The sequence below is a fragment of the Microbacterium sp. CGR2 genome (assembly GCF_003626735.1).
GTDB lineage: Bacteria > Actinomycetota > Actinomycetes > Actinomycetales > Microbacteriaceae > Microbacterium.
Genome location: NZ_RBHX01000001.1, coordinates 2938838 through 3396497 on the forward strand (window position 1 = coordinate 2938838; position 457660 = coordinate 3396497).

Genomic DNA, 457660 nt, shown 5'->3' on the forward strand with positions numbered 1-457660 from the left:
ACGGATCCCCAGCAGGATCTCACCGGTCTGCTTCGCGACGTCGCGCGCGGTCGCGGCGCGCTGGGGCCGTGACGCCCACGGATTCGCGCCGCGGCCGTCGCGCAGCCTCACTTCGATGCCGAGTGCCAGAGGCGTCTTGACCTCTTCGGCGGTTGCACCGAGGAGCGCGCGCCACTGCTCTCCTGGCCCGTGGCCGGAGTCGGGTGATGCGAGCGGAGAGGACATGAGGTCATCTTCTCCGGCGCAGCCGACAGAGCGCTTCTCCGGCTCCGTCAGGCAGCTCGGGACACCCGTGCGAGGACGCCGTGCACGAAGGCGCCGGAATCGTCGGTGGAGAACTCCTTGGCGAGTTCGACCGCTTCGTCGATCGCGACGGCCGTAGGGATCTCGTCGTTGTAGAGGATCTCCCAGACACCGATGCGGAGCAGTGCACGATCCACCGCCGGCATCCGGTCGAGTTTCCAGTCACGGCTGTGCGTGGTGATGTGCTCGTCGATCTCGTCGCGCTGATCGATGATGCCGTCGACGATCTCCCGCGCATACAGCCAGGAGGCCTCCCGCGCGGGCTCGCTCGCGGCGCGCTTGGCTTCTGCGGCGAGGGCGACCGAGACATCGTCACCGCGCACATCGGCGGAGAAGAGGATGTCGAGAGCGCGCTTGCGCGCCTTCGTACGTGCGCTCACGCCTTACTTCTCGCGACCGAGGTAGTCACCGGTGCGGGTGTCGACCTTGATCTTCGTTCCGGTCTCGACGAACAGGGGAACCTGCATCTCATAGCCGGTTTCGACCGTTGCGGGCTTGGTGCCGGCCGACGAGCGATCGCCCTGCAGACCCGGCTCCGTGTAGGTCACCTCGAGAATGACGGATGCCGGAAGATCGATGTACAACGGGTTGCCGTTGTTGAGCGCGATCGTCACCTGCTGGTTCTCCAGCAGGAAGTTCTTCGCATCTCCGACGGTCGCGGCACCGACGGTGATCTGGTCGTAGTCCGACGTGTCCATGAACACGAAGCTGTCGCCGTCGGCGTAGAGGTAGGTGAAATCGCGACGGTCGACGTTCTCGATGTCGATCTTCGCCCCGGCGTTGTAGGTGCGGTCGACGACCTTGCCCGAGACGACGTTCTTCAGCTTGGTCCGCACGAACGCGCCACCCTTGCCGGGCTTCACGTGCTGGAACTCGATGACGTTCCAAAGTTGTCCGTCGATGCTGAGAACGACGCCGTTCTTGATGTCTGCGGTAGATGCCATGCGCTGGGGATTCCGTTCGTGTGTCTGCGGGGGCGGCCTCTCCCCCGCGAACAGGCAGGGCCGACAGTCGATTCTACGGGATGCGCGGCGCGTGTCCGCGTTGGGACGGTTCCGGCGTCCGCCTCTCGCGTTCTTAGAACCCTGCACCGACAACGAGGCGAATCGTCTGGCGTCGCTGCGAGCCGAGCGCATCGTCGCCGCACTCGAGATGGCGCGGCGGCATCCTGAGATCTACACGCACGACGCCGACTCCGACATGGCAGAGCGCTCGGCGATGCTCGATATCGCCCTGCGGCTGCGCATCTCGGAAGATCAGGTGCGCGAGCTGCACGGGACGGCACGCTGGGCGATGCGCCGTCTGCCCATGCTGTGGACACAGGCTCGAGATGGGTTCGCGACGATGACCGCCGTTCGCCAGGTCGTGACGCATCTCCACGCCATCCTGCCTGCGACGGATGCACCACAGGAGTTGCATGATGCCGTTGCCGCCGTCATCGCGAAGATCGACCAGGCCGCGTCCGAGTGGGTCCTGACGTGCGCGACCGAGGCTTTCCGACGCCGAGTCAAGCGGCGGATCGACGCCATCAGCGGCGATCTTGCCGCGCGTCGCCACACCGGGCGATGGCAGACCGCAAGGTGACCTGTGCCCCCGCGGGTGACGGGATGTCGTGGATCAGTGCGCTGGTGCCATCGCACGAGGCGGCCGCCGTGATGGGGCGTCTCACCGCCACAGCGAAGCACCTGCAGAAAGACCGCCGCGAGGGGCGCACACGGAGTCAGATCCGCGCCGACTTGTTCGTCTCCTGGCTGAAGGGGGAGGGCACAGCGACCGCAGTGAAGACGAAGCTCTTCGTGACCGTGCCTGCGCAGCTCCTGGCCGGCCAGCCGGTTCCGGTCGAGCAGGCCACGGTCGTCGGTGGCGACACGATTGACCCGATCACCGCGAAGCAGCTCTTCCTCGATGGCCGGTCGTTCCACCGTGTGATCACCGACCCGGTCAGAGGGGTGGTCGTCGACATGGACCGGCGAACCTATCGACCGACGCGCGCTCAGCGCGACTGGCTGATCGTGCAACACGGCACGTGCTCCCGCGACGGATGCTCGCGGCTGGCGGTCGATGCCGACCTCGACCACGATCGGCCCTGGTCACGGGGAGGTCGCACGAATGTCAGCGACCTTCGCCCTCTGTGTCCGCGTGATCACCGGCACCGGCACCGCACCCGTGCCGTTTATCGCACGCGACGAGATCGAACCGTCGAGGTCACCACACCGACCGGCTTCACGAGCGACGCTCCCCTGCCGTTCTGAACCGCGCCACCGTGTTCGCTTCGCCACCATGTTCGCTTTGCCGCCGCGTTCGCCGCGGGACCATGTTCGCCTCGCCCGCGCGTTCGCCGCGCGACCATGTTCGCCTCGCCACCGCGTCGCCGCGCGACCACGTTCGCTGCGACTCCTCAGAGCTGTGCGATCAGTTCTCGCACCGCGTCCGCGTAGCCCTCGATGCCACGACCGATCACCCGCACCGCCGCAACATCGTGCAGATACGAGTGGTGACGGAACTCCTCACGGGCGTAGACATCGGAGATGTGCACCTCGGCGAACGGAAGCGAAACCCCGGTCAACGCATCCCGGAGCACGACGGACGTGTGTGTCAATCCGCCGGGGTTGATCACGATTCCGGCGCAGTCTTCCCGCGCGGCATGGATCGCATCGATCAACACGCCCTCGTGGTTGCTCTGGATCGCGCGAACCTCGAAGCCCTCAGCGGACGCCGTCTCCGCAGTCAGCCGTTCGACATCGGCGAGCGTGGCAGTGCCGTAGATTCCGGGCTCACGAGTACCCAGAAGGTTCAGGTTGGGACCGTTGACGAGAAGAAGCCGCGAGTACGTCGTCACGAGGAAACACCAGCCGCGTCCACCAGTGACCGCGTCATCTCCGTTTCCGGACCGATCGAGGCCGTGAACCGCGCACCGGTGTCGACGAACCCTGCCCGGCGGTACGCCGCCTGTGCTCGGTCGTTGTCGACGTGCACATCGAGCGCGAGCGCCCCGTCACCGAGGGCGCGTGCCCATTCAGCCGCCGCAGAGAGCAGCGTGTCGATGATGCCCGCAGCGCGATGCTCTGGTCGGACGAAGACACCGACGACATCCCCGCGTGGCGCGGTCACGACGCGACCGTGATGATCGGTGTCACCGGCGTTCCGCCGGATCACGGTGACCGTGCCGACCCAGTCGCCATTCGACTCCGCGACGAACTGCGCGACCGTGTCGCCATCGGCGCTGTTGGCCGCCCGGTCCTGCCAGAACTCGTCCGGTCGCTCCGCCTCGGCCTCGTACGAGGTCAGAAAGGCGATCGAGGCGAGAGGATCACGGACTGCGTCGAGCCGCAGATCCCGCACACGCTGCCACTCGTCCGCGCGGACGCGCCGGACGGACACGCTCACGCGCCGACCTCCTGGTATGCGGCGAAGAGCAGCGACTCATCGGGTGCCTGCAACACGGTGGGCTTGGCGATGTCGTCGAGCAGGATGAACCGGAGCATGCCACCCCGGCTCTTCTTGTCGCGCTGCATCGTGGCGAGCAGCTGCGGCCACGCGCCGGCGCGGTACGACGTCGGCAGCCCCAGGGACTCCAGGATCGTGCGGTGCCTTTCCGCCGCAGCATCCGAAAGCCGTCCGGCGAGCCGAGAGAGCTCTCCGGCGTAGAGCATGCCAACCGAGATCGCCGCTCCGTGGCGCCACCGATAGCGCTCGGCGTGTTCGATCGCGTGGCCGAGGGTGTGACCGTAGTTGAGGATCTCGCGCAGGCCGGCTTCGCGGAAGTCGTCCGACACGACCTGGGCCTTCATATCGATGGCGAGCTCGATGGCACGACGGAACTCGTCGGTGGTCGTGTCGACGGCGCGCACGGGATCCGCCTCGATGATGTGGAGAATCTCCGGTGCCCAGATGAACCCGGCCTTCACGACCTCCGCGAAACCCGCAGTCGCCTCGTTCGGGCTGAGGCTGGCGAGTTCGTCGAGGTCACCGATCACCGCTGTCGGAGCCCAGAACGCCCCGACGAGGTTCTTCCCCTCACCGGTGTTGATGCCCGTCTTACCGCCGACTGCGGCATCGACGAGACCGAGCACAGTCGTCGGCACCTGAACCAGCTGCACGCCGCGCAGCCAGGTCGCCGCCACGAAACCGGCGAGATCCGTCACCGCTCCCCCGCCGTATCCGACCACCGCATCGCTCCGCGTGAAGTCCGCCTGCCCCATCACCTGCCAGCAGAACGCGGCGACCTCGACCCGCTTGCCCTGCTCGGCATCCGGGATCTCGGCCAACAGCACCTCGCGCGGCCCGTCCTGCGCATCCGCCAGCAGGCGTTCCCGCAGCTCCGCCGCGCGCACGGCCAGAGTCGGCGGGTGCACGACCAGAACCTTGCGCACTCCGGGTGCGAGCGCAGCAGACACGCGGTCCAAGACACCGCGTCCGATCGTGATGTCGTAGGCGTCGTTCCCGGTGACGCTGATGGTCGTCGTGCTCATCGCTGTTCTCTCCTCCATGCCACGATCTCGTCGGCAATTCTCTGCATCGGGCGTCGGGACGTGTCGAACGTCACCGAGGCCACCTCGTCGTACAAGTCTCTGCGCTCGTCGAAGATGCGCTTCCACCGCTCCAACGGGTCCTCTCCCGCCAGCAGGGGCCGACTGCCTCCCCGGATGCGATCGGCCACCGATTCTTCGCTCACCGTCAGGAAGACCACCGGATGCCGCTTCAGAAGGTCGCGTGTGCCGGGATCTGTCACCGCACCGCCACCGAGCGAGACCACACCACCCTCCGTCAGCGCGGTCGCCACAGCGGCGCGCTCCAATTCGCGAAAGCGCGCCTCACCCTGCTCGGCGAAGATCTGCGGAATGGGCCCATGCTCGGCAGCGATCCTCTTGTCGGTGTCGACGAAAGCCACACCCAGTCGACGCGCGACCCGTCGCCCGACGCTGGTCTTGCCGGCCGCCATCGGGCCGACCAGCACCAGCGTGAGAGCCTCAGTCTCGCTCGTCATGCGCGATGAGCGCCGCTTCGGACGCAGGGGTCGTGCGCAGTTCGGCGGGGATTCCCGCGAGGTACCCCTCGAGATTGCGTCGTGTCTCACGGATGCTGTCGCCCCCGAACTTCTCGAGCACCGCCCGAGCGAGTTCCACCGCGACCATCGCCTCCGCGACGACGCCGGCGGCCGGCACCGCGCAGACGTCGGAACGCTGGTGATGGGCAGTGGCGTCCTCACCCGTCGCGACGTCGATCGTGCGAAGCGCGTGCGGCACGGTGGCGATGGGCTTCATCCCGGCCCGGACGCGGAGCACGGTGCCCGTGGACATACCGCCCTCGGTGCCTCCGGCGCGGTCCGACCGGCGAGAGATCCCCTCCGCCGTGGCGAAGAGTTCATCGTGGGCGGCAGAGCCACGCCGACGAGTGGTCTCGAAGCCGTCGCCGACCTCGACCCCCTTGATCGCCTGGATGCTCATGAGCGCCTGGGCGAGGCGAGCGTCGAGCCGGCGGTCCCAGTGCACATGCGAGCCGAGTCCCGGCGGGAGTCCGTAGGCGAGCACCTCGACGATGCCGCCGAGGGTGTCGCCGTCCTTCTTGGCGTCGTCGACTTCGGCCACCATCAGCGCGGATGTCGTGGGATCGAAGCAACGCAGCGGATCCGCATCCAGCGCGTCCACGTCATCCGGCGTCGGCAGAGCCGAGCCGGCGGGCACCTGCACAGGACCGATCGAGAGCGTGTGGCTGACGAGGCGGATCCCCAGTTCGCTGAGGAACGAGCGGGCGATCGCCCCGAGTGCGACGCGCGCCGCCGTCTCCCGGGCGCTGGCGCGCTCGAGAATCGGCCGAGCCTCGTCGAAGTCGTACTTCTGCATGCCGACCAGGTCGGCGTGACCCGGTCGTGGACGCGTCAGCGGTGCGCTACGGCCGCGGGACTTGTCGGTGAGTTCCACGGGCTCGGGGTTCATGACCTCGATCCACTTCGGCCACTCCGTGTTGCCGATACGGAGCGCGATGGGGCTGCCCAGCGTCTTGCCGTGGCGCACGCCCCCGGAGAGCGTGAGCTCATCCTGCTCGAACTTCATCCGCGATCCGCGGCCATACCCGAGCTTTCGTCGGGCGAGATCGGCCTGAATGGCCTCGGACGACACCGGAACGCCGGAGGGCAGACCCTCCATGACGGCGATGAGTTCTGGGCCGTGCGATTCGCCGGCCGTGAGCACGCGGAGCATTGCTCCAGTCTCCCATGGGTTGACACAGCCGCTGCGCCGCATGTCGGGAGTGCCAGGTCAAAGTGCTTGCCCAGCGGCGCCGGGGGCGCGTTTGCGACCTTCCACCCAATCGTGGGGCCGCGCTACTGACCCCGCACGGGTCAGCGGGCGAGGAGCGCGTCGCGCATCGCCGCGATGACGGCGGCTTCGGCAGGAAGCTCGAGGGCGGGATCGCCGTGGCGAAAGATGCGGATCTGACGCACAGCCTGGTGCAGCAGCATCCCGAGTCCGGAGACGACCGGTGCACCGCTCCACGCCGCTGCGAGAGCCGACGGCCAGGGCGCATAGGCGGCGTCGAACAGTGCTCCTCCGGATGCCGCCAGCGGAGCGACGATGTCGGCGGGAAGTGCGGTGCCACTGGGCAAGGTCGCGATCGTGAGATCGACCGGGTCGGCAGCAGCATCCAGTGGTCCCCCAGCGACCGCGACCCCGATCCGCTCCCCCAGTTCCCTCAGCCCCACGGCCTGATCCGGTCGACGTGCCCGCACGTCCGCGCGGGTCGCGCCGAGCTCGGAAACCGCCACGAGCGCGGAGGCCGCCGTCGCACCGGCACCGAGGATGCGCACGTCTCGCACCTCGGAGATCCCGGCCTCCGTCAACGCGTCGACGATGCCCCCGACGTCCGTGTTGAAGCCGGCCATCTCGTCTCCCAGTAAGAGAGTGTTGACGGCACCGGTCAGTTCAGCATGACGATCACGGGTCGCGGCAGCCCGATAGGCCTGCTCTTTCAACGGCATCGTCAGGGAGAGGCCGCGCCATGTCTCATCGAGCTCGCCCAACGCCGTGGTGAAAGCATCCGCCGTCACCTGGCGTCGGTCATACTCCCAGTCGAGACCGAGGACGCGGTAGGCCGCGGCATGCAGGTCCGGTGACTTCGAGTGGACGATCGGGTCCCCCCAGACCGCGAAGCGCGATACGGGCACGATCTCAGCAGCCGCCCTCAGGGTTCGCCCGGCACCAGTCACGCCACTTCTCGATTCCTTGCTGGTGCTCTTCGTAGGTCTCGGAGAACTGGGTCTCGCCGGTGTCCAAGTTGATCGTGACGAAGTACAGCCAGGGACCGTCCGCCGGGTTCATGGCCGCGTTGATCGCCGCATCACTCGAGCTCGCGATCGGCGTCACCGGAAGACCGGTGTGCACGTACGTGTTCCAGGGGTTCGGATCTTCGAGCGCCTCGGCCGAACTGGACACGACCCCCTCGTGCAGAGTGCCGTAGCCGTACTGCGCCGTCGAGTCCATCTGCAGCATCATGTCGATCGCGAGACGGTTCTCGATGACGCGCGCGACCTTCGCGAAGTCGTCGGTCCGCCCCTCGCGCTGGATGATCGACGCGATCGTCAGCACGCGCTGCGCGTCGGCGTCAGGCACCCCCGCTGCGGCAAGCGACTCGCGGGTCCGGTCGACCATCGCCTGAACGACCTGCGTGGCGGTGACGTCGGGACCGAACGTGTACACAGCCGGGAACAGCCATCCCTCGAGGCTCTGAGCATCGACCCCATAGGCCGACGGGTCTTTGACGGCCGCTTCGAAGTCGGCGAGCGGGATGCCGAGTGTCTCGGCCATCCCGGGCAGCGAGGACACGATGGTGGCGCCCTCCCCGATGCCCACCGCGTTCTCGAGCTTGTTCGCCTCGTTCTTGAGAGCGTCCAGCGCCGCCTCGGCCGTCATCTTCTCCTGGAGCTTGTAGACGCCGGGATAGAACGTGGGGCTGAGGTTCTCCTCGAGGAGGTAGTCGTAGAAGACGCCCTCCGTCTTGGTCACTCCCGCCTCGAACAGAGCAGCCGACACGGGCTGCCCGGTGTCGCCTTCCTCGATGGTCACCAGCACCTCACCGGTCGCCTGTCCTGGCTCCCAGTCATCGGGCTCGCCCCAGCCCATCGCCTCGCTGATCCGGTCCCCGTACGTGTTCCAGACCCACAGCCCTCCGGCGGCGATGCCACCGAGGATCGCGAGGACGATGACGAGCGCGATCAGGCATCCGCGGCGCCTCTTCTTCGGCTTGCGAGGATCGACGTGATCGTCCTGCGCGGCGAACAGATCGTCGAGGCCACCACCGAGCGGAGGCGCGGGATCGGGAGCGGTGGGTTCGGATGCGGAAGCAGCGAGCTGCTCCGACGGCGCGCCGTCGGAGCGGAACCCGGCATCAGCGCCATCCCCCGTCGCGCCGGTCTGGGCGGTGCTCTTCACTGCGGCGGCGTCGCCGAGGTCGTCTCGTGGGCCTTCCGGAGGCGCGGACCCGTCGGATCCTGCCGGACGCGATGCTGCTGCGCGCGCGGCACGGCGCGAACCCGGGGTGGGGCCGCTGTTGTCCACCGTCGGGATCTGCGTCGTCGGGTCGGGAAGATTCTCGAACAGGTCACCCAGTCGGGTGTCTGGATCGTGCTGAGGGGAAGCACTCTCGCGTTCGGGCATGTCAGACGGGCTCCTCGTCACACGGGATAGCGGCACCGGCCGGGTTTCCGGTGCTCTTCTCCGTATCGATCGCCTGTTGCAACAACACCACTGCGGCGATCTGATCCACAATGCTACGAGACTTCTTCTGTGATCGCCCAGACGAACGCAAAGCGGCGTGCGCCGACACGGTGCTCAGACGCTCGTCCATCAGCCGCACGGCCACCCCGCTGCGGTTCTGCAGAGCGGCGGCGAACTCGCGCGCGTCCGTGGTGGAGAGCGTGTCAGCGCCCTGCATGTTCACCGGCAGACCGACGATGATCTCCAGCGGATCGTACTCCCGCGCGATCTCCACGATGCGGTCGATCGAGGTGTCGCTGCGGGGCACCGTCTCGACCGGAACCGCGAGCATCCCGTCAGGGTCGCATCGCGCGACACCGACACGGGCGCGCCCGACGTCGATGCCGAGACGCACCCCGCGACGGAACCCGCTCACGCGTCGTGCAGCTCCTGAGAGATGGCTTCCAGGGCCGCAGGCAGGGCCGCAGCATCCGCCCCACCGCCCTGTGCGACGTCGTCGCGACCGCCACCGCCGCCACCGAGGACGCCTGCGGCGCGCTTCGCGAGCGCGCCTGCCTTGGCTCCCGCCTTGCGAGCCGCATCGTTCGTGGCGACGACGACGACCGGGCGGCCGTTCACCACCGCACCGAGCGCCACGACCGCAGCAGCCGAACCCAGCCGCTCGCGCACACCGGTGACGATGTCACGGACGTCGTCGGCGGAGGCGACATCGCCGAGCGACTGCGCAGCGACCAGGAACGAACCCACGCGCTGCGCGGCCTCGGCGATCGCCGGCACCTGGCCCGCGCGCTCTTTGGCCTCGAACTGCGCGATGCGCTTCTCTGCGGTCTTCAGGCTCGCCGCGAGGTCGGCGATGCGCTCGGGCAGCTGCTCGCGAGGCGTCTTCAGCGAGGCGGACAGCTGCGAGACGAGGGCACGCTCCGCCGCGAGTTCTCGGAACGCGTCGGCGCCGACGAGTGCCTCGATACGACGGTTGGACGCGCCGACCGACGATTCGGCGACGACGCTGACGAGACCGATCTCGGCGCTGGAGTTGACGTGCGTACCGGCGCACAGCTCGCGAGACCAGGGCCCGCCGATGTCGACCATCCGGACGACGTCTCCGTACTTCTCACCGAAGAGCGCCATCGCGCCGGCCTCCTTCGCCTCGTCCAGCGAGACGATGCGCGTGGTCACCTCGAGTGCATCCTGCACGGCCCGGTTCGTGATCTCCTCGATCTCCGAGCGGGTCTCACCGGAGAGCGCCTTCGACCAGGAGAAGTCGAAGCGCATGTAGCCGGCACGGTTGAGCGAACCGGCTTGCGTCGCGGAAGAGCCGAGAGTGTCGCGCAAGGCGGCATGCACGAGGTGGGTCGCCGAGTGCGCCTGACGTGCGGCGCGGCGGTTCTTCGCGTCGACCACTGTCGTCGCGGCGTCGTCGACGGCCACGCTTCCGCGCGAGACCTCGACGGTGTGGCTGATGAGCCCGGACACGGGGCGCTGAACGTCGAGGACTTCGAGTTCGAACCCGGGGCCGACGATCGTACCCTTGTCGGCGACCTGACCGCCGGACTCCGCATAGAGCGTCGTCTCCGAAAGCACGACCTCGGCAATCTGCCCCTCGGTGGCGCTCCGAACCGGAACGCCGTCGACCAGGATGCCGAGGACACGGGACTCCACCTCGAGGGCTGTGTAGCCGTCGAAGCCCGTCTCCCCCAGTGCGCGGAGGTCGCGGTAGACGGACACATCGGCGAGCTGACGCTTGCGGTTGCGGGCGTCGGCCTTGGCGCGCTGGCGCTGCTCCTGCATCAGGGTGTCGAAGGCGGTGCGGTCGACGCTCAGGCCGGCCTCTTCGGCGACCTCGAGGGTCAGATCGATCGGGAAGCCGTAGGTGTCGTGCAGCAGGAACGCCTCGGAACCGCTGAGCGTCTGCGCGCCGCTCTGCCTGGTCTGGTCGAGAGCCAGGTCGAGGATCGTGGAGCCCTGAGCGAGGGTGCGACGGAACGTCTCCTCCTCGGCGAAAGCAGAGGCGGAGAGCGTCGACCAGTCCGACTCGAGCACCGGGTACGCCGACTTCATCGCATCGCGCGACGCGGCGAAGAGCTCCGGGAACACCGGCTCGTCGACTCCCAACAGGCGCATCGACCGCACCGTGCGGCGCATGAGGCGGCGGAGGATGTAACCGCGGCCCTCGTTGGAGGGGCGCACCCCGTCGGAGAGCAGCATCAGCGACGAGCGGACGTGGTCCGCGACCACACGGAAGCGGACGTCGTCTTCGTGGTCTGCGCCGTAGCCGCGTCCGGTGAGCTCGACGGCTCGATCGAGGACAGGACGAACCTGGTCGGACTCGTACATGTTCTCGACGCCCTGCTTGAGGAACGCCACCCGCTCGAGCCCCATGCCGGTGTCGATGTTCTTCATCGGCAGTTCGCCGACGATGTCGAACTCGGTCTTGCTGCGGATGTTCTCGATGAAGTCCTGCATGAACACGAGGTTCCAGATCTCCAGGAACCGCGAGTCGTCGACGGCAGGGCCACCATCCTTGCCGTAGGAGGGGCCGCGGTCGAAGAAGATCTCGGAGTCCGGCCCGCCGGGACCCGGCTGGCCCGTGTTCCAGTAGTTGTCCGCGCGCCCGAGCCGCTGGATGCGCTCCGGCTTCAATCCGATGATGTCGCGCCAGATGGCCTCAGCCTCGTCATCGGTCTCGTAGACCGTGACCCAGAGGTCCTTCTCGTCGAATCCGAGACCCCCATCGGCCTCGGAGCTGGTGAGCAACTCCCAGGCATAGCGGATCGCACCTTCTTTGAAGTAGTCGCCGAACGACCAGTTGCCCATCATCTGGAAGAACGTGCCGTGACGGGCCGTCTTTCCGACCTCTTCGATGTCGTTGGTGCGGATGCACTTCTGCAGGTCGGCGATGCGCGGATGCGGAGCGGGAACGACGCCGGTGAGGTACGGGATCATCGGCACCATTCCGGCGACCGTGAACAGCAGCGACGGGTCATCGCTGACCAGCGACGCGGACGGAACGATGAGGTGGTCGTTCTTCTCGAAGAAGTCGAGGTAACGCTGCGCGATTTCCGCAGTTTTCATAGAAGTGCCAGGTGTCCTTGCGTGGAGTGCGGCGCCGGGGCGCTGCGATGGATCAGTTGTCGCCCGGCTCAGCGAGCCGTGCCTCCTGCTCGCGGTAGGCGTCGCCGATGATCCCCGTGAACTCGTTGATCCTGGCGTCGACCTCGGCAAGGAGGTCGTGACCGCGCGGGTCCTTGCTCATGAAATGAGCCGCGACGAAGCCGCCGATCAACCCCATCAGGAACCACTGGACTTTCTTCATGTCGTCATCCTTGCCGTTGTCCGCGAAGGCGCGGTATTTCCCATCGTAAGGGGAAACGACAGGAGGCGTCGGGGGTGCCCCGACGCCTCCTGCTGTTGCTCTGAAAGGAGCGGTGACTCAGCGAGCCGCGTAGTACTCGACGACGAGCTGCACTTCACAGGTCACGGGGACCTCGGCGCGCTTCGGGCGACGAATCAGACGAGCCTGGAGCTTGTCGAGCTCGACCTCGAGGTAGCCCGGAACGGGGGGAAGCACCTCGGCGTGACCGCCGGCTGCTGCCACCTGGAAGGGCTCGGTGCCCTCGCTCTTGGCCTTGACGTGGATGAGCTGACCCGGCTTCACGCGGAACGACGGGCGGTCGACGAGCTGGCCGTCGACGAGGATGTGGCGGTGCACGACGAGCTGACGAGCCTGCGCGGTGGTGCGGGCGAAACCCGAACGCACGACGAGGGCGTCGAGACGCATCTCGAGCAGCTCGACCAGGTTCTCACCGGTCAGGCCGTCCTGACGGCGAGCCTCGTTGAACGTGTTGCGCATCTGCTTCTCGCGAATGCCGTACTGCTCGCGGAGACGCTGCTTCTCACGCAGACGGACGGCGTAGTCGCTGTCAGCCTTGCGCTTCGTACGGCCGTGCTCGCCCGGAGCGTAGGGACGCTTCTCGAGGTAGCGCGCGGCCTTCGGGGTGAGCGGGATGCCGAGGGCGCGGCTGAGCCGAACCTTGCGGCGGTCCTGGGACTTCGTGGTCACGAAGTGATCCTTCCGATGACGTGGTCGCGACTTTCGCGACTCACGGACGTATCGTCCGCGTTCTGCCTTGGAGCGCACGCCGGGGCGCCGACAAGGTGGGGTGTGAACGAGGAGATGCCCGAAAACTCGGTTTCGAGCCGGTCAAGTCTAACAGACGGGCTCTGCCGTCACCGATCGCCGAGAATCCGGCGGATCCGCTCGAGGCGCGCCGAGATGTCCCGCTCCGACCCCAGGGCCTTCGGCTCGTAGTAGCGTCGGCCGTCGAGTTCGTCGGGCAGGTACTGCTGCGGCACCACCCCGTACTCGCTGTCGTGCGAATAGACGTAGCCTCTTCCGTGGCCGAGGCGCTTCGCCCCCGGATAGTGCGCGTCACGCAGATGCAGCGGCACCCGGCCGAAGCCGCCCTTTCGGATGTCCGCGATCGCCGCGTCGATCCCGACGTACGCCGCGTTGGACTTCGCCGTGGTGGCGAGATAGACGGTCGCCTCCGCAAGCGGGATCCGCCCTTCCGGCATGCCGATGAAGGCGACGGCGTCGGCGGCGGCGACGGCGATTCCCAGGGCCTGGGGGTCGGCGAGACCGACGTCTTCCGAGGCGGAGATCACCAGACGTCGCGCGATGAAGCGAGGGTCTTCCCCCGCCTCGATCATGCGTGCCAGGTAATGCAGAGCCGCGTCGGGATCGGACCCCCTGATCGACTTGATGAAGGCACTGATGACGTCGTAGTGCTCGTCGCCCTGACGGTCGTAACGCAGTAGAGCTTTGTCCACGGCCTGGGCGACATCGTCGGCGGACACCTCGGGCACACCGTGCGCCGCCGGGGGTTCGGGAACATCAGCGTCGTCCGTTTCCGCAGATTCGCGTTCCGCCGTCGTCGCATGGGATCGAGCGACGGCGGCGCCGGCTTCGAGGCCGGTGAGCGCTCGGCGGGCATCACCGGAGGCGAGCCGGATGAGCGCGGACCGCGCCTCGTCGCTCAACGTCACCGCTCCGTTCAGACCGCGCGCATCGGTGACCGCCCGGTCGACCAGGAGCCCGATGTCGGCATCCGTCAGGGGCTGGAGGGTGAGGAGCAGAGAACGCGACAGCAGCGGGGAGATCACGGAGAACGACGGATTCTCCGTCGTCGCCGCGATCAGGATGACCCACCCGTTCTCGACGCCCGGCAGCAGTGCGTCCTGCTGAGCCTTGGTGAACCGATGGATCTCGTCGAGGAACAGGATGGTCGTCTGCCCGTAGAGGTCGCGCTGGGTGATCGCCTCCTGCATGACCTCGCGCACATCCTTGACGCCGGCGGTGATCGCCGAGAGCTCGACGAAGCGTCGCCCCGACGAGCGCGCGATCGCCTGGGCGAGGGTCGTCTTCCCCGTTCCCGGAGGACCCCAGAGGATGATCGAGACCGCGCCGGGCGAACTCGCATCAGGATCGGCCAACGCCACGATCGGAGACCCGGCACGCAGCAGATGCTTCTGCCCGGCGACCTCATCGAGAGAGATGGGGCGCATGCGCACGGCGAGGGGCGTCTGCCCGGAGAGCAGCGCGGCAGGGGACGTCATCACTCCAGGCTACTGGCGGCCCCTGACAACGGCTGCGCCGACGGAGGCACCCCGGCCACGGCGGTAGGCTCTGAGGCGACGTCGAGTTCAGACGACCGAGGAGATGCAGGGCATGGCCGGACGCGGTTCCAGGAACGCACAGCAAGCACGCACCCAGGCGGAGCGCGCTCGCCTGCACACCGCGCGCACGATCTGGCATCAGGGCCAGATCCGTCGCCGCACGCGGGACAACGTGATCGCCGCCATCGTCGGAGCGCTCATCGTCATCGCCGCGATCGGCAGCCAGGTCGTGCACGCGCAGGTCAACGCGCCCGAGCCGACCCCGTCACCGTCCGTCAGTCCGTCGGTCGCCCCCACACCGGCTTCCGAGACCCCGGTACCGCTCCCCTCCGACACTCCTGCCGAATGACCCCCGCCCTCACAGGCGCACGATCCGCATGTGAGAGCTTCGCACCACGGCTGTAACGCTTCGCACGATCGACCGAAACGCGCGAGGACGATTCTGGGCACAACGAGCTCTACGCTCCCCGTCCCAGTGGAGGCCGCCTGTGTCCTACGTAAAACCCGCCGAACTCGTCACCCGCATGGTCGATGCCGGTGCGTACAAGATCCAGATGTCCACGAGGGACACCCTGATCCGATCATTCATGGGCGCAGCCCTGCTGACGATCGCCGCCGCATTCGCCGTCACCGTGTCGACGAACACCGGCCAACCACTTCTCGGCGCGATCCTGTTCCCGGTGGGCTTCGTCATCCTCTACCTGCTCGGATTCGACCTCCTCACCGGTGTCTTCACGCTTGCGCCCCTCGCCGTCCTCGACCGCCGCCCCGGCGCCACCATCGGCGCGGTGCTGCGGAACTGGGGACTGGTGTTCATCGGGAACTTCGGTGGCGCATTCCTGGTCGCGGTGCTGATGGCGATCTACTTCACGTACGGTTTCACGACGGCGCCGAGCGCGGTCGGCGACGCGATCGGCGAGATCGGTCACGGCCGGACCCTGGGCTACGCGGAGCACGGCGCAGGGGGAATGCTCACGCTGTTCATCCGCGGGGTGCTCTGCAACTGGATGGTGTCCACCGGTGTGGTGCTCGCGATGATCTCGGACAACGTCGTCGGGAAGATCGTCGCCATGTGGTTGCCCATCATGCTGTTCTTCTACATGGGCTTCGAGCACTCCATCGTGAACATGTTCCTCTTCCCCTCGGGCCTCCTCCTCGGCGCCGACTTCACGATCATGGACTATCTCATCTGGAACGAGATCCCGACCGTCCTCGGCAACCTCGTCGGTGGCCTGCTGTTCGTCGCCATCCCGCTCTACATCACGTACGGTCGCACCGCGACCCGCAAGGTGCGCGTTCGGCGCGGCAAGGATGCCCGGTCCACGGAGGGCGTCGCAGTCCTCGTGGCATCGGGCGTCGCGGCTACTTCTGCCCCTCGTGCGGATGCAGAAGCCCACGGTGTCCCCGAAGCCACAGCAGAGCCGGCTGCGGAGCCGGCGAACGTCGGCTGAGCAGCAGACGATGGCCCGGCGAGTTCGCGCTCGCCGGGCCATCGCGGTCCCGACCTCGGCAGTGCCGAGACTCAGATCTCGGTGACCGCGAGACGATAGCCGCGCTTGACCACTGTCTGCACCAGATCGACCCCGGACAGCGCCTCTCGCAGACGGGCGACCGCCACCTCGACGGCGTGTCCGTTGCGGTCGCCGCCCGGCAGCACCCGGCTGATCTCGGCGCGGGACAGCACCCGCCCTCCCGCCACGAAAAGCGCCTCGACGAGGCCCGCAGACGTGCGTGACAGCGGGATGAACCGGCCGTCGAGGAGAACACCGCCGCTGCGCACGGCGAGGCGCCCGGCATCCGTCTGGATCCACGGCGCCCGGCCGCCGCCGAAGTGGGCGATCACGCAGCGCGCGAGCGAGCCGAGCCGGCCGCGGTCCGCGACGATCGTCTCAAGGTCTGCGGCGATGAGCGGCCCCGCGGTGATCGGACCCACGGCCGCCAGCAGCAGGCGCCCCGTGGCCGCACGACGCCGGATGCCGTCGAGTGCGCCGGCTTCCTCGGCGACCGCGAGCCACGACGCCGCACCCGGAGCCGAGGTGAACAGGACGGCATCGGCCTCTCCGGTCCCCGCCTGAAGCGCGGAGCGACGCACGACCTCGGGATCCGGTGGGGGCCCCCACCGATACACCGTGACGCTGACCACGTCGGCACCCGCCCCCGCGAGGAGCTCGTCGAGCCCATCGGACCCCGCGCCGTGGTGCTGCACGACGATTCGCTTCCCGGCGATTCCCGAAGCGAGCAGGTACTCCCCCACTTCCGCGGAGGTCTCCGAATCCGCCACCCAGTCCGCCGTGAACCCGGCCTGCTGGATCGCTCCGTGCGCTTTGGGTCCCCTCGCGACGAAATGCGCACCACGAAGCGCCGCATCGACGCGCTCGTCGAGACCGTGCTCGTGAGCGGCATCCATCCACCCGCGGAAGCCGACGCCCGTGGTCACGACGACGATGTCAGGCGGGTCAGCGATGAGGTGCTCGGTGCGTCGCATCAGCTCGGCATCGTCGGCGTTGGCGACGATGCTCAGGGCCGGCGCCCGGTGCACCTGCGCCCCCCGCCGTTCCAGCGCCGTGGCGAGGTCGACCGAACGACGATCCGCCGCCACGATGATGGTGCAGCCGGCGAGTGCGGAGTCGAGTGTCGACGCCACCGTCACGCGCGAGCCTCGGCGAACTGCGATGTCGACGGCAGGAGCAGTCCTGCCCGAGCGACGTCGCCGATCACCACGACTGCGGGATTGATCACGTGAGCCTCCTCTGCGTCGGCAACGATAGCGCCGAGAGTGCTCCGGATCGTGCGCTGTCGCGCGGTGTGTCCGTTCTCGACGATTGCGACGGGGCGATCGGCGGGAATGCCGTGGTGCAGTGCTGACGAGGCGAGACGCGGCAAGGCGGCGACGCCCATCAGGACGACGGTCGTCACCGACGTGTCGGCGAGAGACGCGAGCGTGCTCTCGGTGAACGGACCCTGACCGTTGACGACGTGAAGGGCGGATGCCACGCCGCGATGCGTCACCGGGATCCCGGCCGACTGGGGCACGGAGATCGCGCTGCTCACACCCGGCGTGACCGTCACCGGGATGCCGGCCGCTTCGCACGCGAGGACCTCTTCGCCTCCGCGCCCGAGCACGAACGGGTCGCCACCCTTCAGCCGCACGACGCGCCTGCCGGCACGGGCGTGCGCGACCAGGAGTTCGTTGATCTGCGCCTGCGGTACCGGGTGGTGCCCCGGACGCTTCCCCACATCGATGACCAAGACCTTCGGTCCGAGCTGGGCACGGATCTCGTCCGCGGGTCCGAGCCGATCGACGACGACGACATCAGCCTCGGCCAGCAGCCGATGCGCGCGCAGGGTCATCAGATCCGCGGGGCCGGGCCCACCGCCCACGAGATCGACCCGCCCCGCTCGCCGGACAGTCGAGGGGCGCGTCGTGAGCGGGCTCGCCCGCCGTAGGAACGGGAGCCTCACGCGTGCACCTCCTGTCCGGTACCGGCTGCTGTTGCTGCGGCGACTGTGGTTTCCGAGAGGTCGAGCAGCACGGACCCGTCGACCACTCGGATCGGCCAGACGCGCAACGTCGCATCCGGCTTCCCCTGCGTCTCGAGGCAGACGCCGGTGCGTAGATCGAACACCTGTTTGTGCAAGGGTGAGGCGACCGTCGGAGCATCCCCTCGACTTCCGACGATCCCGCGCGAGATGACGTTGGCGCCGCTGTAGGGATCGAGATTCGACACGGCGTGCACGGCACCGTCCGCGAGGAGGAAGAGAGCCACCTGCTCACTGCCGAGAAGCGCGGCACGACCGCGTTCGACCTCCAGGTCGGTGAGGGCGCAGACCCGGACCATCGTGTGTTCCGCGGTGCCGATCATCGCCGCACCTCCAGAGCCGTGCCGGCGATGAGCACGGCACCCGACCGTCGCTCCTCCGTCGTGGCGGGTCGGATCTGACCGCGCTCGGCCACGTAGGCCAGCGAGGGATCCGGGGTATCCGCAGCGTTGACGAACGACCGGAACCTCTCGAGCTTCTGCGGGTCGCGCAGCGTCGCCGCCCACTCGTCCTCATAGCGTTCGACGTGGATCGCCATCGCGGCGTCCAGGTCGTCGCAGATTCCGAGGCTGTCATCGAAGATCACCGAGCGGAGGCCGTCGAGCCCGCCCTCGAGGTCCTCGCACCAGGGGGCTGTGCGCTGAAGACGATCAGCTGTCCGGATGTAATACATGAAGAACCGATCGATCGCCCTGATGAGTCCCTCGTCGTCCAGATCGGAGGCGAGAAGCTGCGCGTGCCGCGGTGTGAACCCTCCGTTGCCGCCGACGTACATGTTCCAGCCCGTCTCGGTCGCGATCACGCCGACGTCCTTCGAGCGCGCCTCCGCGCATTCGCGGGCGCACCCGGAGACCCCGAGTTTCAGCTTGTGCGGCGCACGCAGCCCGCGGTACCGCAGCTCCAGCTTCACCGCCATCCCCACGGCATCCAGTACTCCGAATCGACACCAGGTCGAGCCGACACAGGACTTCACGGTGCGCAGCGACTTGCCGTAGGCGTGTCCGGACTCGAACCCTGCGTCGACGAGCCGCTCCCAGATCATCGGGAGCTGTTCGAGACGGGCGCCGAACATGTCGATCCGCTGGCCGCCGGTGATCTTCGTGTACAGGGCGAAGTCCTTGGCGATCTGACCGATCGCCAGCAGGCCGTCCGGAGTGACCTCGCCACCCGGCATCCGCGGCACCACCGAATAGGTGCCGTCCTTCTGCATGTTCGCCATGACGTGATCGTTGGTGTCCTGCAGGGCCGCGTTCTCTCCCTCGAGCACGTGCCCGCCGACGAGGGACGAGAGAATGCTGGCGATCGCCGGCTTGCAGATGTCGCAGCCGCGGCCACGGCCGAACCGCTCGACGATCGAGCTGAACGTCGACAGCTCCGCCACCCGGACGGCGTCGAACAACTGTCGCCGCGACATGTCGAAGTGCTCGCACAGCGCATTCGAGACCGTCTGTCCGAGTTTGGTGAGTTCCTGCCCGACGACCTTCTTGACCATGAGGACGCAGGAACCGCACGTCGCGCCCGCCTTCGTGCAGCCCTTCACTGCGGCGGCATCCCGGCATCCTTCCTCGTGCACGGCCTGGCGGATGCGCCCCGCGGACACGTTCGAGCACGAGCAGACGACAGCCTCATCCGGAAGCTCTCCGCCCGGAGCCTCATTGCCGCCCTCCGGCAGAAGGTAGGCCGACGGGTCTGCGCCGAGCTTCGCCCCGACGAGAGGACGCAGCGCTCCGTATGCCGCGGCGTCGCCGACCAGGATGCCGCCGAGCAGCGTCTGTGCGTCATCCGACAGCACGAGCTTCTTGTACACGCCCGCCACCGGGTCTGCATAGACGACGTCGAGGGCGTCCGGGGTGCGGGCGAGCGCATCGCCGAAACTGGCCACGTCGACGCCGGACAGCTTGAGCTTCGCGGATTCGTCGTAGCCGGGGAAACTCGCGTCGCCTCCGAGCAAGCGGGTGGCCGCCACCTCCGCCATCGCGTAACCGGGCGCGACCAGACCGACGCACCGGTCGTCGAAGTTCGCCACCTCGCCGATCGCGAGGATGTCCGGGTCGGAGGTCGAGCATCTTTCGTCGATCAGCACGCCGCCGCGTGGGTGCACATCCAGTTCTGCGTTCCTGGCCAGCTCGTCGCGAGGTCGCACACCGACGGTGAAGACGACGACATCCGCGCGCTCGAACGACCCGTCCTGGAACTCCAGAGCGGTCACGGCACCGGACTCGTCCGGGTCGAGCCGCGTGGTCCGAGCCTGGGTGCGCACCCGGATCCCCCGGGCCTCGAGGAGCCGCTTCAACATCCCGCCACCGGCCTGGTCGAGCTGCGCGGACATCAGTCGATCCGAGTACTGCACGACGGTGGTGTCCACCTCCAGCCCCTGCAGCGCCCCCGCGGCTTCGAGACCGAGCAGCCCTCCGCCGATGACCGCGCCGCGCAGGGGACGACCGAGCATCTGCGAACGCTTCGCCACGAACTCGCGCAAGGACTGGACATCGTCGAGCGTGCGATACACGAAGCAGCCGGGGAGATCCGCCCCGTCCACGGCTACTCTCGCCGCGAACGAGCCGGTGGCGAGGACGAGCGTGTCGTAGCCGTATGTGCGCCGCGACCGGGTCCGTACCGACCGCGCGCCGCGATCGATGTGCAGCACCCGGTCGTTCGTCACCAGTCGGACGCGCGCATCCTTGAACACCGACCGGTCGAGTTGAAGGTCGTCGGGGGTCGCCCCGGAGAAGAAGCTCGTCAGTCCGACGCGATCGTAGGGCCCCCGCCCTTCGTCGCCGATCACCGTCACTCGCACGTCGGCATCGGCGCGGCTGAGCAGGCTCTCCACGAAGCGATGCGCCACCATCCCGGCGCCGATGACCAGGATGTCTTTCGTCGAGGGTGCGGTGTCGTCCATGGGGCTCCTGTCGACCGGGGGAAGTGTCGTGCTGGCGACGATAGGAGCGGCGTGTTTCCCCCGTGTGCTTCTGCGTGTTTCGCCCGTCGAACGATCTCCTCACAGATCGGTAACGACGGTGTGAGAAGAGCATGACCTCCTCGCCGAGGCGGGCGTACTAGGCTGAGCCTCGTCCTTTCCGCCTCCCGCGGCCCGACCGCGCAAGGAGAATCACGTGTCTGCCACCGAGCCGTCGAAGCCGACTCCCCCCATTCCCGCACCGCCCGCGATGCCGATGCCGCGAAAGGCGCCGACGCCGGCGACCGTCGCGCCGGTCACCACTGCGGCGGTGTCCTCGTCATCCGCCGCCGAATGGGGCAGAGTCGCCGAAGACGGCACCGTCGAGGTCCGCGAGGGGGACACCTGGCGCGTCGTCGGTCAGTACCCTGACGGGACCCCCGACGAGGCCCTCGCCTACTTCGTCCGCAAGTTCGAAGACATCGCTTTCAAGGTGCACGCTCTCGAGCAGCGCCAGCAGGCGGGCGGCGCTTCTGCAAGCGACCTCGCCAAGCAGGCCGGTCACCTCATCGATGAGGCGACGGATGCCGCAGCAGTCGGTGACCTCGCCGGACTCCGTGACCGCCTGAACGCTCTCACCGCCTCGCTGTCCGAGGCGACTGAGCAGGAGCAGCAGCGCGCGAAGGAACTCGTCGACCAAGCGATCGCTGAGCGCACGGCGCTCGTCGAGCGCGCAGAGGCCATCGCCGCGCGCGACCTCAGCAAGGTGCAGTGGAAGCAGGTCACTGCCGAACTGGGAGAGCTGTTCGACGCGTGGCAGGCGCAGCAGCAGAACGGCCCCCGCCTTTCGAAGAGCGTCTCGCAGCAGCTCTGGAAGCGTTTCCGCGACGCGCGTGCGACGGTCGACAAGCACCGTCGGGCGTTCTATGCAGAACTCGATGACACGCACAAGGCTGCCCGCGACGTGAAGTCGCGTCTGGTCGAGCGAGCCGAAGCTCTGGCACCGCGCGGGACTGACGGCATTCCCGCCTATCGCACACTCCTCGACGACTGGAAGGCGGCCGGCCGCGCAGGGCGCAAGGCCGACGACGCCCTCTGGGCCCGCTTCAAGGCAGCCGGAGATGCGCTCTATGCCGCGCGCGCCGAGCAGAGCGCCGCGGAAGAGGCCGAGTCCGCCCCGAAGATCGAAGCTCGCGAGGCTCTCCTCGAAGAGGCCAAGGCCGTCGCCGACGAGTCGAACATCAAGCGCGCACGCGCCCTGCTCACCGGCATCCAACGTCAGTGGGACGAGCTCGGCCGCATCTTCCCCCGGGAGAAGGAACGCGCGCTCGACGACAAGCTGCGCACCATCGAGCAGGCCCTGAAGGCCCGCGAAGAGGTCGACTGGAAGCGGAACAATCCGGAGACCAAGGCTCGCGCGAACGACATGAGCTCGCAGCTGCTCGAGGCCATCGAGAAGCTCGAAGCCGAACTCGCCGCGGCCGAGAAGACCGGCGACAAGAAGGCGGCGAAAGCGGCATCCGACGCGCTCGAGGCGCGTCGCGCGTGGCTGAGCGCTCTCGGCGACTGAGGCGCTTCTCCACAGTTCCGATCATCACCCCCGACGCGGGGTGCGTTGCGCCACACTGGCGTGATGCACCCCGCGTTCTTGTACCTGCCGGGAGCCCGTCTCAGCCAGTCGGAACTCAGCTCCGCACGGATCGACGGGCATGTGGTCGAAGTCGGCGATGCCTACATCCCGGCAGATCTCATCGAAGACGCCGATGTCCGCGCGCAGAGTCTCATCCGACTGGTGCGACCGGGTACGGCGGCTTCCGGACCGACCGCCGCCTGGGTCCACGGGGCCGGTGACGCACCGCCGGTCGTTCACCATGTGAAACGGTCCGTCGAGCGGAGGCTCCGCCCGCACACCAGCGCCCGACTCGTCTTCCACGACAGCCTGCTCGCGGCATCCGACGTCCAGAGGCTCGGCGGCATCGACGTGTCGACTCCAGAGCGCACCATGCTCGATCTCGCGACGACCCTGCATCGCGACCCACGCGTGATGCTCTGGATACAGCGACTCGCGCTGATATTCCCCGAGCTTCCGGCTGCCGCGGGCGATCGTCTGCGCGCGATGCGGCGCGTGCCGGGGAGCCGAGTGGCTCTGAGCGCTCTGGAGCGGCTGGTCGTCAGGACGAGGTGACGCGGTACACGTCGTAGACGGCCTCGATGCGACGCACGGCGTTGAGCACCCGGTCGAGATGCACGGCGTCACCCATCTCGAACACGAACCGGCTCAGCGCCAGGCGCTCGTCGGTCGTCGTCACCGTCGCCGAGAGGATGTTGACGTGATGCTCACTCAACACTCGGGTGACGTCGGAGAGCAGACCGGAGCGATCAAGGGCCTCGACCTGAATCTGTACGCGGAACACACTCTTCGTGGTCGGCGCCCACGACACCTCGACGAAGCGGTCCTGTTCCGAGCTCAGAGCCTTCACGTTGACACAGTCCGCCCGGTGCACGGACACGCCGCTCCCCCGAGTGACGAAGCCGATGATCTCGTCGCCCGGCACCGGCGTGCAGCACTTGGCGACCTTCACCAGGATGTCGGCGGCACCGCGTACCAGAACACCGGAGTCGCCCGAGCGGGGCTCGCGCGTCGGGACACTCCCCGGGAGATCGATGGTGCCCGTGTTCGGTTCGTTCGCCGAGACGAGAGCCGTCACCTTCTCCAGCACGGACTGCGTGGAGACGTGCCCTTCGCCGACCGCGGCGTACAGCGCCGAGACATCTTCATACTTCAGTTGCTGAGCAACTTCGGCGAACGAGTCCTGACTCATCAGCTTCTGCAGCGGCAGGTTCTGGCGGCGCATCGCCCTGGCGATGGCTTCCTTGCCCTGCTCGATGGCCTCTTCACGCCGTTCTTTTGTGAACCAACCGCGGATCTTGTTACGGGCGCGGGTGCTCGCCACGAAGCCGAGCCAGTCCTGGCTGGGACCGGCATCCGGGTTCTTCGAGGTGAACACCTCGACGACATCGCCGCTCTTGAGCTCCGACTCCAGCGGAACCAGACGGCCATTCACCTTGGCGCCCATCGTGCGATGGCCGATCTCGGTGTGCACGGCATAGGCGAAGTCGACCGGAGTGGCACTCGCCGGCAGACCGATCACGCGCCCCTTCGGAGTGAAGACATAGACCTCTTTCGCGCCGATCTCGAAGCGCAGCGAGTCGAGGAACTCTCCCGGGTCGGCCGTCTCCGCCTGCCAGTCGGAGATGTGCGCGAGCCAGGCCATATCCGTGTCGGAGGCCCGTACCTCGGTCTTGCCGCCTCCGTTCATCCGCTCCTTGTACATCCAGTGCGCGGCGACACCGTACTCCGCCTGCTGGTGCATCTCATGGGTGCGGATCTGGATCTCGACCGTACGGCCGGCGGGCCCGATCACGGTGGTGTGCAGCGACTGGTACAGGTTGAACTTGGGCGTCGCGATGTAGTCCTTGAACCGACCGGGCAGCGGCGTCCACCGCGCGTGGATCGCGCCGAGCACCGCATAGCAGTCGCGAACCGACGCGACCAGCACGCGAATGCCGATGAGGTCGTAGATGTCGTCGAACTCGCGCCCTCGCACGACCATCTTCTGGTACACCGAGTAGAGCTGCTTCGGACGACCGAACACCTTGCCGCGGATGCGGAGATCGCGGAGATCTTCATCGATCTCTTCGACGACCTGGCCCAGGTACTTCTCGCGCTGCGGGGTGCGTTGCGCGATCAGGCTGTGGATCTCGTTGTAGATCTTCGGATGCAGCACCGCGAACGACAGATCTTCGAGTTCGGACTTGATGGCCTGGATGCCGAGCCTGTTCGCCAGCGGCGCGTAGATCTCGAGCGTCTCTTTCGCCTTCTTCGCCGCCTTCTCGGGCGGGACGAACCCCCAGGTGCGCGCGTTGTGCAGACGATCCGCGAGCTTGATCAGCAATACACGGATGTCCTTCGACATCGCGACGATCATCTTGCGGACAGTCTCTGCCTGCGCGCTCTCGCCGTACTTGACCTTGTCGAGTTTGGTGACGCCGTCGACGAGCATCGCGACCTCGTCGCCGAACTCTGCGGTCAGGTCAGTGAGGGCGTACCCGGTGTCTTCGACGGTGTCGTGCAGCAACGCGGCAGCGATCGCCCGCGGACCGAGACCGAGTTCGGCGAGGATCTGTGCGACAGCCAGCGGATGCGTGATGTAGGGCTCGCCGCTCTGACGCTTCTGCCCCTCGTGCTTCAACTTGGCGACGGCGTAGGCGCGTTCGATGACGGGGAGATCGCCGCGCGGGTGGTTCGCGCGGACGGTGCGGATCAGGTTGCCGAGGTCATTGACCCGGGGCGCGCGGGAGAAGATCCGGGGGACGAGACGTCGCAGGCTGGAACCCTGCGACGTCGTCTGCGGCTCCGCCATCCGCTCACCTCCCCAATCTGTCTATCTTACGCGCGCAGCGGGAAGCGAGCTTCCCGCTGACAGCGACGCTCAGGCGTTGACCGATGCCTTGCTGCGCGCCTCACGGATGCGAGCATCACGCTCCTTGATCTGCGGCTCGTTCTCTCGGAAGAGCGAGTACAGCGGTGCGGCGACGAACAGAGTCGAGTACGTCGCCACCAGGATGCCGACGAAGATCGACAGCGAGATGTCAGTGAGTGTCTCCGCACCGAGCCAGAACGAGCCGATGAAGAGGATCGCGCCGACCGGCAGTGCGGCGACCACCGAGGTGTTGATCGAGCGCACCAGCGTCTGGTTCACCGCCAGGTTCACCGATTCGCCGAACAAGCGGGCAGACTTCTCCCCGTCTTCCGTCGTGTTCTCTCGAATCTTGTCGAACACCACCGTCGTGTCGTACAACGAGTACGACAGGATCGTCAGGAATCCGATGACCGCAGCCGGCGAGATCTCGAAGCCGGCCAGGGCATAGACGCCGACCGTGATGACGAGGACGTCCAGGAGGCCGATGATCGCCGCGGCCGACATCTTCCACGTGCGGAAGTAGATCGCGAGGATCAGGAATGTCAGTGCCAGGAAGATCGCAAGGCCCCACAGCGACTGCCGTGTGACGCTCTCTCCCCAGGCAGGTCCGATGAAGGAGGAGGTGACCGCGGAGGGCTCGACCTCATAGGCGTCGGCAAGCGCGTTGGCGACCTGCTGAGTCTCCTCAGCACTCATCTGGTCGGTCTGCACACGCACGTCACGGTCACTGACGATCGCGACCTTCGTCACAGCGTCCGGAACGACCGTGCGCACCGCCTCGGTCGCGGTCTCCTGATCGACGCTGTCCGGCGCCTGCACAGCGAACTGCGATCCTCCGGTGAACTCGATCGAGAACTGGATCGGACGGATCAGCGGCACGAGCGCTGAGGCGACGACGAGCGCGATGGCGATGATGAACCACAGCCGACGCTTGCCGACGAACGGAAACGAGGTCTTCCCCGAATAGAGGTTGTTGCCGAACTCATTCATGGAAGGCATCAGGCGTCTCCCTCACTTCCGGCGTTGGTCGGTCTCTCGCCCGCGAGGGCTTCGGCGCGCTTACGTTCCGCGATGGTCTGGCGACGGTCGGCTTCGCCCCGCGAGCGAGCGGTTCGCGCTCCGCGGCCGGCCGTGGTGGCAGACACTTCACGGAATTCCGATCGGTCGCGGTACACGGCTCCGAGAGCGCGCGGGTCGAGGCCCGAGAGCTTGTGACCACCGCCGAAGAACTTGGTGCGTGCGAGGAGCTGCATCACCGGGTGGGTGAAGATCACGAAGATGAACACGTCGATGATGGTCGTCAGACCCAGCGTGAACGCGAAGCCCTTCACCGTCGAGTCGGCGAGGATGTAGAGCACCACGGCCGCGAGGATGTTGATGGATTTGGAGATGTAGATCGTGCGCTTCGCTCGACCCCAGCCGTCTTCCACCGCGGCAGTGACCGACTTGCCGTCGCGGAGTTCGTCTCGGATGCGTTCGAAGTAGACGATGAACGAGTCGGCGGTGAAGCCGATGGAGACGATGAGACCGGCGACGCCTGCGAGCGAGAGGCGGAAGCCCAGACGCCAGGCGAGGATGCAGATGATGACGTACGTGAGGACGGCCATCACCGCGATCGAGGCGATGATCACCGTGCCGAGCGATCGATACACCATGAGCGAGTAGATGGCGACGAGCACGAGTCCGATGAGGCCCGCGATGAGGCCGATCTGGAGTTGCTGCGTGCCGAGGGTGGCGGAGATCGTGTCGGAGCTCAGCACCGTGAAGCTCAGCGGCAGTGCACCGAACTTCAGCTGATCGGCGAGTGCGGTGGCGCTCTCCTGCGTGAAGCTGCCCGAGATGCTCGGACGGCCGTCGAGGATGACGCCGTTCATCCGGGGAGCGCTGAGGACGTTGCCGTCGAGCACGAAGGCGAACTGGTCGCGGGGAGACAGCTGGTCGATCCGGTTCTGGTTGAGGCGCGTGCTCACCTTGCCGAATGCATCGCCTCCTTCGGCGTTCATCGTCAACTGAACGACCCACGCACCACTCGTCTGGTCGCGTCCCGCCGAGGCGTCGGTGATCGCCGTGCCGGTGAGTTCAGCCGGGCCGAGGAGGTACTTGGCCGTGCCGGCCTCATCGCACGCGATCACGGGCTCGTCCTGAGGCTCACGTGACGGGTCGTTGTCCGGGTCCGCGCAGTCGTAAGCCTGGAACTCGGCTGCCAGCTTCTCGGTGACCCACGCCAGATCGCTGCCATCCGTGGGCTCTGCCGTCGGTGTGTCGTTGAGGGAGGGGTCGGGCGTCGGGTACGGAGTGGAGTTTCCGTCATCGCCGACGAACTCGGTGCTGGCCGCCGTGGTCGCCAACACCGGGCGGAACTCGAGCTGAGCGCTCGACTGAATCCGCTCCCGGGTCTGCTCGTCGGCCTCGCCCGGGATCTGGACGACGATGTTCTGTCCGCCCTCGGTCGTGATGTCGGCTTCCGCCACGCCCGACGCGTCGACACGCTGGCGGATGATGGTCGCGGCCTGGTCGAGCTGCTCAGACGACGGGGCAGCACCGTCTTCGGTCTCCGCGCCCAGGACGATCTGCGTCCCGCCCTGGAGATCGAGAGCCAGTTCCGGCGCCCAGGAGCTCTGCTTGAAGACGTATACGCCCATGGCGTTGATGCCGAAGAGGACGCCCGTGACGAGGAGCAGGCCGAGAAGGACCCGCCAGGCATGACGGACCGGAGAGGATGAAGCCACGTGTTTTCAGCTTTCTGAGATGCCGGACTTGCGAGCGACCGCGCGGGCGGCGATGTTACTTGTCGTTCGCCTCGCGCTCGAGGCGCGCGCGGGTCTCCTCGGGAGTCTCGATGGCGGGAGCGTCAGCGACGGGTGTATCGCGCACGACCGGTGTCTCGTCGACGATGGGCGCGTCGGTCGCGACCGGCGCGTCTGTCACGACGGGTGCGCCGTCGAGAGGAGCATCCACGGCGGCGTCCTTCGGCTCGACGATCCGCAGGATCGCCTGGCTGTGAACCTCGATGATGGTGCCGGGAGCGACCTCGACGAGTGCCGGGTTGTCCAGGTCTTCGGGGTCGTACGCGACGATCGTGCCGTAGATGCCGCCCTGCAGGAGCACCTTCACGCCGGGGACGGTCTTGGTCGCCTTCTCCTCCTGCTCGGCCTTCATCTGCTTGGTGCGCTTGCGCGTGTTGAAGATCATGAAGATCAGGAGGACGGCAAGGAGGCCGAAGAGGAGGAATTCCATGGGCATGGGGGAAGCGCCTTTCTCAGGTGAACGCACCAGTCTTGGGGCGCGCGGATGTATCCGGGAAGTCTTCAGCGATTATAGGTCATCCAGTCGAAGCGTCCCGTCCGGGTGCGGAACTCCGAGGTGGGCATACGCCTCCGGCATCGCGATCCTGCCGCGCGGGGTGCGGCCCAGGAAACCGATTCGAACGAGATACGGCTCGACCACGCTCTCGACCGTCTCGCCCTCTTCGCCGACGGCCACCGCGAGTGTGCTGAGGCCGACGGGGCCGCCACGGAATCGCCGCACAAGAGCTTCCAGCACCGCGCGATCGAGTCGGTCCAGGCCGATCGCGTCGACGTCGTACAGTTCCAGCGCTGCGCGCACACCCTCGATGGTCGCTTCGCCGCCGCCTCCGTGCACGAGCGCGTAGTCGCGCACCCGACGCAGCAGCCGGTTCGCGATTCGCGGGGTTCCTCGGGACCGCTTCGCGATCTCCGCGAGCGAGTCATGCGGAAGGTCGACCCCGAGCACGAGCGCCGACCGCGCGATGACCTGCTCGAGTTCGTGCTCCTCGTAGAACTCGAGATGGCCGGTGAAGCCGAACCGGTCTCGCAGCGGATTCGGAAGCAGGCCGGAGCGGGTGGTCGCTCCGACCAGCGTGAACGGCGCCAGTTCCAGCGGGATGCTGGTCGCCCCCGCGCCCTTGCCCACCATGATGTCGATGCGATAGTCCTCCATCGCGAGATACAGCATCTCTTCGGCGGAACGCGCCATGCGGTGGATCTCGTCGATGAACAGGACTTCCCCGGGCACGAGGCTCGACAGCAGCGCAGCGAGATCGCCCGCGTGCTGGATCGCGGGGCCACTGGACAGGCGCAGCGGACGATCGCTCTCGTGCGCGACGATCATCGCGAGTGTCGTCTTCCCGAGCCCCGGAGGACCCGCCAGAAGGATGTGATCGGCGGGGCGACTCTGGATACGTGCCGCATCGAGGAGCAGTTGAAGCTGGCCCCGAACCTTCTGCTGACCGACGAATTCCCGCAGGCTGGCGGGGCGGAGCGCGCCCTCGATCGCCAGTTCGACCTCGTCGTCCGGTTCGGCAGCATCCCTGACGTCAGACACGCGTCTGCCCCTGAGCTGCCTGGGCGGGGCCCAGCATCGCGAGCGTGCGGCGCAGGAGCGACGCAACGGAGCTCCGTTCGGCATCGGTGGCGTCGGAGGCGGTCTGGGTCGCGGCCTCCGCAGCGACCTTCTCAGACCAGCCGAGACCGACGAGCGCCGCCGCGACCTGAGCGACCACATCATCGCCGCCGGATGGTGCGGCCTTCTTCGCGGCAGTGGTGCGATGCACCTTTCCGGCGAGTTGCAGGACGATGAGCTTCGCGGTCTTGGGGCCGATGCCGGACACCCGCCGGAACGGCGCATCGTCTTCGGCGGTCACCGCTTCGGCGATCTGATCCACGGTGAGATGCGAGAGCACGCCGAGGGCCGATTTCGGCCCGACACCCGTGACGCTGATCAGCAGGCCGAACACCTCGAGTTCGTCCCGTTCGGCGAAGCCGAAGAGAGACAGGGCATCCTCGCGGACGATGAGGCTGGTGTGGAGCTTCAGCCGTTCCCCCACGGTCGCCGTGTGCGCGACATCGCTCGGCACGGCGACCGAGAAACCGACCCCACCCACCTCGACGATGACCTGATCGGAGGTCGCATGCAGGACGACGCCATGCAGAGAGGAGATCATCTGACCAGCCTAGGGCGTCCCTCGTAGGTATGTTCGAGCGACACGCTCCGCATCGGCCCAGGCGCGCTGCGCGGGAGTCAGAGCGCTCTTGTCGGCCGCCGCGCCGCCACGCCGCCACGCGTGGCACAGGGCGATCGCGAGCGCGTCCGCCGCATCCGCGGGCTGTGGCGGGGCGTCAAGGCGCAGGATCCGCGCGATCATGGCCTGCACCTGCCGCTTGTCCGCAGCGCCGTAGCCCGTGACCGCAGCCTTCACCTCGCTCGGCGTGTGCGTGGCAGCAGGCAGTCCCGCTTCCGCGGCGACCAGCAGGGCCACGCCACTGGCCTGCGCCGTCCCCATCACCGTGTGCGTGTTGTGCTGCGCGAAGACACGCTCGACGGCGACGGCGTCCGGCCGGAACTCCGCGATCACTTCTCTGATGCCGGCCGCGACGATGGCCAGGCGATCGCCGATCTCCATCCCGTGCGCGGACCGAACCACTCCGACATGGACGAGGGTGCCGCGTCGCGAGCCGTCGACGTCGACGACACCGATGCCGCACCGGGTCAGGCCGGGATCGATGCCGAGCACGCGCAGGGAGGAGCTCACCTGTTCAGGCTATGCGGCCTCGAACACCGCGGGCGTTCGGCGCGCCTAGGCGTCGTCGTTCTCCAGCTCCGCCTGCACCTCGGGGGTGAGATCGAAGTTGGTGAAGACGTTCTGCACGTCTTCGCTGTCTTCGAGCGCATCGATGAGGCGGAACACCTTGCGCGCCGTTTCGGCGTCGATCTCGACCTTGAGGTTCGGCACGAACTCCACATCGGCGGACTCGTAGTCGATCCCCGCATCCTGCAGCGCGCTGCGCACGGCGACGAGATCGGTCGCCTCGGTGATGACCTCGAAGCCCTCCGCATGCGGCTCGATGTTCTCCGCACCGGCCTCGAGAGCCGCCATCATCACGTCGTCCTCGGTCGTCCCTTCCGAGCCGACCACGATGACACCCTTGCGACTGAAGTTGTACGCGACGCTGCCGGGGTCTGCGAGGTTTCCGCCATTGCGACTCAGTGCCGTTCGCACCTCGGCCGCGGCGCGATTCTTGTTGTCGGTCAGACACTCGATCATGAGCGCGACACCGTTGGGTCCATACCCCTCGTACATGATCGAGAGGTACTCGACAGCCTCGCCGCCGATGCCTGCACCGCGCTTCACCGCGCGGTCGATGTTGTCCTTCGGGACCGAGGTCTTCTTGGCCTTCTGGATCGCGTCGAAGAGAGTCGGATTGCCCTGCAGGTCGGGACCGCCGAGCTTGGCGGCGACCTCGATGTTCTTGATGAGCTTGGCCCACGACTTGGCACGCCGAGAGTCGATGATGGCCTTCTTGTGCTTGGTGGTCGCCCACTTGGAGTGCCCGGACATAAGTCTCCGCTCGTCGTATCCGCCCGGAGCTCACGCCCAGGGCGTCGACCAGTCTAACGAACCGGGTCCGCGCCCGGTGGCGCCCCAGCTCGCCACGAGGGAGTCTGGTGCAAGCCGACCGAAGGGTGTAGGCCTGACACATGCGCGACAGCGACGTCGACGACACCACACGCGCTCTGGATGCAGCGCACCGTGCCGCCTTGACCTTCCTCGACTCCGTCGATGAGCGACCCGTCTGGCCGCGCGCGTCGATCGACGACATGCTCACAGTGTTCGGTGGTCCGCTCAGCGATGAAGGCGCCGATCCGGCGGCAGTCATCGGAGAGATCGCCCAGCGCGCCGATCCTGGCCTCGTCGCGATCCCGGGTGGCCGCTTCTTCGGGTTCGTGATCGGCGCCACCCATCCCGCTGCCCTGGCCGCGGACTGGCTCGTCTCAGCGTGGGACCAGAACGCCGGGTCATCCAGCCTCACGCCGGCGACGGTGGCCATGGAGCGCGTCGCGGGCCAGTGGATGCTGGACCTCTGGGGCCTCCCGTCCGGCTGCAGCGTCGGTTTCGTGACCGGCGGGCAGCTCGCCAACTTCACCTGCCTGTCCACGGCTCGCCACGCGACTCTGATGCGCGGCGGATGGGACATCGCGGAGCGCGGCCTCCGGGGCGCTCCCCCACTGCGCTTCGTCGTCGGTGCAGATCGGCACGGCTCGATCGATCGCGCGACCCGGTTCCTCGGGATCGGCCGGACGGAACTGACCGTCGTCGACTCCGACGACCAGGGCAGGATGCGCGTTGACGCGCTGGAGCGGGCGATCGCCGACTCGGACGGCCCCCTGATCGTCTGCCTCCAGGCGGGCGAAGTGCACACGGGCGGGTTCGACGACTTCGCCGAGCTGATCCCTGTCGCGAAGCGGCATGGAGCCTGGGTGCACGTCGACGGCGCGTTCGGGCTCTGGGCGGCGGCATCCCCCTCGCTTCGCCGGTTGACGGCGGGGATCGCTGACGCCGATTCCTGGGCGACGGACGCCCACAAGACGCTCAACGTGCCCTACGACTGCGGAATGGCCATCGTGCGAGAACCCGCAGACTCGATCGCCGCGTTCCGGACCGGTGGCTACTATCTGATCTATTCCGGCCTCGACCCCTGGGACGTCACGCCAGAGCTCTCACGTCGAGCGCGGGGTGTTCCGGCATGGGCCGCGATGCGCAGCCTCGGGCGCTCCGGTATCGCTGCGCTGGTCGAGCGCCTGCACGACAATGCCGTCGCGATGGCGGAAGGTCTCGCGTCCATCGGCGGGATCGAGATCCTCAACGACGTCGACTACACCCAGGTAATGTTCTGCGCCCGCTCGGACGCTGCCACTCGAGCACTCGGCGACGCGATCCTCATCGACGGGACCGCCGCACTCACCGGTGCCCAATGGCGGGGGCGCGCAGCCCTCCGGTGCTCGATGTCATCGTGGGTGACGTCCGATCAGGACATCTCCCGCACCGTCGACGCCGTTCGTCGCCTGGTCGGCGGGTGACGCCGTCGAGCGACCGGGTCCACGGCAGGCAGCACAGACTTCGGTGAGTCAGGCGCGGGCCATGGCCCGCGCGAGGAAGCGTTCGTGCAACCGCGTCTCCCCCGTGATCTCGGGGTGGAAGCTGAGGCCGAGGAGATTGCCCTGCTCGACCGCCACCGCGCGCCCGTCCGGCAACGCGGCGAGGACCTCCGCGGCAGGCCCCACGGACTCCACGACCGGGCCGCGGATGAAAGCCGCGTTGACGGGCGCACCGCCGACAGCCGGCACGTGCAGCTCGGCCTCGAAGGACTCGATCTGGCGGCCGAAGGCGTTGCGACGCACGACCACATCGAGTCCCCCGAACGACTCTTGTCCGTCGATCGCATCCACCACGGTGTCCGCCAACATGATCAGTCCTGCGCAGGTGCCCAGTACCGGCATCCCGTCAGCGATCGCGCTACGGATCGGTCCCTGCATCCCGAAGATCCGCGAAAGCTTGTCGATGACGCTCGACTCGCCGCCGGGGATCACCAGACCGTCGACGGCCGCGAGTTCGGCCGGCCGGCGAACCGGCACCGCGTCGGCACCCAGATCCGCCAGCAGGGCGGCATGCTCGCGCACGTCGCCCTGCAGCGCGAGGATTCCGACCCGAGGGCTACCAGCCACGCTCGGCGAGCCGGTGGGGGGCCGGCAGGTCGGTCACGTTGATGCCGACCATCGCCTCGCCCAGGCCGCGAGACACCTCGGCGATCACCTTCGCGTCGTCGAAGAAGGTCGTCGCCTTCACGATCGCCTTCGCGCGCTCCGCCGGGTTTCCGGACTTGAAGATGCCGGAGCCGACGAAGACGCCGTCGGCACCGAGCTGCATCATCATCGCGGCATCCGCGGGCGTCGCCACCCCGCCGGCGACGAAGAGGACAACGGGGAGGGTGCCTGTCTCGGCGATCTCGGCGACCAGTTCGTAGGGCGCCTGCAGTTCCTTGGCCGCGACGAACAGCTCGTCCTTCGGGAGCGCCGTCAGCGCAGCGATCTCGCCACGGATCTTGCGGATGTGCTTCATCGCCTCGGAGACGTCGCCGGTGCCGGCCTCTCCCTTCGACCGGATCATCGCGGCGCCTTCGTTGATGCGGCGAAGTGCTTCACCGAGGTTGGTGGCGCCGCAGACGAACGGCACGGTGAAGCCGAACTTGTCGATGTGATTCACGTAGTCCGCAGGCGAGAGCACCTCGGACTCATCGATGTAGTCGACACCGAGCTCCTGCAGGACCTGCGCTTCGACGAAGTGTCCGATCCGAGCCTTCGCCATCACCGGGATCGAGACCGCATCGATGATGCTGTCGATCATGTCGGGGTCACTCATCCGCGAGACGCCACCCTGTGCCCGGATGTCAGCGGGGACGCGCTCGAGCGCCATCACCGCGACGGCACCGGCATCCTCGGCGATCTTGGCCTGGTCGGCTGTCACAACGTCCATGATCACGCCGCCCTTGAGCATCTCGGCGAGTCCGCGCTTGACGCGCGAAGATCCGGTGGTGGTGGTGTGCGTCATGCTGTCTCCTCGTATGCGTCAAAGCCGGGTTTGATCTAGGCCAAACATAGCACTGTCGGATACGACCTAGAATCACAGGTGAGGACACATGAGCGACGACATCACAGGGACCACCGCGGCAGACATCGCCGACAGCGTCCGCGCGCTCAGCGACCGGGGAATCCTCCGGCCGGGAAGCCTGCTGCCTCCCGTGCGAGAACTGGCCGCCACCCTCGGCGTCAACCGGAACACGGCCGTCGCCGCCTATCGCCAGCTGGCACAGGCCGGGCTCGTCGTCTCGCGCGGCCGAGCGGGCACCGTGGTCACCGGGCTCGAGACCGTGGCGCAGGAGGGCTACGCCGCCGACACGGTGCTGCGCGACGTCGGAACCGGGAACCCGGACCCTCGCCGTATCCCCGACCCGTCCGCGGCGCTCATGAACATCGCACGCAGACCCGTCCTGTACGGCGAACCGGTGATCGATCGCGGTCTCGACGAGTGGGCGCGGAACTGGATGAGTTCCGACCTCGACGCCGACTTCCGAATCACCGTCACCAGCGGCGCCGTGGATGCCGTCGAGCGTCTGCTCGCACAGGCGCTCATGCGCGACGATGCGGTCGCCTTGGAAGACCCCTGCTTCCTTGCGAGCATCCATACGGTCCGCCTCGGCGGATACCGCGCCGTGGCCGTGCCGGTGGACGAGCACGGCATGACGGTGGACGGCCTCCGCGCGGCACTGGACGCCGGCATCCGCGCCGTCATCTGCACGCCACGAGCTCAGAACCCCACCGGGGCCAGCCTGACCCCGCAGCGAGCCGGAGAACTTCGCGCGGTTCTGACTGACCACCCCTACGTGCTGATCATCGAAGACGACCACTTCTCGATGCTCGCGCAGCGACCGTACGAGACGCTCATCGGTGCCGGTCACCGTCGATTCGCACTCGTCCGGTCGGTGTCGAAGTTCCTCGGACCCGACATGTGCCTGGCTCTGGCGGCCACCGATCCCGAGACGGCCGATCGGCTAGCCATGCGCCTGAGCCCTGGGACGACCTGGGTCAGTCACCTGCTGCAGCGGTTGGCATTGACTCAGTTGACGGACGAGACGGTGACAGCCGACGTCACGGCGGCGGCGGCGCACTACGCCGAGCGCAACGCGGCCTTCACCGCGCTGCTGCGGGCGCGTGGCATCGACGTTCCGGCATCCGAGGGGCTCAGCCTGTGGGTCCGGCTGCCGCAACCCGCGCGAATCGTCGCCGAACGCCTGATGAGGCGAGGGTGGCTCGCTCGCACCGGAGACGAATTCGCTCTCGACGACCGCGCCGAGCCGTCCCACCATCTGCGGCTCACCGTGCACGACCTCTCCGACGAGGATGCGGCGGCCCTCGTCGACGACCTCGTCGCGGCGGTGCGATGAACCTTGGCCGCGGGCAGTCGCCCGCCTTGAATGAAAGGATCGGGGAATGAAGATCCTCTCCGTCCAGTCCGCCGTCGCGTACGGTCACGTCGGCAACTCCGCCGCAGTGTTCCCGCTGCAGCGCATCGGTGTCGAGGTACTGCCCGTGTACACGGTGAACTTCTCCAACCACACCGGATACGGATCGTGGCGCGGTCCCCTGATCGCCCCCGCGGATGTGGCCGAGGTCATCACCGGCATCGAAGAGCGCGGCGTGTTCGGTCAGATCGACGCGGTCCTCAGCGGCTACCAGGGCGGCGAGGGCATCGGCGACGTGATCATCGATGCCGTGGCCAGGGTGAAGGCGGCGAATCCGAATGCCGTGTACGCCTGCGACCCCGTCATGGGCAACGCGAAGTCCGGATGCTTCGTCGCACCGGCGATCCCGATCCTGCTGCGGGAGCGGGTCGTTCCGGCAGCTGACATCATCACCCCCAACCAGTTCGAGCTGGGCTTTCTCACCGAGACCGACCCCGACACGCTCGAATCGACTCTCGCTTCCGTGGATCTTGCGCGGGACATGGGCCCACGGACCGTCCTGGTGACGAGTGTCGAGCGTCCGGATCGCGAGGACGGGACGATCGAGATGCTCGCCGTCGATGACGCCGGGGCGTGGATCGTGCAGACACCGCACCTCCCGATGAAGGCGAACGGCTCCGGCGACGTGACCGCGGCGCTCTTCACCGCCCACTACGTGGAGACGGGCAGCGCACATGTCGCCCTCGAGCGCACCGCATCGAGTGTGTACGACCTGCTGAAGGCGACCCTCGACTCCGGTGAACGAGAACTGCAGCTCATCGAGGCACAGGAGTTCTACGCGAGTCCGCGGATGCAGTTCTCCGCACGCCAGGTGCGCTGAGTCCGCACTGCGGGGCAGACGTCTCGTCTCGTGTTCGCTACGCTGCTCGCTCAGCGACCAGGAACGGGCCATGCGTCGGCGACGGCTTCGCGGACCTCACCGAGCAGCTGGGGCAGCGCCTTCGTCTTCGCGATGATCGGGAAGAAGTTCGCGTCCGACTTCCATCGCGGCACCACATGCTGATGCAGATGCGCGTCGACGCCGGCCCCGGCGACCGCTCCCTGGTTCATCCCGAGGTTGAAGCCGTCGCAGCGCGACACCTCCCGCAGCACCCGCATGGCCGTCTGCGTGAGGTCGCCGATCTCGGCGACCTCCTCCGGCGTCGCCTGATCGTATGTCGCGATGTGGCGATACGGGCAGACGAGCAGGTGCCCGGAGTTGTACGGGAACAGGTTGAGCAGAACGTACGCGGTCTTCCCGCGTGCGACCACGAGCCGCTCGGCATCCGGAAACTTCGGGGCCTCGCAGAACGGGCACTCGTCGCGCAGCACCTCGGGGCCCGCCTGGATGTAGGCCATCCGGTGAGGGGTCCACAATCGCTGGAACTCGTCTGGCACACCGGCCAGAAGCGTACCGTCTTCGGCGTGCTCTGTCGTGGCGTTCTCCGGCTCAGCCACGAGTGGCGCTCCCTCGAACCGATGGGCGCGTCACACCAGGTCTCCGGCGGTCTGGACCAGCGCGTGCGAGTCGATCGCCGCGTGGATGCGAGCGATCGCGTCGGCGATCGGCACGCCGTTCTCCTGCGTGCCATCGCGGTATCGGAACGAGACGGTGCCGGCAGCCCGGTCCTGCTCGCCGGCGATCAGCAGCAGCGGGACCTTCCCGGTGGTGTGCGTGCGGATCTTCTTCTGCATCCGGTCGTCGGAGGAGTCGAGTTCGGCGCGCACACCGGAATCGCGAAGGGAGCGGATCACGTCGCCGAGGTAGTCTGCGAACTCGTCGGCGACCGGGATCCCCACCACCTGCAGCGGGGAGAGCCAAACGGGGAAGTCGCCCGCGTAGTGCTCGAGCAGGATGGCGAAGAACCGTTCGATCGAGCCGAACAGCGCACGATGGATCATGATGGGGCGCTTCTTCTGCCCGTCCTTGTCCATGAATTCCAGCTCGAACCGCTCCGGCAGGTTGGGGTCGACCTGCACGGTCGACAGCTGCCAGGTGCGGCCGATCGCGTCACGCGTCTTCAGGTCGATCTTGGGACCGTAGAAGGCGGCCTCTCCCGGGACCTCGGTGAGCTTGAGGCCGGACGCCACGGCGACGCGGCGCAGCGCATCGGTCGAGCTCTCCCAGAACTCGTCCGATCCGATCCACTTGGACTTCTCGTCATCCTTCATCGAGAGTTCGAGCTCGAAGTCGGTGAGACCGAAGTCGCGGAGCATCGACAGGATGAAGTCGAGGACCTTGGAGACCTCTTCCTCCAGCTGCTCAGGAGTGACGAAGAGGTGCGAGTCGTCCTGGGTGAATCCGCGCACGCGCGTGAGCCCGTGCAGCGCACCGGAGAGCTCGTTGCGATAGACCGTGCCGTTCTCTGCGAAGCGCAGCGGCAGGTCGCGGTAGCTGCGCGCCCGCTCCTTGTAGATGAGGATGTGCATCGGGCAGTTCATGGGCTTCAGGTAGTAGTCCTGGCCCTGCTTGGTGATCTCGCCGTTCTCGTCGCGCTCCTCGTCCATCACGATGGGCGGGAACATGCCCTCCTTGTAGGTGACGAGGTGATTCGAGGTGAGGAAGAGGTCTTCCTTCGAGATGTGCGGGGTATAGACGTAGGTGTAGCCGCCCTCGATGTGACGCTTGCGGGCGTGCTGTTCCATCTCACCACGGATCATGCCGCCGCGCGGGTGCCAGACGCTGAGTCCTGATCCGATCTCCTCCGGAAAAGAGAACAGGTCAAGGTCCTTGCCGAGACGGCGGTGGTCGCGCTTCGCTGCCTCTTCGAGACGGTGCTGGTAGGCGCGGAGTTCATCCTTCGAGGGCCACGCCGTGCCGTAGATGCGCTGCAGCTGTGGGTTCTTCTCGCTGCCACGCCAGTAGGCGGCAGCGATGCGGGTGAGGTCCCAGCCGTTGCCGATCATGCGGGTGTTCGGCAGGTGAGGGCCGCGGCAGAGGTCCTTCCAGACGACCTCGCCGTCGCGAGTGGTGTTGTCGTAGATGGTGAGTTCACCCTCGCCGACTTCGACCGACGCACCTTCCGCGGCTTCCTTGCCTGGCCCCTTGAGGTCGATCAGCTCGAGCTTGAACGGCTCGTTCGCGAGTTCGGCGCGCGCCTCGTCCTCGGTGACGACGCGGCGGACGAACCGCTGCCCCTCCCGGACGATGCGCTGCATCTCTTTGGTGACGGCTTTGATGTCTTCGGGAGTGAACGGGGTGTCCACGCCGAAGTCGTAGTAGAACCCGTCGGTGATGGGCGGACCGATGCCGAGGTTCGCCTGCGGGTTGATACGCTGCACCGCCTGCGCGAGCACGTGCGCGGCGGAGTGACGGAGGATGTTGAGGCCGTCGGCGCTGTCGATCGTGACCGGTTCGACCGTGTCAGTGTCGCTCAGGGGGGTGGCGAGATCCTTGAGGTCGCCGTTGACGCGCATCGCGACGACGTTTCGATCGGTGAACAGGGCGAAGCCGTCATTCGGCCGGGCATTTTCAGGCACAGAAACTCTCCATCTGGTCGGTACCCACGTTACTCGAACCTGCATCGCTCCGACCGCCGCGGAAAGCGCCCCCCCCCCCTGTAGCGTGAGGCCATGAGAGCACTCGCCCGCTGGACCCTCGCGATCGCCCTCGGCGCGATCGGCGTCATGCACTTCACAGCGACGCGGGGGTTCCGGGTCGTCGTCCCCGATTGGGCCGTGCGGGTCAGCAGGCTCGACAAGAACGCGATCGTTCGTGCGTCGGGTGCCGCGGAGGTCACGCTCGCCGCAGGGCTGATCGCTCTCCCTCGCCTGCGACGACAGTTCGGATGGGCGACGGCGGCCTTCTTCGTCGCCGTGCTGCCGGGGAACATCCATCAGTGGCGCACAGGACGATCGACACCGGGCCTGGACACGGATGCTCGACGATTCGGACGGCTCTTCCTGCAGCCACTGCTGGTGATGTGGGCGCTCTGGGCCACCAACGAGCCTCGCCGCCGGCGCTGAAGTACGCGCCGTACCTGCGTCGGCGGGTGAGGAAGAATGGGCCCATGGCCTCCTCACTCGTCTGGTTCCGTGACGATCTGCGGCTCGCGGACAACCCCGCGCTGCACGCCGCCGTCGAGCGAGGCGAACCGGTGATCGCCGTGTTCATCCTCGATGAAGAGTCAACCGGGATCCGGCCTCTCGGCGGTGCATCTCGCTGGTGGCTGCACCACTCGCTCGCGTCGTTGAGTGAGAGGCTGAACGAACGGGGCGTCACACTCGTCCTGCGCCGCGGCGCCGCGGACCGGGTGATACGAGAGCTCGTGGACGACACCGGAGCAGACGCCGTGTTCTGGAATCGGCGATACGGCGGCCCGGAGCGGGACGTCGACGCCGGCATCAAGAGTGCGCTTCGCGACGACGGCGTCACTGTCGCCTCCTTCGCCGCATCGCTGCTGCACGAGCCGTGGACGATCACGACCGGCAGCGGCTCGCACTACTCGGTCTTCACGCCGTTCTGGCGCGCCTGCGTTGCCCTTCCGGCGCCCCGCTCTCCCCTTCCGGAGCCTGCAGAGATGCCGGCGGACGATCGTGCCCCGGCATCCGACGCTCTCGACGAATGGGCGCTGCTTCCCACCGCCCCCGACTGGGCAGGTGGACTGCGCGAGACGTGGGAGCCCGGCGAGCTCGCCGCACGACGCCGTCTGACGGAGTTCCTGGAGAACGACCTCCCCACCTATGACCGGGCACGCGACGAACCGTCAGCCGGCGCCACATCTCGACTCTCTCCGCACCTCCGCTGGGGTGAGGTGAGCCCCTTCACTGTCTGGCACGAGGCCGTCGGCGTAGAGGGCGCTGGAGGGTTCCTGTCCGAACTCGGATGGCGCGAATTCGCCTGGCACACGCTGTACCACTTCCCCGATCTCGCCACCAAGAACCTGCGACCGGAGTTCGACGCCTTCCCCTGGCCGCCGCTGGACCCCCCACAACTCGACGCGTGGGAACACGGCGAGACCGGCGTACCGCTGGTGGATGCCGGAATGCGCGAACTCTGGCACACGGGCTACATGCACAACCGGGTCCGGATGGTGACGGCCTCGTTCCTGGTGAAGAACCTGCTCATCGACTGGCGGCTCGGCGAGGAGTGGTTCTGGGACACTCTCGTCGACGCGGACGGTGCGAGCAATGCCTTCAACTGGCAGTGGGTCGCCGGATCAGGCGCCGATGCAGCGCCATACTTCCGTGTCTTCAACCCGGAGCTGCAGGCCAAGAAGTTCGACCCGCACAGGCTCTACATCTCTCGCTGGGCGTCGGATGCGCCGGCGGAGCCGATCGTCGACCTCGGCGAAACGCGTAAGGCCGCGCTCGCGGCGTATGACGAGGTGAAGCGGGCGCCGCGCCAGCGAGGCTGAGCATCTCTGACGTGGGGCGAGGAGACTCTGAACTCTGCGACCCCGCTGGTCTCAATGGTCGTGAGGCTCCGGGACTAGGAGTTCTCGAGGTAGCGCGCCTTCCATGAGTTGAATGACGTCGGAGTCAGATACGCCGCATTGCCGTGTTGCACGGCAAGAGCGTTGGCGAGATTCTGGTCTTGGGTGTCCAACCATGCGGCACTTCCGGTTCCGTCACCGGCCAGCGCGAAGTGGTGGGTGCCGTTGATCGTGGTGTAGTAAAGCGAGCTCATGCTGTTGTTCCTTTTGTAGATGGCGGAGGACGAGGGGGCTGGGGGTGGAGTTGTGTTCGAGCCGACGTAGTTTTCAAAATCCGCGGTGCTTGTGAAGCCGCGCCGCCATGGCGTGCCGTCGATCCAGAGCGACACGTGCACGTGCGCACCGTAGCCGTACTCCTGGCCGAAGCCTGATGCCCCGGATACGGCGATGAGATCACCGCGATTCACCCGCTGCCCGACCGCCGCAGAGATGCTCTTCAAGTGGAGGTAGCGGATGTAGTTGCCGTCATCGGCCTGCAACGCGAGGAACCGCCCGGTAGCGCCCGATGTTGAGGTCTGGCGAGCGGCGATGACACCGCTCGTTGCTGCGTACACAGCTGTGCCGTATGCGACGCTGTAATCCGTGCCTGGCTCGCCAGAAGCGGGCGTGCGATTCCGGTGACTTTGCCAGGACGAGGAAATCGTGACATTTCCGCACGGGCGCAGATACGTGCCCGCCGCAGTGGCCGACGGGGGTCGTGTGAAGTTCGCAGCAAAAGACGCACCAAGGGCTGCTGCGCCGGTGAGCAGAAACAGATTCCGCCTGGTCAGGTTTGGTTTAGTGATCGCTGCATCGGTAGGCGTCCCTGCATCGAGTCCGCACATTACTGTGTGCCCCCCTCGTTCTTGCCTGCGATCAGATTCTGAATCTGCTCCTCAGGCAGTGGTTCGATCGATGCCGAAGACAGTCCGATGACCGGCGCCGATGGCGACCCGCCGATGGTGCACTGAGCCTCGCCGTCGAAGCCCTCGGCGGCGGCGGGTACAAGCACGAGCCAATCCGGATCAGCCGTTCTCTGCTCGATTCGGGCGCCGTCGACGTCGAAGTCAACCGTCGCGCCGAAGGCGCCGGTCGTCACGTCGATGCACGCCTGTACGAGTTGGGCGTCAGAGAACGTCTCGCTCGACACGGGGCTGGAGGATCGCGTCGGGCTTGACGTCGAGGTCGGGATGGGGCTGACAGCGCCGGGCAAGGTCCCACAGCCGGGGAGCAGCAGGCCAGTTGCCAATAGCGCTGCGGCGACGACCGTCACTCGTGTTTTGTTTGGTGGACTCATGGCAAAACCGTATGAGCCCCAAAGGATTTGAGGAGAAGGCCCTCTAGCGATGGCAACGGGAATGCCAGATCAAACTCCAGTTCGCACCGCAATTTGGTGTATTCTGCCGCGCGCGCTCGCGACCGCGCTACCAGCTGACTCACAGGTTCCCGCCTCCGTCGAGGGCGCGAATGACCGGCCGCTTCAATCACAGGGCAGTGCTCAAGTCTTCGTCTGGACCCGTATTCACGGACGCTGACGTGGCGCACGATTCGGAGGGGTGGCCCCGACAGGTCTGGGGAACCTTCGGGACCACCTGCCGGTGTTGCTGGGGACTTCACCGGCCCGAAGACCGCCACTTGCTGCGATCCAGGCTCAACCTACCCGCGAGAGCGGGCCCTCTGTCAATCCCCTATCCATGTCGGTGCTGGCCGTTATCGTTACGGGTTGCAGCAGCCGGCGGCTTTCTGGGGACTGACGCGGCAACGCTGCATTTCGGCGGCCTGCTGGCGCATGAAGAGGATGCGGCGGCAGGCCGCTCGCGGGGCGCAAGAGCGCGTAGGGCCCAAGGCCGCGCGGCGGTCGCCGGATGAAGCCCGGAGACCGCCATATTCTTGGACCCGGTCTCAATCTAGACGGCCGAGATTTAACGGCGTACTCTGCTGCCGGAGCGGCGGTGCTGCTGACTGGGGACGATCGCACCGTGCTCTGTGCCTTCCACCGAGCCGAGCCTGGGGACTCCTCGGTGGAAGGCACGAACACGCCCGTGCTAGGCGCCGGGAGCGCGCAACACGTTGGTGAATGCGACTGCCTCTTCCACGACCCGGCGACCGAGAAACCGAGAGGTCGAGAACGCGGCCCGTCCACGCCTTCTGTGATGCACGAAGATCGTCGAGTCGTCTACGCTGACGAGCATCTCGTACTGGCTGCGATCGTCAGCCTCTTGCTCGCGTACCTTGTGATCCGGATAGGCGTCTACGCCCCCGGACACGAAAAAACCCCCGGAGAACCGGGGGTTTCAGTGTGCGCGATACTGGGATCGAACCAGTGACCTCTTCCGTGTCAGGGAAGCGCGCTACCGCTGCGCCAATCGCGCCCGTCAGGGCTTTTCAATTTTACAAGCGAGGTGGCGACGGGATTCGAACCCGTGTAAACGGCTTTGCAGGCCGGTGCCTAGCCGCTCGGCCACGCCACCGTGTGGATTGACCCCACGTGCGGTGGATCCTCCGAGGAGAATCCCCTGCACTCGAGCGGATGACGAGACTCGAACTCGCGACCCCAACCTTGGCAAGGTTGTGCGCTACCAACTGCGCTACATCCGCATTTCGTTCCCGGTCGTCCCGGGCACTCATGAAACATTAGCCGATGTTTCGTCGCCGTCCAAACCGGAATCGAATCTCGCGCGTGTCCTCCGGAGTGGTCAACCTGGCGGCCGGGGGTCGGGTAGTATCTGTTGACGTACCCCACGGGTATGGGCGATTGGCGCAGTTGGTAGCGCGCTTCCTTCACACGGAAGAGGTCATCGGTTCGAGTCCGGTATCGCCCACCGACAGAAGCCCCGCAAGACCACGGTCCTGCGGGGCTTTCGCCATCCGACCGACGCTCAGGTCACGCGCCCGTCCCCCGGGCGGGAGACCCGAAGCCACCGGTAGCCGAAGGCGGGGATCTCCATCTCGACTTCCCCGTTCGGCCCGAGGCCCATCCGTGTGGGTTCGAGAAGATCGACGAGCGAGGTTCCCTCTGGTTCACCGTCGAGCAGGAACCGTGTCTCCACCGGCACCTCGGCGAAGTTGTGCAGGGCGATGACTCGTCCCACATCCGCGGTCAGCGAATGCACCAGCAGCGAGGTCGCCGGCTGCTCGATGACTTCGAACGTTCCCCAGCCGAGCTCAGGCGAGATTCGGTAGCGCGAGGCGAGGTCGCGGATGAAATGGAGCATCGAGCTTTGATCCTCGAGCTGCGATGCGACGTTGACGTGCTGCGGCGCGTAGCCGTCGGTGGGCAGGGGCGCCACCAGCTTCGAGGGCGCAGCATCCGAGAAGCCGCCGTTGCGCTCGTCCGACCACTGCATCGGCGTGCGCACGGCCTTGCGACCGGGGATGTCGATGTTCTCCCCCATGCCGATCTCTTCCCCGTAGAACAGCACAGGTGTGCCGGGAAGCGTGAACAGCAGGCTGTACGCCATCCGGATCCTCCGGGGATCTCCTTCGAGCATCGGCGGGAGCCGGCGGACGATCCCCCGTCCGAACACTCGCTGCCGCTCGTCCGGCGCGAACGCCTCGAACACCTCCTGTCGCTCGCTGTCGCTGAGCTTGTCGAGCGTGAGCTCGTCGTGGTTTCGGAGGAAGTTCGCCCATTGCACCTCCGTGCCCAACGACGGTCGCGAGATGAGCGCATCGACCAGCGGCGCCGGATCTCTTCGCACCAGCGAGAGATACATCGCCTGCATCCCCACGAAGTCGAATTGCATCGTGAGTTCGTCACCGCCGTCGCCACCGAAGTAGTCGACCTGCTCGGCGTACGGCAGATTCACCTCACCGAGCAGGATCGCTTCACTCGACCGCCGTTGCAGGAATCGCCGGATGTCGAGCAGCAGGTCATGCGGATCCGGGATCTCTGCCCCGTTCGGCACCTCCAGAAGGAAGGGCACCGCGTCGACCCGGAAGCCGGAGATCCCCATCTGCAACCAGAATCCGATCACCTTCGCGATCTCATCGCGCACATGCGGGTTCGCGATGTTCAGATCGGGCTGGTGCTCGTAGAAGCTGTGCTGATACCACTGCCCCGACTTCTCGTCCTTGGTCCAGATCCCGTTCGCCTGCCCGGGGAACACGGCGTTCTTCTGCCCTTTCGGAGGCGCATCGTCGCGCCAGACGTAGTAGTCCCGGTACGGCGAGTTCACGCTGCGTTTCGCGGCGAGGAACCACGGGTGACGATCGGATGTGTGGTTGATCACGAGATCGACGATGACGCGCATCCCGCGGTCTCGCGCTGTGCGGATTACCTCCACCAGATCGCCGTGTGTTCCGAGGCGCGGGTCCACCCCGTAGAAGTCGGCGACGTCGTAGCCGTCATCGCGGCCCGGTGTCGGATAGAACGGCATCAGCCAGAGGCACGTGACGCCCAGCTGCGACAGGTAGTCGATGCGCTGTGCTAGCCCCTGCAGGTCACCGACGCCATCGCCGTTCGAGTCGCGGAACGTCTCCACATCGAGGCAGTAGACGACCGCCGTCTTCCACCACAGGTCGCTCGTGTCGGTGATCTTCACAGCTTCTCCTTCAATGCGGGAATCAGGTCGGATGCCGCGACATCCAGAAATTCGGACTGCTCGGTGCCGACGTGGTGGAGGTAGACGCGATCGAAGCCGATCTGCACCAGCTCGGCGATGCGTTCCGCCAAGGACGACGCATCGTGATCGATGAGGACCGCGCTTCGAAGTTCGCTCTCGTCTTTGCCCTTCACGGCGTTCTCGAAGTCTTCCGGCTGCTCGAGATCCCAGGTGACCGGCGGGGCGAGAAGCCCGTTGCGCCACTGGTCGCGCGCGATGGCGAATGCTGCGGCATCGGTATCCGCCCAGCTGAGATGCACCTGGAGGATGCACGGGCCATCACCGCCGGCGGACCGGTACGCGTCCACCACGCTCCGCAGGGCTTTCGGCTCCTGCGCCACCGTCGCCAAGCCGTCGGCCCAGGATGCGGCCCATCCCGCGGTCTCTGCACTCACCGCGGTCGCGAACAGCGGCGGGGGCTGAGCGGGCCGGCTCCACACCCGCGCCCTGTGAACCCGCACGAGGCCGTCATGGTCCACCTCTTCACCCGCCATCAGTCGGCGAATGACGTCGACGCTCTCGCGCAGCCGCTCGTTGCGCTGGGCTTTGGGCGGCCAGGGATCCCCCGTGATGTGCTCATTGACCGCTTCCCCGCTTCCCATCGCCGCCCAGAACCGCCCGGGGAACATCTCCTCCAGCGTCGCGAAGGCCTGCGCGATCAGCACCGGGTGATAGCGCTGCCCGGGCGCGTTGACCATCCCGATCGGAAACTCCGTCCGCGCCAACGCGGCCGCGATCCAGCTCAGCGCGAAGCCCGACTCGCCCTGACTCGGGGTCCACGGCGCGAGATGATCGGAACTCATCGCGCCGTCGAACCCGGCTCGTTCCGCTCCGATGACGGCCTTCAGAAGGGCGCTCGGTGGGATCTGTTCGTGAGAAGCGTGGAATCCGATGAATGCCATGGTCCCGAGTCTGCCAACGATGGCGCCGTTACGGCAGTGCTGGACGTGCGAGGGGTCGAACCTCTACCCTTGCCACCCCGAGCCGGCTCGCGCGGTGTCCCCGGCCCGGCGTATCGTCCGACGCGTGAGATCGAAGCTGCTGCCGGGCCCCTGCACCCTGTGCGGGCATCTCTCCGGCACCCGTGTCGGGGAGGCGTGGCTGTGCGATGCCTGCGGGTGGCGCTACGGTGACGTGCCCGACACCGATCTGCCTCTCCCCCAGGTCGAGGTCGTCTACTACCTGCGATTCGACACACGCGTGAAGATCGGCACGAGCAGGCGCCCGCGGCAGCGGATCGCCAGCATCCGGCATCAGGAGCTCCTCGCCTTCGAACGCGGGGGCAGAAGCGTCGAGCAGCAGCGGCACCGAGAGTTCGCCTCGGCGCGCGAGGGCGGCGAGTGGTTCACGCTGAACGACGAAGTTCGGGCGCACGTCGGCCGTGTCCGCGCGGTGGGCGAACCCTGGCAGCTCTATGCACGATGGCTGAGCGAGGCGCTTCGCGGCGCCGCCTCCCCCTGAGCACTGCCGCCCTAGCACCGGCGGTCGGCACACACCAGCCCCTGCCTCACGAGGCGACGACCGAGACACACTCGTACGAAGAAGGATGCCGCGCGGCATTCACGAGAGGAGACGCCATGTCCGGCACCGACGATGAACAGAACCCGAGCGCAGACCCGGCGATCCAGGGCGACGGCAGCGGCGACCCCAACCAAGATCGTGAGTTCCTTCAGGATCTGCCACCGGCGCAGGTGGATGAGGACGCCGTGCACAAGGCTCAAGAAGCTGAGTCAGGCGATACAGCCGACGACTAGACGTCGCATGTGAGAAGAGGCGCGCTCCGTTCCGGAGGGCGCCTCTTCTCGCGTTGCGGGTCAGGCGGTGACTGCACGCCCCCGCGTCGTCGCAGGCTGCGACTGGGAGAACAGCACCACGACGATGACAGCAGCGCCGACCACGACGTGCGGGAGCCAGACGTTCAACGCCTCGTCCGCGAAGCCGAACAACCACGGGGAGAGCGCGAGGAAGAGGCTTGCGACGATGTCGAAGACGAGGTGCACAGGCATCGGGATGAGCCCGAAAGGGCCCCACTCATACTTCGTGAACAGGCTGTAGACGATCAGTCCGACGCCGAGCACGACGGGAATCACGACGGCGGCCCCGCCGACGCCGGCGAATCCGAACAGCCAGGGGGCGACGATGAGCGCGACACCGACGATGTAGTCGAGAATGCCGTGGACCTTGGTGGGAATGAAACGCATGATTCCTCCTTGTGCTTCGCCGCGGTCGCGGCTCATGACTGGTTCGGCACGCCCCGCGATTCGGATTGTCCCGGCTCGCAGCCCAGGCTCAGACCACGCTGCTACTGTGAGGGAAGCTGGCATCTCGCCGGCGTCAGGGAAGTCTTCTCGTCGACCAACGGGCCGTTTCGGCACTTCGTTCTCCGTCGCCTCCTCTGGGTTACTCCGAGGAGCGCCATGTCCATCCCGTCCCTTCCTTCTGATTCGACTCGCCCGTCCACCCGCAATTGGGCGGAGCCGATCTCGCTCCCCGAGGGCGCGACCGCGGTGATCTACTGCGAGGGCCAGTTCGGCGAGCAGGACGGCAAGACCGCCAACGGCCTGATCCGCCATTCGGAGAAGTACGAGATCCTCAGCGTGATCGACAGCACACGGGCAGGTGCCGACGCCGGTGCGCTGCTCGACGGCACTGCCAACGGCATTCCCATCGTCGACGGCCTGACCGCAGCCTTCGTGCACGCCGGCCGTGTTCCGGACTACCTCATCTGCGGGGTCGCCCCCGCGGACGGGCTGCTCTCCCCTGAACAGCGCACGGCGCTGCTCGACGGCATCGCTCGCGGCATGCACATCATCAACGGCCTCCACGAGTTCCTGACGGACGACGCGGAGTTCGTCGCCGCGACGGCACTCGCCGGTGTCACCATCACCGACGTCCGCCGCCCCAAGGACAAGAAGGACCTCCACCTCTTCTCCGGCCGCATCTTCGACGTCACCTGCCCCCGTATCGCGATCCTCGGCACGGACGGCGCCATCGGCAAGCGCACGACAGCGACCCTGCTGGTGCGCGCACTCAATGAGCACGGCATCCGCGCGGTCATGGTCGGCACAGGCCAGACGACCATCATCCAGGGCGGCCGCTACGGCGTCGCACTCGATGCTCTGGTCCCCCAGTTCTGTTCGGGCGAGGTCGAGAATCAGGTCGTCGCCGCATTCGAGGGCGAGGATCCTGACGTCATCATCGTCGAAGGTCAAGGCGCACTCAGTCACCCCGCCTATCTCACCTCGGCGCATATCCTCCGCGGCAGCCGCCCTGCCGGCGTCATCGTCCAGCACGCCCCTGGGCGCAAGACGCTGGGAGATTTCCCGATGGTCGGCATGCCCACGGTCGAAAGCGAAGTGGCACTGATCGAAGCGTTCGCCGACACCCGCGTCATCGGTGTCACCGTGAACCACGAGAATCTCTCGGACCGCGAGCTCAGCGCCGCGATCGACGACATCGAGCTCAGCCTCGCGCTTCCCGCGACCGACCCTCTGACTCGTCCGTTGAAGGATCTCGTCGAGATGGTGCTGCGGGCGTTCCCGTCTCTCAGCCCGCTGGAGACCAGCCGTACCGACGCGTGAGCGCGTTCGCCACCGCGTCGTAGCGCCAGCGGTCGAGAACGGCGGCTTCACGGCGGAGGCCCCTGTCGTGAACGCTGTACAGCTGCTCGATGTCGACCCAGGACTCGCGACCCTGCGAGTCCCAGGATCCTGCACCGATCGAGTGGAAGTCGCGTTCGCCGTCGTGTGGTCTGCTGGTCATCCGCACCGCGTATACCCGGTCTCGTGAAGCGCGACCGATGACGAGCACAGGCCGGTCCTTGCCGCGTCCGTCGTTTTCCTCGTACGGCACCCAGGTCCACACGATCTCACCGGCGTCCGGAGCGCCGTCTCGCTCAGGCGAGTAACCGACTCGAACGTCCTTGACCCGGTCAGGGTCGATGCGAAGCGTCTCCGTCCCGGCAGAATGCCCCGGCTCCGGCCGAAGTTCGGCGGGAGTCGGGGCCTCGGGCGAAGGCCGCAGGTACGCATCCGGGCGTCTCGGACGGATCGGTGTCCGAGACGCCCGGTCTGATCCCAGCGTCTTCTGCAGGAGCTTCGCGAGTGTTGCCAGGATGCCGTCGGTGTTGCTCACACGGTCACCCTAACGGCTGTCACGCGTCGGCGAGTGCGTATCCCTCTTCGCCGTGGACGACCAGGTCGACACCGGCGATCTCGTCCTCGTTCGTGACGCGGAACCCGATCGTCTTCTCGATCGCGAAGCCGATGATGAAGGCGACGACGAACGAGTAGATCAGCACACCCAGGGCGGCGATGACCTGAACGGCCAGCTGGCGGGCGTCGCCGCCGACGAACAGGCCGGTCTCGGTGGCGAAGAACCCGAGGTAGACCGTTCCGAGAAGACCGCCGACGAGGTGGATGCCGACGACATCGAGCGAGTCGTCGAAGCCGAGACGGAACTTCAACTCGACCGCGAGGGCGCAGACGACACCGGCGAGAGCACCGAGCAGGAGCGACCAGCCGGGGGTCAGGTTGGCGCAGGCCGGAGTGATCGCGACCAGACCGGCCACAGCACCCGACGCCGCACCGACGGACGTGGGCTTGCCGTCCTTGATCTTCTCGATGAGGATCCAGCCGAGGATGGCCGCCGCGGTGGCACCGAGCGTGTTCAGACCGATGAGTCCGACACCGCCCATGTCTTCGGCGAGCCACTCCGCGCCGGCGTTGAAGCCGAACCAGCCGAACCACAGCAGCGCGGCGCCGAGCAGCGTCAGCGGCACGTTGTGCGGCTTGAGGATGCCCTTCTGGAAACCGATGCGCTTGCCGAGGACGAGAGCCAGCGCAAGCGCCGCGGCACCGGCGTTGATGTGCACGGCCGTGCCGCCGGCGTAGTCGATGACGCCGATCCCGCTGTCCTCACCGAAGAGAGTGGTGCCGAGGTTCATGATCCAGCCGCCGCCCCAGACCCACGCCGCAACGGGGAAGTACCCCACGGTCGCGAAGATCCCCGCGAAGATCAGCCAGCTGCCGAACTTCGCGCGGTCGGCGATCGCGCCGGAGATCAGCGCGATGGTGATGATCGCGAAGGTGGCTCCGTAGGCGACACCGAGGAGCGCGACGTTCGAGCCCTCGCCCGACGCCAGGCTCGACAGACCGATGTCGGCGAACGGGTTGCCGGCGAACGCGGTCGGACTGTCGACGGCGCTCATCGAGAAGCCGAAGAGAATCCACAGCACGGCGACAAGTCCGATCGAGCCGAAGCTCATCATCATCATGCTGACGACGCTCTTCGCCTTGACGAGACCACCGTAGAAGAACGCGACGCCTGGCGTCATGAGCAGAACCAGCGCAGTGGCCGTGATCGCCCACGAGATGTTGCCGGGAGCATCCATAGGAAAACCTCACATCCGAAGTAATTGAGAGCTTCAGTGTGGCGACACGCCGTTTCGCGCATGCGTGAAGTTTGTTTCCCCGCTGTTACAGCCGGGCGTTCCGTGTGAACATCGCGTTACGCGGCTCTGCGGGCTCACGCAGAATGCGTCAGTGCGTTCAATCGGGAGATGGCGCGAAGGTACTTCTTGCGGTATCCGCCGGCGAGCATCTCGTCCGAGAAGACGGCGTCCAGACCGACGCCGGTCGCGACGACGGGAATCTGGGCGTCGTACACACGATCGACGAATGCCACGAATCGAAGCGCCTCCGACTGGTCCGTGAGTTGGCGGACTCCGCGAAGTCCCACCTGGACCACGCCGTCGATGAGTCGGATGTAGCGCGACGGATGCACCCGTGCCAGATGCCGGATCAGGTCATCGAACTGATCGTCGGATGCCGCGCCCGAGTCGCCTGCTTCGTTGACGGCCGCATCGTAGGCGTCGTCGTCGAGGGTGATCGAGTGGCCGTCGAGCGCGCGCTGGCGGAAGTCGACGCCGTCGATGCGCAGCGTCTGGAAGCTGTCGGACATGGCGTGGATCTCGCGGAGGAAGTCCTGTGCGGCGAAGCGCCCCTCGCCGAGAGCGTTCGGCGGAGTGTTGGAGGTGGCGGCCAGTCGCGTCCCCGTGGGGACGAGCTCGCCCAGCAGACGCGTCATGACCATCGTGTCGCCGGGATCGTCGAGTTCGAACTCGTCGATGCAGAGGAGATCGGCGCCTTTGAGGAGGTCGACGGTGTTCTTGTAGCCGAGCGCGCCGACCAGCGCGGTGTATTCGATGAACGAGCCGAAGTACTTCCGACGGGCGGGCATCGCGTGATAGATCGAGGCCAGCAGGTGCGTCTTGCCCACACCGAAGCCGCCGTCGAGGTACACCCCTGGCTTCACTTCGGGTTCCTTCTTGGCACGGCTGAAGAATCCGCCACGCTTCGCCGGAGCACCGCGACCGGAGAACCGGAGGAGCGTGTCCTTGGCCTCGTCCTGCGACGGGTACGCGGGATCAGCGCGATAGCTGTCGAAGGTCGCGGAGTCGAACTGCGGCGGCGGCACCAGGCTCGCGAGCATCTCCGGCCCGCTGATCGTGGGCTGTCGCTCGGCGAGGTGCACGATACCCGTGCGGCTGGTCGTGTCGGTCATCACGGTCCTGAATCGGGTGCTTGGCTGTGTCGAAGTCTTACGAATCGGGTGCAGGGGGCACCGGGGGCATCTATCGTCGAAGGGACGGCTCCACACTACGCCGTCAGCACCCGCACCTTCGCCCGCTCAATGCTTCGGAGACCCCATGGCCATCGAGTTCGATTCCTCCTCCCCCAAGTTCGCCGAGTACGCCGAGCCAGGACGGCTGGTGACCACCGAATGGCTCGCGTCGCGGCTGGGCGAGCCGGGTCTCGTCGTCGTCGAATCCGATGAGGACGTGCTCCTCTACGAGACGGGCCACATTCCCGGGGCCGTCAAGGTCGACTGGCACACCGAGCTCAACGACCCGGTCGTTCGTGACTATGTCGACGGAGAGGGCTTCGCTGCGCTGCTGAGCCGCAAGGGGATCTCTCGAGACGACACCGTCGTGATCTATGGCGACAAGAACAACTGGTGGGCCGCGTACGCTCTCTGGGTCTTCTCTCTCTTCGGCCACGAAGACGTGCGGCTCCTCGACGGCGGTCGCGACCGCTGGATCTCGGAAGGCCGGGAGCTCACCCGCGAGGCGACCGTGCGCCCCGCGACCGAGTACCCCGTCGTCGAGCGCGACGACTCCGGCATCCGCGCCTACAAGGAGGACGTCCTCGCACACCTCGGAAACCCGCTGATCGACGTCCGCTCACCGGAGGAATACAGCGGCGAGCGGACGACCGCTCCGGCGTATCCGGACGAAGGAGCCCTGCGTGCCGGGCACATTCCCACGGCGCAGAGTGTCCCGTGGGGCAAGGCCGTGGCCGAGGACGGCGGGTTCAAGAGCCGGTCCGAACTCGAGGCGATCTATCGGGACGGCGCCGGCCTCGCCGACGGCGACGACGTCGTCGCGTACTGCCGGATCGGGGAGCGCTCGAGCCACACGTGGTTCGTCCTCAAGCATCTGCTCGGCTTCCAGAACGTGCGCAACTACGACGGGTCATGGACGGAATGGGGCAGCGCGGTCCGCGTGCCGATCGTCACCGGCACCGAGCCCGGCACGCTCTGAACATGTGACAATGGCAGGGATGAGCGCACCTGAAGTCCCTGACATCCTGGCGGAGATCCGCGACGGCTTCCTGGAGACCCCGGAAGCCGACCGTCTGCTGCTCCTGCTGGAGTACTCCGACGAGCTTCCTCCGGTTTCCGGAGAGGTCGCAGAACACCCGGAGATGTGCGAGCGCGTCGCAGAGTGTCAGTCGCCCGTGTACATCTACGTCGAGGTGCGCGACGGCATCGTGACGATGCATGCGACCGCTCCGGAAGAAGCCCCCACGACGCGCGGCTTCGCCAGCATCCTCGTCCAGGGCATCACGGGTCTCACCCCCGACGAGGTCTTGGCGATTCCCGACGACTACCCGCAGTCGATCGGTCTGACCAAGGCAGTTTCGCCCCTCCGCATCGGCGGGATGACGGGCATGCTGATGCGCGCGAAGAAGCAGGTCATGCAGAAGCGCTGAAGCCCTGAGCGCGGAGCCAGTCGGTGATCGCCGAGCTCCACCCGGTCTGGTCGTAGTTCCACAGCTTCGTGTGACGTGCTCCGCTGAACGTCGGCATGGTGACCAGATCGGGGCGAGCCCGCTCGAGCGCGTGCGAGGCATCCGCCGGAACGAAGCCGTCGTCTTCGCTGTGCAGGATGAGGATCGGCGCGGTCAGCTCGTCCGCCCGCGCGACCATGTCGAGTTGGTCGAACGGGATCGCGTCCTCCGCTCCGCTGAGTCGCGCGGTGAGCGGAAGGGAGAGCGCACTCATGGCGAGGTCGGGAAGAGGCGCGTGCATCCCGGCGGCCTTGGCCTGGTACCGCAGCACGGTCCGCCAGTCGACGACGGGCGACTCGAGGATCAGGCCGGCGATGCTGTCGCGGTTGGCCGAGCCCAAGGCGGCCTGGAATGCCACCGCTCCGCCCATCGACCAGCCCATGAGGATCACTCGCTCGGCGCCGTGCCGCAGCGCATAGGAGATGGCCGCGTCGACATCCCGCCACTCCGAGGCACCGAGCGCATAGGCTCCACCGCGGCTGCGCGGGGCTTCGCCGTCGTTGCGGTACGAGACGACGAGGTTCGGCAGTCCCGCCGAGTGCAGCACCGGAACGGCGCGCAGGCACTCGGCCCGCATCGTCCCCCGTCCGTGCACCTGGATCACCCATGTCGACGAGTCACCGGGGAAATACCAGGCTGGGCAGGGACCCGCGGACGACCGGATCAGCACGTTCTCCCAGCGGAGATGCAACTCACCGGGCGCTGCGTAGTACCAGCCACTGAACCCCGCCTCCCGGTCGACGCGTGCACCGGGCTCGATCTGGGTGAGCAGCTTTCGGCGAACGCTCGTCGCGTCGGCGCTCAGGACAGCGCCGAGCTTGACGTAGCCGTAGGTCCCCGTGGTGAACAGCCCGTAGCGCCCGGGGAGCTCCGTGTCGAGCGTGCGCGTCAACTCGATGGTCTGCGCGCCGGTGTCGACGGCCAGGATGGTCGTGTCCGCGGGGCGGCGCGTCGGCGTCACCACACGTCTGGCCACTCCGAACACGATCAACGCCAGCCCCGTCCCGAGAGCGAGCAATGCGGGGACAAGGAGCGCAACGGCGTGCCTGAGACTCTTCATCGCCTCCTGACTCTAGCCTGTTGCCGTGACCGCTCACCCCGACGCCGGGACCCTCTTCGACAGCGCGACGGCAGAACTACGCGAGACCGCGTTCCGCGACGACATCACGGTGCACGAGATCCCCACTCCACAGGGCCTCGCTCCGTTCGCGATCGCCCTCGCCGCCGATGTCCGTCCTGGCAGCGACGGTGAGTCGATCTACGGCACCGGAAGGTTCGTCCTGCTGCACGATCCCGACGAGCCGGGCGCCTGGGGCGGAGCCTGGCGCATCGTCACCTTCGCCCAGGCTCCCCTCGAGAGCGAGATCGGCACGGACCCTCTCCTGGCCGACGTCACCTGGTCGTGGCTTGTCGACGCCCTCGACTCACGCGACGCCGTCTATCACTCGGCCTCGGGCACCTCGACGAAGACGCTGTCCAAGGGATTCGGTGGCCTCGCCGACGAAGGCGACGGCGCACAGATAGAATTGCGGGCGTCCTGGACACCGGATGGCCCCTTCCGACCGCACGTCGAAGCATGGGCCGAGCTGGTCGGAATGCTGGCGGGACTTCCGCCCGGTTCCGAGGGCATCGCCGTGATCGGCGCGCGAAAGGCTGTACGTGACTGAATACTCCGTGATCTCGGATTCTGAGGAGTTCCGCGAAGCCTGCGGCGCACTCGCGGCGGGCACCGGCCCCGTTGCCGTCGATGTGGAACGCGCATCCGGTTTCCGCTACTCGCAGCGCGCCTACCTGGTGCAGGTCTTCCGACGGGAAGCCGGCGTCTTCCTGTTCGACCCGCCGGAGATCGGCGACTTCTCTCCTCTGCAGGAGGCGATCGGCGACAGCGAGTGGGTACTCCACGCCGCCAGCCAAGACCTGCCCTCTCTCCGCGAGCTGCACCTGGAGCCGCCGTCGATCTTCGACACCGAACTGGCTTCGCGCTTGCTCGGGCACGATCGCGTCGGCCTGGGCGCCGTGGTCGAAGACACCCTCGGCATCACGCTCAAGAAGGAGCACTCGGCGTCGGATTGGTCGACGCGGCCGCTTCCCTCGGCGTGGCTCGAGTATGCCGCCCTCGACGTCGTGCACCTGATCGACGTCCGCGACGCCCTGGTGGCGGAACTCGCGGAGCAGGACAAGACCGAGATCGCCGCTGAAGAGTTCGCAGCGACGCTCTCGCGCGCGCCGAAACCCCCGCGCGAAGATCCGTGGAGGCGGCTCAGCGGTCTGCATCAGGTCCGTGGCGCCCGCAACCTCGCCGTCGCCCGCTCGCTGTGGCAGGCGCGCGAGAAGTTCGCGCAGGATCAGGATGTGTCGCCCGGTCGCCTCGTGCCGGACCGGTCGCTGGTCGCCGCCGTGATGGCGAACCCCCAGTCGAAGCAGGCGCTCGCCGGCATCAAGGAGTTCCAGGGCCGCGCGAGCCGCTCGCAGCTGGACCGATGGTGGCAGGCGATCGTCGACGGACGTGCGACCGAGGAGCTGCCCCGCGAGCGGGTGCCGAGCGACGCCCTGCCGCCTCCCCGAGCATGGGCCGACCGCAACCCTGAGGCCGATGCCCGGCTGAAGGCCGCACGCCCTGTGGTCGAGGCCGTCGCCGAAGAACTCGGGATGCCCACCGAGAACCTGCTCACCCCGGAATTCCTGCGCCGCATCGCCTGGGATGTGCCCGGGGAGACGGCCGAGGACATCGGAGGCGCCCTCGACGCGCTCGGTGCCCGACCGTGGCAGATTGCACGGACTGCACAGAAGATCGCGGCTGCCTTTGTAGATGCGGCGCAAGAGCCTGACACCACCCCCGCACCCGCTTCGTAGGTTCGATCCAACCGATTCCTCCCGGTTTCCGCGCGTTCATAGACTGAGGACACGCACAAACTTGGAGGCAGAGTGGCCGAGATCTCGGACGTCTTCTTCGTCGATGGAGTACGCACCCCTTTCGGGCGCGCCGGCGAAAAAGGCATGTACTGGAACACCCGCGCGGATGACCTCGCCGTCAAGGCGACCATCGGCCTGATGGAGCGGAACGCCGCCGTCCCGGCCGACCGCATCGACGACGTCGCGATCGCCGCGACGAGCCAGACAGGCGACCAGGGTCTCACCCTCGGCCGTTCCGTGGCGATCCTCGCGGGACTCCCGCAGACTGTCCCCGGTCTCGCCGTCGAGCGCATGTGCGCCGGCGCGATGACCAGCGTCACCACCATGGGCGCGTCGATCGGGGTGGGCATGTACGACCTCGCCCTCGCCGGCGGCGTCGAGCACATGGGGCACCACCCCATCGGCGGCAACGCCGACCCGAACCCGCGCTTCGTGTCGGAGAAGATGGTCGACCCGGGCGCTCTCAACATGGGAGTCACGGCCGAGCGGATCTTCGACCGGTTCCCGCACCTCACCAAGGAGCGCTCGGACCGCTACGGGATGCTCAGCCAGCACAAGGTGCAGGCAGCGTACGACGCGGGCAAGATCCAGCCCGACCTCGTGCCTGTGGCCATCAAGGGCGCTGACGGTGCGTGGGGCCTCGCCAGCGAAGACGAGGGTCGTCGCCCGCAGACGACGATGGAGGACCTCGCCGCTCTGAAGACGCCGTTCCGTCCGCACGGGCGCGTCACAGCCGGCACCTCCTCGCCGCTCACTGACGGCGCGACCATGTCGCTGCTCGCCGGCGGCGGCGCGGTCAAGGAACTGGGTCTCGCCCCGAAGATGCGGATGGTGTCCTTCGCCTTCGCCGGAGTGCAGCCCGAGATCATGGGCATCGGCCCGATCCCTTCGACCGAGAAGGCGCTTCGCAAAGCGGGCCTGTCGATCGACGACATCGGTCTGTTCGAACTCAACGAGGCCTTCGCCATCCAGGTCATCTCGCTGCTCGATCACTTCGGCGTCGCCGATGACGACCCCCGGGTGAATCAGTGGGGCGGCGCCATCGCGGTCGGGCATCCGCTCGCGGCATCCGGTGTGCGACTCATGATCCAGCTCGCCGCACAGTTCGCCGAGCGTCCCGACGTCCGCTACGGGCTCACCGCCATGTGCGTGGGTCTCGGCCAGGGCGGTTCGGTCATCTGGGAGAACCCGCACTACAACGGCAAGAAGCGGAAGTGAACACGGGAATGACGAACTACGACGACATCGACTTCTCGCCGATCCAGGCGCTCACGGAGGGTGAGGTCGTCACGCACTCCCCCGTGCGCGACATCCGCCTCGCCTCCGGCAAGGTTCTCGCCCTGATCACCCTCGACAACGGCCGCGACCACACGCGTCCGAACACGCTGGGACCCGCCACCCTCACCCTGCTCGGCGAGACTCTCGACGCCCTCGCTGCGAGGGCAGCAGCCGGTGAGATCCAGGCCGTCGGCATCACCGGCAAGCAGTACATCCTCGCCGCCGGCGCCGACCTCTCCGACATCAGCAAGGTGGGTTCGCGCGACAACGCACGACTCATCGCGCAGCTGGGGCACAAGGTGCTCGGCAAGCTGAGCGACCTCGGCGTGCCGTCGTTCGCCTTCGTGAACGGCCTGGCGCTGGGTGGTGGCCTCGAGATCGCCCTGAACTCTTCGTATCGCACGGTCGACGCGTCCGCCGCGGCGGTCGCCCTCCCCGAGGTCTTCCTCGGGATCATCCCGGGCTGGGGTGGCGCGTACCTGCTGCCGAACCTGATCGGGATCGAGAACGCCCTCGAGGTGGTCATCTCGAACCCCCTCAAGCAGAACAGGATGCTGAAGCCGCAGCAGGCCTTCGAGCTGGGCATCTTCGACGCGATCTTCCCGGCGGCGAACTACCTCGAGAACTCGTTGGCCTGGGCCGATGCCGTGCTCGGCGGCAAGAAGGTCGAGCGCAAGAACGAGCCGGGCAAGATCGAGCGGCTGACCAAGTGGCCGATCGCGGTCAAGATGGCCCGCGGCATGCTGGAGTCGAAGATCGGCACCGTGCCGAAGTCGCCGTATGCGGCGCTGGAACTCCTGGACAAGGCCAAGAGCGGCACCAAGGCGGAAGGGTTCGCCCGAGAAGACGAGGCGCTCGCCGATCTCGTCACCGGCGACCAGTTCGCCGCCTCGATGTATGCCTTCGACCTCGTGCAGAAGCGCGCCAAGCGCCCGGTCGGCGCGCCCGACAAGGCTCTCGCGAAGAAGGTGGCGAAGGTCGGCATCATCGGCGCCGGCCTGATGGCGAGCCAGTTCGCCCTCCTCTTCGTGCGCAAGCTTCAGGTTCCGGTGCTGATCACGGACCTCGATCAAGCTCGTGTCGACAAGGGTGTGGCGTACATCCACGAGGAGATCGGCAAGCTCGAGAGCAAGGGCAGGCTGGACTCGGATGCCGCGAACAGACTCCGCGCACTCGTCACCGGCACCACCGACAAGAGCCTGTACGCGGATTGCGACTTCGTGATCGAGGCCGTGTTCGAAGAGGTCGGCGTCAAGCAGCAGGTGTTCGCGGAGATCGAGAAGGTCATCGCCGAAGACGCGATCCTCGCCACCAACACCTCGTCGCTCTCCGTCGAGGAGATCGGCTCGAAGCTCGCTCATCCTGAGCGCCTTGTGGGATTCCACTTCTTCAACCCGGTGGCTGTCATGCCGCTCATCGAGATCGTGAAGACCCCCGCCACGGCCGACGCCGCGCTTTCCACGGCCTTCGTCGTCGCGAAGAATCTCGGCAAGAACGCGGTGCTCACCGCGGACGCACCGGGCTTCGTGGTGAACCGCCTCCTCGCGAAGGTCATGGGCGAGGCCGCACGCGCCGTCTATGAGGGAACCCCGATCGCCGATGTCGAGAAGGCTTTCGCACCGCTGGGGCTCCCGATGGGACCGTTCCAGCTCATCGATCTGGTCGGCTGGAAGGTCGCCGCTCACGTTCAGGACACCATGGTGCAGGCCTTCCCTGACCGGTTCTACGCGAACGACAACTTCCACGCTCTCGCGGAGCTGGATTCCGTCGTGGAGAAGGACAAGGGCGGCCGCGTGACCGGCTGGACGAAGCAGGCTGAGAAGGTGCTGAAGCCGGCGGTGGGTAAGACGCCCGCCCCCGCGGCGACGATTCTGCAGCGGGTGCAGGACGGCCTCGCCACCGAGATCAAGCTGATGCTCGATCAGGGTGTCGTCCCCGAGGTGGAGGACATCGACCTCTGCCTCATCCTGGGCGCGGGATGGCCCTTCATCGACGGTGGGGCCTCGCCCTATCTCGACCGCGAGGGGGCCTCCGAGCGGGCCTTCGGCGGGTCCTTCCACACCCCGCAGATCCGCGGCATCGAGTCCGCGAGCTGAGCGCAAGCGCGCACACAGCGCGCAGGTATCGAGAATGCCCCGTTCGACCACATGTCGAGCGGGGCATTTCCGCGCAGGCGACCGCCAGACGAACCAGCCGCGAAATCCCCGTGAACATCGAGTGAGACCGGGCGGTTATGGGCCGCAACGGTGCGCTGGGGCAGGCAGAGTATGAGCGTGGACGCGATCTTCAGCATGTTCAGCAGCGGTGGAGCCATGGGTGGTCTGGTCAAGACGGGGACGGCGGTGTTCACTGTCCTGCTCGTCGTCCCGGCCCTGCTCAAGCTGTTCATCGTGACCGTCGATGAAGGCTGGGCCGCCATCCGGACCAGGAACGGCAAGCCGATCATCCGCCGAGCTCGTCCCGGCAAGGCCGGAACCGCCGGGGTCGGAGAGGTTGTCTTCCTCTCCCCCGGATCACACGGCGCTTTCCCTCTGTTCTACTGGTACAAGCTCATCGACGTGCGTTGCCGCGCGACGGACCTCCCTGCGCGCCAGTTGACGGCGGCATCCGGGCACCAGCATCTCGTGCACGCCTCATTCGAATGGCGGCCGGTCGTCTCGGGACGTGACCTCCGGGTGTTCGAACTCGATGTCGTCAATGTCACCGAGCGTGCCGCCAACATCATCTCCGCAGCGCTCCGCGACGTCATCCGCACTCTCGAAGGCGCCGAGCTCCCCCACAACGACGTGCTGAGCACTCGCGTACGCGAAGCCTGCACGGAGAGCGTCCTGACCGCATGCGGCGTGGAGGTCGTCAACGTCCTCATCACCGGGGACGCCCTCACCGACGGCTACCTGTTGTCTCAGGCCATCCGTGGCAGCGACAACGCCCCCGATGTGGTCGCCGCGCTGCATGCACTGAACTGACGGCGTTCCTCGTTCAACGCCGTTCGTGCAGCGGCAGGTCGATCGCGCCGGTCTCGCCCGCGTGACGCGCCTTCGGGATACGGGTACCGAGGACCTGGGCGACGACGTCCTGCGCGATCTTGGATGCCGTCAGGCCCGCATCCGCGAGGATCTGGTCCCGCGAGGCGTGATCGATGAACTCGTCGGGAAGGCCGAGCTCGTCGACCGCGGTGTCGATGCCCGCCTCACGCAGAACCTGCCGGACGCGCGTCCCGATTCCGCCGACACGGATGCCGTCTTCGAGCGTGATCACCAGGCGGTGGTGTGCCGCGAGTTCGACAACCGACGGCTGCACGGGGATAGCCCACCGAGGATCGATGACGGTGGCCCCGATTCCCTGCGCGCGGAGGCGGTCGGCGACGTCGATGGCCAGCGCTGCGAAAGGCCCGATGGCTACGATCAGCACGTCTTCCGATTCGCCTCGCGCGAGCACGTCCACGCCGTCGCCGAGTCGTTCGATGGCCGGAAGGTCGGCCGCGACCTCGCCCTTGGGGAACCGGATCACCGTCGGTGCATCTTCGACGGCGACGGCCTCCTCCAGAGCTTCCGTCACGCGTGCTGCGTCACGCGGCGCGGCTATGCGGATGTGCGGAACGATCTGCAGCATGGCAAGGTCCCACATGCCGTGATGACTGGGGCCGTCAGGACCGGTCACCCCGGCGCGATCGAGCACGAACGTGACTCCTGCGCGGTGCAGCGCGACGTCCATCAGCACCTGGTCGAAAGCTCGGTTCATGAACGTCGCGTACAGAGCGACGACCGGATGCAGTCCGCCGAACGCCAGACCGGCCGCCGAGGCCACCGCATGCTGCTCCGCGATGCCGACATCGTAGACACGATCGGGGAATCGTTCAGCGAAAGGAGCGAGCCCGGTCGGCCGCAGCATCGCCGCCGTCATCGCGATGACATCGGTCCGGCGCTCGCCGATCGAGACGAGAGCGTCGGAGAAGACATCCGTCCACCCTCGGCCACCGGAGGAGAGGGTCTCGCCCGTGGTCGGATCGATACGCCCGACCGCATGGAACTGATCCGCCTCATCGTCGCGTGCGGGCTGGTATCCGCGTCCCTTCTCGGTGATCGCGTGCACGATCACCGGCGCACCGTATGACTTCGCGAGCTCCAGCGTCTCGAGCAGCACGGGAAGGTCGTGTCCGTCGATGGGTCCCAGGTACTTGATGTCGAGGTTCGAGTACAACGCCTCGTTGTTCGTGAATCGGGACAGGAATCCGTGCGTCCCGCCGCGAACGCCGCGGAAGACGGCGCGTCCCACCGGCCCGAAAGCCCGGAACAGGCGGTCGGACTTGCGGTGCAGATCCTTGTACGCGGCGGCTGTGCGGACGCGGTTCAGGTAACGCGACATCCCACCGATGGTGGGAGCGTACGAGCGACCGTTGTCGTTCACCACGATGACGAGGTTGCGGTCGTTGTCGTCGGAGATGTTGTTCAACGCCTCCCAGGTCATGCCTCCGGTCAACGCGCCGTCGCCTACGACCGCCACCACATGCCGGTCCGCCCTGCCCGTGGCGGTCATGGCGCGGGAGACGCCGTCCGCCCAGCTGAGCGAGCTCGAGGCGTGCGACGACTCGACGACATCATGAGGGCTCTCGCCGCGCTGGGGGTACCCCGCGAGGCCTCCGCGCAACCGCAGGCCGGAGAAGTCCTGGCGCCCGGTGAGGAGCTTGTGCACGTAGGACTGATGCCCCGTGTCGAAGATGAAGGGATCGTCGGGTGAGGAGAACACGCGGTGCAGGGCGATCGTGAGTTCGACCACGCCGAGGTTCGGGCCGAGGTGACCGCCCGTCTGCGACACGTTCTCCACGAGGAACTCGCGGATCTCCGCGGCCAACTCGATCAGCTGATCGCTGGACAGGGAGTCCAGATCGCGGGGTCCTGAGATGCGGGAAAGAATGGGCATCTGCGCCTCCTCACAGGCTCCGAGTGACGTCAGATTCCGATCGGGCGTCCCCCCGATCGTACCGCTCCAGCCCGAGAAACCTGGGAGAGCGGGCTGACCCCTTGACATGCGGAAGGGGCGCGGATCCGACGATCCGCGCCCCTTCCTCTGGTTCGATCAGACGAGCGAACGAAGCACGTACTGGAGGATTCCACCGTTGCGGTAGTAGTCCGCTTCGCCGGGAGTGTCGATGCGGACGATCGCGTCGAACTCCACCGGCTGCTTGCCCTCGGGAGAGTGCTCGCTCGGGGTGGCCGTCACGCGGACCGTCTCCGGGGTCACGCCGTTGTTGAGTTCCTCGAGACCCGCGATCGAAACGACCTCGGTGCCATCGAGACCCAGCGACTCCCAGCTCTCGCCTGCGGGGAACTGCAGCGGCACGACACCCATGCCGATGAGGTTCGAGCGGTGGATACGCTCGAAGCTCTCGGTGATGACCGCCTTCACACCCAGCAGGCTGGTGCCCTTCGCTGCCCAGTCGCGCGAGGAACCGGAGCCGTACTCCTTGCCGCCGAAGATCACCAGCGGCGTGCCCTGCTCCTGGTAGTTCATGCTCGCGTCGTAGATGAACGACTGCGGGCCGCCCTCCTGGGTGAAGTCGCGGGTGTAGCCACCCTCGACGACCTGACCGTCGTTGACGGCCGACACCATGAGGTTCTTGAGCCGGATGTTGGCGAAGGTACCGCGGATCATCACCTCGTGGTTGCCGCGACGCGATCCGAAGGAGTTGAAGTCCTTGCGGTCGACGCCGTGCTCCATGAGGTACTGCGCGGCGGGGGTGCCGGGCTTGATGTTGCCGGCCGGTGAGATGTGGTCGGTCGTGACCGAGTCGCCGAGCGTCGCCATGACGCGCGCACCGTGGATGTCGCTGACCGGGGTGAGTTCCATGGTCATGCCGTCGAAGTACGGCGCCTTGCGCACATACGTGGAGTTCTCGTCCCACTGGAAGATCGCGTCGTCCGGAGTGGGGAGGCTGCGCCAGCGCTCGTCACCGTCGAACACGGTGGCGTACTGCTTGATGAACTGGTCGCGCGAGATCGACGAGTCGACGATCTCCTGCACCTCGTCCGGGGAAGGCCAGATGTCCTTCAGGAACACATCGTTGCCGTCGGAGTCCTTGCCGAGCGCGTCGGTCTCGAAGTCGAAGTGCATCGACCCGGCGAGAGCGTAGGCGATGACGAGCGGCGGGCTCGCGAGGTAGTTCATCTTCACGTCGGGGCTGATGCGGCCCTCGAAGTTGCGGTTACCGGAGAGGACCGCCGTGACCGCGAGGTCATGGTCGTTGATCGCTTCGGAGACCTCTTCGATCAGCGGGCCGGAGTTTCCGATGCAGATCGTGCATCCGTATCCGACCGTGTAGAAGCCGAGACCCTCGAGGTCTTTGTCGAGGCCGGACTTCTCGTAGTAGTCGGTGACGACCTTGGAACCGGGTCCGAGCGTGGTCTTGACCCAGGGCTTCTGCTTCAGCCCCTTCTCACGAGCCTTCCGCGCCACGAGACCGGCCGCGATCATCACGGACGGGTTCGAGGTGTTGGTGCACGAAGTGATCGCCGCCAGCGTCACCGCTCCGTTGTCGAGGATGTACTTCTCACCGCTCGGCGTGGTGACCGGCACCGGCTTCGACGCGTTCGCGGGTGCACCGCTGTTGATGTGCACCGGTCGAGTGGTCGGCTCCTCTTCACCCGGGACCGAACCCGGGTCGGACGCCGGGAACGAGTGCTTCGACTCGAGGTCGACGATGTCGTCGGAAGTGGATGCCGACATGTAGCCGAGGATGTCCTGCTCGAACTGCGACTTCGCCTCGGAGAGGAGGATGCGGTCCTGCGGTCGCTTCGGGCCGGCGATCGACGGGACGACGGTACCGAGGTCGAGCTCCAGGTACTCGCTGAAGGTCGGCTCGACGGACGCATCGTGCCAGAGCTTCTGCTCTTTGGCGTACGCCTCGACGAGCGCGACAGCCTCGTCGCTGCGACCGGTGAGACGCAGGTAGTCGAGGGTGACGTCATCGATGGGGAAGATCGCGGCCGTCGAACCGAACTCGGGCGACATGTTGCCGATGGTGGCGCGGTTCGCCAGCGGGACCGATGCGACACCCTCGCCGTAGAACTCCACGAACTTCCCGACCACGCCGTGCTTTCGCAGCAGCTCGGTGATCGTCAGGACCACGTCCGTGGCGGTGACCCCGGCCGGGATCTCACCGCTCAGCTTGAATCCGACCACGCGCGGGATGAGCATGGACACTGGCTGGCCGAGCATCGCTGCCTCGGCCTCGATGCCGCCGACACCCCAGCCCAGCACGCCCAGGCCGTTGACCATGGTCGTGTGCGAGTCGGTGCCGACACATGTGTCGGGGTAGGCGCGGAGCACACCGTCGACATCGCGGTCGTAGATGACCTTCGCGAGGTGCTCGATGTTCACCTGGTGGACGATGCCGGTTCCCGGCGGGACGACCTTGAAGTCGCTGAACGCCGTCTGTCCCCAGCGGAGGAACTGGTAGCGCTCGCCGTTGCGCTCGTACTCGATCTCGACGTTGCGCTCGAGAGCGTTCTCCGAACCGAACACGTCGGCGATCACGGAGTGGTCGATGACCATCTCCGCGGGTGAGAGCGGGTTGATCTTGTTGGCATCGCCGCCGAGGGCGGTCACGGCCTCGCGCATGGTGGCGAGGTCGACGATGCAGGGCACACCGGTGAAGTCCTGCATGACCACGCGGGCGGGCGTGAACTGGATCTCGGTGTTGGGCTGGGCCGCAGCATCCCACGCGCCGAGCGCCTCGATCTGCGCCTTCGTCACGTTCGCGCCGTCTTCGGTGCGAAGGAGGTTCTCCAGGAGAACCTTCAGGCTGAACGGGAGCTTCTCGAAACCGGGCACGGTGTCGATGCGGAAGATCTCGTAGTCGGTGCTGCCGACCGTCAGGGTGCTCTTGGCACCGAAGCTGTTCACCGTAGACACGGATCCGTCTCCTTCTATTCGGATGGGAGCGACAGGCGCCTCCATCTTGCTCGCCCACGAGCCCCTGCGGCTAGCAAGGCAGACCTAACCAGTCTGCTGCGTCAGGGGCGCCGGCGAAAGCCTGCAATTTATCTTGATGTCAAGATAAATCTATCACGCGTCCGCCTGATTCGCCTTCTGCGGCGCGCGCGCATACAGCGCCCGGACGACGAGCCAGGTGACGGCGATGAGCGGCGCGAACAGGGGAAGACCCATGACGAGCTTGAGCGTTCCGAGAGCCGTCACGTCCCCGGCGAGGTAGAGCGGCAGCTGCACAGCCAAGCGGGCGAAGAAAAGCGCTGCCCAGGCCATGCCGAGCCAGAAGAAGGCCCGGCGCTTCTTGCGGTCGGCGCGCCACGCCATTCCCTCTCCCATGAGGAACCCGGCGGCGATACCGATGAGCGACCAGCCGATGAGGGCCGAGACCAGAAGTGCGGAGCCGTAGACCGCGTTGGTGATGAGGCCGGGGACGAAATTGTCTTCTCCGCGTCCGGTCCACAAGGCCAGGGCCGCAGCCGCGGCAGCAGCGATCAGTCCGCCCAGAGCCGCGGACGGCGGCGACTTCTGCACGAGGCGCACGAGAGTGAAGACCGCGGCCAGTCCGACGGATACCCCGAGTGCGAGGATCAGCGGTTCCGGCCGAAGGGTGAACAGGATGACGAAGGCAAGGCTGGGCAGGACCGATTCGAGGATGCCACGCCACCCGCCCATCGCCGACCACACGACCTTCTGCGTGCTGGCGTCTTCGGCCGGATCGATCCCCGCCCTGCGTGCAGCACCGCCGAGCGCAGCGCCGAGGACGTCCGATGCGCGCTGCTCCCGCTCGCCGTCGGCACCCGGCGCGGTCACGCCGATCCCGGGGTCGCCGGCATCTTCAGGGGAATGAGATCACGCGGCGGCATGGGAGATCCTCCGCGGACGACCACGATGGAGCGGAACAGGTCCTCGACCTTCGCTCCTGCTTCGGGGTCGGACGCGCCTGCGCCGCCGATGACTCCTCGAAGGAACCAGCGCGGGCCATCGATGCCGATGAACCGTGCCAGCCGCAGCCCGGAGCCCTCGCTGGCAGTGGCCGGGATCTCGGCGAGCAGCTCTTTGCCCAAGGCACCGTCGCGCTCTTCGACCCGGCCTCCCTGCGCCTTCACCTGATCGCGCAGCTGCACCCGGGTCTCATCCCACAGTCCGCCCGAGCGCGGCGCAGCGAACGGCTGCACCTGGAGCGACGAGTCGGCGTAGTCGAGTCCGACGGCGACGATCCGCTTGGACTGCTCCTCGACCTCGAGCCGCAGGTTCAGACCTTCACGCGGGAGGATCTTGATGCCGCCGAGGTCGATGTACGGCCGAACCGGATTCGCTTCGGAGTCGTCGAAGGGTCCCTCGGTCGCGCGGTTCTGGGGTGCGGACTTGGAGGAGATCTCGTTGTTGTCAGTCATCAGCCTGTCCTGCTTCGTTCTTGTGGAGCCCTGCCTGGTATCCGGTGGATCCGAAGCCGCCGTCGCCCCGGACGCTCTCCGGCAGTTCCTCGACCGGGATGAACCTCGCCCGCGTCACCGGCATGACGATCAGCTGTGCGATTCGGTCACCGACGGCCACATCGTACGCGTTGCGGATGTCGGTGTTGATCAGACTCACCTTGATCTCCCCGCGGTACCCGGCGTCGACCGTGCCCGGGGAGTTGACGATCGAGATCCCGTGCTTTGCCGCGAGACCGCTGCGCGGAACCACGAACGCGGCGTAGCCATCCGGAAGGGCGATGCGTACACCCGTGGCCACGAGTGAGCGCTCCCCCGGCTCCAGATGCACAGCCTCCGCTGCGACCAGGTCGGCACCGGCGTCGCCCGGATGCGCGTAACCGGGGACCGCGGCGGCGATAATGGGAACATCAACGGAATCGATCACCCCATGAGGCTAATGCAGAACCCCGTCACCGGCGCACGTCCCCACTACCGTGAACGACTCGCGCCCAGTCTGTGGCTGCTCGTCACGGTCGCGCTCGCAGGACCCATGATGTCGCTGATCTTCGTACCCGTCGGACCCACGATCGCCCTGATCGTCGGTTTGACGGTGTCGGCGCTCATGGTGGCCGCATTCATCCTGGCCACACCGGTCGTCTCCGTCGAGGGCACGACGCTGCGCGCAGGACGTGCACACATCGATACCCGCTTCCTCGGGGAGCCCGTCGCCTTCAGCGGCTCGGAGGCGCGCGATGCCCGCGGCCCGGGGCTGCCCGCCCGCGGCTGGCACCTCATCCGAGGCGGAATCGACGGAGTGATCGTGGTCCCGAACACCGACCCGGCTGATCCTGTCGACACCTGGACCATCTCCTCGCGTACGCCGGACCGCCTCGCCGCCGCGATCCGCGCTGCAGGCTGAGGGCGACGGGTCTCCCAACGACAGCGCGCCCCAGACCATACGGTCGGGGGCGCGTGAGACGTCGCTCAGAGGGCTGCTCAGGCAGCGCACTCCTTGCAGATGGGCCCGGATGCGCCCTCGTGGTCGAGTTGCGACTGGTGCTTCACGAGGAAGCAGCTCATGCACGTGAACTCGTCCTGCTGCGCGGGCAGCACGACGACGTCCAGCTCGAGATCGGAAAGGTCGGCACCCGGCAGGTCGAAGCTCGACGGGTTGTCGGCGTCTTCGTCCCCGGTTGAGCCGGAAAGCTTGTCCGGCACACGCTCCTTGAGGGCTTCGATCGACTCGGAGTCGTCTTCACTCTTTCGGGGAGCGTCATAATCGGTTGCCATGCGGTAAATCTCCACTTTCATGGTGCGAGTGGGTGGTGCGCCGTCGGGTATCGGCGGCCATAGTTTGCACGACCGGGAGGCTTTTAGCAAATGCTCCTGCGTGCGACAGACCAAACTCACGGCACGCCCACGGTATTCCCGCTCCCGGCGTCGCACGCGTGACACCATGAACGCACACCCATCAGAGGGGCATTCGCATGGAAAACGTCACCATAGTCGGCACAGAAGCAGGCGTGCTCGTACTCGCCACCGAGTCGGGTGAGCGGTTCGCCCTGCCCATCGACGACATGCTGCAGCGCGAGATCCGTCGCGCCACCCGTCACGCCGAGCCCGCCGGACAACGCCTGGCAGCCAGTCCTCGCGACATCCAGGCGCAGATCCGTGCGGGACTCACGGCGAAGGAGGTCGCGGAGCTGCTCGGCATCAGCGTCGACGACGTCGCCCGCTTCGAGGGCCCGGTCCTCGCCGAGCGCGAGCACATCATCGACCAGGCACTCGCTGTCCCGGTCCTCATCGGCAGCGAGGTCGAACCCGACGCGCAACCGACCTTCGGCACCGCCGTCCGCACCAAGCTCGCCGAGGTCGCGGCCTCGTCCGAGCGCTGGGCGAGCTGGAAAGAGGAATCCGGCTGGATCATCAAACTCGAATTCACGGCGAACGACGTCGACCACGATGCCCGCTGGAGTTTCGATCCTCGCCGCAGCGCGCTCTCGCCCCTCAATGCGGATGCCACACAACTCTCCCGCCAGGGTTCGCTTCCTGACGGCCTGATACCGCGCCTTCGCGCTGTCGACCCCGAGCGCACAGGGTCTCCGTACAAGGACGAGAGCCGTTTCGACTCGGGCGCCTTCGGCCCCCGCCTGCTTCCCGCTGCGGATTCGGCCGCGGAAGAGGCTCCGGTGGCCGAACGATCAGACGCGGCTGCGCAAGACGCCGCCATCAATCGCGCGCCGGAGTCGCCGACGACCAATCCGGAGACCGCCGACCTCCTCGAAGCCCTCCGCCGCCGACGCGGCCAGCGTGAGACCTCGCCGCTGATCGAAGACGACGTCGATCGGCCGGAGCAGACCCCCATCTCGCTCTTCGACGCCTTCGATCAGCCGGCCGAAGAGCCGGAAGCCCCCGAGCCCGCCCCGCAGGCCTCGACAGAAGCGGGCGACACCGGCGGACGTCGCCGTCGTCGCAACGCGATGCCCTCGTGGGACGAGATCGTCTTCGGCGCCCGCACCGACGAGTGACCGTCAGGCTCAGCGCGAGAAGGCGCCGAGCCTGATGAGCGGGACGCGCTGCTCCTCCGGAGACAGCGCGCCGTGCTGCCCGACCATGCCGCGGCCGCGCTGGTCGGCAGCCGTCCCGTCGTAGATCGCCCAGGCGCCTCGGGCCACGGCCAGGAGATCGCCGATGCGGGACGACGCCGCATCCGTGACCGTGGGCCCGAACATGCCGAGTCGGATCGCCTCGTCGCGAATGAACACATCCGCCGCACCCTCGAGGTCAGCCCGCCATCGAGCGACGACCTCATCGGATGAAGCATCCGGTTCGAGATAGACGTGCAGCATCCGCGGCTCTCCTCCGAGGTGACGGACCCCCCGAAGGTGCTCTTCCTCCAACACGAGCTGACGGTTCACAGGGACATCGATCATGCCGTGATCCGAGGTCACGACCACTCCGACGCCGGGCGGGACCCGTGCCGCGAGGGCCGCATCGATGTCCTCCAGCGCTGAGACCCATGCAGGTGAGTCCACACCGTGCTTGTGGCCGGCCTTGTCGACCTCCGGGAGGTAGCAGTAGACCAGTGAACCCGGATGCCGCAGCGCGAGGTCGTACGCCGTCTCCACGCGAGCAGCAGGCGTGTCGGCAGCGATGAACTCGGCCCCGCGGAGCGTCGCTCGCGTGAAACCGCTGCGAGCATACGCGGCGAGGCCCACGGCGAAACTCTCGTGACCGAGTGCGCTCGCACGCTCGAAGATGGTCGGCAACGGCTGCCACATGAGCGGATCGATGCCCTCGGTCTCCCATCCGCTCAGCTGGTTGACCAGCAGGTCGCGGGCGGGATCGAGCACGCGATACCCGACGAGGCCGTGCTCACCCGGCCAGACTCCGGTGACGATGCTCGTGAGCGCGGCAGCGGTCGTGGTCGGGAAGACGGAATGCGCGACGTCGCGCTTCGTCATCCCGCCGGTCAGTGCTCTGGCATGCCCTGCGTGCGCACGCAGGCTGATCGCTCCGAGACCGTCGACCACGACCAGCACCACCGACCGCGCAGGCGGAAGCGCATCGGACGCGCCGCGGAGAGCTGCGAACAGGTCGCCCGCCACCCCGACGATGCTCCGGGCGCCGGGCGACTCGGACGGTAGCATGAGGGACATCCGAGCCAGTCTGACACAGGCTCCCGTACGCCCTCAGGAAGTCCATGCCGAAAACTCCGCCGCCCGAGCCCGTCGAGGAGCGCATCCAGGACATCGACCTCTCCGTCGAGATGCAGGGCTCGTTCCTCGAGTACGCCTATTCGGTGATCTACTCCCGCGCCCTTCCGGACACACGTGACGGACTGAAGCCCGTCCAGCGCCGCATCCTGTATCAGATGGCGGAGATGGGCCTGCGCCCCGACCGAGGACACGTCAAGAGCGCTCGTGTCGTGGGCGAAGTCATGGGCAAGCTGCACCCGCACGGAGACTCCGCGATCTACGACGCCCTCGTGCGTCTGGCGCAGGACTTCGCTCTCCGCGTGCCGCTGATCGACGGCCACGGGAACTTCGGCTCGCTCGACGACGGACCCGCCGCGGCGCGATACACCGAAGCCCGGCTCGCCGCCGCCGCCCTCGCTCTCACCGAGAATCTCGACGAAGACGTCGTCGACTTCATCCCCAACTACGACGGTCAGTTCCAGCAGCCCGCGGTGCTGCCCGCCGCCTTCCCGAACCTCCTCGTGAACGGCGCCAGCGGCATCGCGGTCGGCATGGCGACCAATATGGCTCCGCACAACCTGATCGAGGTCGTCGCCGCGGCGACGCATCTCCTCGAGAATCCGGACGCGACGACGGAAGAACTGATGGAGTTCGTCCCGGGCCCTGACTTCCCCTCGGGCGGAATCCTGATGGGACTGGACGGTGTCAAGGACGCCTACGCCAACGGTCGCGGCGCTCTCAAAGTGCGTGGCAAGGTCACCGTCGAACCGCTGGGCCCGCGGCGCACGGGCATCATCGTCTCCGAGCTTCCTTACATGGTCGGACCCGAGCGTCTGATCGAGAAGATCCGCGATGCCGTGCAGGCGAAGAAGCTGCAGGGGATCAGCGACGTCACCGACCTCACGGACCGAAACCACGGTCTGCGGGTGGCGATCGGGATCAAGACCGGGTTCGACCCGAACGCCGTGCTCGAGCAGCTGTATCGACTGACCCCGCTGGAAGATTCGTTCAGCATCAACAACGTCGCGCTGGTCGACGGACAACCCCGCACGCTCGGCCTCAAGGAGATGCTGAGCGTCTACGTGGGTCACCGGCTCGAGGTCATCACCCGACGCAGCCGGTACCGCCTCGCGCGCCGAGAAGAGCGCCTGCACCTGGTCGAGGGTCTGCTGATCGCGATCCTCGACATCGACGAGGTCATCCAGGTCATCCGCTCCTCCGACGACTCCGAACAGGCCCGCTCGCGCCTGCGGTCCGTGTTCGATCTGAGCGAGCTTCAGGCCGAGTACATCCTGGAACTGCGCCTGCGTCGCCTCACCAAGTTCTCCCGCATCGAGCTGGAGGCGGAGCGTGACGCGCTGCTCGCGGAGATCGCCTCGCTCCGCGAGCTCCTCGGCAGCCCGGAGCTGCTCCGCGCCACGGTCGCTCGCGAGCTCGACGCTGCCGCCGACGCGTACGGCACACCTCGTCGCACGCTTCTGATGAATGCCGCAGCCCCCAAGCCCCGTGCGGCCAAGGGGGCCGTCGACCTGCAGATCGCGGATGCGCCCACCGTCCTGGTCCTGTCCACGACGGGCCGAGCGGTCCGGGTCGACCTCAGCGAGGGCCAGGAGCTGAACGTCCCGGCTCGCCGAAGCAAGCACGATGCGATCCTCACCACCGTGCAGACAACCGTCCGTGCGGAGCTCGGAGCACTCACCAGCGCCGGGCGCGTGGTGCGCTTCTCCCCCGTCGACCTCCCTTCGGTTCCGTCCTCCTCCGTGCAACTCGCTGCGGGCGCTCCACTGCGCGATTATCTCGGGATGACCACGCGCGGTGAGCGGATCATCGGCTTCGTCCGCTTCGACAGCGAGACGCCGATCGCGCTCGGAACGGCACAGGGAACCGTGAAGCGGGTCGTACCGGCGACGCTGCCGGTACGACCGGAGATCGAGGTGATCGGCATGAAGCCCGGCGACACCGTGGTCGGCGCTGCTGAGGCTCCGGACGACGCCGAGCTCGTGTTCGTGACGACCGATGCCCAACTGCTGCGCTTTTCGGCGTCGGCGGTTCGGCCGCAGGGCGCAGCCGCGGGCGGAATGGCGGGCATGAAGCTCGGAGCCGGAGCCTCGGTGCTGTTCTTCGGGGCGGTCTCTCCCGATGCCGATGCCGTCGTCGCGACGGTTTCCGGCGGCGACAGCATCCTCCCGGGAACCGATCCCGGCCGTGCGAAGGTGACGTCCTTCGGGGAGTATCCGCCGAAGGGGCGCGCCACCGGCGGCGTGCGGGCGCACTCGTTCCTGAAGGGCGAGGATCGCCTCACTGTCGCTTGGGTGGGGCCGAGCCCCGCGCAGGCGGTCGATCCCACCGGTGCCGTTCGAAAGCTGCCGGAGGCAGGCGCGCGCCGCGATGCGTCCGGTCAGCCCATCGACGGCGTCATCGGCAGCATCGGACGCACGATCGTCTGACCCCGGCGTGCCAGACGGACTCGCGAGGCGCCCCGGGGCGGCGTTCAGGCGTCGATGGACTCCCGCGACAGGCGTCCGGAGGAATCGATGATGAATTCACGTCGCGGGGCCACTTCGTTCCCCATGAGGAGTTCAAACATGCGCCCGGCCGCCTCCGCATCCTCCATGCGCACGCGACGCAGGAGCCGCCCGGAGCGATCCATGGTCGTCGTGGCCAGCTGCTCGGCATCCATCTCGCCGAGGCCCTTGTATCGCTGAATCGGCTCGTGCCACCGCTTGCCTGCCTTGCGGAGCTTGGCGAGGAGAGTGTGCATCTCCTGCTCGCTGTACGTGTAGATCGTCTCGTTCGGCTTCGAGCCGGGGTTCATGACGATGACCCGGTGCAGCGGCGGTACGGCGGCGAAGACGCGACCGTCTTCGATCAATGGGCGCATGTAGCGGAAGAAGAGGGTCAGGAGCAGCGTGCGGATGTGCGCGCCGTCGACGTCGGCATCGCTCATCAGGATCACTTTGCCGTAGCGAGCCGCGCCGATGTCGAAGGTGCGGCCGGAGCCGGCCCCGATCACCTGGATGATCGATGCGCACTCCGCGTTGGAGAGCATGTCGCCGACGGAGGCCTTCTGCACGTTGAGGATCTTGCCGCGGATGGGCAGCAGCGCCTGGAACTCGCTGTTCCGCGCGTTCTTCGCCGTCCCCAGCGCCGAGTCACCCTCGACGATGAAGAGTTCGCTGCGATCGACCTCGTTCGTGCGGCAGTCGACGAGCTTCGTCGGCAACGTGGAGGACTCCAGGGCGTTCTTGCGCCGCTGGGTCTCCTTGTGCGCGCGTGCGGACACGCGCGCCTTCATCTCGGAGACGACCTTGTCGAGCAGCTGTGTCGCCTGGCTCTTGTCGTCACGCTTCGGAGAACTGAACCGGTGAGCCAGGTCCTTCCGCAGGACCTGGGCGACCACCTGGCGCACGGCCGGAGTGCCGAGGATCTCCTTCGTCTGCCCCTCGAACTGCGGTTCGGGAACGTTCACCGTGAGCACGGCGGTGAGCCCGGCGAGGACGTCGTCCTTCTCGAGCTTGTCGTTTCCGACCTTCAGCCGGCGAGCGTTCTGCTCGACCTGGGAGCGGAGCACCTTCAGCAGTTCCTGCTCGAATCCCTGCTGGTGGGTACCGCCCTTCGGCGTGGCGATGATGTTGACGAACGAGCGCACCTTGGTGTCGTAACCGGTGCCCCAGCGCAAGGCGATGTCGACCGCGCACACGCGCTCCACCTCGGTGGAGACCATGTGGCCGTTCGCCTGCAGTACCGGCACAGTCTCTTTGAACGTTCCCTCGCCTTGAATTCGCCAGGTGTCCGTGACCGGCGGATCGATCGCGAGGTAGTCGACGAACTCGGCGATGCCGCCTTCGTAGTGGTACGAGGTCTCGACGGCGGCGCCGTCTTCGGACGCCACGGCGCGCTCGTCGCGCACCACGATCTCGAGCCCGGGAACGAGGAAGGCCGTCTGACGGGCGCGGGTCTCGAGGTCAGGAAGCTGGAAGGCGGCATCCTTCGTGAAGATCTGACGGTCGGCCCAGTACCGGATGCGCGTTCCGGTCACCCCGCGTGGGGCTTTGCCGACCACGCGGAGCTCGCTCTTGTCCTCGAAGGGTGTGAAGGGCACGTCGGGACGCTTCTCGCCCGAATCGGCGAAGATGCCCGGCTCGCCGCGATGGAATGACATCGCGTACGTCTTGCCGCCGCGATCGACCTCGACATCGAGCCGCTCCGACAGCGCATTCACCACAGAGGCGCCGACACCGTGCAGACCACCGGATGCCGCGTATGATCCGCCGCCGAACTTCCCGCCGGCGTGCAGTTTCGTGAAGACCACCTCGACGCCCGACAGTCCGGTGCGCGGTTCGACGTCCACGGGGATGCCGCGACCGCGGTCGTGCACCTCCACGCTGCCGTCGGCGTGCAGGATGACGTCGATCTTGTTCCCGTTGCCCGCGACGGTCTCATCGACGGCGTTGTCGATGATCTCCCAGAGGCAGTGCATCAGGCCCGGGGATCCGTTGGAACCGATGTACATACCGGGACGCTTGCGAACAGCCTCGAGCCCTTCGAGCACCTGGAGATGATGGGCGGAATACTCGGCGGTCACAATCTCCGAGTCTATTCGCGTTGCCTCTCCGCAACCGGCAGACACTCCCCGCGGATGAACAGACCGCCACCCTCGCGTACGCGCTGAGCGAAACACGCCGCGATCCGGGCATGCCTACAGGGTGCGCGTGGTTGTATTGAGCACGTCCCACCACAATGCCGATACCCGAGGAGGCACCGAGATGAATGCAACGACCGAACGTGAGGCCTCCGCCGTCGAATTCCGCCTGACCGCGCTGGATCGCTGTGATTCGTGTGGCGCTCAGGCGTACATCGCCGCCGAGGTCAACGGCTCCGAGCTGCTGTTCTGCGCCCACCACGGCCGCAAGTACGAAGAGAAGCTCCGCAGCATCGCGACCAGCTGGCACGACGAGAGCTCTCGCCTCATCGAAGCCGTCTGACCCGCGGCGCCGGTCTCCGGGCGCTCATTCCGTCGATCTGCGATCGGCGAGGCGACTCAGTCGACGATCACCCGGCGAACCCGTGCGGTCAGCCGGGTGAGTATCTCTTCGCCGACGGAGTCGATGCGTTCCGCGAGGCTGGTGGCGCTGATCTCGCCGCGCTCACCTCGCCCGAACACGGACACCTCGTCGCCGATGCTCGCCTGCGGCCATCCTTCGACGACAGACGTCGTCGGACCGATCTCCTTGATCGCCCTCGCGCCTGCCGGTGTTCCGACCGGTGCGCCGGTGAGCGTGGAGGGAAGCCCATCGAAGCTGCCGAGCGCGACGATGGCCTCCCCGTCGAGCACGTCGATGACGAATGCGGTCAGCTCGGCGACCGGGTCGATGCCGTCGAGCATCGGCCCCTCCGCCGAACGGATGCCGTAGCAGAACGCTCCGATACGCGACAGCGATCCCCGCAGTTCGGGTCGCCACCAGGATGCTGCCGACGCGGTCAGGTGCAGCGAGCCGGGAGTCGGTCCGGAGTCCGCCGTCGCTCGGATCGCGTCGAGGAACACCGCCTGGGCGTCGTCGTCTTCGGCATCGCTCGCCTCGGCGATGTGACTCCAGACACCGTCCAACTCCAGAACGCCTTGCGCTTCGGCCGCTCGTGCTTCGGCGACGGCAGCACGCCAGTCTTCGGGGAGGACCCCGTTGCGGTGCAACCCCGTGTCGATCTTCAGGTGCACTCGCGCCCGCTTGCCGAGAGCCGAGGCACGAGCGATGATTCGCCGAAGATACTCCGTCGTCCCGACCCCGAGGTCGATCTCATGGCTGAGTGCCGCGTCGATCTCGGCATCCGTCGACGTCGCCCAGGCGAAGACCCGCACATCGTCGCCTGCGACACCTCGCACCTTCACGCCGCCCGCGATGTCGTAGCTGCCGTACCATTCGACTCCCGCCTGCGCCGCCGTCTCCACCGCCCAGGCCAGTCCGTGACCGTAGGCGTCGTCTTTGAGAACGAGCATCATGTCGGAGGGTGCCAAACGTGTCGCGACTTCGTCGATGTTCTGACGGAAGACGCGGCTGCTGATGCGCAGCTCAGGACGGGTCATGCCTCCCACCCCCGAGCGCCATGCGACCCGGCCACCGTGACGAGCTCGGGGATCGTCATCCCGGTCGCGGCGGCCCACAGTGCGAGCCCCGCCGCAGCGGTGCCTCGGCCGCCGAAGTAGGTGACATCCGCACCCAGTTCCACGTCGTCCCCCTCGAGATCGATCATGCAGACGTCCATGGCGACGCGCCCCACGATGGGAAGGCTCCGCCCGGCGACGTCGACGTGTGCCTGGTTGCCGAGCGCACGCACGATGCCCTGCGCGTATCCCCCGGTCACCAGCGCCACCGTGGTGTCCCGCGCCGCGCGATAGGTGTAGCCGTAGGAGACCGCGTCGCCCGGTCGCAGGGGTTTGGTGGACATCACCGCGCCGGCGAATCGCATGACGGGCCGCGTCGTCAGCGCTCCGGTCTCATCCGGCAAGCCGTACAGGAGCGCCGGATCGATGTCCGGTTCTCCAGAGGTCACGGCGGCGATCCCCTCGGCGCGGAGGACTGCGACCTCCCCGTCGGAGTCGACCAGGACCCGCTCCGCTCCTGCGGCCGACACGGCGGGAGCCACAGCCAGAATGCCGTGCCCCCAGGCGTCGCGTCGCAGGTCGGCGGTCCGGCCGCCGGCCTTCACGGCCGTCTCGGCCGCAGCAGCGAGCGCGGAGCGGGATATCACGGCCCTCGGGAGGGCGCTGGAGGTCGTGTCACACACGTCCTCCAGACTAGCTTCCGCCTCTCCGGGTTCCCCTGTGCGCCCCCGTAGACTGGTGGGGTCCCCTACCCCCGGAGCCTCATGTCCCGTCTTTCCCTCGCGCCCCGCATCCGCTATCTGCTGGGACGCGCCCGTCGTATCGATGTCGGATCGGTGGTGGAACGAGCCAAAGAAGCGTCAGCGCAGCACCACAGGGCCGTGCCGGTGATCGTCGGTGACATGCTGTGGTCCGCTGCACGTCACAACGTGGGCTTCCAGGACTACATCGATTACGACTTCGCCATGCTCACCCGCGCCGAGCGCGAGACATTCATGACGCACCCGGTGTCGAACCAGTTGTCACAGCGCTACGACCACCCGGACTTCCGCTGGATCTTCCAGGACAAGGTCGCCTTCGACCGGCATTTCGCCGCCCACCTGCACCGCGAGTGGCTCGTCGTCGACGAGAACAACGCCGAGGCCGTCCGCGAGCTCACGCAACGACTCGGCACCATCGTGACGAAAGAGCCGGTCGGTCAGGCGGGAACCGGTGTGCACCGCTACCACGCCGCGGAGATCGAGGACTGGGACGCGTTCCACCGCGGTCTCCTCAAAAGAGGCGAGCTCCTCATCGAAGAGGTCATCCGCCAGCACGATGCGCTTGCAGCGGTCTGCCCCGGCACGGTGAACACCACTCGAGTGACCGCGTTTTTCGACGGCGAGAAGGCTCACATCCTCGCGATGGCGCAGAAATTCGGTCGCGGCGCGGTGAGCGATCAGATGACCTTCGGCGGCTTCTACACGATGCTCGACGAGAACGGTCACGCCGTCGGCGCCGGGTACGACTCGCACGGGCATGTGCATGAGACACACCCGGACACCGGTTTCCGCATCGCCGACTTCCAATTGCCCCACATGGAACAGGTGCGCGAGTTCATCGATCAGGTTGCCCGCGTGGTCCCGCAGGTGCAGTACGTCGGCTGGGACATCGTCGTGTCTCCCGACGGCCCGGTCCTCGTCGAAGGCAACTGGGGTGCGGGAGTCTACGAGAACAAGCCGAGTGTCACCGGCATCCGCACGGGACACAAGCCGCGCTACCGCGAAGTCATCGGGTTCTGACACGGCAAGCCCGCACGAGAGAAGGCCCGGATGCTGTGCATCCGGGCCTTCTTCTGTTCAGGTTCGCGAGACGTCAGACCGCCCGGACGATCCCGAGCGGAGTGGACTCCAAGCCCTGTCCGAGCGGATTGTCGCCGAGGATCTTGACGAGGCGGCGCTCTCCGTCTTTGTCGAGCGTCGATCCGAGGATGTTGCCGCCGAGGTCGTTGATGTCGACCACGGCCACCTCCGCGGCGCCGCCCAGCAGCGCCTTCAGGTGCGCGGCAACGCCACGAGGGTCTTTCGGCCCGAGCACGACTGCTTCGTTGTAGGGCGGGATCGTGTGCTTCGTCGGACCGTCGATGGCACGGGCTTTGTCGCCGGCGATCCGGTAGAAGTCCCCTCGGCGTCCGAAGGCCTTCGTCACGGCGGCGACGGCCGACGCGAACAGGATGCGCGGAGTACCGCACTCACGCAACGCCATCTCCATCGTCTCGGGCATGCCGAGTCCGATGCCGTACGGCGTGCGGGTGACGTACTTCGACAGGAACAGCGCGAGCTTTCGCGGCTTGATGTCATCGAGCCGGTACGAGCGTCCCTGGGTGATCGCCACGATCTTCTCGGTGACGAACAGCAGGTCGCCCGGCTGCACGGCCGCCTTCGCGTACTCCGTGATGATCGCGTCGAGATCGTCGTCAGGCATCACCACGCGCGTCCGCAGCGGAATGCGGGCGTAGCTCTTCCCGTCGATGCTGGTCTCGAGCGCCTTGCCCTCGTTCGCCTGCATCATTCGAGGTAGTCCCGCAGCGACTGCGAGCGGCTCGGATGGCGCAGCTTGGCCATCGTCTTCGACTCGATCTGACGGATCCGCTCACGGGTCACACCGAAGGTGTCGCCGATCTGGTCGAGCGTCTTGGGCTGGCCGTCGCCGAGCCCGAAGCGCATCCGGATCACGCCGGCCTCGCGCTCGGAGAGCGAATCGAGCAGCTGCTCGAGCTGACGCTGCAGCATCGTGAAGCCCACGGCGTCGGCGGGGACCACGGCTTCGGTGTCTTCGATGAGGTCACCGAATTCGCTGTCGCCGTCTTCGCCGAGCGGGGTGTGCAGGGAGATCGGCTCGCGACCGTACTTCTGCACCTCGACCACCTTCTCGGGCGTCATGTCGAGTTCGCGGCTGAGCTCTTCCGGGGTGGGCTCGCGACCGAGGTCCTGCAGCATCTGCCGCTGAACACGGGCGAGCTTGTTGATCACCTCGACCATGTGCACCGGGATGCGGATGGTGCGGGCCTGGTCGGCCATCGCGCGGGTGATCGCCTGACGGATCCACCACGTCGCGTAGGTGGAGAACTTGAAGCCCTTGGTGTAGTCGAACTTCTCGACAGCGCGGATCAGGCCGAGGTTGCCTTCCTGGATGAGATCCAGGAACTGCATGCCGCGACCGGTGTAGCGCTTGGCGAGCGAGACGACCAGGCGGAGGTTGGCGCCGAGCAGGTGGCTCTTGGCACGCTGGCCGTCGCGGGCGACCCACTGAAGGTCGAGACCGAGTTGGCCGGCCCTCTCTGCGGCGGACATCGCCGAGAGCTTCTCTTCGGCGAAGAGACCGGCCTCGATCCGCATCGCGAGCTCGACCTCTTCGGCCGCGTTCAGCAGTGCGACCTTTCCGATCTGCTTCAGGTAGTCCTTGACGGGGTCAGCCGTCGCACCCGTGATCTGCGTCGAGTAGACCGGGACGTCTTCGTCGTCGTTGGAGGAGATGACGATCGCACCGGTCGGGAGCGGCTCCGTGAATTTCGGCTTGGAGTCGTCGTCCTCGTCGTCGTCACCGGGCGTCTCCGCAGCGGGGGCCTCGTCTTCTTCGACGACGTCATCGGACTTCTTCTTCTTGACGGGGGCCCGCTTCGCAGCCGCACGCTTGGCCGCGCTCAACGGCGCCGGCTTCTCGGGCGCATCAGCCGTGACCTCGACGTCGACGGGGGTCTCTTCTGCGGCCTTCTTCGTCGTCCGGGTCTTCTTCGTCGTGGCAGGAGTCACGTTTCGCCTTTCACGGGGCAGTTGAATCGCCCCGGAACATTTCGGACACTAGTAAGACCCTTGTCAAGTCCAGTGCAGGAAAGCACTGATTGACAACGGGTCAGAGTCCTAGTATCGCACACGTGTGGCGATGCGGATGCATTCAGGCGATGTTGCCGCGGATTCGCCTCAACCACGACCCGGTTTGTCGTCGTCACCGGACGGACGCGAAGCCAGGTAGCGCTCGAGTTCGGCCGCGAGTTCGTCAGCGCTCGGCAGGTCGCGCTCGCTGAAACCGCCCTCGTCATACGTGTCGTCATCGGGGTTGCGCCCGGCCATGTACGCGTCGTATCGCCGCTCGAGGTTGTGCACCATCTGCTGGAGCTCCTCGTTGCCGGCGACCTGCTCATCGACGCGCGTCAGGTAATCCTCGCGTCGCTCGTGCACCTCGTCCAGCATCAGCACGAGCCCGGTCGCCGCCATGAGCCGCTCGGCGGCGGCGATCACCGCATCCGGGTTCTCGGTCTCGGCGAGGTAATGCGGCACCAGAAGCACGAACCCGACAGCTCGGTCTCCGCGCTCGGCGAAGCGGAACTCGAGCAGGTGACCCGCCGTGGCGGGCACCTGCGTGCGGGGACGCCAGACCGAGTGAGCCACCGTCAGCTCGCGTCGGTTGCCGCTGACGGTGGTGCCGATGGGGCGAGTGTGCGGCACGGGCATCGCGATCGAATGCACCCAGTTGAGTCCGGACACCTCGAACTCGGCCGCGAGCTCTGACACCGTACGCGCGAACGCGTTCCAGGCGAAGTCGGGTTCATAACCGGCAAGGAGCAGGAACGGCTGCCCGAGTGCGTCCACCGCCAGCGAGAGTTCCAGGCGCGCGGGGCGGAACTCGGTCAGGTGGTCCTGGTCGAACGAGATCACCGGTCGTCGCGCCCGGTAGTCGAGCAGCACATCGTTGTCGAACACGACGATCGGCTGCGGCGATGCGGTCTCACGCAGGTGGTCGATCAGACCGGAGACGGCGCTGCCGGCGTCGGTGAACCCGGTGAGGAGGACAACCAGGGGCAGACCGTGCGGCACTGCCGGCGCATTCGCGACGCGTTCGTGGATCTCTCCGGAGAAGGGCATGACTCCATGCTACGAGCAGGTCCGGTTGCCCGGGCTGGGGCGGTCATGCTGAGAGCGAACACGCGCGCCGCCGTGGGGCCGCCCATCTGCGAGGAGGATCCTAGGATGGAAGCATGACGCTTCCCGTGCTGTCGCACACCACCGACTCTTTCCCCGGAAGCGCTGCCGACGCCGCAGTGCTCGTCGTCCCCGATCTTTCCGAGGGGGCATCCGCGCTCGCGGCGCACTCCGGTCTCGCCGAAGCTCTGGAAGGGATCGGATTCACCGGGTCAGGATCGTCGTTCACCCGCGTCTACGCGCCGGACGTGACCTCGCTGCCCTTCGCGGTGGTCGGTGTCGGAGCCCGACCGAGTGACACCGCCGTGCGCACCGCCGTCGCGACCGCGCTGCGTTCGCTCACCGGATTCGATCACGTCGCCGTCGCGCTCGCCGACGGGCTGGAAGCGTTCTCCACGGCCGCCGCCGAAGGCGCCGTGCTCGGCGGCTACCGTTTCGACGGGTACCGCTCGGCGAAGGGCAAGACCCGCGCCGCGGCCGTCACACTGCACGCCGATATCGACGACCAGACGATCGCGCACGCACAGGCGGTCGGCGAGGCCGTCGCCCTCGTCAAAGACCTCGTGAACGTTCCCGCGGAGTGGCAGAGTCCCGCGCAGCTCGCCGAGACCGCCGCAGAGAGCGTCGCCGACCTCGACGTCACCGTGGAGATCCTCGACGAGGTCGCTCTCGCGGAGCAGGGCTTCGGCGGCATCCTGGGCGTCGGGCAGGGCTCCGACCGACCGCCGCGCCTGGTGCGCCTCGAGTACTCCCCCGCGGATGCGTCCCGTCACATCGCCCTGGTCGGGAAGGGCATCACCTTCGATACCGGCGGACTCTCTCTGAAGCCCGCGGCCTCCATGGTCGGGATGAAGTTCGACATGACCGGCGCCGCGACCAGCCTCGCGGCCGTCCGCGCCATCGCGTCGCTGGCGCTGCCGGTGCGCGTGACGGCGTGGCTCTGCATCACCGACAACATGCCTTCGGGCCGCGCGATCCGCCCGGGCGACGTCGTACGCATCCTCGACGGCACCACTGTGGAGGTACTCAACACCGACGCCGAAGGGCGGCTCGTCCTGGCCGACGGACTCGTCGCAGCGAGCCGTGAGCACCCGGACGTCATCATCGACGTGGCGACACTCACCGGGGCGATCGTCGGCGCCCTCGGACATCGGCACACCGGCGTGTTCGGTGATGACGAAACGGTCGCTGAGCTCCTCGCGGCGGCGGAAAGCACCGACGAGCTCGCCTGGCACATGCCGCTCCCTGCCTACATGGAGGAGTCGCTCGAATCGCCGATCGCCGACCTCCAGAACGTGAACATGAGCGACCGTGTCGGTGGCGCGTCTTACGCCGCGCTCTTCCTGCGCCGCTTCGTGGGTCTGACGTCGGACGCCGAGGACGCGCCGCGCATCCCATGGGTGCACCTCGACATCGCCGGTTCGAGCGAACACAGCGGTTCCCCCTACGGCTTCACCGAGAAGGGCCCCACGGGGGCGATGGTCCGATCGATCATCGCCTTCGCCGCAGCATCCCACAAGGAGGCATGATCCATGACCACCCACACCTTCGACATCGTCGTCTTGGGCGGCGGCAGCGGTGGCTATGCCGCAGCGCTGCGCGCCAGTGAGCTCGGCAAGTCCGTCGCTCTCATCGAGAAGGACAAGGTCGGTGGCACCTGTCTGCATCGCGGCTGCATTCCGACCAAGGCGCTGCTGCATGCGGCGGAGGTAGCGGAGAACGTGCGCGACGCGGCGTCCGTGGGAGTCGCGGCCACGCTCGACGGCATCGACCCGGCCGGGGTGCGCGCGTACCGCGAGGGAATCGTCGCGAAGAAGTTCAAAGGCCTCGAAGGACTCGTCAAGGCCCGTGGCATCACGACTGTCGCCGGAACGGGCCGGCTCAACCCGGATCGCAGCGTCCAGGTCGGAGACGACGTCTATGTCGGCGCCGACGTCGTCCTCGCCACCGGGTCGTACAGCAGGTCCCTCCCCGGCCTCGAAATCGGCGGGCGCATCCTGACCAGCGAGCAGGCGCTCGCCCTCGATGTCATCCCCGACCGTGTCCTGATTCTCGGTGGCGGCGTCATCGGCGTCGAGTTCGCGAGCGTCTGGCGCTCGTTCGGCGCCGAGGTCACGATCATCGAGGCGCTGCCGCACCTCGTTCCGAACGAGGACATCGCCCTCAGCAAGGGACTGGAAAGGGCGTTTCGTCGTCGTGGCATCCAGTACTCGCTCGGTGTGCGCTATCAGTCCGCCGCTCAGACGGAGTCCTCGGTCACAGTCACCCTCGAAGACGGTAAGGAGTTCACCGCCGACTACCTTCTCGTGGCCGTCGGACGCGGCCCCGTCACCGCCGACCTCGGTTTCGAAGATGCGGGTGTGCGACTCGACCGCGGATTCGTCACCGTCGACCAGGATCTCCGCACCGACGCTCCCGGCGTGTGGGCCGTGGGCGACATCGTTCCGGGCCTGCAACTCGCACACCGAGGGTTCCAGCAGGGCATCGCGGTCGCCGAGCGGATCGCCGGACTTTCGCCGGCGAACGTGCCGGACGCGCAGATCCCCAAGGTCACCTATTCGAGTCCTGAGGTCGCCTCCGTCGGTGTGACCGAGGCCGCAGCCATCAGTGAGCATGGTGCCGAGGCCGTCGTCGCCTACGAATACAACCTCGCCGGCAACGGCAAGAGCGAGATCATCGGCACCAGCGGCCTCGTCAAAGTCGTTCGGCTCAAGGACGGGCCCGTCATCGGCGTGCACCTGCTGGGCGACCGCGTAGGAGAACTCATCACCGAGGGGCAACTCGCGGTCGCGTGGGAAGCGCACCCGGAGGACATCGCACCGTTGATCCACGCCCACCCCACACAGAGCGAGGCTCTCGGCGAGGCGTTCCTCGCTCTCGCCGGAAAGCCCTTGCACGCCCTCTGAGCACCAACCGGTGCCCGAGTCACTAAGCTAGACACGCGTCAAACAACTTCTTGAAGGAGACTCAGTCATGAGCACATCCGTGGTCCTCCCCGCTCTCGGAGAGAGCGTCACAGAGGGTACGGTCACCCGCTGGCTCAAGCAGGTGGGCGACACCGTGCAGGCGGACGAGGGCCTGCTCGAGATCTCGACCGACAAGGTCGACACCGAGATCCCCTCCCCCGTGTCCGGTGTGATCGAAGAGATCCTCGTGGCTGAGGACGAGACTGTCGAGGTCGGCGCTCTTCTCGCGCGTATCGGCGACGGCTCCGCCTCTGCCCCGGCAGCGGATGCGGCTGCCGCGCCCGAGGCTGAGGCCGCACCGGCGCCCGCAGCCGAAGCGGCTCCCGCCGAGTCTGCGCCCGCGGAGTCTGCGCCCGCCGAGGCTGAGACCGCTGAGAACGAGCCGGAAGCGGCTCCTGCCGCCGAGGCCGCACCGGCGCCCGCAGGCGATGCCACCGACATCGTGCTCCCCGAGCTCGGTGAAAGCGTCACCGAAGGAACGGTCACTCGCTGGCTGAAGCAGGTCGGCGACAGCATCGAGGTCGATGAAGCTCTTCTGGAGATCTCCACCGACAAGGTCGACACCGAGATCCCCTCGCCGGTCGCCGGTGTACTGCAGGAGATCGTCGCCGCTGAAGACGAGACCGTTGCCGTCGGCGCGGTGCTCGCTCGCGTCGGCTCCGGGGCAGCACCTGCAGAAGCTCCGGCCGCAGAGGCTCCGGCAGCGGAAGCACCCGCCGCGCCCGCACCCGCTGCACCGGCACCCGCCGCACCGGCACCCGCCGCACAGCCTGCCGCTCCAGCTCCTGCTGCTCAGCCCGCCGCTCCGGCTCCTGCTGCACCGGCACCTGCCGCACAGCCCGCTGCGCCGGCACCCGCCGCACCGGCACCCGCCGCACAGCCTGCTGCACCGAAGCTCACTCTGCCGACGGAGAACGACAACCTGTACGTCACGCCGCTGGTCCGACGCCTCGCGTCGCAGCAGGGTGTCGATCTGGCATCGGTCACCGGCACTGGCGTGGGCGGCCGTATCCGCAAGGAAGACGTGCTGAAGGCCGCCGAGAAGGCTGCGTCGGGTTCCGCCGCAGCCCCTGCCGCAGCAGCACCGGCGCCGCTCGAGGTGTCTCCGCTGCGCGGCACCACCCAGCCGATGTCGCGACTGCGCAAGGTCCTCGCTGAGCGTGCTGTTGCCTCGATGCAGCAGACCGCACAGTTGACGACGGTGGTCGAGGTCGATGTCACGGAACTCGCCAACTACCGAGACAGCGTGAAGGCGTCGTTCCTGGAGAAGACGGGTGACAAGCTGTCGTTCCTGCCTTTCTTCGCCCTGGCGGCGGCAGAGGCTCTCCAGGCTTTCCCGATTGTGAACTCCACGGTCGACGGCGACAAGATCGTCTACCCGGCCAGCGAGAACCTCTCCATCGCCGTCGACACCGAGCGAGGTCTGCTCACGCCGGTGCTTCGCGACGCCGCGTCGAAGAACATCGCGCAGATCGCGCACGAGATCGCTGATCTCGCCGCACGCACGCGCGACAACAAGCTGAAGCCCGACGAGCTTGCCGGCGGCACCTTCACGCTGACCAACACCGGTTCGCGCGGCGCGCTGTTCGACACGCCTGTGGTCTTCCTGCCGCAGTCCGCGATCCTCGGCACCGGAACCGTGGTCAAGCGCCCGGGTCTGGTCAAGGTCGGCGGCTCGGACGCGATCGCCGTTCGCTCGTACGTCTACCTCGCGCTGTCGTACGATCACCGGATCATCGACGGTGCCGACGCCGCACGCTTCCTCGGGGCTGTGAAGTCCCGGCTCGAGTCGGCGCAGTTCGCCGCTCAGCTCGGCGCCTGACGCGAATCATCCCGGCTGGTCCGCGACGCTGTACGCGTCGCGGACCAGCCATTTTTCGTCTTGACGGACGAGCACCAGCATCTGGTCGGGTGCCGAAGGGTGGGTGTCGCCCTCGTCGACCGGACCGCCTTCCTCTCTCCTCAGCCGGACGACCGCGACGTCGCCGTACTCATCGACGAGCTCGATGATCGGAGCTCCCGTCACCGTCGGGGCAAGAGCGTCCATGACCCCTGCTGAGTCGGGTGCCACCGCCTCGGCACACACCGGGTCTTCTTGCTCGAGGCACTGCGAGACCAGCTTCAGTAGACCGGAGACGGCCCCCTTCGGGTCAGCGCCGACATCCTCTGACGAGGCATCGTCAGAAGAAGCATCCGTTCCCTCAGTCTCGATCGTTCCTGCGTCGCGTTCATCGCCATCGGCTGCCGTCACCTCGGGCTCGGGCGTCGACGCCACATCTTCTGTTCGCAAGGGGGCAGGAGAACGGGTGCTTTCCGTCACTGCCACGCCGTCCGCATCGCCCCCCGGCCACAGCAACCCACCCGCGAGAACGGCTGTCGCGGCCGCCCCGGCAACGATCAGCGTGCGTCGACGCCGTGGCGCGGCGCCTCGGGCGGATGAGTCGCCGTCATCTCTCGGAGGGCTTCGAACCCGAGCGCGCACTGCATCGAGGCCCCGCAGCAGATTCATTTGCGCCGCGGCGGCCGCCTCCCGCATCCGGGCACTCAAGGCCGGGCCACGCTGGAGGATCCCGGGCGCTGCTCCGAGAGCGTCGGAATCGGGTCGGCGCGTCTTCCGAGCGGCGACCGCTCCCCTGTCCGAGTCCCTGAAGGCACCCACGACCTCCCGCGCCGTCTCGGGAGCGGGAACATCCCTCTGAAGCGGACGAGGCGCCGCGATCTGCAGCAATTCGTTCTCCCACTCCGCCAACAGCCGCGCGGGCACCCTGGGCTGTGACAGTGTCTTGCCCAGCCCCTGCCGCACCGTTTCGAGTACGCGTTTCAGCGCCTTATCGCTGCTCCCCTCACCCAGACGCTGAACGACCTTCGCCGCGCTCTCCCGTGCATCAGGGCCCTCCCCGAGGACGAGGGTGGGGCGACCGCTCTCTGTCAGCCACCACACCCCCGTCCGCACCTCGTCGGCTCCCTCTCCGAGCTCGTCGAGCCCCCGCAGCAGGCTCGCGACCAGGGTGCTGCTCTCCCCCGATGACAGGGCGGAACCCGCGGCCGTGCGACGGACGAGATACCCCAGAACCCGGTCCGTGCACCACGGCAGCAGCACATCGTGACCTGTCGAACGTCGGACGACATCGACAGGACCCACGACGTGTTCCGCCCCCGCGAAGCGCCACCCCACCCACCCCGCGAGAGCGTCGGCCTCCACCTGGACGGCGACACCGCCGCCGTCGCGGCGCGTGACGAGCACGCCGGCGAACGGGCCCTCCGCCACATCGAGAGCTCGGACCACCCGGTGCGCACCCGGCAGGAGCGCGGAGCTCCGGTCGTTGTTCTCGACGTCTGTCATGACCTCATCTCAACGCACGCAGCGTGAGGCGAGCGGCGAAATCGATGAATGTGGATGCATCAGCCCACCGCGCGCCGATGTGCAGTGGAACTCCTCGTGATTCGGGCTCCGCTGGGCGCGAACGGGGCATCATACGGGTGGCGGACTCGGTAGGCTTATCGTCATGGCAAAGCGTGCTCCCGAACCCGAAAAGCGTCCTGGGTTCTTCTCCCAGATCAAGTCCCTCTTCAGGTTCACGCGTGAGGCCTACCCGTGGCTTCCGTGGGTTCAGGTCGCCGTCCTCATCGGGGGCGTGCTCCTCGGCCTCGTCGCCGGGTACCTCATCCCGCCGTTCCAGGTCTGGACCCTCGTGCTCTGGGGGATCACCGGTCTGATGCTGGGTGTGCTCGGCGCTCTGTTCCTGATGACGCGTCTGTCGACATCGGCCATGTACATGAAGATCGATGGCATGCCCGGCGCGACCGGCCACGTCCTCAGCACGAGCCTCGGCCGCAAGTGGCAGGCCACTGACACCCCGGTCGGTATCAACCCCAAGACGCAGGAAGCGGTTTACCGCACCATCGGGCGCGGTGGCATCGTCGTCATCGGCGAAGGTGCGCGCGGCCGTCTGACCCGTCTCGTCAACGAGGAGCGCAGCAAGGCGCAGCGCGTCGCACATGGCGTGCCGGTCACCGTGCTGTACGTCGGCCACGGCGACGACGAGGTGCCGATCGCTGAACTCTCCAAGACCATCAAGAAGCTTCCCAAGGTCATCGACAAAACCACGATGGCCGCCGTGATCCGCCGCGTCGAGTCCGTCTCCCAGTCACTGTCGTCACTGCCGATCCCGAAGGGCATCGACCCCACGAAGGTCCGCGCGCAGCGACCGCGCTGAGCAGTCTCACCGCCCGACGAAAAGCGCGGCCGCCCTCCCCTGAGGCGCGGCCGCGCTTTCGTTCACTCCGACAGAGGCTGCTTCGGCAGGCGGCGCACCTTGGCGCGACGCCGACGACGCTCCGGGACCATCGACCGCATCTCATCCAATTTGCCGAAGCAGAAGAGACGGTCATCGGCTTCCAGCACGACATGCTTCCTCGGGTTGGGAATCACACTGACCCCACGGTGGAGGGTGAGCACGGTGATGTCCCGCTCCCACAGCCCTGCCTCACCGATCGTCTTGCCGACAAGATCGACGGCGCCGTGCACCATCAGCTCGGCGACACCGTATCCGGTCGAGACGGTCAAGCGCTGCCGCACGTCGATCTCCGGGAACGCCACCTGCCCGGCGATGTAGTCGATGATCGCGCCGGCGACATCGAGCTTGGTCGCCGTCTCGATGCCCTGAAGCCCGGGAGAGGAGTTGACCTCCATCACCAGCGGTCCGTCCTCGCCCTCGAGCATGTCGACACCGGCGACACGCAAGCCCATGATCTGGGCGGAGCGGACAGCAGCGCGCTCGTACACCGGGTCGAGTTCGATCGCCGCGACAGACCCGCCTCTGTGCACGTTCGAGCGGAACTCATCCCCCGCTGCAGACCGTCGCATCGCTGCGACCACACGGTCGCCCACGACGAGCGCACGGATGTCGCGACCGCGGCTCTCGGAGATGAACTTCTGGATCAGGACGTTCTGGTTCGTCGAGTGCAGCGTTTCGATGATGGCTTCGGCGACCTTCACCTGCGGGGCGAGGATGACGCCGATTCCCTGGGTTCCCTCGAGGAGCTTGATCACCACGGGCGCTCCGCCGACGCGCTCGATGGCGGGCCGCACGTCTGCCCGGTTGCGCACGAACGCTGTGGGCGGCATCGCGATGTTGTGCCGCGAGAGGATCTGATTCGCCCGGAGCTTGTCGCGCGCACTCGAGATTCCGTTGGCGGTGTTGGGCGTGTACACGTCCATCTGCTCGAACTGTCGGACCACGGCGGTGCCGAAATAGGTGATCGAGTTGCCGATGCGCGGAAGGATCGCGTCGTAGTCGCTCAGCTGACGACCCCGGTAGTGCAGGTCGGGCTCGTCCGACGTGAGGTCGATCGCGAACCGCAGGGTGTTCAGTACCTTGACGTTGTGACCGCGCTGCAGGGCCGCCGCGCGCAGTCGTTGAGTGGAGTACGCCTGAGGCGCACGGGACAGCACTGCGATCTTCACGGAAATTTCCTGCCAGGATGTATCAGGTGAGTAGGTCCCCCCATTCAAACACCCTTACGGGGTGGCGCGAGTGGGTGAGCCTCCCCGATCTCGGCGTGGACTGGATCAAGGCGAAGATCGACACCGGCGCGCGCACATCCTCCCTCCACGCCTTCGATATCCACGAGTTCGACCGTGAGGGCGAAGACTGGGTCCGCTTCCGCGTCAAACCCTGGCAGGACAGTCAAGAGGATGCCGTCGTCGTCGAGACGCCCGTCCATGACCGCCGTGCTGTGCGCAGTTCCTCCGGGCACGCCCAGGACAGACTCGTCGTCAAGCTGATGATCCGTCTCGTCGACCGCGAGGTGCTGGCCGAAGTCACTCTGAGCAATCGCGACGAGATGGGCTTCCGGATGCTCATCGGTCGCGAGGCCCTGCGTCACGGCTACACCGTGGATCCTGCTCGATCGTTCCTCGGCGGGCGCGCTCCGCGGGAAGCTCGCCGTCGCAATCGCGGTCGGGACTGACGCGCATTCAGGTGCGGATCAGCACCGTCCCGATCGCCTTGTCGTGAAGGCCGCGCTGGTCAGCATCCCAGATCACTGCGGGAATCACGACCACGAGAAGCAGGGTGCGGACGATCGGGCGCCACAGCCCCACCCAGCCTCCGTCGAGGCGGACGATCCGCATGCCGAGGATGCGGTGCCCGGGGCTTCCGCCCGCAGTCGGGATGAAGAGGATCTGCAGCACCGCGAACACGAGCATCGGCGCGAACTGCGTCAGGCCGGCCTCGGTCGGCAGGGCGAACTGATCGAACCCGAGGAATGCCGTCGCGATGATCGTTGCTGCGGTGTAGTCGATGACGAGGGCGCCGATCCGCCTGCCCGCCCGCGCGATGCTTCCCGACCCCGATTCCGGCAATCCGAGTCGTTCACCGGGGTATCTGTTCACAGCATCCGTCACCGCTCCAGTTTACCGAGCGCTGTAACATCCCTGAAACAAAGCGGACACCCCGGAGAAATCCTCCAGCCGTACTGTGCAGAATGGCCGTAAGCCATCGATCCGCATTACAGGAGTCGTACATGTTCAAAGATTCGTCCGAGGTACTGAGCTACATCCAGGAGAACGACGTCAAATTCCTTGACATCCGTTTCACCGATCTCCCGGGTGTGCAGCAGCACTTCAACATTCCTGCATCCACGGTCGATGAGGCGTTCTTCACCGAGGGTCAGCTGTTCGACGGCTCCTCGATCCGCGGCTTCGCCAGCATCCACGAGTCCGACATGCAGCTGATCCCTGACGTCACGACGGCGTACGTCGATCCTTTCCGCGAGGCGAGCACCCTCGTGATGATCTTCGACATCTACAACCCGCGCACCGGCGAGATCTACTCGAAGGACCCGCGTCAGGTCGCCAAGAAGGCCGAGAAGTACCTCACCTCGACGGGGATCGCCGACACCGCGTTCTTCGCCCCTGAGGCGGAGTTCTACATCTTCGACGACGTCCGCTACTCGGTCACCGCCGGCGAGAGCTTCTACAAGGTCGACTCGGAAGAGGCCGCCTGGAACACCGGCCGCGAGGAAGAAGGCGGAAACCTCGCCAACAAGACCCCGTACAAGGGCGGCTACTTCCCCGTCAGCCCGGTCGACAAGACCGCTGACCTCCGCGACGACATCACCCTCAAGCTGATCGACGCCGGGTTCATTCTCGAGCGCTCGCACCACGAGGTCGGCACCGCCGGTCAGCAGGAGATCAACTACCGCTTCGACACGATGGTGCACGCGGCCGACGACATCCTGAAGTTCAAGTACATCGTCAAGAACACCGCCGACGAGTGGGGCAAGGTCGCGACCTTCATGCCCAAGCCGCTCTACGGCGACAACGGCTCCGGCATGCACACGCATCAGTCGCTCTGGGCAGACGGCAAGCCGCTCTTCTACGATGAGGCCGGCTACGGCCAGCTCAGCGACGTCGCGCGCTGGTACATCGGCGGCATCCTGGCGCACGCGCCGGCCCTGCTCGCCTTCACCAACCCGACGCTGAACAGCTACCACCGTCTGGTCAAGGGCTTCGAGGCTCCGGTCAACCTGGTCTACTCGGCCGGAAACCGCTCCGCCGCGATCCGCATCCCGATCACCGGTTCCAACCCGAAGGCCAAGCGCATCGAGTTCCGCGCGCCCGACGCCTCCGGCAACCCGTACCTCGCCTTCGCCGCACAGCTGATGGCGGGTCTCGACGGCATCAAGAACCGCATCGAGCCGCACGAGCCGGTCGACAAGGACCTCTACGAGCTTCCCCCCGAGGAGGCCAAGGGCATCCCGCAGGTTCCGAACTCCCTGCTGGACTCGCTCGACGCTCTCGCGGCCGACCACCAGTTCCTCCTCGAGGGTGGCGTGTTCACCAAGGAGCTCATCGAGACCTGGATCTCCTACAAGTACGAGAACGAGATCCTGCCGATGGCGCAGCGTCCGCACCCGTTCGAGTACGAGCTCTACTTCGGGGTCTGAATCCACAGCGGCCATTGAACGGCCCGACTCCCTCGATCGAGAGAGTCGGGCCGTTCTTTGTATATGACGGTGCGACTGTCAGGACCGCCGCACCGAGAGCATCTCCCACCCCTCGGGCACTTGCGCCTCCAGGGCGACCATATCCTCCGCCTCGATCTCCTGCGGTTCGTCACGACGACGGAACTTGCCCTCGACGATGCGGATCCCGCCGGGCTTCATCTCGACGTGCGCCGACACCATGTCCCATCCGGGAGGAGTCTCACCTTTGAGTTGCTCCCGGAGTGCGGGCAGCTCGGTTCCTTCGGCGGTGGCGGTCCGTGTTTCCGCGGGGCGAATCAGAGCGAAGAGCATGCGGTCAAGCCTAGGAGTCTTTTCGCGTGTCAGCGGGCTTCCCCGTGCGGATGCGGGATGATCGACTGATGGGTCCGGCTTTCGAGGGTCGGACGTGCAACCAGGGAGAACCATGCGCCGTAGACGAGTGACCGCCAACGTCGAGCTGGCCGCGCCCGCGGAACCGAGAGCGGCTCAGCCTTCGAACGCGGTGGCCGCATACGCTCGGACGAATCCCTTCAAATTCGGTCTGCTCGGAGCTCTCGGCGTGCTGGTGGCGCTGACCCTCGGCGGGATCGTCGAGCAGCTGGGCACCGTTCTCGTGTACGTCGGTGTCGCGCTTTTCCTCTCGCTCGGCCTCGACCCCGTCGTCCGATTCATCGAGAAGAAGCTGCCCCGCGCCGCCGCCGTGGCCATCGTCGTGGCCGTGGTGCTTCTCGCCTTCGCCGGCATCATCTTCGCCATCGTCCCGCTCGTCGTCGAGCAGATCAACAACCTGATCAAAGACGGACCGAAGATGGTCGACGACTTCATGAAGAGCCAGTGGTTCACCGACGTCAGCGGCCAGTTCGGCCCGACGATCGAGGAAGCTGTGCAGGGCGGCCTCAGCTTCGTCCAGAACCCCGACAACTTCGTCGACATCGGCGGTGGCGTCGTCGCTGTCGGTGCCGGAATAGCCGGGGCCATCACGGGCATCACGATCGTGCTGATCCTCACGCTGTTCTTCATGGCATCCCTGCGCAGCATGAAGCGCACGGCGGTCCGCTTCGTCCCGGCATACCAGCGGGACACCTTCAGCGAGCTCCTCGAGGACGTCTCCGGCGCGGTCGGACGGTACGTGATCGGGCAGGCGAGCCTTGCGCTCATCAACGGCGTGCTCAGCCTCATCTTCCTCACCATCATCGGCGCACCGGTGCCGGCTCTGCTCGCCCTCATCGCCTTCATCGGATCGACGATCCCCTTGGTGGGGACACTGACCGCATCGATCATCAACTCGCTGATCTGCCTGTTCGTGTCACCCGTCACGGCCCTGATCGCGATCGGGTACTACCTGGTCTACATGCAGATCGAGGCCTACGTGCTCTCGCCGCGCATCATGAGCAAGGCCGTAGCGGTGCCCGGAGCACTCGTCGTGATCGCCGCTGTGGCCGGTGGCGCACTGGGCGGCGTGCTCGGAGCACTCGTCGCGATCCCCGTCGCCGCGAGCATCATCATCGTCATCCAGAAGGTGACGTTCCCCGCGCAGGACAGGAAAGTCGCCCCGCGCCAAGCAGCGGTCTGATCGACCGAGGCCACCTGCCCGCTGTGTCAGCGGACGAGCAGGGCTCCGGGCTGCACGCGCACGTTGAACGAGGTGACCTCGCCGATCTCCTCGCCGTCGATCTCGAACATGAGCGGCGTCGTGAGCTCGACCGCGATCTTCTCCACGGGCAGGTGCCGCGCGGAATCCGTGCTCACGGCGTCGTCATCGGCCGTGCTGAAGAACCGGCGGATGCCGTTGTCCCAGACGAATGACCGAAGAGTGTCGAGCCATTGCAGCACGCCGTCCGCGCTGATCATGAGCACATCGAGCTTCCCGTCGTCGAGCACGGCATCGGGCAGCAGTCGGATGCCGCCCTGCAGCATCCCGCAGTTGCCGATGAGCATGGTGTGCCCGCGCGCGGCGACGGCCTTCTCATCGTCGATGGCGACCGTGATCTCCGTCATCTCCGTTCCGGCCAGGGCACGACCCATCGCCTCGACGTACGCCAGCCAGCCGGCTTTCGACTTCAGGTCGTCATCCGTCTCGACGAGCATCTGCGCGTCGATCCCGAATCCGACCATCACCGCGAAAGCGTGCTCGGTTCCGTCGTACGAGACCCACCCCAGATCGATACGACGCTCCTCGGCGTCGCGGATCCGCTCGAGAGCCGCAGGCACGTCATTCAACGGCACTTCGAGGTTGCGCGCGAGGAGATTGCCCGTGCCCTGCGGCACGATCCCGAGAGCCGCCTCGGATCCGGCGAGCGACTCGGCCACTGCACGGACCGTGCCGTCCCCACCGACCGCGATGACGACGCTGCGGCCGTCTTCGAGCGCCTCACGGGCCATGCCGCGCCCCGGGTCCTCAGGGGTCGTCTCCCACCATCGGATGTCCTGCTGGTCGCCGAAGACGGCGCTCACAGCAGCCTGAAGGTCGTCCCGCTCCGCCTTGGAGGGGTTCCAGATGATTGCGATCCGTGCCTGCGTCATATCGTCAGCTTGGAACACGACGCGCGATACTGCAAACTCAGCCGACGATTATCCGTAGAACAGGTGCTCGAACGACTTTCGTGCGCGGCGCGTCACGCCGAGGTAGTCCTCTTCGAGGTCGGTCGCTGAGCGATCGGGATAGCCCAGCAGCCGCCCGATCGCGTCGAGCTGCCGCCGATCCGCCGGGAGGACGTCGCTGGTCTGGCCCGTCAGCAGAGTGATCGCCGAGCGCAGCCGGCTCGCCAGACGCCAGGCCTCCCGAAGACGTTCCGCATCGTCCTCCGGCACGAGCCCGGCGTCCACCGCAGCCTCCAGGGCGGACAATGTCGATGTGGTCTGCAGGCGCGGCTCGTGGTGGGCGTGCTGGAGTTGCAGCAGCTGCACCAGCCACTCGACGTCGCTGAGAGTCCCGGGGCCGAGCTTCAGATGCCGCCGCGGGTCGGCGCCCTGCGGCAGCCTCTCCCCCTCGACTCTCGCCTTGATCCGCTTGATCTCGCGGGTGCCCTGGAGGTCGACATCCTCGGGGTAGCGGATCGAGTCCGCGAGCTCGGTGAACCGCGCGATCAGCCTCGCGCTCCCCGCCACACCTCGAGCACGAAGCAGCGCCTGCGCCTCCCACGACAGCGACCACCGCCGGTAGTACGCGGTGTAGGCCTCGATGGACCGCACGACCGGGCCCTGGCGCCCCTCCGGGCGGAGGTCGGCGTCGAGATCGAGCGGGACGCGGTGGTCGGTCAGATGCTCACGGAGCCCTGCGACGATCTGAGTGGCGAGAGTCTGAGCCCGCTGACCGTCGATGCCGTTGGCGTCGTAGACGTAGAGGATGTCGGCGTCGGAGCCGAAGCCCAACTCGGCACCGCCGAACCGTCCCATCGCGATGATCGCGAAGTCCAGCGCGGCGTCTTCCGGCGGTACGACCTCACGCACGACGGCCCTCAGCGCCGCCTGGATCGTCGCCTCGGTGATCTCGGTCAGCGCCGTGGCGACCTCCTCGATCGTGAGGACGTCGAGCACGGCGCCCATCGCGGTGCGCAGCAGCTCGCGGCGGCGGAGCGCACGAACCGCCCGCAAGGCGTCGCCGACCGTCTCATGTCGGGTCTGGATGGCGCGCGCTTCTTCGTCGAGGGCCGCCGCACCGCGAGGACGCAGCCGCTCCCGGTTGTCCAACCAGGCGACCGACTCGGGGATCCACTCCATCAATTCGCCGACATAGCGAGACGAAGACAGCAGACGCGTCAGGCTCTCGGCCGCCCCGGAGGAATCGCGCAGCACGCGGAGGAACCACGGCGTGTCGCCCAGTCGCTCGCTGATCCTGCGAAAGGCGATGAGGCCGTAGTCAGGATCGCTCCCGTCGGCGAACCAGCGCACCATGATCGGCATGAGATGCCGTTGGATCGTCGTCTTGCGGCTGAGGCCGCTCGTGAGGGCGCCGATATGGCGGAGCGCCCCCGCCGGATCACGGAACCCGATGGCCGCGAGGCGGTCGTGCGCCTGCGCGGCGGACAGCGTTCGCTCCTCTTCCGGCAGCCCCGCGACAGCGCTGAGAAGAGGTCGATAGAAGAGACGGGTGTGGATCTCGCGCACCTCCCGACGCACCTTCTCCCAGCGCGCCCACACGCCCTCCCCGGTCTCGGCGAGGCCCGAGCTCCGCGCAAGGACGCGTAGTCCGGCGGGCGTGCGCGGCATCAGGTGCGTGCGGCTCAGCTCTCGAAGCTGGAGCCGGTGTTCCATCAGGCGGAGGACGCGGTAGTCCTCGGCGAACGAGCCGGCATCCGCCCTTCCGATGTATCCCCCCGCGACGAGGGAGTCGAGGCTCTCCAATGTGCCGCGGGTGCGGATCGTCTCGTCGGTGAGACCGTGGACCAACTGCAGCAGTTGTACCGTGAACTCGATGTCGCGCAGGCCTCCGGCGCCGAGCTTCAGCTGGTACGGCGCGTCCTCCGCGTCGATGTGCTCCGTGACCCGCTCTCGCATGCGCTGCACGCTCTCGACGAAGTCGTCCCTGGCAGCACTCGACCAGATCTTCGGCTGCACAGCGGCGATGTAGTCCGCGCCGAGCTGCGGATCGCCGGCAAGCGGACGTGCTTTGAGGAGCGCCTGGAACTCCCAGCTCTTCGCCCATCGTTCGTAGTACGCGAGGTGTGACGGGAGGGAGCGCACCAGCGCGCCCTGTTTCCCCTCCGGCCGCAGGTTGGCATCGACCTCCCACAGCGGCGGTTCCACCTCGATGCCGCTCAACCCGCGCATCGTCTCGCGGGCCAGGCGCGTGGCGATCTCGATGGCACGCGCCTCTCCCACGGCCTCTTCGTCGCTGCTGCCGCCGACGAAGATCACGTCCACGTCGCTGACGTAGTTGAGCTCCCGGGCGCCTGCCTTGCCCATGCCGATGACCGAGAGCCGCGTCGCCGCGATCTCATGTTCGGGTATCGTCTCGCGCAATCGGGTTCTGGCCACGGCGAGAGAGGCTTCGAGCGCCGCCCCCGCGGCATCCGCGAGCGCTGCCGCCACATCGCCGACGACAACCTCCGGAGAGGGATGGGTCAGGTCGTAGGCGGCGATGGCCGCGAGACTCCGCCGATACGCGACACGGATGGCGACGACGGCGTCATCGTCTCCGGCACGGGCGAAGCCGCGCTCCACGCCGACCGCAGCGAGCATCCGCTCTCGGAGCATCTGCTCGGTCGGCAACGAGGAATTCGACTCCCCCAGGACCGACAGCTGCTCCGGATGCCGGAGGAAGAAGTCGGCCAGCCCCTCGGACGCTCCGAAGACTCGCCACACCCGACGACGGGAATCGGCATCGTCGAGGAGCGCCCGGAGCGGAACAGGGTCCCGACGCGCCACACGCACCATGCCCCGCACGGCGGCGTCAGGATCTGCAGCGCTCGCCCCGTCCAGCACGGAAGGACGCGGGCGCTCGACGAGGTTCGCCAGTTCGGCGAGGGATGCCGCCGCCTCACTCAGCTCGGCGAAGCCGAGCCTGGCCAGCGCAGACAGCGAGACGGAGTCGTCCGGACGGGCCATGCGCGCCGCTCAGAGGAGCTCGAGGTTGTTCTTCAGCTCCAGCGGGGTGACCTGCCCGCGGTAGGCCTCCCACTCCTTGCGCTTGTTGAGAAGCACGTAGTTGAAGACCTGTTCTCCGAGCGTCTCGGCGACGAGTTCCGACGCCTCCATGTACTCGAGGGCGTGATCCAGGCTCGCGGGCAGCGCCGCATAGCCCAGGGCACGCCGTTCCGCGTCGCTGAGGGCCCAGACGTTGTCTTCGGCCTCCGGCGGGAGCTCATAGCCCTCTTCGATGCCCTTGAGACCGGCGGCCAGCAGCAGGGCATAGGCGAGATACGGGTTGGCGGCGGAGTCGAGTGCCCGATACTCGACACGCGACGACTGGCCCTTGTTCGGCTTGTACATCGGCACGCGCACGAGTGCGGAGCGGTTGTTGTGACCCCACGTCACGAAGCTCGGAGCCTCGTCGCCGCCCCAGAGTCGCTTGTACGAGTTGACGAACTGGTTCGTGACCGCCGCGATCTCGTTTGCGTGCTTGAGGAGACCGGCGATGAAGTGACGGCCGGTCTTGGAGAGCTGGTACTTCGCGCCCTCCTCGTAGAAGGCGTTCTGATCGCCTTCGAACAGCGACATGTGCGTGTGCATACCGCTGCCGGGCTGACCGCTGAGGGGCTTGGGCATGAACGTCGCGTAGACACCCTGCTCGATCGCCACCTCTTTGATGACCGTGCGGAACGTCATGATGTTGTCGGCCGTCGTCAGTGCGTCCGCGTAGCGGAGGTCGATCTCGTTCTGCCCCGGACCGCCCTCATGGTGGCTGAACTCGACCGAGATGCCGAGATCTTCCAGCATCCGCACGGAACGGCGACGGAAGTCGTGCGCCGTTCCGCCGGGCACGTTGTCGAAATATCCCGCGGAGTCGACGGGCACGGGCCCGTCCGGTCCGTACGACGACGACTTGAGGAGGTAGAACTCGATCTCGGGGTGCGTGTAGAACGTGAAGCCGGCATCGGCGGCCTTCGCCAGGGTGCGCTTGAGCACATGACGCGGGTCGGCGACGGCCGGCTGACCGTCGGGGGTCGTGATGTCGCAGAACATCCGCCCGGTCGGGTCGATCTCACCGCGCCACGGCAGTGTCTGGAAAGTGGTGGGGTCGGGCTGCGCGAGCAGGTCCGACTCGTATGTGCGGGTGAGCCCCTCGATCGCCGAGCCGTCGAACCCGATGCCCTCGGCGAATGCGCCCTCAACCTCGGCCGGCGCGATCGCCACCGATTTGAGCGTGCCGATGACGTCGGTGAACCACAGACGTACGAACTTGACGCCGCGCTCTTCGATGGTCCGGAGGACGAAATCTCGCTGCTTGTCCATGGTCACTCCGCGCCCTGGCCCTTCGCCCCTTGGCCCTTGGCGTCCCAGCCCTGCTCGGCGGCTTCTTCCTCAGCCCAGGCGCGCGAGCGCTCTTTGAGGACCTCGGGTGCGCGAGCGGCTTCAGCCTGCGTGTCGAAGGGCCCGACCCGATCGACGGACGGCGAGATCATGCCGAACTCCACCTGCCCGGTTTCGAGGTTGTACCAGTACTTGTGGTCACCGTCAGACATCGCTGCCCCTCCTTCACGTGATGTCATCGATCCTACTGGCGTGCGCCGTGCTCGCTAAGCTATCGATCATGGCAAAAGCGATCGGCGTCGATATCGGCGGCACGGGAATCAAAGCAGGAATCGTCGACCTCACGCACGGCACAATGGACTCCGATCGCATCAGGGTCCCCACTCCCAAGGGCGCAGCGCCGCAGGACGTGCTCGAGGCGGTAAAGACCGTCTTGAAGTCACTCGACGTGCACGATTCGACACTCCCGCTCGGCGTCGCCTTCCCGGCGATCGTCAAGCGCGGAAAGACTTTGTCTGCGGCGAACGTCTCCAAGGAATGGCTGGACTTCGACGCGGAGCGCTTCTTCCGCGATGGACTCGGGCGCAACATCGTCTTCGTGAACGACGCCGACGCGGCGGGAGTCGCCGAGGCACGCCACGGTGCAGCTCGCGACGTGCGCGGCCTCACCCTGCTGACCACGTTGGGCACCGGCATCGGCTCGGCGTTCCTCTACGACGGCGTGCTGATGCCCAACTCCGAGCTCGGTCACCTGAACTTCGGCGAGTACGAATCCGTCGAGACGTACGCGGCGACCTCTGCGCGGGAGCGCGAGAACCTCAGCTGGCCCGAATGGGCCGAGCGTCTGCAGGCGTTCTACTCCCACATCGAGTTCCTGTTCAGCCCCGACCTGTTCGTGGTCGGCGGCGGCGTGTCCAAGAACGCGGGCGACTTCCTCCCGCTGCTCGAACTCAAGACCCCGATCGTTCCCGCGATCCACCGGAACAACTCCGGCATCATCGGCGCCGCGTCCCTCGCCGGCGACTGAGGCTGGAGTCACCGGAGCGAAGATCCGCCATCCATCAGTAGTTCGGCGCCGATGAAGTAGGCCGCCTCGAGCGATCGGACGGTGCGGATCAACCCCGCCGATTATTTCGATTCTCGCGTGCAGAGTCGTCCGTCATGCCAGCGCCTCGGACTCCGCGGGGCCCGTCCGGTCGGTGGGCGAGGTTCTCTTCGGCACGCCTCACATCCATTCGATACAGCAGAATCGCCATCATGGGGTCGTTGTACATGTCGAGACCGTGCTTTCCGTGTTCCGACGGTGATGCGGATCGATCACTCGCCATACATGGACCACGAATGGTTGCCTGCCGTTTCGACACGTCGATCGCCAGACTCGCCCGACAGGGAGCCAGTGCGACGCAACGTTCGCGTCGTCACCGTCGTCCGTGAAACACGCGGATCTGATCGCGAACATCCTTTTTCTGAGCCAACTGTCGGATCGTGCGAGTCTCGTTCGTAGCATCATCAAAGAGACCGACGTGCGACCGCACGCGACGCAGGATCGAGGGCTGAGCATCCACGCCAGTGACGCGAAACCAACGGAGGCCACCCTGGCCCTCGTGCACGAAGTAGTCGTGCACACTCATCGCCAGGAGTGGGGCCGCATCGTTGCGGGACTCGCGCGACGATGTGGTGATCTCGACCTCGCTGAAGAGATGACAGCGGAGGCGTTCGCTTCCGCGATTGCTCGCTGGCCCGACAGCGGTGTGCCTCCCAACCCTGGAGGGTGGATCACGACCACTGCGTATCGAAAGGCGATTGATCGGCTGCGTCGTGAGGCGCACCGCGATGCGAAGTACCGGGAGGCGCTCATGATCTATGACCCGACTCCCTCCGAGCCCGTGGGGACAGTGGAGGATGACCGCCTGCGGCTGATGTTCGTTTGTTGCCACCCTGCCCTGTCGATGGAGTCGCGCGTCGCTTTGACCTTGCGCATGGTCGGTGGCCTCACCGTTGCCGAGATCGGACGCGCCTTCCTGGTACAGGAGAGCACGATGGGCCAACGGATCACACGAGCCAAAGCAAAGCTCAAGTCCGCCCGAATCCCGTACGAGATGCCTGACCCGGATGACTTGGCGGAAAGGCTCGACGGTGTGCTGGCCGTGCTCTACCTGGTCTTCAACGAGGGTTATTTTGCGTCGGGAGCGGATACCCCACCGCTGCGCCGGGAACTCACCAGCGAAGCGATCCGACTGGCACGCCTTTTGCGGGAGATGCTCCCCGACGACCTGGAGACGGCAGGCCTGCTGGCGCTGATGCTGCTGACTGAGGCCCGTGCGGACGCCCGACTCAGCTCCGACGGGGAAGAGCTGGTGCGGTTGGATGAACAGGATCGTGGGCTGTGGGATCAGGCGTTGATAGCGGAAGGGTTGTCGCTTCTGCCCGCGGAGGACGGTATCGGCAGCGGACGGACTGAGGCCGGACGGTTTGAACTGTTGGCGGGCATAAACGCAGTTCACGTGAGCGCATCCCGGGCTAAAAGCACGCGGTGGGATCAGATCGTGTCGCTCTACGAACAGTTGGAACGCCTCGATCCGAGCCCGTTCGTCACGTTGAACCGCGCCATAGCGATTTCCGAGTACGACTCGCCAATCGTCGCCCTGGCCATCGTGGAGCGCCTGAGAAGTTCGCTAAATGGCTCGCACGCGTTCCACGTCACTCGGGCCGAACTTTTGCGTGCTGCGGGACGATCACGAGAAGCGTACGCCGCCTACAACGATGCGATGGATCTGGCGGGCAACACTGCGGAGAGAGCGCACTTGGTCCGTCGGCAGGATCAGCTCGCGTCGCGCGTACTGGCGGAGATCTTCGACCAACCAAAGAATGGAGAGAAGAATGAGTAGTCAGTATCTGGTGATCCACATGACCGACTCCAAAGGCGCCGCACTGTCACGGACGGACGATCAGCGTTTGCTCGGTGAATGGGCTGAGGAGGGCAAGGTCGACGGACGCCTGCACGACGGTGCGCCCGTCGGGGCCCCGGATGAGGCAAAGTCGGTCGCCGTCCGGAACGGGCAGGTGATCGTCACCGATGGACCGTTCCCAGAATTCAAGGAGTGGTTCGCCGGATACGACATCATCACGGCCGAATCGATCGAAGAAGCAGCGGCATACATGGGCAAGCACCCTACGGCTGTACGCGGGCGGGTGTACGTCCTCCCTGTCGTGAAGCTCCCTTGGGACGAGCAGTGAGTTGCGCATCTGCGAAAGATGGATCATGACCTGGCAGTCGCTGTCCCTCTGGTCTCTATCGGGCCGCGCCAACGGGGCACTTCTCTACGCGGACCAAGGTTGCTGCAGCCTGCCGTAGTGCCCCCAGCGCACCACGGCAGACCGCGAACGTTGCACGGCTGTCGTTACCATCCCCAGGACAACAACGCGCATGCTACAGCGGTCAACCATAGACCTGGCGTCCGGCGATAGATAGGGGGCTATCGCATCATCGAGCCGCGCCGATACGTTGGCTGTGATCGCAAAGCAACACAGCGGTTACGGGCCGGTGAAGTCCCCAGCAACACCGGCTGGTGGCCCCGAGGGCTCCCCAGGCCTGGCGGGGCCACCCCTCGGCATCGCGACTCACGTCGCTCGTCATCCACGCTCGTCCCCGCTTAGCGCACGACGAGCACGACATGGCGAACCGTTACAGCATGGCCGTGTTGCAACGACCACCAGGATTCACCGGGACTCACGCGCTGGCGTGTGGTTTACGCCGGGCCGTAAGATCAGGATCACTTTGTCCGTGAAGGAGCGATCGTGACCGATCCCGAGGGACTCGAAGATGCAAAGAAGATGCGTTTGTCGAGCGAACTCGAGCAGGTGGAGCGTCAGCGAGCCGAAGCCTTGAGAGATGGACTGAGCCTCGGCGGAGGACTAGGCCAGCACGAGCAGATGACAGATCTCGCCGGGCGCGCTGAGGCGATACGTGAGCAGCTCGGCCACCCCGTTTCCGCACCGCTCGAAGGTCGCGGATGGCGAGCATGGATCGGCTGGGCAGTTCTGGTGCTGGCGTGTGTCGGCATCGTCGGTGGCATCTGGGTGATGGGAAGCGGCGGGCAATTTTGATGGGCTTGGACAGCAGTCACCGTATGCATCGGGTCGGACTGGTCGTGGTCCGTGTCGCGTTGCCATGTTGGACTCTGCTGATTGGTGTGCTGCTCGTTTGGTATGGCCTGAGACTTTCGTCTGAGGAGCCAGATCAAGGGTGGCCGATCGTGGCGTTCAGTGGCGCGCTCGTCGTCGTTTCCTTGCTACTTCTTTGGTTGTTGAATTCGAAGCGATCAAGGGAACGATGGGAGTCCTACTCGATGCCGGATAACGAGCATCCATCGCCGCGTTACGGGGAAGACACCGAGTGACTGCCGGCACCCCTCGCTACAGTGGGATCACCTGGGAGAGAGCGACCGCGAATGCCTGAAGAATCACGCGACGAGACACCGACCCGTCGATACAGGTGGCGGTACGGCCCGCTCCGATTGATCGCCCCATGGATCGCAGCCGCCGTGGGCGTATTCCTCCTCGTGAGAGGCATCGTCGACCTGCAGACGCGGGGCGAACCACTGTTCATCTTTGTCGGGGCGGGTCTCACAGCCCTCGCCATCGTCTTCTTCTTCGTCTATAAGTGGATGGCAAAACGAGGGGTCTAGTTGGCCCGCGGCCGATCTCGGTATGGGCTTGCGATGAAGCATTTCGGGGCGTAGCCGCTGCGGCCGATTCCCAGATGTCGCGCGTATCATGCCGCGCATGCTTCGCCACTGCCCCACCTGTGGTCACGACAACAGCGAAGTCGCGCGCGTCGGACACAGTCCACTCAGAGCTGCCCTCGGCATCCCGCAGCGCAAACCCCACTGCCGCGCGGGCGTCGAGCGCGAGGGCATCCTGTCCCTGCCGCGGAAGTGCGGGTGTCGGTCACGGTTCCACGAGCGGCCCGCAGCGGGGCCGCGGGCGACGTAGCCACCCGTAAGGGCCATGCCGACCGGACCCGAGAAGCCGTCGACAGCGTTCTCGGGAATTCTGAGGACTCCCCGCGGACTCTGCACCAGGTGGTCGGGGGAAGCACCCGGTCGGGCTGAAAATGCGAATGGGCCGACCTGTACGCCGGGTTCTGTTCCGGGGTTCTTCGCCCCTTCGACGGCCATCTCTCTCGGCGACACGTTGCCGTGCCGCTCCAGCGGTCTACCCGAGGACTCGGCGGGCCGCGTCAACATCCTCTGTCTGACCTTGCTCCGGGCGAGGTTTACCTGGCGGGCCATGTCACCATGTCCCCCGGTGGTCTCTTACACCACCCTTTCACCCTTACCCCTTGCGGGGCGGTCTACTCTCTGTGGCACTTTCTCGCGGATCACTCCGGGTGGGTGTTACCCACCGCCCTGCCCTGTGGAGCCCGGACGTTCCTCGGTGCGGTCTCCCGCCACGCGACCGTCCAGTCGACCCATTCGCGGGTCCAGTCTACTTCTCGGCGCCGACGCCTATTTCTCCGCCGACGCCGCGACGCGCAGATCGAGGGGCACATCGATGGGGAAGGTGCCGAACAAGCGCGTTGTGGCGACCGCTGCGGCTTCGCGGACCACCTCGGCGGCAGCATCCGCCTGCTCTTCGGGGACGTGCAGGATGACCTCGTCGTGCAGGAAGAACGCCAGATGCGCGACGCGAGCGAACGGTCCGGATGCCGTCGCCGGCACGGCCGCTTCGGGAAGCTGCTGCAGCCGGTGTCGGATCTCGGCGAGCCAGATCAGCGACCACTCCGCCGCTGTCCCCTGCACGATGAAGTTGCGGGTGAAGCGCCCCCAGTCGCGAGCGCGGCGGCGGGCGAGAGCCACCTCGACCGGGTCGGCATCCGCATCCGTCGCTCTGGACTGCAGCGCAGCCCACTCCCTCGACGGCCGTGGCGAAGAGCGCCCGAGCCACGTCGAGACGATCCCGCCGTCTTCGCCGGTGCGAGCGGCCGCGTCGACGAGACCCATGGCACGGGGGTACACCTTGCGCAACCGCGGCACCAATCGGCCGCTGTCGCCCGTGGTCGCGCCGTACATCGCCCCGAGCACGGCGTACTTCGCCTCCTCGCGGGTGCTCACGGCACCGGAGGCCACGACACCGGCATACAGGTCGCTCCCCCGCGCCGCACGCGCCATCTCCTCGTCGGCGGCCATGGCCGCGAGCATCCGCGGCTCGAGCTGTGCGACATCCGCGACGATCAGGGTCCACCCCGGGTCGGCACGGACTGCCGGCCGGAGGCTTCGCGGAAGTTGCAGCGCGCCGCCGCCCGCCGACGCCCACCGTCCGGTGACGACCCCTCCGGGAATGTAGATCGGGCGGAACCGGCGATCGTGCACCCACTCGGCCAACCATGCCCATCCGTTCGCGCTCAGCAGGCGCGAGAGCTTCTTGTACGCGAGGAGCGGCTCGACGACCGGATGATCGTGCTGGGCGAGCTCCCAGCGTCCGGTGGACTCGACGTTCACCCCGACGCGGTGCAGCGCGCGTAGCAGCTTCGGCTGACTGTCGAGATGCAGGGCGGAGTCGCCGAGGATCGTACGCACCCGGTCTCCGAGTTCCACCATCCGGCTCGGCAGCCCTCCGGCGACCGGCCGGGTGCCGAGAGTGTCGGTCAGGATCGCATCGTGGGCCTTCTCATCCCACGGCAGCCCCGCGACACGCATCTCCTCGGCGATGAGCCCGCCGGCGGATTCCGCGGCACACAGCAGCGTCAATCTCCCGTCCAGCGCCGACGAGATCACACGCCGCTGCGACCGATACTGGTCGAGCATCTCGGTCATGGGATCTTCGCCGGGTCCATCCGCGAACCCGTCGAAGAGTGACGGAGCGGCGACCTCGACCTCCCGCCGCAGCCATGCGGTCGATGACGGGAGGGGCACCGGGACCGCCGCGGTGTCGCGCAGGATCGCATGACAGAGCACCAGGTCGTGGCTCCGGCCGATCCGTACCCCGTGTCCGAGCAGTACCGCATAGGTGTCGCTGGCGGATCGGATGATCCAACGGGGTGCAGCGGATGCCTCGACGGACGCGACCCACGCCGCGAGCTTCGATTCCGAAAGCGTCGTCCGCTGCTGCTCCTGATCGGCCTCGTCGAGTTCGACCGCCGTGTACTCACGCGCCCCGCTCGAGGCCAGGGCGATCCGTCGTTCTCCTGACGACGTCGGCGCGGTCATCGACGGCGCGAGCCGACGGGGCTCATGACAGCCCGGACTCCTCGGTGCGCACGAGGATGCAGCCGCACTCCGGGCAGTAGACGACGAGGTCGTCCGGTGCGTTGCGCACGTCGTTGAGGTCGGTGCCGGGGAGCATCATGCGACACCCCTCGCAGGTGCCCCGAGTCAGCAGTGCGGCGCCCGAGCTGTTCACCGCACGGCGGGTGTACTCAGCGAGAAGATCGGCCGGGATCGTGGCGACGACGGCCGCGCGGTCGCGTGCGAGCTGGGTGCCGAGTTCGGTCGCTGCCGCCACGGCGGCCTTGGCCTGCGAGGTGAGAGCCGTACCTTCCGCGGTCGTGGTGTCCAGCAGCGCCTGCTGCGTGTTCACCGCAGCCTCGGCCTCTTCCAGTCGCCCCATGACGTCGAGCTCGGCGTCTTCGAGGTCGCTGTGACGCTTGGCGAGACTTGCCAGTTCGTGCTCCAGCGCCTGCGCCTCCTTGGAGTTGGTGGCGATGGCCAGTCGCTCAGCGTCGCGGTTCCGGCGCTGCTCGACGACGACGACGTCCGACTCCAGGCGCTTGAGCTCGGTGCGCACGTCGTCCCGGGTGCCGGTCAAGGTGGTGAGCTCGCGCAGCTGCTCCTGCCGGATCGCGACGAGCTCGGTGATCCGCGCGGCCTGCGTCGGCTGGGTGCGGGCACGTTCCGCCTGCGCGATGCGCCGGTCGAGGTCGGCGATGTCGAGCAGGGTGCGCTGGTTCTCGGGGCTGGCGTTCACGCTTTCAAATCTAGCCGCTGCCGCGGCATCCGCCCATCACCCCACATCTCCATCGACGTAGTACCAGTTCCGGTCTTCGCGCACGAAGCGGCTGCGCTCGTGAAGCGACCCGCGCTCATCGCCGTGTCTCCAGAACGCTTCGAACTCGACGACCCCCTCGCGGTCGAAGGGACCACCCGCGACGCGATCGACGATCACGAGCCGCCGCCACTGCATCCCGGCTTCGAACTCGATTCCGCTCGGCCGGGTGGACGGATGCCAGGTACGCAGCAGATGCTCGGCCTCTTCTCGCGCGAACGCCGTGTATCGAGACCGCATCAGTCGTTCGGCGGTGGGGGCCGGAGCGCCCGTGAGGAGGGGGCCGCAGCACGCGTCGAAAGCATCTCCGGAAAAGCACGGGCACGGCACCATGTCGGTCACGAGAGCGCGATCACCAGGGTCATGAGAGCCATGATCACGCACACGGGCGTCATCGTCCAACGCTCGGGGCGACTGCGAGAGATCGCGTTGAGCCCGATTCCCACGACGAAGTACGCGAAGAGGATCCACGTGAACACGACGATCAACCCGCTGTCGCTGCCGGGAAGCACGCCGACACGACTGAGGAGCAGCGCTGCAAAACCCACGTACAGCACCACGGAGACGGCGCTGCTGATGCGGAGGCGACGTGGCAGCACCCGCGGGTGGGCACCACCCCAGGCGAACCTGCCCCACGGAGCGCCCGAGGCCAGCGCAATCTGAAACGCGGTGAGAGTCGCGAGCAATGTGAGGACAACGATCAGGGCGAACAAGACCATGGGACAACCTCCGAGATGTGGGTCACGCGTCGTGTTCGAGCTGGTCAAGCCAGGTCAGCGCGAGGGTGTGGGAGCGGATGCCGTAGTCGAGAGTCGCACGACGGTACCGGAACACCTCGGCCGATGCCGCGGGGATCTCCGCGCTGTCGAGTTCCGTGGCCAACGAGGTGAGCGCGTTGCCGTCCTCTGTCAGCCGCGCACGGACCACGGCGATGCACTCACGACGCTCACCCGCGGGCAGGCTGCCGAGGAGATAGATCCGCGCGAGCATGAGGGGCTCTGCGTCCGATCCGCTGAGCGGTGAGAGCATCCATTCGCGCCATGTTTGACGGCCCGTGTCGGTGACCGCGTAGAGCTTCCGCCGACGACGTGTGTCCGCCGCGTCCGCGGGGAGAACCCAACCTTGGGCTTCGAGTTGCCGGAGAGCACGTTGGATGCTGCCGAAGCTGGCGGCGTAGAACAACGAGATTCCGCCGGTGAAGCGCTTGTGCACGTCATAAAGGGCGAGAGGCCCGTCGAGGAGGATGCCGAGGATGAGAAACTGCACGTCTTAGATATACCCCTTAGGTATATTGAGCGCAAGGCTACGCTGAAAGAACCGCAACGAAGGAGAACCGATGCCCACTGTCCCCACCTTCACCGCCCACAACGGATTCGCCCTGCCTGCCATCGGCCTCGGCACGTACGCGCTCAACGGCGACGCGGGAGCCGACGCCGTCACCGGAGCGCTCAGCGCCGGGTACCGGCTGCTCGACTCGGCGTTCAACTACGAGAACGAGGGCTCGGTCGGTCGTGGGGTCGCGGCATCCGACATCGCCCGTGCAGAGATCATCGTCACGACGAAGCTCCCTGGACGTCACCACTCGACGGAGAAGGCCCGCACGAGCATCGAAGAGAGCCGCTCGCGCCTCGGGCTCGACATCACCGACCTGCACCTCATCCACTGGCCCAACCCCAGCCAGGACGAGTACGTGCAGGCGTGGGCGGCCCTCGTCGACGCGCAGGAACGCGGGATCGTCCGCCAGATCGGCGTGTCGAACTTCCTGCCGGAGCACCTCGAGCGCATCGAGCGCGAGACCGGCGTGCGACCGGTCGTCAATCAGATCGAGGTCCACCCGTTCTTCCCTCAGGAGGAACAGCTGGCGTATCACCGTGAACACGGCATCCTGACCGAGGCGTGGAGCCCGCTCGGCCGGGCGAAGGAACTGCTCGACGAAGCCGTCATCACCGAGATCGCCGCCGCACACGGCATCAGCGCCGCTCAGACCGTCCTCGCCTGGCATGTCGCCCGGGAGACGGTCGCGATCCCGAAGGCGTCGTCGCTGGAGCATCAGGAGTCGAATCTGGCCGCGGCCGAGGTCGTGCTCGACGAAGCCGAGGTCGCCGCGATCACAGCCCTCGGGCGCCCGGACGGTCGACTGTTCGGCGCCGACCCGCGCACTCACGAGGAGTCGTAGCGGTCAGACGATCTGGGTTCCGAGCACGCGGACGAGTTCGAGCTTGCTGGCCGACTCACTTCCGGGGGCTGCGGTCAGCACGATCAGGGCTTGAGATTCGTCTTGGGTGAACAGCGCCTGGCAGTCCACTTCGATCTCACCGAGTTCGGGGTGGATGAGAACTTTGTGCTCCTCGAATCGGCGGCGCACCTCCTGTGCTTCCCACAGCTCGACGAATTCCGCACTGCGGGCGGTGAGATCCTTCACGATCTCGCCTGCCCGTGAGCGTGTGCCGAGCATGCCGTGCGCGGCGCGGAGCGCGGCCACCTGCGATCGGCTCTGGCGCGCGCGGTCACGCTCCGGGTAGCGGCTCCGCTCGGTCTCGGGCTGCGCGAACCAGCGGTGGATGCCGCTGCGCTCCAGCCCCTGCAGGGCGCTCGCATCGCCGAGGAGTGCCCGCGCCGCGTCGTTCTGCACGAGAACCTCGTCGAGCGCGGACACGACGAAGGCCGGCGAGTCGTGCAGCCGGTCGAGGATCCGCAGCATCCCCGGCCGCACGTGGTCGGCGAACGCGGCTCGATCCGGCGCACTGTGGCCGCACACCCGGTGGAGATAGTCGCGCTCGTCGGAGGTGAGCCGGAGCGCTCGGGCCAGAGCGGCCACGATCTGGATGCTCGGCTGCGGGCCGCGGCGCTGCTCGAGGCGCGTGTAGTAGTCCGTCGACATCGCCGCGAGCTGGGCGACCTCCTCCCGGCGCAGACCCGGCGTGCGTCTCCGGGCACCCTCGCTCAGGCCGACGTCGGAAGGCTGCAGGGTCTCCCGTCGGCGCAGCAGGAATTCGGCCAGTGCGTCTCGATCCACGTGAGAAGTATCCCGCGTGCGCTCGACCCGATCCAGGGACGGCCGATCCCTGGATGACGGGTCTCTGGTGAGCGCCGCGCTGCGGATCGCAGGCTGGGGACATGAACATCACCGGAAACACCATCTTCATCCCCGGCGCCACCAGCGGCATCGGCCTCGCGCTCGCTCGGGCGCTCCGCGCCAAGGGCAACACGGTCATCGTCGGCGGACGCCGCACCGAACTGCTGCGCGAGATCGCCGCTGCCGACCCCGGCATGCACACCGTGCAGATCGACACGACGGACGCCGACAGCATCCGAACCGCGGCATCCGAAGTGCTGGCCGCGCATCCTGAACTCAACGTGCTCATCGCCATGGCCGGGGTGATGCGGGTCGAGGACTGGACGCAACCTTCCGGGTTCCTCGGAACTGCGGAGGAGACGGTCGTCACCAACGTGCTCGGTCCGATTCGCCTCATCAGCGCGTTCATCGAGCATCTCGGCAGCGTGCCGGACGCGACGGTCATGACCGTCTCCTCCGGACTTGCCTTCACGCCGCTGCGGGCGACCCCGAGCTACAACGCGAGCAAGGCGGCGATCCACATGCTCAGCGAGTCACTGCGACTCCAGTGGGCGGGCACCGGCGTGCAGATCATGGAGCTCGAGCCTCCGGCGGTGCGTACGGGACTGCTGCCCGGGCACGAGGAGAACGAGTCGGCGATGCCCCTCGACGACTTCATCGCCGAGGTGATGGAGCTGATCGAGACGCAGCCCGATACCACCGAGATCCAGGTCGAGAACGTGAAGTTCCTGCGCTACGGCGAGGCGCGCGGTGACTACGCGCAGGTGGTGGCCGCGGTCAACGGCAGCGACCCGCACGGAAAGTGAGAGAGCGCGGCGAGGTCACTGGCGCAACGTCGCGGTGACCTCGTCGAGGGCCTTCGCCGAGTGATGGAGCAGACCGAGTTCTTCGTCGGAGAACGAGGTGTTGCGGATCGGCATCGCGCCCGTCGCACTCACGATCGACGGCACCGAGAGCGCCACGCCGTCGACGCCGTGGAAGTCGTGCAGCACCGTGCTGACCGGCATCACCGCGTGCTCGTCGCGGAGAATCGCCTCGACGATGCGGGCACTCGACAGGCCGATGGCGTAGTTGGTCGCGCCCTTGCCCTGAATGACCTTGTAGGCGGCGTCGCGGACGTCGACGGCGATCGCATCGAGTTCGTCGAGCGTGAATCGAGGGTGTCCCGGGACTTCCCAGTCGAGAATCGGGACCGTGCCGATGGTTGCGCGGGACCACAGCGGGAACTCGGTGTCGCCGTGCTCGCCGACGATGTGGGCGTGCACACTCGCCGTCGAGACCCCCGCGCGTTCGGCGAGCTTCCACCGGAGGCGTGAGGTGTCGAGGACGGTTCCGGAGGCGAAGATCCGCTCGATGGGAAGGCCGGTGGCCTCCTGCGCGATCACGGTGAGAACGTCGCACGGGTTGGTGACGATGACGTAGACCGCGTTCGGGGCGACTTCGAGCAGCTGCGGCATCATGGTGCGGATGATGCCGGCGTTGACCTCGGCGAGCTCGGTGCGGGTCTGTCCGGGGTTCTGTTTCGCGCCGGCGGTGATGACGACGACGTGTGAGCCCGCGGCGACGGAGATGTCGCTGCCGCCGACGATGTCACTCGTGCCGGTGAACTGGGTGCCGTGGGCGAGATCGAGGACCTCGGCCTCCACCTTTTCAGTGGCGATGTCGTAGAGGGCGACGTGGCGGGCAGAGCCGCGGATCAGTGCGGCGTAGGCGACGCTGGATCCGACGCTTCCCGCCCCGACGACGGTGAGCTTCGAGTTCTCGATGATCTCCATGCGCACAGTCTGGCAGTGCCGGTGTCACATCGGGAGGGGCGATGCTCGTGCAGATCAGATCGCTGCGTTCACGGCCTCGTCGACGGTGGAGTGCGTGAACTGGAATCCGGTCTTCTCCAGCACTCCGGGACGCACATCCGCGTCGGTGAGAAGAAGCGAGTCCGCCGCTTCGTTCAGCGCGAGGCGTAGCGCCCACGACGGAGCGGGGAGCCAGAACGGCCGGTGCATGCGCGCGGCGAGGGCCCGGCCGGTCTCGTTGGCCGATGCCGGAGTCGGTCCGGTGAGGTTCACGGGGCCCCCGATCTTCTGATCGAGGACGTGGCGGATCGCGCGCACCTCGTCTTCGAGCGAGATCCAGGGCCAGATCTGCGTTCCAGGCCCGATCGGCCCGGCCACTCGGAAGCGCGTCAGCTGGATGAGGGGCTTCAGCACGCCCTGACGGTGGATGATCGGGGCCGTCCGCAACAGAGCGACGCGGGCGTGGTCGTCGGCGCGGCGCGCTTCAGCTTCCCAGCGCACGCAGAGATCGGCCAGGAACGTCTCGCCTGCAGTGGAGTCTTCGGTGAGCTGCTCCCCCGGTGCCGAGCCGTAGTATCCGACGGCGGATGCAGAGACGAGTGCGGGAGCATCAGAGCGGAGAGCACGCATCGCGGTGGTGATCGTCTTCGTCGTGCGCAGACGCGAGTCGACGAGTTCCGTGCGGTAGCGACGGGTCCACGGCACTCGACCGACGCTGGCTCCGCTCAAGGAGACGATCGCCTCAGCACCGGCGAGCACGTCGGGATCGAGCTCGCGCTCCCCCGGCGCCCACTGCGCTTCGTCATCGCTCCTGGGTGGGCGTCGCACGAGCGTCGTGACCTCGATGCCGTCGCCACGGAGCGAGGACGCGAGCGCCGTTCCGATCAGTCCGGATGCTCCGCTGATGACGATGCGTCGCGCCATTGTCGCTCCTGAGGTTTCTTCGTCGAAAGTCACTGGTCGCTCACGATGTGAGCGAGTGAAGTCCACACTAACGAAAGGGTGCGACGGCGCCGTGGCCACGAAGCGGGCGACGAGGAAATGGAGTGGGCCCTGCCGGGATCGAACCGACGACATCCACGGTGTAAACGTGGCGCTCTACCAGCTGAGCTAAAGGCCCTTCCTGACCATCTTATCCAGGCGCGCGCCGCGCGGGTGTCACCGTCCCAGCGCGACGACCTGGTCAAGCCGGGCGAGCTAGTCCTGATCGGCGGCGACCTTGACTGTCGGGATACGGATGCCGTTGCTGCTCATGCTCATGTCTCCTCCGGTAGCTCTGCGGACGTTCGGACCTCTGTCATGAAGAGACCGGCCGCGCGACGGATGTGACATGCCGCGTCAAGGTCCGCCCGCGGCATCCGACTTCCTGTGATCAGGGATAGGCTGAGGTCGGCGCGCGTTGTGCACAGTCGACAAGGCTGCCCGTGTCGCTTCCCGTTTCCTCGGCGAGACCCGCCAGCTTGACGAAAGGTTCCCCGTGACCGTCCACGATCAGGATCCGTACTCCCAAGGCCCCCTCGACAGCGATCCCGAGGAGACCGGCGAATGGCAGCAGTCTCTCGACGAGCTCGTCGACGCCAAGGGCCACGGCCGAGGCCGCGAGATCATGCTCAGCCTGCTCAAGCGCTCGAAAGAGCTGCACCTGGGCGTGCCGATGGTCCCGACCACGGACTACATCAACACCATCGCTCCGGAGAACGAGCCCGAGTTCCCCGGTGACGAAGAGATCGAGCGCCGCTACCGCGCCTGGATCCGCTGGAACGCGGCCATCACGGTGCACCGCGCGCAGCGCCCCGGCATCGGCGTCGGCGGCCACATCTCCACCTACGCGTCTTCGGCCGCACTGTATGAAGTCGGCTTCAACCACTTCTTCAAGGGTGCCGACCACGAAGGCGGTGCCGACCAGATCTTCATCCAGGGTCACGCCTCCCCCGGAACCTACGCGCGCTCCTACCTCGAAGGGCGCCTGACCGAAGACCAGCTCGACGGATTCCGCCAGGAGAAGTCGCACGGCCCGAACGGCATCCCCTCGTACCCGCACCCGCGTCTGATGCCGGAGTACTGGCAGTTCCCCACCGTGTCGATGGGTCTGGGTCCGATCAACGCGATCTACCAGGCGATGTCCAACAAGTACATCGAGAACCGCGGCATCAAAGACACCTCCGCCTCGCACGTCTGGGCCTTCCTCGGCGACGGCGAGATGGACGAAGTCGAGAGCCGCGGCCAGTTGCAGGTCGCTGCCAACGAGGGCCTGGACAACCTGACCTTCATCGTCAACTGCAACCTCCAGCGCCTCGACGGCCCGGTGCGCGGCAACGGCAAGATCGTCCAGGAGCTGGAGTCGTTCTTCCGCGGCGCCGGCTGGAACGTCATCAAGGTCGTCTGGGGTCGCGAATGGGATGACTTGCTCTCCCGCGACACCGAGGGTGCACTGCTCAACCTCATGAACGTCACTCCCGACGGTGACTTCCAGACGTACAAGGCCGAGTCGGGCGCGTACATCCGCGAGAACTTCTTCGGCCGCGACGAGCGTGCCGCCGCCCTCGTCAAGGACTACTCCGACGACGACATCTGGAACCTCAAGCGCGGTGGCCACGACTACCGCAAGGTCTACGCCGCCTTCAAGGCCGCGACCGAGCACAAGGGCAAGCCCACCGTCATCCTCGCGAAGACCGTCAAGGGCTACGGCCTCGGTCCGCAGTTCGAGGGCCGCAACGCGACCCACCAGATGAAGAAGATGACGCTGGACAACCTCAAGACGTTCCGCGACGCGATGCACATCCCGATCTCGGATGCTCAGCTCGAGGAGAACCCCTACCTGCCCCCGTACTACAACCCGGGACCGCAGGACGAGACGATCCAGTACATGCTCGAGCGCCGCCAGGCTCTCGGCGGCTTCCTGCCGGAGCGTCGCACGACCCACGTCGGCCTCTCCCTCCCCGAGGACTCCGCCTACGCCCTCCCCAAGAAGGGCTCCGGAACGCAGGAGATCGCCACCACCATGGCGTTCGTCCGTCTGCTGAAGGACCTGCTGCGCTCGAAGGACTTCGGTCACCGCATCGTGCCGATCATTCCCGACGAAGCGCGCACGTTCGGTATGGACGCCTACTTCCCGACGGCGAAGATCTACAACCCGAACGGCCAGCACTACACGTCGGTCGACCGCGAACTCCTCCTCGCCTACAAGGAGAGCCCGCAGGGTCAGATCGTGCACGTCGGCATCAACGAAGCGGGTGCCGTCGCGGCATTCACCGCAGCGGGCACGTCATACGCCACGCACGGCGAGCCGCTCATCCCGATCTACATCTTCTACTCGATGTTCGGGTTCCAGCGCACGGGTGACGCTCAGTGGGCGGCCGGTGACCAGATGGCCCGCGGCTTCATCATCGGCGCTACAGCGGGTCGCACGACGCTCACCGGTGAGGGCCTTCAGCACGCCGACGGCCACTCGCACCTGCTCGCGTCGACCAACCCCGCCACGGTCTCGTACGACCCGGCGTACGGCTACGAGATCGCGCACATCATGCGCTCCGGTCTCGAGCGCATGTACGGCGGCAACCACGAAGACCCGAACGTGATGTACTACCTCACGGTCTACAACGAGCCCTACGTGCAGCCGGCCGAGCCGGAGAACGTCGACGTGGACGGCATCGTCCGCGGCATCCACCGCATCTCCGTCGGCGAGGGCAACGGCCCCCGCGCCCAGGTCTTCGCCTCGGGTGTCGGCGTCTCGTGGGCCCTCGAAGCGCAGGAACTCCTGAAGAACGACTGGGGTGTGATCGCCGACGTGTGGTCCGTGACGTCCTGGACGGAGCTGCGCCGCGACGGCCTCGCTGCCGACGAGCACAACTTCCTGCACCCGGAGGAAGAACCTCGCACGGCCTACCTCACCCAGAAGCTGCAGGGTGCCGAAGGCCCGGTCGTCGCTGTCAGCGACGCGATGCACGCAGTGCAGGACCAGATCCGTCCGTGGATTCCGCAGCGCTTCGCCACGCTCGGTGCCGATGGCTTCGGCTTCTCCGACACCCGCGCCGCCGCTCGTCGCTTCTTCAAGATCGATGGCCCGTCGATCGTCGTCCGCACGCTGCAGTCGCTCGCCGAAGAGGGAGCCGTCGACCGCTCCCTCGCCGCGCAGGCGATCCAGAAGTACAGCCTGCACGATGTGAACGCCGGCACCAGCGGCAACGCAGGTGGGGAAAGCTGAGCCCTCGGTGACAGCTTCGTCTTCCAGCGGCATGGACAAGGCCGCGACCCTCACCTGGCTGCGCCGTATCTCCGGTGACATCGCCTCGGTGACCATCAAGCGGCTGGAAGACACGCTCCCCTGGTACGCCGACATGCCACCGGCCCGCCGCTCTGCGGTCGGGCTGGTGGCGCAGGCGGGCATCACCTCCTTCATCCAGTGGTACGAAGACCCCAACTCCACTCCCTGGATCGCGGCGGACATCTTCGCGGCAGCTCCCCGCGAACTGCTGCGCAGCGTCAGCCTGCAGCAGACTCTGCAGCTCATCCGGGTGACGGTCGAGGTCACCGAAGAGCGTGTCGCCGGACGCGGCAACGACCTCCGCGAGGCGATCCTGCTCTATTCGCGCGATGTCGCCTTCGCAGCAGCCGACGTCTACGCGCGTGCTGCAGAAGCGCGCGGGTTGTGGGATGCGCGACTCGAGGCTCTCGTCGTCGACTCGATCCTGACCGGCGAGGCCGACGAAGAACTCCCCAGCCGGATCGCCGCCCTCGGCTGGCACGGTCACGGTGAGGTCGCGGTGCTCGTGGGCACGACTCCCCCGCAGTTCGACGTGGACCTGGTTCGCCGGACCGCGCGGAAGCTGGCAGTCGACGTGCTCATCGGAGTTCAAGGCTCGCGCCTCGTGCTCGTCCTCGGACGCGCACGCATCGCAGGGCAGGAGGGCGAAGAGGAAGAGCTCGGTTTCCAGGAGATCGCCACGCGCCTCGAGCCGTCGTTCGGCACCGGATACGTCGTTCTCGGTCCCGCCGTCGCCGCACTCGTCGACGCCAGTCAGAGCGCGCGCGCGGCACTCGCCGGTTTCGCTGTCGCACGCGCCTGGCGCGGAGCGCCCCGCCCCGTCGAGGCAGACGACCTGCTGCCGGAACGCGCGCTGGCCGGGGACCCGCTCGCGAAGCAGACGCTCATCGAGCGCATCTTCCGCCCGTTGCAGGAGCACTCGACCGATCTCGTCACGACACTCTGGAGCTACCTCGACAACGGGCGCTCGCTGGAAGCCACCGCTCGTGAGCTCTTCGTGCACCCCAACACCGTCCGCTACCGCCTCAAGCGCGTGAGCGAAGTCATCGGCTGGGATGCCACCGGGCCTCGCGAAGCCCTGATCCTGCAGACCGCGCTGATCCTCGGATCGATCGGTGCGGCGGATCTGGTGCGTCGCCGACCCACGCTGCGCCGAACCCCGCGCTGACGCCAACCTGTACGCCACACACAAGGGTTTCTCGCAATCTTGTGATGGATCATCCACCACTCGGCCGCAATCGTTGACAGACTGGGTGATGTGATTGTCGTCGTATGCCCAGGTCAGGGCTCGCAGACCCCCGGATTCCTCGCTCCTTGGCTTGAGCTCGAGGGGGTGGCCGAGCGTCTCGCCGCCTACTCCGAGGCTGCGGAGGTCGATCTCGTCGCACACGGCACCGTGTCCGACGCCGACACCATCCGTGACACCCGCATCGCCCAGCCGCTGATCGTCGCAGCCTCGCTGATCGCCGGTGACGCCTTGACGGCGAAGGCAGGCCGCCGCGCCGACGGGATCGCCGGTCACTCGGTGGGCGAGATCGCGGCGCTTGTCGGCAGCGGTGTGATCGATGCCGAGACCGGCATGCGTCTGGTCAGCATTCGTGGTCGCGCGATGGCGGATGCCGCGGCGCAGACCCCGACGGGCATGAGCGCCGTCCTCGGCGGCGACGAGGAAGCGCTCCTCGAGCGGCTCAAAGACCTCGGGCTCTCACCCGCGAACTTCAACGGCGGCGGGCAGATCGTCGTCGCCGGCGAGCTCCTCGCGCTCGAAGCACTCTCGACACAGGCGGTCAAGGGGACTCGCGTCGTCCCGCTGCAGGTGGCCGGCGCCTTCCACACCGAGTACATGGCGTCCGCCGTCGCCGCTCTGCGCGAAGCGGTCGCCACCGTCACACCTGCGGACCCGGCCATCCCGATGTGGACGAACCGCGACGGCACGGTCGTCGAAAGCGGCGCGCAGGCGCTCTCGTACCTGGTCGACCAGGTTTCGTCGCCGGTTCGGTGGGACCTCTGCATGGCGTCCTTCGCCGAGCGCGGCATCACCGGTCTGATCGAACTCGCCCCCGCCGGCGCACTGGTCGGGCTGGCCAAGCGCGGGCTGCGCGGTGTGCCCACCGTCGCCGTGAAGACTCCCGAAGACCTCGACGCAGCCGTCGCGCTGCTGAACGGAGAAGCCGCCGCATGACCGCCGTACTCGCCCAGCACACGGGCCCCGCGTACACGCGCATCTACTCCTTCGGCGCCGCGCGCGGCGAAAACGCCGTCCCCAACGACGATCTGATCGGTCCGATCGACTCCAGCGACGAGTGGATCCGCCAGCGCACGGGCATCATCACCCGGGTGCGTGCAGACAAGGGCACTGACGCGATCGACCTCGCCACGGCCGCAGCGTCCGAAGCCATCGAGAAGGCCGGAATTCCTGCCGACCAGGTCGACCTCGTGATCGTCGCGACCGTCAGCAACCCCAAGCAGACGCCCTCGGTCTCGGCGATCGTCGCCGACCGGGTGGGCGCCAACCCGGCCGCCGCCTATGACGTCAACGCCGCCTGCGCCGGATACGCCTACGCCATCGCTCAGGCCGACGCGCTGATCAAGGGCGGAGCCGCCCGTTACGCCCTCGTCATCGGCGCTGAGAAGCTCTCCGACATCGTCGACCCGACCGACCGGAGCATCTCGTTCCTGCTCGGTGATGGCGCCGGCGCCGCACTCATCGGTCCCAGCGAGACACCCGGGATCGCCCCGGCTGTCTGGGGATCGGACGGATCGAAGGCGGATGCCGTCGGCATGAACGGCACGCTCACCGAGTTCCGCGACGGCGAGGTGCCGTGGCCCACGCTCCGCCAGGAAGGCCCGACAGTCTTCCGCTGGGCGGTGTGGGAGATGGCGAAGGTCGCCCGCGAAGCACTCGACAAGGCCGGGATCGAGGCATCCGACCTCGCAGCCTTCATCCCCCACCAGGCGAACATGCGCATCATCGACGAGTTCGCCAAGCAGCTGAAGCTTCCCGAGACCACGGTGATCGCGCGCGACATCGAGACGACCGGGAACACGTCTGCGGCATCCATCCCGCTCGCCAGCCACCGTCTGATGGCTGAGCACCCCGAGCTCTCCGGCGGCCTCGCCTTGCAGATCGGCTTCGGCGCGGGGCTCGTCTTCGCCGCACAGGTCGTCGTCCTCCCCTGAGATCGCGCGAGAATCCCTAGACTGTTCCACGGTTCCGAATACAACCCGCAAGAAAGAGGAAGACCACATGGCTTTCACCAACGATGAGGTCCTCGCCGGCCTCGCAGAGCTCATCACCGACGAGACCGGCATCAACGCCTCCGAGGTCGCCCCGGAGAAGTCGTTCACCGACGACCTCGACATCGACTCGATCTCGATGATGACGATCGTCGTCAACGCCGAGGAGAAGTTCGGCGTCACCATTCCCGACGACGAGGTCAAGAACCTCAAGACGGTCGGCGACGCAGTCAACTTCATCGTCGCAGGCCAGGAGTAATCCCGACAGGATGCCACCCCCGCTTCTGCGGGGCGTGGCATCCTGCGCCCTGCCTCCAGCTCGCTCGATCCCCGCCCGACAAGGAACCACACCATGACCAAGCGCATCGTCGTCACCGGCATCGGCGCCACGTCCGCCATCGGCGGGACCGCCCCGGACAACTGGACCAACCTGCTCGCAGGAATGTCCGGGACCCGCACCCTCGAGCACGACTGGGTTCAGGAGTATGAACTCCCCGTCACCTTCGCCGCCGAGGCGATCGTCCGACCCGAAGAGGTCCTGCCCCGCCACGAGGCGAAGCGGCTCGACCCCTCCTCTCAGTTCGCTCTGATCGCCGCACGCGAGGCGTGGGAGGATGCCGGGTCACCCGAGGTCGACCCGGAGCGCCTCGGTGTCGACTTCGCCACCGGTATCGGCGGCCTCTGGACTCTCCTGGACGCCTGGGACACCCTGCGCGAGAAGGGTCCGCGTCGCGTCATGCCGCTGACCGTTCCGATGCTGATGCCGAACGCTGCAGCCGGGAACCTCTCACTCCAGTTCCATGCTCGCGCTTACGCGCAGACCGTCGTGAGCGCATGCGCTTCGAGCACCGAATCCGTCATCCACGCCTTCCATCACCTGCAGGAAGGCCTCGCCGACGTCGTGATCGCGGGTGGCGCCGAATCGGCGATCCACCCGATCACCATGGCCTCGTTCGCGTCCGCTCAGGCGCTGTCCCGGCGCAACGACGACCCGCAGCACGCGTCTCGCCCAGGAGCCATCGACCGCGACGGCTTCGTCATGGGCGAGGGTGCCGCCGTGCTGATCCTCGAGACCGAGGATCACGCGAAGGCCCGTGGTGCCAAGATCTACGGCTACGTGCTCGGTGGCGGTGTGACCGCTGACGCCTACCACATCACCGGGAACGACCCCGAGGGCAAGGGCGCTGCCCGTGCTGTGACCCACGCCCTCGAAGAGGCCGGCGTCACCGCCGATCAGGTCACCCACATCAACGCGCACGCCACCTCGACGCCCGTGGGAGACCCCAACGAGTACGTCGCGCTCAAGCGCGTGTTCGGCGATCGTCTCGATGAGATCCCCGTCTCCGCCACGAAGGCCTCGACCGGCCACCTGCTCGGTGGCACTGGCGCACTCGAGGCGATCTTCGCCCTCCTCGCGCTGCGCGACCGCGTCGCGCCGCCGACGATCAACATGACCGAGCCCGACCCCGCGGTGCCGTTCCGCCTCTCCGGCGAGCCGATGCCGCTCGGTGACGGACCGCAGGTGGCGATCAGCAACTCATTCGGCTTCGGCGGGCACAACGCCGTCGCCGTCTTCGCCAGCGCGGACTGAGGCATTCACAGCGAAGGCCCCGGGACGCGATCCCCGGGGCCTTCTCTGCGTCATTCGTACGAGCGGTCGTCGTCACCGCGACGCGGTAGGAGCGAGCCGGCGGGAGCGCTCTTCCCGGAGCCGCGTGATGCGAGGCAGGAACCAGCCGATGAGCGGCCCGACTCCCAGGGCGAAGAGAACCGTGCCGACTCCGACCGGGCCACCCAGCAGGAAGCCGACGAGCAAGACGCTGCCCTCGATCAGCGTGCGAACGATCCACACTCTCCATCCGGTGACGCGGACCAGTCCGGTCATCAGGCCATCGCGTGGACCCGGTCCGAAACTCGCGGCGATGTACAGGCCGGTGGCGAACGCCAGCAGCACGAGCCCCACCGCGAACATGGGTGCGCCGACCCAGATCGACGGCGGCGCCGGGACCACGGCGAGCGTCAGATCGGCAAAAGGCCCGACCAGCAGCGCGTTGAGGAGGGTGCCGACGCCGGCGCGCTGGCGCAACGGAATCCACAGCAGCAGCACGACCACGGAGACGAGAACCGTGATCGTTCCGTACCCGATCCCGGACTGCCCGGAGACCCCGAGGGCAAGCACATCCCACGGTGCGACACCGATCCCGCCACGCACCATCAGGCCCAGCGCCACGCCGTAGAGGAAGAGCCCGACGAGGAGCTGGACGATGCGCTCGGCGAGGTCCCGGCGACTCGTAGCGGTGACCGGAAGGAAGAGGGAGCGCAGGTGCATGTCTCCATGATGGATGCTGCGGCCAGCTCCGCCGTGGGTCCACTCCTCGAAAAGTGGCCTGCGTATCTGACGCCACTTTGCCGCATACTGGTTCGATGGCATCGCGATTGGTGGAACAGCTCGGCGCACAGAACGCCGCCGGCGCCACGGCCGCCGCGCTCGCAGGGCAGATCCGCGCGTTGATCCTCGACGGCCGACTCACCGTGGGTGAAAGGCTGCCCAGCGAACGCGCTCTCGCCCTGGAACTCCAGCGGTCACGCTCGACCATGACCCGCGTCTACAGTCTGCTCGAACGCGACGGCTACGTCACGCGCCTGCACGGCGGGAGCACGCGGGTCACGCTTCCACACCGAGACGCGCTGACCTACGACACCGAGGTCGACTCCGCCATCGATCTGTCGATCGCGGCCATGGACTCGACTCCCGGGCTGTACGACGCGACGGTGCGATCCCTCCCCCGACTCGCGGCCCTCCGCAACACGAGCGGATACTCGCTCCGCGGACTCCCTGAGCTCCGCGAGGCGGTCGCGCAGCGCTTCATCCAACGCGGAGTTCCGACATCGGCGAACGACATCATCATCACGTCCGGCGCCCTGAACGCCGTCAATCTGGTGCTGGCGACGATCGCCCGACGAGGAGAGCGGGCCCTCGTCGAACAGCCCACCTTCCCGCACGCTCTCGATGCGCTGCGTCGCAACGGCTATCGACTCCTGCCGACCCCCGTCGGCGGTGACGGGTGGGATACCGGCCACCTCACTGACCTGCTGCTGCGCGCGAAGCCCCTGGTCGGCTATCTGATCCCCGATTTCCACAACCCGACCGGGGCGACGATGACGGATGCCGACCGCGAGCGGATCGCCGCAACCGCGCGCGCGTCGGGGACGCGCCTGATCGTCGATGAGACCACCTCCGAACTCGACATCGATCGCGGATGGACGCCGCTCCCCCTCGCCGCCTTCAGTCCCGAGATCGTCACGGTCGGCTCGATGTCGAAGATCGCCTGGGGAGGTCTGCGGCTCGGGTGGATCCGCGCAGAACGATCCCTCATCGACCGCCTGCTTGCCGTTCGCCCCTCATTCGAGCTCGGCACCGCGCTGCTCGATCAGTGCATCGCCGTGGAGCTCCTCGATGAGATGCCGGCCCTCACCGAGCATGTTCGAACGCGGCTGCACGCCGGACGCGCGGCCGTCGCCGCCGGGCTCGCCGATATCGGCGACCTGCAGTTCCCGCGCACACCGGGCGGCCTGTCGTCCTGGATCGATCTCGGCGCACCGATCTCGACGCGCCTCTCGCTTGCCGCACGCGATCGCCGCCTGATCGCTCCTCCCGGCCCGCGCTTCTCCACGGGCGGGGTTCTCGAGCGGTACCTGCGCATTCCCATCACGCATCCGCCGGAGAGGACCACCGAGGCGATGGCGCGGTTGCAGCAGGCGTGGAACGACGTCAGAGAAGGCGCGTCCGCTCGCCCCGCCGAGGCGACGCACGCGCCCGTGATCTGATCTGGTCGTTGCATCGGATCACGGAAGCCCGGCACCCCCTCTTCCGCGACGAGAAACCCCGCCTCCGAACAGAGACGGGGTTCTCGTCAGGTGGAGCGAGGATACGTTTCTCAGCGCCCGGGACGTGTCACCGGTGTCCGATACTCGGCCTCCGCGCTCCAGGTCTCCGGGGCGGTCAGCCGACCTTGTGCAGCCAGACGACGCGTGCGTCGTCGCTGGCGTGGCGGAAGGACTCCAGCTCCTCGTCCCAGGCGGAGCCGAGGGCGATGTCCAGTTCGCGCTGCAACTCGACCGCACTCCCCGCGGCGATCTCCATCGCATAGCGGATGCGATCCTCGCCGATGACGATGTTGCCCGCAGCATCCGTCTGGGCATAGTGGATGCCGAGGTCGGGCGTGTGCAGCCAACGGCCACCGTCGCTCCGGGGCGTCGGGTCTTCCGTGACTTCGAAACGCAGGTGCTCCCACCCGCGGATCGCGGTCGCCAGGGCGGCGCCCGTGCCGACGGGACCGTCCCAATAGAACTCGGCGCGACGAGAACCCTCGAGGACCGGTTGCTCGGTCCAGTCGAAGTTCACCGCTCGCCCGATAGCGCGACCTACCGCCCATTCCAGGTGCGGGCAGAGCGCGCGAGGCGCAGAGTGGATGAACACCACTCCGCGTGCGTAAGCCGTCGCCATGATCTCTCCGTTTCATCAGGTGCGTCTTCCCCAACGACCTGAACCACGAGAGTGGCGTGAATATGCGGTTATGAGCCTATTCTCGCCCAGTTCCCGTGAAACCACAACCATGTAGTTCGCGCGACGAAGGCCCCGGTCTGCGCGACCGGGGCCCTCGGCTCTGCATGATGCTCGGCGACTCGGGAACCGAGTCGGCCGTGAGGGGCTTACGCCTCGCTCATCGCCTGCTTCACCTGCTGGCCCTTCGCGGCGTAGTACGCGGCACGAGCGGCATCCTTGCGAGCCTGCTCGGCGTAGCCGAACTCGAGCGTCTCCTGATCGACCTCGTAGTTGGGCACGTCGTCGGTGCCGTGATACTTCTCGATGTAGGCATCGAGCTCCGGGCCGGAGGTCCACGAGGTGATCAGGCAGTAGCGCGGCTCGTCGCCGTTGTGGGTGGCGGCGTGCCACAGACGCTGAGTGTCCACGATGAGCTGCGCGCCGGCCGGAAGCGCGATGCGGTACTCGATGCTCGGGTCGGTGCGGTTCTCGCGGAGGACGAAGTAGCTGTCCTTGTCGTCGGTGAGGTTGAAGAACCCGCGGACGACCCACCCGGTGCCGTCCGGGTTCAGACGGTTGTTGTCGTCCTGGTGCAGGTTGTACAGGCACTCGCCGTACGGCGTGGGCTGCAGCTCGATGACCCGGCATCGGCCGACGTTGGCACCCGGCTCCTGCGCGCGACGCGTCAGGTTCGGGGCCTTGGCCACCTGCGAGTCGATCCAGACGCCGTCCTTGTCGGTGCGCGGCGGCTTGTGATTCCAGAAGCCGTTGCACTCGATGTCACCGAAGGCACTGGCGAGCGGAGCGAACCGGGTGTCACCGGACGACTTCCAGTCGTTGTACTCGATGTCGAGCCACTCCTTGGGGTCGAGCTCCTGGTTGTAGCTGTCGAGGACGACGAATCCCTTTTCCTCGAGTGCAGCAGATTTGATGTATCCCATGATCTGAGTCAGATCCTTTCATCGGGGGCCAGCACGTTTTAACAGGCCCTGATAAGGCAAGCCTAACAGCGAGCACCGTCTGCCCTTCGGAGGTTGCGCGTGTATAAGCGAATAGACTGAATCGGGCGTCCGGCGGGTCCTCGGCGCCCGGCGCTACGGGAGGACGAGACACCAGCATGAGCACCGCGACCAACGTCGAGGCGACAGCAGTCAACACGATCGAGTGGCTCGCGGGCGGAACCGGCACCATCGTGGTGCCGGTGTACCAGCGCCAGTACCGCTGGGACATCGGCGGGTGTGAGCGGCTGCTGTCCGATGTCCGGGCCGTCGCTGCACACGACGACGCCCACCGACACTTCATCGGATCGATCCTGTCCGCCGAGGACGGCGTCGAATCCGTCGGAGACCTGATCCTCATCGACGGGCAGCAGCGCATCACCACTCTGATGCTGCTCGTCGCGGCTCTCCACCACGCCGTCCGCGATACCGACCCCGCCACGGCAGCAGAACTCGAGCGCGTCCTCGTCCGCTCAGACGGCACGCGCCGCACGACACTGCGCCCCCACGACGCTTGGGCCGAGCTCTACGAGTCCGTGGTGCTGGACCGACGCGACGACACCGACCGCGAGTCCCGGTTCGATGACAACTACGCCTTCTTCCGCAGTCAGATCCACGTCGACGAGGTCCCCACGATCTGGCGCGGGCTGCAGAAGCTCGAACACGTGTCGATCACACTCGGCGCCGAGGCGAACGCGCAGCAGATCTTCGAGAGCCTGAACTCCACCGGCGAACCGCTTCGGGATCACGAGCTCATCCACAACTACATCCTGATGGGGCTCACCCACACGGAGCAGCTCGATGTCGAAGCCCGCTTCTGGGTGCCGATCGAACAGCACACGGGCCAGGCCATCGGCGCGTTCTGGCGGCACTATCTCGTACTCATGACAGGTCGCGAGGTCGCATCGAACGGCGAGCACGGTGTCTACAGCGCGTTCCGGCAGCAGTTCCCCCGCGTGGACGTCGCCCATCTGCAGGCCGACGCGGAGACGTGGCGCCACTACGCCGAGATCTACGGCATCCTGCTCGATCCCGCACGGGAAGCCGACCCCGAGATCTCCCGCCAGCTGCGTTATGTGAACACCTTCGGCAGGTCCTCCTACCCGCTGGTGATGAGCGCGTACAGCGACCACTCGCGCGGGATCATCGACCGGGCGGAACTGATCGAGACGCTGGAATGGCTCCAGGCGCTCTACCTTCGGCGCACCCTGGTCAACCTGCCTCCCGAACGCCTCATCGCCCGGCTGTGCCGTGCGCGCTCCGCCGGACATGACGCCCTGGCGCGCGCGTTCGCGCGGATCACACCGTCCGACGAGCGCGTGAGCGCGGTCCTGAAGTACAGTGAACTCCCCCACGCCGCCTACGTCCTCGGAAGGCTCGAAGGCGTCGATGACACCGATGCCTTCGACGTCGAGCACATCGTGCCGACAGTGCCCGGCGATGCCTGGTCAGGCGACGGCGTGCGCGCGTGGAACGAGTACACGGAAGACGAACAGAACAGTCACCGTGCGCTCGCACCCACGCTCGGCAACCTCACCCTCCTCGAGCAGCCGTTGACGGAGCGCGTCTTCGGAGCTTCCTACCCGGTCAAGCGAGTCGACGCCTATGCGCGCAGCTCCGTGCCCGCCACGCGGGCACTCGCCGAGACCGACAGCTGGGGCACCGCAGCGATCACGCAGCGCACCGTCGCCCTCACCGCCGACCTCGTGCGCATCTGGGCGCGGCCGGCCCTGCCGGAGATCGACGATGACGGGTTGACGCCGATCCTGGACGCCGTGCGCCGTCGAGGGTGGCCGGCCGGCTGGGAGCGGGAGTTCGACTATGTCGAGTACCGCGGGGAGCGTTGGGAGGTCTACGACGTCAAGCACCTCTTCAATCGGGTGTTCCGCCGCGCCTGGACCGACACGAGAGATGCCGCCCTCACATACTGCGCAGAGCACGGAGGGCCGATCTATGACGCCAGGGCGTGGAAGGGGCAGTGGGACGAGCTCGACGAAAGCCACTTCCTCTACATGGGCTGGGACTCGAACTACATGATGTCTGCCGTGCAGGGCGTTCTGGAGGAATCCGGCATCGCGGCGGAGGTCTTCGTGAAGTACTCCTACATAGGAAACGTGATGTGATGGCTCCGACCCGAACCCGCCGACTGCTGGACCTGACCGTCGACGAGCACACGCTCACCGTTCCGCTCGTCTGGGACGACCCGGCCGACCCGCGTACGATCGACATCTTCTCGACGGTCGTCTCCCGCGAAGGCGGAGAGACGCTTCCGTTCCTCGTCTTCCTGCAGGGAGGTCCCGGCCACGAGGCACCGCGACCGTTCCATTCCTCGACGTCGCCGGCGTGGCTCGACGAAGCGCTCGCCCACTACCGCGTGGTGCTGCTCGACCAGCGCGGCACCGGACGATCGACCCCGGTGGGCGACGAGGAGCTCGCCCGTGGCGCCTCCGCGGTCGCAGAACATCTCACGCACCTGCGCGCCGACGCGATCGTCGGAGACTGTGAGGCTCTGCGGGAGCACCTGGGCGCACCGACGTGGAGCGTCTTCGGTCAGTCGTTCGGAGGCTTCACCACTCTCGCGTACCTGTCGACCCACTCCGCCGCGCTGGACGATGTCTTCATCACCGGAGGCCTCAGCGCCGTCGGGCGGCATCCTGACGATGTCTACGCGCTCTGCTACGACAAGATGCGCGCAGCATCCGAACGGTACTACCGACGTTTCCCCGAGCATCGTGACACGATGCGTCGGCTGGTCGACCTCGCTGACGCGGGCGACATCGTGCTTCCCGACGGCGAGATCCTCTCACCGTCGCGCCTGCGCTCGGTAGGCTCTGCCCTCGGCACGAACGACGGATGGCAGACGGTGTGGTCCCTGTTGGAGAAGGACCCCCGCTCGAATGCGTTCCGCTACGACCTCATGCACGCGATGCCCTACAGCGGACGCAATCCCCTGTATTTCGCCTTCCATGAGACGAGCTACGCGGACGGACACGCGACACGGTGGTCGGCTGAGCGCACGGAGCCCTCGGACTTCCGCGACGACCCCACCCTCTTCACGGGCGAGCACATCCGTCGCGAGTGGACGGAGACCGTCCCGGCGTTCCGGCCGTGGCGCGATGTCGTGCTGGAGCTGGCGGACGTCGAGTGGCCGCGCCTCTACGACGCCGACACGATCGCCGCATCCGGAGCATCCGGCGCGGCAGCCGTCTACGTGAACGATGTGTATGTGCCGATGGAGTTCTCCCTCGAGACTGCCCGACTCCTGCCGAACGTGCACCTCTGGGTCACCAGCGAGCACGAGCACAACGGGGTTCGTTCGGGTCCGGTCTTGACGCATCTGATCGACCTCGCTCGCGATCGACGTATCCGCTGAACCGCACCGCGGCATCGGATGCCTGCGGCTTCAGACCTGCCTATCCTGGTGTCATGAACGACGTGCTGGGCTGGACGACTCTCGCCATCGCGCTCGGCATGGGGCCCGTCCTGGTGGTCCTCGGCATGACCCGTACCTTCTCACGGAAGCCGATCGAGGAGAAGTACGAGAAGGTGTCGAACGGCGGGCTGGTCGGAGTCTTCGACAGCGTGTGGTCGCCGACGGCGCACGAGGCGAGTCAGGAACGCGATCGTCAGACCCAGCGGACTGCGCCGGCACCCGCCCCTCGCGACCCGTCCCGCCGGATCGACGGTGGCCGCATCGTCATCGACCTCTGAGCGCCGCCGCGATACGACGAAGGCCCCGTACTCCGAAGAGTACGGGGCCTTCGTGGCGGAAACCTTACTTGGAGCCGCCGAAGCCCTTGAAGCGCTGGTTGAACTTCTCGACGCGGCCGGCCGAGTCCATGATGCGCTGCTTGCCCGTGTAGAACGGGTGCGAAGCCGAGGAGATCTCGACGTCGATGACGGGGTACTCCACGCCATCGAGTTCGATCTTCTTGTCGCTCGACACGGTCGAGCGGGTGAGGAACGTCTCGCCCGAGCCGAGGTCGCGGAACACGACGGCCTGGTAGTCGGGGTGAATGTCAGTCTTCATAGCGGAATCCTTGGCTTGCGGGGGTGCGTACAGAGAAAGAAGTCAGAGGGTGCAGATGCACCAAGGGTCAAGTCTAGCAGTCCTCGGGCGGGCTCAGGAACCTTAAGGCCGGATGCTCCGGCGAACGGCCGCGGGCATCACGTCAGAATGCCGCACGCGCGGCGTATCGACCGTCTTCGTTGCTGAGCGTGATCGGCATGCCGAACGCCTCGCCCAGGGCTTCGGCCGTGATATTCTCGGCGATCGGGCCCGCAGCGACGACCTGGCCGTCGCGAAGCAGCATCACGTGCGTGAAGCCCACCGGGATCTCCTCGACGTGGTGCGTCACCATGAGCATCGCCGGCGTGGTCGGAGACGACGCGTAGCCGCTGAGCAGGGCGAGCAGCTCTTCACGCGAACCGAGGTCGAGTGAAGCGGTCGGCTCGTCGAGCAGAAGCAGCTCGGGGTCCGTCATGACGGCCCGGGCGATCTGCACGCGCTTCTGCTCACCGTCGCTCAGCGTGCCGAACGTGCGTTCTGCGAGGTGGGCGAGACGCCAGTTGTCGAGGACCCGCAGTGCCCGACGCTCGTCGATCTCCTCGTAGCTCTCATTCCAGCGGCCGAGGACGGAGTACGCGGCCGTCAGCACCGTGTTCAGCACCGTCTCGTCGCGAGGCACGCTCTTCGCCATGGCAGACGATGCGAACCCGATGCGGGGCCGCAGTTCGAACACGTCTGTCCGCCCCAGCGTCTCGCCCAGCACGGTCACCGTGCCGGACGTGGGGTGCATCAGTGTGTCCGCCAACTGGAGCAGCGTCGTCTTACCGGCGCCGTTCGGGCCGAGGATCACCCATCGCTGGTCGTCTTCGACCTTCCAACTCACGTGATCGATGATGTTGCGCCCTTCACGGCGCACGACGACGTCAGTGAATTCCAGGGCGCTCGACATGTCTCAAGCCTAACGGCTCAGCGGGCGAGCTCCGCGTAGAGCGCGCGGGTGGTGTCGGCGATCGCGCCCCAGCTGAAGTCGGCCCTGGCGCGCTCGCGCCCAGCCTCGCCGTACTCGCGGGCGCGCTCCGGATCCGTCGCGACCTCGGTGAGCACGGCGGCCAGGTCCGCGACGTACCGTTCGGGGTCCACGGGTGTTCCGGTTCCGTCCTGAAGCTGCTCGATCGGGACGAGACGGCCGGTGACACCGTCGGCCACGACCTCGGGGATGCCGCCGGTCGCGGTGCCGACGACCGCAGCGCCGCAGGCCATCGCCTCGAGGTTGACGATCCCGAGCGGCTCGTACACCGACGGGCATACGAACGTCGTCGCCGCGGTGAGGATCGCGGACAACTCCTCTCGCGGCAGCATCCGCTCGATCCAGATCACTCCCGCACGGCTCTGCTGCAGCTGACGCACGCCTTCCTGGACCTCCGCCATGATCTCCGGGGTGTCCGGGGCGCCGGCGCAGAGGATGAGTTGGACGTCGGCGGGGAGCAGCCGAGCGGCTTGCAGCAGGTACGGCAGTCCCTTCTGCCGGGTGATGCGACCGACGAAGACGACCGAGGGACGCGACGGGTCCATGCCGATCGACTCGAGGAACGCGGCATCCTGCACCGGCCGCCATCGCTCGACATCGATGCCGTTGTGGATCACTCGCACCTTGGCGGGGTCCACCTGGGGGTAGCTGCGCAGGATGTCGGCCCGCATCCCGGCGCTGACCGCGATGACCGCCGCGGCGTTCTCGTAGGCGAGCTTCTCGATGCCGCTCGAGACCGCGTACCCTCCGCCGAGCTGTTCCGCCTTCCACGGACGCAGCGGCTCCAAGCTGTGTGCCGTCAGCACGTGCGGGATGCCGTGCAACTGCGACGCGAGGTGGCCGGCGAAGTTTGTGTACCAGGTGTGAGTATGCACGATATCCGCGTCACCGATAGCCGAGACGATCTCGAGATCGGTGCCGAGAGTCTGCAGCGCGGCGTTGGCCTTCGCAAGCTCCGACGGAGCGCGGTAGGAGAAGGTGCCCTCCTCCTCGCGAGGGGCGCCGAATGCGCGGACACGCACCTCGATGTTCTGCCGGAGTGCGGCGACGAGCTCAGCCACGTGCACGCCCGCTCCGCCATATATCTCGGGCGGATACTCCTTGGTGATCATCTCGACTCGCATTCTTAGACGCTAGTGACTCAGTTGTCCAGACGCTAGTTCCGTGAGGCGGATGGCATCTAGGGTGGAGCCATGTCCGCACCAAAGAAGGTCCTCGGGATCATCCTCGCCGGAGGCGAGGGCAAGCGACTCATGCCCCTCACAGCGGACCGCGCAAAGCCCGCTGTCCCGTTCGGCGGGCAATATCGACTGATCGACTTCGCCATCTCGAACCTGATCAACTCCGGGCTGCGCCAGATCGTCGTCCTGACGCAGTACAAGTCGCACAGCCTCGACCGACACATCTCCCAGACGTGGCGCATGTCGGCGTTGCTGGACTCGTACGTGGCCTCGGTCCCGGCACAGCAGCGGCTGGGTAAGCGCTGGTTCTCCGGCTCGGCCGACGCCATTCTGCAGAGCCTCAATCTGATCAACGACGAGAAGCCGGACATCGTCGTGGTCGTCGGTGCGGACCACGTCTATCGGATGGACTTCCGACAGATGCTCGATGCCCACATCGAGTCGGGCGCGCGGGCCACCGTCGCCGGCATCCGTCAGCCCCTGTCCATGGCCTCGCAGTTCGGCGTGATCGACGCCGACTCCCAGAGCGGTCTCATCAAGCAGTTCCTCGAGAAGCCCACCGACATCGCGGGACTCGACGACTCCCCCCACGAGGTGCTGGCCTCCATGGGCAACTACATCTTCGATGCCGACGCACTGATCGCCGCCGTCGAGGCGGACGGGGAGTCCCCCACGTCCGGGCACGACATGGGTGGCGACATCGTCCCCTACTTCGTCGACCGCGGTGAGGCCGGCTACTACGACATGAAGCAGAACGACGTGCCGGGCTCGTCGCCGCGCGACCGGTCGTACTGGCGTGACGTGGGAACCATCGACTCCTTCTTCGATGCCCACATGGACCTCATCTCGACGCTGCCGATCTTCAACCTCTACAACATGGAGTGGCCGATCCATTCGCAGGCGGTCAACTCGCCGCCCGCGAAGTTCGTCCGCGACTCCGTCGGGCGCATCGGCAATGCCATCGACTCGATCGTCTCCCTCGGATCCGTCCTTTCGGGCGCGCATCTGGAACGCAGCGTGGTCGGACCGTGGACGCTCGCCGGTGGTGGATCGACGATCACCGACTCGGTCGTCTTCGAGAACGTTCGCGCCGGCCAGGGCTCCCGCGTCCACCGGGCGATCCTGGACAAGAACGTCGTCCTCGCCGATGGGGCGACCGTCGGCGTCGACCGGGAACGCGACCTGGCTCGGGGTTTCACGGTGACCGACTCCGGGATCACGGTCGTCGGCAAGGGCGTCTTCATCGATCGCTGACGCACGGTCGGGCAGTTCGCCGACCCTCGCTAGGCTCGATGCGTGACTTCCGCGCGCTTCCTCGTCGTCCTCGATGCCGATTCCACGCTCATCCGCAATGAGGTGATCGAACTGCTCGCCGACGAGGCCGGTCGGCGTGACGAGGTGCAGGCTGCGACGGAGGCCGCGATGCGCGGCGAGATCGACTTCGCCGCGAGCCTGCGTTCACGGGTGGCAGCGCTTCAGGGCGTACCCGTCACAGCGTTCCAGCGCGTCCGTGCCCGCATCGAGCCCACCCCGGGGGTGCAGGAGCTCACTGCGGCGGTGCACAGTCGCGGCGGCGTCGTCGGGGTCGTATCCGGCGGGTTCCACGAGATCCTCGACAGCGTGGCACCGGAACTCGGGGTCGACCGATGGCGGGCGAACCGACTCGAGGTGGCCGATGGAGTGCTCACCGGCCGGGTCGACGGTGAGATCGTGGATGCTGCGGCCAAAGCCGCGTCTCTCCAGGAGTGGGCCCTCGAACTCAGCGTGGCACCGCATGCCACGATTGCGATCGGTGATGGGGCGAACGACCTTCAGATGATGACCGTGGCGGGCCTCGGCCTCGCGTTCAACGCGAAGCCGGCAGTGCGCGACGCCGCGAGCCTGGTCATCGGGCCGCAGAACCTCGCCGAGGTCATCGCGCTGCTGCCCTGAACTCTCCTCCCGAATGTCCGACGTGGGCACTACGTTCGGGTCATGGACATCATCCTCATCCCCGGTCTCTGGCTCGACGCTGCCAGCTGGCGCGACGTGATCCCCGTTCTGGAGCGGGACGGGCATCGTGCGCACCCGCTCACCATGCTCGGGGTGGGCGCCCCGGCGTCCGACTCCGCCGACATCGGGATCGCCGACTGGATCGACGCCGCCGTCGCAGCGGTCGATGCGGTCTCCGACGAGGTCGTGGTGGTCGGACACAGCGGGGGCGGCAATGTGGCATGGGGCGTCGTCGATGCGCGACCGGACCGCGTGCGCCGAGTGATCTTCGTCGACACCGTCCCTCCGCCGACCGGTCACGGGATCAGCGAGTTCGAGGTGGTGGAGGGCGTCGTCCCCTTCCCGGGCTGGGACTTCTTCCCCGAGGAAGACGTGAGCGACCTCGACGAGTCCACCCGAGCGCGGACCGCGCCCCTGACCCAGAGCGTCCCTGCTCGGGTGCCGACCGACTCGATCGTCCTGAACGATGCCGAGCGGTACGCGGTGCCGGCGACGCTCCTGATGGGTGGCCTCGATCAGCCGACGTTCGTGGGCATGATCGACCAGTGGGGGCCCTACGCCGAAGAGTTCCGCTCGATCGCCGACACGGAGGTCGTGAAGATCGGCTCCGGCCATTGGCCGCAGTTCTCGGTGCCCGAGAAGCTCGGTGAACTGATCAACGCGGCGATCGCCCGCTGACCTGCTGCGTTCGGTGGGGCGTGCTCAGTGCCCCATGCCGAGTCCGCCATCGACGGGGATGACCGCGCCGGAGATGTAGCCCGCGTCATCGCCGGCGAGCCAGGTGACGACACCGGCGACCTCATCCGGAGTCGCGAACCGCCCCGCAGGAATGCTCGACCTGTACTGCTTCTGCGTCTCCTCCGGGAGCTCCGCCGTCATGTCGGTCTCGATGAAACCGGGCGCCACGACATTCGCTGTGATCCCGCGGCCGCCGAGCTCGCGCGTGAGTGAACGGGCGAAGCCGACGAGAGCGCTCTTGGACGCCGAGTAGTTGACCTGGCCGGCCGACCCATAGAGCCCGACCACACTGGAGATGAGGATGACGCGGCCGAAGCGGGCACGAAGCATGCCCTTGGACGCACGCTTCACCACGCGGAAGGTGCCGCCGAGGTTCGTCGCGACAACACTGTCGAAGTCGTCCTCGGTCATCCGCAGGAGCAGGGTGTCCTTGGTGATCCCGGCGTTGGCGACGACGATCTCCACCGGCCCCAGCTGCTGCTCCACCTCGGTGAACGCCGCGTCGAGAGCGGCAGCATCCGTCACGTCCGCTCGCACCGTGAGCGTGCCCTCAGGTCCCTCACCGGTGCGCGCGGTGACGGCGACTCGGTAGCCATCGCGGACGAATCGTTCCGCGATCGCACGGCCGATGCCGCGGTTTCCTCCGGTGACGAGGACGACGCGCTGAGAACTCATGGGTATCACTCCTGATCTGGGCCGCTGGTCCGGGCTTCCGGGCCGCCTCGATCCTACCGAGGATGTGTCGCTCACCCCGGGGCGGCGATTGACAGCACCCGCTCGCACTGCGACCCTGAACGAGACGAAAGGCTTCTGCGTGAGCGACCACGACTTCCCCTCTGCGGCGCGACAGCAGCCGCTCACCCCACCGGCTCCTCCGAACTACCCGGGTCAGCAGTACTCCGCTGCCCCTCAGCCGTACATGACACCGGGCTACCCGATGCCCGCGCCTCGCCCGGCCAGCGGTCTCGCGATCACCTCGCTCGTCTGCGGCATAGCCGGTCTGGTGCTGTTCTGGGCACTGATCCCGATGCTGGCGTCGATCGTGGCGGTCGTCACCGGGCACATGGCTCTCGGGCAGACCAAGCGCGATCCCTCGATCGGAGGGCGCGGAATGGCGTTCGCCGGTCTCATCCTCGGCTACGTGGTCGTCGGCATCCTGCTGTTCACGATCGCCACGACGATCATCAGCATCGTTCTTGTGGGCGCCTTCACTCTTCCCTTCGTCTTCGCCGGCTGACCACCGCCTTTCGACGCTCCCGGGGACGCCGGCGACGCCGCACCGGCGTAGGCTGGATGGATCGTGAAGAACGCACGTCGAGTCCCGGCTGTCACCTCGCTGCCGCAGTCCCCGCGGGTCGAGGCGGACCATCGTGTGCGCCGATACGCCCTCACGATGACGATTCGCATCGTGTGCTTCGCACTGATGGTGCTCGTGCAGCCGTATGGCTGGTACACCTGGGTCTTCGGGATCGCGGCGGCGGTCCTTCCGTACATCGCCGTCGTGTTCGCGAACGCGGGCAGCGACAGCACCGAGACGACCGCGGAATCTCCGCTCCAGGAGCTTGAGGCGCCCCTCGCCGCACCGCCCGTCCCCGATGCCACGGAAGAGTCCGACTCTCAGGTGATCATCATCCAGGAAGGCGACCGGGATCAATCGTGAGCGACATCGAATGCTCGCGCGCCGGCTGCCGGAGCGCGGCGACCCGCCACGTGGTGTGGCGCAATCCCCGCATCCACGCGGCTGACCGCGAGAAGATCTGGCTGGCCTGCGAGGAGCACGTCGGCTTCCTGCGGGACTATCTGGCCGCGCGCGACTTCCCTGTCGTCGTGCGCGACGGGATCCCCGCATGAGCCGGCGGATGACGCGGTGGTCCGTCTACATCCTCATCGCCATCGGTTTCGCGGTGGGCTGTGCTTTCCTGTCGCACTGGCAGTTCGAGCGGAACGAGTCGAGGTCCGAGCAGATCGCGCTCGTGGAGCAGAACTACGATGCCGATCCTGTCCCCCTGTCCGAGCTGATCGGCGCCGATGGCGCTCTTGATCCGGACGACCAATGGCACCCGGTCATCCTGAAGGGCGAATACCTGGCCGACCAGCAACTGCTGGCCCGGAACCGTCCGCACGGCGGCACGAGCGCTTTTGAAGTGCTGGTACCGTTCCGCGATGCCGACGGACGCGTCTTCATCGTCGACCGCGGCTGGGTCTACCCGGGCGAAGGCGACGCGCCGGATACCGTGCCGGCACCTCCGGCCGGCGAGGTCGAGGTCACGGTCAGGCTGCGCCCCGGCGAGCCGCTCCCGGCGTCCGGTCGCGGCGCACCCGAAGGTCAGGTCCCGACGATCAACCTGCCCACAATAGACGGGCTCGTCGACGGAGACGTCATCACGAGCGCCTATGGTCAGCTGGTCAGCGAAGAGCCGACGGCTGAGACGGCATTGGGCGGGTTCGGGTCACCCACGGACGACCCAGGGCCCCATCTCTCGTACGCGATTCAATGGATCCTGTTCGCGCTGATGGGCTTCATCTTCATCGGATACATCATCCGCACGGAGATCGTGAAGCATCGCGAAGATCTCGAGGGCGCGCCCGCCGAGCCGAAACGCCTACGTCGACGCGACAAGGATGCCGACGTCGAGGACGAGCTGCTCGACGCAGGCGTCGAGGCGCGCTGAGCCCGCAAGCTCGCTGCTCCGCGGACGACCGATGTCACCAGGGCATCGACCGTTGCGGGTCGCGGGTGCCATCGTTCGGCAGGTGGGGCAACGTCTCGCCGCCGGCGCGGATGCAGAGCCACCGAAGTTCCTCGGAGCCCTCCGGTCGCGCGCGCCACGTGCGCCACACACCCTGACCGACACGCACGACCGTTCCCGGGCCGACATCGACCACGTCGTCGTCCAGGCCCATCTGCCCGTACCCGCCGAGGAACACATAGAGCTCCTCCACGCGGGAGTGCGTGTGCCAGTACCCGGCTTCCTCCCCCGGAACCAAGGCGTTCGCGGTGACACCGATGTACTGCATCGTCAGCTCGTGGTCGACGACTCGTCGGCCGTCACGAGCACGTGCTTCGTCGAATCCGCCGTGGTGCGACCGCCACGCGTCCGGGGCCCCGATCTCGAGGACCTGATAGTCACTCATCCGCGTTCCCTCTCTCCCGGTGTTGCCGACGCTCCGCCGGCGATGGTGCGCTTCCAGCGCCCCCCGTCCGGCTCGTACACGATCCGGGTGTGGCGCCGATCTGATGCCCCCTGCCAGAACTCCACGCGGGAAGGGACGATCCTCCACAACGCCCAATCTCCCGGCGCGACGTCGCTGCGCGCAGCGGCAGACCGGGCGGCGAGGTCTGCGGCGGTCTCGCCAGGCGACGCTTCTCGGACGACCCCGCGGACCCGCACCGCGCGCACGAGAGGCTGCCACCAGAAGTTCAGCGCGGCGGCCGGGCGGTCTGCCAACTGCAGCCCCTTGCGAGAAGACCGCGGGCCGGCGAACGACCAACCGAGATCGTCGACACCTTTGAGGATCAGCGTTCGCGCATCCGGAATGCCATCGACATCGACCGTCGCAAGAGTTGCGGCATGCGGCTCCGGAACGGCGGCGTCTATCGCGACGTCGAGCCAGAAGAGGAAGAGAGTGCCCGGCTCGTCGGGAAGACGTGCGAAGTCGATCTCCGGGGCCGCGCCACTCAGCGCAGGAAGCGTGCGGAGCCGACTCGTGTCGGCATCCTCGGAACCACTGCGACTCGTGTCCACTCCTCCGACTATGCCATGGCGAGGACGCGGATCGACTATGCGAGTTCGATGAGGTCCTGGTAGTCCTGGCTCCAGATGTCCTCGACGCCGTCCGGGAGAATCAGCACGCGCTCCGGGTTGAGCGACTGCACCGCTCCCGGGTCGTGCGAGACGAGCACGACGGCGCCCTCGTAATGCGCGAGAGCTCCGAGGATCTCCTCTCGGGATGCCGGGTCGAGGTTGTTCGTCGGCTCGTCGAGCAGCAGCAGGTTCGCGGAGGAGACGACGAGCGTCGCCAGCGACAGACGCGTCTTCTCACCACCCGAGAGCACTCCGGCAGGCTTGAGCACGTCGTCGCCGGTGAACAGGAACGAACCGAGGACCTTTCGCGCTTCCGTCTCGGTGATGTGCGGCGCTGCGGAGACCATGTTCTGCAGCACCGAACGGTTCACGTCGAGGTTCTCGTGCTCTTGCGCGTAATAGCCGACCTTCAGGCCGTGCCCTGGTTCGAGTTGACCGGTGTCAGGCTTGTCCACGCCCGCGAGCATGCGCAGCAGCGTCGTCTTGCCGGCGCCGTTCAGCCCGAGCACGACGACCTTGGATCCGCGGTCGATCGCGAGATCGACATCGGTGAAGATCTCCAGCGATCCGTAGGACTTCGACAGCCCTGAAGCCATCATCGGAGTCTTGCCGCAGGGAGCGGGCTTGGGGAACCGCAGCTTCGCGACCCGCTCTTCCTGGCGCACATCGTCGAGGCCGGCGAGCATCTTCTCGGCTCGAGCCACCATCTGGTGCGCGGCCGCCGCCTTGGAGGCCTTCGCGCCGAAGCGCGCCGCCTGCAGCTGCAGGGTCGTCGCCTTCTTCTCGACGTTGGCACGCTCTTTCTTGCGTCGTTCCTCGTCAGCCACCCGCTGGCGCAGATAGTTCTTCCAGTTCATGTTGTACGTGTCGATCACCTGACGGTTCGCGTCGAGGTAGAACACGCGGTTCACCGTCTCGCCGACGAGTTCCACGTCGTGACTGATGACGATCAGTCCGCCCTTGTACCCCTTGAGGAATTCGCGTAGCCACACGACGCTGTCGGCGTCGAGGTGGTTTGTCGGCTCGTCGAGGATCATCGTCTGCGCATCGGAGAACAGGATTCGGGCGAGTTCGATACGACGGCGCTGACCGCCCGACAGCGTCGAGAGGGGCTGGTCGAGGATGCGATCGGGCAGAGACAGGTTGTGAGCGATGGACGCGGCCTGCGCTTCGGCGGCGTAACCGCCCTGTGCTTCGAACTGCTCGGTCAGAGCGGCGTAGCGCTTCATCGCCTTCGCCGCGACGTCGGGGTCGTCGGAGCCCATCGCGATGCCCGCCTCGGTCATCCCGAGATTGAGCTGGCCGAGCCCTCGCGCGTCGAGGATGCGCGTCCGGGCCAGGTCTTCCGGGTTGCCGGTGCGGGGGTCCTGCGGCAGGTAGCCGAGCTCCCCCGAGCGCGTCACGTTCCCGTCGGAGGGCAGGAGGTCGCCGGCGAGCACCTTGGTGAGCGTGGTCTTGCCGGCACCATTGCGCCCGACGAGCCCGATCTTGTCTCCGTCGGCGACGCGGAACGAGACGTCCTGCATGAGGATGCGCGCGCCCACGCGGATTTCGAGGTCGTGCACGGCAAGCACAGCGGATTTCCGTTCGTTCAAGGGGAGGGTAGGCCGAGCGGCCAGCCTCCCAGTATAAGCGGCGTCGCCGAGAGCATCGCCCAGCAAGATCAACCCGGAGGGTGAGAGGCGCGATACTCCGGAGGGATGCCGAGCCGTACCCCTGATCCGTAGCGTGCAGGAGTGGACATCCTCAACGAGCTCATCATGCAGGCCATCGCCTCGCCCTGGCTGTACGCGGTGCTGTTCACCGTCACCGTCATCGACGGCTTCTTCCCGCCCATCCCGAGCGAGACTGTGCTCGTCGCCGCCGCGGCCGTGGCCGCCTCCACCGGCGAGGGCAACCTTGTGCTGCTCGCCGCCGTCGCCGCGGTCGGCGCGGTGATCGGAGACAACCTCGCCTTCATGATCGGTCGCCGGTTGGGTACGACGCGGTTCGCCTGGATGCGCCGGCCACGAGTCGCCGCCACCTTCGCCTACGCTCAGCAGGCGCTCGATCAGCGCAGCGCCACCCTCATCCTCGGTGCGCGCTACATCCCGGTCGGACGAGTCGCCGTCAACATGTCGGCCGGCGCCCTGCGCTTCCCCTGGCGACGCTTCCTCCCGCTCAGCATCATCGCCGGTAGCAGCTGGAGCATCTTCAGCCTCGCGGTCGGGCTTCTGGCGGGAGCCTGGATCAAGGACCAACCGTTGCTCAGCGCAGGCCTCGGCATCGCCGTCGCGCTGGTCATCGGAGTCGTGATCGACCGGATCGCGGCCGTGCGTCGTCGACGCACAGCCGTCCCCCAACTGGCAGGATGACAGTCATGGCACGACGCCGAGAGCGCACCGCGCGACGTCCGCGGATCAGCCGTCGCACCTCCGCCCTCACGGCGCTGGTGACGGCGCTGTCCGTGCTGTACGCCATCCTCGTGCCGATCCAGGCGGCGCTGTCCGGCACACACCTCGCGCTGGCTTTCCTCCTCGGGGCCGGTCTGTGCGCCGCGCCGTTCATCGCGATCGCTCGACCGCGCAGAGCGGTGCTGCTCTTCACCGTCTCGGCGCTCCTCCTGCCCCTGACGGTCGTCACCGACCTCGCAACCGAGTCTCCCTGGCCGTGGTCGGTTCCCGCGTTGCTGGTGTTCCTCCTCCTCGTCGGTGTGGTCGCCTTCCTGCACGGCGCCAAGCTCGGTGCTGCGTCCCTCGCGCTCGGCGTCGCCGCGTCGCTCGCCGCACCGCTCATCCGCCCGGACATGGTCGCCAGAGCGGATTCCGCGAGCAGCGCCACCGCGAATCTGATCGTGACCGCCAGCGTCGGCGCAGCGGTGTTCCTGATCGCTCTTCTCCTCGCGGGGAGGATGCGCGTCGCCGAGGAGCTGACCCGCGAGAAAGAACACAGCGCGCTGGAGGAATCACGTCGCGCCCTCGTCGAGGAGCGCACGCGCATCGCCCGTGAACTCCACGACGTCGTCGCCCACACCATGTCGGTGATCCAGGTGCAGTCGTCCACCGCGCGCTACCGTCTTCCGGGCCTGGACACCGCCGTTGCTGCGGAGTTCGACGACATCGCCGCCACCGCCCGGACGTCGCTCGCGGAGATGCGGCGGATGCTGGGCGTTCTCCGCACCGAGGATCAGTCCGCCGAGCTCACCCCCCAGCAAGGCATCGACGACGTCCCGGCCCTCGTCGACAGCATCCGTCGCGCCGGCGTGGATGTGGGACTCTCCGTCGAGGGAGCGGCTGCGGCGACGCACGCGTCGCCCGCCGTGCAGATCGCCAGCTTCCGCATCATTCAGGAGGCGTTGAGCAACGCGGTTCGGCACGCGCCCGGCACGGGGATCACCGTCCGGCTGCAGGCGGATGCCGCGATGATCCGTCTTCGCGTGCACAACGGCTCGCCATCGCAGGTCCCGGAGCCCAGCGGCACGGGCTACGGCCTCCGCGGCATGCGCGAGCGCGCAGAGCTCCTGGGCGGCACCTTCACCGCCGGTCCCGACAGCGATGGCGGGTGGATGGTGACAGCCGCACTTCCGTTCTCCACCGATGACGCGATTCCTCGCGGCACTTCGACCGACAAGGAGACACCGTGACGATCAACGTGCTCATCGCCGACGATCAGGCCATGGTCCGCGCCGGCTTCGCCGCACTGCTCGACGCTCATGACGGCATCCGAGTGGCAGGACAGGCCGCCAACGGCGCCGAGGCGGTCGCACTGGCAGCGCGCCTCGACCCCGACGTGATCCTCATGGACGTGCGGATGCCCGAGCTGGACGGAATCGAGGCGACCCGCCGAATCCTCGGCCCCTCCTATCCGGCCGCTCATGTCCCCCGCATCCTGATGCTCACCACGTTCGACATCGACGACTACGTCTACGATGCGCTCGAGGCGGGCGCCAGCGGATTCCTGCTCAAGGATGCCCTCCCGGAAGAGCTCGTTCATGCGGTTCGCGTGGTCGCAGGCGGTGACGCCCTCCTCGCGCCGAGCGTCACTCGCCGCATGATCGAGCAGTTCGCCGGGCGACGGCCACGAGCGCATCGATCGTCGACCGTCCTCGCCGACCTCACCGAACGCGAGCGCGAAGTGCTCGTCCTCATCGGCGCCGGCCGCTCGAACACGGAGATCGCGGCGCAGCTGTTCATCGCCGAGCAGACGGTGAAGACCCACGTCGGCAAGGTGCTCGCGAAACTCCAACTCCGCGACCGCGTGCACGCCGTGATCCTCGCGTACGACACCGGGCTCGTCGAACCTTCGACCTGACTCACCCTCGGGTAGGGGCCGAGACGACACCGCGGGGTGATGTCTGCTCGAACACCGCGTCCATAGTCTTCGGGAACACCGCTCCCGAGGAGGACTCATGGCCATCGTTCAGGCGCCGCACACGGCGGCTCCCCTGCCCCCGCAGACAGCACGACGCGACACCGGAATCGATTTCCTCCGGGCGCTGTGCGTCCTGGGAGTGGTGCTGCTGCACGCGATCATGGTCGGAGTGACTGTCACCGAGGGGACGCCGGTGTTCGACAACGCCAGCGACGGCAGCTGGTGGATCGTGCCGGTGAGCTGGCTGCTGCAGGTGATGCCGATGTTCTTCGTGATCGGCGGCTTCACCGGCCTGCTCGCCTATCGACGTCGGAAGGTCCGCGGCGGCAGGGCGACGGCGTTCGTCGCGGGACGACTGCACCGCCTCCTTCGCCCGGCGGTCTTCACCGTCGCGGTCATCGGCCTTGCTCTGGCGGTGCTCACGGTTGTCGGAGTCCCGGCCGAACTCATCGCGGTCGCCGGCTTCCGCTACGGGCAGCCGCTCTGGTTCCTCGCGGTCTTCCTTCTCTGCCAGGCGCTGATCCCGGTTCTCGCTGCCCTGCACGAGCGGGCCCCCTACCGCACGATCGGGGCCCTGGTGGCCGCATCGGTCCTCGTCGATGCCGCACGCGCCGTCAGCGGCTTCGACGGCCTCGGATTTCTGAACTTGGCCTTCGTCTGGATGGCGCTGCAGCAACTCGGCTTCTTCGTCGCAGACGGCCGTATCGAAGCCCTCAGCCGCCAGATCCGCATCGCGGCCGGCGTCGGCGCTCTCATCGCGCTCGCCATCACCTTCGCCACGGGAATCTACTCTCCCGATCTCATCGCCAACATCAACCCGCCGACAGCCGCCCTCCTGCTCGTGGGAGTCGTTCACACCAGTGTGCTCTCGCTGTCTCGCGACCGACTGGAGCGCGTGAGTCGTCGCCCGCTCGCGGCAGCGTCCACGCAATTCGTCACCCGACGCGCCATGACCATCTACCTCTGGCATATGCCGGTCCTGCTGGCGATGGCCGGCGCCTCCGCCGTGTTCGCCCTCGCGACGGGCGCGCTCCTCCCGGCACCCGGCAGCGCGGACTGGTGGCTCAGTCGCCCGCTCTGGCTCGTGACGGCGGTGGCACTGTCGGCTCTGGCCGCGATCGCGTTCACTCGGTTCGAGACGCAGCCTGCGCCGGAGGAGACGCGCTCTGCCGGGCGGCTGTTCGTCGCCACGCTGCTGGGCTTGATCGGTCTCGTGCTGCTCCTGGCCGTCGGGACGACCGTCTCGACCGCGGTGATCGCGGTCGCTCTCCTCGCCGGGTCGCTTCGCCTCGCCCGGCGCGGGCCCTCGGCATCCGACCCCGTCCCGTCCCCCGGCACCCGTCAGAGCGCCCGCGTCTCCGCCCCGTGACCGAGCCGGAGGCCGGGCACCACCGCCAGCAGCACCAATCCGACACAGAACGCGAAGACCACCCAGAAGGCGTCTGCACCGCCACCGAGCGTCGCCACGCCGAGGCCTGCGAGGGCGATGGCGACAGCGGACGTCGTCGAATCGGAGATCGACAGCGCGGACGAATTGAACCCCTGGTTGCTCTCATCGGAGTACGCCAGCGTCAGCACCGTGAGGCGCGGGTACAGCAACCCCATGCCTCCTCCGGCGAACGCCCAGCCGAGGATGACCGCACCGGGGGCCACAGCGAAGACGGCAGCGAACAGGACGCACAGAAGAGCCACCAGCAGCAGGCTCACACTGATCAGAGTGATGCGACGGTTACCCAGCAGCTCGCCGTACTTCCCCTGCAGAGCGGATGCTCCCGCCCACGCGAACGCCGCGAGCATCAGCGCGATACCCGCCCAGGTCGCGGTGAACGCGAAACGTTCCATCAGCAGATACGGGATGTACGCTTCCGCCGCGAAGAACGCACTGGCTGCGATGCCACGCATCAGCACGACACTCGGGAGCCCCTCTCCCGCCCGCAGTGTCCCCCGGGGCAGCAGTGGGAGCACAGCGAAGCCGATCAGGGCCACCGCTCCGAGCGCGACGGGCCATCCGGTCGTGGGTGGCATGTCTGCGGAGAACCCGATGACGACAGCGAGGACCGCGACGACCACGGCGAGCAGCAGCCGGGTGATCAAGGCGCGTCCGTCCTGAGGCTCGCCGTGACCGAGGCCGACGCCCCGCAGGCGCACCGCGATCATGAGGAACGCCACGGCCGTCAACACCGCGACCCCGAGGAACGCCCACCGCCAGTCGAGGTACTCTGCGACCGCTCCCGCCAGGAACGGACCGATCATCGACGGAACGACCCAGGCGGCAGCGAACGCGGCGAAGATCCGCCCGTGCAGGTGCGCCGGATAGAGGCGCGCCACCACGACGTACAGAGCGACCGTCTGGCCACCGGCGCCGAGACCTTGGACGAGGCGCCCGATGAGGAACTGCTCCATGGTCGAGGCGAAACCTGAGATGAGCAGGCCGACGATGAACAGCGACACCGCCACGTACAAGGCGCCGCGCGGGCCACGGGCATCGGCCCACGCGCCTGCGGCGACCATGCCGATCACGCTCGTCGCCAGGGTTCCGGCGAAGGCCACCGCGTAGAGCGCCTCGCCGTTCAGCGCTGCGCTGACCAACGGCATGACGGTGGTCACCGCCAGCGCCTCGATCGCCCCGAGGAAGATCAGCGCCACCGCGCCCAGGGTCACCCAGATGCGGTGGCGGTCCCAGATCGACGCGGCGGTATCAGGAAGTGTCATCGGTCGACGAGACGCGCGATGCGATCGATCGCCTCGGTGATGATCTCCGGACTCGTCCCGAAGTTCAGCCGGACGTGCCCCGCACCTTCCGCGCCGAAGGCCGGACCGAAGTGCAGCGCGACCTTCGCCTCCTTCAGGATGCGCTTTGCCGGATTGTCTCCCCAGCCCAACTCGGACAGATCGATCCAGGCGAGATAACCGGCGTCGGGGATGCGGTAGCGCGCGCCGGGAAGGCGTGATTCCAGCAACTCGCCCAAGAGCCGGCGATTCTCATCGAGAGTGTGGAGCAAGCCGTCAAGCCACTCGTCGCTCTCCTCGGCGAACGCGGCCACGGCAGCCAGCAGACCGAACTGACCGGTGCGCCACTCGACCTCGACCGGGAGGCGGCGGACGATCGCGCTCGTCGGCTCGTCGGCGGTGACCATCAGGGCGCACTTGAGGCCGGCGAGGTTGAAGGCCTTGCTTGCGCTGACGACGGCGAATCCCACGCGTCGAGCGGCGTCGCCCGCGGCCAGGAAGGGTGTGAAACCGGTGCCCGGCTGCGCCAGTGGTGCATGGATCTCGTCCGAGACCACCGTGGCTCCGAACTGGTCGGCAAGCTCGGCGAGGTCGGCGAGGGCCTCACGGGTGTGGACGGTGCCCGTCGGGTTGTGTGGGTTGCAGAGCAGGAGCGCCCTCGCGCCGTCTTCGAAGGCAGAGCGGATGCCGTCGAGATCGAGCTCCCATGCCGAGCCGGTGTCCCGGAGCGGAACCCTTTCCACCTCCGCTCCGGCCTCGGCGACGAGCTCGTAGAACGGCGGGTATACGGGCGGCGTCACCACCACCCGATCCCCGGGCTGCGTGACGCGGCGCAGGATCTCCACGATCCCCATGCTCACGTCGGCGGTGCTCCGCATCCGAGCGGGATCGGGGTCCCACCCGAAACGTCGGTGCGCGAATGCGGCGAAGGAATTCGCGAGCGGGGTGCGCGACGCGACGTATCCGGTGTCTCCCGCGTCGACGGCGCGCCGAAGCGTCGCGGTGATCGCCGGCGCCAACGGGAAGTCGGTCTCCGCGACGAACAACGGCAGAACATCCGCGGGATACTCCCGCCACTTCTCACTGCTGCGTCTGCGGAGATCCGCCAAAGGCAGAGCGGTGACCCGCTGCATCCCTAGATCGCGAAACCGAGTGCGCGCATCATGTCGCGACCGTCGTCGGTGATCTTCTCGGGGCCCCACGGCGGCATCCACACCCAGTTGATGCGGAAGCGATCCACGACGTTGTCCAGCGCCTGTGCGGTCTGCTCCTCGAGCACGTCGGTGAGCGGGCAGCCGGCGCTGGTCAGCGTCATGTGGATGACGAGAGCGTCGTTCTCGTCATCCCACGCGAGATCGTAGATGAGCCCGAGGTCGACGACATTGATCCCCAGCTCGGGATCCATGACGTCTTTCAGGGCTTCGGTGACCTCGTCGTATTTCTGGTCTGCGAGCGTCGCGGTCATGCGGCCAGCCTACGCCTCGATGGGGGCAGCGGGGTCGAGGAAACGGTCGTAGCCCTCGTCCTCGAGCCGGTCAGCAAGCTCCGGGCCGCCCTCTTCGACGATCTTTCCCGCGACGACGACGTGAACGAAGTCGGGCCGGATGTAGCGGAGGATGCGCGTGTAGTGAGTGATGAGGAGCACGCCGAGTCCCGTGGACTCCTTCGCTCGGTTGACACCCTCGGAAACGATCTTCAGCGCGTCGACGTCGAGGCCGGAGTCGGTCTCGTCGAGAATGGCGAACTTCGGCTTGAGCACCTCGAGCTGGAGGATCTCGTGGCGCTTCTTCTCGCCACCGGAGAAGCCTTCGTTGACGTTGCGCTGAGCGAACTTCGGGTCCATGCGCAGGTTGGCCATCGACGCCTTGACGTCCTTAGTCCAGCCGCGGATCGCGGGTGCTTCGCCGTCGAGCGCGGTCTTCGCCGTGCGGAGGAAGTTCGTCACCGTCACACCGGGGATCTCCACCGGGTACTGCATGGCGAGGAACAGCCCTGCGCGGGCGCGCTCGTCCACGCTCATCGCCAGGACGTCCTGGCCGTCGAACGTGATCGAACCGGAGGTCACCGTGTACTTCGGGTGCCCGGCGATCGTGTACGCGAGCGTCGACTTGCCCGAGCCGTTGGGGCCCATGATCGCGTGCGTCTCACCGGTGTTCATGGTGAGCGTGATTCCGTTGAGGATCGGGGTGGCCCCCGCCTCGGTCTCGACCGTCACGTACAGGTCGCGGATCTCGAGAACAGACATTCAGACTTCCTTCGTCACGGTCGGGTCGATGAGCACGTCGTCGCCGTCGATCTCGACGACGTAGACCGGGACGGGCTCATAAGCGGGGAGGTTCTGGGGTTTTCCGGTGATCAGGGAGAACGCGGAGCCGTGAGCCCAGCATTCCACCGTGTCGCCTTCGACGAAACCCTCGGAGAGAGAGATGTCGCCATGGGTGCACACGTCGCCGATGGCATGGATCACGCCTTCGCCGTCTTTGATGACGGTGATGGGCACGCCGCCCGGGTCGACCCGGATGGGCATGTCCTGCTCGAGGTCTGCGACACCGCAGACGCGCTCGGCGCTCACGCGCTCACCACCGACAGCTCGGTCTCGATCGCGTCGAGCAGTTCGGCTTCGAGCGCGGGGATGCCGAGGCGCTGAACGATGTCGGTGAGGAATCCGAGCACCACGAGGCGTCGCGCTTCTTCTTCACTGATACCGCGCGCCTGCAGGTAGAACAGCTGCTCGTCGTCGAAGCGACCCGTCGCGCTGGCGTGCCCGGCACCGAGGATGTCGCCGGTCTCGATCTCGAGGTTCGGGATCGAGTCTGCACGAGCGCCCTCGGTGAGTACGAGGTTGCGGTTGGCTTCATAGGAGTCGGTGCCCGTGGCGTTCGCGCCGATGAGCACGTCGCCGATCCAGACGCTGTGCGCATTCTTTCCCTGCAGCGCACCCTTGTAGAGCACGTCGCCCTTGGTGTGCGGGCCCTTGTGGTGCAGGTAGACCTGGCTCTCGAAGTGCTGACCGGCATCCGCGTAAGAGAGCCCGTACATGTACCCCTCGGATCCCGCGCCCGCCAACTCCAGATTGGGGTTCACCCGGACCACGCCGCCACCGAAGGTGACCACGAAGTGCTTCAGTGTGGCGTCTGCACCGACACGCGCCTGGTGCGCCGAGGCATGCAGCGCGTCATCTTCCCACTGCTGCAGGCTGATGACCGTGAGCTTCGCCCCGTCGCGGACGATGATCTCGAGGTTCTGCACGTACTGCGCCGAACCGGTGTGCTGCAGCACGACGGTGGCGGAGCTGTGCTCAAGGGCCTCGATCACGATGTGCGCGTCCGCGCGACGGTCGGCGCCCAGCCCGGCGAGCGACAGCAGCACGGGCTCCGCGACCTCTTCCTCACGGGGAATCCGGATGTGCAGCGCTTCGGGCGAACCCTGCCACGCGACAGCCGACGTGATGTCTTCGGCGAGGAACACCTCACCGCGGGGTGCGTCGCCCACGGCGAGCGGTGCGGAGACGTACTGCTCACCCGCGCCGAACGTGTAGCGGATGCCGTCGTTCGCGGTCGCTGCCGAGAACAACGGCCTCAGCTGAGCCACCGGAGTGTGCTTCCAGTTGACCTCGCGACCGGTGGGTACGCCGAAGTCATTCGGTTCGAACGAGTGCGGGCGCTCGGACCGGGTCTGGATCGGAGTGAAACCGGCCGCCGTCACCCGGGCCGCCGGATCTACGTGCGCGTTCGTATGCTGCGTCTCTTCGGACGCCGTAGCCTGAGCCACCATCTAGCCGACACTGCCTTCCATGCCCATCTCGATGAGCTTGTTCAACTCCATCGCGTACTCCATCGGCAGCTCTCGTGCGATCGGCTCGATGAAGCCGCGCACGATCATCGCCATCGCCTCGTCCTCGGGCATGCCGCGGGACTGCAGGTAGAACAGCTGCTCCTCGCTCACCTTCGACACGGTGGCCTCGTGACCGAGCTGCACGTCGTCGACCCGGATGTCGATCGCCGGATACGTGTCCGAGCGTGACTTGGTGTCGACGAGCAGAGCGTCACAGCGCACGGTGTTGGCCGAGTGGTGCGCATTCGCGTCCACTCGAACCTCGCCGCGGTAGCCGGCGCGGCCGCCACCACGAGCGATCGACTTCGAGACGATCGACGACTGGGTGTACGGCGCCATGTGGATCATCTTGGCGCCGGCGTCCTGATGCTGTCCGGGGCCCGCGAAGGCGACGGAGAGCGTCTCGCCCTTGGCGTGCTCACCCATCAGGTAGATGGACGGGTACTTCATCGTCACCTTGGAGCCGATGTTGCCGTCGACCCACTCCATGGTCGCGCCCTCGTGTGCGACCGCACGCTTGGTGACCAGGTTGTAGACGTTGTTCGACCAGTTCTGGATCGTCGTGTAGCGCACGCGGGCGTTCTTCTTCACGATGATCTCGACCACGGCGGAGTGCAGCGAGTCCGACTTGTAGATCGGGGCCGTGCAGCCCTCGATGTAGTGGATGTAGCTGTCTTCGTCGGCGATGATCAGGGTCCGCTCGAACTGGCCCATGTTCTCGGTGTTGATGCGGAAGTACGCCTGCAGCGGGATCTCGACGTGGACGCCCTTGGGCACGTACACGAAGGAACCGCCCGACCAGACCGCGGTGTTGAGCGCGGCGAACTTGTTGTCCCCGGCGGGGATGACGGTGCCGAAGTACTCTTCGAAGAACTCGGGGTGCTCACGGAGCGCGGTGTCGGTGTCCATGAAGATGACACCCTGCTGCTCCAGATCCTCGCGGATCTGGTGGTAGACGACCTCGGACTCGTACTGCGCGGCGACGCCGGCGACGAGACGCTGGCGCTCGGCCTCGGGGATCCCGAGCCGCTCGTACGTCTCCCGGATCTCCACAGGCAGGTCCTCCCAGGACTGCGCCTGCTTCTCGGTGGAGCGCACGAAGTATTTGATGTTGTCGAAGTCGATCTCGCTGAGGTCTGCACCCCAGGTCGGCATCGGCTTCTTGCCGAAGAGCTGGTATCCCTTGAGACGGGTCTTCAGCATCCATTCCGGCTCTTGCTTGAGAGCCGAAATTCCGCGGACGACGTCTTCGGAGATACCGCGCTTCGCGATCGCGCCAGCGGCATCCTCATCATGCCAGCCGAATTCGTACACCCCCAGCCCTTCGAGCTCCGGGCGGTCGATCAGCACATCCGACATCACACTCTCCTCACAGGTCCCGAAACGGTGTCATCCGCCCCGGCACACGTGATCCCCGTCGAGTCTGCGGGAACGTGTGCCGTTGGTGGGCCCTCATCACCGGCGCAGTCATCGCGCCTAAACTGTTGTCAATGCTTCAGCGCTGTCAGCGCTCATCGCAACAATCCGATTCTACAGGTTCCGCCTGACAGCCGGGCCGTGCCCGCTGACTCATCGCGGTCCGGAGGACCTATGCCCGACACGACGACCCCCGCCCCCACCTCGGCCCCGCACGGGCGTCGACGCGGAGAAACGGTCCACGCCGCGACGACCGGACGCGCCCTTCGTATCCTCGCGTGGTTGTCGTTCATCAGCGAGACGATCATCATCGGTACGGGCGGGGCGGTCCGGCTCACCGGCTCGGGCCTCGGCTGCTCGGAGTGGCCGCTGTGCACGCCGGAGTCGCTCGTCCCCACCCCGGAGCAGGGCATCCACGGCGTCATCGAGTTCGGCAACCGTCTGATGACGGGCGTCGTCGGCATCATCGCGATCGCCGTCGTCCTGCTCGTCCTGCACGCGGTCAACGGCTCGCGGGCCCTTCGCGTCGCGCTGTTGTTCGCCGGCGGCGGCATCCTCGCGGCCGGAGCGGCCTTCGCCATCGCCTCACCGATGAACATCCCCGCGTTCCCCGTCGCCGCCGCCGTGCTGCTCGCGGTGACCATCGCGGCAGCCGTGCAATCGGTACGCAGCACCGAAGAGCGGCGGGATCTCGTGTTGCTGGCGTGGATCACCCTCGTCGGAGTGGTCGCCCAGGCGTTCGTCGGCGGCATCACCGTGCTGACGGGACTCAACCCGTTCATCGTCGGATTCCACTACACCTCGTCGCTGCTGCTGGTGTGCGTCACGGCCGCTTTCCTGGTTCGCCTCAACGCGCCGGCAGGCCACCGCGTGCTCGCGGTTCCGCGCTGGTTCGCCGTGCTGACGCACGTCACGGGCCTCGCCCTGGCGATGACGATCGTCTTCGGGGTGCTGACCACCGGCTCGGGCCCGCACTCAGGGGACGCCGATGTCCTTCGGCACGGCTTCGATGCGACCGTGCTCGCCCACGTGCACTCCTGGCCGGGCTACATCCTCGCCGGGCTGGTGGCGGTCCTGACCATCGCCGCGTGGAAGCTTCGGCTCGAGCCGCGGCGCTGGCTGCTGGTGCTCGTGTTCGCGATCCTCGTTCAGGTCGGGGTCGGAGTCTGGCAGGCGAGAGAAGGACTTCCCCCGCTGCTGGTCGGCATCCACATGGTGCTCGCCGCCCTGTCCGCCGCCGCCTACACGGTCGTCGTCCTCCACCTCCGCCGCCCGGCCGACGTGCGCGACTGAGCGGGCACAGTCGATCCATAGCTCGCTCATCGGCGTCTCATCGTCGGCGCCGCGAGGGTGGACGGCATGAACACCTCACTGTCACGCAACATCGCCTACTGGCTTCTGCTCGTCGGCTCCCTCGCTTCCGTCTTCATGGGTGGCTGGCTGATCCTGGGCCAGATCGGCACGATGACCACCACTTTGCTCGACGGCACCGCCACCGGTATCGAGGTCTACGTGGGTCAATCGCTCGTCGTCGTGGGGGCTGTCGTTCTCGGCGCAGGAATCATCGGGCTCCTGCTCGCTCTCGCCCTCGGGGCGGCCAAATCCCTCCGTTCCCCGGTGACCGTCGTGGATGAGCCGGCGGATGACACCCCGGCGGCCGAAGTCTCGGACCGCGCGGACAGCGACGACAGCGACCGCAGCGAAGCCCGTGCGGATGCGGCCATCGTCGACGACGCGCCCGCCGACCTCCCCGACACCCGGCCGGAGACGGAAGCACAGCCCGCCGTCACCCGCTGATCCAGAGAAGAGCGGCGCCGAGCGATCGGCGCCGCTCTTCTGCGTAGCGGCTGGGCCTAGAAGGGCAGCAGCGGATCGATCGCGACGGCGACGAAGATCAACGTCAGGTACGTGATGGATGCGTGGAACACGCGCATCGGCCGGGCCTCGGTCCCGTGCACGGCGCGGTTGTAGAGGCGGTGCGACTCATAGATGAACCAGCCGCCGAAGACCAGCGCCGACACCGTGTACACCAGGCCCATTCCCGCGATCGGCACCAGGAGCAGCGAGCACGCCACCGTCGCCCAGGCGTAGAGGATCACCTGGAGGCCGACCTGCGAGGCGTTGCGGGTGACACCGAGCATCGGCACATCGACGTCCTGGTAGTCGTCCTTGTACTTCATCGACAGCGGCCAGTAGTGGGGCGGCGTCCAGAGGAACACGAGCAGGAAGAGGATGAAGGCCGGCCAGTCGAGCGATCCCGTGACGGCGGACCAGCCGATGAGCACCGGGAAGCATCCGGCGATGCCACCCCAGACGATGTTCTGCTCGGTACGACGCTTGAGGATCATCGTGTAGATCACGACGTAGAAGAAGATGGCCACGGCCGACAGCGTCGCAGCGAGCCAGTTCGTCGTGAGGGCGAGCCACACCGTCGACACGATGGCGAGCGTCCACGAGAAGATCAGTGCTCCGCGGGGGCTGACCTCGCCTGTCACCAAGGGCCGGTTCTCGGTCCGGTGCATATGCGCGTCGATGTCGCGATCGAGGTACATGTTGAAGGCAGCGGCGGATCCGGCGCTCAGCGAGCCGCCGATGACGGTCGCCAACACCAGGCGCATGTCGGGAAGCCCACCCTGAGCGAGGAACATCACGGGAACCGTCGAGACGAGGAGCAACTCCAGCACGCGCGGCTTCGTCAACGTGACGTACGCCTTCACCGTGCGGCCGACGGACGACTTCTTCACGGTCTGATCAGACATCGTCGAGATCTCGATCGCCTCCTCCGCACACGTTCCCGGACAACCTCTCCAGTGTATGACACCGGATGACGTGATCCGCCTCGCGAGTCCGGTGGCGGCGGGTGCCTCCCCGCTATGCTGAAAACACTCGCGCGCCCGGCGCTGTGCACACCTCCGTGACGTTGCGGATGCGCAAGGGAATACGGGCGCCCTCGAAACTGTCGGAAAGGGCATGAACGTGTCGGAATTGCAGTGGGACGAGATCGATCGGCGCGCGGTGGACACCGCACGAATCCTGGCGGCCGATGCCGTGGAGAAGGTCGGTAACGGGCACCCCGGCACGGCCATGAGCCTCGCGCCCGCCGCGTACCTCCTCTACCAGCGCGTTCTGCGCCACGACCCCGCCGACACCGATTGGCTCGGCCGCGACCGTTTCGTCCTCTCCGTCGGACACTCGTCCCTCACCCAGTACGTCGAGCTCTATCTCGGCGGCTTCGGTCTCGAACTCGACGACCTCAAGGCGCTGCGCACGTGGGGCTCCCTCACTCCCGGTCACCCGGAGTACGGCCACACCAAGGGCGTCGAGATCACCACGGGTCCCCTCGGTCAGGGCCTCGCCTCCGCTGTCGGCTTCGCGTACGCCGCCCGCTACGAGCGCGGCCTGTTCGATCCGGATGCCGCAGCCGGCACGAGCCCGTTCGACCACTTCGTCTACGTCATCGCCGGCGACGGCGACCTGCAGGAGGGCGTCACCAGCGAAGCATCGTCGCTCGCAGGCCACCAGCAGCTGGGCAACCTGATCGCCATCTACGACTCCAACCAGATCTCCATCGAGGACGACACCAACGTCGCTTTCACCGAAGACGTCGCCGCGCGCTACGAGGCATACGGCTGGCAGGTCCAGACGGTCGACTGGAAGAAGACCGGCGAGTACGTCGAAGACATCGCCGAGCTCCACGCGGCCATCGAGGCGGCGAAGGCTGAGACCGACAAGCCGTCGCTGATCATCCTGAAGACCATCATCGGCTGGCCGTCACCGGGCAAGCAGAACTCCGGCAAGATCCACGGTTCGGCCCTCGGCGCCGACGAGCTGGCCGCGACGAAGAAGGTTCTGGGTTTCGACCCGGAGCAGACCTTCGAGGTCGCGGAGGACGTCCTCGCCCACACCCGCGGACTCGCAGAGCGCGCGGCCGAAGAGCGCGCCGCCTGGCAGGAATCGTTCGACGCGTGGGCCGCAGCCAACCCGGAGCGCAAGGCGCTTCTGGATCGGCTCGAGGCCGGCGAGCTGCCGAGCGACATCACCGCTGCTCTCCCCGTCTTCGAAGCCGGCAAGGAGGTCTCCACCCGCGCCGCATCGGGCAAGGTGATCAACGCGCTGGCGGCGGAGCTTCCCGAGCTCTGGGGCGGGTCCGCCGACCTCGCCGAGTCGAACCTGACGACCATCAAGGAGGCTCCGTCCTTCATCCCCGCCGAGTGGTCGACCCACGAATGGTCCGGCACGCCCTACGGTCGGGTGCTGCACTTCGGTATCCGCGAGCATGCCATGGGCGCGATCGTCAACGGCATCGTCCTGCACGGCAAGACGCGCGCTTTCGGTGGCACCTTCCTCATCTTCAGCGACTACATGCGCCCCTCGGTACGTCTCGCCGCGCTCATGAACGTTCCGAGCATCTTCGTGTGGACGCATGACTCCGTCGCGCTCGGGGAGGACGGGCCGACCCACCAGCCCGTCGAGCAGCTCGCCACGCTGCGAGCCATCCCGAACCTCGCTGTCGTGCGTCCGGCCGACGCCAACGAGACGGCCGTCGCCTGGCTCGAGATCCTCCGCCGCCAGGCGGGTCCGGCAGGTCTCGCGCTCACCCGCCAGAACATCCCGGTGTTCGAGCGCGGCGAGGGCGCGGCATCCGGCGACGCGTTCGCCTCCGCATCGGAAGCGGTCAAAGGCGCGTACGTGCTCGCCGAGGCCCCGAACGGAGAGCCGGATGTCATCATCATCGCGACCGGTTCCGAGGTGCAGCTGGCCGTGAACGCGCGCGCCGCACTCGCCGAGGAGGGCGTGAACGTCCGCGTCGTCTCGGCCCCGTCGCTGGAGTGGTTCGCCGAGCAGGACGAGGCCTACCGCGAGAGTGTGCTTCCGCCGTCGGTGACGGCCCGCGTCTCGGTCGAGGCGGGCTCCGTGCTCAGCTGGCGCGGAATCGTCGGCGACCGCGGACGATCCATCGGCATCGACCACTTCGGCGCCTCCGCCGACTACAAGACCCTGTTCGAGAAGTTCGGTATCACCACCGAGGCCGTCATCGCGGCCGCGCGTGAGACCATCGCCGCACACAGCACCAAGGAGAACGCATGAGCACCCCCACCGCACAGCTCGCCGCCGCAGGTGTCAGCATCTGGCTCGACGACCTTTCCCGCACCCGTATCTCCTCCGGCAACCTCGCCGAGCTGATCGAGGCCCGCGACGTCACCGGCGTCACGACCAACCCGACGATCTTCGCCAACGCGATCACCGACAAGAACGACACGTCGTACGACGCGCAGGTCACCGAGCTCGCCGCATCCGGGGCCAGCGCCGAGGAGGCCGTCTTCGCGGCGACCACCCAGGACGTGGCCGCTGCTCTCGACGTGTTCCGCCCCGTCTGGGAGAAGTCGGGCCACGTCGACGGGCGCGTCTCGATCGAGGTCTCCCCCGATCTCGCGCACGACACCGCGGGGACGGTCGCGCAGGCGAAGGAGCTGTGGGCGAAGATCGACCGCCCCAACCTCCTGGTGAAGATTCCCGCGACGAAGGCCGGGCTTCCCGCGATCACCGAAGCGATCGCGGCGGGCATCAGCGTCAACGTCACGCTCATCTTCAGCCTCGAGCGCTACGCCGAGGTCATCGACGCCTACCTGACGGGTCTCGAGCGCGCACACAGCGCAGATTTCGACCTCTCGAACATCCACTCGGTCGCATCGTTCTTCGTGTCGCGCGTCGACACCGAGACCGACAAGCGCCTGTCGGCGGTCGGAACCGACGCCGCGAACGCGCTGAAGAGCAAGGCGGGCCTCGCCAACGCTCGTCTGGCCTACGAGCTGTTCGAGCACACGTTCGCGGAGAAGCGCGCGCAGGATCTGCTGGCCGTGGGAGCCAACCTGCAGCGCCCGCTGTGGGCATCGACCGGCGTCAAGGACCCCGCTCTCCCCGACACGCTGTACGTCACCGAGCTCGTGGCTCAGGGAGTCGTGAACACGATGCCTGAGAAGACGCTCGAGGCGACGGCGGACCACGCGGTCATCACCGGTGACACGATCACGGGCGGCTACGACGAGGCACGCGCGGTCTTCGCCGGAATCGCCGACGCCGGAATCGATTTCGACGACGTCACGCGGGTTCTGGAAGAGGAGGGCGTCGCGAAGTTCATCGACTCCTGGCACGACCTGCTCGCCCAGGTCACCGAAGCGCTCGAGGCGCAGCGATGACGTTCGCCATCCACACATCCGGCGCCGCACGCGCTGCGATCGACGAGGTCGTCCCGGCGCTGGTCCGCGACCTCGTCGCCTCCCGCATCACCGGCGGCGATTCCACGCTCTGGGGCCCCGCTGCGGAGGCCGAAGCGGCTGTGCGACTGGGATGGGTCGAGGCGGTATCCGTCTCGCGGCCGCTGGTCGCCGAGATCACCGCTCTCCGTGACGCTCTCACGGCGAAGGGCGTCACGCGTGTCGTCCTCGCGGGTATGGGCGGTTCGTCGCTCGCCCCCGAGGTGATCGCGCAGACCGCCGGTGTTCCGCTGACGATCCTCGACTCGACCGCTCCCGGTCAGGTGCTCGCCGCGCTCGATGCGGGACTCTCCGCCACCGTCCTCGTCGTGTCATCCAAGTCGGGTTCCACGGTCGAGACGGATTCGCAGCGCCGCACTTTCGAAGCGGCGTTCCGCGACCTCGGAATCGATCCCACCGAGCGCATCGTCGTCGTCACGGACCCCGGTTCCCCGCTCGACGTCTCCGCTCGCGAGGCCGGGTACCGCGTGTTCAACGCAGACCCGAATGTCGGTGGCCGTTACTCGGCACTCACCGCCTTCGGACTCGTGCCCGCCGGCCTCGCCGGTGTCGACATCGACGAGCTCCTCAATGAGGCAGAGGCTTCGCTGCTCGAGGTCGCCGTCGACTCCGCTGAGAACCCCGGCCTGCGTCTGGGAGCGGCCATCGCGGCGACCCAGCCTCGTCGCGACAAGCTCGGTCTCGTCACCGACGGCACGCACATCAACGGTCTTCCGGACTGGATCGAACAGCTCATCGCCGAATCCACGGGCAAGGAGGGCACCGGAATCCTGCCGGTCGTCCTGCTGCCCGTGTCGCCGGAACTCGATGCGAAACCCGCCGACCTGCAGATCGTCCGCATCGTCGATGACGCCAACGAGTTCCATCTCCACGAGCGCCATGAAGGCGAGATCCTCGTCAGCGGCACTCTGGGTGCGCAGCTCGTCGTCTGGGAATACGCCACGGCGATCGCGGGACACCTGCTGGGGATCAACCCGTTCGATCAGCCGGACGTCGAGTCCGCGAAGATCGCCGCCCGCGGACTCCTCGACGCACGCCCCGAGCCCACGACTCCCGCGTTCACGGAGAACGGCATCGAGGTGCGCGTCTCCGACCCGACGCTCGCGGTCTCGGGGAATATCGAGGGCGTGCTGGATGCTCTCTGGGCGCAGCTGCCCGCCGACGGCTACGTGTCGATCCAGGCGTACGTCAACAGGCTCGAGGTCCCGCAGCTCCAGGGCCTGCGCGAGCTCGTCGCCGCCGACTCCGGACGTCCGACCACCTTCGGCTGGGGCCCGCGTTTCCTGCACTCCACCGGCCAGTACCACAAGGGCGGACCGGCGCAGGGTGTCTTCCTGCAGATCCTGGAGCGCACCGACGTCGACCTCGAGATCCCCGAGCGGCCCTTCACGTTCGGTCAGCTCATCCAGGCACAGGCGGCCGGCGATGCCGGCGTGCTCGCCGAGCACGGCCGTCCGGTCGTCTCCTTGACGATCACGGAGTCCTCGGACGACGTCCTCGCCCTCTTCGAAGCCGCCCAGAAGTAGACAGCAGGAGATCCCCCCACCGATGTCTGTTCCCATCTCGCGCGGGCAGAACCCGCTGCGTGACCCCGACGACCGCCGTCTCAACCGGATCGCGGGGCCCAGCGCGCTCGTGATCTTCGGCGTCACCGGAGACCTGTCACGCAAGAAGCTCATGCCCGCCGTCTACGACCTCGCCAACCGCGGTCTGCTCCCGCCCGGGTTCGCCCTCGTCGGGTTCGCTCGCCGCGATTGGGAGGATCAGGACTTCGCGCAGGTCGTCTACGACGCCGTCAAGCAGCACGCCCGAACCCCGTTCCGCGAGGAGACATGGGAGCAGCTGCTGCAGGGCATCCGCTTCGTGTCGGGTGAGTTCGACAACCCGGATTCGTTCCGCAAGCTCCGCGAGACGGTGGAGAAGCTCGACGTCGAACGTGGCACGATGGGCAACCACGCGTACTACCTGTCGATCCCGCCGAAGGACTTCCCGCTCGTCGCGAAGCAGCTGAAGGACTCCGGGCTGGTCGGCGAGAACAGCGACGACGACGAGCGCTGGCGCCGGGTGGTCATCGAGAAGCCCTTCGGCCACGATCTCGAGTCCGCACGCGCTCTCAACGCGGCGCTCGAGGTGGCGTTCCCCGCCGACTCGATCTTCCGCATCGACCACTACCTCGGCAAAGAGACCGTGCAGAACATCCTGGCGCTGCGTTTCGCCAACGAGCTGTACGAACCGATCTGGAACCGCAACTACGTCGACCATGTGCAGATCACCATGGCCGAAGACATCGGTGTGGGAGGTCGTGCCGGGTACTACGACGGCATCGGCGCGGCGCGCGACGTCATCCAGAACCACCTGTTGCAACTGCTCGCACTCACTGCCATGGAAGAGCCGATCAGCCTGTCCGCAGAGCACCTGCGCAACGAGAAGGAGAAGGTGCTCGCTGCCGTGCACGTGCCCGAAGACCTGTCTCTGGCGACGGCACGCGGTCAGTACGACGGCGGGTGGCAGGGCGGCGAACAGGTCACCGGCTTCCTCGCCGAAGAGGGGATGAACCCCGAATCGACCACCGAGACCTATGCGGCGATCAAGTTGGAGATCGACACTCGCCGCTGGGCCGGCGTGCCGTTCTACCTCCGCACCGGCAAGCGCCTGGGTCGGCGGGTCACCGAGATCGCTGTCGTGTTCAACCGAGCGCCGCAGCATCTGTTCGGCCGGGGCAACTCGTCCGAGCTCGGCCAGAACGCACTCGTGATCCGTGTTCAGCCCGACGAGGGCGTCACGATCCGGTTCGGTTCGAAGGTGCCGGGCAGCGGCTCCAACGTCCGCGATGTCACCATGGACTTCGGCTACGGCCACGCCTTCACCGAGGCGAGCCCGGAGGCGTACGAGCGGCTCATCCTCGATGTCCTGCTCGGCGATCCGCCCCTGTTCCCCCGCCACGAAGAGGTCGAACTCTCCTGGAAGATCCTCGACCCCGTCGAGAAGTACTGGGCAGCCGTCGGCGGCCCCGTCGAGCAGTACCCACCGGGATCGTGGGGTCCGGCATCCGCCGACGACCTGCTGGCCCGAGATGGACGAGTCTGGAGACGCCCGTGATCATCGATCTTCCCGACACCAACGTCAGTCAGGTCGCCAAGCAACTCGTGAAGGTGCGCGAGGAAGGCGGAGCCGTCGCGCTTGGTCGTGTGCTCACGCTGGTCATCTCTGCCCGCAACGGCGTGGCAGAAGCGGCGATCGATGCGGCGAACGACGCGTCCCGCGAGCACCCGATGCGTGTGATCGTGCTCACCACCGGTGAGGGCGAGTCGCGCCTCGACGCACAGATCCGCGTCGGCGGCGACGCCGGCGCCAGTGAGGTCGTGGTGTTGCGCGCGTTCGGCGATGCAGCCAGCAACGAGGAGAGCCTCATCACCGGGCTGCTGCTCCCCGACGCCCCGGTCGTGGCCTGGTGGCCCGAGGAGGCGCCGGAGTCCCCCGCGACATCGCCGCTGGGTCGCATCGCGCAGCGCCGGATCACGGATGCCGCGACCGCGGCGGACGTGCGCGACCGTCTCGCCCAGCTCGGTCGCACGCACGCCCCCGGCGACACCGACTTGGCATGGACGCGCCTCACGCACTGGAGAGAGCAGCTCGCCGCTGTGCTCGATCAGCCTCCGTACGAGGAGATCACCGAGGTCGAGGTTCGCGGCGCGTCGGCCTCCCCGTCGACGGCACTGCTGGCCGCATGGCTCCAGATGGCGCTGCAGATCCCGGTCCGCTGGTCGTACGAGGAGCCCGAGCACTGGCAGGAGGGCATCAAGTCGGTCCGCCTGACACGCTCGTCCGGCGACATCCTGCTGGAGCGCCCCTCGCCCGGCGTGGCCGTTCTCACCCAGCCGGATCAGCCGCACCACGACCTGCACCTGCCGCGTCGAACGCTCCGTGAATGCCTCGCGGAGGAGCTGCGACGGCTCGACCCCGACGTCCTGTACGGTCGAGTGATCACCGAGGGCTGGGAGAAGCTGGGTCCGCCCGAGACAGGAGAGTGAATTCGATGCAGGTATCGTCCGCAGAGAAGCGGGTCGTGGTCGAATCCACGCCTGCCGTCCTCGCCACTCGAGTCGCCGATCGCTTCCTCACGCGTCTTCACGCCAGGACGCGCAACGGGAGGATCGCCCACATCGCTCTGACGGGCGGTTCCATGGGCGCGGCCGTGCTGCGCGCGACGGCCGAGAGTGCCCGATCTGCCGAGATCGATTGGTCGCTGGTGCATTTCTGGTGGGGAGACGAGCGCTACCTCGCGCGCGACGATGCCGACCGCAATTCCTTCCAGTCCCGGGAGGCGCTGCTCGACCAGATCGATGTTCCGCGCGAGAACGTGCACGAGGTGGCCGGGCCCGACAGCGGTCTCACCCTCGACGAGTCCGCGGCCGCCTATGCGGAGGAGCTCGCTCGCTACGGCACCGATGACAACCCGTGGCCATCGTTTGCGGTGTGCTTCCTCGGCGTCGGCCCTGACGGTCACATCGCCTCGCTTTTCCCCGATCGCGATGAGGTCACGATGACGGATGCCGCAGCGTTGCCCGTGCGCAACTCACCGAAGCCGCCTCCGGAGCGCGTGACGCTGACCCGCCCGGTCCTCAACTCGTCGAAGCGCGTGTGGCTGGTGCTCACCGGGGCCGACAAGGCGTCCGCGCTCGGGCTGGCCCTTGCCGGCGCGAGCTACACCAGCGTCCCCGCCGCGGGAGCCAAGGGTCGCAAGCGGACGGTGTTCTTCGTCGACGAGGCAGCCGCTTCCGAGGTATCCCCCGACCTGATCGATCAGGCGTACTGAGGGCGGCCCACACACGTTCAGCGAGCGTAGGGAGCGTTCAGCGAGCCTCGGGATCCTGGCGCGTCTCGGGCTCGGGCGAAGGCGTCGAGGACGATGGTCCGCTCCCTCTCGGGATGCCGAGATCCTGGCTGTCGCTGAGCACTTGCGGGTGATAACGGGCGAGCCCCACGACCCCCCAGACGGCGATGCCTCCCGCGATGGCGAAGATCACGAGCACCCACGGCGGCGCCGCCGACGCCTCGCCGAGCACGACCATGCCGATCAGGACAGCGACCAGCGGGTCGACGACTGTGAGTCCGGCGATCACGAGGTCGGGAGGCCCCGAGCTGTAGGCCGTCTGCACGAAGTATGCGCCGACCGCCGCCGCCGCGACCAGCGCGAGAACGCAGACGCCGGTGATCCATTCGAATTCGCCGGCCTCGATGCGCTTGATGACGACCTTCGCCAAAGTGGCGACGAAGCCGTAGAGGATACCGGCACCGATGACGTAGAACAGCGCGCGCATGCGGTGGCGGAGGATCAGCCAGCATGCGCCGAGGACGATGATCACGACGAGCAGCATCGCGAGGATGACGAAGAGCTGCCGCTCTGTGACTGCCTTCTCAGTGGCGAAGATGGCCGCGAAGAAGACGAAGAGGAAGATGCCGCCGACACAGCAGATGATCGCGGTGATGGACTGCTTGGTCGGTGAGTGGCCGGAGACGCGGGCGTTCAGCAGCGTGGTCATCACGAGCGCGATCGCGCCCAGCGGCTGGACGACGATCAGGGGCGCCTGCACGAGCGCGGCGAGCTGACACACCACGGCCATGGCGAGCATGAGTGTGCCGGCGATCCACGACGGCCGGGTCAGCAGACGCTTGAGCTGATTCAGAGTGAGGCCGGATGATCCGTTCGAACCGCTCAGCCGCTCGACCTTCTCCACCCCGCGGTGCTGATACTGCGCACCGAGAGACATGAAGACCGCCCCCGCAAGGGCGAGCGGAATCCCGAGCAGAAGGCCAGGGTTCTGAAACGCACCGACGAGCTGGTCGCCGACGTCTTCCGCCCCGTTCATCCATACCCCAACGCTCACACTAAGACCCTACCCGGAGAGGCCCTCGGACTAGTGTTGTGACGTGGCTGTACTTCCGATTCGCATCATGGGCGACCCCGTCCTGCACTCCCCCGCATCCCCCGTCGAAGAGGTCACGGACGATGTCCGCGCACTCGTCGCCGACATGTTCGAGACCATGGATGCCGCCCCCGGCGTCGGACTCGCCGCTCCGCAGGTCGGCGTACCGCTGCGCATCTACACCTACGCCTACACCGACGATGACGACCAGCCGTGGCGCGGTGTGCTCATCAACCCTGTCCTGTGGATGGTGCCGCTCGAACCGGGTGACCCCGATCCGGACCTCGAATCGGAAGGATGCCTCTCCTTCCCCGGCGAGCGATTCCCCCTGCGTCGCTCGGAGCGCGTGCACGTCACCGCGACCGACCTCGAGGGACAGCCGGTCACGATCGACGTCGACGGCTGGCGCGCCCGCATCATGCAGCACGAGTTCGACCACCTCGACGGCATCCTCTATGTCGACCGGCTTTCCGACAGTGACTGGAAAACGGTGCAGAAGATAGCACGCAAGCGAGGATGGGGTCGCACTGGAGTCAGCTGGGTGCCGGGAATCGACGACCTCGAAGGCTGAGGCTTTCAGCAGGATCAAAGGCTTCTCGGAGTTGCATCACAGACGACGCGCCGGATAGCGTGATCGCGACGGGCACATACTCGAGCGCCCGCTCACGAGGCTTTTGGGGGAAAACATGTCGAAATTGCGTGTGCGACGCGCGCTGGTTCTGGCGGGCGCGGCGGTTGCGCTTTCCGTGGCTCTCAGCGGATGCAGTGCGATCAACGGGCTCCTCGGCGGCGGGCCTGGCGATGCCGAACGCGACGAGGAGACCGGCCAGGTCACCGAGAGCGCCAACGTCGATGTGTTCTCGCTGAAAGTCGGCGACTGCAAGATGTCGAGCGCGACCGGCCTCATCGAAGCCGTCGACATCGTGCCCTGCGACGAGCCGCACGACGAGGAGGTCTATCACGAGTTCGCCATGGAGGACGGCGAATTCTCGGAAGAGGCCATCGACGCCGCAACCGAAGGATGCATCGGCGACGCGTACACCGATTTCGTCGGTGTCGTCTGGGATGAGTCGGCCCTCGAGGTCTACCCCATCACCCCGACCAAGGACACGTGGGAGCAGATGAACGACCGCGTGATCCAGTGCGTGATCTTCGACTCCGCCGGCCCTGTCGAAGGAAGCCTCAAAGGCTCGAAGCGCTGATTCTCATCAGCCGCTGATAAGAGGGGCCCGCTGACCGGCGGGGCCCCTCTTCGCAGTCAACAGCGAGAAGCGGCCCGCCCGATCTTCCGATCGGGGCGGGCCGCTTCGTGAGGATCGATCAGCGCTTGTCGATGTTGCGCTGAGCGAGCAGGTCTTCCAGCACGTCGGGACGGTTGGTGATGATCCCGTCCACGCCGTAGTCGAGCATCCGCGCCATGTCGGCGACGTCGTTGACCGTGTAGGTGTTGATCACCATGCCGGCCGCGTGCACGGCGTCGACGTAGTCGGCCGTCACGGCGCCGAAGTTCGGGTTGACCTGGTCGGCCCACTCGCCGTAGGTGGGAAGGTCGGCGACGGGCACGGTGCCGAGCAGACCCACCGGCACCTCGGGCTGAAGCTCGGCGTAGGTCGCCATCGAGTCCCAGTTGAAACTCTGCACCGCGAGACGCTCGCTGGCGACCGCCGACTTGAGGTAGCCCGGGAACGACGCGAAGACGTCGATGACCTCCTGCTCGACGCCCGGGTACAGCTCCGGCGCCTTGAGCTCCATGATGATGCCCGACCGGCTCGACCGCACCTGCGCCACCATCTCCGCGAGTGTGGGGACCGGCTCGCCGGCGAACTCCTCGCCGAACCACGATCCGGCGTCGAGCTGCTTGATCTCCTCGAGTGTGAAGTCGGCGACCTTCCACGGTGCGCGGTCCGGGAACACCTCCTCGACGTTCGTGGTGCGGGTCAGGGTGGTGTCGTGGATCAAGATGGGCACGCCATCCTTGCTGAGTTGCACGTCAGACTCGATCCAGGTGGCCTTCTGCTCGATTCCCACCTCGAACGCGGCGAGCGTGTTCTCGGGCGCATAGGCCATGGCGCCGCGGTGCGCGGTGGTGATGACCGAGACTTTCTCCGGTTGAGCGGCGACAGCAGGGGTGGCGACGAGCGAGAGCCCGACGATACCGGCCGCGGCGGCCAGTGTGAGGGTGCGAGTGCGCATTTGTTGATCTCCTTAGGAGGTGGGGAGCACTTAACACCTCCACGGTTTCGCCCGCGCGTGACGTCACCGTGTCTTCGAGATGAATGCTCACCTAAAGGTGACGGCCCGCTCTCGATCTCTCGAGGCACAGGCGTACATGGGAGAAGGCGCCCCATCCCGGGGCTGCGGGATGTGACGCCTTCTATTGGCTCCCCGGCTTGGACTCGAACCAAGAACCTGCCGGTTAACAGCCGGCTGCTCTGCCAATTGAGCTACCGAGGAATGTGCTCCGCTGTGCGGGCAACTCGACAAGCTTAGCAAACTCCGGACGCCACACGTGACACCGAGGAGCCTTCCTCGGCCACCGGGCGTGTCGTCTTCAGGCGCGCGAATCCGTCTCGGCGTTCGGTGCCCAGAGCAGGTCCTTGCCGACGCCCCGAGCGACGACATGACCGCCGCGGAGCATGAGCGTCTCCGCATTCAACTCGCGGATGAAGGCGGCGTCATTGGTGACGAGCAAGGCCGCCATCGACTCTTCCTCCCGGCGCCGGGTGATCGCGTCGAACACCACCGGACGCACCTCGAGGTCGAGATTCGCAAGAACCTCGTCAGCGATCAGCACCCGCGGCTCCAACACGAACGATCGCGCGATCGCGACCCGCTGGCGCATACCGGCGCTCAATTCGTACGGAAACTTCGCGGCGGTCCCGAGCGGCAGGTGCAGCTCGTCGAGCAGCGTCGCGACACGGATCGACAGCGCCTTGGAGTTCACTCGGCGCTCGCGGATCAGGATCGGTTCGGCGATCACCTCGCTCACCGTCAACCGCGGAGGAAGGTCTGCCCCGGCACCCTGCGGGACGAACCCGGTGCGATACGTGAGGATGCGGTGCTTGCGCCCCGGCTTGCGCACATCGACACCGCACACCTGCGCCCTTCCCCCGACGATCCGGACCGACGGGTCGGTGGAGCCGGCGAGGGCCGCGACGAGAGAGGACTTTCCCGAACCGGTGGGTCCGGCGACGCAGATGAGCTCACCCGGAGCGAGCGAGAACGTCACGCCGTCGACGGCACGCGTGGGAGCACCGTGCCCGACGCGGTCGATCACCAGATCCGAGCACTCGATGGCGTTCGGGGATTCGGGCCTGCGAGACATGTCTCCCATCCTGCCCTCTGCGTGTGCGTCGAGCGTGTTACGACTCGGCGAACCGCTGCCGCTCCGCATCGATGTCGCGCAGTCGGACGCGGAGGGCGCGACCTCCATCGGACTCTGCGGGCACGCGCTGCACGGCACCCAGGAGCTCCTGCTTCTCACGCTCGAGCTGACGGAGGATGAGGCGGCGGGCGAGGTCTGTGGTCGAGGCCACCGCTCCCTCCTCGTTCTTGGCCGGGAACGGTGTCATCAGCAGCTCGCCGCCCAGGGAGCGGTACGGCTCGCGCACACCGTTCACGGCATCGGTCACCCAGCCCGCGCGCGTACGGTCAGGCGCGGAAGCCACCGCTTCGCGCACCGCGTCGAGACCGGGCGTGCGGAACGGAGCCGACAGGGCCCGATTCAGCAGTGTCTGGTCCACCTGATGCCCGTACTGCAGGGCGCCCATCAGCGCATCCCGTTCGACAGCCACGTCGGCGGTCCTCGGCAAGCTGGCCAAAGTCACAGGGGCGACGATCGACACTCCTGTCGCCGGGTCGACCTGAGGCTGGCTCTCGCGCCGAGAGGCCGGTTGCTGCGAAGCGCCACGGGCAGCCCGTTCCACCTCGCTGCGCACCTCGGTCGGATCCATGCCGAGTCGCCGTGCCAGCACACGCTCGTACCCGGGGCGAAGCAGCTGGTCACGGATCTCGGCCACGATCGGCGATGCCGCCCGAAGAGCGCCGACGCGACCCTCGACCGTGGACAGATCGAACCCGCCGAGCTTTCGATCGATCGCGAACTCGAACATCGGCACCTTGGCGTCCATCAATCCGCGAACGGCGGCATCCCCGCGCTGCAGACGAAGATCACACGGGTCGAGGCCGTCGGGCGCCACCGCGACGAAGGTCTGCGCGTTGAATCGGTCGTCTTCGGTGAACGCCCGCAGTGCGGCCTTCTGCCCGGCTTCGTCGCCGTCGAACGTGAAGACCACTTCACCGGACGCGTTGTCGTCGCCCATCACGCGCCGCAGAACCTTGATGTGCTCGGTGCCGAACGCCGTGCCGCAGGTCGCGACCGCGGTGGTGAGGCCGGCCAGATGGCACGCCATGACATCGGTGTATCCCTCGACCACGACGACTCTTCGCGGGTTGCCGCGGGAGATGTCGCGCTTGGCGAGGTCGAGCCCGTAGAGCACCTGTGCCTTCTTGTAGATCGGTGTCTCCGGAGTGTTGAGGTACTTCGGCCCTGGATCGTCGTCGAAGAGTTTGCGGGCTCCGAACCCGATCGTCTGACCCGATACATCCCGGATCGGCCACACCAGGCGCCCGCGGAACCGGTCGTAGACGCCGCGCTGCCCGGTCGAGACGAGTCCGGCCGTGCTGAGCTCTTCGCGCGTGAACCCCTGGTTCGTCAGAGCCTTGAGCATCCCGTCCCAGCCACGCGGGGCGAAGCCGACACCGAAGTGCGCGGCGGCACCTGCGTCGAAGCCGCGCTCTCCGAGGAAGCGCCGACCGGCCTCGGCATCCGGCGAGAGCAGTTGGGACCGGAAGAACTCCGCCGCCGCCGTGTTCGCCGCGTACAGGCGGCTGCGACCACTCGTCTCGGGCGCCGCTCCCCCGTCTTCATAGTGCAGTGTGTAGCCGATCCTCCCGGCCAGGCGTTCGACTGCCTCCGTGAAGCTGACGTGGTCCATCTCGCGCAGGAAGGAGTACACATCGCCCGACTCGCCGCAGCCGAAGCAGTGGTAGTAGCCCACTTGCTGGCGCACGTGGAAGCTCGGGCTCTTCTCGTCGTGGAACGGACACAGCCCCTTGAGTGAGCCGACGCCGGCCGACTTCAGTGCCACGCGCTCCCCGACGATGTCGGCGATGTTGGTGCGCGCCTTCACCTCGTCGACGTCTGCCTGTCGGATTCGCGGCATCAGCGTGCCCCTTCGGCGACGGGCCGCCTCTCGACGTGCGTCCGCGCGCCCGGGCGCGCATGACGCGGCGTCCAGATGCCGACCTCGGCGGGGTCGATCTCTCCGACCAGGCGGTTGTGCCAGTCGATGGCACTCTGATCGGTGAGGCTCGCGATCTGGTCGACGACGACCCTGGCGCGCTCGGCGTCGTCGGCCGCGGCGACGAAGTCCGCGGCGAAGGCCGGCTCGAGCACATCGGCCCCTGCAGACCAGAGGGCATCCGTCGACCACAGGGAGTCTGCGAGACGCTTCAGCACCCGCCGCTGCTCCTTGTAGACGCCCTTGCGCGCATCGATCGTCACGATCGCCTGGCCCATGATGCCCTTGAGCACCGCGATCTCGGCCTCGACCACCCGCGGGACGACGACGTGGGCGTTGTAGCGCACGAGCGCGACGCCGCCGTAGCTCTCGCGAGTCGCCGAGACCGCCGCGCGAGCGAAACGACCGATGAGGTCGCTGGTGAGGTTCTTCAGGCGCGCGAGGCTCTGCCGCGAACGATCGAACGAGGACAGCCACATCGATTGCGACGCCAGCCGATACAGCGCGTCGGCCAGCTCGTCGCGAGTGAAGTCGTAGCCCACCCACTGCTGGATGCGCCCGACCAGTGCATCGTGCGCCATCGGGTCGGCGAGCTGCGCGACGTCGACGTAGCCGTTGACGATCGCATCTTCGAAGTCATGCACCGAGTACGCGATGTCGTCGGAGAGGTCCATGATCTCGGCCTCGACGCAGCGCAGCCGCCCTGGCGCCCCCTCGCGCATCCACCGGAAGACCGCCTCGTCTTCGGGGTAGACACCGAACTTCAGGCGTCCGCCGGGGTCGGGCACCGGACTGTCGACGGTCCACGGGTACTTGCACGTCGCATCGAGGCTGGCACGGGTGAGGTTCAGGCCGACCGAGTGGTCGTCGTCATCGAGCACCTTCGCCTCGAGGCGACTGAGGATGCGCAGCGACTGCGCATTGCCCTCGAACCCGCCGATGTGCTCCGCCCATTCGTTGAGTGCGCGCTCGCCGTTGTGCCCGAAGGGAGGGTGCCCCAGATCATGGCTCAGGCAGGCGGTGTCGACGACATCGGCCGACACCCCGAGTGCGGTGGCGAGCTCACGCCCGACCTGGGCGACCTCGAGTGAATGGGTGAGCCGATTGCGGGCGAAGTCTGCCGTACTCGCGGGACTCAGGACCTGGGTCTTCGCGGCGAGACGGCGAAGTGCGGCGGAGTGCAGCACGCGTGCACGGTCGCGCGCGAAACCGTCGCGTTCGGAACGGTGCGTCTCGGCGAAGAAACGCTCGGCGTCGCGGGCGTCGTAGCCGGCGACGAGCGGGCTCGACGGGAACTCAGCCACCACTGTTCTCGATCTCCGCTCCACGCATCATCTCGGTGGCCGACGACGCGACCTCGCGTGACTCCAGCCATTTCTCCGGCAGCGCCGTGCGCTTCGGGTGCCCTGAGCGTCCGCGCTGGCCTTCTGCATCCGCTCCGGGGTAGGGCGCGCTGTGGTCGAGCTGACCGAGCAGATCGTCGATCTCGGCGAGGCTCGACGCTGTGGCGAGGCCGGTCCGGATGTCGCCGCCCACCGGGTACCCCTTGAAGTACCAGGCCACGTGCTTGCGGATGTCGCGGCATCCGCGGTCTTCATCGTCGAAGAATTCGATCAGGAGCTGGGCGTGGCGGCGGAACGCGTCCGCGACGAATCCGAGCGTCGCGTCGACCGGATGCGACTCGGCACCGAACGCGGCGGCGAGCTCGCCGAACAGCCAGGGGCGTCCGAGGCAACCACGGCCGACCACCACGCCGTCGCAGTCGGTCTGGGCCATCATGCGCACGGCGTCGTCAGCCGACCAGATGTCGCCGTTGCCGAGCACCGGGATACTGGTGACCGCCTGCTTCAGCTCACCGATCGCGTTCCAGTCCGCGAACCCGGAGTAGAACTCGCTCGCCGTGCGGGCATGCAGTGCGACGGCGGCGGCACCGGCGTCTTCTGCCGCTCGTCCGGCGTCGATGAACGTCAGGTGGTCGCGGTCGATGCCCTTACGCATCTTGACTGTGAGGGGAATCGGGCCCGCGGCCTTGACGGCCTGGTCGACGATGTCGGCGAACAGCTTCGACTTCCAGGGGAGGGCTGCTCCCCCGCCCCTGCGCGTGACCTTCGGCACCGGGCATCCGAAGTTCAGGTCGATGTGGTCGGCGTGATCTTCCGCGACGATGATGCGCACGGCCTCGGCGATCGTCTTCGGGTCGACGCCGTAGAGCTGAATCGAACGGGGGGTCTCGGATTCGTGGTGACGGATCAGCCGCATCGTGGACTCGTTGCGCTCGACGAGCGCCCGCGACGTGATCATCTCGCTGACGTAGAGACCCGCGCCGTACTCCCGACACAGGCGTCGAAACGCGGTGTTGGTGATCCCCGCCATGGGTGCGAGGACGACCGGCACGTCGAGATCGATCGGACCGATGCGAAGAGGGCGGGCGGGGGCGGTGGCGAGAGTCATATCACGTCCATTCTCCCAGACGCGGAGCCGGTACGGATGCTGCGCCATAAGCTGTGAGGTATGGCCGACTCCGCGTTGCGTTCGATCCCCTTCACCGACTCCCAGGGCGAGACCAAGACCCTCGATGATCTCGGGGCCGACGTCGTGATGGTCGTGAACGTCGCCTCCAAGTGCGGACTCACTCCGCAGTACGAGCAGCTCGAGGAACTGCAGCGCCTCTACGGCGACCGCGGCTTCACCGTCGTCGGGTTCCCGTGCAATCAGTTCTTCGGTCAGGAGCCGGGCTCGGTCGACGAGATCCTCGAGTTCTGTTCCACCACCTATGGCGTGACGTTTCCGATGACCGACAAGGTCAAGGTCAACGGCAAGCACGCCACCGACCTCTACAAAGCCCTGAAGGATGTCCCCGACGGCCAAGGCAAGGCCGGTCGCGTCGAGTGGAACTTCGAGAAGTTCCTCGTGCTCCCCGACGGCGAAGTTCTGCGCTTCCGCCCGAAGCAGAAGCCGAACGCCCCGGAGATCGTCGACGCGATCGAAACCGCGCTGGCCCGCTAGGCCGACGCGGCTTCCTCGTCGACCTCGCCGCGCTTCGCCCACAGGTCTCGCAGGACGTTCTCGAACGCTGCCGGCGGCTGTGCGCCGCTGATGCCGTACTGGCCGTCGACCACGAAGAACGGCACGCCCTGGATGCCGTAGGCACGAGCCTGCGCCTGGTCCTGGCGCACGGCGGGAAGGTACTGCTCGCTCTCGAGGGCGGCGCGCGCTCGATCCGCGTCCAACCCGACCTCAGCGGCGAGCTCGACGAGATCGTCGATTCGGCCGACGTGCTTGCCCTCGGTGAAGTACGCCGACATCAGGCGCTCCTCCATCTCGTGCTGGAGGCCCTCCGCCTTCGCGAAGTGCAGCAGTTCGTGGGCCTTGACCGTGTTCGTGTGCTTCAGCAGATCGAAGCGGTACTCGAGGCCCGCGTTCGCGGCCACGCCGGTGACGTTCGCCAGCATCTGCTCGACCTGCTCACGCGGCATCCCCTTGTGGCCCGCGAGGAAGTCGATCTCGTCGCCGTCGAAGTCGACGGGCGTGTCGGGCGAGAGTTCGAACGAATGGAAGGTGACGTTCACCTGCGGGGCGTCGTCATCGCCGGCAACGGCTTCCAGACCCTTCTCGAGATTGCGCTTGCCGATGTAGCACCAGGGGCAGGCGATGTCGGACCAGATGTCGATGGAGATGGGTTCGCTCACACTCCCATCCAACCGCATGCAGCTGTGGGCTATTCCGTCGGTAGGATTTCCGGATGCTCTCCGCCGACGATCCCCTGGCCTTCCGGCCAGAGCGGGTGCTCGTCGCGGGAGTCTCCGGTTCGGGTAAGACGACGCTCGCGGCCCGGCTCGGTGCGGCGTGGGGACTGCGAGACGTCGAGATCGACGCGCTCTTCCACGGACCGAACTGGACGCCGCGCGAGACGTTCCTCGACGATGTCCGCGCGTTCGCGGCGGAAGATCGCTGGATCACGGAGTGGCAGTACACCAGCAAGGGCACTGACGCGATCCTGCCTCCGCGAGCACAGCTGGTTCTCTGGCTCGACTACCCCTACCGCGTGGTGCGCGGTCGCCTGATCCGTCGCACACTCGCCCGCGGCATCCTCCGTCGAGAGCTGTGGAACGGCAACCGCGAGAAGGGGCCGTGGAACATGTTCCACCGCGACCCCGAGCAGAACATCCTCGCGTGGCAGGCGAACACCCTGCACAAGTGGACAGAGCGGATGCCCCAGGTGCTCGTCGACTTCCCGCATCTGACGATCGTCCGCCTCCGGCATCCCCGAGAGACCGAGAGGTGGGTGCGCGCTCAGGCTTTGGCGGATGGGGTGTCGACGGCCCCGCCGAAACGGCGATCGCGCGACAGGTAGATGTCGATCGCCCGCCACAGCTCTTCCCGCGAGAAGTCGGGCCACAGCGTGTCGAGGAACACCATCTCCGCGTAGGCCGCCTGCCACAGCAGGAAGTTCGACGTGCGCTGCTCCCCCGAGCTGCGCACGAAGAGATCCACATCCGGCATGTCCGGCACGTAGAGGTGACGGCGGATCATCTTCTCGCTGATCGCGTTCGGCTTCACCCGGCCGGCCGCGACGTCGGCGGCGATGGAGCGCATCGCGTCGACGAGCTCGATGCGCCCGCCGTAGTTGACGCACATCGTGAGGGTGAGAACGTCGTTGTCACGGGTGAGCTCCTCCGCGTGCTGCAGCTCTTTGATCACGCTGCCCCACAGCCGCGGCTTACGCCCTGCCCAGCGCACTCGCACGCCCCACTCGTTCAGCTGATCACGACGACGATGCAGCACGTCACGGTTGTATCCCATGAGAAAACGGACCTCTTCGGGAGAACGCGCCCAGTTCTCGGTGGAGAACGCGTAGACCGAGAGGTGCTTGACGCCTGCCTGGATCGCCCCGGCGACGACATCGAGGAGCACCTCTTCTCCGGCTTTGTGTCCTTCGACACGGTTGAGACCGCGGCGGTTGGCCCAGCGTCCGTTGCCGTCCATCACGATCGCGACGTGCTCGGGGACCGCCCGGAACTCCGGCGGGTAGAGTCCCGTCCAATCCAGCGGCCGATACGGCACGGCGTCTTTGTGCGTGTACGGCTTCGGGGTCACCGTGTTCCTCCTGGGATGTCGCTCACATGAGACAGCGAGCGGATGCCGCGCTCCAAGTGCCACTGCGCGTAGGCCGAGACGAGGCCGGACGCTGCGGCGGTGTCGGCGTGGGATGCCGCGTCGATGATGTCCCACTCCCCCGCGATCAGGGACTGGAGCAACGTCAGCGTCCGCTCGTGTACCCTCGGGCTCCCTGCCGGGGCGCAGTTGCTGCACACCAGACCGCCGAGCTGGACCACGAAGGTCGTGTGCGGGCCCGGCGTGCCGCAGCGGGCGCAGTCGTCGAGGGAAGGCGCCCACCCGGACAGCGACATGACGCGGAGCAGGTAGGAATCCAGGATGCTGCGCGGCGCATGCTCACCGCGGGACAGCGCCCGCAACCCGCCGACGAGCAGCAGATACTGGTCGGGGGTCGCCTCGGCATCGCTCAGCCGGTCGGCGGTCTCCACCATCGCATTGGCCGACGTGAAGCGGTCGTAGTGCGCCGCGATGTCGGTGCCGTAGGAGCCGAGGGACTCCGCCTGCTGCACGATGTCGAGCGAACGGCCCTGGTAGAGCTGCACGTCGGCGACCATGAACGGCTCGAGACGTGAGCCGAACTTCGAGGAAGTGCGCCGCACTCCTTTCGCCACCGCGCGCACCTTGCCGTGCCGTCGCGAGAGCATGGTGACGATGCGATCCGCCTCACCGAGTTTGTGAGTGCGCAGGATCACCACTTCGTCTCGGTAGGTGGGCACCCTTCGATTATCCTCCGTACGCGAGAATGGGAGGGTGACCGAACCGCTCTTCATCATTCCGCTCTGGGCGGACCTGATCGGCGTCGGCCTCGGCGGCGTGCAAGGCGCGCTGTTCGCCTCGGGTTTCCAAGGTCAGCGCCGCCTCGACTGGCTGGGCGTGGCGATCATCGGCATCATGATCGGCATGGGCGGCGGTCTGATCCGCGACATCCTGCTCGGGCAGACCCCGGCGACCCTGCAGAGCAACTGGTATCTGCTGACGGCGACGGCAGCGTCGCTGCTCGGGATGCTGCTCGCCGGACTCTTCACCCGGCTGAACACCGTCATCGTCGTGCTGGATGCCGTGGTCATCGGCATGTTCGGCGCGTTCGGCACCAGCAAGGCGATCGCCCTCGGCATCCCGCCCGTGCCGGCGATCTTCATCGGCGTCTGCGCGGCGGTCGGCGGGAGTGTGCTCCGCGACATGCTGATGGGGTTGCCCACCGCGATCATGCACGTCGGGTCCCTGTATGCCGTGGCCGCCGGAGCGGGGTGCGTGTTCATCGCCGTCGCCAGCAGCTTCGGCATGTCCATCACGGTCGCCGCCATCATCGGGATCGTGCTGACCGCGGTGATCCGTGTGCTCGCGGTGAGCTTCGATGTGTCGCTCCCCGAGCAGCGCCGCATCTATCGGCGCAAGGTCGCCGCCGAGACCGGCGCCATCTCCATCGTCAAGCCGAGCGCCTGATCGGACGTTTCGTCTCGTCGCTTCGCTCCTCGCTCAACGACCGAGGGTGACCGGTCGTCGAGCGACGCTTCGACTCGGTCGTTGAGCGAGCGCCAGCGAGACGAAACGCCTCGCTCACCGGTCGTCGAGCGACCGAAGCGAGACGAAACGCCCCGCCCCGGTCGTCGAGCGACGCTTCGACTCGCTCCGCTCGCTCAGCGCGGGTCTCCTCGAGACGAAGCGCCGCAGCGAAGGATCAGACGGTCGCCAACTCCAGCTGTCGCGTCCGGATCGAACGGTTCACGCCCGACACGATCGCCTTGAGCGACGCGGTCGAGATGTCTCCGTCGATACCGACGCCCCACAGGCGCTGGTCGCCGACCTGCAGCTCGACGTAGGCCGCAGCCTGCGCGTCGCCACCGGCGCTGAGAGCGTGCTCGACGTAGTCGTAGACCGTGATGTCGAAGCCCTGCTCGCGCAACACCTCGACGAACGCGGCGACGGGTCCGTTGCCGGACCCCGACACGGCCATCTCCTGCTCGTCATCGCGCAGGACCACGTCGAGCACGACCTCACCCGACATGTCGCTGCGGGTCTGGGTCGCCAGCAGTTCGAAACGTCCCCACTTGGCGGCGGTGTCTGCCGCGGGCAGGTACTCGTCGTTGAAGATCGACCAGATCTGGTCGGACGTGACTTCTCCGCCCTCGGCATCCGTCTTCGCCTGCACGACACCGGAGAACTCGATCTGGAGTTTGCGCGGCAGATCGATCGCGTGGTCCGACTTCAGCAGGTATGCGACGCCACCCTTGCCTGACTGCGAGTTGACGCGGATCACCGCTTCGTAGGAACGTCCGAGATCCTTCGGGTCGACCGGCAGGTACGGCACCGCCCACTCGATCTCGTCGACCGTGACGCCCTCAGCCGCAGCGCGGGCCTCCATCGCCTCGAAGCCCTTCTTGATGGCGTCCTGGTGCGATCCGCTGAACGCCGTGAACACCAGGTCACCTGCCCAGGGGCTGCGCTCGGGCACGGGCAGCTGGTTGCAGTACTCGACGGTGCGCTTGACCTGGTCGACGTCACTGAAGTCGATCTGCGGGTCGATCCCCTGCGTGAACAGGTTGATGCCGAGGGCGACGAGGTCGACGTTGCCGGTGCGCTCGCCGTTCCCGAAGAGGCAGCCTTCGATACGGTCGGCGCCGGCCATGTAGCCGAGTTCCGCGGCGGCGATCGCGGTGCCGCGGTCGTTGTGCGGGTGCAGCGACAGGATGATGTTCTCCCGGTGCGCCAGCCGACGGCTCATCCACTCGATCGAGTCGGCGTAGACATTGGGGGATGCCATCTCGACGGTCGCAGGCAGGTTGATGATCACCTTGCGGTCGGGGGCCGGTTCGAACACCTCGATCACCTGGTTGCAGATGTCGAGCGCGAACTCCAGCTCGGTGCCGGTGTAGCTCTCCGGCGAGTACTCGTAGTACACCTTGGTGTCGGGGATCGTCTTCTCGAACTCACGGCACAGGCGCGCACCCTCGAGTGCGATGTCGATGATGCCCTGCTTGTCGGTGCGGAAGACGACCTCGCGCTGCAGAACGCTGGTCGAGTTGTAGAGGTGCACGATGGCCTGTTTGGCACCGGCGATCGACTCGTAGGTGCGCTTGATCAGGTGCTCGCGCGCCTGGGTCAGCACCTGGATGGTGACGTCATCCGGGATCAGGTTCTCTTCGATGAGCTGGCGGACGAAGTCGAAGTCGGTCTGGCTCGCCGACGGGAAACCGACCTCGATCTCCTTGTAGCCCATGCTGACGAGCAGCTCGAACATGACGCGTTTACGCTCGGGCGACATCGGGTCGATGAGGGCCTGGTTTCCGTCGCGGAGGTCGACGGCACACCAGCGAGGAGCTTCGGTGATGCGGGCGTCCGGCCAGGTGCGATCCGGCAGGTGGACGTTGATCTGCTCGTGGAACGGCCGGTACTTGTGGATCGGCATCGCGGAGGAGCGCTGAGAGTTCTTCATGGTGGGCTTCTTCTCTTCGTCAAGATGTACGGGCCAACACAAGCGCCGCGACGAGGAAGGCCCTAGCTCTTAGGACTCGTCGCGGCAGCTAAGAAGAAGCAGACCGCCGAAAGGCATGTCGTCATGCTAGCAGGATGCCTCGGCCGTGTCGCGGCTGTTCCGGTCATGATGAGACGATCTCGAAATCGCGGAGCCCGGGCGCCCGAAGGGGCGAGTGCTCGCGACCGGCACTGCTGGATGTCGCAGGCGATGTGCGACTGTGCCTCGGCGCCATGTGGAGTCGTACCCGCCGCAGTTGCCCAGCGCTTCGAGAGCTCGACTGACGCTCAGAACCCGAGTCGGCCCAGCTGCTTGGGGTCGCGCTGCCATTCCTTCGCGACCTTCACGTGCAGGCCGAGGAACACCCGTGTGCCGAGGAGTTCCTCGATACCCACTCGCGCACGCGCTCCGACGTCACTGAGACGCTTCCCCTTATGGCCGATGATGATCGCTTTCTGGCTGTCGCGCTCGACGACGATCGAGGCATGCACATCCGTGAGATCGGTGCCTTCGCGGGGAGCGATGTCATCGATCACGACGGCGATCGAGTGCGGCAACTCGTCGCGCACGCCTTCGAGGGCCGCCTCGCGGATCATCTCGGCGATGCGATCCTCTTCGGACTCGTCGGTCGTGATGCCCTCCGGATACAGGGCGGGGCCCTTGGGCATCAGGGTCAGCAGCTCGTCGGAGAGGACATCGAGCTGGTCGCGAGTCAGAGCCGAGAGGGGGATGACCGCCGCCCAGTCCTCGCGGAGAGCGTCGACCTCCAGCAGTCGAGCGGTGATCTCGTCGCGGCCGGCAGCATCCGTCTTGGTCACGATCGCGACCTTCTTGGCTCGGGCGTAGCCGTCGAGTGACGCGGCGATGCGCCGATCACCCGGGCCGACCTTCTCGGTCGCCGGCACGCAGAAGCCGATGACGTCGACATCGCCGAGCACCTGGTCGACGAGATCGTTCAGCCGCTCACCGAGCAGAGTGCGGGGCTTGTGGATACCGGGGGTGTCAACGATGACCAGCTGCCCCTCCGGGCGGTTCAGGATGCCGCGAATCGCGCGACGCGTCGTCTGCGGCTTCTCGCTGGTGATGGCGATCTTCTCGCCGACGAGGGCGTTGGTCAGGGTCGACTTTCCGACATTCGGTCGGCCGACGAAGGTCACGAAGCCGCTTCGGGTCTGCTCAGTCATCTCGTCGTTCTCCTTGATAGTCCGAAGCGTCAGGCTCCGTTGCCGCACGTTCGACGAATACAGTGGCGATACCGCGGCCTCGACCACGCGAGGCACCCCCGGTGAGGACCAGCCCCTCCACGGTCGCCGTGGCTCCCGGCTGGGGCACCTGCCCGAGAGCCTTCCCGAGCAGACCACCGATCGAATCGACGTCTTCGTCTTCGAGCTCGAGCCCGAAAAGATCGCCGACATCCTCCAGCGACAGCCTCGCACTCACCCGGTACCGTCCGTCACCGAGGTCGACGAACTCGGCGAGAACCTGGTCGTACTCGTCGGAGATCTCGCCCACGAGTTCTTCGATCAGGTCTTCCAGGGTCACGAGACCGGAGATGCCGCCGTGCTCATCGATCACCAGGCAGACGTGCACCGCGTCGCGCTTCATCTGCTGCAACAGCGTCTCGGCGCGCATCGACTCGGGAACGAACGTCGCGGGGCGGGCGATGGGTCGAATGGATGCCGCGCGCCAGGCGCTGTCATCGCGATACGCGAACTGCACCAGATCCTTCAGGTACAGCACGCCGACGACGTCGTCGGCGTCGTCGTCGACCACCGGCATCCGAGAGACTCCCCGGTTGAGGAAGAGCGACATCGCCTGGTCGGTGGTGGCCGTCGCGTCGACGGTCACCATCTCGGTGCGTGGAACCATGACGGCACGCACGAACTGGTCGGTGAAGTCGAACACCGAGTGGATGAGGTCGCGGTCGTCCTCTTCGATCAGATCGTTGGATGCGGCCTCGTCGACCATGTTGAGCAACTGGTCTTCGCTGGCGAACGAGCTGCGCCCGGTCCCGGGGGTCACGCGGTTTCCGAGCACGACCAGTCCTTGAGCGATCGGACCGAGGAAGATGCGCAGACCACGCACGATCGAGGCGGTCCCGCGGATCATGCCCTCGGCGTGCTGACGCCCGAAAGACCGCGGGCTCGCGCCGACGAGGACGAACGTGATGGCGGTCATCAGCAGTGCGGCGGCGAGCATCGCCCACCAGTTGTTCTCGATGAGCATCGTGAAGGCGACGGTCACGAGCACCGCAGCCGTCACTTCGGCCAGAACACGGATGAATGCGACCGCGTTGACGTGCGCGTCGAGGTCGGCGGCGATGCGACCGAGGGCCTTGGCGCGGCGCCCCTGAGTCGCCATGTCTGCGAGGTTCGCGCGTGAAGCCACGCCGTAAGCCGCATCGATGGCGGCCATCAGACCGCCGAACGCCACCAGCAGCACAGCGGCGATGAGGAGAAGAGTCGCGGTCATCGGCCGCGTTCAGCCGCGGCGAAGCCTTGGATGAGCTCCTTCTGCAGTCCGAACATCTCACGCTCCTCGTCAGGCTCGGCGTGGTCGAAGCCCAACAGATGGAGCAACCCGTGGGTGGTGAGGAGGATGAGCTCGTCCATCAGCGTGTGGCCCGCGGCCTGCGCCTGCGTCTCCGCAACCTGCGGGCAGAGCACGATGTCGCCGAGCAGCCCGGGAGCGGTCGGTCGGTCCTCTGTTCCGGGGCGCAGTTCATCCATCGGGAAACTCAGCACGTCGGTCGGACCGGGCTCGTCCATCCACTGCACGTGCAGAGCCTCCATCGCTCCTTCGTCGACGAGCACGATGGCCACCTCTGCGTCAGGGCTGACGTGCAGCTGCGCGAGGTTGAAGTCGGTCAGGCGCTGCAGCACGACCTCGTCGACCTCGATGGCCGACTCGTTGTTGATCTCGATCATGAGAGCCCTCGTTTCGGCATCCGGTCTCGTGGTCCTGGGCGCTGAGCACCGCGGCGATCGGCGCGATTGGCGAACTCAGCCGCCTGCTCACGTTCGAATCGCTGAGCGGTGCGCTTCTCGTCGTACTCGCTGTACGCGTCGACGATGCGGCCGACGAGCGAGTGGCGCACCACATCGTCACTGGTGAGCCGGGAGAAGTGGATGTCCTCGATGCCGTCGAGCACGCGCGTCACCAGTCGCAGGCCCGAGGCTCCTTGCGGGAGGTCGACCTGCGTGATGTCGCCGGTGACGACCATTCTGGTGCCGAAGCCCAGGCGGGTGAGGAACATCTTCATCTGCTCGGGTGTGGTGTTCTGCGCCTCGTCGAGCACCACGAACGAGTCGTTGAGCGTGCGCCCACGCATGTAGGCGAGCGGTGCGACCTCGATCGTTCCGGTGGCCATCAGCCGTGGGACGATCTCCGGGTCCATCATCTCGTTGAGCGCGTCGTAGAGCGGACGCAGATACGGATCGATCTTGTCGGTCAGGGTGCCGGGCAGGAATCCGAGCCGCTCCCCCGCTTCGACAGCCGGACGCGTCAGGATGATGCGGGTGACCTCTTTGCGCTGCAGAGCCTGCACGGCCTTGGCCATCGCGAGGTAGGTCTTTCCCGTTCCGGCGGGACCGATGCCGAACACGATCGTGTTCTCCTCGATCGCGTCGACATACTCCTTCTGACCGAGCGTCTTCGGGCGGATGACCTTGCCTCGCGTCGACAGGATCGCCTCGCCGAGCACCTCGCTCGGGCGCGGACCGCCTTCCTGACGCAGCATCCGCGCCGAGTTCGACACGTCGCTCGGCGCCAGGTCGTGACCGGCCTTGGTCATCGCCATCAGCTCGTCGACGAGGTTCTTGGCCTTCGCCACCGGTTCCGTGTCGCCGCTCACCGTGATCTCGTTGCCGCGCACGAGAACCTGCACATCGGGGTGCTCCTTCTCGAGCATCCGCAGCAGACGATCTTGCGGGCCGAGCAGCTGCACCATCGCGACGCCGTCGGCATAGATCTTCTCGACGGACTCGGGCGGTCGGGCGTTCAGGCTGCGCTCCTGCGGTTCGTGGTTGTCAGGCACCGACACTCTTCTCGGTCAGTCCGCCACCCAGAACGTGGGCGTGGACGTGGAATACGGTTTGGCCGGCCTCTGCGCCGGTGTTGAAGATCAGACGGAAGTCGCCGTTCTCCGTGTGCTGGGCGGCCAGGTCTTTCGCGAACGCGACCATCTCGGCCAGCAGCGACGGGTCAGCGGCGGCGAGCTCGGTGATATCCCGGTACTCGGCCGACTTCGGCACGACGAGGAGGTGCACGGGCGCCTGCGGTGCGATGTCTCGCAGCGCGAACACGCGGTCGGTCTCGCCGAGGATCTCCGCAGGGATCTCCCCGTTCAGAATGCGCGTGAAGATCGAGGGTTCCGTCATGGAGTCAAGTCTACTGACCGGCGTCCACACCGGCCCGGTCCGCCGTGCATCGCCCCCGTTCGCCCAGAGGTAATCACCAGCGGTCGAGTGCGACCGACAGCACCGCGATCGCGGCAGGGCCGGCCGTCGACGTGCGCAGCACGGTGTCGCCGAGCAGTACGCGCTCCGCCCCCGCGTCCGTCAGCCGCGTGAGTTCCTCTTCGGATATCCCACCCTCGGGGCCCACCACCAGCACCAGGTCGCGTCCATCGGGCCGGATCTCGGAAAGGCGAACGGATGCCGTCGGATCCAGCAGCAGCACTCGCTGCGACGAAACGCGCTCGACGAGCTGCTTCGTCGACACCGGCGCTGCGACTGCGGGCACCCACGCCCGATGAGCCTGCTTGGCCGCTTCGCGCACGATCGTCGCCCACCGCTCGCGGCCCTTCACCGCCTTCGGCCCCTCCCAGCGGGAGACGCTCCGGGCCGCCTGCCACGGGACGATCTCATCGACGCCGAGCTCGCATGCGGCCTGCACGGCCAACTCGTCGCGGTCGCCCTTGGCAAGAGCCTGGACGAGCACGATCCGCGGTGACGGAGCAGCACGCTCGGTCCGCTCGTCGACGCGCACGTCCACGCGAGACGGGGTGACGTCCTCCGCCACGCCGGTCAGCCATACCCCGGTGCCGTCGCCGACGGTCACGGTCTCGCCGACGCGGAGGCGGCGCACCACCGCCGCGTGCTTGGCCTCAGCGCCGGTGAGCGACACGACATCGCCGACCGCGGCATCCGTCGACGATTCGACCAGGAAGTGCAGCGCCACGATCAGTGCGTGCGGAACCGGTCGCGGAGCTTCGAGAACAGTCCCTGCTGGAACTGGGCGAGCTGCGGCCCGGGCGCTTTCGCCTTCTTCGCGAAGTCTTCGATCAAGGCGCGCTGAGTGGAGTCCAGCTTGGTCGGCGTGACCACCTGCACACCGACGCGGAGGTCACCGCGCTGGTTGCCGCGCAGCGGCGTGATGCCGCGCCCCTTGATCGTGAGCACGTCGCCGGACTGGACGCCGGGGCGGATCTCCAGATCCACTTCGCCGTCGAGTCCCTGGATCGACGTGTCCGTGCCGAGAATGGCATCCGTCATCGACACCTCCAGGGTCGCGAGCAGATCGTCACCCTCACGGCTGAAGGCGGGATGCGCGTTCACGGTGACCTCGACGTACAGGTCTCCGTTGGGGCCGCCGGCCTTGCCGACCTCACCCGAGCCCGGAAGCTGCAGGCGAAGTCCGGTCTCGACGCCGGCGGGGATGTCGAGCGACACGGTACGGCGGGACCGCACGCGTCCCTGCCCGGCGCAGGTCGGGCACGGATACGGGATCGTCGTGCCGTAGCCTTCGCAGGTTCCGCACGGCTGCGAGGTGACGACGTTGCCGAGCAGGCTGCGCACCTGGCGCTGTACATGGCCCGAGCCGCCGCAGATGTCGCACGTGACGGGCGACGTGCCTTCCTGGCAGCACGAACCCTGGCATGTCTCGCACAGAACGGCCGTGTCGACCTCGATGTCACGATGCGCTCCGAAGACGACATCGCCGAGATCGAGGGTGACGCGGACGAGGGCATCCTGGCCGCGCTCCCGGCGCGACCGCGGACGACCACCGCGTCCGCCTCCCTGCGACGCGCCGAAGAACGTCTCGAAGATGTCGCCGAAGCCGCCGAAGCCGTTGAAGTTGCCTGCTGCGCCGTCACCGCCGCCCATGTCGTAGCGGCGCCGCGAATCGTCGTCGCTGAGCACGTCGTACGCGTGGGTGACGAGCTTGAAGCGCTCGGCAGCGTCTTCGCCCGGGTTCACGTCGGGGTGCAGCTGACGCGCCAGGCGTCGGTATGCCTTCTTGATCTCGTCGGTGGAAGCGTCCCGGGACACCCCGAGAACCTCATAGTGATCCGCCACAATCGCCTTTCTGCGTGTGTCTCTGGTGGCCGTCGCCTCAGCGAGCGGCCTCGTCTTCGTCGAGCATCCGCGACAGATAGCGGGCGACCGCCCGCGCTGCGGCGAGATTGCTCGGATAGTCCATGCGCGTCGGCCCCATCACGCCGACGCGCGCCGTGCCGCTGGGAGCGGCATAGTTGCTGGCGACGATGGACGCCTCGCCGAGACCGAACGGGGCGTTCTCGGTGCCGATGCTGGCTGCCAGGCCGTGCTCGTCGGTGACCATCTCGCTCATCAACCGGAGCAGCGTCACCTGCTCTTCGATCGCCTCGAGCAGAGGATGGATGCTGCCACGGAAGTCTTGTTCGCGGCGGGCGAGCGTCGCCGCCCCCGCCATCACGAGCCGCTCCTGGCGGAACTCGCCGAGTTCTTCTTCGACGACGGCGGCGAGGGCATGCAGTGCTGCGTCGTCGGGCCGTTCCTCGGTCGTGCCACGGAGGTTCTGCAGGCGCTCCGCCGCATCACTCACGGCCTGACCGGTGATCAGGGCGGAAAGGCGCGCCCGCAGCATCATGGTCTCGGCCTCGTCGACATCGACGGGCAGGGCGGCCATCCGCTGGGAGACGCCGCCCGCATCGGTGACGAGCACGATCAGCATGCGATTGGGAGCGAGCGCCACCAGCTCGAGATGCGTGATGTGCGCGCGTGCGAACGACGGGTACTGCGCCAGCGCGACCTGGCCGGTCAGCTGGGTCAACACCCGCACCGTGCGGATCATGAGGTCGTCGAGGTCGGTCGGTGCGGTGAGGAACGACTCGATCGCGGTGCGCTGCGCGACGCTGAGCGGGCGCAGTTGCGCCAGATGATTGACGAAGACGCGATAGCCCTTGTCGGTGGGCACGCGGCCCGACGACGTATGCGGAGCCGCGATGAGTTCCTCGTCTTCGAGGAGAGCCATGTCGTTGCGGATGGTGGCCGCGGACACCCCGAACGAGTAGCGATCGACGATCGAGCGGCTGCCGACCGGCTCGTGAGTTTCGACGTAGTCCTGCACGATCGCGCGGAGAACCTGGAGCCCTCGTTCTGAGACCATCACCTTCTCCTCTCGCCGGCACTCGGACACTCGTTGGCACTCTGATGTTCCGAGTGCCAATCCTACTCCTCAGAGCCGACGAGACGCTGAGTCAATCGGTCAGTTCCCGGACGACGGCGTCAGCCAGGAGGCGCCCGCGGAGCGTGAGCTGGATGCGGCCTCCGATGGCGGCGGTGGGATCGACGAGTCCGTCGGCGATGAGCCCGGCGACCCTGGTTCGATTGGCGAGCGGAATCGTGTCGATCGAGATGCCCTCTCGAATGCGGCTGAGCAGCAGGATGCGCTCCAGCAGACGGGATTCGTCGTCGGGCCGCTCGATGCCGGCAGCGGGAGATTCGGATGCTGCGAGCCGCTGCGCGTAGGCCGCGGGGTGCTTCACATTCCACCAGCGAAGACCGGCCACATGGCTATGGGCGCCCGGGCCGAATCCCCACCAGTCACTCCCCCGCCAGTATGCGAGGTTGTGCCGTGAGCGATTCTCCTCCGACGTGCCGGAGGCCGGCGACCGACGTGCCCAGTTGCTCACCTCGTACCAGTCGAACCCGGCGGCAGCGAGGCGCGCATCGGCGAGCTCGTACATGTCCGCCTGCAGATCGTCGTCGGGCGTCGGTACCTCGCCGCGTCGAATCTGCCTGGCGAGCTTGGTGCCGTCCTCGATGATCAGTGCGTACGCGGAGATGTGCTCGGAGTCGAGTTCCAGCGCGGCGTCGAGCGATGCTTCCCAGTCCGAGAGGGATTCACCGGGGGCACCGTAGATGAGGTCGACGCTGACCGCGAGGCCCGCGGCCTTCGCTGCGGCGACGGCCGTGCGCACGTTGTCCGGTTGGTGCGTCCGGTCGAGCGCCGCGAGGACGTGCGGCACGGCGGACTGCATGCCGATCGACAGACGCGTCACGCCGGCGTCGGCGAGGGTGCGCGCGACCTCGGGCGTCACCGTGTCGGGGTTGGCTTCGACGGTGATCTCGGCGTCGGCGGCCAAGCCGAAGGCGGATGCTGCGGCGCCGAGCATCCTCGCCAGGTCGCCCGCCGGAAGCAGTGTGGGCGTTCCGCCTCCGAAGAAGACGGTGTCCATCGGCCGGAGCGCGTCGGCCTCCGCGAGCACTCGGCGCGCCATCTCGATCTCGGCGATGAGCGTCGAGGCGTAGTCTTCCTGCTTCGCGCCGCGCAGCTCACTCGACGTGTACGTGTTGAAATCGCAGTACCCGCAGCGCACACGGCAGAAGGGCACGTGAAGGTAAGCCGAGAACGGCACCGCGCGGTCGATCGGGAGGTCGGCGGGCAGTCGGCCGTCGGGCGGCGCAGGGTCGCCGAGCGGGAGGGGTCCCGCCATCAGAGCATGCTCGTCATCAGACCGGAGTGGCGTACAGCGGAGAGATCGCCCGCAGATAACGGGCGAAGAGTTCGCGCCGACGGCGCTTGACCAGCACCGGCAGCACCCGGTAGAGAAGCGAATTCGGCCGATCGAAGGCACGAACGGTGAACCACACCTCGTCAGTGTCTTCGCGCCACTCGACGTCGAAGGACTCCTCGCCGCTGACCACCGAGCCGCCGACGGTGCCGAGGACGAACCCGATCCGCCGAGTCTCCTCGGTGACCGAGATCACCCGTAGCTCCGAATCGGCACGCATGCCGCCGACGCGTCCTTTGAGGTGCAGGGTCATGCCCGCGCCGACGAAAGGCGTTCCCTCGGCGTCGTAGCGCGGCTCGACGTCACGCTTGCTCGGAGCGATCGGGTTGCCCTCGGCATCGAAGCTCACACCGGCGTAGGCCGGGCCGGGAGCAGGCCGAAGGTCGTCGACCGAGAGACCGGCGGCACGCTGCGCCGTCCACGAGAGAAGCGCCTCACCGGCGGTCTGGAAGCGCTCGGCGCCGCTGCCGATACGCCAGGATTCCTCCGCCGGGATGCTGCGCTCCGGCGGGTAGTGCATCAGGTCGGGGGCGTGGGTCGCACCCACGGCCGCATAGTCCACCGTGTCGTCTCGGAAAGTCCCGCGCCGCATGAGTTCAGCCTACTTCCGGTTGCCTGAGCGATCACACCCACCCGCTGCACGACGTCTCCCGACGCGGTCGTCTGCGGGATGGAGCGGTGACGCTACTTCTTGTCTTTGCCGTCGACGTCGCCGGAGAGCGCCGCGATGAACGCCTCCTGGGGCACCTCGACGCGACCGACCATCTTCATGCGCTTCTTGCCCTCCTTCTGCTTCTCGAGGAGCTTGCGCTTACGGGTGATGTCGCCGCCGTAGCACTTGGCGAGCACATCCTTGCGGATCGCGCGGATGGTCTCGCGGGCGATGATGCGCGCGCCGATGGCTGCCTGGATCGGCACTTCGAACTGCTGACGCGGGATGAGCTTGCGCAGGCGCTCGGCCATCATCGTCCCGTAGGCGTAGGCCTTCTCGCGATGCACGATCGAGCTGAAGGCGTCGACCTTCTCTCCCTGCAGGAGGATGTCGACCTTGACGAGGTCGGCTTCCTGCTGGCCGGACGGCTCGTAATCGAGCGAGGCGTAGCCCTGGGTCTTCGACTTGAGCTGGTCGAAGAAGTCGAAGACGATCTCGCCGAGCGGCATGTTGTAGCGCAGCTCGACCCGCTCCTCGGAGAAGTACTCCATCCCCAGCAGCGTTCCGCGGCGGGTCTGGCACAGCTCCATGACGGTGCCGACGTAGTCCTTCGGCAGCAGGATCGCGGCTTTGACCATCGGCTCGGACACCGACCCGATACGCCCGTCGGGGTACTCGCTCGGGTTCGTCACGGTGACGGTCTCGCCGGTGTCGGACGTGAGGACCTCGTAGATCACGCTCGGAGCGGTGGTGATGAGGTCGAGACCGAACTCGCGTTCGAGGCGCTCCGTGATGATCTCCAGATGCAGGAGTCCGAGGAATCCGCAGCGGAAGCCGAATCCGAGAGCGACGGAGGTCTCCGGCTCGTACGCCAACGATGCGTCCGAGAGCTTGAGCTTGTCGAGCGCCTCGCGAAGCTCGCCGTAGTCGCTTCCGTCGATCGGATAGAGGCCGGAGAAGACCATCGGCTTCGGATCCGTGTAGCCGGGAAGCGGCTGATCCGAAGGCTTGCGCGCGGTGGTGACGGTGTCACCGACCTTCGACAGGCGCACGTCCTTCACGCCGGTGATCAGATATCCGACCTCGCCGACACCGAGACCCTTGGACGGCGATGGTTCGGGGCTGGAGACTCCGACCTCGAGCGCCTCGTGATTCGCGCCGGTCGACATCATCTGGATGCGCTCGCGCGGCGACAGACTGCCGTCCACCATGCGCACGTAGGTGATCACGCCCCGGTAGGCGTCGTAGACGGAGTCGAAGATCATCGCGCGGGCCGGAGCGTCTGCGTCGCCGACGGGGGCGGGGATCTCCTGGACGATCCGATCGAGGAGCTCTTCGACGCCGACGCCGGTCTTGCCGGACACGCGCAGGACGTCCTCCGGCTTGCCGCCGATGAGGGATGCCAGCTCCTTCGCGTACTTCTCCGGGTCGGCCGCCGGGAGGTCGATCTTGTTGAGCACCGGGATGATGTTCAGGTCGTTCTCGAGAGCGAGGTAGAGGTTCGCGAGAGTCTGCGCCTCGATCCCCTGCGCCGCGTCGACCAGCAGGATCGCGCCCTCGCACGCGGCGAGCGACCGAGAGACTTCGTACGTGAAGTCGACGTGACCCGGGGTGTCGATCATGTTGAGCGCGAACGTCTCGCCGTCGATCTGCCACGGCATCCGCACCGCCTGGCTCTTGATGGTGATGCCGCGCTCGCGTTCGATGTCCATGCGGTCGAGGTACTGCGCCCGCATGTCGCGGTCGGAGACCACACCGGTGATCTGGAGCATCCGGTCGGCGAGAGTCGACTTGCCGTGATCGATGTGGGCGATGATGCAGAAGTTGCGAATCTGCGCAGCCGGCGTCGAGGCAGGCTGAAGAGGTGTGAGGGCGCGTGGTGACATGTCCCGTTGATTCTACGGTCAGGGACGATGATTCCCGATTCCGCGCGAGCGGTGATAGTCTCCCGAAGTTGTCCAAGCGGAATATCGGCATACCGGGTGGGTGGCGAAAAGCTTCGGTGAATCCCGGTCTCAGGCGTATACAAACGGGTACACACTGTGGTTAAGTGACTACACGGCTCACAGAAGCGCCGGCGGATCCCGAGCGCGACTGTAAAGAGAAAGACTCATCACTTTGATCAAGTATCTCGTGCGCCGAGCACTCGGCTGGCTGCTCATGATCGTGGTCGCGACGAACGTGACCTACTTCCTTGCCTGGGCCTTCCTCGATCCTCGAAGCAACTATGTCGGGCGTCGCCCGCCGCTGTCGCCGGACGAGATCACACAGACCCTGGAGCCGCTGGGGCTCAGCGACACGGTTCCGCTCGCCGTGCGGTGGTGGGATTGGTTCAGCGGCATCATCTTCCGATGGGACTGGGGAAAGAGCCCGGTCGGTCAGTCGGTGAACGAACAGATCGCCTACCGGATGTGGATCTCCGGCGAATTGGTCCTCGGCGCGACTGTCATCGGTGCCGCCCTCGGCATCGCACTCGGCGTGTACACGGCCTCTCGCCAGTACAAAGTCGCCGACCGCATCGGCCAGGCGACCTCGATCATCACCATGAACATCCCGATCGTGGTGGCGGCGCTCGGGATCGTGCTGCTCGCCATCGCCTTCAACGACTGGCTCGGCGTCCGCGTCTTCTACGTCACCGGAGCCGGCGGCAGAGATATCGACGGGTTCTTCCCCTACATCATCGACAAACTGCAGCACCTCACCTTGCCGACCTTGGCTATGGTCATCACCGGCTATGCGAACTACCACCTGCTGCAGCGATCGCTCCTCCTCGACAACATCAAGGCCGATTATGTGCGCACAGCGCGCGCCAAGGGCCTCACCAAGCAGCAGGCTATCCGCAAGCACGCCCTGCGGCCGTCGCTGATCCCCGTGGCGACGCAACTCGCGTTCACGATTCCTACCGTGTTCACCGGGGCGATCCTCACCGAGACCATCTTCGGTTGGAACGGCATGGGGAAGTACTTCGTCGACACGATCAACAAGAACGACATCCACGGCGTCGTAGCGATCGCCGCCTTCGGCGCGGTCCTCACCGCGATCGGTGCCATCCTCTCAGATGCCGCCGTCGTCGTGCTCGATCCGCGAGTGAGAGTGAGCTGACATGAGCACGGAAATGATCGATCCCACCGTTCACCCCACGGACATGCCCGACGCACCGATCGTGGCACGGCGCAAACGGATGTCGGTGTTCGCGCTGTACTCGCGCCGGTTCATGCGCAACCGACCAGCCGTGGTCGGCGTCGTCATCTTCATCGCGCTCGTGCTGTTCTCGATCGTCGGTCCACTCATCGCCCGGTACGACCACATCACCCTCGACTTCCTGAACCTCGGCACGCCGCCGTCGGCGGACCACTGGTTCGGTACCACCCCCGCGGGGAACGACCTGTTCGCGCAAGTGGCCATCGGGTTGCAGCGCTCTCTCATGATCGCCCTCACCGTTTCCATCGGCACCACAGTGATATCGGCGGTCGTGGGCACGTCGGCCGCCTACTTCGGCGGATTCGTCGAACGATCCACTCTGCTCGTCATCCACTTCCTGATGGTGATCCCGACGTTCCTCATTCTGGCGCTGGTCTCCGACAGCGCGGGAGGAGACTGGCGGGTCATCGCGCTAGCGCTGATCTTCGTCGGTTGGTTCTTCCAAGCTCGCGTCATCTGGACCATGGCCCTGTCGCTGAGAGAACGCGAGTACGTCCATGCCGCTCGCTACATGGGCGTGCGCGGCATGAAGATCGTGATGCGTCATCTCCTGCCGAACATCGGCTCCCTGCTGGTGATCAACTTCACCCTCGGCGTCGTTGCCGCAGTCATCACGGAGACCGGGCTCTCCTTCATCGGCTTCGGCGTGAAGATTCCGGACGTCTCCCTCGGTTCGCTGATCGGCAACGGCGCGAACACCATCACGAGCGCGCCATGGATCTTCTACTTTCCGGCGACTGCCCTCACACTTCTCACCGTCTCGATGGCGCTGGTCGCGGACGGCTTGCGCGACGCACTCGATCCCACCTCGGCGGCTGGAGGCCGCGCATGACCATCACGCCTACATCAACCGTTCTCTCTGTCCGCGACCTGCACGTCAGCTTCCCCTCAGAGGCCGGACGCGTCGATGCCGTCCGGGGAGTGTCCTTCGACCTCGAAGCGGGAAAGACGCTCGGCATCGTCGGTGAGTCGGGTTCAGGAAAGTCAGTCACGTCGCTCGCGATCATGGGGCTGCTCGACGACAACGCCAAGATCAGCGGCTCGATCGTGTTCGACGGACAGGAACTGCTGGGCAAGACCGACAAACAGATGTCGATGATCCGTGGCAATGGCATGACGATGGTCTTCCAAGACCCGCTGACGTCGTTGACGCCGGTGTTCACGATCGGCGATCAGCTGATCGAAGCGCTGACCGTGCACCGCAAGCTGTCGAAGCGCGAGTCGTGGGAACGCTCCGTCGAGTTGCTCTCGGTCGTCGGCATCCCCGAGCCCCAGAAGCGGATGAAGTCTTTTCCGCATGAATTCTCCGGGGGCATGCGCCAACGTGTGGTTATCGCGATCGCTATGGCGAACAACCCGAAGCTGATCATCTGCGACGAGCCGACCACCGCACTCGATGTGACCATCCAGGCGCAGATCCTCGATCTGATCGAGAAGGCGCAGACGGAGACGGGCGCCGCCGTCATCATGATCACCCACGATATGGGCGTGGTCGCGCGCACGGCCGACGACGTCATCGTGATGTACGCCGGGAAACCGGTCGAGCACGCCGAATCTCGCGAGCTCTTCCATCGGCCGCGCATGCCGTATGCGATCGGCCTGCTCGGGGCTATCCCCCGCATCGACAAGACAGAGAAGGAGCCCCTGGTCCCGATCAAGGGCAACCCACCCCTGCTCATCGGTCTTGCCGATGCCTGCCCGTTCGCAGACCGCTGTCCGATCGTGCTGGACGCCTGTCGTGCCAAGGAGCCCGAGCTCCTGCCCGTTGTGACAGGCACGTCTGCTCCCCACAGCGCCGCCTGCATCCGATCACACGAGATCGAGGGCGCCGGAATGATCGGCGGCCTTCCCGTGTACCCGGTGCCCCGCGTCCCGGAGAGCGAATTGACGCGCACGCCGCGGGAGCAGCGACCGGCGACGCTCGAAGTACGCAACATGAACAAGACCTTCGCTTTGATGAAGGGGGCCGTGTTCAAGCGGAAGGTCGGGGAGGTGCATGCCGTCAAGGGCATCAGCTTCGACGTGCGAGAGGGCGAGACGATGGCCATCGTCGGCGAGTCGGGATCCGGAAAGACGACGACGCTCCTGCAGATCATGGATTTCGCCCCACAGGACGACGGCGACATCGTGATCGCTGGGACCAGCGTGAGCGACCTCAAAGGCGGTCGCCAGGAGCGCGCGCTCCGGCGCGACATCCAGATCGTGTTCCAGGACCCCATGGCAGCGCTCGACCCGCGTATGACCGTCGCCGACATCATCGCCGAACCGATGATCGCCATCGGGATGTCACGCGCCGAGTCGCACGTGCGGGTTCAAGAGCTCATGGACCTGGTCGGGCTCAACCCCGCCCATCTCGACCGCTTTCCCAGCGCCTTCTCCGGGGGTCAGCGACAGCGCATCGGTATCGCGCGAGCTCTTTCGACGAACCCGAAGGTAGTGGTGCTCGACGAGCCTGTCTCGGCACTGGACGTGTCGATCCAAGCCGGCATCATCAATCTGCTCGACGAGCTCAAGGTCAAGCTGGGGCTGTCGTACCTGTTCGTAGCGCATGACCTGTCCGTGGTCAGGCACATCGCAGACCGCGTCGCAGTGATGTACCTGGGCGAGTTCGTCGAGCATGGCGACGTCAATGACGTGTTCGACTCGCCGCAGCATCCCTACACGCGGGCGCTACTCTCGGCGATCCCCGTTCCCGACCCTGACATTGAGCGGACGCGCCATCGCGTCGTCTTCGACGCGGAGACCATGACAACTCGGCCGGTCGCGTCCTGAGCGTCCGGTCACCGTCGGATAACGGTTAGGCGATATTCACTCGACCACGGGTCATTTCGGTTCAAAGCGAACTAGCCTCCCCTGTATCAATACGCCGAAAGGCGAAAGGAGCACCATGAAAGTCACCAGGAAACTGGCGAGCATCATCGCCGTCAGCGGGGCTGTCGCACTCGTACTCAGCGGCTGCGCGGCGGGCAACGGAAACACCGGAACAGATGGCGGCGAGACGTCGCAGGAGACCAAGGCGACAGACCACAACCCGCAGTCGCGCGAGAACCTGAAGGAGGGGGGCGAAGTCCGCTTCGCCATCAACGAGATCACTCCGCAGATGAACATCGGGAACAGCGACGCGTCCGCTGACACGGTGCGTCTTGCGGCCTGGTACACGCCGCAGGTTCTCCTCATCGACCCAGACGGCACGGTCAAGCCGAATCCGGCGTACCTCGACTCGTGGGAGATCGAGACAAAGGACGGGAAGACGGTCATCACGGGCAAGGTGAACGACAAGGCCACCTGGAACGACGGCACCGTGATCGACTGGACCGCCTTCGAGACGACCTGGAAGGCCTACAACGGCACCGACGAGGCGTACAAGGTCAACTCGACGGATAACTACAAGGACATCGAGTCCGTCGAGAAGGGCGAGACCGACAAGGACGTCGTCATCACGTTCAAGAAGGAGTTCGCCTGGCCTGAGGCGGTCTTCTCGACCCTGCTCCACCCCGCGGTGAACACAGCAGAGATCTTCAATACCGGCTTCCTCGAGAGCCCGCACCCGGAGTGGGGCGCTGGTCCGTACAAGCTCACCGACTATGACGTGAAGGGTCAGACGGCGACTTTCGAACCGAACGAGATGTGGTGGGGCGACGCCCCGTTGCTCGACGAGGTCACGTTCAGGGGGCTCGACGAGACTGCAGCCATCAACGCCTTCAAGAACGACGAGATCGACATGGTCGAGACGCCGAACAAGGACTTCCTCGCTCAGGTCGCGGGCATGGAGGACGTCGTGACCTACCGCGCGCAGCGTACGTCCAAGACGGTTCTCATCGTGGACTCCGACAAGCCGCAGTTCGAGGACATCGCCGTTCGTGAGGCGTTCTTCCTCGGGACCGACATCGACCAGCTCAAGCAGGTCATCTGGAACGGTCTGGACTACGAGGAGGAACCGGCCGGTTCGTTGAACATGTACGACTTCCAGGAGGGTTACTCGGATTCGTACGCCGAAGCGGGCTTGGAGCACGATGCCGAGAAGGCCAAGGAGCTTCTTGACGAGGCCGGATGGGCTGAAGGAGAGGACGGGATCCGGGAGAAGGATGGAACCAAGCTCTCTGTCGTCTTCCCGACCCACAACGACAGCCCGACGACGCTCGCGATGCTTCAGGCGCTGCAGCAGCAGCAGAAGGAGATCGGGTTCGATGTGAAGATCGAGCAGCGCGCGTCTGCGGACTTCTCCACCGACTTCACGACGAAGAACTGGGATGCGTTCATGCTGCAGTTCACCGATGGTGACCCGTTCGGACCGGCATACTTCTGCCAGCTCTACTGCTCTGACAGCAGTCTGAACCTGTCCGGTACCAGCACCGAGGAGATCGACGCCCAGATCAAGGACGAGGTCGAGTCGCAGACGACGGCCGAGGCCTGGACCGAGGCATCGATGAAGCTCGAGCCGGAGATCATCAAGGAGACGTGGGGAGTCATCCCGCTCTACAACGGCCCCTGGATCGTCACCGCCAAGGAAGGTCTCGCCAACCTCACCCCTGAACCCTACGTGGGTCTGGACGGCTTCGGCGTGACCCCGGTGGAGAACGTCGGCTGGGAGAAGTAATACCCTGACACTCCGTGTCGAGGCGGGGCCGGTGGTTCATCCACCGGCCCCGCCTTCCTTATACGACTACTCGAGCTTGGCTCGCTGTGACTCGGTTGTTCACGCGACTGCGTTCGCGTTATTCTGTCGCCGAAAAGGCACACCAACGGAGGGTGAACTCATGAAGAAGAGAGCAGTGATCCGCAACGGCTTCGTCGGACTGGGGATGGCAACGATGCTCGTCCTTGGACCTGCGCTCTCTGCCGGCGCCGTCATCAAGATCATGCCGCCGTCTGAAGGCGACGCCCCGCACGGAACTTACACCTGCTACATCAAGGGACAACGAACGGTGTGCTTGCGGTGAGTGTGAGCCGTCGCGAATCAGCCGAATGATCGAAGCGGGGCCGGTGGTTCATCCACCGGCCCCGCCTTCCTTATGCTGAACGCGTGAGCGTTCAGATAGTCTTCGTGCACGGCATCCGTACCTCCGCGACGATGTGGCGCTCCCAGCTCGCTTATCTCGACGCGCGGGGTCAGGCGTACACCGCCGTCGACCTCCCCGGCCACGGCTCGCGAATGGACGAGGACTTCTCGATCCATGAGGCGTTGCACACCATCGACGTCGCCGTGCGGGCCGCCGCCGAGAAAGGCCCCGTGTTGCTCGTCGGCCATTCCATGGGCGGCCTGCTCTCTCTCGCCTACACGGGCGGAGCACAGACGCCACCCGTCGCCGGGCTGGTTGCCGCAGCCTGCACGTCGCTCCCCCGTGGCGCCGGGCTCACCGCGTATCGTCTCCTGTTCCGCGCCGTCGACTCCCTGCCCGACCGAGGCATGTGGATCACCCGTCGGATGCTGGCGGCCACCATTCCCGAGGAGACGCGATCGGATTTCGCGGCCGGTGGCTACGCGCTCGACAAGCAGGACAGCGCTTTACGGGCCCTGACGGCGCTGGACATCGCCACCGCGGTCGAGCGGATCGACGTCCCGCTGTGGTTCGTCAACGGACAGTACGACCAGCTCCGGGCCAATGAGAACCTCTTCCGGCGCCTCGCTCCGCAGGCCGAGCTGATCGTCGTCCCTCGGACGACTCATCTGGTGACGGCGATGCGGCCGAGGGTCTTCAATGCGGTGCTTCAGCTCGCGATCGCGACGCTGGACGAGTCGTCGCAGATGTGACATCAGCGGGTTCTGGGCGTCGTTCGCGAGATCATCCCCGCTGCTGGTAGACTCGACTCTTGGCTTGCGTGTGGGTTCTTCCCTCACGACCGCTGTGCAGCAGCCCTCTTCTGTTGCCGGCATTCCTAAACACTCCTGTACAGAAAGCGTCCACACGTGGCAAACATCAAGTCGCAGATCAAGCGCAACAAGACCAACATCAAGGCGAACGAGCGCAACAAGGCCGTGAAGAGCGAGCTCAAGACGCTCATCCGCCAGACCAAGACGGCTGTCACCGCTGGCGACAAGACAGCGGCTGAGGCAAACCTGAAGAAGGCGACCGTCAAGCTCGACAAGGCCGTCAGCAAGGGCGTTCTGCACAAGAACCAGGCGTCGAACCGCAAGTCGGCCATCGCCAAGCAGGTCGCTTCTCTCTGAACCTCGGCTTCTGCTCATCGAGCACCAGCTTCTGAAAAAGCCCGCCTCCTCGGAGGCGGGCTTTTTCGATGCTCCGCGCGAGTATCCTTGGCAGGTCTTTCCGACGGCGATTACGCCGCGCCGAAGGGCTGCCGGGTCGCGATGACGGTGACCATGCGCTCCAGCGCGAAGATCGGGTCGCGGGCAGCGCCCTTGACCTCGGCGTCAGCCCGGGCGGTCGCCTGAATCGCCATGCCTAGGGAGCGCTCGTTCCAGCCCGCGAGATCGCGGCGGGCACGGTCGACCTGCCAGTCCTTCATGCCGAGTCGCTGAGCAAGCTGCCGACTCGGCTCACGATTGCCCGCCACACGCGCCATCGTTCGCAGTTTCATCGCGAACGCCGCCACCATCGGCACCGGATCGGCACCGGACGACAGCGCGTGCCGCAACGCGATCAACGCTTCGCCGTAGCGGCCGGCGATAGCGGTGTCGGCGACGACGAACGCCGACACCTCGACCCGTCCTCCGTAGTACTTCGTGACCACGTCTTCGGAGATGTCGCCCTCGACATCACCGATCAGCTGCTGGCATGCCGCGGCGAGCTCGGTGAGATCGTCTGCGAAGGCGGAGACGAGCGCCCTCAGCGCCGGCGGTGCGATGCGCTTCTTCGCCGAGCGGAACTCTCCTGCGGCGAAATCGACCCGGTCGCTGTCGCGCTTGATCGCGGGGCACGCGATCTCGATGCCGCCGCCGGTACCAGCCCGGAGCGCATCGAGGAGCTTCTTTCCGCGGACGCTGGCGCCGGTGTGCCGCAGCACGACCGTCGCCCCCTCCTGCGGGTGCTCCAGGTACGAAACCGCCTCCTGGATGAATGCGTCGGTGCACTTCTCCACGCCCGACACTCGCACCAGGCGAGGTTCGCCGAACAGCGAGGGTGAGCTGAGCGACAGCAGGGTGCCCGGCGCATAGTCGTCAGCGCGTACGTCGCTGACCTCGAGCGCGGGATCTTCGGTGCGAAGGTAGTCGCGGACTCCGGCGATCGCGCGCTCAGCGCAGATCTCTTCGGGACCGGAAACCAGTACGAGTGGCGCAGGACGCGGATCGCGCCACGACACCTGCGGAATCTTCGCCGGCTTCGCGCCGCCACGGGGTGAGGGACGCGAAGCTGCCATGGACCCAGCCTACCGGGGGCCTCCGACGCCGGTTCCGTCGCCGACGCCCGTCTCGTCACCGACGCCGGCCCCGTCACCGACGCTCGGCTCGTCACCGACGCTCGGTCCACACCTGCAATGCACCATCGGTCTCGCCGATCAGAACGCGCCCCTGCTGATCGGTGCGGAGGATATGCGCGCCGGTCGAGGTGAGAAGGTCGAGCGTCTCGTCGCGGGGATGTCCGTATTCGTTGTCCACTCCGACGCTCACGAGGGCCGCGGCTGCGTGGATTGCCTCGTAGAGACCGGAATCCTGGTCGACACTGCCATGGTGCGCGACTTTGACGACCGAGTACGGACGAAGGCGCGCCTCTCGCAGCAGCATCCGCTGTGGCGCCGCTGACAGGTCGCCGAGGAACAACGAGCGGGGCACCCCGCCTCCTTCGACAGACACCACCACACTCGCGTCATTGCCGACCGGGAAGGCGGCGGAGTTCCTGATGGGCCAGAACACCCGCCAGGCGGCTGAGCCGAGCGTTCCGTGCAGGCCGGCGGAGGCCTCGGTGAGCGCCGCCCCGTTCTCTGAGAGATCGTCGAGCAGCCTCGCGGCGGAGTCGCCCTCGACAGGACCGTGAAGTACTTTCTCGACCTTCCCGTAGACCGCCGAAGTTCCGCCGACGTGGTCGAGGTCGAAGTGCGACAGCACCAAGAGATCGATGCGTCCGATGCCCAACGACTGCAGGCATTCCGCCAGCGGCTTCGGGTCCGGGCCGGTGTCAAACAGTGCCACGACACCTGCGGAACGCACCAGCACTGCGTCGCCCTGTCCGACATCGCACGCGGCGACCGCCCATCCGTCGGGTGCTGTCGCCGCCGCCAACGGACCCGAGAAGATCACCCGTGCGGCACCCAGCGAGAGCACCACGATGACGATCGCCGTGGCGCTCCCCTGTGCCAGCCTCACCCATCGACGAGATATCGAGAGTGATTCCACTTTGGGCCGCAGCAGGAGAGTCGCGACAGCCGCACTCACCACCAGCACCAGCAGGGCACTGCCTATCCCCGCCGGAAGCACGAGCTCTGCGGCCGGGAGGCCTGCGGTCGTCGTGGCGGTCGTCGCGATCCACGCGGCCGGAAGCCATGCCGAGGCCGCGAACAGATCTGCCAGCGGTGGCAGGGGCGCCGCAAGGCACCCGAGGAGTCCCAGCACGGTCGCGATCGGAGCCGCGGGCGCAGCGAGCAGATTCGCCGCTACTCCCACCAGCGACTGCTGCTCGGCGAACAGCGCGATGATCGGCCCACAGGCGAGTTGCGCCGCCAGCGGGACGGCGATAGCGAGAGCCAGCGGACCGGGCATCATTCGGCTCAGACCGCGGGCGAGCGGCGGCGCGAGCAGGATGAGTGCACCGGATGCCGCCACAGACAGCGCGAAGCCGGGGGTGGCGGCGAGCCACGGATCGACGAGCAGGATCGCCACCGCGCACAGCGCGAGAAGTCCCGCTCCGGCGCTGGGACGCCCGAGCAAGACGGTCACCATCGCCACGCCCGCCATCACACCGGCACGGATGACGCTCGGCTCCGGTGTGACGAGCACGACGAAGCCCGCCAGCGCGGTCGCGGCGAGCAGCACCCGCAGCTTCCGTCCTCCTCCGCAGAGGGCGGTCAGCCAGAACACGGCTCCGACCACGATGGCGCAGTTCGCGCCGCTGACGGCGGTGAGGTGGCTGAGGCCGCTGGTGCGCATGTCGTCGTTCAGGTCCGGTGTGACCGCGCGGGTGTCGCCGACCGCGAGGCCGGGGAGGAGACCGGCGCCCGGCTCGGGGAGACGCAGGGAGCGGTCGATGAACGCCTGCCGTGCGTCCGCGGCGATGCCGAACACGCCGCGCGCGGGACGCAGGATCTCGGCATCGGTAGCAAAGACGACCAGTGCAGTCCGCTCCCCCGGCTCCGTCGCGGCACCTTCGCCCGTCACGCTGACCGTCGCCCCGAGATCGAATCCATCAGCCGGGTCAATGCCAATACGCACGGGTGCCGAAGCCGCACCGACCACCCCCGGCGGTCCGATGCCCCCGAGTTGCACCTCCATCCACAGTCTCCCGTCCCGACCCACCGAAGACGACGACGTGACCGTCCCGGTCGCCTCGACCACACGACCATCCCACGAGGCTGCACTCTCCCTCGCCGGCAACGCGGACATCACGGTGACCGACACGGCCGCGGCGACCGCAAACGTCACCAGTACCAACCCGAGAAGCGACGCCGATCGCTGTCGACGACGCAGCATGACCCCACACACGACGACCGCGGTGACCGCACCGATGAGTGCACACCATCCGGTCGCAGCAGGCACGAGCACGCACACCAGTGCGACTGACCACGCTCCCCCGGCGACGGGGAGAAGCCGCAGATCCCGTCTCACACCCACACACCGTCACGAACGCCGAGATCTCGCCGTCGGGCAAGCCCGACGCCGTCTGCACTCGCCGTTGTCCGCATCAGGACACTGTAAAGTCCGGGCCACCGCACCATCCGACACAGACCGTCGGACGTGGACAACACGACAACATGCGCGCGAAGTGCAGGAGCGAAGGACCCGCCCCGCGGCCACATTTGATCGCAGCCGTGGGCCTCGCGGGGGCGGCGTTTTCGCGCCCGAAACGCGCTGGGCCATCACCCACTGTGGTTCCACCACACAACGACCTTAGAGCGGTCTTCGATCCACCCAAGTACACGGGTCACAAAGGAGTTCGCAATGGGGCACAGGACAACCCCGGCGGAGCATCTGCAGTACTTGTCGAATCATGTTCTCTCTCATGAGGACGTCGCAGGCCGGCAGGTGTCCATATGGAGATACTTCTACGCATCGCGGGAGCCGAATGGAAACTCCCACTCCGTCACGAGCAATCCGTCTCGCACGTCGAAGACCTCGACCGAAACTCTGCCCACGTCATCAACCAGCTCACACATCGTGCGCCCGTGCCCGGTCTCTCGAAAGCGCTCGACTCGGAAGCGGGCCGCGGGGCGCCCCTCGTATGCAGCCTGCAGACGCGAGACATAGTCGTCACGACCCCGAATCACCGTCGTCGCCCCAGAGACGAGAAACCACGTCACAGCCGGATCGAGCAACGCGGTTAGCGTCTCCCAGTCGCGGTCGTTCTCCGCAGCGAAAAGTCGATGCAGCACCTGATCCATAGGTACAGTCTCCAGGCATCCTCCGGCATGCGGTACCCAGCAGGTGAAGCGCAGGTGCTCGGATCTCATCGGCTGAGCGGTGCCCTCAGGCCAACCTGTTGCCCGGCGTAGCGCTCTTCTTCGTTGCCCTGGGGTGGATCACGATGGTGCTCGCGAAGGCGCTTCAGCTGCGCCCACGGCGGTTCTCCGCTCGAAAGCCGTACGAACGCGATCAGTAGAGTGAATCGGGAACCGATGCAGAGGGAGACACCATGCCTGATGAGCCCGCGATCCAACGGCGAGATTACAACCCTGGACCGCGTGTGGGAATCACCTTCTCCACGTTCGACCTGCTGCATGCGGGGCACATCATGATGCTTGCCGAGGCGAAGCGACAGTGCGACTACCTCATCGTCGGGCTTCAGATGGACCCGACACTGGATCGGCCCGAGAAGAACGCGCCGACGCAGACTGTGGTCGAGCGGTACATCCAACTGCGCGGATGCCAGTACGTCGACGAGATCGTGCCCTACTCCACGGAACAGGATCTCGAAGACATCCTCCGCTCGTTCAAGCTCGATGTGCGAATCGTCGGCGACGAGTATCAGGACCGCGACTTCACCGGGCGCGCGTACTGCGAGGAGCGCGGGATCGAGCTGTACTTCAATGGCCGGGACCACCGCTTCTCCAGCTCAGGTCTTCGAAGGATCGTGGCCGAGAAGGAAGCCGAACGGGTTGCGAACGCCTGACCCCCAGACCTCACAGGTGCGTGTGTGAACACTAGTCAAATGACGAAAGCGACCCGGGCAGCCCAGACGACATGGCTCATAACCCTGAGCCTGATCAGCCAACTAGCCGTCTGGGTCGCTTTCGTGTCTCAGTACGGCGATTCGCGCGAGATGGATGGCAAATGCTTCGGCAACATGCCGGCCACCACCGACGAGAGTTCCCAGATCGTGGCTGACGTCACATTCATGCCGATTGGGCGAGCGTGCGTCTATGAAGAAACGACCGGTGGCAGCATCACCTTCCAGACAGGTCACGATGTCACTATCGCGGCGATCATCGGCACGGCAGTGTGTCTCACCGCCACCATCGCTGCATGGTCACGGTGGAAGCGCCTCACCCCGATGCAGCGCCTGTTGCCCGGCGTAGCGCTGTTCTTCCTCGCCCTCGGGTGGATCACGATCTGGCTTCACGCCGCAGCACGCTGAGCTAAGGCCTGCAATGAATACTTGCCGCATTACGAACCGGCGAACCGAATGGAGCTTTCTGGCACTCCTGCCCGGAAGCTCCTCCGTGCACTCCAACTATTCCGTGGTCGGCGGGATCGAATGACCAGCCCCGCACCGCAGCCGCTTGTCGAGTTGTTCGTGGAGGGGGTCGATCTCAAGCTGATCGATGTCACGCTCGCCCCGCCGTCGGTCCCGCCGACTCTTGCGTGGTGCTGGGCCCACCTCGAACTGTCCGTTCCCCATCCGTCACAGGTGCAGTTGGTGGTGACCGGGAGTTTCCCCGGTTCGGTGGCCCGCTGGGCTCCCGAAGAGGAGGCGCCGGAAATTCACGCGGTCGAGCATGGTGCGGGGCTCTCAGCCGGGAAGACACTTCGGCTGCCCGACGGCCGAGCCGTTGTGCTCCTCCACGCGCACTACTTTCGCAACGATCTCGATCGGGACCAGACCGAGGTCAACGAACTGATCGCCAAACGCGTGCTGGTGCACGAGGCACAACACGTCGTCATGCATCAGAACCAACAGGTCTACCAGCCCGACGCGACCGCGAGCTTCCGCGATCTCAATCTCGTGGGTGGTGCCGCGGCGATCATCGAGGAGTATCGCGCAGAAGTCAGCGTCGGCGTCGAATTCCGTCGGGGCGAGCCGCTGTGGAAGCCGGCCGCGATCGTCACTGACCTTCAGGCCAACCTCGACGTCGCCGTTGCCACATATCAAGGCCATCGCTCTGTCGGCCGCCTGGTTTTCGAGGTGACCAGTTCTGTGCTGGTCGCGTGGCGTGGACTCGCGTACGCCGCCGCTCGCGAAGCAGCGGTATCCGAGGGCGGGCTCGTAGGCGAGGCCGGCACGAACCCTCTGGGATCGCGTGTGTTGGATGAGTGCTGGCGCGACTTCAACGCCATGCTTGGCCGCGTCGAACCCGCCGATGTCGCCATGTCGAGACAGGCCCTCGAAGCGGTCTCCGCTGCGTTCGCCGACATCATCGGGAACTCGATGGCCGATCTCGGCTTCCTCTGGCATGACGACATGTTCGTGGTCGAGCCATGGTTCGTCGAATCTCCGACGTACGCCACGGTCCTCTCAACCGCTGCACGCGCCGACGCCTTGACGACGGTGCAGCGGTTGCGAGCGCGATGGGCGCGTCGCCCCGCGCTGGGAGGAGTCATCCCTCGCTGAGAATCTCGGGCTCGAAACGGTGCGGGCTGTGGGGAGCCGTCCCCATCGCCGCCTCCCCTGACCACCAATAGTGTTGAAGGCATGGCTTACCCCAGCGTCTACTTCTCTGCGACCAACAGCGAGGCCGAGTTTCTCGCCGCCTATGAACCGTCGCTGGCGACGTGGGCGGGCGAGGACGGAACGACGCTACTCATGCGGGCTCTGCGCAACGACGATCCCGCCAGCCGGGTCGCGATCGCTACGCGGCTGCTCGACGACGGCGCTGATGCCGGCGCCGCGACCGAGAGCGGGGCGAACGCGTTGCACGTGTTGCTGAGCGCAACGGCCCACGATTTCACCGCCGAAACACCTCTCCTCGCCCGCCTGCTCGATGAAGGCGCTGATATCAACGCTGACAGCGGCAGTCGGTGGGGTACACCGCTGCAGACGCTCAGCCGCACGTTCAAGTTCTCCGACGAGAAGCTCGCTCCGTTCTACGACGTCCTGTTCGCTCGCCCCGACCTCGATGTGACCACCCCGAGCAGGAGGGGAAGCAGCGTCACCGAAAGCGCCCAGGCAGCAATCCGCCGCCGCGCTGATCTCCTTGCGCGCTGCCAAGCACACACGAACCAGCACGGATCGCACTGACGTCGATCCGAGACGCCCGCGAACGACTACTCGGCTTCGGCTGGTTGCAGCCATCGCGCTGGGCAGCATCCCTCTCCGTCGCGGCGAAACCGTTAGACCCGCGTGTCGACTTTCATCGAAGTTTGACGACCCCGGCGTTGGTTGGGACGAAGCCGCACGTGGTCATCGCGGGCTCACCCACCCCAGGCTGTGACGGCCGAGCTGGGCATCCCAGTCCGCGTCCTGAATGTCGTGTTCGAAGCCCTCAGCACCGATGAGGACGTAGAAGTACTGAATCGTGAGCCGCGGCATGCCCCGGGCTCTCGCCCGTCGAGCTCAGAGCCCCAGCCGTATACGCGTTACCTGCCACTCAGCCGCCGTGCGAGCGCGGACTTGGTCGGCAAGAACCTTTGAGAGTGGTTTCCCAGGGAGTTCCTTCCTTGACCACTTATGCTCCGAAGTCCAAGGGGAGTACTCCGGCACGGTCGGCTCGTCATTACGGATGCACCGCATCCCGGGCCACCGGTCTCCGATATGGAGATGGGGAAGACCTTGGTTGTGGTCGGTCACGCCAGGTTTGGAGCCCCGTTGCATCTCTCCCCGCTCTCAGGGGTCACGATGGCAGCTTCGTGCGCACGTTCTGCGCGCCCATCCATCGGCCGCGCGTGCCGCCGACCGACGATCGACACGTCACCCCCCGCCGCTTGCGACGGCGATGCCTCGTTCTGACTCCGCCGCCTCTCTTCACCTCCAACCCGCACCCAAAAGGAAACTCTCGTGAGATCAGTACCTCGATCGGGCTCGTCGCCCGACTCGGACAGTCCCGGCGCCCGGAAGACCCCGGGCACCGCCCCCGCCCCCGCCCCCGCCCCCGCCCCCGCCCTGAGAGTGGAGGCTGATCGCTGATGAGCGACGTCCTCTGGAACATCGCCCTCGTCGTGATATTCGTCCTCGTCGGAGGTGTGTTCGCGGCCACCGAAATGGCCCTCGTCACACTCCGCGAGAGCCAGATCAACATGATCGCCGCACGCGGCAAGCGTGGGGCGAAGGTCGCAAGCCTCGCCCGCAATCCCAACACTTTCCTCTCCGCCGTTCAGATCGGTGTGACCGTCGCGGGTTTTGCATCGGCCGCCTACGGCGCCACCTCGCTCGCTCCTTCCGTCGCGCCGCTCTTCGAGCTTTGGGGAGCATCCGCGCCCCTATCGCTGACCCTTGCCACGGTCCTTCTCACGCTGATCATCGCCTACCTGTCTCTCGTTCTCGGAGAGCTTGCGCCCAAGCGCCTCGCGATTCAGCGCAACGCACAGTTCGCCTACGCCGTCGCACCGGTGCTCGACGGCTTCGCGACCATTATGCGCCCCGTGATCTGGCTGCTGTCCGTTTCCACCAACGCGCTCGTGCGACTCCTCGGTGGCGACCCGCATAAGGCCGCCGATGAACTCAGCGAGGAGGAGTTCCGCGACATCGTCGCCTCCCACCAGGGGCTGCCCGACGATGAGCGTCGCATCCTCGACGACGTCCTCTCGCTCCGTGGTCGGCAGATCAGCGAGGTCATGCGGCCGCGACCCGAGGTCGTCGCTCTCGACGAGACCGGAACGGTCGCCGACGCGGTCGGACAGGTCCGCGAACTGCCGTTCTCCCGCTATCCGGTCTCGGAGAACTCCATCGACGACATCACCGGATTCGTCCACGTCCGCGATCTCTTCGAAGCCATGGCTGAAGAACCTGGCCGCCCGTTGGACGCGCTCGTCCGACCGATCAGCTACTTCCCATCGACTGCCGGCGTGTTGCCGACTCTCACGCGCATGCGTGCCGAAGGCCACCAGATTGCCGTCGTCGTGGATGAGTACGGGGGCACCGACGGGATCGTAACGCTCGAGGACCTCGTCGAGGAAGTCGTCGGCGAAATATTCGACGAGTATGACATCGCTGCAGACGCAGCCGTGGACGGCGGGATCCTCGACGGCCGACTCAACCTGCAGGACTTCGAAGAGGCCACTGGGCTGACGTTGGAACGCGGGTCCTCGGACACGATAGCGGGCTACGTCACGGAACGGCTCGGACGACTCGCGGGCATCGGCGACACCATCGACGTGCCGGGCGCAGCGATTCAGGTCGCGTCATTGGATCGCCGTCGCATCGCAAGCATCCGGGTCACGACCCGCCCAACCACGGACAGCCCGCCCGAGGATTGAGCGTGCTGCTCAGGTCGCGGCCAGTTCGTGGGCCAGGATGATGGCGCGACGCAGGACGTCGAGCTGGGCTGGGTCGTACAGGTCCGTGAGGGATTCCGCTAACGCCGTGTCGGCCGTTTCGGAGCTGTGGGGTTGTCGTTCCTCCCCCGCCTTCAACCAGGGATAGTCCCGGAGATGCTGCGTCAGTGTCGGCGCGATGCGCTCGGCAAGTCGCTGCCGCTCGTCGTCAGGAGCATCGGGGGCCAGTTTGGTGAAGTCGCGTTCGATGTCGGGAGGTTCGCTCTCGATCATGCGCGCGATGTCGTCGAGGGCGGACTGGTCGAGCAGCTGCGAATAGATGGTGACGACCGACCTGTCCGCGTCGCTGAGTCTGTGTGCGACACCGCTGAAGCCCACGGGGACGTCGGGTGAAGAGCGGTGTTCGAGCATGACGGCGACATCCATACGGGCGCGCTGAAGCCGCTCGATCCCCGCGGCGAGTTCGGCATCTATGACACGCAGCGCGATGGCGTCGGCGTCTCCGCTCGCACCGATGCTGTCCACGTCCGCGAGCGGGACACCGAGCTCGCTCAGCCGTCGGATCCGAATCACCCGCGCGAGGTCCTTGGCCTGGTACTGCTTGTAGCCGTTGCTTCGCCGCTCCGGCTCGTCGAGGATGCCGACCCGGTGATAGTGACGAATCGTGTTGATCGACGTACCCGCCAACTCGGCGAGTTCCCGCGTACTCCATCCCATGCGACCCCTCTTCTCTGTTATCTCACGCGACGAGGAACGCTCGTCACCGGCTCGTTCCTGAGCGTCACTGCACACATGTCGCGCCTTCTTCCGGCACCTCGAGATCTATCAGGTAGGCGGATGCGATCTCGTCGACACACGCATTCGTCCCCTGGGCGACGATCGTGTGCCCCTCCCCCTCAACAGTGAGCAGCGCGCTTCCGAGCGACTCGGCGAGACTGATGCCGCCTGCGTGCGGGGTGGTGGGGTCACCGGTGATAGAGACCACGAGCGTGTCCGGGAGGCCGACGACATTCTGGGCATACGGGGTCCCGAGCGTGGGCTCTGCGGGCCAGTGCTCGCAACTGTCGCGGGCACCCGCTGTCACGTCTGCGCCGGGGTCCATGAACGGCGCTTGCTCGTAGGTCGCGGTGCGCAGCTCGGCGACCTGCTCAGGACTGAGGCGATCCTCGTCCATACAGTTGATGGCGTAATTGGCCTCAGTCGAATTGGGCCACTGCCCACTCTCGGTGCGTGCGCTGAACGAGTAGATCAGTTGCATGAGTGTGTCCCCGCGCCCCTGGGCGACCTCGCGTATGCCGGCGATGACAGCGGGCCACGCGGCGGGGTTGTACAGGCCCGCGATGGTGCCGCCCACCGCGTCATCGAACGTCAGCTCGGTCTTCAGCGCCGGGACGGGGCGCGTCCTCAGCGGTTGCATGATCTCTTGGAACCGCGCTGTCGCTTCGGCCGGATCCGTGCCGAGCGGGCAGTCCTCCTGCTGCGCACAGAATGCCGCCATCTGGTCGAAGGCTCGTTGGAAGCCCGCGTACGCGTTCACCTTGCCGTCGAACGCTCCCTCCAGTGGGTCCTTGCCTCCGTCGAGAAGCAGGGCGCGCACATTATCCGGGAACATCTCCGCGTAGACGGCGCCGAGGCGCGTGCCGTAGCTCTGGCCGAAGTACGTCAGCTTCTCCTCGCCCAGGACGGCGCGCAGCACGTCCAGGTCGCGGGCGGTGTCGCGGGTACCGACTTGCGTGAGTATCTCTTCGCCGCCGGAAAGCTCGGCGCACTTGTCCACGATCGCCCGCGTGTCTTCCTCGGTGAACGACACCGTCGTTCCTTGAGCACCCAGCGGAACGGTCCCTGCGTCAGCCTCCTCATCGCTGTAGCAGTCGATCGCGGGAATGGTGGATCCGACGCCTCGAGGGTCGAAGCCCACGACATCGAAAGATTCGGTGATCGGGCTTTCGACAAGTCCGGCCGCCGCGATGATCGCTCCCGTCACTCCGGATCCTCCGGGGCCGCCGGGATTGATCACCAGCGGTCCGAGCGACTCACCGCGAGCAGGCACGCGCAGTATGGCGACAGAACCTCTGTCTCCACTCGGCTCGTCGTAGTCGAGCGGGATTTCCATGCGAGCGCACTCGACACCGGGCACGAGCGCGAACAGCTCCTCATCCGCGTTGGTCTGCGCGTGATCCGGCCCGCACTCACCCCAATCGAGCTGCTGCTCGTAGAACGGCCGAAGATCTGCCTCGGGCGATCCGGACGGAACCGTCTCCACCGGAGTCGGCGAACAGGCCGCCAACGGGACGCCGACCACGACCGCCCCAAGCGCTGCGACGACGGGGAGCCATCTCCTCGGAACTAAGCCGCTCTTTCGGTGTCCTACGTCGTCCATGCCGGTCCTCTCGTGCTGCGATCACTGGAATCACCAGAACACACTATGGACATGGAACAGGGTCAAGGCAGCGATCCGAATGCGCACGATGTCGGTCGGAAGATCGTCCCCGGACTATCCCGGAACCCACCTCAGTAGAGTCGGAGCGTGTCGAAAGTGAAGAGGTTCCTGTACAGAGACGCGATCCGTCACGCCGCAGCATCCGCCGCGGCCGCGATCGTGACCGCTGCCATCATCTTCCTCGGCCTGGCCACAGGTGCGCTCGACGATGAACCCGCCCTGACGTCGTTGTTCGTCACGCTGTTCTTCGGTTTGTACGGTCCGATATTCCTCCTGCTCAGTTGGCTGGTCTTCCGCGACCTCGAGGGCGCTCAGTTGCGTTCGCATCTGACGCGCACGGTGGAGCACAGCAGGCTTCTTCGTTGGCTGCTCCTCTCCAGCCCGGCGTCGTGGGCGAGCACAGTCCTCATGATCGGAGTCATCTCCGTTGTCCTTCTGACCACCGGAGACGGCAACAACAGCCTCTGGATCATTCCGATCTGCATCGTCGGGGTGGCCGGGAGCTGGGTTCTGATGGTCGGTGTGATGGCGGTGGAGTACATGCGCAGCTGGGCGAACGTGGACTCTATGACGTTCCCGGGCGCCGAAGAACGCGTCTTCGCCGACTTCATCTACCTCTCCGTACAGCTGTCCACCACCTTCTCCTCCTCCGATGTCGCACTGACGCGCCGCAGCATCCGAGGCCTTGCGAGCTTGCACTCGGTCCTCGCCTTCGCGTACTCCACTGCGATCATCGCCGTCTTCGCGTCCTTGCTCATCACCCTCACTGCGTGACAAATACTGCGGCATTCGATCAGCGCTGCCGAGCGTTCACAGTTGAATACTTCGCGATGAGCTCGCGATTTCCGCTGCACGCTTTGGCGCAGCCGCTCGGGTGCGTTAGGTGCCCCAGCTCGGCCGTGCGAAAGCGCCCAAGCGGATGTACACGCAGGCATGGACAAACGGGTGAGCGAAGGGTTGACTCTGGGCATGACGGCACCTCTCCTCCGGATCCTCGAAGACCACGTCTCACGGGGAACCGCCCCGGGAATCATCGGTGTCAGCGGTTCCCGCGAAGGAGACCTCGAGATCGTGGCCGCAGGGGATCTGTCGGTCGACGCGATCGTGCGCATCCAGTCGATGACCAAGCCGGTGCTCGCGGCCGCGACCCTGCGGTTGGTCGAGCAGGGTCGCCTCGGCCTGGATGATCCGGTCGAGCGTTGGCTGCCTGAACTGGCGGATCGCCAAGTGCTGCGGACGCCCGACGCGAACCTCGACGAGACGCACGCCGCACGAAACCTGATCACGGTACGGAACCTGCTCACCAACACATCGGGCTACGGCATGATGACCGCGCCATGCCCGCTGCAGGAGGCGATGGTCGCGAACCGAACGGAGGCAGGTCCGGAGCCCGTCGCACTCGGCGCCGATGGATGGCTCGCGGCGCTCTCGGAGTTGCCGCTCGCGTTCGACCCGGGGACCGGATGGCGCTACCACCACTCGTTCGGAATTCTCGGGATCCTCCTCTCGCGCCTTGTCGGTGGGCCTCTGCAGGATCACTTGCGTGAGGACCTGTTTCTGCCGCTGGGCATGCGAGACACCGGATACTCCGTGCCGGTCGATCAGGCCCATCGGCTCCCGGCCGCCTATCGCCACGGAGAGGGCGGGGAACTTATGGAGGTCGAACCGGCCGCCGGCGGCTTCTCGGTTGCCCCGCCTCCGTTTGACGTCAGCCATTCCGAACTCGTATCCACGGCTGCCGACTATGCGGCGTTCGCGGGGATGCTGGCGAACGGGGGGCGACATCGCGGTGAGGTCGTGCTCGGGCCGGCCATTCTTGCGCAGTTGCGCTCGGATCAGGTGCCGGCCGCAGCGAAGACCGCAGACAGCTTCTTTCCGGGCTTTTGGGACGGGACTGGCTGGGGGTGCGGCGTAGCCATACACACGGCAGGCGAGTATGCCGGGCGATACGGCTGGTCCGGCGGCCTGGGGACCGACTTCTTCGTCGACCCCGACGGGAGCTTCCAGATCATCCTGACCCAGGTGCAGATGGGATCCGAGATCATGAGGCTGTTCGACGACGCCCGGTGACACGTGGCCGGATTCCTTGCCGCGTGCGGGAGGAATGTGTTCGAGCCGAAGGAACGGCGACGTCCCCTCGGGAGCTATTGGGCAATTCCCACATTCCCTGCCGCACTGAGCTGGGATAGGCTCCGCGACGTGCTGGAATCCACACGCCGAGCAACCTCGGACAGTCCAGTCCACCTGAGACATGGGGCTATCCGCCATGGGAGGACGAATTGATCCAGGGAGTGAGCGCGACCGTTCCATTCGGCGCGAACCTACTTCTGCACCCGGCTCGGTAGACGATGGTTACCAGCAGGTCGCCCCCCGCTCGAGCGTGAGTGGCGCGTTCCGGTTAGTCACCGCAGCAGACCAATGGACATGCTCGCGCATCACTCGAGGATCTTGATCACCGTCGCTGGCACCCCGCCGACGATCGTGCGCGCGGCTACATCATGGGTGACGACTGCTCCAGCCGCGACCACAGCATCGTCGCCGATCGTGACGCCCTGCATGATGAGCGCTGAGGCTCCGATCCAGACGTTCTTGCCGATCCGGATCGGAGCGGATGTGATCTCCGAGCGTCGGCGGGCGGGATCGACGGGATGCCCCGAGGTGAGGAGGCTCACACCCGGGCCGAGCATCACGTCGTCTCCGATCTCGATCCCGCCGATGTCGTTGAGGCGGCATCCCTGATTGATGAAGACGTTCTTACCAATCCGAATGTTCACACCGTGATCGGTATAGACGGGCGGGATGAGGTTGAAGGACTCGTCGACCGGCTGCCCAATGAGGTCGCCCCACGTCGCTCGAACCTCGTCCTGTCGGTCGTAAGTCAGCGCATTGAGCTGCTCCGCCATCCGAATCGCCCGCTGAACTCGCGCAGCAAATTCCATGGATCTCTCCTCTTTCACAACACTCGGTGTACCTGCTGAAGCCAATCAGCCGGACGCCGACGCGACAAACAACCGGTGAACGTCGTGTCGCACAGCCGTTGGTTGTGTCTAGGGTTGAGGCGTGGATCTTGAGGCAGTGCGCACCTTCGTCGCGGTCGCCGACGCCGAGCAGTTCCAGGCAGCGGCTGACGACCTGGGACTCACTCAGCAGGCGGTCTCGAAGAGGGTCGCGAAACTCGAACGCGAACTAGGCGTACGCCTGTTCGATCGCACCACACGACGCGCGCGACTGAGCATCGACGGACAGGTCTTCCTCCCGCACGCGCGCGACCTCCTCAAGGCAGCCTCCCGTGCAGAGGGATCCGTGCACAAAACGAACCGCGCGTTCCGCATCGACGTCCTGAACACCAGGACGGCACCGGCGACGGAACTGCGTGCGTTTCACCGCTTGCAGCCCGAGGTCGCACTTGATGTCGTCACGCTCCCCGACGCCGACACAGCGGCGGCGATCGCTGCGGTACTCGACGGCACGGTAGACGCGACGTTCCGAGCCCTCACAGACTCCACGGTCCGCATCCCCTCATCAATCCGGACTGAGCGAGCAATCGATGATCCCCACCAGCTTCTCGTCGGACCACGACACCCGCTCGCCAACCACACCACGCTCACACTCGGGGAACTCCGGACGTATCGCATCTGGATGCCCGGCATGCGCGCAAACACCGAATGGGCCGGCTACTACGCAGATCTCGGCGACGAGTTCGGCCTGCAGATCGACACCATGGGGCCGATCTTCGGCGTCGACTCGCTGCTCGATGAACTTGCCGAGTCGGATCACCTCTCAACGCTCGTCGGCGAAGGGTCGCGTTACCTCTGGCCCGAGTCGTACGATCTGCGGAGGATACCTATCGTCGATCCCACGCCGGTCTACCCGCACTCGATCATCTGGCGAGCCGACAACCAGCATCCGGCTCTCGTAGCCTTCCTCGACTACATGCGCGAACGACACCGGCCACTAGCTTCAGGCTCGACATGGGCGCCGTCGGGGAGCCGCAGGACAGGTTCGACGTGAATTACCTCATGGCCAGCACGACCGAGAGTCCGAAACCCTGACCCGAAACCTCTCTCCTCACGAAGCCCGCGTTCGTCGACGTGCGCGCCGCTACGCAGACGCAACTGCGGCGCCGGCGCGGTTCGCCACTACGAGCGCACCCACCGACGTCGCGAAAAACACAACCGCAACGGCAACCCCTCCGATGATCGAGTTGAGACCTTCGGCGGCGAAAGTGACGATCGCAGTGACCACGCTCGCGACGAAGCCAAGCCAGACGGTCAGGGATGCTGACCGATGAGCGGCGACCCACGCAGCATCGCTCTTCATCGTCGCGATCGTGCGTATCCCGGCAACTCGATTGCGATGGAGTAGCCCCTGAGCGGCGAGCTGAACCGTAACCGCGATGACAAGGAGCAGAGCGGGAAAGACCGCTGCGACAACATCCATAGCGACAGCCTACGAGGGTGCCACATCCGGACGAACCGTCCGGTTCACGAGCTGGGAAAATGCCCGCTCGCGTGCATCGCGGGGTTGATCGCACCTTAGCCTGACGCCCGATGCAACCAGCTTCGGCTCCCGCGACGCTGAAAGCCATGCCTCCTCCGATGTTGTCGCGCCGCCAGCTCATCCCCCTTGTCTCTGCGGATGAGTGCTCTCCGGCTGGAGATTGGTCATTGCCGTCAGACGCCGTCTGATCAAGAGGAGCTACCGCTGAGCACTGTAGCCTGATCTCCGCGACGTTGAAGGGAGTCGGCCGATGGCGCAGAAGAGCACGGTGTACGACGTCGCGCAACTCGCCGGGGTCTCGATCGCGACTGTGTCCTTCGCGTTCACGAAGCCCGACAAGGTGAAGCCCGATACCATCGCGGCGGTCATGGCCGCTGCCGACGAGCTGGGGTACGTCCCGAGTGCAAGTGCGCGGGGGCTCGCGAAGGGGCGCACCGGAGCCATCGGTCTCTACGCCTTCGACTACCTGCTGGACGAGCCGGAGGACCCGAGCCGATCGACAGTGGCCCCACTGCCGTCCGCCCGCGTTTTCCCACTGTATTCGGATGAGGTGCAGCGGGGTGTTCAGTTGGGCTGCCGCGACGCGGGCTTCGCCCTCATGATCGGCGGCAACCGCACGCCGGAGCATCTCCCGCACGTCATCGAGGTGGCCGGTCGCGTCGACGGCCTCATCGCATTCGCCGGCGCCCTCTCGCTCACGCATCTGAAGCAGGCGGCGGCGCGTGTCCCGATCGTCGAGCTCGGCGGCGAGGTGCGAGCGAAGGGGGCACACACGGTCCTCGTGGACAACGGCGGCGGGATGGCCGAGCTCACCACGCATCTTCTCGACGTGCACGGGTTCACCCGGTTCGCGTATATCGGTGAGCAGGGCACGCCGGAGTTCCGCGCGCGATGGAACGCCTTCGAGGCCGCTCTCCGCGGCGCCGGAGTGCCGGTGCCCGAGGTCCTGCGCGGACACCCCGGCGACGACGCCTCGACGATCGAATCCGTCCGGGCGCTTCTCACGACAGGCGCCCTCCCGGACGTGATCGTGTGCGATACCGATCAGTCGGCCCTCGTGGCGATCGACGAACTGCGACGCGCGGGACTCGACGTGCCGCGAGACGTCGCGGTCGCCGGCTTCGACGGCATCCTCGCCGGTCGCCTCATCACCCCGACGCTGACGACCGTGCGTCAGCCGATGGAGGAGGTGGGGCGCATGGCGGTGCGCATTCTCACGGCTGCGATTGCCGGCGATCCACTTCCAGAGCAGTCGCGACCGCTCCCGTCGACCCTCGTGGTCGGCGGCAGCTGCGGTTGCGGCTGACGTTCATTCCCTGACGCGCGGTCGCTGAGTCCGCTATCAGCATCCGCCCTTGTGCTCACAAAATCTATGCGCTTAGATATGGAGCACCGAAGATGCGACGAGGCATGCGGGCACGACGTGCCCGGCCCGGAGCGACCCCTCCGAATGACAGGAACGATGATGATCCGACGTAGATTCGCGACGGCCGCGGCAGTGGCCGCCGTCTCAGCCCTCGTGCTCACGGGGTGCGGCCGCAGCGCCGATACCGGCGCGAGCGGGGAGGCCACCGAGCTGACCGACGGCGAGGCGACCGGTACGATCACGGTCTGGGCCCAGGGAACCGAGGGCGAGGCTCTTCAGGACTTCGTCAAACCCTTCGAGGAGGCCAACCCCGACGTCACCGTCGAGGTGACGGCGATCCCGTGGGACTCGGCCCAGAACAAGTACCAGACGGCGATCGCCGGCGGGACGACCCCCGATATCGGGATGCTCGGCAGCGACTGGATGCCGGGCTTCGCCTCGGCGACTGCCGCGGTTCCCGACGCGATCGACACCTCGGACATCTTCCCCTTCGCGCTCGAGAGCACCGAGTTCGACGGCGTCAACCGGGCCGTGCCCTGGTACGTCGAGACGCGTGTCATCTTCTACCGCACCGACCTCATGAAGCAGGCCGGCTTCGAGACGTTCCCCACGGACTGGGACGGACTGAAGGCGCTCGCGGCTGCCTATAAGGAGAAGGCCGGCGCCGAGTTCGGCATCACGCTCCCCTCCGGTGGCTGGAACGCCTTCCTCAGCAACCTCCCCTTCGCTTGGTCCGACGGCGCCTCCGTTATGAACGACGACCAGACGGCGTGGACGATCGACACCCCGGAGATGGCGGAATCGCTGAACTATCTCAACTCCTTCTTCGAGGAGGGTCTCGCCGACAGCAGCCCGGACACCGAGGCGGGGTCGGCCTCCGCCGACCTCGTGAGCGGGGCCGTGCCCATGTTCATCAGCGGGCCGTGGGACATCCCCGGCCTCGAGGCCACCGGCGGCGAGGGCTTCGCAGAAAAATTCGGCGTCGCGCAGATCCCCGCACCGCCTGGAGGCGAGTCGACCTCCTTTGCCGCCGGCGCGAACCTCGCCGTCTTCGAGAAGGCTGAGAATCCCGACGCCGCCTGGAAGCTCATCCAGTGGCTCAGCCAGCCCGATGTTCAGGTCGACTGGTTCGAGACCGTCAACGACCTCCCCGCGCAGAAGTCGGCGTGGGAAGACCCCGCTCTGACGGACGACCCCCGCGTCGCGGTCTTCGGTGACCAGCTCCAGAGCGTCAACATCGCCCCGACGCTGACGACCTGGACGCAGGTCTCAGCTGCGGCCGACACGCAGATCGAGCAGGTCTTCCGGGGCGGTAAGAGCGTCGAGGAGGCCCTCGCCGAACTCCAGTCCGCCGCGGACTCCCTGGGCACGGGCCGATGACGACCACCCCCACCTCCGTGGCCTCCGTGACGCGTCCGCGTCGCGGAGGCCACGGCCTGGCGGGAGCGCAGCGGCGGCGTACGGCGATCATCGCCTACCTCTTCGCCCTCCCGTTCGTGCTGAGCTTCGCAGTGTTCATGGTGTTCCCACTCGTGAGCTCACTCGCGATGTCGTTCACCGACTTCCGCAACACCGACATCCCGAACCCTCTCGCGGTGACATTCGTCGGAATCGACCAGTTCGTCGCCCTCTTCCAGAACCAGCAGTTCGTCCGGTCCCTCCTCAACACGTTCTACTTCGTGGGTGTCGGCATCCCGCTCACGATGATCATCGCGCTCGTGCTCGCTGTCGCCCTCAACAACGGAATCACCCGCTTCCGCGCGGTCTTCCGGGTGGGCTTCTACGCTCCGGTCGTCACGAGCATCGTCGCGGTCGCCGTGGTCTGGCGTTTTATCCTGCAGCCCGACGGCCTGCTCAACACCCTGCTCGCCGGTATCGGGATCACGGGGCCGGACTGGCTCGGGGACCCGGCCTGGTCGATGCCGTCGATGATCCTGCTCGCCGTCTGGCGGAACATGGGCACACTGATGATCATCTTCCTCGCGGGCCTCCAGGGCATCTCCACTGAGGTGCTCGAGGCCGCGAAGGTCGACGGCGCCGGGGCATGGCAGCGGTTCACCCGCGTCACCCTGCCCCTTCTCCGCCCCACCCTGCTGCTCGGCGCCGTTCTCCTCTCGGTCGGGTTCCTGCAGTTCTTCGAGGAGCCGTTCGTCATGACCAAAGGCGGGCCGCTCGACTCGACCCTCTCCATCAGCTACTTCACGTTCAACCAGTTCGGCTTCGGCAACTACGGGACGGCGTCGGCCGCGAGTTATGTGCTCTTCGTCGCGATCGCGCTCCTCAGCATCGTCCAATTCCGTGCGTTCCGAACCAAGGAGTAATCGTGACCACTCAGATCAGTCCACCGAGCACCGTCGCGGTGCCCGCACAATCCCGGAGCCAGCGGGGCGGCGCACCCGCAGCGGGCGGCGCAGCGAGGCGTCGGCGGCTCTCCGCCCGCGGGCGGCTCTCCCGCGTCCTCGTCTACGTGCTACTGACCTTCGCCCTCCTCGCGACGCTCGTGCCCTTCCTCTGGATGTTCCTCGGTTCGGTGAAGACCGAGCAGGAGCTGCGGCAGCGACCGCCGACCTGGTGGCCGGAGACGTTTACCTGGGACAACTTCACAGCGTGGTTCGGTCGGCTCGACATCGGGCAGTTCTTCCTCAACAGCGTGATCGTCGCGGTCTTCACCGTGCTCGGAACGCTGCTGTTCTGCTCGATGGTCGGCTACGCGCTCGCGAAGCTCGAGTTTCCCGGAAAGCGCGTGCTCTTCATGCTCGTCCTCGTGACCCTCATGGTCCCCGGTGTCGTCACGTTCATCCCGCTCTTCGTCGTCGTGAGCTCGCTCGGGCTCGTGAGCACGTACCCGGCACTCATCCTGCCTTTTCTGGCCGGGCCGCTCGGGGTGTTCCTCATGCGGCAGTTCATTCAGGACATCCCCGACTCGCTCATCGAGGCCGCGCGCATCGACGGGGCCAGTGAGCTCCGGATCTTCGCCCGCATCGTCATGCCGTTGTGCGGACCGGCGCTCGCGACCCTCGCAATCCTGACCTTCCTGGGATCGTGGAACAACTTCCTCTGGCCCCTCGTCGTAGCGCAGTCGGAAAGCATGTACACCCTCCCCGTGGCGCTCTCGCTCTACTCGGTCGGCCAGAACTCAACCAACTACGGAGTGCTGCTCGCAGGCTCCGTGCTCATCATCACCCCCGTCCTCCTGATGTTCCTCGCGCTTCAGCGTTACTTCGTCCAGGGGATCGCCGCGACAGGAATCAAATGACCTCGACCGAGACCGTGCACACCGAGATCGAGACTTCGATCGTAGACAGCAACCTCCAGGCGGTGCCGACGAGCGTCGTCCCCGTCGTGTCCGGGTTCCACCCTGACCCGACGATCTGCCGAGTGGGCGATGACTACTACCTCGCCCACTCGTCGTTCGAGTTCGCGCCCGGCGTCCCGATCTGGCACAGCACCGACCTGCTCGAGTGGGAGCAGATCGGGAACATCCTCGAGCGCGACGATCAGTTCGGGGCGGGGAGCGCGCCGGCCAGCAAGGGTGTGTTCGCACCGACGTTGCGCCACCACGACGGGCGCTTCTGGCTGATCACGACGGATGTGTCCGGCGGGGGCGGGCAACTCGTCGTCTCCGCGGAGCACCCCACGGGTCCGTGGACGTCAGGGGTGCGGTTGCGAATGCTGCAGGGTATCGATCCGGACATCGCATGGGACGAGAACGGGGAGTGCTTCGTCACGTACTGTTCCACCGACCCCGCGTTGCCGGGCATCGCGCAGGCACGCGTCGACCTGACCGCGGGAACGGTGCGGGAGGCGCCGCGGCCACTATGGTCGGGCTCCGGACTGGCGTTCCCCGAGGCGCCGCACCTCTATGCGAGGGGCGGCTGGTGGTATCTGCTGATCGCGGAGGGCGGGACGGAACGCGGGCACAGTGTGTCCGTGGCGCGGTCTCGTCGGCCGGACGGTCCCTTCGAGGGGTGGGACGAGAATCCGATCCTGTCGCATCGCAGCACGACGCACCCCGTTCAGAACACGGGTCACGCAGACTTCGTCGAGACGCCGGACGGGTCTTGGGCGATGGTCTACCTGGGCGTCCGTCCGCGCGGTGTGACGCCCCTGTTCCACGTGGTGGGGAGGGAGACGTTCCTGGCCGGTGTCGACTGGGTGGACGGCTGGCCGCTCGTCGACGAGCACCGCTATGCGCGCGTTCCCGGGTCGACCGACTTCACCGACCGTTTCGCCGCAGGATCCTCGGGACGTCCGCTCCATCCCCGCTGGGTGTCGCCGGGGGCGGCCCTGTCCGCACAGATCGACGCGACGGTCGCGAGCGACGGGCTCGCGCTCGCCCCGGCGATCGCCGACAGCGGAGCGCTCAGCGCCGTCGTGACCCGCGTGCGCGACCTCGACTGGTCTTTCGAGGTGGATGTCGCCGTCGCGAACGATGCGGGCGACGGCATCGGTTGCGCCTCCGAGGCCGGGGTCGTCCTGCGGCTCGACGACCGGCACTGGTACGAGGTGCGCCTGACGCCGGGGTCCGCCCGGGTCGTCGCGCGAATCGGACCGCTCGAGAGCGACATCGGCGACGCCGTCGCCATCACCTCAGCACGGGCGACCGTGCGCATCGAGGCGGTCCCGTCGGCAACCGAGGGGCCGGACGACATCCGCCTCGGAGTTGTCGTCGACGGCTCATGGACGGAACTCGCACGGCTCGACGGCCGTTATCTCTCCACCGAGGTTGCGGGCGGCTTCACCGGTCGCGTCGTGGGATTCCGTGCGATCTCCGGCCGCGTCTGGGTCCTTGAAGCGCGCTACGACGGGCGCCCGTAGCATCGCCACGCATCGTCGATTTCGGCAACCAACCCCTGGCTCCCCGCGACCGGGCCGTGGAACATTGCCGCCGTTGCTTCAGCCTCGCGCCTCCCGGACGATTTGCTCGAGCTGTTTCAGGTAAGCGTCGAATGAGCGGCGCCCGAGTTCGGTGAGGGATATGCGGCGCGCTCGCTTGTCGTCGGGACTGTTCACCACCGCTATCACGCCCGCGTCCGTCAGAGCGGATACGTGCTTCGAGAGCGCAGACTTGCTCACGCCCACGAGGCGGAGAAGCGCCGAGAAGTCGATGTAGTCGGTGGGCGCTAGAGCAGCGAGCAACCTCAGGCGCACCGGTTCATGCATAAGAGGGTCGAGGCGCACGCTCGGCGGATCCGCCTTCCCCTGTTCACTCATCCCGCACGCCCCGCTGTCGCTGTGGGTGCGGTGCTTACCAATCGCTGCAAGCCGGCACGACAGATGGTGAGGATCACGACCGCAGATGCGAGAGCGCCGACTGTGTTCGGGGCGGGCAATTCTGCCGCGCGCACCGGGAATTGAACGGCGATATTGGCCAGGAGTGCAAGCACTGCGCCCCCGATGATCAACCATGCGCCGACTCGATCCGACCACCTCAACCGTGAGCGCAGGGGCCGCACGGCCCACATTCCCACCAAGCCGAGCACGACCAGACCCAAGAGCCACAACATGTCCACATCAACCACCACCCCGATCGCAATCACTGCAACGGATATAGCGAGGGACGTGACCCATGCTCCGCTCAATGCTGACAGGCGGCTCATCCTACGGACCTCTTCAAGACGAGCAGCTGCTTCGTGGCTGTCCATAAGATTCCTCCCATTGGTTTCCTTCAGAGAAACTATCAGGTAGTTTCTTGGAAGGAAACCATTGATGCTCGCGGAAGGATGCCATGACCGAGGAACTGCGCACTGTGATGCAACAGCTGACCGATACCACCATCGAGGAACCGGTGTTTTTCATCGCGGCAGTCCCCTGGACCCGCCGGTCGGAGGACGGGAAGCCCACACCGAACCGCCCTATCACTCTGGCACATTCGACGAACACGCTGGCGGACTATGCCACGCTCGACCAGCTGGACAGCTACGTCGGCATGGGCTATAAGTCGCTGCTCGTCGGGCAGCGCATCGGGCTGATGCGCGCTGGCGAATTGGCTGCTGCCTGGCCGGTCGACAATACCGGGTGGCCGTGGCCTGGCACACGCGATGGGGGCGTCGCCTGGGCGTTCAGTGCAGACAGCGCTCCGGCGGGGTACCAGCGGGATCCCACATCCAGCAAGGGAATCATCGTGTCCGCTGGTCCGCTGGCCGAGGTCATTGACAAAGCTGCCGCGGCGTCAGAGTTCGACCCTGAGACAACGATCGTCGTCGCCGTCAGTGCATGTTCGACCCGCACTGGCACTGAGATCCCTAGGCGACGGACTACTCGCAGAAGCATTTCCGGTCGTGCGCGCGGTCGGTATGATCTCGCCCTCACGCAACGAGTGAGCGACAACCACCTCGATGATTGCGGTCGCGGGCACTGCCCCGTGTCTGTCGTCTGGTTGACACCCGCCACATCCAGATCCATTGGCTCTCCGTTCACTTTCGCGCGACGCGGCACCATTGCGATTTAGCGAACGAAGGTTCGCTGAACCAACAGCTGCGTAGCGCGGGAGTTCACCGCTTATGCCAGCGCGCCGATCTGGCCGCGCCTCTGCTCCGTTCGGCGAGCCAGAGCTCAGTGGGCTCCGGCGGTAACGTTGGACAGCATGAGGATTACGGCTCCTGAACCGGTGGCTCCGACCACCGGTGCGCATGCGGTTCCGGGGCCCGTGGCTGGTCCGGGCTCCTGGCTGCGCGCCCGGATATGGTTGGTGGACCTGCTGGTCGTGATCGGGGTGTTCCTCTACAACCTGCCGATCATCCCCATCTTCGCTGATGGTCCTGGCGAGGTCATCGGGCTGATTGTGGTCTCCGCGGCGCTCTGCGGCCCGTACCTGATGCGCCGACGCTTCCCAGTGGGGGTGCTCGGCGTAATGCTGGTGGCTGCGTTCGCGCAGTTGTTGCTCGGCGCGCCGGTGCTGGCGGCGGATGCGATGCTTCTGCTCGCCGTCTACAACGTCGCGACCCGCTACATCTGGCGGGTTTCCCTCTCGGCTGCGGCGCTGACGGTGGCCTGGTTGCTGGTGGCGGTCATCCCGCACCTGGGCGAGGAAGTGATCGACGTCGGGCAGCTCGGGGTGCTGATCGTGGTGACGCTGTGGGTGTGGACCTGGGGGACGCTGGTGCGCATTCGCCGTCAGTACATGGCCGGGCTCCGGGAGCGAGCCGAGCAGGCAGAGCGTGAGCGGGAAAACAACGCGCGGATCGCGGTCGTCAACGAACGGGCACGCATCGCAAGGGAGATTCACGACATCGTGTCTCACAGCCTCAGCGTGGTCGTGCTGATGTCCGACGGGGCGGCGGCGAAGGTCAAGTCGGAGCCGGCGCGTGCGAAGTCGGCGATGCTCCATGTGCGCGACACCGGCCGAGGAGCGCTGGCGGACATGCGCCGCATGCTCGGAGTGCTGCGCGAGGACGAGCCGGGATCGGACGCCCCGCAGCCGGGCATCGATCAGCTCGATGCCCTCGTCGCGGAGTCCCGCACCGCCGGGCTGCCAGTCGCTCTTAGTGTCAGCGGTAATCGGGCGTCGCTGTCGGAGGGACTGGGGCTGACGGTGTACCGGCTGGTGCAGGAAGCCTTGACGAACTCACGCAAGCACGCCGGTCCGCACGTCACTCGTGTCGACGTGCGTCTGGAGTACCGTGACGACGAGGTCGAAGTCCGGATCACCGACGACGGGCACGGTCAGGCCGAGGATTTGGAGGCGGTCACGCATGGGCACGGCCTGCTCGGGATGCGCGAGCGAGTCGCTGCCCACCACGGCACGCTGCGGGTCGGACCGCGCGAAGGCGGAGGGTTCGAGGTCGTCGCGGTGCTGCCGCGAGAGGAGGGAACGACGTGACGGTGCGAGTAGTCTTGGTCGACGACCAGCAGATGATCCGCATGGGACTGCGGATGGTGCTGGAATCGCAGCCCGGGATCGAGGTCGTCGGCGAGGCCGACGACGGTGACACCGCGTTGGACGTGCTCGACCGGGTCGAAGCCGATGTCGTGCTCATGGACGTGCGGATGCCGCGGATGAACGGGGTCGAGGCGACCAGGCGCATCTGCGCCGGGGAGGGCGGCCCGCGCGTGCTGATCCTGACGACGTTCGACCTCGACGAGTACGCGTACGACGCACTGCAGGCCGGTGCGTCGGGGTTTCTGCTCAAAGACACCCCCGTCGAGGACGTCGCCGCCGCGATCAAGCACATCCACGCCGGCGACGCCGTGGTCGCGCCGAGCACAACCAGGCGTCTACTCGACCACTTCACGCGGTCCCGCCCGCAGTCGGAGCCGAGCGGCACGGTGCGGTTGAAAGAACTGACGCCGCGTGAGCACGAAGTGCTCATCCTGATCGCACGGGGCCTGTCGAACGCGGAGATCGCTGCCGAGCTTGTGCTGGCCGAGGGCACCGTGAAGGTGCATGTCGGCCGCATCCTCACCAAGCTGGGCCTTCGTGACCGGGTGCAGGCGGTGGTACTCGCCTATGAGTCTGGTCTCGTTGAGGCCGGCGAACGCTGACCGTAGCGGTCCTTTCCCGTGGGTCTCACGACATACGGCGGGTGCGGGTATGTCTGAAGTGATACGCGGAAGATATGCCTGCAGCGAGACGACCCCTGGGCGCGATTTCGGGATCGTGGAGGCATGTCTTCCCCGATCGTCGAAACCTCGAACCTGACCAAACGCTACGGGCAGCGCAGCGTCGTCGAGAACCTGAACCTGCGTGTCCCGGCCGGGAGCGTGTACGGGTTCCTCGGGCCCAACGGGGCGGGCAAGTCCACGACGATGAAGATGCTGCTCTCCCTCGTCCAGCCCACCAGCGGCGACGTGCACATCATGGGACAGCCCATGACCCGCAGCACGCGCCGAAGCCTGCTCGGCAGCATCGGGTCGCTCATTGAGGCCCCGCCCGGGTACGCGCACCTGACCGGTGCTGAGAACATGCGTCTGGTGCAGCGGATGCTCGGCCTGACCAATCAGCAGATCGACTACGCAGTCCGCGCCGTCCGGCTCAAAGACCAGATGGACAAGAAGGTCCGCAACTACAGCCTCGGGATGAAGCAGCGTCTCGGGATAGCGATGGCGCTGGCCCGAGAGCCGAAGCTGCTGATCCTTGATGAACCGACGAACGGACTGGACCCCGCCGGGATCGAAGAAATGCGGACGTTGCTGCGTCGCCTCGCCGACGGCGGCGTCACAGTGATGGTGTCCTCTCACCTGCTCGGCGAGATCGACAAGACCGCGAACGTGCTCGGGATCCTCTCCGGCAGCCGGATGATCTTTCAGGGCCCACGGTCGGAACTGTTGGTCGCCTCCAACCCGGACGTGATCGTCACGTGCTCGAACCCGCACGCCGCCACTGCCACCCTGCGCTCCTTCAGCGCGCGCCTCACCGCGGACGGTGAGATCGCCGTCCCCGGCCTGGATGACCGAAAGACCGCTGGTGTCGTCGCGGCGCTCGTCGGCGAGAAGATCGGGGTGTACGGGGTACGGCGCGAGGAGCAGACGCTCGAGGACGTGTTCATGACCCTCACCGCTGGAGGCGGCCTGTGATCTCCCGGGCAGTGGCGAACGAGTTCGCCAAAATGCGCCACCTCAAGGTCGGGGTGATCGCGGTGTTGATGGTCCTCGGGGTGCTCGCACTGTCGCTGTTCGCGGTGATCTCCAGCCCGGAGTTCGATCCCGAGACACCTCAGGCGTGGAACGCGCTGCTGGCCGGCATGTCACTCGGCATCCCACTGCTTTCCCCGTTGCTGCTGGCGGTGCTCGCCTCCCGGCAGACCGACATCGAGCACCAGGGCAACGGATGGCTGCTGCAGTCCACCGCCGGGGTCACCCCGGGCGGTGTCTGTCGGGCCAAACTGGTTGCACTCGGCCTGATCGTCTCCGTGGTCACGCTCGGCACCAGTCTGATCGTGCTGGCCTTCGGGAAGGTGCTCGCGGGCATCCTGCCGCCGGTGCCGCTCGGGCATTGGGTCGGATTCACGCTCTGCATGCTCGTGGTCAACCTGGCCGTTCTCGCGCTGCACATCCTGCTGTCGGCGAAGGTCGAGAACCAGCTCGTCGCCCTCGGCGTCGGCGTGCTCGGCTGCATCCTCGCGGTGTTCTCGCAGGGCCTTCCGGCCGCCGCCGCGCACGTCACCCCGTGGGGCTACTACGCCCTCGCCCAGGCCGCCGGCTACGAAGGCGATGCGATCCAGGCGCTGCCGATCGCGTACCCGAGCATCGCCGTCCTGGCCGTGGTCGTCGGGGTGACCTTCGCCGTCCTCACCGTCCGTTTCGATCGTCAGGAGGCTTGACATGAACGCGCTGTCCGCCGAACTCGTCAAGCTCAAACGATCCCTGGCCTGGCCGATCGTTCTGCTCCTGCCCATCGTGCTCGTCCTTGCCGGGGCCGCCACCCAGCTCGCCGACGGCCGTCAGCCGGAGAACGGTTGGGACACCGTCTGGCTGCAGTCGGTCGGCTTCTACGGCCTCTTCCCGCTCGCGATCGGGATCGCGATCTTCGGCTCCCTGGTCTGGCGGGTCGAGCACCGGGGCAGCAACTGGAACGCGCTGATGAGCGGCCCGACCAGCTCGCTACACATCGTCACCGCCAAGGCCGCAGTCGTCGCGGGACTCACCGCGATCATGCAGGTCGTCCTCCTGGCAGCCGTCATCGTGATCGGCAAGGTCGCGTTCGGGCTGCCCGGGATGCTGCCCGGCCAGCACTTCGCCGTCACCGGGCTGCTGATCCTCGCGACGATCCCGGTCGCGGCCGTCCAGTCGGCGCTGTCGATGTTCCTACGATCCTTCGCCGCGCCCGTCGCCATCGCCCTGGTTGCCTCCGGGGTCTCGACCGCCGCATTGATGGCCGTCGGCGACGCCGCCCTGATCTCGCCCTACGGCGTCGCCACCCGCGCCGCGCTGCTGGGCACCGGCTCCTTCGTCGACGACGGCACCGTCACCGGCAGAGCCGTCGCCGCGATCTTCACCGCAGCCGGCGTCCTCACCATCGCCCTCATCGTCCTCACCACCCGGGTGCTCGACCGCCACGACACCCGCATCTGACCCCGCCACACGCAAGAAGGAGAACGCTCATGTCTGAGAATCCCGGCCAGGCCCCCGCCCACATCATCCAGAACAATCGGCCCCCATCGGGCAAATCCGCAGCCGGGAAGGGGGTCATCGCGCTCGTGCTGTGCGCCGCCGCGTTCCTCTCCGCGCCGATGCTGATACTCATCCCGTACGTCGGATTTGTGCCGGCCGTGCTCGCTGGCGCGGCGATCATCGTCGCCTGGTCCGGACTGCGCGGAGCGACCCACGGAAACGGCACCGCCGTCACCGGCCTGATCATCGGCGTCGTGCTTTTCGCGGTCTTCGCAGGCATCGCCACAGTCTGGAACCTCGTCGTCGCCGACCCCGCGATCCGCGACTACGACCAACTCCACGAAGTAATCGAGCACATCAAGGGACTCGTCTTCGGCTCCTGACCGTCGCAGCGCAGCTCGGAGGGAGTGCGTCCGTGACGTCCGAGTGGCCGCCTGGTCGCCCCTGGCGCTCGCTCAAGGAGATCAAGCGCGTCCTGAAGGCGGCCGACATCACCCGACGAACGCCCGCTACCCGCTCGTAGTCCGAGTCGATGGCGGGGCGGTGCTCAACGCCTCGCGGTCAGTCGAGCTCCTTCAGCTCCGCGGTCCTGTCACCGCCGGCGTTTCCTGTGTTCACTGTCCCCTTCGGCTCGAATAGGATCGCCTGAACCTCGTCCGTCGCTTTCGGGCAGTGCTCGACGCCCCGCGGAACGACGAACACGTCATTCGGATTCAAGATGACGTCTCGGTCACGGAGCTGGATCGTCAGCTGGCCGCTCACGACCATGAAGAGCTCATCGGTGTCGGGATGGGTGTGCCACACGAACTCGCCCTGCAGCTTGACCACCTTGACGTCATAGTCATTGATGCTGGTCAGCCGGTGCGGCTGCCAGTGCTCATCGATTGCGGAAAGAGCGTCGAGCACATTGCGAACTTCATCTGCCATGTTCCCAAGCGTAGCCATCGAGCCAGCACCACCATGAGCCGTCCCACTTGCAGACGCGAACCCTCGCGACCCAGCTCGAGCATCCCGACGCGAATTCGGAACAACCGATACACAGCGGAAATCCCGATCGAAGTGAGACGAAGAAGCCCTCACTCGCCTCATCGACGGTGGGGGCTTCGGACGTTGCTCCGGTGGACTATTCGGAGCCCACTGGCACTGAAAACCCCACGCGAAGGACTATTCCGGGAGCAATCCGCGTCGTGCGCGGTGGCCTGGCTCGCCCTCGCGCAACGAATGAACATCAACAGGCCGAACGATGCCCGCCTGAGTACATCGCGAGGATGATCACAACTCCGCCCGACGCACGATGCAACCATTCTCGTCTCCCGCGAGGCTGGAGACCATGCCTCCTTCGATGTTGTCGCGCCGCCAGCTGATCCCCCTCGTCACTGCTGGACTGCTCGCGATAGCTGTACTGGTGGTGCCCGCACCGGGCAGCTTCAGCGTCATCGGAACACAGTGGTTCGCATCCGTCGGTTCAGGCATCCGGAATGTCGATCTCGTCTCGGAAGCTGGGCTGTCACTACTCGCTGCGACGACGGCCGCCAGCATCGTCTACGCGTGGATCCGCCATCCTGAACGCCGAGCGAAGATGGTGGCGGGAGCCGGTGGAGTAGTCGTCGCCTATGCGGTGAGCGAGGGCGCGAAGCTGGTCTTCGCGCAGCCGCGACCCTGCAGTCGCTGGGCTATCGCCGCTGAGTGTCCTCCGGCTGGAGACTGGTCATTGCCCTCGAATCACGCGACGCTGGCGTTCGGTGCGGTCGTCGTCATCGCCGTTGGGTTCGGGCGAACGTGGCTCACGTGGCTCGCTGCGGCAGTCGCCGCGCTGGTGGCGATCGGACGAATAGCTCAAGGCGTCCACTATTTGCATGATGTCGCACTCGGTGCGCTGCTGGGGCTGGTGGTGACGATTGTTTTCGTGCGGCTCGCCACTCGACGTACTGTCCTCAGAGATGGCGGCTGTAGGTGATCATGGGTTCGCCACCGAGAGGGTGCGGAACCGGCCCGGAGACCGCCTCGAACCCCTCCGTTTCGTACAGCCGGATGGCGGCGTTCCCTCGTCTCACCGCGAGCTCGATCGTCGAGCAACCGGCGCCTTTCGAGGATTGCACTGCGTCCCGCAGCAGGGCACGGCCAGTGCCCTGCCCGGTAGCCTCGGGCAGAACGGCGATGCGCTCCAGCAATGCTGACGTGCCATCACCCGGTTTCGGGGTGGTGAGAGCAAAGCCCGCCAACGGCTTGCCCGAGAGCGCGAACCGGATGACGGGGCCGTCGAACAAGGACTTCATGCGTTCAGCGACCGGTGCGGAGTCGACATCACCATCGCGGTGCCGAAGCGCATGCACCCAGAGTTCTATGCATCTCGCGATATCTTCGGGAACTCTTCCCGCCACGATGTCCGTCACACCGGCAATCGTCGCACGGGCGCGCGCCACTTGCGGACGGGGCTACGATCTTGCCATGAAGCCCGACGAGCTGTGGCTGGCACAAGACGGGAACTTCACGCAGGTACTCCGCAAAGGCCCTGCGGCGAGGTTCGCAGGTTACGCCGTCGGTGTGATCGAACTGCTCATCGGCCCAGCCCTGAGGTGCGGGATCCAAGATCGGTGATCCTCGGAGAAAAGACAGGTGTGGAAGTCACCCTGTTCATCAGCGGACCTGACGTCCCTGCGTTCCAGACAACGCACCGCGGAAGCGACGGTGCCATCGAGCGCTTGGGGAAGTCATTCCCCGCAATCGTCGATCATTCCGACTGTGCCTACATGATCGTGCGCTGAAACAGGGCGACTCGGTTGCAGTTCTACTCGTCGATCCGCTTAGCAGCTTCGAGGAAGCCTACGTCGAGCGTATTGGTCGCACCGAGCACTTCCACCCCGAGCAGAACGCTGCACCGGCTCAGCTGGCGATGAATCCGACGTAGGATTCACCGATGTCGGAGGTGCGGAGCACACTCTCCCCATGGAGATCACACTCGCTCAGCCCGAGGGGCTCGTCGTCAGCCCCGCTTTCAGTCACGTCGCCGTCGTGCCACCCGACGCGACGACCATCTACATCGGCGGCCAGAACGGCGTCGACGCCGCGGGGACTGTCGTCTCGACGGATGCCGGGGAGCAGTCGGTCCGCGCTGTGGAGAACGCCAGGACGGCGCTCGAATCCGTCGGCGCGTCCCTCGACGACGTCATCAGCTGGACAGTTCTCATCCACCAGGATGCCGACCTGCGCGCCGCGTACGGAGCGGTCGCGTCGAAGCTCTCGCGCGAAGGAGCTCCGCCCCTCGTCACGGCGGCCCTCGTCGCCGGTCTCGGTGTGCCCGGAGCCCTGATCGAAGTCAGCGCCGTCGCCGCGGTCGTCCGGGACTGAGGTCCCCGAAGTCTGAACCCTTCGACGTCGCATTTCGGACGACATGGCCTCCTGTGTGAAGGTTCTCCGCGCCGTTCACTTGCGAGATTCGTATCCGATCAACTGGCCTGTGGATGCTGAGAGCTGGCTCGAGGAGCTTGAGACAGCTTGGGTCGCAGAGACTGACGGTCACGTGGTCGGACACGTGGCCGCGCGAATGACTGAGGGCGATCCGAGGGAGGTTACGCTGGTGCGCCGTACCTGTCCCGGTCGACTCTGCGCACGTGGGTGTTCTCCGATGTCGAGCTCGAGACTTTCCCCGCTGAGCTGAAGAAGCGCTCCCTTCGCGTGACGTCGGAGTGGACCCACGAACACGGGGTCGCATTCATAGTCGTCGACGGCCTCGTCTGAGGGCTTCGGTTCCCGCGTTGTGAAGCGAGCGTTGCTGAGGCGCACGCTCTCTCACGCGACAGCATCAGGTCAGCGCGAGATACATCGTGTCCGAACCTCCGTTGCGTCCGACGGCTTCAAAGCCGGCGCGCTCGTAGAGGCGTCGTGCATCATTACCATCCTCGACGCTGAGGCTGATGCCTGCGAGCCTGCGGCTGCGAGCCTGGCTGATCAGATCCGAGAGCAGCTGGCTTCCGATGCCCTGACCTCGGTACGCGGCGAAAGTGGTGATGCTCAACTCAGGCGTATCCGCATCGACGAATCCGTATCCCGGATCCTCGGCGGGGAGGAACACCAGCCAGGCCACGGCCTTGACGACGTTTCCGTCCTGGTGAGCGAGCCCGAAATCGCGGCCCGAGGGAAAGCTCGTGAAGTAATGCGAGATCTCGTTGGCGGCGTCGACGTCGTCGAGCGTGAAACGCTCCTCGTTCCAATTCATGTTGGCGAGCGTTGCATCCCGGAGGAGCGGCCGGTCAGCCGAAGTGAGAGGTCGCATCGTCATAGCCTCACCGTACCGAGGAGAGGAGATGCTGGCGACGTGGGGCGATTTCGAGTGAGACGGGAGGCCGACGACCGACGGGTCCGAAACCTCGTCTCCGACGTTTTCCCGGATGACCCGGGCTCTACCGCCCGACCCGCGAGCGGTCAGCGGTGAGCGACTGCCGGCAGCCATCGCCTTGGGAGAGTTGCGTGCAAGGCAGCGTCCCTCGCGAGTATCGCCGGCGAACGAGACTGCTTGCCCTCCTTCTCCTGGCCTCCAAGGCCGCGAGTTTCCGAATTATCTCGACATCCTGTCGCTCCTCGGATCAGCGAAATGCTCTGCTGATTGCGCCAGACGTCGAAAGCAGGTTGATCCACAAGAGGAACTTCTGAGCGGGGCGCAGCGGGAGTGCGACGAGTCTGCGCCATCCCTCGCGTCGAGACCAGGATTTGGTGATTCGCACCCGGGTGCCACCAGTCGTTTCCACCAAGAACAGTTCATTCCGGACCGAGGCGCTTCGGGGGGCATCGGGGTACGTGAAGCTCCACACGATTCTCTCCGGTCTGCGTGCTGCGACGAGTTCGATGTTGCGGCGTCGGAACCTGGCCTTGTGCTTCACCGGCTTCCCGTTGGGGTGGCTCATGGGCGCGAGGCCTTGCCACACCGTTCCCGCCGGCGCATCTCGGCTCAGGAGTTCAACGGTGCCGACGCTCATCTCGCAGTCCGGGACGCGAATCGGATCCGACAAGAACTGCCACACCTGTTCTCTTGGGGCAGGGACGAATGCGTCCATTGACCCCGATGCCCACCCTTCCACTTCTGCTGCGGTAGGCGCTTTCACTTCCTCGGGAGAGCCGAACCGGCTGAGGTGGTCGAGGACGGCATCGGGTGTCGTGTCCAGACGTTCCAGGATTTCGGCGATCAGACCGCTGGGCTCCGAGACGAGTTCCTGAAGCACCGCAGCGGCGTCCCCGGCCTTGTGTCTGCTGACAGACCGGGCGATGAGGTCAGAAGCCCGCTTGCTCCACTCGTAGCCGTCCGTCTCGTGGAAGACGATTCGCCCTGCCTCCGGGAAGGACGTTCCGATGCCGAGTGACGCCAGCTGCGCTTGGTGCTGTTCCTCAACGGCACGTCGTGCGACGTCGAGATCAATACCGATATCACGCAGCGCGCGTCCCGCGGATTGATCACTGACCACCAGAGCGAGGAAAAGGTGCTCGATGTCTGCGGTACGAAGCCCCAGCCGAGACGCCTCCTCCATAGCTACGAGGGAGAGCGACTGACTGGTCTGAGCGGCGCGAACGAACTTGCTCATGCGTTCCTCCTGAGGACGGGAATCGTGGGGTCGACTCGTCTGGCGTGCTTCTTGTGGACGGCTTGGCGGGTGACCCCGAGAGCGTCAGCGATGTCCTGCCACTTCATCCCTGCACGCAGTGCGGCCTCGACCTGTCGAAGCTCCAAGGTGTCGGCCAGTACACGCAACGTTGCCACCGCTCGCAACCCCGCTCTCGGGTCGCTGGTGTCGGCTGCCACGGCCGCAATCTGTGAGGACTCCATCGCCGTCAACCTACGTTGCTAACGGACGTCCTGTCAACCTAGGTTGCGCTCCTCGACGACCCGTCCGCTCGTGCCGTCATCGATAACTACTGGTCGTTCGCGAAGAATCGCCTAATACTCATTCCGTTGTTGTCAGAGTACGGGCGCGAGGCAACCACCACGGGAGGTGTTGACTCTCCTTCTCGAGACTCGAACTATTCGTTCGAAGTTTCGGCGGAAGGACTCGCTAATGTCTCCGCGCCCAGCGACCACCCCCGACCCCTCCGGAACTGACGTAGTAGGCGGCGCATCCGATGTCGCGCCGCGCACAACTCGTGTGCTCAGAACGGCCAGATCAGTGGCACGTACAGGACCGCGACGGCGATGTAGACAAGGGCGAGAGGAACGCCGAGTCGCCAGTAGTCGCCGAACCGGTATCCCGCGGGTTGCATGACCATGAGGTTCACGGGTGTGGCGATGGGCGTCAGGAAGGCTGCGGCTCCGACGACGGTGAGCGCCATCATGAACGGCTGCACGCTGACGTCCATGCTCGACGCGACCGATACCGCGATGGGAGCGATGACGAGGACGGTCGCGACGTTCGAGATGAACTGCCCCAGCACCACAGATGCGACGCAGATGGTGAGCAGCGCGAGGTACGGCGAGGTGTCCCCGACGAGCTGCAGCACCGCGTCGCCGACGAGGTCGGCGGCGCCGGTGGACACGAATGCGGATGACAGCGGGATCATCCCTGCGATGAGAGTGACGGTGGGCCATGAAATCGCGGAGAACGTCTGCGACACGGTGAGCACGCGCGTCAGGATGAGAGCGCCAGCTGCAAGGAGTCCCGCGATGACCGGAGGGACGATACCTGTGGCGAGCAGCACGACCATTACGCCGAGGATCACGAGCGCGCGGCGGGCTCCTCGCCCGAGCGGTACGGTCCGTTGCGTCTGCCGGGGTGAACTCACCGGGATGACGTCGGGCGAGCTCGTGTAGCGATGCAGGGCTTCCCACGGACCCTGTACGAGGACGGCATCGCCCGCTTGGAGAGTGACGGCGCGGTTCGCCTTTCGGCCAACGTCGCCGGGCCCACTGCTGTGTCGCAGGGCGAGGATCACCAGGTCCTCCTGACGGGTGGTCATGCCCGGCGAAACACTGCGTCCGATCAAGCTCGAGCGAGGTGCGATGAGGACCTCGGCGACACCTTCGCCAACCGTGAAGAGGCGGCCGGTGTCAAGCGGAACGTCATAGGTCTCACGCCAGGCCTTCGCGTCATGGCTCGGGTCCGCCGGCTCTGCGAGCCGGTCCGGGACCCGCTCAGGGAGGAGCCGGTCCCCCAGCGCGATCACGAGGGTCACGGTCAGGACAACCATCGGGATCCCGACGATCGCGAACTCGAAGTATCCGAACGGGCGCCCACCTGCTTCTGCGGCAGCTTGGGACACGAGGATGTTGACCGGTGTTCCGGTCAATGTCAGGAGAGAACCAGCGCCGGCCGCGAACGCCAGCGGAAGCAGCATCTTCGAGGGCACGATCCCTGCCCGCACTGCCACGAGCACGACGATCGGAAGAAGGGCTGCGACGGCCCCGTTGATGCTGATGATGGCGGAGAGCACGGCTGCGAGGAGGCAGACGATCAGCAGGAGCCGCGAACGGCCCTTCCCTGCCCGCCGCATGAGTTGCTGGCCCACCCACGATGTCACGCCTGTCGCGTCGAGCGCCTCGCTGACGATGAACAGCGCCACGATGAACAGGACGATCGGGTCACCGAATCCAGCGAAGGACTCACCCAGGGTGAGGACGCCGGTGGCCCACAGTGCGATGGGCACCGCCATCGCGACGATGACCATGGGGATGCGGTTCGACACGAACGCGATCACGGCCGCGCCGAGGATGATGAAGGTGATGATCTCTGGGTTCATCCTCTATCTCCTGTTGCACAGTCCGCAAAGAGCGCTGTCATGTGAGCCTGCCGAAATGGTGGGGCGGGGGCGTCGAACACTCCCCCGCCTCGTACTCTCCGACTATTCTGCTCGACGGGATCCTGTTATCCGCACCCTCCGGCCAGCCGTCCCTCCGTGGAGCCTGGTGCGGTGTGGGGCGGGCCGGGTACTGCGGCACATCGAGCGCCGTCGTCCATGTGACACGGCGCGCGGTGAAGATCGCCATGATCGGAGGCTTCACGGATTCCGGGTCGTCCAGGCTGCCTAGCATGACGAACGTCTGGCCGGGAAACCCCGACTGCACGGCCGGACGCGTCGCTCATGCCGATGAGTTTAGAAGCTCGTACGACAGCACCATAACGACCGATCTGCAGGGCGCGCGCTCCCCGAAAGCACGGACTCCTCCCGCGAGTGGGGAGGACCAACCTTTACCGGCTTGATGCGGGGCAAATGGATCTTCGAACCGTGTACTGAGAGGCTGGACGACATGAAGCGAGGAGCCAAGATCACCATGTGCGTCGCAGCGGCCGCGGTCGCAGGCGTCGGGACCTTCGTCGCGGGACAGTTGCTCGCTGCTCCCGCCGACCCCACGCCGGCCGCAGCTGCGGCAGATAGCGCGCCCACGCACACTCCGAAGCCGGAGTTCGTCCCTCCGAACGCCGCCAACGGCGGCCTCCCCGACAACTGCACGACGTGGTCGGCGATCCGGTTCGGCTACTACGGCGACGAGGATGACGTCACCACGTCTGTTCACCTGGACGGACCCGGCCTTGTTGACACGGGCGCGACGGTAACTGCGGCCGGTCAGGTCAGCCTGACAGACGACGGCCGGCCCGAGACGTACAGGTCGTCGCCGGCGATGCGCCGGCCGGAATCGGCAACCGATTCTGCGTCGACTACGTGACTGTGCTGCAGTTCAACAACATCTATCCGACCGTGCACCCCGGCGACGTCCTCAACCTGCACGTAGACGAGTCGGTCCCGTTCACGCGGGCACCGTGACCGGTTGCCATCGCGCGACCCAGCGCGGTGATGCATCGTCCGCAGAGAAGTGCGACGTCAGTGCCAATGGGCTTCGAACAAACACTGACCGGCGACGACGATCGTTGCTTCAGGGTCGGCCTCCGATGCCGAGGCGGCTTCATCGATGACCTCTGTCAGTGTGCCTTTGGACACGATGATGCCTTTGCTGGAGGCGGGATGCCTCTGCCACCCCGCCGGGCCGGGATCTGCGCGAAACGCCCACGCGGCACCCTTATCGCGTGTGCCGGGCCATGGCCACCCGGTATTGTCGACCGGCCACGCAGCAGCTACCTCGCCCGCGCGCATCAGACCGATGCGCTGCCCGACGAGCAGCGAGTTGTACCCCATGCTGACGTAGCTGTCCAGCTGGTCGAGCGTGGCGTAGTCCGCCAGCGTGTTCGTCGTATGTGCCAGGGTGATGGGGCGGTTCGGGACGGGCTTCCCGTCCTCCGACGGGCGGGTCCAAGGGACTGCCGCGATGAAGAAGACTGGTTCCTCGATGGTGGTGTCGGTCAGCTGTTGCATCACGGTGCGCAGTTCCTCGGTCACACCCCCATCCTGCACGACACTGCGCTGTCGCCCGATCAGCACGTGCCTCGAGTGTGCGAAGACTGCAAGCGTTCTGGCGATCTCTCGGCCTCGCCCATGCATAGGGCTGCCACGGTCCTGAGTCCGTCTACCGGTGAGCAACCTCAGACTCGGGTTCGGCGGGACTCGAATCCGCCATCGGTGCGGTCGCGTCGAACTGCGCCATGATCAGTGCCACCGTGCTGGCGAAGCCAGAGGCAAGAGCAAGCACCATGGACGGAATGAATGCGGTCGCGGCAGGCGTCCATCCCCCGATGACCCACGGAAGCGAAACCAACACGACTACCGCTCCCGTGCACAACCACTGATTCACCGCGAGGGCGACCGAGCCGCCCGATCCTCCTCGCACTGACATCATCCGCCCCGTGTCCACGGTGGAGAGCACCAGTATCGCGCTCAGAGCGATGAATATCGCGCCGCCCCAGACCGGTTCGAACGCCGCCAAAGCCAAGCACACGAACAGCGGCAGAGCATAGACGGCGAAGACCCAGCGCACGCCAGAACGCAGGTAGCGATCCGCCGCATTCGACCCCATGTGACGCCGGTGCAAATCCGTGTCGATATAGAAAAACACTCCCACTATGAAAGTACCGATGAGGGTGGCGGAAACCCCTGCAACGCCCAACATGAGCTCACTCAGATTCATGTGCAATGTCGGCCAACCCCTCGCGATCGATGTCAGTCAGCGCCCACCCGCCGGTCTACCGGCAGCACCACCCCTATTGGGATCGTCGGTCCAGAAGACACTACAGTGTCGCCGGTCACGCGTTGGCGATCGCTATCAACGTAGCCCCGAAAGGGTGAAGAGGGTGAATATTCGTAGAAGCGATAGATGACGTCGCCGCGAACCCAGGTCCGGATGCCACCACCGCTGGACAGGATCCGCAACTTCTCGGTGAAGGCCACACACTCGTTCGAGAACGAGGATCGGCTGCTGATTTCTGTCGACGGGGTGAGTCTGTGCTGAGATGAGCACGTGATGATGTCCTACAACTCCGGCAACGCTCCCCGGAGCTTCGTGTACCACCCCGTGTTCCAAAAGATCATGGTCGTGGCCCTCCTCCTCGTCGGGCCCGTGTTGCTGGTGACCGGGTCGTCGATGAACGCCGCCGACCGGGAGCTCGTCGCGACCGGTTCGCGCACGACGGGAACGGTGGTCGAAGTGAACGATGGGGCCGAGGCCAGCACGCACAACTTCAGAGTCGAGTACCTCGCTGGCGACGCTTCTTCGCATTCGGTCTGGGCCGACTGGGCGCCCGACGAGAAGCCCGCTCTCGGCAGCAGCGTCACGGTCATCTACAGCGCTACCGAACCGAGCGCGGCTGTGGTCGAGGGCCACGGGGCCCCGGGCCGCACTGTCGCGGGGCTGGGCGGGTTGTTGACCGTCGTGTCCGTCGTGATCATCGTCGTTATGGCCTCCGGCCTCGCGAGGGGAAGAGCCCGGCGCCGACGGGCCGACTGACGCCACACGACGACTCCCGATGAGCTGACGCTATGAATGGCGAGGACGGGTGGAGTGCTCCTTGACCAGGGGCGCCAGCACGAGCACGCCAATTGCAGCTGGTCGCAGCCCAGAGGAGAATCGACGTTTCAGGTGTGTCGGTGATTGCCCAGGTCGGCCTGCTTCCGAACGGCGCGGGTGGCTTCATCCTCGAAGTCACGCTGCGGACATCGCTTCCGAAGCGCCTGTCTCCCGAGGCCGGTCGAGAACTCATCCGCACAACACACGATGTCTGCCCGTACTCGAATGCGACGCGCGGCAACATTCCTGTCGAACTTCTCATCGAATGATCTAGGGAACGGAATACGCATATGGCCGTCATCGATGACGTTCGAGCGCTGGGCGCGGAGTTGGAGCGTTCATACCATGCCTCGGTGCGCGGGCGGTTGAAGTTCCGGGTCGGGCAGATGGTCTACGTCGCGTTCTCGCTGGACGAGCGGGTGATGGGATTCGCCTTTCCGAGGGAGGAGCGTGCGGCGCTGGTCGCGGGGAATCCATGCAAGTTCCAAATGCCTGCGGAGTCGGATCTGCGTTTCAACTGGGTCCACGCCGATCTCGCGGTCCTGGAGCCGGCCGAGGCCCGCGAGCTGGTCGTGGATGCCTGGCGGATGGTTGTCCCCGCGAAGGTCTCGCGCGCGTACGATCTCTCGCATCCCACCGGTCCGAACTCACGATGACGAAGCCCGAGATCACGCTCTGCCCTGGCGCCACCCCCACCCGAGATGTCGACTCATGGCACCCTGCCATACTTGTTCCGCGCGATATCGTGGCGTTCGCTTCGAGATGCCTTCCGCGTGTTCACATCGTGATGCACAGATGCGCACACCAACTGTTGAATTGAGCTCTTTCCCGGGCGCGTACGTCATCGCCCGACTCCCGTCAGGGGATCCCTTTCCCGCTGATCTACTGACGACCCAGGCCATTGAAGGGTTCGTGTCTTTCACGCGCACACCGCAGGAGGTGTCTGTCGTGTGCCCAGCGGAACTTGCACCAGCCGGAGCGGAGATTGATGGACCGTGGATGGCGCTGTACGCGAGCGGTCCCATCCCTTTCGGGCTCACCGGCGTGGTCGCCTCGCTCGTCGGCCCACTCTCCGCCGCGGGCAGTCCGGTGTTCGTCGTGTCGACCTTCGATGGGGACGTTCTCATGGTTCCGGCCTCGCACGGTGATCGTGCCCGGGAGATCCTGACATCGGCGGGCCACACGCTGATTCAGGATCGACGATCGACGAGATGAGGCGGCGATGAGCGAATTACGTGAACGGTTGGCTACGCGTCGTCCGCGATCAGGACCATTCGCCAGCGTTCCGTAGCTATGTCGTGAGCTCTCTCCGCGAGCATGGACTGATCACGCCAGCCGGAATCTTTGCCAACCAGCTCGAGTAACGCGTTTGGTCGCGTCTCATCGATCCGCGTCTTTCATCATGCCGGCGACAACGAGCGCACCAGCACCGACCAGGACGAGCAACCAGAGCCCGAGCCAGTAGGAATTGGTCTCGGCGTTGTACGTCGCCCCCATGACGAGCGGAGGAAAGTAGCCGCCTAGACCGCCAGCCGCAGCAACGACGCCGCTGACCGCCCCGACCTTGTCCTTCGGAGTAGAGGGGCCGATCCACGCGAACACCGCGCCCATGCCGAGGCCCATGGCCGCAGCCATCCCCAAGAACGTCGCGCCCGTGAGTATCCCCTCAGGCGGTTGCTGTCCGACGATGTACGCCAGCGTGACGATGCCAGCGAGCGAGATGAGTGCGACGACTTTGGGGCCGAACCGGTCGGCGAGAACGCCGCCGATGGGGCGCGCGATGACGGCGGCAACAGCGAACATTGCAGCTCTGGTGCCCGCCCCGACGGCATCCACATCGCCCGCGTAGATCGTCGTGAGGTATTTCGGCAGGAATGTGGAGAACGCGACGAAGCCGCCGAACACGATGCCGTATAGGAACGACATCTTCCAGGTGATGGTCAGGCGCAGCGCCCCCATCACCTTCGGCACCAGCGGCATGTGACTCGGGGTCCATGCTGGGGAGTCCCGCAGGAAGAACCAGCTGAGCCCGGCGAAGAGGACCATGATTCCTGCGATCACGAAGTGCGTCGTCAGGTAGCCGATCCACTCAACCATTCGCGGGGTGAGGAACGCGGACACCGCCGTACCGATCATGCCCATCCCGAAGACGCCGTTCGCGAACCCGCGACGGTTCGGCGGATACCAGGCGCTCGAGAACGGCACGCCGGCCGCGAAGATCGTGCCCGCGATACCGAGGTAGAACCCCGCGACCAGGAGGAGAGGGAAGCTGCGGATGCTGCCGGCGAGGGCGACCAGCAGCACGGCCGGGACGGATCCCAGCAGGACGACAGTGAACATCACGCGTCCGCCGAACGGGTCTGTCATCGCACCGACCGCGATGCGCCCGAGGGCGCCCACGAGCACGGGCGTCGCCAGCATGAGGGAGATTTGCCCCTCGTCCAACCCCATCTCCGCCGCATACGTCCCCTGGAGCGGGGCGATGCACATCCACGCCCAGAAGCCCACTGTCGAAGCCAACGTCGCGAGCAGTACCTGCGGGAGCTGGCCCCGAAGGGCCGGCTGGTCGGTACCGACACGGGTTGTCATGTCCGCGAGCGTATCCACCCGGACGGCTGGAAGGAAGAGCGGGGGCGGCCCTCCTCAATCAGCCGATCGCCGGCCCCGTCCCGATGCAGTATCGGCCGGCTGAGAAGTCAGAAAGAAGTGGCCGGTCGACTCGATGCCCGAGACGGCACGCTGGCGCTATTCGGGGCGCGAGTCAAGCTCATGTCGTGCGGGGATCCGCTCCGCGTGTTTCGAGCCGATGCCAGAGGGCCCAGAACTGCAGCGCAGTGACCGCGGTGAACCCCACGGCGAGGGCGTGCGCACCGAGGTAGGCGGTGTAGTCGGTGGCTTCATTCGGCATCGAGTAGTCAACGCCCCGCAGAGTAGGAACCATCCACAGGAAAGCGCCGAGTGCGAGGAACCCCACAGCGGCGCAGCTGAGCAAGACACCGAGGACGATCCGCCCACGCCGGGTGGGCCCTGTGTACGGGACGATCACCCCTTTTCTGGCGAGCCACCACGAAGCGAGACAGGCGCACAGCAACGCGACGGCGTCCGCGCCGAGAGTGTCGCTCAGTCGGTGCCACTTCGCAGTGACGGTGAAGGCGCCGATGCCCACTGCCCATGTCAGGGTGAGGAAGAGTGTGACGCCACGCCAGCGATACGGGACGACGATGAGCGCGGCGAACAGCACTGTCATCGCGATCGTCGTGTGGCCACTCGGGAAACTGTTGTGCACGAAGTCGCCAGTGACGTCGACGAGGGCGGGTCTGGGCAGGACGAACCGCTTGAGGGTCTGTGTGATCACCTGGCCGAGCACGATGACGCCGACGCCTGCGATGGCGAGGTCGATCCGTCTGCGCAGCAGACCGATGAGGGCAACGACGGTCGCGGCGACGGCGAGGGATACGACGGTGATGTCCCCGAGCGCCTGACTCGCCGCTGACAGTTCCTCGCTGTTCGCCTGGTCCGCCCCGCGGAGCGCAGCGTTCTCGAGAGCCTGCCCTCCCTGCGTGAGCACGGCAAGAACGTAACTGATCACAAGTACAACGACCGCTGCAGCCGCTGCGAAGAGCCAGCGCTTGTCGTGAGACGAAGATTGCGGGGCTGGCGACCCGCTACGGCGGGCATCGTGTGAAGCCATGCCCGGATTTTATCCGGACCTGCCGGTGCGGTCGCCGCCCTGCCATCAAACCGCACGTCCGCAAGGAGTTCCTCGCGATCCACTCGTTTTCTTGGTCGGGTTTCTGTCATCCTTATCGCTAGGAGGCCGATGCTCCCCGTGCAGGCGAGCACGACCTTCTAAGGGGGGTGGCACGTGAACGAGAGCACAAGCGACGCCGGGCCGGAATCGCTCGCGCGAACGCCGGAAGTGCAGCGGGCGCAGCAGTTGCAGGAGATGTCACCGCGCTTCCGTGAGGCGCTCGACACCACCCGGCACGACCGCGTCGGCGCAGACTGGGCAGGCGGGCTCCCCGCGCAGTACGGCGTTGCACCTCGCATCCGGATCGGCCGGACCAAGTGGTTCAACCTCTTGTGGCTGGTGCCGATCGGCGTGGCTCTGATGATCGCCGGGATCGCAATCGCACGCGGGATTGTCGACCTCCCCGCGGTGCGCGACTTCATGCGGACGTATCCCGGAGCGTCCGAGCTGCCGGAGGGGACGCCCGAGGGCTTCCCAGCCTGGTTGGCTTGGCAGCACTGGCTCAACGTCTTCTTCATGGTCTTCATCGTGCGGTCGGGGCTGAGCATCCTCGCCGACCACCCGCGGCTGTATTGGACGCGACACTCGACGCCGGGCAAGGAGTGGTTCCGCATGCAGCGGCCCGTGCCGGACGACCCCACGTACACGGCGAAGGGCGATTCGCTCACGCTGCCTGACGGCGTCGGACTGCCCGGTCGACGGCATTCGATCGGCCTCGCCCGGTGGTGGCACCTCGGCGTGGACGTGCTGTGGCTCGTGAACGGACTCGTGTTTGTCGTGCTTCTGCTCGTCACCGGGCGATGGGCGCGCATCGTGCCGACGAACTGGGACATCATCCCGAATGCGATCAGCGCAGCGGTCCAGTACCTCTCTCTCGACTGGCCGATCGAGGCTGGTTGGACGAACTACAACGCCCTGCAGCTCATCGCCTATTTCATCACGGTGTTCATCGCCGCACCGCTGGCCCTCATCACCGGGCTCGGCATGTCGCCGGCGCTGTCGACCCGTTTCAAGCGCATCAGCCGCGTGTTCAACATCCAGTTCGCCCGGTCGCTGCACTTCTTGGTGCTCTGCTGGTACGTGATGTTCGTCATCGTGCACGTCGCGCTCGTCTTCGCGACGGGGGCGCTGCGCAACCTCAACCACATGTACGCCGGCAACGACACCGAGTCCTGGACCGGATTCTGGATATTCTTGGCCACATCCGCGGTGCTCGCCCTTGTGTGGGTCGCGGCATCGCCGGTCACCTACCGGTACCCGCGGGCGGTTCGCCGCTTCGGGATCGCGCTCATCGGCCCCGTGCAGCGGCTCTTCGAACACATCGACGCGAAGCCCGGCAGCTATACCGAGAACGACATCTCACCGTACTTCTGGTCGAACGGGAAAGTTCCCGACAGCGACGAGTACCGCATCTCGCAGGAGAACGGGTTCCGTGACTACCGGCTCAGCATCGGCGGGCTGGTTGAGAACCCGGTGTCGCTGAGCCTCGACGACCTCCATGATCTGGCGCACCATGAACAGATCACGCAACACTTCTGCATCCAGGGGTGGTCTGGCGTAGCGAAGTGGGGCGGCGTATCGATGTCGACCGTCCTCGACCTCGTCCGCCCGAAGCCCGAGGCGAAGTGGGTCGTCTTCTACTCCTTCGCCGAGGGACCCGAGGGCGGGCTGTACTACGACGCGCACGACATTGACCTCATGAGGCACCAACTGACAATGCTGGCCTACGACATGAACGGCGAGCCACTCACCTTCTCGCACGGGGCTCCCCTTCGGCTCCGCAACGAGCAGGAACTCGGCTTCAAGATGGTCAAGTGGATCCAGGGGATCGAGTTCGTCGAGCGCTTCGAAGAGGTCGGCGGAGGCCTCGGCGGCTACAACAACGATCACGAATTCTTCGGATACCGGCAGTCGATCTGACCAATGGCCTAGGCGTCGCTGGCGCCACCGCTGTGGATGAGACGTACCTCGACTCCCCCGCGACCACGGACTTCGGGGTTCGTGGCGGCGATGGCCAGTGCCTCGTCCCAGTCAGATGCGTCGATGACGTACACGCCGGCGACGACTTGCGGAGCATCGACGAACGGACCCTCGCTGATTCCGTCCGCGCGGATCGACCGCGCCATCGCACGGGGTGTGAATGCGAAAGCCGCGCGCAGCGCACCGGACTCGGCGAGGGCTTCCCCGTGTCCGTTGGGCTCGGCCAGATCCTCGTCTGTCGCGTCGAGGGCATGGGCGGAGTCTTCGGTGTAGATGAGAACGGCGAATCGGGGCATGTGGATCTCCTGGTTCGGTGAGCGGATGGGTTTTGGAGCTTCATTGGCGAGCACTGCGTTGGTGATGTGTGCCTCCGTCCCGCTGCGCGGTCAGATAGGCGATCTCTGCGGTGTTGCCAGCGAGCCGGATCGCGGCGTCGCACGCCTCGCGAGACGCCGCGTCACGTCCGAGTCGCCGCAGCAGGTGGGCACGAGCGGCGTGAAAAGAGTGGTACTCCGTCAGCTCGGGTGCGAGCTCGTCGATGAGGGAGAGCCCAGCCTCGGCCTCATCGCGCTCGCTGATCGCGATGGCGCGGTTGAGCCGCACGATGGGCGATCCATCCAGTCGCATCAGTTGGTCATAGAGCGCGACGATCTGCGTCCAGTCGGTCGCGTGGCCGTCGGTGTGCACGGCGTTGATCGCGGCCAGCAGCTGGTAGCGGCCGGGTGCGACGCCGGAGTTCAGCCGCTCACGGACGAGGGCGTGACCTTCCGAGATCAGAGCCGAATCCCACAGACCGCGGTCCTGGTCAGCCAGAGGAATCAGAGCGCCGTGTCGCGACACTCGCGCCGGCCGGCGTGCCTCGGTGAGCAGCATGAGAGCCAGTATCCCGGTCACTTCGCCGTCGTCGGGCAGCAGCCGGTGCAGCAACCGCGTGAGGCGGATCGCCTCGGCAGTCAGTTCCTCCCGCACGGGTGCCGTATCGGACCCGGTCGCGAGATATCCCTCGTTGAAGATCAAGAAGAGCACCGCGAGCACTCCGGAGACGCGGCGCGGAAGATCGCCTGAAGAGGGCATCCGATAGGGAATCCCCGCGGTGGCGATCTTCGCCTTCGCGCGCGTGATCCGCGCGCCCATCGTCGTGTCCTGCACGAGGAATGCGCGGGCGATCTCGCTGACGGTCAGCCCGCCGACCATTCGGAGCGTCAGCGCGACACGGGCCTCCATCACGAGCGCCGGGTGGCAGCAGATGAAGACCAACCGCAGACGGTCGTCGTCGATCGCACCGAGAGGCTCGGTCCTGGTGACGTACAAGAGTTCAGCCTCCCTGTGTCGGGCGTCGCGGCTGCTCTCGCGTCGGATCCGGTCGATGGCTTTGCGGGTCGCCGTCAGAGTGAGCCACGCCCCGGGGTGGGGTGGGATGCCGTCCCGCGGCCAACGCTCCGCCGCAGTCACGAATGCTTCCGCGGCAGCCTCCTCGGCGGTGTCGAGATTCCCGAACCGTCTCGCGAGCGTCGCCACGACCCGCGCCCACTCCTCGTGGTGGCTGCGCGCCAGGGCTTGCTGGACATCGCTCATCGGGGCGGAGCCAGCACCGGACGCACCTCGAGGCGGCGGTTGCAGGCTTTCGACCCCTCGGCCATCAGCTCGAGCGCGACGTCGAGGTCGGGGGCTTCGATGATCCAGAAGCCGGCGGCCCACTCTTTGCTCTCGATGAACGGCCCGTCGATGAAGACAGGTTGGTCGCCGCGTCCGTCGATCACGGTCGAGATCGTCGGGTCGGCCAGCCCGGCCGCGAAGACCCAGTTGCCATTCGCGATCAGCCGATCGTTGAAGACGTGAATAGCAGCCATTTCCTCCGCGGTTCCGGAATCGCTGCGGTCGTCGATGACGTTCACCAGATACTGCATGGGGTGATCCTCTCACTCAGGCGTACTCGGGGCGACCGGCCACCCGATAGGTGAGACCGACCACTCCCGTGCTGAACACCTGGGTGTCCAACAGCTCGAGCCCGAAGTCGGACCCGCTTTGCGGGAACAGGCGCGTGCCCTCGCCCACGATGACCGGGAACTGGACGAGGTTGATCTCATCCACCAGCTCGTTCTCCAGCAGCCAACGCGCGAGCTGTGTGCTCCCCACCAGCAGCAACTCGCCACCGCGTTGAGCTTTGAGTCGGCGGATCTCCGCGACGATATCGCCCGAGATCACCTCGGTCTGCTCCCAGGCCGGATCGATCAGGGTGCGGGACACGACGTACTTCGGCTTCGTGCTGATCGCTTCGCCGAACCCGTCATCGGCGCTGCGAGCACCCCAGAAGGTCGCGAACAGGTCGAACGTCTTGCGGCCCATCAGGAACGCGTCGGGACGCCGCCATGTGTCCAGGATGTACCGCTCGCTCCCCTCATCACCGAGCGGAAGCGCCCAGCCGCCGCGGGTGAAGCCAGGATCCATCTCCTCGTTGTTGCCGCCGTTCGCCTGTGCCACGCCGTCAAGGGTGACCTGCAAGCTGATGGTGAGTTTCATGGTGAAATCCTTTCTCTCACCACTGCTACGAACGCCGTGCGCGGTATTCGACAAGAAGCCGGAAATCCTTCGTGCGAGGAGATCTAGCCCAACCCCGTCGCCACTCGGATCAGTGTTGCCGGCGCCCGCTCGACTTGGTCTCGCTGCTAGCGATCGTTTTCGGCGCGATCGGGTTCTAGCTCCGGGGCGGCGCAGGTCGGTGTCTGAGCGACAGCGTCATCAATGCAGCGGCTCGACGGTTAGCATGACGGGATGCTGCTGCCTCGTGCGTCGCCTTCGTCTCTCGCCGTCTCCTCGAGGGCCGTGCAGCACTTTCTCGACGGGCTTGACGAGAAAGAGATCGAGTGTCACTCGCTGATGATCGTTCGGCAAGGCAGCGTGATTGCCGAGGGATGGTGGGCCCCGTACTCGGCGGACCGTCCTCATCTGCTGTACTCGCTCACCAAGTCCTTCACGTCGACTGCCGTCGGCATCGCGGTCGATGATGGTGCACTGAGCCTGGATGACCGCGTCATCGACGTGCTCAGTGAGTATGGCTCGGCGAAGCTCGACGAACAGGCTCGACGCCTCACAGTTCGCCACCTCCTCACGATGACAACCGGTCATCATGAGGACACGCTCGAGCAGGCGTGGGCGTCGAGTCCCGACGATCTCGTGCGCGGGTTCCTGGGCATGCCCTTCGAGGTGGTCGAAGGATCGCGGCATATGTACGACAACGCCACGACGTTCGTTCTCGCGCGGATGGTGGAACGAGTCACCGGGCGATCGCTGCCGGACTTCCTCGACGAGAGGCTGTTCGCGCCGATGGGAATCCGACATACGGAATGGGATCGAGTCAGGACAGGAAAGGCCTTCGGCTTCCACGGTCTGCACCTGACGACGGAAGCGATCGCAGCTTTCGGTGAGCTCATGAGAGTCGGTGGCGTGTGGCGCGGCCAGCGGCTCATATCACCGGAGTGGATCGCGGCGGCAACGGCACACCAGGTGGAGAGCCGCCACTATTCCCCGGGCGCGACCGGTGAGGACTTCGAGGCCGGCTACGGCTACCAGTTCTGGATGTCGCGGCACGGTTTCCACGGGAACGGGGCATTCGGACAACAATGCATCGTCGTCCCCTCGGCAGAGCTGGTCGTCGTGCTGACCGCTGCGCACGGCGAAGTGCGGCACGCGCAGGACGTGTTGGATCTTGCCTGGGATCGGCTCCTGCCGGGAATCGACGCTGCGGATGGCTCGGGAGACGATCTGCGACTTCGGAAGACGCTCGCGACGCTCGAGATTCCGTCTGTCTCGGGTGCGGTCAGCGACGACCGCGGTCGGGCGGTGTTGGTCGATGATGCAGGGGGTACGTCGGCGCTCCCGGCGGGAACGCAAGTCACCGTCGAGCCGGACTCCGAGGGATGGCGTGTTCACCTCGGTTCCTCGTGCCTCCTCACGATCGGAAACGGCGCCTGGCGCGAGAGCCTGCCGCTCGGGCGCCCGGTGGCGGCATCAGGTGCGTGGTGCAACGGAACTTTCGTCGCGCACATCCGCCTCACGGCGACCCCACACGCTCTTCAACTCACTGTCGAGGACGAGGTCGCACGACTGGTCTGGCTCACTGTGCCGCTCACCAGCCCAGACCTCATGCGGCACCTGCGCTCACCACTGACTACCCGCCCTGACGTCGGGTGAGATTCGGCACTGTTCACCGGTGCGGAGCTCCAAGAGTGCGTCCGCCACAGATGATGCTGGCTCGGCGGTGCAGAACGTGTCCACCGCCGCCGGACAGGCGCACTGCGCAACTACCGAATACCGATAGCGGCCAACAGGGTTGTGTCCCGCTGCACGAGCCTGCGCGAAGGAACGCCAGAGACGGCGTTCGTATCGCTGCCTGGTGTGCGCCAAGAGCCTCGGTAGGGTCGAACGATGGTCGACAAGCCCGCCGCAGACATCCGGATCGACGAGACCCTTGTCCGAGCCCTCGTCACAAGTCATGCCGCCCGACTCCCCCAGGGCGCCGCAGCACTCCCGTTGGAGAAGGTCGCAGAGGGTTGGGACAGCGAACTCTGGCGCCTGGGCCCGCATCTCGCGGTCCGGCTTCCGCGCCGTGAACCAGCAGCGGTTCTCGTGCTCAACGAGCAACGAGCGCTTCCGGGCATCGCGACGCGGATCGCGCCGACCGGTCTCCTGGTCCCCGCGCCGTTGGTCGTCGGCATCCCGAGTGCGCAGTTCCCGTGGCCGTGGTCGGTGGTGCCCTGGATGGAGGGTGTCTCAGGTATCGACGTTCCCCGCGAGCATCGCGCCGGGTGGGCCGAGCCCCTCGCTGCCGCGCTCCACGCTCTTCACATTCCGGCACCCTCCGACCATCCCGTCAATCCCGTGCGCGGTCGCGCGTTGAGTACGCGCGACACGGTATTCGGTGAGCGGCTCGAGGCCCTGCGGCGAGCCGAGCTGGTCGACTCCGCCACGGCGACAGTGCTGGAACAGATCTGGCGCCGCGGTGTCACCGCCCCCATCTGGTCGGCTCCCGCGGTCTGGATCCACGGCGACCTGCATCCCGGAAACCTTGTCTCGCGTGACGACGCACTGCTCGGGATCATCGACTTCGGCGACGTGACTGCGGGAGACCCGGCTTACGACCTCGCTGTCGCCTGGCTCGCCTTCGATGCATCCGGTCGCGAGCGCTTCCGCACCGCCATCGGCACACAGTACGACGCCGAAACCTGGAAACGCGCACACGCGTGGGCGGCCGCCATCGGCGTGCTGCTTCTCGCCCACAGCGACGATGCTCCGGCCTACCAGCATGCGGGCTACGAGGCGATCGCAGAAGTCGTCGACGACGGCCTCGACTGAGCCACGACCGCGGCCGACCCGCACGACAGAATGGGTCGAGTCGTCGATCCGAAGCAGTATGTTCGAGCTGTGGATCCGATAAGCGACTTCATTCCGGTGACCTGGGGCGCGATCCTCGGGGTCGCGCTCGTGGAGTTGGGCATGGCGGTGACCCCTGGGCCGAACATGGTGCACCTCGCGGCCCGGTCGGTGAGCCAGGGAACTCGGGCGGGATTCATCGCGCTGACGGGAACAGCCGTCGGATTCGTCGTCTATCTCGTGGCCGCAACGCTGGGACTCGCTGCCTTGTTCGCCGCCGTTCCTGCCGCTTTCCTGGTGGTCAAATTCGCCGGGGTGCTCTATCTCGGGTACCTGGCGTGGCAGCTGCTCCGACCCGGCGGCCGATCACCCTTCGACCCGGCGGAGGTCGCGCCGATCAACCCCGCGCGCTTGTTCGGCATGGGACTCCTGACGAATCTGCTCAATCCCAAGATCGCGCTCCTGTACGCCGCCCTTCTCCCGCAGTTCATCGCCCCGGACAGGCCCATGTGGTCGCAGTTCATCGTGCTCGGCGTCGTACAGATCCTGGTGGGCGTCACGGTGAACGGCCTCGTGGTCGTCAGCGCGGGAAGCCTCGCCAGATTCCTGCGCGTCAGGCCGCGAGTGATGCTGCTGCAGCGGTGGGTCGCCGGAACCTTCCTCGCCGGCTTCGCGGTCAAGCTGGCTTTCGAGCGCCAGCCGGCCACCTGAGGTCATCCCCTCGAAGCCAGTCGTGCGCGGTGGAGCGCTTTGATAGCGGGAATGAGCTCGTTCGCTGGCCCATCGACGACGGCCGACGGGACGATGTCCGTGATGGGCAGGGCGGCCACGGGTGCACCGGCGATCCCCCACTCCGAGAGCCAGGAGTTCAGCTGCGCGGACGACGCCACGTAGACGATCCGCCCCAGTCCCACCCACCCGTGGCTCGCCGCACACATGGGGCAATGCTCACCGGACGTGTAGACCGTGGCGCGTGCGCGCTCGTCCGGTACCAGGTGGGCGGCCGCCCACCTCGAGATCTCGAACTCAGGATGGCGGGTGGCATCGCCATCCTTCACGCGGTTGCGGTCTTCGAAGAGAACCTCGCCCTCCTGGGACACCAAGACGGAACCGAACGGCTCATCGCCGTCTTCCAGAGCTTCCCTGGCGAGTTCGATGCAGCGTCGCAGATGCACCGCGTCGTCGGCAGTGACGGTCATAGGAATCCTCCCAAAAGCACGAGCTTCCACGCCGCGAAGTCGGCTGCCCGCGGTTAGTCTCGACGCTTGTGACACGCCTCCAGCACTCCCGCTGTTCGGCGGCGGGGCCGAATATGGTCGAGCATACTGCCGCACGGCAAGGACCTCACCCCCTGGCCAAGGTCCGGAACATCGACCTGCACGAGGCGGTCCCGTTCGCGAGTTCCCTGACGGGGCGCCTCACCTTCGGAGGGTGAGTACGTGATTGCGGCACCGCGCTGTCCCGTATGAGGCTGGATGCATTCGGACACGGGAATGCAAATCATCTTGTAGGAGGCGACAATGGTTCAGAACGCTGCGACCACGGCGATCAAGAAGCAGCAGGAGGCGCTGAAAGCCGCGCTGCCTTTCGATGACACACGAGATTTCGATGCCGCGGATCGCGGATTCCTCGGAACCATCAGCCCCGCTGTCGTGCACGACGACGACGGCAACGTCGTCTGGGACGCCGACAGCTACGACTTCATCCACGGCGATGCTCCCGAGACCGTGAACCCGAGCCTGTGGCGTCAGTCCACGCTCGTCTCGAAGCACGGCCTGTTCGAGGTCGTCGATGGCGTCTCTCAGGTACGCGGATTCGACCTGTCGAACGTGAGCTTCATCGAGTCCGACACGGGTGTGATCGTCATCGATCCTTTGATCTCGAAGGAGACCGCCGCGGCCGCTCTGACTCTTTACCGTGAGCACCGTGGTGAGCGCCCCGTCGTGGCCGTGATCTTCACCCACAGCCACATCGACCATTTCGGCGGGATCTTCGGCATCGTCACCAAGGACGACGTCGAATCCGGCAAGGTGCAGATCATCGCGCCCGAGGGAACAGTCGCTGAGGCGGTGGCAGAGAACGTCTACGCGGGCACTGCGATGGCACGCCGGGCCGGGTACATGTACGGCGCCGCGCTCGAACGCAGCGCGAAGGGCGCGCTGGGAGCCGGTCTCGGGCAGACCACGTCGACCGGGCACGCCGGCATCATCCCCCCGACGATCGAAGTCTCCCAGACCGGTGAGACCCATACGATCGACGGGCTCACCATCGAGTTCCAGATGGCACCGGGCACCGAAGCGCCCGCCGAGATGCACTTCCTGTTCCCGAAGTACCGGGCGCTGTGCATGGCGGAGAACGCCACCCATACCCTCCACAATCTGCTCACTCTGCGCGGGGCACTCGTGCGCGACCCGCGTGTGTGGGCGCGGTATCTCACCGAGGCGCTCGAGCGCTACGGGGACCAGGCCGACGTCCTGTTCACCTCGCACCACTGGCCGACCTGGGGCAACGCCGAGATCCTCGAGTTCCTCGGACTCCAGCGCGACCTGTACTCCTACCTGCACGATCAGACCCTGCGGATGACCAACCAGGGCATGACAGGCACCGAAATCGCCGAGGAGATCCAGCTGCCGCCGGCCCTGGAGAACTCCTGGCATGCGCGCGGCTACTACGGCAGCGTGAGCCACAACGTGAAGGCGATCTATCAGCGATACATGGGCTGGTTCGACGGCAACCCCGCCCGCCTCTGGCCGCACCCGCCCAAGGCGCTCGCTGAGCGGTACGTCGCCCTTGCCGGCGGCATCGACCGCATCGTCGAAGCAGCACAGCTCGCTTACGACGAGGGCGACTTCCGCTGGGCTGCGACCCTCCTCGACCATGCGATCTTCACGGAACCGGAGAACACATCCGTGAGAGAGCTCTATGCGGCAACACTCGAGCAGCTCGCCTACGGCTCAGAGAACGGCACCTGGCGGAACTTCTACATGTCGGGTGCGACAGAACTCCGCACCGGCAACTTCGGGACACCGACGACCACGAACGCCCCCGAGATCGTCGCCCAGCTCACTGTGGAGCAGCTGTTCGACTCCGTCGCGATCTCGGTCGACGGTCCGCGAGCGTGGGATCTCGACGTGTCGCTCGACTTCACTTTGACCGATGAAGGCCGGAACTTCCGAGTCACGCTCCGCAACGGCGTGCTCGTCTACATCGAGAAGGAAGCCGACGCTGAGACCGCGCAGGCATCGTTCTCACTGACGAAGCCTCGGCTGCTCGCACTGGTCGCCGGAGACGCTGACAGCCCCGGCGTGGAGATCACCGGCGATACCTCGGCATTCGGCACGCTCTCCTCGGTGCTCACCGCGGGGGATCCGGCGTTCGACATCGTCACGCCCTGATCAGAAGAAGGGACACGATCACACGCGGACGCCGTCGCGCAGCCCTTCGATCAGCTTCTCGCCGATGCCGGGAACCGCGAGGAGGTCGTCCACCGACTGGAAGCGGCCGTTCTCCTCACGCCAGGCGATGATCCGCTCCGCGAGCGCCGGTCCGATCCGCGGCAGCTTCTCCAATGCCGCCTGGTCGGCCGTATTGAGGTCGATCCGGTCGTCACCCGGCGGCGCCGCGCCTGGTTCGGCCACCGCGCCGACGACGGGCACGACGATCTGTTCGCCGTCGGTGAGAACCCGTGCGAGGTTGATGGCCGCCAGATCGGCATCCGCCGCCGTTCCCCCGGCGGCAGCCACCGCATCGACGACGCGAGCATCGAGGTCGAGCACATACAGGCCGGGCCGCCCCACAGCGCCCAGAACATGCACGTAGAGTTCGCCGGCCGAGTCGGAATCGTTGGCGCCACCGGCATCATCGACCTGCCCGGAGTCCGTCAACGGCACGGTCTCGCTCGGAGCTGCTTGGCCGCGCATGAGACCGAGCCCCACCGCAACCGACAGCACGACGAGCGCGAGCACCACGGCAGCTCCGATGCTCAGACGCAAACGGGGCCGCGAGGTGGGAGGTGACTGCTCTGGAGCCATCCCGCCACGCTAAGTTCCCGCGATCGCCTCGACAGCGTCAGCCACCAGCGACAGTGGAGAACCGGACGGCCCCGCGTCCGGTGGAGAAGCGCTCGACTCAGCCCTTGACCACGAAGCTGACGATCTTCGGCGCACGCACGACGACCTTGACGATCTCGCGATCACCGATCGAACGGATCACGCGCTCGTCAGCGCGAGCAAGCGCCTCGAGCTCCGCTTCACCGATCCGGGCCGAGACCTCGAGCTGCGCGCGAACCTTACCGCCGACCTGCACGACCGCGGTGATCGAGTCCTCGACGAGCAGTGCCGGGTCAGCGGAACGCCACGTCACCAAGCCCACCGAAGGCTCGTGACCGAGGATCTCCCACATCTCCTCCGCCGTGTGCGGCGCGATCAGGTCGAGCGTCACGGCGATCGTCTCCGCCGCTTCACGCACCGCGGGATCTGCCGCTCCGGCCGCCCCGTCGATCGTCTTACGGGTGACGTTGACAAGCTCCATCAACCGCGCGACGAGAACGTTGAACTTCGTGTGCTCGACGAGTGCCGGCGCCTCGGCCAGCAGCTTGTGAGTGGCACGGCGCAGCGCCGCGTCGCCGCTCGCGAACACCACGTCGACAGGGCTCGCGACCTCGCCGGCGACCCGCAACGCACGCGCGAGGAACTTCTGCGCGCCCGTCGTGGAGACGTCGGCCCAGTCCTTGTCATCTTCCACCGGGCCCGCGAACGCGAGCGCGACACGCAGAGCATCCGCTCCGTACGCGTCGAGCTCCTCCTCGAACAGGACGAGGTTGCCCTTGCTCTTGGACATCTTCGCACCGTCGAGAAGGACCATGCCCTGGTTGATCAGGTTCGAGAACGGCTCCGTGAAGTCGATCAACCCCATGTCGAACAGCACTTTGGTGATGAAGCGCGCGTACAGCAGGTGGAGGATCGCATGCTCGACTCCGCCGATGTACGAGTCCACCGGAGCCCAACGAGCCGCCTGCGACGGGTCGAACGCGACCGTGTCGCTGTTCGGCGAGAGGAAGCGCAGGAAGTACCACGAGCTGTCGACGAAGGTGTCCATGGTGTCCGGGTCACGCAGCATCGGTTCACCGGAGTCGGGGTGAACCGTCTGCACCCAGCTTTCGGCGGCGCCAAGCGGCGACGAGCCCTTCGGCTTCAGGTCGAGCCCCTCGATGCTCGGCAGCTTCACCGGCAGCTGATCCTCCGGCGCGGGAACGATCTCGCCATCCTCGCCGTGCAGCATCGGAATCGGCGTGCCCCAGAACCGCTGACGTGAGATCAGCCAGTCACGCAGACGGTAGTTCTTGGCGGCGCGACCCGTGCCGGTCGACTCGAGCTGCTCGATGGCGCGGGCGATCGCGTTCCGCTTGGACAGACCGTTCAGGGCGCCGGAGTTGATCATCCGGCCCTCGCCGGTCAGCGCGACACCGGTGGATGACGGGTGCTGCTCATCGAGCGCCGCTCCCGTGTCGATGGGCACACCCTCCTCGTCGACCTCGATGACCGGCATCGCGCCGGTGACGGGAGCCGAGGTGTCCACGACGACCTTCACCGGGAGATCGAAGGCACGGGCGAAGTCCAGATCGCGCTGATCGTGTGCGGGCACAGCCATGACGGCTCCGTGCCCGTAGTCGGCGAGCACGTAGTCGGCCGCCCAGACCGGCAGCTTCTCGCCGTTGACCGGGTTGATGGCATACCGCTCCAGGAACACACCGGTCTTCGGCCGGTCGGTGGCCTGCCGATCGATGTCGGTCTCCTTCTGCACATCGACCAGATAGGCCTCAAACCGCTCGCGCACCTCGGCGGGGGCGTCGGCGGCGAGCTCGGCAGCAAGATCGGAGTCCGGAGCGACCACGAAGAACGTCGCGCCGTGCAGCGTGTCAGGGCGGGTGGAGAACACCGTCACCGGCTCAGTGCGGCCCTCGATGACGAAGTCGACATCGGCACCGACCGAGCGCCCGATCCAGTTGCGCTGCATCTGGAGCACCTTGTGCGGCCAGAAGCCTTCCAGCTGGTTCAGGTCGTCGAGCAGGCGATCGGCGTAGTCCGTGATCTTGAAGTACCACTGCGTCAGCTTCTTCTTCACGACGACGGTGCCGCAGCGATCGCAGCGACCGTCGACGACCTGCTCGTTGGCGAGCACCGTCTGGTCGTGCGGGCACCAGTTCACGGCGCTCTTCTTGCGGTACGCGAGTCCCCGCTCGTGCAGCTTCAGGAACAGCCACTGATTCCAGCGGTAGTACTCGGGGTCGGACGTGTGCAGCACGCGGGACCAGTCGAAGGACACCCCGTACGCCTGGAACGCCTTCTTCTGCTGAGCGATGTTCTGATAGGTCCACTCCCGCGGGTCTGCGCCCTGGCGGATCGCCGCGTTCTCGGCGGGCAACCCGAAGGAGTCCCACCCGATGGGGTTCAGGACGTTGTGGCCTCGGTGTCGCCAGAAGCGGGCCACGATGTCCGAGTACAGGTAGTTCTCCGCATGCCCCATGTGCAGGTCACCCGAGGGGTACGGGAACATCGCCAGCACATACCGGCGCGGGCGGGTGTCGTCGTCTCCACCGGTGAGGAACGTCTGGTTCTCCGCCCAGTACTTCTGCCACTTGCTCTGGATGGCGTGCGCCGACGGGGTCTCGTCGTCGGCGGGAGCGGTGGACAGGTTCTCAGACAACGAACGCACGACCAATCTGGGAGGAAAAACGGGATCAGCTCAGGATATCGGAACGCCAGGGCACGGGCATTTCCGCACCCAGAGCCGCGAGGGGCGCACGAGCCTTCGTGGCGACCTCGGCCACCTCCGCCGCCGCGATCGAGCCCCAGGTGATGCCGCCACCGGCACCCACGACCGCCTCGCCCCCATCGATCACGATGCTGCGGATGACCATGGCCAGGTCCAGGGCGCCGTCGATGCCGACGTAGCCGAAGCATCCGGCATAGATGCCGCGGGGCCCGCCCTCCAGCTCGTGCAGACGTGTCATCGCCGACAGCTTCGGCGCTCCCGTCATACTCCCCGCGGGGAAAGCCGCCATCAGCAGCGCTCCGACGGTGAGGCCTTCCGCCGCGGTCCCGCTGACCGTGCTGACCAGCTGATGCACCGCCGGGTAGCTCTCCACCTTCCACAGGGCGTCGACGCGGATCGACCCGGGAACGCACACCTGGGAGAGGTCGTTGCGCATCAGATCGACGATCATGACGTTCTCAGCCCGCTCTTTGGGGTCGGTCGCGAGCTCCGCGGCGAGCGCAGCATCCTTCTGCGGGTCGGCGTGGCGGGGTCGGGTGCCTTTGATGGGTCGGGTGCGGATGACTCCCCCGGCGCTCTGCAGGAACTGCTCGGGGCTGGCGCTGAGGAGCGCCCTCCCCCCGATGCGGACGAATCCTCCGTGATGAGCGGGGGTCGCCGCGCGCAGGCGCTCGTACACCGCGACAGCGTCATGATCGCCGGCCACGGTGAACCGTGTGGTGAGACACAGCTGATAGGCGGTCCCTGCGCGGATGAGGGCTCGGCATCTCTCGATCAGGTCGCCGTACTCACGGGGATCGTGCCCGGCCTCGGCGATTCGGGTGGGCGTGTCACTCCTGCCGGCGCCTCTCGACGGCGTGGGTGCCGTGGCCCGCTCCACGACAGCAGTCCACTCGTCGGCGTCTTCGTCAGTGCTGAGCGTCCACGCACGCTTCGCCGCGTGATCGAAGGCGACGACACGAGTGGCGCGCAGCCAGGAAGGTCGCTCGTCTCCGCCGTCCGTGTTCACAGGAGCGCCGGCGTCGCGCGCACCCCGCTCGTAGTCGCGCCACCCCACCCAGCCGCCGACAAACGGTGGGGTGACCTCCGCGATACCGGTATCAGCTGCAGTCACAGCGGAGACATCGAGCCGCACGTCCTCCCCCAGTGCAGACCGTTCTCCCGTGCCCACGAAGCTCCACCCTTCGGCGGCTCCCGTTCCCGCGTCGAGCCAGAACACGTCGTCCACTTCGGCCTCGAGCTTCCGGAACACCGTCGTCGGCTCAACCCAGGCGGGGAGCGGGCGAGGTCGGAGGCGCTCAGACATCTTTCCAGCCTAGGACCGGGCTGCTCCCGTATCCTCATGGAGTGGATGACCTCCTGCTCTGGCTCCTCGACACCGTGCAGTCGATCGACCCGGTCACTCGCACTCTGGTGGCCGGGCTCGCGGTGATGCTGGAGACGAGCATCCTCATCGGATTGATCGTTCCCGGCGACACGATCGTGATCATCGCGTCCATGGGTGTCACCACCCCCCTCGAGGGAATCGCGATGGGGGTCACCGTGGTCATCGGCTCCCTCATCGGTGAGAGCATCGGCTTCGCACTCGGGCGCTGGCTCGGGCCGCGCATCCGGTCATCGTGGCTGGGGCGGAAGATCGGCGAGCACAACTGGGTGCGCGCAGAGAACTACCTCGCCCGTCGCGGCGGCATCGCGATCTTCCTGTCCCGCTTCCTTCCTGTCCTGCACTCCCTCGTGCCGCTCACCGTCGGGATGAGCGATTTCGCCTATCGGCGCTTTCTCGCCTGGACGGCGCCCGCCTGCATCCTCTGGGCGACGGCATACGTGAGCGTGACGTCGCTGGCTGCGGGCAGCTTCCGCGAACTGGTGGAGCAGGTGCACTTCGCCGGCTACATCTTCGTCGGAGTCATCGCTCTCTTCCTTGTTCTCGTCTACCTCGGCAAGAGGCTCCTGCATCGACGTGAAGCCCGACACCTGGAGTCCGAGGAAGCAGACCTCGACGCCGACGTGAAAGACTGAGCCAATGGCCTCCGCACCCCCGGCGCCCCGGATCCATTGGTTCGCGCGACTCGAACACCGCCTCCACGTCTGGCGTGAAGGCCGTGCCCGCCGTCGCGGGCGGATCGCCACGATCCTGCCCTTCCCCGGGTATGGCGGACCGGGGTGGCTGCGAGTGGTCGGGCGAGTCCTGATCGTGCCGCCCGCGCGTCGCACCCGAGACGGTGAGCCGGCGAGCGTGCGTGGCTGGCGGAGTTTCGTCGGAATCCCCGTGAGCTTCGCGTCCGTCACCGTCCACTTCGGAGATACGGTGCATCATGTCGCCGCGGATCGCGGTGGTGTGATCGACACCGTCATCCACGCCGACCTCGAACCCGGGTGGCAGACGTTCACCATCTCGGTCGAAGGGCAGGAGCCCGTCGAGGCCCGGGCGTTCATCGTCGCGGCCACCACGAAGTTCGGCGTGGTCTCCGACGTCGACGACACGGTCATGGTGACCGCGCTTCCTCGTCCGTTCATCGCGTTCTGGAACTCCTTCGTGCTCGACGAGCACGCTCGCCTTCCGGTCCCCGGCATGGCCGTTCTCCTCGATCAGGTGCTACGCCAGCATCCCGGAGCACCGATGGTCTATCTGTCGACGGGAGCGTGGAACGTCGCCCCGACGCTCTGGCGCTTCCTCAGCCGCCATCTCTTCCCCGCGGGGTCGATGCTGCTCACCGATTGGGGACCCACGCACGACCGCTGGTTCCGCAGCGGTCGCGACCACAAGCTCAGCAACCTGCGACGGCTGGCCACGGAGTTCCCCGACGTGAAGTGGCTGCTGATCGGAGACGACGGTCAGCATGACGAGGCGATCTACACCCAGTTCATGGAGGAGCATCCGGATTCCGTCGCCGGCGTCGCCATCCGGCGGCTCTCCCCCGCCGAGGCAGTGCTCGCCGGTGGTCGCGCCGAGCCGGAACCACATGCCGCCGATTCCGCTCCGTGGGTGAGCGCCGAAGACGGCGCCGGGCTGCGCGATCAGCTCGGTGAAGTCGGCATCTTGAACTGACATGGTCATGGCACTCGACGATTGGCGAATGCGTGAGAGCGCGCACCAGGAGCGGGCCGACGCCTTGACCGCGGCCCATCGCGACCGGGCGACGCGCGCAGAGAAGCATCCGGTGTGGGACTTCCTCTTCACGTACTACGGTTACAAGCCGGCTCGGCTGCGGCGCTGGCATCCGGGTGCCGGTGTAGAGCTGACGGATGCCGTCGAGCGGCGCTCCTGGCGCTGGTACGGACCGGGAGGATCGGACACGGCCGCTGTGCCCGATGCCGCTGCTTTCGCCCGAGAGAAGCCCGAACTGGCGGCTCTCATCGAGCGGATGCTGCGCCGCACCGCCTCTCGCCCCGGGCAGTTCGGTTGCTTCGGGCTGCACGAATGGGCAATGGTGTACCGCGCGGACGAGCACCGGCATTCTGTGCCGCTCCGACTGGGACAAGCAGGCACCGATGCCGTGGTGAACGCACACGATCTTCGCTGCACTCACTTCGATGCGTTCCGCTTCTTCACTCCGGACGCGGTACCCCGCAACCGCACGGCGTTGACGCGCGACGACCAGCCGTTGTTCGAGCAGCCGGGATGTCTGCACGCGGGGATGGATCTGTACAAATGGGCAACGAAGCTCGGTCCGCTCATACCCGGTGAATTGCTGCTCGACACCTTCGAGCTCGCCCGCGACATCCGCCTGCTCGACATGCAGGCAGCGCCCTACGATCTTTCCGCGTGGGACGTCGTTCCGGTGCCGATCGAGACGCCCGAGGGCAAGGCGGAGTACGTGCGTCGTCAGCGCGAGTACGCCGAGCGGGGGGCCGCGCTGCGCACAGCGTTGCTCGCGTCGTGGCTCCCAGAGTCTGCCCACGCAGCGGCCTGAGGGTCGATCCGTGGTCTGAGCGTGTCAGCCGACCGCCCATGGTCCACCTGATTCAGCCGACGGGCGCGCAGTCGGTACACGCCGACCACTGCGCAGAAGCGGCCGCCAGACGCAGACGCAGCGTCATCACTCGGGTCGCTGCGTCCGTCAGCCGCTCGGCCGGCAGCGTCCCGGCGTCAACGGCCGCGGCGATCCCGGCGGCCATCCTCCCTGCTGTACCCGCATCGGAGCCGGCGATCATCAGCACCAGGTCGTTGCCGGCGGCCACGGCGGCCACACCGTTCGCAACCGGATCGGCGTACGCGGGGTCGCCGGAGGACAACAGCATGCCCAGATCGTCGGTCACGATGACGCCTTGGAAGCCGAGTTCGTCCCGGGCGATCTCGTGCCAGCGCGGCGACAGCGACGCCGGTGCGGTGTCGACGTCGGTGTAGGCGAGGTGCCCGAACATCAGTAGCGAGGCTCCTGCTTCGATTCCTGCAGCGAACGGTACCGCCTCTGTCTTCCGCCATTCGCTCAAGCTGAGGTCGGTGCTCGGGATACCCCGGTGCGAGTCGCCCGGCGCTGCGCCGTGACCGGGGAAATGCTTGACGGTGGAGCCGAGGAACTGCTCTTGCGCCGTCGTCGCGGCGGTCACACGATCCGCGGCGGACCGCGGGTCGGTTCCCAGTGCCCGCCCGTAGATGAATGATCCCGGGCTGCCGGGCACATCGGCCACCGTGCCGAAATTCACCGTGATCCCCGCGCGGGCGACGAGCGAGCCGCGAGCCGCGAAAGCGGCGGCGGTGTCGGCGACCGGGCTGTCCTTGAGCGTCGTCGACGAGGCGTACTCGTCGCCGTGCAGCCTCGAGACGATGCCGCCTTCCTGGTCGACCGCGACCAGGGGCGGTACCGCGGCATCGACCGTGAGCGCCGCCGTCAGCCGTTGGAGCTGGATCTCTGTTGCGGGGATGTTTCCGCCCATCAGGATGAAGCCGCCGAGCCCGGACTCCATGTACGACCGCAGGGCGGCCTCATCCGTTCCTGCCACGTGTCCCATGACCACGGTTGCGGCCTGCTCTGCGACAGTCATCTGCTGGACCATCGCCGCTGCCCTCTCAGCGGGCCCGTCGGCAGCAGAGACGGGGGTCGCCGACCTCGCCGGCTCGGCCACCGCCGCCGTTGTCACTGAGGACACGGATGCCGCAGCGACGGCGATGGCGACGAGCGCGGTGGCGGCGACGCCCCGGAATCGACGTTTCACGCATCTTCCTCGTTTCTGCGGCGGTGCGTCAGCAGGCGATGGCCTCAGCGATCGGCACGGAAGCGTCTGCGGTGCCGTTGCCGAAGCGAAGGGTGCGTCCGATCGTGCACGGCTCCGCGAGCGACGACGCGATCACAGCGGCGACGTCGGCGCGTGCCACCGCGCCGTCGCCCTCGGGGTCGAGCTGGATCCGGCCGGTCGGCTCGTCGAAGGTGAGCGAGCCGGGCGCGAGGATCGTGCCCTCCAAGCCGGTGCCGCGCAGGTGTTCGTCGGCCGCCCACTTGGCGTCGGCGTAGGCGAAGAACGAATCAGTCGGCGGCACTCCGTGGTCGGCGGTGGAGCCGATCCACGACACCATCACGTAGCGGCTGACGCCCGCCTGCTCGGCAGCATCCATCGAACGTGTGGCGGCGTCGCGATCGACGGCGTAGGTGCGCTCCGGGTCTCCGCCTCCGGCGCCGGCCGACCACACCGCGGCATCGTGCCCGCGAACGATGTCGGCGAGGGCGGCGACGTCCATGGTCTCGATGTCGGCGACGAGCGCTTTCGCCCCGCTCGCTTCGACATCGGCGGTGTGGTCGGGATTGCGGATGACAGCGGTCACCTCGTCACCCCGAGCGGTCAGCAGGGGGGCCAGCAGAAGGGCGATGCGGCCGTGGCCGCCGAAAACGATGATGCGGGACATGTCTTCACCCTACGCGCCCGCTCCGACGTCGACATGGGGACTGTCTTCGACGACGGGAGCGCCGGTCATTCGCAGCATCCTCTGGACCCCCTTCCCAGCGGATCGTCCCGCTCGGTTCGCGCCTATGGTGCTCGCCGACGGGCCGTAGCCGACCATCTGCACTCGTGGATCGGTCACCGCGGTCGTACCGCGGCCGTCCCGGTCGAGTTGGATGCCCCCGGCCACGGTGCGAAGGTGAAGAGGCGCCAGGTGGTTGATCGCCGGGCGGAATCCCGTGGCCCAGAGGATGACGTCCACCTGCTCGAACGAGCCGTCGGCCCAGCGCACCCCATCGGGCTCGATGCGTTCGAACATCGGTCTTGGCGACGCGTATGCGCCCAGGCGCTCGGCTTCCCGCTCTTGAGGGCGCAGCATGAGGCCCGTCACGCTGACGACGCTCTGCGGCGGCAGGCCCGCAGCGACGCGCTGCTCCACGAGCGCGACCGCGGCGGCACCTGCCTCCGGAGTGAAGTCATCGGTGCGCCACACCGGGGGCCTGCGAGTCACCCAGAGCGTGTCGGTGATCGGCGCGAGCGCCCCGATGAACTGCACCGCCGACGCTCCCCCGCCGACGACCAGTACCCGTTTGCCGACGAAGTGCGCGGGTCCGGGGTAGTCGACGGTGTGGAGCTGCTCTCCGACGAAGGTCTCCATGCCCGGGTAGTGCGGGAGGAAGGGGTGGGTCCACGTTCCGGTCGCGTTCACCAGTGTGCGGGTCGTCCATTCCCGGTCACCCGCGCGGACGATGAGCAGGCCACCGTCGTCCTCGACGCGGTCGACCACCACGGGCCGGATGACCGGCAGCGCGTGCGCGCGCTCGTACGCCGCGAAATAGGCGGGGACGGCGATGTTCGCTGGTTTGCCGTCACGGGGCGGCGGTGTGTCCTGAGGCAGCTCGGCGACACCGTGCACGTCACGCATCGTGAGGGCGTCCCACCGGTGCTGCCACGCTCCGCCCGGATGCGGGTCGCGATCCAGGACGACGTGCCAGATGCCCAATCGGGACAGGTGGAACGATGCCGAGAGGCCGGCCTGCCCTGCTCCGATCACGACGCTGTCGAGGATGTTCACGATGGAAGTCAACGTCGGCTCTGCCCCCGTTGTTCCGCGGTCTGACGACGCGCCCGGGCGCCCTTCCCCGATTGGTGCTCGCGCGGATTCGTGTAGTACTCTTTTCAAGTTGCTCCGGGGTTCACGGAGCAGTGTTCGGGCCTGTGGCGCAGCTGGTAGCGCACCTGCATGGCATGCAGGGGGTCGGGGGTTCGAGTCCCCCCAGGTCCACCGAAGAGAAGCCCTCCGAATCCGGAGGGCTTTCTTGTTTCTAGCGCGACCGACCACCGAGGTCAACCCGTGTTCCGCATCCGTGCCGACGGTCGTAGGGTGACGGCATCCGCATCACCCACGAAAGGATGCTGTCATGTCGAACCCCATCCCTCCCCTCGTTCCGTTCCCCGATGACGGCGACTCGAACGACGTCCCCACCCAGGACGTCGACGGAGAGAACGTCATCGACCCGGACGTCGACGATGCCCTCGTAGACAGCGCAGAGGCGGACAGAGTTGCTGCTGATGTCGATGTCGATGTCGATGGCGACGAGGACCGATAGACCGCCGGCACGCAGAAGCGCGCCCCCTCGAAGTTCGAGAGGGCGCGCTCCTATTCAGGTGCTCATCGCGCAGGCGCCATTGCCCCCGCGGGTGTGCGATCAGGCCGTCAGCAGCGGAGGCCGGTGAGCGATGGTGATCGGTCGAGTCGCGCGACTCGACCCGTGCATCCGTTCGACGTCCTCGAGCACCTCGAACGCATTGCCGTATCGGATCGCCAGCGGCAGCTCGCGCAGCCATGTGACCTCGACTTCGGTGTCCGCAACTTCGTACACGCACGCGACGACATGACGCGGATCGTTGTTGGGGTATTTCAGATCGTTGATCACCCATTCCGATGAGGTGATGCGGTGGAGCACATAGCGTGGATCCGGAATTTGTGACATCTGTCGGCCCTCCAGGACTCTCTCTCAGATCAGAGTGCCCGGGCATGCAGGCAAGGAGAAGGCCCTTGACAGGTCGCTCACAGGGTGCAGACGCCGTGTTCTCCCCCGGCTGGGCGCCGAATCAGTGGCCAGGCCGCACGGTCAGGTCGGTGAGATGCGCGTCACGCGGGAGGTCCAGTGCCGTGAGGATGGTGGTGGCGACCGCATCCGGAGTGATGAAGCGTTCGGGGTCATACGCCTGCCCTTCCTGCTGATGCACGCGCTCCTGCATGGGCGTGGCCGTTCGCCCCGGGAAGATCGACGTCACCCGTACGCCGTGCTCCGCTTCTTCGGCCCGCAGCGCATCGGCCAGCGCCTTCAATCCGTGCTTGGAGGCGGCATACGCCGACCAGCCGGCGTGGGCGTGCAGACCCGCACCAGAGTTGACGAACACGACCTGACCCCGCGATACCCGGAGAACGGGCAGCAGGAGGCGCGTGAGTTCCGCGGGCGCCACGAGATTGACGGCCAGCTGCTGTTCCCACAGCCCTGGGGGCAGATCTGCGACCGGGCCGAGGTCGACGACGCCCGCGGCATGAATCAGCGAGTCGATGCGCTCCGGAAGATGCTGCTTGGACAGGGCCCAGGACAGCCGACCAGGCTGAGCGAGGTCGGTGACCAGGGTCGATGCGCCGTGGAGCTGTGCGGCGATCTCCTGCGCGCGTCCGTGGTCGCGGGCGATCGCGATCACCTCATCGCCACGCTCGAGCAGGCGCCCGGCGAGGACCGCGCCGATGCCCGATCCCGCACCCGTGATCAGGTGAGTGGTCAACTCAGGACCGATCCGCCGGCTCTCCTGCCTCGATCGGAACGACCGGGCAGTCCTTCCACAGGCGCTCAAGACCGTAGTAGACGCGCTCCTCCTGGTGGAAGACGTGCACGATCAGGTCGCCGAAATCGAGCAGTACCCAGCGGGACTCGGCGCGGCCCTCGCGGCGAACGCGCTTGTGCCCCGATTCGATCATGCGGTCTTCGATCTCGTCCGCGATGGCGGCGACGTTACGCTCGCTGTTTCCGGTGACGAGAAGGAAGATGTCGACCAGCGGCAGAGGCTCGGAGACGTTGAGCGCGACCAAGTCCTCACCGCCCTTGTCGACGGCGGCTTGTGCTGCGATCCGCAGCATCTCTTCGGCAGTTTCAGGTGATTGCATCAGATGACATTCGTTGTGAAGGCGAAGACGAGAGCGACGCCCAGAGCGAGGGCGAGACCCCCCGCGACGATCGCCAGGGTGAGCATGAGTTTGTTGCCCTTTTCGGGCGCAGGCGGGCGGATGACCTCGCCCGCGGGTTTGATGGTGCTGACCGCGGAGCTCGCGGCGATGGGCGTCGGCGATGACGCAGGCGGAAGTTCACCGTCGATCAGGACGGAATCGATGTCTTTGCCGTCGGTGGTGCCGTCTGCGTGGCCGCGCGATCCCATCCCCCGGGGAAGCTCGTAGGAGCCCGTGACGAGGATCTCACCCGTCGAGGCGACGGGGCCCGAGAGCGACCCGTCACCGGCGGCGGGTGTGAAGATCAGAGCATTCGGGGCGGAGTGCTGCGATCCTGTCGAGTCGCCGCTCACCGTGAGCAGCTCATCGAACGAAGGCCGGAAGGGCGTCTGCGGATCGGGAGCGTCGGTCATCACGCCGACTCCGAAAGCAGGATTGACGGTCGGGCGCTCCTTCTCTGCGGATTCGTCGTCCTCGACATCGTCGTCGTCGCCCGCCGTGTCGGGTGCGGCCGGAGCGGCGAACGCCGGAACACCGGCCACGATGCGCGGGAGGCCGTCCTCGTCGGCGACCGGCGCCGTGCCGCCGCCATCGGTGTCGGACTGACCGGCAATCGGGTGCTCTGTCGAAGCATCATCCACAGTGGGAGCCTCGACGACGATGAGTTCTTCGACAGGTGCGTCCTCTTCGACGGGCGCCTCATCGACGATAGGGGCTTCTTCGACAGGTGCTTCGTAGACAGGTGTCGCTTCGAGGACAGGGGCCTCTTCGACCGGGGCCTCATCGACGACAGGTGCCTGAGGCTCGGCGTCCTGGTCGTCGGGTGCCGTCGACGTGGCCTTGATGCGCTCCTGCTCGCGGACCTGACGTCGGGTCAGCGGCGACGTGCCCAGGTTCACCTCGTCATCAGCCACCGGAGCGGGGGCGACGTCGGCGGGCTCGGCGGCGCGCGGCAAGGGGGGTGCGGCTCGCGCCGCCTCTGCGGCGGCCTCTGCCTGCTCCGGTGTGATCACGGGAGTTGAACCCGTCAACCGGATCTCCCGCAGCTGCTTGCGCGTCAGCGGACCGTGCTCCTGCTGATCCGATGTACTCATGCCTTGCTCCGATACAGATGATGCTTCGCGATGTACTGGACTACTCCATCAGGGACCAGGTACCAGACCGGCTGATCGTCGCGAACGCGTTCACGGCATGCCGTCGACGAGATCGACAGCGCCGGCACCTCCAGCTGGCTGACATTGTCGGTCGGGAGGCCGTCGGTGCTCAGAACGTGTCCTGGGCGAGAGACCGCGACAAAGTGAGCCAACTCCCACAACTCATCATGGTCCCTCCAACTGAGAATTTGCGCTACGGCGTCCGCTCCGGTGATGAAGAAGAGCTCCGCATCGGGTCGATCGCGCTTCAGATCTCGCAGAGTGTCGATGGTGTAGGTGGGGCCTTCGCGATTGATGTCGACTCGGCTCACCGTGAATTGCGGGTTGGATGCTGTCGCGACCACCGTCATCAGGTAGCGATGCTCACTGGGGGTGACGTCGGACTTCTGCCACGGATGACCGGTCGGTACGAAGACGACCTCGTCGAGGCCGAACGAGTGGGCCACTTCGCTTGCGGCGACCAGGTGACCGTGATGGATGGGGTCGAACGTTCCGCCCATCACGCCGATGCGCGGGGTGCGCGTGGTCGCAGCAGTGTTCATAAGGGCCTAGTGGCCGTGTCCTGCCTCGTGACCGTCCTTGCCGTGTCGAGCGGCCCACGCATCTGCCTTCGCCGAGTGGCGGTTGGCGACGTTCTTGTACGACAGGGTCACGAGACCGAGGAAGGCGAACACGATCGCGGCGATGACCCCGAAGATGAGTGTTTCGAGCGCGACGTTGCCATGGTGCTCGGTTTCGGCAGCGGCCATCGCGATCTGTGCGACGAGGTTCATCCTGACTCCGTTTCGTGGCGTGCTGTGCGGGATCCAGCGCGGTACAGCGTCCCCCAGTCTAGCCCTCAGCCGCGCGTCTGACCCGATCCACGCGCCAGCCACTTGGTGCTGGTCAGCTCAGAGAGACCCATCGGTCCGCGGGCGTGCAGCTTCTGCGTGGAGATCCCGACCTCTGCTCCGAACCCGAACTCGCCGCCGTCAGTGAACCGAGTGGAAGCGTTCGTCATCACCACGGCCGAATCGACCTCGGCGAGAAACCGCTCCGCGTTGCGCGCGTCCGTCGTCACGATCGACTCCGTGTGACCTGTGCTGTAACGCCGGATATGTGCGAGCCCGTCGTCGAGCGAGTCGACGACCTTCATAGCGATGTCCAGACTCAGGTACTCGGTCTCCCAGTCCTCCTCCGTGGCAGGGATCACGTTGGTCACCATGCCGGCGACGATGTCGTCGCCATGGATCGCCACCCCCTCGCTCTGCAGTGCGCTGGCGACGAGCGGGACGAGTCGCGGAGCCGCCTGACGGTGCACGAGGACCGTCTCCACGGCGTTGCAGACGCTCGGACGTTGAACCTTGGCGTTCACCACGATGTCGCGGGCCCAGTCGTCAGGTGCCGTCTCGTCGAGGAAGATGTGCACGTTGCCGGCGCCGGTCTCGATCACGGGCACGGTCGACTCGGTGACGACGGTCTCGATGAGGCCGGCGCTGCCGCGCGGCACGAGCACGTCGATGAAGCCCCGCCCGTGCATGAGCGCCTTCGCCCCCTCACGACCGAAGTCGTCGACGGTCTGGATCGCCTCTCGGGTCAACCCCGCACCCTGGAGGGCATCGCGCATGACCTCGACGAGGACGGTGTTGGAGTCGCGCGCCGCGCTTCCTCCCCGGAGCACCACGGCGTTGCCCGAACGCAGCGCGAGAGCGGCGATGTCTACTGTCACGTTGGGCCGGGCCTCGTAGATGGCGCCGACGACACCGAACGGCACGCGTACCTGCTCGAGCGACACCCCGTTGGGCATCCGGTGGCCGCCGACGACGCGCCCGACCGGGTCAGGAAGAGCTGCCACCTGTCGCACCGCTGCGGCGAGGGCGGCGACGCGCTTGTCGTCGAGACGCAGGCGGTCGACCAGCGAGTCGCCGATCCCGTCGCTTTCCCCTCGTGCGACGTCACGTCCGTTCGCCTCGATGATGCGTTCGGAGTGCTGTTCGAGGGCGACGGCGATCGCCTCGAGGGCGCGCTCTTTGTCAGCGCTGGTCAGAGCGGCCGTGGCGCGAGAGGCGTCTTTCGCGAGCTCCAGGCGCAGCTGCGGAGTCTGGTCGGTCATCCGCCCAGTTTAGGAGACCGCCGGTTCGAACCAGGTTCCTATTTCGGCGCCGGCGAGAGCCCGATCGACGAGGTCGGCGCTGGTGACCAGGACACCGATCCCGGATGCCGCGGCCAGGCGTGCTGCCGATACCTTGGTCGCCGCTCCCCCGGTACCGACGCTGTTGACCACGGTCGATCCGAACTCGAGTCCGGTGAGGTCGGCGTCGGGCGCCACCACGTCGATCGGCTCAGCGCGCGGATCGGTCGGTGGCTTCGTGTAGAGCGACTCGATGTCGCTGAGCAGGATCAATGCGTCGGCCTCGATCAGCTGCGCGACGAGAGCGCCGAGTCGATCGTTGTCGCCGAAGCGGATCTCCTGCGTCGCCACCGTGTCGTTCTCGTTGACGATCGGAAGGATGCGCAGACCGAGCAGGCGTTCCATCGCCCGTCGAGCGTTGGAGCGCGACGTCGGGTTCTCGAGATCACCCGTGGTGAGCAGCACCTGCCCGGCGACGATGTCGAAGGGACGAAGCGACTCCTGGTAACGGTAGACGAGGATGTTCTGCCCCACGGCCGCCGCGGCCTGTTGGGTTGCCAGATCTGTCGGGCGCGCCTCGAGGCGGAGGAACGGGATGCCGGTGGCGATGGCACCGGACGACACCAGCACGACTTCTGCGCCGCGGGCGTGCGCCGCCGCGAGAGCTTCGACGAGCACCGGTATCCGCCACGACGATTCCCCGCTCACGGAGGAGGAACCCACCTTCACCACGATGCGGGATGCCGTGGCGAGATCTGCGCGCGTGTGAGCGGTCACTCTCCGTCCTCGCGGTATGCCGCGAGGCGCTGAGCCTCCACCTCCGCACGAGCCTGAGCCTTGGCGTCCATGCGTTCGTAGTACTTCTCACGGCGCTCGGATGTCGTACGACGGTCGTTGGGAGCGAGTCTCGGGTCAGTTCCTCGAGGTGCGGTCATCAGCTCGGCAGCGGAGCTCATCGTCGGCTCCCAGTCGAAGACGATGCTGTCGCCCTCGCCGATCACCACGGTGGAGCCCTGTACGGCTCCGACGCGGAAGAGCTCGTCTTCGACGCCGATCTTCTCGAGCCGGTCCGCGAGGTACCCCACGGCTTCTTCGTTCTGGAAATCGGTCTGCTGCACCCAGCGCACCGGCTTCTCGCCGAGGATGCGATAGACGTTGCCGTAGCTGCCACCCTCGACGCGGATGCTGAACTCCTTCTTGGAGCCGCGGGGGCGGATGACGACGCGCTCGCGCGGCGTCGCGACGACAGCCTCGGCCCGGTGCTTGTCGACGAGTTCGCCGAGTGCGAGCGTGAGCGGGCGAAGACCCTCGTGCGAGACGGTGGAGATCTCGAACACTCGGAAGCCGCGGGCTTCGAGGTCGGGGCGCACCATTTCGGCGAGCTCGCGGGCCTCGGGGACGTCTATCTTGTTCAGCGCGATGAGCTGCGGGCGCTCGAGCAGAGGGGTCTGCCCCTCAGGCACCGTGTAGGCGGCGAGTTCCGCGAGGATCACGTCGAGATCGGAGATCGGGTCGCGACCCGGCTCGAGGGTGGCGCAGTCGAGGACGTGCAGGAGCGCGGAACAGCGCTCGACGTGGCGGAGGAACTCCAGTCCGAGTCCTCGCCCCTCACTCGCGCCTTCGACGAGACCGGGTACGTCGGCGACCGTGTAACGGAAGTCCTCCGACTGCACGACCCCGAGGTTCGGGTGCAGGGTGGTGAACGGGTAGTCGGCGATCTTCGGCCGCGCGGCGGAGATCGCGCCGATCAGGCTCGATTTGCCCGCGGAGGGATAGCCGACGAGCGCGACATCGGCGACCGTCTTGAGCTCGAGGACGACATCGCCTTCGTATCCGGGGGTGCCGAGCAGGGCGAACCCGGGAGCTTTCCGCTTCGGGGACGACAGAGCGGCGTTGCCCAGACCACCGTGACCGCCGGCAGCGACGACGAAGCGCTCGCCCGGTTCGACCATGTCGATCAGCACGTCGCCGGCCGGAGTCTTGACCACCGTGCCGACGGGAACCGGAAGCTCGAGAGTCTGTCCGACGAATCCAGAGCGGTGATCGCCCATTCCGGGTCCGCCGTTGCCGGCGCTGCGGTGCGGCGAGTGGTGGTACGACAGCAAGGTGCCGGTCTGCGGGTCGGCGACGAGAACGACGTCGCCTCCGTCCCCGCCGTTGCCCCCGTCGGGACCACCGAGCGGCTTGAACTTCTCGCGGTGAACGGAGACACAGCCGTTGCCGCCTTTACCCGCGCGCAGATGCAGCGTCACGGTGTCGACGAACGTGATCATGTCTCGATCTCCTCTAGATGTGGGCCTCTCAGCCCATCGGGGCCCGGAGGGCAGATACGCGGACGGGGCGAGCCGAAGCCCGCCCCGTCCGGATGTTCAGTGTTGCGCTGTGATCACTCAGCAGCAGCGACGATGTTGACGACCTTGCGGCCGCCCTTCGCACCGAACTGGACCGCACCGGCGGCCAGAGCGAAAAGCGTGTCGTCTCCGCCACGTCCGACGTTCACGCCGGGGTGGAAGTGCGTGCCGCGCTGGCGGACGATGATCTCGCCGGCGAGGACCTGCTGACCGCCGAAGCGCTTGACACCAAGTCGCTGGGCGTTGGAGTCACGACCGTTACGGGTGGAGCTTGCGCCCTTTTTATGTGCCATGTCCTGGTCTCCTCGGTCTTACTTGATGCCGGTGATCTTGACGCGAGTGAGCTCCTGACGGTGCCCCTGGCGCTTCTTGTAGCCGGTCTTGTTCTTGTACTTCTGGATGATGATCTTCGGGCCACGGAGGTTCGCGATGACCTCAGCGGTGACCTTGACCTTCGCCAGCGAATCGGCGTCGGTGGTCACCGTGGCACCGTCGACGAGCAGCACAGCGGCAAGCTCGATCTTCTCGCCCTGGGCAGCCTTCACGCGGTCGAGCTGAACGATCGTGCCGACCTCGACCTTCTCCTGCCGCCCACCGGCGCGCACTACTGCGTAAACCACTTCATACCTTGTTTCGTTGGGGAGCTCGTCGGCTCCGAGAATCTCACGGGAAGACTGTTGCTTGCATGCGTCGCGGACGACGGGCACGAACACAAGACTCTCCGCTCCGTCCGTCGAGGACAGGGCGGCATACGCACCAAGGGACTACTTTACCCGATGCGAGACACTGTCGCAAAGCGTGTCGCACATCCGCTCCTCCGTGGACGTGTTCGCGCCTCCCCGGCCCGCCCGGTTCTAGGCTGGCGGGATGACCGTTCTCGTCGACGACCCCCGCTGGCCGGCGCACGGACGCCTGTGGGCGCACCTCGTCAGCGACGCGAGCCTCACCGAGCTGCACGCCTTCGCGCAGGCACAGGATGTGCCCGCCCGCGCGTTCGACCGCGACCACTACGACGTTCCCGAGGACATCGTCCCCCGGCTCATCGCAGCGGGCGCTCAGCACGTCGGCGGGAAGGAGCTGGTGCGACGACTGATCGCGTCAGGCCTCCGGGTCCGCGCTCGCGACCGCGGCTGAACCGTCGTTGTTCACCGACACCGGTGTGCCCGTCAGCGCCGCGGTGCTGACACGACGGCGACCGCGTCCCTGACCGGGCGCCTTGGGCTCCGGAAGGGCGTCGAGCACCGAATCGAGCAGCTGCTCGGCGGGTGACTTCGGCGCATTGCGGTCGGCGCCGCGCTTCTTCCGCGGTTTCTTCGCGCGGTCGGACGTGACCGGAGCCGCCTCGGCGGACTCGGCAGACCCGGCATCCGCGGCGATCTCGACGGGCTCCAGGTTCGGCGCCAGAGTCGATGCCGCGATCTGGGCGAGTGCGGTCTTGGCGCCCTCGGGGATGCTGTGCGTGACGTTGGGCGCCGGCGGCGGGGTCTGATTCTGACCGCTGTTCCCGCGCTGGCGACGGTTGTTGCCCTGACCGTTGCCGTTCCCGTTACCACCGCCGTTGCCGCTGCCGTTGCCGTTGCCGTTGGACCGGTGCTTGACGACGGGATCGTGGTGCACGATGACACCTCGACCGGCGCACACCTCGCACGCCTCGCTGAACGTCTCGAGCAGACCGAGCCCCAGCTTCTTACGGGTCATCTGCACGAGACCCAGCGAGGTGACCTCGGCCACCTGGTGCTTGGTGCGGTCTCGGCTCAGGCATTCGATGAGGCGCCGCAGCACGAGATCACGGTTGGACTCGAGCACCATGTCGATGAAGTCGACGACGATGATTCCGCCGATGTCGCGCAGACGGAGCTGGCGGACGATCTCCTCCGCCGCCTCGAGGTTGTTCTTGGTGACGGTCTCTTCGAGATTGCCGCCGGAACCGACGAACTTTCCGGTGTTGACGTCGACGACGGTCATCGCCTCGGTGCGGTCGATGACGAGCGATCCACCCGAGGGCAGCCAGACCTTGCGGTCGAGTGCCTTCTCGATCTGCTCCGTGATGCGGAACGCGTCGAACGGGTCGGACTCGTCTTCGTACGCCTCGACCCGCTCGAGGAGGTCGGGCGCGACGCTCTCGAGGTAGGCACGGATCGTGCGCTGCGACTCTTCACCCTGGATGAGCATCTTGGTGAAGTCCTCGTTGAAGACGTCACGAACGATCTTGACGAGGAGGTCCGGCTCCGCGTGGAGCAGAGCGGGAGCCTGCTGGTTCTCGAGGTGCTTCTGCACGTGCTCCCACTGCGCGGTGAGACGCTGCACATCCCGGGTGAGCTGATCTTCGGTCGCACCTTCGGCCGCGGTGCGGACGATGACTCCGGACGACTCGGGGAGCACCTCTTTGAGAATGCGCTTGAGGCGCGCACGCTCGTTGTCGGGCAGCTTCCGGCTGATGCCGTTCATCGAGCCGCCCGGCACGTACACGAGGTAGCGGCCCGGCAGCGAGATCTGACTGGTGAGTCGCGCACCCTTGTGACCGATCGGGTCCTTGGTGACCTGCACCAGCACACGGTCGCCCGGCTTGAGTGCCAGCTCGATACGCCGGGGCTGGTTGCCGGTCTCGACGCCGTCCCAGTCGACTTCACCTGAGTACAGGACGGCGTTGCGTCCGCGCCCGATGTCGACGAAGGCCGCCTCCATGCTGGGCAGCACGTTCTGCACACGACCGAGGTAGACGTTGCCGATCAACGACGCGTCCTGGTTGCGGGCGACGTAGTGTTCGACGAGCACGCCGTCTTCAAGCACGCCGATCTGGGTGCGGCCGTTCTTGGAGCGCACGACCATCTTGCGGTCGACGGATTCGCGGCGGGCGAGGAACTCGGCCTCTGTCACGACGGGGCGACGGCGACCGGCGTCGCGGCCGTCGCGGCGGCGCTGCTTCTTGGCTTCGAGGCGCGTCGAGCCCTTGATGGCCTTCGGTTCGGTGATGTACTCCACCACTCGCTGGCGCTGACGGGGCTCGTCGCGCTGCTCGTCCGCGTCCGATCCGCCCCGACGCCGACGCCCACGACGAGCGGATGCCGGCTCTTCCTCGTCGCGCTCGGCGATGCGATCGAAGATGCGCTCTTCCCGTCCGGGGCGCGCCGGCAGCGCGACGACCTCGGGTGCGTAGAAGTGCAGCTGAGTCGAGACCTGCGACACGAACACCTCGGGCAGGAGCCCGAGCGAGACAGCGGTGACAGGAGCCTCCTCTGCGGTGTCGGAGACTTTCGTCTCCGCGGACGCCGTCTTGGCGGTGTCGTCGGACGCGGCCGAATCGGCGTCGGCCTGCGAGTCCGCGGTGGAGGCCTCAGACGATTCCGCGTCGGCCGAAACTGCCGGCTTCACGTCCGACTCGGCCTCGAGGCTCGCCGCCACCAGCGCCTCGGCGACCGCTTCGGCTCCGCCGTCCGTCTGGTCAGCTTCTCGAGAGCCCCCCTCGGACGCGGCCGATGCCTCCTCGTTGGCGGCCTCCGCCGAGATGGCGGCTTCGGCGACCACCACGGCGACGGCTTCCGCCTCACCGACCGCCGCGTCTGCGTCCGACGACGCCGAATCGCGGCTCACCTCGGCCTGGGACTCTGCGTCACCGCCGTATTCGTCCGACGGCGTCAGCGGCGCCTGGGCGTCAGCCGACAGTTCGTGGGTAGGGGTGTTGGTGTCATTCGTCTCATCGGCCATCTCTGGCTAACTCCCTGCGCGGGGCACTGCTGCTCCGCGAAATCTCATGCGGCACCCGCGGGTGCCGCGAACTCAATCGGCGTGCGGCCGGCTCATGGCTCTGGTCGCGTGGGGCATGGGCCCCGAAGTCTGCGTCGATGCGTGTCACGGCTGCGCCGTTCATTGCATCACAGGCCATTATCGCACCAAGTCGTCCCGAATACGGCATCTCGGGTCCGACACCGCGTTTTCACCGGCCTGTTCTCCGCGCTTCCATAGCCGTCACTGAGATAATCCGGATATGAGCGAGCAGCGTCCCCGCCCCGTCGTCTACGCCGTCTGGCTGATCATCGCCAGCGTCATCGGCTGGTTCGCCGCCTTCCAGCTGACGGTGGAGAAGTTCGCGCTTCTGGAGAATCCCTCCGAAGCACTGTCCTGCGACCTCAGCCCCTTCATCCAGTGCAGCACCAACCTCGCCTCCTGGCAGGGCTCGGTGTTCGGTTTCCCGAACCCGATTCTGGGCCTCACCGGATGGATGGCCCCCCTCGTGGTCGGCGTCGCGCTTCTCGGAGGCGTCCGTTTCCCCCGCTGGTTCTGGGGCGCGTTCGGCGCCGGGATCACCTTCGCGTTCGGTTTCGTCTGCTGGTTGATCGGCCAGAGCCTCTACGACCTCTTCGTCCTGTGCCCCTGGTGCATGGTGACCTGGGCGGTGACCATCCCCACCTTCTTCGCCACGATGGTGCACCTCACCCGCAACGGCACCTTCACGACGAACGAGAAGGCACGGGAGCGCGCCGACAAGCTCATGCCATGGGTACCGCTGGCGACCGTCCTCGCCTATGCCCTGATCATCGTCCTCGCTCAGCTGCAGGGCCTGGACTTCCTCGGCGAGATGGCGAAGATCCTGTTCTGATCGACACCCGGATCCACTCCCGTACAGACGAAAGCCCGTCCACTGCGCAGTGGACGGGCTTTCGTGCGACGGGCGTCAGTCGAACCAGATGCCGAGCTCGCGCGCGGCCGATTCCGGGCTGTCAGACCCGTGCACGAGGTTCTGCTGGACCTTCAGGCCCCAGTCGCGGCCGAAATCGCCGCGAATCGTGCCCGGGGCCGCAGTGGTCGGGTCGGTGGTGCCGGCGAGGGACCGGAATCCTTCGATGACACGATTGCCGGCCAGTCTGATGGCGACAGCCGGACCCGAGAGCATGAATTCGATGAGGGGCTCGTAGAACGGCTTGCCCTCGTGCTCGGCGTAGTGTGCGGCCAGACGGTCCCTGTCCGGCTCGACGAGGCGGATGTCGACGAGGGCGTAACCCTTTGCCTCGATACGAGCGAGAATCGCGCCGGTGAGTCCGCGGGCGACGCCGTCGGGCTTGACGAGGACGAGTGTTTCTTCGGTGGCCATGTCAGTCATTCACTCTCTGTCTGAGTCTCGGTCGAAGGCCCGGTCGGGCGTCGTGCGTCCAGTCGGGCCCCCATGATCGTCGCATACGCCCACATGCCGCCGAAAATCAGGACGACCAGCAGCACGGCCGGGACGAGGATAGCCGCCAGGGCGATGATGACCTGGATGACCCAGCCGGCGGTGATCGCCCACGGCCTCGTGATCATCCCCGCGACCAGGATGCAGGCGACGCCCACGGCGGCCCCCGCCACGATTCCCCACCACTGCTCGATGCCGGCGGGGAGTGTCTTGAGTCCGAAGATGGTCAACCCGACGAGGAAGACGACGATCGCCTCGAAACCGAGGACGATGGGTGCGAGCTTCTGCACCAGCGTCCGGGGAGGTCGAGGAGCACGAGCCGGTGCGGCGTCCGCAGTCACGCTCGCCACCCCGCTTTCCAGTCCTCGGCTTCGGCGAGAGCGATCGCCTCACCGGCGAGCACCACGGAACCGGTGATGATCACCGCGCGTCGGTCCGACGATGCCGCCCATTCGCGCGCCGCGTCGGCCGCCTCTGCGAGGGAATCGTGGACGGTGACCCGCTGCCCGACCTGCTCGACGAGGTCCGCGATGGCATCCGCGTCGCTGGCTCGGTCCGAGTCGGGTGCGGTGGCGAACACGTGCGCGGCCGCGGGGGCGAGGTGCCCGATGATGCCCGCAGCGTCCTTGTCCGAGAGCACGCCGAGGACGAGACCCCACTCGTCGAAATCGAAACTGTCGTCGAGGGCCTGAACCAGGGCTCGCGCACCGTGGGGGTTGTGCGCGGCGTCGACGACGACGGTCGGCGCGATGCCGAGCAGCTGCAGGCGTCCCGGCGACGTCGCCCCCTGGAGACCGTCCGAGATGACGTCCGCGGCGATGGGCCGCGACCCCCCTCCGATGAGAGACTCTACGGCGGCGACCGCAAGGGCGGCGTTATGTCCCTGATGCGCGCCGTAAAGCGGCAGGTATTCCTCGACGTACTCCCCCGCGAGCCCTCGGACGGTGAGGAGCTGCCCGCCGACGGCGAGCTTCTGATCCGCCAGACCGAAGTCCTCACCTTCGAACACGATCGTGGCGCTGCGCTCTGCCGCGACGCGGCGGAGCACCTCGACCACCTCCGCCGGCTGCTGGGCGGAGACGACGGCGGCGCCCTCCTTGATGATGCCTGCCTTGACCTCCGCGATCTCGGCTATCGTCGCGCCGAGCCGATCCGCATGGTCGATGTCGATGGGCGCGAAGACCGCGACGTCACCGTCGGCCGTGTTGGTCGAGTCCCACTCGCCCCCCATGCCGACTTCGAGCACGAGCACGTCCACCGGCGCATCCGCCACCGCCACGAAGGCCAGGACGGTGAGCAGCTCGAAGAACGTCAACGGCGCGTCATCGGCGGCCGCGAACTCGGCGTCGACGATGTCGACGAACGGCTCGATCTCATCCCAGGCGTCCGCGATCGCGGCGTCGTCGATCGGCTCACCGTCGATCATGATCCGCTCGGTGAAGCGTTCCAGATGCGGACTCGTGAAGAGGCCGGTGCGCAGGTCATGCGCGCGCAGGAGGCTCTCGATCATCCGGGCCGTCGAGGTCTTCCCGTTCGTGCCGGTGATATGCACGACCCGATAGGTGCGCTGCGGATCATCCAGGAAGGCGAGCACGCGCGCGGTGCGCTCCTTTCGCGGCTGCACCCAGCGCTCGCCCGCGCGAGCGAGGAGCGCTTCGTAGACGGCATCCGCCCGTTCACGATCGCTCATGACGCCTCCTCTCCGACAACCGCGGTGGTGTCGATGGTGACGATGAGGGGCGCCTTCGTGGAGCCCAGCGCCCGTGCGCCGGACCGGAACACGCCGTCCCCGGGACTGGTGACGTGATCGACGAGCTCGTCGATGCCGTCCGTCGGCTGGACCGCGAAGGCGATCGACAGCGTCTCACCCGCGATCAGGTCCGCATGCGCATTCAGCGCCTCGGCGTCGCTCGGCGCAGCGTTGAGAGCGAGGACGATGCGGTCGCTGACGTCCAAGCCCGCATTCTTGCGCGCCTCCTGCACGACACGGATCGCGTCTCGAGCGAGTCCCTCGGCTTCGAGCTGCGGCGTCGTCTGCGTGTCAAGCAGCACGAAGCCACCCGAGGGAACGATCGCCAGCGCCTCTCCGTCCGGCCTCCCGGTCGTCTCGAGGGCGAGCTCGTACTCGGCGGGTTCCAACGCGATGCCGCCGGCGGTCACCACCCCGTCGACCTCGGACCAGTCGCCGGCTTTCGCGGCCTTGATCACCGTCTGCACGTTCTTACCCAGTCGAGGGCCCGCCGCACGTGCATTCACGCTCAGGCGCTGGCTGACACCGTACTCGGCCGCGGCGGACTCACCCAGAGAGACCAGCTCGACCGACTTGACATTGAGTTCCTCGCGAAGGATGTCTTCGAACTGACCGAGAGTGGCCGCGAGCGGTGACACCACGGTCAACCGGGCCAACGGCAGACGCACGCGCAGCTTCTCCTTCTTGCGCAGGGCATTGCCGACGCTCGACAGCTCGCGGACGGCATCCATCGCATCGCGGATCTCATCGGCAACAGGGAAGACCTCAGCGTCCGGCCAGTCCTGCAGGTGCACGCTGCGTCCTCCCGTGAGCCCCTGCCAGACGCGCTCGCTGATCAGCGGCACCAGCGGCGCGGCGACGCGGCACAGCGTTTCGAGCACCGTGTAGAGCGTGTCGAACGCCTCACGGCTGCGCGGGTCGTCGGTCACGCCGACCCAGAAACGATCGCGCGAGCGTCGGATGTACCAGTTGGTGAGCACCTCGGCGAAGTCACGAAGTCGCGCAGAGGCCGTCGTCGAATCGAGACCCTCGAGGTCCGCCCGCACCTCGCGCACGAGATCGCCGAGACGGGCGAGGATGTAGCGGTCGAGCACGTCCGTCGAATCGGTGCGCCACTGCGCCTCGTACCCCTGGGGCGTTTCGTCTCGCTCCGCTCGCTCGACGACCGAGGTCGACGCGTTCGCGTACGTCGCGAAGAAGTACCAGGAGTTCCACAGCGGGAGCAGGAACTCGCGAACCCCGGAGCGGATGCCCTCCTCGGTGACGGCGAGGTTTCCGCCGCGAAGGACGGAGCTCGACATCAGGAACCAGCGCATGGCGTCGGAACCGTCGCGGTCGAGCACCTCGGACACGGCCGGGTAGTTCCGCAACGACTTCGACATCTTGTAGCCATCGCTGCCGAGGACGATGCCGTGACAGCTCACCCCCGTGAACGCGGGACGATCGAACAACGCCGTCGAGAGGACGTGCATGAGGTAGAACCAGCCGCGCGTCTGCCCGATGTACTCCACGATGAAGTCGGCCGGTGCGTGCGAGTCGAACCACTCCTGGTTCTCGAACGGGTAGTGAACCTGGGCGTACGGCATGGACCCGGAGTCGAACCACACGTCGAAGACGTCTTCGATCCGCCGCATCGTGCTCTTACCGGTGGGGTCGTCCGGGTTCGGACGGGTGAGGTCGTCGATGTAGGGACGGTGCAGGTCGACCTCTCCCTCCGGATTGCGCGGCAGCGTGCCGAAGTCGCGCTCGAGGTCCTCCAGCGACCCGTAGGCGTCGAGCCGCGGATACGCCGGGTCGTCGCTCTTCCAGATCGGGATCGGTGAACCCCAGTAGCGATTGCGGCTGATCGACCAGTCGCGCGCACCCTCGAGCCATTTGCCGAACTGGCCGTGTTTGACGTTCTCCGGCACCCACGTGATCTGCTCGTTGTTCGCGAGCATCTTGTCCTTGATGTCCGTGACACGGATGAACCAGCTCGACACGGCCTTGTAGATCAGCGGGTTCCGGCACCGCCAGCAGTGCGGGTACGAGTGCTCGTAACTCTGCAGCCGGACGAGCCGTCCACTGTCGCGGATCATGCGGATGAGGGGCGTGTTCGCCTCCATCCACAGTTCACCGGCGACATCGGTCACGTTCGGCAGGAACCGCCCGCCGTCGTCGAGGGAGATGATCGTGGGGATGCCGGCCGCTCCCGCCACGCGAAGGTCGTCCTCGCCGTAGGCCGGAGCCTGGTGGACGATGCCCGTGCCGTCGGTGGTCGTCACGTAGTCGTCGGCGAGGATGCGCCACGCGTTCTCGGTGCCGTAGACCTCGGCATCCGCGTAGTAGTCGAAGATCCGGTCGTAGGTGACGTCCTGCAGCTCCGCGCCCCGGAGCGTCGCGTCGACAGCGGCGAGCGCGTCCTCGGTGTTCTCGTAACCGAGGTCCTTGGCGTATCCCCCCAGCAGTTCGCGCGCCAGGAGATAGCGATGAGCGGATGCTTCGACGGCGGCATCCGTCGTTCCCGGGGTCTGATGCACGTCTGCGGCGCCGAGCGGGCCAGCGGGGACGACGACATAGTCGATGTCCGGGCCGACGGCGAGCGCGAGGTTCGTCGGAAGGGTCCACGGGGTCGTCGTCCAGGCGAGCGCTCGAACGCCGGTGAGGCCGAGTGACTCCGCCTTCGCTCCGGTCAGCGGGAAGGTGACCGTCACGGAGGGGTCCTGACGCATCTGATAGACGTCGTCGTCCATCCGCAGCTCATGGGCGGAGAGGGGTGTCTCGTCGCGCCAGCAGTACGGCAGCACCCGGTATCCCTCGTAGGCGAGACCTTTGTCGTAGAGGGTCTTGAACGCCCAGAGGACGCTCTCCATGTAGTTCACGTCGAGGGTCTTGTAGCCGCGGTCGAAGTCGACCCATCGTGCCTGGCGAGTGACGTAGTCCTCCCACTCGCGGGTGTATTCGAGGACGGAGCTCCGGGCCTTCGCGTTGAACACGTCGATGCCCATGGCTTCGATCTCGCTCTTCTCGGTGATCCCGAGTTGCTTCATCGCCTCGAGTTCGGCGGGGAGTCCGTGGGTGTCCCACCCGAACACACGGTCGACCTTGTGGCCGGTCATGGTCTGGAAACGCGGGAAGACGTCCTTGGCGTAACCGGTGAGCAAGTGCCCGTAGTGGGGCAGGCCGTTGGCGAACGGAGGGCCGTCGTAGAAGACCCATTCCGGCGAACCCTCGCGCTGCGCGATGGAGGCGCGGAAGGTGTCGTCCTTCGCCCAGAAGTCCAGCACCTCCTCCTCGATCTGGGGGAAGCGTGGGCTGGGAGAGACAGCGGCGTGGCCTGTCGGTTGGTCGGCGGTGTCGGCGGCGGGGCCGAAGGAGGAACGCGGGTAGGTCATCGTGTCTCGCAGTGGTCGTCGTGGCGGATGCTCCTGCGAGGACGATCCTCGCGGACCGCGGTACCACCTCGCGTGCCTCTGCGCCCCATCGACAAGCGTCGGGACTCAGGGACCACTCTCACTGCGGCTGTGACGGGCCTGCCCCGCTCGGTTCTACTGGGCCGTTCTCGTGTGAGGACGGCTGTTCTTCCGAGAGCTCCCCGGTGATGCCGGATCGATGCTCGTGTGACCATTGTACGCGCGCAGTGGGGTTCCGTCCTTCCCCGATCTGCCACGCTCCCCCGAGCGCCTACCCTCGAACCATGGCCCGGTCATCCGAATCCCCCGTCGCGCCCCGCGTCTCGCTCCCTGACCTCCCTGAAGAGTTCGTTCCGGCGACGCCCGCCCGCAGGGCCGACCTGCTCGCCGCCGCCCTCGATCTCACCGGCACCGCGGACCTCGCGTACGCCTCTCTCGAGCAATGCACGGTCCACGCGGACACCGATTCCGTCGATCTGACGGGGGCCACTGTCCTCGACGTCGCGATGACGGGTGTACGGACGACGGCTCTGCGCTTGCGGGACAGCGGGATCCGCCGACTGTCGATCCGCGGGGGCCGCATCGGCACGCTCGATCTCAGCGGTGCGCGAATCGACGAGCTCGAACTCCTCGACCTCAAGATCGACTATCTGAACCTCGGCGGCGCCCGCGCCACCGACGTCGACATCTCCGGGTGCAGCATCCGCTCCATCGACATGCCGCAGTCGGAGCTCCGCCGCGTGCGCTTCTCGAACTGCTCCAGCGACGAGGTCGACCCACGGGGCATGCGTGCCACCGACGTGGATCTGCGCGGTCTCGACGCGCTCTCCTACCTCGATGTGAACAGCCTTCGCGGGACGACGCTCTCCGGGCTCCAGGTGCAGCATCTCGCCGCGGTGATGGCGGCGGGCCTCGGCATTCAGATCAGGGACTGACCGGTCCGCTCGCGGCCAGCAGTTCTTTCGTGAACGGATGCTGCGGCTGCGAGAACACCGCCGCCGTCGCCCCCTGTTCGACGATGCGCCCGTCCTGCATCACGAGCACGTCGTCGGCGACGGCGCCGATCACGTCGAGGTCGTGCGACACGAAGATCATGGTGAGCCCGCGTCGCGTCTGCAGGGTCGCCAGCAGGCGAAGGATGTGCTCCCGCACGGACGGGTCGAGTGCAGAGACGGGCTCATCCAGCACAAGCACCTCAGGGTCCGCCGCCAGAGCGCGAGCGATCGCCGCACGCTGACGCTGTCCGCCCGACAACGCGACCGGCCGCCGCTTCCCGAGCGCGGGGTCGAGATCGACTTCGGCGAGAAGCGCCGCCACGCGCGCGGCCCGCTGCCCGCGGGGCACGCCGCCTGCCTCGAGTGCCTCTCGCAGCGAGCGGTCGATCGTCCAGCGCGGATCGAACGCGCCGAACGGGTTCTGGTGCACCAGCTGCACCCGCCGTGCGCCCTGCCAGCGAAGTGCACCGGCATCGGGCTGCTCGACGCCGACGATCATCCGCGCCAGCGTCGTCTTCCCCGATCCCGACTCCCCGACGATGCCGAGGGTCGTGCCTTCCGCGACGGAGAAGGAGGCCTCGACGACTGCGGGGACGCCGCCGAACCCCTTCGATACGGCGCTCGCCGCCAGCAGCGTCTCGGATACCGACGTGACGGTCGCCCGTGGTTCGTGGATCGTCGCGGCGATGAGCTGCCGCGTGTACGGGTGCTGCGGGTTCTCCAACACCTCCGACACCCGCCCGGATTCGACCACCTCGCCTCGCCGCATGACCAGTACCCGGTCCGCGAGTCGCCGGACCGCAGCGAAGTCATGGCTGATGAAGACGACGGCCGTGCCCGAGTCCGCGATCTCTCGAAGCAGGTGGAGGATCCTCGCCTGCACCGTGGCGTCGAGAGCCGTGGTCGGCTCGTCCGCGACCAGCACCGCAGGCATCGCGGCGATCGCCGACGCGATGAGCGCCCGCTGTCGCAACCCTCCGGACAGCTCATGCGGATGCTGACGCGCACGGCGCGCGGCATCCGGCATCCACACGCGTCCGAGGAGTTGGCTGACCCGCTCGGCGACGGCGGCCCGGCCACGGACCATTCGATGAATCTTCAGGGGTTCGCCGATCTCATCGCCGACCCGGCGCAATGGGTCCAGCGAGACCAGTGCATCTTGCGAGACGAGCGTGATGCGCCGGCCGCGGAGTTCCCGCCACTCGTGCTCGGTGAGAGAACCCGCGTCCGTCCCGTCGATCGCGAGCCGCTCGACGGTGACCTGCGCGTCAGACGGGGTCAATCCCAGCAGCGCGCGGGCCGTGAGCGACTTGCCCGCCCCCGACTCGCCGACGATCGCGACGCATTCGCCCGGAGCGACGGCCAGCGAGACGCCGTCGACGACCGTCTCCGCGGCGAAGGCGATCCGAAGACCCTCGACGTCGAGTGCTGCAGTCATCGGGTCCGCCCTTCCGATCGCGCCCGCAGAGTTCGGCCGACCACGGTGGCAGCGACGACGGTGAGGGTGATCGCGATGCCGGGGAAGACCGAGATCCACCATGCCTGACCGAGGACGTTGCGTCCTCCGGCGAGCATGAGCCCCCACTCGGGCGTCGGCTCGGCCGGCCCCAGCCCCAGGAAGCTCAGCCCCGCCGCCGCGAGGATGCTCGAGCCGATGCCGATCGTCGCCAGCACGCTGAGAGAACCGAGCACCCCGGGGGCGACGTGTCGGAGGAAAGCTCTGAGCGGCGGCACCCCGAGGATCCGAGCAGCCTCCACGTGCTCCGCGACGCGAAGCGTGCGGGTCTGCACCCGAGCGAGTCGGATGTACACGGGCACCGCCGCGATGGTCACGGCCACCGCGATGTTCACCGGGCCCGGACCGAGCACCGCGATCACGACGAGCGCCACCAGAAACTCCGGGAATGCCATCAGCACGTCATTGACGCGCATCGTCGCCGCGTCGACACCTTGCGGAGCCACTCCGGCGAGCGCACCGACGAGGAGCCCCACGACCAGGGCGACGCCGGTGGCGAGCACACCGATCCCGAGTGAGCGTCCCGCTCCGTAGACGACTCGCGAGTAAACGTCCCGTCCGCTCTGGTCGGTGCCGAGGAGGTGCTCGGCACTCGGCGGGAGGAGGGCTGACCGGACATCCGTCTGCAGCGGGTCGTGCGTGGCGAGGAGTCCGGGCCACAGCGCCGCGAACACGATGACGATCAGGACGGTGACCGCTGCCCAGAGCAGGCCGGACTGTGCGCGCCTCATCGGACGCCCCCGGGGCGAGAAACGGTCACCCGCGGATCGATGAGCGGATGCAGCAACTCGACGATGAGGTTGACGCCGACGAACACGACCGCACTCAACAGGATGATCCCGGTGATGACGGGAAGGTCGCGGTCGCTGATCGCGGCGAGGGTGACACGGCCGAGCCCGGGGCGCGCGAACACCGTCTCGACCAGCACCGCACCACCGAGAACCGAGCCGGTCAGGTAGGCGGCGAGGGTGATCGCGTTGGCTCCGCCGTGTCGGAGGCCGTGTCGCACGGTGAACCACGTCGGTCCCGCACCGCGGGCACGCACGGTCTCGGCGAACGGCATCCGTTCGGCCTGCATCAGGCCTTCACGCAGCACCTGGCTGAGCAGCGCCGCGACGGGCAGCGCAAGGGTGATGGCCGGGAGCACGATCGTGGCCGGATTGCGGGCGCCGGACACCGGGAACCAGCCCAACCCGAAGGCGAAGACACTCAGCATGACCAGTCCGATCCAGAAGACCGGGGACGACAGCACCACCAGTTCGACTCCTGCCGCGATGGTGCGAGCCGCGTGACCGCGCACGAAGAGCGCCACGGCGAGCGCGAGCACCACGGCGATGACGAGCGCGAGTGCCGACAGCTGGAGCGTGGCACCGAGTTGACGCCCGATGACCTCTGTCACCGGCATCCGCAACTGATAGGACTCACCGAGATCGCCGCGTGCCAACTGTCCGATGAAGCTCAGGTACTGCTCGAACGGCGGGCGGTCGAGCCCGAGGTCTTGGCGGATGCCGTCCTTGACCGCCTCGCTCACTTGAGCCTGCGGCCCGAGCATCACCGAGACGGGGTCGCCGGGGATCACTCGGAAGGCCAGGAAAGCCACGGTTGCGGCGCCCCAGAGGACGATGACGACCGATGCCGCAAGACCGACGACACGGAGAAGCCCCGCCTTCACCGTCTTGCCACTTCGACTCGCTTCACTCACTCAGCACGGCGCTCGCACGACGCGCACCACGACCGAGGTGTTCAGCCGACCGTCACATCGTAGAACAGCGGTCGGCCGTAGAGGTCGTAGTCCAGCCCGTCCAGGCGGTCGCCGATCGCGGTGATCGCCGACGGGCTGTACAGCGGCACGATCGCGGTGTACTTCGCGTTCCACTCCTGCAGCCGCGTGTAGATCTCGTTGCGCTCGTCCTGGTCGCTGGATGCCACCGCCTGCTCGAGAAGCGCGTCGATCTCGGGGTCGGCGACCTGGGAGGCGTTCTGGAAACCCTCGGAGTGGAGATGGCTGCGGAGGAAGTCGGGGTCGACGCCGGAGAAGCCCCAGTCCGTGAGGTCGAAGGTCTTCGGCTCGTACTGCGCGTTGTAAGCACCCGGCTCGAGCACCTCACGCACGACCTCGAACCCGATCGCCTTCAGGTCGGACTGGATGGCGTTGGCGAGAGCGGCACGGTCATCGGGCACCGGCGTCCACGCGATCCAGCGCACGGACAACGGCTCCCCGTCCTTGGTGCGGATGCCGTCGGCATTGCGCTCCGTCCACCCGGCGTCGTCGAGGAGCGCATTCGCCTCATCCTGGTCGAAGGCCCAGGTCCCTTCCAGATCGGCGTCGTAACCGGGGGTCGTCGATCCCAGCACGCTCCAGGCGCGGGGGAATTGACCGAAGAAGATCTCCTTGACGGCCGGTTCGACGTCGATGCCGCGGGCGAACGCCTGCCGCACCTTCTCGTCGGCGAACACGCCGTACTTCTCGTTCAGGTACAGCGAGTACGGCAGTCCGGGGTACTCGATCGAGTCGACCGTGATGCCGTCGCCGAGATCCTTCGCGAGGTTCGGCGGGATGTTGCTGGCGATATCCGCCTCGCCGCTCTCGATGACTCCGGTGCGCACAGCCGCCTCGGGCTGGATCTCAACGCGAAGCGTCTCGAACTTCGGCGCCTTGGCGTCGTGCGGTCCCCAGGTGTAGTCGTCGTTGCGGGTGTAGACGAGCTCCTGGTCGGGCGTGTACTCGGTGAGTTCGAACGGGCCGGTTCCCACGGTGATCCCGGGGCCGCCCGCCTTCAGCTGATCTGCGGATTCCTCGAGCACGGCGGGCGAGTAGAACCCGAGCTGCGGGGTGCTCGCAGCCTGCAGGAACGGGGCATAGGGCTGGGTGAAGGTGACTTTGACGGTGTGGTCATCGACGACCTCGGTTCCGTCGTAGAAATCGGCACCGAGCATGCTCGCTGCCTGCGCGGACGCCGTCTCCGGGTCGACGATGCGATCGAAGTTGGCTTTCACGGCCGCGGCATCGAACGGCTCGCCGTCGGTGAACGTCACGTCGTCGCGCAGCGTGAACGTGTACTCCGTGCTGTCGTCCGAGACTTCCCACTCCTCCGCCAGCCACGGAGAGAAGCTGCCGTCCTTTTCCTGGAACACCAGGGAGTCGAGCACGGCGCGCTGGACCATACCGGACACGTCGAGCTGGCTGACCTGCGGGTCCATGTGCCCGGCGGAGAGGTTGGCGCCTTCGATGGACCAGACGAGTTCGGCGTCGCCCTCGGACTGCCCGGTCGGCGCAGCGCACGCGCTGAGCACGAGTCCGGTGGCGGCCGCGAGCGCGGCGAAGGGTAGGAGACGACGCGCGGGGCGTGCGGACATGACGATTCCTCAGAACGAACGGATCGGGATGAATCCAGTCTAGAACCGATTCTTGGACGGAGTCGATTTGTGGCGAACTCGCGGCTCGCTACGTCCACTCGGGTCCTCGACAGCATCGGACAGATCGATGCGATAGTGCTCCTCGACTCCCGAGGACTGCCCCTTTCGCACGTGGTGACCTCGCTCGATCGCCGAAACAGTAAGGCTCTGCACGCGCGGTTCCGGCAGGGCGATCATCCGGATCTCGACGATCAGATCGCCGCGCTCCCCCTCGATGCGCCAGCGCAGCTCATCCTCGTTCGCGGCCGTGACGATGCGCTTCGCGAAATCGGACTGCGCCGAGCGCACGCCGCCGATCTGCTCTCGATCGCGAGCCAGCCCAGCGTCGCGCACCTCCGCCGGGACGTCCCGCAGGAGGTTGTCGGCCAACAACGGGAGCTGCGCCGCCCGTTCGCCCCGCAGCAGCGCGGCGTCGATCGCGCCGGCGGCTTCGATCGTCGCACGCCAAGGCCGCACCACCGCCGCGGGCGCATCGACGCCCTCGAGCACCTCCCTCAGCGCCGTCGTCGCCACCCGCTTGGCGCCGAACTCATCGGAGTTGCCGAAAGCGACGACACCGACGCCGGTCGCGGCGTGCCAGCGCATGTGCGACGAGAATCCGGGGAGTCCGCCCGAATGCTGCACGATCCGTCCGAACCGACGATCATCCTCGATGACGAGGCCGTATCCGTATCCCGCCCCGGTGAGGATCCGGCCGTCGGGCGCATCGACCGCGACGGGGATCGGTGTGTGCGGCTGCTGCATCCCGAGGCGCGACTGGACCGAGAGCACCTCGGGCCGAGTGGGCCGCGAGGTGAACGCGGAGCCGAGGAAGTCCATCCACGCCGCGATGTCGTCCACCGTGCTGAACATGCTTCCGATGCACGCCAGCGCACCCGATCCGACGAACGGCTCGGCCGCGAACGTCGCACCCCCATCGAAGGTGCGATATCCGCCGGCCAGCGCCGCGCCGTCATAGCCGTCGGCGACGTAAGCCGTGCGGTCGAGGCCGAGAGGTGCGAGCAGAACTTCGTGTACGACATCTTCCACCGCGCGTCCTGTCACGTTCTCCACGGCCCGGCCGAGCAGTGCCTGGCCGAGATTCGAATACTGATATGCGGTGCCGGGCGACGCAGACAGGGAGACTCCGCCGGCGAAGAGCGCAGCGATCCGTTCGCGAGACGCCCCGAGATTGCGATCAGCCCACGCGTTGTCCTCGCCGAGTCCCGCGCGATTGGAGAGGAGCAGATCCCCCGTCATCTCGACGTCGGCCCCGCGGTACCGCGCCCGCGCGTACGGGACGTACCGGGTGATCGGCGCGTACAGGTCGATCAGTCCGCGGTCGCGCAGCACCAGCACCGCCGCACTCAGAAAACTCTTCGACATCGACGCGATCCGGAAGACCGTCTCCCGCGTGGTCGGGGCGCGAGGCCCAACCTCTCCGTGGGCGGCGACGGCCAGGACGCGCCCACCCCGACACACCGCGACGACGGATGCCGGGGCGAGCCGCCGGGCGGATTCATCGAGTCCGGCGCTCACCGCGTGCTCGGCGACAGGGTCCCACATGGCGTCCTCACGTTCGGGGAAGGTCACACACGCCCCGCGCCGAGAAGTTCGTCCACGAAGCCATCGACCAACGCTCTGCTGGCTGAAGTGTTGTGCGCGTCCACACGCTCCGCGGCCGAGATCAGATCGGTGAGCGACCACCCTTCACCCCGCAACGCTGCATCGTCCCACCGGGCGAGATCCGCGGCGGATGCCTCCGGGTGGAACTGCACGCCACGGACACGCTGCCCCAGCCGGAACGCCTGATTCTGCACAGCCGCACTGGACGCCAGGAGGACGGCCTCTGCGGGGAGCCGCGTGATCATGTCCTGATGATTCTCGATCATCGGTGCCCCCTCCCCGAGCGCGGAGAGCACGGCATCCTTTCGCCCTTCGGCCGTCGGCAGGATCTGCGTCGCCCCGCGTTCGACCGGGCCCGTCTTCTCGCGCACCTCGCCGCCGGCGACGTGGGCGAGCAGCTGTCCGCCGAGGCAGATGCCGAGCGTCGGCACGTCGGCGGCGATCGCCTCGGCGGCGAGCGCCCGCTCGGCCCGCAGCCAGGGAGCCCGGTGATCGTCGTCGGGCATGAGGCCTCCACCGAGCAGCACGAGCCCGTCAAAGCCGTCGAGAGTCGCAGGCAGTGGTTCCGCGGCGCCCACGACGGCCACGACCTCCACCCCGCGGGCATGCAACCATGTCGCGAAGCGCCGGGGCCCCGAGTTCGGGGAGTTCACGACCGCGAGCACCCGAGCGCTCACGAAGTCCTCATCCGCGTCAATGTGTCGACCGCCGGCGCCAGAGCGGCCCTCGGCGGCGTGCGCGTGTCCCCGGCGAGGAACGCCGCATGGTCGGCGTCGGATGCCTCGAGCACACGCAGGACGTTCTCGTGCGCAGCGCCGGCGAGGTCGGCCTCTGACCATCCGCGGCTTCGGAGCTCGGCGAACAGAGCGGGATAGTGGGAAACGTCGTCGAGCCCCTCCGGCATCGCGTCGGTGCCATCGAAGTCGGCGCCGATCCCCACTGCGTGCGCACCGGCGACGTCGCGAATGTGGTCGAGGTGGTCTGCGACGTGTGTCACGCCCACCGAGGGCGCATCGCCTTCGGCACCGGCCGTCCACCAGGCGTGACGCTCCTGGGAGAGGAAGGTGGGGACGAAAGGCACCATGACGATGCCACCTTGAGCGCCGATTGCCGCGAGCACGTCGTCCGGCACGTTGCGCGGGTGGTCGCACAGTGCCAGGGCGCCCGAGTGACTCACCATCACCGGCCGTGATGTCTCGTCGAGCGCGTCGCGCATGGTGCTCGGCGCGACGTGCGAGAGGTCGACGAGCACGCCGATTCTGTTCATCTCTCGCACCACCTCGCGGCCGAAAGCGGTGAGACCGCCATGGATGGCCCGATCCGTGGCGGAGTCAGCCCACGAAATGGTCCGCGACCAGGTGAGGGTCATGTACCGCGCCCCCAGTCGCGCGAACTGTCGGAGCACCGCCAGCGAGCCGCCGATCTGTTCGCCGCCCTCGATGCCGATGAGCGAGGCGATCCGCCCCTCGACCATCGCCGCACGCACGTCCGCCGCCGTACGCGCGAACTTCATCCGTTCGGGGTGGGCGTCGACGAGACGGTGCACGAAATCGATCTGCTCCAGCGTGGCGACCACCTGCTCGGCTCCTTCCAGCACAGGATCCACCCAAACCGACCAGAACTGTCCGGCTACCCCGCCCGCGACGAGCCGCGGGATGTCTGTGTGCAGTTCTGCGACCGCATCTCCGAGAGCCTCGGCGCCGTAGCCGAGCGTGAGGCGACTTCTCCACGGCAGGTCGTTGTGGCCGTCGATGACCCGATCGACGGCGGTCGATGACAGAGCGCTCATCTCATTCCCTCCCCGTATCCAGCGACGCCGACATCGCGGCTTTCTCCGCGGCATCCGTCGCGGCGGAATCGAAGACCCGCGTCGCACCCCGCTCGATGCGCTCGACCAGCACCTCGTGCCCGATCCCCGGAGAACCAGGCACCTGCACCCGGCCGTCGATCGCGAGAACAGGCGGATCGATGATGTCTGCGGCGTAGTACTTGTCGGACCCGGAGACGTCCGACGGCAGCAGGAATCCCGGCAGCGACGAGATCGCGACGTTCGCGGCGCGGCCGATGCCGAACTCGTGCATTCCGCCGCACCACACCGGGATACCCGCGTCGAGTGCGATGTCGTGCGCGGCTCGGGCGACGCTGAGTCCGCCCATGCGGGACACCTTGATGTTGAGCACACGGCCGGCCTGCAGCCGCATCATGGTGTGCAGATCGCCGAGTGCCACGACGGATTCGTCGAGGCACACATCAGTGTCGAGTCGCGCCTGCAAACGGGAGTGCGCCACGAGGTCCCTGGGCTCGAACGGCTGCTCGATCATCGTGAGCCGTTCCCGGTCGAGCGCCTGGAACACCTCCGTGGAGTCCGGGTCGTCCGGGTAGGCGCCGTTGGCGTCGACATGCAGGTCGAGGTCCGGGTAGGCGGCACGCACCGCGCGAACCGGTTCCACGTCCCAGCCGGGTGCGATCTTGAGCTTGACGCGTCCGTAACCGGCCGCACGCTGCAGGCCGACCTGCGTCAACAAGTCATCGATCGACGGCTCGATCCCGAGTGAGACCCCGGCGACGACCTCCGTCCTCGTCCCGCCGAGCGCTGCCGACAGAGGCACGCCTCGCGAGCGGGAGAACAGGTCCCAGATCGCGCCCGCGAACCCGGCCTTGGCGAACTCGTGCCCGCGGATCCTGACCCACGCCGACTCCAGCTCAGCGGGCTTCTCGCCTTCTCGTCCGAGCAGAGCGGGAACGAGGTAGCGGGTCGCGATCTCCCAGGACGTGGCCGTCGTCTCGGCGCCGAAATACGGATCACTCGGCGAGGCGATCTCGCCCCATCCGGTGCGACCGTCCTCGTCCGTCACTTCCACGAGGATGTGCTCTATGCGGGACTTGCGGTGCGAGCTCGTCTCGAAGGAGTGCAGCAGCGGCTGCCGGAGGATGAACAGCCGAGTGCGGGCGACCTTCACTCCTCGTCCTCCGCATCGTTGCGCATGCGGCTCTGCTCCGGAGTGTAGAGGCCGAGGCGGGCGACCAACCGATCGCGCTCGGCAAGACGGCGACGCGCCCCCTTCGCACTCACCGTCGTCAGGGCGCTCAACAGATGACACACGGCTGCCACGGGGGTCGGCGAGTCGGCGTAAGACGCGGAGCCCGTGCGGACACGGATGAGCGAGGCGGCGAGCGGAGCCAGCGGCGCATCCTCACTGTCGGTGATGACGACGAGTTGACCGCCCGCCTCGTGGAACAGACGCCCCAGACGGACGGTCTCCTCGCGATAGCGGCGCAGAGAGAACGCGATGAGGACGTCCGATGCGCGCACGTCCGTGAGCACCGTCAACGGCTGTAGTGCGTGACCGTCGACGAGGAAGACGTTCGACAGGGTCGCCGACAGGTCCGCGTTGAGGAGCTGCGCGTACGCGCCCGACTTGCCTTCGCCCGCGATGTAGCGGCGCCGGGCACCCAGCAGGAGCGCGGCGGCCTGCGGCACCTGCGCCGAACTGCTCAACTCGTCGAACGTCTGCATGAGCGACCTTTGTTCCGCCTCGATGATGCGGGCCTGGATGCTCTCCGCCGACAGATTCGTGCGGATGCGCTCCCCGAACCGGTCGCCCGGTGAGACGAGGTCGCGATCTTCGTGATCGTGGTCGGTCATGGTGCGCCTTTCCCCGGGATAGCACGGTACGCGGCAGTGTGCTCATCGATTCGTGACGCCGCCACAAGCACTTCGCCCTGTCGGAAGGCTACGGTCAGCGTCTGATCGAGCGCGCGGCGAACCTCGGAGCGCTCCATCGAAGACAGCAGGTCCGCGCGCAGCGGGATGCCGATCCAGCTGCCGTTCTCGGCGGCGGCCTCGTATCCCCAGTCCGCACGCCCCAGAGCAGGCGGGTCGCCGAGAACGCTCAGGTCACGTCGAGCATCGACGGCGGTGAGATCCCATGAGACCACAAGGCGGTCCGTGTCAGGGCGAGCGTAGTAGTCGCGCTCGAAGGCGATCCCCACCGCCCCGAGTGAGCTGAGGTTGAAGTGCGCATTCCGGGCGAGCAGCGGATCGAACGTCCAGCGCATCGTCCGCTGCCCCCAGCGGAGGGCGACGTCACGCTGCGCGAGCTTCAGCGCCTGACCGACTCCCCTGCCCTGATGCTCCTGATCGACGGCTGCCGCCTGAGAGTAGTGATAGTCCGCTCCGCGCCCGTCTCGACCCGCGAAGCCGTAAGCGAACCCGATGAGGCGCCCGTCCGACGCGAACGCTCCCACTGCCGATCCCCCGTTGCGTGCCAGCGCAGTGAGGAGATTCGTGTTGAGTGTGTACTCGCTCTCGGAATAGGCGAACACGCGGGCATAGAGCGCCGCCGCCTCGCGGAACTCGCGATAGCCGGTGAGTTCGTGGCAGCTGTAGCCGATGCCGGCGTCGGTCGCCACCGAAGTGTGAGGCACGATACGTTTCCTAAGATCGAGGAATATTACCTGCTGCGAGCGATGTTATCGGCGGGTTGCATAGCTATCAAGAGGCAGATACGGTTCGTAAACGTGACGACTTCCGCGCCGGCTCCCGAACCAGACCTTCGTTCTGAGGACATCCTCGCACTCGTGCGTGAACTTGTTCACCATGAGTCGCCGAGTCGCGATGCGGCTGCCAGCGCCGCACTCGCCGACGATCTCGCCGGGCGGTTCGAAGCGCTCGGCGGAACTGTGGAGCGCGTGGCGTCCGCGGCCGGAACCCATCTCGTCGTGCACGTCGCCGGCATCGGGGATCCCCTCCTCCTCGTCGGGCACACGGACACCGTATGGCCGGTGGGCACGATCGAACGCGAACTGCCCTGGTCGCACGACGGCGACATCGTACGAGGCCCCGGCACCTACGACATGAAGGCGGGCATCGTGGTGGTGCTCGGCGCACTGTCGCGACTGCGCGGCATCGCGCCTCAGAAGCGCCGTGCGGTGCGCATCGTCCTCGTCTGCGACGAGGAGATCGGGTCGCCGGAGTCGACGCCACACCTCCGAGAGTGGGCGCGTGGCACGGCGGGGGCCATCGGCTTCGAGTCGCCGCATCCGGACGGTGCGTTGAAGGTGGGCCGTCGCGGGAGCACGCGAATGCGGCTCTCCGTACACGGGCGGGAGGCTCACGCCGCGCTCGATCCCGAAAAGGGAATCTCTGCCGTTGACGAGCTCGTAGACCAGCTCCTCCGCGTGCGGCAGATCACGTCGGATCCCACGCTGCCGGGCCCTGTCCTCTGCAACGTCGGAAGGATCTCGGGGGGCTCACGCACGAACGTGGTCCCGGCCGACGCGTCGGCCGAAGTCGGGCTGCGATTCACCGATCGAGTGACAGAAGAACGGGTGCTCGCCGCGTTGACAGGGCTTCTCCCCGTGCGTGAGGGCGCCCGGCTCACAGCCGAGGTGCTGAGTTCGCGCCCTGCGTGGGTGCCGTCCGCAGCGGACGCGACGCTCCTCGCGCAGGTCACCGAGGCTGGTGCGAGAATCAGGCAGCAGATCACCGCCCGCCCGGCCGCAGGGGCCGGCGACACCAATCTGCTGGGCAGCTTGGGCATACCCACCGTGGACGGCTTCGGCCCGCGCGGAGGCGGAGCGCACGCACGCGATGAGCACTTCCGACTGTCGTCGCTGCATGAACGCATCGATCTGCTGTGCGCGCTGCTCACGACCCCGGACCTCTGAGCAGAGGCTCGAGTACGCTATTCTCGATTGCAACGATACGATCCGGATCTCCATGCGATCGAATCGAAGGACAGCGCGCTGCCCTCGCGTGCACATGGCGCAAAGTCGCGTATTCATGGGCCCAAAAGGACGTCAGCGCACCTGGTTCGACCTGGGGCTCACAAATTATTGTTGAGCGATACGGATCAGATCCCTTGACCCTGAGCCGGTATTCCGCTTGCATGGTCTCCACCGACCCGCCTTCATCGTGAATCCGGGCGGTGCCCGAAGGGACTTCATCCATGCGTCTTGCTCCCCGCTCCCGAACAGTGCGAAGTCTGGCCGCCGCTGCGATCGCCTCCGCTCTCCTCATCTCCGCGCCCGTCAGCGCCCAGGCACGGACGGTCAGCGCCGCGACCGAATCTCCCGCACCCGATACAACACTGCGCATCGCGACCTCGGGCTTCGTCGACACGTTCAACCCGTTCATCTCGATCTACCTCGCACCGACCAACGTCATCCGGTATGTGTACGAGTCCCTGGTGCAGAACGACGCCGAAGACGGGTCGCCCACCAAGGGCCTCGCCGACTCCTGGGACGTGACCGACGGCGGCCAGACCTGGACCTTCACCCTGCAGGATGGACTCGAGTGGTCCGACGGCGAGCCCATCACCTCGGCGGATGTGAAGTACACCTACGAGCAGATGATGACCGTGCCCGCCCTCGGCACGGCGAACGGCAACCTGGTCTCGAACTTCGAATCGATCGACGCACCGGACGAGAAAACCGTGGTCATCAACCTCAAGACTCCGCAAGCCCCGAACCCGGGCTCTGAGATCCCGGTCGTCCCGAAGCACATCTGGGAGGCGGTCGACGACCCGACGACGTTCGCGAACGACACGGACGTGGTCGGCTCCGGACCGTTCGTGCTGGAGAGCTACGCCGCAAACCAGTCGATCGTTCTGAAGGCGAATGAGACGTTCTGGCGCGGTGCGCCGAAGATCGACAGGATCCAGTACGTCTATTACACGAACTCGGACGCGCAGGTGCAGGCGCTGAAGGCAGGAGATGTCGACCTCGTCACCGGACTCACCCCGACGCAGTTCGACGCCCTCGAGGGCGTCGACGGCATCACGACCCATTCCGGCGAAGGGCGCCGTTACCACTCGATCAGCATCAACGTCGGGCAGCAGACCCGCGACAACGTTCCCTACGGGACCGGAAGCGAAGCGCTGAAGGACGTCGAGGTCCGCCAGGCTCTCCGGCTCGGGACCGACACGAAGACGCTGCTCGACAAGGTCCTCGCCGGCGAGGGCGTGCAGGCGACAAGCTTCATCCCCTCGTCCTTCCCCAAGTGGCACCTGTCCGACGAGGACGACGTGATCGTCGGGTTCGATCCCGAGGCGGCCAAGGCGAAGCTCGACGACGCCGGCTGGGTCCCCGGAGCCGATGGAATCCGGGAGAAAGACGGGGCTAGGCTCACACTGCGACTGCTGACGGATGCCGAAGACGTCAACGAGCAGTCGATCGCCGACTTCTTCGTCCCCTGGATGAAGGACATCGGCATCGAGATCACGGTCGAATCCACCGACTCGGACACGATCAGCGCGAAGGCCGTGAGTGGTGACTACGACCTGTACTTCAGTGGATGGTCCGTCAACCCCGACCCCGACTACCAGCTGGGCATCAACACCTGCACCAACCTGCCCACTGCGACCGACGGCACCGGCGGAACCACGCAGGACGGCTACTGCAACCCGGAATTCGACGAGATGTACGCGGAGCAGCGTTCGGAGATCGATCCGGAAAAGCGCCAGGAGATCGTGCACGACATGCTCGCGCTGAACTACGAGGACACCGCGCAGGTCGCCACCTGGTACGCGAATTCCCTGGAGGCATACCGTTCCGATCGCTTCACCGGATTCACCCTGCAGCCGAAGGAGACCGGGATCATCGCCAACCAGGCCGGTTACTGGGGCTACCTCACCGTCGAGCCGGTCGAAGGCGCCACCGCCGGCGGCACCGGGACGAACACCGGCCTGATCATCGGAGGCATCGTGGTCGGAGTGGTGCTCATCGGCGGAGTGGTCTTCTTCCTGATTCGACGTCGCAACATCGCCGACGTCGAATGAGCCCTGCGAGATGCCGCGGGGGCGAGCCCTTCGCCCCCGCGGCATCTCGTCCGCTGTAGAGGAGACCCCATGTCCAACGCGGTACCCCCATCCACCTCCGTCATCGCCACCAGCGCGGCCGCCGACGAGCAGCCGACCGGTGTCGGTGCGCTGCGCTATCTCCTGGTGAAACTCGGCGGCGCGGCGATCAGCATGGCCATGGTCATCCTGCTCGGATTCTTCGCCTTCAAGATTCTGCCGGGCGACCCGGTCGCCTCGGTCGCTCGAGAACGCGGCATGAGCGCTGAGCAGGCCGAGCAGCTCCGGGAGCAGCTCGGCCTCAACAAGCCTCTGTGGCAGCAGTTCTTCGACTATCTCGGCAACGTGTTCACCGGCAACTTCGGGACGAGCTACGTCTACCGCACCTCTGTCGCCGAGCTGATCGGCGACTACTTCTGGAACACGATCCTGCTCACCGGTACCGCCGCGATCATCGCGATCGCCCTCGGACTCTGGCTCGGACAGAAAGCGGCGTGGAAACACGGATCCACGTTCGACAAGATCGCCTCGGGAACGTCGCTCGTCTTCTGGTCCGTCCCGACGTTCTGGCTGGCGCTGCTGCTGCTGATGGTCTTCGGTGGCACGCTGCACTGGTTCCCCACCGGGGGCATGGTGTCGCCCAACCCTCCGACGGATCCGATCGGCGTCGTGCTCGACGTCGTCTCACACATGGTCCTCCCCGTCGTCACCATGGTCGCCGTCGTCTACGCCCAGTACCTCATGGTCATGCGCAGTTCTCTCCTCGAGGAGATGGGCGCCGACTACCTCACCACCGCACGGGCAAAGGGTCTTCGCGAGGACCTCGTTCGCCGCCGGCACGCCGTCCCGAACGCGCTGCTGCCGACCGTCACTCTCGTCTTCATGCACATCGGCGGACTCATCGCCGGGGCGGTGACGGTCGAGACGGTCTTCTCCTGGCCGGGCCTGGGCAAGCTCACGTTCGAGGCGATCTCCGGCCCTGATCTTCCCCTGCTGCAGGGCACCTTCGTGGTCTTCTCGGCAATCATCATCGTGATGAACCTCATCGCCGATCTCATCTACCGTCAGCTCGACCCGAGAGTGAGGCGCGCATGAGCACCACGACATCCTCAATCCGTTCTCCACGCGCACTCGCCTGGCATCGCCGCGGCGCTGCGTTCGCGGACTTCTGCCGACAGTTCTCGCACCACCGTGCGGGGATGGTCGGCCTGATCTTCCTCATACTCGTCGCCGCCGTCGCCATCCTGGCACCGGTGATTGCCCCCGCCAGCATGCTCGATGTCACCAAGCTCGTCGACGTGCAGCGCTTCGCCCCGCCATCCTGGGAGCACCCGCTCGGCACCGACCACCAGGGTCGCGAGATCTGGGTACGCATGGTGTGGGGAGCGCGCGTGTCACTGCTCGTCGGCCTCGCGGCGACGGCGATGTCCATGGTCATCGGCACCCTCGTCGGTCTCTCGGCGGGTCATTTCACCGGTTTCTTCGGCTCGCTCATGATGCGCATCATCGACTTCTTCCTGGTGCTGCCGTCGCTCATCCTGGCAATCGTGCTCTCCTCGGTCCTGAGCCGCGGGGTGTGGACGATCATCATCGCCATCGGCCTCACCTCCTGGGCCGGGACCGCCCGCGTCGTGCGAGCGCAGACACTCTCCGTCGAGTCCCGCGACTACATCGAGCGGTCGCGGGCACTCGGCGCCGGACACTGGCACATCATCATCAAGCACCTCCTGCCCGGAGTCCTCCCGCTGGTACTCGCCAACACGACGCTCACGGTCGGTTCCGCGATCATCGCCGAGTCCACCCTCGCCTTCCTGGGCCTCGGCGACACCACGATGCAGTCGTGGGGCTCGATCCTCAAGAACGCCATGGACGTGTCCGCGGCGACGAGCGGGTACTGGTGGTACGTGCTCGTTCCCGGCCTGGCCATCGTCCTCGTCGTGCTGGCCTTCACTCTCATGGGCCGCGCCGTCGAGAACATCACCAACCCGATCCTAAGGACCCGGTGACATGCCCGATCTCATCTTCGAGGACGTATCGATCTCCTACCGGACCTCCGGACGATCCGAACGCGACGAGATCGCGGCCGTCCGAGGCGTCTCGCTCACTCTCCCTGCGGGTGAGACGCTCGGGATCGCCGGGGAGTCCGGTTCGGGAAAGTCGACCCTCGCCATGAGCGTGCTGCGCCTGCTCCCGCGCAACGCCACCCTCACCGGCCGCGTGCTGCTGGGAGACGCCGACGTCGCGACACTGTCGTTCGGGCAGCTCCGCGCCGTCCGATGGGCGCAGACGTCGATCGTGTTCCAGGGCGCGATGCACTCGCTCAACCCCGTCCGAACCGTGGAATGGCAGATCCTCGAGGCTCTCGAGCTCCACTCCACGGAGCAGTGGGCGACGGAAAAGGCGCGGAAGACGCGCGCACTCGAGCTGCTCGACATCGTCGACCTCGCGCCGCAGAAGCTGCAGTCTTACCCGCACGAACTCTCCGGCGGACAGAAGCAGCGGGTGATGATCGCGATGGCGCTCGCGTGCGACCCCGAGGTGATCATCGCCGACGAGCCCACCACGGCACTCGATGTGATCGTGCAGAAGCAGATCCTCGACATGATCTCGCGGCTGGTGTCCGAACGCGGCATCTCGATGCTGATGATCAGCCACGACCTCTCCGTGCTCGCCACGGCCTGCCGACGGATCGCCATCATGCGTGACGGCGAACTCGTGGAGGTCGGCGATGCGTTCACTGTCTGCACGAACCCGACGCAGCCCTACACCCGGCAGCTGGCGGATGCGTTTCCCACCATCGGAGACCCCGCTTCCCGCCTCGCCCCGGTCACGCGCCACGGGCGCGACGCGGATGAGGTGCCTGAGACGCGCCACAGCGACGAGGTGCTGCTGGAGGCGCGCGGCCTCAACGTCACCTACCGCTCGGGCGGACGTCCCGTCCACGCGGTGCGAAACGTCGACCTCGCGGTACGCAAGGGTGAGATCGTGGCCTTGGTCGGGCAGTCCGGCTCAGGAAAGTCCACCCTCGCCCGGGCCCTGATGGGCCTGCAGCCGACCGACGCCGGCTCGGAGATCCTGTTCGGCGGCACCGCCGTTCCCGCGCGGGGGCGGGGGCTCACGAAGTTCCGCTCCCAGGTGCAGCTGGTTCTCCAGGACCCTTGGGCGGCGCTGAACCCGAAGCACAGCGTGTATGAGTCCGTGGCCGAGGGACTGCGCGTCCAGCACTACCCCGGAGATGAACGCGAGCGTGTGGCGCGCAGCCTGGCCGAGGCGGAGCTCACTCCTCCCGAGCGTTATTTCGGTGCGATCCCGCAGGAGCTCAGCGGCGGTCAGCGCCAGCGCGTCGTCATCGCCGGCGCTCTGGCCGTGCAACCGCAGATGCTGATCGCCGACGAACCGGTGGCTTCGCTGGATGCCTCGGTTCGCGGCGAGATCCTCGGCCTGCTCCTGTCTCTGCGCCGCAGACTCGGCCTATCCGCTCTCGTGATCACCCACGACCTCGGGCTCGCGTGGAACATCGCCGACAGTGTCGCCGTGATGTACCACGGGGAGATCGTCGAGTACGGGCCCACGGAGCAGATACTGCTGGACCCGCAACACGACTACACGCGCCACCTTCTCGCAGCCGCTCCGCGCATCGAGGAGAAGACCGCATGAAAACCGTCGAACGCTCCCCCTATCTCGACACCGCCCCCCTCACCGCAGGCGACACGGTCGCCCTGGTTTCACCTGCCGGTCCCGGGAACGAGGAGAGTCTCCAGCGTGCGGTCGGATACTACGAGTCCTGGGGCCTCCGGGTGCGTGTCGGGGTTTCAGCGCTCACCCCGCACCCGCGCGCGAAGTATCTGGCAGGTCCGGACGAGGATCGCCGCCGAGACCTCGTCGACGCCTGGCTCGACCCCGAGGTGGACGCGGTCGTGGCAGTGCGGGGCGGGTACGGGGCACTACGGCTGCTCGACGGCATCGACTGGGAGCGGATGCGCGGCGCGGCCGCGCGCCGGGACGGCCGTCCGAAGCTGCTCACGGGCTCTTCGGACATCACGGCGCTGCACGAGGCGTTCCGCGCGCACCTCGACCTGCCGACACTCTTCTGCCCGATGCCGGGGACCAATGTCTTCCGAGACTCCGAGTTCATCCGAGACGACGTACGGCGCTGGCTGTTCGAACCGTGGGAGGGGCGTGAGCTCATCGGTCCCAAGACCGAGATCATGGTGGCAGGACGAGCCGAGGGGACGTTCACGGGTGGCAACCTGAGTCTTCTGGCCGCGGCCATGGGCGCACCGGAGTCGTCGGCGCCGCCATCCGGCATCCTCTTCCTGGAGGACATCACCGAGGAACCGTACCGACTCGACGGCTTCCTCACCCAGTTGCGTCGAGGAGGTCGTCTGGCCGCGGCGTCCGGGGTCGTGCTCGGTTCGTGGCACGAATGCGGCGACGTGGACCTGATCCACTCGCTCATGCGCGACGAGTTCGGCCACGCTGCGGTGCCGGTCCTCTGGGAGCAGGGGTTCGGTCACGATCCGAACGCCCTCAGCATCCCGCTCGGAGTCGACGGTGTCCTCGACGCGAGCGGCGACCAGCCGCGTCTCACGGTCGGGCGTACGGCGTGATCGTCCTCCCCGACCTGGACAAGCGCGCAACCTGGTCGATCCGCATCCTGGATGCCGACACAGGAACCGTCGTCGCGGAGCGCACCCCGAATGTGCGGTGCGAGACAGCGAGCATCGGGAAGATCTTCCTGCTTCTCGAGGTCGCGCGACGCCTCGAGGACGGCAGCCTGTCGGACGAGCAGCGGATCACCATCCCGGAGGAGCACCGTGTCGCGGACTCCGGTCTGCTCTACCTCATGCGTGATCAGCGCCTGACGGTCCACGATGCCGCGCTCCTCGTCGGAGCGGTCAGCGACAACCTCGCCACGAACGCCCTCATCCACCTGTGCGGGCTCGAGGCGGTGCGCGGCGTCGCACCGACGCTCGGCTACACCGACACGACCCTTCTCGATTACATCCGCAACGAGCGGACGCCCGACCTGCCATGGACGCCGTCTTACGGCACGGCCTCCGAGCTCGCGGATGTGATGCGGCGAATGGGTGCCGGGGAGCTCTTCTCCGCCGCCGTGTGCGACCGGGTCCTGTCGTGGCTCGCGGCCGACGCCGACACCTCGATGACCGCGGACGCTTTCCTCCTGGATCCGCTCGCGCACGTCGAGGCGGAGTACCAGGGCATGGTTCTGCGCCACAAAACCGGGAGCGTGGGGTTCGCTCGGGTCGACGTGGGGCTGCTGTCCGGTCCCGCAGGCCGGGTCGCCTACGCGGTCGCTGCCAACTGGAAGGACTCTGCTGCAGATCTCAGAGCACCTGTGCTCGACGGAATGCGGGCTATCGGGGAGCAACTGCGGGCGTTCGTCACGGGGCGAGCCCGGGAACAGGGCGTGGCCCGATGAGCGCTATCACGATCGACTTGCCGCGCGAGAACGGGACGGAGTGGTCCGTCCTGGTCCGCGATGTGGACACCGGCGAAGAGCTTCTCCGCGAGAACGCGCGAGCGGCGCTCGCCACTGCCTCCGTGGGCAAGATCTTCCTCCTGCACCGGCTTCTCGCCGAAGTCGATGCCGGTACCCGAAGCCTGGAAGAACGGGTCACCCGGCGACCGGTCGAGACGATCGACGACTCCGGACTCTGGTATCTGCTGCAGGCGGCGGAACTCTCGCTCTACGACGTCGCGGCGCTGATCGGCGCGGTCAGCGACAACGCGGCCACGAACACCCTGTGCCGGGTCATCGGTCTGCCCGCCGTCCAGCAGCACACGAGACAGCTGGGCTACACCGACTCCGCCCTCGACGACGTCATCCGCTGGCCGATCCCGCCCGGTGCTCCGCGAACGCTGTCGCACGGCACGGCGGAGGATCTGGTGCGCTTCATGTCACGTCTGGCCCTCGGTGACGATCTCAGCCCTTCCTCGGCCGACACGCTCAAGCGGTGGCTCGGGGCTGGGATGGACTTGTCCATGGTCGCCTCCGCGTTCGAACTCGACCCTCTCGCTCACTTCGGGTTCGACCGCGGGATCTGGCTCATCAACAAGACCGGCACGATGTCCTCCGTCCGCGCCGACACCGGGATCGTGATGTCACCGACGCGCCGCATCGCCTTCGCCGTGGTCGCCAACTGGAACCGCGGCACGGACGGGCGAGGCCCGGTGCTCGCCGCCATGAACACGATCGGCGCGCAGATCCGGTCCGAGCTCGTCGGCTGACGGTCGCCGCTTCCTGCTCCCGCGCAGCGGCGCCGTGATGTCGCCGCGCTCTCCGCTGCGGCTCGGTAGACTGGCGGACACAAACCCACACTCAGGCACGCTCACACAGTGCCGCATACATCGCTCGAGGAGACCTTCATGTCCGCCATTCCCGACAAGCCCGTACTCGAAGGTCTCGAAGCGAAGTGGGACGCCGCATGGGCGCAACAGGGCACCTACCTGTTCGATCGTCTGCGCGCCGCGCAGGCCGGTCGTGAGGGCGTGTACTCGATCGACACCCCGCCGCCCACGGCATCGGGCAGCCTGCACATCGGCCACGTGTTCTCGTACACCCACACCGACGTGAAGGCACGATTCGAGCGGATGCGGGGCAAGACCGTCTTCTATCCGATGGGATGGGACGACAACGGGCTCCCCACGGAGCGTCGTGTGCAGAACTACTACGGCGTGCGCTGCGACCCGACGCTCCCCTACACCGCTGACTTCACCCCGCCCTTCGAAGGCGGCGACAACAAGTCAAGCCGAGCCGCTGACCAGCTTCCGGTCAGCCGCCGCAACTTCATCGAACTCTGCGAGCGCCTGACCGTCGAAGACGAGAAGCAGTTCGAGTCTCTGTTCCGTCAGCTCGGCCTCAGCGTCGACTGGACCCAGACGTACCGCACCATCTCCGACGACACGATCCGTCAGAGCCAGCTTGCATTCCTCCGCAACATCGAGCGCGGCGAGGCCTACCAGGCCTTGGCCCCCACACTGTGGGATGTCGACTTCCGCTCCGCCATCGCGCAGGCGGAACTCGAGGACCGCGATCAGCAGGCCGCGTTCCACACGATCGCGTTCCCGTTCGCCGACGGTTCGGGAACGATCGCGATCGACACGACGCGCCCCGAGCTGCTGCCGGCGTGCATCGCGATCGTCACTCACCCGGAGGGTCCGCACAAGCACCTCATCGGGACGAAGGTACGGACGCCGTTCTTCGGAGCCGAGATCGAGATCCACGGCCATCACCTCGCTCAGCCCGACAAGGGCACGGGGGCGGCCATGGTCTGCACCTTCGGTGATGTGACCGACATCGTGTGGTGGCGTGAACTGCGCACCACCGCCGGTGAGCCGCTGCCGAACATGACGACGATCGGCCTGGACGGTCGTTTCCTCGCCGAGGCACCGACGTCCGTGGCTGACGCGGAGGCGAGCGCCTGGTATGCCGAGCAGATGGGCGGCAAGACGGTCTTCAGTGCGCGCAAGGCACTGGTGGAGAAGCTGCAGGAGACCGGCGACATGACCGCCGTCGGGAAGCCTTTCAATCACGCTGTCAAGTACTTCGAGAAGGGCGACCGTCCGCTGGAGATCGTCTCGACCCGGCAGTGGTACATCCGCAACGGGGCCCGTGACGGTGAACTGCGCGATCAGCTCATCGCCCACGGGGACGAGCTCGCCTGGCATCCCGAGTTCATGCGCGTCCGTTACGAGAACTGGGTGGGCGGACTCACCGGCGACTGGCTGGTGTCGCGCCAGCGCTTCTTCGGTGTGCCGATCCCGCTGTGGTACGCCCTCGACGAGAACGGAGAACGCGACTACGAGCGCGTCCTCGCTCCCGACGCCGCGTCACTTCCCATAGATCCGACCATCGATGTCCCCGCGGGGTACACGGAGGATCAGCGCGGCGTGGCCGGTGGTTTCGACGCCGAGGCGGACATCCTCGACACCTGGGCGACCTCGTCGCTCACCCCGCAGCTGGCCGGTGGTTGGCAGCGGGACGACGAACTCTGGGAGCTCACGGCGCCGTTCGACCTGCGTCCGCAGGGTCAGGACATCATCCGCACCTGGCTGTTCTCCACGATGCTGCGGTCGACACTCGAAGACGGTAGGACTCCGTGGCGCAATGCGGCGATCTCGGGATTCATCGTCGACCCCGACCGTAAGAAGATGTCGAAGTCCAAGGGCAACGTCGTCACCCCCGCGGACGTCCTCGCCACGCATGGGTCGGATGCCGTCCGCTACTGGGCGGCTTCGAGCCGACTCGGCATGGACGCGGCCTTCGATCCGCAGAACCCGACACAGGTGAAGATCGGGCGACGACTGGCCATCAAGGTGCTCAACGCCGCGAAGTTCGTCCTGTCGTTCCCCGCACCGGCGGGCGCGCAGGTGACGCATGCTCTCGATGCGTCGATGTTGGCCGCCCTCGACGGCGTGGTCCGCGAAGCCACCAAGGCGTTCGACCGCTACGACTCCGCCCGGGCGCTGGAGTTGACGGAGGCGTTCTTCTGGACGTTCTGCGACGACTACCTGGAGCTGGTCAAGGAGCGTGCGTACGACCGGAGCGACGTCGGCCAGGCCTCGGCCGCCCTCTCGCTGCGTCTGGCGCTCTCGACGCTGCTTCGACTGCTCGCGCCCGTGCTCTCCTTCGCCACGGAGGAAGCATGGTCCTGGTTCGAAGAGGGCTCCGTGCACACCGCTGCGTGGCCGGAGCCGCTCGGAATCGACGGCGACCCCGCCGTGCTGTCCGCCGCGAGCGAGGCGCTCATCGGCATCCGTCGGGCCAAGACCGAAGCGAAGGCCTCGCAGAAGACGCCGGTGGCACGTGCGGCGATCGCCGCTCCGGCTGCGAAGCTCGACGCCCTTCGCGCTGCCGCCGATGATCTTCGTGCGGTCGGTCGCATCACCGACCTCGAATTCTCCGAAGCCGAGGAGTTCGCAGTCACTGCGATCGAGCTCGCTCCGGTCGAGGGCGCCTGATGCAACTGGGCACGCGCTGGGCCGCCGGATCGGAGCCACCGGCTTCGGTGCCGGCGGCCCTGCGCCGGTCGATAGCCCAGGTGGAGGCGAAGGGCCTCGTCGGCCACTGGACGCTCACCTGGCTCGAGGGCCGTGCGATCGCCGAACTCGATGCAGGCTGGGAAGTGCTCGAGACTTCGACGGGCGACGTCATCGCCCGTCCGTTCCAGGACTGACCGCCCGGTCGTTGCGACCCTCCCCGGTCGTTGAGCGAGCGAAGCGAGACGAAACGCCTCTCCTCCCCCTCGGTCGTTGAGCGAGCGAAGCGAGACGAAACGCCTCAGCGCAACGGCAACCCCATATGCGTGAGAGCCAGGTCGACGGCGCGCAGATCCGGCTTGCGTGTCTGCTGTTCGCGCAGCATCTCGAGCGCGATCTCACGCTGTTCGGCGCGACGCTTCACGCGACGCTCCACCAGGATCGTGAGCCTGCGCGCCACTCGCAGCAGTCCGCGCTCGACGCGTGTCGGCGCGACGAATCCCATCGTGGCGCTGGCGCTGGCGCTGGCGCTGGTCATGATTCGTCCCCGCGCCTCGCGCCGAGGCTCCGCGGACCCGGTGTCGGCAGGTCGAACAGGTCCATCCGAAGCGAGACCCGACGAACATCGGGGCCGGTCTGCCCGCGGTATCGCTCGATCGCATTGTCCATGATGGATTCGAGCTCTTGACGTAGAGACACCACCTGCTCCGGGGTCATGTCGAGATGCGTGGTCGTGGTCATCCCGATGTCGTCCCACCCCTCGGGGGCTTCGGATGCCGGTCGATTGATGTTGGCCATCAAGGTCTCGTGACGGAGGCGGAAGAACTCGGAGGTCACGATCTGCGCGGCCGCGCGGGCGGCCGGCGAGGTCATCTCGTCGGGGCCCGGCACGCCGATGCGTCCCTTCGGCCGCTCCCACCACCGCTCCCGTGCCGTACCGCGTCCCTCGACCTCCTGGATGAGGTCATGAGCGGCCAGCGCGCGGAGGTGGTAGCTGGTCGAGCCGGACGTCTCCCCCACCATCGCTGCGAGGGAACTGGCAGTCTGCGGACCTTGAGCCGCGAGCAGATCGAAGATCTTCACCCGGAGCGGGTGCGCCAGCGCTTTCAGCGCCCCGGCGTCGAGCGTCCGGATCTGCGTCTCGTTCGTCATATTGCAAAGATATCCTTGCAAACGATTCTTTGCAAGGTTTTCTTTGCAAATACTTCTTTGCACAGCACACCGGCGCGCTCCACGGGGTAAGTGGAGCAGCTTCGCTCCCAGGCCGCAACGGGTGCGGTTGCCGAACGGCAGGATGATCTCCCCGTTCGGCGGTCGGACTCGAAGGGTGCAGCGAGTACCGGCTGCTACCCCAACGCCGCAACCTGTTCTCCCGGCGGGGTCTGTCGTCACCGCCCCTGGAGGCGTTCATCGAACCTGTCGAGTTCGGGACTTACGCGCTTTTGCGCTTGCGCTCCATGATGATCGTGGGAGGTTCGCCCTCGTCGACGGCAGCACGGGTCACGATGACCTTGGCGACGTCCTCGGCAGACGGGATCTCGAACATGATCGGTCCGAGGACGTCTTCAAGGATGGCACGGAGACCGCGGGCGCCGGTCTTACGTTCGACGGCGAGGTCGGCGATCGAGCGCAATGCCTCCTCGTCGAACTCCAGCTGCACACCGTCGAGCTCGAACATGCGCTGGTACTGCTTGACCAGAGCGTTTCGCGGACCGGTCAGGATCTCCATGAGAGCGTCCTGGTCGAGCGGCGACACGTTGGTGACGACCGGCAGCCGACCGATGAACTCCGGGATGAGCCCGAACTTGTGGAGGTCTTCGGGCAGCACCTCGCTGAAGAGGTCGAGGTCCTTCGTCTTGTCATGCAGGGGCGCACCGAATCCGATGCCGTGCTTGCCGACCCTGGAGGACACGATGTCTTCGAGGCCGGCGAAAGCGCCGGCGACGATGAAGAGCACATTCGTCGTGTCGATCTGCAGGAATTCCTGATGCGGGTGCTTGCGTCCGCCCTGCGGCGGCACCGAGGCGACGGTGCCCTCGATGATCTTCAGCAGCGCCTGCTGGACACCCTCACCGGACACGTCACGAGTGATCGAGGGGTTCTCCGCCTTGCGGGCGATCTTGTCGACCTCGTCGATGTAGATGATGCCCTGCTCGGCGCGCTTGACGTCGTAGTCGGCAGCCTGGATGAGCTTGAGAAGGATGTTCTCGACGTCTTCGCCGACGTACCCGGCCTCCGTCAGAGCGGTCGCATCCGCCACGGCGAACGGTACGTTCAATCGCTTCGCGAGGGTCTGCGCGAGATACGTCTTGCCGCAGCCGGTCGGTCCGATCAGCAAGATGTTGCTCTTGGCGATCTCGACTTCTTCGGCCTTCTGCTCAGCCGTCTGCAGGGTTCCGTGGGCACGGACGCGCTTGTAGTGGTTGTACACCGCCACCGAGAGAGCGCGCTTCGCCGGCTCCTGGCCGACGACGTACTCCTCGAGGAACGAGAAGATCTCGCGCGGCTTGGGCAGCTCGAACTCCGCGACACCCTCGGCGGACGACTCCGCCATCCGCTCTTCGATGATCTCGTTGCACAGCTCGACGCACTCGTCGCAGATGTATACACCGGGGCCAGCGATGAGCTGCTGAACCTGCTTCTGGCTCTTTCCACAGAACGAGCACTTGAACAGGTCAGCGCTTTCACCGATTCGGGCCATGCGCGTCCTCCTAGGGGATGCAGAGATCGTCTTCTGAGCCTAACCTCTGCATCCGACACAGGGCCGCATTGGCGCGTATCAGTTCAGACCATGCTCTTGGTGTGCCAGACCGTCTTGATCTCGGTGAACGCGCCGATCCGCTCGGGCGAGGCGATGACCTCTCCCGGAGTGAGCACGCGCTTGAGCGTCTCAGCAGCGGCGATCTGCATGTCCACCCAGTCCAGATCCCCCGCCCCGGCGAGATCCAGCGCGTTGACGTCCTGGTGCGACGCGAGCCACGGGGCGATCTCCGCCGGCGACCCGGTGAGCACGTTGACGACTCCCCCCGGCACGTCGCTGGTGGCGAGTACCTCGGCGAGGCTGATCGCTGAGAGCGGGTGCCGTTCGCTGGCGATCACGACGACGGTGTTACCCGCTACCAGAGCCGGAGCGACGACGGAGACGAGGCCGAGCAGCGCGGAATCCTGAGGCGCCACGATCGCGACGACACCGGTCGGCTCCGGAACCGAGATGTTGAAGTAGGGACCGGAGACGGGGTTGGCGTTCCCCGCCACCTGCGCGTACTTGTCGCACCACCCGGCGTACCAGACCCAGAGGTCGATGGCCGCGTCGACCTGCGTCTCCGCAGAGCCGGTCGAGACGCCCTGCTGCGCGACGATCTCGTCGACGAACTGCGCGCGGCGCCCTTCGAGGACCTCGGCGACACGGTACAGCACCTGGCCGCGGTTGTAGGCGGTCGCGCCTGCCCAGCCCTTCACGGCCGAACGAGCGGCGACCACGGCATCGCGAGCATCCTTGCGAGAGCCCTGAGCAGCGTTCGCGAGGAAGGCTCCCTTGGCTGACAGCACCTCGTAGGTGCGCCCGGACTCGCTCCGCGGGAAGGCACCGCCGATGGCCAGCTTGTACGTCTTCGGCACGGTCAGTCGCTTGCTCATGCTGCGGCTCCCTTGAGGTAGGCGGTGAGTCCCTGACGTCCGCCTTCGCGGCCGTACCCGGACTCCTTGTAGCCGCCGAAGGGACTCGACGGGTCGAAGCGGTTGAAGGTGTTCGCCCAGATGACTCCGGCGCGGAGTCGATCGGCGACGGCGAGGATGCGCGATCCCTTGTCGGACCAGATTCCCGCGGAGAGTCCGTAGGGCGTGTTGTTCGCCTTGGCGATCGCCTCGGCCGGGGTGCGGAAGGTGAGCACCGAGAGCACCGGTCCGAAGACCTCGTCGCGGGCGATGCGATGCGATGCTTCGACGCCGGTGAAGATCGTCGGCGCGAACCAGAACCCCTTGTCCGGGATGGCGCAGTCCGCGGTCCACCTCTCAGCGCCCTCTGCCTCTCCGATGTCACTGAGTTCGCGGATGCGGGCGAGCTGAGCGGCCGAGTTGATCGCGCCGATGTCGGTGTTCTTGTCGAGCGGGTCGCCGAGGCGCAAGGTCGACAGACGACTCTTGAGCCGATCGATGACCTCGTCGTGTATCGATTCCTGAACCAGCAGTCGGCTGCCTGCACAGCAGACGTGACCCTGGTTGAAGAAGATGCCGTTGACGATCCCCTCGACCGCCTGGTCGATGGGTGCATCGTCGAACACGATGTTGGCTGCCTTGCCGCCCAGTTCCAGAGTGAGCTTCTTGGGCGTGCCGGCGACAGCCTTGGCGATGTCGCGCCCGACACCGGTGGATCCCGTGAAGGCGACCTTGTCGACGTCGGGGTGGCGCACCAGGGCGGCGCCGGTCGCACCGGCGCCCGTCACGATGTTGACGACACCCGCCGGAAGATCGGCCTGCTGCAGGATCTCCGCGAAGATGAGCGCGGTGAGCGGTGTGGTCTCCGCCGGCTTGAGGACGACGGTGTTACCCGCGGCCAGCGCCGGAGCGACCTTCCACGCCAGCATCAGCAGGGGGAAGTTCCACGGGATCACCTGTGCGGCGACGCCGAGCGCACGGGGGTTGGCGCCCAGCCCCGCATGGTCGAGCTTGTCCGCCCAGCCCGCGTAGTAGAAGAACCAGGAAGCAACCAGGGGGACGTCGACATCACGGCTCTCCTTGATCGGCTTGCCGTTGTCGAGGCTCTCGGCGACCGCCAGCTCGCGGGCACGTTCCTGCACGAGCCGGGCGATGCGGAAGAGGTATTTGCCGCGGTCGCGTCCACTCATCCGCGACCAGGTCTTCTCGTAGGCGCGGCGAGCCGCGGCGACCGCTCGATCGATGTCATCGTCGTTCGCGGTGGCGATCTCGGCGATGCGCGTCTCGTCGGCGGGTGAGATGGTGTGGAAGCTCGCACCAGAACCGTCGACGAACTCGCCGTTGATGAACAGGCCGTAGCTGTCTTTGAGGTTCAGGACCGACTTCGACTCCGGTGCCGGAGCGTATTCCAGAAATGACATTCGAGTTCCTGTCAGTCGATGGTGACGTAGTCGGGGCCGGAGTAGTGGCCGGTGCTGAGCTTCTGGCGCTGCAGGAGCACATCGTTGAGAAGGCTTGATGCGCCGAAGCGGAACAGGTGCGGCTGCAGCCACTCCTCCCCCACGGTCTCCGCAACGGTGACGAGGTACTTGACCGCGTCTTTCGACGAGCGGATGCCGCCTGCAGGCTTCACGCCGATGCGCTCGCCCGTGCCCCGGTACCAGTCGCGTACTGTCTCGAGCATGAGGAGCGTCGTCGGCAGCGTGGCGGCCGGCTGTACCTTGCCGGTCGACGTCTTGATGAAGTCGCCTCCCGCGAGGATGCCGAGCCACGAGGCCCGCTTGATGTTGTCGTAGGTGTTCAGTTCACCGGTCTCGAGAATCACCTTCAGCGATGCGGAGGTGCCGTCGTCACGACGGCAGGCCTCCTTCACCTGGGCGATCTGGTCGAAGACGAGTCCGTAGCGGCCGGACAGGAACGCACCGCGGTCGATGACCATATCGATCTCATCCGCGCCGGCTGCGACCGCCTCGGCCGTGTCCGCGAGCTTGATCGCGAGAGAAGACCGGCCGCTCGGGAACGCGGTGGCCACGGCGGCGACCGAGATCAGCCCGTCGTCGGGATCTCCGTGCAGTCCACCGAGCGCGGTCACCGCATCGCCCACCATGTCGCCGTAGACGCAGACGGCGGCCACGCGGGGCGTCGACGCGTCGGCGGCATCCGGGTTCTTGGCTTTTGCGACCAGAGAGCGCACCTTGCCCGGGGTGTCGGCACCTTCGAGCGTGGTGAGGTCGATCAGCTTGATGATGGTGTCGAGCGCCCATGCCTTCGACGTGGTCTTGATCGAGCGCGTGCCGAGTCCGGCCGCGCGCTGCTCGAGCCCCACCGCATCCACTCCCGGGAGTCCGTGCAGGAAGCGACGGAGTGTCGCGTCATCCGGCTCACCGCCGAGCACGTCCACCGCCGTTCTGCGGCTGAGTTCTTTGGTCGTCATTGTTCCTCCAACAGTACTCGTGCTGTGGTCTCATCGGTCACCAGAACGCCGCACAGGCCACTGGTCACGACTGTACGCGCGATGTCGTGCTTGGCGGGGCCCGCGGTCACGAAGATGGCGCGCTTGGCTCCGCGCAGCCGATCCAGCGAGACTCCCACGGTGCGCGCGTCGAGCTGGGAATCGACGATGTTCCCCTCCGCGTCGACGTAGCGCCCCAGGACGTCGCCCACCGCGCCGCGGCGGGCGAGCTCTTCGACATCATCCCGGCTCAGGTAGCCGTTCTCGACATGAGCGGAGGAGGCGTCACAGGGGCCCGCGGTGAACAGGAAGGCCTGGGCCTCCGCGGCCTCCTCGAGCACGGCCGCGACGGTGCGGTCCGCCTCGATCGCCTGCTTCGTCTCGACTCGCTCCAGGATCGCCGGGCTGGGCAGCAGCGACACGTGGCCGGATGCCCGCTGCGCGATCGTCACCGCGAGACCCGCGGCACCACCAGAGCGACGGTTGAGGCTCACGCCGCCGTTGAGCTGCACCACGGTGACGCCGTTGGCCCACCCGTCCGGGAGGGCTTCGGCGACGGCGCGCAGCGTCCGACCCCAGCTCACTCCGAGGGTGCGCGGTGCGGGGCGCAGAGCGGCGAGGAAGTCGGCCGCGGCGTGCGCCACGCGTTCGAGGGTCCCCTCGTCGCCCTCAGGCGACGGCACGACGACGGCGTCCGCCAAGTCGAATCGCTCGACCAGCAGTCTTTCCAGGCCGAGGCGACGTGCTCGCGGGTGCACGATCTCGATGCGGACGATGCCGCGCTCGCGCGCCTGCGTCAGCAGTCGGCCGACCTTCCAGCGGGAGATCTTGAGGAGTCCGCCGATCTCGTCCTGGGTCTTGTCCTCGTCGTAGTACAGCTCAGCAACGCGGACCATCAGCAGATCGTCTTCCACGGCATCCTCCTTCCTCTCCCAGCGTAGGCCCTCGGCCCCCAACGCGCACCCCGTTGCTCATATGAGCGAATGCAGGCAGGTGGCCCGCACATTCGCCGGGCATGCAGAAAGGGCGCCAGTCGCGATGACTGACGCCCTTTCTCGGCGAGAACCTATGCGCGCTTGCGCGTGCTCAGCACCTGGTCGACGATGCCGTACTCCAGCGCCTGCGCGGCAGAGAGGATGTTGTCGCGGTCGATGTCGCGGTTCACCTGCTCGACGGGCTTCCCCGTGTGCGCGGCCATCGTCTCCTCGAGCCAGGTGCGCATACGGAGGATCTCCGCCGCCTGGATCTCGATGTCCGATGCCTGGCCCTGTCCGGCTTCACCCATCGCGGGCTGGTGGATCAGCACACGCGCGTTCGGCAGCGCGAGCCGCTTTCCGGGTGCGCCGGCAGCGAGCAGCACGGCGGCTGCGGATGCTGCCTGGCCCAGGACGACGGTCTGAATCTGCGGCGCGACGTACTGCATCGTGTCGTAGATCGCCGTCATCGCGGTGAACGAGCCACCGGGCGAGTTGATGTACATCGTGATGTCGCGCTCGGCGTCCTGGCTCTCCAGAACGAGCAGCTGTGCCATCACGTCGTCAGCAGACGCGTCGTCGACCTGCACGCCGAGGAAGATCACTCGATCTTCGAACAGCTTGTTGTACGGGTCCTGACGCTTGAAGCCGTACGCGGTGCGCTCTTCGAACTGCGGGAGCACGTAGCGGCTGGACGGAAGGTTTCCTGCGGATTGGAAAGTGGGGGTGTACATGGTGTCCTTTCGAATCCGGATTACTCTGCGGCGTCCGCAGTGCCGCCGCCGCCGGTGACGTCGCTGGCGTGCTCGCGGATGTGGTCGACGAAGCCGTACTCGAGGGCCTCGTCCGCGGTGAACCAGCGGTCGCGGTCACCATCGGCGTTGATCTGCTCGACCGACTTGCCGGTCTGGCCCGCAGTGATCTCGGCGAGACGCTTCTTCATCGAGAGGATGAGCTGCGCCTGCGTCTGGATGTCACTCGAGGTTCCGCCGAAGCCGCCGTGCGGCTGGTGCAGCAGAACCCGCGCGTTCGGCGTGATGTACCGCTTGCCCTTGGTGCCGCTGGTGAGCAGCAGCTGTCCCATGGATGCCGCCATGCCGATGCCGACGGTGACGATGTCGTTCGGCACGAACTGCATCGTGTCGTAGATCGCCATACCCGCGGTGATCGAGCCACCGGGAGAGTTGATGTAGAGGTAGATGTCTTTTTCCGAGTCCTCCGCGGCGAGAAGAAGGATCTTCGCGCAGATCTCGTTGGCGTTCTGGTCGCGCACCTCTGAACCCAGCCAGATGATGCGGTCCTTCAGCAGCCTGTCGAAGACGCTGGTCGCGACAAGTGGTTCTGCAGCCATTTCAGCTCCTGTTTCCGTGATCGTGCTTCGAATCTACCGGCGCCGGCGCGGCCCTCAGGCCGTGTTCGCCGTCGGCATATCAGGTGTCGGCGCCCGCGATCTCGTGGGCGTAGGCGGTCATGGACCGGTGGTAGCGCGGCAGGTGCGGCACCAGCGCGAGCAAAGCGACGGACAGCCCCTGCGCCGGTCGGCCGGCGCTCGCGAGAGTGAGGGCATGCACGGCAGCGACCGCGTCGCGATAGGGGCCCTCGGCCGAAATCTCCTCCTCGGCGCGGATGACGTCGAGCGCTTCCTCGAACTCGCCGAGGATGCGAAGCGAGCTCGCCAGCTGGATGACGCACTGCGCACGATGATCCTCGTCCAATCCGAGTGCGAGGGCGCGTCGGTACAGAGCGACCGCTTCGGCCGGTCGACCCGCCGAATCCCTCGCCCCCGCACGCTCGAACTCCGCTCGCGCGTCATCCGCGCCACGCTCGGCAGCCAGTTCGTCGATGCGGGCGATCGTCTCGTCACCCACCTCTTCGCCGGATGCGGCCGCCCACACGTCGTCGATCCGTTCGTCCCAGCTCTTCACCGCTTCTCCCTCCACGAGAAAGGGCGGATGCCGCAGCATCCGCCCTTTCACCGATCGTGTTCGATCACTCGGCCTTGTCAGCGGCCTTCTTCGCGGGCGCCTTCTTGGCAGCAGGCTTCTTCGCAGCCGGCTTCTCGGCGTCGGCGTCAGCCTCGGCGTCGTCCGCGTCTGCCTTCTTCGCCGGCGCCTTCTTGGCCGCAGGCTTCTTGGCAGCGGCCTTCTTCTTGGGCTTCTCCTCGGCCTCGGCCTCAGGGGCCTCCTCGGCCGCGTCGTCGGTGACCACGAAGTCGGACAGGTCGACCGACTTGCCGTTGGTGTCGACGACCTTCACCTTGCCCAGAGCGATCGCGAGCGCCTTGTTGCGGGCGACCTCGCCGACGAGTGCGGGCAGCTGGTTCGAGGACTGCAGCGCCTCGACGAACTCCTGCGGCGCCATGCCGTACTGCGAGGCGGACTGGATCAGGTACTGGCTCAGTTCCTCCTGCGAGACCTGCACGTCGGCCTGCTCCGCGATCGTGTCGAGGAGCACCTGCGTACGGAACTGCTTCTCGCTCGCCTCAGTGACCTCCGCACGGTGCACGTCGTCTTCGAGGCGCCCTTCACCCTCGAGGTGGTTGTGCACCTCGTCTTCGATGAGCTGGGGCGGAACCGGGATCTCGATCTGCTCGAGCAGTGTCTCGACGAGCTTGTCGCGCGCCGCGGAACCCTGGGTGAACACGCCCTGCTGAGCGACACGCTCGGCGAGACTCTCACGCAGTTCGGCGATCGTGTCGAACTCGCTCGCGATCTGAGCGAAATCATCATCGGCGTCGGGGAGCTCGCGCTCCTTGACCGCCTTGACCGTCACCGAAACCTCGGCCTCGGAACCGGCGTGGTCGCCGCCGACCAGCGCGGAGCGGAAGGTGGTGTCCTCACCGGCGGTGAGCGACTCGATCGCGTCGTCGATGCCTTCGAGCAGCTCGCCGGAACCGATCTCGTACGACACGCCCTCGGCGCGGTCGATCTCTGCCCCGTCGATCGTGGCGACGAGGTCGAGTTCGACGAAGTCACCCTTCGCGGCCGGCCGGTCGACCGGGATGAGCGTGCCGAAGCGCGCCCGCATGTTGTCGAGCTCGGTGTCGAGCGCGGCCTCGTCGATCTCGACGGCGTCGACCGTCACCGTGATGCCGTCGTAGGAGGGGATCTCGATGTCGGGGCGGACGTCCACCTCGACGTCGACGAGCAGGTCTCCGGAGAAGTCCTTCTCGTTCGGCCACTGCGTGATGTCGGCGGCGGGGCGGCCGACCACGCGGAGCTTGTGCTCGGCGCTCGCCTCGCGGAAGAACTTGTCCAGGCCCTCGTTCACAGCGTGCTCGATGACCGCGCCGCGACCGATGCGCTGGTCGATGATGGGAGCCGGAACCTTGCCCTTGCGGAAGCCGGGGATCTGGACGTCCTGAGCGATGTGCTCGTAGGCGTGAGCGATGCTCGGCTTGAGGTCGTCCGGTGTGACCGTGATGCTCAGCTTGACCCGGGTCGGGGTCAGCTTCTCGACGGTGCTGTTCGCCATGCTTGTGTGTTCTCCTTGTTGTCTCCGCGCTGAACCGCGGCTGTCAGGCTGGACGCTACTGTGTCGGGGCGACAGGAGTTGAACCTGCGACCTCCCGCTCCCAAAGCGGGCGCTCTACCAAGCTGAGCTACGCCCCGGGGAATCCGCGCACAGATTCAGCCCCCACGAGTCTAACGGACAGGAACACCTCCGACAGTCCGCTATGATCGATGACGTCGGAGTTACGATCCGGTCGGTCCCGAGAAAGTCGCGGGATCCGGGGCTGTAGCTTAGTGGTAAAGCCTTAGTCTTCCAAACTAATGATGCGGGTTCGATTCCCGTCAGCCCCTCCGCTTTCAGAAGGCCCCCACCGCTCGGTGGGGGCCTTCTCGTGTCAAAACCGGATCGTCGAATACTGTGGCACTGTCGATGCACGCCGACTCTGATCGGAAGGTCACCGAATGCGCGACGCGAATGTCCTCCCGCCCTCCGGCGGTCACCACATCGCCGCACGCTTCTCGGGCACGTCCCCGCTTGCCTCTCCGCCAGGACCACGGCGCGGCCGTCGCACCCTCATCTCCGGCATCTTCGGTGGGGTGGGCCTGATCGCGGTCGTGGCGATCACGCAGACCGTCGCAAGCCTGGGTTATGACAGCGCCGTGACCGACTACCGGGCGGCCTCCGCCGGAGCGTCCGAGTCGCAGACGCAGTTGCGCGCGGAGAACGAAGATCTGGTCGATGCATCGGACGCGGCTGAAGCGATCATCGCCGTCGAGAACGAGGCCATCCCCGTCGCCGCCACCCAGGAAGAAGCGACATCGACCGCCGCTGGCGTCGCTGGTGAAGCCACTGCTGCGGCTGATGACCTCCTCGGCGTGGACATCCCGCCCGTGGGCGACAAGCCGGACTGGTTCTGGGAGCTCTTCGGCGCGACAGCCCAGCTCGACCGGCATCAGGCAGAGGTCACTCGACTCTCCGACGCCATGGATCTGGCCGCCGTCGACACGGCTGAGGCTTTCCGCGGCCTGACGGAGAGCACCACCTCGCTTCTGGTGTCTGCCGGTGAATCCGCCGCAGGCTTCGAGGCTGCCCACGTCTCCGCGCGCAACGAGGCGATCATCGCCTTGCGCGAAGCCGCCGCCGACGCGACCGCCACGACGAGCATCGACGAAGGCGCCGCCGAAACCTACTCGGCGTTACAGGATGCCGCCCATCAGGTGATCGCGACAGAGCGAGCCGAACTCGACGAGAAAGCCGGACCGCTGCTGGCCCAGCGACTGGAGATCGAGGAATTCGCCCGATCGCTCGCTCCAGGGGTCCTGTTGGAGTTCGACTGGGCACCCATGGTCAACGGCGCGGGCGGAAACGGCAGCATGGGCGGCTACACGACCTGGTGGTGGGACGATCCGGGTCGCGCGACCATCGAGCTGTCGAACTCGGTGGCCGAACAATGGCCCGCGGACCGCAGCAAAGCGCTCGTGGCGCACGAAGTCGGCCACGCGATCAGCGTGAAATGCGAGGGCATGTACGACGCCTCGACCCAGGACAGCATCGAGAACTGGGCGACGGCGTGGGCGATCGGGATGGGCTTCACCGATGACGCGAACGGAGTGTGGGCCTACGGCTATCCCCCGCAGAACTACATCGACGCGGCGGCGGGATGTCGCTGACAGCGAACTCCCCCACCATCTGCCGTCCCGGTACGAAAGAAGCCGCCGCGATGATTCGCGACGGCTTCTTGGTGTCAGATCGACGAGGTCACTGACCGCGACGTTCGCGTAGTTGAGCAAGTGCATCTTCGAGAAGCTGGACGGCTTCTTCGTCGGTGCGACGCTCCTTCACGTACGCGAGGTGAGTCTTGTACGGCTCGGGCTTCGCGAGGGCAGGAGGGTTCTCCTTGTCGCGACCCGCCGGCAGACCCGACTGCGGGTGATCGATCGTCTCGGGGATCTCGTCTTCGGGGAGGCCCGCCGCGAAGTAGCGGACGGTCTCGTTGCCGAGGCCGTCCCAGTAGGAGACCGAGATCCGGTCGGCGTGGTAGCCGTGGTCCTGCTCCCCCATCGGGCCGGAGCCCACGCGGGTGCCTCGGATTGCGTTGCCGCCAGTAGCCATCAGATGACCTCGAACTTCGTGATGAGTCCGAGCGCGACGATGGCTACGAACCATGTGAGCGCCAGGACGACGGTGAAGCGGTTCAGGTTCCGCTCCGCGAGACCGGAGGAGCCGACCGCAGAGGTCATACCGCCTCCGAACATGTCGGAAAGGCCGCCACCGCGACCCTTGTGCAAGAGGATGAGGAGGGTCAGCAGGACGCTGGTGATGCCCAGCACGACCTGCAGGACGAACTCGAGAATTGCCACGAGGAAGAGCCTTTCGCCGGGGCATGTGAGCCCCCGTAACGGTCAAGTATACGGTGCAGCGGGGCCGGGGCCCCGCCGCACTCACACGCCGACGTGCTTCTCGAAGCGGATGATCGCGGCGAACTCGTCGACGACGAGGCTCGCGCCGCCGACCAGAGCACCGTCGACATCCGGCTCACGCATGAAGCTGGCGATGTTCGCCGACTTCACCGATCCGCCGTACAGGACTCGGGTACGCGCGGCAGCGTCTTCACCGAGAACCTTGGCGATGACGGCCCGCAGGGTGGCGCAGACGTCCTGCGCCTGCTGCGGCGTCGCCGCCTGACCGGAGCCGATGGCCCAGACGGGCTCGTACGCCACGACGATGTCAGCCTTCGGCGAAACACCCTGCAGCGCTGCCTCGAGCTGCCCGACGGGCACCGCGCTGGCACCGAACTTCTCAAGGTCGTCGGCAGTCTCACCGACGCAGATCACCGGCACGAGGCCGTGCTTGATCGACGCCTGCACCTTCGAGGCGACGACTTCATCCGACTCGGAGTGGTACTCACGCCGTTCCGAGTGGCCGATGATGACGTACTTGGCGTCGAGCTTTGCCAGGAACGCACCGGACACCTCGCCGGTGTAAGCACCCGAGTCGTGAGCCGAGACATCCTGCGCACCGAGCGCGAACGGGATCTTGTCCGCGTCGATCAGCGTCTGCACGCTGCGGATGTCGGTGAACGGCGGGAAGACCGCGACCTCGACGGAGCCGTCTTCGTGCTTGGCGTCCTTCAACGTCCAATGCAGCTTCTGCACGAACGCGACCGCCTGCAGGTGGTCGAGGTTCATCTTCCAGTTGCCCGCGATCAGCGGGGTACGGGTCACATTGCCCATCCGAGCACCTCCAGGCCGGGTAGTTTCTTTCCCTCGAGGAACTCGAGGCTTGCGCCGCCACCGGTCGAGATGTGGCCGAACTGGTCATCGGTGAAGCCGAGCTGACGGACTGCGGCCGCCGAGTCACCGCCGCCGACGACGCTGAGCCCATCAACCTCGGTCAGAGCCTGGGCCACGGTCTTCGTGCCCGCGGCGAAGGCCGGGAACTCGAAGACGCCCATCGGCCCGTTCCAGAAGACGGTCTTGGATCCGCTGATGACTTCAGCGAAACGCGCAGCGGTCTCCGGTCCGATGTCGAGGCCGATCCCCGACGCGCCGAAGGCGGTCGACTCGATCGCGTCGGCTGCGGCGACCTCGTGCGCAGCATCCGCCGTGAACGATTCGGCGACGACGACGTCTGTCGGGAGTACCAGCTCCACGCCGCGCTCCGCCGCTTCGGCGATGTAGCCGCGGACTGTCTCGAGCTGATCCTCTTCGAGGAGGCTGGACGCCACCGCGTGACCCTGCGCCTTCAAGAAGGTGAACAGCATTCCGCCGCCGACCAGAATGCGGTCGACCCGAGGCAGCAGGTGCGAGATCACACCGAGCTTGTCGCTGACCTTCGACCCGCCGAGCACGACCGCATAGGGGCGCTCGGGCTTCTCGGTGAGGCGATCGAGCACGTCCAGCTCGGCCTCGATCAGCAGGCCCGCCGCCGACGGCAGCAGTTCGGCGAGTTCGTAGACGCTCGCCTGCTTGCGGTGGACGACACCGAAACCGTCGGACACGAGCACGTCGCCGAGCTTCGCGAGCTCTTCGGCGAAGGCTCGACGCGTGGCGTCGTCCTTCGAGGTCTCACCGGCGTTGAACCGCAGGTTCTCGATGACGACGACGCCGCCATCCTCCAGCGAGGCCACAGCATCGTGCGCCGATTCGCCGACGGTGTCCCGCGCGAATGCGACGGGCGCTCCCAGCAGTTCGGAGAGCCGCTGAGCCACGGGCTCGAGGCTGTACTGCGGGTCGGGGGCACCGTCGGGGCGTCCGAGGTGCGAGCACACGACAACGCGGGCGCCCGCGTTGATCAGTGCGTTGAGGGTCGGCAACGAGGCGCGTACACGACCATCGTCCGTTATGACCCCGTCCCGCAGGGGGACGTTCAGATCACAACGGACGATGACGCGCTTGCCCTCGAGCGAACCCAGTGAGTCCAGGGTGCGCAGAGTCATGTGTCAGAGCTCAGAGACGCTCGGCCACGTACTCGGTGAGGTCGACAAGACGGTTGGAGTAACCCCACTCGTTGTCGTACCAGCTGGAGACCTTGACCAGGTTGCCGCTCACGTTGGTGAGCGTCGAGTCGAAGATCGACGAGTGCGCGTTGTGCACGATGTCGCTCGACACGATCTGGTCTTCGTTGTACTGGAGGTAGCCGGCGAGGCGACCATCGACAGCAGCTGCCTTGTAGGCCGCGTTGACCTCGTCGACCGTCAGGTCCTGGCGGTCGGTGATCAGCGTCAGGTCGACGATCGAGCCGGTGGGAACCGGAACGCGGTACGACGAGCCGCTGAGCTTGCCCTGCAGCTCCGGCAGCACAGCGCCGATGGCCTTGGCGGCACCGGTGGAGGCCGGCGTGATGTTGATCGCCGCGGCGCGTGCACGACGCAGGTCGCTGTGCGGGCCGTCCTGGAGGTTCTGGTCGGCCGTGTAGGCGTGTGCGGTCATCATGAAGCCGCGGTCGATGCCGAATGCGTCGTTGAAGACCTTGGCGAGCGGTGCCAGGCAGTTCGTGGTGCAGGAGGCGTTGGAGATGATGTGGTCCGTCTCCGCGTTGTACGTCTCTTCGTTCACGCCCATGACGATCGTGCGGTCGTCACCCGAGGCCGGAGCCGAGATGAGGACCTTCTTCGCGCCTGCATCGATGTGCTTGCGAGCGAGCTCCGCCTTCGTGAAGAAGCCGGTCGACTCGATGACGATGTCGACACCGAGCTCGCCCCACGGGAGGTTGGCGGGGTCGCGCTCGGCGAACGCCTTGATCTGCTTGCCGTTGACGGTGATGCTCTCGTCGTCGTAGCTGATCTCGGCGTCGAGAACGCCGCTGACCGAGTCGTACTTGAGCAGGTGCGCCAGGGTCTTGTTGTCAGTGAGGTCGTTGACTGCGACGATTTCGAGGTCAGCTCCCTGCGCGAGAGCCGCGCGGAAGTAGTTGCGTCCGATGCGGCCGAAGCCGTTGATACCGATCTTGACAGACACTCAGGTCTCCTGATTTCTTGTGCGCTTGCGCGCGGTTTCAACTTGCGAAGCATGGACAACGGCGTCCCGACGGGCGAAACGTCCATCGGGACGCCCGTCTTGGTTACGACAGTACCAGCAGGCCGTTCGTCTGGTTACGGGCGACCTCGAGACGCTGTGCGACATTCTCCCAGTTGGCGATGTTCCACGCCGCCTTGACGTAGTCGGCCTTGACGTTGAGGTAGTCGAGGTAGAAGGCGTGCTCCCACATGTCGAGCTGGAACAGCGGGATGGTGCCCTGCGCGGTGTTCGACTGCTGGTCGAACAGCTGCTGGATGATGAGGCGCGAGCCGATCGAATCCCAGCTGAGGACGGCCCAACCCGAGCCCTGGATGCCGGTCGCCGCAGCGGTGAAATGCGCCTGGAACTTCTCGAAGGAGCCGAAGTACTCGTCGATGGCCGCCTTCAGCTCACCCTCGGGCTGACCTCCGCCGTTCGGCGACAGGTTGGTCCAGAAGATGGAGTGGTTGACGTGGCCGCCGAGGTTGAACGCGAGGTCCTTCTCGAGCTTGTTCACGTTCGCGAGGTTGCCGCTGTCGCGAGCCTCGGCGAGCTGCTCGAGCGCGGTGTTCGCGCCGGCGACGTAGGTCGCGTGGTGCTTGTCATGGTGGAGTTCCATGATCTTGCCGCTGATGTGCGGCTCGAGAGCCGCGAAGTCGTAGGGAAGGTCGGGGAGCGTGTAAGTCGCCATATCGCTTTCATCCAATCCGCGCCGCGCCGCGGCGCTTGCCGATCCTCCGCGCCGCCGATGTGCGGCGTAGAGCGGACGTAACTCATCCTAGTGACGACAACGCGTGGCCGGACCAGTTCCTTCCGCCGGATGGCGAAGACCCGCCACCGGAAAACCGGACGACGGGTCTTGACGACACGAGCTCAGACGTCGAGGCCGATCGGCACGGCGGCTTCGGTGCCGGGGATGCCGTCCTGCTGAGCTCTTTTGTCGGCCATCGCCAGCAGACGCCGGATCCGACCGGCGACCGCGTCCTTCGTCAGCGGAGGGTCGGCATGGTGGCCCAGTTCGTCGAGGCTCGCGTCGCGGTGTGCGAGACGCAGCTCTCCCGCCACCCGGAGGTGGTCGGGCACCTCGTCGGCGAGGATCTCGAGAGCTCGCTCGACGCGGGCGCACGCTGCGACCGCGGCCTGAGCGGAACGGCGGAGATTCGCGTCATCGAAGTTCACCAGGCGGTTGACGCCCGCGCGCACCTCCCGACGCTGGCGGAGCTCTTCCCATGCCACAGCGGTCTTCTGCGCGCCCATCTCGTTGAGGATGGTGCGGATGGCTTCACCTTCGCGCACGACGACGCGTGGCATGCCGCGTACCTCGCGCGCCTTGGCAGCGACGCCGAGTCGGTGCGCCGCGCCGACGAGGGCCATGGCAGCTTCCGAAGAGGGGCAGACGACTTCGAGCATCGCCGAACGGCCGGGCTCGCTGAGCGTGCCGGCCGCCAAGAACGCACCGCGCCACAGGCCGGCGACCTCGGCGCGGGATCCGGTGGTCAGCCTGTTCGGGAGGCCTCGCACCGGCCGTCGACGCTGATCGAGAAGCCCCGTCTGGCGGGCGAGAGTCTCACCCTGCGTGATCACGCGCACAGCCCACCGCGCACCTTCGTTCGCAGTGCTCGACTGCACCTGAGCGATCTCAGGACGCACCCCGTAGATCTCAGCGAGGTCCCTGGCGACACGGCGTGCGAGCGTCTCGGCATCCACCTCTGCCTCCACGGCCACGCGGCCGGCGATCGAGTGCAGACCACCGGCGAACCGGAGGATCGCGGTCACCTCCGCGACACGCACCGTCGGGGGTGCGTTGCGGATGCTGACCAGCTCGGCCTTGACGTCGGTGGTTAGTGCCACGACACTCCTTCACGTTCACGCGCCGGGTCGCGACGCAAACGTCCAGCTTACTCGGCCGGGCGACCGGCTACTCCCTGCCGAGGTCCCGATGCCGGACATTGACCGCCACGCCGGGGACTGCGGCGAGGCGTCGTCCGAGTTCCTCCGACATGGCGACCGACCGGTGCTTGCCACCGGTGCATCCGATCGCGATCGTGGAGTGGCTCTTGTTCTCGCGCTGATACCCCTCGAGCACGGGGACGAGGGCCGCCGAATAGGCGTCCAGGAATTCCATGGCGCCGTCACGCGAGAGCACGTAGTCACGAACGGTTTCGTCCTGACCGGTCAGACCGCGCAATTCCTCGTTCCAGAACGGATTCGGCAGGAAACGCATGTCGGCGACGATGTCGACGTCGGTCGGCAACCCGTACTTGAAACCGAAGCTCAGGAGAGTCAGGCGGTGGCGGGCCTCACCCTCTTCCGAGAAGATGTCGGACACCTGTGTGGCGAGCTGGTGGATGTTCAGCGTCGAGGTGTCGATCACGAGGTCCGCGGACTCACGGATCGGGGCGAGTCTGGTGCGCTCGGTACGGATGCCGTCGAGCAGCGTGCCGTCTTCCTGGAGCGGGTGCGGACGCCGTACCGATTCGAATCGGCGGACCAGGACGTCGTCGGAGGCGTCGAGGAACAGAACGCGCACGGACCCCCGCGAGCGGAGTGCACGTGCGACGCCGGGGAAATCGTCGAAAAGGTTTCGCCCTCGGACGTCGACCACAGCGGCGACCTTCGGCAGTGCCTTGCCGCCCATATCGGTCAGCTCGAGCAGAGGACGCAGGATCTGCGGCGGCAGGTTGTCTACGACATACCAGCCGAGGTCTTCCAAGGCGTTCGCCACCGTGGTCCGGCCAGCACCGGACATCCCCGTGACGATGAGAAACTCGCCCTTCTCTCCGTCAACCATCGCTCAACGCTCCCTCTCCCCCAGTGGCTTCCAGCCTAGCGAGTGGAGAGGTGCGTGTGGATGTTCTGCGCAAGGACGGGACCGATTCCCTGAACTTCCTGAATCTCATCGGGTCGAGCACCGCGCAGAGCCGTGACCGACCCGAAATGCTTCAGCAGCACTTTGATCCGGGAGGCGCCGAGTCCGGGGACCTCGGCGAGCACGGTCGTGATGTCGTTTCGACGCTTCTTGCGCTGATGTGTGATCGCGAATCGGTGGGCTTCGTCGCGCAGACGTTGAAGCAGGTAAAGGGCTTCGCTGGTGCGCGGGAGGATGACGGGGAAGTCGTCGCCGGGAAGCCAGACCTCTTCGAGGCGCTTGGCGATACCGCACACGGCGATCTCCGTGTGGCCGGCGTCGCGGAGGGCTCGCGCCGCCGCTTCGACCTGCGGTTTCCCTCCGTCGACGAGGAGCAGCTGCGGCGGATAGGCGAACCGCGGCTTGCGCTTCACGATGCCTTCCTCACCCGGGTCGTCGTCCTGCTCCTCGGGCCGGTCGAGGTATGCCAGCCGGCGCCGAAGCACCTGATACATCGAGTCGGTGTCGTCGGTCGTCTCGGGGATGCCGAAGGAGCGGTACTGATCTTTGCGAGGCAGGCCGTCTTCGAACACCACCATCGAGGCGACGACATTCGTACCGCCGAGGTGCGAGATGTCGAAGCACTCGATGCGCAGTGGTGCCTCGCTCATTCCGAGAGCGTTCTGCAGATCGGTCAGCGCCTGGGTCCGGGCGACGTAGTCGCTCGTGCGTCGCGTCTTGTATCTGATCAGGGCCTGCTGCGCGTTGATCGTCGCGGTGCGCATCAGATCGGCGCGCTGGCCGCGCTGAGCGACCGCGATCTCGGTCTTCTTTCCGCGGCGCTCGCGCAGCCAGACCTCGAGTTCTGCGGCATCGTCGGGAAGCGTGGGCACCAGGATGCGACGGGGAACGTCCTGTGCGTCGCCGTACGCCCGCTGCAGCACCTGGTCGACGAGTTCACCCGTGGAGATGTCGAGCTCTTTCTCGATCGTCATCGCACGGACACCGCGGACGCGCCCGCCGCGGATCACGAAGTGCTGGACCGCCGCGGCCAACTCATCCTCGGCGATACCGAACAGATCGGCATCTTCGTCCGGCGAGAGCACCAGCGCGCTCTTGCCGAGAACGGCCTCGATCGCCGTGAGTTTGTCGCGATACTTCGCGGCCGACTCATAGTCCATGGCCGCGGAGGCTGCCAGCATCCGCTTGGTCAGATCTCTCGTGAAGCGCTCGTCTCCGCCTGCCATGAACGCGACGAAGTCGTCGACCATGGCGCGGTGCTCTTCGATCGACACGGTCATCGAGCAGGGTCCGCCGCACTTGCCGATCTGCCCGGGAAAGCAGGGCCTACCCGTCTGCATAGCGCGCTTGTAGCTGGAATCGCTGCATGTGCGGATGGGGAAGGCCTTGACCATCAGGTCGATCGTCTCGTGGACCGCCCACACCTTCGGGTACGGCCCGAAATAGCGTGCACCCGGAATCTTGCGATTGCGCGTGACGATGACCCGTGGCGCCTCGTCCGCCAGGGTCACAGCCATGAACGGGTATGACTTGTCATCCCGGTAGCGGACGTTGAAAGGCGGATCGAACTCTTTGATCCACATGTACTCGAGCTGGAGCGAGTCGACATCGGTCGACACGACCGTCCATTCGACGGAAGCGGCCGTGGTGACCATTCGCCGTGTGCGCTCGTGCAGCGTCCGCAACGGCGCGAAGTAGTTCGACAAGCGCTGGCGCAGGTTCTTGGCCTTGCCGACGTAGAGCACGCGCCCGTTGGCATCGCGGAACCGGTACACGCCGGGATCGGTCGGGATCTCTCCCGCCCGTGGCTTGTACGGCAGTACGTCTGCCATCAGCTGGCCTTCCGCGCTGCGCGCCCCTCACCCAGGATCTCGCCGAGAAAGAGTCCGGTGTGGCTCTGTTCGACGCGGGCCACCTGCTCGGGTGTGCCCGTCGCGATGATCTCACCGCCGCCCGAGCCGCCTTCCGGACCGAGGTCGATCACCCAGTCAGCCGACTTGATGACGTCGAGATTGTGCTCGATCACGATGACCGTGTTGCCCTTGTCGACCAGTCCGTTGAGGACTTCGAGGAGCTTGCGGACATCTTCGAAGTGCAGCCCGGTGGTCGGCTCGTCGAGCACGTAGATGCTGCGACCGTTGCTGCGACGCTGGAGCTCGGTGGCGAGCTTGACGCGTTGTGCCTCGCCGCCGGAGAGCGTCGTGGCCGACTGCCCGAGGCGCACGTATCCGAGGCCGACGTCGACGAGGGTCTTCATGTACCGGTGGATGGCCTGGATGGGTTCGAAGAACTCGGCGGCCTCTTCGATCGGCATCTCCAGGACCTCGGCGATGTTCTTGCCCTTGTAGTGGACGGCCAGCGTGTCGCGGTTGTAGCGCTTGCCGTGGCACACCTCGCAGTCGACGTACACGTCGGGCAGGAAGTTCATCTCGATCTTGATGGTGCCGTCGCCGGAACAGGCCTCGCAGCGCCCGCCCTTGACGTTGAAGCTGAATCGCCCGGGGAGATACCCGCGCACCTTCGCCTCTGGCGTCTCGCTGAAGAGGTTGCGAATGCGGTCGAAGACCCCGGTGTAGGTCGCCGGGTTCGAGCGCGGGGTGCGACCGATCGGTGCCTGGTCGACGTGCACGACCTTGTCGAGGTTGTCGAGTCCGGTCACCCGGGTGTGCTTGCCCGGCACCGTGCGCGCTCCGTTGAGGCGCGAGGCGAGCACCTGATAGAGGATGTCGTTCACCAGTGACGACTTGCCGGAGCCGCTGACGCCTGTGACGGCCGTGAGCACTCCGAGCGGGAAGTCGGCGGTGACGTTGCGCAGGTTGTTGGCTCGAGCACCGACGACGCTCAGCATGCGCTTCTTGTCGATCTTGCGACGCTTTGTCGGCAGGGGAATCTCACGGCGACCGGAGAGGTACTCCCCCGTCATCGAGTCGCTGTCGTCGAGCAGCGCCGAGTATGGTCCGGAGTGCACCACCTTGCCACCGTTGACCCCGGCACCCGGGCCGATGTCGACGACCCAGTCGGCGGCCTCGATGGTCTCCTCATCGTGCTCGACGACGATGAGCGTGTTGCCGAGGTCGCGGAGCTTGATGAGCGTGTTGATGAGTCGGCGGTTGTCTCGCTGGTGAAGCCCGATCGAAGGCTCGTCGAGAACGTAGAGCACTCCGGTGAGACCTGAGCCGATCTGGGTGGCGAGACGGATGCGCTGTGCCTCGCCTCCGGAGAGCGAGCCGGCCGAGCGGCTGAGATTCAGATAGTTCAGCCCGACCTGCAGCAGGAAGTCGAGACGGACCCGGATCTCGCGCAGTACCTGCGCGGCGATCTGTGCTTCGCGGTCGGTGAGGCTCAGAGTCTCCATGAACTCTCGCGCGTCGGCGAGGCTGAGGTGGGAGACCTCGGCGATCGAGTGTCCATGCACCTGAACGGCCAGCACCTCGGGCTTGAGACGGTTGCCATCGCACACCGGGCACGGTACCTCGCGGAGGTACTCGCCCCACCGGCTGCGCTGCGTGTCGGACTCGGCCTGCAGGTACTGCCGCTCGATATAGGGAACGACGCCCTCGAAACCGGAGGCGTACCGCATCTCGCGCCCGTACCGGTTCTTCCACTTGACGGTGACCTTGTAGTTCTCCCCGCGCAGAATCGCATTCTGCACATCGGAGTGGAGCTTGCGCCACGGGGTGTCGAGCGAGAAGTCGAGGTCACGCGAAAGACCCTCGAGCAACCGCTCGTAGTACTGGAACAGTCCCTTGCCCTGAGTGGTCCAGGGGATGATGACGCCCTCACGGATGGACAGGTCTTCGTCGCCGAGCATGAGGTCGACGTCGACCGACATGCGCGTGCCGAGCCCCGAGCACGCAGGGCAGGCACCGAAGGGGGCGTTGAACGAGAAGGTGCGCGGCTCGATCTCCGTCAGAGTGAGCGCGTGCCCGTTCGGGCAGGCCAGCTTCTCGGAGAAGGTCTGCCAAGCATCGTCGCCCTCGCCGTCGACGAAGTTGACCTGGACCACTCCGCCCGCGAGACCCAGCGCGGTCTCGACAGAGTCGGTGACACGGCCGAGGATGTCGTCGGAGGCCACGAGGCGGTCGACAACCACGGCGATGTCGTGCTTGTAGCTCTTCTTGAGCGTGGGCGGCTCGGCGAGCTGGATCAAGTCACCGTCGACGATCGCACGCGAGTAGCCTTTCGCGCCGAGCTCGCGGAAGAGGTCGACGAACTCCCCCTTCTTCTGGGAGACGATCGGCGCGACGATCTGGTAGCGCGTGCGCTCGGGAAGTTCCATCAGCTGGTCAGCGATCTGCTGCACGGTCTGACGCTGGATCGGCTCGCCGCACTCGGGACAGTGCGGGATGCCGATGCGCGCCCACAGCAGACGCATGTAGTCGTAGATCTCGGTGATCGTGCCGACGGTCGACCGCGGGTTGCGGTTCGTGGACTTCTGGTCGATCGAGACGGCAGGGCTGAGGCCCTCGATGAAGTCGACGTCGGGGCGGTCTACCTGACCGAGGAACTGGCGCGCATAAGCGCTCAGCGACTCGACGTAGCGACGCTGCCCTTCAGCGAAGATCGTGTCGAACGCGAGGCTGGACTTACCGGAGCCGGAAAGGCCGGTGAACACGACGAGAGAGTCGCGGGGGATGTCGATGTCGACGTTCTTGAGATTGTGGACGCGGGCACCGCGAACACTGAGTTTTCCTAGGGTGGCAACGGGGACAATGGGCACCGGACAAGTCTACGAGGGGCCACCGACATCGGCTCCGTGCAGGCTGTGAGTACCCTCAGCGCGAGTTCGGCTGCCGCCCCGCGAAAGCTCCGAGACCATCGCGGAGCGCGGTGATCTCCGAGACGTCCATCCCCACGGCGGCCATGACCTGGCGGGGCACATCCACGGCGCGATCACGCAGCGCTGAGCCGGCGGCGGTCAGCGTGATGTCCAGACGGCGCTCGTCCTGGCTGCTCCGCTGCCGCGCGACGAGCCCTTCCGCCTCGAGCCGCTTGACGAGCGGCGACGCTGTGGCGGGTTCCATCGCGAGGTCCGCAGCCAGATCGTGCAGCGTGCGAGGAGCGCGCTCCCACAGCGCGAGCATCACCAGGTACTGAGGGTGCGTGAGTCCGAGCGGTTCCAGAATCGGTCGGTAGATCGCGACCACGTTGCGCGCTGCCGTCACTACCGCGAAGCAGAGCTGGTTCTCGAGTCGAAGCAGATCGTCGGAAGTCATCACGATCCGACTATATCCGCCCTAATCGTTAGTACACTAACGAACATGGCCAAAGACCCCGACCGCGCGCCGCTCCGCTCCCGCATCCGTGAAGCGGGAGGTCTGTACGCCTGGGTGAACACGAACCTCATCCGCTTCGCCGGCCCTGCGTCCGTCGGTCCCTATGAGAAGACGCCGCCGCCCAGCGCCGCGGAACGCGCGGAGCGAGCCTGTCCGCTGTGCGGAGCGGCGATGACGGCGCATGAGATCGACCGCAGCGGCCCCAAACCATTGATTCACTGCCCCTAGGACGCGGTGAAGCCACGCGGGGCCGCCGGCTCAGGTCTCGTCAGCCGCCGCGTGCGCTTCCCGAGCCGCATCGAGCCAGAGCATCAGGGCGTCGTCGTCTTCGAGCACCTCGGGCGACACATCGAGCCACCGCGTTCCCATCGTCTGCGTACCCATGGCGGCGGGTGCGACCCCGGGCTGAGTCACCAGTGCGGCGCCGCTCTCCTCGTCGACACGCACCAGGAGAACGCCACTGTTTCGCGCGCAGACGAGGATGCGACCGCGGTCGAGGAACGCCTTCGTGCCGAACATGCGCTTCTCCTCGATGTCACTTCCCACCGTGAGCAGCGCACGAACACGGTCGGCGAGTTCTTCGCCCGCGGCATCCATCTCCGGTTCCCCTATCGTCCGGGCGCGCTCACGCGTGACCGGCCCTTTCCATGGCTCGCAGTTCCTTCTTCATGTCTTGCACCTCGTCGCGCAATCGCCCGGCCAGCTCGAATTTGAGTTCTGCGGCCGCGGCGAGCATCTGGTTCGAGAGGTCTTGAATCGTGGCCTCGAGCTGCTGAGCCCCCTCTGCCGCGATGCCGGTGCGACGGAGATTCGGAGTCGGGGACTTGCCCTTTCCCGTCGCCCGCCCTCGGCCGGACAACATGTCGGCGGTGTCGGCGCCTTCTCGTGCCAGGATCTCGGTGATGTCGGCGATGCGCTTGCGCAGCGGCTGCGGGTCGATGCCGTGTTCCTTGTTGTACGCCACCTGCTTCTCACGTCGCCGATCGGTCTCTTCGATGGCCTTCGCCATGGAGTCGGTGACTCTGTCGGCGTACATGTGCACTTCGCCGGAGACATTTCGCGCAGCACGTCCGATGGTCTGGATGAGGGAGGTGCCCGATCGCAGGAACCCCTCTTTGTCAGCGTCGAGAATGGCGACGAGCGAGACCTCCGGGAGGTCGAGCCCCTCACGGAGCAGGTTGATGCCGACGAGCACGTCATACACGCCGGCTCTGAGCTCGGTGAGCAGTTCGACGCGGCGCAGCGTGTCGACGTCGGAGTGCAGATAACGGACACGGACACCGTGCTCGCCGAGGAAGTCGGTGAGCTCTTCGGCCATCTTCTTCGTCAGCGTCGTGACGAGCACGCGTTCGTCTTTCCCGACGCGCACGCGGATCTCCTCGAGCAGGTCATCGATCTGCCCCTTCGACGGCTTCACGACGATGTGCGGATCGACGAGCCCGGTCGGGCGGATGATCTGCTCCACGACGCCGTCGGCGATGCCCATCTCGTACTTGCCGGGAGTCGCCGACAGGTAGACGGTCTGCCCGACGCGGTTCTTGAACTCATCCCATCGAAGCGGGCGGTTGTCCATGGCACTGGGCAGACGGAAACCGTGATCGACGAGCGTGCGCTTTCGAGACGCGTCGCCCTCGTACATGGCGCCGATCTGCGGCACGGTCACGTGCGATTCGTCGATCACCATCAGGAAGTCGTCGGGGAAGAAGTCGAGAAGCGTGTGCGGAGGCTCGCCCGGCATACGACCGTCCATGTGACGGGAGTAGTTCTCGATCCCGGAGCAGAAACCCAGCTGCTGCAGCATCTCGAGGTCGAAGGTCGTGCGCATGCGCAGCCGCTGTGCCTCCAGCAGCTTCCCCTGACGCTCGAATTCGGCCAGCCGCTCCTCGAGCTCGTGCTCGATGGTGCCGATGGATCGCTGGATGACGTCGGTTCCGGCCACGTAATGCGATGCGGGGAAGATCGGCACGGAGTCGAGCTTCTCGATGACCTCGCCGGTGAGCGGGTGCAGAGAGTAGAGACCTTCGATCTCGTCGCCGAACAACTCGATGCGGATCGCGTGCTCTTCATAGACGGGGATGATCTCGATCGTGTCTCCGCGCACCCGGAAGTTCCCGCGGGAGAAGTCGACGTCGTTGCGGTTGTACTGCATCGCGATGAACTGGCGGATCAGTGCGTCTCGGTCGTAACGCTCACCCACCTGCAACGCGACCATCGCGCGAAGGTACTCCTCGGGAGCACCGAGGCCGTAGATGCAGGAAACAGTCGAGACGACGATGACGTCTCGACGGCTGAGCAGGGAGTTCGTCGTCGAGTGGCGCAGTCGCTCGACTTCGGCGTTGATCGAGGAGTCCTTCTCGATGAAGGTGTCGGTCTGGGGCACATACGCCTCAGGCTGGTAGTAGTCGTAGTACGAGACGAAGTACTCCACCGCGTTGTTGGGCATGAGCTCGCGGAACTCGTTCGCCAACTGCGCGGCGAGCGTCTTGTTGTGTGCCAGCACGAGAGTCGGACGCTGCACCTGTTCGACCAACCAGGCCGTGGTCGCCGATTTACCGGTACCCGTCGCACCGAGCAGAACGACGTCGGTCTCGCCCGCGTTGACTCTCGACGCCAGCTCGGCGATTGCCTGCGGCTGGTCGCCCGCGGGCGCGTACTCGCTGATGACCTCGAAAGGACGGACGCTGCGCGTGGGTTGCATACCTCAAGCGTATGCCGCCCCTCCGACATCGCGGCCGTTCAGCGTCAGCTCTCCCGGGCGCGGAGCCGATCCCAGAGCGCATCCGTCTGGGCATGGGTCTGGGAGAGTGTGCCCGCGGTGTCGATGACGACGTCGGCGATGCCGAGCCGCTGCTCGTCCGAGACCTGTGCGTCGATCCGTTCCTGCGCCGCCGTCTCGGTCATTCCCCGCAGCTCGACGAGGCGGCGGAGCCGCACGGCGGCCGGGGCGTGGGCGACGACGATGAGATCCCACGGGTCGTCGACGCGCGCCTCGACCAACAGGGGCACGTCATACACCACGACAGCCTGCGGATCGTCGCCGAACGCCTTCTCGAAGCGCCGCTGCGATTCGGCGCGCACGGCGGGATGAACGAGGGAATTCAGTTGGCGGAGCCGAGCATCGTCGCCGAACACGATGGCTCCCAGCGCGGCACGGTCCAGCGCCCCGTCAGACGCGAGGACAGTCGGACCGAAAGCTTCCGTGATGCGCTCCAACACCGGTGATCCCGGCGCCTGCACGTCGCGTACGATTTGGTCGGCGTCGATGACGACGGCACCGTGTTCCCGCAGGCGTCGAGCGATGGTCGACTTCCCGGACGCGATTCCACCGGTGAGCGCGATGAGGGGCATGCGGCCAGTCTAGAGTTCCCCTTCCCTCTCTCAGCGAGCCAGGAGCTGACGACGCGAGCTGATCACGCCGGTGTCGAAGCCGGCGAGATGCAGCCCCCCGTGGAATCGTGCGTGCTCGATCTTCAGGCAACGGTCCATGACGACCGACAGCCCGGCCCCCTCTGCGAGCACCGCAGCATCCTCATTCCACGAACCGAGCTGAAGCCACAGTGTCTGCGCCCCCACGTCGATGGCCTCCTGCGCGACTGCGGGGAGATCATCGTGTCGACGGAAGACGTCCACGATGTCGGGAACGACCGGGAGATCTGCCAACGAGGCGTAGACCGTCTGCCCGAGGATCTCCTTCTCCCGAGGGTTGACCAGGTAGACGTCGTAAGCCGTACTGGAAAGCAGGTACGTCGCCACGAAGAAGGATGCGCGAGCGGGATTGTTCGAGGCTCCGACGATCGCGACCGACTTCGCGCGGCGAAGCACGCCGAAACGCTCCTGCTGAGTGGGGCCGACCCAGGTGCGCCCCTGCGCGATGGTCGTCGCGGGCAGAGCGCAGGCCGCCGCCTCCGTCGCCACAGGGAGCGCGCATGCGTCTGCCCCGGAAGTCTCCTGCCCGCTCATCGGTTCGCTCCCGTCGCCGTCGTGAGTGCCTGATCGAGGTCCCAGATGATGTCGTCCGCGTCTTCGAGGCCGACCGAGATCCGGATCAGATCGGAACGCACGCCGGCCGCCGCGAGTTGCTGATCGGTGAGCTGGCGGTGGGTGGTGGAAGCAGGGTGGATGACGAGCGTGCGCGCATCGCCGATGTTCGCGAGATGGGAGGCGAGCTGCAGATTCTCGATGAGGGTCTCCCCCGCTGCGCGTCCGTCGTCGGCCTGGACCCCGAAGGCGAACACCGAGCCGGGACCCAGCGGCAGGTACTTCGCGGCACGATCATGGTGCGGGTGCCCCTCGAGGCCCGCCCAGGTGACGTAGGCGACCCGGGGGTCCGACGCGAGCCAGTCGGCGACGATCCTCGCGTTCGAGACGTGCGCGTCGATCCGTTGCGGAAGCGTCTCGACACCCTGCAACAGGTTGAATGCCGACTGCGGACTCAATGCCGGGCCGATGTCACGAAGTTGTTCGGAGCGCAGCTTGGTGAGGAAACCGTATTCGCCGAAGTTGTCCCACCACTTGATTCCCCCGTATGAGTCGACCGGCTCGGTCATCTGAGGGAACTTGCCATTGCCCCAGTCGAACGTGCCCTTCTCGATCACCACGCCGCCGAGTGTCGTGCCGTGTCCGCCGAGGAACTTCGTCACCGAGTGGATCACGATGTCGGCCCCATGCTCGAGCGGCCGCGCGAGGTACGGCGTCGCCAGTGTCGCGTCCACGACGAGCGGCACGCCCGCGTCATGGGCGACGGCGGCGAGACCTTCGATGTCGGCGATCTCTCCCGACGGGTTGCCGATCATCTCCACGTACACGACCTTCGTCTCCGGCCGGATCGCAGCGGCGTAGTCGGCGGGGTCCGTCGAGGAGACGAACGTGGTCTCGACGCCGAAGCGGCGAAGCGTCACGTCCAACTGGGTCACCGTTCCGCCGTAGAGCTGGGCCGCCGCGACGACGTGATCGCCGGCGCCGACGAGAGCGGCGAAGGTGATGAACTCGGCGCTCATCCCGGACGCCGTCGCCACCGCACCGATGCCTCCCTCGAGCGACGCGAGCCGCTCCTCCAGCGCAGCAACCGTCGGGTTGCCGATGCGGGAGTAGATGTTGCCGTACTTCTGCAGCGCGAAGAGGTTTCCGGCATCCGCCGCGTCATCGAAGACGAACGAGGTGGTCTGGTAGATCGGAACGGCACGTGCACCGGTCGACGCGTCCGGCGTGCCGCCGGCGTGGAGCGCCCTGGTGCGGAACCCGAAACGATGTTCTTCGGTCATGATGTCCTCAGTTCGGCGGCGGCGAGCACGTCGGCGATGGCGGCGACGGCCCAGGGATTCTGCAGCGAGGTGGTATCCCCGAGAGCTTCGGGTTCGCGGCCGTGCCGACGATCCTGCTCGGCCTCCCACAGCTGCGCGAGAAGTCGACGCATGATCTTTCCCGACCGGGTCTTCGGCAGATCGGTGACCACGACGACGTGTCGCGGCTTGGCGACCGGGCCGATCGCTCCGGCCACCTGGGCACGGAGGTCCTCGGGGGTGATCACCGCTGTCCCCGACGGGGTCACGAATGCGACGACGGCCTGTCCGGTGACCGGGTCCGAGACTCCGGCTGACCCGGCTTCCCCGACCGTCTCGTGCGCGACCAGAGCGGATTCGATCTCGATGGTCGAGAGCCGGTGCCCCGACACGTTGACGACGTCGTCGAGGCGTCCGAGGATCCAGATGTAGCCGTCGACGTCCCGCGTGGCACCGTCTCCGGCGACGTAGAAGCCTCCGAAGTCCCCGTGGCCGGCGTAGGCCGACCAGTACGCGTCACGGTAGCGCGCGGGGTCGCCCCACACGGTGCGCGCCATCCCGGGCCAGGGCCGGCGGACGACGAGCGTTCCAGAACGCCCAGGGGCTACTTCGCGCCCCTCCGGATCGACCACGGCGACATCGATCCCCGGCAGCGCGACGGTGGCAGAACCCGGCTTCAGGCTCGTGACGCCGGGCAACGGCGCGATCATGGCCGCTCCCGTCTCGGATTGCCACCAGGTATCCACGACCGGCAGCTCGTCTCGACCGAAGTTCCGCCGAAACCACACCCAGGCTTCGGGATTGATCGCTTCGCCGACGGTTCCGAGCAGACGCAGACTCGAGAGATCGTGCCCGGCAGGAAGGTCGGCGCCGAACCACGTCATGAAGGTACGGATCAGGGTCGGGGCCGTGTAGTACACGGTCACCCCGTAGCGCTCGATGATCTCGAGATGCCGTTCGCGCTCCGGAGTGTCCGGTGTGCCCTCGTAGATCACCTGCGTCAGCCCGTTCGACAGCGGGCCGTAGATCTCGTAGGTGTGAGCGGTCACCCACGCGAGATCCGCCGTGCACCAGTGCACGTCGTCGGGCTTGGCATCGAAGTGCGCCCAGTGCGCCCAGCTCGTCTGGGTGAGGTACCCGCCTGATGTGTGGACGAGACCCTTCGGCTTCCCGGTCGTTCCCGACGTGTAGATGATGAAGAGCGGATGCTCGGCATCGAAGGGCTGCGCCACGTGCTCCGGTGAGGACGTGTCGACCGCATCGTGCCACCAGACGTCGCGGCCCGGCGTCCACGGCACCTCCTGGCCTGTACGACGCAGCACGAGGATGTGCTCGAGATCCGGGAGACCCGCGGCAGCCCGATCCGCCGTCGACTTGACCTCCGCCGCCGCGCCGCGCCGGAACTGACCATCACTCGTGACCAGCAGCTTGGCGCCGGTGTCCTCCAGCCGGAATCGCACGGCTTCGGCGGAGAACCCGCCGAACACGAGGGAGTGCACGGCACCCACTCGCGCGCAGGCGAGCGTGATCACTATCGTCTCCACGAGCACGGGGAGATAGATCACGACACGATCCCCGGGGCGGATGCCGAGGGCGGTGAGCGCGTTCGCCGCGCGCGAGACGCGTTGCTGGAGGTCGGCATAGGTGACGGATAGCCGGTCGCCGGGCTCACCTTCGAAGTGCAGCGCGACCTTTTCGCCGAGTCCGGCCTCGACGTGCCGGTCGACACAGTTGTAGGCCACGTTGAGCGTGCCACCCAGGAACCATCGTGCGGCGGGAACGGCATCCGCAGTGGGCGGATCCCACTCATGCGCCGTGTGCCAGGGCGTCGTCCAGTCCAGTCGCAGAGCGGCTTGTTCCCAGAACGCGACCGGATCTGCGGCGGCCCGGTCGTATGCGCCACCGTCGACGTTGGCCTGCGCCGCGAATGCCGCAGGCGGCGCGTAGACGCGGGATTCCTGAAGTCGCGCTTCGGTCAACGTCAGGTCCATCTTCTGAGCAGGTACTTCTCCACCAGAGCGAGGATGCCGTTGGTGACGGTGCCGAGCAGCGCGAGCAGGACGATCGAGAGGAGGATGCGATCCACACGCCCGTTGCTCTGCGAATCCGTGAGCAGGAAGCCCAGCCCCATGGACGACGCGATCAGCTCGGCGGCGACGAGGAACAGCCACGCCTGTGCGAGGGCGAGACGGAGGCCGGACACCACCGAGGGCACGACGGCCGGGAGTTGAACGGTCCGGAACAGCGACCAGCCGTGCAGGCTGAACGATCGACCAGCCTCCACGAGGTGCGGATCCACGTGGCGCAGGGCCGACGCGACCGTCGTGTAGACGGGGAAGAATGCGCCGATGGCGATGAGTGTCACCTTCGAGGATTCACCGATCTGCATCCAGAGGATGAGGAGCGGCACCCAGGCGAGGGACGGCACGGCACGGACCGCCGCGAGCGTCGGGCTCAGCAGGATGTCTCCCAGCCGGGAGAGCCCTACCAGTCCCGCTGCGGCGAGCCCGATCACGGACCCGATCGCGAACCCGAGCAGCACCCGCTGGACGGAGATGGCGATGTGGGTCCAGAGCTGTCCGCTTTCGGCGAGCTCGACACCCGCGAGGAAGACGGATGCCGGAGTCGGCAGCCGGTAGGGCTCGACTAGGCCGCTGGTGGTCACGATCTGCCAGGAGAGCAGGATGAGTGCCGGGAGGAGCAGGCCCCCGATGATCCGCGCGGTGGGGCGACTCCGAGCGCGCCGCTCACCGGCATCCGGGCGTCGAAGCGTGCCCTTCGCGAAGTCGAGCGCGTCCTGCGAATCCGCGGGCAGCGTCAGCTGGTCGGGGGTGGTCACTCGCCGCCGACCGCCTTCTCGGCGAAGGTCGCGTTCACGATGGACGCGAGAGCCTTGTCGACGGAGTCCTTGCCGCCCTGCACGTCTCCCGAGTCGACGAGTACCGGTGCGATCTTCTCCAGCACGGCGATCTGATCGTCGCCGGGCACACCGTTCACGTCGAGGTTGGAACGCTCCTGGATGACGGTCGTGGCCACGTCGATGTCGATCCCGGCCACCTCGGCCAGCAGCGCTGCCGTCTCCTCAGGGTTCTCCAGTGCCCAGGCCCGTGCTTCCTCGTAGGCGTCGACGACAGCCTGAGCGAGGTCGGGGTGGTCGGTGATGAACTCTTCGGTCGCGTTGAGGAAGCCGTAGGTGTTGAAGTCGACGTTGCGGTAGATGAGCTGGTCGCCTGACTCCACCTCGGCGGCAGCCATGATGGGGTCGAGACCGGCCCACGCATCCACCGACCCTCCGTCGAGTGCGGCGCGGCCGTCGGCGTGCTGGAGGTTCTGCACCTCGACGTCGGAGAGCGACAGTCCGCCTTCTTCGAGCGCCTGCAGCAGGAAGAAGTACGGGTCGGTGCCCTTCGTGGCAGCGATGGAGGCGCCCTTGAGGTCTTCGAGCGACGTGATCTCGCTGTCCGGGCCGACGACGATCGCCGACCATTCCGGCTGCGAGTAGATGTCGATGACCTGGATGGGCGAGCCGTTCGCACGAGCGAGCAGCGCGGCCGATCCTGCGGTCGAGCCGACATCGACCGAGCCGGAGCGAAGCAGTTCGTTCGCCTTGTTGGAGCCGGCGGACCGCACCCATTCGACCTCGACGTCGTCGCCGAGGATGCCCTCGAGGATGCCCTGTTCGCGGATCACCAGGCTGAGCGGGTTGTAGGTGGCGAAGTCGATGGAAAGCGTGTCGGACGACCACTCCCCCGACTCCTGCGTGCTCCCGTTGTCGGACGCGGTGGCACCCTCACCGGCGACGCAACCTGTCGCAACGAGCATCATCGTCGCGGCGATCGCGGTCGCGGGGGCGATTCGGCGGGTGATGGTGCTCATCGGGACTCCTCGGTGATGCGGTGGTGGGTGTCGACACCGAGTCCTTCGAGGAGCTCGGCACGGAGATCGGCGAGACCGCGGTCGGCACGGTCTCGAGGGCGGATGCCGGGGACGGAAACGGTGCGCGCGATCGACGGCGCGGAATCGCCGCCCAGCGTGCGCAAGAGCAGGACGCGATCGGCGAGGTACAGCGCCTCCTCGACGTCGTGCGTCACGAGAAGGATGGTGGTGGGCTCGGCGGCGTGGATCTTCAGCAGCAGGTCGTGCATGCGAAGCCGGGTGAGTGCGTCGAGAGCACCGAACGGCTCGTCGAGCAGGAGCACGCCGGGGTTGCGCGCGAGTGCCCGCGCCAGGGAGGCCCGTTGCGCCATGCCGCCGGAGACTTCGCGGGGACGCTGATCGGCGGCGTGTTCCAATCCGACGAGGTGGAGCAGTTCGTTCACGCGGTCGCGGCCGAGGCGACGATCCGTTCCGCGGGGCAGTCCGAGGTCGACGTTCTGAGCGAGAGTGCGCCACGGCAGCAGGCGCGGCTCCTGGAAGGCGATCGCGGTGCGCTCGTCGACGTCGGTCACCCCGGTGCCGTCGAGGCGGATGCTGCCACTCGTCGGGGTGTCGAGACCACCGATGAGGCGAAGGAGCGTCGACTTGCCGCAACCGGAGGGACCGACGACCGCCACGATCTCACCGGCTGCGACGTCGAGCTCGACGTCGCGCAGCACTTCGCGTCGTCCCCGCGGAAGCGCGAAGGCTCGTGTGATGCCGTCCAGCCGCACGGTCTGCGCGAGGCCGGCCGCGGGTGCGGCGGTGGCAGCGCGAGACGGGGAGAGTGCGGTGGTCATACCCCCATGCTGTCCGAGGGCGCCGAATGTTACGAACGCGCTCGTAATGTTCGGTCACGCAACCGGCTATCGGTCGCGGATACACCAGAACGGGCCGTCACCCACCCGAAGGTGAGGTGACGACCCGTTCTGTGTGTGGTGATGCTTACGCGTTTCCGCCCGACAGCTTCTCGCGGAGAGCCGCGAGTGCCTCGTCGTCGGCGAGGGTGCCTGCACCGGTCGCCTCGGTGGCGAAGACCTGGCCGCCGAAGTCGGCTCCGGCCTCTGCCTCGGCCTCAGCGGCCTTGGTGACCTGAGCCTTGTGCGCCTCCCAGCGAGCCTGGGCCGCAGCGTACTCCTGCTCCCATGCCTCGCGCTGCGTGTCGAAGCCTTCCTTCCACGCACCGGTCTCGGCGTCGAAGCCCTCCGGGTACTTGTACTCGCCGTTCTCGTCGTACTCGGCGAGCATGCCGTACAGGGCCGGGTCGAACTCGGTGCCGTTGGGGTCGACCGACTCGTTGGCCTGCTTGAGGGACAGCGAGATGCGGCGACGCTCGAGGTCGATGTCGATGACCTTGACGAAGACCTCTTCGCCGACCGACACGACCTGCTCGGCCAGCTCGACGTGCTTGCTGGAGAGCTCGGAGATGTGGACGAGGCCCTCGATGCCGTCGGCGACGCGAACGAACGCACCGAACGGAACGAGCTTGGTGACCTTACCCGGCGTGACCTGTCCGATCGCGTGGGTGCGGGCGAAGACCTGCCACGGGTCTTCCTGCGTCGCCTTCAGCGACAGGGAGACGCGCTCGCGGTCGAGGTCGACCTCGAGGATCTCGACGGTGACCTCCTGGCCGACCTCGACAACCTCGGAAGCGTGCTCGATGTGCTTCCAGGAAAGCTCGGAGACGTGCACGAGGCCGTCCACGCCGCCCAGGTCGACGAATGCACCGAAGTTGACGATCGACGACACGACACCCTTGCGAACCTGACCCTTGTGCAGGTTGTTCAGGAACGTGGTGCGCGACTCCGACTGCGTCTGCTCGAGCAGCGCACGGCGGCTGAGAACGACGTTGTTGCGGTTCTTGTCGAGCTCGAGGATCTTCGCCTCGATCTCCTGCCCCAGGTACGGGGTGAGGTCGCGGACGCGGCGCAGCTCGATGAGCGAAGCCGGGAGGAAGCCACGGAGGCCGATGTCGACGATGAGTCCACCCTTGACGACCTCGATGACCGTACCGGTGACGACGCCGTCGTTCTCCTTGATCTTCTCGACGTCTCCCCAGGCACGCTCGTACTGTGCGCGCTTCTTGGAGAGGATCAGGCGGCCTTCCTTGTCCTCCTTCTGGAGAACCAGGGCCTCGACCTCGTCGCCGACCTTGACGACCTCATTGGGGTCGACGTCGTGCTTGATCGAAAGCTCACGCGAGGGGATGACGCCCTCGGTCTTGTAGCCGACATCCAGCAGAACCTCATCGCGGTCGATCTTGACGATCGTGCCTTCGATGATGTCGCCGTCGTTGAAGAACTTCAGGGTCTTCTCGACCGCGGCCAGGAAGTCCTCAGCAGATCCGATGTCGTTGATGGCGACCTGCTTGGTGGCCGGGGCGGTCGTTGCGGTAGTCATGTAGTGGGTTGTCCTTGTTGGATGGGGCTCAGGCTGGGAGGCAACGGCCGCGCACGGCCGACTGCTTGCTTCACAGCGGTTGGATTTTGGTGTGATCGTCACCGGGCACGCGTAGGCACGCCAATAGTGACAACTCAGGCTATCAGAAGAGCGGATGCCGGTGGGCAAGAAGTTGCCGGACGCGACCTGTGGATAACTCGAACGGTGCTCACGCCCTCCGAGTTACCGTGACGGGGTGATCCACCACCGCCCAGCATCCTCCTTCATCACCGCTCTCGCCGTGACGTCCGTCATGTTCAGCGGGTGCACTGCCGCGCCGCAGCCGTCACCGACCCCGACCGCGGCTTTCGCGTCCGAGGAGGAGGCGTTCGCCGCGGCTGAGGAGACATACCGGGCGTACAACGACGCGTTCAATGACATCGATGTCAGCGATCCATCCACTTTTGAGCGACTGTTTGAGGTGTCCAGCGGTGATTTCGAAGCGGCGGATCGCGAGACCTTATCCGGCCTTCACGCAGACGGCTACATGTTTGTGGGCGAGATTGAGGTGGTGGCGTTCGAGGGAGTATCCAGCAGCAGGTCGCTCGACCGCGTACTCGCCGACGTCTGCGTCGACCTAAGTCGCTCCGACATCGTCAACGACGCTGGGGGCTCCGTGGTCAATGCCGACCGTCCCGACGTAAATCCCCTACGAGTTTCGTTTCACCTCTCACGCGGCCGCTTTCTCATCGAGAGAGCAGATGTCAACGAGAGTCTCGATTGTGAGCCGAGATGAGGTCTCTAATAGTTGCTTGCATACTTCTATCTCTCACTAACGGCGAAGGCAACGGGGTCGGTGGCGCCGATGTTGTTGCTGGAAACAACGGTCAGCAAGTAGACATCACTGCTTCCCGCGAGCGCACGGATCCCGACACCGGCGCCCCACCAGTCCTCTCACCGGACTCGAATTCGAATGCCAACCCCAGCGCCCCCGAGGCTCCGCAGGAACCCAACGCATCGGACATCGCGTTCAACGCCGCCTGCACCAGCTTCTGGGACAGCACCCTCCGCTGCATCTCGATCAACGTGCCGCAGGAACCAGGTGGCACCGCGGACGCACAGACACAGCAGCCTGCCCCGCCTCCCATCACGATCACGGAGCTGGCACAGTTCGCCCCCGATCCGGTCACCACTTCAGGAGAGCCCGACAATCTCGGCGTGGCAGGGATGCCGGCGAACTTCGTGGCCGCGGCATCCGTGCAGATCAAGACGGGCAGCCTTTTCGGCTCGGCCATCCGCGTGCGGTTCACTCCGGTGGGATACGACTTCAGCTACGGCGACGGCGCCAGCGCGACCACCTCGACGGGCGGGCAGACCTGGTCCGCTCTCGGCCAAGCGCCCTTCACTCCGACGCCCACCAGCCACACCTACCGAGAACGCGGGACCTACGAGGCGGGCGTCACCGTCAGGTATGCCGCCGAGGTCGACCTCGGCAGCGGGTGGTTCCCCATCGACGGACAGCTCTCGGTCGACGGCCCCAGCCGCACGATCCAGATCTACGAGGCGCACACCGCTCTCGTCGAACGCACCTGCACCGAACGACCCTCGGCCCCAGGGTGCTGACGGGCGGACGCCTCCGCTCTACTCTGAGTTCATGCCCCGCGCCGACCGCCTCATGCTGCTCGACACCGCCAGCCTCTACTTCCGTGCCTTCTACGGGGTGCCTGACAAGGTGAAGGCCCCCGACGGCTCACCCGTCAATGCCGCGCGCGGGCTCCTCGACATCATCGCGAAACTCGTCACCCTGTATGAGCCGACGCACGTCATCGCCTGCTGGGACGACGACTGGCGCCCGCAGTGGCGAGTCGACCTCATCCCCAGCTACAAGACCCATCGGGTGGTCGAGGTCGTCCCCGGTGCACCCGACATCGAAGAGGTTCCGGATCCGCTCGAAGCACAGATCCCGCTGATCCGGCAGACGCTCGCCACCATCGGCATCCCGATCATCGGCGTTTCCGAGCATGAGGCCGACGATGTGATCGGCACGCTCGCCACCGACGCCACGATGCCCGTCGACATCGTCACCGGAGACCGCGACCTGTTCCAGCTGGTCGACGACTCCCGTGACGTCCGCGTCATCTACACCGCGCGCGGCATGAGCAACCTCGAGATCGTCACCGACGCCACCGTCGTCGCGAAGTACGGAGTGCTCCCCTCCCAGTACGCCGACTTCGCAACGATGCGGGGAGATGCCTCGGACGGGCTGCCCGGCGTCGCAGGCGTCGGCGACAAGACCGCCGCGACCCTGTTGCAGGCTCACGCCGACCTCACCGGCATCCGGGAGGCCGCCGACGCCGGCGAAGGGATGAGCGCCGGCGTACGAGGGAAGATCCTCGCCGCATCCGACTACCTCGACGTCGCCCCGACAGTCGTCGCCGTCGCCACGACCCTGCCGATCAGCGCCCCCGAGATTCCGTTGCACGTGCTCGACCCCGCCGAGACGGATGCCGCCGCAGCCCTCGCCGACAAGTGGAACCTCGGGTCATCGATGTCGCGCGCCGTGGCTGCCGTGTCGGCCGCTGCCAGCGCAAGGACTGCGACCGACTGAGTCCCGCACGGCGGCGAGGCCCGGTCACTCCGCCCAGGAGAGCAGGCGTGGCAGACCCCAGGTCGTGACGATCCGCGAGGCGGGCACGCCGGCACGCTCGGCCCGCTCCGCCCCATGGTCGAGTAGCGAGAGCTGCCCCGGGGCGTGCGCGTCCGAGTCGATGGAGAAGAGGCAGCCTGCCTCCAGCGCGATGGCGATGAGCTCATCGGGAGGATCCTGTCGCTCGGGACGAGAGTTGATCTCGACGGCGACACCGTTCTCCGCACACGCGGCGAACACGGCTGCCGCATCGAACTCGGATTGCGGCCGGGTTCCGCGGCTTCCCTCGACGAGCCGACCCGTGCAGTGGCCGAGCACATTCACCCGGGGGTGGGAAACCGCTGCGATCATCCGAGCGGTCATCGGACGAGCGTCCATGCGCAGTTTCGAATGCACCGATGCCACGACGATGTCCAGTTCCGCGAGCAGCGAGTCCTCCTGATCCAACGAGCCGTCCTCGAGGATGTCGACCTCGATGCCGGCGAGCATCGTGAATCCATCGCCCGACTCCGCACGCACGAGCGGCATCTGCTCACGGAGCCGCTCGGCTGAAAGCCCCCGAGCCACGCGCAGCCGCGGCGAGTGATCCGTGATCGCCTGATACTCGTGGCCTTGAGCCCGCGCGGCCCCCGCCATGACCGAGATCGACGTCGTGCCGTCCGACCAGTCGGTGTGGGCATGCAGGTCGCCGCGCAGCTTCTTGCGCAGTTCGGAGACCTTCTCGGGCTCGACGTCACCACGGAGTTCGACGAGGTAGTCGGGGATCTCGCCGGCCTGCGCCTGGCGGATCACCGCGAAGGTCGACTCGCCGATTCCCTGACTCGCACGAAGCCTGGTCGGATCCGTACGCACGTCCTCCGGCAGACCCTGCAGAGTCGCCGCCGCCTGTCGGAACGCCTTGGCCTTGTACCGCGAAGCGCGCTCCCGCTCCAGCAGCGAGGCGATCTCGAGCAGTGCGTCGACGGGATCCATGATCACACCTCGGCAGCTGCCAGTTCGCGGCTCACGCCGATCCACTCGTCGAGTTTGGCGAGTGCACGGCCGTCGTCGACAGCCGCCGAAGCCCGGTCGTACCCTGCACGGAGCCGCTCCAGAATCGGTCGCTGAACCTGACCGGCGTCCTGAGAGAGTTCGTACGCCACGATGCCGGCAGCCGCGTTGAGGAGCACGATGTCACGCACCGCGCCGGTCTCACCGGCGAGCGTCCGCCGGAGCACCTCGGCGTTGTGCTGCGGAGAACCACCGATCAGGTCGCCCAGATCGGCGATGGGGATGTCCAGATCGCGCGGATCGAGATCATGCTCGTGGATGTCCCCTCGCGTGACCTCCCAGATCCGGCTGTGCCCGGTCGTCGTCAGTTCATCGAGGCCGTCGTCGCCGCGGAACACCAGCGCGGTGGCGCCCCGCGTGCGGAAGACGCCCGTGATCAGCGGTACGCGCTCCATCTGAGCGACGCCGACGGCGTTGGCCTCTGCTCGCGCAGGGTTGCAGAGCGGTCCGAGCATGTTGAACACGGTGGGCACTCCGAGCTCGGCTCGCACCGGTCCGGCGTGCTTGAAACCAGGGTGGAAGGCGCCGGCCCACGCGAACGTGATGCCCGTGCGATCGAGGATGGACGCCACGGCAGCCGGATCGAGCGACAGTTCGAGGCCGAGCGCGCCGAGCACATCGGAGGAGCCGGACGCCGAGCTCGCCGCCCGGTTGCCATGTTTGACGACGGGGATACCCGCGGATCCGATGATGATCGCCGCGGTGGTCGACACATTCACCGTGCCGACGCGGTCGCCGCCGGTTCCGACGATGTCCAGCACGTTCGGGGACACCGGCAAGGGCACAGCGGCTTCGAGGATCGCATCGCGGAAGCCCACGATCTCGTCGATCGTCTCGCCCTTCGCCCGCAGCGCCACCAGGAACCCCGCGAGTTGGGCCTCCGTCACATCGCCGTGCATGATCTGGCGCATCGCCCACGTCGACTCCCAGACGCTCAGGTCGCGGCGCTCCAGCAGAGAAGTGAGCACGTCGGACCACGTCAGCGAATCAGCCATGTCAGCGATCCTATCGGCGCGGAGAAAACGTGCAGACGATCCTCTTCGCGTGCGCTCACGCGTGAGCGTCCCCTGTTTCCCGCGGATTCACCAGCAATTCGCAGGATCTTCTTAGGCGCACCTAAGTTCCAGACGGACGACTCGGAGCCCTCCGGTGCGAGAATCATGCCGTTAGATCGGCCATAATGGAAGGGTGACGACCTCAGCGACGTATGCCCCGGCGGCGAGAACGATCAAGCGGCCCAACCCGGTAGCTGTCGGCACCATTGTGTGGCTCGGCAGTGAGGTGATGTTCTTCGCGGGACTCTTCGCGATCTACTTCACGCTCCGCAGTACCTCCCCCGAGCTCTGGGCCGACCGGACCGACCTGCTGAACGTGCCGTTCGCTGCGGTCAACACCGCGATCCTCGTGCTCTCGTCGTTCACCTGTCAGATGGGCGTCTTCGCCGCTGAAGACCTGCAGCCGTACAAGACCGCCAAGGGGCAGAAGAACGGTGCCGGTCGGCGTCGGCTCTTCGGCTGGGGCATGGTCGAGTGGTTCTTCCTCACCTTCGCTCTGGGTGCCATCTTCGTCTCCGGTCAGGTGTGGGAGTACGCCCAGCTGATCGCCGAGGGCATGCCGATCAACGCGGACTCGTACGCCTCCGCGTTCTACCTGACGACCGGCTTCCACGCTCTGCACGTGACCGGCGGACTCATCGCGTTCCTGCTCGTCATCGGTCGGGCATACGCCGTCAAGAATTTCCGGCACAAGGAGGCGACCTCCTCGATCGTGGTGTCCTACTACTGGCACTTCGTCGACGTCGTCTGGATCGTGCTGTTCCTCGTTATCTACTTCCTGAAATAAGAGCGGAGCTGATCCCCGAGATGGCACGAGAGAAGAAGCACCGTTCACGCGGACGTCGCAGCCCGTTGGCGGCGGCCGCGCTCATCGGAGCAGGTCTGATGATCACCGGCGCCGTGTATGCCGGAGCGTCCGCTGCATTCGCAGCCACCGAGACGCCGACGGCAGCGACTCAGCTGACCGTCGAAGACGGCGAGAAGCTGTTCACCGCGAACTGCGCCACCTGTCACGGACTCGATCTGGAGGGCACGCCCAACGGTCCGAGCCTCTACGGCGTCGGCGAGCTCGCGACGGAGTTCCAGCTCTCGACCGGTCGCATGCCGCTGCAGATGCAGGGACCGCAGGCACCGCAGAAGGAGCCGCAGTTCACCGAGGAGCAGATCCTCGCGATCTCCTCCTTCGTGCAGTCGGAGGCCCCGGGCCCGACGTTCCCGTCGGATCACATCCTCGACGGTGAGGGCGACGTGTCCAAGGGCGCCGAACTCTTCCGCGTGAACTGTGCCATGTGCCACAACGTCTCCGCAGCGGGTGGAGCGCTCACCGAAGGCAAGTACGCCCCGGGCCTGGCAGAGACCAGCCCCCTCCACATCTACGCGGCCATGGTCACCGGCCCGCAGAACATGCCTGTCTTCAGCGACATGAACCTCACGGACGAAGACAAGCGTGACATCATCTCGGCTCTGCTCTTCCAGCAGCAGTCTGTTCAGGTCGGCGGCTTCTCCCTGGGTTCTCTCGGGCCGGTCTCCGAGGGCCTCTTCGTCTGGATCTTCGGTATCGGCGCGCTCGTCGCCATCACCGTGTGGATCACCGCGAAGTCCAACTGACGCTTAATCATCGAAGAGGAACGTACGAGGAGCACCATGGCACACGACGACGACTCGCAGGCTCTTGACAGGGCCTACCAGCCCTCTCCAGGGCTGGGTGTCGCAGTCAGCGATCCCGTGCAGAACCCGGGCCTGCCGCCGCACCGCGAGCGGATGACCGACAAAGACCCGCGCGCTGAGAAGAACGCGGTTCGCACGGTCTACACCCTGTTCTACCTCTCGCTCGCGGGAAGCATCTGGGCGGTCGCCGCCTACATGCTGTTCCCGATCGAGAGCGGCGCTCTCATCGACATCCGTCAGAACAACCTCTTCATCGGTCTCGGCATCGCGCTGGCACTGCTCGCTCTCGGAATCGGTGCCATTCACTGGTCCAAGGCGCTGATGTCCGACAAGGAGCACATCGAGTACCGCCACCCCACCCGTGGCAAGGACGCGACGCGAGAGGCCGCGATCAAGGCCTTCGCAGATGCGAACGAGGAATCCGGATTCGGACGCCGTTCGATGATCCGCAACTCGCTGTTCGCCGCGATCGTCGCCTCGATCATCCCCGGCGTCGTTCTCTTCCGTGGCCTGGCACCGCACTCCTCCGAAGAGAACCCCACCGCGGGCGACCCGGTGGCTCTTCTCAAGCACACGATGTGGGAAGAGGGTTCGCGCCTGGTGCGCGACCCCGACGGGACCCCGATCCGCGCCGCGGACGTGACCCTCGGCTCCGCCTTCCACGTGATTCCCGAGGAACTCGCCGAGCTCAGCCACCACGACGGCTACCTCGAGGAGAAGGCCAAGGCCATCGTCCTGATGATGCGACTCCGTCCGGAGCAGCTCGTCGAGGCCGAAGACCGCAAGGACTGGTCATACGACGGGATCGTCGCCTACTCCAAGGTCTGCACGCACGTCGGGTGCCCGGTGGCACTCTACGAGCAGCAGACGCACCACCTGCTGTGCCCGTGCCACCAGTCGCAGTTCGACGTCACGGACCACGCCAAGGTCATCTTCGGCCCGGCCGCACGCCCGCTGCCGCAGCTGCCTATCACCGTCGATGACGAGGGCTACCTGGTCGCACGCAGCGACTTCACGGAACCCGTCGGCCCGAGCTTCTGGGAGCGCCATTGAGCACCGCAACGCTGTCCAAAGAGGACAAGGACACCAAGGCACCGCTCGGCGGCCGCTTCGTGGGTGCCGCGTCGAACTACATCGATGAGCGCACCAGCCTTTCCGGCTTCGTCAAGGAGCTGGGTCGCAAGATCTTCCCCGACCACTGGTCGTTCATGCTCGGCGAGATCGCGCTGTGGAGCTTCGTGGTGGTGTTCCTTTCCGGAACCTTCCTGACGTTCTTCTTCCAGGCGTCGATGGTCGAGACGCACTACACGGGTGCGTATGCACCGATGCGCGGCATCGCTATGTCGGCCGCACTCGAGTCGTCACTGCACATCTCCTTCGATCTGCGCGGCGGTCTGCTCGTCCGGCAGATCCACCACTGGGCCGCTCTCGTCTTCATCGCCGGTATCGGCGTCCACATGCTCCGCGTGTTCTTCACCGGCGCGTTCCGCAAGCCTCGCGAACTGAACTGGGTCATCGGCTTCGTGCTGTTCATCCTGGCGCTGGCCGAGGGCTTCACCGGATACTCGCTCCCCGACGACCTGCTGTCCGGTAACGGTCTGCGCATCATCGACGGGATGGTCAAGGGCATCCCGCTGATCGGCACCTGGACCTCGTTCATCATCTTCGGAGGCGAGTTCCCCGGCACCGACATCGTCGGACGCCTCTACACGCTGCACATCCTGCTGCTGCCGATGCTGGTGATCGCTCTCATCGTCGTGCACCTCATGCTAATGATCATCAACAAGCACACGCAGTTCGCCGGCCCCGGCCGCACGAACGACAACGTCGTGGGCTACCCGATGATGCCGGTCTACATGTCGAAGATGGGCGGCTACCTGTTCATCGTGTTCGGCACCATCGTGCTGATAGCGACGTTCTTCCAGATCAACCCGATTTGGGCCTACGGACCGTACGACCCCTCCCCTGTCTCCGCCGGAACCCAGCCCGACTGGTACATCGGCTTCGCCGACGGCGCGCTGCGTCTGGCTCCGTCGAACTGGGACATCGTCATCGGCGAGAACACCTGGTCGTTCGGCATCCTCGCTCCCGTCGCGGTACTGGGCCTGTTCATCGTGGTCGTCGCGATCTACCCCTTCCTCGAGGCGTGGATCACGGGAGACAAGCGCGAGCACCACATCGCCCAGCGCCCGCGCAACGCGGCAACCCGTACGGCGATCGGCGCCGCCGGCGTCATCTTCTACGCAGTGCTCTGGGCCGCCGCCTCGTCGGACCTGATCGCCACCCACTTCATGCTGACGATGGAGGGCGTCATCCACACGCTCCAGGCGCTGCTGATCCTGGGCCCGATCATCGGATACTTCGTCACGAAGCGCATCTGCCTCGCGCTCCAGAAGAAGGATCGCGAGATCGTGTTGCACGGTTTCGAGTCGGGCCGCATCGTCCGACTCCCCGGTGGCGAATTCATCGAGGTGCACCAGCCGGTCGACAAGTACGATCGCTGGAAGCTCATCGACGTCGACGGCTACGAGCCCCTTGTGGTTCGTCCGAACGCCAAGGGCCGCATCCCGTGGACGGAGAACGCCCGCTCCTCGATCTCCCGCTGGTTCTACGAAGACCGTCTCGCGCCGTTGACGCAGGCTGAGGTCGCTGCCGCCGACGCACACCAGCATCACGTCACGGCTCAGGCCGCGGAGGCAGAGGCCGCCGAGATCCAGCACGCTCACGAGCGCGCCGGAGCACCGGATGCCCCTCTCACGGCGACCGAGACGCACGTCGACGAGACGGCCAACACTCCGAGCACCGTCATCGCGACGGAGCCGGCGAAGAAGTCCCGCAAGAAGGATGAGGACGACAGCAAGTAGAAGCTGCTCCCTCAGTGAAGGAAGGCCCCGTCCATTGAGGACGGGGCCTTCCTCGTTGCAACGGCATGAAAGGATCGGAGCGTGACTTCCCTCGTTCGCCTCATACGGGCCGACTCTCGCGCCGACGCGCCCTATGCCCATGCCGTCCCGAGCACGCTTCTGGGTGTCACGGTCCGCGGCTACGACCAAGAGCTCGTGGAGATCAAGGCCACCGCAGTGGTGACGGGCGACTGAATCGTGGCGGTGCATATTCGGCCGGCGGTCGCCTCCGACGACGCAACGATCGAGCAGATCGAGTTCGCCGCTGACGCACTCCTCACGGAGCGTTTCCACGCCACGGAATGGCCTCCCCCGACCCGCGCAGAGGAACGCGCTGCGGCTCCCGGATTCGTCCTCGTGGCCGAGAGGCTGGATGACGCCGCATCAACGGATCCGGTGGGCTTCGTGCACGTGCTCGAGACCGACGGGCGTGCCCATCTCGAGCAGCTGTCAGTACTTCCCTCCTACGGCAGGCGAGGGATCGGGCGTCTGCTGGTGTCAGCCGCTCTGGCGGAAGCCCAGCGGCGCGGACACCAGCGCGTCACGCTGCGCACCTACGCTGACGTGCCCTGGAACGCGCCCTTTTACGCCTCGTGCGGCTTCATCGAGACGACACCGGATTCAGCGTTCCTCCACGGGCTGGTCGCAACGGAAGATGCGCTTGGGCTTTCCGCCCACGGGCGCCGCGTCCAGATGACCGTGGAGTTCTGAGCGGGCGGATCCGGCGGAATTCTGCCGGAAGGTGGCCGTAACAGGCAGGGTCGCAGGATGCCTGCGCCCCTACGCTGAAAGCATGATCGATCGTGCCGACTACTACGCCGCCAAGCTCGCCTACGAGACCAACCCCAGCGACGTCTACGCCGCATTCAAGGCCGGAGAGGAGATCGTCGTGGTCGACGTGCGCTCCCCGGACGCCTGGGCCCAGGGCCACGTCGCCGGGGCAGTGCTGATGCCCCACAGCGCGATCGCCACGCGCGCGCCGCGCGAGATCCCCGAAGGTTCGAATGTCGTCGTCTACTGCTGGAGTCCCGGGTGCAACGGCGGCGCGAAGGGTGCACTGGCGTTCGCGAAACTCGGCTACCCGGTCCGGGAGATGATCGGTGGCTTCGAGTACTGGGCGCGCGAGGGCTACCCTGTGGAGGATGCGGATGGCGTCCATAGACGGCCGATCGATCCCCTGACGGGCATCCCCCGCATCCGCACGCGCGCCTGAACACCGTCGGATGGCAGCCCTGCTGCTGTGTAGACGGAATGACGAAGGCCCCCGGAAGAATCCGAGGGCCTTCGTCATAGGCAGAGGGTCAGCGGGCGAAGTTCCCGCGGTAGTACTCGTACACCCAGCCGACGATCGCTACGACGAAGATCGCAAGACCGATCGGGAGCAGGAACTGTCCGACGGCAAGACCGACGACGAAGACGGCGGCCGACCCGGCGAGCACGATGGGCCACCACGACCACGGGCTGAACTCGCCGAGCTCAGGATCGCCGTCGTCGATATCGGCGGTCAGGATGTCCTCGGGCAGTTCTCCACCCTGGGCGCTGTGGGTGCGGTCGAGGTAGAAGGCGATCATCGCTGCCATGAAGGCGGAGAAGAACAGGGCTACCGTGCCTACCCACTCGATCTGATTCACGAGCGGGAGGGTCGGGTCGGCGATGATGTTCCACCCGGTGTAGACCACGCCGACGAGGGCGAAGAACGCCGTCAGGATCCACCAGAGAATGACGTTGTCGCGCATGACTTAGTGGGCCTCTCGCTCGCCGGGAGCCGTCGTGGCGAACTCCGCTGCCTCGGGGTGATTCAGGTCGAAGGCCGGACGCTCACTGCGGATGCGCGGGATCGACGTGAAGTTGTGTCGGGGCGGCGGGCAGGACGTGGCCCACTCCAGCGATGCGCCGTAGCCCCACGGGTCGTTCACCGTGACCTTCGGCGCCTTACGTGCCGTGATCCAGACGTTCAGGAAGAACGGCAGCATCGAGGCTCCGAGGATGATCGCACCGATCGTCGAGACCTGGTTCTGCCAAGTCCAGCCGTCAGCGGCCGAGTAGTCCGCATAGCGTCGCACCATGCCGTCGACGCCCAGCCAGTGCTGGATGAGGAAGGTCATGTGGAAGCCGATGAACAGTGTCCAGAAGTGCACGTAGCCGAGACGCTCGTTCAGCATCCGCCCAGTCCACTTCGGCCACCAGAAGTAGAACCCGGCGAACATCGCGAACACGACGGTGCCGAAGACCACGTAGTGGAAGTGCGCGACGACGAAGTACGAGTCACTCAGGTGGAAGTCCAGCGGCGGCGCCGCGAGGATGACACCGGTGAGACCACCGAAGACGAAGGACACCAGGAACCCGAGGGCGAAGACCATCGGCGTCTCGAAAGTCACCGAACCACGCCAGAGCGTGCCTATCCAGTTGAAGATCTTGACGCCCGTCGGGACCGCGATGAGCATCGTCATCAGCGCGAAGAACGGCAGCAGGACACCACCGGTGACGTACATGTGGTGTGCCCACACGGCCACGGACAGTGCGGCGATGGCGATGGTCGCGTAGACGAGGGTCTTGTAGCCGAAGATCGGCTTGCGGCTGAAGACCGGGAAGATCTCGGACACGATGCCGAAGAACGGCAGCGCGATGATGTAGACCTCGGGATGCCCGAAGAACCAGAACAGGTGCTGCCAGAGCAGAACCCCACCGTTCTGAGGATCGTAGATGTGCGCGCCGAGAATTCGGTCGGCAGCGGCTGCGAAGATCGCGGCGGCCAACACCGGGAACGCCATGAGGATCAGGAGGCTCGTGATGAGCGTGTTCCAGGTGAAGATCGGCATCCGCCACATCGTCATGCCCGGGGCACGCATCGTGATGATCGTGGTGATGAAGTTCACCGCACCGAGGATCGTGCCGAAGCCCGAGATTCCGAGCCCGACCATCCAGAGGTTTCCACCCGCGCCCGGGGTGAAGGTGGCGCTCGCGAGTGGTTGATAGGCGAACCAGCCGAACGACGCGGCACCCTGCGGGGTGAGGAACCCCGCGACCGCGATGGTCGAGCCGAACAGGAACAGCCAGAAGGCGAACGCGTTCAGTCGCGGGAATGCGACGTCAGGCGCGCCGATCTGCAGCGGAAGGATCGCGTTGGCGAAACCCGCGAACAGCGGCGTCGCGAACATGAGGAGCATGATCGTGCCGTGCATCGTGAAGAGCTGGTTGTACTGCTCTTTCGTGGGCACGATCTGCATGCCGGGAGCGAAGAGCTCGGCGCGGATGACGAGGGCCATCACACCGCCGAGGAGGAAGAACAGCACCGACGCGATCAGGTACATGTACCCGATCGTCTTGTGATCGGTGGAGGTGATCCACTTGACGACGATGTTGCCCTTCTGCTCCACACGGGAGGTGCTCATCAGAGCGGCCTGGCGCGCGGGCAGGGCATCGGGTCGAGAGCGGGAGGCCTCATCGGTGTGGGGGGCTTCAGTTGTCGACATGGCTTACTCCTCTCCTTCCTCTGAACCGGTCTTCCCGGTGGTGCCGGGGAAGTTCCCGAGGCGGTCGTACGCGTCGGTGATGTCTCCGGTGTTGCCTTCCTCCTTGAGCGACTCGAGGTAGGCGTCGTATTCGTCCTGCTCGACGACCTTCACGTTGAAGAGCATCATCGAGTGGTATTCGCCGCAGAGCTCTGCGCACTTGCCGGCGTATTCTCCGACGCGGGTCGGGATGAAGGACCAGGAGTTGTCCTTCCCGATGTACATGTCTTTCTTGTACAGGAAGTCGATGATCCAGAACGAGTGGATGACGTCGCGCGAGCGGAGCTCGATGGTGACCTTCTGGTCGACCGGGAGCACCAGAGTGGGCAGCTCCGCGGTGTCGATGTTGCCTTCGGCGTCGGGCTGAGCCTGGATGCCCATCGTCCACACGGTGTCGTCGTCGGATTCGGCGTCGTACTGGAAGTCCCATGCCCACTGCTTGGCGATGGCCGTGATCTGGACGTCGGGGTCTTCCCACTTCGTCTCGATCTCGGCCTGATCGCGGGCCGTGAAGAAGAACATGCCCAGCACGAGGAACAGCGGCACGATCGTGTAGAAGATCTCGATCGGCATGTTGTAGCGCATCTGCACCGGCAGGCCGGTCTGCCCCTTGCGGCGGCGGTACGCGATCGCAGCCCAGGCCATCAGACCCCAGGTGATGACGCCGACGGCGAGCAGAACGATCCAGGAGTTCACCCAGAGGGAGGACACGCGCTCGGTCTGGTTGGTGACCGCGGGCTCACCCTCTGCGAACCCCGGGAGGTAACCGTTGAGTTCGGTGGCAGTACATCCCGCCAGGGCCACGGCTGCCACGATTCCCACAGGAATTGCGGCCCAACGAAGGCGGCGTTTCGAGGGCACGATGCACCTTTCAGATTGCGGACAGGGCACACCCAAGTCTAGGGCAACCTCACACCTGATTCATGCCAACCACGCAGGTTGACGGGGTCGTTCGGATCAGTGGAAGCTGTCGCCGCAGGCACAGCTGCCAGCAGCATTGGGGTTGTCGATCGTGAAGCCCTGCTCGGAGATCGTGTCCTTGAAATCGATCGATGCACCGTCGAGATACGGAACGCTCATGTTGTCGACGATGACCTCGACGCCATCGAAATCGACGGTCTCGTCACCCTCGAGGTAGCGCTCGTCGAAGTAGAGCTGGTAGATGAGACCTGAGCATCCTCCGGGCTGAACGGCGACGCGCAGACGCAGGTCGTCCCGTCCCTCCTGCTCGAGCAGGTTCTTCACCTTGACGGCGGCGGCGTCCGTCAGGCTGATGCCGTGGGCGGCGGTGGAGGTGGTGGTCTCCGGGGTCAGTGTGGTGTCGCTCATGTCGCTCCTTGTGACGGGCCGCAGTGGCACGGCGTTGCTGATAATTCTACCGCCGCTCTCACGGAAGGGGTCAGAGCTCGACGGTGTTCATCCGTGCGAGCAGCAGAGCCTCGGTGGCGACCGCGTGGCGGAAGGTGTCGAGGTGGAGCGATTCGTTCGGGCTGTGGGCCCGCGAGTACGGATCCTCCACGCCGGTGACGAGGATCTGTGCGGCCGGGAACTCGCGCACCAGGTCCGCGATGAAGGGAATCGATCCGCCGACGCCCAGGTCGACGGGTGAGACTCCGTAGCCGTCGCGCATGGCGTCGCGGGTCAGAGCGACGGCCCACCCATCGGTGTCCACCAGGAAGCCGTCTCCCAGATCAACGTCGGAGAAGGTGAGATCCGCACCGTAGGGAGCATGCGCACGGAGGTGGCGCTCGAGCGCGGCGTACGCCTCCTCCCCCGTCTGCCCTGGCGCGACCCGAGCGCTGATCACCACGGTGACTTCGGGGAGCAGCGTGTTGGATGCGGCCTCCACCGTCGTGGCATCGATTCCGATGACGGTGACGGCCGGCTTGTTCCAGATCCGGCTGAGGATCGTGCCGTCACCGATCGGAGTGGTGCCGGGAAGCAGACCGGCCTCGTCGCGGAGCGTCTCCTCGCCATACTCCGGTGTGGGTGCGTCCCGTTCCGTCATCCCCTCGACGGCGACCGAACCGTCGGGCTTCCACAGGGTCGACAGGAGGGTTATCGTCGCCATCATCGCGTCAGGAGCAGCACCCCCGTACATCCCCGAGTGCGATGCGTGGTCGAGGGTTCGAACCCGAAGAGTGAACCGGGCGTTTCCACGCAGGGACACCGTGAGCCCCGGCGTGACCGAGTCCCAGTTCCCCGAGTCGGCCACGACGATGGCGTCCGCGCGGAGCGCCTCTTTGTTGTCGGAGAGGAACTGCGCGAAGGAGCGGGAGCCGTACTCCTCCTCCCCCTCGATGAACATCGCGATGCCGAGGTCCATATCGTCGCCCAGCGCTTCGCTGACGGCACGGATCGACGCGATGTGCGCCATGATGCCCGCTTTGTCGTCAGCGGCGCCGCGTCCGTAGAGACGCCCGTCGCGAACCGTCGGCTCGAAGGGCGGGGTCTCCCACAGTGCATCGTCCCCGGGAGGCTGCACGTCGTGGTGGGCGTACAGCAGGATGGTCGGTCGACCATTGCGCGCGGCCCGCGTCGCCAGTACGGCAGGCTGCCCGTGCTCTTCGGTGCCGGGGATCGCCGCGCGCAGCACCCGGACTTCGTCGAACACTCCCGTGGCGTCCGCCAGCGACGCGACGGCCTCGGCACTGCGCTCCAGCTGTGTCTGATCGAACGCCGGCCAGGCGATGCCGGGGATGCGAACGAGTCGGCCGAGATCGGACAAAGCGGACGGGATGCCGGTCGCGACAGCTTCGAGGACGGCTTCGTCGCGTTCACTGGGAACTGCAGGAGATGTCATGCGAGTAATCTTAAGGTGATCGACCATCAGCGAACCGAGGACTCTCGTGGCCACTACTCCTGTCTCCCCTTCGACGAACGACGACGCCCCAGAGACGCCAGCCGTCGGCAAGGGCCGCGCGACGCCGACCCGCGCTGAACAGGAGGCGGCCCGTCGCCGCCCGCTCGTCGCGAACACCAAGGAGGCCAAAGCGGCCGCGCGCGCCGAGCTCAACGAGCGCCGCGCTCGCGCGCAGGCCGGAATGGCTGCAGGCGACGAGAAATTCCTCCCCGCACGCGACAAGGGTCCGCAGCGGCGCTGGGTCCGCGACTACGTCGACGCGGGCTGGCATCCGGCAGAGTTCGTGATGGGCGTCATGGTGCTCGTCATCCTGGCGTCGCTCATTCCGGCGAATCTGGCGATCTCGTTCTACGCCTACATCGTGATGATGGGTTACCTGATCATCGCCATCGGAGGCATGATCCTTCTCGGCTTGCGGGTCAAGCGCAAGGTCGCGGCGAAGTTCGGTCAGGAGCGCATGGAGCGCGGTCTCGGCTGGTACGCCGCCATGCGGTCGCTGCAGATGCGGTTCATGCGTCTGCCGAAGCCGCAGGTCAAGCGCGGTCAGTACCCCGCCTGACCAACCCGCGGTTGATCTCGCGGCCCCAGAGCGGTCCGCGGTAGAGGAACGCCGTGTAGCCCTGGACCAACGTGGCACCCGCGTCCAGGCGCTCCTGCACATCGGCGGGAGTCTCGACTCCCCCGACGGCGATGACGCAGAACTCGGCAGGCACGCTCTCGCGCACCAGACGCAGAACCTCGAGCGAGCGTTCCTTCAGCGGCGCACCGCTGAGCCCGCCTGCCCCGGCAGCTTCGACCACCGCCGTATCGGTGCGGAGTCCGTCCCGGCTGATCGTGGTGTTGTGGGCGATGATGCCCGCCAGTCCCTCCGCCACGGCCATCCGCGCGATCGCCGCGATCTCATCGTCGGGCAGGTCGGGCGCGATCTTCACCAACAGCGGCGTGGCACCGGATGCTTCCCGAACGGCTCTCAGGAGCGGCGCGAGCGTCTCGACAGCCTGAAGCCCACGCAGCCCCGGCGTATTCGGAGACGAGACGTTCACAGCCAGGTAGTCAGCGAGCGGGGCCAGCCTCGTAGCGGAGGCCACATAGTCTTCGGTGGCATTCTCCACCTCCACCACGCGGCTCTTGCCGATGTTCACACCGATGATGGTGTCCGGCGCACCGCGGCGAAGCTTGGCGAGACGGCGCGCCGCCGCATCCGCCCCTTCGTTGTTGAACCCCATCCGATTGATGACGGCTCGGTCCGCGATCAGCCGGAAGAGGCGCGGCTTGGGATTCCCCTCCTGCGGCACGGCCGTGACCGTGCCCACCTCGACGTGCCCGAAGCCCAATGCCGCAAGACCGCGCACTCCGATGGCGTTCTTGTCGAACCCGGCTGCGATGCCGAAGGGCGACGGGAACGTCAGCCCCAGCGCCTCCACGCGGAGCGATGGATCGGGCCGCGTCATCGCACGGGTCGCCTGCGCGAACGGCGGGACACCGAGAACGCGGATCACCGCCATGCCTGCGTGGTGGGCGAACTCGGGGTCGAAGCGCGACAGAACAGCGCGGAAGAGCAGCGGATACATCCCTGCCAGATTACCGCTCCGCCGGCCCCGCTCCCGCGTGATCCGCGCGGAGGTCAGTGATGGCGACTTCGAAGTCCTCGAGCGAATCGAATGCCTGATAGACGCTGGCGAAGCGCAGGAATGCGACTTCGTCGAGCTCACGCAGGGGGCCGAGGATGGCGAGGCCGATCTCGTTCGTGTCGAGCTGCGAGACGCCGGTCTGGCGAACAGCCTCTTCGACCCGCTGGGCGAGTATCGCGAGGTCGGCTTCGGTGACCGGCCGGCCCTGGCATGCCTTGCGCACCCCCGAGATGACCTTCTCCCGACTGAACGGCTCCATCACGCCGGAGCGCTTGATCACGTTGAGGCTCGCCGTCTCGGTCGTGGTGAAGCGACCACCGCATTCGGGACACTGACGTCGACGCCTGATGGAGAGTCCGTCGTCGCTGGTCCGGGAATCGATGACGCGCGAATCGGGATGACGACAGAAGGGGCAGTGCATCTGACCGATCCTACGCCGTGAAGCGCGCTTCGATCGCTTCACCGTGAGCGGGAAGCGCCTCGGCGTTCGCGAGCGCGACGACGCCCTCACGAACCTTCGCGAGAGCCGCGTGGTCGTATTCGATGACCTGCTGGGGGCGCAGGAACGTGTAGGCACCGAGCCCCGGCGCGTACCGCGCTTGTCCCCCGGTCGGCAGCACGTGGTTGCTCCCGGCCATGTAGTCTCCGAGGCTGACCGGAGTCTGCGCACCGACGAAGACAGCGCCCGCACTCGTGAAGGCGGATGCCGCGTCGCGTGCATCTTCGAGGTGCAGTTCGAGGTGTTCCGGCGCATAGGCGTTGCTGAACGCGGTCGCCATCGAGCGGTCGTCGACCAGAACGATCGCGGACTGGGGTCCGCTCAGAGCGGCGGCGACTCGCTCGCTGTGCCGCGTGGCGCCGGCGAGCCGCTCGACCTCGACAGCGACCAGAGCTGCGAGCTGCGCGGCGTCGGTGACCAGCACGGCGGATGCCTGTTCGTCGTGCTCCGCCTGGCTGACGAGGTCTGCGGCGATCAGTCGAGGGTCTGCCGACGCATCAGCGACGACGAGGATCTCGGTGGCACCGGCCTCGGAGTCTGTGCCCACGACGCCGGCGACCGCACGCTTCGCGGACGCGACGTAGTTGTTGCCCGGGCCGGAGACGACGTCGACGGGGTCGAGACCGATCGCCGAGACACCGTGAGCGAACGCTCCGATCGCGCCCGCCCCACCCATCGCGTAGACCTCCGTCACCCCGAGCAGCCCGGCCGCCGCGAGAATCGTCGGGTGGATTCGACCGTTCTGGTCGGCCTGCGGCGGCGAAGCCAGGGCGATCTGTTCGACGCCGGCCACCTGCGCCGGCACGACGTTCATGATGACGCTTGACGGGTACACCGCTTTGCCGCCGGGGATGTAGACCCCGACGCGGTGCACACGCTGCCAGCGCTGTGTGATTCGCGCTCCCTCACCGATGTCGGTCGTCTGCGGCGGGGGCACCTGAGCGGCCGAAGCGATACGCACGCGACGGATCGCTTCTTCGAGGGCGACTCGCACGTCCGCGGTCAATGCGGCGAGGGCTTCCACGATGTGCGACTCCGGCACGCGCACCGCGTGGCCGGACACACCGTCGAATCGCTCTGCCTGTTCCCGGAGTGCGGCCTCACCACGCTCGCGCACCTCATCGACGATGCGGGTGGCCGCCTCCAATGCTTCCGCGCGCGCCTGGGCCGCTCGCGGCACCGCAGCGAGCATGTCAGCCGACGAGAGCTGCTGCCCTCGCAGATCGATCGTGCGCATCTCAGCCCCTCGTGATGTCGGAGATCTCGTGGAGGTAGCCGATCCGTCCGTCGTCGTGGCGGATGACATAGGCACCGCCGCGATCTTCGATGACCAGCGCCCACGCGTTCGGGCCGATGCGGAACAACGCCTCGCCGCGCTCGTCGTGCACGTCGCGCTCGGAGGGGGCGAGAATCCAGAACGGCTGCGCAGCCGGAGTGACCTCGCGCGGGTTCGTCGCCTCCAGGTCAGCGTCGTTGTGATCCTGGCCGACGTCGTACCGATCGACGCCGCCCGATTCGCCGTATGCTCCGCTCTCGAAGCGAGCCTCGGTCTCGAGCAGCGATTCGATGCTGCCCGTGTCCGACACGATCTCCGGCTCCTGGCCCCGGGAGCGTCGCGAGTATGCGGGGACGTATTCACCGTCGGCGGTCGCATCTGCGGTCCCGGTGTCACCCCCGGACGCGTGGGCGGCGAGCGGCACCTGGTCGGCGAGATCGACGCGTGCCACTTCATCGGTCGACTGGCGTCCCGTGAAGTCCTGGTCGAGACTCAGCACGGAGGTGACCGCGGTGCCGTCAGTGGCGTCCGGGGCGCTCGTTGCGTCGGCATCTGCGGAGTACGTGGAGTCCGCGGCGGGAGTGGGCTCGGCACTCGGCGCGGGCTCCGGTCGGGGACGCTCGACGACCGGCCGCACGGGGTTGGCATTGCGGTGCGCGAGTGTGACCAGCCGTCCGTGGAAATCTTCCTTCAATCCCGGGATGATCGGGGCGAAGACGGTGAGAACCACCAAGGCGAGCGAGGCGAGCAGCTGCACGATGCCGCTCCAGGACAGGCTGAAGACGTCGAACTCGATGGCAGCGGCCACCGAGCTCCAGAGCAGACCTAGCCAGAAGACGGCGGCGACGGAGAACGCGACGGAGGCGAACTGGTCGATACCCAGGGACCCGACCCGGCGGATGCCCTCCGGTGAGAACCGACGAAGCACCAGCAGGAACACCGCAGCCGTGGGGACGCCGATGGGGAGGATCCATTGGATTCCGGTCGACCAGATGGAATCGCCGCCGTCAGCGAAGGGGAAGAAGGAGACGACGAAGGCCACCAGCCACACGCCGACGATGAGGAGTTCACGCAGCGTGAACCCCAGGGTTCCTGGCTGCGGCGTGACATCCTCCTCGTACAGGACTCCGTCCTCGTCGCTGAACGGCGCGTTCTCGGCATCGGGGGCTTCGGGGAGATCCGTGCTCATAGTCGTCCTTTCGTCACGGTGATCGGCGAGCGGTTGACCGCGTGCCGACGGCTCATGATCCTACCGGCTCAGCCCAAACAGGCCGGGCCGAGCAGACTCTTCAGGTCTCCGAAGAGGTCTGCCGACACCTTGACCGGCATCGGCACTTCGAACACCTTCGCTGTACCGCCGCGGTGCACGCGGAGCATCACTTCCGTGTCGCCATTGTGTCGGCGCAGCACCTCGGCGAGCTCTTCCATCACACGCTGGGTCGCACGCTGTTCCGCCAAGACCAGAGAGAGCGGGCCAGCAGCGTCGAAGGACCCGACATCGGGCGCGAACGCCGATTGGGCATGGAGATTCAACCCGTCGTCACGTCTCGAGACCCGGCCACGCACCGCCAGAATCGAGTCCTGTTGCAGGATGTGCTGGAACTCGATGTAGGTCTTGCCCATGAACATCACGGTGACCTCGCCGTTGAAGTCCTCGACGGTGATCATGCCGTAAGGGTTGCCGCTGGCCTTCGCCACCCGGTGCTGCACGCTGGTGACCAGACCGGCGACCGTCACCTGATCACCGTCCTGCAGGTCTTCGGAGTTGTTGAGGTCATGGATCGAGATCGACGCGTGCTTGGCGAGCGGAACCTCGAGGCCGGCGAGCGGGTGGTCGGACACGTAGAGGCCGAGCATCTCTCGTTCGAATGCGAGTTTGTCCTTCTTGATCCATTCGGGTCGCGCCGGCACCTTGGCGGGCGCCACCTCTTCCGTGCCGTCGTAGAGGCTGTCGAAGTCAAATCCGATCGCGCCCTGGGCTTCGTTGCGCTTGCGGTCGACTGCCGCCTCCACGGCATCTTCGTGGACCTCCATGAGGGACCGGCGGGAGTCCCCCATCGAGTCGAAGGCTCCGGCCTTGATCAGCGATTCGACCGTGCGCTTGTTGGCGACGTGAAGCGGCACCTTGTCGAGGAAGTTGTGGAACGAGTCGAATCGTCCGTCCTTCCGGGCCTGCACGATGCCGTCGACGACGTTGCTGCCCACGTTGCGAACGGCTCCGAGGCCGAAGCGGATGTCATCCCCGACGGCGGCGAAGTAGTTGATCGACTCGGAGACGTCAGGCGGGAGCACCTTGATCCCCATGCGGCGGCACTCATTCAGGTACAGCGCCATCTTGTCTTTCGAGTCGCCGACGCTGGTGAGCAGAGCGGCCATGTACTCAGCGGGATAGTGCGCTTTGAGGTATGCGGTCCAGTACGAGACGACACCATATGCGGCCGAGTGGGCCTTGTTGAAGGCGTAGTCGGAGAACGGCAGCAGGATCTCCCAGAGCGCGTTCACGGCGCCGTCGGAGTAGCCGTTTGCGTGCATACCCGCTTGGAACCCTGCGAATTGCTTGTCGAGCTCGGACTTCTTCTTCTTTCCCATCGCACGACGGAGGATGTCGGCTTGTCCGAGCGAGAACCCGGCCACCCGTTGCGCAATCGCCATCACCTGCTCCTGATAGATGATCAGGCCGTAGGACTCATCGAGGATGTCTGCGAGCGACTCGGTGAACTCCGGATGGATCGGCGTGATCGGCTGGGAGCCGTTCTTGCGGAGCGCGTAGTTCGTGTGGGAGTTGGCGCCCATCGGACCGGGGCGGTAAAGAGCGATGAGGGCCGAGATGTCGCCGAAATTGTCGGGCTTCATGAGGCGCATCAGCGAGCGCATCGGGCCGCCGTCGAGCTGGAACACTCCGAGGGATTCGCCGCGGCCGAGCAGATCGTACGCTCCGCGGTCGTCGAGCGCGAGGTGTTCGAGGTCGAGCTCTTCACCACGGTTCATCCGGATGTTGTCGAGCGCATCGGAGATGATCGTGAGGTTGCGCAGCCCGAGGAAGTCCATCTTGATGAGCCCGAGCGACTCGCACGACGGGTAGTCGAACTGCGTGACGATCTGGCCGTCTTGTTCACGGCGCATGATCGGGATGATGTCGAGCAGCGGTTCTGACGACATGATGACACCGGCCGCGTGCACACCCCACTGCCGCTTCAGCCCTTCGAGCCCCAGGGCCCGGTCGAACACCGTCTTGGCCTCGGGATCCGTTTCGATCAGCGCGCGGAACTCGCTCGCCTCTTTGAAGCGGGGATGCGCCGAGTCGAACATGCCGTCCAGCGGCATGTCTTTGCCCATGACGGGCTGCGGCATGGCCTTGGTGAGGCGCTCCCCCATGCTGAACGGGAAGCCGAGCACGCGGCCGGCATCCTTGAGCGCCTGCTTCGACTTGATCGTGCCGTAGGTGACGATCTGCGCGACACGCTCGGAGCCGTACTTCTTGGTGACGTACTCGATCACCTCGCCACGGCGACGATCATCGAAGTCGACGTCGAAGTCGGGCATGGAGACACGGTCGGGGTTGAGGAAGCGCTCGAAGATGAGGCCGTGCTCGAGCGGGTCGAGATCGGTGATGCGCATGGCGTAGGCGACCATCGATCCGGCGCCCGAACCACGGCCGGGACCGACGCGGATCCCGTTGTCCTTGGCCCAGTTGATGAAGTCGGCGACGACCAGGAAGTAGCCGGGGAATCCCATCTGGAGGATGATGCCGGTCTCGTACTCCGCCTGCTTGCGCACCTTGTCGGGGATGCCACTGGGGTAGCGGTATTGCAGGCCCACCTCGACCTCTTTGACGAGCCAGCTGTCTTCGGTCTCGCCGTCGGGCACGGGGAAGCGCGGCATGTAGTTCGCGGCGGTGTTGAACTCGACCTCGCACCGCTCGGCGATCAGCAGCGTGTTGTCGCACGCCTCGGGGTGGTCGCGGAACAGCTGTCGCATCTCGGCGGCGGTCTTGATGTAGTAGCCGTCGCCGTCGAACTTGAAGCGGTTGGGGTCGTCGAGCGTCGAGCCGGACTGCACGCACAGCAGCGCCTCGTGCGCGTCGGCCTCATGCTGGTGGGTGTAGTGCGAGTCGTTCGTGCCGACGAGCGGGATGTTCAGATCTTTCGCGAGGCGCAGAAGATCGGTCATCACCCGCCGCTCGATGGACAGGCCGTGGTCCATGATCTCGGCGAAGTAGTTCTCTCTGCCGAACAGATCTTGGAACTCGGCGGCCGCAGCCCTGGCGGCGTCGTACTGGCCCAGTCGCAGGCGGGTCTGAATCTCGCCCGACGGGCACCCCGTGGTCGCGATCAGGCCCTTGCTGTAGGTCTGCAGGAGTTCGCGGTCCATGCGCGGCTTGAAGTAGTAGCCCTCCATGCTCGACCGGGAGCTGAGCCGGAAGAGATTGTGCATCCCTTGGGTGGTCTCACTCCACATCGTCATGTGGGTGTAGGCACCGGAACCGGAGACGTCGTCGCTCTTCTGGTCGGGCGAGCCCCACTGCACGCGCGACTTGTCGCTGCGGTGGGTTCCCGGTGTGACGTAAGCCTCGAGGCCGATGATCGGCTTGACACCCGCGGCGTTGGCAGCCTTGTAGAACTCGAAAGCGGCGAAAGTGTTGCCGTGATCGGTGACGGCGATGGCCGGCATGCCGTAGTCGGCGGCCGCCTGCGTCATCGAATTGATCTTCGCCGCACCGTCGAGCATCGAGTATTCGCTGTGCACGTGCAGGTGGGCGAAGGAGTCGGATGCCATGGGTTCGAGTCTACTTTCGGCCACGGACGTCGGGCGCCCGCCGGGGGTCACGACTGCGGCTGAAGGCGCACTCCTTCGGGCGCCCGGTCCACGATCGAAACCTCGAGTGAACCGCGAGATTCCGGTGCGTCCAGGCTTCCGCGGCCCACGACGAGCCCTCGCCGCATGTCGATCGTCACCGTCTCCATCCAGTTGCTCTCGCCTCCGTCAGGAACGGCGATGGTGGTGAGGTCGCCGTCCTCCGACACCACCGTCGCCCCCGGAAGCAGTGCCATCGTCTCGAACATGGTCGCACGCAGGTCTGCGGGCGCGAGGTTGAAGTCCACGGGCTCCGTCAACACCGGCGCCGGGTATCCGGGTTCCGGCTCGAACTGCTCGATCCACTGCAGCAGCTCTTCCGGGTCGCGGGGCATCTGGTCATACAAGCGTGACAGGCTGCTCAGATGGTAGTAGTGGGTCTCCCACCCGTCGCCGCCCATGATCCTTCCCCCGGGGTGGGCGACGATGTCGGGAAGCATGCCGCCACCCGAACTGAACTCGTTCTCGATCTGCGCGGTCCACTCCGGCATGGACACATCGGTGATCCGCTCCTTCTCGGTGCTGTCCTCGATCCAGTCCTCACTTCGGTCGGCCGGTACATACAGCGTCCTGGTGTCGGTCAACGTATAGGTCACATCGATCTCGGTTCCCTCCTCAGGAACGAATCCCCGCATCGGCTGGGTCCATGTCTCCGAGATACGGATGTACTGCCCCGGCCCCGGCGTCAGGGCCTCCGTGGTGAGCGTCGCCTCTGCGGCGGCGTTCAGGACCTCGGTCGCATCGGCCCTCGGGGTGGCCGGCGGAGCGAGGACCCCCCCGATGACCATTGCGAACACGGCCGCGCTCGCCACGAGCCCGCCGAATCCGACTCCGGCCCACGCGCGCCGATGGGAACGACGCCCTCGCTCCGCCCGTGCACCCCGCATGATCTCCTGCGCCAGCACCTGACGCGCAGATGCGATGCTCTCCTCCGACACTCGGGACTCCTCTGCCCCGATCTCACGCAGTCGTTCCATAAGCGGCATCGCTCTCCTCCTTCGACATCCAGGTCAGCCGGGCCGCAGAATGCGAACCGGGAGGTGCGAGCTTTCTTCGGACGCGATTCAGTCGGGATCTCACTGTCCCGACAGGCACATCGAGGGCCTCAGCGATCTGTTCGTAGGTGAGATCGCCCCACGCATGCAGCAGAAGGGTGTCTCTGTCCCGTGCCGCCAGCGAGGCGATCCTCGGTGCCAGTGCGCGAAGCGCGGCGTCGGCATCCAGGCGCGAATCGGATGCGGAGTGCGGCTGCTCGGCAGTCACGGAATCCGCCGACGCCGACGCCTCGAACGCCCGCCATTGCCGCGCCTCTGCCGTCCGATGGCTCTTGACCACCTTCGTGGCGATACCCAGCAGCCACGGTCGGGCCGAATCCCACCTGGCGTCGAATGCGGCCCGGCGACGGAAGGCGACGAGGAATGTCTCGCTGAGGACGTCGTCGACCGCATCCGCTCCGATCCGTCGCCGGATGTAGCCGCCGACGGGGCGGACGTGGCGTTCGAAGATCGCGGAGAAGGCTCCGGGCTCTTCGATCGACCTCTGGATGATCTCGCTGTCCGTGCTCACACTAGGTATTGGCAGGATGTCGGCATCCGGTTCACGCTTTCTCTGTCAGATCCTCGACCCGGCGTTTCGTCTCGCTGCGGTCGCTCGACGAGCGGGCTCGCTCGACCGGTTGCGCCACTCACCGGAGATCGAGACGCATCAACACGCGCGGGAAGCCGTCGAGCACAGAACCCGTATCCGCAGCCTTCTCGAATCCGGCCGACGCGAAGAGGCGCCTCGTCCCCACGTACGCCATCGTGAGGTTCACGCTCTTCCCCTCGTTGTCGACCGGGTATCCCTCGATCGCCGGTGCACCGCGCTCACGTGCGTACGCGACGGCGCCGTCGATGAGGGCGTGCGATATGCCTTGCTTACGGAATCCGGGGCGCACACGGAAGCACCACAGCGACCACACGTCGAGGTCGTCGATATGCGGAATCAGACGATTCCGCGCGAAGCTCGTATCTCGTCGCGGATGCAACGCCGCCCATCCGACCGGCTCTCCGTCCAAGTAGGCGATGACCCCCGGTGGCGGGTCATGATCGCAGAGTTCGCGTACGCGGTTGGCGCGGTCCGCGCCTCGCAGGGCTACGTTCTCCTTGTTCCCGATGCGGTAGCTCAGACAGAAGCAGACATTCGACGTCGGCTTCTTCGGCCCCACCAACGTCGCGACGTCGGCGAACGCGGTGGCCGGACGCACCTCGATGCTCATGCGCACAGTCTGACGCATGCCACCGAGACGTCCAGCGGCGCCATGACCTTGGTCGGCTGAGTCAGCGACGCGTAGCCGCTCGACTCATTCGCCGCGCAGCACGTCCAATGCGTGCCGGAAGTCGTCCGGGTATGGCGATTCGAACTGCACCCACTCTCCCGTTGCGGGGTGCGAGAACGCCAACCGGTGCGCATGCAGCCACTGCCGGGTGAGCCCGAGACGCGCGGACATCGTCGGGTCGGCGCCGTAGAGCGGATCGCCGACGCACGGATGCCGGTGTGCCGCCATGTGGACGCGGATCTGATGCGTCCTCCCTGTTTCCAGATGAATCTCCAGCAGGGACGCTCCGGGAAAAGCCTCGAGCGTCTCGTAGTGCGTGACCGAGGGCTTTCCGTCGGGAACGACGGCGAACTTCCACGAATGGCTCGGGTGGCGACCGATCGGTGCATCGATCGTGCCGACCAACGGATCCGGGTGCCCCTGCACCACCGCATGGTAGATCTTCTCGACCGTGCGCTCTTTGAACGCGCGCTTCAGTGCGGTGTATGCGGCCTCGGATTTGGCGACCACCATGAGGCCGCTCGTGCCGACGTCGAGGCGATGCACGACGCCTTGCCGTTCCGCGGCACCGCTGGTGGAGACGCGGAAACCGGCGGCGGCGAGAGCCCCGACGACGGTCGGACCCTCCCACCCGATCGACGGGTGGGCAGCAACACCTGAGGGCTTGTCGACGACGACGATGTCGTCATCGTCGTACACGATGCCGAGCTCGGGAACCGCTATCGGAACGATCCGCGGTCCTTCCTTCGGCTGCCACTCGACTTCGAGCCATCCGCCGGCGCGGAGCCGGTCCGACTTGTCGAGTGTCACTCCGTCAAGCCGCACGCCGCCGTCTGTCGCCACGTCAGCCGCGAACGTCCGCGAGAACCCGAGCATCTTCGCCAGCGCCGCGTCGACGCGCGCACCGTCCAGACCGTCGGGGACGGGCAGCGATCGAGACTCCACTCTCAGCGCCCGTCGGACGTCGGCGTCACGTCTTCGGCGGGGGGCTCCTGGCTGTGTGCGGATGCCGCGGCGAGAGCCTCCGCATCCGCATCGTTCTCGACGACGACGTGGTCGCGATCGCGCGTGCCGTCGAAGCGCAGCCCGAACACCACGAGAAGTGCGACCGAGATCATGCCCGTCACGATGAAGATGTCGGCGACGTTGAAGATCGCGGGCATCATCCACGGCATCGAGATCATGTCGACCACGTGGCCGACGGGGAACCCGGGATCGCGGAACAGACGGTCGGTGAGGTTCCCGAGCACGCCGCCCAGCAGGCACCCGAGGACGACGGCCCAGAGGCGCGAGCGCAGCCCGAGCGCCTTCCAGACGATGACGACGGCGACGACGGCCAGGGCGATCGTGAAGATCCAGGTGACCTCGGACCCGAGCGAGAAGGCCGCGCCGGGATTGCGCACGTAGTACAGCTGGAGGAAGTCACCGAGCACCGGCACCGCCTCCTGGTACGGGAGGTTCGTGATGGTGAGATGCTTCACAAACTGATCGGCGGCCAGCACGATCGCTGCGAGAATCGCAACGATCGCACCGGCCGCCGACCGACGAAGGGAACGGCGTCCTGACAAGAGGGCGCCTTACAGACCGATCGCGGAGACCGGCGTGGAGTCCGTGGAGGCCGACTTCTCGTCGAGGTCGCGGAGCTGACCCTCGATGTAGCCGCGCAGCTGCGAACGGTAGTCGCGCTCGAAGTTACGGAGCTCGGTGATGCGGGCCTCGAGCGTGTTGCGCTCGCGCTCCAGGCGTGCGGCCTCTTCGCGCTGCTTGGCCTGGGCCTCGGTGCGAATGCGCTCGACCTCGGACTCTGCCTCGGCGATGAGCTGGTTGCGCTTCGCCTCACCCTCGGCGACGTGCTCGTCGTGCAGACGCTGCGCGAGCTCGATGATGCCGGCGGTCGCGGTCGCGGATCCGGTCGGAGCCGGCTCGGCGGGCGTCTCGGCGACGGGCGCGGGTGCCTCGGCGACGGGAGCGGCGGCGGGCTCAGCGGCCGTGGGGGTCTCACCCGACTCGTAGGCGGCCAGCTTGGCCTTCAACTCGACGTTCTCTTCGAGGGCCTTGCGCCACTCGATGACGATCTCGTCGAGGAAGTCGTCGACCTCGTCCGGGTCGAAGCCGTCCTTGAAGCGGACGTGCTGGAACTGCTTGGTGACGACGTCATCCGGGGTAAGTGCCATGATGGCTCCTCTTTCGATGAGTTCGGTTGCCAGTTTCGATATATGGCGCGGTCGTGATTTGGCGCGAACCCGGGGCGCGCACCTGGGAGCCAGCATAGTCCCCGTGCCTCGGCGTCGCGATGTCACGACACCCACGGGCCACGATGTGGCGGAGGGTTCAGATCAACAGTCCCACGATGTTCCTGAGGATCAGAATGATCAGCAAGGTCAGTGCGAACCCGAAATCCAGCGACAGCGAACCGATCCGCAACGGCGGAATGATCCGACGGAAGAACCGGATGGGCGGATCAGTCAGCGTGTAGACCGCTTCGGCCGCGACGAGACCGAAGCCCTTCGGGCGCCATTCCCGATTGAACATCGGGATGTAGTCGAGGATCAGTCGAGCGAACAGCACGAAGATGTACAGAAGGAGCACCACATTGACGATGCTCGCGACGACGGAGACGAACTCCACGGGCTACGACTGGTCGAAGCCCGCGGACTCAGCGTCTGCGTGCGCGATGCCCCCGTGACCCGACACCGCGATGTTCTCCGGCGACAGCAGGAACACCTTCGACGTCACTCGCTCGATACGGCCGTAGAGGCCGAGAGAGAGCCCACTGGCGAAGTCGATGAGGCGACGCGCATCGGCATCGCTCATCTGGGAGAGGTTGATGATGACCGGCACGCCCTCGCGGAAGCTCTCCGCGATCAGCTGCGCGTCGCGGTACTGCTTGGGGTGAACCGTGAGGATCTCGTTCACGGGGCCCGCAGCCGGCTGACGCACGGCGACGGGGCGGCGCAGCGGCGTGACGGGAGCCGGTGCGGGCTCTTCGCGCTCACGGTCCCGGTCCCGGTCGCGGTTGACGCGGGCGGGGGCTTGCGCCTGCTCCTCGTAGACCTCTTCCTCGTCGGCGAGGCCGAGATACACCATGGTCTTCTTCAGCGGGTTACCCATCGTGTCCTCCGGTTCGAACGTTTCGGGTGGTCTTTTCACAGGTTAACCCCGGTCGGGCCGGGGGCCGGTTATTGCGGAGCCGATCCGCAGGTGTGTCGCGCCGGCGGCGATGGCCTCGACGAAGTCGCCGGTCATCCCCGCGGATATCCACGTCGCCGCCGGCTCGAGAGCTCGCACGGCCTCAGCGACGCCGTTCAGGCGCGCGAAGGCGGACGCGGGCTCCTCGTCCAGCGGCGCGACGGCCATGACGCCCCGGAGCCGCAGCGAGGGCAGGGAGAGCACATGTTCGGCGAGGCTGCTCGCCTCGCCCGGTGCGACGCCGCCTCGAGCGGCGTCGTCGGTGAGATTGATCTGCACGAGAACGTCGAGCACGGTGTCGTCCACCGCTGCACGGTGAAGCGCGTCTGCCAGGCGGTCGCGGTCGACGGAGTGCACGACGTCAGCGCTGCGACGAATCGCCCCGGCTTTCTTCGTCTGCGCCTGTCCGATGAAATGCCACCGCACATCGAGGTCTGCGAGCTCCTCCTGCTTGGCCGAGAGCTCCTGCTGACGATTCTCGCCCACCTCGCGCACACCGAGCGCCGCCAGATCCTGCACCAGTGAGGCGGGGTGGAATTTCGTGACCACGATCCGGGTGATCTCCCCGGGATCGCGCCCCGCCAGGCGTGCGGCGTCGACGATCTTCGCGTCGATCGTCGACAGCCGCGCCGCCAGATCCGGATGCGTTGTTCCGGATGCCTCCGGGGTCACTTCAGGAATTCGGGAATGTCGATGTCGTCGTCGGCGAAAGCCGGCTCGATGCTCGTCGCGGGAACGCGCTGCTGCACGGGGGCCGGCTCCGGGCTTCTCTCGGGCTTCGATTCCGCGGCGTCATCCGTGAGCGAGACCTCGGGCAATGCCGGGGTCGCGGGCCGGGAGACCACCATGGGGTCGAGTCGGAGCGAAGGCCCGCCGCCGTCGAAGCCCGCGGCGATCACGGTGACGCGAACCTCGTCGCCGAGCGTGTCGTCGATGACCGTACCGAAGATGATGTTGGCCTCGGGGTGCGCCGCCTCCTTGACGAGGTCTGCGGCATCGTGGATCTCGAAGATGCCGAGGTTCGAGCCACCCTGGATCGACAGCAGCACTCCGTGTGCTCCTTCGATGCTCGCCTCCAGGAGCGGCGATTCGACGGCCAGCTCGGCGGCCTTGATGGCGCGGTCAGCGCCGCGGGCGGAGCCGATGCCCATGAGCGCCGAACCTGCACCCTGCATGACCGACTTCACGTCGGCGAAGTCGAGGTTGATGAGACCCGGCGTCGTGATGAGGTCGGTGATGCCCTGGACACCGGCGAGGAGCACCTGGTCTGCCGTCGCGAAGGCCTCGATCATCGAGATGCCCCGGTCGCTGATCTCGAGGAGGCGGTCGTTCGGCACCACGATGAGGGTGTCGACCTCTTCTTTCAGCTTGGCGACACCGGCCTCGGCCTGGCTCTGGCGACGACGACCCTCGAACGAGAACGGCTTGGTGACCACACCGATGGTGAGCGCGCCGATCGACTTCGCGATACGTGCGACGACGGGGGCTCCACCGGTTCCGGTGCCGCCACCCTCGCCGGCGGTCACGAAGACCATGTCGGCTCCGGTCAGCGCCTGCTCGATCTCCTCGGCGTGATCCTCAGCCGCGCGGCGCCCGACCTCGGGGTCAGCGCCGGCACCGAGACCGCGAGTGAGTTCGCGACCGACATCGAGCTTGACGTCGGCGTCGCTCATCAGCAGCGCCTGGGCGTCGGTGTTGACAGCGATGAACTCGACTCCGCGGAGGCCGAGATCGATCATGCGGTTCACGGCGTTGACGCCGCCACCGCCGACGCCGACGACCTTGATCACGGCGAGGTAGTTCTGGTTCTGGCTCATGGCCGGCCTCCGATTAGTCGAACCTTGCGTTCTGGTGAGAATGATCGAGAACCTTAAACTTCAAGTAGAGGTATAAAGTATTTCCCGGTATTGCGTTCTCTTTGATCGAAGGTATGCGCCGGATCCTTCTGCGCGCGCAGCGACACGGGCGTGTCGCCCCATTCCTGCCGAAAGCCGTCAGCTGACGACCGCGACGTCCGGAGAGGTGACGTCGATAGACGCGGCATCCGGGTTCGCGCCCATGGTGCGTGCGAGCGCGACAGCCTTCAGCGCCGATTCCTCCGCGCTTCCCCAGACAACCGTCAGCCCGGTGTTGAGGGTGAGGGTCACGTCATCGGCGGTGGTCGCAGAGACACCGGAGAGCAGCGCTCTGACATCAGCCGGGAGCGACCGGACGACGAGTCCCGCGCTCTGGAACGCCGAAGACTCCGGACCACCGGTCACCTCGATCACCGGCTGCCCCTCGGGCTGTTCCGCCGTGGTCGCGAGAGCGACGCCGGCCGCATCCACGAGCGTGAATCCGGCGTCCGACCGGACGACGCCGATGGGCGTGCGCTCGACGATGCGCACCGTGAGATCGTGCGGCGGCCTCGCCTCGAGCGCATAGGTCTCGATGAGGGGGAAGGCCAGCAGAGCCGCCTTGACCTCGCTGGTGTCCACGAGCGCCAGCGGTGTGCCCAGCTGGTCACCCAGTGCTGCCTCCACGGTGGCCGGATCGAGCGTGGTCGCCCCCGCGACCGTGATCTTCTCAACCGCGAAGAGCGGGCTGTACGCCGCGGCGACGCTTCCGCCGACGAGCAGGAGCACCGCCCCGAGACTGCTGAGCCAGACGATGCGGCGGCGGCGCGAGCGCTGCGTGAAGCGCCGGATCTCCGCGCGGAGTGCCCTGCGTCGAGCGCGCGCCGCACGCCACACGTCCCGTGACGACGTCGGCGCAGCCTGCTCGTCAGCTGATGCCGACGAGGCGTCTTCGTCGACGGTGATCGCCGCCGCACCGTCACCGGTCGCCGCCGTGTCCACGGGGAATTCGGCGACCGCACGGCTGCGACGTCGCGGAGCCCCGCCCGCCTCCGGCGCAGCATCCTTCTCCCCCGGCCTCTCCGGGGTCGTCGGAAGCGGTGCGGGACGGCGCATGGGCTACGCCTCGTCGGTCCGGCGAAGTGAATCGAGGACCTGAGGAATGATCTGGTAGACGTTGCCGCAGCCGAGGGTCACGACGAAGTCACCGTCGCGTACGACGGTTGCGGTGTAGTCCGCAGCCTCTTGCCAGTCGGCCACGTAGTGGACGTTGGACTGGTCGCGGAAGGCATTGCTCACCAGCTCCCCCGTGACGCCGGGTACCGGATCTTCACGAGCACCGTAGACATCGAGCATCACGGTGTGATCCGCGAGATCCTCGAGCACGTCGGCGAACTCCTGATACATGTGCTGGGTTCGCGAATATGTGTGCGGCTGCTGGATCGCGATGATCCGACCGGAGCCCGCGATGCTGCGCATGGCTTCCAGCGCCGCCTTGACCTCCGTCGGATGATGCGAGTAGTCGTCGTACACGGTCACCCCGCGCGCGACACCGTGCTGCTCGAGGCGACGAACCGTGCCGGCGAAACCTTCGACGGCACGGACCGCGTCGCCCAGCGGGTGGCCCAGCGCGATGAGCACGGCGACAGCGCCGGCCGCGTTGATCGCGTTGTGCACACCAGGCACGGCGAGCTGCATGCGCGCGCTCTCCGCACCCTGCACGATGGTGGCCGCGACGGGGCCTGCAGCCACGATTTCGGTCACTCGCACGTCGGCATCCGCGGCCTGACCGAAGGTGAGCACGTTCGAGTGCGACAGCCCCTCCTTCACGCGGAGCGCGCCGGGGTCATCGCTGGAGATGACCACCGCTTCGGACGCGGCATCGGCGAATCGCACGAACGCGTCGTGGAACGCTTCCTCCGACCCGTAGTGATCGAGGTGGTCCGGGTCGACGTTGGTGATCAGCGCGACAGCGGTGTTGTAGAGCAGGAAGGTGCCGTCGGACTCGTCCGCCTCGACGACGAACAGGTCACCGCTGCCCGTCGCGCTCGACGTGCCCAGCTGCTCGACCACGCCGCCGTTGACGAAGTGAGGATCCGCCCCCAGTTCCCGCAGTGCCGTCACGATCATGCCGGTCGATGTGGTCTTCCCGTGGGCGCCCGCGACGGAGACGAGCCGCCGCGCACCGATGAGCCAGTGCAGCGCCTGCGACCGGTGGATGACGTGGAGACCGCGCTCCTTCGCCGTGACGAACTCCGGGTTCTCCGGCCAGATCGCCCCGGTGTGCACGACGGTGTCGGCATCTCCCAGGTAGGCGGCATCGTGACCGACGTGCACCGTCGCCCCCGCCTCCGCGAGTGCGCGCAGATTGTCGCTGTCGGCGCGGTCGGTGCCGGAGACGCGGATGCCGGCGTCGAGGAACATCCTCGCGAGGCCGCTCATCCCCGACCCACCGATGCCGATGAAGTGCGCGGAGGTGATGGTCTCGGGGATCGGGAGGGAGAGGTCGGGTCTGATCATGTCGGGTTCAGTCTACTTTTCCTCGGGCGGCACGGCCGTCTCAGGAAGCCTCGAGGGCACGGTCGATCAGCGCGATGACGTTCTCCGTGCCGGTGCGCGTGCCCGCCTTCGCGGCGGCGGCGGCCATGCGGGCGATGCGCTCCCGGTCGCCCAGCAGCGGAACCACCGTTCGGCGCACCGCGTCTCCGTCGAACGTGGCGTCGTCGAGAAGCTCGGCAGCGCCGGATGCCACGGCGGAAGCGGCGTTGAGACGCTGTTCACCGTTTCCGACCGAATACGGCACGTACAGGGCAGGAATCCCCAGAGCACTGATCTCGCTCACCGTGGCAGAACCGGAGCGCGAGACGATCAGGTCGGCGAGGGCGAAGGCGAAGTCCATGCGGTCGACGTAGCGCCGAAGTGCGTAGCCGGGAACCCCGGGGTCGGGCATGTCGCTGCGCTCCCCCGTCACATGCAGCAGCTGCCAGTCGGCGGCGAGGATGTCGCCCCACGAATCGCCGATCGCCTCATTCAGCCGCTGGGCACCCAGCGAACCGCCGAACACGAGAAGCACGGGACGGGAGGCGTCGAGCCCGAAGTACTCGGCCGCTTCGGCACGCGTGGCCGCCCGATCGAGCGTGATCACCTCGCGGCGCAGCGGCATTCCGACGACTTCGCTGCCGCGCAGCGGAGTTCCCGCGAAGGCGACGCCGACTCCGGCTGCCCCCCGCGCGCCGAGCACATTAGCGAGCCCCGGCTTGGCGTTCGCCTCATGGACGACGAACGGGATGCGCTCGCGCCGGGCGGCCACGTAGGCGGGGGCGGAGGCGTACCCGCCGAACCCGACCACCACGTCGACTCCGTGACGCCGGATATGCGCCCGCACCTGCGCGATGGCGCGGCGGAAGCGCGTCGGGAACGAGGCAGCCTGGCGGTTCGGGCGACGCGGAAACGGAACCTTGTCGACGATCAGAAGCTCGTAGCCGCGCTCGGGCACGAGCCGCGATTCCAATCCCTCGGCCGTTCCGAGCACGAAGACGGAGGAAGCGGCATCGCGCTCACGCAGCGCGTCAGCGACGGCGAGCAGGGGATTGACGTGGCCGGCGGTGCCACCGCCGGCGAGGAGGTACGAAGTCACCTGGAGACCCTACCCCGGGCGGCTGCGGGCTTCTCCTCAGCCGGAAGCGTGCGGGCGAAGGCGAGCAGCACGCCGCACGCGATGAGGACGGCGAGAAGCGCTGTGCCACCCTGCGACATGAACGGGAGGGGCACACCCATGACGGGGAAGACGCCGATGACGACGCCGATGTTCATCACTGCCTGTCCCACGATCCAGACGGTGATGCCACCCGCGGCCACTCGGATGAACGGATCGTCGGTCTTGCGGATGATGTGGAATGCGCCGACCGTGAAGAACGTGAACAGTGCGAGCACCACGATGCACCCGATCAGGCCCAGCTCCTCCCCGACGATCGCGAAGATGAAGTCGTTGCCCGCCGCCGGCAGCCAGCCGTACTTCTCCTGAGAGTTGCCGAGTCCGAGCCCGAAGATGCCTCCGGAGGCCATGCCCCAGATGCCGTGGATGGACTGGTAGCAGTCGGTGTAGTACAACGACATGTCGTCGCAGGTGGCGGTGATCCGGCGCATGCGGTCTTCGCTGGACAGGGCGTAGGCCAGCACGGCGATGATCCCGAGGATCACCGGGATGATGAACAGTCGCAGCTTGACGCCGGAGAAGAACAGACACCCGAGCAGGATGAGCACCAGCACCATCGCCGTGCCCAGGTCCTTTCCCGCCAGCACGGTGCCGATCGCGAGCGCTGCCACCGGGATGACCGGGATGAAGACGTGGTGCCAGGTTCCGAGCATGGTCCGCTTGCGCAGCAGCACGGCGGCGATCCACAGAGCGAGGGCGAGCTTGAGGAACTCGGACGGCTGGAGCGTGAAGCCGGCGACGAGGATCCAGTTTCGGTTGCCGCCGTCGGCGACGCCCAGCGGGGTGAACACCAGCAGCTGAAGGGCGACGGCGCCGAAGAGCGCGGGCCACGCCATCTTCTTCAGGAAGGCGACCGGCAGACGGCTGACGAGGAACATGAGCGGGATGCCGAGAAGAGCGAAAACGCCCTGCCGGAGCGCTCCGTCCAGCGGACTCTGACCGTTGGCCACGGCGGTCGCGCTCGTGGCGGAGAGCACCATGACGAGGCCGAAGACCGTGAGCAGCAGCGCGGTCGAGGCGATCAGGAGGAACTCTGTCGTCACCGGAGTGAACCGGCGCCCCAGGGATACCCGGGCGGCGAGTCCGCCGGACTCAGACCGCGGAGGGCGAGCTACCTGCGTCATCGGCGCTCCCCCGGTCGATCCAGTCCCGCACCGCTTCGGCGAAGCGGTGTCCGCGATCCGCGTAGCTGGAGAACTGGTCGAAGGATGCCGCCGCCGGGGCCAGCAGCACTGTGCCCTCGTCGTCGACGATCCCCGCGGCGATCTCCACGACACGGTTCATGACGTGTCCAGTCTCGCGAGCATCGACCTCGAACACCGGGACCGCGGGCGCGTGTCGTCGGAATGCCGCGACCACCTCGGCGCGTTCGACCCCGATCACCACGGCCGCCCGTGCCGAACCGCCGACCTCGGCGACCAGTTCGGCGATGTCGACGCCCTTCAGATCGCCCCCGACGACCCAGACCGCCCCGGGATAAGCCCGCAACGACGAGGCGGCGGCGTGCGGATTCGTGGCCTTGGAATCGTCCACCCAGGTGACGCCGCCGTGCCGCGCAATCACCTCGATGCGGTGCGGGTCGAGGCGAAAGCTCTGCAGGGCGGTGTGGATGGCTTCGGGCTCGGTGCCGAGCGAGCGAGCGAGCGCGCTCGCGGCGAGGATGTTCTGAACGATATGAGGTGCCGAGAGCCCCGCGGTCTGCAGGTCGGCGAGCGTGGTCAACTCGAGCGCGCTGCGCGCCCGGTCGTCGAGGAACGCCCGGTCCACGACCAGCCCCTCCACGATCCCGAGATCACTCGGCCCGGGAATGCCGAGATCGAAACCGATGGCGCGGGCGCCGTCCACGACCTCGGCCTCTTCGACCATCTTCCTCGTGGCCTCATCCGCCTTGTTGTAGACACAGGCCACACGCGTGTTGCGGTAGACGACCGCTTTCGCGTCCCGATAGGCGTCGGCGCTGCCGTGCCAGACGAGGTGGTCGTCGGCGAGGTTGAGACACACCGAGGAGAAGGGGAAGAGCTCCCCCTCTGGACGGGACTGCCCGAGGTACCAGAGCTGATGACTGGAGAGCTCCACCACGAGCACGTCGAAGCCCGCAGGGTCGCGCACGGCGTCGAGTACCGGGACACCGATGTTGCCGCACGGCGCGGCCCGGAGGCCGCCCTCGACGAGCATCGACGCGGTGAGCTGCGTCGTGGTGGTCTTGCCGTTGGTGCCGGTGATGAGCACCCAGTCGGCGGGCGTGCCGTCGGTGCGGAGGACCTTGTCGCGTACGCGCCAGGCGAGTTCCACATCTCCCCAGATGGCGATGCCGGCGTCCTGTGCCCAGCGGATCACCGGATGCGACGGCGAGAACCCCGGCGACGCGATCACCACGTCGGGTGCGAACTCCTGAAGAACGGCCGGGACCTCGGCGAGGGACCCGAGCTCGAGTCGAGCACCGATGACGGGTAGCAGGCGGGCGTACTCCTCCTCAGCGGATTCGCTGAGGACGAGCACCTCGGCGCCCAGCTCGACGAGCGTGTCTGCGACCGAGAAGCCCGTCACCGAAAGGCCCAGGACCGCCGTGCGGAGGCCACTCCAGTCGGCGCTCCAACTGGTCAGGCCGCTCAGGCGCTCAGCCGACACGCGTCAGCCATTCGACGTAGAACAGGCCGACGGCGGACACCGCGAGAAGCCCGGCGATGATCCACATGCGCACTACGATCGTGACCTCGGACCATCCGCGCATCTCGAGGTGGTGGTGGAAAGGACTCATCAGGAACAGTCGTTTGCCGCGCGTGATCTTGAAGTACGCGCGCTGCAGGATCACGGAACCGGAGGACAGCACGAACACTCCGGCGATCACCAGGAGCAGCAGCTCGGTGCGGGTGAGGATCGCCATCGCGGTGATCACGCCACCGATCGCCATCGACCCGACGTCGCCCATGAAGACCTTGGCCTTGGGAGCATTCCACCACAGGAAGCCGATGAGGCTGGCGGCGAAGGACGCCGCGATGATGGCGAGGTTGAAAGGATCGCGCACTTCGTAGCATCCGCCCAGAGCGTCGGGGTCGCCTCCGATGCACGGCTGCTTGAACTGCCAGAACGCGATCACGCTGTACGCTCCGACGACGATCACGCCGGCGCCGGCTGCGAGGCCGTCGAGACCGTCGGTGAGGTTCACGCTGTTCGACGTGGCCACGCCGATGATCGCGATCCAGACGAGGTAGAGCACCCAGCCGAGGATCACGCCGAACGCGAAGAGGTCGAGCCACGTGATGTCCCGGAACAGGGAGATCGACGCGCTGGCGGGAGTCTGGCCGAACTTGTTCGGGAAGTTGAGGGCGACGATTCCGAACGGGATGATGACCAGGAGCTGCCCGATGATCTTGCGCCACCCGGAGAGACCGAGACTGCGCTGGCTGCGCACCTTCATGTAGTCGTCGATGAAGCCGACGGCGCCGAAGCCGACCATCAGCCAGATCACCAGGAGCGCAGAGAGCGCAGGAACCTCGCCGCTCACGAAGACGCCCGTGAAGTACCCGATGATGGAGCCGGCGATGAAGATGACGCCACCCATCGTGGGGGTTCCGCGCTTCGCTTCGTGGTTCGGGTTCTCGACCGCTTCGGGGGTGCGGATGACCTGCCCCCACCCCCACTTCCGGAAGAGCCGGAGGAAGACGGGTGTCAGGAACAGAGTGAAGGCGAGCGAGATCGCCGCCGCCATGATGAGAGACCTCACGAGAACAATTCTCCCAGACGATCGCCGAGATGCCGGAGGCCCACGGAATTGGATGACTTGACGAGTACGCGGTCGCCGTCGCGGAGCTCGTCGCGCAGGTACTCGAAGGCTGCGTCCTGATCAGGGAGATGGACCGCTTCGCTGTCCCAGGAGCCCTCGCCGACCGCGGAGAGGTAGAGCCGACGGGCTTCGGGACCGACCACGACGATGCGCTGGATGTTGAGGCGCACAGCGAGCAGCCCGATCCGGTCGTGCTCCTCCCCCGCGCTCTCGCCCAGCTCGCTCATCGCGCCGAGGACGGCGACCGTCCTCTCGTCGGGCCCGGTGATCTGTGCCAGCGTGCGCAGGGCCGCCGCCATCGAATCAGGGCTGGCGTTGTAGGCGTCGTTGATGATGCGCACGCGATCGCTGCCGAGAGGCTGCATGCGCCAACGTTCGGCGATCTCGACCGTCTCGAGACGGGCGATGGCGTCGGAGAGCGAAACACCGAGCACCCGGGCGGCGGCGATGGATGCGAGCGCGTTGCCGATGTGGTGGGCACCGAGCACACGAAGCCGAAGCGCCAGCTGCTCATCCTCGGTCTCGACGACGCACGACGTTCCGGATGCCGTCACCTCGATGTCGCGCGCCCGCACATCGGCCGCGGGGTTCTGACCGAAGCCGACGACATCCAGGCCTCGCGAGCGCGCCAACTCCTGCATTGCCGCGACGCGCGCGTCATCGATGTTCAGCACGGCCGTTCCCGGTGTTCTGGCTGCGGCGACGAGCTCGGACTTCGCTTTCGCCGTCTCCTCGATGCCGCCGAACCCGCCGGCGTGCGCCATGCCGACCATCAGCACGACGGCGATGTCGGGCTCAACGAGCCCGGCGAGGTGCGCGATGCTGCCCGGCGCGGCCGCCCCGAACTCACTCACCAGGAACCGCGTGTCGGGTGTGACGCGCAGCATGGTCACGGGAGCGCCGACCTCGTTGTTGAAGGACTTGACCGGCGCCACGGTCTCGCCCTCTCCTTCGAGGATGCGGGCGAGGAAGTTCTTGGTGGTGGTCTTGCCGTTGGAGCCCGTGATCCCCACGATCTTCAGCGTGCCTGCCGCTCGGACCCGTGCCACCACTTCCCGGGCGAGGGCGCCGAGGGCGGCGACGGCGTCAGGGACGACGATCTGGGACACGGTGACATCCACGACGTGCTCGACGATCGCGAGGACCGCTCCGGCGTCCGCGGCGGCACCGACGAATCGGTGTCCGTCGGTCTCCGCGCCGGGCTTCGCGACGAAGATCGACCCCGGGCCCATCTCACGGGAATCGGTGTCGACGAGACCGTCCACCACCGACTCGGCGGTGTCGTCTCCGGCGACGCGCAGGTCACCACCGACAGCGGCGGCGACTTCAGCGAGCGTCAGGGCGATCATGTCATCTCCAGGCGCGGCTCTCGCCGGCTATCCGAACTTGGGAAGCAACTCGTCCATCGGGACAGTGGACGGCATCACGCGATACGTTTTCATCACCTGCGTCACCGCCTTCTGGAAGGCGGGTGCGGTGGCCGCGGACGATACAACCTTAGTCGGCTCGTCGAGGGTGACCACGACGACGTACTGGGGATCATCCACCGGAGCGAACCCCACCATGCTGGTGTAGTACACGCCGTTCTTGTATCCGCCCTTGCCGTCCGACACCTGCGCGGTACCGGTCTTGCTGGTCACGCGGTAGCCGGGCACCTGGATGCGTTCGGCATTGCCGCCCTGCACGGCGACGTTCTCGAGCATCCGAGCGAGGTCGGCGGCGGTCTTCTCGGTGACGACCTGCTCGTGCGCCGGCTTCTCCGGAGTGTCGACGGCGCCGTCCGCACCCGTGCACGACTCCACGAGCGAGAGGTCGATCTTCTCTCCCCCGTTGGCGATCGCCTGGTACGTGCCGGCGAGCTGCGCGGCCGTCACGGTGAAGAACTGGCCGAAGGTCGTGGCGTAGAGCGACTGGTTGTCCCACGCGCTCGTGGGGTGCAGAGTACCGGCGACCTCCGAGGGGAAGCCGACCGTCTTCTCGCCGACCCCGAAGCGCTGCAGATAGTCGTAACGGACGTCCGGGCTGACGGTCGTGCCGAACTTCGACAGCGCCACGTTCGACGAATCGATGAGAGCACCCGCGAGGGTGTACTGATACGCCGGGTGCACGAACGCGTCGTTGACGAGGGCGCCGTTGGGGAACGACTCGCGCGAGGAGGCACTGACAGTGCTGAGCGGGGTCAGGCCCGCCCCTTCCATCGCGGCAGCGGCGGTGATGGCCTTGAACGTGGAGCCGGGCTCGAAGTCCCGCCAGAAGATCTGGCTGGCACGGGTCGCAGGGGTCGACGCGTCCAGGTCGTTCGGGTCCAGCGCGGGCCACTCCGCCGCCGCACGGATCTTCCCGGTGCCGACCTCGACGACGGTGACTGTTCCGCCTTTCGCCCCCTGCTTCTGGGCTTCCTCCGCGATCATCTGCTGCAGGTACCAGTTGAGGTCGCTGTTGATGGTCAGCTGAACCGTGCCGCCGTCGACCGCCTCCACCGTTCGCTTGCTTCCGGGGATCACGACGCCGTCTTTGCCGGTGCGATAGGACTCCTCGCCGTCGACGGGCGCGAGGCACTCGTTCGACAGCTGTTCGACGCCCGCTTGCGCGGCACCGGAGTTGTCGAGGAATCCGAGGACGTTTCCTGCCACCGCACCGTTCGGGTACACCCGCGTCTCTCTGGACTCGAAGTGCAGGTACTTCAAGCCCAGGTCGCGCAGCTTGATGTACTGCTCGGTGGTGAGAGATCTCTTGAGTTCGGCATACTGGCTGTCCGCATCCGCAGCCAGAGCGTCCGCGACGATCGTGCGCACCTCGTCGCCGGTCTGTCCCGTGACCGCGGCGATCTTCTCGGATGCCTCCGCCCAGGGCAGTTCCGGCTCGTCTTCTTCCAGAAGCATGATGACCTGCGGACTCAGCTGCGCGTCATAGACCAGCACGCTCGAGGCGAGCACCGTACCCGACGCGTCCACTATCGATCCCCGCTGACCGGGGATCTTGTTGCCCTTGCCGATATGGGTGAGCGAGTCCGCGACGTGCTCATCGGCGCTGACCACCTGGATGTCGACCAGCCGCACCACGAACGCCGCCAGCACCGTGAGGATGACAGCGAGGGCGACGACCGTGCGTCGCCGCGGGCCGCGGGTTGCTCTTGTCGTCATGGGATCTCTCCGTCGAATCGAGGGCGGTCAGCGCGGGTCAGCGGGTGGTGGGGCTCGGGAGGCCGTCGGTGATCGCCGGCGGGAGCTCCTGGTCGGTGTGGCCGGCTGCGGCGTCTTCGGCACCCGCGGTCTTGGTCGGAGGAGCCGTCACGAGCGCGTTGCTGACGGCGCCCGCTCCCTTCGGATCGACGGTCGAGTTCCAGTCGGCTCCGGCTCCGGTGCCGAATACCGCCCCATCGCTCAGGCGCAGGTAGGAGGGCGAGCCGGCGACGACCATGCCCAGTCCGGCCGCGTTGGTCGCGAGGACCTGAGGCGAGCTCATGCCGGTCAGTTCCTGCTGCAGAGCGTGCGTCTGAAGGTTCAGTTCGTTCTGCTGCGACGAGAGCGACGCGAGTGTGAAGGAGTCCTGGGTGATCGCCAGCGACAGCGCGATCTGTGCGGCCCCGATCGCGAGCGCGCCGCCGAGCGCGACGAGCGCGTAGGCGACCTTGGGCTTGCGTCGGCGGGCCGGCTCGCCGACCGGCTGCAACCGGCGTTGTGGCGTCGGAGCCGGAGCGGCCGGGAGTGCCGGCTTGCGGACCGTGGCGTTCAGGCTCATGCGTTCTCCCGCAGTTTCTCGGCGGCGCGCAGGCGCACCGGAATGGCGCGCGGGTTCCGCGCACGTTCGTCATCTCCGGCGAGCTCCGCGCCCTTGGTCACCACACGGAAACGCGGAGCATGTTCGGGAAGCTCCACCGGAAGCCCGGCGGGAGCCGTCGAGGCGGATGCCGCGGCGAACGCCTGCTTGACGAGGCGGTCCTCCAGCGACTGGTAGGACATCACGACGATGCGTCCGCCGACGCCGAGGGCGTCCATGGCGGAGGGGATCGCGTCGGCGAGCACGCTCAGCTCGGTGTTCACCTCGATCCGAAGTGCCTGGAAGACGCGCTTGGCCGGGTGTCCGGCGCGCTGCGCCGCAGCGGGAGTGGCCGCGATGAGTATCTCGACGAGCTCGCCGGAGCGGGTGATCGGCTGCTTCTGCCGGGCGTCGATGATGAAGCGGGCGTATCGACCCGCCAGCTTCTCTTCGCCGTAGCGCTCGAAGATGCGTCGCAGGTTGCCCTCGCTGTATGTCGCGATGACGTCGGCGGCGGTGACTCCCTTTGTCTGATCCATCCGCATGTCCAGCGGTGCGTCTTTGGAGTAGGCGAAACCGCGCTCGGCCTCATCGAGTTGAAGCGAGGAGACACCGAGATCGAAAAGGATGCCGGCGGCGCCGTGCGCGTGGAGCCCGATCTCGTCGTACACCGCGTGCACCAGCGTGACGCGGTCACCGAACCGCCCGAGTCGCTCACCTGCGATGCGGAGCGCATCCGTGTCGCGGTCGAGTCCGACGAGGCGGATGTGCGGGAACCGTTCGAGGAGTGCCTCGGAGTGTCCACCCATCCCGAGCGTCGCGTCGACGAGGACCGCTCCGTCCGCCTGGAGGGCGGGAGCGAGCAGCTCGACGCAACGGTCGAGCAGAACGGGGGTGTGGATGTCGCGGAGGTTCATGATCTTTCTCGGGTTTCTCTGCTTCGAGGACCAGGGCTCTGATCCCCCTCCGCTTCTCGACCCGGCACCGGGGAAGTGTGTCGGGGCGGGAGCGGCGGGGCATCACAGCCGTGGTCAGAAGAGTCCCGGAATCACCTCCTGCTCGAGATCGGAGTAGGTCTCCTCACCGGCCGCGAGGTAGGCGTTCCAGCTCTCGGCATCCCAGATCTCGGCGTGTGCGCCGACTCCGGTGACGATGAGTTCCTTCTGCAGGCCTGCGTACTGACGGAGGGGCTGCGGGATGGTGATGCGGTTCTGACTGTCTGGCATCTCCGCACTGGCACCGGAGAGGAACAGACGCATGAAGTCACGCGCCTGCTTGTTGGCGAGCGGCGCCTGACGGATCCGCTCGTGCATCGCCTCGAATTCGGCCGTGCTGAACACGTAGAGGCAGCGTTCCTGGCCGCGGGTGACGACGATGCCGCCACCCAGGTCTTCACGGAACTTCGCGGGAAGGATGACCCGTCCTTTGTCGTCCAGCTTCGGAGAATGCGTCCCTAGCAACACCGGTCATCACCCCCTCTCCGTCCGGCCAACTCGAGGTGCGCCCCACTTTACTCCACTTTCCTCCACATTCCTACGACCAATGCTCCGCCAACACACCTGAGGACCTCAGGGGGCACCGAGAAACCGCGCGATTCCGCGGTGGAGGGCGGTGGAGGGTCAGTGGGGGGACGGGGGTGGCACAGCCCGCGCGAAGAACGTGAGCACACGCAAAGAAGCCCGGATGCTCAGCATCCGGGCTTCAGGAGAAGGAAGAGGTGGCGGTCAGCGGCCGTCTTGGCGGCGGTCCCATCGGTCGTTCATGCGATCCATGAACGAGGCCGAACTCTGCGGTTTCGACGGCGAACTCTGGCGCGGGACGGCGGTGCCGGGGGCGCGGCTCACCGGAGTGACGGCGACCATGACGCCGGCGAGCATCGCGGCGAAACCGACGACACCGACGACGATCCCCCACACGTCTCCGAGGATGACCCCGGCCACGAGACCGCCGACACCGGCAAGGAGGAGAAGCGCCCCGTAGACGAGGTTTCGATAGCTCAGCGCACGATCGCCCGAAGGCGCGCTCACGACGTCGGCGTCATTGTGCAGGAGATGGCGTTCCATCTCATCGAGCAGACGCTGCTCCTGTTCGGAGAGTGGCATTTCGTCCCCCTCGGGTATGGTCCTTCTCATTCTACGCGCGCCGAAGCGCTCGAGGCTAGCCGTTCAGGGCCTCCTTGCTTTACGTATGCTGGGAGTCGTGCCGTCCCCCGCCTCTGTCCCCGACTTCGTCGCCGAACGCCTGGACCATTTTCTCTCCAGGATGCGAACGGAATCGGCCGACTACGGACCCGACGCCCTCGGCTTCCTCGACGCCGCCGCTGCGACACTCGACGGCGGTAAGCGCCTCCGCGCACGGTTCTGCCATGCCGGCTGGCGGTCGATCGCGAGGTTCCGTGACCGCGACGCCCTCGAAAGCGAAGCACTCTGGGATGTCTGCGCCGCCCTGGAGATCTTCCAGTCCGCAGCGCTCGTCCACGACGACTTGATCGACAACTCCGATACCCGACGCGGTCGTCCGGCCGCGCATCGCGCGCTCGAGGAGTCGCACCGATCGGCCCGCTGGGCGGGCGACGCGGAAGCGTTCGGTCGAGCCTCCGCCGTGCTGCTCGGCGACCTGCTGGTGGCGTGGAGCGATGACCTCCTGGAATCCGCGCTCGATGGCCACCCCCACGCGCGCACCGTCCGCTCCGAGTACGCCCGGATGCGGCGTGACGTGACGACCGGTCAGTTCCTGGACGTCGCGGAGGAGTCGGCGTGGAGGGTCAGCGCCGCCGAGAGCCACGCCGCGCGAGCCCTGCGGGTCGCGTCGTTGAAGTCCGCTCGCTACAGCATCGAGCAGCCCCTGGTGTTGGGCAGCGCGCTCGCTGGCGCCGACGACGACCAGGTCGCAGCCCTACGGCGCTTCGGACACCCCGTCGGGATGGCATTCCAGTTGCGGGATGACATCCTCGGTGTCTTCGGCGATGCAGCCGTCACCGGGAAGCCGGCCGGCGACGACTTGCGCGAAGGGAAACGCACCGTCCTCGTCGCTCTCACCAGGGAAGCGCTGGACGCCTCCGCTCGGAGTGTGCTGGACGAGATGCTCGGCGACCGCGAACTCACCCGGGAACAGGTCTCGTTCGTGCAGGCGACTGTTGCGGATTCCGGAGCGCTCGACCGCGTGGAGGCCATGATCGCCGACTACGCGCGGGAAGCGGATCGGGCGCTGTCAGGGGCCCGCCTCGACAACGCCGCAGTCGGCGAACTGCGCGATCTTGCGCGCGCGGCCACGGTACGCTCCGCCTGAGACGGTAGGCCTCGGAGTCGAAGCGTCGGCGACTCAGGCGAGAGTGCGGGCCAGGCGGCGCACAGCGCTCTTGTGGCCGGCGAGGAGCGCATCGATCGGCGAACGGCCGAGACTTTCGTCTTCTGCGAGCAGCCAGTCGATCAGCTCATCGTCGGTGAAGCCCGCGTCCTGCAGCACGATGATCGTCCCCCGCAGCGAACTGAGGGGAGCTCCGTCGACGATGAAGATCGACGGCACGGCGAACACCCCGGTGCGGCGCGATCCGACGAGGTAGTGGTCGTCGATCAACCGACGGACGCGGCCCAGCGGTTCGCCCAGAACCTCGACCAGGTCGGGCATCGTGAGCCACTCGGTGGCGGGGGTGACAGCTTCGTTCTCAGACACGTTGCCACTATCTCACCTTCGATGAGATGCCGCATGTCGACACTTCCGTCACACGCGTCACTTCTGTCACTTCAGTTGACTTCCGTTTACTTCCGTGTCAGCGTGAAGTGCTCGAAAAGGGGGAACCTTGAGACAGATCACCGCCACGCGACGTACGCGATATCTCCAGCTCGGCATGCCGGCCGCAGTCCTCGGCACGCTTGCCGGGACTCTGGTCGCAGCGCCCGCCCAGGCCGCTTCGGCAGCTGCCATCGAGCCCCACCGTTCTGCACAAGCACGGGTCGTGCCCGCTCAGGTCCCGCCGTCGAGCTACCAGGTCCAGCCGGGCGACACGGTGTGGGCGATCGCCGAGCGATTCGGTCTTCGCACCGGCGATCTGCTCGCCTGGAACGGACTTTCGCCGCGTTCGGTCATCCACCCCGGGCAGACCCTGACCCTGCGAACGCCCGCGGCCGCCTCCGTCCCGGCGCCGGCCCCCGTCAGGACGACCGCCTCCTCGCACACCGTGGCGGCCGGCGACACCGTCTACGCGATCGCGCAGAAGCACGGCACCACCGTCGACGCCGTGCTGGCCGCGAACGGCCTCACGAAGGCGTCGATCATCTATCCCGGCCAGAAGCTCGTGCTCTCTGAATCGTCCGCTGCGACGACAGCGCCGGCCGCGGCGCCTGTCGCACCCGCGGCCGCCGCAGCCTCCGCGACGCACACCGTCGTCGCCGGCGACACCGTCTTCGGCATCGCGCAGAAGCACGGCACGACGCCGCAGTCCCTCTTCGCGCTCAACGGTCTCACTTCCTCCTCCGTCATCTACCCGGGCCAGAAGCTCACCGTTCGGGCGAAGCCCGCGGCGGAGGCGGCGTCGGTGAGGGGACAGCGCACGGCCGCTCTCACCGCCGAGCAGGCGTCGAACGCCGCACGGATCATCCGGATCGGTCGCGAGCTCGGCGTCTCCGACCGCGGCATCGCCATCGCACTCGCGACCGGCATGGTCGAGTCGAGCCTGCGCAATCTGCACGGCGGTGACCGCGACTCGCTCGGCGTCTTCCAGCAGCGCCCGAGCATGGGATGGGGAACCCCGGACCAGATCATGGACGCGGACCGCAGCACCCGGGTGTTCTACGGCGGACAGAGCGACCCCAACGGCCAGGCGACGCGCGGCCTTCTCGACATCGCGGGATGGGAGAGCATGTCGTTCACCGACGCCGCTCAGGCGGTGCAGATCTCGGCCTATCCGACCCGTTACGGCCAGTGGGAGACGCAGGCATATGCCTGGCTCGGCCTTCATGGCTGAGCTCCTCCCAGAAAACCGGCAGGCTCCAGGGGTGAGCCGCTCCCCGGGCTTTCAGGCAGTTCTCCATAGAATTCTGTCGTGACGTCCAATCAGCAAGCCGACCCCCTCATCGGGCGGCTTGTCGACGGCCGTTACCGCGTTCGCGCACGAATCGCTCGTGGCGGGATGGCGACGGTGTACGTCGCCACCGATCTTCGCCTCGAGCGCCGCATCGCACTGAAGGTCATGCACGCGCACCTCAGCGACGACTCCGCCTTCCAAAGTCGGTTCATCCAAGAGGCTCGGGCCGCCGCGCGGCTCGCCGATCCGCACGTGGTCAACGTCTTCGACCAGGGCCAGGACGGCGAGCTCGCCTACCTCGTGATGGAGTACCTGCCCGGCATCACGCTCCGTGAGCTGATGCGTGAGCAGAAGCGGCTGACGATCCCCCAGACCATCACGATCATGGACGCCATCCTCGCGGGCCTCTCCGCTGCCCACCGCGCCGGTATCGTGCACCGCGACGTGAAGCCGGAGAACGTCCTGCTGGCCGAGGACGGCCGCATCAAGATCGGCGACTTCGGCCTGGCGCGCGCGACGACCGCGAACACGGCGACCGGCCAGCAGCTGCTCGGAACGATCGCGTATCTCGCTCCGGAACTCGTGACACGAGGCACAGCCGACGCCCGGAGCGACATCTATGCGCTCGGCATCATGCTCTACGAGATGCTGGTCGGCGAGCAGCCCTACAAGGGCGAGCAGCCGATGCAGATCGCCTTCCAGCACGCCACCGAGTCGGTGCCGCGACCGAGCGTCCGCAATCCCGCCGTTCCCGAGCAGCTCGACGAGCTCGTGCTGTGGGCGACCGAGAAGTCCCCGGATGAACGCCCGGACGACGCGCAGCAGATGCTCGAGCGGCTTCGCGAGATCGAACGCGATCTGGGCATCGCACCCGCCGTCGCCGCCGCCACCACTTCCCAGCGCAGCCAGGCGGACTCCGGCGATCTCACCAAGGTGATGCCCAGCACGATGGTCATCGCCGATCCGACGGCGCCCGTGGCCCCGGCGATCGACAACGCGACCGTGCTGCGCCGACGAGCATCGAAGCGTCGCGCCCGCGGCGCGTTCCTTCTCACGCTGGTGCTGTTGCTGGCTGTGCTCGCCGGCGGTGTGGGCTGGTGGTTCGGGTCCGGGCCAGGTTCGCTCGTGGCCGTTCCCGCGGTCGCCGGTGGGAGCTACGACGACGCCGCGGCCGCGTTGACGGCGGAAGGCTTCGTGCCGGTGCGGGGCGAGGAGAACTCGATCGATGTCGCTGCCGACACCGTCATCCGCACCGATCCCGACACGGGCGCACGGCTCGACAAGGGAGCAGAGGTGACCGTCTTCGTCTCGGTCGGCCCGTCGTCTCATGCCGTCGAGACGCTCAACGGGAAGACGGAGAGCGAAGCGAGAGACTACCTGAGCGAGATCAGCGTCAACGTCACCGACGATCCCCTGATCCTCTTCTCGGATGCCGACGACGGAGTCGTCATCAATGCCTACGTCACACCGCGCGACGGCGGCGAGGTGTATCAGTGCAGCGAGGGATGCGACCTCCGCGAGGACGACACCGTCGAACTCTACGTCTCGGCCGGCGCCTTCCCGGATGTATCCGGCATGGGGCTGGACGAAGCGACCAAGACCCTGACCGACAAGGGACTGCAGGTCACCGACGAGCCGAGCTACCAGTTCAGCGATGCGAACGAGGGAGTCGTGCTCGGTGTCGCCGATCGCGCGGAAGAGGGCAACTGGCGTCCGGGCGACAGCGTGCAGCTGATCGTCTCGAAGGGGCCGGAACTCTTCCCGGTTCCGAACGTCGCCGACAGGACTCTGGGAGAGGCGAAGCAGATCCTGGAGGACAACGGCTTCTCCGCCTCCTACGCACCGTGGGGCGACCTCCCGGGCTTCGCCGAGCTCGCCACCGTCACAGGCCAGGATCCCGGCCCGGACGGGTCACTTCCCCGTGGCGGCACCGTGAACCTGTCGATCCAACTCAGCGGCTGAGCCTGGGCGGCAGCCCGAGCCGCCAGACCGCGAACAGAAAGAACCGCCTTCCTCTCGAGGAAGGCGGTTCTCTGCTCCTGCGTGTCAGCGGTTCTCGAGCTCCTCAGCCACGAGGAAGGCCAGCTCCAGGGACTGCATGTGGTTCAGGCGCGGATCGCAGAGGCTCTCGTACCGGGTGGCGAGGGCAGCCTCGTCGATGTGCTCCGAGCCGCCGAGGCACTCGGTGACGTCGTCACCGGTGAGCTCGACGTGGATGCCGCCGGGGAAGGTACCGACTGCCCGGTGCGCCTCGAAGAACCCGCGGACCTCGTCGACGACATCATCGAATCGGCGCGTCTTGTAGCCGGTCGGCGTGGTGATCCCGTTGCCGTGCATCGGGTCGGTGACCCACAGCGGCTGTGCACCCGAATCCCGCACCGCTTCCAGCAGCGGCGGCAGGGCGTCACGGATCTTGCCCGCCCCCATCCGCGTGATGAAGGTCAGACGCCCGGGCTCGCGGTTCGGGTCGAGCTTGTCGATCAGTGCGAGCGCGGTGTCGGGAGACGTCGTCGGGCCCAGCTTCACTCCGATGGGGTTTCGGATCTTCGAGAAGTAGTCGACGTGCGCACCGTCGAGGTCGCGCGTGCGCTCACCGATCCAGAGGAAGTGCGCCGACGTGTTGTACGGAGTGTCGGTACGTGAGTCGATGCGCGTCATCGGACGCTCGTAGTCCATCAGGAGGCCTTCGTGCCCGGTGAAGAACTCGACGCGCTTGAGTTCATCGAAGTCGGCGCCGGCCGCCTCCATGAAGTTGATCGCGCGATCGATCTCGGCCGCCATGCGCTCGTAGCGCTGGTTGGCGGGGTTCTGCGCGAAGCCCTTGTTCCAGGAGTGCACTTCACGAAGATCGGCGAAACCACCCTGGGTGAACGCGCGGATGAGGTTCAGGGTCGAGACGGCGGTGTGGTAGCCCTGGAGCAGCCGGTTCGGGTCAGCGCGGCGAGAGCCCTCGGTGAAGTCGTAGCCGTTGACGATGTCGCCCCGGTAGGCGGGAAGCGTGACGTCGCCCCGCGTCTCGTTGTCACTCGACCGCGGCTTGGCGAACTGCCCGGCCATGCGCCCCATCTTGACGATGGGCATCGAGGCGCCGTACGTGAGGACGACCGCCATCTGCAGCACCGTCTTGATGCGGTTGCGGATCTGCTCGGCCGTCGCTCCCGCGAAGGTCTCGGCGCAGTCGCCGCCCTGTAGGAGGAAGGCTTTGCCGGATGCGGCGCGCGCGAGGCGATCCCGGAGGTTGTCGACCTCGCCCGCGAATACCAGCGGGGGCAGCGCGGCGATCTGGCGGGAGACGTCGGCGACGGCATCCGCGTCGGGCCACTGCGGCTGCTGCTTGATGGGAAGCGAGCGCCAGGCATCAAGGGCGTCGATGTGGTGCGGGAGCATTCCTCCAGCCTACCGGTCGGCGTGCGGCCGAGATGCTCTAGGAGCCCCGTGTGACGCGGGCGGGAACGCGATCCTTCACGGTCGATGCATACACGTCTTCATACTCCTGCTGCCCCAGCCGCTGCAGGGCCACCATGATCTCATCGGTGACCGAGCGGAGGATGTACCGGTCGTTCTCCATACCTTCGTATCGGGAGAAATCGAGCGGCTCACCGATCACGATCCCGACGCGCATCACACGGGGAACCCGGCGTCCGATGGGCATGGCGGTGTCGGTGTCGACCATGATCACCGGGACGACAGGCACCTTCGCTTCGAGCGCCATGCGCGCGATGCCCGTGCGGCCTCGATACAGCTTGCCGTCGGGGCTGCGGGTGCCCTCGGGATAGATTCCGAGCAGGTCACCGCCCCCCAGCACCTGGAGGCCGGTGTTCAGAGACGCCTCTGATGCCTTTCCGCCGGAGCGGTCGATCGGGATCTGACCCGTCGCCTTCATGAAGAACTTGGTGGCGACCCCCTTGATGCCGCGCCCGGTGAAGTAGTCGCTCTTGGCGAGGAAGGACATCGACCGGTCGATCACCAGCGGAAGAAAGATGGAGTCGGCGAACGAGAGGTGGTTGCTGGCGAGGATGGCCGCACCGCTCGCGGGCACGTTGTTGCGCCCCACGATCCAGGGGCGAAAGATCCCCTTGACCACAGGGCCGATCACGACGTACTTCATCAGCCAGTAGAACATCGAGGTGAAGTCTAGCGCCGCCCTCGGCATCCGCTTCCGTCTTCTCTGCGGGCATCCGGTGATCGCGACTGAGTGTCACCTTCTGTGCGACGGGGTCCCATGCCCTAGACTCGGGATCATACCCGTGCCTGACCGGTACCGAAGGAGCTGCCGTGGTCCAGTTTGAAGTCCCCGCGATCATTCCCGCCGATCCCGATGCGAACGTCGCTGACCTGCTGGTCAAACGCGTCGAGGCGACCCCTGACCGAGCTCTGTTCTCCGTCCCTGAGGGCGAAGGCTGGCGGGACATCTCGGCTGCCGACTTCCAGACGGCCGTGGTCGCTCTCGCCAAGGGTCTGGCAGCGGCGGGCATCCAGCCCGGCGAGAAGGTCGGGTTCCTCGCCCGCACCACGTACGAATGGACTCTCGTCGACTTCGCCCTGTTCTACGCCGGCGCGGTGATGGTTCCGATCTACGAGACCAGCTCACCCTCGCAGATCCAGTGGATCCTCGAGGACTCCGGCGCGATCGCGCTCATCGTCGAGTCCCCTGAGCACTTCGCCCGAGTCGACGAGGTTCGCAGCGAACTGCCGCTGATCCGTGAGGTGTGGCAGTTGCACCTCGGGGCCATCGACACCCTGACCGCGCAGGGATCTTCGGTCACGGACGAAGAGATCGTCCGTCGGCGTGGCCTCGCCATCGGTTCCGACATCGCCACCCTCATCTACACCTCCGGCTCGACGGGACGCCCGAAGGGCTGTGTGCTCACCCACAGCAACTTCGTCGAGCTCACCCGCAACTCCGCGATGGCGCTGAGTGCCGTCGTGCAGACGCCGGGCGCATCGACCCTGCTCTTCATCACGACCGCCCACGTCTTCGCACGATTCATCTCCATCCTCGACATCCACGCCGGCGTCCGCACCGGTCATCAGCCGGACACGCGCCAACTCCTCCCCGCTCTCGGCTCCTTCAAGCCGACCTTCCTCCTCGCCGTCCCGCGCGTCTTCGAGAAGGTCTACAACTCGGCTGAGCAGAAGGCGGAAGCCGGCGGCAAGGGCAAGATCTTCCGCGCCGCAGCCGACGTCGCCATCGAGCACTCGAAGCTCCTCGAAGAGGGCAAGAAGATCCCCGTCGGGATGAAGCTCAAGTTCGCCCTGTTCAACAAGCTCGTCTACAGCAAGCTCCGCACGGCGATGGGCGGCAACGTCGTCTACGCCGTGTCCGGATCCGCGCCCCTGGGCCCGCGGCTGGGGCACTTCTTCCACAGCCTCGGGGTCGTGATCCTCGAAGGCTACGGCCTGACGGAGACAACCGCTCCAGCGACGGTGAACCTCGCCGACAAGTCGAAGATCGGCACCGTCGGCCCCGCACTCCCCGGCGTCGGGGTGCGTCTCGGCGATGACGGCGAGATCGAGGTACGTGGCATCAACGTCTTCAAGGAGTACTGGAACAACCCGGCGGCCACCGCCGAAGCGTTCAGCGACGGCGGATGGTTCCGCACCGGAGACATCGGCAGCTTCGACTCGGAGGGCTTCCTGACCATCACCGGCCGGAAGAAGGAGATCATCGTCACCGCCGGCGGCAAGAACGTCGCCCCCGCGGCACTCGAGGATCCCATCCGCGCGAACCCGATCATCGGTCAGGTCGTGGTGGTCGGCGATCAGCGCCCGTTCATCTCCGCCCTTGTCACCCTCGACCCTGAGATGCTCCCGACCTGGCTCGCCAACAACGGGCTCGACGCGAAGATGTCCCTTCAGGAGGCATCCCGAAGCGCAGAGGTCCGCGCGGAGGTGCAGCGCGCCGTCGATGCGGCGAATGCGCGCGTGTCTCGGGCCGAATCGATCCGCAAGTTCACGATCCTCGACTCGGAGTGGACAGAGGCCTCCGGCCACCTGACGCCGAAGCTGTCGATCAAGCGCAACGTCATCATGAGCGACTTCGCGGGCGAGATCTCGGCGATCTACGATGAGCCGGTCTCGACGACCAACGTGCCCATCGGCGGCTGACCACCGACGGGCGCACCTGCCGAAACGAGAAAGGCCCCGCTCGAGCCGGGCCTTTCTCGTTCGGCTGCGACGGCGTCACTCAGAACCAGGAGCTCTCCCGCACTTCGCGCATCGCGCGTTTCCGCGTCTCCGGATCGAGACGAGACAGATAGAGCTTCCCGTCCAGGTGGTCCGTCTCGTGCTGCAGCGCCTGAGCCAGCAGGCCCTCCCCCTCGAGCACGACCGGATTCCCATCGAGGTCGATGCCCTCGACGCGCGCCCACGGGTGGCGCAGCGCGTCGTGCCAGAGGCCGGGAACCGACAGGCATCCTTCCCCCGTCGGCACCGGATCACCGCGCACCTCGGTGAGCACCGGGTTGAGGATGTACCCGATGTCCCCGTCGACGTTGTAGCTGAACGCTCGGACGGCGACACCGATCTGCGGCGCCGCCACGCCCGCGCGACCGGGCACCTCGACGGTCTCCAGAAGATCGGTCACCAGAGCGCGGATGCCGTCATCCACCTCGTCGACCGGCGTGCAGACGGTGCGGAGAACCGGATCACCGAAGATGCGGATGTCGCGTACTGCCATCAGGCGACCTTCGCCCGCAGGCCCTCGACCAGGCTCGCCGCGAGCTCCCGTGCAGCGACGCGGGTCTCCGGCTGCAGGTTGGCGTACACGATGGTCCCGCCGCCGGCGATCTGCGGGTCATACGGCATCCGGATGACACTCTTCGCCCGCGTGGCGAAGTGCGCCTGCAGTTCGTTCAACCGCACCAGCGGTGTACCCGGCGTCGACTGGTTCAGCACCACGATCGCCTCACGCGCCTGCTCCGCGTACCCGTTCGTCTCCAGCCAGGTCAGCGTCTCGGATGCGAGTCGCGCCTCGTCGACGCTGAGGCCCGACACGATCACTATCTGGTCGGCGAGATCGAGGGTGGCCGACATCACGGAGTGCACGATCCCGGTCCCGGTGTCCGTGAGGACGAGCGAGTAGTAATGGGCCGCCACGTCCGCCACATCCCGATAGTCGCTGTCGCTGAAGGCCTCGGCGATGCGCGGATCCGAATCGGACGCCAAGACGTCCAGTCGTGTGGCGTCGCGCGCGACGATCGCCGACAGGTCGTGATAGCCCTTGATGTCGTCGCGGATGCGGACCAGATCGCGCACAGACTTCGAGTGGTGCGGGCGAACGATGCGTTCGGCAAGGGTGCCTCGGTCGGGGTTGGCGTCGACCGCGATCACACGATCCTCACGGGCATCGGCGAGTGCCATGCCGAGCAGAGCGGTGATCGTCGTCTTTCCGACTCCGCCCTTGCGCGACAGCACCGGGACGAAGCGCGCGCCTCCCGCGAGCGGCGCTGCGATCCGAGCGGTCAGGGCCTTGCGCTCGCGGGCACGCCTTCCGTCTCCGATGTTGATCCGACGTCCGGAGAGCGCGTAGAGGAAATGACTCCAGCTTCCCTCGGGTTCCGGACGCGCGACCCGATGCGGGTCGAGAAGACGATCGGCAGTGAGCAGATCGGCGGACTCACGGCCCGACTCCCCCAACTCGTCCAACCGCTTCGACGTCAGCGGACCCTCGGGGCGAACCGCAGAGCGAACCGGCTGCGGGACGCTGGGCTTCTCTTCGGGGACAGGCACGGCGGTGATCTCCTTCTCGACGGACGGCGCGGCGCCGGGCCGTTCCGTTCCGGACGATGTCGAATCAGCGACCACGTGCCGGGACACGTCGGCCGGTTCCGACTCTTCCACGACCTCGGCGTCGACGATAGTCTCCAGCGCCGGCGCCGGAGCAGGCTCACGGACGAAGGCGCGGACGCTGTCGCGTGCCACCGTCTCCGGAGCGGTCTCCGGGTCAGGTGCGGGCGCCACGGATTCCGGGACGGTCTCCCTGTCCGGGGTGGGCGCGAGGACCGAAGCAGCGGTCCTCGGCGCCGCTTCCACCGGTGCGTCGATGACGAGCGCCCCGACGACCTCGCCGTCGACGATGCCTTCGTCCGCGAGATCGTCGTCTTCCTCCGGGGGGAGATTCACGCTCACCTGTGCGGTCCTGCCGAGGATGCCGATCCCAGCCGTATCCACGGACGCGGTGTCATCGAGCACTCCCAACAGGTTCTCGTCGGGCTCTACGGGGTTTTTCGGGGTCACGATGTCGCTCCAAGCCTGCGGGGCCTCAGGCGCTCGGGTGCGCGGCCCTCCGCCGCACAAGATTAGTGCGCGGAACGGATGACGACCAAAAGATCGCCGGCATCGACCTGCTGCGGTCCGGAGATCGCGAGCCGCTCGATGACCCCGTCGATGGGCGCTGTGATGGCTGCTTCCATCTTCATCGCTTCGATCGATGCGACCGGTTCGCCTGCGCGCACGGCCGCCCCCACCTCGACCTGGAGAGTGACCACACCGGAGAACGGAGCAGCGACCTGACCCGGCACGGAGGTGTCGGCCTTCTCGACGTCGTGCGCGTCGACGGCGACGGAGCGGTCGCGCACGAACACGGGCCGCAGTTGGCCGTTGAGCGTGGTCATCACCGTGCGCATGCCCTTGTCGTCTGCGTCGCCGATGGCTTCGAGACCGATGTAGAGCTGGACACCGCGATCGATCTCGATCAGGTGCTCCTGTCCCTGCACGAGCCCGTAGAGATAATCGCTGGTGTCGAGGACGGAAAGGTCGCCGAACACCTCACGGCGCTCGAGGTATTCTGCGGTGGGCCCGGGGAAGAGCAACGCATTCAACCGCGCGCGCCGCTCGGTGCTGGTCCCGGAGAGGGCCGCCTCATCGTCGTCGGTGATCTCGGTGAGTCCCGTGCGCACGGAGCGTCCTGCGAGCACCTTGGTGCGGAACGGCTCCGGCCATCCGCCCGGAAGATCGCCGAGCTCGCCTGCCATGAAACCGACGACCGAGTCGGGGACGTCGTACTTGTCGGGGTTGGCTTCGAAGTCCGCAGGGTCCGCCTTCACCGCAGCGAGGTGGAGTGCGAGATCCCCGACCACTTTGGACGACGGCGTCACCTTCGGCACCCGGCCGAGGATACGGTCTGCGGCCGCGTACATGTCTTCGATGAGTTCGAAGTGGTCTGCGAGCCCGAGCGCCTTCGCCTGCTGTCGAAGGTTGGAGAGCTGTCCGCCCGGGATCTCGTGGTGATAGACGCGCCCCGTGGGCCCCGCGAGCCCGGACTCGAACGGCGCGTACTGCCGGCGTACCGCCTCCCAGTACGGTTCCAGATCCGATACCCCGTCGAGCGCGATGCCACTGTCCCGATCCGTGTGCGCGAGCGCCGCGACGAGAGATGACAGGGAGGGCTGGCTGGTGGTCCCGGCCAGCGGTGCCGAAGCGGCATCCACCGCATCCACCCCTGCACCGCTGGCGGCGAGAAGCGTGGCGAGCTGACCGCCGGGTGTGTCGTGAGTGTGCAGATGAACCGGCAGGTCGAACCGCTCGCGCAGCGCCGACACGAGCTTGGCCGCGGCAGCGGGGCGCAGCAGACCGGCCATGTCTTTGATGGCGATGATGTGCGCGCCGGCTTCGACGATGCGTTCCGCGAGGTCGAGGTAGTAGTCCAGTGTGTAGAGGTCTTCCGCCGGGTTCAGCAGGTCTCCCGTGTAGCAGAGAGCCACTTCTGCGACCGCGGTGCCTGTGTCTCGCACGGCTTGAATGGCCGGGCGCATCTGCTCCACGTCGTTGAGCGCGTCGAAGATCCGGAAGATGTCCACACCGCTGGCCGCGGCCTCCGCCACGAACGCCTCTGTGACGGCCGTCGGATACGGTGTGTAACCGACGGTGTTCCGCCCGCGGAGCAGCATCTGGATGGCCACATTCGGGAGCGCGGCGCGCAGCTTGTCGAGGCGCTCCCACGGATCTTCCCCGAGGAACCGCAGGGCGACGTCATAGGTCGCCCCACCCCACGCCTCCACCGAGAGCAGGCCCGGCGTGAGCCGTGCAAGATGGGGCGCCGCCGCGACGAGGTCCCTCGTGCGCACGCGGGTCGCGAGGAGCGACTGGTGGGCGTCACGGAACGTCGTGTCCGTGATCGCCAACGCCGTCTGCTGACGCAGGCTGCGCGCGAAGCCCTCCGGACCGAGCTCCTGCAGGCGCTGTCGCGATCCGGCTGGGGGTTCGGCCGTCAGGTCGGTGTCCGGGAGCTTGCCGGTCGGGTCGATCACGCCGGGGTGATCGCCATGGGGCTTGTTGACGGTGACGTCGACGAGCCAGTTCAGCAGTCTCGTTCCGCGGTCTTTCGAGACACGACCACGAAGCAGCCCGGGACGCTCGTCGATGAACGACGTGCTGACGTCGCCGGCCACGAAGGCATCGTCGTCGAGAAGCGCCTGCAGGAAGGGGATGTTCGTCGAGACCCCGCGGATGCGGAACTCCGCCAGCGCGCGGCGCGCACGAGCGACCGCGGCGGGAAAGTCGCGACCACGGCAGGTCAGCTTCGCCAGCATCGAATCGAAGTGCGGGCTGATCTGCGCGCCCTGATGCACCGTGCCACCGTCGAGGCGGATGCCGGCGCCGCCGGGTGAGCGGTAGGTGGTGATCTTCCCGGTGTCCGGGCGGAAGCCGTGGGCGGGATCCTCCGTCGTGATCCGACACTGCAACGCTGCACCCCGCAGACGGAGATCCTGCTGCTGCAGCCCGAGCTCGGCGAGGCTCTGTCCCGATGCGATGCGCATCTGACTCTGCACGAGATCGACGTCGGTGACCTCCTCGGTGACCGTGTGCTCCACCTGGATGCGCGGGTTCATCTCGATGAAGACCACTTCGCCGGTGCGCTCCCCCGCCGTCTCGAGCAGGAACTCCACCGTGCCGGCGTTCTCGTAGCCGATGGAACGGGCGAATGCGACCGCGTAGGCATGAAGTGCCGTACGGGTGTCCTCGTCGAGGTTCGGAGCAGGAGCGATCTCCACCACCTTCTGGTGGCGGCGCTGCACCGAACAGTCGCGTTCGAAGAGGTGCACCGTCTCCCCGGTCTTGTCCGCGAGGATCTGCACCTCGATGTGCCGCGGGCGCAGGACCGCCTGCTCGAGGAACATCCGTCCGTCGCCGAAAGCACTGGAAGCCTCGCGCATGGCCTCAGCGAGCGCGGGTGCGAGGTCGCCAGGCGACTCCACCCGGCGCATCCCCCGACCGCCACCACCCGCCACCGCTTTGGCGAACAGCGGGAAGCCGATCCCCTCCGCCTGAGCGACGAGCGCCTCGACGTCGTCGGACGCCTCCGTCGAGCGGAGCACCGGCACCCCTGCCTCGATGGCGTGGCGTTTCGCCTCGACCTTGTTCCCCGCCATCTCCAGGACGGACGCGGGCGGGCCGATGAAGACGATGCCGTTCGCAGCCGCCTTCTCCGCCAACTCGGGGTTCTCCGACAGGAACCCGTATCCCGGGTAGATCGCATCCGCTCCCGCCTGCAGGGCCACTCGGATGATCTCGTCGACGTCGAGGTACGCACGCACCGGATGCCCACGCTCGCCGATCTCATACGCCTCGTCGGCCTTCAGCCGATGAACCGATCCGCGGTCCTCATGGGGGAAGACCGCGACAGTGCGCGCCCCGACCTCATATGCCGCTCGGAATGCGCGAATCGCGATCTCGCCACGGTTCGCCACAAGGATCTTCTGGAACATGCACACCTCTGAGAGCTCGATGCACGGCATTTTCGACGTGCAGGGGCGGGGCTGAGTGTGTGCTCAGCCTAGGGGAAGGTAACGTGGGGGTCGTGCACGTACTCAGCGTCAGCTCTCTCAAGGGGGGCGTCGGCAAGACGACCGTGACACTCGGGCTGGCCTCAGCGGCTTTCGCCCGAGGCGTCCGGACGCTCGTCGTCGACCTCGACCCGCAGTCCGACGTGTCCACAGGGATGGACATCCAAGTGGCCGGACGACTCAACATCGCCGATGTCCTCGCGAACCCGAAAGAGAAGGTCGTCCGTCAGGCGATCACCTCCAGCGGGTGGGCGAAGGTTCACCCCGGCACGATCGACGTCCTCATCGGCAGCCCCTCCGCCATCAACTTCGACGGCCCTCACCCCAGTGTGCGAGACGTCTGGAAGCTCGAAGAGGCGCTCGCTGCCGTCGAAGCAGACTACGACCTCGTGCTCGTCGACTGCGCGCCGTCGCTGAACGCTCTGACGCGCACCGCGTGGGCCGCGAGCGATCGCGTGATGGTCGTCACCGAACCAGGACTCTTCTCCGTGGCGGCAGCTGACCGGGCCCTCCGCGCGATCGAGGAGATCCGCCGCGGACTCTCCCCGCGACTTCAGCCGCTCGGCATCGTCGTGAACCGCGTCCGCCCGCAGTCGATCGAGCACCAGTTCCGCATCAAGGAGCTCCGCGACATGTTCGGGCCCCTCGTCCTCGCGCCGCAGCTGCCGGAGCGCACCTCGCTGCAGCAGGCCCAAGGCGCTGCGAAGCCGCTGCACATCTGGCCCGGCGACTCGGCTCAGGAGCTCGCTGCGGACTTCGACCAGCTGCTCGACCGCATCATCCGCACCGGACGCATCGCTCTCCCCGACAACGCCTGACGCTCACCGCCGGCCGCCCGTTCCGCACACGCGGTGACGGTGGTCCGTCGCGCCGTCCGACCGCGAGCAACGGTCAGACGGAGCGCTTCGAGCGTCCGTCGCGCTGTCTGAACGCGAGCAACGGTCAGGCGGAGCGCTTCGAGCGACGTGCCGAGAGTTCGTCGACCGGGTCCGGTGACGTCGCGTCGAACGCCACCAGCGTCGACTCCACCTCTCGAAGCACCTTGCCCACGGCGATGCCGAAGACTCCCTGCCCGCGGCTGACGAGGTCGATGACCTCGTCGTTGGACGTGCACAGGTACACCGAGGCACCGTCGCTCATCAGAGTCGTTCCCGCGAGATCACGAATGCCGGCGCGACGCAGTTCGTCGACGGCCGTGCGGATCTGCTGCAGGGAGATGCCCGTGTCCAGCAGGCTCTTGACGAGCTTGAGGACGAGGATGTCGCGGAATCCGTAGAGTCGCTGCGAGCCGGACCCGCTGGCGCCGCGGACCGTCGGTTCGACGAGTTCGGTGCGCGCCCAGTAGTCCAGCTGCCGGTACGTGATGCCCGCCGCGCGCGCGGCTACCGCCCCGCGATACCCGACCTCATCATCCATGGCCGGGAGTCCGTCCGTGAAGAGGAGTTCCGGCGCGAACCGTGAGTCGCCTCCGAGCTCGTCCGCATTCATCTGAAATCCTCCCTGGAACGGTTATCTCCACGCTAGAGCAGTGCTGGAGCACCGGCAATGACATCCGCGTGACCCCGAAGGTGTGTCGCAATCAGTTCGTTACGAAAGCACCCGGGACAGCGCATCCTTGACGAACAGGGAGCGCACCTCATCGATCTTCGACGCGAGTTCGGGAGCCAACTCGCTGGCTTTCGCGCGCGACGCGGCATCGGTTCGCCGCAGCAACGACGACATGGCCGACTCGATGAGAGCCACTTCGCGATCGGCTCCTTGCCGGAGCGAACGCAGGTGACGCGGCTCGATTCCGTGACGATCGAGCGCGACGAGGCCCCGCAGCAGCGTGACAGTGGTTTCGGGGTAGTGCTCTTGGGCGGAGATGACGCCCGTGCTGATCGCGTCATTGAGGAGCTGGGGCCCCGCGCCGGCAGCGGCGAGCAGCTCGGCCCGACGGTATCGGCGAGGTGCGGGGGTGATGGACGGCGGCGGGACGAGCGCTGTCGTCTCGCCATTGGCCGACACCTCGTCCAACTGCTCGCGGATCACGCTGAGGGGAAGGTAGTGGTCTCGCTGCAAGGTGAGGCCGAGGCGCAGCCGCTCGATGTCGGCGGCGGAGAATTTGCGGTAGCCGGAATCGGTGCGCGAAGGGCTGACGATGCCTTGGACCTCGAGGAAGCGAAGCTTGCTGGACGTCAGATCGGGGAACTCCGGGGTGAGCCGAGCGAGCACCTGCCCGATACTCAGCAGGCCCGCGGACGCTGAGCGTTCGCGGGCGGGAGTGGCCGCCATCAGGCGTTCGCCGCCTGGCGATCCGCTGGTGAGATGAAGAAGTTCAGCCGGAACTTGCCGACTCGAAGTTCGGAGCCATCGACGAGAACACTGCGGTCGACACGTTCGCCGTTGACGTAGGTCCCGTTGAGGGAGCGCTGATCGACGATCTCGAAGGACGAGCCGTTGCGGGTGATCTCGGCGTGCCGACGCGACACCGTGACGTCGTCGAAGAAGATGTCTGCTTCCGGGTGGCGTCCGACGGTGGTGACGTCGGTGTCCAGAAGGTAGCGGGCGCCGGCGAGTGCGCCGGAGCGGACGAGCAGCAAGGCTGAGCCCGCAGGCAATGCCGCGATCGCGGACTGCTCGACGTCGGTGAGTTCCACGCCGAACGGCACGAACGACAGATCGGAATCGTGTCCGAACGTCTGCGTCACGTCGTGCTTCTGCTCACCGGAACGGTGGATGGCGGCTTCTCCGGCCGGTCGGCTGTCGCTGTCTGTCACTGTGCCCTCCTGAATGTCCAGACTAACGGATGCCGGGGGGCTCGCGGGAGCCGTGTTGATACTCAGCGATCACATACCGCCTCTTCATAGGGTGGGGCCGTGAAGACCACCACCCCGCCTCTGACCGCCGCCCCGCTCGCCCTCGCCGCGACCCTGCTCGCCGCCTTCCTGATCCTCTTCTCCCCTCTCTCCGCCTCGGCTCACGACTCTCTCGTCGCTTCGTCGCCGGCCGCGGACAGCGAGGTGGAGACGCTCCCCGATGAGCTGACGCTCACTTTCAGCGCCAAGCTGATCGACGGCGAAGGCGCGACCGAGGTCGTCGTGACCGATCCCAACGGCGATCAGGTCTCGGAGGGACCAGCGACGGTCGAGGGGGCCATCGTCACGCAGCCTTTGACCGGTTCCGGCCCCGCGGGCGAGTATCGCGTCATCTGGAAAGTCGTCTCCAGTGACGGACACCCGACCTCGGACGAATTCTCCTTCTCTGTGACCACCGCTTCCGATGCGGTGCCGACGGCGCAGCCCAGCGCGGCTCCCACGACCTCGGCGCCGAGCGCGGAGACCGAGACGACGCCCGAGGCGTCAGCATCCGCCACCCCGACTGCCGACGAGAGCGACGGCGCCGACGCCACGACGTGGATCTGGGTGCTGTCGATCGTCGGTGTCCTGATCATCGTGGGGCTGGCCGTCTGGCTCATCCTGCGTCGGCCACGGAGCAACTCCACTCCAGGTTCCGCACCCCCTACGGAGCGATAGGCTTAACGCATGCCTCATTACGATGTCGTCATCCTCGGTGCCGGTCCTGGTGGGTACGTCGCCGCCGTCCGCAGCGCACAGCTCGGCCTCTCCACGGCCATCATCGAAGAGAAGTACTGGGGCGGTGTGTGCCTCAACGTCGGCTGCATCCCCTCCAAGGCGCTTCTCAAGAACGCTGAACTCGCGCACACGCTGAACCACAAGGCCGACTTCTTCGGCATCTCCGGTGAGTTCACGATCGACTACGGCAAGGCGTTCGATCGCAGCCGTGTCGTCGCCGACGGACGCGTCAAGGGCATCCACTTCCTGATGAAGAAGAACAAGGTGACCGAGTACGACGGCCGCGGCACCTTCACCGGGCCGAAGGCGATCTCCGTCGCCAAGTCCGACGGCTCCACCGAAGAGGTCACGTTCGACAACGCGATCATCGCCACCGGCTCGAAGGTGCGACTGCTTCCGGGAGTCGAGCTCAGCGAGAACGTCGTGACCTACGAGGAGCAGATCCTCAGCCGCGAACTGCCGAAGTCGATCGTGATCGTCGGCGCGGGCGCCATCGGCATGGAGTTCGCGTACGTGATGACGAACTACGGCGTCAAGGTCACGATCATCGAGTTCCTCGACCGTGCCCTCCCCAACGAAGACGCCGACGTCTCGAAAGAGATCACCAAGCAGTACAAGAACTACGGTGTCGACATCCTCACCTCCACCAAGGTGGAGACGGTCGTCGACAACGGCTCCTCCGTCACCGTCACCTACACCGGCAAGGATGGACAGCAGAGCTCCATCGAGGCCGACAAGGTCCTCATGTCGGTCGGCTTCGCCCCGAACATCGAGGGCTTCGGTCTCGAGAGCACCGGCGTGAAGCTGACCGAGCGCGGCGCGATCGACATCGACGATCACATGCGCACGAACGTCGATGGCATCTACGCCATCGGCGACGTCACCGCCAAGCTGCAGCTGGCGCACGTCGCCGAGGCACAGGGCGTGGTCGCCGCCGAGACCATCGGCGGCGCCGAGACCCAGACCCTGGGCGACTACCGCATGATGCCGCGCGCGACGTTCTGCTCGCCGCAGGTGGCCTCGTTCGGCCTGACCGAGCAGCAGGCGAGGGACGAAGGACGCGAGATCAAGGTCGCGAACTTCCCCTTCATGGCCAACGGCAAAGCACACGGTCTCGGTGAGCCCGTCGGATTCGTCAAGCTCATCGCGGACGCCGAGCACCTCGAGCTCATCGGCGCTCACATGATCGGCCCGGACGTGTCGGAGCTGCTGCCGGAGCTGACTCTCGCGCAGAAGTGGGACCTCACCGCTCTGGAGCTCGCCCGCAACGTGCACACGCACCCGACGCTGTCGGAGGCGCTGCAGGAGGGCTTCCACGGACTCGCCGGTCACATGATCAACTTCTGACGCGGCGCGACTCAATGCGACGAAGGCCCCGGTCCCGTTCAGGGATCGGGGCCTTCGTGCGTCACACCCCGCGCATCGTGATGAGCCCGGATGTCCACGGCTGCAGTGGCGCCGTGCCCAGCGCGCGGATCAACCCTTCTCGCGGTCGGGCCACGAGCATCGGCACCGGAGCCCCCATCGACATGTAGAAGGCCGAGCGTCGCTGCGCTGACCGCGTCGAGTGCCGCACGTCGCGCTCGTAGGCGCTCAGATCCGGCATGCGTCGCGGCAGAGCGCGAGAGAGCACGGTGGCCAGGCGAACGGCATCCGTCCACCCGAGGTTCATCCCTTGCCCGCCGATGGGGCTGATCTCATGCGCCGCGTCCCCGAGCAGGACCACTCTGCCCCGACGGAGCCGCGACGCGGTGTGCTGGGCAGCGACGAACGATACGGGCGGGTCGGCGACCTGCAGCCGGATGCCGGTGCGCCCATGAACGGCGTCTCGAAAAGCGGCAGCGGTGTTCAGCGGCTCCGCACCGCGTTGCTGTCTGACGACCCATCGTCGGCGGAAACCCGGGAGGGGGAAGGATTCGACGAGGCCTGCCGGTTCGCAGTACAGGACGGCCCGCTCGTCGGTCGCCGGGTCTTCGACATCCACCATGCTGTAGGTCGCTCTTCCGGTCTGACGGCGCCAGGTCGAACCGATCCGTTCCCGGAGTCGACTGCGCACCCCGTCGGCGGCTACGACGACGGAAGCGGTGTGGGTCTGCCTTCCGTCCGGGGTGTCGATCTCGACGCGGACGCGGTCTCCGTCGTCGTGCACCGACTGCACGGTGCACCCGCGACGCAGAGCGTCGGGCGACAGCTCGTGCAACCGGGTGCGCAGCATCGCGGCTGTGCGCGGTTGAGGAAGGATCAAGACCGGACGGTCAGACCCGAAAGAGAGCGACGCGAGACTTCTGCCGCGGCTGCGGACCTCGCCGCCCCGGAGATGCAGCGCTTCCGCACGCGCCTGCGCACCGACGCCCACGGCGTCCAAGGCGTCGAGGCCGGGCCGGTGGATGCCGATCGCACGGGTGCGGGCGTCAGCATCCGTGCGTCGCTCGTACACCGCCACCTGCACCCCGTCCTTCGACAGCAGGCCGGCGAGCATCAGGCCGACCGGCCCCGCTCCGACGATCAGCACATCATGATGCGGCACTGCCCTGCTCCCAACGCAGTTCCAGGCGCGACGGCACCCCTTGGCGCACAATCCACCCCTGCGGCACCACCGCGGCCAGCTCCTCACGCGTGTACGAGCGCCGGATGCTGATGAGTCCGTCTTCTCGGATGAACGAATCCGCCAGCATGTTCCGCGACAGTGGCCAGGTCGCCGCCGCGAACAGCGCGTACGCCGTCCGGCTTCGGGCGATGTCGTGATGCACCACCAGCCCGTTCCGCCCGAGCAGCCGCCGGGAATCCTCCAGCACCGTCTGCAACTCGTCGTCGTCGAGATGGTGCAGCACGTGGTTGCTCAGGACGACGTCGAAAGTCTGGCCTTCCTCCACCAGTCGGGTGCTGAGAGCACACCGATAGCGCAGGCCTGCTCCCCCGTCGTGGGCCGACGCCCAGCTGATGGCCCGCGCGTCCGCATCGAGCGCGGTGATCTCCGCCGCGAACCCGTCACGTCGCAAGCGCCCGGCGATCAGGCGGCACAGGTCTCCCCCACCGGCCCCGATGTCGAGGATGCGCAATGGTCGATCAGCGGTGGCCCGCGGCCGGATGTCGCGACGGTAGATCAGCCCGGGACGCGAGACCAGCGCATTCACGAAGCCGAATCGCCCGTAGGTGCGAGCGAGCATGCGCGCATCCGCTTGCGGATCGTCCATCAGCTCTCGAGCGTCGACGTCCCTCGTCGAGAAGTCGGCCCTCATGCGCGACGAGGGGCGACGACCGTCATCAGAGCCGTCTCGGCGGTGAGGCCGGGGCCGAATGCCATGGCGGCGACCCGCTCGCCGTCGCGTGCCTCTTCCTGATCCAGGATGCGGCGCAGCACGAACAGCACCGTGGCACTGGACATGTTCCCGTAGCGCCGGAGCACCTCACGGGGAGGTCGGAGCTGATCGTCACTGAGATGCAGCTTGTCCTGGACACGGTCGAGGATGCTGCGCCCGCCGGGGTGGATCGCCCAGTGCTGCACCTGACTTCCGATGTCTTCTCCATCGAACGCCTCCACCAACGCGGTCTCCGGCTCGTAGAGCGGACGGAGCGCGGCGTAGATGTTGTCGCCGATGAGCTGGGGGACGGCCGTCGACAGGATCATCTCGAACCCGGCGTCGCCGATGGTCCACGCCATGTCCTTCTTCCCCTCCGGGATGAGGCCCGTGTGGAAGCGATCCAGCGCGAAGCCGGGAACGTCGGAGTCGAAGGTGCGCGCCGTGACGAGGCCGGCGGCCGCGCCGTCGGCGAAGAGGGAGGTTGCGACGATCATGTCGGGATCATCCGAGGAGCGCAGATGCAGGGTGCACAGTTCCACGCTGACGATCAGAACCACGGCATCCGGGTTCCCTGCGCAGATCTCGCTGGCGGCACGCAGAGCGGGCATCGACGCGTAGCACCCCATGAAACCCAGGTGGTAGCGGCGCACGCTTTCGGAGAGGCCGAGGGCGCGGACGATCTCGTAGTCAGGACCCGGTGCATAGAAGCCGGTGCAGGAGACGGTGATCACATGCGTCACGTCTGCGGCGACGATGTCGGGATCCGCTTCCACCGTCTGTCGCGCCACCTGGACGTAGAGTGCGCCCGCTTCGCGCATGTAGATCTCATTGCGTGCCTTCGTTCCGGGAGAGAGCAGAAGCCCGCTCTTCGGATCGAAGAACAGCGGCGATTCCTCGTCCGCCGAAAAGGACAACTCCTCCAGGACCGTGTACCGCGTGTCGATGCCGGAACCGTTGAACGACGCGGACACGATGCGCTTCGCGAGCCGCCCGATCTCCGGCTGGGCGGCGAAGACGTCTCGCACCTCTTCCTGCTTCAGTTCCGTCTCGGGAACGATCGTCTGCAGGGACCGGAGCATGACGGGATAACTCATGAGGTCACTCAAGCATGCGCGAGCCTTCACCCCAAGGGGGTTGCGCTCCACGCCCGCTCATGTGGAGTGTTCGTCCTGCTCAGGCTCCGAGGGCGCGGGCGAGTTTGGACCCAGAGGCCGAGTCACGCCCACCCACTGCGCGGACAGCGTTCTCGACCGCGGCGAAGAAGGCGGCCCTGCCGGCCTCGTCGGCCGGAGCCGCCGGACCGAGTTCCATCTCCCACTCCCGCCATTCGCGCTGCACGCCCCGGCGGAGGTCAGTGGCCCGAACCCGGTCGTCGACGAACTCCGCCACGACGCCGTTCGGGCCGGTGAGCAGGTAAGCGGTGCGGTCGTTCTCGATCCTGGCCAGCGGCGTCAGGGGTTCGCTCGTCCAGCCCGACACGGTGGCGGCGACGGGCTCGGGCAGTTCGTCACCGTCGCTGAGGGGCCACCCGAGTTCGAGGCGACCGTCACCCTGCCGCGGCCCTTTCACATGCCATCCTTCGTCGGGTCCGCCGGTGCGACGACGCAACGCGACGCCGGCACGCGAGAGGGTGCCGTCGGCGGTGTCGAAGTACCGGGCGTCCAGAGCTCTGGTCTCGCCGACCGACACCTCGTCCACGCCGGGAACGGCATCCCAGCTCGGCAGCGGCGTCTCGATGCCGACGTCGTACTTGCGCTCGACCTCGACCGTGCGGGACGGCTCAGTCGTCATCGTTGAGAGTGAGATCCTCGAGGGCTTCGTCGAACCAGTAGTCGATCTCGGTCGGCCCGTCTTCGGATCCGGTGTTCTGCGGTTCGCCCCGGCGGTTGTACACCACCTGCGTCTCGCTGTAGGGGACGATCAGCTTGTCGTCTGCGTCGCCGAGGGGAATGATCTGCCCGTCGAGCGGGCCTCCGTGAAGTCGTGCAAGTGCCATGGGTTCAGCGTAGTCCTGTCATCCGACGACGATGCCGATGAGAGCACCCGCGATCATCCAGGGGCCGAACGCGATGCGCGTCGATCCGTTCGCTCGTCGCAGCAGGATCAGCGTGAATGCGAAGAGCGAGCCCAGCACGAATGCGGATGCCGCCCTGACGGCGATGGCCTGCCAGCTGTGCCAGGCCAGGACGAAGCCGATGACGGCGGCGAGCTTCACATCACCGCCACCCATCCCCGACCGGCTGAGCAATCGCAGGACGGTGTAGAAGCCGCCGAGCGCCAGCATCCCCAGGAGTGCACGGACCAGGGCCTCGCCGTGCGCAGTGGCCGCCGCATCGATCATTCCCAGTGCGATCAGCGACGCCAGCGTCGGCAGCACGATGCGGCTCGGCAGGCGATGGGTGCGGAGATCGGTCACGATCAGCCATCCTCCGACGCCGAGGAGGGCGAGGTGCGCGAGCACGATCAGCACGGAGCGGAAGTCCATCCCGGCAGGTTAGGTGTCTCACGGATGCCATGCCGCCGGGCTGTGGATAACCGAGAACGTCATCATGAGCGAATGTCCGATGTACGAACTAGCGTCGTCGATGTCACTTGCTTTATTCGTATATATCTTCGAGGATGGATGACATGGGGATCGGGCTCGATGCGGTGACCGCGCTCTCTCCGTCCAGTGATTCTCGGGCCGGAGAGGTGCTGCGACTGCGCCGCGAAATCAGCCGGATGCAGCGCCGTCGCAGTGACCATGCGCTGCTCCCACTCGATCCCGCCTTCGCCTCCCTGCTTCCCGAAGAAGGGCTGCAGACCGGCACCGCCTACACCGTCTCCCCCTCGCCGAGCCTCGTGCTCGCTCTGCTCAGCGCGGCATCGCAGAAAGGGCACTGGTGTGCGGTGGTCGGCATGCCGACGCTGGGCGTCGAGGCCGCCGCCTCCTTCGGCATCGATCTGACACGACTGATCCTCGTTCCCGACCCCGGCGAGCGCTGGCTCGCGGTCACCTCTGCCCTGGCTGAGGTGGTCCCTCTCATCGCCGTGCATCCCGGTGGTCGAGTGAGAGATGCCGAGGTCTCCCGTCTGAGTGCACGTCTGCGTGATCGCGGATGCACTCTGCTGATCGCAGAACCCGGCATGGTCGAATCGCGAGGTGCGGAACCACGAGGTGGAGTCGAATCGCTGAGCGCGGATCTCTGGCCGCAGAGTGAGGGCTCGATACGCCTGCACGACCCGCACTGGCACGGGCTGGGCGCGGGCTGGGGACTGCTCTCCGACTGCACGGTGACAGTGACGGCAAAGACTCGGCACAGCGCGCGCCCGTCGAGCGTCCGCGTCCAGCTGCCCGGCGGACACGGCGCCATCGAGGCTGCGGCGACAGAACTCACAGCGCTGCCGTCGTTCGCAGAGTCCGCCGCACCCGGGAGATCCGCCGCACCCGGGAGAGCGGAGTCGACCAGAACCCCTCCCCCCGATCTCCTGCGATGGGCGGAAGCCGGATGACCACCCCGCTCCGAGTCCTCGTTCTCTGGTTCCCCGATTGGCCGCTGCGAGCCGCACTGGGCGCACCCCCGCACCAGCCCACCGCTCTGGTGCACGCGAACACCGTCGTGGCGTGCACGGCCTCCGCACGAGAGCACGGGGTGCGCACCGGGCAACGCCGCCGAATCGCTCAGGGACTGCTCTCCTCGCTGAGCGTCCTCCCGCATGACCCGGCCAGAGACGAACGCGCCTTCCTCCCCGTTCTCCAACTCATCGAGAAGCACGCACCGGGTGCGACCCTGCTGCGCCCTGGGCTCGCCATCCTCCGCGCGCGGGGCATCTCCCGGTATCACGGTGGGGAGGGCGAGGCGGCCGGTGCGCTCGCTGCGGTGCTCGCCGACGCCGGCTTTCCCGAGGTGCGCATCGGCGTCGCAGACGGGCCCTTCACCGCAGAGATCGCTGCGCGCGGTCGCGACACCTGCACCGTGGTGCCGCCCGGCCGATCCCAGGAGTTCCTCGCCCCGTACCCCGTCCAGGTGCTCCGAGACGAGCAGATGACCGGCCTCCTCCTTCGCCTCGGAGTGCGTACGCTCGGGGAATTCACCGCCCTCGCTCCGCTCGACGTGCGCGATCGATTCGGTGAACACGGCGCACGTCTGCACGCTCTCGCCTCCGGCGCCGACTCCCGTCCGTTGACTCCCCGTCCGCCTGACCCCGAACTGACACGGAGCATCGAGTTCGAGACGCCTCTGGGAGGAACCGATCAGGTGGCCTTCGCGGTGCGTCAGACAGCAGACGCTGTGCTGCTCGCCCTCGGAGACGCCTCGGTCGTCTGCACCGAGGTACGCATCGATTTCACCGACGACAACGGGACGGTGTTCTCCCGCACCTGGCTGCACCCGACCTGCTTCGATGCCTCCGACCTCGTCGACCGGGTGCGTTGGCAGCTGGAGGCGCTGGCCGCGGAGTCGGCGAAGGAACCCGTCGACGAGGCGAGGGCGTTCGGGGGCATCGTGGCGGTGCGGATCATCCCGGCCGCCGTGGACGATGCCGCCCATCACCAGCCCGGACTCTTCGGCTCCGGCACGGATGAGCGCTTGCACCATGCGGTCTCTCGCGTGCAGACGATGCTGGGTCATGAGGGCGTGGTGACCGCTGCCCTTGCCGGTGGCCGTTGGCTCGCAGACCGGCAGGTGTTCACCCCCTGGGGCGAGCGCGCGGTCGCGCCCCGCGACCCGGATTCCCCCTGGCCGGGGAGCCTGCCCGATCCACTCCCCGCAGAAGTGTTCCTGCCACCGCGCCCGATCGGCGTGCTCGCTGCCGACGGAGCTCTGATCAGCATCGATGAACGCGGCGCCCTCTCCCACGAACCCGCGCACATCGACGGTGCCGGCGTGCAGGCCTGGGCAGGTCCCTGGCCGGTGCAGGAACGTCGCTGGGCAGCTGACGGAGGCAAGCGCGGACACCGGCTCCAGATCGTCGACGATCGAGATCGCGCCTGGCTGGTCTTCCGCGCCGGCGAACGCTGGTGGGCCGAAGGTCGGTATCGCTGATGGGGTGGCACAACAAACCAGAGCTGTCCTGGAGTGAGCTGGAGCGCACCCTCAGCGGAGAGGAGTCGCCTCCGAAGCCGCCCATCCCCGAGCCCCGCGGCACACGACCCGACCCTGGTCCGGTGAGCCGACGGCGACAGCGCACCCCGCCGGTCGCCATCCCTCCCCCCGAAGACGCCGTTCCGTACGCCGAGCTGCACGCGCACTCGTCGTACTCGTTCCTCGACGGCACCTCCTCCCCCGAGGAGCTCCTCGCCGAGGCCGAACGTCTCGGCCTGACCGCCCTGGCCCTCACCGATCACGACGGCTTCTACGGCGCCGCTCGTTTCGCCGACGTGGCCGAGCTCATGGAAGTGCGCCTGCAGACGGTCTTCGGCGCCGAGCTGTCCCTCGACCTGCCAGGGCCGCAGCGAGGCAGTCCCGACCCTGCCGGTGAGCATCTTCTCGTCATCGCCCGCGGAATGGAGGGGTACCACCGCCTCTCCGGGGCGATCACCACAGCACAACTGCGAGGCGGCGAGAAGGGGCGCCCGGTGTACGACCTCGAAGAGCTGGCAGCGAGCGCCGGAGGAGACTGGACGATTCTGACCGGATGCCGCAAGGGCGCGGTGCGACGAGGACTCGAGGTCGGGGATGCCGAGACCCCGCTGCGCCGCCTCGTCGACCTGTTCGGGTCCGATCACGTCGCCGTCGAGCTCTTCGATCACGGCGACCCGCAGGACACCCGGCGCAACGACACGCTCGCCGAGTTGGCCAAGAAGATGCGGCTTCCCGTGGTGGCGACGAACAACGTGCACTACGCCACTCCCGCTCAAGCTCCGCTGGCCGAGGCGGTGGCTGCGGTCCGCGCGGTGCGCAGCATGAACGAACTCGATGGCTGGCTGCCCGCACACGGTGGTGCGCACCTGCGCAGCGGAGCAGAGATGTCGGCACGGTTTCAGCGCTACCCGGGTGCGATCTCCTACGGACTCGAGCTGGCCGCGGCATCCGCCTTCCCGCTGCGACTCGCCCGGCCTGCGCTGCCCCAGCAGAAGGTCCCCGACTGCCACACGCCGATGAGTTGGCTGCGCCGGTTGGTGTGGGATGCCGTGCCGTCGAAGTACCCGCGCCTGGACGAGGACGGGCACCGCCGGATCGAGCGAGAACTGGACGTCATCGAAGAGAAGGACTTCCCCGGGTACTTCCTCATCGTGCACGGAATCGTCGCTGAAGCGAGGCGGCTCGGCATCCTCTGTCAGGGCCGAGGATCCGCCGCGGCGAGCGCTGTCTGCTACCTGCTGGGAATCACCGCCGTCGACCCGATCCTCTACCGCCTCCCCTTCGAGCGGTTCCTTGCCACCACCCGGCAGGAGGAACCGGACATCGACGTGGACTTCGATTCCCGTCGCCGCGAGGAGATCATCCAGTGGGTCTACCGGGAGTACGGCAGGGAGCGGGCCGCCCAGGTGGCGAACGTGATCCAGTACCGTCCGAAGAACGCGGTCCGCGACATGGCCAGAGCACTCGGGCATTCCCCGGGGCAACAGGATGCCTGGTCCCGTCAGGTGGATGGCTGGAGCGCAGGGCTGGAGCCCGCCGACGGGCACGACATCCCCGAGAACGTGCTGGCGTATGCGGGTGAGTTGCTGAAAGCGCCCCGGCATCTCGGCATCCACTCCGGCGGCATGGTGCTCACGGCACGTCCGGTCGGCGAGGTGGTGCCGGTGGAGCACGCCCGCATGGAGAACCGCACGGTGATCCAGTGGGACAAAGACGACTCCGCCTTCATGGGGCTGGTGAAGTTCGACCTTCTCGGACTCGGGATGCTCGCAGCGCTCCAGCACTGCTTCGATCTCATCCGCGAGGCCACGGGTGAGGAGTGGACCCTGGAGACCCTCCCCAAAGAGGAACCCGGCGTCTACGACATGCTGTGCCGCGCAGACTCGATCGGTGTGTTCCAGGTCGAATCACGCGCGCAGATCGGCCTGCTCCCCCGCCTGCAACCTCGGAGTTTCTACGACCTCGCCATCCAGATCGCCCTCATCCGTCCCGGCCCCATCCAGGGCGGTGCCGTGCACCCGTTCGTCCGACGCAAGATGGCGAAGGACCGCCTCGATGAGGAGAACCGCGAGCGGATGGCACGGGGTGAAGCCCCGGAGACGTTCGAGATCCCCTACCCGCACAGCGATCTGGAAGACATCCTGAAGCGCACGCTGGGGATCCCCATCTTCCAGGAGCAGCTGATCCAGATGGCGATGGCGGTCGGCGACTGCACCGCCGACGAGGGAGACCTGCTGCGCCGGGCCATGGGATCCAAGCGCGGCCTTGAGAAGATCGAGAAGGTCAGAGACAAGCTGTACGCAGGTATGGCCCGGCGCGGCCTCGACGCTGAGACCTCCGACCGTATCTATGCGCAGATCCAGGCGTTCTCCAATTTCGGTTTCGCCGAGTCGCACTCGCTGTCCTTCGCGCTGCTCGTCTATGCCAGCTCCTGGTTGAAGCTGCACTATCCCGCCGCGTTCCTCGCCGGGCTGCTGCGCTCGCAGCCGATGGGCTTCTACTCCGGGGCGACTCTGACCGCAGATGCTCGACGGCATGGCGTGGAGGTGCGGCGCCCCGATCTGCACGTGTCGGGAGCGACCGAGACATTGGAGCCTCTCACCGGCGCGGCTGAGCGGCGACCGACCGGGGTCGACGACTGTCTCGTCACCCCACAACCGCCGACTCTCCGCTTCGACCGGGACGCCCCGGACGAGTCCGCGTCTCATCGCCGCGATGGCGGCTACGCGGTGCGGCTGGGACTCAGCGGTATTCGCGGGATCGGTGTGCCGCTGGCGGAGAAGATCGTCGCCGAGCGTGAGGTCAACGGCCGATATCGTGACCTGCACGATCTGGTGCGGCGTACGGATGCCACGGCCGCTCAACTGGAAGCACTCGCCACCGCCGGCGCGTTCGCCTGTCTTGGTCTGGAGCGTCGCGAGGCGATCTGGCTGGCCGGCGCGGCGGCAGAAGACCGGTCACGTTTCCTCCCGGGCACGACCGTATCCGTGCAGCCCCCGCTGTTCGCAGACCAGACCAGCTACGAAAAGCTCTCCGCAGACCTCTGGGCGACGGGTGTGTCCACCGACGACCACCCGATGACGCACTTCCGGGGCGCACTGCATGCGCGCGGGGTACTCACCGCCGAGAACGTGAAGACCCATGAGGCCGGTCGACGCATCGAGGTCGCCGGCCTCGTCACACACCGGCAGCGTCCGGCGACCGCGGCCGGCATCACCTTCCTGAACCTCGAGGACGAGAGCGGGCTGATGAACATCGTCTGCTCGACGGGGGTCTGGAATCGCTATCGTCGCGTGGCCCGCGACTCCCCGGCACTCATCATCCGCGGCATCCTGGAGCGTTCCCCCGAGGGCGTGGTCAACATCCTCGCCGATGCCTTCGAAGACCTGCGCACAGGAGTGACGCATCGATCCAGGGACTTCCGATGAATTCCGATGATTCCCGTTCTTTTCCTTGAGCCACTCCGAATCACCTCAGGAGAGCACGGAATGACTCACCAGAAGCGTTCGGGCTCTTCAGGCTGCGGCCGATCCGATCCGCCCCAGCGGTCGGCCTCCGCCTTGGCAGCGTCCGCGGCGGCGTCCGCATCGTGCAGGGCCACTCTGGCGCCGGTCGCGCCCGGCCCGATCGGATCCACGCGGAGAACAGTGCGCGGTCCTCCTCCACCGATGGTCACCGTGCACCCGAGAATGCGGCCGATCCAGCGAGAGACTTCGCCGCGCGGGTCGTCGGTGTACTGGTAGCGGATGCCCGTGTCGAGATCGACCAGCCCGACGACGACGGGTTCTTGGGTGAACGGATCGGTCTGCTCGGTCACCTCGACCCGATGGCCGTGAGCGATGGCGACCTGGGCCGAGAGAGTGAGCATCCTGTCCATGAGTACACCCTACGAAACGACGCCGAGAAGACAACCGGCAGCGTCTCGAAGAGAGCTTTCGAATATTTCTTTGTCCCCCAAATGGCGGACACGAGATTTTCGCGCTACTCTGCTAGGCATAGCGGGGGCTATGGGCTGATCGCGAGATCAGCCGACGAGTGCTGCGATATCTTCGCCGCCTCCCCTACCGTCCGGGATGGGCGGTGAGCCCTCTCGGCGACATCGTCTGGGGACATCATGCCGCTCGGGAGGGCCATTCCCCGAAATCTGTGCCGACGGCGAGAAGCGCTCTGTCCTGTCACTCGCGCGATCGACTCGGTCACGTCACTCGCGCGGGCGATCCTCGTCGAGCGGCACCTCCGCATGCTGGTCGGCCAGATCGGCCGCATCCGCCTCTGACTCGTCGAAAGCGGGCGGAGGCGATGTCACATCGACTTCCGGCTCCGGTTCGACATCGCGCTGCTGGTCTTGTTGATCGGGCTGCGGTTTCTCGTTCTCCCAGCGGTCGCTCGCGCCGCGGATATCGGTGCGGTCACTGTCGTGAGACATGGCGATTCCTTCCTCTGGCTGACACCTTCCACGATGCGAGCACCCGGGCGCATCCTCCAGGGGGTTGACGAACTGCGATGGATGCACCCGGCGCTTCGCTCTCGGCCGACCCGCCTAGCGTCTGCCGAGTAGTGGGTCAATGCGCTGGAACAGGGGGCTCCCTCCCACCTACGGTGCGACTATGCAAGGCAACCACCCGAACGTCCGAGGTCGTACACGCATCGGCGTGTCCGGCTGGCGTTATCCCAGTTGGCGGGGCGACTTCTATCCTCAGGGCCTGGTCCAGCGCCGGGAACTCGAGTACATCGGAGAACACTTCTCGACCGTCGAACTCAACGGGTCGTTCTACTCGCTTCAGCGACCGGAGAGCTACCGCAGGTGGAGCGACAGCGTGCCGGACGATTTCCTCTTCGCGGTGAAGGGTTCCCGCTACGTCACCCATATGCTGCGCCTGCAGAATATCGACCAGGCTCTCGCGAACTTCTTCGCCTCGGGCGTCCTCGCCTTGGGGCCCCGACTCGGCCCTATCCTTTGGCAGCTGCCGGAGCGGCAGGCTTTCGAACCCGAGGTCCTCGATCGTTTTCTGCGGACCCTGCCGCGGTCGACCGGTGAGGCGCTGGAGCTGGCTCGCCGTCATGACGAGCGTCTCGAGGGTCGCGCCTGGCTGGAGATCGACGCCGACCGTCCGCTGCGGTACGCACTCGAACCTCGTTCAGAGACCTTTCACGACGAGCGGTGCGCCCCGTTGCTCCAGCACCACCGAGTTGCGATGACGGTGGCCGACACCGCAGGGAAGTGGCCGCGTTTCGACGCGCTCACCACCGACTTCGTCTACGTGCGCCTGCACGGGGCCAGCGAGTTGTATCACAGTGGCTACCAGTCCGACGAGCTGCAGGCGTGGGCCGCACTCATCCGTTCGTGGACGGACGGCACCGATGCTGACGACGGTCGACCTCGAGATGTCTACGTGTACTTCGACAACGACGCTCGCGGACATGCTCCACACGATGCCTTGGCTCTCGCGACGCTCGTCGAAAGCCGGAGTTCCTGAGTCGCTGAGGACGAGCCGCCGCGACCGAGCCGCCCCGAATGCCGGGAGAGCGGCATCCGCGTCCTCCCGCATCCTGGATACGGCGGGGCGGGGCACGGGCGACACTATGGCGTGCGCGTGAGACGCCCGCCTAGCATGGCCGCATGAGGCGAAGTGGTGTGGCCGTCGTGGTGGCCTCCTTGACGCTGGTCGTGGCGAGCTGCTCAGCGGCACCCGATCCGCAGCCCGAGCCGGAGCCGCTGGCGGTGTACTCGCGGACCGGCTACGGCATGGACGCCCTGCTCGAGGGGACTCTGCGGGTGGTCGACGGATGCGTCGTCGTCGGAAGCGGCGAGAGCCCGACCACCATCCCGATGTTCCCGTCAGACGACGCGGCCTGGGATGCCGAGACTGACGAACTCATCTGGAAGGGTGAGCGGTACGGTGACGGCGACCCGATCTCCCTTGGCGGCGGCAGCGTGGGGACGGAAGGCATCGAGGGTTCTTACCTCCCGGAAGCGTGCAAGGGCGACGAGATCTTCCTCGTGTCTCCGTTCTGACTCGGCCTGCCGCGACTCCGCCAACCCTCACGCCTGCTTCTCGAGCGCGTCACCGCCCGTCGCCCGCGCGGTAGCGTGATCGCCCGGCGACGATGGTCTCGATGACGCGCGCTTCGAGGAGGGATGCCGCTCCTTCCGCGAAGGGGTCAGTGTCGAGCACGACCAGGTCGGCGGCGAATCCGGGCGCGATCCGACCGCGCCACTCGCCGTCGCCGACCGAGGCCGCGGCGTCGCGCGTGGCGTGACCGATCGCGGCGGCGAGCGGGAGCGCGAATTGCGGATGGGTGGCCGGGACCGACCGGTCGAGTGCGGAGGCCCGGGTCGATGCGACGTACATGTTCGCCAACGCATCATGTGGTGCGGTCGGTGCGTCGGTGGAGAACGCCAGCAGCGCCCCCGCCTCTTCGTATTCCGGCCACGGGAAGGCACGGTCCACGCGATCGTCGCCCAGCATCTCCGCCCAGTTCTCGAAGATCGCCGGATCACTGTGCACCGGTTGCATCGATGCGGTCACGCCGAGTCGCGCCATCCGCTCCGCCGTTCCGGGCGCGGCGTACTCGAGGTGCTCGATGCGGTGTCTGCGGAGGCGTCCGCCATTGACGGCCACAGCGTGTTCGATGGCATCGAGGGCGATCTCGCTGGCGTAGTCGCCGATCGCGTGCTGTGCGACCTGGAGGCCCGCGGCATCCGCTGCAGCCACGACGGGCTTCAGCTGCTCGATCGGCCAGATGGGCTCTGCGTTCGTGCCGTCGGCGTACGGATGCCGCAGGGCTGCGGTGCAGGCGTCGATCACTCCGTCGAGGATGAGTTTGATGCCGACGATGCGCAGCCACGGCGTCGACGCGGAGCGCGCGAGTTCCGCGGCACGCGCGACCTGCGCGAGGTTCGCGGCCTCATCGCCTGTGTTGTTCACGATCCAGTGCGCGGCGACACGGATCGGCAGCTCGCCCCCGTGCCTTTCCTGCGCGCGCCGGAACGCGTCGAGTCCGAACTCGTCGAAGGCCATGTCGATCGCACCCGTGACCCCGGTGGCGAGATATGCCGCGATGACGCGTTCCGCATCGACGTCGCGGTCGGCGTCGGTGGTCGCCGCGTCCCGATGAGCCCAGGCATACTGCGTCGCGGCGGTCTCGTACAGGAGCCCGGTCGGTTCTCCGGCAGCATCCTTGGCGATGTGACCGCCGAGCGGATCGGGGGTATCGCGCGTGATGCCGAGCTCGGCGAGGGCCGCGCTGTTGACCCAGCAGGAGTGATAGTCGTTGGCGTCGAGGTACACGGGGATGTCTGCGACGACGGCATCGATCATCGCCGCCGTCGGCGTGCCGTCGGGTACCGAGTCGAAGAGCCACCCTCGTCCGCGGAGGACGGTCGCCGATGGATTGTCGGCGCGGGCTTCGCGCAACAGAGTCTGGATTTCCTCGAGGCTGCGGGAAGCGGTGAGCGGGACCTGGCCGAGTGCGGCACCTGTCATCAGCAGGTGGGTGTGCGCGTCGGTGAACCCGGGAAGCACCAGCCGGCCTCCGAGGTCGACGGTCTTGTCGGCTTCGGGGGCATCGTCGGCGCTTCCCACGTGCACGATCGTTTCGCCGTCCATCACGAACCCTTCTGCCCACGCGGCCGTGGGGTCGGGATCGGCGGTGAAGATGCGTCCATTCACGTAGTGAGTGATCACGGGCGTCCTTCCTTTCCGAGAGAGGTGCGCAGCAGGCCCGCGTAGACACCGGCGGCTACGACCATGCCGACCGGAACGGACAGGTCGACGTACCCCGTGGCCTGAGCGACGGGTCCGGACCAGACGCTCGTGGAGAGGCACAGAGCTGTGGCGACTCCCCCGAGGAAGAGTGCGGTGAGGCCCGGGATGCTCCAGCCTGCCGAGTACCAGAATCTGCCGCCCTGGCGGTCCTCGAACAGCTCGACGCCGTCGTAGTCGTACCGGCGCAGGACGACGTCGACGGCGAAGATGGCCATGGCCGGGCCGGAGACGATGACCAGGAACTGCAGCATGAGGTTCGCTGCCTCCACGAGGTTCGAAGACAGCACCAGGTAGATCGTCAGCGCGGTGCCGACCACTCCGACGATGATCGCCGCGGGGATCCGGCGCAGGCGGAATCCGATCGCCTGGAGCGCCATGCTGGAGGTGTACGCCGTCATCGCGTTGAGCGCGATCGTGTTGATCACCACTCCCACCACGAGGACAGGCCCGAGCCACACCGGCAGGAGGTCCAGCAGCGCGACGTCGATGCCCGCCGAGTAAGCGTCGACACTCAGCCCGGTCGCGAGGAGCACGCCGACGGTGGTGAAGACGATGAAGGGAACGGCGCCGCCGAAGGCTGTGGCTGCGGCGATGTGCGACGGCTTCGTGTCGCGCGGCAGGTAGCGGGCGATATCGGGGCTGTTGATGAAAGACAGCGGAGTGGAGGCGAGGATGGTGAATCCGATCGTGACCGCCGACCAGAGGGCCGCACCCTCGAGGGGAACGGGCGACGAGTACTGCCAGTCGACTGTCGGCAGGATGAAGCCCGCCACCGCCAGGAAGATGACGAGGAGCGCGCCCGCCATGTACGGGTATGCCCGCAGGATCAGCCCGTGGCCGAAGATGGCCACCAGGATCGTGATCGCGGCGACGACGACCGTGACGCCGATCGGAACCCACACCGGGTCATCCATTCCCGCCCGACGAAGCAGGTCGGCGCCCATGAACGACGAGGCGAGCCAGGTCAGCGACAGGAAGACCGCTCCGATGAACCAGCCGACGAACGCGACGAAGAGACGGTTGCCCAGGATGCCGTACATCGCACGTGTGACGACCGAACCGGACGTTCCGGCGGCCGGCCCACTGCCGGCGACGATTCCGGGGAAGACCCAGAGCACCGAGGCGGCGAGGATGACGGCGATCGCCTGCCAGATCTCCAGTCCGAGGAGAATCAACGACGCACCGATCGTGAGGTTGAGGATGCTGACGTTCGGTGCCGCCCAGATGAGGAAGAGGTCGCGGGCTCGGCCGTGCCGCTCGGCGTCACCGATCAGTTCGATGCCGCGCGTCTCGGGGTGCGTGGGAGCGTCGGCGTGTTCGGCGACAACGGGTGCAGGCTGGGTCACGGGGTTCCTTTCCGGGGAGCGTCGTTGCTCGGGCAAAGCTGCGGTTCGGGTTATTGGTCAGGTGCCCAATGGACTATTGGTCACTCAGTCAATAGCATGGGTCGGGTGACGTCAAGCATTTCTTCTCCGCGCACCCGGAAGCTTCCGGAGGAGCGCCGAGAGGAGATCCTCTCGTGTGCCGCAGCGATCGCCATCGACGAAGGGCTCGAGCGGATCACGCTCCGCGCCGTCGCAGCGAAGCTCGGCGTGCGCCCCGGGTTGATCACCCATTACTACCCCGTCGCCGAAGACCTGGTCATCGCAGCATTCGCCCGCGCCGCCGTGCTCGAGCGGGAGCAGTTCTTCGCCACGGAGGGCACGCCGCTGCAGCGCCTGGCCCACTTCGTGGGTCACATCGAACGCGGGGCGTCACTCCCACTCGCTCGGCTGTGGCTGAACGCACGACACCTCTCGCGGTTCAGTCCCGCGCTCGACGTCGAACTTCAGGAACAGGATCAGCTCGACCGAGACCGGCTCATGTCGATGATCGCGGACGGCATCGCCTCGGGTGACTTCGGCGACGTGGATGCCGAGGCCGCCTGCATCCGCATCCTCATCGCCCTCGACGGGGGCGGGTCATACGTGAACACGACCGCGGAGCTGACGCATCCGGCGCACCGGTACGTCGTGGCCGATGTTGCGGAATGGTCGCTCGGGATCGAGCCGGGGACGCTGCGGCGGGAGATCGGCGGGGCGGCTGGGTAGCCGGCGGACCGACGCGCCGCATCACGTGAAGAACGTGGACCGGAGCCTGTGGACACCGTTGGTACGGTCGAAGGATGTCGGCCAGCCCCTATACCGCGTTCCTGCCACTCGGACGACGCTCGGCGGCCGCGCTGGAACCTGAAGAGACTTGGTGGCACTGGCAAGGGCACGACGTTCACATCGCACGTGCCCGTCGTGCCGACGCCTCGGCCCGAGTGCTGGTAGTCCATGGAGCGGGAGGTCACAGCGGAGCGCTCTGGCCGATGGCGGCTCTCCTCGCCGAGCGGGGACTCGACGTCGCCGCCGTCGACCTCCCGCTCTACGGCCGCACGACCTCGCCCGAACCGGGTGCGGTGCGCTATGACGACTGGGTGCGGCTCCTCCTCGATCTCGTCGACGCCGAGCACGACGGGCGGCCGCTGATCCTTCTCGGCGCGAGCATCGGCGGCATGCTGGCCTACGAAGTCGCCGCAAGATCCTCACACGTTGCGACGGTCGCGGCCACCTGCCTCCTGGATCCCCGTGACTGGCGTGCTCGGGCGCACATGACACGCTTCGGCCCCGTGGGTATCCTTGGCGGCCTGCTCTCCACCCTGGCCCGCGGGCGGGTGGCGACGGCGATGATCCCGATGAACCGCGTCGCGAACCTTTCGAAGATGAGTCGCAACCCCGCGTTGTCCGAACTCTGCGCGACCGACCCCCTCGGCGGAGGTGCCAGAGTGCCCATCGGGTTCCTTGCCTCCTACATGAAGTATCGGCATGCGTCGCCCGAGTCGATGCGAACGCCGGTCGTCCTGCTCCATCCCAGCCTGGACGCATGGACCCCCGTGGAACTGAGCATGCGCGTGTTCCGGCGGCTCGCATCTCCCGGCAAGGTCGTCATGCTGCGGGAGTGCGGACACTTCCCGGTCGAAGAGCCCGGCATCACCGATCTGGTGTCGGCCGTGCTCGAAATTGCCGAGAGATAGTTCCTGCCACGGCGCTCTCTGCTCGCCCTCTGACCGCGCTTCTACACGTCCCGATCTGCCAAGGGCTGCGTGCTTCACGAGCACGGAGATTCCGATCGCGACGAGGCCGATCACTGCACGCGGCCTACCCCGGGATGACACTCGGAATGAGTCGCGGCGCGGGGGGTAGCGGTCCGTGCCGGTCGGACGCGCGCAGTCCATCGATCACGAGCGCCGCGTAGCGACGCGCGGTACGGGTGCGCTCCTCCTCCGTCGTGCTCGAGGGTCCACGGGCCGCGAGCAGCACGATGAGAAAGTCGTCCAGGACGAAGTCGGCCCGCAGTGCGCCGACATCGATGGCACGACGAGCGACGGCGACGATCGCGCGCACTGCATCCTCGCGCTGCGCTCGGAAGTCGACGGCATCGGGGTAGGCGGAGAGGAACGCGTCCGTGAAGCCTTGGTTCCGGGCGTTGAGCACCAAGACCTGCTCGATGATGCCGCGGAAACCGCGCCACGGGTCGGTGTCGGCGAGGGCTTCGACCACGATCGAGCGACACGCGTCGAGTTCGTTCACGAAGGCGGCGCGGACGAGATCGGCTTTTGTGGGGAACCGCCGGTAGAGGGTAGCCGGGCCCACGCCGGCGCGCCGGGCTATCTGTCGCATCGTCACGTCGAGGCCGTCGGTCCCGAACAGTTCGCGAGCCGCGGCGAGGACGCGGTCGCGGTTCTCCTTCGCGTCGGAACGCAGGTTCTGAGGCAGCATCGCGGGCATATGCCTCACTTTAGTCAAGTGGACGGAGGCGTCCGTTACGTTTCGGTAGGCGGGTCCGACCCCCCGCCGCGAAACGGAGTGCTCCATGCGCGCAGTGATCATCCGAAACTTCGGCGATCCGAGTGGGATGGAGGTGACGGACCTTCCCGTCCCGACCCCCGGAGTCGGCGAGGTGCTCGTTCGAACGGAGGCGAGCGGCGTCGGCGGGGTCGACGTCGTGATCCGGCGAGGCGGGATCGCCGAAGCCTCTCGCGACTCGGGGATGATCCTGGGAAGCGAGGCCGCCGGGGTCGTGACAGCGACCGGGGCCGATGTCGACCCCTCATGGCTGGGCCGCCGCGTCTGGGCGTTCACGGGCCTGTCCGGCGGGTATGCCGAGTACGTGATCGCTCGCGCCGACGAGATCGTCGCGCTGCCATCCGAACTCACGCCCGTCCAGGCCGTGACCCTGGGCGGCCCGGCACCGGTCGCGCATTTCGCGCTCGAACGAGCTCACCTTGACGAGGGCGAATCCGTGCTCGTGCGAGGCGCCGCCGGGAGCATCGGCCTAGCCGGCGTTGAACTGGCCGCGCGCGCCGGCGCCGCGACCATTACCGTCACCACGGCGTCTCCCGAACGCGGTGAGCGACTGCGCGCGTTCGGCGCCACCCACGTGCTTGACCGCGCCGGCGCGGGCGATCCAGAAGCCCCGGCCGAGTTCGACGTCATCCTCGACATCGTCGGCGGCGCCGATCTTCCCCGGTTCATCGAGCGACTCGCGCCCAATGGCCGCCTGATCGCCGTGGGGGTGGTCGGCGGATTCCCGCCCGCTGACTTCGGCACGGCACTTCTGGCCGGCTTCCGCCGATCGATCACCTTCGGAACGCTCAGCCTCGACACCGTGCCGCGCGACGCGCTCACCCGGGTTCGCGGCGAAATGTTCGACGACGCCGTTCGCGGCACCCTCTCCCCTATCGTTCACAACACCCTCCCGCTGAGCGCCGCCGCCGAGGCGCACCGACTCATGGATGCCGGTGAGGTGTTCGGGCGCATCGTGCTCGTCCCATGAACGGGGTTCTCGTCAGCTGAGGGTGCGGCTCGCGTCGTCATGTGAGCCCATATGAGACGACGGTCGTTCGGCCACCGAAAGGCAGAGAAAAACCCCGGAGACCCGCGTGTTTCCGCGGTTCTCCGGGGCTTGTCGGTCGGGCTGACAGGATTTGAACCTGCGACCCCTTGACCCCCAGGTGCCAGGATCAGGTTCTTAGCCTTCTTGACCTGGCTATTCCTGTTTCAGCGATGCGCTCCGCGCGTCCGATATTGCAGGGTTTGCAGGCTGTTGGTCACTTGATTGGTCCACTTCGTCGACGAGAACGGACCTCCAGTGTGCAACCACCAGATGCTGGCAGTACCGCTGCCGGAAAGGTCAGCCACCGCTCTCACCCGGAAGCTCCGAACCCTCAGCTTCAAGTGCGGTGACCAGGGTCGACACCACCGATGACAGCGCTGTTGCTCTTCTCGTGACCTCACTGTTCCAGTCCGGACTCTCGACATCGTCTTCGCTGCCGTTGTCGGCGAAGCGAATGCGACGGAGTGTCCGCAGCGCCCCGTCCCCGATCTTCTCCGCTTGCTTCGTCCAAGCCGCGCCGTCTTCCTCGGCAAGTGCGGCCGCCCGGCCAATCAGTCCATGGACGAGATCGCCGGCGAGTCGATCGATGAGCAGTGCGGCTTTCAGAGTGGTGCTTGTCTCGGTCTCCTCTGTGCTTGGCTCGGTATCAGCGGCGAATGCGCCGAAATATGCCCACGGTCTTCGTCCGGGTGTCAGCCTCGCGATTGCCGCCTCCACCTCGTCCACTTCAGCGAGGGGTAACCGACTGCCGGGAAGCTGACGGCGAAGCGACCAGAGTCGGAGGATTAGGTCGGCAACCTCAGCCTCGGCGGTAGATCTCTCAGGTCCAGCCTTCTGTTCAAGGCTGGTCAGGCGCTCCGCAAGATAGTGAGCTATCCAGCGTCCGAGAGTGTCGGTCTGTTCCAGCTCAGCCGCCAGCAGCTTACCTAGTTCCAACACAGCCGTTGAAGTAGTTCCATCCTGTTCCTGGCTGGTAGGAGAAGACTCGGAAGTCGTTGCCATGATCGGCGTCACCTCCTTCATTGTCGTTGTCTGAGACGTCGGCATAGCGAGCGCTACGATCTTCGCGCCTCACGCGTACCTCCACAATGAGCGCGGCATCGAGGCGTCCCAGCAACTGGTCGAGCGCTTCGGTCGTGATCCGCAGTCGGTGGCCTGATGGGCCGTGTGGTTCACGGCCGGCGCTAATCTCTGCCCAGGTCTCAGACGCCAAGACGACGTCCGCCTCCTCGCTCTGCCAGCGGAGGCCGCCGTCTCGGGAGGTGATGCTGAGCATTTTCGCAATGTCCTCGGAAGGGCGTGGGAGCTCGGGCGTGAGTTCGGTGGCGAGGGGGTCCAGCCGGTCGATGCCGCCTTCAGAATTCGGCGTTGACACCCAACCTTGAAGCTGGAACGGAGGCGAGGAGAACTGGAAGTCTTCGTCATCGAGGTCAGCTGATGGGATTCGGAAGCTCCAGTAACCGTCAGCAGTTTGCAGCGCACGTACAAACGCGCCCGCGGCTTCGGGAGTGACCAGAGCCGATGCGATGTCGATGCTCAGGGATCGGTCGTACTCAGTGGCAGCGGCCGATTGCCAGACTGTCACCCATCCGTCAGCAGGTTTGAGGGCGGTCAGAAACTCGGATTCGTGAACCCGGCTACTTCCTCGCGGTCCGGCAGTAGCCAATGAACCAGGGATCGAGCTTCGCTGATCTGTAATCCATCGCCCGTCGTGGCGTGCGACGTCGAAGTCGGCGAGCCATTCTAGGACGTCGGGCTGTTCTGCATCGGGGTCGCGGTACGGAGCAACGGTCCGCATGAGTCTTCCGGCGGTGGTAAGTGCCGCGTGGCGCTCCAGGTAGTAGTCGAGATCCTCAGCTTTAGGAATCTCCCATTTGTATCCGTAGGTTTCACCGTCCTCGTAAACACCTGCGGTCCGCCTCGGGTCCTCTAGACGTTTGGCCTTGCCTCGCCATCCCCATTCGTCGAGGATGAGCGTGCTAGCCGCATCGAGCACTTCTTGGTGTGTGATGGCGAGTGCCTTCGTTAGTTTTCCGAGGACATACTCGTCGAAGTCTGAATGGAATCGGTGCTCAGCGTGTGGTGCGCCCTTCATCATTGGACCGGGCTGGGTGGGGCGGTGCCAGCTTTCGAGAGTCACCGGCTCTGCAAGCTTGGCCTTCCAGTCTGTCCCAACAGAACGGCCAATTGGTGTGGTGGTCAGTAGTGCAACTGATGAGCAGCGCCGTTGAATCGCGGCGTGGTCCGGATAGCGGTCGCTTAGTTCGATCACTGTGGACATGAGTGCGTCGACGGCAGAGGGGTCGTCGCGTGCTACTCGCTCGACAGCGACCAGGAACCACTCTGCTGCGCTCATCTGGTAGTAGAGGAATCGTTCATCGGCGTACCCAGCTGCATCGCCCCGCGTGACTGCCGAGCCGAGCGCAATGATCACGTCGCTGACGCCGAGTTCGATGGCTGTACGCACTGCGTGTGCAGCCTGCCAACGAACTGCTGAGCGCGGGTCACCAAGTGCAGCCCAGAGGAAGTTTGCTATTGCGGTATCGATTGGGTCCGCTGGCGTCTGCCCGGAAGCTGTCCTGGGACTAATTCCGAGTTCTTCCTCGAAGGCGGCGAGCGCTTCGTCGAGCACGCGCGCAGCCGTGGAAGGGTCGAGGACTGCTGAGGCTCCAGCTGCGAGCATGTAGCAATGGTCGGCATCGGTCAACGCTTCCTCAAGATTCAGGTGGTCGAGGGCACGTTGGAGGAGATCGGTCGTGCGCACCCAACGCAGACGCTCTGACCGAGGCGCAGGTCGCTCGAGCACGTTCGCACGACGCCCGAGAGCGCGATCGACGCGTATGGCGGCTCCGCGTTCTATCCAGCGTCGGAGGCTCCGCGATCGGAGTCATGCTGGCCGGTGTCGGACTCGCCATGCTGCTTCACGGGGGTGGCCCGACGCTTCCTCCCGATGTATCGGCTCCATCAATCATCGGCGCTGCTCTCGCCTCACTCGGACTCCTGGTCGGCGTCCGTTCTGGAATCTCCCTCCATCGACTGACCACCCAGTTATGGCGGGACGAGTGCCGCCCGACCTGATCGCCTGGTTGTCGTCCGAGAGCGACAACCCAACCGCTCCAGAGCGCACGCGCTCCCGGCACCGTGTTGCTTACTTTGGCAGAATGAGCGAGCCACGAACGCCTTCTCCGCCGCCAGGGACGCCGCCCGGTCCACGTCCCGTACTGAGCTGGCCAGCAGTAACGGGTTTCGGTGTCCTGGGACTCCTTTGGCCGATCCTGCGACTGATCGGAGTCGAATCGATCGTCGGCGGAATTGCGACCGCGATGATCGCCTTTTTCGCCACCTTCGTCATCTGGGTACTGGGAGCCGGCTTCGGCCACGTACCGCGACCAGTCCTTACACTCACTCTCTCCGGGATTCTCTTTGCCTTCCTCCTCGGGGCGACCACCATCCTCCTCGGCGACTGGCCCGACCACGGCATCGGCCTAAACCTCCTTGCCGGCACCATCGAGGTAGGCAGATCCGCGGGATTCGGCGCGCTCAGTGGACTGGTCGCTGAGTCGATCCAGAAGGCACGGCGTCGGTGACATCAAGCGCACTGTCGAACCGGGTGTCGCCCCAACGCGACCCTTATCGTCGCTCCAGTACGGACTATCAGAGCACATCCTGTTGCCTACCGTTGGCGCATGATCTACGAGACTCCTCGGCCCAATCCTCCTGCCGAGCGACGACGCCCCCTCGGGCTACCGGTTGTGGCGCTCATCGGCCTTGCCGCTGTCGCCGTCATCAGGGTCATCCTGCACGACTTGCATGTGATCGAAGAGGGGAGCCCGATTACGTGGGTTCTCGCGATCGGCCCGGTGGTGCTGTGGATCGTTGTGGCCGTCGTCAAGCGCGTCCCCAATCCGTTCCTGACCGTGTTGGTCATCGGGGCGATCTTCGGAGTGATGCTCGTTATCACCCACCAGTTGCTCTGGGACTTCGCGTTCCAAGGCAACCCGCCGTCTATCGGCAACGGCCCCGGAGCAAGCGTCATCCCTCGCATCGCTGCCATCCCAAGCGGGCTGTTTGTCGGAGCGATGATCGGCGCAGTCGGTGGACTCCTCGCCTGGGGAATCCAAGCGATGACCAACCGCAGCAAGGCCTGAGCACAACCGGACGCCACGAACGAGAACGGAGCTGTCCTGATGAACGAATTGCCCGATGACGCGCACGCCGACGAAGTGTCGCGGAGATACCTCGCACAATCGTGGTGGCCTCAGCCGCAGGTCCATCCGCAGCAGCATACGGCACCTTCCGACAACGCTCCGCTACAGCAGTCGAACGCGCCCCAGCCGTCGCCTGCCGCCGCTTCGGAGCACTGGTCCGGTGGTGACATTCGACCGCAGCGGCCGGTGGCCGGGGCGCACCAAGGTGCACCTGATCCGACGCAGCACTGGCCGGTCGTGTACACCGGCCCCTCCCCCTGGAACTCGCCGCAGCCTCCTGCCAGGAAGTCCCCGAGCGTATGGCGTTCCATCGGCATCGGTGCACTCGGCTTGATTGCAGGCCTGTTCGCGGCCTTCGTACTTCAGGACGTCCTCGGAATGGTGTTCGTCCTGAACGGAAGTTCCTTCCCCCTCGGGATCGCCGCGGTGATCGGGTCATTCATGCCGATCCTTGCGGTGGCTGGTGTCGTCGTAGCACTTCTCATCGACAGGAAGGCCCACGCGCGCCGACTGGCATCTAGCGCCGCGGACAGGAACTGACTGTTCCGGAGAGTTCGGACGCGCAGCCCGTCAGGACCGATCCGTATGAGGGCCGCGAACGCTACCGAAGACACAGCTCGCGAGGTCGATCCCATTGCAGGAGCGGAGCGAACCTTTGCTCCGATCTTGGTCCGGTCGCGAACGGTGTACAAGCCAGTCGGGCCGGCGGCCTACGACTGCGTGAAAGTGATTGTGGTTCGCGACGGATCAGCGGTTCTGTTCAGCGAGTTCGGGCAGAAGCCCGTCCGACCAGGTGATGTCATCCTCCTCGGAGCGAATGTCCTCTGCGCATCGGAACCTGAGGGCCACGTCACGGTCACGACCGTGTATCTCGATACCGACTACGTTCTCGATCAAGTGCGGTGGCAGTTTGCCGGGCTGATCGAGGACCGTCTTGAAGCACACGAGTTGGCCGCGACAATCTATGCAGAGCCTGCGCAAATCCTGCGACTCGGCGAGGATCGCGCGGGCATGCTCGCGCCCTGGCTAGACGAGCTCGTCCACCTCAGCCTGGACGGACGCTTCGCCCGCAACTACTTCCGCATGCAGGCTTTGTGGTTCCAGGTCGCGCACGAGATCGCCCCTCAAATCAAGATCTCGTCGGTTCGGATATCGCCGTCTCAACGCGCGCACATCCGGCCCACGTTGCCGCGGGAACGCCGGTTCGCCCCGCTTCGCGCCGAGGTCCGGCAGGCTGCCGCGTTGCTTCGCGACACCCCCGAGGATCGCTGGACGCTCGAGGAGCTCGCAGCGAAAGTTCATCTGTCGCCTTCGCAACTTAGTCGCGTGTTCATCGATGCCTACGGCAAGACACCGCTTGCCTTCCTCACAATGGTCCGCGCCGAATGCCTGGCAAAGTACCTGCGCGAAACCGAGCTTTCCGTCACCGCAGCAATGCGCGGGACGCGACGAACTGGGACCAGATCGTCAGCGATCTTGGCTTGCCTGATCTCACACGGCACGGCCTCCGGCACACCGGAGCCACCTGGATGGCCGACGCGGGCATCCCGCTGCACGTCCTCCAGGACATCCTCGGCCACGCCTCCGTCGAGACCACCCGCGGATACCTGCACCCCGACGACCGTCACCTCTCATCAGCTGCAGAGCAGGCGAACGCATTCCTGGCGCGCTCGGCCAATGCCGCCGGTTCGCCTCGCAGCAAGACTCCGCGATCGCTCTAGAAGCCGGAGCACACCCTGCTTGCGGCTCTGGTCCCCTTTTGGTCCCCCTTGTCCACAGGCCAGGGCCATCAGGGACCCGAACCCGCGTCGGGCGCCTCGGCAAGGGGACCAGAGGGGGACCAACAATAACTCGTCGCCAGACATGACGAAGCCCTGATGAAAATGGGTTCTCATCAGGGCTTTTACGTCGGGCTGACAGGATTTGAACCTGCGACCCCCTGACCCCCAGTCAGGTGCGCTACCAAGCTGCGCCACAGCCCGTGGCATCAATTTTCAGTTGTTCGGGCCGACCAGAGCGGGGTAAACCCCTTGACCCCCAGTCAGGTGCGCTACCAAGCTGCGCCACATCCCGTTGTTCACTTTTCAGGCTGAACCAGCCACTACCGCACTTGACCCCCAGGTAGACGGTTCAGCCCAGATCATTGATTTTCCGGGTCTCTCTACCCCTCAAACGACCTCATTTCACGCCATGGATTGCATGGTTCGCATGCATCAGGTCCCGGCCAGGTCCCGGCTCTTGTTAGTCGCCGACAGCTGCGTCAGGGGTTTACGCGGGGTTTATGAGAGGCTCATCCAAAACGGGCGCGCCTGACGATAACGTAGGTTCCCGATCGCCTTTCTATCATGTCGAACGGTGATGCACCTACAGATAGGGACGGACGGCTAAGCTGTCGCGCCGGCGGACGCGTCCAGTTGGAATGGGTTAGTAGGAACTGCTCAGAGAGGCTCTGAACCAGCGCCGAAGGGCCGACGTGTTAAGGCTCCCGAGGGGTGAGCCCCGGGTACGCCGGCGGCTAAGCGGACCGCAGGGGTGGTATCTCGATGCGTCAGGCAGGGCGGCGTGACGAGCACAAGAGTTGCCGGATCGACGTCATCGCGGACACGCAGTTCGGGCAGCTCCGATCCGTCGAGGGCAGCCGCAAGCATTCGGACCTTCGCCTGCTCGAGTGCGGATGCTAGGGACTGCGCCGAGGCGATGGCCGAGTAGAACGCGGACGCGAACACGATCGCGGATGTGTCATCGATACTGTCTGACATTCCGATCACTGCCGGCACCGTCTGCAGCATGTCATCGGCGCCCGCGAGACTTTCGCAGGCGTTCAGCACGAGCAGGCGCGGCGGCTCATCGGTCGCGCCGAGCACGCGCGCGAGGAGTTCGAAGGTGACGTCGGCGCCGTCTTCATCGCCCGCGTCGTTCTCCATGAGTAGGCCATGCGGGCCCGCATGGCCGGAGAAGTGGACGATGTGCGGTCGATGGTCGTTCAGCCCGTCGAGGAGGTCGTTGACCGTCGCGGCTGGCGCATGGTCGACTTGCACGAGATCACGGTACTTGGAGCCGCGCAGTGCCTGGCGCACTTGGCGTACTTCCTGGTCGACGCGAAGCCAGGTACCGAAGCGTTGCTCGGTACCGTCTGGAGTGGTGATCGTCTCCTCCGTCGCCTCCGGGTTGGCCGTGATGTACAGCACCCGCAGCTTTTCCGGCTCAGGTGGTCGCACTTCGACATAGCTGATCTGCACGGGAGGGGTGGTGAGGCGGGCGATCTCGCGCGCGTGGGTTCGCTCTTCTTGTCGGCGACGCGAGTCGACCTGCTTCTGCTTGCTCTCTGCTGAGCGACGTTCGCTGTTGTCAGCAGACCGGAGTGATGTGGTCTTTGTGGCGATCGACTTGTCAACCGAGGCGAGGTCCTTTCGCGCCTTCGCGATCTTGGACTCCGCTGCTGCGCCCTTCTTATCCTCACGCTCGGCAGCGGACAGTGAGGTCCGAATCGTTGACGCGCTCTTCGACCGGGCGGCTTGCTCGCGCTTCTTTCGCGCGCTTTCGCGTGCAGAGGCGGCGTCCTTTTCGGCCTTTGCGATGTCGCCTGTCAGCGTCGCCTTGCGACTCTGGAGGCGCACGAGCTCCGAACGGAGTGTGTCACTTCGAGCCATGGTTCCCCTCCGTCTCCTCGTAATGCTTCAGGCGATGCGCGCCCGCTCTTGACACGGATGGGCGCACGCACACTGGGCGGCTACCAGCTGATCTTTTCAAGCTTTCGATCGTTTCGGATGCTGCCTGAGATGAACGGCGCCTATGCGGTGAGGTCCGGCGCGGTGATGGTGTCGTGGCGAATAACAAGATTCCCGCCTATTCACTTTTGCGATGGCTCAACGCTTGAGCGTTGATGAGGTTGATGATCTCCTGTTGGATCAGGACAGGGACGTCCATTCCTTCGATATTCTGACGCGCAAGCCAGTCGCGACTCTCGGACGAAGTCCAGGTGTCGACGGTGACGTATTGCGAGAGAGCAATAGTTGCCGTTCGCGATAGCCCTAAAGCCATCAGGACGACCTCGCTCGGTCGGGAAACTCCTAGTTCGAGAAGCATGGTGATGTCCTGGCCATGCCCGACGTCGTGGATGCCTCTCTCTGCAGCGTAGGCAGCGAGAACGTCCGAGTAGCACGACAAGTATTTCGGTGCTTGGAATCGAGCGACTGTCTCGATGTCTGCCATCACGTCCCTGATCGCCTTCGCGATTGGCGTCTTTCCAGTAGCACGCTGCTCGATCAGTCGGGCAAGGGGCATGCCCTTCATCCAGTTGACGATCAAGTTTGCGAGCTGCCACTTTCGCCTGTCAGTCTCCCCGGGACCTGGCGGGAGACCAAACGCCGCCGTCATCGTCGCCCCAATGAGCACGAGGGCGTCCTGGTAGCGCTGCCGTGAGTCCGGCTCCTCAGGCAGCGGCAATGTGAAGTCATGCGGATCGTTGCCGATCGCCCTGAAATGCTCCAGGAGACGTTGCATAGCGATCGGGGATATACCTGCATGTCGAGGGATAAGGTCTAGCGGGAACTGGGCGTCTTCGACGGCGCGCACGAGAGCGCGTTCCACTTCAGTTCGCTCGGCCGGAACCGTGATGCGCTGCAGGTGGTGAGTGATGTCTCGCCCTGACGACTGCTGCGCCGCCAGATAGGAGAATAGGTTTTCGGAAGCTGAATCTGATCCGACTGCGAAGTCGCTGCGTATGTATGAGATCAGCGGAGCCACGTCTTTGAGCCCGTGGTGAGTGGCAACCTTCAAATTCGATCGGCGTCGAACCGTGGGCAGATTCGGCCACAGGCTCTCGTCGTCGGTGTCGATACAGACGATGTTGCCCTGGAACTCTTTGCCCCATCGGCCTGCCCGACCCGCGAGGTTCCAGAAGTCGGCTTCAGTGAGTGGGCGGCCGCGTCCTTTTTGTGGATTGCGCATGAAGATCGTTCGGCATGGGAGGTTGACACCTTCGAGGAGGGTGGAGGTGCAGACGAGGAACTCAATCTTGCCGTCTCCAAAGAGCCGCTCGATTTCAGACCTGATGGCAAGTGGCATGTTGCCGTAGTGGAACGCCACACGTTTCGCGAGCGCGTCAGCAAGGCTGTACTTCGGGTGGACGGCAGTACGCACCAGGTCTTGGAGGTTGCTGATGTCTTCGTCGTCCTCTGCTTCGGACAGAAGATCGGAGATGTTCTTGGCGACCTTCTCCGCATCATCAGCACCGTTTACGTAGACGATGTTGCCGCCATCGCTACCTCCGAGTGCATGTGCGACATATGCGATTCGCATCGGTACTCGAGTGGCACGTTGCTGCAGCTCGAAGCTGGCGACTTGGAGAACCCGCCCTTCATCCACCAGCGATACGATTCTTTTCGCGGGTGCGCGATACACGCCCTCGACCCGGATGAGGTTCTGGTTGACAGTGACCGCTTCGGAAGTCGTTGCCCTCGAACGAGCCGCGGCTGGCTTGTCGCTCAGCAATATCGCCGGGTTCGCACTGAGCGGGCTCGCGAAAATGACTTGCAAGCCTGGTCGATCCTCGACAGCACGGTCTAGCACTTGCTGAAGCAACACACCGCGCTCCGCGTTACCAAGTCCTTGAGCCTCGTCGACGAACAGAAGGTCGATATCGAACGGATGGCGTGACTGCTGAATGAGATGGAGTCTCTCTTGCGTCACGACAAGGACGCGGCGTTTCGTCTGGTCGAGCTCGGGATCCCAGGGCATCACAACGATACTGGTATCTGTCGGGGCCGCTTCTCGAAAGTCTGCTGATACTTCTTCGACGAGGGCTCGGGTGGGCGCAAGGTAGACGGCCGTGAACCTATCGTTCTGTCGGAGTTTGTCTAGGAACCATTCATGCACGATTCGAGATTTTCCGGCAGACGTCGGTGCTGACACGCTCACCCAGTCAAAGTCCGCCGCGTCCTTCCACAGTTCACTCTGGAATGAGTTCACCGCGAGGTTCTCGCCGCTCGACAGCGGGATGGAAAGCTGGAGGCGCTTCTTGATCGTCTCCAAGCGAAGCAAGGGTGGAAACTGTTTCCACAAGCCTGGTTGTACAAGATCTCGTGATTCCGCGAGCTCCACTGACCTGTGGTTCCCGACGCGATCGAGGATGGCCGTAGCTGCGCTCTTGTGAGTGTCGTCGGTGTCGCTAAGAGCCAGACAAGCTGCCGTGACCCTAAGGACGGTGTTCTGTGCGCGCTCGGTCGGGACAGCTGATAGCGCACTCGCGCACAACAGCGCGTAGTTCCAGTCGATCTCGGTGGGCGGACTGTCCATCTCGATCATCGGGAATTCAGCGTGAAGTGTGCGTAGACGGATGGACTGAAGAATGCCGCGAAACTTCTGCGAGTCAAAGACGACCTGGGACAGATCCGTCATGCCACACCGAGTTTCTTTCTGACGGCTTTTCGCATGGCATCGACATCCGGGAAAGGAACGCAGAATACGTCGATATTCACTTCAAGGAGCGCATTCTTTTCAAGCCTGGCTCGGATGGATGTCTGCCATCGTTTGACGGCTTTGGCGATCTCGATTTCGTGTGCATCGGCAAGCTTCGTCATGTCTGGGTATGCCGCATAATCAAACCCGATTAGGCATACCCCGTTCCAACGCACCTTGAGCGCCTTCGAGTTGGTCTCGTCGAAGTACTGAAGTAGATGCGCAGCCAGCTCGTCCTGCTGAACATTTAGGTTTTCGCGTACCAGTAGGAGATCGCGACGACGAGTATCACCATCGGCGCCGAGGAACGGACCGATGCTGTCGAAGCAGTCGGTGAAGGCATCTGAACTTGACTTGTAGAGTTTCGACTCGCCCCAGTAGAGGTCGAGCACACCGTCTTCACCGAGCTTCGCGTGCACTCCGTCCGACCCGTGTACGTGAACGTTGTTGTTCGTCTTCAACGACATCTTGGCCAACAGCTGTGGGAGCTGGAGCACCTGCTCCATGAGGAGGAACAGGAGAAGCTCGCCTCCCTCACCAGTTCCATCTCCGTCCACGAAAAGCTCTCTCGCTTGCTGCTCGAGACGAGAGAATTGGCTGGTGGATCCAGTCTCCTGGAGGTGCTTGAGTGCTTGTTCGATACGCGAACGTGGAATACAGAAATCCATCGCTGCCCTTGCCATTGCAGTAGCGAGGAGGTCGATCGCCGGCTGACCGTTCGCGTCCACCGAGACAAAATGAGTCCGAACAGTGGCCATCGAGTGCTGAAGGCGCAGCGGGACGTCGTACGCGCTCAATAGGTGCAGAAACTCGTTGGGGTCTCCTCGCACAAGACTGTCCAGCATCTCAGCGAATGAGTCCTTGGCAACTTCGATGTCGCTCATTCCAGTACTCCCGGTTTCAGGCGCAGACCTATGATTCAGCGCCCAGCAGCGGCCTGGGCTCGGCCTCTGCGCGCCGGGCTCTTGCGTTCTTATGGAGATTGACTGGTGTGGCGTCGATAACGCGGCGGATCATTTCTGCGATGAAACGATCCGGTCGAAGATCGACGGGGACTCGCTCCCATGGGAGCTCGACAACGGGAAGGGTGGCCAACGCGATGTCGATCTCCGACTGTTCGATGTACTCCTCTTGGCCCCCGTCTGCTTCATCTGTTTCGATTACACCGGCCTCGACCAGTGGGTCCTCGCCGTCGCCCTCATCGTCCGCGGTTTCGTCAACGGCGAGGTGGGGGCCATACTCGATGACGATGAGCGATACAGCGTGGTATGCGTCGTCTTCGCGTCCGAGCTTCTGGAGGAGGTCGATGAGCCATTCCGCCTTGTCGGGCGACTCGTCAAAGATGGTGGATCGGAGCCCGTAGACGAAGCCGAGCGCGGCAAGGGGGTGGCGGAGGCGGAGGTTCTTCGCATCGCCGTAAGATTCCTCGACCCGGTTGGCAGCGTTCTTACCGAAGCTGGAGTCCATCCGTTTTGTACTGATGAGGAGCTCTGGTCCTGCCGCCCAGTTCGACATGACGACGTCGACTTGTTTGAGGTAGTTCTTACCAAGGATGTTCGCCGAGGAGGCGGCTGCTCCGGTGGGCGGTGTCTTTGCCTGAAGTCTCTTCCAGAGCGCATCGCGTTCCTTGGCCGTGACCTTGTTGAGCAGGCTCACGATGGGGCCAGGCAAGATCCGCGGCGCAGACGGGCGTGGCCAGACGGCATCGGCGTCGAGCCCAGAGCGACGGAGCTCATACGAAAGCCAGACGTCCAACGCGAGAGCGGGTACGCCCGTCGTGGTTGGGGCTTTCAGGTAGAGCGGGACTCCGAGAAGCTTGATGAGCGTGTCATAGTCGGGCTCGTAAGAGAGAGCTCCACTCTCGTCTTTAACCCAAGGGTTGCTGTGCTCCCCGTTGGGGGCGGCATCAGCGACGATGCGATCAAAGATCGCCCATGCTTTCGCCTTTGTCGATGGTTCAGCGGCCACTTCGTCCCCTTGTTTGGCGTCGGCCAGCCAGGGCGGCGTGGGCGTCTCGCACATGGTCGAGTTCGGATTCTGTAACAAGCTCGGGGTCGACGAGCAGTACGTCGTCGACGAGCTTGACTGCTGCGATGAGGTCTCCTTGTTGGAGGAGCTTCGTGACGTCTTGTTTGATGAGACGCAGTTGCTCGGCGCAAGCTTGTACATGGGCGGGTGAGGGCATTGCCCAGACATCGGCCTCGCGCGGCTCGAGCTTGAGGATCCCTCCTCCATACGCGCGTCCCACCATTTCGGCGTTGAGAAGAGTGACCGAGTTGAGGCTTGCGATGGGCAGAAGGTCGCGGCCTAGCTCCCGATTTTGCTCGTTGAGGTAGACGCCGTGGACAGAGTTGAGGTGGTGCGCGCCCGCCGTGTTTGTCGTGAGTCTCGGGGTGTCGGCGTTCATGCATGTCAGCATCAAGTCGGCGGGTGGCAGAAGCGGCACTCGGTACCATGGCTTCCGTACCCGGCACTTGTATGCTTCGTCGACACCCGCGAGGTGTCCGGTGTCGATGTATGCCTGCGCAGCTGGGGACGGCCTGTCGGCTGGGCGGAATAGCCAGGTGGATTTGCCTTGTTGCCCGAGCTTGATCATCGCGCTGCTGGAGAGTTCAAGTCCTCTGAGATGGGAACTGCCAGGCGGTGAGAGCCGAACAAGGTCTTTGCGAGGCAGACCGAGTTCCTCGACTCGTGCCGGTGAGAGGGCGAAGTAACGATTGTTCCCGGTGACCATTCCAAGCGTGGTGTCGCCCCAGGTGTCGAGGCTTGTGAAGTGGCCTTCTGCTCGGAGGGTGCGAAGGGGCTCCACCGCGTCAGGGTCTACCAGTAGCCCTGTCCATTTCGCTGACGGGTCGGCGGGCTTCCAAGTATGCGAACCGGTAAGCGATGCGAGAGCATTGGCGTCTTGAGCCTGGTAGATCGTCGCGTGATCGGTTGGCCCCTCGTTGAACCCATCTGCGAGGAGCAGCACGACATCAGCTTCTGCTTCGGGGAAAACCTGTTCGGCGAAAAGGACGAGTTCAACGCTGCGGAATCGGTCGAAGAGGAACTGTCGAACAGCCGCCGCATAGTTCACGCTGAGGAGCTCCGCGGGGAGCACAAGCCCCATCCGCCCGCCGTCCTTCAAGAAGAGGGCGGAGTGGACCGTGAACGCAGCCCAGCTTGATGCCAGCGCGGTCAGAGAGACCCCGGCTTTCAGGGCTGCTGCGCGTGACCTGATTCGAGACTCGCCGGTGAAGTCCTGGTAGCGGATGTAGGGCGGATTGCCGACTACCACGGAGTAACGGGCTTCTGGCTCGACGAGGAAGAAGTCGCTCACCGTGATGTTCGGGCTCCCCCCGGCGTCCTCAACCCGACGGTGCGCGACTGCGGCACTATGCTCGTGGATCTCGACACCGTCCACGGCGGGCGTGCCAGCGCCGTGCTCGTGGAGGCGGCGCACTGCTTGGACGAGGAAGGCCGCATCACCAGCGGAGGGTTCGAGGACGGTGTCCGTTGAGCTTCGGATCGCCCAGTCGGTCATGTAGCGCGTTATCGCATCGGGCGTGAAGAACGCGCCGCGAGCCTTGCGCAGTTCTGCCGTGTCGGCAGGAGTTGCGGCGGTTTCAAGCATGTCTCCATTCTGTCGTACACCCCCGACAGACACGGGGATGCTGCTCAGCATGGCGTGCTCTCCCCCGCAGAAACCGCCAGGTCGCGTGACGAAACACGCCGTCTCGCGCCCTGGCCGCGGATCTGCCCCACCATCACGCTGGTCTTCCGAACGCTTGTTCCAGGAAGTCCGCTGTGACCGGGTTCACGGTCTCGTTGCGGCGGATGTAGTGATCCCGGGTGATCGAGGGGTCGCTGTGTCCGAGGAGTTCGGAGGCGAGCTGCAGTCCCCCGACCTCATTGATCGCGGTCGCGGCGGTGCGGCGGAACCGGTGCGGGGTGACGTCAGGAACGCCGGCTTGCTGCATTACGTCACGGAGCTGCCTGCGGATGTTGTTCGTCGTGTGCGGTGTCCCGACGCGTGTGGAGAACAGCAACGTGTCCGGGTGGGTGAAACGGATCTTCTCCAGTCGCGCCTGGATCGCTCGGAGCGTAAACCCTGGCAGCGCGACGCGGCGGACCGAGCGTGCTGTCTTCGGATGGTCCTGCCGGTGCGTGGATTCGCCCTTGTGGCTTTCCCGGCTCGATCGCGAGGACAAGGTCATCGACCATGCCATCGTTGTGTTGCATCCGTTCGAGCAGCGCGAGCTTGAGACCGTCCGGCGCGCTGTGGAAGCGGATTCGGTGGGAAAGTTGTTCGTCCTGATCTGGTCTCGATACGACATGGTGCGGATCTGGCTCGACGCGCTCGGGGCGACCAACCTGCACGCGGGCGGGAGCGTCGCGCCGGCCGATTCCCTAATGCTGGCTGCCGCGGAGATGATTTGGAACGAGGATTACAACGGACTCAGCTCCGGTCGCGGTAAGGATGCCGTCGTGCAGCTCGTTCGTGCGTTCTCAGCCGAAGGGTATCTGGTGGAGCCCGCCCCCTGGCTGCGCGCCTATTTCACGGTTGGTGGTAGCTTCCGCCACGCCGAGTCGATCGAAAAGCTTGTCAAGGAGATGAAGGCCGGTACGCGGCATCGGGTGAAGCCGCGCTACCGTGACAACATCGTCGAGATCATCCGCGAGCAGGTCACCGCTAAACGATAGGTTCGCCAGGAGTAGACCACCACCGCCAAACTTGACCGTATGGACGGTCGACGTTGAGGAAACAGGAGCGATCGACCAATGGCGCTAACTCTCGGACCGCTGCTGCTCGACGCGGGAATCGATCCAGCTCGGGCTCTCGTGATTCGCCATGCCTTTACGCAGGAGTCTGAGGAGAGCGGCCTGACGGGACTTCACGCGGACTCGACGCATGCGGAGATTCTCGAATATACGCGCAACCAATCCGCGGACACGAAGCGATTTCCGGCCGTGCCGCCGGGCATTTGGGTGGTCTTCATCAAGGAAGGCGGCGACCAGGCGCGACTTTGGTCGGTCGTCGAGAACCGCGGTGAACTCGCGAACAATGGGATCATCAGAACGTTCGACGTGGTCGAGTCCGAGCTCATGGTGGACCTGCGAAACCGGCTAGTGATCGGGTGGCGATCCCCCCGCACCTGGCGAATGAACGCGACCACCGCAGCGAGCTATCCCGTCGTAGGAATTGCAGATGCCGAGCCGATCCCCTTCCCGGGTTTTGACCGGCTCGTCCTGAGTCATGCGCGGCTGCAAGCGGTGATGCGCGAGCACCGCTACGCGTCGTGGCGTACGGCGCTGGCTTCGGTCGTCGGCATATACCTCATCACCGACACTCACGACGGGCGTCACTATGTCGGCAAGGCGGATGGTGCAGAGAGCATCCGTCAGCGCTGGAACGCGTACGCGACGAACGGTCACGGAGGGAACGTCGAACTACGCAGGCTGGACCCGTCCAGCTTCCAGTTCTCGCTGCTGCGCGTGTTCGACCCGTCGACGCCCACTCGGGACATCGATGCGGCTGAAAGTCACTTCAAGGACGCTCTCGACAGTCGTCGACATGGCTTAGACCGAAACTAGGCATCACGTCCAACCGAACCGGCCCAGCTAGCTATCGCCGCCGCGGGGCTCCTCGTCAGCGGCCAAATTATCCGGGATCAACTCCGAATATTCTTCACGGATGAATGCCAGGCCCTCGGCGAGCGAGGGGTCGAACTCGAGAGAGCTGGTCACGAAGTCCAAGCGTCTCTTGTTCTCATCGATGATGTCTCGCCAGCGGCGCACGTACGCTCGCACGGTCGGACGGCCGGGCTTCTTGTCGGGCTCGAAGACCAGTCCAAGTTCGCGGTCGGATCCGATGATCGAGTTGTCCATAACACCGTCGTAGTCGGTGACCACGAGAATGACCTCCCACACCGAGCGATCGCTCGCGAACGCGGCGTTGTCGGCGACGACGTTGATGTAGTCCTCGATCTGGTTCCGCTCGGTGCGACCAGCAGTGATGCCCGGCGCTTTCAGCTCGATCACGAGATGACGGATTCGGTCGTGCTCCTTTGCCTTGACGGCGAGGTGGAGATCTATTCGTCCACTCTTGCCGTCCCATCGTTTGACCGGTTCAGCCTTGCCTGTCGGCAAGCCTTCGAGCTTGAGGTGCGTACGCAGCATCTGTGTGAGCCCTCGCTCACTATTCATGAAGTGGTATTCCTCGCCGAAGATCCAGAGCTCGTGCTCGAGGATCTTGTGGAGGTGGTCGCGTTCGCCAACCTTCTTCGAGTCGTCTGGATCGAAGAGCAGGTGCTCGAGCCCGGCGAGAAACTTCGTGCGACTTGTCACGAGGTTGGCGGCACGGATCACACCTGCGAGCGTCGTCTCGCTGAGCAGCTTGGTGAGTGCCTGTCGATCTTGCTCAGTGAGGGCGACGAACTCGCTGACCAGCAGAGCCAAGTTCTCCGGATCAGTCTTCAACGCATCGCGAAGAAGGTTCAGGGTCAGCTGTGCTCCGTCCTTTCGCTTCGGGATCTGCGGCACAAGGGCACTAGACACGATGTCGAAGACAGCCCGCTCGGCCTTGTCAGCTTCAGTCGTAGGCTCCGCCTCGTACGGGTAGATACCCTTCGACTTCCACTCGTCGATTTGATCGCGACGGCGCGAACGACGCCGCGAGGCGAAGTGCTCGCGCACCGCAGTCTTGGTAGCTCGCCAAACAGCACCGGCCGGGTCTGGAGCCATCTCGCCGAGTCCGAGCTCCGACAGCGAGTCGACGTCGAAGCCACTCCAGGTGACGTAGGCCGAGTAGGCCGTCTGGCTCTCGAGTTCGGCCCCCGACATTTCGACGACAAATCGCTCCGCGTCCTCACCGAAGTAGATCGCGCGATGCTTGCCCTTGCGCCATTCGATGATGCGGATTGAGAGCACAGCGTCCTGGTCGATGTCGAGGCCGACTTCGACAGTGGTGTCATCCAATATCTCATCGCTCGGGTTCAGCTTCGAGCCGTCAAAGATCACCGTCAGCGAGTCGTCGTTGAGGAGCACTGGAGCGAAGTGAGACGTGAGCGTCGCGAGAGTCGTGTCGCTCAGAAGGGAGTTAAGGCTGCGGTCTTGTTCGTTCAGAGCGGTCACGACCGTGCCGGTCGTCGTCTCGGTCGAAGGTGAAGCTTCCCAGCTGAAGGGCTCTGACCGCTCCTTGACGCCCTCGATGACGACACGTTCGCTCTCGCCGACCGCATTAACGCTTTCGCTCGCCCACGTCACTCGTGAGCCGAGCGCAAAGGCGCGCAGACGGCCCTCGCCGAGCTTCCCGTGAAGGCCGCGCTTGTCGTTCTTGGAGCGGCTGGCGAGCGCCTTCCATGACCCGCCAATACGACCGAATGTGGCTTGCACCTCGTCCGACGTGATGCCGTGGCCGTCGTCCTCGACGGTCACACGCTCGATGGCGTCCATATCGGTTCGCGCCAACTGCACGCGAACAGTGCCGGCCTCGGCATCGATCGCGTTCCAGACAAGCTCGACGACAGCGCGAACGGGATCGCGCTCGCGCGCCAGGCGCGTGACCAGGTCGCCGCCTGCTGATAGTGGAAGGTCCCTCACCAGACTCACTGTAGGGCCAACGCTCATACTGAGCCCGTCGACTCAGTCAGGGAAGGGCGGTTCGTCGCCCCAAATTCCGGAGGCGCCGCGATTTCCTGCACCGCTGCCTCCGCGGTTCGCCGACACCGACGGGCTCGCGATCCTCGAGGAGTGCGTGGAGCGATAGACGATGCGCTCCCCCACGATCGTGCCCGCGTAGCGTCCCGAAGGGTCGAACACGTAGTCACCCTTGACCCTGCCCACATATGTTCCCGAGCGTGCAAACAACTTGTCACCGCTACGTCGAAGCGGACGGCCATTCTTTGTGTAAAGGTCTGCCACGGGATCATTGTGCCCGGGACCTCCGACATTGGCCGACGAAGCGAGGAGTCCTCGGTGCCCCTAACTGAGGAGCAGAAGGAAGCCCGGGCCGCAATGCGCCGGATGACGGCCGCGCTGATTCCGGCTCGGGTCCGTATCGTCGAGTTCGTTCTGCCACCGTCCATGCTGAGCGACACCGCTCTCATATGCTCTCGACTATGACAATCGATCCATCCCATTTCGGGCCGTACCTGTCGCTCGGCCTGCTCGTGGCCGGCTCGGCGAACCGGAGCGTGGCCACGCTCCTCGCCGAGATCCGGAATGCGGTGTTCTCGGGGCGTCCGAACAGCGAGCAGGGAGAGCCCCGCACCGTGCACGCGGTCGAGAAGTTCACGAATGCGTCCGTCGAGGGAAAGGGATTTGTGTACCGCGTGCGCGATACACCCTCATGGTGGCGCGGGGCCACAATCAGCACGCCCACCGGCGCTCGTCACGAAAGCCCAGTCCTCAACGACGTTCTTCACCTCATCCTCGTGCTGAAGTGCGCACGTTCGATCGCCGTGTACACCTCGCATCCGTCCGACTGGGGGCGGATTGTGCGCGCCGTGGAAGACGGAAGCGTGACGAAGGTAAAACCGATGCCTGCAGACCTCATCAACGGTGCGTTCACCCATAGCACCTGGGCGATGCCCACAGTCTGGATGAAGGGCCTGCACTACCCGGTCCAGACGAAGGCCGACAGCAAGCAGCTCACGGGGCTCAACGTTCGCTCGGTGATCGATCAATTCGGCGATCAGACCTACCACTTCTCGTCCGGTCGCTCGCGAGTACCGCTCGGAGTTGACGACTACGAGTCGATCGGTCTATCGCCGTCCAAGCATCGGATCTGGCTGGGCCAGTCGGCGGATTTCGCCGACTTCTGTGCGCGAACGGAGTGGGCGCTGAAGTTACTCTCGGGCGCGTCAGCGGTAGCAGCCCCGATCGCCGAGCTTGCACAGCCACTCGGGTCGCTGGACAAACTCGGAGTTCCGGACGAGATCGGTTGGGCGCCTCAGGGTGAACGCGAATCGTGGACGTCGGAGGCCGCCGACGCTTTTGCTCTACTCGAGCGGGTCAGTCTTGACCTCGACACGACGGACTCGAAGATCATCGAGGACGATGACACCGGTGACCGGACCGTTCACATGGTGGTTCATCTCGTCGCACAAGGGGCCCCCATCACCGATGTGGTGCTCGAGATCCGATACCCGCAGGCATCGAACACGGTTGCCTTGAGGGTCGTCCCGGCGGGGCAGACGGATGAGCTCGACGACTACGAGCAGGCTATCGAGACCATCCTCGTGGAGGAGGGATGGGGGAAGATTCGTTACTCCGACGGCCACGTGGTGTCCGGGAGAGTGGCGTACCTCCCGCACTACTCAGCAGTGCCGTTCACGGGGTGGGAGTGGGTCGACTTCACCACGCCGCGCGCAGTGGACGTCACGAAGGAGAAGCCGATCCGCCTGGGTGCGACCGATCGGCGCGCGGCTGACCTCTCTCGCATCGGCGAGATGGGTGATGACTCGTTGTTCAGCTGGGCATTCGACCGGTGGGGCGAAGGGCGTCCCGGAACTCTGTTGTGCGATGACGGGAGCGGCGAGATCGCGGACTTCCTTCATCTAGCGCCGTTCGATGATGACGGGGAGAGCCTGCTGACGTTCATCCACGCGAAAGGTGGCAAGAGCCGGGGACTCCGATCGTGGGTTGTCAGTGAGCGAGTACGAAGTGGTCATCGCCCAGGGAATCAAGAACCTCGCTTACGCCGAACCGGAAGCGATCGCGGCGAAGCTCCGGGCGCTGTCCGCGAATGCCCGAGTGTGGAACGAGGACAACCCTGGCCTCGATGCCTCCGGCTTCGCGGACGAACTCCTCGGCAGGGGAAGGAAGATCAGGCGCCGAGTCGTGGTGCTCCACCCGCACACGCTAAGGGCCCAGTACGAAATCGACACCGGAGGTGCGACTCCGGGCCTGAGGGGTCGACACGCGCAGCTCAGCACCCTCCTTGTCGAGGCGGAGGCGACATGTCGGAGCGTCGGCGCGCAATTCTCAGTCGTCGGCGCCGCCCAGTGAAGTCGGAGTCCCACCACCCGCATCCGAGTCGCAAAACCAGCCCACACACGCTGTTCGCGCTCTTCTCGGCTGGAAACCAACATTCGGTGGGACACCGGTAACGCTCCTGTAGTGTGTGGTCCCCGGCGTCGAGCCGTTCGGCCACCGCCCACCGCGATCGCCGAGTGTGTCTGTGGCAGACCTTAGGGTGCGTGTGTGAATCCTACGGACTGGCTGTTCATCCCGCTTTGCGTCCTGACCCTCGTCACGTTGCTGTTCCTTTTCGTGTTGGGCGCGACGGTTGTCTTCCCGCGGAAGTGGGATGTGACGCTTCGCGACGCAGCACTTGCGGAGGTCGAGCGTCGCTTCGTCGGCCTGGGGCTCCGCCCCCAATCCGATCTCATCGCAGCCGACCGAATGGTGGGCAACGGGGACAAGCCCGCTGATAACAATGACGACACAGCGAGCGCGGTCCTGGATGCGGTGCTGGTTCTGACGAACAGGTCTGACCGGTCGCTCCTCGACGCGGAACTGGATGGTCTGCGGTCGCGTCTGGAGTGCTCGGCGATTGAGCAGCAGGTCCGGATGGTGGCACGAGTACGGAGTATCCGCGTCGCGAGATATCTGTGGGCGACGAGCGCCTGGTTCAACACGGCACGGTTCGCTCTAGTGGGGTTCCTCTGGTTCTTTCCCCGCGTGTTGCCGTTCTTGGGGCGGCGTTTGCAGAAGCATGGTGGAGCTCTGGGAATCATCGGGGTCGTGGTCGGCCTGTTGTGGGCTGCTGTCGCCCGCGCGACGGCGCCCGAAGGTTCCGCGTTCGACTGGTTTAGCGTGGTCAGCAACGTCGGTCTCATCTGCGCTATCGCGGGCATGGTGATCGCGGTACTGGGGTTGTACAAGGCGGTGTTGGTGACGAGGTTCGGTGCTCCTCGCCAGTGGACGCGTCGAGGGGTCATCACCGGCAGCGTGTTCGTTCTATACATTTGCGTGATCTTGGGTCTGACTTGGTCCGGTGTGATCACGGATTGGCAATGGCATCTCGTCCGCTGGGGCCAGACCCTGGAAGTGACGGACGACGTGGGGCGATGGATTGGCGGTCTCGTGCTCGCCCTCGCCGTGGCTTACGGGCTCACAAACGCCTACCGGTGGGTCCGTGCTCCGGGGATGACTCTCAGCAACAGGCTGTGGATTCTGGCCGGCTCACCGATTCTGCTCGTGATGCTGGTTCTCATGGTGCCCTTCGTCCTCGACACTCCGTTTGCGAATGTCTCTTGGGTCCTCGTCGTTGCTGGTTGGGTCATCGTTCTGCTTGGCATGATCGCGTCGATCGCTGGATGCGTCGAGTGGATGCGGAAGTACCGGCTACTCAAGCAACTCGGTCTGCTCCCGCCTCGACGCGGCTTTCGCTGGTGGGCCCTGCTCACGTGGGTTACTGCTGGCATTATCTTCAACAGCGGACTAACTCTGCTGCTGGCGTCGAATCAACACACAGCAGACTCTGCACTCTTCTCTGCCGCCCTCAGCATTCTCAATCTGCTGACCGGACTGTGGACGCTTGCCGTCATCCCAGGGATGGTTGTGACGGCGCTCTATGTGCGACGGATCAACAAGGCGTACGAAGCTCTGCGATTCCAACTCGCACCACCTCACCCCAACCTCGGCACGCGGGAAGGCGATTAGGCAACCTGGCCGCACGACAGCTAGACGTGCGAGCAGGACGGGGGCACCATGGAGGTCAAACCAGGACGCACTGATCGGGGGGGCGTCGACGTCTGGGGGCCCCTCCCCTGAGAAGCTGACCCCGACAGCCGACGAGTTTGGAGTCCGTGATCATGGGCTCATTCGTCGCCGGACCGATATGAGGATCAGCAAGAAGTGACGCAATACGCCGAAATCATCGCTCGTGACTAGAGGCACGAGGATCCCGCTGCTTGAGGACATCACGCCCGCGGAACACAGCCGCATCACCGATGCGGAAGCCAGTCGCGTGCGCGCCGGCAACGCCGCCGAGGTGTGGCGGCTCACCGTGAAGACCCGAGCGTCCACAACAGTCGCGGAATCTCTTTTCACCGTCCCGCTCGGAGACCAGTCCGCACAATACGTCGCCGAGCGTGTGTTCAGCATCTTGGCTGCCGTGAAGCTCGGGCCGGAACAAGGATGGCGCGAGGTCCGAGCGGGCCACATCTGTGGCCCGGTGAAGCACGTCCACCCATAAGCTGCTCCCCTGCAGCTCCTCCGGGATCGCCTGCCCGCGATCGTGCCAGGCGACCGCGCGGTCGAACCGGGCGGTCAGGACTCTCAGGCGCGGCAGCAGTCTGCGAACGTCGGGGCCGGGCTCACTCACGTCCTGTGTGCCACACCACGGTATGGATGCAGGCGCAGTACTGCGTTCAGAGGCGCGGCCTCGGAAGCTGGGCTCATGAGGACGACTGCGATGGTGCCGAGCAGCAGGTTTGTCGAGCACGGCGGAATGCTCTGGAAACGTGCGCCTGAAGGCGCGTCGACCTTCGATGACTTTCTCCGGGCACGGGGCCGCTGGCTGGGGATTCTTCCAGGAGACCCGGTGGAACCCCTGGCGTATGGACGAACTCGAACAAGAGCAGGAACGGGCGTACCGGGTGATGCGGGAATGGATGCGCGCCGAACCCGACCATCAGTATTTGACGAAACGACAGATGGGAGCGAGGGAAGCGGCAATCATGCGAAAGCACAATGCCCAGTACAAGGCAGATCAATCTCCTTGGGAACGGGATAAGCACCGCTACAATTCTGAGCGTGAGAAGGCAACGCTTCCCCCTCCACGAACGGGAATCAATCCGCTTCCTCTTCCAGATCGATGAAGAGAGCTGGCCGTCGACGGAACACTCAACGACATCGTCGCCGAGTACCGCTGGGGCTACGGATCCGTCTACTTTACGGAACACCCGCCCACGACGGGACCGTACGCGACGTCGTTGCACCTCATCGACTTCTGACTTCTAATCGCTGACGGCCGAGCAAACTCCACAGTTCGGCTGCTCCATGAGGGTCATCGAAAGATCTATTAAGATATATTCAATTGACTCATTAATTTTCCGAGGGAGACCTGTGACCGAGCCGACCCCCGCAGACGCACCTGACACGGAGACCTTCACCTCACGTCGCCACCGCATCACCGCGGGCGGGCGCTCGCTCGACTACAGCGCCGGAGCGGGCACCGTGATCGTCCGCGACGACGAGCACCGCCCGCTCGCGAGCGTGTTCTACACCTCGTACGTCGCCGATCGCGAGGAGGGCGCGCCGGTCCGCCCCGTGACGTTCCTGTTCAACGGCGGCCCCGGTTCGGCGAGCCTCTGGCTCAACATCGGCGGCTTCGGGCCGAAGCGCACGCCCACGAACACACCCCTCGCGACGCCGCCCGCCCCTTACGCGAGCGGCGACAACCCGCACACGCTGCTCACCGCCTCTGACCTCGTGTTCATCGACGCGCCCGGCACCGGATACTCGCGTCTTCTCGGTGATGCGACCCCGGCCGAACTGTGGGGCGTCGACCAGGACGTGGCCGCGTTCGCGAAGGCGATCACGCGCTGGCTCACGATCACGAACAACTGGAACGCGCCACGCTTCCTGTTCGGCGAGTCGTACGGCACCACACGCGCCGCGTCGCTCGTGCACCGGCTGCAGAACCAGGGCCTCGACTTCAACGGCGTCGTGCTCCTGTCGACCGTGCTCAACTGGGGCGAAAGCAACCTCGGCGGACCCCGCGAGTACATCAATCTGCTCCCCTCGTACGCGGCGACCGCCTGGTACCACGGCAAAACCCGCACCGCGCACACCGCGCTCGAGCCGCTCCTCATCGAGGCACGCGAGTTCGCCCAGGGTCCGTTCGCCGAAGCGCTGCTGCGCGGCGATCTGCTGCCCGCCGATCTCGAGGACGCCGTCGCCGAACGCATGAGCGCCCTCGTCGGGCTCGATGCCGACTACCTGAAGAAGCACCACTTCCGCATCGGGATGGAGCAGTACCGCTACGCCCTGCTCGCCGACGAAGGGCGCGTGATCGGCCGCTTCGACACCCGCTTCACCGCCGAGCACCAGTACGTCGTCGGCAACGGCTCGCACGACCCGGCCACCGACGACGCCGCCACGGCCGGCGTCAACAGCGCACACCTCTCGACGTACCGCGCCCATCTCGTGGACGACATCGGCTTCACCAGCGAGCTGCACTACCGCCACCTGCACAACATGCCCATCTCCCGCGCGTGGGACTGGAAGCACAAGGCACCGGGCGTGGATGCCCCGCAGCTGGTGCCCGACGTCTCCATCGACCTGTCGGCCGCCGTGCGCCGCAACCCGAACCTGAAGGTGTTCGTGATGGGCGGCTTCTACGACCTGGCCACCCCGTTCTTCGGGCCCGAGGTCGACGTGGCGCAGCTGTATCTGGCGCCGAGCCTGCGCGAGAACATCCGCTTCACGTTCTACGAGTCCGGTCACATGACATTCGTGGACGAGCGGGCGGTGGAGCGCATGAAGAGCGATCTCGACGACTTCTACCGCGACGCGACGACGCACGGATGATCGGGCTCGAGGCTGTAGGCCGGGTCAGCGACCTGGCCTACACCGCCCGCCTCGAGGAGCTCCCGCTGCGGCGCTCGGAAGGCGCGGTCCAGGGGAGGATCTCGGCGTTCAGCTACATCGTTGAGGGCACGGATCGCCCGGTGCTGTTCCTGACCAACGGTGGACCGGGAGTGTCGACGCTCTATCTTCACCTGAGCGGGATCGGGCCGATGCGCGCGCAGGTCCCCGTCGACCTCGCCGACGCCGGGCTCCCTCCCTACGGCGTGGAGGAGAGCCCGTCGACGATCCTCGACGTCGCCGACCTGGTGTTCCTCGACGCACCCGGCACCGGGTTCGGCGCCTTCGCTGACGATGCCGATGCGTCGGACTTCCGTTCCGTGGAGGGAGACGCCGACGCCATCGCCGCCGCCATCTCGGACTGGGTCGACCGGCACGGTCGCTGGAACTCCCGGAAGTTCTTCCTCGGAGAGAGCTACGGCACCCTGCGCGCGGCTTTCCTCGCGACCTCCTCGCACAGCATGGACACCGCGCCGCTGGACGGCATCGTGCTGCTGGGGCAGGCCGTCAACATCCAGGAGACGCTGGATCGTCCGGGCAACGTGGTCGGAGCGCTCGCGAACCTGCCGTACAAGGCGGCGACGGCCTGGTATCACGGCGTCGGCTCCCGCGAACACGAGACGGTCGAGGAAGCGATCACCGCGGCACTGGACTTCGCGCGCAGCGACCTCGCCCTGGCGATGCTGCAGGGCGACCAGTTATCACTCGACGAGCGCGTCGCGATCTCGGAGCGCCTCTCGCGGATGATCGGGATCGCCGCAGACGAGCTCGCCGACGATCGATTCTGGGTCAGTAAACAGGACTTTCGTTCGCGCCTGCTCGCCGGCCGCGTCCTCGGGGTGACCGACAGCCGATACTCCGCGCCGGCAGCCGACAGCCGCGCCGGTGAACTCGAGTACGACCCCTCCGATGTGGCGCTCTCCCCGCGGTACGTGGCGGGGCTGCAGCAGCTGTTGCGACACGTCTTCGGAACCACCCCCGCGCAGCCGTATCGCGTGGTCGACCCGGAGGCGGGCCGCGACTGGGAGTGGGACGAGCAGGGCGGGGCCGGGTTCGTCGCCTACGGGCGCCCCTCCCCGTTCCGCACGTACCCGTACCCGGCACGGTTGTCACGCTGGATGAAGCAGACACCGCGCGGACGGCTGTTCATCGGTACCGGTGTGTACGACTCGCTGACGACCGTCGGCGCGGCCGACCACCTGCTGCGGCAATGGGGGTTGCCGCGCGAGCGCACCGAGACGCACTGGTACCGTGCCGGGCACATGATGTACAGCGACCCCGAGGCCGCGGTGCGTCTGAACTCCGACCTCCGCGCCTTCCTCACCCGCTGAGGAACTCGACCGGCCTGCGGATCAGTCGGCGAGCGTCTCCAGTGCGAAAGCCGCGAGCGCCGCGGCCTGATCGGCGAGGATCGCGTCGTCGAACACGACCGTCGGAGAGTGGTTCGGAGACGCCGTCTCGAGGTCGACCTCCGCCGGTGTCGCCCGCAGGAACAGGAAGGCCCCCGGCACCTGTTCGAGCACGAAGGAGAAGTCCTCCGATCCCATCACGGGGTGCGCGGTCTCCCACACGCGCTCTTCGCCGAAGAGCCCCTGCAGCGTGGCTCGCACCCGCTCGACAGCGCGAGCATCGTTCACGGTGGGTGCGCACAGCACGGTCACCTCGACTTGGGCCGTGCAGTCGTGGGCTGCGGCGATCTCGCGGGCGAGGGCCGGGAGCTCTGCCTGCACGCGCGCGCTCGACTCGTGCGACAGCACCCGCACCGAGGCGACGAGCGTGGCGGTGTCGGAGATGATGTTCCGGGCCGGTCCCCCGGCATGCAGCTGCGTGACGCTGAGGACGACCGGATCGAACACGTCGAAGCGGCGGGTGACGAAGGTCTGCAGTGCAGTCACGAGCTCGGCGGCCACCGGCACAGGGTCCCGGGTCAGGTGCGGCGCGGACGCGTGTCCCCCGGCTCCTGTGATGGTGATCTCGACCTCGATCGCGCCGGCCATGAGCGCGCCGGGACGGGTTGAGAACACGCCGTACTCTCCGGGCACGACATGGATGCCGAAGGCCGCGACGGGCCGGGAGCCCGTGGTCTCGAGGAGTCCCTCGGCGAGCATCCGCTTCGCACCATCTCCGAGTTCCTCGCCCGGCTGGAACATCAGCAGGACGTCGCCGTGGAGCTCCTCGCGGCGCCCGGCCAGCAGGTGGGCGGCTCCGACGAGACCGGCGACGTGCAGGTCGTGCCCGCAGGCGTGCATGCGCCCCCCGGATGCCGCGTAGTCGAGCCCGGTGTCTTCGACGAGGGGAAGCGCATCCATGTCGGCACGCAGCAGCACGGTCGGTCCGGGATGCGCGCCACGCACGACCGCGGTGATCGAGCTCAGGCCCTCACCGAGGACCACCTCGAGCCCGAGGGGCTCCAGCGCGTCGAGCACCCGCCGCTGCGTGCGCGGCAGCTCGATCCCCAGCTCGGGGTCGGCGTGGATCGCGCGGCGCAGGGCCAGGAGCTCGGGCAGCAGGACCTGAGCGTCGTCGAGCAGGGTCATTCAGGATCCGATCGAGTGGAGGAGGCTGTCGGTGCCAGCGTTCTGGATGCGCGGGATGGCCGCCACGAGCGCCTGTGTGTAGGGATGCTGCGGGTTGGTGACGATCGCGTCGGCATCGCCGTGCTCGACGATCTCGCCGCTGCGCATCACGGCGGTGGTGTCGGCGATGTAGCGCACCGCGGCGAGGTTGTGGGTGATGAACAGCACCGAGAGCTCGAGCTCGCGCTGCAGGTCGCGCATCAGGTTGAGCACCGCGCCCTGCACCGAGGCGTCGAGGGCGGACGTGATCTCATCCGCGATGATCAGGCGCGGCTTCACCGCGAGGCAGCGGGCGATCGCGACGCGCTGCCGCATGCCGCCGGACAGGCTCGAAGGATGCAGCTCCGACACACCGGGCTTCAGCCGAACGAGTTCGAGCAGCTCCCTGACGCCGACCGCACGAGCCTTGGCGTTGCCGGAGCCGTGGGTGGCCAGCGCCTCGTCCAGGGTCTCGCCCACCGACATGCGCGGGTTCAGCGACGAGTACGGGTCCTGGAAGATCATCTGCACGTCTCGGGCGTGGGCCCTGCGATCACGGCGTCCGACCGCGAGGTCCTTGCCGTCGAGCAGGATCCGCCCCGACGTCGGCTTCTGAAGCCCCGCGACCGTGCGTGCGACCGTGGACTTGCCCGATCCGGATTCGCCCACCAGCCCCACCGTAGTGCCGTGCGGCACCGTGAGCGACACGTCGTCCACCGCATTCACGGCGTGGGGCCCGCGGCCGAATGTGACCACGAGGTTCTCGATGACGAGATCGGCCATCATGCACCCGCCTTCGCGAATTCGTCTTCGTGCACGCCCACGTCCTGCGGGTGCCAGCACGCCACGCGGCCGGAGCCGTGCGCGACGAGCTGAGGGGTCTCGGTGCGGCAGCGCTCGGTGGCGAACGCGCAGCGCGGGGCGAACGCGCAGCCGACCACCGGCTGCGCGAGATCCGGCGGCTCGCCGGGGATCGTCGCGAGCGGTGCCGTGCGGTCGGTGTCGAGATCCGGCAGCGACTCCGCCAGCGCGCGGGTGTACGGATGCGCTAGCCGTTCGGGTGCCGCGAGGTGGCGAACGTCGGCGTCTTCGACGATGCGGCCGCCGTACATGACCAGGATGCGCTGGCAGAGCTCGGCCAGCACCGCGATGTCGTGCGAGACGACGATCGCCGCCGCCCCGGTCTCCTCGCACTTGCGGCGGAGCAGGGCGAGCACCCGCTGCTGCACCGTGACGTCGAGCGCCGTGGTCGGCTCGTCGGCGATGATCAGCCGCGGCTTCCCGATCTGCGACATCGCGATGAGCGCACGCTGGCGCATACCACCGGAGAACTCGTGCGGGAACTGCTTCGCCCGACGCGCCGGATCGGTGATCGACACGGCCGCCAGGGCGTCGACGGCCGCGGCATCCGCTTCCCGCCGCGTCGCCTTCTGGTGCACGCGCGGCACCTCGGCGAGCTGCGTACCCACGCGGAGTGCCGGGTTCAGCGCGGTGAGCGAGTCCTGGAACACGACACCGACCCTCGTGCCGAGCTTTCTCGCCGCGCGCTCGCTCGACAGCCCGGACAGCTCCTCGCCCGCGAAGGTGAGGCGCTGCGCGCTGACGGCGGCGCCGGCCGGAGCCAGCTGCGCGATCGCCATCATCGTGACGCTCTTGCCGCTGCCGGACTCGCCGACCACGCCGACGATCTCGCCGGGGGCGATGCGGAACGAGACGTCCTGCACGGGGCGTACCCAGCCGTGCTCGCCGGGGAACGAGACGCTGAGGCCCGCGACGTCGAGCAGCGGTTCGACGTCGTCCGCCCGCTCGTCGACCGCTTCGGCCGAAGAGACGCGGGCAGGGTCGCCGAGCTCGCGGGCGCTGAGCGTGCGGGTGCGCCCACGGCCGCGCATGTGCGAGGCCAGGGCCTCGCCGAACATGCCGAACATGATGCCGGCGAGAACGACCATCACACCGGGGCCGACGATCGCGGACGGCTGACTGTAGACCTGTTCGAAGCCGTCGCTGAGCAGGCGGCCCCAGTCGTACTCGGGCGGCTGCACGCCGACGCCGAGGAAGCTGAGACTGGACAGGGCGAGGAGTCCGCCGCCGATCGAGATCGTGACGTTGACGATCACCGGCTCGGCGATGTTGGGGAGGATGTAGCGGGTGAACTGACGCGTCTTCGACACCCCCAGCAGGCGGGCGGCGGCCAGGTACTCGGAACCGCCGACGCGCGAGGAGAGCGTCTGTGCGAGGCGGGCGAACGAGGGGGTCATGGTCAGCGCGAGCGCGATCACGGCCGTTGTGGAGCCGGTGCCGAGGAGGATCACGGTCAGCATCGCGACCAGCAGCACCGGGAAGGCGAGCCAGGTGTTGATGACCGAGCCGAACAAGCGCTGCACGCGCGGACCGGCGACGACCGGCAGAGCACCGAGGATCAGCCCGGCCACCGCGCCGATCGCCGTCGCGGTCAGCGCCATCACGAGCGACAGCCGCGTGGCCACGAGCGTGCGCAGCAGCAGGTCCCGCCCGAGTGCGTCGGTGCCGAGAGGGTGCTCGGCACTCGGCGGCTGGAGGAGGTCAGCGGGCGACGGGGTCTCGGCCTGCGTGCCCCACAGCATCGGGGCGAACACGGCGAGGAGGGCGAAGATCGCGATGAAGGTCAGCGAGATCATCGCCATCGGGGACTGCAGCAGCCAGGAGCGCCGCCGGTGCGAGGAGGTCATGCGGTCTCCAGAATGGTCGTACGACGGTCGAGGATGGCGAGCACCACATCCACCAGCAGGTTCACGACGAGGATGATCGCCGCGTAGACGATCGCGAGCCCCTGCACGATGCCGTAGTCCTTGGTGATGATCGCCTGCACGAAGGCACTGCCCATGCCCGGCCAGTTGAAGACCCGCTCGACCAGGACACTGCCGGCGATCATCGTCGCGAGCAGGGCGCCGCCGAGGGTCAGGGTGGCGGTGAGCATGTTCGGCAGGGCATGCCGGAAGTACACCATCGCGGCCGGGAGCCGCTTGGAGCGCGCGGTGCGGATGTAGTCGTCGCTGAGCACGTTGAGCGCCTCGACACGGGCGATGCGCGACAGCGACGCCGAGGCGCCGAGTGCGAGCGCGAGGACGGGGAGGATGTACGACTGCGGGCCGCTGATGCCGGCGACCGGGAGGAGCGGGATCGTGATCGCGAACAGCGTCAGCAGGGCGACACCGATCAGGTACTCCGGCACGGCGGCGAAGAAGCCCGTCACCGAGGTGAAGGCGACCTCGACGGGGCGACGGCGGTTACCGGCGGTGAGGATCGCGATGGCGAGCCCGAGGGGGATCGCGATGAGGAGGATCACGATGAACGCGATGCCGGCGAGCTGCACGGTGGCGGGGAGCCGGTACTCCACCAGCTCGTTCACCGATCGTCCGGTGATCAGGGAGACGCCGAGATCACCGCGGAACACGATGCCCGTCAGATAGTTCCAGAACTGCACGATGAGCGGATCATCGAGCCCGAGCTGCGCCCGGCGCTCCGCCACCACGGATGCCGGTGCGGTCGGTCCGAGAGCCGCACGGACCGGGTCTCCCCCAGCGGCCCGGAGGACGACGAATGCCGCCGTCACGATCACGAACATCGCGATGAGCATCCGGCCGATGCGCCGGACGAGGAAGGGGATCCAGCGGCCGCCGCCGTGACGACCACCCCGAGGGGTGGCCACCACGACGGTCTTCGGCCGCGTCACGATCTGCGACGTCATCCTGTCACTCTGTCACGCGGATCGTGGTCGGAGCGAGGATGCTCTTCGACATGCCGAACTCCACACCGACACCGTAGAAAGTCGACGTCGACGAGTAGACGGGCAGCACCTCGAGGTTGCGGAACAGGGAGTCCTGCGCAGCCTGCCAGGCGTCACACGAGTCGGCTCCGGCCAGCGCCTGCGCCTCGCCCACCAGGTCGAAGTACTCCTGGTTGCTGTTGTAGGTCCAGTTGCCGCCGTTGGGCGGGAACTCGCCGCCCAGGATGCCGGCCCAGTCGCTCGGGAGGCTCGTGAAGATCGGGGCCCACACGATGTCCCAGTCACCGCCGGAGAAGATCACGTCGGTGTAGGACGCGGACGGGGTGGGCACAGCATCCACACCGATCTTCTTGAACTCGGTCTGCAGCAGTTCGATCGCGGCGGTGACGCCCTGGCTCTCGGATGCCGGGTAGAGCATCAGGATGGACAGCGGCTTGCCGTCCTTCGCGCGGATGCCGTCGGCGCCCTCGACCCAGCCCGCGGCGTCGAGTGCGGCAGCAGCAGCATCCACGTCGTAGTCGGGGATGGCGCCGGAGCTGTCCATCGCGGTGCACGCGGCGCCGAACTCGGACACGAGTGTGGTGATCTGCTCGCCGCGACCAGCGGAGGCGACAGGTCCGACGGCTTCGCGGTCCACAGCCTGGGCGAGAGCTTCACGGACGGCGAGATCGTGGCCGACCCGGCCTTCCGCCTGGTTGAAGAAGATCAGTCCCGGGCGCAGCGGCACCTCGAGTTCTTTCGCGAACTCGGTCTTGTCGAGCCGGTCGCGCTCGCTGCCGCCGACCTCTGCGACGTTGGCCTCGCCGGTCTGGAGCATGTTGGCGGCGGTCGAGTCGCTCTCGATGATCGAGATCTCCACCGTGCCGGGCAGCCCTGCTGTCTCGCTGGTCGTGTCGTCGGGACCCCACGTGTAGTCGTCACGAAGCGTGAACGTGTAGGACTGCCCCGGCGAGGACGCCTTCAACGCGTAGGCGCCGGTGCCGTGGAACTCGGTGTCGAGAACGGCCGGGTCGGCGAGACCGGACGCGCACACGATCGGCAGGGCGCCGATCGTCTCGGCGAGGAAGCTCTGGGCGTTCGCGCTGGTGAAGGTGATCGTGCGGGCATCGTCGTCCGCCTCGATCGTGAGACCCTCGGCCGGGAAGTACACACCCTTGTACGGCGATCCCGTCTCGTCGGCCGCGGCGTACTCGAATGTGGACTTGACATCGGTCGCGGTCAACGGCGTGCCGTCGGCGCAGAGGATGCCGTCCTTGAGCGTGAACTCCACGCCGGTCGTGGTCGACTCCCACGAATCCGCGAGCAGCCCTCGGGGCTCCTCCCCGGTCGGGTAGAAGAGCAGCGACTCGTACCCGAACGTGGATACGGACTCACTCGCGTTCGTCGCGTTCGTGATCGGGTTGAGCGTTCCGGGATCCGATTGCACGGCGATCTTGATCGTCTGCGCTTCTCCTCCCCCTGGCTCCGCCGTACCGGCGCAGCCGGACAGGGCGAGGGCCGTCACGCCGACGGCGGCCGCGGCGACAATGCTGCGTCTCATGGTGTCCTCTCTCACGGGTTCCGCACGGTGCGGTCAACCCAATTGAATGTTATGAATTACTCTTTATTGGCTCGTGTCGCCGGTGTTTCGAGTATGTAACTTCACGAGCGATCGTCGATGAGGGCAGCGGCGCCCATCACCGACTTGAGCTCGAGGAACTCCTCGAACCCGTGGACACCGCACTCCCGGCCGACGCCCGACTGCTTGTATCCGCCGAAGGGTGCACCGACATCGAGGCCTGCGCCGTTGATGCCGACGGTCCCGGTGCGCATGCGCAGAGCGATGTCGAGGGCGCGTCGAGAGTCGCTCGACCACACGCCGCCCGACAGTCCGTAGACGCTGTCATTGGCCAGGTCGACAGCCTCATCGACCGTGCCGTAGGGGGTGATCGTGAGCACCGGACCGAAGACCTCCTCGTGGAAGATCCGCATGTCCGGCGTCACATCGGTGAAGATCGTGGGCTGCACGTAGGCGCCGCCTGCCGTCGGTTCGACGATATCGAGACCGCCGGTCAGCACCTGCGCACCCTCGTCGATCGCCGTGGCGATGTGCGCCCGGACGCGATCGCGCTGCAGAGCGGAGGCCAGGGGTCCGGTCGCCGTCCCCTCCTCGCGCGGATCACCGGGGGCCCAGTCCGCGGCGACCTCGAGCGCGGCGTTCTGCCAGGCATCGCGCATGCTCTCCGGTACCAGGACGCGGGTCTGCGCGGCGCAGGTCTGGCCGGCGTTCGCGAAGCACGAGGCGAGCACTCCCCGCACCGACTCCTCGAGCGGTGCGTCGTCGAGCACGATCGCGGCGGACTTGCCGCCCAGCTCGAGGGCGACCTTCTTGATGGTCGCCGCCGCGGCGCGAGCCACCTGCTCCCCCACCTGGCGTGAGCCGGTGAAGGTGACCATGTCGACGCCCGGGTGGGCGACGAGGGGCGAGCCGACTCCTGCGCCGTCGCCGTGCACGATGTTCACGACACCGGCCGGCAATCCGATCTCGCGGAGGATGTCCCCGATGATCGCGGCATTGA

Annotated in this window: 437 protein-coding genes, 10 tRNA genes, 1 other RNA gene and 1 pseudogene (2 of these 449 cut by a window edge); 175 read left to right on the plus strand and 274 right to left on the minus strand. The window is 66.6% G+C overall.

Annotated elements, in window-relative coordinates; translation table 11 throughout:
* The 3 genes in view from D7252_RS14810 to efp are tightly spaced (at most 47 nt apart) and all read right to left on the minus strand, a layout consistent with a single transcriptional unit that may run on beyond the window.
* Window positions 1-225 carry the 5' portion of a DEAD/DEAH box helicase gene (locus D7252_RS14810; protein ID WP_120776079.1) on the minus strand. The gene continues 2736 nt to the left of window position 1, outside the view, so only the first 225 of its 2961 coding nucleotides appear in the window; the start codon lies at window positions 223-225; its stop codon lies off the left edge, out of view.
* Window positions 226-272: 47 nt separating this feature from the next.
* The gene (gene nusB / locus D7252_RS14815) at window positions 273-683 is read right to left on the minus strand and encodes a transcription antitermination factor NusB (protein ID WP_120776080.1); all 411 of its coding nucleotides are present in this window, start codon (window positions 681-683) and stop codon (window positions 273-275) included.
* A gap of 3 nt (window positions 684-686) precedes the next feature.
* A complete protein-coding gene (gene efp, locus D7252_RS14820; protein WP_120776081.1) occupies window positions 687-1247 on the minus strand; it encodes an elongation factor P in 561 nt (186 codons plus the stop codon).
* A gap of 91 nt (window positions 1248-1338) precedes the next feature.
* Between efp and D7252_RS14825 the strand changes: the two genes are divergently transcribed.
* Both D7252_RS14825 and D7252_RS14830 read left to right on the plus strand, forming a co-directional pair.
* A complete protein-coding gene (locus D7252_RS14825; protein WP_120776082.1) occupies window positions 1339-1887 on the plus strand; it encodes a hypothetical protein in 549 nt (182 codons plus the stop codon).
* Window positions 1869-2555, plus strand: coding sequence for an HNH endonuclease signature motif containing protein (locus D7252_RS14830; RefSeq protein WP_120776083.1), 687 nt, complete (start codon window positions 1869-1871; stop codon window positions 2553-2555). The genes D7252_RS14825 and D7252_RS14830 overlap by 19 nt, the downstream gene beginning before the upstream one ends.
* 146 nt (window positions 2556-2701) lie before the next feature.
* Here D7252_RS14830 and aroQ read toward each other — a convergent pair whose 3' ends face one another.
* From aroQ to D7252_RS14890, 12 genes are all read right to left on the minus strand, one after another.
* Complete coding sequence (aroQ, locus tag D7252_RS14835; protein WP_120776084.1) at window positions 2702-3142, minus strand: type II 3-dehydroquinate dehydratase; 441 nt, start codon at window positions 3140-3142, stop codon at window positions 2702-2704.
* Window positions 3139-3690: a GNAT family N-acetyltransferase gene (locus tag D7252_RS14840; RefSeq protein ID WP_120776085.1), complete on the minus strand. Its 552-nt coding sequence runs from the start codon at window positions 3688-3690 to the stop codon at window positions 3139-3141. The genes aroQ and D7252_RS14840 overlap by 4 nt, the downstream gene beginning before the upstream one ends.
* The gene (gene aroB / locus D7252_RS14845) at window positions 3687-4775 is read right to left on the minus strand and encodes a 3-dehydroquinate synthase (RefSeq protein WP_120776086.1); all 1089 of its coding nucleotides are present in this window, start codon (window positions 4773-4775) and stop codon (window positions 3687-3689) included. Before aroB ends, D7252_RS14840 begins: the two co-directional genes overlap by 4 nt.
* The gene (locus D7252_RS14850; RefSeq protein WP_120776087.1) at window positions 4772-5290 is read right to left on the minus strand and encodes a shikimate kinase; all 519 of its coding nucleotides are present in this window, start codon (window positions 5288-5290) and stop codon (window positions 4772-4774) included. Before D7252_RS14850 ends, aroB begins: the two co-directional genes overlap by 4 nt.
* Complete coding sequence (gene aroC / locus D7252_RS14855) at window positions 5274-6503, minus strand: chorismate synthase (RefSeq protein ID WP_120776088.1); 1230 nt, start codon at window positions 6501-6503, stop codon at window positions 5274-5276. The genes D7252_RS14850 and aroC overlap by 17 nt, the downstream gene beginning before the upstream one ends.
* Before the next feature lie 140 nt (window positions 6504-6643).
* Window positions 6644-7465: a shikimate dehydrogenase gene (locus tag D7252_RS14860; protein WP_308162503.1), complete on the minus strand. Its 822-nt coding sequence runs from the start codon at window positions 7463-7465 to the stop codon at window positions 6644-6646.
* Window positions 7466-7469: 4 nt separating this feature from the next.
* On the minus strand, window positions 7470-8954 hold the full coding sequence (gene mltG, locus D7252_RS14865; RefSeq protein WP_120776089.1) for an endolytic transglycosylase MltG: 1485 nt from the start codon (window positions 8952-8954) through the stop codon (window positions 7470-7472).
* 1 nt (window position 8955) lies between these two features.
* Window positions 8956-9429: a Holliday junction resolvase RuvX gene (gene ruvX / locus D7252_RS14870; RefSeq protein ID WP_120776090.1), complete on the minus strand. Its 474-nt coding sequence runs from the start codon at window positions 9427-9429 to the stop codon at window positions 8956-8958.
* Window positions 9426-12086, minus strand: a complete 2661-nt coding sequence (gene alaS / locus D7252_RS14875; protein WP_120776091.1) for an alanine--tRNA ligase — start codon at window positions 12084-12086, stop codon at window positions 9426-9428. The genes ruvX and alaS overlap by 4 nt, the downstream gene beginning before the upstream one ends.
* Window positions 12087-12138: 52 nt before the next feature.
* On the minus strand, window positions 12139-12327 hold the full coding sequence (locus tag D7252_RS14880) for a hypothetical protein (protein WP_120776092.1): 189 nt from the start codon (window positions 12325-12327) through the stop codon (window positions 12139-12141).
* A gap of 117 nt (window positions 12328-12444) precedes the next feature.
* Window positions 12445-13074, minus strand: a complete 630-nt coding sequence (gene rpsD, locus D7252_RS14885; protein ID WP_120776093.1) for a 30S ribosomal protein S4 — start codon at window positions 13072-13074, stop codon at window positions 12445-12447.
* Between the two features lie 167 nt (window positions 13075-13241).
* Complete coding sequence (locus D7252_RS14890) at window positions 13242-14630, minus strand: replication-associated recombination protein A (RefSeq protein WP_120776095.1); 1389 nt, start codon at window positions 14628-14630, stop codon at window positions 13242-13244.
* Between the two features lie 112 nt (window positions 14631-14742).
* On the opposite strand from D7252_RS14890, the gene D7252_RS14895 reads away from it, so the two are divergent.
* Both D7252_RS14895 and D7252_RS14900 read left to right on the plus strand, forming a co-directional pair.
* The gene (locus tag D7252_RS14895) at window positions 14743-15039 is read left to right on the plus strand and encodes a hypothetical protein (protein ID WP_120776096.1); all 297 of its coding nucleotides are present in this window, start codon (window positions 14743-14745) and stop codon (window positions 15037-15039) included.
* Window positions 15040-15178: 139 nt separating this feature from the next.
* The gene (locus D7252_RS14900) at window positions 15179-16141 is read left to right on the plus strand and encodes a formate/nitrite transporter family protein (RefSeq protein ID WP_120776097.1); all 963 of its coding nucleotides are present in this window, start codon (window positions 15179-15181) and stop codon (window positions 16139-16141) included.
* A 71-nt stretch (window positions 16142-16212) separates the two neighbouring features.
* Here D7252_RS14900 and D7252_RS14905 read toward each other — a convergent pair whose 3' ends face one another.
* From D7252_RS14905 to nirB, 4 genes are read right to left on the minus strand one after another with little or no spacing between them, the layout of a single operon-like run.
* Window positions 16213-17340, minus strand: coding sequence for a uroporphyrinogen-III synthase (locus D7252_RS14905; RefSeq protein ID WP_259461110.1), 1128 nt, complete (start codon window positions 17338-17340; stop codon window positions 16213-16215).
* Window positions 17337-18152: a uroporphyrinogen-III C-methyltransferase gene (gene cobA / locus D7252_RS14910; RefSeq protein ID WP_183055311.1), complete on the minus strand. Its 816-nt coding sequence runs from the start codon at window positions 18150-18152 to the stop codon at window positions 17337-17339. The genes D7252_RS14905 and cobA overlap by 4 nt, the downstream gene beginning before the upstream one ends.
* Window positions 18149-18553: a nitrite reductase small subunit NirD gene (nirD, locus tag D7252_RS14915; RefSeq protein WP_120776099.1), complete on the minus strand. Its 405-nt coding sequence runs from the start codon at window positions 18551-18553 to the stop codon at window positions 18149-18151. The genes cobA and nirD overlap by 4 nt, the downstream gene beginning before the upstream one ends.
* On the minus strand, window positions 18550-21129 hold the full coding sequence (gene nirB / locus D7252_RS14920) for a nitrite reductase large subunit NirB (RefSeq protein WP_183055312.1): 2580 nt from the start codon (window positions 21127-21129) through the stop codon (window positions 18550-18552). The genes nirD and nirB overlap by 4 nt, the downstream gene beginning before the upstream one ends.
* Window positions 21130-21343: 214 nt before the next feature.
* On the opposite strand from nirB, the gene D7252_RS14925 reads away from it, so the two are divergent.
* Together D7252_RS14925 and D7252_RS14930 are read left to right on the plus strand one after the other, a co-directional pair.
* Window positions 21344-22696, plus strand: a complete 1353-nt coding sequence (locus D7252_RS14925) for a DUF349 domain-containing protein (RefSeq protein ID WP_259461111.1) — start codon at window positions 21344-21346, stop codon at window positions 22694-22696.
* 63 nt (window positions 22697-22759) lie between these two features.
* Complete coding sequence (locus tag D7252_RS14930; protein ID WP_120776100.1) at window positions 22760-23311, plus strand: type IV toxin-antitoxin system AbiEi family antitoxin; 552 nt, start codon at window positions 22760-22762, stop codon at window positions 23309-23311.
* On the opposite strand, the gene D7252_RS14935 is transcribed toward D7252_RS14930, so the two are convergent.
* From D7252_RS14935 to D7252_RS14970, 8 genes are all read right to left on the minus strand, one after another.
* A complete protein-coding gene (locus D7252_RS14935) occupies window positions 23298-25550 on the minus strand; it encodes a bifunctional (p)ppGpp synthetase/guanosine-3',5'-bis(diphosphate) 3'-pyrophosphohydrolase (protein ID WP_120776101.1) in 2253 nt (750 codons plus the stop codon). The genes D7252_RS14930 and D7252_RS14935 overlap by 14 nt on opposite strands.
* 69 nt (window positions 25551-25619) lie before the next feature.
* Window positions 25620-26609, minus strand: coding sequence for a protein translocase subunit SecF (gene secF, locus D7252_RS14940; RefSeq protein ID WP_120776102.1), 990 nt, complete (start codon window positions 26607-26609; stop codon window positions 25620-25622).
* Entirely contained in the window at window positions 26609-28339 is a 1731-nt protein-coding gene (gene secD / locus D7252_RS14945) for a protein translocase subunit SecD (RefSeq protein WP_120776103.1), read from the minus strand. The genes secF and secD overlap by 1 nt, the downstream gene beginning before the upstream one ends.
* A gap of 55 nt (window positions 28340-28394) precedes the next feature.
* On the minus strand, window positions 28395-28853 hold the full coding sequence (gene yajC / locus D7252_RS14950) for a preprotein translocase subunit YajC (RefSeq protein WP_308162504.1): 459 nt from the start codon (window positions 28851-28853) through the stop codon (window positions 28395-28397).
* Window positions 28854-28925: 72 nt separating this feature from the next.
* On the minus strand, window positions 28926-29954 hold the full coding sequence (gene ruvB / locus D7252_RS14955) for a Holliday junction branch migration DNA helicase RuvB (RefSeq protein ID WP_120776105.1): 1029 nt from the start codon (window positions 29952-29954) through the stop codon (window positions 28926-28928).
* On the minus strand, window positions 29947-30573 hold the full coding sequence (gene ruvA / locus D7252_RS14960; RefSeq protein WP_120776106.1) for a Holliday junction branch migration protein RuvA: 627 nt from the start codon (window positions 30571-30573) through the stop codon (window positions 29947-29949). The genes ruvB and ruvA overlap by 8 nt, the downstream gene beginning before the upstream one ends.
* A 9-nt stretch (window positions 30574-30582) precedes the next feature.
* The gene (gene ruvC / locus D7252_RS14965) at window positions 30583-31161 is read right to left on the minus strand and encodes a crossover junction endodeoxyribonuclease RuvC (protein WP_120776107.1); all 579 of its coding nucleotides are present in this window, start codon (window positions 31159-31161) and stop codon (window positions 30583-30585) included.
* Window positions 31162-31206: 45 nt separating this feature from the next.
* Window positions 31207-31968, minus strand: coding sequence for a YebC/PmpR family DNA-binding transcriptional regulator (locus tag D7252_RS14970; RefSeq protein WP_120776109.1), 762 nt, complete (start codon window positions 31966-31968; stop codon window positions 31207-31209).
* 140 nt (window positions 31969-32108) lie between these two features.
* On the opposite strand from D7252_RS14970, the gene D7252_RS14975 reads away from it, so the two are divergent.
* A complete protein-coding gene (locus D7252_RS14975; protein ID WP_120776111.1) occupies window positions 32109-33488 on the plus strand; it encodes an aminotransferase class V-fold PLP-dependent enzyme in 1380 nt (459 codons plus the stop codon).
* Between the two features lie 48 nt (window positions 33489-33536).
* On the opposite strand, the gene pdxT is transcribed toward D7252_RS14975, so the two are convergent.
* Window positions 33537-34133, minus strand: a complete 597-nt coding sequence (pdxT, locus tag D7252_RS14980; protein ID WP_120776113.1) for a pyridoxal 5'-phosphate synthase glutaminase subunit PdxT — start codon at window positions 34131-34133, stop codon at window positions 33537-33539.
* Complete coding sequence (pdxS, locus tag D7252_RS14985) at window positions 34123-35016, minus strand: pyridoxal 5'-phosphate synthase lyase subunit PdxS (protein ID WP_120776114.1); 894 nt, start codon at window positions 35014-35016, stop codon at window positions 34123-34125. Before pdxS ends, pdxT begins: the two co-directional genes overlap by 11 nt.
* An 88-nt stretch (window positions 35017-35104) precedes the next feature.
* On the opposite strand from pdxS, the gene D7252_RS14990 reads away from it, so the two are divergent.
* Both D7252_RS14990 and pdxY read left to right on the plus strand, forming a co-directional pair.
* Complete coding sequence (locus D7252_RS14990) at window positions 35105-36409, plus strand: aminotransferase class I/II-fold pyridoxal phosphate-dependent enzyme (RefSeq protein ID WP_120776115.1); 1305 nt, start codon at window positions 35105-35107, stop codon at window positions 36407-36409.
* A 46-nt stretch (window positions 36410-36455) separates the two neighbouring features.
* Window positions 36456-37307 (plus strand): pyridoxal kinase PdxY, encoded by an 852-nt coding sequence (gene pdxY / locus D7252_RS14995; protein ID WP_120776116.1) that lies wholly within the window; start codon window positions 36456-36458, stop codon window positions 37305-37307.
* Between the two features lie 50 nt (window positions 37308-37357).
* On the opposite strand, the gene D7252_RS15000 is transcribed toward pdxY, so the two are convergent.
* Together D7252_RS15000 and thrS are read right to left on the minus strand one after the other, a co-directional pair.
* Window positions 37358-37924, minus strand: coding sequence for an HIT domain-containing protein (locus D7252_RS15000; RefSeq protein ID WP_120776117.1), 567 nt, complete (start codon window positions 37922-37924; stop codon window positions 37358-37360).
* A gap of 30 nt (window positions 37925-37954) precedes the next feature.
* Entirely contained in the window at window positions 37955-39883 is a 1929-nt protein-coding gene (thrS, locus tag D7252_RS15005; RefSeq protein ID WP_251051474.1) for a threonine--tRNA ligase, read from the minus strand.
* A 156-nt stretch (window positions 39884-40039) separates the two neighbouring features.
* Between thrS and D7252_RS15010 the strand changes: the two genes are divergently transcribed.
* Window positions 40040-40432: a hypothetical protein gene (locus D7252_RS15010; protein WP_120776119.1), complete on the plus strand. Its 393-nt coding sequence runs from the start codon at window positions 40040-40042 to the stop codon at window positions 40430-40432.
* A gap of 44 nt (window positions 40433-40476) precedes the next feature.
* A complete protein-coding gene (locus D7252_RS15015) occupies window positions 40477-41823 on the plus strand; it encodes a deoxyribodipyrimidine photo-lyase (RefSeq protein WP_120776120.1) in 1347 nt (448 codons plus the stop codon).
* A 74-nt stretch (window positions 41824-41897) separates the two neighbouring features.
* Here D7252_RS15015 and D7252_RS15020 read toward each other — a convergent pair whose 3' ends face one another.
* From D7252_RS15020 to D7252_RS15045, 5 genes are all read right to left on the minus strand, one after another.
* Window positions 41898-42725 carry a M23 family metallopeptidase gene (locus D7252_RS15020; protein WP_120776121.1) on the minus strand — a complete coding sequence of 276 codons (828 nt, stop codon included), beginning with the start codon at window positions 42723-42725 and terminating at the stop codon, window positions 41898-41900.
* The gene (locus D7252_RS15025) at window positions 42725-43030 is read right to left on the minus strand and encodes a hypothetical protein (protein ID WP_120776122.1); all 306 of its coding nucleotides are present in this window, start codon (window positions 43028-43030) and stop codon (window positions 42725-42727) included. Before D7252_RS15025 ends, D7252_RS15020 begins: the two co-directional genes overlap by 1 nt.
* A 1150-nt stretch (window positions 43031-44180) precedes the next feature.
* Window positions 44181-44252: transfer RNA gene (locus tag D7252_RS15035), tRNA-Val, on the minus strand.
* Between the two features lie 28 nt (window positions 44253-44280).
* Window positions 44281-44351 (minus strand) — tRNA-Cys (locus D7252_RS15040).
* Window positions 44352-44405: 54 nt separating this feature from the next.
* A tRNA-Gly gene (locus tag D7252_RS15045) sits at window positions 44406-44478 on the minus strand.
* 151 nt (window positions 44479-44629) lie between these two features.
* Between D7252_RS15045 and D7252_RS15050 the strand changes: the two genes are divergently transcribed.
* A tRNA-Val gene (locus tag D7252_RS15050) sits at window positions 44630-44702 on the plus strand.
* Between the two features lie 57 nt (window positions 44703-44759).
* On the opposite strand, the gene D7252_RS15055 is transcribed toward D7252_RS15050, so the two are convergent.
* Together D7252_RS15055 and D7252_RS15060 are read right to left on the minus strand one after the other, a co-directional pair.
* The gene (locus tag D7252_RS15055) at window positions 44760-46424 is read right to left on the minus strand and encodes an alpha-amylase family protein (RefSeq protein ID WP_120776124.1); all 1665 of its coding nucleotides are present in this window, start codon (window positions 46422-46424) and stop codon (window positions 44760-44762) included.
* Complete coding sequence (locus D7252_RS15060) at window positions 46421-47386, minus strand: TIGR03885 family FMN-dependent LLM class oxidoreductase (protein ID WP_120776125.1); 966 nt, start codon at window positions 47384-47386, stop codon at window positions 46421-46423. The genes D7252_RS15055 and D7252_RS15060 overlap by 4 nt, the downstream gene beginning before the upstream one ends.
* Before the next feature lie 124 nt (window positions 47387-47510).
* On the opposite strand from D7252_RS15060, the gene D7252_RS15065 reads away from it, so the two are divergent.
* Both D7252_RS15065 and D7252_RS20130 read left to right on the plus strand, forming a co-directional pair.
* Window positions 47511-47945, plus strand: coding sequence for a GIY-YIG nuclease family protein (locus D7252_RS15065; protein ID WP_220659887.1), 435 nt, complete (start codon window positions 47511-47513; stop codon window positions 47943-47945).
* A gap of 116 nt (window positions 47946-48061) precedes the next feature.
* Entirely contained in the window at window positions 48062-48238 is a 177-nt protein-coding gene (locus D7252_RS20130; protein WP_183055314.1) for a hypothetical protein, read from the plus strand.
* A gap of 60 nt (window positions 48239-48298) precedes the next feature.
* On the opposite strand, the gene D7252_RS15070 is transcribed toward D7252_RS20130, so the two are convergent.
* A complete protein-coding gene (locus D7252_RS15070) occupies window positions 48299-48685 on the minus strand; it encodes an SPW repeat protein (RefSeq protein ID WP_120776127.1) in 387 nt (128 codons plus the stop codon).
* A 216-nt stretch (window positions 48686-48901) separates the two neighbouring features.
* On the opposite strand from D7252_RS15070, the gene D7252_RS15075 reads away from it, so the two are divergent.
* Entirely contained in the window at window positions 48902-50065 is a 1164-nt protein-coding gene (locus D7252_RS15075; protein ID WP_120776128.1) for a DUF1611 domain-containing protein, read from the plus strand.
* Here the strand turns inward: D7252_RS15075 and D7252_RS15080 are convergent.
* From D7252_RS15080 to zapE, 3 genes are all read right to left on the minus strand, one after another.
* Window positions 50031-50618 carry a type II toxin-antitoxin system PemK/MazF family toxin gene (locus D7252_RS15080; protein ID WP_120776129.1) on the minus strand — a complete coding sequence of 196 codons (588 nt, stop codon included), beginning with the start codon at window positions 50616-50618 and terminating at the stop codon, window positions 50031-50033. The two genes, D7252_RS15075 and D7252_RS15080, sit on opposite strands and share 35 nt — an antisense overlap.
* A gap of 19 nt (window positions 50619-50637) precedes the next feature.
* On the minus strand, window positions 50638-51876 hold the full coding sequence (locus D7252_RS15085) for an ammonium transporter (RefSeq protein WP_120776130.1): 1239 nt from the start codon (window positions 51874-51876) through the stop codon (window positions 50638-50640).
* Between the two features lie 134 nt (window positions 51877-52010).
* Window positions 52011-53048 (minus strand): cell division protein ZapE, encoded by a 1038-nt coding sequence (zapE, locus tag D7252_RS15090; protein ID WP_120776131.1) that lies wholly within the window; start codon window positions 53046-53048, stop codon window positions 52011-52013.
* Between the two features lie 145 nt (window positions 53049-53193).
* Here zapE and D7252_RS15095 point away from each other — a divergent pair, with 145 nt between their 5' ends.
* Both D7252_RS15095 and D7252_RS15100 read left to right on the plus strand, forming a co-directional pair.
* Complete coding sequence (locus D7252_RS15095) at window positions 53194-54087, plus strand: sulfurtransferase (RefSeq protein WP_120776132.1); 894 nt, start codon at window positions 53194-53196, stop codon at window positions 54085-54087.
* 19 nt (window positions 54088-54106) lie between these two features.
* Window positions 54107-54538, plus strand: a complete 432-nt coding sequence (locus D7252_RS15100) for a SufE family protein (protein ID WP_183055315.1) — start codon at window positions 54107-54109, stop codon at window positions 54536-54538.
* Here D7252_RS15100 and D7252_RS15105 read toward each other — a convergent pair.
* Window positions 54522-55676: an alpha/beta hydrolase gene (locus D7252_RS15105; protein ID WP_120776134.1), complete on the minus strand. Its 1155-nt coding sequence runs from the start codon at window positions 55674-55676 to the stop codon at window positions 54522-54524. The genes D7252_RS15100 and D7252_RS15105 overlap by 17 nt on opposite strands.
* A gap of 25 nt (window positions 55677-55701) precedes the next feature.
* On the opposite strand from D7252_RS15105, the gene D7252_RS15110 reads away from it, so the two are divergent.
* The 5 genes from D7252_RS15110 (at window position 55702) to D7252_RS15130 (ending at window position 61773) form a co-directional block, all read left to right on the plus strand.
* Window positions 55702-56283, plus strand: coding sequence for a DUF3000 domain-containing protein (locus tag D7252_RS15110; RefSeq protein WP_120776135.1), 582 nt, complete (start codon window positions 55702-55704; stop codon window positions 56281-56283).
* Window positions 56276-57469 (plus strand): ribonuclease D, encoded by a 1194-nt coding sequence (locus tag D7252_RS15115; protein ID WP_120776136.1) that lies wholly within the window; start codon window positions 56276-56278, stop codon window positions 57467-57469. Before D7252_RS15110 ends, D7252_RS15115 begins: the two co-directional genes overlap by 8 nt.
* Before the next feature lie 72 nt (window positions 57470-57541).
* Entirely contained in the window at window positions 57542-58747 is a 1206-nt protein-coding gene (locus D7252_RS15120; RefSeq protein ID WP_120776137.1) for a thiolase family protein, read from the plus strand.
* 8 nt (window positions 58748-58755) lie between these two features.
* The gene (locus D7252_RS15125) at window positions 58756-60903 is read left to right on the plus strand and encodes a 3-hydroxyacyl-CoA dehydrogenase NAD-binding domain-containing protein (RefSeq protein ID WP_120776138.1); all 2148 of its coding nucleotides are present in this window, start codon (window positions 58756-58758) and stop codon (window positions 60901-60903) included.
* 171 nt (window positions 60904-61074) lie between these two features.
* Entirely contained in the window at window positions 61075-61773 is a 699-nt protein-coding gene (locus tag D7252_RS15130; protein WP_251050737.1) for an SPFH domain-containing protein, read from the plus strand.
* Between the two features lie 13 nt (window positions 61774-61786).
* Here the strand turns inward: D7252_RS15130 and dxs are convergent, their stop codons facing one another.
* The 5 genes from dxs to dut all read right to left on the minus strand — a co-directional run bounded on the left by dxs (window position 61787) and on the right by dut (window position 68656).
* A complete protein-coding gene (dxs, locus tag D7252_RS15135) occupies window positions 61787-63727 on the minus strand; it encodes a 1-deoxy-D-xylulose-5-phosphate synthase (protein ID WP_120776140.1) in 1941 nt (646 codons plus the stop codon).
* A gap of 156 nt (window positions 63728-63883) precedes the next feature.
* The gene (locus tag D7252_RS15140; protein WP_183055316.1) at window positions 63884-66763 is read right to left on the minus strand and encodes an aconitate hydratase; all 2880 of its coding nucleotides are present in this window, start codon (window positions 66761-66763) and stop codon (window positions 63884-63886) included.
* 108 nt (window positions 66764-66871) lie between these two features.
* A complete protein-coding gene (locus D7252_RS15145; protein ID WP_120776142.1) occupies window positions 66872-67606 on the minus strand; it encodes a DUF3159 domain-containing protein in 735 nt (244 codons plus the stop codon).
* Window positions 67603-68190 (minus strand): DUF3710 domain-containing protein, encoded by a 588-nt coding sequence (locus D7252_RS15150; protein WP_120776143.1) that lies wholly within the window; start codon window positions 68188-68190, stop codon window positions 67603-67605. The genes D7252_RS15145 and D7252_RS15150 overlap by 4 nt, the downstream gene beginning before the upstream one ends.
* Complete coding sequence (gene dut / locus D7252_RS15155; protein ID WP_120776144.1) at window positions 68183-68656, minus strand: dUTP diphosphatase; 474 nt, start codon at window positions 68654-68656, stop codon at window positions 68183-68185. The genes D7252_RS15150 and dut overlap by 8 nt, the downstream gene beginning before the upstream one ends.
* A 3-nt stretch (window positions 68657-68659) precedes the next feature.
* Here dut and D7252_RS15160 point away from each other — a divergent pair, with 3 nt between their 5' ends.
* Window positions 68660-69130 (plus strand): DUF3093 domain-containing protein, encoded by a 471-nt coding sequence (locus D7252_RS15160; protein WP_308162506.1) that lies wholly within the window; start codon window positions 68660-68662, stop codon window positions 69128-69130.
* Between the two features lie 77 nt (window positions 69131-69207).
* Here the strand turns inward: D7252_RS15160 and D7252_RS15165 are convergent, their stop codons facing one another.
* Window positions 69208-69501, minus strand: coding sequence for a DUF4193 domain-containing protein (locus tag D7252_RS15165; RefSeq protein WP_120776146.1), 294 nt, complete (start codon window positions 69499-69501; stop codon window positions 69208-69210).
* Window positions 69502-69698: 197 nt separating this feature from the next.
* On the opposite strand from D7252_RS15165, the gene sepH reads away from it, so the two are divergent.
* Complete coding sequence (sepH, locus tag D7252_RS15170) at window positions 69699-70739, plus strand: septation protein SepH (RefSeq protein WP_120776147.1); 1041 nt, start codon at window positions 69699-69701, stop codon at window positions 70737-70739.
* Between the two features lie 9 nt (window positions 70740-70748).
* Here sepH and D7252_RS15175 read toward each other — a convergent pair whose 3' ends face one another.
* Window positions 70749-71870, minus strand: a complete 1122-nt coding sequence (locus D7252_RS15175) for an alkaline phosphatase family protein (protein WP_251050739.1) — start codon at window positions 71868-71870, stop codon at window positions 70749-70751.
* 44 nt (window positions 71871-71914) lie between these two features.
* Between D7252_RS15175 and D7252_RS15180 the strand changes: the two genes are divergently transcribed.
* Window positions 71915-74356 carry a DNA topoisomerase (ATP-hydrolyzing) subunit A gene (locus D7252_RS15180; RefSeq protein WP_120776148.1) on the plus strand — a complete coding sequence of 814 codons (2442 nt, stop codon included), beginning with the start codon at window positions 71915-71917 and terminating at the stop codon, window positions 74354-74356.
* A gap of 44 nt (window positions 74357-74400) precedes the next feature.
* Here the strand turns inward: D7252_RS15180 and D7252_RS15185 are convergent, their stop codons facing one another.
* Window positions 74401-76494: a type IIA DNA topoisomerase subunit B gene (locus D7252_RS15185; protein WP_374225769.1), complete on the minus strand. Its 2094-nt coding sequence runs from the start codon at window positions 76492-76494 to the stop codon at window positions 74401-74403.
* Window positions 76495-76675: 181 nt separating this feature from the next.
* Between D7252_RS15185 and D7252_RS15190 the strand changes: the two genes are divergently transcribed.
* Window positions 76676-76894 carry a hypothetical protein gene (locus D7252_RS15190; protein ID WP_120776149.1) on the plus strand — a complete coding sequence of 73 codons (219 nt, stop codon included), beginning with the start codon at window positions 76676-76678 and terminating at the stop codon, window positions 76892-76894.
* A gap of 56 nt (window positions 76895-76950) precedes the next feature.
* Here D7252_RS15190 and D7252_RS15195 read toward each other — a convergent pair whose 3' ends face one another.
* Both D7252_RS15195 and D7252_RS15200 read right to left on the minus strand, forming a co-directional pair.
* Window positions 76951-77991: an alanine racemase gene (locus D7252_RS15195; RefSeq protein ID WP_120776150.1), complete on the minus strand. Its 1041-nt coding sequence runs from the start codon at window positions 77989-77991 to the stop codon at window positions 76951-76953.
* Window positions 77988-78692, minus strand: coding sequence for an alanine racemase (locus tag D7252_RS15200; protein ID WP_259461112.1), 705 nt, complete (start codon window positions 78690-78692; stop codon window positions 77988-77990). Before D7252_RS15200 ends, D7252_RS15195 begins: the two co-directional genes overlap by 4 nt.
* A gap of 81 nt (window positions 78693-78773) precedes the next feature.
* Between D7252_RS15200 and D7252_RS15205 the strand changes: the two genes are divergently transcribed.
* Window positions 78774-79790: a sugar-transfer associated ATP-grasp domain-containing protein gene (locus D7252_RS15205; protein WP_120776151.1), complete on the plus strand. Its 1017-nt coding sequence runs from the start codon at window positions 78774-78776 to the stop codon at window positions 79788-79790.
* Window positions 79791-79863: 73 nt separating this feature from the next.
* Here D7252_RS15205 and D7252_RS15210 read toward each other — a convergent pair whose 3' ends face one another.
* From D7252_RS15210 to D7252_RS15220, 3 genes are all read right to left on the minus strand, one after another.
* Window positions 79864-80559, minus strand: a complete 696-nt coding sequence (locus D7252_RS15210) for a coenzyme F420-0:L-glutamate ligase (protein WP_120776152.1) — start codon at window positions 80557-80559, stop codon at window positions 79864-79866.
* Window positions 80556-81800, minus strand: a complete 1245-nt coding sequence (locus D7252_RS15215) for an RNA polymerase sigma factor (protein ID WP_120776153.1) — start codon at window positions 81798-81800, stop codon at window positions 80556-80558. Before D7252_RS15215 ends, D7252_RS15210 begins: the two co-directional genes overlap by 4 nt.
* Window positions 81801-81968: 168 nt before the next feature.
* Complete coding sequence (locus D7252_RS15220; protein ID WP_120776154.1) at window positions 81969-82910, minus strand: proteasome assembly chaperone family protein; 942 nt, start codon at window positions 82908-82910, stop codon at window positions 81969-81971.
* A 113-nt stretch (window positions 82911-83023) separates the two neighbouring features.
* Here D7252_RS15220 and D7252_RS15225 point away from each other — a divergent pair, with 113 nt between their 5' ends.
* The 3 genes from D7252_RS15225 to sucB all read left to right on the plus strand — a co-directional run bounded on the left by D7252_RS15225 (window position 83024) and on the right by sucB (window position 87755).
* Window positions 83024-84496 carry a leucyl aminopeptidase gene (locus D7252_RS15225; protein ID WP_120776155.1) on the plus strand — a complete coding sequence of 491 codons (1473 nt, stop codon included), beginning with the start codon at window positions 83024-83026 and terminating at the stop codon, window positions 84494-84496.
* Between the two features lie 3 nt (window positions 84497-84499).
* Entirely contained in the window at window positions 84500-85873 is a 1374-nt protein-coding gene (lpdA, locus tag D7252_RS15230) for a dihydrolipoyl dehydrogenase (protein WP_120776156.1), read from the plus strand.
* 67 nt (window positions 85874-85940) lie between these two features.
* A complete protein-coding gene (gene sucB, locus D7252_RS15235; RefSeq protein WP_120776157.1) occupies window positions 85941-87755 on the plus strand; it encodes a 2-oxoglutarate dehydrogenase, E2 component, dihydrolipoamide succinyltransferase in 1815 nt (604 codons plus the stop codon).
* 6 nt (window positions 87756-87761) lie between these two features.
* Here sucB and D7252_RS20440 read toward each other — a convergent pair whose 3' ends face one another.
* Entirely contained in the window at window positions 87762-89276 is a 1515-nt protein-coding gene (locus D7252_RS20440; RefSeq protein WP_251050741.1) for a hypothetical protein, read from the minus strand.
* A gap of 163 nt (window positions 89277-89439) precedes the next feature.
* Here D7252_RS20440 and D7252_RS15245 point away from each other — a divergent pair, with 163 nt between their 5' ends.
* A complete protein-coding gene (locus D7252_RS15245; protein ID WP_120776158.1) occupies window positions 89440-90150 on the plus strand; it encodes a DUF4191 domain-containing protein in 711 nt (236 codons plus the stop codon).
* A 62-nt stretch (window positions 90151-90212) separates the two neighbouring features.
* Here D7252_RS15245 and D7252_RS15250 read toward each other — a convergent pair whose 3' ends face one another.
* Window positions 90213-91400 (minus strand): RimK family alpha-L-glutamate ligase, encoded by a 1188-nt coding sequence (locus D7252_RS15250; protein WP_120776159.1) that lies wholly within the window; start codon window positions 91398-91400, stop codon window positions 90213-90215.
* 17 nt (window positions 91401-91417) lie between these two features.
* Between D7252_RS15250 and D7252_RS15255 the strand changes: the two genes are divergently transcribed.
* Window positions 91418-91906 (plus strand): ATP-dependent zinc protease, encoded by a 489-nt coding sequence (locus tag D7252_RS15255; RefSeq protein ID WP_120776160.1) that lies wholly within the window; start codon window positions 91418-91420, stop codon window positions 91904-91906.
* 7 nt (window positions 91907-91913) lie between these two features.
* Here D7252_RS15255 and D7252_RS15260 read toward each other — a convergent pair whose 3' ends face one another.
* Complete coding sequence (locus D7252_RS15260) at window positions 91914-92342, minus strand: RDD family protein (protein WP_374225770.1); 429 nt, start codon at window positions 92340-92342, stop codon at window positions 91914-91916.
* A gap of 119 nt (window positions 92343-92461) precedes the next feature.
* Between D7252_RS15260 and glnA (D7252_RS15265) the strand changes: the two genes are divergently transcribed.
* Window positions 92462-93886, plus strand: a complete 1425-nt coding sequence (gene glnA / locus D7252_RS15265; RefSeq protein WP_120776161.1) for a type I glutamate--ammonia ligase — start codon at window positions 92462-92464, stop codon at window positions 93884-93886.
* Window positions 93887-93964: 78 nt separating this feature from the next.
* Here the strand turns inward: glnA (D7252_RS15265) and D7252_RS15270 are convergent, their stop codons facing one another.
* Window positions 93965-94237: a hypothetical protein gene (locus tag D7252_RS15270; RefSeq protein ID WP_120776162.1), complete on the minus strand. Its 273-nt coding sequence runs from the start codon at window positions 94235-94237 to the stop codon at window positions 93965-93967.
* Between the two features lie 112 nt (window positions 94238-94349).
* Here D7252_RS15270 and D7252_RS15275 point away from each other — a divergent pair, with 112 nt between their 5' ends.
* The gene (locus tag D7252_RS15275) at window positions 94350-95498 is read left to right on the plus strand and encodes an AI-2E family transporter (RefSeq protein WP_120776163.1); all 1149 of its coding nucleotides are present in this window, start codon (window positions 94350-94352) and stop codon (window positions 95496-95498) included.
* 26 nt (window positions 95499-95524) lie between these two features.
* On the opposite strand, the gene D7252_RS15280 is transcribed toward D7252_RS15275, so the two are convergent.
* From D7252_RS15280 to D7252_RS15295, 4 genes are read right to left on the minus strand one after another with little or no spacing between them, the layout of a single operon-like run.
* Complete coding sequence (locus tag D7252_RS15280) at window positions 95525-96448, minus strand: diacylglycerol kinase family protein (protein WP_120776164.1); 924 nt, start codon at window positions 96446-96448, stop codon at window positions 95525-95527.
* A gap of 48 nt (window positions 96449-96496) precedes the next feature.
* Complete coding sequence (locus D7252_RS15285) at window positions 96497-99472, minus strand: bifunctional [glutamine synthetase] adenylyltransferase/[glutamine synthetase]-adenylyl-L-tyrosine phosphorylase (RefSeq protein WP_120776165.1); 2976 nt, start codon at window positions 99470-99472, stop codon at window positions 96497-96499.
* Between the two features lie 9 nt (window positions 99473-99481).
* Entirely contained in the window at window positions 99482-100819 is a 1338-nt protein-coding gene (glnA, locus tag D7252_RS15290; RefSeq protein WP_120776166.1) for a type I glutamate--ammonia ligase, read from the minus strand.
* Window positions 100820-100821: 2 nt separating this feature from the next.
* A complete protein-coding gene (locus tag D7252_RS15295; RefSeq protein WP_120776167.1) occupies window positions 100822-101049 on the minus strand; it encodes an SPOR domain-containing protein in 228 nt (75 codons plus the stop codon).
* A 68-nt stretch (window positions 101050-101117) separates the two neighbouring features.
* Here D7252_RS15295 and ppgK point away from each other — a divergent pair, with 68 nt between their 5' ends.
* The 5 genes from ppgK (at window position 101118) to D7252_RS19850 (ending at window position 105525) form a co-directional block, all read left to right on the plus strand.
* Window positions 101118-101864, plus strand: a complete 747-nt coding sequence (ppgK, locus tag D7252_RS15300; protein WP_120776168.1) for a polyphosphate--glucose phosphotransferase — start codon at window positions 101118-101120, stop codon at window positions 101862-101864.
* A 403-nt stretch (window positions 101865-102267) separates the two neighbouring features.
* On the plus strand, window positions 102268-103725 hold the full coding sequence (locus D7252_RS15305; protein WP_308162508.1) for an RNA polymerase sigma factor: 1458 nt from the start codon (window positions 102268-102270) through the stop codon (window positions 103723-103725).
* Window positions 103718-104074, plus strand: coding sequence for a YciI family protein (locus D7252_RS15310; RefSeq protein ID WP_183055317.1), 357 nt, complete (start codon window positions 103718-103720; stop codon window positions 104072-104074). The genes D7252_RS15305 and D7252_RS15310 overlap by 8 nt, the downstream gene beginning before the upstream one ends.
* A gap of 561 nt (window positions 104075-104635) precedes the next feature.
* Window positions 104636-104944, plus strand: a complete 309-nt coding sequence (locus tag D7252_RS15315) for a hypothetical protein (RefSeq protein WP_120776169.1) — start codon at window positions 104636-104638, stop codon at window positions 104942-104944.
* A gap of 344 nt (window positions 104945-105288) precedes the next feature.
* Entirely contained in the window at window positions 105289-105525 is a 237-nt protein-coding gene (locus tag D7252_RS19850) for a hypothetical protein (protein ID WP_147406752.1), read from the plus strand.
* A 431-nt stretch (window positions 105526-105956) separates the two neighbouring features.
* On the opposite strand, the gene rnpB is transcribed toward D7252_RS19850, so the two are convergent.
* The 6 genes from rnpB to D7252_RS15345 form a co-directional block, all read right to left on the minus strand.
* Window positions 105957-106313, minus strand: an RNA gene (gene rnpB, locus D7252_RS15320) — RNase P RNA component class A.
* Between the two features lie 34 nt (window positions 106314-106347).
* A complete protein-coding gene (locus D7252_RS15325) occupies window positions 106348-108048 on the minus strand; it encodes a bifunctional 3'-5' exonuclease/DNA polymerase (protein ID WP_120776170.1) in 1701 nt (566 codons plus the stop codon).
* A gap of 22 nt (window positions 108049-108070) precedes the next feature.
* On the minus strand, window positions 108071-108805 hold the full coding sequence (locus D7252_RS15330) for a zinc ribbon domain-containing protein (protein ID WP_120776171.1): 735 nt from the start codon (window positions 108803-108805) through the stop codon (window positions 108071-108073).
* 36 nt (window positions 108806-108841) lie between these two features.
* The gene (locus D7252_RS15335) at window positions 108842-109216 is read right to left on the minus strand and encodes a YchJ family protein (RefSeq protein ID WP_120777011.1); all 375 of its coding nucleotides are present in this window, start codon (window positions 109214-109216) and stop codon (window positions 108842-108844) included.
* 5 nt (window positions 109217-109221) lie between these two features.
* A complete protein-coding gene (locus D7252_RS15340) occupies window positions 109222-109602 on the minus strand; it encodes a hypothetical protein (RefSeq protein ID WP_120776172.1) in 381 nt (126 codons plus the stop codon).
* Window positions 109603-109624: 22 nt separating this feature from the next.
* Window positions 109625-110149: a PadR family transcriptional regulator gene (locus tag D7252_RS15345; protein WP_120776173.1), complete on the minus strand. Its 525-nt coding sequence runs from the start codon at window positions 110147-110149 to the stop codon at window positions 109625-109627.
* A gap of 70 nt (window positions 110150-110219) precedes the next feature.
* Between D7252_RS15345 and D7252_RS15350 the strand changes: the two genes are divergently transcribed.
* Window positions 110220-111059: an aldo/keto reductase gene (locus D7252_RS15350; protein WP_120776174.1), complete on the plus strand. Its 840-nt coding sequence runs from the start codon at window positions 110220-110222 to the stop codon at window positions 111057-111059.
* 3 nt (window positions 111060-111062) lie between these two features.
* On the opposite strand, the gene D7252_RS15355 is transcribed toward D7252_RS15350, so the two are convergent.
* On the minus strand, window positions 111063-111899 hold the full coding sequence (locus tag D7252_RS15355; RefSeq protein ID WP_120776175.1) for a helix-turn-helix transcriptional regulator: 837 nt from the start codon (window positions 111897-111899) through the stop codon (window positions 111063-111065).
* A 101-nt stretch (window positions 111900-112000) separates the two neighbouring features.
* Between D7252_RS15355 and D7252_RS15360 the strand changes: the two genes are divergently transcribed.
* Window positions 112001-112765 (plus strand): SDR family oxidoreductase, encoded by a 765-nt coding sequence (locus tag D7252_RS15360; protein ID WP_120776176.1) that lies wholly within the window; start codon window positions 112001-112003, stop codon window positions 112763-112765.
* 15 nt (window positions 112766-112780) lie between these two features.
* Here the strand turns inward: D7252_RS15360 and D7252_RS15365 are convergent, their stop codons facing one another.
* From D7252_RS15365 to D7252_RS15375, 3 genes are all read right to left on the minus strand, one after another.
* Window positions 112781-113734, minus strand: coding sequence for an L-lactate dehydrogenase (locus tag D7252_RS15365; RefSeq protein ID WP_120776177.1), 954 nt, complete (start codon window positions 113732-113734; stop codon window positions 112781-112783).
* Window positions 113735-113788: 54 nt separating this feature from the next.
* A complete protein-coding gene (locus tag D7252_RS15370) occupies window positions 113789-114676 on the minus strand; it encodes a TIGR01777 family oxidoreductase (protein ID WP_120776178.1) in 888 nt (295 codons plus the stop codon).
* 123 nt (window positions 114677-114799) lie between these two features.
* Window positions 114800-114872: transfer RNA gene (locus tag D7252_RS15375), tRNA-Val, on the minus strand.
* Between the two features lie 357 nt (window positions 114873-115229).
* Here D7252_RS15375 and aceE point away from each other — a divergent pair.
* The 6 genes from aceE (at window position 115230) to D7252_RS15405 (ending at window position 122844) form a co-directional block, all read left to right on the plus strand.
* Window positions 115230-117956, plus strand: coding sequence for a pyruvate dehydrogenase (acetyl-transferring), homodimeric type (gene aceE / locus D7252_RS15380; RefSeq protein ID WP_120776179.1), 2727 nt, complete (start codon window positions 115230-115232; stop codon window positions 117954-117956).
* 31 nt (window positions 117957-117987) lie between these two features.
* Window positions 117988-119184, plus strand: a complete 1197-nt coding sequence (locus tag D7252_RS15385) for a CdaR family transcriptional regulator (RefSeq protein WP_120776180.1) — start codon at window positions 117988-117990, stop codon at window positions 119182-119184.
* Between the two features lie 90 nt (window positions 119185-119274).
* A complete protein-coding gene (locus tag D7252_RS15390) occupies window positions 119275-120198 on the plus strand; it encodes an ACP S-malonyltransferase (RefSeq protein WP_120776181.1) in 924 nt (307 codons plus the stop codon).
* The gene (locus D7252_RS15395; RefSeq protein ID WP_120776182.1) at window positions 120195-121196 is read left to right on the plus strand and encodes a beta-ketoacyl-ACP synthase III; all 1002 of its coding nucleotides are present in this window, start codon (window positions 120195-120197) and stop codon (window positions 121194-121196) included. The genes D7252_RS15390 and D7252_RS15395 overlap by 4 nt, the downstream gene beginning before the upstream one ends.
* A 67-nt stretch (window positions 121197-121263) precedes the next feature.
* On the plus strand, window positions 121264-121512 hold the full coding sequence (locus tag D7252_RS15400; protein ID WP_120776183.1) for an acyl carrier protein: 249 nt from the start codon (window positions 121264-121266) through the stop codon (window positions 121510-121512).
* Window positions 121513-121605: 93 nt separating this feature from the next.
* Window positions 121606-122844: a beta-ketoacyl synthase gene (locus D7252_RS15405; protein WP_120776184.1), complete on the plus strand. Its 1239-nt coding sequence runs from the start codon at window positions 121606-121608 to the stop codon at window positions 122842-122844.
* A 72-nt stretch (window positions 122845-122916) separates the two neighbouring features.
* Here the strand turns inward: D7252_RS15405 and D7252_RS15410 are convergent, their stop codons facing one another.
* Complete coding sequence (locus tag D7252_RS15410; protein ID WP_120776185.1) at window positions 122917-123582, minus strand: YitT family protein; 666 nt, start codon at window positions 123580-123582, stop codon at window positions 122917-122919.
* A 95-nt stretch (window positions 123583-123677) separates the two neighbouring features.
* Between D7252_RS15410 and D7252_RS15415 the strand changes: the two genes are divergently transcribed.
* On the plus strand, window positions 123678-125081 hold the full coding sequence (locus D7252_RS15415) for a PLP-dependent aminotransferase family protein (protein WP_120776186.1): 1404 nt from the start codon (window positions 123678-123680) through the stop codon (window positions 125079-125081).
* A gap of 175 nt (window positions 125082-125256) precedes the next feature.
* Here the strand turns inward: D7252_RS15415 and D7252_RS15420 are convergent, their stop codons facing one another.
* Window positions 125257-125760, minus strand: a complete 504-nt coding sequence (locus tag D7252_RS15420; protein WP_120776187.1) for a DUF3145 domain-containing protein — start codon at window positions 125758-125760, stop codon at window positions 125257-125259.
* A 206-nt stretch (window positions 125761-125966) separates the two neighbouring features.
* Window positions 125967-126740, minus strand: a complete 774-nt coding sequence (locus D7252_RS15425; protein WP_120776188.1) for a hypothetical protein — start codon at window positions 126738-126740, stop codon at window positions 125967-125969.
* A gap of 176 nt (window positions 126741-126916) precedes the next feature.
* Between D7252_RS15425 and D7252_RS15430 the strand changes: the two genes are divergently transcribed.
* From D7252_RS15430 to D7252_RS15440, 3 genes are read left to right on the plus strand one after another with little or no spacing between them, the layout of a single operon-like run.
* A complete protein-coding gene (locus D7252_RS15430; protein ID WP_120776189.1) occupies window positions 126917-128920 on the plus strand; it encodes a DUF262 domain-containing protein in 2004 nt (667 codons plus the stop codon).
* Window positions 128920-130170 carry an alpha/beta fold hydrolase gene (locus D7252_RS15435; RefSeq protein ID WP_120776190.1) on the plus strand — a complete coding sequence of 417 codons (1251 nt, stop codon included), beginning with the start codon at window positions 128920-128922 and terminating at the stop codon, window positions 130168-130170. The genes D7252_RS15430 and D7252_RS15435 overlap by 1 nt, the downstream gene beginning before the upstream one ends.
* A 53-nt stretch (window positions 130171-130223) precedes the next feature.
* On the plus strand, window positions 130224-130508 hold the full coding sequence (locus D7252_RS15440; RefSeq protein WP_120776191.1) for a hypothetical protein: 285 nt from the start codon (window positions 130224-130226) through the stop codon (window positions 130506-130508).
* Window positions 130509-130572: 64 nt separating this feature from the next.
* On the opposite strand, the gene D7252_RS15445 is transcribed toward D7252_RS15440, so the two are convergent.
* The 3 genes from D7252_RS15445 to glgA form a co-directional block, all read right to left on the minus strand.
* Entirely contained in the window at window positions 130573-130827 is a 255-nt protein-coding gene (locus D7252_RS15445; RefSeq protein ID WP_120776192.1) for a type B 50S ribosomal protein L31, read from the minus strand.
* 142 nt (window positions 130828-130969) lie between these two features.
* Window positions 130970-131755: an ABC transporter ATP-binding protein gene (locus D7252_RS15450; RefSeq protein WP_120776193.1), complete on the minus strand. Its 786-nt coding sequence runs from the start codon at window positions 131753-131755 to the stop codon at window positions 130970-130972.
* Between the two features lie 17 nt (window positions 131756-131772).
* Complete coding sequence (gene glgA / locus D7252_RS15455) at window positions 131773-132957, minus strand: glycogen synthase (RefSeq protein ID WP_120776194.1); 1185 nt, start codon at window positions 132955-132957, stop codon at window positions 131773-131775.
* Between the two features lie 69 nt (window positions 132958-133026).
* Between glgA and D7252_RS15460 the strand changes: the two genes are divergently transcribed.
* The 3 genes from D7252_RS15460 to D7252_RS15470 are packed head-to-tail and all read left to right on the plus strand — an operon-like array spanning window position 133027 to window position 135684.
* The gene (locus D7252_RS15460; RefSeq protein WP_120776195.1) at window positions 133027-134268 is read left to right on the plus strand and encodes a glucose-1-phosphate adenylyltransferase; all 1242 of its coding nucleotides are present in this window, start codon (window positions 133027-133029) and stop codon (window positions 134266-134268) included.
* A 42-nt stretch (window positions 134269-134310) separates the two neighbouring features.
* Window positions 134311-134946 carry a phosphoserine phosphatase SerB gene (gene serB / locus D7252_RS15465; RefSeq protein WP_120776196.1) on the plus strand — a complete coding sequence of 212 codons (636 nt, stop codon included), beginning with the start codon at window positions 134311-134313 and terminating at the stop codon, window positions 134944-134946.
* Between the two features lie 42 nt (window positions 134947-134988).
* Window positions 134989-135684, plus strand: coding sequence for an alpha/beta fold hydrolase (locus D7252_RS15470; RefSeq protein ID WP_120776197.1), 696 nt, complete (start codon window positions 134989-134991; stop codon window positions 135682-135684).
* Window positions 135685-135708: 24 nt separating this feature from the next.
* Here D7252_RS15470 and D7252_RS15475 read toward each other — a convergent pair whose 3' ends face one another.
* Window positions 135709-136419 (minus strand): beta-ketoacyl-ACP reductase, encoded by a 711-nt coding sequence (locus D7252_RS15475; RefSeq protein WP_120776198.1) that lies wholly within the window; start codon window positions 136417-136419, stop codon window positions 135709-135711.
* Window positions 136420-136558: 139 nt separating this feature from the next.
* Here D7252_RS15475 and D7252_RS20245 point away from each other — a divergent pair, with 139 nt between their 5' ends.
* The 4 genes from D7252_RS20245 to D7252_RS15495 all read left to right on the plus strand — a co-directional run bounded on the left by D7252_RS20245 (window position 136559) and on the right by D7252_RS15495 (window position 138416).
* Entirely contained in the window at window positions 136559-136981 is a 423-nt protein-coding gene (locus tag D7252_RS20245; RefSeq protein WP_259461113.1) for a DUF4190 domain-containing protein, read from the plus strand.
* A 63-nt stretch (window positions 136982-137044) separates the two neighbouring features.
* The gene (locus tag D7252_RS15485) at window positions 137045-137404 is read left to right on the plus strand and encodes a DUF3099 domain-containing protein (protein WP_259461114.1); all 360 of its coding nucleotides are present in this window, start codon (window positions 137045-137047) and stop codon (window positions 137402-137404) included.
* Window positions 137401-137595, plus strand: a complete 195-nt coding sequence (locus D7252_RS15490) for a hypothetical protein (protein WP_120776199.1) — start codon at window positions 137401-137403, stop codon at window positions 137593-137595. The genes D7252_RS15485 and D7252_RS15490 overlap by 4 nt, the downstream gene beginning before the upstream one ends.
* Window positions 137592-138416 carry an SURF1 family protein gene (locus tag D7252_RS15495; RefSeq protein WP_120776200.1) on the plus strand — a complete coding sequence of 275 codons (825 nt, stop codon included), beginning with the start codon at window positions 137592-137594 and terminating at the stop codon, window positions 138414-138416. The genes D7252_RS15490 and D7252_RS15495 overlap by 4 nt, the downstream gene beginning before the upstream one ends.
* Window positions 138417-138450: 34 nt before the next feature.
* Here D7252_RS15495 and D7252_RS15500 read toward each other — a convergent pair whose 3' ends face one another.
* The 3 genes from D7252_RS15500 to D7252_RS15510 are packed head-to-tail and all read right to left on the minus strand — an operon-like array spanning window position 138451 to window position 141124.
* A complete protein-coding gene (locus D7252_RS15500) occupies window positions 138451-138879 on the minus strand; it encodes a cupin domain-containing protein (protein WP_120776201.1) in 429 nt (142 codons plus the stop codon).
* Window positions 138876-139490 carry a pyridoxamine 5'-phosphate oxidase family protein gene (locus D7252_RS15505; RefSeq protein ID WP_120776202.1) on the minus strand — a complete coding sequence of 205 codons (615 nt, stop codon included), beginning with the start codon at window positions 139488-139490 and terminating at the stop codon, window positions 138876-138878. The genes D7252_RS15500 and D7252_RS15505 overlap by 4 nt, the downstream gene beginning before the upstream one ends.
* A gap of 35 nt (window positions 139491-139525) precedes the next feature.
* A complete protein-coding gene (locus D7252_RS15510) occupies window positions 139526-141124 on the minus strand; it encodes an ABC-F family ATP-binding cassette domain-containing protein (protein WP_120776203.1) in 1599 nt (532 codons plus the stop codon).
* 162 nt (window positions 141125-141286) lie between these two features.
* On the opposite strand from D7252_RS15510, the gene D7252_RS15515 reads away from it, so the two are divergent.
* The 4 genes from D7252_RS15515 (at window position 141287) to D7252_RS15530 (ending at window position 145269) form a co-directional block, all read left to right on the plus strand.
* Complete coding sequence (locus tag D7252_RS15515) at window positions 141287-141904, plus strand: DedA family protein (RefSeq protein ID WP_120776204.1); 618 nt, start codon at window positions 141287-141289, stop codon at window positions 141902-141904.
* A 5-nt stretch (window positions 141905-141909) separates the two neighbouring features.
* The gene (locus D7252_RS15520; protein ID WP_120776205.1) at window positions 141910-143172 is read left to right on the plus strand and encodes a sensor histidine kinase; all 1263 of its coding nucleotides are present in this window, start codon (window positions 141910-141912) and stop codon (window positions 143170-143172) included.
* Window positions 143169-143840 carry a response regulator transcription factor gene (locus D7252_RS15525; protein ID WP_120776206.1) on the plus strand — a complete coding sequence of 224 codons (672 nt, stop codon included), beginning with the start codon at window positions 143169-143171 and terminating at the stop codon, window positions 143838-143840. The genes D7252_RS15520 and D7252_RS15525 overlap by 4 nt, the downstream gene beginning before the upstream one ends.
* Window positions 143841-143937: 97 nt before the next feature.
* Complete coding sequence (locus D7252_RS15530) at window positions 143938-145269, plus strand: acyltransferase (protein WP_120776207.1); 1332 nt, start codon at window positions 143938-143940, stop codon at window positions 145267-145269.
* Here the strand turns inward: D7252_RS15530 and D7252_RS15535 are convergent.
* The 7 genes from D7252_RS15535 to sufB are packed head-to-tail and all read right to left on the minus strand — an operon-like array spanning window position 145242 to window position 151823.
* The gene (locus D7252_RS15535) at window positions 145242-146612 is read right to left on the minus strand and encodes an MFS transporter (protein WP_120776208.1); all 1371 of its coding nucleotides are present in this window, start codon (window positions 146610-146612) and stop codon (window positions 145242-145244) included. The two genes, D7252_RS15530 and D7252_RS15535, sit on opposite strands and share 28 nt — an antisense overlap.
* Window positions 146609-147763 carry a MalY/PatB family protein gene (locus tag D7252_RS15540; RefSeq protein ID WP_120776209.1) on the minus strand — a complete coding sequence of 385 codons (1155 nt, stop codon included), beginning with the start codon at window positions 147761-147763 and terminating at the stop codon, window positions 146609-146611. The genes D7252_RS15535 and D7252_RS15540 overlap by 4 nt, the downstream gene beginning before the upstream one ends.
* 2 nt (window positions 147764-147765) lie before the next feature.
* Window positions 147766-148095 (minus strand): metal-sulfur cluster assembly factor, encoded by a 330-nt coding sequence (locus D7252_RS15545; protein WP_120776210.1) that lies wholly within the window; start codon window positions 148093-148095, stop codon window positions 147766-147768.
* Window positions 148096-148104: 9 nt separating this feature from the next.
* A complete protein-coding gene (gene sufC / locus D7252_RS15550) occupies window positions 148105-148875 on the minus strand; it encodes a Fe-S cluster assembly ATPase SufC (protein WP_120776211.1) in 771 nt (256 codons plus the stop codon).
* Complete coding sequence (locus tag D7252_RS15555; protein WP_120776212.1) at window positions 148876-149202, minus strand: non-heme iron oxygenase ferredoxin subunit; 327 nt, start codon at window positions 149200-149202, stop codon at window positions 148876-148878.
* Entirely contained in the window at window positions 149199-150404 is a 1206-nt protein-coding gene (sufD, locus tag D7252_RS15560) for a Fe-S cluster assembly protein SufD (RefSeq protein ID WP_120776213.1), read from the minus strand. The genes D7252_RS15555 and sufD overlap by 4 nt, the downstream gene beginning before the upstream one ends.
* The gene (gene sufB, locus D7252_RS15565) at window positions 150405-151823 is read right to left on the minus strand and encodes a Fe-S cluster assembly protein SufB (protein WP_120776214.1); all 1419 of its coding nucleotides are present in this window, start codon (window positions 151821-151823) and stop codon (window positions 150405-150407) included.
* A gap of 231 nt (window positions 151824-152054) precedes the next feature.
* Here sufB and D7252_RS15570 point away from each other — a divergent pair, with 231 nt between their 5' ends.
* Both D7252_RS15570 and D7252_RS15575 read left to right on the plus strand, forming a co-directional pair.
* The gene (locus D7252_RS15570; RefSeq protein WP_120776215.1) at window positions 152055-153173 is read left to right on the plus strand and encodes a heme A synthase; all 1119 of its coding nucleotides are present in this window, start codon (window positions 152055-152057) and stop codon (window positions 153171-153173) included.
* Between the two features lie 66 nt (window positions 153174-153239).
* A complete protein-coding gene (locus D7252_RS15575) occupies window positions 153240-153677 on the plus strand; it encodes a hypothetical protein (protein WP_120776216.1) in 438 nt (145 codons plus the stop codon).
* Between the two features lie 56 nt (window positions 153678-153733).
* On the opposite strand, the gene D7252_RS15580 is transcribed toward D7252_RS15575, so the two are convergent.
* Entirely contained in the window at window positions 153734-154654 is a 921-nt protein-coding gene (locus D7252_RS15580) for a heme o synthase (RefSeq protein ID WP_374225790.1), read from the minus strand.
* 202 nt (window positions 154655-154856) lie between these two features.
* Between D7252_RS15580 and tkt the strand changes: the two genes are divergently transcribed.
* The 6 genes from tkt to pgl are packed head-to-tail and all read left to right on the plus strand — an operon-like array spanning window position 154857 to window position 162971.
* Window positions 154857-156968 (plus strand): transketolase, encoded by a 2112-nt coding sequence (gene tkt / locus D7252_RS15585; RefSeq protein WP_120777013.1) that lies wholly within the window; start codon window positions 154857-154859, stop codon window positions 156966-156968.
* Complete coding sequence (gene tal / locus D7252_RS15590) at window positions 156965-158077, plus strand: transaldolase (protein WP_120776218.1); 1113 nt, start codon at window positions 156965-156967, stop codon at window positions 158075-158077. Before tkt ends, tal begins: the two co-directional genes overlap by 4 nt.
* Complete coding sequence (locus D7252_RS15595) at window positions 158074-159681, plus strand: glucose-6-phosphate isomerase (RefSeq protein WP_120776219.1); 1608 nt, start codon at window positions 158074-158076, stop codon at window positions 159679-159681. Before tal ends, D7252_RS15595 begins: the two co-directional genes overlap by 4 nt.
* 22 nt (window positions 159682-159703) lie before the next feature.
* Entirely contained in the window at window positions 159704-161254 is a 1551-nt protein-coding gene (gene zwf / locus D7252_RS15600) for a glucose-6-phosphate dehydrogenase (protein ID WP_120776220.1), read from the plus strand.
* Window positions 161251-162186 (plus strand): glucose-6-phosphate dehydrogenase assembly protein OpcA, encoded by a 936-nt coding sequence (locus D7252_RS15605; protein ID WP_120776221.1) that lies wholly within the window; start codon window positions 161251-161253, stop codon window positions 162184-162186. The genes zwf and D7252_RS15605 overlap by 4 nt, the downstream gene beginning before the upstream one ends.
* A 5-nt stretch (window positions 162187-162191) precedes the next feature.
* The gene (gene pgl, locus D7252_RS15610; protein WP_183055318.1) at window positions 162192-162971 is read left to right on the plus strand and encodes a 6-phosphogluconolactonase; all 780 of its coding nucleotides are present in this window, start codon (window positions 162192-162194) and stop codon (window positions 162969-162971) included.
* A 37-nt stretch (window positions 162972-163008) separates the two neighbouring features.
* On the opposite strand, the gene D7252_RS15615 is transcribed toward pgl, so the two are convergent.
* Window positions 163009-164025 carry a DMT family transporter gene (locus D7252_RS15615; RefSeq protein ID WP_120776223.1) on the minus strand — a complete coding sequence of 339 codons (1017 nt, stop codon included), beginning with the start codon at window positions 164023-164025 and terminating at the stop codon, window positions 163009-163011.
* 61 nt (window positions 164026-164086) lie between these two features.
* On the opposite strand from D7252_RS15615, the gene def (D7252_RS15620) reads away from it, so the two are divergent.
* The gene (gene def / locus D7252_RS15620) at window positions 164087-164653 is read left to right on the plus strand and encodes a peptide deformylase (protein WP_120776224.1); all 567 of its coding nucleotides are present in this window, start codon (window positions 164087-164089) and stop codon (window positions 164651-164653) included.
* A 115-nt stretch (window positions 164654-164768) separates the two neighbouring features.
* Complete coding sequence (locus D7252_RS15625) at window positions 164769-165284, plus strand: septum formation family protein (protein ID WP_120776225.1); 516 nt, start codon at window positions 164769-164771, stop codon at window positions 165282-165284.
* A gap of 118 nt (window positions 165285-165402) precedes the next feature.
* On the opposite strand, the gene D7252_RS15630 is transcribed toward D7252_RS15625, so the two are convergent.
* The 6 genes from D7252_RS15630 to dusB form a co-directional block, all read right to left on the minus strand.
* The gene (locus D7252_RS15630; protein WP_120776226.1) at window positions 165403-166275 is read right to left on the minus strand and encodes a glycerophosphodiester phosphodiesterase family protein; all 873 of its coding nucleotides are present in this window, start codon (window positions 166273-166275) and stop codon (window positions 165403-165405) included.
* A gap of 185 nt (window positions 166276-166460) precedes the next feature.
* A tRNA-Asn gene (locus tag D7252_RS15635) sits at window positions 166461-166536 on the minus strand.
* Between the two features lie 97 nt (window positions 166537-166633).
* Window positions 166634-167407, minus strand: coding sequence for an ATP-binding cassette domain-containing protein (locus D7252_RS15640; RefSeq protein ID WP_120776227.1), 774 nt, complete (start codon window positions 167405-167407; stop codon window positions 166634-166636).
* Window positions 167408-167444: 37 nt separating this feature from the next.
* A complete protein-coding gene (dnaG, locus tag D7252_RS15645; RefSeq protein WP_120776228.1) occupies window positions 167445-169307 on the minus strand; it encodes a DNA primase in 1863 nt (620 codons plus the stop codon).
* Complete coding sequence (locus D7252_RS15650) at window positions 169307-170689, minus strand: deoxyguanosinetriphosphate triphosphohydrolase (protein WP_120777014.1); 1383 nt, start codon at window positions 170687-170689, stop codon at window positions 169307-169309. The genes dnaG and D7252_RS15650 overlap by 1 nt, the downstream gene beginning before the upstream one ends.
* Window positions 170682-171836: a tRNA dihydrouridine synthase DusB gene (gene dusB, locus D7252_RS15655; RefSeq protein ID WP_120777015.1), complete on the minus strand. Its 1155-nt coding sequence runs from the start codon at window positions 171834-171836 to the stop codon at window positions 170682-170684. Before dusB ends, D7252_RS15650 begins: the two co-directional genes overlap by 8 nt.
* 60 nt (window positions 171837-171896) lie before the next feature.
* Between dusB and D7252_RS15660 the strand changes: the two genes are divergently transcribed.
* Window positions 171897-172391 carry a glutathione peroxidase gene (locus D7252_RS15660; protein WP_120776229.1) on the plus strand — a complete coding sequence of 165 codons (495 nt, stop codon included), beginning with the start codon at window positions 171897-171899 and terminating at the stop codon, window positions 172389-172391.
* Here the strand turns inward: D7252_RS15660 and D7252_RS15665 are convergent.
* Complete coding sequence (locus D7252_RS15665; protein ID WP_120776230.1) at window positions 172388-173074, minus strand: DsbA family protein; 687 nt, start codon at window positions 173072-173074, stop codon at window positions 172388-172390. The two genes, D7252_RS15660 and D7252_RS15665, sit on opposite strands and share 4 nt — an antisense overlap.
* A gap of 53 nt (window positions 173075-173127) precedes the next feature.
* Here D7252_RS15665 and D7252_RS15670 point away from each other — a divergent pair, with 53 nt between their 5' ends.
* Complete coding sequence (locus tag D7252_RS15670; protein WP_120776231.1) at window positions 173128-173739, plus strand: AAA family ATPase; 612 nt, start codon at window positions 173128-173130, stop codon at window positions 173737-173739.
* Here the strand turns inward: D7252_RS15670 and D7252_RS15675 are convergent.
* Together D7252_RS15675 and recO are read right to left on the minus strand one after the other, a co-directional pair.
* Window positions 173679-174482 carry an isoprenyl transferase gene (locus D7252_RS15675; RefSeq protein ID WP_120776232.1) on the minus strand — a complete coding sequence of 268 codons (804 nt, stop codon included), beginning with the start codon at window positions 174480-174482 and terminating at the stop codon, window positions 173679-173681. The two genes, D7252_RS15670 and D7252_RS15675, sit on opposite strands and share 61 nt — an antisense overlap.
* Window positions 174479-175219, minus strand: coding sequence for a DNA repair protein RecO (recO, locus tag D7252_RS15680; protein WP_120776233.1), 741 nt, complete (start codon window positions 175217-175219; stop codon window positions 174479-174481). The genes D7252_RS15675 and recO overlap by 4 nt, the downstream gene beginning before the upstream one ends.
* Before the next feature lie 34 nt (window positions 175220-175253).
* Here recO and D7252_RS15685 point away from each other — a divergent pair, with 34 nt between their 5' ends.
* The gene (locus D7252_RS15685; protein ID WP_120776234.1) at window positions 175254-175946 is read left to right on the plus strand and encodes a trimeric intracellular cation channel family protein; all 693 of its coding nucleotides are present in this window, start codon (window positions 175254-175256) and stop codon (window positions 175944-175946) included.
* Between the two features lie 235 nt (window positions 175947-176181).
* On the opposite strand, the gene leuA is transcribed toward D7252_RS15685, so the two are convergent.
* The 12 genes from leuA to lepA all read right to left on the minus strand — a co-directional run bounded on the left by leuA (window position 176182) and on the right by lepA (window position 189292).
* Entirely contained in the window at window positions 176182-177936 is a 1755-nt protein-coding gene (gene leuA / locus D7252_RS15690) for a 2-isopropylmalate synthase (RefSeq protein ID WP_120776235.1), read from the minus strand.
* Between the two features lie 326 nt (window positions 177937-178262).
* Window positions 178263-179159 (minus strand): GTPase Era, encoded by an 897-nt coding sequence (gene era / locus D7252_RS15695; RefSeq protein ID WP_120776236.1) that lies wholly within the window; start codon window positions 179157-179159, stop codon window positions 178263-178265.
* Complete coding sequence (locus tag D7252_RS15700; RefSeq protein ID WP_120776237.1) at window positions 179152-180447, minus strand: hemolysin family protein; 1296 nt, start codon at window positions 180445-180447, stop codon at window positions 179152-179154. The genes era and D7252_RS15700 overlap by 8 nt, the downstream gene beginning before the upstream one ends.
* Entirely contained in the window at window positions 180444-180902 is a 459-nt protein-coding gene (gene ybeY, locus D7252_RS15705) for an rRNA maturation RNase YbeY (protein ID WP_120776238.1), read from the minus strand. The genes D7252_RS15700 and ybeY overlap by 4 nt, the downstream gene beginning before the upstream one ends.
* On the minus strand, window positions 180899-181924 hold the full coding sequence (locus D7252_RS15710; protein WP_251051502.1) for a PhoH family protein: 1026 nt from the start codon (window positions 181922-181924) through the stop codon (window positions 180899-180901). The genes ybeY and D7252_RS15710 overlap by 4 nt, the downstream gene beginning before the upstream one ends.
* Window positions 181925-182003: 79 nt before the next feature.
* A complete protein-coding gene (locus D7252_RS15715) occupies window positions 182004-182354 on the minus strand; it encodes an HIT domain-containing protein (RefSeq protein ID WP_120776239.1) in 351 nt (116 codons plus the stop codon).
* 73 nt (window positions 182355-182427) lie between these two features.
* On the minus strand, window positions 182428-183156 hold the full coding sequence (locus D7252_RS15720; protein ID WP_120776240.1) for a 16S rRNA (uracil(1498)-N(3))-methyltransferase: 729 nt from the start codon (window positions 183154-183156) through the stop codon (window positions 182428-182430).
* A 2-nt stretch (window positions 183157-183158) separates the two neighbouring features.
* Window positions 183159-184274: a molecular chaperone DnaJ gene (dnaJ, locus tag D7252_RS15725; RefSeq protein WP_120776241.1), complete on the minus strand. Its 1116-nt coding sequence runs from the start codon at window positions 184272-184274 to the stop codon at window positions 183159-183161.
* Window positions 184275-184311: 37 nt separating this feature from the next.
* Window positions 184312-185346: a heat-inducible transcriptional repressor HrcA gene (gene hrcA / locus D7252_RS15730; RefSeq protein WP_120776242.1), complete on the minus strand. Its 1035-nt coding sequence runs from the start codon at window positions 185344-185346 to the stop codon at window positions 184312-184314.
* Between the two features lie 91 nt (window positions 185347-185437).
* Window positions 185438-186676: a radical SAM family heme chaperone HemW gene (gene hemW, locus D7252_RS15735; RefSeq protein ID WP_120776243.1), complete on the minus strand. Its 1239-nt coding sequence runs from the start codon at window positions 186674-186676 to the stop codon at window positions 185438-185440.
* 16 nt (window positions 186677-186692) lie between these two features.
* Entirely contained in the window at window positions 186693-187346 is a 654-nt protein-coding gene (locus D7252_RS15740) for a DUF1990 family protein (RefSeq protein WP_120776244.1), read from the minus strand.
* A 92-nt stretch (window positions 187347-187438) separates the two neighbouring features.
* The gene (lepA, locus tag D7252_RS15745; RefSeq protein WP_120776245.1) at window positions 187439-189292 is read right to left on the minus strand and encodes a translation elongation factor 4; all 1854 of its coding nucleotides are present in this window, start codon (window positions 189290-189292) and stop codon (window positions 187439-187441) included.
* Window positions 189293-189524: 232 nt separating this feature from the next.
* Here lepA and D7252_RS15750 point away from each other — a divergent pair, with 232 nt between their 5' ends.
* From D7252_RS15750 to rpsT, 7 genes are all read left to right on the plus strand, one after another.
* Window positions 189525-190508 carry an ABC transporter permease gene (locus D7252_RS15750; RefSeq protein ID WP_120776246.1) on the plus strand — a complete coding sequence of 328 codons (984 nt, stop codon included), beginning with the start codon at window positions 189525-189527 and terminating at the stop codon, window positions 190506-190508.
* Between the two features lies 1 nt (window position 190509).
* Window positions 190510-191439: an ABC transporter permease gene (locus D7252_RS15755; protein WP_251050745.1), complete on the plus strand. Its 930-nt coding sequence runs from the start codon at window positions 190510-190512 to the stop codon at window positions 191437-191439.
* Entirely contained in the window at window positions 191436-193379 is a 1944-nt protein-coding gene (locus D7252_RS15760) for an ABC transporter ATP-binding protein (RefSeq protein ID WP_120776248.1), read from the plus strand. Before D7252_RS15755 ends, D7252_RS15760 begins: the two co-directional genes overlap by 4 nt.
* A 115-nt stretch (window positions 193380-193494) precedes the next feature.
* The gene (locus D7252_RS15765; RefSeq protein ID WP_120776249.1) at window positions 193495-195204 is read left to right on the plus strand and encodes an ABC transporter family substrate-binding protein; all 1710 of its coding nucleotides are present in this window, start codon (window positions 193495-193497) and stop codon (window positions 195202-195204) included.
* A gap of 160 nt (window positions 195205-195364) precedes the next feature.
* The gene (locus D7252_RS15770) at window positions 195365-195547 is read left to right on the plus strand and encodes a hypothetical protein (protein WP_120776250.1); all 183 of its coding nucleotides are present in this window, start codon (window positions 195365-195367) and stop codon (window positions 195545-195547) included.
* Between the two features lie 83 nt (window positions 195548-195630).
* Entirely contained in the window at window positions 195631-196359 is a 729-nt protein-coding gene (locus D7252_RS15775) for an alpha/beta fold hydrolase (protein WP_120776251.1), read from the plus strand.
* 156 nt (window positions 196360-196515) lie between these two features.
* The gene (gene rpsT / locus D7252_RS15780) at window positions 196516-196776 is read left to right on the plus strand and encodes a 30S ribosomal protein S20 (protein WP_120776252.1); all 261 of its coding nucleotides are present in this window, start codon (window positions 196516-196518) and stop codon (window positions 196774-196776) included.
* A gap of 110 nt (window positions 196777-196886) precedes the next feature.
* Here rpsT and holA read toward each other — a convergent pair whose 3' ends face one another.
* From holA to D7252_RS15795, 3 genes are all read right to left on the minus strand, one after another.
* Window positions 196887-197927, minus strand: a complete 1041-nt coding sequence (gene holA / locus D7252_RS15785; RefSeq protein WP_120776253.1) for a DNA polymerase III subunit delta — start codon at window positions 197925-197927, stop codon at window positions 196887-196889.
* 91 nt (window positions 197928-198018) lie between these two features.
* Window positions 198019-200325 carry a ComEC/Rec2 family competence protein gene (locus D7252_RS15790; RefSeq protein WP_259461115.1) on the minus strand — a complete coding sequence of 769 codons (2307 nt, stop codon included), beginning with the start codon at window positions 200323-200325 and terminating at the stop codon, window positions 198019-198021.
* Between the two features lie 437 nt (window positions 200326-200762).
* Window positions 200763-201098, minus strand: coding sequence for a nuclear transport factor 2 family protein (locus D7252_RS15795; protein ID WP_183055320.1), 336 nt, complete (start codon window positions 201096-201098; stop codon window positions 200763-200765).
* Window positions 201099-201349: 251 nt separating this feature from the next.
* Here D7252_RS15795 and D7252_RS15800 point away from each other — a divergent pair, with 251 nt between their 5' ends.
* The 4 genes from D7252_RS15800 (at window position 201350) to D7252_RS15815 (ending at window position 204112) form a co-directional block, all read left to right on the plus strand.
* Window positions 201350-201826 (plus strand): adenylyltransferase/cytidyltransferase family protein, encoded by a 477-nt coding sequence (locus D7252_RS15800; protein ID WP_120776256.1) that lies wholly within the window; start codon window positions 201350-201352, stop codon window positions 201824-201826.
* A gap of 39 nt (window positions 201827-201865) precedes the next feature.
* Window positions 201866-202291, plus strand: coding sequence for a hypothetical protein (locus D7252_RS15805; RefSeq protein ID WP_120776257.1), 426 nt, complete (start codon window positions 201866-201868; stop codon window positions 202289-202291).
* A gap of 120 nt (window positions 202292-202411) precedes the next feature.
* Entirely contained in the window at window positions 202412-203485 is a 1074-nt protein-coding gene (locus tag D7252_RS15810) for a hypothetical protein (RefSeq protein WP_120776258.1), read from the plus strand.
* An 81-nt stretch (window positions 203486-203566) separates the two neighbouring features.
* A complete protein-coding gene (locus tag D7252_RS15815; protein WP_120776259.1) occupies window positions 203567-204112 on the plus strand; it encodes a hypothetical protein in 546 nt (181 codons plus the stop codon).
* A 162-nt stretch (window positions 204113-204274) separates the two neighbouring features.
* Here D7252_RS15815 and D7252_RS20445 read toward each other — a convergent pair whose 3' ends face one another.
* Complete coding sequence (locus D7252_RS20445; protein WP_259461116.1) at window positions 204275-204403, minus strand: hypothetical protein; 129 nt, start codon at window positions 204401-204403, stop codon at window positions 204275-204277.
* Window positions 204404-204996: 593 nt separating this feature from the next.
* Here D7252_RS20445 and D7252_RS15820 point away from each other — a divergent pair.
* Window positions 204997-206286: a hemolysin family protein gene (locus D7252_RS15820; protein ID WP_120776260.1), complete on the plus strand. Its 1290-nt coding sequence runs from the start codon at window positions 204997-204999 to the stop codon at window positions 206284-206286.
* Between the two features lie 9 nt (window positions 206287-206295).
* On the opposite strand, the gene D7252_RS15825 is transcribed toward D7252_RS15820, so the two are convergent.
* Both D7252_RS15825 and D7252_RS15830 read right to left on the minus strand, forming a co-directional pair.
* Window positions 206296-207021: a MerR family transcriptional regulator gene (locus tag D7252_RS15825; RefSeq protein ID WP_120776261.1), complete on the minus strand. Its 726-nt coding sequence runs from the start codon at window positions 207019-207021 to the stop codon at window positions 206296-206298.
* Window positions 207022-207085: 64 nt separating this feature from the next.
* A complete protein-coding gene (locus D7252_RS15830; RefSeq protein WP_120776262.1) occupies window positions 207086-208684 on the minus strand; it encodes an alpha/beta hydrolase in 1599 nt (532 codons plus the stop codon).
* 147 nt (window positions 208685-208831) lie between these two features.
* Between D7252_RS15830 and D7252_RS15835 the strand changes: the two genes are divergently transcribed.
* Together D7252_RS15835 and D7252_RS15840 are read left to right on the plus strand one after the other, a co-directional pair.
* Complete coding sequence (locus D7252_RS15835; protein WP_120776263.1) at window positions 208832-209518, plus strand: DUF1345 domain-containing protein; 687 nt, start codon at window positions 208832-208834, stop codon at window positions 209516-209518.
* A 195-nt stretch (window positions 209519-209713) separates the two neighbouring features.
* Complete coding sequence (locus tag D7252_RS15840) at window positions 209714-210814, plus strand: serine hydrolase (protein ID WP_120777017.1); 1101 nt, start codon at window positions 209714-209716, stop codon at window positions 210812-210814.
* 365 nt (window positions 210815-211179) lie between these two features.
* On the opposite strand, the gene D7252_RS15845 is transcribed toward D7252_RS15840, so the two are convergent.
* On the minus strand, window positions 211180-211683 hold the full coding sequence (locus D7252_RS15845) for a DapH/DapD/GlmU-related protein (protein WP_120776264.1): 504 nt from the start codon (window positions 211681-211683) through the stop codon (window positions 211180-211182).
* Between the two features lie 121 nt (window positions 211684-211804).
* On the opposite strand from D7252_RS15845, the gene D7252_RS15850 reads away from it, so the two are divergent.
* Window positions 211805-212755: a LysR family transcriptional regulator gene (locus D7252_RS15850; protein WP_120776265.1), complete on the plus strand. Its 951-nt coding sequence runs from the start codon at window positions 211805-211807 to the stop codon at window positions 212753-212755.
* A gap of 90 nt (window positions 212756-212845) precedes the next feature.
* On the opposite strand, the gene D7252_RS15855 is transcribed toward D7252_RS15850, so the two are convergent.
* Window positions 212846-213184, minus strand: coding sequence for an SdpI family protein (locus tag D7252_RS15855; protein WP_120776266.1), 339 nt, complete (start codon window positions 213182-213184; stop codon window positions 212846-212848).
* A 310-nt stretch (window positions 213185-213494) separates the two neighbouring features.
* Between D7252_RS15855 and D7252_RS15860 the strand changes: the two genes are divergently transcribed.
* The 5 genes from D7252_RS15860 (at window position 213495) to D7252_RS15880 (ending at window position 219428) form a co-directional block, all read left to right on the plus strand.
* On the plus strand, window positions 213495-214550 hold the full coding sequence (locus D7252_RS15860) for a LacI family DNA-binding transcriptional regulator (protein ID WP_120776267.1): 1056 nt from the start codon (window positions 213495-213497) through the stop codon (window positions 214548-214550).
* Between the two features lie 159 nt (window positions 214551-214709).
* Window positions 214710-215990 carry an extracellular solute-binding protein gene (locus D7252_RS15865; RefSeq protein ID WP_251050746.1) on the plus strand — a complete coding sequence of 427 codons (1281 nt, stop codon included), beginning with the start codon at window positions 214710-214712 and terminating at the stop codon, window positions 215988-215990.
* A complete protein-coding gene (locus tag D7252_RS15870; protein ID WP_120776269.1) occupies window positions 215987-216931 on the plus strand; it encodes a carbohydrate ABC transporter permease in 945 nt (314 codons plus the stop codon). The genes D7252_RS15865 and D7252_RS15870 overlap by 4 nt, the downstream gene beginning before the upstream one ends.
* A gap of 38 nt (window positions 216932-216969) precedes the next feature.
* Window positions 216970-217866, plus strand: a complete 897-nt coding sequence (locus D7252_RS15875; protein ID WP_374225791.1) for a carbohydrate ABC transporter permease — start codon at window positions 216970-216972, stop codon at window positions 217864-217866.
* Window positions 217863-219428 (plus strand): glycoside hydrolase family 43 protein, encoded by a 1566-nt coding sequence (locus tag D7252_RS15880; RefSeq protein ID WP_120776270.1) that lies wholly within the window; start codon window positions 217863-217865, stop codon window positions 219426-219428. The genes D7252_RS15875 and D7252_RS15880 overlap by 4 nt, the downstream gene beginning before the upstream one ends.
* A 78-nt stretch (window positions 219429-219506) precedes the next feature.
* Here D7252_RS15880 and D7252_RS15885 read toward each other — a convergent pair whose 3' ends face one another.
* Window positions 219507-219824 (minus strand): transcriptional regulator, encoded by a 318-nt coding sequence (locus D7252_RS15885; protein ID WP_215110965.1) that lies wholly within the window; start codon window positions 219822-219824, stop codon window positions 219507-219509.
* A gap of 514 nt (window positions 219825-220338) precedes the next feature.
* Here D7252_RS15885 and D7252_RS15895 point away from each other — a divergent pair.
* The 7 genes from D7252_RS15895 to D7252_RS15925 all read left to right on the plus strand — a co-directional run bounded on the left by D7252_RS15895 (window position 220339) and on the right by D7252_RS15925 (window position 226045).
* Complete coding sequence (locus D7252_RS15895; protein WP_120776272.1) at window positions 220339-221061, plus strand: hypothetical protein; 723 nt, start codon at window positions 220339-220341, stop codon at window positions 221059-221061.
* 159 nt (window positions 221062-221220) lie between these two features.
* Window positions 221221-222432 (plus strand): sensor histidine kinase, encoded by a 1212-nt coding sequence (locus D7252_RS15900; protein WP_259461117.1) that lies wholly within the window; start codon window positions 221221-221223, stop codon window positions 222430-222432.
* Window positions 222429-223094, plus strand: a complete 666-nt coding sequence (locus D7252_RS15905) for a response regulator transcription factor (protein ID WP_120776274.1) — start codon at window positions 222429-222431, stop codon at window positions 223092-223094. Before D7252_RS15900 ends, D7252_RS15905 begins: the two co-directional genes overlap by 4 nt.
* A gap of 123 nt (window positions 223095-223217) precedes the next feature.
* The gene (locus D7252_RS15910; RefSeq protein ID WP_120776275.1) at window positions 223218-224126 is read left to right on the plus strand and encodes an ABC transporter ATP-binding protein; all 909 of its coding nucleotides are present in this window, start codon (window positions 223218-223220) and stop codon (window positions 224124-224126) included.
* A complete protein-coding gene (locus D7252_RS15915) occupies window positions 224123-224872 on the plus strand; it encodes an ABC transporter permease (RefSeq protein ID WP_120776276.1) in 750 nt (249 codons plus the stop codon). Before D7252_RS15910 ends, D7252_RS15915 begins: the two co-directional genes overlap by 4 nt.
* A gap of 1 nt (window position 224873) precedes the next feature.
* A complete protein-coding gene (locus D7252_RS15920; RefSeq protein WP_120776277.1) occupies window positions 224874-225623 on the plus strand; it encodes an ABC transporter permease in 750 nt (249 codons plus the stop codon).
* 29 nt (window positions 225624-225652) lie between these two features.
* Window positions 225653-226045: a hypothetical protein gene (locus D7252_RS15925; protein WP_120776278.1), complete on the plus strand. Its 393-nt coding sequence runs from the start codon at window positions 225653-225655 to the stop codon at window positions 226043-226045.
* Between the two features lie 178 nt (window positions 226046-226223).
* Here the strand turns inward: D7252_RS15925 and D7252_RS15930 are convergent, their stop codons facing one another.
* Window positions 226224-226589 (minus strand): cupin domain-containing protein, encoded by a 366-nt coding sequence (locus D7252_RS15930; RefSeq protein WP_120776279.1) that lies wholly within the window; start codon window positions 226587-226589, stop codon window positions 226224-226226.
* A 403-nt stretch (window positions 226590-226992) separates the two neighbouring features.
* Here D7252_RS15930 and D7252_RS15935 point away from each other — a divergent pair, with 403 nt between their 5' ends.
* Window positions 226993-227619, plus strand: a complete 627-nt coding sequence (locus tag D7252_RS15935) for a phosphatase PAP2 family protein (RefSeq protein WP_183055322.1) — start codon at window positions 226993-226995, stop codon at window positions 227617-227619.
* Here D7252_RS15935 and D7252_RS15940 read toward each other — a convergent pair.
* Window positions 227597-227938 carry an N-acetyltransferase gene (locus D7252_RS15940; protein WP_147406753.1) on the minus strand — a complete coding sequence of 114 codons (342 nt, stop codon included), beginning with the start codon at window positions 227936-227938 and terminating at the stop codon, window positions 227597-227599. The genes D7252_RS15935 and D7252_RS15940 overlap by 23 nt on opposite strands.
* A gap of 172 nt (window positions 227939-228110) precedes the next feature.
* Here D7252_RS15940 and D7252_RS20135 point away from each other — a divergent pair, with 172 nt between their 5' ends.
* Both D7252_RS20135 and D7252_RS15945 read left to right on the plus strand, forming a co-directional pair.
* Window positions 228111-228260, plus strand: a complete 150-nt coding sequence (locus D7252_RS20135; RefSeq protein ID WP_183055323.1) for a hypothetical protein — start codon at window positions 228111-228113, stop codon at window positions 228258-228260.
* Between the two features lie 348 nt (window positions 228261-228608).
* Complete coding sequence (locus tag D7252_RS15945; RefSeq protein ID WP_120776282.1) at window positions 228609-229010, plus strand: RidA family protein; 402 nt, start codon at window positions 228609-228611, stop codon at window positions 229008-229010.
* 454 nt (window positions 229011-229464) lie between these two features.
* On the opposite strand, the gene D7252_RS15950 is transcribed toward D7252_RS15945, so the two are convergent.
* The 4 genes from D7252_RS15950 to D7252_RS15965 form a co-directional block, all read right to left on the minus strand.
* Window positions 229465-229878 carry an N-acetyltransferase gene (locus D7252_RS15950; protein ID WP_251050747.1) on the minus strand — a complete coding sequence of 138 codons (414 nt, stop codon included), beginning with the start codon at window positions 229876-229878 and terminating at the stop codon, window positions 229465-229467.
* Window positions 229879-230245: 367 nt separating this feature from the next.
* A complete protein-coding gene (locus D7252_RS15955; protein ID WP_120776283.1) occupies window positions 230246-231235 on the minus strand; it encodes a Clp protease N-terminal domain-containing protein in 990 nt (329 codons plus the stop codon).
* Window positions 231232-231477, minus strand: a complete 246-nt coding sequence (locus D7252_RS15960) for a hypothetical protein (RefSeq protein ID WP_120776284.1) — start codon at window positions 231475-231477, stop codon at window positions 231232-231234. Before D7252_RS15960 ends, D7252_RS15955 begins: the two co-directional genes overlap by 4 nt.
* 320 nt (window positions 231478-231797) lie before the next feature.
* The gene (locus D7252_RS15965) at window positions 231798-233381 is read right to left on the minus strand and encodes an SLC13 family permease (RefSeq protein WP_120776285.1); all 1584 of its coding nucleotides are present in this window, start codon (window positions 233379-233381) and stop codon (window positions 231798-231800) included.
* Between the two features lie 508 nt (window positions 233382-233889).
* On the opposite strand from D7252_RS15965, the gene D7252_RS15975 reads away from it, so the two are divergent.
* Complete coding sequence (locus D7252_RS15975) at window positions 233890-234306, plus strand: hypothetical protein (RefSeq protein WP_120776286.1); 417 nt, start codon at window positions 233890-233892, stop codon at window positions 234304-234306.
* Between the two features lie 155 nt (window positions 234307-234461).
* On the opposite strand, the gene D7252_RS15980 is transcribed toward D7252_RS15975, so the two are convergent.
* Both D7252_RS15980 and D7252_RS15985 read right to left on the minus strand, forming a co-directional pair.
* Window positions 234462-234974, minus strand: coding sequence for a hypothetical protein (locus D7252_RS15980; protein WP_147406754.1), 513 nt, complete (start codon window positions 234972-234974; stop codon window positions 234462-234464).
* A gap of 127 nt (window positions 234975-235101) precedes the next feature.
* The gene (locus D7252_RS15985) at window positions 235102-235659 is read right to left on the minus strand and encodes a hypothetical protein (protein WP_120776288.1); all 558 of its coding nucleotides are present in this window, start codon (window positions 235657-235659) and stop codon (window positions 235102-235104) included.
* Between the two features lie 186 nt (window positions 235660-235845).
* Here D7252_RS15985 and D7252_RS20450 point away from each other — a divergent pair, with 186 nt between their 5' ends.
* The 5 genes from D7252_RS20450 to D7252_RS20605 all read left to right on the plus strand — a co-directional run bounded on the left by D7252_RS20450 (window position 235846) and on the right by D7252_RS20605 (window position 237750).
* Window positions 235846-235980, plus strand: a complete 135-nt coding sequence (locus tag D7252_RS20450; protein WP_259461118.1) for a hypothetical protein — start codon at window positions 235846-235848, stop codon at window positions 235978-235980.
* A gap of 12 nt (window positions 235981-235992) precedes the next feature.
* Window positions 235993-236475, plus strand: a complete 483-nt coding sequence (locus D7252_RS15990) for a DUF3592 domain-containing protein (protein ID WP_120776289.1) — start codon at window positions 235993-235995, stop codon at window positions 236473-236475.
* Window positions 236476-236567: 92 nt separating this feature from the next.
* Window positions 236568-236804, plus strand: a complete 237-nt coding sequence (locus tag D7252_RS15995; RefSeq protein ID WP_120776290.1) for an OsmC family protein — start codon at window positions 236568-236570, stop codon at window positions 236802-236804.
* 21 nt (window positions 236805-236825) lie between these two features.
* Window positions 236826-237191 (plus strand): MmcQ/YjbR family DNA-binding protein, encoded by a 366-nt coding sequence (locus tag D7252_RS16000; protein ID WP_120776291.1) that lies wholly within the window; start codon window positions 236826-236828, stop codon window positions 237189-237191.
* A gap of 139 nt (window positions 237192-237330) precedes the next feature.
* Window positions 237331-237750, plus strand: a complete 420-nt coding sequence (locus tag D7252_RS20605; RefSeq protein WP_374225776.1) for an ACT domain-containing protein — start codon at window positions 237331-237333, stop codon at window positions 237748-237750.
* Window positions 237751-237915: 165 nt separating this feature from the next.
* On the opposite strand, the gene D7252_RS16010 is transcribed toward D7252_RS20605, so the two are convergent.
* On the minus strand, window positions 237916-239124 hold the full coding sequence (locus D7252_RS16010; RefSeq protein WP_120777021.1) for an MFS transporter: 1209 nt from the start codon (window positions 239122-239124) through the stop codon (window positions 237916-237918).
* 178 nt (window positions 239125-239302) lie between these two features.
* Entirely contained in the window at window positions 239303-240226 is a 924-nt protein-coding gene (locus D7252_RS16015; RefSeq protein WP_120776293.1) for a phosphatase PAP2 family protein, read from the minus strand.
* A gap of 174 nt (window positions 240227-240400) precedes the next feature.
* Here D7252_RS16015 and D7252_RS16020 point away from each other — a divergent pair, with 174 nt between their 5' ends.
* Complete coding sequence (locus D7252_RS16020; protein WP_215110971.1) at window positions 240401-242206, plus strand: molybdopterin-dependent oxidoreductase; 1806 nt, start codon at window positions 240401-240403, stop codon at window positions 242204-242206.
* A gap of 8 nt (window positions 242207-242214) precedes the next feature.
* Here D7252_RS16020 and D7252_RS16025 read toward each other — a convergent pair whose 3' ends face one another.
* The 4 genes from D7252_RS16025 to D7252_RS16040 are packed head-to-tail and all read right to left on the minus strand — an operon-like array spanning window position 242215 to window position 244786.
* The gene (locus D7252_RS16025) at window positions 242215-242562 is read right to left on the minus strand and encodes a YciI family protein (RefSeq protein WP_120776294.1); all 348 of its coding nucleotides are present in this window, start codon (window positions 242560-242562) and stop codon (window positions 242215-242217) included.
* Between the two features lie 40 nt (window positions 242563-242602).
* Complete coding sequence (locus D7252_RS16030) at window positions 242603-243841, minus strand: RNA polymerase sigma factor (RefSeq protein WP_120776295.1); 1239 nt, start codon at window positions 243839-243841, stop codon at window positions 242603-242605.
* Window positions 243838-244173 (minus strand): YciI family protein, encoded by a 336-nt coding sequence (locus tag D7252_RS16035; protein WP_120776296.1) that lies wholly within the window; start codon window positions 244171-244173, stop codon window positions 243838-243840. Before D7252_RS16035 ends, D7252_RS16030 begins: the two co-directional genes overlap by 4 nt.
* A 16-nt stretch (window positions 244174-244189) precedes the next feature.
* Window positions 244190-244786: a dihydrofolate reductase family protein gene (locus tag D7252_RS16040; RefSeq protein ID WP_120776297.1), complete on the minus strand. Its 597-nt coding sequence runs from the start codon at window positions 244784-244786 to the stop codon at window positions 244190-244192.
* A 252-nt stretch (window positions 244787-245038) separates the two neighbouring features.
* On the opposite strand from D7252_RS16040, the gene D7252_RS16045 reads away from it, so the two are divergent.
* The 3 genes from D7252_RS16045 (at window position 245039) to D7252_RS16055 (ending at window position 248347) form a co-directional block, all read left to right on the plus strand.
* Window positions 245039-246457 carry a serine hydrolase gene (locus D7252_RS16045; RefSeq protein ID WP_120776298.1) on the plus strand — a complete coding sequence of 473 codons (1419 nt, stop codon included), beginning with the start codon at window positions 245039-245041 and terminating at the stop codon, window positions 246455-246457.
* Between the two features lie 234 nt (window positions 246458-246691).
* Window positions 246692-247618 (plus strand): aminoglycoside phosphotransferase family protein, encoded by a 927-nt coding sequence (locus D7252_RS16050; RefSeq protein ID WP_120776299.1) that lies wholly within the window; start codon window positions 246692-246694, stop codon window positions 247616-247618.
* Between the two features lie 69 nt (window positions 247619-247687).
* Entirely contained in the window at window positions 247688-248347 is a 660-nt protein-coding gene (locus D7252_RS16055; RefSeq protein ID WP_259461119.1) for a LysE family translocator, read from the plus strand.
* Window positions 248348-248349: 2 nt separating this feature from the next.
* On the opposite strand, the gene D7252_RS16060 is transcribed toward D7252_RS16055, so the two are convergent.
* A complete protein-coding gene (locus D7252_RS16060) occupies window positions 248350-248835 on the minus strand; it encodes a nucleoside deaminase (protein WP_120776301.1) in 486 nt (161 codons plus the stop codon).
* A 321-nt stretch (window positions 248836-249156) separates the two neighbouring features.
* On the opposite strand from D7252_RS16060, the gene D7252_RS16065 reads away from it, so the two are divergent.
* Window positions 249157-251031 (plus strand): alkyl/aryl-sulfatase, encoded by a 1875-nt coding sequence (locus tag D7252_RS16065; protein WP_120776302.1) that lies wholly within the window; start codon window positions 249157-249159, stop codon window positions 251029-251031.
* A gap of 18 nt (window positions 251032-251049) precedes the next feature.
* Here the strand turns inward: D7252_RS16065 and D7252_RS16070 are convergent, their stop codons facing one another.
* From D7252_RS16070 to D7252_RS16080, 3 genes are all read right to left on the minus strand, one after another.
* Complete coding sequence (locus D7252_RS16070; RefSeq protein ID WP_120776303.1) at window positions 251050-251667, minus strand: ComEA family DNA-binding protein; 618 nt, start codon at window positions 251665-251667, stop codon at window positions 251050-251052.
* 97 nt (window positions 251668-251764) lie between these two features.
* Window positions 251765-254341 carry a leucine--tRNA ligase gene (leuS, locus tag D7252_RS16075; protein WP_120777023.1) on the minus strand — a complete coding sequence of 859 codons (2577 nt, stop codon included), beginning with the start codon at window positions 254339-254341 and terminating at the stop codon, window positions 251765-251767.
* 34 nt (window positions 254342-254375) lie between these two features.
* Window positions 254376-255716: an anthranilate synthase component I family protein gene (locus D7252_RS16080; RefSeq protein ID WP_120776304.1), complete on the minus strand. Its 1341-nt coding sequence runs from the start codon at window positions 255714-255716 to the stop codon at window positions 254376-254378.
* Between the two features lie 41 nt (window positions 255717-255757).
* Here D7252_RS16080 and D7252_RS16085 point away from each other — a divergent pair, with 41 nt between their 5' ends.
* Genes D7252_RS16085 through D7252_RS16095 form a run of 3 tightly spaced genes read left to right on the plus strand, consistent with a single transcriptional unit; the run spans window position 255758 to window position 258324 of the window.
* Complete coding sequence (locus tag D7252_RS16085; RefSeq protein WP_120776305.1) at window positions 255758-256429, plus strand: DedA family protein; 672 nt, start codon at window positions 255758-255760, stop codon at window positions 256427-256429.
* Between the two features lie 4 nt (window positions 256430-256433).
* Entirely contained in the window at window positions 256434-257459 is a 1026-nt protein-coding gene (locus tag D7252_RS16090; RefSeq protein ID WP_120776306.1) for an App1 family protein, read from the plus strand.
* A gap of 28 nt (window positions 257460-257487) precedes the next feature.
* Window positions 257488-258324: a 3-methyladenine DNA glycosylase gene (locus D7252_RS16095; protein WP_251050748.1), complete on the plus strand. Its 837-nt coding sequence runs from the start codon at window positions 257488-257490 to the stop codon at window positions 258322-258324.
* Window positions 258325-258376: 52 nt separating this feature from the next.
* On the opposite strand, the gene D7252_RS16100 is transcribed toward D7252_RS16095, so the two are convergent.
* Genes D7252_RS16100 through D7252_RS16110 form a run of 3 tightly spaced genes read right to left on the minus strand, consistent with a single transcriptional unit; the run spans window position 258377 to window position 261362 of the window.
* Window positions 258377-259567 (minus strand): glycoside hydrolase family 3 N-terminal domain-containing protein, encoded by a 1191-nt coding sequence (locus D7252_RS16100; RefSeq protein ID WP_259461120.1) that lies wholly within the window; start codon window positions 259565-259567, stop codon window positions 258377-258379.
* 28 nt (window positions 259568-259595) lie between these two features.
* The gene (locus tag D7252_RS16105) at window positions 259596-260252 is read right to left on the minus strand and encodes an NAD(P)H-binding protein (protein ID WP_120776307.1); all 657 of its coding nucleotides are present in this window, start codon (window positions 260250-260252) and stop codon (window positions 259596-259598) included.
* 9 nt (window positions 260253-260261) lie between these two features.
* The gene (locus tag D7252_RS16110; RefSeq protein WP_183055326.1) at window positions 260262-261362 is read right to left on the minus strand and encodes an NAD(P)-binding domain-containing protein; all 1101 of its coding nucleotides are present in this window, start codon (window positions 261360-261362) and stop codon (window positions 260262-260264) included.
* A gap of 137 nt (window positions 261363-261499) precedes the next feature.
* Between D7252_RS16110 and D7252_RS16115 the strand changes: the two genes are divergently transcribed.
* Both D7252_RS16115 and D7252_RS16120 read left to right on the plus strand, forming a co-directional pair.
* Window positions 261500-261572 (plus strand) — tRNA-Ala (locus tag D7252_RS16115).
* 136 nt (window positions 261573-261708) lie between these two features.
* Entirely contained in the window at window positions 261709-261897 is a 189-nt protein-coding gene (locus D7252_RS16120) for a hypothetical protein (protein WP_120776309.1), read from the plus strand.
* 99 nt (window positions 261898-261996) lie between these two features.
* Here the strand turns inward: D7252_RS16120 and D7252_RS16125 are convergent, their stop codons facing one another.
* The 11 genes from D7252_RS16125 to rplU form a co-directional block, all read right to left on the minus strand.
* On the minus strand, window positions 261997-262281 hold the full coding sequence (locus D7252_RS16125; RefSeq protein WP_120776310.1) for a hypothetical protein: 285 nt from the start codon (window positions 262279-262281) through the stop codon (window positions 261997-261999).
* A gap of 121 nt (window positions 262282-262402) precedes the next feature.
* Window positions 262403-263092: an SDR family oxidoreductase gene (locus D7252_RS16130; RefSeq protein ID WP_120776311.1), complete on the minus strand. Its 690-nt coding sequence runs from the start codon at window positions 263090-263092 to the stop codon at window positions 262403-262405.
* 1 nt (window position 263093) lies between these two features.
* Window positions 263094-263471, minus strand: coding sequence for a ribosome silencing factor (rsfS, locus tag D7252_RS16135; RefSeq protein WP_120776312.1), 378 nt, complete (start codon window positions 263469-263471; stop codon window positions 263094-263096).
* Entirely contained in the window at window positions 263471-264625 is a 1155-nt protein-coding gene (locus tag D7252_RS16140) for a hypothetical protein (RefSeq protein WP_120776313.1), read from the minus strand. The genes rsfS and D7252_RS16140 overlap by 1 nt, the downstream gene beginning before the upstream one ends.
* Complete coding sequence (gene nadD, locus D7252_RS16145) at window positions 264622-265227, minus strand: nicotinate-nucleotide adenylyltransferase (protein WP_120776314.1); 606 nt, start codon at window positions 265225-265227, stop codon at window positions 264622-264624. Before nadD ends, D7252_RS16140 begins: the two co-directional genes overlap by 4 nt.
* 6 nt (window positions 265228-265233) lie before the next feature.
* Entirely contained in the window at window positions 265234-265458 is a 225-nt protein-coding gene (locus D7252_RS16150; protein ID WP_120776315.1) for a hypothetical protein, read from the minus strand.
* Between the two features lie 65 nt (window positions 265459-265523).
* Window positions 265524-266777: a glutamate-5-semialdehyde dehydrogenase gene (locus D7252_RS16155; protein ID WP_120776316.1), complete on the minus strand. Its 1254-nt coding sequence runs from the start codon at window positions 266775-266777 to the stop codon at window positions 265524-265526.
* Window positions 266778-266786: 9 nt separating this feature from the next.
* On the minus strand, window positions 266787-267572 hold the full coding sequence (gene proB, locus D7252_RS16160; protein WP_120776317.1) for a glutamate 5-kinase: 786 nt from the start codon (window positions 267570-267572) through the stop codon (window positions 266787-266789).
* The gene (gene obgE / locus D7252_RS16165) at window positions 267569-269068 is read right to left on the minus strand and encodes a GTPase ObgE (protein ID WP_120776318.1); all 1500 of its coding nucleotides are present in this window, start codon (window positions 269066-269068) and stop codon (window positions 267569-267571) included. Before obgE ends, proB begins: the two co-directional genes overlap by 4 nt.
* Before the next feature lie 113 nt (window positions 269069-269181).
* A complete protein-coding gene (gene rpmA, locus D7252_RS16170; protein WP_028501603.1) occupies window positions 269182-269439 on the minus strand; it encodes a 50S ribosomal protein L27 in 258 nt (85 codons plus the stop codon).
* Between the two features lie 18 nt (window positions 269440-269457).
* A complete protein-coding gene (gene rplU, locus D7252_RS16175; RefSeq protein ID WP_183055327.1) occupies window positions 269458-269766 on the minus strand; it encodes a 50S ribosomal protein L21 in 309 nt (102 codons plus the stop codon).
* A 247-nt stretch (window positions 269767-270013) separates the two neighbouring features.
* On the opposite strand from rplU, the gene D7252_RS16180 reads away from it, so the two are divergent.
* The gene (locus D7252_RS16180; RefSeq protein WP_120776320.1) at window positions 270014-270280 is read left to right on the plus strand and encodes a DUF4031 domain-containing protein; all 267 of its coding nucleotides are present in this window, start codon (window positions 270014-270016) and stop codon (window positions 270278-270280) included.
* Here D7252_RS16180 and D7252_RS16185 read toward each other — a convergent pair.
* A complete protein-coding gene (locus D7252_RS16185) occupies window positions 270245-272851 on the minus strand; it encodes an Rne/Rng family ribonuclease (protein WP_120776321.1) in 2607 nt (868 codons plus the stop codon). The two genes, D7252_RS16180 and D7252_RS16185, sit on opposite strands and share 36 nt — an antisense overlap.
* Window positions 272852-273131: 280 nt before the next feature.
* Here D7252_RS16185 and D7252_RS16190 point away from each other — a divergent pair, with 280 nt between their 5' ends.
* Window positions 273132-273743 carry a vitamin K epoxide reductase family protein gene (locus D7252_RS16190; RefSeq protein WP_120776322.1) on the plus strand — a complete coding sequence of 204 codons (612 nt, stop codon included), beginning with the start codon at window positions 273132-273134 and terminating at the stop codon, window positions 273741-273743.
* 75 nt (window positions 273744-273818) lie between these two features.
* Here D7252_RS16190 and ndk read toward each other — a convergent pair whose 3' ends face one another.
* Genes ndk through ileS form a run of 4 tightly spaced genes read right to left on the minus strand, consistent with a single transcriptional unit; the run spans window position 273819 to window position 279437 of the window.
* Entirely contained in the window at window positions 273819-274235 is a 417-nt protein-coding gene (ndk, locus tag D7252_RS16195) for a nucleoside-diphosphate kinase (RefSeq protein ID WP_120776323.1), read from the minus strand.
* Window positions 274236-274240: 5 nt separating this feature from the next.
* Window positions 274241-274654, minus strand: a complete 414-nt coding sequence (locus D7252_RS16200; RefSeq protein WP_259461121.1) for a DUF4233 domain-containing protein — start codon at window positions 274652-274654, stop codon at window positions 274241-274243.
* Window positions 274651-276003 (minus strand): folylpolyglutamate synthase/dihydrofolate synthase family protein, encoded by a 1353-nt coding sequence (locus tag D7252_RS16205; RefSeq protein ID WP_120776325.1) that lies wholly within the window; start codon window positions 276001-276003, stop codon window positions 274651-274653. Before D7252_RS16205 ends, D7252_RS16200 begins: the two co-directional genes overlap by 4 nt.
* Window positions 276000-279437 carry an isoleucine--tRNA ligase gene (gene ileS / locus D7252_RS16210; RefSeq protein WP_120776326.1) on the minus strand — a complete coding sequence of 1146 codons (3438 nt, stop codon included), beginning with the start codon at window positions 279435-279437 and terminating at the stop codon, window positions 276000-276002. The genes D7252_RS16205 and ileS overlap by 4 nt, the downstream gene beginning before the upstream one ends.
* 302 nt (window positions 279438-279739) lie before the next feature.
* Here ileS and D7252_RS16215 point away from each other — a divergent pair, with 302 nt between their 5' ends.
* Complete coding sequence (locus tag D7252_RS16215) at window positions 279740-280390, plus strand: pentapeptide repeat-containing protein (protein ID WP_120776327.1); 651 nt, start codon at window positions 279740-279742, stop codon at window positions 280388-280390.
* Here D7252_RS16215 and D7252_RS16220 read toward each other — a convergent pair.
* The 10 genes from D7252_RS16220 to D7252_RS16265 are packed head-to-tail and all read right to left on the minus strand — an operon-like array spanning window position 280380 to window position 291416.
* Window positions 280380-281888 carry an ABC transporter ATP-binding protein gene (locus D7252_RS16220; protein WP_120776328.1) on the minus strand — a complete coding sequence of 503 codons (1509 nt, stop codon included), beginning with the start codon at window positions 281886-281888 and terminating at the stop codon, window positions 280380-280382. The genes D7252_RS16215 and D7252_RS16220 overlap by 11 nt on opposite strands.
* Entirely contained in the window at window positions 281885-282697 is an 813-nt protein-coding gene (locus tag D7252_RS16225; RefSeq protein WP_120776329.1) for an ABC transporter permease, read from the minus strand. The genes D7252_RS16220 and D7252_RS16225 overlap by 4 nt, the downstream gene beginning before the upstream one ends.
* Window positions 282694-283668: an ABC transporter permease gene (locus D7252_RS16230; protein WP_259461122.1), complete on the minus strand. Its 975-nt coding sequence runs from the start codon at window positions 283666-283668 to the stop codon at window positions 282694-282696. The genes D7252_RS16225 and D7252_RS16230 overlap by 4 nt, the downstream gene beginning before the upstream one ends.
* A 41-nt stretch (window positions 283669-283709) precedes the next feature.
* The gene (locus D7252_RS16235; protein WP_120776331.1) at window positions 283710-285323 is read right to left on the minus strand and encodes an ABC transporter substrate-binding protein; all 1614 of its coding nucleotides are present in this window, start codon (window positions 285321-285323) and stop codon (window positions 283710-283712) included.
* Between the two features lie 39 nt (window positions 285324-285362).
* Window positions 285363-286955, minus strand: a complete 1593-nt coding sequence (locus D7252_RS16240; RefSeq protein ID WP_259461123.1) for a serine hydrolase — start codon at window positions 286953-286955, stop codon at window positions 285363-285365.
* A complete protein-coding gene (locus D7252_RS16245; protein ID WP_120776332.1) occupies window positions 286952-287665 on the minus strand; it encodes a type 1 glutamine amidotransferase in 714 nt (237 codons plus the stop codon). Before D7252_RS16245 ends, D7252_RS16240 begins: the two co-directional genes overlap by 4 nt.
* Complete coding sequence (locus D7252_RS16250) at window positions 287662-288777, minus strand: dipeptidase (protein ID WP_120776333.1); 1116 nt, start codon at window positions 288775-288777, stop codon at window positions 287662-287664. The genes D7252_RS16245 and D7252_RS16250 overlap by 4 nt, the downstream gene beginning before the upstream one ends.
* A gap of 1 nt (window position 288778) precedes the next feature.
* The gene (menC, locus tag D7252_RS16255) at window positions 288779-289948 is read right to left on the minus strand and encodes an o-succinylbenzoate synthase (RefSeq protein ID WP_120776334.1); all 1170 of its coding nucleotides are present in this window, start codon (window positions 289946-289948) and stop codon (window positions 288779-288781) included.
* Window positions 289945-290634, minus strand: a complete 690-nt coding sequence (locus tag D7252_RS16260) for a MurR/RpiR family transcriptional regulator (protein ID WP_120776335.1) — start codon at window positions 290632-290634, stop codon at window positions 289945-289947. Before D7252_RS16260 ends, menC begins: the two co-directional genes overlap by 4 nt.
* Entirely contained in the window at window positions 290631-291416 is a 786-nt protein-coding gene (locus D7252_RS16265) for a GNAT family N-acetyltransferase (RefSeq protein WP_183055328.1), read from the minus strand. Before D7252_RS16265 ends, D7252_RS16260 begins: the two co-directional genes overlap by 4 nt.
* 93 nt (window positions 291417-291509) lie before the next feature.
* Here D7252_RS16265 and D7252_RS16270 point away from each other — a divergent pair, with 93 nt between their 5' ends.
* The 10 genes from D7252_RS16270 to D7252_RS16315 all read left to right on the plus strand — a co-directional run bounded on the left by D7252_RS16270 (window position 291510) and on the right by D7252_RS16315 (window position 303987).
* Window positions 291510-292658 carry a M20/M25/M40 family metallo-hydrolase gene (locus D7252_RS16270; RefSeq protein ID WP_259461124.1) on the plus strand — a complete coding sequence of 383 codons (1149 nt, stop codon included), beginning with the start codon at window positions 291510-291512 and terminating at the stop codon, window positions 292656-292658.
* A 281-nt stretch (window positions 292659-292939) separates the two neighbouring features.
* The gene (locus D7252_RS16275) at window positions 292940-294769 is read left to right on the plus strand and encodes an ABC transporter substrate-binding protein (RefSeq protein WP_120776337.1); all 1830 of its coding nucleotides are present in this window, start codon (window positions 292940-292942) and stop codon (window positions 294767-294769) included.
* A gap of 69 nt (window positions 294770-294838) precedes the next feature.
* Window positions 294839-295882, plus strand: a complete 1044-nt coding sequence (locus D7252_RS16280; RefSeq protein WP_120776338.1) for an ABC transporter permease — start codon at window positions 294839-294841, stop codon at window positions 295880-295882.
* Window positions 295879-296793, plus strand: coding sequence for an ABC transporter permease (locus tag D7252_RS16285; RefSeq protein WP_120776339.1), 915 nt, complete (start codon window positions 295879-295881; stop codon window positions 296791-296793). Before D7252_RS16280 ends, D7252_RS16285 begins: the two co-directional genes overlap by 4 nt.
* Before the next feature lies 1 nt (window position 296794).
* Window positions 296795-298444 carry an ABC transporter ATP-binding protein gene (locus D7252_RS16290; protein WP_120776340.1) on the plus strand — a complete coding sequence of 550 codons (1650 nt, stop codon included), beginning with the start codon at window positions 296795-296797 and terminating at the stop codon, window positions 298442-298444.
* Window positions 298441-299397, plus strand: coding sequence for an LD-carboxypeptidase (locus tag D7252_RS16295; protein ID WP_120776341.1), 957 nt, complete (start codon window positions 298441-298443; stop codon window positions 299395-299397). Before D7252_RS16290 ends, D7252_RS16295 begins: the two co-directional genes overlap by 4 nt.
* Window positions 299394-300230 carry a serine hydrolase gene (locus D7252_RS16300; protein ID WP_120776342.1) on the plus strand — a complete coding sequence of 279 codons (837 nt, stop codon included), beginning with the start codon at window positions 299394-299396 and terminating at the stop codon, window positions 300228-300230. The genes D7252_RS16295 and D7252_RS16300 overlap by 4 nt, the downstream gene beginning before the upstream one ends.
* The gene (locus D7252_RS16305; protein WP_120776343.1) at window positions 300227-301039 is read left to right on the plus strand and encodes a serine hydrolase; all 813 of its coding nucleotides are present in this window, start codon (window positions 300227-300229) and stop codon (window positions 301037-301039) included. Before D7252_RS16300 ends, D7252_RS16305 begins: the two co-directional genes overlap by 4 nt.
* A 138-nt stretch (window positions 301040-301177) precedes the next feature.
* The gene (gene valS, locus D7252_RS16310; RefSeq protein ID WP_120776344.1) at window positions 301178-303772 is read left to right on the plus strand and encodes a valine--tRNA ligase; all 2595 of its coding nucleotides are present in this window, start codon (window positions 301178-301180) and stop codon (window positions 303770-303772) included.
* On the plus strand, window positions 303772-303987 hold the full coding sequence (locus D7252_RS16315) for a hypothetical protein (RefSeq protein WP_120776345.1): 216 nt from the start codon (window positions 303772-303774) through the stop codon (window positions 303985-303987). Before valS ends, D7252_RS16315 begins: the two co-directional genes overlap by 1 nt.
* A 104-nt stretch (window positions 303988-304091) precedes the next feature.
* Here D7252_RS16315 and D7252_RS16320 read toward each other — a convergent pair whose 3' ends face one another.
* From D7252_RS16320 to D7252_RS16375, 12 genes are all read right to left on the minus strand, one after another.
* Window positions 304092-304328, minus strand: coding sequence for a hypothetical protein (locus D7252_RS16320; protein ID WP_120776346.1), 237 nt, complete (start codon window positions 304326-304328; stop codon window positions 304092-304094).
* Window positions 304325-304942: a transcriptional regulator gene (locus D7252_RS16325; RefSeq protein WP_120776347.1), complete on the minus strand. Its 618-nt coding sequence runs from the start codon at window positions 304940-304942 to the stop codon at window positions 304325-304327. The genes D7252_RS16320 and D7252_RS16325 overlap by 4 nt, the downstream gene beginning before the upstream one ends.
* Window positions 304943-305222: 280 nt before the next feature.
* Window positions 305223-306491 (minus strand): ATP-dependent Clp protease ATP-binding subunit ClpX, encoded by a 1269-nt coding sequence (gene clpX / locus D7252_RS16330; RefSeq protein WP_120776348.1) that lies wholly within the window; start codon window positions 306489-306491, stop codon window positions 305223-305225.
* Window positions 306492-306574: 83 nt separating this feature from the next.
* On the minus strand, window positions 306575-307426 hold the full coding sequence (locus tag D7252_RS16335; protein WP_120776349.1) for an aldehyde dehydrogenase family protein: 852 nt from the start codon (window positions 307424-307426) through the stop codon (window positions 306575-306577).
* The gene (locus tag D7252_RS16340; protein WP_120776350.1) at window positions 307423-308865 is read right to left on the minus strand and encodes an aldehyde dehydrogenase family protein; all 1443 of its coding nucleotides are present in this window, start codon (window positions 308863-308865) and stop codon (window positions 307423-307425) included. Before D7252_RS16340 ends, D7252_RS16335 begins: the two co-directional genes overlap by 4 nt.
* Window positions 308866-308876: 11 nt before the next feature.
* The gene (gene deoC / locus D7252_RS16345) at window positions 308877-309878 is read right to left on the minus strand and encodes a deoxyribose-phosphate aldolase (RefSeq protein WP_120776351.1); all 1002 of its coding nucleotides are present in this window, start codon (window positions 309876-309878) and stop codon (window positions 308877-308879) included.
* Window positions 309875-310810: a sugar-binding transcriptional regulator gene (locus tag D7252_RS16350; RefSeq protein ID WP_259461125.1), complete on the minus strand. Its 936-nt coding sequence runs from the start codon at window positions 310808-310810 to the stop codon at window positions 309875-309877. The genes deoC and D7252_RS16350 overlap by 4 nt, the downstream gene beginning before the upstream one ends.
* A 152-nt stretch (window positions 310811-310962) precedes the next feature.
* Window positions 310963-311604 carry an ATP-dependent Clp protease proteolytic subunit gene (locus D7252_RS16355; RefSeq protein WP_120776352.1) on the minus strand — a complete coding sequence of 214 codons (642 nt, stop codon included), beginning with the start codon at window positions 311602-311604 and terminating at the stop codon, window positions 310963-310965.
* A 20-nt stretch (window positions 311605-311624) separates the two neighbouring features.
* On the minus strand, window positions 311625-312221 hold the full coding sequence (locus D7252_RS16360) for an ATP-dependent Clp protease proteolytic subunit (protein WP_120776353.1): 597 nt from the start codon (window positions 312219-312221) through the stop codon (window positions 311625-311627).
* A gap of 79 nt (window positions 312222-312300) precedes the next feature.
* Complete coding sequence (locus D7252_RS16365) at window positions 312301-312795, minus strand: tetratricopeptide repeat protein (protein ID WP_120777029.1); 495 nt, start codon at window positions 312793-312795, stop codon at window positions 312301-312303.
* A 64-nt stretch (window positions 312796-312859) separates the two neighbouring features.
* Window positions 312860-314344 (minus strand): trigger factor, encoded by a 1485-nt coding sequence (tig, locus tag D7252_RS16370; RefSeq protein ID WP_120776354.1) that lies wholly within the window; start codon window positions 314342-314344, stop codon window positions 312860-312862.
* A 63-nt stretch (window positions 314345-314407) separates the two neighbouring features.
* Window positions 314408-314481, minus strand: a tRNA-Pro gene (locus D7252_RS16375).
* Between the two features lie 121 nt (window positions 314482-314602).
* Here D7252_RS16375 and D7252_RS16380 point away from each other — a divergent pair.
* Together D7252_RS16380 and D7252_RS16385 are read left to right on the plus strand one after the other, a co-directional pair.
* A tRNA-Gly gene (locus D7252_RS16380) sits at window positions 314603-314673 on the plus strand.
* 111 nt (window positions 314674-314784) lie between these two features.
* Entirely contained in the window at window positions 314785-315993 is a 1209-nt protein-coding gene (locus D7252_RS16385; protein ID WP_120776355.1) for a hypothetical protein, read from the plus strand.
* Window positions 315994-316081: 88 nt separating this feature from the next.
* Here the strand turns inward: D7252_RS16385 and D7252_RS16390 are convergent, their stop codons facing one another.
* From D7252_RS16390 to D7252_RS16440, 11 genes are all read right to left on the minus strand, one after another.
* Entirely contained in the window at window positions 316082-316435 is a 354-nt protein-coding gene (locus D7252_RS16390; protein ID WP_120776356.1) for an RNA polymerase-binding protein RbpA, read from the minus strand.
* A complete protein-coding gene (gene secG / locus D7252_RS16395) occupies window positions 316435-316683 on the minus strand; it encodes a preprotein translocase subunit SecG (protein ID WP_029261623.1) in 249 nt (82 codons plus the stop codon). Before secG ends, D7252_RS16390 begins: the two co-directional genes overlap by 1 nt.
* An 81-nt stretch (window positions 316684-316764) precedes the next feature.
* Complete coding sequence (gene tpiA, locus D7252_RS16400; RefSeq protein WP_120776357.1) at window positions 316765-317556, minus strand: triose-phosphate isomerase; 792 nt, start codon at window positions 317554-317556, stop codon at window positions 316765-316767.
* Complete coding sequence (locus D7252_RS16405; protein ID WP_120776358.1) at window positions 317544-318761, minus strand: phosphoglycerate kinase; 1218 nt, start codon at window positions 318759-318761, stop codon at window positions 317544-317546. The genes tpiA and D7252_RS16405 overlap by 13 nt, the downstream gene beginning before the upstream one ends.
* Before the next feature lie 10 nt (window positions 318762-318771).
* The gene (gene gap / locus D7252_RS16410; protein ID WP_120776359.1) at window positions 318772-319782 is read right to left on the minus strand and encodes a type I glyceraldehyde-3-phosphate dehydrogenase; all 1011 of its coding nucleotides are present in this window, start codon (window positions 319780-319782) and stop codon (window positions 318772-318774) included.
* A gap of 103 nt (window positions 319783-319885) precedes the next feature.
* Window positions 319886-320512: a superoxide dismutase gene (locus D7252_RS16415; RefSeq protein WP_120776360.1), complete on the minus strand. Its 627-nt coding sequence runs from the start codon at window positions 320510-320512 to the stop codon at window positions 319886-319888.
* A 182-nt stretch (window positions 320513-320694) separates the two neighbouring features.
* Entirely contained in the window at window positions 320695-321672 is a 978-nt protein-coding gene (whiA, locus tag D7252_RS16420) for a DNA-binding protein WhiA (protein ID WP_120776361.1), read from the minus strand.
* 67 nt (window positions 321673-321739) lie between these two features.
* On the minus strand, window positions 321740-322612 hold the full coding sequence (gene rapZ / locus D7252_RS16425; RefSeq protein ID WP_120776362.1) for an RNase adapter RapZ: 873 nt from the start codon (window positions 322610-322612) through the stop codon (window positions 321740-321742).
* A gap of 35 nt (window positions 322613-322647) precedes the next feature.
* On the minus strand, window positions 322648-324522 hold the full coding sequence (uvrC, locus tag D7252_RS16430) for an excinuclease ABC subunit UvrC (RefSeq protein ID WP_120776363.1): 1875 nt from the start codon (window positions 324520-324522) through the stop codon (window positions 322648-322650).
* Entirely contained in the window at window positions 324522-327410 is a 2889-nt protein-coding gene (gene uvrA / locus D7252_RS16435; protein WP_120776364.1) for an excinuclease ABC subunit UvrA, read from the minus strand. The genes uvrC and uvrA overlap by 1 nt, the downstream gene beginning before the upstream one ends.
* Before the next feature lie 55 nt (window positions 327411-327465).
* Entirely contained in the window at window positions 327466-327906 is a 441-nt protein-coding gene (locus D7252_RS16440; RefSeq protein WP_120776365.1) for a MarR family winged helix-turn-helix transcriptional regulator, read from the minus strand.
* Window positions 327907-327951: 45 nt separating this feature from the next.
* On the opposite strand from D7252_RS16440, the gene D7252_RS16445 reads away from it, so the two are divergent.
* Complete coding sequence (locus D7252_RS16445; protein WP_120776366.1) at window positions 327952-328194, plus strand: hypothetical protein; 243 nt, start codon at window positions 327952-327954, stop codon at window positions 328192-328194.
* Between the two features lie 30 nt (window positions 328195-328224).
* Here the strand turns inward: D7252_RS16445 and D7252_RS16450 are convergent, their stop codons facing one another.
* The 10 genes from D7252_RS16450 to rpsA form a co-directional block, all read right to left on the minus strand.
* On the minus strand, window positions 328225-328563 hold the full coding sequence (locus D7252_RS16450; protein ID WP_120776367.1) for a TfoX/Sxy family protein: 339 nt from the start codon (window positions 328561-328563) through the stop codon (window positions 328225-328227).
* Between the two features lie 28 nt (window positions 328564-328591).
* Window positions 328592-330664: an excinuclease ABC subunit UvrB gene (uvrB, locus tag D7252_RS16455; protein WP_120776368.1), complete on the minus strand. Its 2073-nt coding sequence runs from the start codon at window positions 330662-330664 to the stop codon at window positions 328592-328594.
* Window positions 330665-330708: 44 nt separating this feature from the next.
* Window positions 330709-331314 carry a dephospho-CoA kinase gene (gene coaE, locus D7252_RS16460; RefSeq protein ID WP_120776369.1) on the minus strand — a complete coding sequence of 202 codons (606 nt, stop codon included), beginning with the start codon at window positions 331312-331314 and terminating at the stop codon, window positions 330709-330711.
* Between the two features lie 30 nt (window positions 331315-331344).
* Window positions 331345-331926 (minus strand): CoA-binding protein, encoded by a 582-nt coding sequence (locus D7252_RS16465; RefSeq protein ID WP_120776370.1) that lies wholly within the window; start codon window positions 331924-331926, stop codon window positions 331345-331347.
* The gene (locus D7252_RS16470) at window positions 331923-333227 is read right to left on the minus strand and encodes an O-acetylhomoserine aminocarboxypropyltransferase/cysteine synthase family protein (RefSeq protein ID WP_120776371.1); all 1305 of its coding nucleotides are present in this window, start codon (window positions 333225-333227) and stop codon (window positions 331923-331925) included. Before D7252_RS16470 ends, D7252_RS16465 begins: the two co-directional genes overlap by 4 nt.
* Complete coding sequence (acs, locus tag D7252_RS16475; protein ID WP_120776372.1) at window positions 333224-335236, minus strand: acetate--CoA ligase; 2013 nt, start codon at window positions 335234-335236, stop codon at window positions 333224-333226. The genes D7252_RS16470 and acs overlap by 4 nt, the downstream gene beginning before the upstream one ends.
* Complete coding sequence (locus D7252_RS16480; protein WP_120776373.1) at window positions 335227-336084, minus strand: ABC transporter permease; 858 nt, start codon at window positions 336082-336084, stop codon at window positions 335227-335229. Before D7252_RS16480 ends, acs begins: the two co-directional genes overlap by 10 nt.
* Window positions 336081-337121: an aliphatic sulfonate ABC transporter substrate-binding protein gene (locus D7252_RS16485; RefSeq protein ID WP_120776374.1), complete on the minus strand. Its 1041-nt coding sequence runs from the start codon at window positions 337119-337121 to the stop codon at window positions 336081-336083. Before D7252_RS16485 ends, D7252_RS16480 begins: the two co-directional genes overlap by 4 nt.
* Window positions 337118-337960 (minus strand): ABC transporter ATP-binding protein, encoded by an 843-nt coding sequence (locus D7252_RS16490; protein WP_120776375.1) that lies wholly within the window; start codon window positions 337958-337960, stop codon window positions 337118-337120. Before D7252_RS16490 ends, D7252_RS16485 begins: the two co-directional genes overlap by 4 nt.
* A gap of 145 nt (window positions 337961-338105) precedes the next feature.
* Entirely contained in the window at window positions 338106-339560 is a 1455-nt protein-coding gene (rpsA, locus tag D7252_RS16495; RefSeq protein WP_120776376.1) for a 30S ribosomal protein S1, read from the minus strand.
* 235 nt (window positions 339561-339795) lie between these two features.
* On the opposite strand from rpsA, the gene D7252_RS16500 reads away from it, so the two are divergent.
* The 3 genes from D7252_RS16500 to D7252_RS16515 all read left to right on the plus strand — a co-directional run bounded on the left by D7252_RS16500 (window position 339796) and on the right by D7252_RS16515 (window position 342147).
* Window positions 339796-340335: a hypothetical protein gene (locus tag D7252_RS16500; RefSeq protein ID WP_120776377.1), complete on the plus strand. Its 540-nt coding sequence runs from the start codon at window positions 339796-339798 to the stop codon at window positions 340333-340335.
* A 290-nt stretch (window positions 340336-340625) separates the two neighbouring features.
* Complete coding sequence (locus tag D7252_RS16510) at window positions 340626-341162, plus strand: hypothetical protein (RefSeq protein WP_183055329.1); 537 nt, start codon at window positions 340626-340628, stop codon at window positions 341160-341162.
* A gap of 31 nt (window positions 341163-341193) precedes the next feature.
* A complete protein-coding gene (locus tag D7252_RS16515) occupies window positions 341194-342147 on the plus strand; it encodes a 5'-3' exonuclease (protein ID WP_120776379.1) in 954 nt (317 codons plus the stop codon).
* Between the two features lie 24 nt (window positions 342148-342171).
* On the opposite strand, the gene D7252_RS16520 is transcribed toward D7252_RS16515, so the two are convergent.
* Together D7252_RS16520 and trpD are read right to left on the minus strand one after the other, a co-directional pair.
* On the minus strand, window positions 342172-343158 hold the full coding sequence (locus D7252_RS16520; RefSeq protein WP_183055330.1) for a PHP domain-containing protein: 987 nt from the start codon (window positions 343156-343158) through the stop codon (window positions 342172-342174).
* A 2-nt stretch (window positions 343159-343160) separates the two neighbouring features.
* Window positions 343161-344231, minus strand: a complete 1071-nt coding sequence (gene trpD / locus D7252_RS16525) for an anthranilate phosphoribosyltransferase (RefSeq protein WP_120776381.1) — start codon at window positions 344229-344231, stop codon at window positions 343161-343163.
* A gap of 289 nt (window positions 344232-344520) precedes the next feature.
* Between trpD and D7252_RS16530 the strand changes: the two genes are divergently transcribed.
* The 7 genes from D7252_RS16530 to D7252_RS16560 all read left to right on the plus strand — a co-directional run bounded on the left by D7252_RS16530 (window position 344521) and on the right by D7252_RS16560 (window position 350075).
* Window positions 344521-345078 carry a heme-copper oxidase subunit III gene (locus tag D7252_RS16530; protein ID WP_251051546.1) on the plus strand — a complete coding sequence of 186 codons (558 nt, stop codon included), beginning with the start codon at window positions 344521-344523 and terminating at the stop codon, window positions 345076-345078.
* Between the two features lie 20 nt (window positions 345079-345098).
* Window positions 345099-345899, plus strand: coding sequence for a c-type cytochrome (locus D7252_RS16535; RefSeq protein WP_120776383.1), 801 nt, complete (start codon window positions 345099-345101; stop codon window positions 345897-345899).
* A gap of 36 nt (window positions 345900-345935) precedes the next feature.
* Window positions 345936-347012 carry a ubiquinol-cytochrome c reductase iron-sulfur subunit gene (locus D7252_RS16540; protein WP_120776384.1) on the plus strand — a complete coding sequence of 359 codons (1077 nt, stop codon included), beginning with the start codon at window positions 345936-345938 and terminating at the stop codon, window positions 347010-347012.
* The gene (locus tag D7252_RS16545) at window positions 347009-348823 is read left to right on the plus strand and encodes a cytochrome bc complex cytochrome b subunit (protein ID WP_120776385.1); all 1815 of its coding nucleotides are present in this window, start codon (window positions 347009-347011) and stop codon (window positions 348821-348823) included. The genes D7252_RS16540 and D7252_RS16545 overlap by 4 nt, the downstream gene beginning before the upstream one ends.
* 81 nt (window positions 348824-348904) lie before the next feature.
* Window positions 348905-349057 carry a hypothetical protein gene (locus tag D7252_RS20455; protein WP_251050749.1) on the plus strand — a complete coding sequence of 51 codons (153 nt, stop codon included), beginning with the start codon at window positions 348905-348907 and terminating at the stop codon, window positions 349055-349057.
* Between the two features lie 9 nt (window positions 349058-349066).
* Window positions 349067-349573 (plus strand): GNAT family N-acetyltransferase, encoded by a 507-nt coding sequence (locus D7252_RS16555; RefSeq protein ID WP_308162513.1) that lies wholly within the window; start codon window positions 349067-349069, stop codon window positions 349571-349573.
* An 82-nt stretch (window positions 349574-349655) separates the two neighbouring features.
* Complete coding sequence (locus D7252_RS16560; RefSeq protein ID WP_120776387.1) at window positions 349656-350075, plus strand: rhodanese-like domain-containing protein; 420 nt, start codon at window positions 349656-349658, stop codon at window positions 350073-350075.
* 88 nt (window positions 350076-350163) lie between these two features.
* Here the strand turns inward: D7252_RS16560 and D7252_RS16565 are convergent, their stop codons facing one another.
* From D7252_RS16565 to D7252_RS16585, 5 genes are all read right to left on the minus strand, one after another.
* A complete protein-coding gene (locus D7252_RS16565; RefSeq protein ID WP_120776388.1) occupies window positions 350164-350598 on the minus strand; it encodes a cytochrome c oxidase subunit 4 in 435 nt (144 codons plus the stop codon).
* A 3-nt stretch (window positions 350599-350601) separates the two neighbouring features.
* Window positions 350602-352335: a cytochrome c oxidase subunit I gene (gene ctaD, locus D7252_RS16570; protein ID WP_183055331.1), complete on the minus strand. Its 1734-nt coding sequence runs from the start codon at window positions 352333-352335 to the stop codon at window positions 350602-350604.
* 3 nt (window positions 352336-352338) lie between these two features.
* Window positions 352339-353235: a cytochrome c oxidase subunit II gene (gene coxB / locus D7252_RS16575; RefSeq protein WP_120776389.1), complete on the minus strand. Its 897-nt coding sequence runs from the start codon at window positions 353233-353235 to the stop codon at window positions 352339-352341.
* Between the two features lie 96 nt (window positions 353236-353331).
* On the minus strand, window positions 353332-353703 hold the full coding sequence (gene erpA / locus D7252_RS16580; protein ID WP_120776390.1) for an iron-sulfur cluster insertion protein ErpA: 372 nt from the start codon (window positions 353701-353703) through the stop codon (window positions 353332-353334).
* A 70-nt stretch (window positions 353704-353773) separates the two neighbouring features.
* Window positions 353774-355177: a dipeptidase gene (locus tag D7252_RS16585; protein WP_120776391.1), complete on the minus strand. Its 1404-nt coding sequence runs from the start codon at window positions 355175-355177 to the stop codon at window positions 353774-353776.
* A gap of 46 nt (window positions 355178-355223) precedes the next feature.
* Here D7252_RS16585 and D7252_RS16590 point away from each other — a divergent pair, with 46 nt between their 5' ends.
* Window positions 355224-355796, plus strand: coding sequence for a DUF3043 domain-containing protein (locus D7252_RS16590; RefSeq protein ID WP_120776392.1), 573 nt, complete (start codon window positions 355224-355226; stop codon window positions 355794-355796).
* Here D7252_RS16590 and D7252_RS16595 read toward each other — a convergent pair.
* The 27 genes from D7252_RS16595 to D7252_RS16725 form a co-directional block, all read right to left on the minus strand.
* Entirely contained in the window at window positions 355771-356808 is a 1038-nt protein-coding gene (locus tag D7252_RS16595; RefSeq protein ID WP_120776393.1) for a quinone-dependent dihydroorotate dehydrogenase, read from the minus strand. The two genes, D7252_RS16590 and D7252_RS16595, sit on opposite strands and share 26 nt — an antisense overlap.
* A gap of 10 nt (window positions 356809-356818) precedes the next feature.
* Window positions 356819-357289: a transcriptional regulator NrdR gene (gene nrdR / locus D7252_RS16600; protein ID WP_120776394.1), complete on the minus strand. Its 471-nt coding sequence runs from the start codon at window positions 357287-357289 to the stop codon at window positions 356819-356821.
* Window positions 357290-357299: 10 nt separating this feature from the next.
* Window positions 357300-358604: a histidinol dehydrogenase gene (gene hisD / locus D7252_RS16605; protein ID WP_120776395.1), complete on the minus strand. Its 1305-nt coding sequence runs from the start codon at window positions 358602-358604 to the stop codon at window positions 357300-357302.
* Between the two features lies 1 nt (window position 358605).
* Window positions 358606-359832: a hypothetical protein gene (locus tag D7252_RS16610; RefSeq protein ID WP_120776396.1), complete on the minus strand. Its 1227-nt coding sequence runs from the start codon at window positions 359830-359832 to the stop codon at window positions 358606-358608.
* A gap of 68 nt (window positions 359833-359900) precedes the next feature.
* Window positions 359901-363419, minus strand: a complete 3519-nt coding sequence (gene dnaE, locus D7252_RS16615) for a DNA polymerase III subunit alpha (protein ID WP_120776397.1) — start codon at window positions 363417-363419, stop codon at window positions 359901-359903.
* A gap of 47 nt (window positions 363420-363466) precedes the next feature.
* A complete protein-coding gene (locus D7252_RS16620) occupies window positions 363467-364483 on the minus strand; it encodes a hypothetical protein (protein ID WP_147406755.1) in 1017 nt (338 codons plus the stop codon).
* Window positions 364458-365063: an RNA polymerase sigma factor gene (locus tag D7252_RS16625; RefSeq protein ID WP_120776399.1), complete on the minus strand. Its 606-nt coding sequence runs from the start codon at window positions 365061-365063 to the stop codon at window positions 364458-364460. The genes D7252_RS16620 and D7252_RS16625 overlap by 26 nt, the downstream gene beginning before the upstream one ends.
* A gap of 118 nt (window positions 365064-365181) precedes the next feature.
* Window positions 365182-365754, minus strand: a complete 573-nt coding sequence (locus D7252_RS16630) for a GNAT family N-acetyltransferase (protein ID WP_120777031.1) — start codon at window positions 365752-365754, stop codon at window positions 365182-365184.
* A gap of 84 nt (window positions 365755-365838) precedes the next feature.
* Complete coding sequence (locus D7252_RS16635) at window positions 365839-366759, minus strand: RluA family pseudouridine synthase (RefSeq protein WP_120776400.1); 921 nt, start codon at window positions 366757-366759, stop codon at window positions 365839-365841.
* Between the two features lie 2 nt (window positions 366760-366761).
* A complete protein-coding gene (lspA, locus tag D7252_RS16640; protein ID WP_120776401.1) occupies window positions 366762-367382 on the minus strand; it encodes a signal peptidase II in 621 nt (206 codons plus the stop codon).
* 9 nt (window positions 367383-367391) lie between these two features.
* Window positions 367392-367988, minus strand: coding sequence for a DivIVA domain-containing protein (locus tag D7252_RS16645; protein ID WP_120776402.1), 597 nt, complete (start codon window positions 367986-367988; stop codon window positions 367392-367394).
* Window positions 367989-368145: 157 nt separating this feature from the next.
* Complete coding sequence (locus D7252_RS16650; protein WP_120776403.1) at window positions 368146-368442, minus strand: YggT family protein; 297 nt, start codon at window positions 368440-368442, stop codon at window positions 368146-368148.
* A gap of 3 nt (window positions 368443-368445) precedes the next feature.
* On the minus strand, window positions 368446-368925 hold the full coding sequence (locus D7252_RS16655) for a cell division protein SepF (RefSeq protein WP_120776404.1): 480 nt from the start codon (window positions 368923-368925) through the stop codon (window positions 368446-368448).
* 42 nt (window positions 368926-368967) lie between these two features.
* Entirely contained in the window at window positions 368968-369675 is a 708-nt protein-coding gene (locus tag D7252_RS16660) for a YggS family pyridoxal phosphate-dependent enzyme (protein WP_120776405.1), read from the minus strand.
* Window positions 369672-370820: a cell division protein FtsZ gene (gene ftsZ / locus D7252_RS16665; protein WP_120776406.1), complete on the minus strand. Its 1149-nt coding sequence runs from the start codon at window positions 370818-370820 to the stop codon at window positions 369672-369674. Before ftsZ ends, D7252_RS16660 begins: the two co-directional genes overlap by 4 nt.
* 177 nt (window positions 370821-370997) lie before the next feature.
* Window positions 370998-371954: an FtsQ-type POTRA domain-containing protein gene (locus tag D7252_RS16670; protein WP_120776407.1), complete on the minus strand. Its 957-nt coding sequence runs from the start codon at window positions 371952-371954 to the stop codon at window positions 370998-371000.
* A 3-nt stretch (window positions 371955-371957) separates the two neighbouring features.
* On the minus strand, window positions 371958-373358 hold the full coding sequence (gene murC, locus D7252_RS16675; protein WP_120776408.1) for a UDP-N-acetylmuramate--L-alanine ligase: 1401 nt from the start codon (window positions 373356-373358) through the stop codon (window positions 371958-371960).
* Between the two features lie 40 nt (window positions 373359-373398).
* Complete coding sequence (locus tag D7252_RS16680; RefSeq protein ID WP_120776409.1) at window positions 373399-374475, minus strand: glycosyltransferase; 1077 nt, start codon at window positions 374473-374475, stop codon at window positions 373399-373401.
* Window positions 374472-375677 carry a putative lipid II flippase FtsW gene (gene ftsW, locus D7252_RS16685; protein ID WP_120776410.1) on the minus strand — a complete coding sequence of 402 codons (1206 nt, stop codon included), beginning with the start codon at window positions 375675-375677 and terminating at the stop codon, window positions 374472-374474. The genes D7252_RS16680 and ftsW overlap by 4 nt, the downstream gene beginning before the upstream one ends.
* Window positions 375646-377181 (minus strand): UDP-N-acetylmuramoyl-L-alanine--D-glutamate ligase, encoded by a 1536-nt coding sequence (murD, locus tag D7252_RS16690; RefSeq protein WP_120776411.1) that lies wholly within the window; start codon window positions 377179-377181, stop codon window positions 375646-375648. The genes ftsW and murD overlap by 32 nt, the downstream gene beginning before the upstream one ends.
* Window positions 377171-378277, minus strand: a complete 1107-nt coding sequence (gene mraY / locus D7252_RS16695) for a phospho-N-acetylmuramoyl-pentapeptide-transferase (protein WP_120776412.1) — start codon at window positions 378275-378277, stop codon at window positions 377171-377173. The genes murD and mraY overlap by 11 nt, the downstream gene beginning before the upstream one ends.
* The gene (murF, locus tag D7252_RS16700; protein WP_120776413.1) at window positions 378274-379686 is read right to left on the minus strand and encodes a UDP-N-acetylmuramoyl-tripeptide--D-alanyl-D-alanine ligase; all 1413 of its coding nucleotides are present in this window, start codon (window positions 379684-379686) and stop codon (window positions 378274-378276) included. Before murF ends, mraY begins: the two co-directional genes overlap by 4 nt.
* A 27-nt stretch (window positions 379687-379713) precedes the next feature.
* Window positions 379714-381480 carry a penicillin-binding protein 2 gene (locus tag D7252_RS16705; protein ID WP_120776414.1) on the minus strand — a complete coding sequence of 589 codons (1767 nt, stop codon included), beginning with the start codon at window positions 381478-381480 and terminating at the stop codon, window positions 379714-379716.
* Between the two features lie 37 nt (window positions 381481-381517).
* Window positions 381518-382078, minus strand: coding sequence for a hypothetical protein (locus tag D7252_RS16710; protein ID WP_120776415.1), 561 nt, complete (start codon window positions 382076-382078; stop codon window positions 381518-381520).
* Window positions 382075-383013, minus strand: coding sequence for a 16S rRNA (cytosine(1402)-N(4))-methyltransferase RsmH (gene rsmH, locus D7252_RS16715; RefSeq protein ID WP_120776416.1), 939 nt, complete (start codon window positions 383011-383013; stop codon window positions 382075-382077). The genes D7252_RS16710 and rsmH overlap by 4 nt, the downstream gene beginning before the upstream one ends.
* A gap of 114 nt (window positions 383014-383127) precedes the next feature.
* Entirely contained in the window at window positions 383128-383559 is a 432-nt protein-coding gene (gene mraZ, locus D7252_RS16720) for a division/cell wall cluster transcriptional repressor MraZ (protein ID WP_120776417.1), read from the minus strand.
* A 261-nt stretch (window positions 383560-383820) separates the two neighbouring features.
* Window positions 383821-384198: a DUF3040 domain-containing protein gene (locus D7252_RS16725; protein WP_120776418.1), complete on the minus strand. Its 378-nt coding sequence runs from the start codon at window positions 384196-384198 to the stop codon at window positions 383821-383823.
* Between the two features lie 85 nt (window positions 384199-384283).
* On the opposite strand from D7252_RS16725, the gene D7252_RS16730 reads away from it, so the two are divergent.
* The gene (locus D7252_RS16730) at window positions 384284-385384 is read left to right on the plus strand and encodes a polyprenyl synthetase family protein (protein ID WP_120776419.1); all 1101 of its coding nucleotides are present in this window, start codon (window positions 384284-384286) and stop codon (window positions 385382-385384) included.
* A 33-nt stretch (window positions 385385-385417) separates the two neighbouring features.
* Here D7252_RS16730 and D7252_RS16735 read toward each other — a convergent pair whose 3' ends face one another.
* Window positions 385418-385768: an Rv2175c family DNA-binding protein gene (locus D7252_RS16735; RefSeq protein WP_374225780.1), complete on the minus strand. Its 351-nt coding sequence runs from the start codon at window positions 385766-385768 to the stop codon at window positions 385418-385420.
* 127 nt (window positions 385769-385895) lie between these two features.
* Here D7252_RS16735 and D7252_RS16740 point away from each other — a divergent pair, with 127 nt between their 5' ends.
* Complete coding sequence (locus D7252_RS16740; RefSeq protein ID WP_251050752.1) at window positions 385896-387059, plus strand: LysM peptidoglycan-binding domain-containing protein; 1164 nt, start codon at window positions 385896-385898, stop codon at window positions 387057-387059.
* A gap of 78 nt (window positions 387060-387137) precedes the next feature.
* The gene (pknB, locus tag D7252_RS16745) at window positions 387138-389081 is read left to right on the plus strand and encodes a Stk1 family PASTA domain-containing Ser/Thr kinase (RefSeq protein ID WP_120776421.1); all 1944 of its coding nucleotides are present in this window, start codon (window positions 387138-387140) and stop codon (window positions 389079-389081) included.
* 84 nt (window positions 389082-389165) lie between these two features.
* Here pknB and D7252_RS16750 read toward each other — a convergent pair whose 3' ends face one another.
* Together D7252_RS16750 and D7252_RS16755 are read right to left on the minus strand one after the other, a co-directional pair.
* Entirely contained in the window at window positions 389166-390506 is a 1341-nt protein-coding gene (locus D7252_RS16750) for a class II 3-deoxy-7-phosphoheptulonate synthase (protein WP_120776422.1), read from the minus strand.
* 37 nt (window positions 390507-390543) lie between these two features.
* Complete coding sequence (locus D7252_RS16755; RefSeq protein WP_120776423.1) at window positions 390544-391242, minus strand: 1-acyl-sn-glycerol-3-phosphate acyltransferase; 699 nt, start codon at window positions 391240-391242, stop codon at window positions 390544-390546.
* A gap of 152 nt (window positions 391243-391394) precedes the next feature.
* Between D7252_RS16755 and D7252_RS16760 the strand changes: the two genes are divergently transcribed.
* Window positions 391395-393227: a long-chain fatty acid--CoA ligase gene (locus tag D7252_RS16760; RefSeq protein WP_120776424.1), complete on the plus strand. Its 1833-nt coding sequence runs from the start codon at window positions 391395-391397 to the stop codon at window positions 393225-393227.
* 79 nt (window positions 393228-393306) lie between these two features.
* Here D7252_RS16760 and def (D7252_RS16765) read toward each other — a convergent pair whose 3' ends face one another.
* The 3 genes from def (D7252_RS16765) to D7252_RS16775 all read right to left on the minus strand — a co-directional run bounded on the left by def (D7252_RS16765) (window position 393307) and on the right by D7252_RS16775 (window position 398827).
* Window positions 393307-393798 (minus strand): peptide deformylase, encoded by a 492-nt coding sequence (gene def / locus D7252_RS16765; protein WP_120776425.1) that lies wholly within the window; start codon window positions 393796-393798, stop codon window positions 393307-393309.
* Window positions 393798-395357: a MinD/ParA family protein gene (locus tag D7252_RS16770; RefSeq protein ID WP_120776426.1), complete on the minus strand. Its 1560-nt coding sequence runs from the start codon at window positions 395355-395357 to the stop codon at window positions 393798-393800. The genes def (D7252_RS16765) and D7252_RS16770 overlap by 1 nt, the downstream gene beginning before the upstream one ends.
* A gap of 62 nt (window positions 395358-395419) precedes the next feature.
* Window positions 395420-398827: a pyruvate carboxylase gene (locus D7252_RS16775; RefSeq protein ID WP_120777033.1), complete on the minus strand. Its 3408-nt coding sequence runs from the start codon at window positions 398825-398827 to the stop codon at window positions 395420-395422.
* A 92-nt stretch (window positions 398828-398919) separates the two neighbouring features.
* On the opposite strand from D7252_RS16775, the gene D7252_RS16780 reads away from it, so the two are divergent.
* The gene (locus tag D7252_RS16780) at window positions 398920-399723 is read left to right on the plus strand and encodes a ParA family protein (RefSeq protein ID WP_120777034.1); all 804 of its coding nucleotides are present in this window, start codon (window positions 398920-398922) and stop codon (window positions 399721-399723) included.
* A 124-nt stretch (window positions 399724-399847) separates the two neighbouring features.
* Here D7252_RS16780 and D7252_RS16785 read toward each other — a convergent pair whose 3' ends face one another.
* The 3 genes from D7252_RS16785 to D7252_RS16795 form a co-directional block, all read right to left on the minus strand.
* Window positions 399848-400393 (minus strand): MerR family transcriptional regulator, encoded by a 546-nt coding sequence (locus D7252_RS16785; protein ID WP_120776427.1) that lies wholly within the window; start codon window positions 400391-400393, stop codon window positions 399848-399850.
* Between the two features lie 99 nt (window positions 400394-400492).
* Entirely contained in the window at window positions 400493-401179 is a 687-nt protein-coding gene (locus D7252_RS16790; protein WP_120776428.1) for a MerR family transcriptional regulator, read from the minus strand.
* Complete coding sequence (locus D7252_RS16795; protein ID WP_120776429.1) at window positions 401179-401664, minus strand: FHA domain-containing protein; 486 nt, start codon at window positions 401662-401664, stop codon at window positions 401179-401181. The genes D7252_RS16790 and D7252_RS16795 overlap by 1 nt, the downstream gene beginning before the upstream one ends.
* Before the next feature lie 99 nt (window positions 401665-401763).
* On the opposite strand from D7252_RS16795, the gene D7252_RS16800 reads away from it, so the two are divergent.
* Together D7252_RS16800 and lpdA (D7252_RS16805) are read left to right on the plus strand one after the other, a co-directional pair.
* Window positions 401764-402420 (plus strand): copper resistance CopC family protein, encoded by a 657-nt coding sequence (locus tag D7252_RS16800; protein ID WP_120776430.1) that lies wholly within the window; start codon window positions 401764-401766, stop codon window positions 402418-402420.
* Between the two features lie 9 nt (window positions 402421-402429).
* Complete coding sequence (lpdA, locus tag D7252_RS16805) at window positions 402430-403827, plus strand: dihydrolipoyl dehydrogenase (RefSeq protein ID WP_120776431.1); 1398 nt, start codon at window positions 402430-402432, stop codon at window positions 403825-403827.
* Window positions 403828-403888: 61 nt separating this feature from the next.
* On the opposite strand, the gene D7252_RS16810 is transcribed toward lpdA (D7252_RS16805), so the two are convergent.
* From D7252_RS16810 to D7252_RS16835, 6 genes are all read right to left on the minus strand, one after another.
* Window positions 403889-405007, minus strand: a complete 1119-nt coding sequence (locus D7252_RS16810; protein WP_147406756.1) for an NAD(P)/FAD-dependent oxidoreductase — start codon at window positions 405005-405007, stop codon at window positions 403889-403891.
* Window positions 404994-405674, minus strand: a complete 681-nt coding sequence (locus D7252_RS16815; protein WP_251050754.1) for a methyltransferase domain-containing protein — start codon at window positions 405672-405674, stop codon at window positions 404994-404996. Before D7252_RS16815 ends, D7252_RS16810 begins: the two co-directional genes overlap by 14 nt.
* Window positions 405675-405715: 41 nt before the next feature.
* The gene (locus tag D7252_RS16820; RefSeq protein ID WP_251050755.1) at window positions 405716-406876 is read right to left on the minus strand and encodes a type III polyketide synthase; all 1161 of its coding nucleotides are present in this window, start codon (window positions 406874-406876) and stop codon (window positions 405716-405718) included.
* A gap of 79 nt (window positions 406877-406955) precedes the next feature.
* Window positions 406956-407573, minus strand: coding sequence for a CYTH domain-containing protein (locus D7252_RS16825; RefSeq protein ID WP_120776435.1), 618 nt, complete (start codon window positions 407571-407573; stop codon window positions 406956-406958).
* Window positions 407563-407778: a response regulator gene (locus D7252_RS16830; protein WP_120776436.1), complete on the minus strand. Its 216-nt coding sequence runs from the start codon at window positions 407776-407778 to the stop codon at window positions 407563-407565. Before D7252_RS16830 ends, D7252_RS16825 begins: the two co-directional genes overlap by 11 nt.
* A gap of 18 nt (window positions 407779-407796) precedes the next feature.
* Entirely contained in the window at window positions 407797-408267 is a 471-nt protein-coding gene (locus tag D7252_RS16835) for an A24 family peptidase (RefSeq protein ID WP_120776437.1), read from the minus strand.
* A 143-nt stretch (window positions 408268-408410) separates the two neighbouring features.
* Here D7252_RS16835 and D7252_RS16840 point away from each other — a divergent pair, with 143 nt between their 5' ends.
* The 3 genes from D7252_RS16840 to D7252_RS16850 are packed head-to-tail and all read left to right on the plus strand — an operon-like array spanning window position 408411 to window position 414273.
* Entirely contained in the window at window positions 408411-409274 is an 864-nt protein-coding gene (locus D7252_RS16840; protein ID WP_120776438.1) for a hypothetical protein, read from the plus strand.
* On the plus strand, window positions 409271-410806 hold the full coding sequence (locus D7252_RS16845; protein ID WP_120776439.1) for a DNA polymerase Y family protein: 1536 nt from the start codon (window positions 409271-409273) through the stop codon (window positions 410804-410806). The genes D7252_RS16840 and D7252_RS16845 overlap by 4 nt, the downstream gene beginning before the upstream one ends.
* On the plus strand, window positions 410806-414273 hold the full coding sequence (locus D7252_RS16850) for an error-prone DNA polymerase (RefSeq protein ID WP_120776440.1): 3468 nt from the start codon (window positions 410806-410808) through the stop codon (window positions 414271-414273). Before D7252_RS16845 ends, D7252_RS16850 begins: the two co-directional genes overlap by 1 nt.
* Window positions 414274-414338: 65 nt before the next feature.
* Here D7252_RS16850 and D7252_RS16855 read toward each other — a convergent pair whose 3' ends face one another.
* Window positions 414339-414722 carry a hypothetical protein gene (locus D7252_RS16855; RefSeq protein ID WP_120776441.1) on the minus strand — a complete coding sequence of 128 codons (384 nt, stop codon included), beginning with the start codon at window positions 414720-414722 and terminating at the stop codon, window positions 414339-414341.
* Window positions 414723-415046: 324 nt separating this feature from the next.
* Window positions 415047-415271, minus strand: coding sequence for a hypothetical protein (locus D7252_RS16860; RefSeq protein ID WP_120776442.1), 225 nt, complete (start codon window positions 415269-415271; stop codon window positions 415047-415049).
* Window positions 415272-415452: 181 nt separating this feature from the next.
* On the opposite strand from D7252_RS16860, the gene D7252_RS16865 reads away from it, so the two are divergent.
* Together D7252_RS16865 and D7252_RS16870 are read left to right on the plus strand one after the other, a co-directional pair.
* Window positions 415453-416322, plus strand: a complete 870-nt coding sequence (locus D7252_RS16865; protein WP_120776443.1) for a DUF72 domain-containing protein — start codon at window positions 415453-415455, stop codon at window positions 416320-416322.
* Between the two features lie 143 nt (window positions 416323-416465).
* Window positions 416466-416861, plus strand: a complete 396-nt coding sequence (locus tag D7252_RS16870) for a hypothetical protein (protein ID WP_147406757.1) — start codon at window positions 416466-416468, stop codon at window positions 416859-416861.
* A 49-nt stretch (window positions 416862-416910) separates the two neighbouring features.
* On the opposite strand, the gene D7252_RS16875 is transcribed toward D7252_RS16870, so the two are convergent.
* Both D7252_RS16875 and D7252_RS16880 read right to left on the minus strand, forming a co-directional pair.
* A complete protein-coding gene (locus tag D7252_RS16875; protein WP_259461126.1) occupies window positions 416911-418533 on the minus strand; it encodes an amidohydrolase in 1623 nt (540 codons plus the stop codon).
* Window positions 418530-419960: a cytosine permease gene (locus tag D7252_RS16880; protein WP_120776445.1), complete on the minus strand. Its 1431-nt coding sequence runs from the start codon at window positions 419958-419960 to the stop codon at window positions 418530-418532. Before D7252_RS16880 ends, D7252_RS16875 begins: the two co-directional genes overlap by 4 nt.
* A gap of 96 nt (window positions 419961-420056) precedes the next feature.
* Here D7252_RS16880 and D7252_RS16885 point away from each other — a divergent pair, with 96 nt between their 5' ends.
* Entirely contained in the window at window positions 420057-420704 is a 648-nt protein-coding gene (locus tag D7252_RS16885; RefSeq protein WP_251050756.1) for a TetR/AcrR family transcriptional regulator, read from the plus strand.
* Window positions 420705-420778: 74 nt separating this feature from the next.
* On the plus strand, window positions 420779-421672 hold the full coding sequence (locus D7252_RS16890) for an alpha/beta hydrolase (protein WP_120776446.1): 894 nt from the start codon (window positions 420779-420781) through the stop codon (window positions 421670-421672).
* Between the two features lie 124 nt (window positions 421673-421796).
* Here the strand turns inward: D7252_RS16890 and D7252_RS16895 are convergent, their stop codons facing one another.
* Window positions 421797-422426, minus strand: a complete 630-nt coding sequence (locus D7252_RS16895; protein ID WP_120776447.1) for a TetR/AcrR family transcriptional regulator — start codon at window positions 422424-422426, stop codon at window positions 421797-421799.
* Window positions 422427-422511: 85 nt separating this feature from the next.
* Here D7252_RS16895 and D7252_RS16900 point away from each other — a divergent pair, with 85 nt between their 5' ends.
* Window positions 422512-423474: a zinc-binding dehydrogenase gene (locus D7252_RS16900; RefSeq protein WP_120776448.1), complete on the plus strand. Its 963-nt coding sequence runs from the start codon at window positions 422512-422514 to the stop codon at window positions 423472-423474.
* A gap of 357 nt (window positions 423475-423831) precedes the next feature.
* Here the strand turns inward: D7252_RS16900 and D7252_RS16905 are convergent, their stop codons facing one another.
* Both D7252_RS16905 and D7252_RS16910 read right to left on the minus strand, forming a co-directional pair.
* Entirely contained in the window at window positions 423832-424536 is a 705-nt protein-coding gene (locus tag D7252_RS16905) for a hypothetical protein (protein WP_215110974.1), read from the minus strand.
* Window positions 424457-426298, minus strand: coding sequence for a hypothetical protein (locus D7252_RS16910; RefSeq protein WP_215110976.1), 1842 nt, complete (start codon window positions 426296-426298; stop codon window positions 424457-424459). The genes D7252_RS16905 and D7252_RS16910 overlap by 80 nt, the downstream gene beginning before the upstream one ends.
* 397 nt (window positions 426299-426695) lie before the next feature.
* Here D7252_RS16910 and D7252_RS20250 point away from each other — a divergent pair, with 397 nt between their 5' ends.
* The 4 genes and pseudogenes from D7252_RS20250 to D7252_RS16935 all read left to right on the plus strand — a co-directional run bounded on the left by D7252_RS20250 (window position 426696) and on the right by D7252_RS16935 (window position 429463).
* Entirely contained in the window at window positions 426696-427121 is a 426-nt protein-coding gene (locus tag D7252_RS20250) for a hypothetical protein (RefSeq protein ID WP_215110978.1), read from the plus strand.
* A 99-nt stretch (window positions 427122-427220) separates the two neighbouring features.
* On the plus strand, window positions 427221-427682 hold the full coding sequence (locus D7252_RS16920) for a hypothetical protein (protein WP_120776451.1): 462 nt from the start codon (window positions 427221-427223) through the stop codon (window positions 427680-427682).
* 1143 nt (window positions 427683-428825) lie between these two features.
* A pseudogene (locus tag D7252_RS20460) lies at window positions 428826-429119 on the plus strand (AraC family transcriptional regulator); the annotation flags it as partial.
* 8 nt (window positions 429120-429127) lie between these two features.
* Window positions 429128-429463, plus strand: a complete 336-nt coding sequence (locus D7252_RS16935) for a tyrosine-type recombinase/integrase (protein ID WP_259461127.1) — start codon at window positions 429128-429130, stop codon at window positions 429461-429463.
* Between the two features lie 187 nt (window positions 429464-429650).
* Here D7252_RS16935 and D7252_RS16940 read toward each other — a convergent pair.
* The 7 genes from D7252_RS16940 to D7252_RS16975 all read right to left on the minus strand — a co-directional run bounded on the left by D7252_RS16940 (window position 429651) and on the right by D7252_RS16975 (window position 438298).
* A tRNA-Pro gene (locus D7252_RS16940) sits at window positions 429651-429724 on the minus strand.
* A 456-nt stretch (window positions 429725-430180) separates the two neighbouring features.
* Entirely contained in the window at window positions 430181-431392 is a 1212-nt protein-coding gene (locus D7252_RS16950) for a CHAT domain-containing protein (RefSeq protein ID WP_120776453.1), read from the minus strand.
* Window positions 431393-431588: 196 nt separating this feature from the next.
* The gene (locus D7252_RS16955; protein WP_120776454.1) at window positions 431589-434141 is read right to left on the minus strand and encodes a DEAD/DEAH box helicase; all 2553 of its coding nucleotides are present in this window, start codon (window positions 434139-434141) and stop codon (window positions 431589-431591) included.
* Window positions 434138-435085, minus strand: a complete 948-nt coding sequence (locus tag D7252_RS16960) for a DUF1837 domain-containing protein (RefSeq protein ID WP_120776455.1) — start codon at window positions 435083-435085, stop codon at window positions 434138-434140. The genes D7252_RS16955 and D7252_RS16960 overlap by 4 nt, the downstream gene beginning before the upstream one ends.
* A 28-nt stretch (window positions 435086-435113) precedes the next feature.
* Entirely contained in the window at window positions 435114-436169 is a 1056-nt protein-coding gene (locus D7252_RS16965; protein WP_120777037.1) for a hypothetical protein, read from the minus strand.
* Window positions 436159-437814: a class I SAM-dependent DNA methyltransferase gene (locus D7252_RS16970; RefSeq protein ID WP_120776456.1), complete on the minus strand. Its 1656-nt coding sequence runs from the start codon at window positions 437812-437814 to the stop codon at window positions 436159-436161. Before D7252_RS16970 ends, D7252_RS16965 begins: the two co-directional genes overlap by 11 nt.
* A gap of 133 nt (window positions 437815-437947) precedes the next feature.
* Window positions 437948-438298, minus strand: coding sequence for a site-specific integrase (locus D7252_RS16975; RefSeq protein WP_251051573.1), 351 nt, complete (start codon window positions 438296-438298; stop codon window positions 437948-437950).
* Here D7252_RS16975 and D7252_RS16980 point away from each other — a divergent pair.
* The gene (locus tag D7252_RS16980; protein ID WP_251051631.1) at window positions 438183-438884 is read left to right on the plus strand and encodes a hypothetical protein; all 702 of its coding nucleotides are present in this window, start codon (window positions 438183-438185) and stop codon (window positions 438882-438884) included. The two genes, D7252_RS16975 and D7252_RS16980, sit on opposite strands and share 116 nt — an antisense overlap.
* Before the next feature lie 138 nt (window positions 438885-439022).
* Complete coding sequence (locus D7252_RS16985; RefSeq protein ID WP_259461128.1) at window positions 439023-439775, plus strand: GIY-YIG nuclease family protein; 753 nt, start codon at window positions 439023-439025, stop codon at window positions 439773-439775.
* 27 nt (window positions 439776-439802) lie between these two features.
* Here D7252_RS16985 and D7252_RS16990 read toward each other — a convergent pair whose 3' ends face one another.
* Window positions 439803-441782, minus strand: a complete 1980-nt coding sequence (locus D7252_RS16990) for an ATP-binding protein (protein ID WP_259461129.1) — start codon at window positions 441780-441782, stop codon at window positions 439803-439805.
* Window positions 441783-441824: 42 nt separating this feature from the next.
* Window positions 441825-442001 carry a hypothetical protein gene (locus D7252_RS20255; RefSeq protein ID WP_215110982.1) on the minus strand — a complete coding sequence of 59 codons (177 nt, stop codon included), beginning with the start codon at window positions 441999-442001 and terminating at the stop codon, window positions 441825-441827.
* Window positions 442002-443831: 1830 nt separating this feature from the next.
* On the opposite strand from D7252_RS20255, the gene D7252_RS19855 reads away from it, so the two are divergent.
* From D7252_RS19855 to D7252_RS17020, 6 genes are all read left to right on the plus strand, one after another.
* Window positions 443832-444191 carry a hypothetical protein gene (locus D7252_RS19855; protein WP_147406759.1) on the plus strand — a complete coding sequence of 120 codons (360 nt, stop codon included), beginning with the start codon at window positions 443832-443834 and terminating at the stop codon, window positions 444189-444191.
* A gap of 195 nt (window positions 444192-444386) precedes the next feature.
* Window positions 444387-445850, plus strand: coding sequence for a hypothetical protein (locus D7252_RS17005; RefSeq protein WP_120776462.1), 1464 nt, complete (start codon window positions 444387-444389; stop codon window positions 445848-445850).
* Window positions 445851-446073: 223 nt separating this feature from the next.
* Window positions 446074-446385, plus strand: coding sequence for a hypothetical protein (locus D7252_RS17010; protein ID WP_120776463.1), 312 nt, complete (start codon window positions 446074-446076; stop codon window positions 446383-446385).
* Between the two features lie 364 nt (window positions 446386-446749).
* A complete protein-coding gene (locus D7252_RS19860; RefSeq protein ID WP_147406760.1) occupies window positions 446750-447010 on the plus strand; it encodes a hypothetical protein in 261 nt (86 codons plus the stop codon).
* A 247-nt stretch (window positions 447011-447257) separates the two neighbouring features.
* Window positions 447258-448724, plus strand: coding sequence for a S10 family peptidase (locus D7252_RS17015; RefSeq protein ID WP_215110984.1), 1467 nt, complete (start codon window positions 447258-447260; stop codon window positions 448722-448724).
* Window positions 448721-450112, plus strand: a complete 1392-nt coding sequence (locus D7252_RS17020; RefSeq protein ID WP_120776465.1) for a S10 family serine carboxypeptidase-like protein — start codon at window positions 448721-448723, stop codon at window positions 450110-450112. The genes D7252_RS17015 and D7252_RS17020 overlap by 4 nt, the downstream gene beginning before the upstream one ends.
* Window positions 450113-450133: 21 nt before the next feature.
* Here D7252_RS17020 and D7252_RS17025 read toward each other — a convergent pair whose 3' ends face one another.
* From D7252_RS17025 to D7252_RS17050, 6 genes are all read right to left on the minus strand, one after another.
* The gene (locus tag D7252_RS17025) at window positions 450134-451318 is read right to left on the minus strand and encodes a M20 family metallopeptidase (protein WP_120776466.1); all 1185 of its coding nucleotides are present in this window, start codon (window positions 451316-451318) and stop codon (window positions 450134-450136) included.
* Window positions 451319-452122 carry an ABC transporter ATP-binding protein gene (locus D7252_RS17030; protein WP_215110987.1) on the minus strand — a complete coding sequence of 268 codons (804 nt, stop codon included), beginning with the start codon at window positions 452120-452122 and terminating at the stop codon, window positions 451319-451321.
* Complete coding sequence (locus tag D7252_RS17035; protein ID WP_120776468.1) at window positions 452119-454044, minus strand: dipeptide/oligopeptide/nickel ABC transporter permease/ATP-binding protein; 1926 nt, start codon at window positions 454042-454044, stop codon at window positions 452119-452121. Before D7252_RS17035 ends, D7252_RS17030 begins: the two co-directional genes overlap by 4 nt.
* Window positions 454041-455063, minus strand: coding sequence for an ABC transporter permease (locus tag D7252_RS17040; protein ID WP_120776469.1), 1023 nt, complete (start codon window positions 455061-455063; stop codon window positions 454041-454043). Before D7252_RS17040 ends, D7252_RS17035 begins: the two co-directional genes overlap by 4 nt.
* Before the next feature lie 4 nt (window positions 455064-455067).
* Window positions 455068-456642 (minus strand): ABC transporter substrate-binding protein, encoded by a 1575-nt coding sequence (locus D7252_RS17045; protein WP_120776470.1) that lies wholly within the window; start codon window positions 456640-456642, stop codon window positions 455068-455070.
* A 101-nt stretch (window positions 456643-456743) separates the two neighbouring features.
* Window positions 456744-457660, minus strand: the 3' portion of a protein-coding gene (locus D7252_RS17050; protein WP_120776471.1) for an aldehyde dehydrogenase family protein. 523 nt of this gene lie beyond the right edge of the window; the window shows 917 of its 1440 coding nt (coding positions 524-1440); its start codon lies off the right edge, out of view — the gene reads right to left on this strand; the stop codon is at window positions 456744-456746.

Excerpts from the sequence above, each read along its gene's own strand:
- D7252_RS17045 (WP_120776470.1), bottom strand. The coding sequence starts at position 456,642 with ATGAGACGCAGCATTGTCGCCGCGGCCGCCGTCGGCGTGACGGCCCTC.
- D7252_RS15140 (WP_183055316.1), bottom strand. The coding sequence starts at position 66,763 with ATGGAGGCGCCTGTCGCTCCCATCCGAATAGAAGGAGACGGATCCGTG.
- D7252_RS19850 (WP_147406752.1), top strand. The coding sequence starts at position 105,289 with ATGCCTGAAGAATCACGCGACGAGACACCGACCCGTCGATACAGGTGG.
- D7252_RS14890 (WP_120776095.1), bottom strand. The coding sequence starts at position 14,630 with ATGACGTCCCCTGCCGCGCTGCTCTCCGGGCAGACGCCCCTCGCCGTG.
- tpiA (WP_120776357.1), bottom strand. The coding sequence starts at position 317,556 with ATGGGCAATGTGACCCGTACCCCGCTGATCGCGGGCAACTGGAAGATG.
- D7252_RS15895 (WP_120776272.1), top strand. The coding sequence starts at position 220,339 with ATGACCGAGGAACTGCGCACTGTGATGCAACAGCTGACCGATACCACC.
- D7252_RS15845 (WP_120776264.1), bottom strand. The coding sequence starts at position 211,683 with ATGGAATTTGCTGCGCGAGTTCAGCGGGCGATTCGGATGGCGGAGCAG.
- D7252_RS15810 (WP_120776258.1), top strand. The coding sequence starts at position 202,412 with ATGACCAGCCCCGCACCGCAGCCGCTTGTCGAGTTGTTCGTGGAGGGG.
- D7252_RS16535 (WP_120776383.1), top strand. The coding sequence starts at position 345,099 with ATGGCACGAGAGAAGAAGCACCGTTCACGCGGACGTCGCAGCCCGTTG.
- D7252_RS14880 (WP_120776092.1), bottom strand. The coding sequence starts at position 12,327 with ATGAAGAAAGTCCAGTGGTTCCTGATGGGGTTGATCGGCGGCTTCGTC.
- D7252_RS15085 (WP_120776130.1), bottom strand. The coding sequence starts at position 51,876 with ATGGATGCTCCCGGCAACATCTCGTGGGCGATCACGGCCACTGCGCTG.
- D7252_RS14830 (WP_120776083.1), top strand. The coding sequence starts at position 1,869 with ATGGCAGACCGCAAGGTGACCTGTGCCCCCGCGGGTGACGGGATGTCG.
- hisD (WP_120776395.1), bottom strand. The coding sequence starts at position 358,604 with ATGCGCACGATCGATCTGCGAGGGCAGCAGCTCTCGTCGGCTGACATG.
- nirD (WP_120776099.1), bottom strand. The coding sequence starts at position 18,553 with ATGATCGGCACCGCGGAACACACGATGGTCCGGGTCTGCGCCCTCACC.
- D7252_RS16785 (WP_120776427.1), bottom strand. The coding sequence starts at position 400,393 with ATGAATGCGGACGAGCTCGGAGGCGACTCACGGTTCGCGCCGGAACTC.
- sepH (WP_120776147.1), top strand. The coding sequence starts at position 69,699 with ATGGAAAACGTCACCATAGTCGGCACAGAAGCAGGCGTGCTCGTACTC.
- tig (WP_120776354.1), bottom strand. The coding sequence starts at position 314,344 with ATGGCGAACAGCACCGTCGAGAAGCTGACCCCGACCCGGGTCAAGCTG.
- dnaE (WP_120776397.1), bottom strand. The coding sequence starts at position 363,419 with ATGGCATCCGACTCCTTCGCCCACCTGCACGTGCACAGCGAATACTCG.
- D7252_RS15410 (WP_120776185.1), bottom strand. The coding sequence starts at position 123,582 with ATGCACCTGCGCTCCCTCTTCCTTCCGGTCACCGCTACGAGTCGCCGG.
- D7252_RS14975 (WP_120776111.1), top strand. The coding sequence starts at position 32,109 with ATGCGCGACAGCGACGTCGACGACACCACACGCGCTCTGGATGCAGCG.
- ppgK (WP_120776168.1), top strand. The coding sequence starts at position 101,118 with ATGGCAAAAGCGATCGGCGTCGATATCGGCGGCACGGGAATCAAAGCA.
- D7252_RS15245 (WP_120776158.1), top strand. The coding sequence starts at position 89,440 with ATGGCAAAGCGTGCTCCCGAACCCGAAAAGCGTCCTGGGTTCTTCTCC.
- D7252_RS15500 (WP_120776201.1), bottom strand. The coding sequence starts at position 138,879 with ATGAGTGACTATCAGGTCCTCGAGATCGGGGCCCCGGACGCGTGGCGG.
- D7252_RS20130 (WP_183055314.1), top strand. The coding sequence starts at position 48,062 with ATGTCCGGCACCGACGATGAACAGAACCCGAGCGCAGACCCGGCGATC.
- clpX (WP_120776348.1), bottom strand. The coding sequence starts at position 306,491 with ATGGCCCGAATCGGTGAAAGCGCTGACCTGTTCAAGTGCTCGTTCTGT.
- D7252_RS15430 (WP_120776189.1), top strand. The coding sequence starts at position 126,917 with ATGAGCACCGCGACCAACGTCGAGGCGACAGCAGTCAACACGATCGAG.
- D7252_RS15310 (WP_183055317.1), top strand. The coding sequence starts at position 103,718 with ATGAGTAGTCAGTATCTGGTGATCCACATGACCGACTCCAAAGGCGCC.
- D7252_RS15435 (WP_120776190.1), top strand. The coding sequence starts at position 128,920 with ATGGCTCCGACCCGAACCCGCCGACTGCTGGACCTGACCGTCGACGAG.
- D7252_RS16865 (WP_120776443.1), top strand. The coding sequence starts at position 415,453 with ATGCAAGGCAACCACCCGAACGTCCGAGGTCGTACACGCATCGGCGTG.
- ruvA (WP_120776106.1), bottom strand. The coding sequence starts at position 30,573 with ATGATCTCCTCTCTGCATGGCGTCGTCCTGCATGCGACCTCCGATCAG.
- D7252_RS16530 (WP_251051546.1), top strand. The coding sequence starts at position 344,521 with ATGTTCTTCGCGGGACTCTTCGCGATCTACTTCACGCTCCGCAGTACC.
- D7252_RS15940 (WP_147406753.1), bottom strand. The coding sequence starts at position 227,938 with ATGAAGTCCTTGTTCGACGGCCCCGTCATCCGGTTCGCGCTCTCGGGC.
- D7252_RS16820 (WP_251050755.1), bottom strand. The coding sequence starts at position 406,876 with ATGAGTTATCCCGTCATGCTCCGGTCCCTGCAGACGATCGTTCCCGAG.
- D7252_RS15920 (WP_120776277.1), top strand. The coding sequence starts at position 224,874 with ATGAACGCGCTGTCCGCCGAACTCGTCAAGCTCAAACGATCCCTGGCC.
- zapE (WP_120776131.1), bottom strand. The coding sequence starts at position 53,048 with ATGACCGACACGACCAGCCGCACGGGTATCGTGCACCTCGCCGAGCGA.
- yajC (WP_308162504.1), bottom strand. The coding sequence starts at position 28,853 with ATGCCCATGGAATTCCTCCTCTTCGGCCTCCTTGCCGTCCTCCTGATC.
- D7252_RS16830 (WP_120776436.1), bottom strand. The coding sequence starts at position 407,778 with ATGGCACTTGCACGACTTCACGGAGGCCCGCTCGACGGGCAGATCATT.
- D7252_RS16585 (WP_120776391.1), bottom strand. The coding sequence starts at position 355,177 with ATGACATCTCCTGCAGTTCCCAGTGAACGCGACGAAGCCGTCCTCGAA.
- sufD (WP_120776213.1), bottom strand. The coding sequence starts at position 150,404 with ATGGTGGCTCAGGCTACGGCGTCCGAAGAGACGCAGCATACGAACGCG.
- mltG (WP_120776089.1), bottom strand. The coding sequence starts at position 8,954 with ATGCCCGAACGCGAGAGTGCTTCCCCTCAGCACGATCCAGACACCCGA.
- D7252_RS16405 (WP_120776358.1), bottom strand. The coding sequence starts at position 318,761 with ATGACTCTGCGCACCCTGGACTCACTGGGTTCGCTCGAGGGCAAGCGC.
- D7252_RS16520 (WP_183055330.1), bottom strand. The coding sequence starts at position 343,158 with ATGGATCCCGTCGACGCACTGCTCGAGATCGCCTCGCTGCTGGAGCGG.
- D7252_RS15365 (WP_120776177.1), bottom strand. The coding sequence starts at position 113,734 with ATGGAGATCATCGAGAACTCGAAGCTCACCGTCGTCGGGGCGGGAAGC.
- D7252_RS15415 (WP_120776186.1), top strand. The coding sequence starts at position 123,678 with ATGGCATCGCGATTGGTGGAACAGCTCGGCGCACAGAACGCCGCCGGC.
- murF (WP_120776413.1), bottom strand. The coding sequence starts at position 379,686 with ATGATCGCCCTGACGCTCGCTGAAGTCGCCGCCGCTGTCGGTGGTGAC.
- D7252_RS16385 (WP_120776355.1), top strand. The coding sequence starts at position 314,785 with ATGCGCGACGCGAATGTCCTCCCGCCCTCCGGCGGTCACCACATCGCC.
- rsmH (WP_120776416.1), bottom strand. The coding sequence starts at position 383,013 with ATGAACCTCCGCGACATCCACACCCCCGTTCTGCTCGACCGTTGCGTC.
- D7252_RS16710 (WP_120776415.1), bottom strand. The coding sequence starts at position 382,078 with ATGAGCCTGAACGCCACGGTCCGCAAGCCGGCACTCCCGGCCGCTCCG.
- tal (WP_120776218.1), top strand. The coding sequence starts at position 156,965 with ATGAGCACCCCCACCGCACAGCTCGCCGCCGCAGGTGTCAGCATCTGG.
- ftsW (WP_120776410.1), bottom strand. The coding sequence starts at position 375,677 with ATGACGCAGGTAGCTCGCCCTCCGCGGTCTGAGTCCGGCGGACTCGCC.
- D7252_RS15440 (WP_120776191.1), top strand. The coding sequence starts at position 130,224 with ATGAACGACGTGCTGGGCTGGACGACTCTCGCCATCGCGCTCGGCATG.
- D7252_RS16845 (WP_120776439.1), top strand. The coding sequence starts at position 409,271 with ATGACCACCCCGCTCCGAGTCCTCGTTCTCTGGTTCCCCGATTGGCCG.
- D7252_RS15640 (WP_120776227.1), bottom strand. The coding sequence starts at position 167,407 with ATGTCTCGCAGGCCCGAATCCCCGAACGCCATCGAGTGCTCGGATCTG.
- aroC (WP_120776088.1), bottom strand. The coding sequence starts at position 6,503 with ATGCTCCGCGTGCTCACGGCCGGCGAATCGCACGGCCCAGAACTCATC.
- D7252_RS15770 (WP_120776250.1), top strand. The coding sequence starts at position 195,365 with ATGAAGAAGAGAGCAGTGATCCGCAACGGCTTCGTCGGACTGGGGATG.
- D7252_RS16560 (WP_120776387.1), top strand. The coding sequence starts at position 349,656 with ATGATCGATCGTGCCGACTACTACGCCGCCAAGCTCGCCTACGAGACC.
- D7252_RS15075 (WP_120776128.1), top strand. The coding sequence starts at position 48,902 with ATGTCCATCCCGTCCCTTCCTTCTGATTCGACTCGCCCGTCCACCCGC.
- D7252_RS16285 (WP_120776339.1), top strand. The coding sequence starts at position 295,879 with ATGAGCACCACGACATCCTCAATCCGTTCTCCACGCGCACTCGCCTGG.
- D7252_RS15855 (WP_120776266.1), bottom strand. The coding sequence starts at position 213,184 with ATGGATGTTGTCGCAGCGGTCTTTCCCGCTCTGCTCCTTGTCATCGCG.
- D7252_RS15015 (WP_120776120.1), top strand. The coding sequence starts at position 40,477 with ATGGCCTCCTCACTCGTCTGGTTCCGTGACGATCTGCGGCTCGCGGAC.
- D7252_RS15285 (WP_120776165.1), bottom strand. The coding sequence starts at position 99,472 with ATGGCCCGTCCGGACGACTCCGTCTCGCTGTCTGCGCTGGCCAGGCTC.
- def (WP_120776425.1), bottom strand. The coding sequence starts at position 393,798 with ATGGCAGTACGCGACATCCGCATCTTCGGTGATCCGGTTCTCCGCACC.
- D7252_RS15360 (WP_120776176.1), top strand. The coding sequence starts at position 112,001 with ATGAACATCACCGGAAACACCATCTTCATCCCCGGCGCCACCAGCGGC.
- D7252_RS15255 (WP_120776160.1), top strand. The coding sequence starts at position 91,418 with ATGTATCAGGTGAGTAGGTCCCCCCATTCAAACACCCTTACGGGGTGG.
- sufC (WP_120776211.1), bottom strand. The coding sequence starts at position 148,875 with ATGTCTGTTCTCGAGATCCGCGACCTGTACGTGACGGTCGAGACCGAG.
- D7252_RS16275 (WP_120776337.1), top strand. The coding sequence starts at position 292,940 with ATGCGTCTTGCTCCCCGCTCCCGAACAGTGCGAAGTCTGGCCGCCGCT.
- D7252_RS20250 (WP_215110978.1), top strand. The coding sequence starts at position 426,696 with ATGAGCGAGCCACGAACGCCTTCTCCGCCGCCAGGGACGCCGCCCGGT.
- D7252_RS15985 (WP_120776288.1), bottom strand. The coding sequence starts at position 235,659 with ATGAATCTGAGTGAGCTCATGTTGGGCGTTGCAGGGGTTTCCGCCACC.
- erpA (WP_120776390.1), bottom strand. The coding sequence starts at position 353,703 with ATGAGCGACACCACACTGACCCCGGAGACCACCACCTCCACCGCCGCC.
- rpmA (WP_028501603.1), bottom strand. The coding sequence starts at position 269,439 with ATGGCACATAAAAAGGGCGCAAGCTCCACCCGTAACGGTCGTGACTCC.
- D7252_RS15220 (WP_120776154.1), bottom strand. The coding sequence starts at position 82,910 with ATGCCCTTCTCCGGAGAGATCCACGAACGCGTCGCGAATGCGCCGGCA.
- D7252_RS16730 (WP_120776419.1), top strand. The coding sequence starts at position 384,284 with ATGCTGGGAGTCGTGCCGTCCCCCGCCTCTGTCCCCGACTTCGTCGCC.
- D7252_RS15370 (WP_120776178.1), bottom strand. The coding sequence starts at position 114,676 with ATGGCGCGACGCATCGTCATCAGCGGAGCATCCGGACTGATCGGAACG.
- D7252_RS16900 (WP_120776448.1), top strand. The coding sequence starts at position 422,512 with ATGCGCGCAGTGATCATCCGAAACTTCGGCGATCCGAGTGGGATGGAG.
- D7252_RS16750 (WP_120776422.1), bottom strand. The coding sequence starts at position 390,506 with ATGCTCCCGCACCACATCGACGCCCTTGATGCCTGGCGCTCGCTTCCC.
- D7252_RS15150 (WP_120776143.1), bottom strand. The coding sequence starts at position 68,190 with ATGACTGACAACAACGAGATCTCCTCCAAGTCCGCACCCCAGAACCGC.
- D7252_RS15520 (WP_120776205.1), top strand. The coding sequence starts at position 141,910 with ATGGCACGACGCCGAGAGCGCACCGCGCGACGTCCGCGGATCAGCCGT.
- D7252_RS16320 (WP_120776346.1), bottom strand. The coding sequence starts at position 304,328 with ATGACCAGCGCCAGCGCCAGCGCCAGCGCCACGATGGGATTCGTCGCG.
- D7252_RS15815 (WP_120776259.1), top strand. The coding sequence starts at position 203,567 with ATGGCTTACCCCAGCGTCTACTTCTCTGCGACCAACAGCGAGGCCGAG.
- D7252_RS16045 (WP_120776298.1), top strand. The coding sequence starts at position 245,039 with ATGCTGCTGCCTCGTGCGTCGCCTTCGTCTCTCGCCGTCTCCTCGAGG.
- D7252_RS16860 (WP_120776442.1), bottom strand. The coding sequence starts at position 415,271 with ATGTCTCACGACAGTGACCGCACCGATATCCGCGGCGCGAGCGACCGC.
- D7252_RS15180 (WP_120776148.1), top strand. The coding sequence starts at position 71,915 with ATGCCGAAAACTCCGCCGCCCGAGCCCGTCGAGGAGCGCATCCAGGAC.
- D7252_RS15975 (WP_120776286.1), top strand. The coding sequence starts at position 233,890 with ATGAAGCGAGGAGCCAAGATCACCATGTGCGTCGCAGCGGCCGCGGTC.
- D7252_RS16185 (WP_120776321.1), bottom strand. The coding sequence starts at position 272,851 with ATGGCCGATGAGACGAATGACACCAACACCCCTACCCACGAACTGTCG.
- D7252_RS16515 (WP_120776379.1), top strand. The coding sequence starts at position 341,194 with ATGCCCCGCGCCGACCGCCTCATGCTGCTCGACACCGCCAGCCTCTAC.
- holA (WP_120776253.1), bottom strand. The coding sequence starts at position 197,927 with ATGGCAGCTTCGCGTCCCTCACCCCGTGGCGGCGCGAAGCCGGCGAAG.
- D7252_RS15840 (WP_120777017.1), top strand. The coding sequence starts at position 209,714 with ATGACGGCACCTCTCCTCCGGATCCTCGAAGACCACGTCTCACGGGGA.
- D7252_RS16150 (WP_120776315.1), bottom strand. The coding sequence starts at position 265,458 with ATGAACCTCGTCGCACAGATCGCGATGGCCGCTGCCGAAACCGAGCAC.
- dxs (WP_120776140.1), bottom strand. The coding sequence starts at position 63,727 with ATGCCCATTCTTTCCCGCATCTCAGGACCCCGCGATCTGGACTCCCTG.
- D7252_RS16935 (WP_259461127.1), top strand. The coding sequence starts at position 429,128 with ATGCCTGGCAAAGTACCTGCGCGAAACCGAGCTTTCCGTCACCGCAGC.
- D7252_RS15060 (WP_120776125.1), bottom strand. The coding sequence starts at position 47,386 with ATGGCATTCATCGGATTCCACGCTTCTCACGAACAGATCCCACCGAGC.
- D7252_RS16090 (WP_120776306.1), top strand. The coding sequence starts at position 256,434 with ATGGCCTCCGCACCCCCGGCGCCCCGGATCCATTGGTTCGCGCGACTC.
- coaE (WP_120776369.1), bottom strand. The coding sequence starts at position 331,314 with ATGCCCCTCATCGCGCTCACCGGTGGAATCGCGTCCGGGAAGTCGACC.
- D7252_RS16870 (WP_147406757.1), top strand. The coding sequence starts at position 416,466 with ATGAGGCGAAGTGGTGTGGCCGTCGTGGTGGCCTCCTTGACGCTGGTC.
- D7252_RS16705 (WP_120776414.1), bottom strand. The coding sequence starts at position 381,480 with ATGACGACAAGAGCAACCCGCGGCCCGCGGCGACGCACGGTCGTCGCC.
- D7252_RS16010 (WP_120777021.1), bottom strand. The coding sequence starts at position 239,124 with ATGACAACCCGTGTCGGTACCGACCAGCCGGCCCTTCGGGGCCAGCTC.
- D7252_RS20605 (WP_374225776.1), top strand. The coding sequence starts at position 237,331 with ATGCGCACACCAACTGTTGAATTGAGCTCTTTCCCGGGCGCGTACGTC.
- nirB (WP_183055312.1), bottom strand. The coding sequence starts at position 21,129 with ATGGACGACACCGCACCCTCGACGAAAGACATCCTGGTCATCGGCGCC.
- D7252_RS16490 (WP_120776375.1), bottom strand. The coding sequence starts at position 337,960 with ATGACCACCGCACTCTCCCCGTCTCGCGCTGCCACCGCCGCACCCGCG.
- D7252_RS16250 (WP_120776333.1), bottom strand. The coding sequence starts at position 288,777 with ATGAGCGCTCTGTCATCGACCGCCGTCGATCGGGTCATCGACGGCCAC.
- D7252_RS16445 (WP_120776366.1), top strand. The coding sequence starts at position 327,952 with ATGGCCAAAGACCCCGACCGCGCGCCGCTCCGCTCCCGCATCCGTGAA.
- D7252_RS16620 (WP_147406755.1), bottom strand. The coding sequence starts at position 364,483 with ATGCCGCTTATGGAACGACTGCGTGAGATCGGGGCAGAGGAGTCCCGA.
- D7252_RS15335 (WP_120777011.1), bottom strand. The coding sequence starts at position 109,216 with ATGGTGCCGTGCCCGTGCTTTTCCGGAGATGCTTTCGACGCGTGCTGC.
- D7252_RS16315 (WP_120776345.1), top strand. The coding sequence starts at position 303,772 with ATGCAACTGGGCACGCGCTGGGCCGCCGGATCGGAGCCACCGGCTTCG.
- lpdA (WP_120776156.1), top strand. The coding sequence starts at position 84,500 with ATGACCACCCACACCTTCGACATCGTCGTCTTGGGCGGCGGCAGCGGT.
- D7252_RS16890 (WP_120776446.1), top strand. The coding sequence starts at position 420,779 with ATGTCGGCCAGCCCCTATACCGCGTTCCTGCCACTCGGACGACGCTCG.
- D7252_RS15955 (WP_120776283.1), bottom strand. The coding sequence starts at position 231,235 with ATGAGCAAGTTCGTTCGCGCCGCTCAGACCAGTCAGTCGCTCTCCCTC.
- uvrB (WP_120776368.1), bottom strand. The coding sequence starts at position 330,664 with ATGCAACCCACGCGCAGCGTCCGTCCTTTCGAGGTCATCAGCGAGTAC.
- D7252_RS16280 (WP_120776338.1), top strand. The coding sequence starts at position 294,839 with ATGTCCAACGCGGTACCCCCATCCACCTCCGTCATCGCCACCAGCGCG.
- D7252_RS15400 (WP_120776183.1), top strand. The coding sequence starts at position 121,264 with ATGGCTTTCACCAACGATGAGGTCCTCGCCGGCCTCGCAGAGCTCATC.
- D7252_RS15125 (WP_120776138.1), top strand. The coding sequence starts at position 58,756 with ATGACGAACTACGACGACATCGACTTCTCGCCGATCCAGGCGCTCACG.
- efp (WP_120776081.1), bottom strand. The coding sequence starts at position 1,247 with ATGGCATCTACCGCAGACATCAAGAACGGCGTCGTTCTCAGCATCGAC.
- deoC (WP_120776351.1), bottom strand. The coding sequence starts at position 309,878 with ATGACGACCAAAGAACTCAGCCGCAGAACGGCGGTGGACGTGCTCGGC.
- dnaG (WP_120776228.1), bottom strand. The coding sequence starts at position 169,307 with ATGCCGCGAATCCGACAGGCAGACGTCGACGAGGTGAAGGCGCGCACC.
- D7252_RS15425 (WP_120776188.1), bottom strand. The coding sequence starts at position 126,740 with ATGGGATACATCAAATCTGCTGCACTCGAGGAAAAGGGATTCGTCGTC.
- D7252_RS15445 (WP_120776192.1), bottom strand. The coding sequence starts at position 130,827 with ATGAAGACTGACATTCACCCCGACTACCAGGCCGTCGTGTTCCGCGAC.
- D7252_RS17040 (WP_120776469.1), bottom strand. The coding sequence starts at position 455,063 with ATGACGTCGCAGATCGTGACGCGGCCGAAGACCGTCGTGGTGGCCACC.
- D7252_RS16040 (WP_120776297.1), bottom strand. The coding sequence starts at position 244,786 with ATGAAACTCACCATCAGCTTGCAGGTCACCCTTGACGGCGTGGCACAG.
- alaS (WP_120776091.1), bottom strand. The coding sequence starts at position 12,086 with ATGAAAACTGCGGAAATCGCGCAGCGTTACCTCGACTTCTTCGAGAAG.
- D7252_RS15460 (WP_120776195.1), top strand. The coding sequence starts at position 133,027 with ATGTCCGCACCAAAGAAGGTCCTCGGGATCATCCTCGCCGGAGGCGAG.
- pdxS (WP_120776114.1), bottom strand. The coding sequence starts at position 35,016 with ATGACGCACACCACCACCACCGGATCTTCGCGCGTCAAGCGCGGACTC.
- D7252_RS15540 (WP_120776209.1), bottom strand. The coding sequence starts at position 147,763 with ATGCAGCGGGTCACCGCTCTGCCTTTGGCGGATCTCCGCAGACGCAGC.
- D7252_RS16645 (WP_120776402.1), bottom strand. The coding sequence starts at position 367,988 with ATGGCACTTACCCCGGATGACGTCGTCACCAAGCAGTTCCAGCACGTC.
- rpsA (WP_120776376.1), bottom strand. The coding sequence starts at position 339,560 with ATGACTACCGCAACGACCGCCCCGGCCACCAAGCAGGTCGCCATCAAC.
- hrcA (WP_120776242.1), bottom strand. The coding sequence starts at position 185,346 with ATGGTCTCAGAACGAGGGCTCCAGGTTCTCCGCGCGATCGTGCAGGAC.
- D7252_RS16595 (WP_120776393.1), bottom strand. The coding sequence starts at position 356,808 with ATGTATCCGCTGCTCTTCCGCGCTGTTCTGTCGCGCTTCGACCCCGAG.
- D7252_RS15450 (WP_120776193.1), bottom strand. The coding sequence starts at position 131,755 with ATGTCGAGCGCCCTGGAATTCACTGACGTCGTCGTGCGCCGTGAAGGG.
- nadD (WP_120776314.1), bottom strand. The coding sequence starts at position 265,227 with ATGAACACTGCTGCGACCACGCGCACCCCGCGCATCGGCGTGATGGGC.
- D7252_RS16955 (WP_120776454.1), bottom strand. The coding sequence starts at position 434,141 with ATGACGGATCTGTCCCAGGTCGTCTTTGACTCGCAGAAGTTTCGCGGC.
- ctaD (WP_183055331.1), bottom strand. The coding sequence starts at position 352,335 with ATGTCGACAACTGAAGCCCCCCACACCGATGAGGCCTCCCGCTCTCGA.
- D7252_RS16885 (WP_251050756.1), top strand. The coding sequence starts at position 420,057 with ATGGGTCGGGTGACGTCAAGCATTTCTTCTCCGCGCACCCGGAAGCTT.
- D7252_RS16485 (WP_120776374.1), bottom strand. The coding sequence starts at position 337,121 with ATGAGCACCATCACCCGCCGAATCGCCCCCGCGACCGCGATCGCCGCG.
- D7252_RS16095 (WP_251050748.1), top strand. The coding sequence starts at position 257,488 with ATGCGTGAGAGCGCGCACCAGGAGCGGGCCGACGCCTTGACCGCGGCC.
- D7252_RS15165 (WP_120776146.1), bottom strand. The coding sequence starts at position 69,501 with ATGGCAACCGATTATGACGCTCCCCGAAAGAGTGAAGACGACTCCGAG.
- ftsZ (WP_120776406.1), bottom strand. The coding sequence starts at position 370,820 with ATGAGCCAGAACCAGAACTACCTCGCCGTGATCAAGGTCGTCGGCGTC.
- D7252_RS16190 (WP_120776322.1), top strand. The coding sequence starts at position 273,132 with ATGAGCGAGCAGCGTCCCCGCCCCGTCGTCTACGCCGTCTGGCTGATC.
- D7252_RS16035 (WP_120776296.1), bottom strand. The coding sequence starts at position 244,173 with ATGCAGTATCTGGTGAACGTCATCGACGACCGCAGCGATTCCGGAACC.
- D7252_RS15340 (WP_120776172.1), bottom strand. The coding sequence starts at position 109,602 with ATGGTCTTGTTCGCCCTGATCGTTGTCCTCACATTGCTCGCGACTCTC.
- sucB (WP_120776157.1), top strand. The coding sequence starts at position 85,941 with ATGAGCACATCCGTGGTCCTCCCCGCTCTCGGAGAGAGCGTCACAGAG.
- pdxY (WP_120776116.1), top strand. The coding sequence starts at position 36,456 with ATGAAGATCCTCTCCGTCCAGTCCGCCGTCGCGTACGGTCACGTCGGC.
- D7252_RS16450 (WP_120776367.1), bottom strand. The coding sequence starts at position 328,563 with ATGGATGCCGCGGGCGAAGAACTCGCCGACCGTGTTCGTGCGCTGCTC.
- D7252_RS15010 (WP_120776119.1), top strand. The coding sequence starts at position 40,040 with ATGAGAGCACTCGCCCGCTGGACCCTCGCGATCGCCCTCGGCGCGATC.
- D7252_RS16840 (WP_120776438.1), top strand. The coding sequence starts at position 408,411 with ATGGGGATCGGGCTCGATGCGGTGACCGCGCTCTCTCCGTCCAGTGAT.
- D7252_RS15175 (WP_251050739.1), bottom strand. The coding sequence starts at position 71,870 with ATGTCCCTCATGCTACCGTCCGAGTCGCCCGGCGCCCGGAGCATCGTC.
- obgE (WP_120776318.1), bottom strand. The coding sequence starts at position 269,068 with ATGATCACGTTCGTCGACACCGTGACGCTGCATCTGCGCGCGGGTAAA.
- D7252_RS15910 (WP_120776275.1), top strand. The coding sequence starts at position 223,218 with ATGTCTTCCCCGATCGTCGAAACCTCGAACCTGACCAAACGCTACGGG.
- D7252_RS15820 (WP_120776260.1), top strand. The coding sequence starts at position 204,997 with ATGAGCGACGTCCTCTGGAACATCGCCCTCGTCGTGATATTCGTCCTC.
- D7252_RS15945 (WP_120776282.1), top strand. The coding sequence starts at position 228,609 with ATGGAGATCACACTCGCTCAGCCCGAGGGGCTCGTCGTCAGCCCCGCT.
- D7252_RS15475 (WP_120776198.1), bottom strand. The coding sequence starts at position 136,419 with ATGAGTTCTCAGCGCGTCGTCCTCGTCACCGGAGGAAACCGCGGCATC.
- D7252_RS16050 (WP_120776299.1), top strand. The coding sequence starts at position 246,692 with ATGGTCGACAAGCCCGCCGCAGACATCCGGATCGACGAGACCCTTGTC.
- D7252_RS16105 (WP_120776307.1), bottom strand. The coding sequence starts at position 260,252 with ATGTCCCGCATCATCGTTTTCGGCGGCCACGGCCGCATCGCCCTTCTG.
- D7252_RS15070 (WP_120776127.1), bottom strand. The coding sequence starts at position 48,685 with ATGCGTTTCATTCCCACCAAGGTCCACGGCATTCTCGACTACATCGTC.
- D7252_RS15470 (WP_120776197.1), top strand. The coding sequence starts at position 134,989 with ATGGACATCATCCTCATCCCCGGTCTCTGGCTCGACGCTGCCAGCTGG.
- D7252_RS15195 (WP_120776150.1), bottom strand. The coding sequence starts at position 77,991 with ATGACCCGTCCTGAGCTGCGCATCAGCAGCCGCGTCTTCCGTCAGAAC.
- D7252_RS15885 (WP_215110965.1), bottom strand. The coding sequence starts at position 219,824 with ATGAGTGAACAGGGGAAGGCGGATCCGCCGAGCGTGCGCCTCGACCCT.
- D7252_RS15990 (WP_120776289.1), top strand. The coding sequence starts at position 235,993 with ATGATGTCCTACAACTCCGGCAACGCTCCCCGGAGCTTCGTGTACCAC.
- nrdR (WP_120776394.1), bottom strand. The coding sequence starts at position 357,289 with ATGCACTGCCCCTTCTGTCGTCATCCCGATTCGCGCGTCATCGATTCC.
- D7252_RS15825 (WP_120776261.1), bottom strand. The coding sequence starts at position 207,021 with ATGGGATGGAGTACGCGGGAACTCGCCGAGTTGGCGGGTACGTCGATC.
- glnA (WP_120776166.1), bottom strand. The coding sequence starts at position 100,819 with ATGGACAAGCAGCGAGATTTCGTCCTCCGGACCATCGAAGAGCGCGGC.
- D7252_RS15805 (WP_120776257.1), top strand. The coding sequence starts at position 201,866 with ATGACGAAAGCGACCCGGGCAGCCCAGACGACATGGCTCATAACCCTG.
- D7252_RS16065 (WP_120776302.1), top strand. The coding sequence starts at position 249,157 with ATGGTTCAGAACGCTGCGACCACGGCGATCAAGAAGCAGCAGGAGGCG.
- D7252_RS14990 (WP_120776115.1), top strand. The coding sequence starts at position 35,105 with ATGAGCGACGACATCACAGGGACCACCGCGGCAGACATCGCCGACAGC.
- D7252_RS15865 (WP_251050746.1), top strand. The coding sequence starts at position 214,710 with ATGATCCGACGTAGATTCGCGACGGCCGCGGCAGTGGCCGCCGTCTCA.
- D7252_RS16305 (WP_120776343.1), top strand. The coding sequence starts at position 300,227 with ATGAGCGCTATCACGATCGACTTGCCGCGCGAGAACGGGACGGAGTGG.
- D7252_RS16080 (WP_120776304.1), bottom strand. The coding sequence starts at position 255,716 with ATGTCTGAGCGCCTCCGACCTCGCCCGCTCCCCGCCTGGGTTGAGCCG.
- D7252_RS15795 (WP_183055320.1), bottom strand. The coding sequence starts at position 201,098 with ATGGATCAGGTGCTGCATCGACTTTTCGCTGCGGAGAACGACCGCGAC.
- D7252_RS20450 (WP_259461118.1), top strand. The coding sequence starts at position 235,846 with ATGACGTCGCCGCGAACCCAGGTCCGGATGCCACCACCGCTGGACAGG.
- D7252_RS15700 (WP_120776237.1), bottom strand. The coding sequence starts at position 180,447 with ATGACCGCGACTCTTCTCCTCATCGCCGCTGTGCTGCTGGTGGCGTTC.
- D7252_RS16630 (WP_120777031.1), bottom strand. The coding sequence starts at position 365,754 with ATGAGCATCGAGGTGCGTCCGGCCACCGCGTTCGCCGACGTCGCGACG.
- trpD (WP_120776381.1), bottom strand. The coding sequence starts at position 344,231 with ATGGCTGATTCGCTGACGTGGTCCGACGTGCTCACTTCTCTGCTGGAG.
- D7252_RS16295 (WP_120776341.1), top strand. The coding sequence starts at position 298,441 with ATGAAAACCGTCGAACGCTCCCCCTATCTCGACACCGCCCCCCTCACC.
- D7252_RS16355 (WP_120776352.1), bottom strand. The coding sequence starts at position 311,604 with ATGTACACCCCCACTTTCCAATCCGCAGGAAACCTTCCGTCCAGCCGC.
- D7252_RS15210 (WP_120776152.1), bottom strand. The coding sequence starts at position 80,559 with ATGATGCAGGCGAACGAGGGCAAGGCGCTCGAGACCAGCATCGACGGG.
- D7252_RS16825 (WP_120776435.1), bottom strand. The coding sequence starts at position 407,573 with ATGACGACTGAGCCGTCCCGCACGGTCGAGGTCGAGCGCAAGTACGAC.
- D7252_RS20445 (WP_259461116.1), bottom strand. The coding sequence starts at position 204,403 with ATGCCGCGGCTCACGATTCAGTACTTCTACGTCCTCATCGGTGCTGAG.
- D7252_RS16755 (WP_120776423.1), bottom strand. The coding sequence starts at position 391,242 with ATGTTCTACTGGCTGATGAAGTACGTCGTGATCGGCCCTGTGGTCAAG.
- ndk (WP_120776323.1), bottom strand. The coding sequence starts at position 274,235 with ATGGCCACCGAAGAAACACTCGTCCTCGTCAAGCCCGACGGCGTCGCC.
- D7252_RS15710 (WP_251051502.1), bottom strand. The coding sequence starts at position 181,924 with ATGGTGCAGCTGCTCGGCCCGCAAGATCGTCTGCTGCGGATGCTCGAG.
- D7252_RS16335 (WP_120776349.1), bottom strand. The coding sequence starts at position 307,426 with ATGAGCAAGCGACTGACCGTGCCGAAGACGTACAAGCTGGCCATCGGC.
- D7252_RS15870 (WP_120776269.1), top strand. The coding sequence starts at position 215,987 with ATGACGACCACCCCCACCTCCGTGGCCTCCGTGACGCGTCCGCGTCGC.
- D7252_RS16725 (WP_120776418.1), bottom strand. The coding sequence starts at position 384,198 with ATGCCACTCTCCGAACAGGAGCAGCGTCTGCTCGATGAGATGGAACGC.
- D7252_RS16855 (WP_120776441.1), bottom strand. The coding sequence starts at position 414,722 with ATGGACAGGATGCTCACTCTCTCGGCCCAGGTCGCCATCGCTCACGGC.
- glgA (WP_120776194.1), bottom strand. The coding sequence starts at position 132,957 with ATGCGAGTCGAGATGATCACCAAGGAGTATCCGCCCGAGATATATGGC.
- D7252_RS15325 (WP_120776170.1), bottom strand. The coding sequence starts at position 108,048 with ATGACCGCGCCGACGTCGTCAGGAGAACGACGGATCGCCCTGGCCTCG.
- D7252_RS16540 (WP_120776384.1), top strand. The coding sequence starts at position 345,936 with ATGGCACACGACGACGACTCGCAGGCTCTTGACAGGGCCTACCAGCCC.
- D7252_RS16180 (WP_120776320.1), top strand. The coding sequence starts at position 270,014 with ATGACCGTTCTCGTCGACGACCCCCGCTGGCCGGCGCACGGACGCCTG.
- murC (WP_120776408.1), bottom strand. The coding sequence starts at position 373,358 with ATGATCAGACCCGACCTCTCCCTCCCGATCCCCGAGACCATCACCTCC.
- D7252_RS14850 (WP_120776087.1), bottom strand. The coding sequence starts at position 5,290 with ATGACGAGCGAGACTGAGGCTCTCACGCTGGTGCTGGTCGGCCCGATG.
- D7252_RS15095 (WP_120776132.1), top strand. The coding sequence starts at position 53,194 with ATGGCCATCGAGTTCGATTCCTCCTCCCCCAAGTTCGCCGAGTACGCC.
- D7252_RS15755 (WP_251050745.1), top strand. The coding sequence starts at position 190,510 with ATGAGCACGGAAATGATCGATCCCACCGTTCACCCCACGGACATGCCC.
- valS (WP_120776344.1), top strand. The coding sequence starts at position 301,178 with ATGTCCGCCATTCCCGACAAGCCCGTACTCGAAGGTCTCGAAGCGAAG.
- D7252_RS15740 (WP_120776244.1), bottom strand. The coding sequence starts at position 187,346 with ATGCGGCGCGGGACTTTCCGAGACGACACGGTGGACTATGCGGCCGTG.
- D7252_RS15670 (WP_120776231.1), top strand. The coding sequence starts at position 173,128 with ATGCTCTCCGCCGACGATCCCCTGGCCTTCCGGCCAGAGCGGGTGCTC.
- D7252_RS15225 (WP_120776155.1), top strand. The coding sequence starts at position 83,024 with ATGACGCTTCCCGTGCTGTCGCACACCACCGACTCTTTCCCCGGAAGC.
- D7252_RS16015 (WP_120776293.1), bottom strand. The coding sequence starts at position 240,226 with ATGGCTTCACACGATGCCCGCCGTAGCGGGTCGCCAGCCCCGCAATCT.
- rapZ (WP_120776362.1), bottom strand. The coding sequence starts at position 322,612 with ATGGTTGACGGAGAGAAGGGCGAGTTTCTCATCGTCACGGGGATGTCC.
- D7252_RS16470 (WP_120776371.1), bottom strand. The coding sequence starts at position 333,227 with ATGACCGAAGAACATCGTTTCGGGTTCCGCACCAGGGCGCTCCACGCC.
- leuA (WP_120776235.1), bottom strand. The coding sequence starts at position 177,936 with ATGAAGAACTCTCAGCGCTCCTCCGCGATGCCGATCCACAAGTACCGG.
- D7252_RS16340 (WP_120776350.1), bottom strand. The coding sequence starts at position 308,865 with ATGTCATTTCTGGAATACGCTCCGGCACCGGAGTCGAAGTCGGTCCTG.
- D7252_RS16290 (WP_120776340.1), top strand. The coding sequence starts at position 296,795 with ATGCCCGATCTCATCTTCGAGGACGTATCGATCTCCTACCGGACCTCC.
- ileS (WP_120776326.1), bottom strand. The coding sequence starts at position 279,437 with ATGACCTACCCGCGTTCCTCCTTCGGCCCCGCCGCCGACACCGCCGAC.
- D7252_RS16950 (WP_120776453.1), bottom strand. The coding sequence starts at position 431,392 with ATGGCTCGAAGTGACACACTCCGTTCGGAGCTCGTGCGCCTCCAGAGT.
- D7252_RS16125 (WP_120776310.1), bottom strand. The coding sequence starts at position 262,281 with ATGTCACAAATTCCGGATCCACGCTATGTGCTCCACCGCATCACCTCA.
- D7252_RS16775 (WP_120777033.1), bottom strand. The coding sequence starts at position 398,827 with ATGTTCCAGAAGATCCTTGTGGCGAACCGTGGCGAGATCGCGATTCGC.
- D7252_RS15205 (WP_120776151.1), top strand. The coding sequence starts at position 78,774 with ATGTCCCGTCTTTCCCTCGCGCCCCGCATCCGCTATCTGCTGGGACGC.
- D7252_RS15960 (WP_120776284.1), bottom strand. The coding sequence starts at position 231,477 with ATGGAGTCCTCACAGATTGCGGCCGTGGCAGCCGACACCAGCGACCCG.
- D7252_RS15530 (WP_120776207.1), top strand. The coding sequence starts at position 143,938 with ATGGCCATCGTTCAGGCGCCGCACACGGCGGCTCCCCTGCCCCCGCAG.
- D7252_RS16025 (WP_120776294.1), bottom strand. The coding sequence starts at position 242,562 with ATGCCCCGATTCGCCGTTCTCATCTACACCGAAGACTCCGCCCATGCC.
- D7252_RS15275 (WP_120776163.1), top strand. The coding sequence starts at position 94,350 with ATGCGCCGTAGACGAGTGACCGCCAACGTCGAGCTGGCCGCGCCCGCG.
- D7252_RS16120 (WP_120776309.1), top strand. The coding sequence starts at position 261,709 with ATGTCGAACCCCATCCCTCCCCTCGTTCCGTTCCCCGATGACGGCGAC.
- D7252_RS15020 (WP_120776121.1), bottom strand. The coding sequence starts at position 42,725 with ATGTGCGGACTCGATGCAGGGACGCCTACCGATGCAGCGATCACTAAA.
- D7252_RS16835 (WP_120776437.1), bottom strand. The coding sequence starts at position 408,267 with ATGGACTTCCGCTCCGTGCTGATCGTGCTCGCGCACCTCGCCCTCCTC.
- uvrC (WP_120776363.1), bottom strand. The coding sequence starts at position 324,522 with ATGGCAGACGTACTGCCGTACAAGCCACGGGCGGGAGAGATCCCGACC.
- D7252_RS16070 (WP_120776303.1), bottom strand. The coding sequence starts at position 251,667 with ATGGCTCCAGAGCAGTCACCTCCCACCTCGCGGCCCCGTTTGCGTCTG.
- acs (WP_120776372.1), bottom strand. The coding sequence starts at position 335,236 with ATGGACCTGACGTTGACCGAAGCGCGACTTCAGGAATCCCGCGTCTAC.
- D7252_RS16390 (WP_120776356.1), bottom strand. The coding sequence starts at position 316,435 with ATGGCTACTGGCGGCAACGCAATCCGAGGCACCCGCGTGGGCTCCGGC.
- D7252_RS15280 (WP_120776164.1), bottom strand. The coding sequence starts at position 96,448 with ATGACGCAGGCACGGATCGCAATCATCTGGAACCCCTCCAAGGCGGAG.
- hemW (WP_120776243.1), bottom strand. The coding sequence starts at position 186,676 with ATGGCGGGACCCCTCCCGCTCGGCGACCCTGCGCCGCCCGACGGCCGA.
- D7252_RS15765 (WP_120776249.1), top strand. The coding sequence starts at position 193,495 with ATGAAAGTCACCAGGAAACTGGCGAGCATCATCGCCGTCAGCGGGGCT.
- ybeY (WP_120776238.1), bottom strand. The coding sequence starts at position 180,902 with ATGATCGAGATCAACAACGAGTCGGCCATCGAGGTCGACGAGGTCGTG.
- D7252_RS16655 (WP_120776404.1), bottom strand. The coding sequence starts at position 368,925 with ATGGGTAACCCGCTGAAGAAGACCATGGTGTATCTCGGCCTCGCCGAC.
- D7252_RS16360 (WP_120776353.1), bottom strand. The coding sequence starts at position 312,221 with ATGGCTGCAGAACCACTTGTCGCGACCAGCGTCTTCGACAGGCTGCTG.
- D7252_RS16920 (WP_120776451.1), top strand. The coding sequence starts at position 427,221 with ATGATCTACGAGACTCCTCGGCCCAATCCTCCTGCCGAGCGACGACGC.
- D7252_RS20440 (WP_251050741.1), bottom strand. The coding sequence starts at position 89,276 with ATGACAGACGTCGAGAACAACGACCGGAGCTCCGCGCTCCTGCCGGGT.
- era (WP_120776236.1), bottom strand. The coding sequence starts at position 179,159 with ATGACTGAGCAGACCCGAAGCGGCTTCGTGACCTTCGTCGGCCGACCG.
- D7252_RS15965 (WP_120776285.1), bottom strand. The coding sequence starts at position 233,381 with ATGAACCCAGAGATCATCACCTTCATCATCCTCGGCGCGGCCGTGATC.
- D7252_RS16140 (WP_120776313.1), bottom strand. The coding sequence starts at position 264,625 with ATGAGTACATCGGATCAGCAGGAGCACGGTCCGCTGACGCGCAAGCAG.
- D7252_RS15295 (WP_120776167.1), bottom strand. The coding sequence starts at position 101,049 with ATGTCTGACGGTGACCACAAGTACTGGTACAACCTCGAAACCGGGCAG.
- D7252_RS16000 (WP_120776291.1), top strand. The coding sequence starts at position 236,826 with ATGGCCGTCATCGATGACGTTCGAGCGCTGGGCGCGGAGTTGGAGCGT.
- zwf (WP_120776220.1), top strand. The coding sequence starts at position 159,704 with ATGTCTGTTCCCATCTCGCGCGGGCAGAACCCGCTGCGTGACCCCGAC.
- D7252_RS15595 (WP_120776219.1), top strand. The coding sequence starts at position 158,074 with ATGACGTTCGCCATCCACACATCCGGCGCCGCACGCGCTGCGATCGAC.
- D7252_RS16895 (WP_120776447.1), bottom strand. The coding sequence starts at position 422,426 with ATGCCCGCGATGCTGCCTCAGAACCTGCGTTCCGACGCGAAGGAGAAC.
- D7252_RS16970 (WP_120776456.1), bottom strand. The coding sequence starts at position 437,814 with ATGCTTGAAACCGCCGCAACTCCTGCCGACACGGCAGAACTGCGCAAG.
- D7252_RS15130 (WP_251050737.1), top strand. The coding sequence starts at position 61,075 with ATGAGCGTGGACGCGATCTTCAGCATGTTCAGCAGCGGTGGAGCCATG.
- D7252_RS15190 (WP_120776149.1), top strand. The coding sequence starts at position 76,676 with ATGAATGCAACGACCGAACGTGAGGCCTCCGCCGTCGAATTCCGCCTG.
- D7252_RS15860 (WP_120776267.1), top strand. The coding sequence starts at position 213,495 with ATGGCGCAGAAGAGCACGGTGTACGACGTCGCGCAACTCGCCGGGGTC.
- D7252_RS16225 (WP_120776329.1), bottom strand. The coding sequence starts at position 282,697 with ATGAGGCGCGCACAGTCCGGCCTGCTCTGGGCAGCGGTCACCGTCCTG.
- D7252_RS15405 (WP_120776184.1), top strand. The coding sequence starts at position 121,606 with ATGACCAAGCGCATCGTCGTCACCGGCATCGGCGCCACGTCCGCCATC.
- D7252_RS19860 (WP_147406760.1), top strand. The coding sequence starts at position 446,750 with ATGGACGAACTCGAACAAGAGCAGGAACGGGCGTACCGGGTGATGCGG.
- D7252_RS20135 (WP_183055323.1), top strand. The coding sequence starts at position 228,111 with ATGAAGCCCGACGAGCTGTGGCTGGCACAAGACGGGAACTTCACGCAG.
- glnA (WP_120776161.1), top strand. The coding sequence starts at position 92,462 with ATGTTCAAAGATTCGTCCGAGGTACTGAGCTACATCCAGGAGAACGAC.
- D7252_RS15160 (WP_308162506.1), top strand. The coding sequence starts at position 68,660 with ATGAGGCTAATGCAGAACCCCGTCACCGGCGCACGTCCCCACTACCGT.
- D7252_RS14970 (WP_120776109.1), bottom strand. The coding sequence starts at position 31,968 with ATGTCCGGGCACTCCAAGTGGGCGACCACCAAGCACAAGAAGGCCATC.
- D7252_RS15925 (WP_120776278.1), top strand. The coding sequence starts at position 225,653 with ATGTCTGAGAATCCCGGCCAGGCCCCCGCCCACATCATCCAGAACAAT.
- D7252_RS14935 (WP_120776101.1), bottom strand. The coding sequence starts at position 25,550 with ATGGCGGAGCCGCAGACGACGTCGCAGGGTTCCAGCCTGCGACGTCTC.
- dusB (WP_120777015.1), bottom strand. The coding sequence starts at position 171,836 with ATGACTCTCGCCACCGCCCCCGCCCGCCCTCTTCGCATCGGTCCGATC.
- D7252_RS16205 (WP_120776325.1), bottom strand. The coding sequence starts at position 276,003 with ATGAGCGATCGTGAACGGGCGGATGCCGTCTACGAAGCGCTCCTCGCT.
- D7252_RS15395 (WP_120776182.1), top strand. The coding sequence starts at position 120,195 with ATGACCGCCGTACTCGCCCAGCACACGGGCCCCGCGTACACGCGCATC.
- D7252_RS15630 (WP_120776226.1), bottom strand. The coding sequence starts at position 166,275 with ATGCGCACTCGCACCCTCACACTGGCCGCCGCGGCCGGTATCGTCGGG.
- D7252_RS15800 (WP_120776256.1), top strand. The coding sequence starts at position 201,350 with ATGCCTGATGAGCCCGCGATCCAACGGCGAGATTACAACCCTGGACCG.
- D7252_RS16235 (WP_120776331.1), bottom strand. The coding sequence starts at position 285,323 with ATGTCCGCACGCCCCGCGCGTCGTCTCCTACCCTTCGCCGCGCTCGCG.
- D7252_RS15545 (WP_120776210.1), bottom strand. The coding sequence starts at position 148,095 with ATGACCGCGACGCTCGCAGACCAGAAATACGACGAGGTCACCGAAGCC.
- D7252_RS16325 (WP_120776347.1), bottom strand. The coding sequence starts at position 304,942 with ATGACGAACGAGACGCAGATCCGGACGCTCGACGCCGGGGCGCTGAAA.
- lpdA (WP_120776431.1), top strand. The coding sequence starts at position 402,430 with ATGCCTCATTACGATGTCGTCATCCTCGGTGCCGGTCCTGGTGGGTAC.
- D7252_RS16415 (WP_120776360.1), bottom strand. The coding sequence starts at position 320,512 with ATGGCGACTTACACGCTCCCCGACCTTCCCTACGACTTCGCGGCTCTC.
- D7252_RS16030 (WP_120776295.1), bottom strand. The coding sequence starts at position 243,841 with ATGAGCGATGTCCAGCAAGCCCTGGCGCGCAGCCACCACGAGGAGTGG.
- D7252_RS15935 (WP_183055322.1), top strand. The coding sequence starts at position 226,993 with ATGCCTCCTTCGATGTTGTCGCGCCGCCAGCTGATCCCCCTCGTCACT.
- D7252_RS16610 (WP_120776396.1), bottom strand. The coding sequence starts at position 359,832 with ATGAGCACGGATCTCCCCGAAGCCCCCGATGCCGAGAACGCGCCGTTC.
- D7252_RS15575 (WP_120776216.1), top strand. The coding sequence starts at position 153,240 with ATGAACACCTCACTGTCACGCAACATCGCCTACTGGCTTCTGCTCGTC.
- D7252_RS16060 (WP_120776301.1), bottom strand. The coding sequence starts at position 248,835 with ATGACCGTCACTGCCGACGACGCGGTGCATCTGCGACGCTGCATCGAA.
- D7252_RS15105 (WP_120776134.1), bottom strand. The coding sequence starts at position 55,676 with ATGAAGAGTCTCAGGCACGCCGTTGCGCTCCTTGTCCCCGCATTGCTC.
- D7252_RS15880 (WP_120776270.1), top strand. The coding sequence starts at position 217,863 with ATGACCTCGACCGAGACCGTGCACACCGAGATCGAGACTTCGATCGTA.
- D7252_RS16440 (WP_120776365.1), bottom strand. The coding sequence starts at position 327,906 with ATGACTTCCGACGATCTGCTTCGACTCGAGAACCAGCTCTGCTTCGCG.
- D7252_RS16155 (WP_120776316.1), bottom strand. The coding sequence starts at position 266,777 with ATGACCGACCAGACTCCGCAGCTGCGCCTGGAGCTCGCGAAAGACGCC.
- D7252_RS17020 (WP_120776465.1), top strand. The coding sequence starts at position 448,721 with ATGATCGGGCTCGAGGCTGTAGGCCGGGTCAGCGACCTGGCCTACACC.
- D7252_RS16815 (WP_251050754.1), bottom strand. The coding sequence starts at position 405,674 with ATGGACGATCCGCAAGCGGATGCGCGCATGCTCGCTCGCACCTACGGG.
- D7252_RS15570 (WP_120776215.1), top strand. The coding sequence starts at position 152,055 with ATGCCCGACACGACGACCCCCGCCCCCACCTCGGCCCCGCACGGGCGT.
- D7252_RS14930 (WP_120776100.1), top strand. The coding sequence starts at position 22,760 with ATGCACCCCGCGTTCTTGTACCTGCCGGGAGCCCGTCTCAGCCAGTCG.
- thrS (WP_251051474.1), bottom strand. The coding sequence starts at position 39,883 with ATGCGCGTCAACGGCGACCTCAAGGATCTCGCCACCCCCCTGAGCGAC.
- D7252_RS17030 (WP_215110987.1), bottom strand. The coding sequence starts at position 452,122 with ATGATGGCCGATCTCGTCATCGAGAACCTCGTGGTCACATTCGGCCGC.
- D7252_RS16565 (WP_120776388.1), bottom strand. The coding sequence starts at position 350,598 with ATGCGCGACAACGTCATTCTCTGGTGGATCCTGACGGCGTTCTTCGCC.
- D7252_RS16220 (WP_120776328.1), bottom strand. The coding sequence starts at position 281,888 with ATGACTGCAGCACTCGACGTCGAGGGTCTTCGGATCGCCTTCGCCGCG.
- D7252_RS15385 (WP_120776180.1), top strand. The coding sequence starts at position 117,988 with ATGGACAAGGCCGCGACCCTCACCTGGCTGCGCCGTATCTCCGGTGAC.
- D7252_RS16465 (WP_120776370.1), bottom strand. The coding sequence starts at position 331,926 with ATGAGCGGGCAGGAGACTTCCGGGGCAGACGCATGCGCGCTCCCTGTG.
- D7252_RS15830 (WP_120776262.1), bottom strand. The coding sequence starts at position 208,684 with ATGGACGACGTAGGACACCGAAAGAGCGGCTTAGTTCCGAGGAGATGG.
- aroB (WP_120776086.1), bottom strand. The coding sequence starts at position 4,775 with ATGAGCACGACGACCATCAGCGTCACCGGGAACGACGCCTACGACATC.
- D7252_RS16960 (WP_120776455.1), bottom strand. The coding sequence starts at position 435,085 with ATGAGCGACATCGAAGTTGCCAAGGACTCATTCGCTGAGATGCTGGAC.
- D7252_RS15615 (WP_120776223.1), bottom strand. The coding sequence starts at position 164,025 with ATGAACGGGGCGGAAGACGTCGGCGACCAGCTCGTCGGTGCGTTTCAG.
- rsfS (WP_120776312.1), bottom strand. The coding sequence starts at position 263,471 with ATGCAATCACCTGAAACTGCCGAAGAGATGCTGCGGATCGCAGCACAA.
- D7252_RS16790 (WP_120776428.1), bottom strand. The coding sequence starts at position 401,179 with ATGGCGGCCACTCCCGCCCGCGAACGCTCAGCGTCCGCGGGCCTGCTG.
- pgl (WP_183055318.1), top strand. The coding sequence starts at position 162,192 with ATGCAGGTATCGTCCGCAGAGAAGCGGGTCGTGGTCGAATCCACGCCT.
- D7252_RS15760 (WP_120776248.1), top strand. The coding sequence starts at position 191,436 with ATGACCATCACGCCTACATCAACCGTTCTCTCTGTCCGCGACCTGCAC.
- D7252_RS16670 (WP_120776407.1), bottom strand. The coding sequence starts at position 371,954 with ATGCGCCGTCCCGCACCGCTTCCGACGACCCCGGAGAGGCCGGGGGAG.
- D7252_RS15495 (WP_120776200.1), top strand. The coding sequence starts at position 137,592 with ATGAGCCGGCGGATGACGCGGTGGTCCGTCTACATCCTCATCGCCATC.
- D7252_RS16905 (WP_215110974.1), bottom strand. The coding sequence starts at position 424,536 with ATGGCAACGACTTCCGAGTCTTCTCCTACCAGCCAGGAACAGGATGGA.
- D7252_RS15270 (WP_120776162.1), bottom strand. The coding sequence starts at position 94,237 with ATGCTCTTCGCTCTGATTCGCCCCGCGGAAACACGGACCGCCACCGCC.
- D7252_RS17035 (WP_120776468.1), bottom strand. The coding sequence starts at position 454,044 with ATGACCTCCTCGCACCGGCGGCGCTCCTGGCTGCTGCAGTCCCCGATG.
- D7252_RS15950 (WP_251050747.1), bottom strand. The coding sequence starts at position 229,878 with ATGAATTGGAACGAGGAGCGTTTCACGCTCGACGACGTCGACGCCGCC.
- D7252_RS16850 (WP_120776440.1), top strand. The coding sequence starts at position 410,806 with ATGGGGTGGCACAACAAACCAGAGCTGTCCTGGAGTGAGCTGGAGCGC.
- D7252_RS15535 (WP_120776208.1), bottom strand. The coding sequence starts at position 146,612 with ATGACACTTCCTGATACCGCCGCGTCGATCTGGGACCGCCACCGCATC.
- D7252_RS15420 (WP_120776187.1), bottom strand. The coding sequence starts at position 125,760 with ATGGCGACGGCTTACGCACGCGGAGTGGTGTTCATCCACTCTGCGCCT.
- D7252_RS15930 (WP_120776279.1), bottom strand. The coding sequence starts at position 226,589 with ATGGCAGATGAAGTTCGCAATGTGCTCGACGCTCTTTCCGCAATCGAT.
- D7252_RS16980 (WP_251051631.1), top strand. The coding sequence starts at position 438,183 with ATGTTGTTCGTCGTGTGCGGTGTCCCGACGCGTGTGGAGAACAGCAAC.
- D7252_RS17025 (WP_120776466.1), bottom strand. The coding sequence starts at position 451,318 with ATGACCCTGCTCGACGACGCTCAGGTCCTGCTGCCCGAGCTCCTGGCC.
- D7252_RS15350 (WP_120776174.1), top strand. The coding sequence starts at position 110,220 with ATGCCCACTGTCCCCACCTTCACCGCCCACAACGGATTCGCCCTGCCT.
- D7252_RS15625 (WP_120776225.1), top strand. The coding sequence starts at position 164,769 with ATGTCGAAATTGCGTGTGCGACGCGCGCTGGTTCTGGCGGGCGCGGCG.
- D7252_RS14895 (WP_120776096.1), top strand. The coding sequence starts at position 14,743 with ATGGCCGGACGCGGTTCCAGGAACGCACAGCAAGCACGCACCCAGGCG.
- secF (WP_120776102.1), bottom strand. The coding sequence starts at position 26,609 with ATGCCTTCCATGAATGAGTTCGGCAACAACCTCTATTCGGGGAAGACC.
- lepA (WP_120776245.1), bottom strand. The coding sequence starts at position 189,292 with ATGTCACCACGCGCCCTCACACCTCTTCAGCCTGCCTCGACGCCGGCT.
- D7252_RS16260 (WP_120776335.1), bottom strand. The coding sequence starts at position 290,634 with ATGACCGACCACGATCACGAAGATCGCGACCTCGTCTCACCGGGCGAC.
- D7252_RS15715 (WP_120776239.1), bottom strand. The coding sequence starts at position 182,354 with ATGACGGAACCCTCGATCTTCACGCGCATTCTGAACGGGGAGATCCCT.
- D7252_RS16215 (WP_120776327.1), top strand. The coding sequence starts at position 279,740 with ATGGCCCGGTCATCCGAATCCCCCGTCGCGCCCCGCGTCTCGCTCCCT.
- D7252_RS15100 (WP_183055315.1), top strand. The coding sequence starts at position 54,107 with ATGAGCGCACCTGAAGTCCCTGACATCCTGGCGGAGATCCGCGACGGC.
- D7252_RS15660 (WP_120776229.1), top strand. The coding sequence starts at position 171,897 with ATGGCCGACTCCGCGTTGCGTTCGATCCCCTTCACCGACTCCCAGGGC.
- sufB (WP_120776214.1), bottom strand. The coding sequence starts at position 151,823 with ATGTCGGATGTGCTGATCGACCGCCCGGAGCTCGAAGGGCTGGGGGTG.